Origin of the sequence: Maricaulis sp. (assembly GCF_017643475.1) — a bacterium.
In the GTDB taxonomy this organism is placed as follows: domain Bacteria; phylum Pseudomonadota; class Alphaproteobacteria; order Caulobacterales; family Maricaulaceae; genus Maricaulis.
On the sequence record NZ_JAEPNI010000003.1, the window covers coordinates 57,672 to 414,903 of the forward strand.

At 60.0% G+C, this 357,232-nt stretch carries 352 protein-coding genes, 7 tRNA genes and 3 pseudogenes; 132 read left to right on the plus strand and 230 right to left on the minus strand.

The features are described from left to right. The first annotated feature begins 162 nt into the window (after positions 1-162). The 5 genes from JJ889_RS11720 (at position 163) to JJ889_RS11740 (ending at position 7,824) form a co-directional block, all read left to right on the plus strand. Positions 163-927 carry a hypothetical protein gene (locus tag JJ889_RS11720; RefSeq protein WP_291895315.1) on the plus strand — a complete coding sequence of 255 codons (765 nt, stop codon included), beginning with the start codon at positions 163-165 and terminating at the stop codon, positions 925-927. A 47-nt stretch (positions 928-974) separates the two neighbouring features. Continuing rightward, positions 975-2,318 (plus strand): hypothetical protein, encoded by a 1,344-nt coding sequence (locus JJ889_RS11725; protein WP_291895317.1) that lies wholly within the window; start codon positions 975-977, stop codon positions 2,316-2,318. A 105-nt stretch (positions 2,319-2,423) separates the two neighbouring features. Continuing rightward, a complete protein-coding gene (locus tag JJ889_RS11730; RefSeq protein ID WP_291895320.1) occupies positions 2,424-4,832 on the plus strand; it encodes a M1 family metallopeptidase in 2,409 nt (802 codons plus the stop codon). 49 nt (positions 4,833-4,881) lie between these two features. Further along, positions 4,882-5,343, plus strand: a complete 462-nt coding sequence (locus JJ889_RS11735) for a DUF6702 family protein (protein WP_291895322.1) — start codon at positions 4,882-4,884, stop codon at positions 5,341-5,343. Positions 5,344-5,382: 39 nt separating this feature from the next. Then, positions 5,383-7,824, plus strand: coding sequence for a M1 family metallopeptidase (locus JJ889_RS11740; protein ID WP_291895325.1), 2,442 nt, complete (start codon positions 5,383-5,385; stop codon positions 7,822-7,824). A 54-nt stretch (positions 7,825-7,878) separates the two neighbouring features. On the opposite strand, the gene JJ889_RS11745 is transcribed toward JJ889_RS11740, so the two are convergent. The 3 genes from JJ889_RS11745 to JJ889_RS11755 all read right to left on the minus strand — a co-directional run bounded on the left by JJ889_RS11745 (position 7,879) and on the right by JJ889_RS11755 (position 10,577). Beyond that, a complete protein-coding gene (locus JJ889_RS11745; protein ID WP_291895327.1) occupies positions 7,879-9,606 on the minus strand; it encodes an alpha/beta fold hydrolase in 1,728 nt (575 codons plus the stop codon). Between the two features lie 81 nt (positions 9,607-9,687). Beyond that, positions 9,688-10,281 carry a hypothetical protein gene (locus JJ889_RS11750; protein WP_291895329.1) on the minus strand — a complete coding sequence of 198 codons (594 nt, stop codon included), beginning with the start codon at positions 10,279-10,281 and terminating at the stop codon, positions 9,688-9,690. Continuing rightward, positions 10,278-10,577, minus strand: a complete 300-nt coding sequence (locus tag JJ889_RS11755) for an autorepressor SdpR family transcription factor (RefSeq protein WP_291895965.1) — start codon at positions 10,575-10,577, stop codon at positions 10,278-10,280. Before JJ889_RS11755 ends, JJ889_RS11750 begins: the two co-directional genes overlap by 4 nt. A gap of 136 nt (positions 10,578-10,713) precedes the next feature. On the opposite strand from JJ889_RS11755, the gene lipA reads away from it, so the two are divergent. Together lipA and JJ889_RS11765 are read left to right on the plus strand one after the other, a co-directional pair. Beyond that, positions 10,714-11,688: a lipoyl synthase gene (gene lipA, locus JJ889_RS11760; protein ID WP_366940120.1), complete on the plus strand. Its 975-nt coding sequence runs from the start codon at positions 10,714-10,716 to the stop codon at positions 11,686-11,688. Then, on the plus strand, positions 11,688-12,185 hold the full coding sequence (locus JJ889_RS11765; RefSeq protein ID WP_291895334.1) for a type II toxin-antitoxin system RatA family toxin: 498 nt from the start codon (positions 11,688-11,690) through the stop codon (positions 12,183-12,185). The genes lipA and JJ889_RS11765 overlap by 1 nt, the downstream gene beginning before the upstream one ends. Here JJ889_RS11765 and JJ889_RS11770 read toward each other — a convergent pair. Beyond that, entirely contained in the window at positions 12,147-12,647 is a 501-nt protein-coding gene (locus JJ889_RS11770) for a CinA family protein (RefSeq protein WP_366940101.1), read from the minus strand. The two genes, JJ889_RS11765 and JJ889_RS11770, sit on opposite strands and share 39 nt — an antisense overlap. Beyond that, on the minus strand, positions 12,637-13,785 hold the full coding sequence (locus JJ889_RS11775) for a bifunctional 2-C-methyl-D-erythritol 4-phosphate cytidylyltransferase/2-C-methyl-D-erythritol 2,4-cyclodiphosphate synthase (protein ID WP_291895340.1): 1,149 nt from the start codon (positions 13,783-13,785) through the stop codon (positions 12,637-12,639). The genes JJ889_RS11770 and JJ889_RS11775 overlap by 11 nt, the downstream gene beginning before the upstream one ends. Before the next feature lie 82 nt (positions 13,786-13,867). Between JJ889_RS11775 and dusB the strand changes: the two genes are divergently transcribed. From dusB to hflX, 10 genes are all read left to right on the plus strand, one after another. Then, a complete protein-coding gene (gene dusB / locus JJ889_RS11780) occupies positions 13,868-14,863 on the plus strand; it encodes a tRNA dihydrouridine synthase DusB (protein WP_291895343.1) in 996 nt (331 codons plus the stop codon). Beyond that, on the plus strand, positions 14,860-15,894 hold the full coding sequence (locus JJ889_RS11785) for an ATP-binding protein (RefSeq protein WP_291895347.1): 1,035 nt from the start codon (positions 14,860-14,862) through the stop codon (positions 15,892-15,894). The genes dusB and JJ889_RS11785 overlap by 4 nt, the downstream gene beginning before the upstream one ends. Position 15,895: 1 nt before the next feature. Further along, positions 15,896-17,149 carry a response regulator gene (locus JJ889_RS11790; protein ID WP_291895350.1) on the plus strand — a complete coding sequence of 418 codons (1,254 nt, stop codon included), beginning with the start codon at positions 15,896-15,898 and terminating at the stop codon, positions 17,147-17,149. Positions 17,150-17,253: 104 nt separating this feature from the next. After that, positions 17,254-19,467 (plus strand): ATP-binding protein, encoded by a 2,214-nt coding sequence (locus JJ889_RS11795; RefSeq protein WP_291895352.1) that lies wholly within the window; start codon positions 17,254-17,256, stop codon positions 19,465-19,467. A 3-nt stretch (positions 19,468-19,470) separates the two neighbouring features. Further along, complete coding sequence (locus tag JJ889_RS11800) at positions 19,471-20,865, plus strand: sigma-54 dependent transcriptional regulator (RefSeq protein ID WP_291895355.1); 1,395 nt, start codon at positions 19,471-19,473, stop codon at positions 20,863-20,865. A gap of 10 nt (positions 20,866-20,875) precedes the next feature. Beyond that, complete coding sequence (trkA, locus tag JJ889_RS11805; RefSeq protein WP_291895358.1) at positions 20,876-22,249, plus strand: Trk system potassium transporter TrkA; 1,374 nt, start codon at positions 20,876-20,878, stop codon at positions 22,247-22,249. Between the two features lie 107 nt (positions 22,250-22,356). Next, positions 22,357-23,658 carry a potassium transporter TrkG gene (locus tag JJ889_RS11810; RefSeq protein WP_291895361.1) on the plus strand — a complete coding sequence of 434 codons (1,302 nt, stop codon included), beginning with the start codon at positions 22,357-22,359 and terminating at the stop codon, positions 23,656-23,658. 5 nt (positions 23,659-23,663) lie between these two features. Then, positions 23,664-24,512: a D-amino-acid transaminase gene (locus JJ889_RS11815; protein WP_291895365.1), complete on the plus strand. Its 849-nt coding sequence runs from the start codon at positions 23,664-23,666 to the stop codon at positions 24,510-24,512. A gap of 104 nt (positions 24,513-24,616) precedes the next feature. Further along, positions 24,617-24,904: an RNA chaperone Hfq gene (hfq, locus tag JJ889_RS11820; protein WP_291895368.1), complete on the plus strand. Its 288-nt coding sequence runs from the start codon at positions 24,617-24,619 to the stop codon at positions 24,902-24,904. After that, on the plus strand, positions 24,901-26,235 hold the full coding sequence (gene hflX / locus JJ889_RS11825) for a GTPase HflX (RefSeq protein WP_291895372.1): 1,335 nt from the start codon (positions 24,901-24,903) through the stop codon (positions 26,233-26,235). Before hfq ends, hflX begins: the two co-directional genes overlap by 4 nt. On the opposite strand, the gene mazG is transcribed toward hflX, so the two are convergent. The 7 genes from mazG to JJ889_RS11860 all read right to left on the minus strand — a co-directional run bounded on the left by mazG (position 26,232) and on the right by JJ889_RS11860 (position 32,620). Further along, positions 26,232-27,038, minus strand: coding sequence for a nucleoside triphosphate pyrophosphohydrolase (mazG, locus tag JJ889_RS11830; protein WP_291895376.1), 807 nt, complete (start codon positions 27,036-27,038; stop codon positions 26,232-26,234). The genes hflX and mazG overlap by 4 nt on opposite strands. Before the next feature lie 124 nt (positions 27,039-27,162). Then, a complete protein-coding gene (locus JJ889_RS11835) occupies positions 27,163-28,011 on the minus strand; it encodes an MBL fold metallo-hydrolase (RefSeq protein WP_291895379.1) in 849 nt (282 codons plus the stop codon). Then, the gene (locus tag JJ889_RS11840) at positions 28,008-28,790 is read right to left on the minus strand and encodes a TatD family hydrolase (protein ID WP_291895382.1); all 783 of its coding nucleotides are present in this window, start codon (positions 28,788-28,790) and stop codon (positions 28,008-28,010) included. Before JJ889_RS11840 ends, JJ889_RS11835 begins: the two co-directional genes overlap by 4 nt. A 19-nt stretch (positions 28,791-28,809) precedes the next feature. Further along, positions 28,810-29,850 (minus strand): DNA polymerase III subunit delta', encoded by a 1,041-nt coding sequence (locus tag JJ889_RS11845; RefSeq protein ID WP_291895384.1) that lies wholly within the window; start codon positions 29,848-29,850, stop codon positions 28,810-28,812. Continuing rightward, positions 29,847-30,479, minus strand: coding sequence for a dTMP kinase (gene tmk / locus JJ889_RS11850; protein ID WP_291895385.1), 633 nt, complete (start codon positions 30,477-30,479; stop codon positions 29,847-29,849). The genes JJ889_RS11845 and tmk overlap by 4 nt, the downstream gene beginning before the upstream one ends. Position 30,480: 1 nt before the next feature. Then, the gene (locus JJ889_RS11855; RefSeq protein WP_291895387.1) at positions 30,481-31,626 is read right to left on the minus strand and encodes a D-alanyl-D-alanine carboxypeptidase family protein; all 1,146 of its coding nucleotides are present in this window, start codon (positions 31,624-31,626) and stop codon (positions 30,481-30,483) included. Positions 31,627-31,729: 103 nt separating this feature from the next. After that, positions 31,730-32,620: a septal ring lytic transglycosylase RlpA family protein gene (locus tag JJ889_RS11860; protein WP_291895390.1), complete on the minus strand. Its 891-nt coding sequence runs from the start codon at positions 32,618-32,620 to the stop codon at positions 31,730-31,732. Between the two features lie 125 nt (positions 32,621-32,745). Between JJ889_RS11860 and JJ889_RS11865 the strand changes: the two genes are divergently transcribed. After that, a tRNA-Ser gene (locus tag JJ889_RS11865) sits at positions 32,746-32,833 on the plus strand. On the opposite strand, the gene JJ889_RS11870 is transcribed toward JJ889_RS11865, so the two are convergent. The 3 genes from JJ889_RS11870 to JJ889_RS11880 are packed head-to-tail and all read right to left on the minus strand — an operon-like array spanning position 32,834 to position 34,020. Next, a complete protein-coding gene (locus JJ889_RS11870; RefSeq protein WP_291895393.1) occupies positions 32,834-33,361 on the minus strand; it encodes a hypothetical protein in 528 nt (175 codons plus the stop codon). After that, positions 33,300-33,614 (minus strand): hypothetical protein, encoded by a 315-nt coding sequence (locus JJ889_RS11875; RefSeq protein WP_291895395.1) that lies wholly within the window; start codon positions 33,612-33,614, stop codon positions 33,300-33,302. The genes JJ889_RS11870 and JJ889_RS11875 overlap by 62 nt, the downstream gene beginning before the upstream one ends. Positions 33,615-33,636: 22 nt before the next feature. Continuing rightward, on the minus strand, positions 33,637-34,020 hold the full coding sequence (locus JJ889_RS11880; protein WP_291895397.1) for a hypothetical protein: 384 nt from the start codon (positions 34,018-34,020) through the stop codon (positions 33,637-33,639). A gap of 196 nt (positions 34,021-34,216) precedes the next feature. On the opposite strand from JJ889_RS11880, the gene msrP reads away from it, so the two are divergent. Together msrP and JJ889_RS11890 are read left to right on the plus strand one after the other, a co-directional pair. Then, complete coding sequence (msrP, locus tag JJ889_RS11885) at positions 34,217-35,182, plus strand: protein-methionine-sulfoxide reductase catalytic subunit MsrP (RefSeq protein WP_291895399.1); 966 nt, start codon at positions 34,217-34,219, stop codon at positions 35,180-35,182. Continuing rightward, a complete protein-coding gene (locus tag JJ889_RS11890; protein WP_291895401.1) occupies positions 35,182-35,859 on the plus strand; it encodes a sulfite oxidase heme-binding subunit YedZ in 678 nt (225 codons plus the stop codon). Before msrP ends, JJ889_RS11890 begins: the two co-directional genes overlap by 1 nt. Here the strand turns inward: JJ889_RS11890 and JJ889_RS11895 are convergent. Continuing rightward, complete coding sequence (locus tag JJ889_RS11895; protein WP_291895403.1) at positions 35,832-36,695, minus strand: alpha/beta hydrolase; 864 nt, start codon at positions 36,693-36,695, stop codon at positions 35,832-35,834. The genes JJ889_RS11890 and JJ889_RS11895 overlap by 28 nt on opposite strands. Positions 36,696-36,700: 5 nt before the next feature. Further along, positions 36,701-37,189, minus strand: a complete 489-nt coding sequence (locus JJ889_RS11900; RefSeq protein ID WP_291895405.1) for a hypothetical protein — start codon at positions 37,187-37,189, stop codon at positions 36,701-36,703. Between the two features lie 144 nt (positions 37,190-37,333). Between JJ889_RS11900 and JJ889_RS11905 the strand changes: the two genes are divergently transcribed. From JJ889_RS11905 to JJ889_RS11920, 4 genes are all read left to right on the plus strand, one after another. Further along, entirely contained in the window at positions 37,334-38,455 is a 1,122-nt protein-coding gene (locus tag JJ889_RS11905) for a M14-type cytosolic carboxypeptidase (RefSeq protein WP_291895407.1), read from the plus strand. Positions 38,456-38,529: 74 nt separating this feature from the next. After that, on the plus strand, positions 38,530-38,940 hold the full coding sequence (locus JJ889_RS11910; RefSeq protein WP_291895408.1) for a BLUF domain-containing protein: 411 nt from the start codon (positions 38,530-38,532) through the stop codon (positions 38,938-38,940). 274 nt (positions 38,941-39,214) lie between these two features. After that, positions 39,215-41,080: a M2 family metallopeptidase gene (locus JJ889_RS11915; protein ID WP_291895409.1), complete on the plus strand. Its 1,866-nt coding sequence runs from the start codon at positions 39,215-39,217 to the stop codon at positions 41,078-41,080. Between the two features lie 171 nt (positions 41,081-41,251). Beyond that, positions 41,252-43,426: a M3 family metallopeptidase gene (locus JJ889_RS11920; RefSeq protein ID WP_291895410.1), complete on the plus strand. Its 2,175-nt coding sequence runs from the start codon at positions 41,252-41,254 to the stop codon at positions 43,424-43,426. Between the two features lie 54 nt (positions 43,427-43,480). Here the strand turns inward: JJ889_RS11920 and JJ889_RS11925 are convergent, their stop codons facing one another. Continuing rightward, complete coding sequence (locus JJ889_RS11925; RefSeq protein ID WP_291895411.1) at positions 43,481-44,242, minus strand: HupE/UreJ family protein; 762 nt, start codon at positions 44,240-44,242, stop codon at positions 43,481-43,483. A 290-nt stretch (positions 44,243-44,532) separates the two neighbouring features. On the opposite strand from JJ889_RS11925, the pseudogene JJ889_RS15910 reads away from it, so the two are divergent. The 3 genes and pseudogenes from JJ889_RS15910 to JJ889_RS11935 form a co-directional block, all read left to right on the plus strand. Next, positions 44,533-44,646 (plus strand): annotated as a pseudogene (locus JJ889_RS15910) (TetR family transcriptional regulator); the annotation flags it as partial. A gap of 21 nt (positions 44,647-44,667) precedes the next feature. Further along, entirely contained in the window at positions 44,668-45,051 is a 384-nt protein-coding gene (locus tag JJ889_RS11930; RefSeq protein ID WP_291895412.1) for a hypothetical protein, read from the plus strand. After that, the gene (locus tag JJ889_RS11935) at positions 45,048-45,932 is read left to right on the plus strand and encodes a sterol desaturase family protein (RefSeq protein WP_291895413.1); all 885 of its coding nucleotides are present in this window, start codon (positions 45,048-45,050) and stop codon (positions 45,930-45,932) included. The genes JJ889_RS11930 and JJ889_RS11935 overlap by 4 nt, the downstream gene beginning before the upstream one ends. A gap of 9 nt (positions 45,933-45,941) precedes the next feature. Here JJ889_RS11935 and JJ889_RS11940 read toward each other — a convergent pair whose 3' ends face one another. After that, positions 45,942-46,526, minus strand: a complete 585-nt coding sequence (locus JJ889_RS11940; protein ID WP_291895414.1) for a HupE/UreJ family protein — start codon at positions 46,524-46,526, stop codon at positions 45,942-45,944. Between the two features lie 111 nt (positions 46,527-46,637). Here JJ889_RS11940 and kynA point away from each other — a divergent pair, with 111 nt between their 5' ends. From kynA to JJ889_RS12010, 14 genes are read left to right on the plus strand one after another with little or no spacing between them, the layout of a single operon-like run. After that, entirely contained in the window at positions 46,638-47,486 is an 849-nt protein-coding gene (kynA, locus tag JJ889_RS11945; RefSeq protein ID WP_366940121.1) for a tryptophan 2,3-dioxygenase, read from the plus strand. A gap of 3 nt (positions 47,487-47,489) precedes the next feature. Next, positions 47,490-48,116, plus strand: coding sequence for an arylformamidase (gene kynB / locus JJ889_RS11950; protein WP_291895416.1), 627 nt, complete (start codon positions 47,490-47,492; stop codon positions 48,114-48,116). A 1-nt stretch (position 48,117) separates the two neighbouring features. Then, entirely contained in the window at positions 48,118-49,347 is a 1,230-nt protein-coding gene (gene kynU / locus JJ889_RS11955) for a kynureninase (RefSeq protein ID WP_291895417.1), read from the plus strand. Positions 49,348-49,356: 9 nt separating this feature from the next. Continuing rightward, the gene (locus JJ889_RS11960; protein ID WP_291895418.1) at positions 49,357-51,441 is read left to right on the plus strand and encodes a 3-hydroxyacyl-CoA dehydrogenase NAD-binding domain-containing protein; all 2,085 of its coding nucleotides are present in this window, start codon (positions 49,357-49,359) and stop codon (positions 51,439-51,441) included. Next, entirely contained in the window at positions 51,441-53,735 is a 2,295-nt protein-coding gene (locus JJ889_RS11965) for a bifunctional salicylyl-CoA 5-hydroxylase/oxidoreductase (protein ID WP_291895420.1), read from the plus strand. Before JJ889_RS11960 ends, JJ889_RS11965 begins: the two co-directional genes overlap by 1 nt. Beyond that, on the plus strand, positions 53,732-54,490 hold the full coding sequence (locus JJ889_RS11970; protein WP_291895421.1) for an SDR family oxidoreductase: 759 nt from the start codon (positions 53,732-53,734) through the stop codon (positions 54,488-54,490). Before JJ889_RS11965 ends, JJ889_RS11970 begins: the two co-directional genes overlap by 4 nt. Further along, on the plus strand, positions 54,490-54,975 hold the full coding sequence (locus JJ889_RS11975) for a MarR family transcriptional regulator (RefSeq protein WP_291895422.1): 486 nt from the start codon (positions 54,490-54,492) through the stop codon (positions 54,973-54,975). The genes JJ889_RS11970 and JJ889_RS11975 overlap by 1 nt, the downstream gene beginning before the upstream one ends. After that, a complete protein-coding gene (locus tag JJ889_RS11980) occupies positions 54,965-55,780 on the plus strand; it encodes an enoyl-CoA hydratase family protein (protein ID WP_291895423.1) in 816 nt (271 codons plus the stop codon). Before JJ889_RS11975 ends, JJ889_RS11980 begins: the two co-directional genes overlap by 11 nt. A gap of 1 nt (position 55,781) precedes the next feature. Then, positions 55,782-56,945, plus strand: coding sequence for an acyl-CoA dehydrogenase family protein (locus tag JJ889_RS11985; RefSeq protein ID WP_291895424.1), 1,164 nt, complete (start codon positions 55,782-55,784; stop codon positions 56,943-56,945). Beyond that, positions 56,942-57,352, plus strand: coding sequence for a thioesterase family protein (locus JJ889_RS11990; RefSeq protein WP_291895426.1), 411 nt, complete (start codon positions 56,942-56,944; stop codon positions 57,350-57,352). The genes JJ889_RS11985 and JJ889_RS11990 overlap by 4 nt, the downstream gene beginning before the upstream one ends. After that, complete coding sequence (locus tag JJ889_RS11995) at positions 57,352-57,744, plus strand: RidA family protein (RefSeq protein ID WP_291895428.1); 393 nt, start codon at positions 57,352-57,354, stop codon at positions 57,742-57,744. Before JJ889_RS11990 ends, JJ889_RS11995 begins: the two co-directional genes overlap by 1 nt. 29 nt (positions 57,745-57,773) lie before the next feature. After that, positions 57,774-59,375: an AMP-binding protein gene (locus tag JJ889_RS12000; RefSeq protein WP_291895430.1), complete on the plus strand. Its 1,602-nt coding sequence runs from the start codon at positions 57,774-57,776 to the stop codon at positions 59,373-59,375. A gap of 40 nt (positions 59,376-59,415) precedes the next feature. Further along, a complete protein-coding gene (locus JJ889_RS12005) occupies positions 59,416-59,682 on the plus strand; it encodes an Lrp/AsnC ligand binding domain-containing protein (protein ID WP_291895432.1) in 267 nt (88 codons plus the stop codon). Positions 59,683-59,685: 3 nt separating this feature from the next. After that, a complete protein-coding gene (locus tag JJ889_RS12010; RefSeq protein ID WP_291895434.1) occupies positions 59,686-61,065 on the plus strand; it encodes an L-serine ammonia-lyase in 1,380 nt (459 codons plus the stop codon). Positions 61,066-61,068: 3 nt separating this feature from the next. Here the strand turns inward: JJ889_RS12010 and JJ889_RS12015 are convergent, their stop codons facing one another. The 5 genes from JJ889_RS12015 to JJ889_RS12035 form a co-directional block, all read right to left on the minus strand. Continuing rightward, on the minus strand, positions 61,069-62,139 hold the full coding sequence (locus tag JJ889_RS12015; protein WP_291895436.1) for an efflux RND transporter periplasmic adaptor subunit: 1,071 nt from the start codon (positions 62,137-62,139) through the stop codon (positions 61,069-61,071). A gap of 11 nt (positions 62,140-62,150) precedes the next feature. After that, a complete protein-coding gene (locus tag JJ889_RS12020) occupies positions 62,151-65,240 on the minus strand; it encodes an efflux RND transporter permease subunit (RefSeq protein WP_291895437.1) in 3,090 nt (1,029 codons plus the stop codon). A gap of 109 nt (positions 65,241-65,349) precedes the next feature. Continuing rightward, positions 65,350-66,009: a CoA transferase subunit B gene (locus JJ889_RS12025; RefSeq protein WP_291895438.1), complete on the minus strand. Its 660-nt coding sequence runs from the start codon at positions 66,007-66,009 to the stop codon at positions 65,350-65,352. Beyond that, positions 66,009-66,713 carry a CoA transferase subunit A gene (locus tag JJ889_RS12030; RefSeq protein ID WP_291895439.1) on the minus strand — a complete coding sequence of 235 codons (705 nt, stop codon included), beginning with the start codon at positions 66,711-66,713 and terminating at the stop codon, positions 66,009-66,011. Before JJ889_RS12030 ends, JJ889_RS12025 begins: the two co-directional genes overlap by 1 nt. 81 nt (positions 66,714-66,794) lie before the next feature. After that, positions 66,795-67,670, minus strand: a complete 876-nt coding sequence (locus tag JJ889_RS12035; RefSeq protein WP_291895440.1) for a YihY/virulence factor BrkB family protein — start codon at positions 67,668-67,670, stop codon at positions 66,795-66,797. A gap of 76 nt (positions 67,671-67,746) precedes the next feature. On the opposite strand from JJ889_RS12035, the gene JJ889_RS12040 reads away from it, so the two are divergent. Then, positions 67,747-68,739: a WYL domain-containing protein gene (locus JJ889_RS12040; RefSeq protein WP_291895441.1), complete on the plus strand. Its 993-nt coding sequence runs from the start codon at positions 67,747-67,749 to the stop codon at positions 68,737-68,739. Here JJ889_RS12040 and JJ889_RS12045 read toward each other — a convergent pair. Continuing rightward, positions 68,736-68,987, minus strand: coding sequence for a hypothetical protein (locus JJ889_RS12045; RefSeq protein ID WP_291895442.1), 252 nt, complete (start codon positions 68,985-68,987; stop codon positions 68,736-68,738). The two genes, JJ889_RS12040 and JJ889_RS12045, sit on opposite strands and share 4 nt — an antisense overlap. A gap of 328 nt (positions 68,988-69,315) precedes the next feature. Here JJ889_RS12045 and JJ889_RS12050 point away from each other — a divergent pair, with 328 nt between their 5' ends. Then, positions 69,316-70,539: a pentapeptide repeat-containing protein gene (locus tag JJ889_RS12050; RefSeq protein WP_291895443.1), complete on the plus strand. Its 1,224-nt coding sequence runs from the start codon at positions 69,316-69,318 to the stop codon at positions 70,537-70,539. On the opposite strand, the gene JJ889_RS12055 is transcribed toward JJ889_RS12050, so the two are convergent. After that, positions 70,536-71,630, minus strand: a complete 1,095-nt coding sequence (locus JJ889_RS12055) for a CaiB/BaiF CoA-transferase family protein (protein ID WP_291895444.1) — start codon at positions 71,628-71,630, stop codon at positions 70,536-70,538. The two genes, JJ889_RS12050 and JJ889_RS12055, sit on opposite strands and share 4 nt — an antisense overlap. 95 nt (positions 71,631-71,725) lie before the next feature. On the opposite strand from JJ889_RS12055, the gene JJ889_RS12060 reads away from it, so the two are divergent. After that, positions 71,726-73,042: a response regulator gene (locus tag JJ889_RS12060; protein WP_291895445.1), complete on the plus strand. Its 1,317-nt coding sequence runs from the start codon at positions 71,726-71,728 to the stop codon at positions 73,040-73,042. On the opposite strand, the gene mfd is transcribed toward JJ889_RS12060, so the two are convergent. Beyond that, positions 73,039-76,524 (minus strand): transcription-repair coupling factor, encoded by a 3,486-nt coding sequence (gene mfd / locus JJ889_RS12065; RefSeq protein WP_291895446.1) that lies wholly within the window; start codon positions 76,522-76,524, stop codon positions 73,039-73,041. The two genes, JJ889_RS12060 and mfd, sit on opposite strands and share 4 nt — an antisense overlap. 9 nt (positions 76,525-76,533) lie before the next feature. Continuing rightward, positions 76,534-76,827 (minus strand): succinate dehydrogenase assembly factor 2, encoded by a 294-nt coding sequence (locus JJ889_RS12070; RefSeq protein ID WP_291895447.1) that lies wholly within the window; start codon positions 76,825-76,827, stop codon positions 76,534-76,536. 75 nt (positions 76,828-76,902) lie between these two features. Between JJ889_RS12070 and recG the strand changes: the two genes are divergently transcribed. Beyond that, on the plus strand, positions 76,903-78,987 hold the full coding sequence (gene recG, locus JJ889_RS12075; RefSeq protein WP_291895448.1) for an ATP-dependent DNA helicase RecG: 2,085 nt from the start codon (positions 76,903-76,905) through the stop codon (positions 78,985-78,987). Here recG and JJ889_RS12080 read toward each other — a convergent pair. Further along, complete coding sequence (locus JJ889_RS12080; RefSeq protein WP_291895449.1) at positions 78,974-79,639, minus strand: DUF502 domain-containing protein; 666 nt, start codon at positions 79,637-79,639, stop codon at positions 78,974-78,976. The genes recG and JJ889_RS12080 overlap by 14 nt on opposite strands. Positions 79,640-79,781: 142 nt before the next feature. Here JJ889_RS12080 and JJ889_RS12085 point away from each other — a divergent pair, with 142 nt between their 5' ends. Beyond that, positions 79,782-80,978 carry a DUF3089 domain-containing protein gene (locus JJ889_RS12085; protein ID WP_291895451.1) on the plus strand — a complete coding sequence of 399 codons (1,197 nt, stop codon included), beginning with the start codon at positions 79,782-79,784 and terminating at the stop codon, positions 80,976-80,978. A gap of 7 nt (positions 80,979-80,985) precedes the next feature. Here JJ889_RS12085 and kdsA read toward each other — a convergent pair whose 3' ends face one another. Further along, complete coding sequence (gene kdsA / locus JJ889_RS12090; protein ID WP_291895453.1) at positions 80,986-81,834, minus strand: 3-deoxy-8-phosphooctulonate synthase; 849 nt, start codon at positions 81,832-81,834, stop codon at positions 80,986-80,988. 100 nt (positions 81,835-81,934) lie between these two features. On the opposite strand from kdsA, the gene JJ889_RS12095 reads away from it, so the two are divergent. Further along, the gene (locus tag JJ889_RS12095; RefSeq protein ID WP_291895456.1) at positions 81,935-83,317 is read left to right on the plus strand and encodes a deoxyribodipyrimidine photo-lyase; all 1,383 of its coding nucleotides are present in this window, start codon (positions 81,935-81,937) and stop codon (positions 83,315-83,317) included. Here the strand turns inward: JJ889_RS12095 and JJ889_RS12100 are convergent. After that, entirely contained in the window at positions 83,314-83,922 is a 609-nt protein-coding gene (locus tag JJ889_RS12100) for a DUF6134 family protein (RefSeq protein ID WP_291895458.1), read from the minus strand. The genes JJ889_RS12095 and JJ889_RS12100 overlap by 4 nt on opposite strands. A 77-nt stretch (positions 83,923-83,999) precedes the next feature. Here JJ889_RS12100 and JJ889_RS12105 point away from each other — a divergent pair, with 77 nt between their 5' ends. The 3 genes from JJ889_RS12105 to metC are packed head-to-tail and all read left to right on the plus strand — an operon-like array spanning position 84,000 to position 86,982. Beyond that, on the plus strand, positions 84,000-84,998 hold the full coding sequence (locus JJ889_RS12105) for a cysteine synthase A (protein ID WP_291895460.1): 999 nt from the start codon (positions 84,000-84,002) through the stop codon (positions 84,996-84,998). Continuing rightward, a complete protein-coding gene (locus tag JJ889_RS12110; RefSeq protein WP_291895462.1) occupies positions 84,986-85,822 on the plus strand; it encodes a sulfurtransferase in 837 nt (278 codons plus the stop codon). Before JJ889_RS12105 ends, JJ889_RS12110 begins: the two co-directional genes overlap by 13 nt. A 2-nt stretch (positions 85,823-85,824) precedes the next feature. After that, positions 85,825-86,982, plus strand: a complete 1,158-nt coding sequence (gene metC / locus JJ889_RS12115) for a cystathionine beta-lyase (protein WP_291895464.1) — start codon at positions 85,825-85,827, stop codon at positions 86,980-86,982. A 1-nt stretch (position 86,983) separates the two neighbouring features. Here metC and JJ889_RS12120 read toward each other — a convergent pair. The 10 genes from JJ889_RS12120 to JJ889_RS12165 all read right to left on the minus strand — a co-directional run bounded on the left by JJ889_RS12120 (position 86,984) and on the right by JJ889_RS12165 (position 92,748). After that, positions 86,984-87,060, minus strand: a tRNA-Arg gene (locus tag JJ889_RS12120). A gap of 11 nt (positions 87,061-87,071) precedes the next feature. Next, positions 87,072-87,377 (minus strand): ETC complex I subunit, encoded by a 306-nt coding sequence (locus tag JJ889_RS12125; RefSeq protein ID WP_291895467.1) that lies wholly within the window; start codon positions 87,375-87,377, stop codon positions 87,072-87,074. Positions 87,378-87,407: 30 nt separating this feature from the next. After that, positions 87,408-87,484: transfer RNA gene (locus JJ889_RS12130), tRNA-Pro, on the minus strand. Between the two features lie 39 nt (positions 87,485-87,523). Further along, positions 87,524-88,078, minus strand: coding sequence for a DUF192 domain-containing protein (locus JJ889_RS12135; RefSeq protein WP_291895469.1), 555 nt, complete (start codon positions 88,076-88,078; stop codon positions 87,524-87,526). Between the two features lie 77 nt (positions 88,079-88,155). Then, positions 88,156-88,680, minus strand: a complete 525-nt coding sequence (locus JJ889_RS12140) for a cold-shock protein (protein ID WP_291895471.1) — start codon at positions 88,678-88,680, stop codon at positions 88,156-88,158. Between the two features lie 393 nt (positions 88,681-89,073). Continuing rightward, positions 89,074-89,574, minus strand: a complete 501-nt coding sequence (locus JJ889_RS12145; protein WP_291895472.1) for a 6-carboxytetrahydropterin synthase — start codon at positions 89,572-89,574, stop codon at positions 89,074-89,076. A gap of 91 nt (positions 89,575-89,665) precedes the next feature. Continuing rightward, positions 89,666-89,740 (minus strand) — tRNA-Glu (locus JJ889_RS12150). Positions 89,741-89,808: 68 nt separating this feature from the next. Further along, positions 89,809-91,623 carry a single-stranded-DNA-specific exonuclease RecJ gene (gene recJ / locus JJ889_RS12155; protein WP_291895473.1) on the minus strand — a complete coding sequence of 605 codons (1,815 nt, stop codon included), beginning with the start codon at positions 91,621-91,623 and terminating at the stop codon, positions 89,809-89,811. A gap of 2 nt (positions 91,624-91,625) precedes the next feature. Further along, positions 91,626-92,579, minus strand: a complete 954-nt coding sequence (gene glpX, locus JJ889_RS12160) for a class II fructose-bisphosphatase (RefSeq protein ID WP_291895475.1) — start codon at positions 92,577-92,579, stop codon at positions 91,626-91,628. Positions 92,580-92,622: 43 nt separating this feature from the next. Next, complete coding sequence (locus JJ889_RS12165; protein ID WP_291895477.1) at positions 92,623-92,748, minus strand: hypothetical protein; 126 nt, start codon at positions 92,746-92,748, stop codon at positions 92,623-92,625. Between the two features lie 281 nt (positions 92,749-93,029). Between JJ889_RS12165 and phaC the strand changes: the two genes are divergently transcribed. Continuing rightward, positions 93,030-94,910 carry a class I poly(R)-hydroxyalkanoic acid synthase gene (phaC, locus tag JJ889_RS12170; RefSeq protein ID WP_291895479.1) on the plus strand — a complete coding sequence of 627 codons (1,881 nt, stop codon included), beginning with the start codon at positions 93,030-93,032 and terminating at the stop codon, positions 94,908-94,910. Positions 94,911-94,936: 26 nt separating this feature from the next. Beyond that, positions 94,937-95,821: a glycerophosphodiester phosphodiesterase family protein gene (locus JJ889_RS12175; protein ID WP_291895480.1), complete on the plus strand. Its 885-nt coding sequence runs from the start codon at positions 94,937-94,939 to the stop codon at positions 95,819-95,821. A 7-nt stretch (positions 95,822-95,828) separates the two neighbouring features. On the opposite strand, the gene JJ889_RS12180 is transcribed toward JJ889_RS12175, so the two are convergent. Next, positions 95,829-97,700: an ABC transporter transmembrane domain-containing protein gene (locus tag JJ889_RS12180; protein WP_291895481.1), complete on the minus strand. Its 1,872-nt coding sequence runs from the start codon at positions 97,698-97,700 to the stop codon at positions 95,829-95,831. Between the two features lie 74 nt (positions 97,701-97,774). After that, on the minus strand, positions 97,775-98,473 hold the full coding sequence (locus tag JJ889_RS12185) for a bifunctional 2-polyprenyl-6-hydroxyphenol methylase/3-demethylubiquinol 3-O-methyltransferase UbiG (RefSeq protein ID WP_291895482.1): 699 nt from the start codon (positions 98,471-98,473) through the stop codon (positions 97,775-97,777). A gap of 17 nt (positions 98,474-98,490) precedes the next feature. Between JJ889_RS12185 and JJ889_RS12190 the strand changes: the two genes are divergently transcribed. Then, positions 98,491-99,420, plus strand: a complete 930-nt coding sequence (locus tag JJ889_RS12190; RefSeq protein ID WP_291895484.1) for a LysR family transcriptional regulator — start codon at positions 98,491-98,493, stop codon at positions 99,418-99,420. A 57-nt stretch (positions 99,421-99,477) separates the two neighbouring features. Here JJ889_RS12190 and rpsI read toward each other — a convergent pair whose 3' ends face one another. Further along, positions 99,478-99,930, minus strand: a complete 453-nt coding sequence (gene rpsI / locus JJ889_RS12195) for a 30S ribosomal protein S9 (RefSeq protein WP_366524271.1) — start codon at positions 99,928-99,930, stop codon at positions 99,478-99,480. Between the two features lie 44 nt (positions 99,931-99,974). Next, complete coding sequence (rplM, locus tag JJ889_RS12200; RefSeq protein WP_291895487.1) at positions 99,975-100,439, minus strand: 50S ribosomal protein L13; 465 nt, start codon at positions 100,437-100,439, stop codon at positions 99,975-99,977. Positions 100,440-100,651: 212 nt separating this feature from the next. On the opposite strand from rplM, the gene JJ889_RS12205 reads away from it, so the two are divergent. After that, positions 100,652-102,079 (plus strand): alkaline phosphatase PhoX, encoded by a 1,428-nt coding sequence (locus JJ889_RS12205; protein WP_291895489.1) that lies wholly within the window; start codon positions 100,652-100,654, stop codon positions 102,077-102,079. Positions 102,080-102,150: 71 nt separating this feature from the next. After that, on the plus strand, positions 102,151-103,065 hold the full coding sequence (locus JJ889_RS12210; RefSeq protein ID WP_291895491.1) for a hypothetical protein: 915 nt from the start codon (positions 102,151-102,153) through the stop codon (positions 103,063-103,065). A gap of 10 nt (positions 103,066-103,075) precedes the next feature. Here JJ889_RS12210 and JJ889_RS12215 read toward each other — a convergent pair whose 3' ends face one another. Further along, entirely contained in the window at positions 103,076-104,116 is a 1,041-nt protein-coding gene (locus tag JJ889_RS12215; protein WP_291895492.1) for a COX15/CtaA family protein, read from the minus strand. A 142-nt stretch (positions 104,117-104,258) separates the two neighbouring features. On the opposite strand from JJ889_RS12215, the gene JJ889_RS12220 reads away from it, so the two are divergent. Then, positions 104,259-105,497, plus strand: coding sequence for an FAD-dependent oxidoreductase (locus tag JJ889_RS12220; protein ID WP_291895494.1), 1,239 nt, complete (start codon positions 104,259-104,261; stop codon positions 105,495-105,497). Between the two features lie 12 nt (positions 105,498-105,509). Here JJ889_RS12220 and JJ889_RS12225 read toward each other — a convergent pair. The 6 genes from JJ889_RS12225 to JJ889_RS12250 all read right to left on the minus strand — a co-directional run bounded on the left by JJ889_RS12225 (position 105,510) and on the right by JJ889_RS12250 (position 109,221). After that, positions 105,510-105,587 (minus strand) — tRNA-Pro (locus tag JJ889_RS12225). An 84-nt stretch (positions 105,588-105,671) separates the two neighbouring features. Then, positions 105,672-106,112 (minus strand): MerR family transcriptional regulator, encoded by a 441-nt coding sequence (locus JJ889_RS12230; protein WP_366940104.1) that lies wholly within the window; start codon positions 106,110-106,112, stop codon positions 105,672-105,674. A gap of 47 nt (positions 106,113-106,159) precedes the next feature. Further along, the gene (locus tag JJ889_RS12235; protein ID WP_291895498.1) at positions 106,160-106,465 is read right to left on the minus strand and encodes an integration host factor subunit alpha; all 306 of its coding nucleotides are present in this window, start codon (positions 106,463-106,465) and stop codon (positions 106,160-106,162) included. A gap of 99 nt (positions 106,466-106,564) precedes the next feature. Continuing rightward, on the minus strand, positions 106,565-107,539 hold the full coding sequence (locus tag JJ889_RS12240; protein ID WP_291895500.1) for a beta-ketoacyl-ACP synthase III: 975 nt from the start codon (positions 107,537-107,539) through the stop codon (positions 106,565-106,567). A gap of 3 nt (positions 107,540-107,542) precedes the next feature. Further along, a complete protein-coding gene (gene plsX, locus JJ889_RS12245; protein WP_291895502.1) occupies positions 107,543-108,592 on the minus strand; it encodes a phosphate acyltransferase PlsX in 1,050 nt (349 codons plus the stop codon). Between the two features lie 92 nt (positions 108,593-108,684). Next, positions 108,685-109,221: a ubiquinol-cytochrome C chaperone family protein gene (locus JJ889_RS12250; RefSeq protein ID WP_291895504.1), complete on the minus strand. Its 537-nt coding sequence runs from the start codon at positions 109,219-109,221 to the stop codon at positions 108,685-108,687. 100 nt (positions 109,222-109,321) lie between these two features. On the opposite strand from JJ889_RS12250, the gene bamE reads away from it, so the two are divergent. Further along, positions 109,322-109,816 (plus strand): outer membrane protein assembly factor BamE, encoded by a 495-nt coding sequence (bamE, locus tag JJ889_RS12255; RefSeq protein ID WP_291895505.1) that lies wholly within the window; start codon positions 109,322-109,324, stop codon positions 109,814-109,816. A 2-nt stretch (positions 109,817-109,818) separates the two neighbouring features. On the opposite strand, the gene JJ889_RS12260 is transcribed toward bamE, so the two are convergent. Beyond that, entirely contained in the window at positions 109,819-110,940 is a 1,122-nt protein-coding gene (locus tag JJ889_RS12260) for a serine hydrolase (protein ID WP_291895506.1), read from the minus strand. 102 nt (positions 110,941-111,042) lie between these two features. Between JJ889_RS12260 and JJ889_RS12265 the strand changes: the two genes are divergently transcribed. Continuing rightward, on the plus strand, positions 111,043-111,489 hold the full coding sequence (locus JJ889_RS12265) for a hypothetical protein (protein ID WP_291895507.1): 447 nt from the start codon (positions 111,043-111,045) through the stop codon (positions 111,487-111,489). A 53-nt stretch (positions 111,490-111,542) separates the two neighbouring features. Here the strand turns inward: JJ889_RS12265 and JJ889_RS12270 are convergent, their stop codons facing one another. The 10 genes from JJ889_RS12270 to glyA form a co-directional block, all read right to left on the minus strand. Then, positions 111,543-113,630, minus strand: coding sequence for a sodium-translocating pyrophosphatase (locus JJ889_RS12270; RefSeq protein ID WP_291895509.1), 2,088 nt, complete (start codon positions 113,628-113,630; stop codon positions 111,543-111,545). A 185-nt stretch (positions 113,631-113,815) separates the two neighbouring features. Beyond that, positions 113,816-114,313: a hypothetical protein gene (locus JJ889_RS12275; protein WP_291895511.1), complete on the minus strand. Its 498-nt coding sequence runs from the start codon at positions 114,311-114,313 to the stop codon at positions 113,816-113,818. A 41-nt stretch (positions 114,314-114,354) separates the two neighbouring features. Beyond that, complete coding sequence (thiL, locus tag JJ889_RS12280; RefSeq protein WP_291895512.1) at positions 114,355-115,323, minus strand: thiamine-phosphate kinase; 969 nt, start codon at positions 115,321-115,323, stop codon at positions 114,355-114,357. Positions 115,324-115,326: 3 nt separating this feature from the next. Continuing rightward, on the minus strand, positions 115,327-115,803 hold the full coding sequence (gene nusB / locus JJ889_RS12285; RefSeq protein WP_291895513.1) for a transcription antitermination factor NusB: 477 nt from the start codon (positions 115,801-115,803) through the stop codon (positions 115,327-115,329). A gap of 1 nt (position 115,804) precedes the next feature. Then, positions 115,805-116,242, minus strand: coding sequence for a 6,7-dimethyl-8-ribityllumazine synthase (ribH, locus tag JJ889_RS12290; RefSeq protein ID WP_291895515.1), 438 nt, complete (start codon positions 116,240-116,242; stop codon positions 115,805-115,807). A 1-nt stretch (position 116,243) separates the two neighbouring features. Next, the gene (ribB, locus tag JJ889_RS12295) at positions 116,244-117,359 is read right to left on the minus strand and encodes a 3,4-dihydroxy-2-butanone-4-phosphate synthase (RefSeq protein WP_291895517.1); all 1,116 of its coding nucleotides are present in this window, start codon (positions 117,357-117,359) and stop codon (positions 116,244-116,246) included. Further along, positions 117,356-117,967 (minus strand): riboflavin synthase, encoded by a 612-nt coding sequence (locus JJ889_RS12300; protein WP_291895519.1) that lies wholly within the window; start codon positions 117,965-117,967, stop codon positions 117,356-117,358. The genes ribB and JJ889_RS12300 overlap by 4 nt, the downstream gene beginning before the upstream one ends. Continuing rightward, on the minus strand, positions 117,967-118,659 hold the full coding sequence (locus tag JJ889_RS12305) for a RibD family protein (RefSeq protein WP_291895521.1): 693 nt from the start codon (positions 118,657-118,659) through the stop codon (positions 117,967-117,969). The genes JJ889_RS12300 and JJ889_RS12305 overlap by 1 nt, the downstream gene beginning before the upstream one ends. Beyond that, a complete protein-coding gene (gene nrdR, locus JJ889_RS12310; RefSeq protein WP_291895523.1) occupies positions 118,656-119,141 on the minus strand; it encodes a transcriptional regulator NrdR in 486 nt (161 codons plus the stop codon). The genes JJ889_RS12305 and nrdR overlap by 4 nt, the downstream gene beginning before the upstream one ends. Positions 119,142-119,150: 9 nt before the next feature. Continuing rightward, positions 119,151-120,443, minus strand: a complete 1,293-nt coding sequence (gene glyA, locus JJ889_RS12315) for a serine hydroxymethyltransferase (protein WP_291895968.1) — start codon at positions 120,441-120,443, stop codon at positions 119,151-119,153. Between the two features lie 282 nt (positions 120,444-120,725). Here glyA and JJ889_RS12320 point away from each other — a divergent pair, with 282 nt between their 5' ends. Further along, a complete protein-coding gene (locus tag JJ889_RS12320) occupies positions 120,726-121,145 on the plus strand; it encodes a MucR family transcriptional regulator (protein WP_291895525.1) in 420 nt (139 codons plus the stop codon). A gap of 9 nt (positions 121,146-121,154) precedes the next feature. Here the strand turns inward: JJ889_RS12320 and JJ889_RS12325 are convergent, their stop codons facing one another. From JJ889_RS12325 to JJ889_RS12360, 8 genes are all read right to left on the minus strand, one after another. Beyond that, complete coding sequence (locus tag JJ889_RS12325; RefSeq protein ID WP_291895527.1) at positions 121,155-121,379, minus strand: hypothetical protein; 225 nt, start codon at positions 121,377-121,379, stop codon at positions 121,155-121,157. 12 nt (positions 121,380-121,391) lie between these two features. Beyond that, complete coding sequence (hemA, locus tag JJ889_RS12330; protein WP_291895529.1) at positions 121,392-122,621, minus strand: 5-aminolevulinate synthase; 1,230 nt, start codon at positions 122,619-122,621, stop codon at positions 121,392-121,394. 111 nt (positions 122,622-122,732) lie between these two features. Continuing rightward, a complete protein-coding gene (locus tag JJ889_RS12335; protein ID WP_291895531.1) occupies positions 122,733-123,224 on the minus strand; it encodes a MarR family transcriptional regulator in 492 nt (163 codons plus the stop codon). Positions 123,225-123,291: 67 nt separating this feature from the next. Further along, a complete protein-coding gene (gene mmsB, locus JJ889_RS12340) occupies positions 123,292-124,185 on the minus strand; it encodes a 3-hydroxyisobutyrate dehydrogenase (RefSeq protein WP_291895534.1) in 894 nt (297 codons plus the stop codon). A 24-nt stretch (positions 124,186-124,209) separates the two neighbouring features. Further along, the gene (locus JJ889_RS12345; protein WP_291895535.1) at positions 124,210-125,280 is read right to left on the minus strand and encodes an enoyl-CoA hydratase/isomerase family protein; all 1,071 of its coding nucleotides are present in this window, start codon (positions 125,278-125,280) and stop codon (positions 124,210-124,212) included. Positions 125,281-125,283: 3 nt separating this feature from the next. Continuing rightward, positions 125,284-125,742 carry a hypothetical protein gene (locus tag JJ889_RS12350; RefSeq protein WP_291895536.1) on the minus strand — a complete coding sequence of 153 codons (459 nt, stop codon included), beginning with the start codon at positions 125,740-125,742 and terminating at the stop codon, positions 125,284-125,286. Further along, on the minus strand, positions 125,735-126,160 hold the full coding sequence (locus JJ889_RS12355; RefSeq protein ID WP_291895537.1) for a hypothetical protein: 426 nt from the start codon (positions 126,158-126,160) through the stop codon (positions 125,735-125,737). Before JJ889_RS12355 ends, JJ889_RS12350 begins: the two co-directional genes overlap by 8 nt. Positions 126,161-126,171: 11 nt before the next feature. After that, positions 126,172-127,308 (minus strand): isobutyryl-CoA dehydrogenase, encoded by a 1,137-nt coding sequence (locus JJ889_RS12360; RefSeq protein ID WP_291895538.1) that lies wholly within the window; start codon positions 127,306-127,308, stop codon positions 126,172-126,174. A 264-nt stretch (positions 127,309-127,572) separates the two neighbouring features. On the opposite strand from JJ889_RS12360, the gene hemB reads away from it, so the two are divergent. Next, entirely contained in the window at positions 127,573-128,553 is a 981-nt protein-coding gene (gene hemB / locus JJ889_RS12365; protein WP_291895539.1) for a porphobilinogen synthase, read from the plus strand. 310 nt (positions 128,554-128,863) lie between these two features. Next, the gene (locus JJ889_RS12370; RefSeq protein ID WP_291895541.1) at positions 128,864-129,337 is read left to right on the plus strand and encodes a GNAT family N-acetyltransferase; all 474 of its coding nucleotides are present in this window, start codon (positions 128,864-128,866) and stop codon (positions 129,335-129,337) included. Here JJ889_RS12370 and JJ889_RS12375 read toward each other — a convergent pair. From JJ889_RS12375 to JJ889_RS12385, 3 genes are read right to left on the minus strand one after another with little or no spacing between them, the layout of a single operon-like run. Further along, entirely contained in the window at positions 129,327-129,956 is a 630-nt protein-coding gene (locus JJ889_RS12375) for a trimeric intracellular cation channel family protein (protein WP_291895543.1), read from the minus strand. The two genes, JJ889_RS12370 and JJ889_RS12375, sit on opposite strands and share 11 nt — an antisense overlap. Then, positions 129,956-130,492: a hypothetical protein gene (locus JJ889_RS12380; RefSeq protein WP_291895545.1), complete on the minus strand. Its 537-nt coding sequence runs from the start codon at positions 130,490-130,492 to the stop codon at positions 129,956-129,958. The genes JJ889_RS12375 and JJ889_RS12380 overlap by 1 nt, the downstream gene beginning before the upstream one ends. Next, on the minus strand, positions 130,485-131,351 hold the full coding sequence (locus tag JJ889_RS12385) for an NAD(P)-dependent oxidoreductase (protein ID WP_291895546.1): 867 nt from the start codon (positions 131,349-131,351) through the stop codon (positions 130,485-130,487). The genes JJ889_RS12380 and JJ889_RS12385 overlap by 8 nt, the downstream gene beginning before the upstream one ends. Positions 131,352-131,412: 61 nt before the next feature. Here JJ889_RS12385 and JJ889_RS12390 point away from each other — a divergent pair, with 61 nt between their 5' ends. Next, complete coding sequence (locus JJ889_RS12390) at positions 131,413-133,734, plus strand: penicillin acylase family protein (RefSeq protein WP_291895547.1); 2,322 nt, start codon at positions 131,413-131,415, stop codon at positions 133,732-133,734. On the opposite strand, the gene JJ889_RS12395 is transcribed toward JJ889_RS12390, so the two are convergent. Next, complete coding sequence (locus JJ889_RS12395; protein ID WP_291895549.1) at positions 133,716-134,180, minus strand: flavin reductase family protein; 465 nt, start codon at positions 134,178-134,180, stop codon at positions 133,716-133,718. The two genes, JJ889_RS12390 and JJ889_RS12395, sit on opposite strands and share 19 nt — an antisense overlap. Before the next feature lie 87 nt (positions 134,181-134,267). On the opposite strand from JJ889_RS12395, the gene JJ889_RS12400 reads away from it, so the two are divergent. The 7 genes from JJ889_RS12400 to JJ889_RS12430 all read left to right on the plus strand — a co-directional run bounded on the left by JJ889_RS12400 (position 134,268) and on the right by JJ889_RS12430 (position 142,635). Beyond that, positions 134,268-135,185, plus strand: coding sequence for a flagellar motor protein MotB (locus tag JJ889_RS12400; RefSeq protein ID WP_291895551.1), 918 nt, complete (start codon positions 134,268-134,270; stop codon positions 135,183-135,185). Between the two features lie 103 nt (positions 135,186-135,288). Next, positions 135,289-137,130: an SLC13 family permease gene (locus JJ889_RS12405; protein WP_291895552.1), complete on the plus strand. Its 1,842-nt coding sequence runs from the start codon at positions 135,289-135,291 to the stop codon at positions 137,128-137,130. Between the two features lie 53 nt (positions 137,131-137,183). Continuing rightward, positions 137,184-137,939: an arginyltransferase gene (locus tag JJ889_RS12410; RefSeq protein WP_291895553.1), complete on the plus strand. Its 756-nt coding sequence runs from the start codon at positions 137,184-137,186 to the stop codon at positions 137,937-137,939. A gap of 35 nt (positions 137,940-137,974) precedes the next feature. Further along, positions 137,975-139,093: a TRAP transporter substrate-binding protein gene (locus JJ889_RS12415; RefSeq protein ID WP_291895554.1), complete on the plus strand. Its 1,119-nt coding sequence runs from the start codon at positions 137,975-137,977 to the stop codon at positions 139,091-139,093. A 3-nt stretch (positions 139,094-139,096) separates the two neighbouring features. After that, positions 139,097-139,879 carry a TRAP transporter small permease subunit gene (locus tag JJ889_RS12420; protein ID WP_291895555.1) on the plus strand — a complete coding sequence of 261 codons (783 nt, stop codon included), beginning with the start codon at positions 139,097-139,099 and terminating at the stop codon, positions 139,877-139,879. Continuing rightward, positions 139,879-141,474 (plus strand): TRAP transporter large permease subunit, encoded by a 1,596-nt coding sequence (locus JJ889_RS12425; protein ID WP_291895556.1) that lies wholly within the window; start codon positions 139,879-139,881, stop codon positions 141,472-141,474. Before JJ889_RS12420 ends, JJ889_RS12425 begins: the two co-directional genes overlap by 1 nt. A gap of 12 nt (positions 141,475-141,486) precedes the next feature. Further along, positions 141,487-142,635 (plus strand): AI-2E family transporter, encoded by a 1,149-nt coding sequence (locus JJ889_RS12430; protein WP_291895557.1) that lies wholly within the window; start codon positions 141,487-141,489, stop codon positions 142,633-142,635. Between the two features lie 3 nt (positions 142,636-142,638). Here JJ889_RS12430 and JJ889_RS12435 read toward each other — a convergent pair whose 3' ends face one another. Next, entirely contained in the window at positions 142,639-143,358 is a 720-nt protein-coding gene (locus tag JJ889_RS12435; RefSeq protein ID WP_291895559.1) for a WYL domain-containing protein, read from the minus strand. 99 nt (positions 143,359-143,457) lie between these two features. On the opposite strand from JJ889_RS12435, the gene JJ889_RS12440 reads away from it, so the two are divergent. Continuing rightward, the gene (locus tag JJ889_RS12440) at positions 143,458-143,814 is read left to right on the plus strand and encodes a VOC family protein (RefSeq protein ID WP_291895561.1); all 357 of its coding nucleotides are present in this window, start codon (positions 143,458-143,460) and stop codon (positions 143,812-143,814) included. 228 nt (positions 143,815-144,042) lie between these two features. After that, positions 144,043-144,867: an LOG family protein gene (locus JJ889_RS12445; protein WP_291895562.1), complete on the plus strand. Its 825-nt coding sequence runs from the start codon at positions 144,043-144,045 to the stop codon at positions 144,865-144,867. Here the strand turns inward: JJ889_RS12445 and JJ889_RS12450 are convergent. The 12 genes from JJ889_RS12450 to folK all read right to left on the minus strand — a co-directional run bounded on the left by JJ889_RS12450 (position 144,864) and on the right by folK (position 156,184). Further along, the gene (locus JJ889_RS12450) at positions 144,864-145,856 is read right to left on the minus strand and encodes a M48 family metallopeptidase (RefSeq protein ID WP_291895564.1); all 993 of its coding nucleotides are present in this window, start codon (positions 145,854-145,856) and stop codon (positions 144,864-144,866) included. The genes JJ889_RS12445 and JJ889_RS12450 overlap by 4 nt on opposite strands. Positions 145,857-145,869: 13 nt before the next feature. Then, positions 145,870-146,421, minus strand: coding sequence for a LemA family protein (locus tag JJ889_RS12455; RefSeq protein WP_291895565.1), 552 nt, complete (start codon positions 146,419-146,421; stop codon positions 145,870-145,872). 35 nt (positions 146,422-146,456) lie between these two features. Then, positions 146,457-148,733, minus strand: coding sequence for a DNA topoisomerase IV subunit A (parC, locus tag JJ889_RS12460; protein ID WP_291895567.1), 2,277 nt, complete (start codon positions 148,731-148,733; stop codon positions 146,457-146,459). Positions 148,734-148,824: 91 nt separating this feature from the next. After that, positions 148,825-149,553, minus strand: a complete 729-nt coding sequence (recO, locus tag JJ889_RS12465; RefSeq protein ID WP_291895568.1) for a DNA repair protein RecO — start codon at positions 149,551-149,553, stop codon at positions 148,825-148,827. A gap of 40 nt (positions 149,554-149,593) precedes the next feature. Beyond that, positions 149,594-150,541 carry a GTPase Era gene (gene era / locus JJ889_RS12470; protein WP_291895570.1) on the minus strand — a complete coding sequence of 316 codons (948 nt, stop codon included), beginning with the start codon at positions 150,539-150,541 and terminating at the stop codon, positions 149,594-149,596. Beyond that, positions 150,531-151,220, minus strand: a complete 690-nt coding sequence (gene rnc / locus JJ889_RS12475) for a ribonuclease III (protein ID WP_291895571.1) — start codon at positions 151,218-151,220, stop codon at positions 150,531-150,533. Before rnc ends, era begins: the two co-directional genes overlap by 11 nt. After that, the gene (gene acpS, locus JJ889_RS12480) at positions 151,213-151,626 is read right to left on the minus strand and encodes a holo-ACP synthase (RefSeq protein WP_291895572.1); all 414 of its coding nucleotides are present in this window, start codon (positions 151,624-151,626) and stop codon (positions 151,213-151,215) included. Before acpS ends, rnc begins: the two co-directional genes overlap by 8 nt. After that, on the minus strand, positions 151,623-152,378 hold the full coding sequence (locus tag JJ889_RS12485) for a pyridoxine 5'-phosphate synthase (RefSeq protein ID WP_291895573.1): 756 nt from the start codon (positions 152,376-152,378) through the stop codon (positions 151,623-151,625). The genes acpS and JJ889_RS12485 overlap by 4 nt, the downstream gene beginning before the upstream one ends. Further along, positions 152,375-152,959, minus strand: coding sequence for an orotate phosphoribosyltransferase (gene pyrE / locus JJ889_RS12490; protein WP_291895574.1), 585 nt, complete (start codon positions 152,957-152,959; stop codon positions 152,375-152,377). Before pyrE ends, JJ889_RS12485 begins: the two co-directional genes overlap by 4 nt. Next, positions 152,956-155,073: a bifunctional (p)ppGpp synthetase/guanosine-3',5'-bis(diphosphate) 3'-pyrophosphohydrolase gene (locus tag JJ889_RS12495; protein WP_291895575.1), complete on the minus strand. Its 2,118-nt coding sequence runs from the start codon at positions 155,071-155,073 to the stop codon at positions 152,956-152,958. The genes pyrE and JJ889_RS12495 overlap by 4 nt, the downstream gene beginning before the upstream one ends. Positions 155,074-155,193: 120 nt before the next feature. Continuing rightward, positions 155,194-155,568 (minus strand): DNA-directed RNA polymerase subunit omega, encoded by a 375-nt coding sequence (gene rpoZ / locus JJ889_RS12500; RefSeq protein ID WP_291895577.1) that lies wholly within the window; start codon positions 155,566-155,568, stop codon positions 155,194-155,196. Positions 155,569-155,668: 100 nt separating this feature from the next. After that, complete coding sequence (folK, locus tag JJ889_RS12505; protein WP_291895579.1) at positions 155,669-156,184, minus strand: 2-amino-4-hydroxy-6-hydroxymethyldihydropteridine diphosphokinase; 516 nt, start codon at positions 156,182-156,184, stop codon at positions 155,669-155,671. A 46-nt stretch (positions 156,185-156,230) separates the two neighbouring features. Between folK and JJ889_RS12510 the strand changes: the two genes are divergently transcribed. Both JJ889_RS12510 and JJ889_RS12515 read left to right on the plus strand, forming a co-directional pair. Beyond that, positions 156,231-156,761 (plus strand): NYN domain-containing protein, encoded by a 531-nt coding sequence (locus tag JJ889_RS12510; RefSeq protein WP_291895581.1) that lies wholly within the window; start codon positions 156,231-156,233, stop codon positions 156,759-156,761. A 3-nt stretch (positions 156,762-156,764) separates the two neighbouring features. Continuing rightward, positions 156,765-157,427: a uracil-DNA glycosylase gene (locus JJ889_RS12515; protein WP_291895583.1), complete on the plus strand. Its 663-nt coding sequence runs from the start codon at positions 156,765-156,767 to the stop codon at positions 157,425-157,427. On the opposite strand, the gene JJ889_RS12520 is transcribed toward JJ889_RS12515, so the two are convergent. Further along, positions 157,400-157,600, minus strand: a complete 201-nt coding sequence (locus tag JJ889_RS12520; protein WP_366940109.1) for a glutathione S-transferase — start codon at positions 157,598-157,600, stop codon at positions 157,400-157,402. The genes JJ889_RS12515 and JJ889_RS12520 overlap by 28 nt on opposite strands. A 65-nt stretch (positions 157,601-157,665) precedes the next feature. On the opposite strand from JJ889_RS12520, the gene JJ889_RS12525 reads away from it, so the two are divergent. After that, positions 157,666-158,673 carry a GlxA family transcriptional regulator gene (locus tag JJ889_RS12525; RefSeq protein WP_291895586.1) on the plus strand — a complete coding sequence of 336 codons (1,008 nt, stop codon included), beginning with the start codon at positions 157,666-157,668 and terminating at the stop codon, positions 158,671-158,673. A 6-nt stretch (positions 158,674-158,679) separates the two neighbouring features. On the opposite strand, the gene smpB is transcribed toward JJ889_RS12525, so the two are convergent. Together smpB and dapA are read right to left on the minus strand one after the other, a co-directional pair. Further along, on the minus strand, positions 158,680-159,144 hold the full coding sequence (smpB, locus tag JJ889_RS12530; RefSeq protein WP_291895588.1) for an SsrA-binding protein SmpB: 465 nt from the start codon (positions 159,142-159,144) through the stop codon (positions 158,680-158,682). Further along, positions 159,141-160,022 (minus strand): 4-hydroxy-tetrahydrodipicolinate synthase, encoded by an 882-nt coding sequence (dapA, locus tag JJ889_RS12535; RefSeq protein WP_291895589.1) that lies wholly within the window; start codon positions 160,020-160,022, stop codon positions 159,141-159,143. Before dapA ends, smpB begins: the two co-directional genes overlap by 4 nt. Before the next feature lie 145 nt (positions 160,023-160,167). On the opposite strand from dapA, the gene JJ889_RS12540 reads away from it, so the two are divergent. Beyond that, entirely contained in the window at positions 160,168-162,195 is a 2,028-nt protein-coding gene (locus JJ889_RS12540; protein WP_291895591.1) for a lytic transglycosylase domain-containing protein, read from the plus strand. Positions 162,196-162,237: 42 nt separating this feature from the next. On the opposite strand, the gene JJ889_RS12545 is transcribed toward JJ889_RS12540, so the two are convergent. Beyond that, complete coding sequence (locus JJ889_RS12545) at positions 162,238-163,119, minus strand: hypothetical protein (RefSeq protein WP_291895593.1); 882 nt, start codon at positions 163,117-163,119, stop codon at positions 162,238-162,240. 110 nt (positions 163,120-163,229) lie between these two features. Next, entirely contained in the window at positions 163,230-164,222 is a 993-nt protein-coding gene (locus tag JJ889_RS12550; protein WP_291895595.1) for a threonine/serine dehydratase, read from the minus strand. A gap of 156 nt (positions 164,223-164,378) precedes the next feature. Between JJ889_RS12550 and JJ889_RS12555 the strand changes: the two genes are divergently transcribed. Further along, positions 164,379-166,016, plus strand: a complete 1,638-nt coding sequence (locus tag JJ889_RS12555; protein WP_291895597.1) for a long-chain-fatty-acid--CoA ligase — start codon at positions 164,379-164,381, stop codon at positions 166,014-166,016. Between the two features lie 56 nt (positions 166,017-166,072). On the opposite strand, the gene JJ889_RS12560 is transcribed toward JJ889_RS12555, so the two are convergent. Next, positions 166,073-166,456 carry an STAS/SEC14 domain-containing protein gene (locus tag JJ889_RS12560; protein ID WP_291895599.1) on the minus strand — a complete coding sequence of 128 codons (384 nt, stop codon included), beginning with the start codon at positions 166,454-166,456 and terminating at the stop codon, positions 166,073-166,075. A gap of 196 nt (positions 166,457-166,652) precedes the next feature. On the opposite strand from JJ889_RS12560, the gene JJ889_RS12565 reads away from it, so the two are divergent. After that, complete coding sequence (locus JJ889_RS12565) at positions 166,653-166,856, plus strand: superinfection immunity protein (protein WP_291895601.1); 204 nt, start codon at positions 166,653-166,655, stop codon at positions 166,854-166,856. A gap of 133 nt (positions 166,857-166,989) precedes the next feature. Further along, the gene (locus JJ889_RS12570) at positions 166,990-167,556 is read left to right on the plus strand and encodes a DUF4287 domain-containing protein (protein ID WP_291895603.1); all 567 of its coding nucleotides are present in this window, start codon (positions 166,990-166,992) and stop codon (positions 167,554-167,556) included. 2 nt (positions 167,557-167,558) lie between these two features. Here JJ889_RS12570 and JJ889_RS12575 read toward each other — a convergent pair whose 3' ends face one another. The 10 genes from JJ889_RS12575 to kbl all read right to left on the minus strand — a co-directional run bounded on the left by JJ889_RS12575 (position 167,559) and on the right by kbl (position 178,454). Next, a complete protein-coding gene (locus JJ889_RS12575) occupies positions 167,559-169,025 on the minus strand; it encodes an ATP-binding protein (RefSeq protein WP_291895605.1) in 1,467 nt (488 codons plus the stop codon). 185 nt (positions 169,026-169,210) lie between these two features. Beyond that, a complete protein-coding gene (locus tag JJ889_RS12580; RefSeq protein WP_291895606.1) occupies positions 169,211-169,759 on the minus strand; it encodes a heme NO-binding domain-containing protein in 549 nt (182 codons plus the stop codon). 62 nt (positions 169,760-169,821) lie between these two features. Then, entirely contained in the window at positions 169,822-170,496 is a 675-nt protein-coding gene (locus tag JJ889_RS12585; RefSeq protein ID WP_291895608.1) for a nitroreductase family protein, read from the minus strand. A gap of 1 nt (position 170,497) precedes the next feature. Further along, positions 170,498-171,526: an L-threonine 3-dehydrogenase gene (gene tdh, locus JJ889_RS12590; protein ID WP_291895611.1), complete on the minus strand. Its 1,029-nt coding sequence runs from the start codon at positions 171,524-171,526 to the stop codon at positions 170,498-170,500. Then, positions 171,498-172,214 carry a hypothetical protein gene (locus JJ889_RS12595; RefSeq protein WP_291895613.1) on the minus strand — a complete coding sequence of 239 codons (717 nt, stop codon included), beginning with the start codon at positions 172,212-172,214 and terminating at the stop codon, positions 171,498-171,500. Before JJ889_RS12595 ends, tdh begins: the two co-directional genes overlap by 29 nt. Before the next feature lie 353 nt (positions 172,215-172,567). Beyond that, a complete protein-coding gene (locus JJ889_RS12600; protein WP_291895615.1) occupies positions 172,568-172,954 on the minus strand; it encodes a hypothetical protein in 387 nt (128 codons plus the stop codon). A gap of 143 nt (positions 172,955-173,097) precedes the next feature. After that, positions 173,098-174,264, minus strand: coding sequence for a hypothetical protein (locus JJ889_RS12605; RefSeq protein ID WP_291895617.1), 1,167 nt, complete (start codon positions 174,262-174,264; stop codon positions 173,098-173,100). A gap of 153 nt (positions 174,265-174,417) precedes the next feature. Further along, entirely contained in the window at positions 174,418-175,476 is a 1,059-nt protein-coding gene (locus JJ889_RS12610) for a leucine-rich repeat domain-containing protein (protein ID WP_291895618.1), read from the minus strand. Between the two features lie 71 nt (positions 175,477-175,547). Next, positions 175,548-177,212, minus strand: a complete 1,665-nt coding sequence (locus JJ889_RS12615) for a hypothetical protein (RefSeq protein ID WP_291895634.1) — start codon at positions 177,210-177,212, stop codon at positions 175,548-175,550. A gap of 39 nt (positions 177,213-177,251) precedes the next feature. Next, the gene (kbl, locus tag JJ889_RS12620) at positions 177,252-178,454 is read right to left on the minus strand and encodes a glycine C-acetyltransferase (protein ID WP_291895635.1); all 1,203 of its coding nucleotides are present in this window, start codon (positions 178,452-178,454) and stop codon (positions 177,252-177,254) included. A gap of 123 nt (positions 178,455-178,577) precedes the next feature. Here kbl and JJ889_RS12625 point away from each other — a divergent pair, with 123 nt between their 5' ends. Next, positions 178,578-179,237 (plus strand): HAD family phosphatase, encoded by a 660-nt coding sequence (locus tag JJ889_RS12625; protein ID WP_291895638.1) that lies wholly within the window; start codon positions 178,578-178,580, stop codon positions 179,235-179,237. Positions 179,238-179,598: 361 nt separating this feature from the next. Here JJ889_RS12625 and hutU read toward each other — a convergent pair whose 3' ends face one another. From hutU to hutI, 4 genes are read right to left on the minus strand one after another with little or no spacing between them, the layout of a single operon-like run. Continuing rightward, on the minus strand, positions 179,599-181,266 hold the full coding sequence (hutU, locus tag JJ889_RS12630; protein WP_291895640.1) for a urocanate hydratase: 1,668 nt from the start codon (positions 181,264-181,266) through the stop codon (positions 179,599-179,601). A gap of 2 nt (positions 181,267-181,268) precedes the next feature. Then, a complete protein-coding gene (hutG, locus tag JJ889_RS12635) occupies positions 181,269-182,090 on the minus strand; it encodes an N-formylglutamate deformylase (RefSeq protein ID WP_291895642.1) in 822 nt (273 codons plus the stop codon). Next, positions 182,090-183,607, minus strand: coding sequence for a histidine ammonia-lyase (gene hutH / locus JJ889_RS12640; protein ID WP_291895643.1), 1,518 nt, complete (start codon positions 183,605-183,607; stop codon positions 182,090-182,092). The genes hutG and hutH overlap by 1 nt, the downstream gene beginning before the upstream one ends. Further along, positions 183,607-184,815 (minus strand): imidazolonepropionase, encoded by a 1,209-nt coding sequence (hutI, locus tag JJ889_RS12645; protein ID WP_291895645.1) that lies wholly within the window; start codon positions 184,813-184,815, stop codon positions 183,607-183,609. The genes hutH and hutI overlap by 1 nt, the downstream gene beginning before the upstream one ends. Positions 184,816-184,906: 91 nt before the next feature. Between hutI and JJ889_RS12650 the strand changes: the two genes are divergently transcribed. From JJ889_RS12650 to JJ889_RS12660, 3 genes are all read left to right on the plus strand, one after another. Next, positions 184,907-186,277 (plus strand): formimidoylglutamate deiminase, encoded by a 1,371-nt coding sequence (locus JJ889_RS12650; protein WP_291895647.1) that lies wholly within the window; start codon positions 184,907-184,909, stop codon positions 186,275-186,277. Beyond that, positions 186,274-187,017 (plus strand): histidine utilization repressor, encoded by a 744-nt coding sequence (gene hutC / locus JJ889_RS12655; RefSeq protein WP_291895649.1) that lies wholly within the window; start codon positions 186,274-186,276, stop codon positions 187,015-187,017. The genes JJ889_RS12650 and hutC overlap by 4 nt, the downstream gene beginning before the upstream one ends. 311 nt (positions 187,018-187,328) lie before the next feature. Beyond that, positions 187,329-187,517, plus strand: coding sequence for a hypothetical protein (locus tag JJ889_RS12660; RefSeq protein ID WP_291895650.1), 189 nt, complete (start codon positions 187,329-187,331; stop codon positions 187,515-187,517). 6 nt (positions 187,518-187,523) lie between these two features. On the opposite strand, the gene hisIE is transcribed toward JJ889_RS12660, so the two are convergent. From hisIE to JJ889_RS12695, 7 genes are read right to left on the minus strand one after another with little or no spacing between them, the layout of a single operon-like run. Next, on the minus strand, positions 187,524-188,147 hold the full coding sequence (gene hisIE, locus JJ889_RS12665; RefSeq protein WP_291895653.1) for a bifunctional phosphoribosyl-AMP cyclohydrolase/phosphoribosyl-ATP diphosphatase HisIE: 624 nt from the start codon (positions 188,145-188,147) through the stop codon (positions 187,524-187,526). Next, positions 188,144-188,911: an imidazole glycerol phosphate synthase subunit HisF gene (gene hisF / locus JJ889_RS12670; protein ID WP_291895655.1), complete on the minus strand. Its 768-nt coding sequence runs from the start codon at positions 188,909-188,911 to the stop codon at positions 188,144-188,146. The genes hisIE and hisF overlap by 4 nt, the downstream gene beginning before the upstream one ends. Further along, positions 188,893-189,627 carry a 1-(5-phosphoribosyl)-5-[(5-phosphoribosylamino)methylideneamino] imidazole-4-carboxamide isomerase gene (locus tag JJ889_RS12675; RefSeq protein ID WP_291895658.1) on the minus strand — a complete coding sequence of 245 codons (735 nt, stop codon included), beginning with the start codon at positions 189,625-189,627 and terminating at the stop codon, positions 188,893-188,895. The genes hisF and JJ889_RS12675 overlap by 19 nt, the downstream gene beginning before the upstream one ends. Beyond that, entirely contained in the window at positions 189,624-190,223 is a 600-nt protein-coding gene (gene hisH / locus JJ889_RS12680; protein ID WP_291895661.1) for an imidazole glycerol phosphate synthase subunit HisH, read from the minus strand. The genes JJ889_RS12675 and hisH overlap by 4 nt, the downstream gene beginning before the upstream one ends. After that, positions 190,220-192,112 carry a histidinol dehydrogenase gene (gene hisD, locus JJ889_RS12685; protein ID WP_291895663.1) on the minus strand — a complete coding sequence of 631 codons (1,893 nt, stop codon included), beginning with the start codon at positions 192,110-192,112 and terminating at the stop codon, positions 190,220-190,222. Before hisD ends, hisH begins: the two co-directional genes overlap by 4 nt. A gap of 9 nt (positions 192,113-192,121) precedes the next feature. Then, the gene (gene hisG / locus JJ889_RS12690; RefSeq protein WP_366940123.1) at positions 192,122-193,006 is read right to left on the minus strand and encodes an ATP phosphoribosyltransferase; all 885 of its coding nucleotides are present in this window, start codon (positions 193,004-193,006) and stop codon (positions 192,122-192,124) included. Beyond that, complete coding sequence (locus JJ889_RS12695; protein WP_291895668.1) at positions 193,000-193,284, minus strand: YerC/YecD family TrpR-related protein; 285 nt, start codon at positions 193,282-193,284, stop codon at positions 193,000-193,002. Before JJ889_RS12695 ends, hisG begins: the two co-directional genes overlap by 7 nt. 174 nt (positions 193,285-193,458) lie before the next feature. Here JJ889_RS12695 and JJ889_RS12700 point away from each other — a divergent pair, with 174 nt between their 5' ends. Next, on the plus strand, positions 193,459-193,749 hold the full coding sequence (locus JJ889_RS12700; RefSeq protein ID WP_291895670.1) for a metalloregulator ArsR/SmtB family transcription factor: 291 nt from the start codon (positions 193,459-193,461) through the stop codon (positions 193,747-193,749). Here the strand turns inward: JJ889_RS12700 and JJ889_RS12705 are convergent. Beyond that, positions 193,746-194,273, minus strand: coding sequence for a rhodanese-like domain-containing protein (locus tag JJ889_RS12705; protein ID WP_291895673.1), 528 nt, complete (start codon positions 194,271-194,273; stop codon positions 193,746-193,748). The genes JJ889_RS12700 and JJ889_RS12705 overlap by 4 nt on opposite strands. Positions 194,274-194,408: 135 nt before the next feature. On the opposite strand from JJ889_RS12705, the gene JJ889_RS12710 reads away from it, so the two are divergent. From JJ889_RS12710 to JJ889_RS12730, 5 genes are all read left to right on the plus strand, one after another. Next, positions 194,409-195,278, plus strand: coding sequence for an MBL fold metallo-hydrolase (locus JJ889_RS12710; RefSeq protein ID WP_291895675.1), 870 nt, complete (start codon positions 194,409-194,411; stop codon positions 195,276-195,278). A gap of 3 nt (positions 195,279-195,281) precedes the next feature. After that, complete coding sequence (sulP, locus tag JJ889_RS12715; protein WP_291895677.1) at positions 195,282-197,030, plus strand: SulP family inorganic anion transporter; 1,749 nt, start codon at positions 195,282-195,284, stop codon at positions 197,028-197,030. Positions 197,031-197,159: 129 nt separating this feature from the next. Continuing rightward, complete coding sequence (gene acs, locus JJ889_RS12720) at positions 197,160-199,115, plus strand: acetate--CoA ligase (RefSeq protein ID WP_291895679.1); 1,956 nt, start codon at positions 197,160-197,162, stop codon at positions 199,113-199,115. A 77-nt stretch (positions 199,116-199,192) separates the two neighbouring features. Beyond that, positions 199,193-199,714, plus strand: coding sequence for a hypothetical protein (locus JJ889_RS12725; RefSeq protein ID WP_291895682.1), 522 nt, complete (start codon positions 199,193-199,195; stop codon positions 199,712-199,714). 137 nt (positions 199,715-199,851) lie between these two features. Further along, a complete protein-coding gene (locus JJ889_RS12730; protein ID WP_291895684.1) occupies positions 199,852-200,235 on the plus strand; it encodes a hypothetical protein in 384 nt (127 codons plus the stop codon). Positions 200,236-200,243: 8 nt separating this feature from the next. On the opposite strand, the gene aceB is transcribed toward JJ889_RS12730, so the two are convergent. Together aceB and aceA are read right to left on the minus strand one after the other, a co-directional pair. Further along, complete coding sequence (gene aceB, locus JJ889_RS12735; RefSeq protein ID WP_291895685.1) at positions 200,244-201,884, minus strand: malate synthase A; 1,641 nt, start codon at positions 201,882-201,884, stop codon at positions 200,244-200,246. Between the two features lie 85 nt (positions 201,885-201,969). Beyond that, the gene (gene aceA, locus JJ889_RS12740) at positions 201,970-203,256 is read right to left on the minus strand and encodes an isocitrate lyase (protein ID WP_291895686.1); all 1,287 of its coding nucleotides are present in this window, start codon (positions 203,254-203,256) and stop codon (positions 201,970-201,972) included. A 154-nt stretch (positions 203,257-203,410) separates the two neighbouring features. Here aceA and JJ889_RS12745 point away from each other — a divergent pair, with 154 nt between their 5' ends. Together JJ889_RS12745 and JJ889_RS12750 are read left to right on the plus strand one after the other, a co-directional pair. After that, complete coding sequence (locus JJ889_RS12745) at positions 203,411-204,841, plus strand: short-chain fatty acyl-CoA regulator family protein (protein ID WP_291895687.1); 1,431 nt, start codon at positions 203,411-203,413, stop codon at positions 204,839-204,841. Between the two features lie 75 nt (positions 204,842-204,916). Then, a complete protein-coding gene (locus JJ889_RS12750) occupies positions 204,917-206,707 on the plus strand; it encodes an ATP-binding protein (RefSeq protein ID WP_291895688.1) in 1,791 nt (596 codons plus the stop codon). A 61-nt stretch (positions 206,708-206,768) separates the two neighbouring features. Here the strand turns inward: JJ889_RS12750 and JJ889_RS12755 are convergent, their stop codons facing one another. The 4 genes from JJ889_RS12755 to JJ889_RS12770 all read right to left on the minus strand — a co-directional run bounded on the left by JJ889_RS12755 (position 206,769) and on the right by JJ889_RS12770 (position 212,346). Then, the gene (locus JJ889_RS12755; protein ID WP_291895689.1) at positions 206,769-207,860 is read right to left on the minus strand and encodes a ferritin-like domain-containing protein; all 1,092 of its coding nucleotides are present in this window, start codon (positions 207,858-207,860) and stop codon (positions 206,769-206,771) included. A 263-nt stretch (positions 207,861-208,123) separates the two neighbouring features. Continuing rightward, a complete protein-coding gene (locus JJ889_RS12760) occupies positions 208,124-209,050 on the minus strand; it encodes a sterol desaturase family protein (RefSeq protein WP_291895690.1) in 927 nt (308 codons plus the stop codon). After that, entirely contained in the window at positions 209,051-209,467 is a 417-nt protein-coding gene (locus tag JJ889_RS12765) for a hypothetical protein (RefSeq protein WP_291895691.1), read from the minus strand. It abuts the gene before it with no gap. Between the two features lie 197 nt (positions 209,468-209,664). Beyond that, on the minus strand, positions 209,665-212,346 hold the full coding sequence (locus JJ889_RS12770) for a TonB-dependent receptor (RefSeq protein WP_291895693.1): 2,682 nt from the start codon (positions 212,344-212,346) through the stop codon (positions 209,665-209,667). 250 nt (positions 212,347-212,596) lie between these two features. On the opposite strand from JJ889_RS12770, the gene JJ889_RS12775 reads away from it, so the two are divergent. From JJ889_RS12775 to JJ889_RS12790, 4 genes are all read left to right on the plus strand, one after another. Continuing rightward, positions 212,597-213,847 carry a serine hydrolase gene (locus JJ889_RS12775; protein WP_291895695.1) on the plus strand — a complete coding sequence of 417 codons (1,251 nt, stop codon included), beginning with the start codon at positions 212,597-212,599 and terminating at the stop codon, positions 213,845-213,847. Next, positions 213,840-215,444 carry a choline dehydrogenase gene (locus tag JJ889_RS12780; RefSeq protein WP_291895698.1) on the plus strand — a complete coding sequence of 535 codons (1,605 nt, stop codon included), beginning with the start codon at positions 213,840-213,842 and terminating at the stop codon, positions 215,442-215,444. Before JJ889_RS12775 ends, JJ889_RS12780 begins: the two co-directional genes overlap by 8 nt. 10 nt (positions 215,445-215,454) lie before the next feature. Then, positions 215,455-216,876, plus strand: a complete 1,422-nt coding sequence (locus JJ889_RS12785) for a coniferyl aldehyde dehydrogenase (RefSeq protein ID WP_291895700.1) — start codon at positions 215,455-215,457, stop codon at positions 216,874-216,876. 114 nt (positions 216,877-216,990) lie between these two features. Further along, positions 216,991-217,749 (plus strand): SDR family oxidoreductase, encoded by a 759-nt coding sequence (locus tag JJ889_RS12790; RefSeq protein WP_291895702.1) that lies wholly within the window; start codon positions 216,991-216,993, stop codon positions 217,747-217,749. Here the strand turns inward: JJ889_RS12790 and JJ889_RS12795 are convergent. From JJ889_RS12795 to JJ889_RS12820, 6 genes and pseudogenes are all read right to left on the minus strand, one after another. Further along, positions 217,750-218,619: pseudogene (locus tag JJ889_RS12795) on the minus strand (prolyl oligopeptidase family serine peptidase). A 27-nt stretch (positions 218,620-218,646) separates the two neighbouring features. Then, positions 218,647-219,774: a hypothetical protein gene (locus tag JJ889_RS12800; protein WP_291895704.1), complete on the minus strand. Its 1,128-nt coding sequence runs from the start codon at positions 219,772-219,774 to the stop codon at positions 218,647-218,649. Between the two features lie 9 nt (positions 219,775-219,783). Next, on the minus strand, positions 219,784-220,404 hold the full coding sequence (locus tag JJ889_RS12805; protein WP_291895706.1) for a TetR/AcrR family transcriptional regulator: 621 nt from the start codon (positions 220,402-220,404) through the stop codon (positions 219,784-219,786). 102 nt (positions 220,405-220,506) lie between these two features. Continuing rightward, positions 220,507-220,905, minus strand: coding sequence for a hypothetical protein (locus tag JJ889_RS12810; protein WP_291895709.1), 399 nt, complete (start codon positions 220,903-220,905; stop codon positions 220,507-220,509). A gap of 2 nt (positions 220,906-220,907) precedes the next feature. Then, positions 220,908-222,683: an amidohydrolase family protein gene (locus JJ889_RS12815; protein ID WP_291895711.1), complete on the minus strand. Its 1,776-nt coding sequence runs from the start codon at positions 222,681-222,683 to the stop codon at positions 220,908-220,910. Positions 222,684-222,701: 18 nt separating this feature from the next. Next, complete coding sequence (locus JJ889_RS12820; protein ID WP_291895713.1) at positions 222,702-223,631, minus strand: bile acid:sodium symporter family protein; 930 nt, start codon at positions 223,629-223,631, stop codon at positions 222,702-222,704. A gap of 299 nt (positions 223,632-223,930) precedes the next feature. On the opposite strand from JJ889_RS12820, the gene JJ889_RS12825 reads away from it, so the two are divergent. Together JJ889_RS12825 and JJ889_RS12830 are read left to right on the plus strand one after the other, a co-directional pair. Further along, positions 223,931-224,374: a helix-turn-helix domain-containing protein gene (locus JJ889_RS12825; RefSeq protein WP_291895969.1), complete on the plus strand. Its 444-nt coding sequence runs from the start codon at positions 223,931-223,933 to the stop codon at positions 224,372-224,374. Between the two features lie 217 nt (positions 224,375-224,591). After that, a complete protein-coding gene (locus tag JJ889_RS12830; protein ID WP_291895715.1) occupies positions 224,592-224,909 on the plus strand; it encodes a hypothetical protein in 318 nt (105 codons plus the stop codon). 198 nt (positions 224,910-225,107) lie between these two features. Here JJ889_RS12830 and JJ889_RS12835 read toward each other — a convergent pair whose 3' ends face one another. From JJ889_RS12835 to JJ889_RS12895, 13 genes are all read right to left on the minus strand, one after another. Continuing rightward, positions 225,108-226,478, minus strand: a complete 1,371-nt coding sequence (locus JJ889_RS12835) for a M28 family metallopeptidase (RefSeq protein WP_291895716.1) — start codon at positions 226,476-226,478, stop codon at positions 225,108-225,110. A gap of 133 nt (positions 226,479-226,611) precedes the next feature. Next, positions 226,612-227,586 (minus strand): NADPH:quinone oxidoreductase family protein, encoded by a 975-nt coding sequence (locus JJ889_RS12840; protein WP_291895719.1) that lies wholly within the window; start codon positions 227,584-227,586, stop codon positions 226,612-226,614. 10 nt (positions 227,587-227,596) lie between these two features. Beyond that, positions 227,597-228,799 (minus strand): acetyl-CoA C-acyltransferase, encoded by a 1,203-nt coding sequence (locus JJ889_RS12845; protein WP_291895721.1) that lies wholly within the window; start codon positions 228,797-228,799, stop codon positions 227,597-227,599. Between the two features lie 11 nt (positions 228,800-228,810). Next, entirely contained in the window at positions 228,811-229,617 is an 807-nt protein-coding gene (locus JJ889_RS12850) for a thioesterase family protein (protein ID WP_291895723.1), read from the minus strand. 3 nt (positions 229,618-229,620) lie between these two features. After that, positions 229,621-230,541, minus strand: a complete 921-nt coding sequence (locus JJ889_RS12855) for an SDR family NAD(P)-dependent oxidoreductase (protein WP_291895725.1) — start codon at positions 230,539-230,541, stop codon at positions 229,621-229,623. A 19-nt stretch (positions 230,542-230,560) separates the two neighbouring features. Next, positions 230,561-231,022 carry a MaoC family dehydratase gene (locus tag JJ889_RS12860; protein ID WP_291895727.1) on the minus strand — a complete coding sequence of 154 codons (462 nt, stop codon included), beginning with the start codon at positions 231,020-231,022 and terminating at the stop codon, positions 230,561-230,563. Further along, positions 231,019-232,734, minus strand: a complete 1,716-nt coding sequence (locus tag JJ889_RS12865; protein WP_291895729.1) for a class I adenylate-forming enzyme family protein — start codon at positions 232,732-232,734, stop codon at positions 231,019-231,021. Before JJ889_RS12865 ends, JJ889_RS12860 begins: the two co-directional genes overlap by 4 nt. Continuing rightward, positions 232,735-233,979 carry an acyl-CoA dehydrogenase family protein gene (locus tag JJ889_RS12870; RefSeq protein ID WP_291895731.1) on the minus strand — a complete coding sequence of 415 codons (1,245 nt, stop codon included), beginning with the start codon at positions 233,977-233,979 and terminating at the stop codon, positions 232,735-232,737. A 41-nt stretch (positions 233,980-234,020) separates the two neighbouring features. Then, on the minus strand, positions 234,021-234,812 hold the full coding sequence (locus tag JJ889_RS12875; protein ID WP_291895734.1) for an SDR family NAD(P)-dependent oxidoreductase: 792 nt from the start codon (positions 234,810-234,812) through the stop codon (positions 234,021-234,023). A gap of 24 nt (positions 234,813-234,836) precedes the next feature. Further along, positions 234,837-235,976: an acyl-CoA dehydrogenase family protein gene (locus JJ889_RS12880; RefSeq protein ID WP_291895737.1), complete on the minus strand. Its 1,140-nt coding sequence runs from the start codon at positions 235,974-235,976 to the stop codon at positions 234,837-234,839. 24 nt (positions 235,977-236,000) lie between these two features. After that, a complete protein-coding gene (locus JJ889_RS12885; RefSeq protein WP_291895739.1) occupies positions 236,001-237,176 on the minus strand; it encodes an acyl-CoA dehydrogenase family protein in 1,176 nt (391 codons plus the stop codon). A gap of 103 nt (positions 237,177-237,279) precedes the next feature. After that, positions 237,280-238,188, minus strand: a complete 909-nt coding sequence (locus JJ889_RS12890; RefSeq protein WP_291895740.1) for an acyl-CoA desaturase — start codon at positions 238,186-238,188, stop codon at positions 237,280-237,282. Positions 238,189-238,263: 75 nt separating this feature from the next. Next, a complete protein-coding gene (locus tag JJ889_RS12895) occupies positions 238,264-238,431 on the minus strand; it encodes a hypothetical protein (protein WP_291895741.1) in 168 nt (55 codons plus the stop codon). 53 nt (positions 238,432-238,484) lie between these two features. Here JJ889_RS12895 and JJ889_RS12900 point away from each other — a divergent pair, with 53 nt between their 5' ends. After that, positions 238,485-238,706, plus strand: coding sequence for a hypothetical protein (locus JJ889_RS12900; protein WP_291895742.1), 222 nt, complete (start codon positions 238,485-238,487; stop codon positions 238,704-238,706). Here JJ889_RS12900 and ccmI read toward each other — a convergent pair. Genes ccmI through JJ889_RS12925 form a run of 5 tightly spaced genes read right to left on the minus strand, consistent with a single transcriptional unit; the run spans position 238,703 to position 243,550 of the window. Further along, positions 238,703-239,524 (minus strand): c-type cytochrome biogenesis protein CcmI, encoded by an 822-nt coding sequence (gene ccmI / locus JJ889_RS12905; protein WP_291895745.1) that lies wholly within the window; start codon positions 239,522-239,524, stop codon positions 238,703-238,705. The genes JJ889_RS12900 and ccmI overlap by 4 nt on opposite strands. After that, entirely contained in the window at positions 239,521-239,973 is a 453-nt protein-coding gene (locus tag JJ889_RS12910; RefSeq protein WP_291895747.1) for a cytochrome c-type biogenesis protein, read from the minus strand. The genes ccmI and JJ889_RS12910 overlap by 4 nt, the downstream gene beginning before the upstream one ends. Next, on the minus strand, positions 239,970-240,503 hold the full coding sequence (locus tag JJ889_RS12915) for a DsbE family thiol:disulfide interchange protein (RefSeq protein WP_291895749.1): 534 nt from the start codon (positions 240,501-240,503) through the stop codon (positions 239,970-239,972). Before JJ889_RS12915 ends, JJ889_RS12910 begins: the two co-directional genes overlap by 4 nt. Beyond that, on the minus strand, positions 240,500-242,470 hold the full coding sequence (locus tag JJ889_RS12920; protein ID WP_291895750.1) for a heme lyase CcmF/NrfE family subunit: 1,971 nt from the start codon (positions 242,468-242,470) through the stop codon (positions 240,500-240,502). The genes JJ889_RS12915 and JJ889_RS12920 overlap by 4 nt, the downstream gene beginning before the upstream one ends. A 60-nt stretch (positions 242,471-242,530) precedes the next feature. Then, a complete protein-coding gene (locus JJ889_RS12925; protein ID WP_291895751.1) occupies positions 242,531-243,550 on the minus strand; it encodes a methyl-accepting chemotaxis protein in 1,020 nt (339 codons plus the stop codon). A 269-nt stretch (positions 243,551-243,819) separates the two neighbouring features. On the opposite strand from JJ889_RS12925, the gene JJ889_RS12930 reads away from it, so the two are divergent. The 4 genes from JJ889_RS12930 (at position 243,820) to JJ889_RS12945 (ending at position 247,602) form a co-directional block, all read left to right on the plus strand. Continuing rightward, positions 243,820-245,040 (plus strand): acyl-CoA dehydrogenase, encoded by a 1,221-nt coding sequence (locus tag JJ889_RS12930; RefSeq protein ID WP_291895752.1) that lies wholly within the window; start codon positions 243,820-243,822, stop codon positions 245,038-245,040. Positions 245,041-245,165: 125 nt separating this feature from the next. After that, positions 245,166-245,256, plus strand: a tRNA-Ser gene (locus JJ889_RS12935). A 414-nt stretch (positions 245,257-245,670) separates the two neighbouring features. Continuing rightward, complete coding sequence (locus JJ889_RS12940; protein ID WP_291895753.1) at positions 245,671-246,354, plus strand: bacteriorhodopsin-like; 684 nt, start codon at positions 245,671-245,673, stop codon at positions 246,352-246,354. Positions 246,355-246,645: 291 nt separating this feature from the next. After that, entirely contained in the window at positions 246,646-247,602 is a 957-nt protein-coding gene (locus tag JJ889_RS12945; protein WP_291895754.1) for an alpha/beta hydrolase, read from the plus strand. Between the two features lie 26 nt (positions 247,603-247,628). Here the strand turns inward: JJ889_RS12945 and JJ889_RS12950 are convergent, their stop codons facing one another. Together JJ889_RS12950 and JJ889_RS12955 are read right to left on the minus strand one after the other, a co-directional pair. Further along, the gene (locus tag JJ889_RS12950) at positions 247,629-249,005 is read right to left on the minus strand and encodes a cytochrome P450 (RefSeq protein WP_291895757.1); all 1,377 of its coding nucleotides are present in this window, start codon (positions 249,003-249,005) and stop codon (positions 247,629-247,631) included. Positions 249,006-249,100: 95 nt separating this feature from the next. Next, complete coding sequence (locus JJ889_RS12955; protein WP_291895759.1) at positions 249,101-250,480, minus strand: M24 family metallopeptidase; 1,380 nt, start codon at positions 250,478-250,480, stop codon at positions 249,101-249,103. 163 nt (positions 250,481-250,643) lie between these two features. On the opposite strand from JJ889_RS12955, the gene JJ889_RS12960 reads away from it, so the two are divergent. Next, a complete protein-coding gene (locus tag JJ889_RS12960; RefSeq protein ID WP_291895761.1) occupies positions 250,644-251,522 on the plus strand; it encodes a glycoside hydrolase family 16 protein in 879 nt (292 codons plus the stop codon). 67 nt (positions 251,523-251,589) lie between these two features. Here the strand turns inward: JJ889_RS12960 and JJ889_RS12965 are convergent, their stop codons facing one another. Both JJ889_RS12965 and JJ889_RS12970 read right to left on the minus strand, forming a co-directional pair. Continuing rightward, entirely contained in the window at positions 251,590-252,159 is a 570-nt protein-coding gene (locus JJ889_RS12965; RefSeq protein WP_291895763.1) for a DUF3299 domain-containing protein, read from the minus strand. Positions 252,160-252,185: 26 nt separating this feature from the next. Beyond that, positions 252,186-252,668 (minus strand): DUF2796 domain-containing protein, encoded by a 483-nt coding sequence (locus JJ889_RS12970; protein WP_291895765.1) that lies wholly within the window; start codon positions 252,666-252,668, stop codon positions 252,186-252,188. Positions 252,669-252,773: 105 nt separating this feature from the next. On the opposite strand from JJ889_RS12970, the gene JJ889_RS12975 reads away from it, so the two are divergent. Next, the gene (locus JJ889_RS12975; RefSeq protein WP_291895767.1) at positions 252,774-253,139 is read left to right on the plus strand and encodes a MerC domain-containing protein; all 366 of its coding nucleotides are present in this window, start codon (positions 252,774-252,776) and stop codon (positions 253,137-253,139) included. An 11-nt stretch (positions 253,140-253,150) separates the two neighbouring features. Here JJ889_RS12975 and JJ889_RS12980 read toward each other — a convergent pair whose 3' ends face one another. The 4 genes from JJ889_RS12980 to JJ889_RS12995 are packed head-to-tail and all read right to left on the minus strand — an operon-like array spanning position 253,151 to position 256,198. Continuing rightward, complete coding sequence (locus JJ889_RS12980) at positions 253,151-253,660, minus strand: PadR family transcriptional regulator (protein WP_291895769.1); 510 nt, start codon at positions 253,658-253,660, stop codon at positions 253,151-253,153. After that, the gene (locus tag JJ889_RS12985; protein ID WP_291895771.1) at positions 253,660-254,247 is read right to left on the minus strand and encodes a DUF3299 domain-containing protein; all 588 of its coding nucleotides are present in this window, start codon (positions 254,245-254,247) and stop codon (positions 253,660-253,662) included. The genes JJ889_RS12980 and JJ889_RS12985 overlap by 1 nt, the downstream gene beginning before the upstream one ends. Before the next feature lie 8 nt (positions 254,248-254,255). After that, positions 254,256-255,497, minus strand: a complete 1,242-nt coding sequence (locus tag JJ889_RS12990; protein ID WP_291895774.1) for an ABC transporter permease — start codon at positions 255,495-255,497, stop codon at positions 254,256-254,258. Beyond that, positions 255,494-256,198: an ATP-binding cassette domain-containing protein gene (locus tag JJ889_RS12995; protein ID WP_291895776.1), complete on the minus strand. Its 705-nt coding sequence runs from the start codon at positions 256,196-256,198 to the stop codon at positions 255,494-255,496. The genes JJ889_RS12990 and JJ889_RS12995 overlap by 4 nt, the downstream gene beginning before the upstream one ends. A 166-nt stretch (positions 256,199-256,364) precedes the next feature. Here JJ889_RS12995 and JJ889_RS13000 point away from each other — a divergent pair, with 166 nt between their 5' ends. The 6 genes from JJ889_RS13000 (at position 256,365) to JJ889_RS13025 (ending at position 267,342) form a co-directional block, all read left to right on the plus strand. Next, positions 256,365-257,105: a hypothetical protein gene (locus tag JJ889_RS13000; protein WP_291895779.1), complete on the plus strand. Its 741-nt coding sequence runs from the start codon at positions 256,365-256,367 to the stop codon at positions 257,103-257,105. Continuing rightward, entirely contained in the window at positions 257,105-260,089 is a 2,985-nt protein-coding gene (locus tag JJ889_RS13005; RefSeq protein ID WP_291895781.1) for a hypothetical protein, read from the plus strand. The genes JJ889_RS13000 and JJ889_RS13005 overlap by 1 nt, the downstream gene beginning before the upstream one ends. Before the next feature lie 117 nt (positions 260,090-260,206). Beyond that, the gene (locus tag JJ889_RS13010; protein WP_291895782.1) at positions 260,207-263,137 is read left to right on the plus strand and encodes a pitrilysin family protein; all 2,931 of its coding nucleotides are present in this window, start codon (positions 260,207-260,209) and stop codon (positions 263,135-263,137) included. Between the two features lie 146 nt (positions 263,138-263,283). Beyond that, entirely contained in the window at positions 263,284-264,213 is a 930-nt protein-coding gene (locus JJ889_RS13015) for a rhodanese-related sulfurtransferase (RefSeq protein ID WP_291895784.1), read from the plus strand. A 6-nt stretch (positions 264,214-264,219) separates the two neighbouring features. Further along, positions 264,220-264,834, plus strand: coding sequence for a glutathione S-transferase (locus tag JJ889_RS13020; RefSeq protein WP_291895787.1), 615 nt, complete (start codon positions 264,220-264,222; stop codon positions 264,832-264,834). A gap of 291 nt (positions 264,835-265,125) precedes the next feature. Further along, positions 265,126-267,342 (plus strand): TonB-dependent receptor, encoded by a 2,217-nt coding sequence (locus JJ889_RS13025; protein ID WP_291895789.1) that lies wholly within the window; start codon positions 265,126-265,128, stop codon positions 267,340-267,342. Between the two features lie 60 nt (positions 267,343-267,402). Here the strand turns inward: JJ889_RS13025 and JJ889_RS13030 are convergent, their stop codons facing one another. The 3 genes from JJ889_RS13030 to JJ889_RS13040 form a co-directional block, all read right to left on the minus strand. Further along, positions 267,403-269,544 (minus strand): penicillin acylase family protein, encoded by a 2,142-nt coding sequence (locus tag JJ889_RS13030; protein ID WP_291895792.1) that lies wholly within the window; start codon positions 269,542-269,544, stop codon positions 267,403-267,405. A gap of 104 nt (positions 269,545-269,648) precedes the next feature. Further along, entirely contained in the window at positions 269,649-272,855 is a 3,207-nt protein-coding gene (locus JJ889_RS13035; protein WP_291895794.1) for an amidohydrolase family protein, read from the minus strand. A 92-nt stretch (positions 272,856-272,947) separates the two neighbouring features. Beyond that, on the minus strand, positions 272,948-274,582 hold the full coding sequence (locus JJ889_RS13040; RefSeq protein WP_291895796.1) for a SulP family inorganic anion transporter: 1,635 nt from the start codon (positions 274,580-274,582) through the stop codon (positions 272,948-272,950). Between the two features lie 159 nt (positions 274,583-274,741). On the opposite strand from JJ889_RS13040, the gene JJ889_RS13045 reads away from it, so the two are divergent. Then, positions 274,742-276,304, plus strand: coding sequence for an exopolysaccharide biosynthesis polyprenyl glycosylphosphotransferase (locus JJ889_RS13045; RefSeq protein WP_291895798.1), 1,563 nt, complete (start codon positions 274,742-274,744; stop codon positions 276,302-276,304). Here the strand turns inward: JJ889_RS13045 and JJ889_RS13050 are convergent. Continuing rightward, complete coding sequence (locus JJ889_RS13050) at positions 276,301-277,470, minus strand: cellulase family glycosylhydrolase (protein WP_291895801.1); 1,170 nt, start codon at positions 277,468-277,470, stop codon at positions 276,301-276,303. The genes JJ889_RS13045 and JJ889_RS13050 overlap by 4 nt on opposite strands. A 148-nt stretch (positions 277,471-277,618) precedes the next feature. Between JJ889_RS13050 and JJ889_RS13055 the strand changes: the two genes are divergently transcribed. Genes JJ889_RS13055 through JJ889_RS13070 form a run of 4 tightly spaced genes read left to right on the plus strand, consistent with a single transcriptional unit; the run spans position 277,619 to position 281,683 of the window. Continuing rightward, entirely contained in the window at positions 277,619-279,076 is a 1,458-nt protein-coding gene (locus JJ889_RS13055) for an oligosaccharide flippase family protein (RefSeq protein WP_291895803.1), read from the plus strand. Beyond that, positions 279,073-280,014 (plus strand): glycosyltransferase family A protein, encoded by a 942-nt coding sequence (locus tag JJ889_RS13060; RefSeq protein WP_291895805.1) that lies wholly within the window; start codon positions 279,073-279,075, stop codon positions 280,012-280,014. The genes JJ889_RS13055 and JJ889_RS13060 overlap by 4 nt, the downstream gene beginning before the upstream one ends. Further along, a complete protein-coding gene (locus JJ889_RS13065) occupies positions 280,014-280,781 on the plus strand; it encodes a polysaccharide deacetylase family protein (RefSeq protein ID WP_291895806.1) in 768 nt (255 codons plus the stop codon). The genes JJ889_RS13060 and JJ889_RS13065 overlap by 1 nt, the downstream gene beginning before the upstream one ends. After that, positions 280,778-281,683 carry a glycosyltransferase family 2 protein gene (locus tag JJ889_RS13070; RefSeq protein ID WP_291895807.1) on the plus strand — a complete coding sequence of 302 codons (906 nt, stop codon included), beginning with the start codon at positions 280,778-280,780 and terminating at the stop codon, positions 281,681-281,683. The genes JJ889_RS13065 and JJ889_RS13070 overlap by 4 nt, the downstream gene beginning before the upstream one ends. On the opposite strand, the gene JJ889_RS13075 is transcribed toward JJ889_RS13070, so the two are convergent. The 3 genes from JJ889_RS13075 to JJ889_RS13085 all read right to left on the minus strand — a co-directional run bounded on the left by JJ889_RS13075 (position 281,680) and on the right by JJ889_RS13085 (position 285,142). Then, entirely contained in the window at positions 281,680-282,942 is a 1,263-nt protein-coding gene (locus JJ889_RS13075) for an O-antigen ligase family protein (protein WP_291895808.1), read from the minus strand. The two genes, JJ889_RS13070 and JJ889_RS13075, sit on opposite strands and share 4 nt — an antisense overlap. Further along, a complete protein-coding gene (locus tag JJ889_RS13080; protein WP_291895809.1) occupies positions 282,939-283,559 on the minus strand; it encodes a hypothetical protein in 621 nt (206 codons plus the stop codon). The genes JJ889_RS13075 and JJ889_RS13080 overlap by 4 nt, the downstream gene beginning before the upstream one ends. 65 nt (positions 283,560-283,624) lie before the next feature. Next, positions 283,625-285,142 carry a hypothetical protein gene (locus JJ889_RS13085; protein ID WP_291895810.1) on the minus strand — a complete coding sequence of 506 codons (1,518 nt, stop codon included), beginning with the start codon at positions 285,140-285,142 and terminating at the stop codon, positions 283,625-283,627. A 136-nt stretch (positions 285,143-285,278) separates the two neighbouring features. Between JJ889_RS13085 and JJ889_RS13090 the strand changes: the two genes are divergently transcribed. Continuing rightward, complete coding sequence (locus JJ889_RS13090) at positions 285,279-286,010, plus strand: polysaccharide biosynthesis/export family protein (RefSeq protein ID WP_291895811.1); 732 nt, start codon at positions 285,279-285,281, stop codon at positions 286,008-286,010. A 1,335-nt stretch (positions 286,011-287,345) separates the two neighbouring features. Here JJ889_RS13090 and JJ889_RS13095 read toward each other — a convergent pair. Both JJ889_RS13095 and JJ889_RS13100 read right to left on the minus strand, forming a co-directional pair. Then, positions 287,346-287,618, minus strand: coding sequence for a hypothetical protein (locus tag JJ889_RS13095; protein WP_291895812.1), 273 nt, complete (start codon positions 287,616-287,618; stop codon positions 287,346-287,348). Between the two features lie 163 nt (positions 287,619-287,781). Next, on the minus strand, positions 287,782-289,374 hold the full coding sequence (locus JJ889_RS13100) for a hypothetical protein (RefSeq protein ID WP_291895813.1): 1,593 nt from the start codon (positions 289,372-289,374) through the stop codon (positions 287,782-287,784). A gap of 196 nt (positions 289,375-289,570) precedes the next feature. Here JJ889_RS13100 and JJ889_RS13105 point away from each other — a divergent pair, with 196 nt between their 5' ends. Beyond that, positions 289,571-290,518 (plus strand): 2-oxoglutarate and iron-dependent oxygenase domain-containing protein, encoded by a 948-nt coding sequence (locus JJ889_RS13105; RefSeq protein WP_291895814.1) that lies wholly within the window; start codon positions 289,571-289,573, stop codon positions 290,516-290,518. Positions 290,519-290,570: 52 nt separating this feature from the next. Beyond that, the gene (locus JJ889_RS13110; RefSeq protein WP_291895815.1) at positions 290,571-291,209 is read left to right on the plus strand and encodes a hypothetical protein; all 639 of its coding nucleotides are present in this window, start codon (positions 290,571-290,573) and stop codon (positions 291,207-291,209) included. A gap of 439 nt (positions 291,210-291,648) precedes the next feature. On the opposite strand, the gene JJ889_RS13115 is transcribed toward JJ889_RS13110, so the two are convergent. Genes JJ889_RS13115 through gatC form a run of 7 tightly spaced genes read right to left on the minus strand, consistent with a single transcriptional unit; the run spans position 291,649 to position 297,041 of the window. Next, the gene (locus tag JJ889_RS13115) at positions 291,649-291,954 is read right to left on the minus strand and encodes a biopolymer transporter ExbD (protein ID WP_291895816.1); all 306 of its coding nucleotides are present in this window, start codon (positions 291,952-291,954) and stop codon (positions 291,649-291,651) included. A 57-nt stretch (positions 291,955-292,011) separates the two neighbouring features. Beyond that, the gene (gene gatB, locus JJ889_RS13120; protein ID WP_291895817.1) at positions 292,012-293,502 is read right to left on the minus strand and encodes an Asp-tRNA(Asn)/Glu-tRNA(Gln) amidotransferase subunit GatB; all 1,491 of its coding nucleotides are present in this window, start codon (positions 293,500-293,502) and stop codon (positions 292,012-292,014) included. After that, positions 293,499-293,795 carry a hypothetical protein gene (locus JJ889_RS13125; RefSeq protein WP_291895818.1) on the minus strand — a complete coding sequence of 99 codons (297 nt, stop codon included), beginning with the start codon at positions 293,793-293,795 and terminating at the stop codon, positions 293,499-293,501. Before JJ889_RS13125 ends, gatB begins: the two co-directional genes overlap by 4 nt. Next, a complete protein-coding gene (locus tag JJ889_RS13130) occupies positions 293,795-294,772 on the minus strand; it encodes a DUF2806 domain-containing protein (protein ID WP_291895819.1) in 978 nt (325 codons plus the stop codon). The genes JJ889_RS13125 and JJ889_RS13130 overlap by 1 nt, the downstream gene beginning before the upstream one ends. A gap of 4 nt (positions 294,773-294,776) precedes the next feature. Next, positions 294,777-296,249 carry an Asp-tRNA(Asn)/Glu-tRNA(Gln) amidotransferase subunit GatA gene (gene gatA, locus JJ889_RS13135; protein WP_291895820.1) on the minus strand — a complete coding sequence of 491 codons (1,473 nt, stop codon included), beginning with the start codon at positions 296,247-296,249 and terminating at the stop codon, positions 294,777-294,779. 6 nt (positions 296,250-296,255) lie between these two features. Next, positions 296,256-296,750 carry a GNAT family N-acetyltransferase gene (locus JJ889_RS13140; protein WP_291895821.1) on the minus strand — a complete coding sequence of 165 codons (495 nt, stop codon included), beginning with the start codon at positions 296,748-296,750 and terminating at the stop codon, positions 296,256-296,258. A gap of 3 nt (positions 296,751-296,753) precedes the next feature. After that, the gene (gene gatC, locus JJ889_RS13145; protein ID WP_291895822.1) at positions 296,754-297,041 is read right to left on the minus strand and encodes an Asp-tRNA(Asn)/Glu-tRNA(Gln) amidotransferase subunit GatC; all 288 of its coding nucleotides are present in this window, start codon (positions 297,039-297,041) and stop codon (positions 296,754-296,756) included. Positions 297,042-297,242: 201 nt separating this feature from the next. Between gatC and ruvX the strand changes: the two genes are divergently transcribed. Both ruvX and JJ889_RS13155 read left to right on the plus strand, forming a co-directional pair. Continuing rightward, positions 297,243-297,698: a Holliday junction resolvase RuvX gene (ruvX, locus tag JJ889_RS13150; protein WP_291895824.1), complete on the plus strand. Its 456-nt coding sequence runs from the start codon at positions 297,243-297,245 to the stop codon at positions 297,696-297,698. Continuing rightward, positions 297,695-298,609, plus strand: coding sequence for an AEC family transporter (locus JJ889_RS13155; protein ID WP_291895826.1), 915 nt, complete (start codon positions 297,695-297,697; stop codon positions 298,607-298,609). Before ruvX ends, JJ889_RS13155 begins: the two co-directional genes overlap by 4 nt. Here the strand turns inward: JJ889_RS13155 and JJ889_RS13160 are convergent. Together JJ889_RS13160 and JJ889_RS13165 are read right to left on the minus strand one after the other, a co-directional pair. After that, positions 298,606-299,532: an MBL fold metallo-hydrolase gene (locus tag JJ889_RS13160; RefSeq protein ID WP_291895828.1), complete on the minus strand. Its 927-nt coding sequence runs from the start codon at positions 299,530-299,532 to the stop codon at positions 298,606-298,608. The two genes, JJ889_RS13155 and JJ889_RS13160, sit on opposite strands and share 4 nt — an antisense overlap. Before the next feature lie 60 nt (positions 299,533-299,592). Continuing rightward, positions 299,593-300,105, minus strand: a complete 513-nt coding sequence (locus JJ889_RS13165) for a GNAT family N-acetyltransferase (RefSeq protein ID WP_291895830.1) — start codon at positions 300,103-300,105, stop codon at positions 299,593-299,595. A gap of 113 nt (positions 300,106-300,218) precedes the next feature. On the opposite strand from JJ889_RS13165, the gene JJ889_RS13170 reads away from it, so the two are divergent. From JJ889_RS13170 to dprA, 4 genes are read left to right on the plus strand one after another with little or no spacing between them, the layout of a single operon-like run. Continuing rightward, entirely contained in the window at positions 300,219-301,181 is a 963-nt protein-coding gene (locus JJ889_RS13170) for an aspartate carbamoyltransferase catalytic subunit (RefSeq protein WP_291895833.1), read from the plus strand. Further along, positions 301,178-302,461 (plus strand): dihydroorotase family protein, encoded by a 1,284-nt coding sequence (locus JJ889_RS13175; RefSeq protein WP_291895835.1) that lies wholly within the window; start codon positions 301,178-301,180, stop codon positions 302,459-302,461. The genes JJ889_RS13170 and JJ889_RS13175 overlap by 4 nt, the downstream gene beginning before the upstream one ends. A gap of 4 nt (positions 302,462-302,465) precedes the next feature. Beyond that, a complete protein-coding gene (gene plsY, locus JJ889_RS13180) occupies positions 302,466-303,104 on the plus strand; it encodes a glycerol-3-phosphate 1-O-acyltransferase PlsY (protein WP_291895838.1) in 639 nt (212 codons plus the stop codon). After that, positions 303,101-304,318 (plus strand): DNA-processing protein DprA, encoded by a 1,218-nt coding sequence (dprA, locus tag JJ889_RS13185; protein ID WP_291895840.1) that lies wholly within the window; start codon positions 303,101-303,103, stop codon positions 304,316-304,318. Before plsY ends, dprA begins: the two co-directional genes overlap by 4 nt. Here dprA and JJ889_RS13190 read toward each other — a convergent pair. The 4 genes from JJ889_RS13190 to JJ889_RS13205 form a co-directional block, all read right to left on the minus strand. Continuing rightward, on the minus strand, positions 304,315-304,536 hold the full coding sequence (locus JJ889_RS13190) for a hypothetical protein (RefSeq protein ID WP_291895842.1): 222 nt from the start codon (positions 304,534-304,536) through the stop codon (positions 304,315-304,317). The genes dprA and JJ889_RS13190 overlap by 4 nt on opposite strands. A gap of 69 nt (positions 304,537-304,605) precedes the next feature. Beyond that, a complete protein-coding gene (locus tag JJ889_RS13195) occupies positions 304,606-305,073 on the minus strand; it encodes a J domain-containing protein (RefSeq protein WP_291895844.1) in 468 nt (155 codons plus the stop codon). A gap of 1 nt (position 305,074) precedes the next feature. Beyond that, the gene (locus tag JJ889_RS13200; protein WP_291895846.1) at positions 305,075-305,962 is read right to left on the minus strand and encodes a division plane positioning ATPase MipZ; all 888 of its coding nucleotides are present in this window, start codon (positions 305,960-305,962) and stop codon (positions 305,075-305,077) included. A gap of 81 nt (positions 305,963-306,043) precedes the next feature. Then, on the minus strand, positions 306,044-306,607 hold the full coding sequence (locus JJ889_RS13205; protein ID WP_291895847.1) for an SPOR domain-containing protein: 564 nt from the start codon (positions 306,605-306,607) through the stop codon (positions 306,044-306,046). 84 nt (positions 306,608-306,691) lie between these two features. On the opposite strand from JJ889_RS13205, the gene panC reads away from it, so the two are divergent. Continuing rightward, complete coding sequence (gene panC / locus JJ889_RS13210; RefSeq protein WP_291895848.1) at positions 306,692-307,546, plus strand: pantoate--beta-alanine ligase; 855 nt, start codon at positions 306,692-306,694, stop codon at positions 307,544-307,546. A gap of 60 nt (positions 307,547-307,606) precedes the next feature. After that, positions 307,607-308,374 carry a glutaminyl-peptide cyclotransferase gene (locus tag JJ889_RS13215; RefSeq protein ID WP_291895850.1) on the plus strand — a complete coding sequence of 256 codons (768 nt, stop codon included), beginning with the start codon at positions 307,607-307,609 and terminating at the stop codon, positions 308,372-308,374. Here the strand turns inward: JJ889_RS13215 and JJ889_RS13220 are convergent, their stop codons facing one another. The 3 genes from JJ889_RS13220 to JJ889_RS13230 all read right to left on the minus strand — a co-directional run bounded on the left by JJ889_RS13220 (position 308,375) and on the right by JJ889_RS13230 (position 310,590). Continuing rightward, entirely contained in the window at positions 308,375-308,812 is a 438-nt protein-coding gene (locus JJ889_RS13220) for a DUF1489 domain-containing protein (RefSeq protein WP_291895852.1), read from the minus strand. A 61-nt stretch (positions 308,813-308,873) separates the two neighbouring features. Continuing rightward, positions 308,874-309,569, minus strand: coding sequence for a hypothetical protein (locus JJ889_RS13225; protein ID WP_291895855.1), 696 nt, complete (start codon positions 309,567-309,569; stop codon positions 308,874-308,876). A 67-nt stretch (positions 309,570-309,636) separates the two neighbouring features. Continuing rightward, complete coding sequence (locus JJ889_RS13230) at positions 309,637-310,590, minus strand: hypothetical protein (RefSeq protein ID WP_291895857.1); 954 nt, start codon at positions 310,588-310,590, stop codon at positions 309,637-309,639. Between the two features lie 206 nt (positions 310,591-310,796). Between JJ889_RS13230 and JJ889_RS13235 the strand changes: the two genes are divergently transcribed. Further along, on the plus strand, positions 310,797-311,186 hold the full coding sequence (locus JJ889_RS13235; protein ID WP_291895860.1) for a hypothetical protein: 390 nt from the start codon (positions 310,797-310,799) through the stop codon (positions 311,184-311,186). Here the strand turns inward: JJ889_RS13235 and JJ889_RS13240 are convergent. The 8 genes from JJ889_RS13240 to JJ889_RS13275 all read right to left on the minus strand — a co-directional run bounded on the left by JJ889_RS13240 (position 311,183) and on the right by JJ889_RS13275 (position 318,579). Then, on the minus strand, positions 311,183-313,183 hold the full coding sequence (locus JJ889_RS13240; protein WP_291895861.1) for an acetyl/propionyl/methylcrotonyl-CoA carboxylase subunit alpha: 2,001 nt from the start codon (positions 313,181-313,183) through the stop codon (positions 311,183-311,185). The genes JJ889_RS13235 and JJ889_RS13240 overlap by 4 nt on opposite strands. Further along, the gene (locus tag JJ889_RS13245) at positions 313,180-313,959 is read right to left on the minus strand and encodes a DUF817 domain-containing protein (RefSeq protein ID WP_366940124.1); all 780 of its coding nucleotides are present in this window, start codon (positions 313,957-313,959) and stop codon (positions 313,180-313,182) included. The genes JJ889_RS13240 and JJ889_RS13245 overlap by 4 nt, the downstream gene beginning before the upstream one ends. 94 nt (positions 313,960-314,053) lie before the next feature. Next, a complete protein-coding gene (locus JJ889_RS13250; protein ID WP_291895863.1) occupies positions 314,054-314,848 on the minus strand; it encodes an enoyl-CoA hydratase-related protein in 795 nt (264 codons plus the stop codon). 160 nt (positions 314,849-315,008) lie between these two features. After that, on the minus strand, positions 315,009-315,404 hold the full coding sequence (locus tag JJ889_RS13255) for a hypothetical protein (protein WP_291895865.1): 396 nt from the start codon (positions 315,402-315,404) through the stop codon (positions 315,009-315,011). Between the two features lie 121 nt (positions 315,405-315,525). Beyond that, a complete protein-coding gene (locus tag JJ889_RS13260) occupies positions 315,526-315,846 on the minus strand; it encodes a hypothetical protein (RefSeq protein WP_291895867.1) in 321 nt (106 codons plus the stop codon). Positions 315,847-315,981: 135 nt separating this feature from the next. Continuing rightward, entirely contained in the window at positions 315,982-316,602 is a 621-nt protein-coding gene (locus JJ889_RS13265) for a heme-binding protein (protein WP_291895870.1), read from the minus strand. 57 nt (positions 316,603-316,659) lie between these two features. Beyond that, the gene (locus tag JJ889_RS13270; protein WP_291895872.1) at positions 316,660-316,968 is read right to left on the minus strand and encodes a hypothetical protein; all 309 of its coding nucleotides are present in this window, start codon (positions 316,966-316,968) and stop codon (positions 316,660-316,662) included. Between the two features lie 3 nt (positions 316,969-316,971). Next, the gene (locus JJ889_RS13275; RefSeq protein ID WP_291895874.1) at positions 316,972-318,579 is read right to left on the minus strand and encodes a carboxyl transferase domain-containing protein; all 1,608 of its coding nucleotides are present in this window, start codon (positions 318,577-318,579) and stop codon (positions 316,972-316,974) included. Positions 318,580-318,701: 122 nt separating this feature from the next. Here JJ889_RS13275 and JJ889_RS13280 point away from each other — a divergent pair, with 122 nt between their 5' ends. From JJ889_RS13280 to JJ889_RS13295, 4 genes are all read left to right on the plus strand, one after another. Next, positions 318,702-319,511, plus strand: a complete 810-nt coding sequence (locus JJ889_RS13280; protein WP_291895876.1) for a DUF5694 domain-containing protein — start codon at positions 318,702-318,704, stop codon at positions 319,509-319,511. Between the two features lie 277 nt (positions 319,512-319,788). Beyond that, positions 319,789-320,421 carry a hypothetical protein gene (locus JJ889_RS13285; RefSeq protein WP_291895879.1) on the plus strand — a complete coding sequence of 211 codons (633 nt, stop codon included), beginning with the start codon at positions 319,789-319,791 and terminating at the stop codon, positions 320,419-320,421. Positions 320,422-320,502: 81 nt separating this feature from the next. Continuing rightward, positions 320,503-322,116, plus strand: coding sequence for an SEL1-like repeat protein (locus tag JJ889_RS13290; RefSeq protein WP_291895881.1), 1,614 nt, complete (start codon positions 320,503-320,505; stop codon positions 322,114-322,116). 110 nt (positions 322,117-322,226) lie between these two features. Further along, complete coding sequence (locus tag JJ889_RS13295) at positions 322,227-323,972, plus strand: patatin-like phospholipase family protein (RefSeq protein ID WP_291895883.1); 1,746 nt, start codon at positions 322,227-322,229, stop codon at positions 323,970-323,972. Between the two features lie 3 nt (positions 323,973-323,975). Here the strand turns inward: JJ889_RS13295 and JJ889_RS13300 are convergent, their stop codons facing one another. The 8 genes from JJ889_RS13300 to JJ889_RS13335 all read right to left on the minus strand — a co-directional run bounded on the left by JJ889_RS13300 (position 323,976) and on the right by JJ889_RS13335 (position 332,968). Further along, positions 323,976-324,485 carry a lysozyme inhibitor LprI family protein gene (locus JJ889_RS13300; protein WP_291895886.1) on the minus strand — a complete coding sequence of 170 codons (510 nt, stop codon included), beginning with the start codon at positions 324,483-324,485 and terminating at the stop codon, positions 323,976-323,978. A gap of 144 nt (positions 324,486-324,629) precedes the next feature. Then, positions 324,630-325,802 carry an isovaleryl-CoA dehydrogenase gene (locus JJ889_RS13305; protein WP_366940115.1) on the minus strand — a complete coding sequence of 391 codons (1,173 nt, stop codon included), beginning with the start codon at positions 325,800-325,802 and terminating at the stop codon, positions 324,630-324,632. A 77-nt stretch (positions 325,803-325,879) separates the two neighbouring features. Continuing rightward, positions 325,880-328,402 carry a hypothetical protein gene (locus JJ889_RS13310; protein WP_291895889.1) on the minus strand — a complete coding sequence of 841 codons (2,523 nt, stop codon included), beginning with the start codon at positions 328,400-328,402 and terminating at the stop codon, positions 325,880-325,882. A 68-nt stretch (positions 328,403-328,470) separates the two neighbouring features. Then, positions 328,471-329,379: a kelch repeat-containing protein gene (locus JJ889_RS13315; protein WP_291895973.1), complete on the minus strand. Its 909-nt coding sequence runs from the start codon at positions 329,377-329,379 to the stop codon at positions 328,471-328,473. Between the two features lie 79 nt (positions 329,380-329,458). Beyond that, positions 329,459-330,850, minus strand: a complete 1,392-nt coding sequence (gene mgtE / locus JJ889_RS13320; RefSeq protein WP_291895890.1) for a magnesium transporter — start codon at positions 330,848-330,850, stop codon at positions 329,459-329,461. Between the two features lie 615 nt (positions 330,851-331,465). After that, positions 331,466-331,840 (minus strand): hypothetical protein, encoded by a 375-nt coding sequence (locus tag JJ889_RS13325; protein ID WP_291895893.1) that lies wholly within the window; start codon positions 331,838-331,840, stop codon positions 331,466-331,468. Positions 331,841-332,569: 729 nt separating this feature from the next. Next, a tRNA-Leu gene (locus JJ889_RS13330) sits at positions 332,570-332,656 on the minus strand. A gap of 63 nt (positions 332,657-332,719) precedes the next feature. Beyond that, positions 332,720-332,968, minus strand: coding sequence for a FliM/FliN family flagellar motor switch protein (locus JJ889_RS13335; protein WP_291895895.1), 249 nt, complete (start codon positions 332,966-332,968; stop codon positions 332,720-332,722). Positions 332,969-333,050: 82 nt separating this feature from the next. Between JJ889_RS13335 and lipB the strand changes: the two genes are divergently transcribed. Next, a complete protein-coding gene (gene lipB / locus JJ889_RS13340; RefSeq protein WP_291895897.1) occupies positions 333,051-333,743 on the plus strand; it encodes a lipoyl(octanoyl) transferase LipB in 693 nt (230 codons plus the stop codon). A gap of 9 nt (positions 333,744-333,752) precedes the next feature. On the opposite strand, the gene JJ889_RS13345 is transcribed toward lipB, so the two are convergent. The 4 genes from JJ889_RS13345 to JJ889_RS13360 all read right to left on the minus strand — a co-directional run bounded on the left by JJ889_RS13345 (position 333,753) and on the right by JJ889_RS13360 (position 337,920). After that, entirely contained in the window at positions 333,753-334,538 is a 786-nt protein-coding gene (locus tag JJ889_RS13345) for a hypothetical protein (RefSeq protein WP_291895898.1), read from the minus strand. Positions 334,539-334,851: 313 nt separating this feature from the next. Then, complete coding sequence (locus JJ889_RS13350; RefSeq protein WP_291895899.1) at positions 334,852-335,328, minus strand: DUF805 domain-containing protein; 477 nt, start codon at positions 335,326-335,328, stop codon at positions 334,852-334,854. A gap of 37 nt (positions 335,329-335,365) precedes the next feature. Further along, positions 335,366-337,375 (minus strand): acetyl/propionyl/methylcrotonyl-CoA carboxylase subunit alpha, encoded by a 2,010-nt coding sequence (locus JJ889_RS13355; RefSeq protein ID WP_291895901.1) that lies wholly within the window; start codon positions 337,373-337,375, stop codon positions 335,366-335,368. 92 nt (positions 337,376-337,467) lie between these two features. Then, positions 337,468-337,920: a potassium channel family protein gene (locus JJ889_RS13360; RefSeq protein WP_291895904.1), complete on the minus strand. Its 453-nt coding sequence runs from the start codon at positions 337,918-337,920 to the stop codon at positions 337,468-337,470. A 102-nt stretch (positions 337,921-338,022) separates the two neighbouring features. Between JJ889_RS13360 and JJ889_RS13365 the strand changes: the two genes are divergently transcribed. Further along, on the plus strand, positions 338,023-338,874 hold the full coding sequence (locus JJ889_RS13365; RefSeq protein ID WP_291895906.1) for a hypothetical protein: 852 nt from the start codon (positions 338,023-338,025) through the stop codon (positions 338,872-338,874). Here JJ889_RS13365 and JJ889_RS13370 read toward each other — a convergent pair. The 31 genes and pseudogenes from JJ889_RS13370 to tuf all read right to left on the minus strand — a co-directional run. Further along, complete coding sequence (locus tag JJ889_RS13370) at positions 338,871-339,365, minus strand: hypothetical protein (protein ID WP_291895907.1); 495 nt, start codon at positions 339,363-339,365, stop codon at positions 338,871-338,873. The two genes, JJ889_RS13365 and JJ889_RS13370, sit on opposite strands and share 4 nt — an antisense overlap. A gap of 165 nt (positions 339,366-339,530) precedes the next feature. Continuing rightward, on the minus strand, positions 339,531-340,844 hold the full coding sequence (locus JJ889_RS13375) for a replication-associated recombination protein A (protein WP_291895909.1): 1,314 nt from the start codon (positions 340,842-340,844) through the stop codon (positions 339,531-339,533). Positions 340,845-341,434: 590 nt separating this feature from the next. Beyond that, positions 341,435-342,811: a Do family serine endopeptidase gene (locus JJ889_RS13380; RefSeq protein WP_291895910.1), complete on the minus strand. Its 1,377-nt coding sequence runs from the start codon at positions 342,809-342,811 to the stop codon at positions 341,435-341,437. 88 nt (positions 342,812-342,899) lie between these two features. Beyond that, positions 342,900-343,322, minus strand: a complete 423-nt coding sequence (rplQ, locus tag JJ889_RS13385) for a 50S ribosomal protein L17 (RefSeq protein ID WP_291895912.1) — start codon at positions 343,320-343,322, stop codon at positions 342,900-342,902. Positions 343,323-343,367: 45 nt separating this feature from the next. Then, the gene (locus JJ889_RS13390; protein WP_291895914.1) at positions 343,368-344,387 is read right to left on the minus strand and encodes a DNA-directed RNA polymerase subunit alpha; all 1,020 of its coding nucleotides are present in this window, start codon (positions 344,385-344,387) and stop codon (positions 343,368-343,370) included. A gap of 74 nt (positions 344,388-344,461) precedes the next feature. Next, positions 344,462-344,851, minus strand: coding sequence for a 30S ribosomal protein S11 (gene rpsK / locus JJ889_RS13395; protein WP_291895916.1), 390 nt, complete (start codon positions 344,849-344,851; stop codon positions 344,462-344,464). A gap of 10 nt (positions 344,852-344,861) precedes the next feature. After that, entirely contained in the window at positions 344,862-345,230 is a 369-nt protein-coding gene (gene rpsM, locus JJ889_RS13400; RefSeq protein ID WP_291895918.1) for a 30S ribosomal protein S13, read from the minus strand. A 144-nt stretch (positions 345,231-345,374) separates the two neighbouring features. Next, positions 345,375-345,941: an adenylate kinase gene (locus JJ889_RS13405; protein WP_291895920.1), complete on the minus strand. Its 567-nt coding sequence runs from the start codon at positions 345,939-345,941 to the stop codon at positions 345,375-345,377. Next, positions 345,938-347,275, minus strand: a complete 1,338-nt coding sequence (gene secY / locus JJ889_RS13410; protein ID WP_366940116.1) for a preprotein translocase subunit SecY — start codon at positions 347,273-347,275, stop codon at positions 345,938-345,940. Before secY ends, JJ889_RS13405 begins: the two co-directional genes overlap by 4 nt. 32 nt (positions 347,276-347,307) lie before the next feature. Then, positions 347,308-347,784 carry a 50S ribosomal protein L15 gene (gene rplO / locus JJ889_RS13415; protein ID WP_291895923.1) on the minus strand — a complete coding sequence of 159 codons (477 nt, stop codon included), beginning with the start codon at positions 347,782-347,784 and terminating at the stop codon, positions 347,308-347,310. 40 nt (positions 347,785-347,824) lie between these two features. Further along, on the minus strand, positions 347,825-348,010 hold the full coding sequence (rpmD, locus tag JJ889_RS13420) for a 50S ribosomal protein L30 (protein ID WP_291895925.1): 186 nt from the start codon (positions 348,008-348,010) through the stop codon (positions 347,825-347,827). Positions 348,011-348,021: 11 nt separating this feature from the next. Continuing rightward, complete coding sequence (gene rpsE, locus JJ889_RS13425; protein ID WP_291895927.1) at positions 348,022-348,621, minus strand: 30S ribosomal protein S5; 600 nt, start codon at positions 348,619-348,621, stop codon at positions 348,022-348,024. Between the two features lie 13 nt (positions 348,622-348,634). Next, positions 348,635-348,997: a 50S ribosomal protein L18 gene (gene rplR, locus JJ889_RS13430; protein WP_291895929.1), complete on the minus strand. Its 363-nt coding sequence runs from the start codon at positions 348,995-348,997 to the stop codon at positions 348,635-348,637. Positions 348,998-349,005: 8 nt separating this feature from the next. Beyond that, positions 349,006-349,539: a 50S ribosomal protein L6 gene (gene rplF / locus JJ889_RS13435; RefSeq protein WP_291895931.1), complete on the minus strand. Its 534-nt coding sequence runs from the start codon at positions 349,537-349,539 to the stop codon at positions 349,006-349,008. 12 nt (positions 349,540-349,551) lie between these two features. Next, positions 349,552-349,950 carry a 30S ribosomal protein S8 gene (gene rpsH, locus JJ889_RS13440; RefSeq protein ID WP_291895933.1) on the minus strand — a complete coding sequence of 133 codons (399 nt, stop codon included), beginning with the start codon at positions 349,948-349,950 and terminating at the stop codon, positions 349,552-349,554. Between the two features lie 15 nt (positions 349,951-349,965). Then, on the minus strand, positions 349,966-350,271 hold the full coding sequence (gene rpsN, locus JJ889_RS13445; RefSeq protein ID WP_291895936.1) for a 30S ribosomal protein S14: 306 nt from the start codon (positions 350,269-350,271) through the stop codon (positions 349,966-349,968). Between the two features lie 49 nt (positions 350,272-350,320). Beyond that, on the minus strand, positions 350,321-350,875 hold the full coding sequence (gene rplE / locus JJ889_RS13450) for a 50S ribosomal protein L5 (protein ID WP_291895939.1): 555 nt from the start codon (positions 350,873-350,875) through the stop codon (positions 350,321-350,323). After that, positions 350,868-351,185: a 50S ribosomal protein L24 gene (gene rplX / locus JJ889_RS13455; protein WP_291895941.1), complete on the minus strand. Its 318-nt coding sequence runs from the start codon at positions 351,183-351,185 to the stop codon at positions 350,868-350,870. Before rplX ends, rplE begins: the two co-directional genes overlap by 8 nt. Then, complete coding sequence (rplN, locus tag JJ889_RS13460; RefSeq protein WP_291895944.1) at positions 351,185-351,553, minus strand: 50S ribosomal protein L14; 369 nt, start codon at positions 351,551-351,553, stop codon at positions 351,185-351,187. The genes rplX and rplN overlap by 1 nt, the downstream gene beginning before the upstream one ends. 34 nt (positions 351,554-351,587) lie before the next feature. Then, positions 351,588-351,821, minus strand: coding sequence for a 30S ribosomal protein S17 (gene rpsQ, locus JJ889_RS13465; protein WP_291895947.1), 234 nt, complete (start codon positions 351,819-351,821; stop codon positions 351,588-351,590). A 3-nt stretch (positions 351,822-351,824) separates the two neighbouring features. Then, entirely contained in the window at positions 351,825-352,052 is a 228-nt protein-coding gene (gene rpmC, locus JJ889_RS13470) for a 50S ribosomal protein L29 (protein ID WP_291895949.1), read from the minus strand. Positions 352,053-352,064: 12 nt separating this feature from the next. After that, positions 352,065-352,478 (minus strand): 50S ribosomal protein L16, encoded by a 414-nt coding sequence (rplP, locus tag JJ889_RS13475; RefSeq protein ID WP_291895951.1) that lies wholly within the window; start codon positions 352,476-352,478, stop codon positions 352,065-352,067. 12 nt (positions 352,479-352,490) lie between these two features. After that, on the minus strand, positions 352,491-353,195 hold the full coding sequence (rpsC, locus tag JJ889_RS13480) for a 30S ribosomal protein S3 (protein ID WP_291895953.1): 705 nt from the start codon (positions 353,193-353,195) through the stop codon (positions 352,491-352,493). After that, positions 353,195-353,575, minus strand: coding sequence for a 50S ribosomal protein L22 (rplV, locus tag JJ889_RS13485; protein WP_291895955.1), 381 nt, complete (start codon positions 353,573-353,575; stop codon positions 353,195-353,197). Before rplV ends, rpsC begins: the two co-directional genes overlap by 1 nt. A gap of 3 nt (positions 353,576-353,578) precedes the next feature. After that, positions 353,579-353,857, minus strand: coding sequence for a 30S ribosomal protein S19 (gene rpsS / locus JJ889_RS13490; protein WP_291895958.1), 279 nt, complete (start codon positions 353,855-353,857; stop codon positions 353,579-353,581). A 10-nt stretch (positions 353,858-353,867) separates the two neighbouring features. Then, positions 353,868-354,704, minus strand: a complete 837-nt coding sequence (gene rplB, locus JJ889_RS13495; protein ID WP_291895960.1) for a 50S ribosomal protein L2 — start codon at positions 354,702-354,704, stop codon at positions 353,868-353,870. Between the two features lies 1 nt (position 354,705). Next, positions 354,706-355,008 (minus strand): 50S ribosomal protein L23, encoded by a 303-nt coding sequence (gene rplW / locus JJ889_RS13500; RefSeq protein WP_291895962.1) that lies wholly within the window; start codon positions 355,006-355,008, stop codon positions 354,706-354,708. A 1-nt stretch (position 355,009) separates the two neighbouring features. Beyond that, positions 355,010-355,645 (minus strand): 50S ribosomal protein L4, encoded by a 636-nt coding sequence (gene rplD, locus JJ889_RS13505; protein WP_291895963.1) that lies wholly within the window; start codon positions 355,643-355,645, stop codon positions 355,010-355,012. Then, complete coding sequence (gene rplC / locus JJ889_RS13510; RefSeq protein WP_366940117.1) at positions 355,642-356,427, minus strand: 50S ribosomal protein L3; 786 nt, start codon at positions 356,425-356,427, stop codon at positions 355,642-355,644. The genes rplD and rplC overlap by 4 nt, the downstream gene beginning before the upstream one ends. 3 nt (positions 356,428-356,430) lie before the next feature. Further along, positions 356,431-356,745 (minus strand): 30S ribosomal protein S10, encoded by a 315-nt coding sequence (rpsJ, locus tag JJ889_RS13515; RefSeq protein WP_011643734.1) that lies wholly within the window; start codon positions 356,743-356,745, stop codon positions 356,431-356,433. An 81-nt stretch (positions 356,746-356,826) separates the two neighbouring features. Further along, positions 356,827-357,232: pseudogene (gene tuf, locus JJ889_RS13520) on the minus strand (elongation factor Tu); the annotation flags it as partial.

Sequence of the window (357,232 nt, forward strand, 5' to 3'; positions counted from 1 at the left end):
CATTCCAGTTTGTGGACTAAAGCGCATTATCTCGGAAAACATTAAATATTTATCGTTTATCAAAAAATTTCTTGATATCGTTTTTCGATAATGTAAGTTCCCAATGAATGCTGGGGAGCGTCTAAAACATCGCAGTAGCGACTGCGAACTTAGGAGATTCAAATGCGTAAGGCCCTGATCGCAACCGCGTCAATGCTGGGAGCGACCCTTCTTTCCGGTTGCGTCATCGTTGTTGGCGACGACGATAGCAAAAGCTTCAATCCGGAAGTGCGACGTGATGGATATCTTGTTTTGGACCGCAGCGGCGATTTCAGCCGAATCGGCGGTGATATTGATCTGCGCGGACAGCTCGGCGGCGATCTGAATCTGGTCAGCGGTGATGTCACGGCAGACGACCTGCAGGTCGGCGGCGGCGTGTCCATCGCTGCAGGTGACGTGGATTTCAGCGGCCGCGTGTCGAACGATGTGGCCATCGCCGGTGGCGACGTCAATTTTGACGGCATTGGCGAAGAAGATGTCGAGATCGCTGCGGGTGATCTCTTTGTGGCCGGCCAGGTGGGCCGGGACGGTTCCTTTGCGGCGGGGGACATGCTGATCGAAGCGTCGATCGGGCGTGACCTCAACGCGCATGCGGACCACATGATTATTCGCAGCACCGTCGACGGAGAAGTCGAGCTGGTGGCTGCCAAGGAAATTCGCCGTCGTCGCAGGAACGATCCGGAGCACGGCCTGATCGTTATCTCTGGCGAGTTGCGTGGCGGTGGAGAAGTGTGCGGCATCACGATCGAGTTTGAACGTGGCGCCTCGGTAGGCGAAAGCCTGACGGTCTGGGCTGAAAACGAGCCTGATTCGTCGGATGTTCGGGGACGATCAAACATTTCCTATATTCCGCGTGATGGCGTCGATTGCGACGACCTGATCGACTGAATTCAATTCGAAAACCTGTCTGCCGGGGGGCACAGGGAGCGAGACGCATGAATATTAGACATATACTGACGGCCGGGGGGCTGGCCGTCCTGACGTTGGGATCTTCAGCCGGCGCCCAGGTTATTGGCGGCGACCTGAACATCAATGGCTCCAGCGACGATGTGCACTTCTTCGGCGGTCAGATGCGCATCAATGGAGAGATTGACGGCGATATCTTCGCCATCTCCGGTGATGGCGAGATCGACGCTACGGTGAACGGTAATCTCGAGGTCTTCGGTGGTGATCTGGAGCTTCATGGTCTGGTCATGGGCGATGTGGACCTGGCTGGCGGCGATATCGAAGTCACAGCCGAAATCCGCGAAACGATCAATGTCGGCGGTGGCAGCCTGCAGATCAGCGGCCCGGTGCACGGGGAGCTGAATGCAGCTGGTGGCAGTGTGGAAATAGGATCCACAGTAGGTGATGACGCCCATATTGCTGGCGGTTACATCCGCCTGACGGATGCGAGCTCGATCGCAGGCAAAGCGGAGATAATCGGTGCTGAAGTCCATATGGATGGGCGCTTTGAAGGCCGAATCTCGATCGAAGCCGAGGAAGTTGTGCTCTCGGGCCGTTTCCTCGATGAAGTCGAGATTCTTGCTGAAGACGTACGCGTCGCCGCTGGTGCGGAGTTCTCGGCGCCGTTGCGGGTTCGTGGCCCGTCCGAGCCCGTGATCGAAGCGGGTGCGGTCGTTCCGGATGATTCCTACGAAGAAGAAGGGTTCAATTTTGGAGCCCGTCACTGGAACAAGGTCGATTTCCAAATCGACGGTCCAGTCAGACTAATGGGCTCTCCTGAGAAGTTTTTCGGAGCGACATTCTACGGGCTTTCATTCCTTCTCGGGGTGTTTGCAGTGCTCCTGACCCCACGCGGTGTCGGCAAGATTGCGCGGACCTTCCGGTCTCGTCCGATCGCTTCCATGGTGCTCGGTTTTGTCGCTATTCCGATGTCGATCGTTGCAATGGTGATGTTGACGGTACTTCTGGCGATAACAATTATCGGTATTCCGCTCATACTTTTGGTCTGGCCGCTTTATCCCTGGGTAATGCTGCTTGGTTTTGCATTCGGTGGGATCGTGATTGGAGACCTCATCTTCAATCGCAGCCACGCGGAACGCGGATTGGGTTTGGCGATGCGATCACTGTCCTTGTTGTTGGTACTGGTCGCGCTCTTTGCTCTTTCGCAAGTTGGCGCCATTGGAATCCCGGTCGCGTTCCTGACCTGGGCCGCAGGTCTTGGCGCCTGGATGCTGTCCTTTGGTAACAAGAATCAGGACGAGACATCCCAACGCTCCGAGCCGCCGCGCCGTGACCCGGAACCGGAAATTGAAGCCGAGCCAGACCCGGCATAATTTCAATCATGACATTTCAGTCAGGTGGGCTGGTGCCCGCCTGACTGACCCTATACGCTCCGCCGCCGAGGGAACTAGCCTGCTCTAGAAACGAGGCGAGGGGAAATGCGTACACTTTCACTTATTGCATTGGCTGCATCCGTCGCGAGCTTCAGTCTCGCGGATGCCCAGCCAATCCGACAGACATCCAGCGATTGGCGGGATGCCTTCCGTCAGCTCGAAGACGAGGATTGGCCGTCTCCGAACCGCGAACGCCGTGCCACCGGCGCGCCGGGTCCGGACTACTGGCAGCAGGATGTCGATTACGACATCGATGTTCACCTGAACGAGCGCACGGATGTCCTGACGGCGACCGAGACCGTCACCTATACAAACAATGCTCCGGACACGCTGGACTTCCTCTGGTTCCTGCTGGACCAGAACCGTTTCCGTCCCGACAGCATGGCGAATGTCACGGCCACGGCTGGAAATGGCGCTCCGGATGGTGTTTCCGCGTATTCCATGCGTCGCCGCCAGATGATCGAAGAGAATGGCTACGGTTTCAACGTCACCGCAGTCACGGATGCGAATGGCGAGCCGATGGATTTCACTATCGTCGACACGCTCATGCGTATCGATCTGGATGATGTCCTGGAAACCGGCGACAGCGTCACTTTCACGATCGAGTGGAATTATCGCCTTGTCGAGGCGCTTCGTATTGGCGGACGGGCCGGCAAGGAGTGTTTTGAGGAGACTGAGGATACGGGCGCGGACTGCATTTTCCAGGTTGCTCAGTGGTTTCCGCGTGCTGCTGTCTTTTCCGACTATGAAGGCTGGCACAACAAGGTCTTCCTGGGTGCCGGTGAATTCGGCCTGGAATTTGGCGACTATAATGTCTCCATCACCGTGCCGCAGGACTTCATCGTTGCTGCCACGGGTGAACTGACCAATGGCGAAGAGGTTCTGACCCAGGCGCAGCGTGAGCGTCTCGCCGAGGCCCGCACCGCAGATGAGCCGGTCTTCATCGTGACGCCTGCCGAGGCCCGCGCCAATGAACGCCGTGGTACACGGTCCGAGGCGACTTGGGAGTTTGCCGCGGCCAATGTCCGCGATTTCGCTTTCGCGGCATCCCGCAAGTTTATCTGGGACGCTCAGGGGATCGAGCAGGACGGTGAGGGCGATGCCCCTGATCTCGTTATGGCGATGTCCTTTTATCCGAACGAGAGCGAGCCGCTCTGGTCCACTTTCTCCACACGGGCTGTTGAGCATACGCTGAACGTCTACAACGATTTTGCCTTCCCGTATCCGTACCCGACAGCGCAGTCCGTTGCCGGTCCGGTTGGCGGTATGGAATACCCGATGATCACCTTCAATGGTGGCACCTATGGTCGTCCGACCGTGGATAGTGATGGCAACATGACCTATTCTCGTCGTGCCCGTAACGGCCTGATCGGTGTGATTATCCACGAGATTGGCCACATCTATTTCCCGATGGTCGTCAATTCCGACGAGCGCCAGTGGACCTGGATGGATGAAGGCCTGAACTCCTTCCTCGAATACCAGGCCGAGCGCCAGTGGGAAGAAGACTGGGTGATGCGTCGCGGCGATCCGCACTCCGCAGTGACCTATATGACGTCGTCCAATCAGATGCCGATCATGACGCAGTCTGACTCGATCCGTCAGTTTGGCTGGAATGCCTATGGCAAGCCGACCGTCGCGCTGAACATTCTGCGTGAGACGATCATGGGTCGCGAGCTGTTTGACGAGGCTTTCCGTACCTATTCCCGTCGCTGGCGTTTCAAGCGTCCGACGCCGTATGATTTCTTCCGCACGATGGAAGAGGTTTCCGGTATGGATCTCGACTGGTTCTGGCGTGGCTGGTTCTACTCCACCGACCATGTCGATATCTCCATCGACAACGTCACCGAGGGAATGTTCAACACCGAAAATCCGGAAATCGAGAACGCACTGGATCGTGCTGCCGATGAAGCGCGTGGCGAAAGCCGGACCCAGGCCTACAATATGGCTGAAGGCATTCGCTTCTACGCCGAGGACAATCCGGAAGTCGTCGACTTCTATTCCTCGCGTGATGTTCACACGGTGACCAATCGCGAGCGTGAAGCCTATGAGCGTTTCCGCGACGGTCTGGAAGATTATGAGCGTGACATCCTGGATAGCGGCGATCGTATCTATTACATCGAGCTGTCGAACCAGGGCGGCCTCGTCATGCCGGTCATCCTGGAATTCACCTTTGCAAACGGAAACACCGAGCTCGTTCGCATCCCGGCCGAAGTCTGGCGTTACAACCCGGCGAACATCACCTGGTCCTACATCACCGATCAGGAGGTCGTTTCCGTCGAGCTGGACCCGCTGCACGAGACCGCTGATGCTGATCGTTCGGATAACCATTATCCGCCGCGCATTGAGCCGACCCGTCTGGAGCTTTACCGTTCCGGTCAGGGCTCCCGCTCCAACATGATGAGCGATATGGACCGCCGCGTGAGCCGCGACAGCGTCCGCACGCGTTCGGAGTAAGATGAGCAAGCTTCGACTGATACTCGCAGTAATGGCAGGAGCCGTCCTCGTGACGGCTCCTGTTCAGGCTCACCGCATGAAAGCCGGCGCGACCGAGATCGCGGTCAATGAACGCACCGGCGAAATGGAAATCATCCACCGGGTCTACGCCCACGACCTTCTTGAGGCGCTGGGAAACCTGGAACTGGATGAGACCGAACTCCTCTCCTCACAATCCGGCCTTGCGCAGATCGAGCAACTTGTACGCGCGGAGTTTCGCGTGGCTGAGGGAGACGGCCGGCTGCTTGAGCTGACCTATGTTGGCGCCGAGCTGGACGGCGAGTTCGCCTGGATCTATTTCACCGCTTCGGCGCCAGAAGATACGTCCAGCTTTGTGGTCGATAATGACATTCTCTCGAACGCGTTCGAGGACCAGGTCATGATGACCAATTTCCGTTTCAACTCTGATGTTCGCACCGCGATGCAGGGGCCTGGCCGACGCGATCCGATCCGCGTCCGCTTCACGCAATAACGTCCCGACACCGGGATTGTCTCAAGGGGATTTGGGGAAATGCGCAATCTAGCCATTGCCATGCTTGTCACGAGCGTGGGTTTTGCCGCCGTGGCGGAGGCTCAGCCTATCCGTCAGACGTCCAGCGACTGGCGCGACGCCTTTCGTCAGATGGAAGACGAGGACTGGCCGACACCCAATGATGAACGCCGCGCGACGGGAGCGCCGGGACCGGCCTACTGGCAGCAACAGGTAGACTACGTTATCGAGGCGCGTCTGGACGAGAACTCCCACGTGATCACGGGCGCGGCGACGGTGACCTACACCAATAACGCGCCGGACACGCTGGATTTCCTCTGGTTCCACCTCGACCAGAACCGCTTCCGTCCGGACTCCATCGCGGTAATGACCGAGACGATTGGTGGCGGTGAACGTGCCAGTTCGCGCCTTGGCCGCATCTCGACCGATGGTATCGCCGCGCGGGCTTTCAATCGCCGGCGCCTTGTTCGAGAGAACGGCTATGGCCAGAACATCACGGGTGTGACTGCAGCCGATGGGGAGACATTGGAATTCACCATCGTCGACACGCTGATGCGGGTGGATCTGGAAACGCCACTGGAAACCGGTGACAGCGTCACTTTCACCATCGACTGGAACCATCGTCTGCTGGAAACCCTGTGGGCCGGTGGCCGGGGTGGTGTCGAGTGTTTTGACGATTACGACAATTCAGGTGGCGATTGTATTTTCCAGGTCGCGCAATGGTATCCACGAGCGGCTGCCTTTACAGATTTCGAGGGTTGGCACAACAAACCCTTCCTCTCTCGTGGTGAGTTCACGCTGGAGTTTGGCAATTACGATGTTTCGCTGACGGTTCCGCAGGACTTCATTGTTGCCGCGACAGGCGAGATCCAGAATGCCGACGAGGTTCTGACCGAAGAGCAGAGAACACGCCTGGAACAGGCACGCACGGCAGACGAGCCGATGTTCATTGTGACCCCGGAAGAGGCACAGCAGAACGAACGCCGTGGTACGCGCTCCGAGCGCACCTGGCGTTTTGCCGCCGAGAATGTCCGCGACTTTGCCTGGGCAGGGTCGCGCAAATTCATCTGGGATGCCGTTGGTATCGAGCAGGACGGGCAGGGCGAGGCACCGGACCTGGTCATGGCGATGTCCTTCTATCCGTTTGAAAGCGAGCCGCTCTGGTCGACGTTCTCGACCCGCGCTGTCGAGCATACGATCAATGTCTATAACGAGTTTGCCTTCCCTTACCCGTATCCCACAGCGCAATCGGTAGCGGGACCGCAGGGTGGCATGGAGTATCCGATGATCACCTTCAATGGTGGTACATTTGGACGCCCGACGATCGATGATGATGGCAATATCACCTATTCCCGCGGCGCCCGGAACGGTCTTGTTGGGGTGATCATCCACGAGATTGGTCACATCTATTTCCCGATGATTGTCAATTCCGACGAGCGCCAGTGGACCTGGATGGATGAAGGCCTCAACTCCTTCCTCGAGGACATCGCAAAGCTTCGCTGGGAAGAGGATTTTGTTGGCCGCAAACGCTCCGACGTCCAGTGGATCACGGGTTACATGACCTCGCGCAACCAGCAGCCGATCATGACCCAGTCAGATAGTGTTCGGAGCATCGGCGCGAATGCTTACTCCAAACCGTCGGTCGGCTTGTTCATCCTGCGCGAGACGATTATGGGTCGCGAACTGTTTGACGAGGCTTTCCGGACCTATTCCCGTCGCTGGCGTTTCAAGCGTCCGACGCCGTATGATTTCTTCCGCACCATGGAAGAGGTCTCGGGGATTGATCTCGACTGGTTCTGGCGTGGATGGTTCTACTCCACCGATCATGTCGATATCTCCATCGACAACGTCACCGAGGGTATGTTCAACACCGAAAATCCGGAAATCGAGAACGCGCTGGATCGCGCCTCAGACGAGTCCCGCGGCGAAAGCCGGACCCAGGCCTACAATATGGCTGAGGGCATCCGCTTCTACGCCGATGACAATCCGGAAGTCGTCGACTTCTATTCCTCGCGGGATGTTCACACCGTGACCAATCGCGAGCGTGAAGCCTATGAGCGTTTCCGCGACGGTCTGGAAGACTATGAGCGTGACATCCTCGATAGCGGCGACCGTATCTATTACATCGAGCTGTCCAATCTGGGCGGTGTGGTCATGCCGGTGATCCTGGAATTCACCTTCGCAAACGGAAACACCGAGACAGTACGCATTCCCGCTGAGGTCTGGCGTTATGACCCGGCGAACATCACCTGGTCCTACATCACGGATCAGGAGGTTGTTTCCGTCGAGCTCGATCCGCTGTTTGAAACCGCCGATGCGGATCGGTCCAACAATCACTATCCGCCGCGCATCGAGCCAACGCGTCTGGAGCTCTATCGGTCCGGTCAGGGCTCCCTCTCGAACATGATGAGCGACATGGATCTGCGTGTCTCACGAGACAGCATCGAAACCCGAGAGGAATAGCAAAAAGCCCGGCTCAAGCGAGCCGGGCTTTTCACTTCCGGGGGGAGGTCTGGATCAGTCCACGAAACGCGTCCGGATCCAGTCGGAAATCAGATCGAGCGTTTCTGGGTCAAAAGTCGTTTCGATCTGGGCGTATTCAGCAATCGTGCCGGTCTGTGCGGGCTGGAACATGTGGTTGAGCCCATAAAGTTCCAGGATGGTAGCATCAGGGTTTCCGGCCAGCCCCTCACGCAGACCTGCCAGATTGGATGCGGCAGGGACTTGCAGATCCATGGAACCAACTACTGCCAGTACGGGTTGCTCAACAGCCTGCAGATAGGGCAGCGGGTCGTGATTGAGGAATTGCACATACCAGTCCCGCGTGATCTGGGTCAGGAAGAGCTCCTTCTGGTCGGCCGGAACGCTCAGTGACGTCAAAAATTCCTCGGTCAGGAGCGGTGTGACTCGTGCCCGTACATCGGCGCCGTCATGGGCCTGTTTGGCCTCATCTGTCATCACCTGAAGTGCACTGACCATAGCGGCGACATCCTCATCGGAACCACCGGACGCGCGGGCGATAAGGCCGGCTTGTTCCAGCACGATCTCCTGGCCGGTCGTGCCGGGGCCAGCGAGCAAAACAAGGAAGTCAGGTGCGCCGTCCAGGTTCGCCATCAGCGGCGCGATCAGCCCGCCTTCACTGTGACCGATCACACCAACTTTGGACGTGTCCACACCCGGCTGCGCGCGTAGCCAGCGCAGGACTGCCATGGCGTCGCTGGCAAAGTCATGTGACGTGCCTGTTGCAAAGTCTCCGGTCGATTCTGCAAATCCGCGGTCATCATAACGAAGAACCGCGACCCCCTGGCGGGTAAGATGATCGGCGAGAACGGCGAACGGGCGGTGGTCCCAGATGCTCTCGTCACGGTCCTGGGGGCCAGATCCTGAAACGAGAATGACGGCCGGCACAGGCTGGCTGCCACGCGGCATGGTCAGGGTCCCGGCCAGGCTCACGCCCTCTGCTTCAGGATTATCGATACGCACTTCGGAAATCTCATAGGGAAAAGGCGCTTGCGGTGTTTGCGGGCGTGTTGGAGCAACCACCTGCATGGCTGTGCGGGTGAATTCCAGCGCCACATCCGGAAAGCCCGGGCGGGTCCAGTCGCCACGCAGAACGCCTGCGTCAGCATCGAGCACCGCCGAATAAGTTACATTGGCCATCGGGATGCGCAGGTCAACGCGGTCGCCGTCTCGGCTCAGACCAGTCACCGGAATGTCGTAGACGCCCTGGTCAACACTATCCAGCGTGGCCGAGGTGCCGTGTGCTCCGGTCTCGATATTCAGCACGAGGTTCAAGAGCGTGCCCTCACGATCGAGCAACGCTTCCCAGCGTCCGTCCAGCCCTTCGATGATCAGTGCAACGGGCGCTTCGTCAGCGGCGGAAAAATTGAGCGCCAGCGTCATGCCTTGCTGAAACTCGCCCTCATACAGATTCGTTTCCGCGTTCCAATCGCCGGAGTATTGCGCGCCCATATTGGCGATCGAAAAGCTGAGACTTTCATCGTCCAGTGCGACTGTCGTAACGGGAATATTCTGACCCGGTGCCTGGTCCAGGCTTTCAAGGAATGCGGTCTGGTTACCGTCCTGGTCCTCGCTCACCTTGAGCAGGAGCCGCAGGGAGCCGGCGGGCGTGTCCAGCGTGCCAATCCAGTTGCGAGTGGCCTCCTGGGCGAGGGCAGGCAAGCTGATGAGGGCGGATAGGATCAGGGGCAGTAACACCCTGGTCAGGTGTAAAATGAAGGGCATGGGAATTTCCTTTTGGCATGGCTCCGCCGGTCGTGTGCCCGAAGGCACACGTTATTGAGGCAGAGTGAAAGTTGGGGAGGGTTAGTTTTTGGAGCGGTAGAGGCTTGCGGCTGATGCGACCACGACGATGACGCCGGAGAAGAGCACGGCCATTGCGGCAGGCATGGCCCATTCGATCGGCGCGAAAGCCCAGATCAGTGTGTAGGCCAGAGCCGTCAGAACAAACATGCGTCCTGCAAAGCGTGCCTGCGCCTGGGCACGTTCAGGTGAACAGCCAGCATCCTGCAACGCGATGGGGCGTTTGGGCGCGGCATTTCCGTAGAGCAGAAATATGACACCGAACAGAACACCCAGGATGCGTTGTTCCATCGCATCGCCGAGAGCCTCGGTGATCCCGAAGGAAACCACCAGCGTAAATGCAAGGGGAACAGCCATCAGCAACCCAGCGGCAGAGATGGACCATCGGATCGCGGCTTGGTTCTCATAGAAGCGTTCATCACGCTCTTGATTGCGTTTCTTGATCTCGATCACCGTCCAGGCGACGGGCAGGAACAGCGCGGCAATCATGAAGGCGATCAGACCTTCCGGTTCACGATAAGCGGCGATCGCGCCGAGGCTGAACGTCAGGACCACCATGGCCATGGGGCCGAAAATGGAATTCGAAGTACGGCTCATTGTCCGGTCTCCTCTTTGTCTTTTTCTTCCGTCGGGCTGCCCAGGCCAAAGGCGGCAGCAAAACCGAGAAGGGCGTCTTCGAGCACAGAAAGCTTGATCCGATAGATCACGCTCTTTCCGTCCTTGGTGGCGTCCACAAGGTTGGCGTCCTTGAGGACTGTGAAATGCGCCGACATGGTCGGTTTGGAGACGTCGAACTCAGCGGCCAGTTCACCAGCGGTCATCGGACGCTCCCTGAGGAGTTCCAAGACACGCCGCCTTGTGGGGTCCGAGAGGGCTTTGAATACATTGCTCATGATTAGACGATTAGCTAATCGACGAATTGAAGTCAAGAACAATTCGAAAAATATCTAACTAAGATAATGGCCGGTATTCGGGCAGGGACGGATGACAACGCTTGATGTCCGCCGCTGCTGGGCTTATTTGCGGGGCATGGCCAATCTGATCGATACGTCTTCGCGTGAATCTGCCGCGTCCGCGCGCGCCGCTCGCCACCCTGAAAAACAAAAGCGTCCGGACACCCCGGTGCTGCGCAAGCCGGACTGGATCCGGGTCAAGGCGCCGCTAGGCAAGACGTTCTCTGAGACCCAGAAAATCGTCAAGGATGGCGGTTTGGTCACGGTTTGTGAGGAAGCCGGTTGTCCGAATATCGGTGAATGCTGGGAACAGAAACACGCCACGTTCATGATCCTGGGCGACACCTGCACGCGAGCGTGCTCGTTCTGCAATGTTAAAACGGGTCTGCCAGCCCCTGTCGATCATGATGAGGCGCGCCGTGTCGCCGATGCCGTGGCTGAGATGGGGCTCAACCATGTGGTCATCACGTCAGTGGACCGGGATGACCTGGATGATGGCGGCGGGCAGCATTTTGTCGATGTGATCAATTCCATCCGCGAGGCGGCGCCGCAGACGACGATCGAGATCCTTACACCGGACTTCCTGCGAAAGGATGGCGCCGCGGAAATGGTGATCGACGCCAGACCGGATGTGTTCAACCACAATCTGGAAACGGTCCCGCGCCTCTATCTCTCCATCCGTCCGGGCGCGCGCTATTATCACTCGCTGCGTCTGCTGGAACGTGTAAAGGAACGCGATCCGAACCAGTTCACCAAGTCCGGCATCATGGTCGGTCTGGGTGAGACCAAGGAAGAGGTCATGCAGGTGATGGACGATATGCGTTCAGCCGGCATCGATTTCCTGACGATCGGCCAGTATCTCCAGCCGACCCGCAAACACGCAGCGGTCGAGCGGTTTGTAACGCCGGATGAGTTCAAGGCCTATGAAACCATCGCCCGCGCCAAGGGGTTCCTGATGGTGTCGGCCACGCCGCTGACACGGTCCAGCCATCACGCCGGTGATGATTTCGCCAAGCTGAAAGCCGCGCGCGAACAGGCGGTGAACCGCTAGTGGCGACAGTCGTCCGTGAACACCTGCGGCTCTTTCACACCGCGGACGAGCTCTTCGGGCTGGTGCTGGATGTGCGGTCCTACCCACAGTTTATCAGTCAGATCACGGCCCTTCGTGTCCTTGAAGAGAGCGAAGGTGATCTGACCGCAGAGGCGCGTGTGCGCTATAAATTCGTGGCAGAGAGTTTCACCAGCCGCGTACGCTCCGATGCTGGCGCTCTCAGCATAGATGTAAGTTTCGTTTCCGGACCGTTTCGCACCCTGATCAATAACTGGCGTTTCCATCCGCTCAGCGACGGGTCCTGCCTGGTTGATTTCTACATTGAGGCTGAATTCAAGATTGGCATGTTGCAAATGCTGCTTGAAGCCAACAAGGCCCGGGCCGGGCATGTTCTGATCAAGCGCTTCAGCGATGAAGCGGGCCGTCGCTTCGGGCCGTCGGGCAATCCTGAGCTTGATCTAACCGAAGAAATCGACGCCCTGATCCAGCAGGCCTAGCGCAGTCAGGACGGCGCAGCGGCGGACTTCGCCACGCCCCCGGTCTCCAAAGCGTTCCACCTGTGAAATGACGGTGCGGCCACGAATTGCCAACCCGAAGTGCACTAATCCGGCAGGCTTGTGAGCGGTGCCACCCGGTCCAGCGATACCGGTGATCGAAACCGCAATATCCGCGTTGGATTTCAGAAGGGCGCCTTCTGCCATCCGGCGCGCGACCTCACGCGATACGGCGCCATTGGAGACGATCACTCGGGCCGGAATGCCGAGCATTTCTGTCTTGGCTTCATTGGAATAGGTCACGAATGTACGGTCGACCACATCAGAAGAGCCTTCGACATCGGTCATCAGTGAACTGACCAGCCCGCCGGTACAGCTCTCCGCTGTTGTGATCATGACGCCTGCGGTTCGAGCCCGTGCGAGCAGGGCGTCGGCCCGAGTGATAAGTTCAGTGTCAAACATCATCTGGCATCCGCGCGGTTACGATAGCCTGGGCGGCAACGCCCTCCCGGCGGCCGGTAAAGCCCAGCTTCTCCGTCGTTGTTGCCTTGATATTGACACGACGCACGGCGAGGCCAAGCAATCCTGCCACCCGGGCACGCATCTCCTCACGATAGGGGCCCACCTTGGGGCGCTCGCAGATCAGCGTCACATCAGCGTTCACAAGCTCCCCGCCAGCATTTTTCAACAGCTGGCAGGCATGTTCGAGAAACCGATCGCTCGGCGCACCTTTCCATTGCGGGTCAGTCGGCGGGAAGTGCTGGCCAATATCACCTTCGCCTGCAGCGCCAAGAATGGCGTCGGTCAGAGCATGCAGCCCGACATCAGCATCGGAATGCCCAACCAGGCCGAACTCCTGATCAAGCCGTACACCGCACAGATACATGTGATCGGATGCTTCCAGGCGATGCACATCAAATCCCTGGCCGGTTACATAGGTCATGTCTGGTTTCCCAAGCATCGTCTTGGCGCGTTCGAAATCGGCCGGTGTGGTCAGTTTGAAATTATCCGAGCTGCCGTCAACCAGCGTGACCTTCAATCCCGCGGCGAGCGCGACTGAGGCATCGTCATGCGCCGCGCCATCACCATGTGCCTTGTAGGCGTTCATCAGTGCGCCATAGTGAAAGCCTTGCGGTGTCTGGGCGGCACGCAGTTGATCCCGGTCAACACTGGCCTGCATGACGCCATGTTCATGCGCAAGAATGGCATCGGCCAGGGGCAGAACCGGCAGGGCAGCCGGGGTGTCCTCCAGAGCCGTGATCACGGAGGATATGATTTCGTGGCTGACGAACGGCCGGGCTGCGTCATGGATGAGAATTTTATCGGGCGCCTCTGATTCCAGTGTCGCCAGACCAGCCAGCACCGAGGCTGTGCGTGTTGCACCACCCGGTACATATCGGTGGTCACCCTGGATCGAGGCATAGAAGCCTTGGTCGGCAGGATTGATCACAACGACTATTGGGCCAATGTCCGGGTGCGCAGAAAACACCTCAAGCGTCCGTTCAAGCACGGTTTTTCCTGCCAGTTGCCGATATTGTTTGGGCACACCGCCACCGGCGCGTTCTCCCCGTCCGGCAGCGACCAGAATGGCGGCAGTTTTCATGTGACAGTCCCGTGCATTGCCGCAGTGCAGCAAAATCGTTAGCGTTATCGCGACGCGAGCGCGAAAGAGGCTGTCACCTAACATGAGCTTTTCAGTCGGCAAACATGTGATCGACGTGCCAGCAATCCTGGCTCCGATGTCCGGCGTGACGGATCTGCCTTTCCGTCGTCAGGCCCAGGCTTTTGGTGCAGGAGCCGTCGTGTCTGAAATGGTGGCTAGCGACGCCCTGGCCGCCGGTCGCCGTGACATGGTGCGCAAGGCGGCCAGCGATGCCAGTCTAAATCCACGCATCATCCAGCTTGCAGGTCGAGAAGCCCACTGGATGGCGGAAGGTGCGAAGATCGCTGAAGACGCAGGCGCTGATATCGTTGACATCAACATGGGCTGTCCTGCGCGCCAGGTGACGAAAGGATTGTCTGGCTCGGCCCTGATGCGTGATCTCGATCATGCGATGACCCTCATTGAGGCGACGGTGACGGCCACAACCTTGCCGGTGACATTGAAAATGCGTCTTGGATGGGACCATGCCAGCCTGAATGCAGCCGAGTTGGCCCTGCGCGCGCAAAATGCCGGGATCCAGCTGGTTACGGTGCACGGCCGTACTCGCCAGCAATTCTACAAGGGTGAAGCGGATTGGGCGGCTGTTCGGCCGGTGCGTGACGCGATTGATATTCCGCTGGTCGTCAACGGTGATATCTGTTCACTGCACGACGCTCGTGAAGCTATGAAGCAATCCGGTGCCGACGCTGTGATGATCGGACGGGCGGCCCAGGGTCTGCCTTGGCTGGTTGGGCAGATCGGTGCTGAAATGCTGGGAAGGCCTCTTGCGGTAAGCTGGGACGAGAAATGTTCCGCGCTGAGTGAACAGTTCCGGGAGGCGCTAGATTTCTATGGCGAAGCGCTGGGTATTCGCATGATGCGCAAACATTTCTCTTCCTTTGTTGATGTCGAATATCGTCGCGCTGCCGAAGATTCACGTCGAGCCCTCAAGAACATTCTGTGCCAAAGCTTCGACCCGGCAGAAGTCGAGGCGTGTCTTGCAGGGCTTGAAGAGCCGGAGCAGGCCGTGGCGGCATGACCCAGCACACGCTCGATCATCCTGCCCAGCTAGCCGCCGAGGTCTTGCCCTTTCCGCTGATCGTCTTTGATGATCTCAAGCGCGTGCTCTGGCTGAACACGGCGGGACAGGAATGGTTGGGAGTCTCCTCCAGGAAACTCTCCAAGCGTGGTCTGGACGCAATTCACCCCGCCTACTCACGTATCGCGGACCCTGTTTTCCAGGCTATTGATACCGGGCAGTCGGTGATCCTCCGCGAAGTGGAGATTGCCGGCGCCCAGTATGATCTGAGTGCGAGTTATGATCACGAGGTCGGCGCGACAACTTTATGCGTTCTTCCCGCTCCCGCTCCGCGCCGCCAGGAACACCAGGCCGCACTGGGTTTTGGCAAGATGCTGGCCCATGAGCTTAAAAATCCGCTGGCGAGTATCCGAGGCGCAGCGCAATTGCTTGAACCGAGTGTGTCCGGTGAGGATCGCGATCTTCCCCAGACCATCATCGAGGACGTTGACCGCATCACCAGCCTTGCCAATCGCTGGAGCAGTATCGGGGATGTTGAGCTGCAGGCAGACGAACCGGTCAATCTGAACCGTGTCTGTGTCGAGGCTTTCGAGCGATTGGCGCGTTCCAGCAGTCTGGCTGACGACCTGATCATCGAGCAGTTCGATCCGTCTCTGCCCCAGGGTCGCGGTGATGTTCTCCTGCTGCAGCAGGTCGTTCTCAATCTATTGCAGAATGCACTGGACGCCCTGGAAGACACGGACAGGCCGCGGATACGTGTCGAGACCTACTACGACGCGCTTGACCGAGGCGCGGACGGTTCGAGACCGGCGCCTTTGGTGATCGCCGTACGCGACAACGGGCCGGGCGTGTCCGCGGAACTGCGAGGGTCGCTGTTCACTCCCTTTGTGACGACAAAGCCCGCGGGTGAGGGGCTCGGACTCTCCTTCTGCGCCCGTATTGCCCAATTGCATGGTGGGCGATTGGATTATGAATCAACGCCCAGTGCCACATCCTTCTACCTGAAACTTCCAGCTGATCGCCGAGGATAAGATGCCAGCCAAGATCATCCTGCTCGAAGATGACGAAAGCCTGCGCAAGATCGTGGCGCGCAGCCTGTCCTCCACAGGTCATGAAGTGCGGGCGACCGGTTCGATCGAGACAGCGCGCGGCTGGTTGCAGGATGGCGGTGTCGATCTCTTGCTGACCGATGTGCTGCTGGATGGTGTGAATGTGTTTGAACACCTGCCCATGCTCAAGCGCCTGGCGCCGAGCATGCCCGTTATCGCGATGAGCGCGCAGACCACGGCGAAAACCGCAATCGGTGCTTCCAAGGTGGGGGTGTTTGACTATCTCCCAAAACCTTTCGACCTGGAGGTGTTGCGCGACACGGTGGCCGGTGCGCTAAAGAAGTCGAGCAAGTCACTCCGGCCTCGGGAGCGCCAGACCGAAGCGGGGCTGGCCGGCCGCTCTTCAGAGATGCAGCCGAGCTTCAAGGCCATCGGCATGGCGGCGCGCAGCCGGGCCAATGTTCTCATTTCGGGGGAAGCCGGGACAGGTAAACGCACCGCAGCAGAAACGCTCTTTGATGCGCGCGGGATTGCCCGGGGCGAGGTGCGTGTTCTGACGCCTTCGCATGCTCCGAAGGAGATTTTCGAGGCCTGTCAGACCGTGTCCCACCATCTCTGGCTTCGGCTTGATGAGTGGGATGAACGCCAGCTGGGCGCAGGGCTTGATGGGCTCGATACCGGGCAGGCGCTGGTCGTGGCGACGTATACGCCTGGCCAGGCTGAGCTAAGCGGACGCCTGCAGGCACGTCTCGGCGAAAGCCGTGTGGATCTGCCGCCTTTGAGACAGCGCCGAGACGATATTCCCGCATTGTGCCAGGCTTTTCTGGCTGAATTTGCTCACCGCGACGGGCGCGAGCCCCTGGTCCTGCCAGCCCCCATCATCGAACAACTGCAAGGCCATGACTGGCCGGGCAATTCAGCCCAGTTGCGGGCCGTTCTCTCGCGGCTCTCCGTGGCCTGCCAGTCCGGCAGCCTCTCCGTTGAGAGTGTCACGGAGGAACTCTCCCGCGCAGATCGTGACACGCCATCTCGTGCCGAAGGGGACCCGTTCGCTGCAGTCGCGCGCTTCATGAACACCAATGGCATCAGTCGCCAGGACGGTGTCGACCTGCTCGACAAGGCACTCATCCTGCAGGCACTGGAAGTCGAGAGTGGTAATCAGTCCCGCGCCGCTGCCCGGATAGGCGTCAATCGCAACACACTGGCGCGGCGGATGGCCGAGCTCGGCCTGCGCTAACCATGTGGCAGCACGAACACGAGTGTTGATTTCGAGCAACATCGGCGTAAAGATGCGTGTTTTAAAGCTCAGGGTTGCCCGTGTCAGATTCTGAATCTGTCAATATGATCAAGAATATCTCGCCACGTTCGGCGGCGCTGTTCGGTCTTGGTTTTGTTGTTGCGACAACAGTCCTCGTTGTCGTCGCCGTTGCCATTCTGGGTGATATCTATGCGATTGAGCCGGGCGATCCGCTTGCGCTGGCGATCCTTTCCGCCAATGCAGTCTTGATCCTGGGGCTGGCACTTGTGGTCTTTGTGCGAGTGCGTCGCCGCATGCGAGGCCGTCGTTTCGGCGAGCCCGCACCCCGTCTGCACCTACGTTTTGTCGGTCTGTTTTCAATCGCGGCGGCCGCGCCAGCCATCTTCGCCGCAATCTTTCTGGGCGCGGTCCTGACGCGTGGTGTGGAATACTGGTTTGGAGAGCGGGTAACAGCCTTTGTAAACACAGCGTCCCAGACGGCTGAAGAAGTCTATTACCAGGAAGCGCGCATTACCCAGTCGCGCTTGCAGGCACTGGCGACCGCTGTGGAGAGCGAAAGAGCAGCGCAGCAATTCGTCTCCAGTCGCATCCAGTTCAACACAGTTTTCGCCAACGCCGTTGCACAGTCGCGGCTGGCTGCGGCCTACATCATTGATGAGCGCGGCACGCGTCTGGCTGAAGTGGAGTTCAGGCCGGGCGAGGTTTACGTCCCTCCGACCCAGAATCTCTATGAACTCGCGGATGCGGGCGATTTGGGTGTATCGGGGCCGAATTTTGCAGCGGCGGCCAATCTTCCCAGCAGCGCTGAAGGCATGCGCATGTTGCACAAGTTGGAAGGGTATGAAGGCGCTTATCTTTATGTTGTTCGAGAACTGGACATGTCGCTTTGGCGGGACATTCTCGAAGCCTCGAGTTCCCTGCGCGCCGTGCGCGAGCGCGAAGCGGAATCGCGTGCGGTTTTCTTCATGCTCTACGCTGAAGTTGTGGCGCTGATCATTATCGGCTCGATCTGGCTGGCCTTGTCTGCAGCGACCCGCGTGGTGACGCCGATTTCGCGCCTGGTCTACGCCGCCGAATGTGTCAGGCGAGGCGATCTTGATACCCGGGTCCAGATGGGGCGTGAGGATGATGAAATTGCTGCTCTGGGCCGTGCCTTTAACCGAATGACCCGCCAGTTGCGCAGCCAGCGCCGCGAACTCATAGAATCCCATGCAGAGTCCGAACAGCGCCGCGCCTTTACCGAAGCCGTTCTTGCCGGCGTTAGCGCCGGGGTGATGGGCGTGGACAGCCAGGACCGGATTACCCTGGTCAATCGATCCGCCGTCGGCCTGCTGAGCCCGGGCACGGATGATCTGATCGGGATCAATGTTGAATCAGTATCGCCGGAACTTTTCGAGATCATTCAGGAGGCACGACGTCGCCCCGGCCTGATCGCAGAGGCCCAGATTGATATCGGAGCGGAGGATGACCAGGTGCGCAGCCTGTCCGTCCGGGCGGCGATGGACGAAGAGGCTGGCCTTATCGTCACCTTCGACGATGTGACCCGTCTGGTCGCGGCCCAGCGCAACGCTGCCTGGCGCGACGTCGCACGACGCATTGCACACGAGATCAAGAACCCGCTGACCCCGATCCAGCTGTCTGCGGAACGTATCAAGCGGAAATATCGCAAGGAGATCCAGACGGATGTCGAGATCTTCGACCGGTGTACCGACACGATCGTTCGACAAGTCAGCGATATCGGCCGAATGGTCGACGAATTCTCTTCATTCGCGCGAATGCCACAGCCCAATATCGAGCCTGTGGAGATGCGGGAAATGACGCAAGCCGCTGTGTTCGCTCAACGGGTCGCGTCACCCAATCTGGACGTCGTTTTCGAGGCGTCCGACGACAAGATTCTCGCGCTGTGTGATGCGCGGCTGTCCAGCCAGGCCCTTGCCAATATCCTCAAGAATGCCGCGGAGAGTGTCTCTTCTCGTATGGAGAGTGAACTTGGCGGCGCTAAACCTGGCATCATCAAGGCAGACCTTCGCGCCGAACACGGTTATGCGGTGATCGAAGTGCAAGACAATGGTCTGGGCTGGCCGGTTTCGAACCGGGAACGCCTGACCGAACCCTATATGACAACGCGCGAGAAAGGCACCGGTCTCGGCCTTGCCATCGTCAAGCGTGTCATGGAGGACCACAAGGGACGTCTTGAACTGGACGTGCCTGCGGAAGGTCATGGGGCTGTTGTCAGACTGGTTTTCCCGCTCGCGGGAGAGAGTGAAACCGTGCTTGAAAACGCACAGGAGGCTTGATTCATGGCACGTGACATCCTGATCGTGGATGACGAAGCAGATATCCGCGAACTCATTGGCGGATTGCTTGAAGATGATGGATATGCACCGCGCGAGGCAGCGGATGCCGATGGGGCGCTGGCCGCGATACAGGCCCGCAAGCCTTCGCTCATTATCCTTGATGTCTGGCTTCAGGGCAGCCGTCTGGACGGGCTTGAACTGCTCGAGGAATTCAAGCGGATTGACGAAAACCTGCCGGTGATTGTGATTTCCGGCCATGGCACGATCGAAACCGCCGTCGGCGCGATCCGAAAGGGTGCCTATGACTTCCTGGAGAAGCCTTTCAAGTCGGACAAATTGTTGCTGACGGTGACCCGGGCGCTCGAAAACAGTCGCCTGAGACAGGAAAATGCAGAGCTGAGGGCACGCACCGAAGTTCAGTCGACCCTGATCGGCAACTCGCCGGGTATCATCCAGGTCCGGCAATTGGTCGAACGGGTCAGCCCGACAAATAGTCGCGTAATGATCAAGGGCCCGTCCGGCGCCGGCAAGGAGTTGGTCGCCCGCCAGATCCATGACGGTTCGCCACGTGGCGGCGGCGATTTCATCGCAGTGAGCGCACCGGGTATCGCACCGGAATCCTTCGAGGAAGAACTATTCGGTCGTGAAAATGATGATGGATCGATCAAGCATGTTGGTCTCCTGGAACGGGCCCACGGGGGCACGCTCTATCTCGACGAGATTGGCGACATGCCGCGCGAAACCCAGACCAAGTTGCTGCGGCTGCTGGTAGAACAACGCTTCCGCCGCATCGGCGGCACGGCTGACGTCTCGGTGGATGTACGTGTCATTTCGAGCTCGTCGCGAGATCTTCACGCAAGCATTGATTCCGGTGAGTTCCGTGAAGATCTCTACCACCGCCTGGCTGTCGTCCCGATTGCCGTTCCGGCGCTCGCAGAACGTCGAGCGGACATTCCGTCCCTGGTCGAACATTTCCAGGAGAGCCTGACAGTGAATGCCGGCCTGCCACGTCGCGTTTTCGGTGAGGATGTGATGGCCGCACTGCAGGCACACAGCTGGCCCGGCAATGTTCGTCAGCTGAGGAATAATGTTGAACGGCTTCTGATCCTTGCCACCGGTCCCGTTGATGAGGCCATCACCCTGGCCGCGCTGCCATCCGAGGTCGTTGCGCGCGACACCCAGGAAGGTGGTTTTGATTCCGAGAAGATGATCGCCCTGTCATTGCGTGAAGCACGCGAGAGCTTCGAGCGTGAGTATCTGAAGACGCAGATCGACCGGTTTGGTGGTAATATCTCCAAGACGGCCGCATTTATCGGCATGGAACGTTCCGCGCTGCATCGCAAGCTGAAATCGCTCGGCGTGGGTGGTCCTCAGCGCGACTCGGCAACGACGAGCTAGGAACAGCGTCATGAGAGCCATTGTCTGCGGTGCGGGTCAAGTTGGTTTCGGTATCGCCAGAGCGCTTGCCCAGGAGGGCAATGCGGTCACAGTGGTCGACTGGTCGACCGAACTGATCGACAATATCGTGACGGATCTGGACGTGCGCGGTGTCGTGGGGCATGGCTCCCACCCCGACGTGCTGGAGCGCGCAGGGGCAGGGGAAGCCGACCTGATCGTCGCTGTAACCCACTCCGATGAAACCAACATGATCGCCTGCCAGGTGGCGCATTCGCTGTTCGAAACACCGATGCGTATTGCCCGTATCCGCGCACAGAATTATCTGGAACCAGCCTGGGCAGACCTGTTCACGACCGGCAACCTGCCCATTAACGAGATTATTTCGCCAGAACTGGAAGTCGGGCGCGCGATCCTGCAACGGATGGAAACGCCAGGCGCCTTTAACACCGGTGTCTTTGCTGGCGGTCGGGTGCAACTGCTTGGCTTGCGTCTGGACGAGAACTCACCCGCTGCTGGCTCGTCCACGGAACAGTTGATGGAACTCTTCCCGGACTTGCGGGTCACCGTTGTGGGTGTGCAGCGCGAGCAGACGCTGTTCATACCCAAGGCGTCCGATCCAATCCTGCCCGGCGATGATGTTTATGTTGTCACGGAGAGCGCCCAGGTGCGCCGTGCACTGGATATCTTCGGTCAGGAAACCGGCATCGTCCGCCGTGTCGTCATCATTGGAGCTGGCAATATCGGTCTTTATGTCGCTCGCGCCCTGGAGCGCGCCGGCGGTGTGAAAGTTCGTCTCATCGAGGCCGACAAGCGGCGTGCAGAGCATGCGGCAGAGGTCCTCAAGAAGACCGTCGTCCTGCATGGCGATGGCCTGAGCCCGGCCATGCTGGCCGAGGCGGGTGTCGCCAATTCGGAGCTGGCGGTGTGCGTGACCAATGACGACAAGGTCAACATGCTGGCCGCGGTCATGTCCAAGGGTGAGGGTGCCCAGCGGGCAATCAGCCTGATCAATGAGCGCTCCTTTGAGAGCATGCGCAAACCGTTGGGCATTGATGTTCTTATTGATCCGCGCGCAACAACTGTTTCGACTATTCTCCAGCATATCCGCCGCGGTCGTATTACCGGTCTTCAAACGCTTGGCGGCGGCCAGGCAGAGGCGCTTGAGGGCGTGGCCCTCGCGACCTCGCCACTGATCGGGCGTGAGATTGACGAGCTGGACCTTCCCAATGGCGTGGCGCTGGGCGCTGTTGTTCGGGGGGACAAGGTCATGTTGCCCGGCGATGGTGGACGGATTCGTGAGAATGATCGCGTGCTGCTGTTCTGCAATACGGCGATCATTTCCGAAGTCGAACACCTCTTCCGCGTCAGCCTCGAGTTCTTCTAGGCATGGGGCCGAGCGCTCTCCTCCGTCCGCTCGGTGGATTGTGGTCGCTGCTGGCGATCGTAGCCGTGCTTACCGGTTTGCTGTCCGGAGCGTTGGGGGAATCTCACTTGGCGCCGCTGTTCCTGGCGAGTGCTGCTGTGTGCGGGATACCCGGCCTGCTGATGTTGACGGCAACGCGCGGAATGACGATGACGGCGACGGCCATGGATGCTGTCTTGCTAGCGCTCATCGCCTGGTCAATCACGCCAGCGTTTGCCGCCATCCCGTTGTATTTATCAGGGTATTTCACGTTCCCGGATGCAGTTTTTGAAGCCTATTCAGCGTTGACGACAACCGGAGCCAGGCTCGCGAACGCAGAGGACCTGCCACGGGTTTTTGTCCTTTGGCGAGCACTTCTGGCCTGGACCGGAGGTTACTCAACCCTGGTTCTGGCTGCTGCTGTATTTGCTGCCTTGGACAAGGACTTGCCAGCCATCCGGCGCTCCGCTCTGCTGACCATTCGCCCGGACAATGTGTTTTCCCACCTGGGTGTCGCAGCCCGACGCATCGCCTTGATTTATGCCTTGTTGACCGGGCTGATCATGGTCGGATTGATGTTCGCCGGGAATGATCTTTTCCAAGCTGGCGTTCTGGCCATGGGCGGGATTTCAACGTCCGGCGTAATGCCTGTTCTGGACGGTGACCAGTTTTCAAACTTTTCCCTGACGGGCTTCTGGGTCGTCCTGGCGTGCCTGTTCGGCAGTCTGAACGTGTCACTGTTCTGGGACGCGCTTCGCGACCGCACCAGCTTCCAGGATCCCGATCTTGCCGGCATTCTGGCTCTTGTTGTTGGCACGACTTTGATCTTCTTCGTCGCGACGGGCGAGGGGCTAGTCGAGCATGTCGCCAACGCGGTCTTTCTGGTGTCAACGTCGGGGTATCAAATCGGGGATGATGTGCTTCCAGTCGGGCTGGTCGGTGTGTTCATTGTCCTGATTGGTGGTGCCGCCGCGTCCACGACCGGTGGCGTAAAAGTCACCCGGGTCTTGATGTTGTGGAAGCGTATGGGAGCGGAACTGGCTGTGCTCGCTGATCCATCCAGCGTCATGCCTGTATCCTTCCGGGGGCGGGTAACCAAGGACAGGTCGTTGATCGCAGTCTGGTCCTATGTACTGGCATTTGCTGCCGTACTGGGTACGGGCGCTTTCTTGATTACGCTCTTTGGAAGTAGTTTCGAGGTGAGTTTCATCGCGACCGCCTCAGCTCTTTCCAACGCCGGCCCCTTGCTGGACCAGATCACCGGGGAACCGCTGGCCTGGACCGAGATGAGTGAAAACGCCCGCAGCTTCCTTATTCCAGTCATGATTTTGGGGCGTCTGGAAGTCATCGCCGCCCTGACCGCTGTGTGGGCGGTTTTCATCCGGAGATAAGTCGCATGTCGCGTTATGCCTATGTCAATTCCGCTTTTGTGCCCCATCGCGCAGCCAGCGTGCATATCGAGGATCGCGGCTTCCAGTTCGGCGACGCTGTCTACGAGGTGTGGAGTGTGCGGGACGGGCATTTGCTGGATGAGCAGGGGCATTTCGAGCGGCTCTACCGCTCGCTGGACCAGCTCGACATCCGGTTCGAACGTTCCCAGTCTGCTATGCAGGTCACCATTCACGAGCTCCTGCGTCGAAATCGGATCCGTGAAGGACTGGTCTACCTGCAGATCTCGCGCGGTGTTGCCCCACGCGATCACGCCTTTCCAGCGACCAATACTCCGCCCACTATCGTGCTGACGGCCAAGCGTTTCAGCTTCTCGGCAGCTGGCAGGCGTGCCGAGCAGGGGGTGCGTGTCATTACCCATGAGGATGAACGCTGGGACCGATGTGACATCAAGTCCGTCAACCTGTTGGCCAATGTGCTTGCCAAACAGGCGGCGCGCGAAGAGGGGGCCTACGAGGCTTGGCTTGTGGATAAGGCAGGGCTGGTGACAGAAGGCAGTTCAACGACAGCCTGGATCGTCAATGCAGACGGCGCGCTGGTAACGCGGCCGTTGGATAATCATATTCTGCATGGGATTACCCGCAAAACAGTCGTCGCGGTCGCCAACGCAATGTCTATCCCACTGATAGAACGCGCCTTTACGCCAGCCGAAGCAAAATCTGCGCGCGAGGCCTTCATCACCTCCGCCAGCAGTTTCGTCATGCCGGTGGTTCAGATTGACGACAAGATGATCGGAAATGGCGCCCCGGGATCGCTTTCACTCTCGCTGCGAGATGAGTATTTGAGGGCACAGTAAGCAAAAGACACGTTTCTTTTTAAAATGAGACGGTTGCAGGAAGGGCCCAGCCCTGTATACGGTTAATTACGAATCGCTGGAAAAGCGGCGCACGCGGAGCAAACATGTCTCAAGATAAAAAACAAAACCTGCAGGACGTTTTCCTGAACGCGGTGCGAAAGTCCAAGACACCGCTCACCATTTTCCTGGTAAACGGTGTCAAACTTCAGGGCGTTGTGACCTGGTTTGATAATTTCTGTGTCCTGCTTCGCCGGGACGGGCTCTCGCAACTTGTCTACAAGCACGCGATCTCGACCATCATGCCGGCACAGGCGGTCCAGCTGTTTGATCAGGAGAAGGAAGGCCTTGAGGCCGAACCGACTTCACCTGAGACAGCGGATATCGCGGATTGATTGAACGCGAACAACCGGTAATTCGAGCCACAGTCATCCATCCGTACGAAAGAGATCGTGCCGATCGTGCAGATGCACGCCTGGAGGAAGCCTCCGGCCTGGCCGAAGCCCTGGATATGGAATTGGTGGATGGTTATCTCGTTTCGCTGCGGCGGATCGAGGCGGGCCTGTATTTTGGCAAGGGCAAGGTCGAGGAGATCAGCGACAAGCTGAAAGAGACCGAATCCGACGTCGCCGTTGTTGATGCCGCGCTCTCGCCTCTACAGCAGCGCAATCTCGAAAAGGTCTGGAAGGTCAAGGTAATCGACCGGACCGGTCTTATCCTCGAGATTTTTGCAAAGCGGGCGCGCACCAAGGAGGGCGTGCTTCAGGTCGAACTGGCGCGGCTGGCCTATGAACGATCACGGCTTGTGAGAACCTGGACTCACCTGGAACGCCAGCGTGGTGGTCGGGGCTTCCTGGCCGGTCCCGGTGAAACCCAGATCGAGACTGATCGCCGGCTTCTCGCAGACAAGATGGCCAAGCTTCGACGTCAGCTCGACGAGGTGCGCCGGACGCGTGGCCTTCACCGCAAGACACGCGACGATGTGCCGTTCCCGACCGTCGCGCTGGTCGGATACACAAATGCTGGCAAATCGACGCTGTTCAACCGGCTGACAGGGGCAGGGGTGTTTGCCAAGGACATGCCCTTTGCCACGCTGGATCCGACGGTGCGCAAGGTGAAGCTGCCCGGCGGGCTCGAGATCCTGTTGTCCGACACGGTGGGTTTCATCACCGATCTTCCGACCGAGCTGATCGCGGCTTTTCGAGCGACGCTCGAGGAGGTCAAGGAAGCTGATCTCATTATCCATGTGACCGACGCTTCGGATCCTGACATGCAGGGCCGTGTAGCGGATGTGAACGCGGTTCTCGACCAGATCGAGGCCGGCAAGGCACATGACCAGCTCGAGATCGAAGCCTGGAACAAGATCGACATGCTCGATGAAGAGCCGCTGGAGGATCTGGAGCTCGACTGCCTGCTGTCCAATCGCAAGGCGGAATGCATCGTCAAACTGGCTGTGTCAGCCCACACCGGTGAGCGCATTGATGTCCTGCTCGGTGCAATTGAGAGCACGCTGGCTGAACGCGGTGAGGTGATGGAGCTCGTCCTGCCACCTGTCGAGGGACGTGCGTTGGCCTGGCTTATGGCCAATGCCGATGTGATCAGCCAAGACACCGATATGGAGACCGGTGCAGTGACGGGACGCTACAAGCTCTCCGACGTCAATGCAGGACGCTTCCGCGCACAATATCCGCACTTGGCAGCACCATTGCCGAAAGAGGAATACTAGGCGGAATGTTTTTCAATCCGCTTGGCTTCGTCCCACAAGGCTTCCATCTCTTCCAACGACGCCTCGCTGGTGGTGCGTTTCTGCGCCTCCAGGGTTATTTCGATATGCCTGAATCGGCGTTCGAACTTGGCGTTTGCTGAGCGGGTTGCGGACTCAACATCTACTTTCAGTTTTCGTCCTAAGTTTGTGCAAACAAATATTAAATCGCCCACCTCTTCATCTATCGCCGACTGGTCGTTATGCATCATTGCATCGCTCACTTCGCCGATTTCCTCGTGCACTTTTTCAAGCACACGATCGGCATCCGGCCAGTCAAACCCGACGGTGGCGGCACGTTTCTGGAGCTTCTGTGCGCGCTTCAATGCGGGCAGGGCGACGGGGACATCATCCAGCAGGCTTTCGCCCTTGTCCTTCTGTTTGCGTTCCAGTGCTTTTTGTTCTTCCCAGGCCTGGTTCTGGGCATCCGTATCCCGCTCACTCGCATTGCCAAACACATGTGGATGGCGACGGATCATCTTGTCATTGATCGACCGGCACACATCATCAAAGTCAAACAGGCCAGCCTCCTTGGCCATCTGGGCGTGGAACACGACCTGCAGAAGGAGGTCGCCAAGCTCATCCTGCAGGTCCGGCATGTCCTTCCGCTCGATCGCGTCGGCAACCTCATAGGCTTCCTCGATCGTATAGGGCGCAATCGTGCTGAAATCCTGTTCAACATCCCACGGACATCCGGTGTGAGGATCACGCAGGCGGGCCATAATCGCCAATAGTTCGGACATTGGCTGGAGTGGAGTGTCGGACATGTGTTTGCTCGCTGAAAGGCTGGGCGCCAAGATGAGCAGATTCTGTGTGCGGAGCGATAGCGACACCTATCCCAAGTAAGCGCATAATCAATATTATGAGAAATACGATGTTGATTTGAGCTGGCTATACAACCGCAACCGCATCAGCACACTTCGTGATGCGCAGACCGTCATACGCAACATGAACGCCCTTGGGCAGACGCGATGACAGCGCTTGATAGTCCAGCGTGATGTGAAGGTTTGTCAGAACGGCCTGGACTGCGCCCACCGCTTCAACAGCATTCAGAGCTTCACTTACAGAGAAATGAGTCGGATGCGCTTCCTCACGCAGCGCGTCGACCGCCCAGCAATCCACGTCCTGCAGTAACGCTGCGCTGTTGGCCGGCAATGCATTGATGTCAGCAGAATACGCGAGGCCATCACACAGAAAGCCCAGCGAGTTGATTGGACCGTGTTCCTGGTTAAACGGTGTGATGATCAACTGACCACCTGGTCCGTCGATCGTGATCGCCTCTAGAGGTGTGAGCTCGCTGCGTGCATCCAGGATCGGCGGATAGATGGAGTTCTCGGGCGCCACGAAGGTGTAGCTGAAACGCGACAACATTATTTCCGCCGTACGCGCATCCATCCATACCGGAATGCGTTTGCGCTGCAACAGCGCGAAGGCACGCACATCATCAATGCCGTGCGTTTGGTCTGCGTGTTCATGCGTCAGCAGCACGCCGTCCAGGCGTCTGACACCAGCCGAGATCATCTGTTCGCGAAAATCGGGAGACGTGTCGATCACGATACGCGTGACGTCTTCGCCGGCATCGAGGTCCTCGACACTCTTGGCGCGTTCCAGCAATGCCGAACAACGACGACGTCTGTTGCGTGGATTGGCCGGGTCGCAATCGCCCCAGTCACCATTTGCGCGCGGTACTCCTCCCGAAGAGCCTGTTCCGAGCAATGTCAGGCGCGTGATACCGCTCATGGCCGGCTGACCGTGTCAAACAGTTGGAAAAAGGCGTCGGAGGTCTTCTGCGCGGCTTCGGTTTCGTCCCAGCCCTTGATCTCACCGAGTTTGGCGGCGACGGCAGGAAGAAAGCTCGGCTCACACCGCTTGCCACGATGCGGAACCGGCGCGAGATACGGGCAATCTGTTTCAACAATCACGCGATCATCCGGCACAATGTCCTTGAAAACCGCGCGAACATCATCGGCTTTCTTGAAAGTGATGATGCCGGACGCCGCGAAGTAAGCGCCGAGTTTTGCAGCACGTCTGGCGAGCTCAGGGCCACTGGTATAGCAGTGCATCAGCGGGCGAAACGCCCCCTTCCCCATCTCTTCCTCCAGGATGTCGCCCATCAAATCATCGGCTTCGCGGGTATGGATGATCAGCGGCAAGCCGGTGCGGCGAGCCGCCTCGACATGTGCCCTGAAGCTTTGGACCTGTTGCTCGATCGGACTGTACCCGTAATGCAGATCCAGGCCGGTTTCACCAATACCTGCAACACGAGGGTGCTGAGCGATTTCAACCAGTTCCTCTGCGGTGATGTCTGGTCGGTCCTTGGCATGATGCGGATGCGCTCCGATCGTGCACCAGATGTCATCATGCCTTTCGGCAATCACAGAAACTACTGGAAAGTCAGACAATTGGCAGCAGATCGTGAGCATTCGCTTCACGCCCGCTGCACGGGCGCGAGAGATGACCTCGTCGAGGTCGTCGGCGAATTGCTCACCGTGCAGATTGACGTGACTATCTACCAGCATGTCTTAGCTATCCGGATGATCAGGATGTGGTCGCGGCGGTGCGTGTCAGCGACAGTGCCTGAAGCACCGTCTGTTTCGGGTCGAGATAGAGCGCTTCCGCATCGCGGACAAGCTTGGCGATATCCGCCCAGGCCTTGATCCAGCCCTTGGGGTCCCTGCCATCGGTGGCGCACTGGAGCGCCTGGGCCTGATAGGCCCGGGCCAGCGCTTCATAAAAGACGGCGAGCTGATCTTCGCGGCCCTTGCCGGTGACACGGTCGGCAATACGGCGGGCATCCTGATCGCTCAGGGACTTTCCGCGCTTCACCAGGGCGTCGACGTCCTGGATAAGACTGGCGCCATCGCCGATCGCAAGCGCCAGTGCTCGCCCGGGAGACGCGCCCGCATAATCAACCAACTGATCCAAAGAGGCCTCAGAGGGCACTCCATTACGTTCGCTCAGCCACCGGCAGACGGCTGTGGGCTCAGGAGCGCGCAGCACAAGCTTGCGACAACGCGACCGAATGGTGGCGGGAAGGCGGCCTGGTGAATGTGAGATGAGAATGAGGATGCCGCGCTTGGGTGGCTCTTCAAGTGTCTTCAGCAAGGCATTGGCAGCATTGCGATTCATGTCATCCGCGCTGTCAACGATACACACACGCCAACCGCCCGCGCCAGCGCTTTTCTCGAAAAAGCTCGGAGCCTTGCGTGCCTCATCGACCGTGATCTCTGCACGCCAGCGCTTGCGTTTGTCATCCCAGGGACGACGCAGCATCAACAGGTCCGGATTGGCCCCGGCCTCAAGCAGCTGACTGGCCGGGTCGCGCGGACTGGAACCCAGTATGCCATATTCAGTGTCCGGCGCCGCGCCGAGAACCCTGCGCGCCATGCGCCAGGCAAGGGTGGCCTTGCCGATTCCCTTAGGCCCCGAAATCAGCCAGGCGTGGTGCAGGCGGCCGCTTTCCCAGGCTGTCTGGAATGCCCTTTCGGCGTCCAGATGCCCAAGGAGGTCATAACGTTCGCGAGGCGGCAGGCAGCCGGCTTCTTGATCCGAAGCGATATCCGGATCGGTCAGGCTCACGCGTTTGCACCCAGCTTGTCTGCCATGATCTCGAGAGCAGCCTCATATACTGCGTCGGGCGCCATGGAAGCGTCGATAACAACACAACGATCCGGCTCGTCACTGGCGATGCGCAGAAAGGCGTCACGCAGACGAGTGTGGAAGTCGGTCTCGTGCATTTCGAACCGGGTCGGATCTTCTCCGCGCTCCACCGTACGGCGCAGGCCGACCAGCGGATCCAGGTCGAGAATAAACGTCAGGTCAGGATAGAAATCCTCGAGCGCGACAGTGTGCAACTGGCGAATACGCGCGATATCAACCCCGCCCGCAGCCCCCTGATAGGCCAGAGTACTGTCTGAAAATCGGTCCGAGATTACCCAGGCACCCCGCGCCAGTGCAGGCTGGATCAGGCGCTCGACATGATCGACCCGCGCTGCATACATCAAAAGGGCTTCGGTTACGGGCGACCAGCGATCCGTCTGGCCGGTGAGCAGGATATCACGCAAATCTTCTGCGCCTGGCGTTCCACCGGGCTCACGCGTGATGATCACTTCCAGGCCCTGGTTTTCCAGGTGGGTTTTAAGCTTGCGGATGAGGGTGGTCTTGCCAGCCCCCTCACCGCCCTCAAGCGAGATGAATTTGCCGGCCACGTCAGTTCCCGCGGATCATGTGCGCAATCGCAGCGCCGATACGGCCCATCAGACCTTTCTGGGCAACATCCTCGGACGCGACAACCGGAAACTCCCGATCTTCCTGGCCAGGGACCTCGACGATGACGCGGCCAATTTCGTCGCCTGCGCTGATGGGGGCCGGGATCGGACCATCGAAGGCCACGGAAACAGTCATGTTGCGACGAGCGCGCCGATGCAGCGCGAGCTGAACATCCTCGGCGACTTCCAGACGCACGGTTTCAGCTTCGCCCATGAAGACTTCAGCCTGAGCCTCAAGCGCATCTCCGGCGGCGAACAGGTCATAAAGGGCATAGTCATTGATTGCTGCGCGCATCATGCGTTCGGCTTCATTGGCGCGGTCGGTGTTGGAGCCCATGCCATTGAACACAATGATCCGGCGCACTCCGTCGCGTTCAGCCGTGCCGACAAGGCCGTAGCCGCTTTCCTCGGTGTGTCCGGTTTTCAGGCCATCGGCCCCGGAAAAGACACCCAGAAGCGGATTGCGATTGTACTGACGGATACCGTTGTAGGTGAACTCGCGCTCAGCCCAGAGGGAGTAGAGTTCCGGGTGATCCGCTATGATGATGCGAGCGAGTTCCGCCAGGTCCGCAGCGCTGATGCGGTGGTCGGGATGCGGCCAGCCGGTGGCATTGGCGAAGCTTGCGCTCTCCAGACCCAGTTCGCGTGCCCTGTCCGTCATCATTTCCGCGAACGCCTCTTCGGAACCGCCGAGGGCTTCGGCGATAACGATACAGGCGTCATTGCCGGACTGGATGATGATCCCGCGCAGCAAGTCCTCGACCCGCGCGCGTGAATTCACTTCCAGAAACATCGTGGAACTGCCTGAAGCAGCCCCGCCCCGGCGCCAGGCATTTTCGGAGACCGGGAGTTCGTCATCAAGGCTCAATTGACCATCGCGAATGGCCTCCAGCGTCATCAGGACCGTCATCAGCTTGGACATCGAGGCCGGCGGCATGGCAACATCGCCATTGCGATCAAACAGGATTTCACCCGTATCGAAGTCCATGATCACCGCGTGGGTGGCTTCGGTCTGGTACTGATCCTGGGCAACAACAGCGCTGATCGGTGTGCTCAGGAGAAGCAGGGATGCGAGAGTGGCGCGCAACTTGGACGCTCCTTCGACGATTCGTGGATGACTGACGTGAAGCGCATTCAAGCGTGTGGACCCGGTCAGGTCCAGCGTTCAAACAGGGCATTTTCGTGAATTGTCAGCCGATGGTAACGATGCGGCTGTCGTATATCCCGTAGGAACTGAGCTGACGTGCCGCATCGACGGCGGCCTGTTCACTCGCCCAACGCCCCAGATACACACGATAAAGCGTGCGCCCATTGCCGTGGGTTTCTTCAACCCAGGCATCCCCGAGATCGGCGACACGGGCGCGAAGATTTTCCGCATTCGCCCGCATGCCAAAAGCACCGAGCTGAACGGTGAAACGCCCCTGCCCGGCAATCTGCGACTGTTGAGATGCAGCCGTTGCCGCATGAGCCGGAGCCGGTGTTGGTGCCCGTGTTGGGACAGCCTGCGCCGGCTCACCATTGGAAGAATGCGTACGCGCAGGAGGTTCCGCGCCTGCATGAGCGGGACCAAGATAACGAACACGGACGCGGGCCAGACCACGTGAGCGATAATCCAGTTCTTCCGCGGCAGCGCGTGACAGATCGATTATGCGATCATCAACAAACGGACCCCGGTCATTGATGCGCACGATAACGCTGCGGCCATTTTCAAGATTGGTCACTTCGGCGATCGAGGGGATCGGCAGCGTTGTGTGCGCAGCGGTCATCAGATGCTGGTCAAAAACCTCACCATTGGCGGTCGCTCGGCCGTGGAAGGTTGGGCCATACCAGGAGCCGATGCCAATCTCGTCATAGTCATCATCCCGGCGAGGGACATAGCGCTCACCTGCGACGACATAGGGGTTGCCGACTTTCTGGTGAGCGCTGGAGCGTGCGATCAGGGATCGTGTTTCAGTCCTGGAAAGAGGTCTCGCAAGGCGTTCGCCACTGCTGTCAAAAGACCGCAGATTGCTCGGTGTGGAAGAACAGGCCGCCGCCATAACGGTGCAGGCCAGAACCAGAAAAACTCTCAGCGCACGCAAGACATACCATCCCGTATCTGGAAGACGTCATTCTAACCGGAGAATATCGCCGAAATGGTGAAAGCTCCGTAAGCTGCATCAAGATAGTTGCCATTCGCACCGAAAGCCGGGTAATTGGGGCTATCGGAGGGGTGGCAGAGTGGTCGATTGCGGCGGTCTTGAAAACCGTTGAGCCGAGAGGTTCCGGGGGTTCGAATCCCTCCCCCTCCGCCACTAACCCCAGTCGGGAACCCATTTCAGTTGCAGCTGCACAACGCTTTCGGTCACACCATCCACACCGAACTTGTTGTCCCAGTACTGCCATTCAATTCCGGCCCAGAGATTTCCTGGCTCCCCGCTCAGCGAGCCCAGATTGACCAGCACTCGTGGCACAATCAGCGTATTGGCCACGCCGGTGCTCTCTGCGCCAGCCAGGTCAGAGAAGCCTTCGAACAAGAGGCGTGTATTGCCGATCATCACCGGGCCGTTCCAGGCCAGCGTCAGCTGTTCGGTGCTGCCAGGCCGTGCCGGATCATCCCGGTGCAGGGCCATCACCTTGAAAAAGACGAAACCTGGCAGATCTAGATCCGCTGAAATTCCTCCCAGATAACGCTCCAGCCCCTGCTCCCCGCGTTCGTAATTCAGGGTGAAATAGACGTCACGCACCAGGCCGTCGCCGAAATCGATATCAAACAGATTCTCAAACGAGAAACGCGGCGTGATTTCGCCGTATGCGCCGATGCTGCCATCTTCGTTGAACAAAAAAATCGGTGAACAGGAAGAAATCGCCTCCGGACCAGCGACTGGCGTGTTCAACTGTGAAGATCGTGCGCTCAGTTGATCCAAGCTCGTAGTCTTCACCGCGCAGGATCTGTATGTTTTCGGCGTGCCAGAAATCCTGGCCTTGAGCGGCGCATGACAACGCCGCTGCGGTCATCACGGCCATGCAGAGCTGAGTTCTTGGCCCCATGGAACCCTCCTCGGCGGGCAGCATGAAGACATGATTCCCTGCCAAATTGTTTCTCGAGGAGACTGACCTAGCCTCGACCCAACCAGGCCAGAGCGGCTTTCTCATCATCGTGGAAACCCACTTTGATCTGATGTCGCCAGGCGAGCGTTCCCAGAAGCATTTGTTCGGTATCATGGGATGACACGTCGAGAACGTAGGCGATCCGGCGAACGCTCGGAAATGCGGTCATGAACGCCTCGAACATGGAGATGAACTGGGCCGGTGTGAATTGGGCGTCACTCCGGGAAACGAGCATCAGGATGCGTGTCGAACGGAGCCGTATGCACGCCTCGCCCAGGGCGGCAGCGGCTTCTCCCAACCCCTCAGGCGTCGTCTTGCCCCAAATTTCCTGGATCAGAACACCTGTTGTGCGGTCTTCCCCAAGGCGGTGTCCGAATTCTCCGTCACTCATCCCGAACTTCTTTTCATGGCAACAAGCGCCGGCCAATGACACAGCGAGGCAATACTGAAGAGTTTTAAAAAACAACTGTCGGCGGACGATCACGTCGTCTCACAAAACCGAATTCTCGATCACGAGCGCGTTGGTTGGGGAAGACAAATCAGATTGGCGGGCTATGTCTGAAGGCACGATACAAACCGGAGCCATCATGATCCGTCGCAAGAATGAAATCTGGCAATTGTCCAACGAGCTGGTCACACCAAAACCCGCTTTTCTCAACCGTCGTCAAATCATGAAGGCCGCGGGTGCCCTTGGCGTCACAGCGCTTGCCGGGTGTGGCCAGGGATCGGCCTCGGCCCGCCAGATGCCAACTGAAGGCGCGCTGGCCGCGCGAGAGACCAACTGGCAGGTCAGTGAAGATCTGACCCCGTACGAAGCCGTTACGGGCTACAATAATTTCTATGAGTTCGGCCTCGATAAGGGCGATCCGGCACGTTATGCGTCCGCTATGACAACATCACCCTGGAACATTGAGGTTTCAGGACTGACCGATGAACCCCGCGAATACGCCTTGCAGGATCTTGTTGATTTCGACGCGCTGGAAGAGCGCGTATACCGCCTGCGTTGTGTTGAAGCCTGGTCCATGGTGATCCCGTGGGTCGGTGTTCCGTTGGCATCGATCATAGAGCGATTGCGGCCGAGCAACGACGCGCGATATGTGCAGTTCGAGACCTATCTCAACCGTAACGAGATGCGTGGCACTCGCCTGCGTGTGCTGGACTGGCCCTATGTGGAAGGCTTGCGTCTTGATGAAGCTCGCAACGAACTCGCCTTCCTGGCTGTGGGGCTTTATGGCGAGGTTCTGCCCAAGCAGAACGGGGCACCGATCCGTCTCGTTGTTCCGTGGAAGTATGGCTATAAATCCATAAAATCCATCGCGAAAATCCGATTTACGTCTGAAGAGCCCGCGACTTCCTGGAACCAGTCAGCACCAAATGAGTACGGATTTTATTCCAATGTGAATCCGAACCGCGCCCACCCGCGTTGGAGCCAGTCCAGCGAACGCATTATCGGCGGTGGCCTGCTGGCACGTCGGGAGACGGAGATGTTCAACGGTTATGAGGACCAGGTCGCGTCCATGTATGCTGGAATGGATCTGATCGAGCAGCATTGATGTCAACACGAGCCGACCTCCTCAAACGGTTCGGGCGCGACTGGCTCAAACCGCTGAGTTTCTGGTTGCTTGCCCTGCCTGGTTTATGGCTTGGCTGGCAATGGTGGGCGCTGCTCACAGGCGCAGAGCACGCGCTCGGCTTCAACCCGATCGAGACCACACACCGTTTTCTGGGCGATACCGCCCTGAGAATCCTGATTCTGTCGCTGGCCATCACGCCGTTCCGCGATCTCACGCGGTGGACACCGGTCATGAAAATTCGCCGCCGTGTCGGTCTGGCGGCGTTCTGGTACGCATTATTGCACTTGCTGGCCTACATGGGGCTCGACCTGCTGGTTGCTGCGCAGGGCAACGTGCCCGGCATGTTTGCAGGGCTGTGGAATGATGTGGTTGAGCGGATCTATATCACGCTGGGCATGTTTGCCGTTATCGGTCTGGTTCCGCTCGCGCTGACATCGTTCAACAGCTCGATCCGCGCTTTGGGGGCGCATCTCTGGCAGCGCCTGCACCTCGCCGTTTATCCGATCGCGGTGCTGGCCGTCTTCCACTATGGCTTCATGGTGAAGGGGCATCAGCTGGGGCCATGGGTCCACGGCGGTGTCCTGGGCATCCTTCTGGTGTATCGGATCGTGCATCGGCTTCGAAAGGTTCAAGCCCGTAACAGGTCAGCGGCCTGAGCGCGAACCCAGTCAGCGCATCCGATAGGGTCTTCCATCGGAGCCAAATGGCCTGCCTGGGTCAGATCAGGGTCGAGTCCGTGACGACGCAGGCGCCAGACCGGATAGACTGTCGACCCTCTTCGCACTGATTTCAGAATGGAAACGGGTGCATGGAGTTCGCGCAGCGCGCTCCAAGGGTTATGACCGTGCGACGCGAAAATCGCGGCCTCCCATTCAGGTGCGCAGGCGAGGCTTGCTGATTCCTCGTGCTCGATAATGCCAGTGTCCAGATAATCCTCCAAAACGCCCGGCTGCCACCGCTCGAACAGAGGTTTCTCCTTATAATGGGCAATTGCCTCCGAGCGGCTGCCCCATAGCGAACGCCGCTTCCGAGCTGCCGTGGACATCGGGTTGTAGCGATACGCCCACGCCCCTCCGGGAATGTGAGGAATGGCATAAAACCATGATGGCATGAAAATTGGCTCGATCAGGGCAAATCGATCCACCCGCAAACCGTGCCAGGCCGCCGCCAATAGTCCGCAGACGGACCCCATTGAGTGTCCGACAAACAGTGTGGGTCGCGTAGAGCTGTCGTGGCAGGCAAGTGCCAGATCACGACCAAAAACCTGCCAATCACGCAAGTTTACCGGCTCGACAGGCACTTGCGACAGACCATGCCCCCTCAAGTCCGGGGCAATGATTTCAAATTGATCGGCCAGCTCTGACAGGAACAATCGGTACGTGCCCGCGTTGAAACCATTGGCGTGACCGAAGATCAAGCGGGGTGCAGAGGGCCGACGTGCAATCAAGACGCTCAGATCGCCATCGTCGACCTCGACACGTTTGCGCTCCAAGACCATCAGGAACGATAACGATCATCGCGAACGAGCGCTGCGATGAAATCTCCGAGTAACGCCGCCAATTCACGCCGGTTCCAGACCACCAGGACGAGGCAAGAAAACCAGACGCCGACCGCCGCCATGAACAGGCCACCACCATCATTGTTGGGATCGATACCCAGGGGCGTGAACAGGTGGAAACTGATGGCACCGCTCATGATGGAAATGCCAAGAAGCGCGCCCAGGGCCTGAAAACGACGAAGCCCCGGCAACAGGCCAATCAGCACGCAGGCAGATGCAACAAGCTCCGCCCCTCCGATCATGTACTGGCTGAACAGGCCGCTATGTCCGAACAGCCCGGGCGCGCCGAGCGTGCCGGCCCAGGCATCCAGCCGGCCGAATATTTCCTGCGTCTCCGGCGCGTCTGTGAATTTGAAGCGCAGGGAATCAAGAAAGATGATGGATACGAAAACACTCAGTACCGTGCGGATAATCGTTGTCAGTTTCATGTCAGCCCCTTCCCGTGGCAATCGCCTGTTTCCTATCGCCTCCGCGGGCTCCGGTCTTTTCACATTCCGCGGCGTGGACCGTGATCGAACGGTTGGAAACCGGCCCGAATTGCGCCAGACATCTGCAAGGTTAGGGAGAGCCGCATGACAATCAAGATCAATTCCGCCTTCGACAGTGGCAATATTGATGTCGTTTCCGTTGATCAAGGCGGGGCGATCGAACTTGAGATCTGCAAGGATAACGGCTCCGACTTCTTCCAGTGGTTCCACTACCGGGTGAGCGGCGCCAAGGGCCAGGCGCTTTCAATGGCGATCACCAATGCCGGTGGTGCAGCCTATCTGGACGGCTGGAAAGATTATCAGGCGTGCGCGTCTTATGATCGCGAAACATGGTTCCGCATCGACACCTCTTATGAAAACGGCGTCCTGACTCTAAGCCATGCCCCGGAACTGGACACGGTCTGGTATGCCTATTTTGCCCCCTATTCCATGGAACGCCATCAGGATCTGATAGCCTGGGCCCAAACCTACCCGGGTGTTGATTTAGAAGTACTTGGCGAAACGCTCGACGGCCAGAGCCTGGATTGTCTCAGTGTGGGCAATGGCGAAAAAACGATCTGGATCACGGCCCGACAGCATCCGGGCGAAACCATGGCCGAGTGGTGGATGGAGGGTTTCCTCAATCGTCTTCTTGATCAGGACGACCCGGTCGCACGAAAACTCCTCAGCCTCGCGCGTTTCCACATGGTGCCGAACATGAATCCCGATGGCAGTCGTCGCGGGCACCTGCGCACCAATGCCAAGGGTATCAATCTCAATCGCGAATGGGACAAGGCGTCACCAGAGAACTCTCCAGAGGTCTTTTTCGTCCTCGAACGGATCCGAGCGACGGGAGTTGACCTGCACCTGGATGTGCATGGCGACGAGGGGCTTCCCTACAACTTCATCGCCGGCGGGGAAGGCGCACCAAATTTCACGGCTGACGACCAATACAAGCTGGACGCCTACAAGGTCGCGCTCGAGGCCATTTCCCCGGATTTCCAGACTTTGCACGGCTATGACGTAGATGCGCCGGGAACGGCAGATCTGTCCATCTGTACCAACTATATGGCAAACACGTTCGGCTGCCTCGCGATGACGCTGGAAATGCCGTTCAAGGATAATGCCGATCTGCCAGATGTATTTGCCGGATGGTCACCCGAGCGTTGCCGTAAACTCGGCGCCGCCAACCTTGATGCCATGTTGGCGGTTATTGATGACGTCTGACACGTATTAGGCGAATTTTGCTTGTGAGAATCGCGCGCATCGGGAAGCATGAGGCGACTTGATGGAGCTTTCGCATGTATCTCACTCGCCTGCTTTACTTCTCTCGAGCATCCCAGGGCCTGGGCATGGATCTCGATCAGATCCTGGCCTCGGCCCGCGAACAGAACAGCAAGAATAATATCACCGGTGCACTGTGGTTTGACGGCGATTATTTCGTTCAGGTGCTGGAGGGCGGACGTCATGCGGTCAGCGAAACCTATCACCGTATTGCGGCGGACGAACGTCACACGGACATCGAGCTCGCTTCATGTGAGATGGTCGACAGCCGACTGTTCCACAAATGGCGAATGGCCTATTTCGCTGACACCCAGGAAAATCGGGACCTGATCACGAAATACTCCGGTCATAACCAGCTGATACCGGAAAAAATGAGCGCCCGCTCCCTGCTCCACGTCCTCGCCGAGGGACAGTTGCTCGGGCACTAGGGTCACTCCTGCAGCTCGAAGGTCATTCTGGTGCATCCAGATAGCCTGGACGCGGCCGATACCGTGCGGATCATATTCCTGCATGAAATGTCCGCCCGGCTCGCATCGAGCTTGCAATCTGCACTCTGGAAGCGTCCCTGCGATCTCATCCGGGTCTGGCCTGTCCGCCTAACAGGATCACCTGACACGACGGCTATCACCAGCGATTGACTTGACGCTTACGCAAACTCGGCGAGGATGATCGGCGTATTTTCGGTTTCTGAGGGGAACAATCATGGGCCGTTTGTTGATGGGCGTCGCTTCTGGCGCCCTGCTGATGGGCGCTGGCATCTATTTTTACCAGGGCGCGAATGAGGGTGATGCGGGCACACAGGCTGGCCCATCGACCACAAGCAGCGATGCACCGCTGACCGTTGCGGATGCGGAGGCCTTTGTGGAGGGGGCTGAAGCCGAGTTCCGCGAGTTCGGCGAGTTTGCTGCGCGCACTGCCTGGGTTCAGAACAATTTTATCACTCATGACACCAACTGGTTGCTGCAGCGCATGGGCGCCCAGTCCACCGCGATGTCCGTGCGGTATGCGACCGAAGCCGGTCAATATGCTGATCTGGATCTTCCCGCTTCGCTCGAGCGAAAATTGACAGCGCTTCGGGCCGGCATCACCCTGCCCTCGCCCAATGACCCGGCTGCGGCAGCGCGCATGTCAGAGCTGACCACACGCATGGGCTCGTCCTACTCCTCCGGCCTGATGGAAATCGACGATGAGATGGTCGATCACAACGAGCTTGAAAACATCATGCGGACCAGCCGCGATCCGGAATTCCTGGCCCATGTCTGGAATGGCTGGCGCGAGGCCTATGATCCCGAAGCCATGGCGCAGGACTATTCCGAAATGGTCGAGATCGCCAATCAGGGCGCCCGCGATCTGGGATATGACAATCTCGCACAGATGTGGCTGTCCAATTACGACATGCCGGCTGACGAGATGGAAGCCGAGGTTGAACGCCTCTGGGGCCAGGTCGCGCCGTTCTACGAGGAACTTCACTGTCACGTCCGCTCGAACCTGAACGAGCTTTATGGCGACGAGGTTCAGCCTGCCACCGGTGCGATCCGCGCGGACCTCCTGGGGAATATGTGGGCACAGGGCTGGGGCTCACTCAGCGATGTCGCCGGTGTGGGTTCGGGTGAATCCGCCTACAATCTCAACGACCTTCTGGTCAACAACGGCTACACGGCCCACCAGATGGTTGAAGTGGCCGAGACCTTCTTTACGTCACTGGGCCTGGAGCCGCTTCCGGAAACCTTCTGGGAGCGTTCGCTGATCACCCAGCCCCGGGACCGCCAGGTGGCCTGTCACGCTTCGGCCTGGAACCTCGACAGCGTCGATGATCTGCGTATCAAGATGTGTACGCTCGTCAATGGCACTGATTTCGTGACGGTTCACCACGAGCTCGGCCACAACTTCTACCAGCGCGCCTATAACCACCAGGACCTCCTGTTCCAGACCGGCGCCAATGACGGTTTCCATGAAGCAATCGGCGATTTCATCGCACTTTCCGTGACGCCGGAATATCTGGTCCAGATTGGCCTGCTCAATGAAGCCGACATGCCGGGTGCGGACGCGGATCTGAGCCTGTTGATGGATACGGCGCTCGACAAGATTGCCTTCCTGCCCTTCGCGGTAATGATGGACCAGTGGCGCTGGCGCGTGCTGCGTGGCGAGATTCAGCCGGACGAATATAACTCTGCCTGGTGGGAGCTCAGAAACAGCTATCAGGGCATCACCCCGCCGGTGGAGCGCCCGGCAGACGCGTTCGACCCGGGTTCAAAATACCACATCGCCAACAACGTGCCGTATTTGCGTTATTTCCTTAGCCATATCCTGCAATTCCAGTTCCATCAGGCCGCCTGTGAAATGGCGGGCTGGGAAGGCCCGCTGCACCGGTGTTCGATCTATGGAAACGAGGAAGTCGGTGAACGCTTCAACGCCATGATGGAGCTGGGCGCATCCCAGCCCTGGCCGGATGCGCTGGAAGCCTTTACCGGCACCCGTCAGATGGATGGCTCTGCAATCACGGCCTATTTCCAGCCATTGATGGACCATCTGCGAGAGGAAAACGAAGGTCGTTCCTGCGGCTGGTAATCTCTCCGACGCATTAAGATTGAGTCACAGACGGCTCGACACATTGCGCGCGTTATAGTGTAACGTTAGGTTTGCGATCATTTCTCCGATCGGATTCCGGACCTTGCCAAACGCCGCAATGTGCCGGGCCGTTCGCTTGTCTATTGGGGTGAAACTTTGAAACCAGTATTCATGGCTAGCGTCGCCAGCCTGGCGCTCCTGACCGCTTGCGGCCAGGTCAACACCGGAACCGATGCCGAAACGTCCGCCAATGCGGACGCCAGCAGCGAAGTTGCAGCCGACGTCAATGTCGCCAGCAATCCCTTCCTGGAAGACGGGTGGGATACACCGTTCGGCACGCCGCCTTTTGACCGCATTGAAAACGAGCATTTTGCACCGGCATTCGACGCTGGCATTGCTGAGTCCCGCGCGGAATTCGCTGCCATCGTCGAAAACGCTGACGCTCCGACCTATGAGAACACGATTATCGCCATGGAGCGTCTCGGTTCGTCCCTGTCGCGTGTGCAGTCAGTCTTCTTCGCGCTTGCCAGCGCACACACCAATGAGACCATCCAGACGCTGTCCCGGGAATATTCCTCGCAATTCTCCGCACTGGGCAATGACATCTCCCTGGACGGGCGGCTGTGGGAACGCATTAACACGCTCTACGAGACGCGCGACAGCCTGGGTCTGGATGCAGACCAGATGCGGGTTCTCGAACTCTATCACCGTGACTTTGTCCGCGCCGGCGCCCTGCTGAACGACGCCGCCAAGGAACGCCTGGCCGAGCTGAACACTCAGATTTCCGGACTGACGGTCGCCTATGGCCAGAATCTGCTGGCAGAAAACAATGGCTATGAGCTGGTCATCACCGACGAGGCTGATCTGGCCGGCCTGCCGGATGGGATCCGCGCTGCCGGTGCCCGCGAAGCTGCTCGCCGTGGATATGAGAACTCCTGGGTCTTCACGACCTCCCGCTCCTCCATCACGCCTTTCCTGACCTTCGCGGAAAACCGAGAGCTGCGTGAGGATATCTACAACGGCTATGTCATGCGTGGCTTCGCCGGCGGTGACAGCGACAATCAGGAAGAAGCGATCGAGATCGCTCGCCTGCGTGCTGAACGCGCCGAGTTGCTCGGTTATGCAAATCACGCGTCCTACCAGCTTGAAACACGCATGGCGCAGAACCCGGACAATCTCTCCGATTTCCTCAACCAGATCTGGGAGCCGGCCTTGGCCCGCGCACGCGAAGAGCGTGACGACATGCAGGCCATGATCGATGCGGAAGGCGGCGACTTTCAGCTCGCGGCCTGGGACTGGTGGTATTATTCCGAAAAGGTTCGCCAGGCGCGTTACTCTCTCAATGAGGAAGAGGTTCGCCAGTACTTCGTGCTCGAGAATGTTCGCAATGCTGCGTTCGAAGTTGCCAACCGTCTCTGGGGCCTAACCTTCCATCCGGTCGAGGACGCACAGGTCTTCATCGACGGCGTTGAAGTCTGGGAAGTTCGCGAAGCGGACGGCACCCATGTCGGCGTCTTCTACGGTGACTTCTTCGCCCGCCCGACCAAGCGTGGCGGTGCGTGGATGAACAGCTTCCGCGGGCAGCAGAATATCGATGGTGAAAACCAGCGCCCGGTCGTAGGCAATTACCTCAACCTCTCGCCGCCGGCAGAAGGTGATCCGGCGCTGATGAGTTTCAACGAGGTCTCCACCCTCTTCCACGAATTCGGCCACGCCCTGCACGGCCTTCTGTCCGAGCAACGCTATCCGCGCATTTCCGGTGTCACCGGTCCGCGCGACTACACCGAATTCCCAGCCCAGATCTATGAACACTGGGCGGCCGCTCCGGAAGTCATGCGTGAATTCTTCACCCACGCTGAAACCGGTGAGACCATTCCGGACGAGCTGATGGAACGCCTGCAGGCAGCAGCCACCTTCAACCAGGGTTTCGCAACCACGGAATACATGGCCGCTTCGCTGCTCGATCTCGCCTGGCACTCGTTGAGCCCGGAGGAGATCCCGGAAGACGCGCTGGAGTTCGAGACCCGAGTGCTCGATGATATCGGCATGATGGAAGAGATCGCGCCGCGTTATCGCTCGACGTACTTCTCACACATCTTCGCGGGTGGTTATTCTGCCGGTTATTACGCCTATATCTGGTCAAACCTGCTGGACGCTGACGGATTTATTCCGTTCCGCGAAAACGGTCTGTATGACGAGACCTATGCCCAGCGTCTGCGCGAGAACGTCTATGGCGCCGGCGGCATCCGCCCAGCCCTGGATCTCTACGTCTCTTTCCGCGGTCAGGAACCAACCATCGAGCCGCTGCTCGAAGGTCGTGGCCTGATCGAGAGCGAAAGCGAGTAAGCTGTCACCGCTATCCGAGAAAAGCCCCGGTTCATCGAGCCGGGGTTTTTTTTGTTATCCGCCGAGAAAGACGCGCTCGATGGTCCACCAGATGGCCATCAATGCGATGGCACCGTTGGCGCCGCGAACCAGCGAGCTGCGATACCAGTCCTGTTCGAAAAACCAACGCAGGGCAAAATACATTGCTGCGATGATGGTCAGCTGTCCCAGTTCAACCCCGACGTTGAAACTCACCAGCGCGGGAACCAGCGCACTTCCAGGCAATCCGAGCTCAGATAACACGCCGGCAAAACCCAGCCCGTGAAACAGCCCGAAGCCGAAGACCACCAAGGGGCGCCATTTCTGCATGTCCTTGAAAAGAATGTTCTCGACAGCCACAAAAGCTATCGAAAGCGCGATGATCGGCTCGACGATTTGGCCCGGCACGACAATCAGTCCTGAAATCGCCAACCCCAACGTGATCGTATGCGCGATCGTGAAGCTCGAAACCTGCAGCACCAGCGGTTTCAGACGTGTAGAGGCGAAAAACAGCGCACACACGAACAAGATATGATCCAACCCCTTGGGGAGGATGTGCTCAAACCCCAGCTTCACGTAAAGCGCTATCGTCTCCCACAGGCCGCGTTCCAGCGTGACGTCGAATCCCAGTGCGGCTTCTCCAGAAGGCAACTCGCTGTCCATGCTTTCCAGTGCCGCACAGAGATCCGGGTCCAGCCGACAGATTTCGTCCTCGGGGTGCGCCCAGGCAGTTGCCGCGCCCAGCACCATCAGTCCAAGCATCAGAACGAGGGAGCTGAGCACAAAAATTCTTGGCATTCATGCCTCCGAAGGGTGGTCGCGCGCCGCCGAAGCGCGGTGGAAACTCCGCGTTACCTTATAACGGGAGCACAGTTATTTGGAGTATCCACTACACTTGGGGATGCCGCTGCCGGAACCATTCGAAACCAAAGCAAGCAGCGGAAAATTATACGAAAACCGACCCTGCTGGCTTTCGTTCACTAGAACGCCTCGACGAGTTGCTCAAATTTAATGTGACTCCACAATATCATATGAGACATGATTGTCTCATGAATGATCCAATCAGACCCACCGCCAAAAATGCTATTATGGAAGCCGGTTTCCGACTTTTGTCAGCCGAGCCATCAAGCTCTCTGTCCCGCATCGCTGAACACGCCGGTGTCGGGAGAGCCACATTGCACCGTCACTTTACTTGCAGGGACGAGCTTCTGCGGAAGCTTGCCATGCGCGCTTATGAAGAGATGGACGAGGCTGCGGAAAGCGCGGCAGAACACGCGCCTAGCTATTCTGCCGCTCTCAAGAATATTCTGGACGCCCTCATCCCTCTCGGTGATCGCCACGGCTTTCTCGCACATTTTGGGCTCGAGGATGATGCAGAGCTGAAAAATGAAATTGCGCGCCAGGCTGAGGAAACGCGCGATCTGATCGACGCGGCTCGCGGGGAAGGACTGTTCGACCCTGCCATTCCAACAAGCTGGATCGAGCGCATGTACGACGCCGCGGTCATGGCCGGCTGGGAAAGCATGCGTGCCGAGGAAACAACCCTGAACCAGGCCAGCGAACTCGCCTGGAACAGCCTCATCAAGGGTGTAGGAGCGAAATCATGAACGGTGATGCAATTGAGTATCTGGGCAGCCAAATTGATGATGCTTTCTTCCTTCTCGGCGCAGCCATCCTGCTGATCGAGCTGGTGACCGGTGTCTTCACGAAGAAGATGACCGGCCGGACCCTGCTGGACATGATCGCCAATATCTCGACCCAGATTCCCTATCTGGCCTTCGAAATATTTGTGATGGGATTTGTGTATCTCGGCTTTGTCGCCATCAATGCGAACTTCGTCAGCTGGGATATTCCAGTGACGCTATGGAGCGTGGTTCTCGCGCTCCTGGTCGCCGACTTCACCTATTATTGGGAACACCGAATGGCGCATGAAATCCGTCTGTTGTGGACCCAGCATGCCGTGCATCACTCTTCTCGCTTCATGAACATCAGCGTGGCGATCCGCTTCGGGCCGTTTGAGAGCCTGACATCAGCGATCTTCCATCTGCCCATGCTGTTCATGGGCTTTCATCCAGGCGTCGTCTTCTTCTCGATCGTCGTGGTGCAGGCCTATCAGACCTGGATCCACACCGAATTGGTCGGCAAGCTGGGCGTGCTGGACGGCATCCTGAACACACCCGCCAATCACCGGGTCCACCACGGCTGTGACGACAAGTATATCGACAGGAATTACGGCGGCATCCTGATCATCTGGGACCGCATCTTCGGCACCTATCAGCGCGAAGAGGAAACCCCGCACTACGGCCTGGCGCGCGACTTTAACAGCGTCAATCCGCTGGCCGTCTGGTTCTCGGAACTTCCGGGCCTCTTCAGGGACCTCGGCTCGGCCCGCAATGCCGGAGAATGGTGGGGGTATCTTTCGAAGCGACCCGGATGGGCGCCTGAAAATGGCTCTGCCAAGCGTCAGATGGAAGGGCCGGCTGAATAGCCGGCTCCCCTAGCCTCCCAGAAACACGCGTTCGATCGTCCACCACAGCGCCATCAGCGCGATGAGACCAGTGCCCCCCAGACGGAGATAATTATAGGCAGGCTTCTCGCGCCACCAGAACACGGCGATCCACGCCATGGCCAGGATCGACAATTGCCCCAGCTCAACCCCGACATTGAAGCTGATAAGCGCGGCTGCCAGATCGCCTTCCGGCAAGCCCAGCTCACCCAATACGCCCGCGAACCCCAAGCCGTGAAAGAGCCCGAAGGCGAAAACCAGCGCGGGGCGCCATTTCTGGACATCCTTGAAGACGATGTTCTCGATCGCCACGAAGGCGATGGACAGCGCGATTATCGGCTCGACTATACTGCCCGGCAGGCTGACATGGCCCAACGTGGCCAGGGCCAGCGTGATCGTGTGGGCCAGGGTGAAAGCGGAGACCTGCCAGATCAGGTCCTTCCATTTTGATGATGCGAGAAAGAGAGCCAGGACAAAAAGAATATGGTCCAGGCCCAGCGGCAGGATGTGCTCGTAACCCAGCTTGAGATAAAGCCAAATCACGTCCCAAACCGTCTGTTCCACAGCATCCAGCATAGCACTCACCCTTGATCGCGCTTGACGGATCGATGTCATCACGCGAAATTATTTTAGTTCTAAATTATCTCCGACTCGCAGTCCTGCGATGTCGATTTCACAGGCATGAATATGACCGACACCTTCTCCTCGCAAGTCGATGTCTCTGATGAAGATATTCATTGGGATTTCAAGGACGACATGTCCTACGGCAAGTATCTCCGTCTGGACACCATCCTGTCCCAGCAGGAATTGCTGACCGGCGAGCATGACGAGATGTTGTTCATCGTCATCCACCAGGTCGCCGAATTGTGGATGAAGCTGGTGATCCACGAGATTGAGGCTGCCTCCCGCCGTATTGCGCAGAACGAGGTCGGACCGGCGCTGAAGATGCTGACGCGGGTGTCGCGCACCCAGGAACAACTGATCGAGGCCTGGTCGGTTCTGGCGACCATGACCCCTGCTGATTACCTGGTTTTCCGCGACAAGCTGGGCCACAGCTCGGGTTTCCAGTCCTATCAATATCGCACAATCGAATTCCGCCTGGGCAACAAGAACGCCGCCATGGCGCGCGTGCACAAGGATAATCCGGTTGCCCACGCCATGGTCACCGAAGCACTGACCAAGCCCAGCATCTGGGATGAGACGCTCGCCTTCCTCGCCCGCAAGGGATACGAGGTTCCGAAGGACCGGCTGGAGCGTGACTGGAGCGAAGCCTACGAGGCGAGCGAACAGGTCGAGGCGGTCTGGCGCGAGATCTACGCTAACAGCGAGAAACACTGGGAAGCCTATGAACTCGGCGAGAAACTCGTCGACGTCGAGCACAAGTTCCAGCAATGGCGTTTCAATCACATGAAAACTGTCGAGCGTATCATCGGCTTCCGCAAGGGCACTGGCGGCACAGCCGGTGTGGGCTATCTGGTCAGGGCCCTGGATCTTCGTTTCTTCCCGGAAATCTGGACCGTGCGGACGCTGCTCTGATCCATGAAACATCTCTGGGACATATCACAACCGCTCCGCGCCGAGCTGCCTGTCTGGCCCGGTGACACCGCTTTCCAACGCGAAGACAACTGGGTGATTTCCGACGAGTGCCCCGTCAAGGTCTCCCGCCTGACCCTGTCCACGCACTCCGGTGCCCATGCGGATGCGCCGGAGCATTATGACCGTGATGGCACAGATATCGCCTCGGTTTCGCTGGAGCCCTACCTGGGGGAATGTGTGCTGGTCACCGCGGGCGGTTCCGGTGTCGATGTGACGCCAGACGATGTTGACTGGGACAAGATCGGCGCCCATGCACGGGTTCTGGTGCGAACTTATGAGTATTTCCCGCACGACAGCTGGGACAGTGATTTCCGTGCCATCAATGCGTCAACAGTCGAACGACTGGCTGCTGCCGGCTGCAAGCTGATCGGCACCGACGCTGCCTCGCTTGATCCGGAAACATCCAAGACGCTCGACGCGCATCACGCTGTCAAACGGCATGACATGCGCATTCTGGAAGGCCTCGTCTTCGACGGCGTACCGGACGGACGATACGAGCTGATCGCCCTGCCCCTGCCCATCATCAATGCGGACGCCTCGCCCGTTCGCGCGATTTTGAGAGAACTCTGAGATGACCCTCGACGAGATCAACGCGCTTGATGCCACCGATCCGCTGCGCGAGATGCGCGACCTGTTCACCATTCCTGATGGCGTGATCTATCTGGACGGTAATTCGCTGGGTGTCCTGCCCAAGGCGACGCCTGACGCGATGAGCGACATGATCCACCGCCAGTGGGGCCAGGATCTCATTCGCTCCTGGAACAGCAATGACTGGATCAATGCGCCCCGTCGCCTGGGTGACAAGATCGGAAGCCTGATCGGCGCGGCGCCCGGTCAGGTCGTTGCAGCCGATTCCACATCCGTAAACGTATTCAAGGCACTGTCTGCAGCTTCTCAACTCAACTCTGACAAGTCGGCTTTGCTTTCCGAGACCGGGAATTTTCCGACAGACGCCTACATGATGGAGGGGCTTGCAAGCGCCTCCGGTCGTCAGCTCAGTGCCGAGCTGGTCGAACGTTCGCAAATTCTGGAGCGTCTCACAAAGGGGGATGTTGCCGCCCTGCTCCTCACCCAGACGCATTACAAGACCGGTGCGCTCTGGGACATGGCAGAGGTTACACGCCGCGCCCACGACGTTGGCGCCCTGGTGATCTGGGATCTCAGCCATTCCGCCGGAGCCCTGCCTGTCGAGCTGGATGCCTGCAACGCCGATTTCGCCGTCGGGTGTGGCTATAAATACCTCAATGGCGGCCCTGGTGCGCCCGCCTTCATCTATGTGGCAGAGCGTCATCAGGGCAAGGTCATGCCCGCGCTTTCCGGATGGATGGGCCATGCGGCGCCGTTCGCCTTCGACGACCGCTACGATGCCGGCAAGGGCATTGACCGGTTTCTGTGCGGCACTCCGGGGATTCTCGGCATGTGTGCGCTGGAAGTCGGGCTGGATATCTTCGCGGACGTCGACATGGCCGCCCTGCGCAGGAAATCACAAATGCTGGGCGACCTCTTTATCAAGCTGGTTGAGGAAAACACGTCCGGTTTCGAACTGGCCTCACCGCGTGTCGCTGAACACAGAGGCAGCCAGGTGTCGATCCGTCATCGCGACGGATACGCGATCATGCAGGCGCTGATCGATCGCGGCGTCATTGGTGATTTCCGTGCTCCGGACATCCTGCGGTTCGGCTTCACCCCGCTCTACACCCGCTACAGCGATGTCTGGACGGCGGTTTCCGAGCTCGCCGATGTGATGAACACGAATAGCTGGAAGGACGAGAAATATACCGTCCGCGCCGCCGTGACCTAGGAGACGATGATGAGCCCTGTTTCCACCCGAAAAACCGGTTCTGTCCTGGTCATCACCATCGATCACCCGCCGGTCAACGCACTCTCGCATTCCGTTCGCGAGGGCATAGTAAGCGCACTCAACTCGGCACCGGCGAGTACGAATGCTGCGGTATTGCAATGTGCCGGACGAACCTTCTTTTCAGGCGCAGATATCTCCGAGTTCGGCAAACCGCCCCAGGCGCCCAGCCTCGCTGACGCGATCTCAGCCCTGGAAAACGCGCCCTTCCCGGTCATTGCCGCCATTCACGGACAGGCGCTGGGCGGCGGTCTGGAGATCGCTCTGGGCTGTGATTACCGGGTGATGGATGCGCGTGCAAAAGTCGGGCTTCCCGAGGTCAATCTGGGTCTGATCCCCGGCGCGGGCGGCACGCAACGCCTGCCTCGTATCGCCGGCATGGCGCTTGGCCTGGAAATGGCAAGCCAGGGCAAGCCAATCTCGGCGACCAAGGCTCTTGAAGCCGGGATCGCCGATGCGATCGCGAATGATGACCTTGCTGGCTCAGCGCTGGAGTTTGCGAAAAGCAAGACCCGCAACGACAAACGCTCTACAGGGGCGCTTCCCAATCCCGGGCACGATCAGTCGGCGCTGGACCACTGGAGGGCCCATGCGGACAAACGCCAGCGCGGTCAAAAGGCCCCGCTCGCGGCAATCGATGCCGTCGAAGCCAGTGGCACGCTGGACATCCAGGCCGGCTTGAAAAAGGAGCGCGAACTGTTCGTTGAGCGCATGTCGGACACGCAGTCCGCTGCCATGCGCCATCTCTTCTTCGCCGAGCGTAAATCCGCCAAACTTCCCGGCGTCGCTGCAGAGCCCCGCAAACTCGAACGCGCGGCCGTCATCGGCAGTGGCACAATGGGAGTCGGCATAGCCGCTTCGCTCCTTTCTGTGGGCCTGTCTGTCAAGCTGCTGGACATGTCAGACCAGGCCCTGCAGGCCGGTTACAATCGCATCAAGGGCATTTTCCAGAATGACGTTGCCAAGGGGCGGTTGAGTGAAACTGCCTGCTCGGCAGTTCTGCAGCGTCTGACCGCCACCACGAAGTACGCAGACCTTTCGGACTGTGAAATCGTCATCGAGGCCGTGTTCGAAGATATCGAAATCAAGCACAAGGTCTTCGCCCAGTTGACGGAAGCGGTAAGCGAGAAGGCCATCCTGGCAACCAACACATCCTATCTCGATGTAGACGCGATAGCAGATCGCGTCCCCAATCCAGAACGCGTTCTGGGCCTCCATTTTTTCTCACCCGCGCACATCATGCGGCTTCTCGAGGTTGTGCGTGGCGCGAAGACGGATCCGTCCGTCCTGGCCACTGCCATGTTGCTGGGCAAGCGTATGCGCAAGGTCGCGGCAGTTTCCGGTGTTTGCCATGGCTTCATCGGCAATCGCATGCTGTCCTGCTACGGGCGCGAGGCCGGGTTGATGCTTCTGGAGGGGGCTTCACACCGCCAGATCGACAAGGCCCTCACCGATTTCGGCATGCCGATGGGGCCCTTCACCATGGGTGATATGGCGGGCCTCGATATCGGCTACATGAACCGGCAGAAGCTTGACCCGGAGAGTTTTGAGCAGCGGGCTTTTCTCATCCATGACCGTCTGGTCGAGATGGGGCGCAAGGGCCAGAAAACCGGCGCGGGCTTCTATCGCTATGAAAGGGGCAATCGCGCACCGCTGGATGACGAAGCACTTGACGAAATTCTGGCTACGGCACGCTCGGAACAGGGCGTCACTCTGCGTGAGGTAGATGATGGTGAGATCGTCGATCGCTGCATGCTCGCGCTGATCAACGAAGGAGCGAAAATCCTCGACGAAGGGATCGCGTGGCGTGGCAGTGATGTCGACGTGGTCTACGCCAATGGCTACGGCTTCCCGCGTTATCGCGGTGGTCCGATGTTCCACGCCGACACGATCGGCCTAGACAAGGTACTTGCCGGTATTCGTTCCAATGCCGAACGCTTCGGAGCGCGCTGGTGGACACCTTCGGATCTGCTGGTCCGGCTTGCGGAAACGGGTGGTCGCCTTTCCGCTCATGAAATCAACACAGGAGCCGCGTGATGAAGATTGCTTGCCTGGGCGGTGGTCCCGCCGGCCTCTACTTCGCAATTTCCATGAAGCTGCGCGATCCCGATTGCGAGATCGACGTCTATGAGCGTAACAAGCCAGGGGACACTTTTGGCTGGGGCGTGGTCTTTTCCGATCAGACCATGGAAAACCTGGAAGGCAATGACCCGATCAGCGCAGCATCCATTGGCGACAGTCTTGCCCACTGGGATGATATCGACGTGCATTTCGGTGGCAGTGTCGAGACGTCTACGGGGCACGGGTTCTGCGGCATCGGGCGCAAGCACCTGCTGAACATACTCCAGGACAGGGCTCGTGAGCTGGACATCAATCTGCACTTCGAAGTCGAGATCGAACCGGGTCTGGATCAATTCTCCGACGCCGACATCATCATCGCCTCAGACGGCCTCAACTCGAAGATCCGCAACACCTACGCCGATGTTTTCAAGCCGGATATCGAGGTTCGTCAGAACAAGTTCATCTGGCTTGGCACAAACAAGGTGTTTGAGGCCTTCACCTTCATCTTCACCGAAACCGAACATGGATGGGTCTGGGCGCACGCCTATCGTTTTGACGACGAAACCTCGACCTTCATCGTGGAATGCGAACCGGAGACCTGGGAAAAGCTGGGGTTTGACCAGCTCGACAAAGAGGAGACCTGTCGCAAGTGCGAAGCGCTCTTTGCGGACTGGCTGGACGGTAATGAGCTCATGTCTAATGCCCGCCATCTGCGCGGCTCGGCCTGGCTGAATTTCCCGCGTGTTCTGTGTGAGACCTGGATCCATGACAATGTGATCCTGCTGGGTGACGCAGCTCACACGGCCCACTTCTCGATTGGTTCAGGCACAAAGCTGGCATTCGAGGACGCCATCATGCTGGCGGACGTTCTGACCTCGACCGAGAAACCGCTCGCCGAAGGCCTGCATGACTACCAGGAAGCGCGAAAGGTCGAGGTTCTCAAACTCCAGAGCGCAGCGCGCAATTCCACCGAATGGTTCGAACATCTCGACCGCTATCTCGGTTTCGAACCCAAGCAGTTTGCCTATTCCCTGCTCACCCGCTCCCAGCGCATCAGCCACGAGAACCTTCGCCTGCGTGACGAGAAATGGCTTGGCAGTGTGGAGAGCTGGTTTGCCAAAACGGCCACAAAAAAAGCCGACACACCATCGCGCCCGCCGATGTTTGCGCCATTCGAGCTGCGCGACATGCGGCTGGAAAACCGCGTCGTGGTTTCTCCGATGTGCATGTATTCCGCCAAGGACGGCACACCCAACGCCTTCCACAAGACACACTACGGCGCGCGCTGTATCGGCGGCGCCGGGCTGGTCTATACCGAAATGACGGATGTCAGCGCCGACGCGCGCATCACGCCGGGCTGCGCCGGACTCTACACCGATGAACATGTTGCGGCTTGGCGTGAAATCACCGACTTCGCCCACAGCCGCAGCAGCGCCAAAATGGCTATCCAGCTCAGTCATGCCGGTCGCAAGGGCTCCACCCGTATCGGCTGGGAAGGCTATGACCTGCCGCTCGAAAGCGGAAACTGGGAGATCATCGCCCCCTCTCCGATCGCCTGGTCAGACGGCAACCAGATCCCGCGAGAGATGACCCGTGCCGACATGCATGCCGTCAAGGCGGATTTTGTTGCAGCGACAAGGCGCGCTCTGGAGGCCGGTTTCGATCTGGTCGAGCTTCACTGTGCCCACGGCTATCTGCTCTCCAGCTTCATCACACCAATCTCAAACCAGCGCACCGACGAATACGGCGGATCGCTCGACAATCGAATCAAGTTTCCGCTGGAAGTCTTTGAAGCGATGCGCAATGTCTGGCCATCAGACAAGCCGATGGCGATCCGTCTGTCAGCCACTGACTGGCTCGGTGAAGACGGCATTACCGGCGATGACACGGTGCGTATTTCCCAGGCCTTTATAGAGGCTGGCGCCGATCTGATCGATGTGTCTGCCGGCCAGACCAGCCCGCTCGCACGTCCGGTCTACGGACGCATGTTCCAGACACCGTTCTCTGATCAGATCCGCAACACACTTGGCTGCGCCACCATGGCGGTTGGCAATATCTTTGAACCCGATCACGTCAATTCGATCCTCGCGGCCGGCCGGGCCGACCTGGTCGCCCTCGCCCGCCCGCATCTGGCGGACCCGAACTGGACTCTGCGCGCCGCCGCGGAACTCGGTTATCGCGGCGTTACCGCACCCAACCCCTATGTCGCCGGCTTTGAACAGCTTGGCCGCAATCTCAAAAAAGCCCAGGAAATGGAGCAACGCGCATGAGCACGCTAAACGGACGCACAGCCGTCATCACAGGTGGCGGAACCGGTATCGGTGTCGCCTGTGCCAAGGGTCTCGCTGCCCAGGGCGCCAGGGTCATTCTGATGGCCCGCAATCTGGAACGTCTCGAAGCCGCCGCTGCTGAAATCGATGGCGCAAAGGCGATCAAGGTCGATGTCACCGATGATGCCAGCGTCGCCCAGGCCTTTGGTTCTGCCATGGCAGATGGCCCGGTGGACATCCTCGTCAACAATGCCGGTATCGCTGCAGCATCCGCCTTCCACAAGACCTCGCTGGAAGAGTGGCGGCGCATCCAGGCCGTTAATGTCGAAGGCCTGTTTCGCTGCACCCAGGCTGTTATCGGCGAAATGATGCGTTCCGACTATGCGCGGATCGTCAACATCGCCTCGATCGCAGGTCTGCGTGGTGGCGCCTATATTGGTCCCTATGTCGCCTCAAAACACGCTGTCGTCGGCCTGACCAAGTCCCTGTCGCTGGAATATGCAAAGACCAACATGACCGTGAACGCGGTCTGCCCGGGTTATGTAGACACAGCGATTGTCGACAATTCCGTCGCCAACATCATGGAGAAGACCGGCCGTTCCCGCGACGAGGCCCTGGCCGAACTAACGAAGAACAACCCCCAGGGGCGTCTGATCCGGCCCGAGGAAGTTGCGGAAATGGTCACCTGGCTTTGCTCTCCACTCAGCGCGTCCGTTTCCGGTCAAGCCATCATGATAGCCGGCGGCGCAATCTAGTGTCGCTCGCGGCAACTCATACCCCCGCGGCTCCGCAACAACATCTTCGCCTCTGGCTGCGTCTCTATCGTACTGTCGGCCTGATTGAACGCGAGATCCGCGCTCGCCTGACCCGTGAGTACAACGTCAGCCTGGCCCGGTTTGACCTGATGTCTACCCTGGAACGCGCGGATGGCCCGTTGACCATGGGCCAGCTCTCCGAGCGCCTTTTGGTAAGCAACGGCAATGTCACCGGCCTGATCACGCGTCTGGTCGAGGATGATTGGGTGACCCGCACGCCTCTGCCCAACGATCGCCGCAGCTATCACATCGAAACCACCGAAAAGGGCCGCGAATGTTTTGCCCAAATCGCCACGGCTCATGCCGCCTGGGTTGATGAACTGCTGAACGCCGTACCGGCCGACATTGCCGAGGCACTCAGCGAAAATCTCGACCACATCCTGCATTCACCCCGTTTCAAGTCCGGAGACCACCGTGCGCCTTGATCCAGCAAACTACACACCTGAACACTTCCTCTGGCAGTTCGAGGACGGCATTGGCCGCATCACCCTCAATCGCCCTGAACGCAAGAATCCGCTGACTTTCGAGAGTTATGCCGAGCTGCGCGATTTCCTGCGTGACCTCTGCTATGTGCCGGATGTGAAGGTGCTGGTCTTTTCCGGTGCCGGCGAGAATTTCTGTTCCGGCGGTGATGTGCACGAAATCATCGGACCGCTGGTCCAGATGGATATGCCTGGATTGCTCGATTTCACTCGCATGACCGGCGATCTCGTCAAGGCGATGCGGGACTGCCCGCAACCCATAATCGCCGCCATCGATGGTATCTGTGTTGGGGCAGGTGCGATTATCGCCATGTCCTCTGACCTGCGCATTTCAACACAGCGTTCCAAGACCGCATTCCTGTTCAACCGTGTGGGCCTGGCGGGCTGTGATATGGGCGCCTGCGCGATCCTGCCGCGCATCATCGGCCAGGGCCGCGCGTCCGAACTGCTCTATTTCGGTCGCTCGATGAGCGCGGAAGAAGGCGAACGTTGGGGCTTCTTCAATTCGATCGTCGAACCCGATGCATTGATGGAAAAGGCGCTGGACTGGGCAAAACGCATCCGTACAGGCCCGACCTTTGCCAATGCCATGACCAAGAACCAGCTCAACACAGAGTGGGATATGAGCCTGCACACGGCCATCGAGGCGGAAGCCCAGGCCCAGGCGATCTGCATGAAGACCAAGGACTTCGAACGCGCCTATCGTGCCTTCGTGGCCAAGGAAAAACCGGTTTTCGAGGGCGACTGACATGGCAGATCGTTCCTATCTCGACTGGCCTTTTCTGGACGACAAACACCGCCGGCTTGCGGCGGAGATCGAAACCTGGGCCAACGACCGCTTCGGCGATGACGGGTTTCACGATCATGCCGATGTCGATGCTGACTGCCGAGCTATCCTGAAAGACCTTGCTGCAGCCGGGTGGACCGCTCATTCGGTCCCGGTCAATACGGACCGCCTGGACGTACGCACGCTCTGCCTGATCCGCGAACACCTGGCTTATCGATCAGGCCTCGCGGATTTCGTCTTTGCCATGCAGGGTTTGGGGTCCGGCGCAATCTCGTTGTTCGGGACACCGGAGCAACGCCAGCGCTATCTGCGCAAAGTAGCAGCCGGTGAGTTCTGCGCCGCCTTCGCGCTCACCGAACCGGAAGCAGGATCGGACGTCGCCAACCTCGCGACAACTGCCGAGCTGGTCGATGGAGAATACCGGCTCAATGGCGAAAAGACCTTCATCTCCAATGGCGGAATTGCCGATTTTTACGTCGTGTTCGCCCGGACGGGTGAGGCAGAAGGCGCACGCGGCCTCAGCGCCTTCATTCTCGATGCTGACACGCCGGGGCTGCAGATTGTTGAACGTATCGACACCATCGCCCCGCACCCGCTGGCGCATTTGCGGTTCAATGATTGCCGCCTGCCCCTGGATCGTCTGATCGGCACATCTGGTCAGGGCTTCAAGATTGCCATGGCAACGCTCGACGTCTTTCGCTCCACGGTGGGCGCCGCAGCGCTGGGCTTTGCACGGCGTGCGCTTGATGAGGCCACCAGACGTTCCACGACACGTCAGCTGTTTGGGGCGGCGCTCTCCGACCTTGCCGGTGTGCAGACCCAGCTCGCCGAAATGGCACTGGGTATCGATACCAGCGCCCTGCTCATCTATCGCGGCGGGTGGGCGAAGGATAGCGGCGCAGAGCGCATCACCCGCGAAGCCGCCATGTCAAAGCTGCACGCGACCGAAACCGCCCAACAGGCAATCGACATGGCTGTGCAGATCTTTGGCGGCCTGGGTGTCACCAAGGGGTCGGTTCCCGAAGCCCTCTATCGCGAGATCCGGGCCCTGCGCATCTATGAAGGCGCCTCGGAGGTCCAGAAACTCGTTATTGCCCGCGCACACCTGTCCGGAGCGAAGTCATGACCTTCACACATCGGCACAAGGTCGGCTTTGCCGATGTGGACCCGGCCGGGATCGTCTTCTATCCGCGTTATTTCGAGATGATCAACGCGACCATCGAGGATTGGTTCCGCACCCTGGATTATGGCTTCGACCAGATGATCCTCAGGGATGGATACGGCGTTCCCACCGCCACCATCCAGGTTGATTTCAAGGCCCCAAGCCGACTGGACGACCTGGTCGAGCTGGAACTGAACCTCGTGCGACTGGGGCGCAGCTCCATCGGGCTGGAGATCCGGATCAGTGCTGAGGGCGAGCTCCGCGCACTTGTCCAGCAAACCCTCGTTTTCATTCGCATGGAAGGCAACAAGCCCGTGCGGATCCCGGACCCACTCAGGGCCCGCATCGAACGCAGCATGGAGGCAAGGTGATGGATATCATCAATCCACGCGGATGGCCGCGCCCTCGCGGGTATTCTAACGGTATCAAGTGTGATGGCGAGATGATCTTCATTGCCGGACAGATCGGCTGGGATGAGACTGAAACCATCGTCTCTGATGATTTCGCCGAACAATTCCACCAGGCTCTGCAAAATGTGATCGCTGTTCTCGAGGCCGGTGGCGGCAAGCCGGAGAACATTGTCCGGCTGACAGGTTACGTGACTTCACGTGAAGAATATCTCGCGGCGGGCAAGTTGATCGGAGCGAGTTGGAAGGAGTTGATGGGGCGCAGTTATCCAGTGATGTCCTTTGTTATCGTCGCCGGGCTGATCGAGGAGCGCGCCAAGATCGAACTGGAAGCCACAGCGGTACTGCCGTCATGAGCATTCTGGACAACACGCAGGAGGACAAGATGATCGCCACTGGCCATGCCGATACATTCTGCCGGGATCGCCTCCCGCCCGCTGACCAGCGCCCGGACCTCCTGTTCGGCGGAGAAGCCCCGCAATACGCGGATCGCCTGAACGCCGCAGTCGAGCTGCTCGATGCCAATGTCGACAAGGGGCTGGGTGACAAGACCGCGATCTACTCGGTTGCCGAGACCCTGACTTATCGCCAGCTCATGGAACGCGCCAACCAGCTGGCAAATTATCTCGTCGATGAAATGGGTGTCGTACCAGGAAATCGCGTTTTACTGCACGGCTTCAACGGCATCGCTCTCAGCGTCGCCTGGTATGCGACCATCAAGACCGGTGCTGTCGCGGTTACCACAATGCCGATGCTGCGCGGAGGCGAACTGGCCAAGATTATTGCCAAGGCAGAAGTCAATTTTGCTCTGTGTGACAACAAGCTGCGCCCAGTTGTTGAGGAAGCGCGAGAGATTACTGGCAAGCTCGCCTGGATCGTCGACTGGGCCGGTGATGGCATGCTTGAAGATGATGTCGCCGGGAAACCTGTCACCTTCGACAATGCCGACACCGCACGCGATGATATAGCGCTGCTGGCCTGTACCTCGGGCACGACGGGAGAGCCAAAGGCCTGCGCGCATTATCATTCTTCGGTTCTGGCCATGGCCGATACCTTCGCGCAGCATTGCCTGGAACCGCAGCCGGATGATGTTTACGCGGGCACGCCACCCCTGGCTTTCACATTTGGCCTGGGGGCCTTCCTGGTCTTCCCGGCCCGCGCAGGCCTTGCCGTTGCTTTCCCGGACCGACCAGGATTTGACGCCCTGTGCGAGACCGTCGAACGCTTCAAGGTGACGACGACATTCACCGCTCCCACGGGGTATCGCGCGATGATGGGGCTGTGGGACCAGCATGATCTGTCCAGCCTTCGCAAGGGAATCTCGGCGGGCGAACACCTTCCGGCAGCGACGTCCGATGCCTTCCACACACTAACCGGCATCCGCCTGATTGATGGCATCGGTGCTACCGAGATGATCCACATCTTCATTTCGACCACCGCGACAGATGTTCGTCCCGGTGCGACCGGACGTGTGGTGCGAGGGTATGAAGCGCGCATTGCAGACGAGAACGGCGAAACGCTGCCGGCTGGAGAAACCGGGCGTCTTGCGCTCAAGGGGCCGACCGGGTGTCTCTATCTCGATGATGACCGTCAGTCCCAGTATGTGCGGGATGGCTGGAACTATACCGGCGATCTCTACTCCCGGGATGCCGACGGGTATTTCTGGTACGTCTCACGCGCGGACGACCTGATTGTGTCCAGCGGCTATAATATCGCTGGCCCCGAAGTCGAACAGGCCCTGCGCACGCATGAAGCGGTCGCAGAAGCCGCTGTCGTTGGCCTGCCGGATCCGGAACGTGGGGCCGTTGTCAGCGCCTTTATTGTTCTCGCGGAGGGCGTTTCCGGTGATGAAACACTAATCAAGGCGCTTCAGGATCACGTCAAGACGAGTATCGCGCCGTACAAGTACCCGCGCCGGGTCGAATTCATCGAGACGCTGCCGAAAACACAGACTGGCAAGATTCAGCGTTTCAAACTTCGCGGATGACGTACTAGTTTGGCATGAATCAACCGCCCAGAGGGATGAGATGCGCCAGTTTTATGTCTTCATCAAATGCGAGCTCGGCCGGACCTATGACGTGGCAGCGTCGCTGGTGGACAATCTCGACGAGGCACCGATGGTGCACTCGATCTCGGGTGCGTTCGACCTGCTGGCGCAGTTCACACTGTCCGACGAGACCGATATCGGTCGTTTCGTGAACCAGCAAGTCCAAACAATATCGGGCATCAAGGACACGCAGACCATCATCTGTTTCAACGCATTCACGCGTGACCGCGGTCTCGGCGAAGGCTGATCCATGCATTTTGGCGTTTTCGACCTGTTCAAGATCGGAATAGGTCCGTCCAGCTCCCATACGGTTGGCCCGATGAAGGCCGGCAAGGTTTTTGTCGACCGTGTTCTGGCCGACGGGCTGGACATCAAACGGATTGAGACTGAGCTCTACGGCTCACTCGCCCTGACCGGTCTGGGTCACGGAACAGATACGGCTGTGCTCCTCGGCCTCGAGGGCAATGCCCCCGCGAAGCTGAACCCGGATACGGTCCCACAGCGGCTTGAACGCATTCGCACGGAAGAAACGCTCAAACTGGCCAACGGCACCGAAATCCCCTTCATTGAAAAACGCGATCTGGACTTTCGGGGCGATGTTCGCCTGCCCTTCCACTCCAACGCTCTGAAATTCAAGGTCTATGGCGAGGGCGAGGAAATCCTGCGCGAAGAGATCTGGTATTCGATCGGCGGCGGTTTTGTCATCAATGAACACGAAGCGGGGCGCAATTCAGCGGCGGATGTGAAGGAAGGCGAACCCTACCCGTTCAATTCCGCCCAGGAATTGCTTGAAATCGGCGAACGCACCGGCCTCTCCATCCACCGTATCATGCTTGAGAACGAACGGACCTTCCTGCCCGAAGATACGATCCGGGCCGGCATTGAAGGGCTGTGGCGCACGATGGAAGACTGTATCGATCGCGGCTTGCGCCAGGACGGCATCCTGCCCGGCGGTCTGAACGTCAAACGCCGTGCGCCCAAAATGCATCGCGACCTCAAGGAAGAGGCGAAAAACCCGACAGATGATCCGCTGGCCCCGATGGACTGGATCAATCTCTGGGCCATGGCAGTGAATGAGGAAAACGCTGCCGGCGGACGTGTCGTCACCGCGCCAACCAATGGCGCAGCAGGCATCATCCCGGCCGTGGCGCGCTATTTCGATCGCTATCATCGTGACCCCGACGATGAAGAGGCGCTGCAGCGCTTTTTCCTGACCGCTGCGGCGATTGGCTCGCTCTACAAGAAAAACGCCTCAATCTCGGGCGCTGAAGCCGGCTGCCAGGGTGAAGTGGGCGTAGCCTGCTCGATGGCTGCCGGGGCCCTCGCCGCGGCCATGGGTGCAGACAATCACCAGATCGAGGATGCCGCTGAAATCGGCATGGAGCACAATCTTGGACTGACTTGTGACCCGGTCGGCGGCCTCGTTCAGATACCCTGTATCGAACGCAATGCCATTGGTGCCATCAAGGCGATTGATGCCGCTCGTCTTGCCCTTCGTGCCAATTCCGAAGACATGAAAGTCTCTCTGGACCAGGTCATCGAGACCATGCGCCAGACCGGTATCGACATGATGGAAAAGTACAAGGAAACCAGCCAGGGCGGTCTCGCCGTCAATGTGGTGGAGTGCTAACCCCTAGGCATCATCCTGTTGTTCCTGGACCGCACGTCCCTCGCTGAGCGTTTCAGCACCGGACACCACGACACGCTGACCGCGCGCGATATCACCGTTAATGGCGATAAAACCGCCCGAACGTACACCCGTGGTTACGGCGACCTGGTGAGCGATATCATCCTCGTCGACCGTGAAGACAAACGATCCGTTGGCCCGCAAGATCACTGCGTCATACGGCGCGGCCGTCTGGCTGCGCGGGGTTTCCGCCGGAAAGGCCGCACGTGCTGCGGAACCAACCAGCCAGCCGGTTCCCTCCAGGTCGATACGGACTTCGAAAGTGCGAGAGACCGCGTCACCGACAGGAATAATCGCACGGATCGGCGCTTCGATACTTTCGCCATCGCGAAGGGATACCGTCACTGTCTGGCCAACGCTGAGATAAGGCGCGATCGCAACGGGCGCCATGGCAATGGCCTCGGTATGATCCGTATCTACCAGGCGCGCAATCTCGCGACCTGGCGCTGACAGTTCCCCTGCCTCCATCAGGCGTTCAGCCACGCGACCAGCAAAAGGCGCCAATATCTGCGTGCGCTCCAGCTCGAGCTCGGCGCGTTGCATGGCAGCGCGGGCCTGTCTTTGATCCTGCAGGGCAAGGTCACGGGCCAGCTCGACCTCTCGCAGTCGCGTTGTCGGCACGGTGCCGTTTTGTGCCAGCTGTGCAAAACGTTCCGCTTCTGCCTGCTGATAGTTCGCATTGGCCGTGCTGCGCGCCAGGCTGGCACGTGCTTCATCGAGCTGAATGCGCGCCTGACGGTCGTCAAGCTGGGCGATGATCCCGCCAGCCTCGATGAAATCTCCGGGCTCGGCGATCATGGTGATGCGGCCGGATGCTTCCGCCGCGATACGGGCATCATTGCGGGCGATGACACTGGCCGGGGTAGTGATTGTCCGTGCCATGTCGAGTTCCACGACCTCACCGATACGTACGATGGCGGGCGGCGGGCCGTTTTGGGCCAGGACAGTCGGTGCGACAAGGGCCGTGGCACCAAGAGCCAGGCCTGCGATTACGCCCGAGCGGAGTGAGTTGAACATGGTCTGTCCCTTTATTCGGCCGGCTGCAAAGTCGCAGAGGCGTTAATGGCCTGCTCCTGGCGCCCTTCCCCGAGGCGCAGAAGACAGGGAATGAGAATGAGGGTGAAGATGAGGCTGACCGTCATGCCGCCAACAATGGCCGCCGCCAGCCCGCGATAGATAACACTGCCTGGCCCGGGGTTGAGCAGAAGCGGCAACATGCCCAGAAGACTGGTCATGGTCGACATGAAGATCGGACGCAAACGCATGCGCAGCGCCTGTTCCACCGCCTCGCGGCGTGGCAGGCCGGAGCGTTCTCCCTGGCGCGTCTGGTCAACCAGAAGAATGGCATTGTTAATGACAAGGCCCAGCAGGATCAGGAAACCCATCTGGGTCAAAAGATCGAGCGGCTGTGTCACGAAGACATCCAGAATCGCCAGCAGGATCACACCACCAACTGCGGCCAGCGGGATGGAGACCAGAACCAGCAAGGCATCACGCAGGGAGCGGAAAAGTCCCGCCAGGATCATGAACAAAACCACGAGCGCCATGGCCAGGTTCATCAACATGGTCTCATTGGCGCGCTGCAGGCTGTCAGCGCTGCCACCATAGGTGACCGAACCAGACGTGGACAATTCCTCCATGATCGCGGGCTCTACCTCGTTGCGGATCACGCTGACGATCTCGCCCAGGGTCAAGTCCTCGGGCTGGTTGATATTGATGGTGACCGTACGCCGGCGGTTCAGACGCTGAATACCGCCCACACCGACTTCCTCACGCACGCTTACAAGATCGCCCAGCGGAACAACGGCGCCTGACGGTGTTGCAATTGGCAGGCCTGCCAGCTCGTCCGGCGTCTCCCAGCCCTCCGTCCGCAGGATCATGTTCATGCGACTATTGCCATCGAAATACTCACCAATGAACTGGCCGTCACCGAGCATGGAGATCATCCCGGCCACATTGCGACGAGACCAGCCCGCCTCCTGGATGCGACGGTCATCCGGCACCATGGTCAGACGCGGCTGGGTCGCCTCGGGCGGCGGATTGGCGTTGATGTTCACGCCGGGAAAACGTTCGCGCAACATGCTCAACCCGACATTGACAGCCCTGACACGGGCATCGGGGTCAGCGGACTGGATGTTGACCTGGATCCCCCCGCCCTGCTGGAAACCGCCAAACAGATTGCCTTGCTGGGCAGAGCTGAAAACGACATCGGGAATATCGCCGATGATTTCCCGGCGCACAATCTGCTCCAGTTCGCCCACGCGGGACTGATCAGCCACACGGATGCCGGCTGTGGCGCCTCCGCCCCCCGGGAAAGTCCCGAAATAGTAATTGCGTAGTCGCGGTTCCTGCTCGCCACTCATATACGGCTCTAGCCGCTCAACGACACGAGTGGCCACTTCTTCTTCAACCCAATCGAGATTGGTGCCGGGCGGAAAGATCCAGAACGCATCTACGGCATCCCGTTTGACTTCCGGGAGATAGCCATCCTCCGGCTTGAACTGCCAGGCCAGAAGGCAGGGCAAGATGATGAGGCTTGCGGCCAGCGCGATACGCTGTCGCGGCGTGTTCGAAAGCCAGAGCACCCAGTCAGCGACCCTGTTGAGCAACGGTTGTTCCGTCTGGGTCTTGCGATCCCGAACGAATTGTTTGACGGCAACTGGAAGAATGGTCACAGCAACGATCATGGAAAGTCCAACGCCGACAGCGATCGTCAATGCGAGATCAGCAAACAGCTGCCCTTCCACATCACGCACAAAAATCAGCGGCAGGAAGATGGCGACCGTGGTCACCGTCGACGCCAGCAAAGCTCCCCAGACCTGGGATGCCCCCGCCTCGGACGCGGTGTGGCTGTCTTCTCCCGCTTCTCTGCGGCGGATGATGTTCTCAAGCACGACAATCGCGGCGTCCATGACCATGCCTGTGGCAAACGCCAGTCCCGCGAGCGAGATGATGTTGAGCGTGCGCCCGAAAAGATAGAGCACGATCAGCGTAGACAGCAGACACACCGGAATGGCGGCCGAGATAATGATGGTCGCCCGCATGCGGCGCAGGAACAGCCAGAGGCCGAACACTGCCAGACCCACGCCAAGGAACAGGTTGACGACAACCAGGTCGATCGCGCGATTGATGAAGACAGACGCGTCGAAAGACGGCGCCATGACGAGCTGCCGGTCTGCGAGCAGATCCTCGTTGATGCGGTCCACTTCTGCCTTCACGGCCTCCAATGCCGCCAGGACATTGGCGCCCTGTTGCCGGCGCACCTCGATACCCATGGCCGGATTGCCGTTCTGGTAAGTGAAGTCACGCCGCTCGCCAAAACCAACCTGAACATCCGCGACATCGCTCAGACGCACCGGGCTGCCATTGCGCCAGTCGATGACCAGCTCGCCCATTTCGAGCGGATCGAACTCGCCTTCAAACCGCATCTGATAGGATCGGCGGCCGATCTCGGCATTGCCGCCGGACACATCGGAATTATTGGCAATGGCCGCGCTGATCTGCGGCAACGTCACGCCAAGGGCAGCAGCGCGATAGGGATCGACGGTGATCCGCAATTCTTCCGGACGCAGCCCCCAGCCCACCTGGACGCTGGCCACGCCGGGAATGCCTTCAAGGCGCGGAATGACCGTGTCGCTGACGAAGGCGGAATATTCGTGGACCTCCTGAGGATTGCCAGGCAAGGCCTGCATGAAGAACCAGATCAGGCTCTGCTGCGCATCTCCCCCGAAAGAACCGATATTCGGCCCGATGGCATCACGAGGCAGTGGCGGGACCTGGTTGAGACGGTTCGAAATCTCGATCGCCGTCTGGGTCATGTCGGTGTCGATAGCGAAGGTCAGATTGATGAAGGCGTTACCTTCATTGACAAAAACACGCATCTCCTCGAGCCCGGGAAGGCCCGAAAGCGCCTGTTCTTGCGGCTCGACAATTTCCGATTCCATTTCCAGCGGAGACGCGGAACGCCAGAATGTAGCGATGTTGACCTGTGGCCGCTCGACGTCCGGCATAAGCTGCACCGGCAAGCGGGTGAACGCGACAATGCCTGCCAGCGCGACAAGCGCAAGCATCACAAAAACAGCGGCCGGGTTGTTCAGGGAAAGTCGCGTTAAAGGCATGTCTGGCTCCTCGCATAGCCGACGCACCTGATAACACGTGAAATGTCTAGGGGTATTAAACCTTGCTAAGGCGGCTCACATAGCCGTGAACCGCCTTAGAATTCTTTCATCAAGCGGTCTCGTGAGAGACCAGCCTGTCGGAAACCGTGTACTTGGCTTCCGTCTGTTCCTTTATCAGGTCCAGCGTAGCGCCCGGCGCCAGTTCGATCAGCTCCAAACCGTCATCCTTCACGTCGAACACACCCAGCGTAGTGATGATACGGTGAACGCAATTCTTGCCGGTCAGCGGCAGAGAGCATTCCTTGAGCAGTTTGGGTTCCCCGCGCTTGTTCGCGTGGTCCATGATCACAACGACGCGTTTAACGCCGGCAACCAGGTCCATGGCACCGCCCATACCCTTGACCAGCTTGCCGGGGATCATCCAGTTGGCGATATCGCCCTCTTCCGAGATTTCCATCGCGCCCAGGATGGACAAGTCGATATGCCCTCCCCGTATCATGGCAAAACTGTCTGCGGACGAGAAATAGCTGGTGCGACGCAGCTCGGTTATGGTCTGCTTGCCGGCATTGATCAGGTCGGCATCCACCTCGTCGTCATACGGGAACGGACCCATGCCCAGCATGCCGTTCTCCGACTGCAGCGTGACATCGATGCCGTCGGGAATGTGGTTGGCGACAAGCGTCGGAATACCGATGCCGAGATTGACGTAGAAACCGTCTTCGAGTTCCAGGGCAGCGCGCGCTGCCATTTCGTCACGTGTCCAGGCCATTATGCTTCCTCCCGCTCACGAATGGTGCGCTGTTCGATGCGCTTTTCAAACTCGCCCTTGACGATGCGCTGGACAAAAATGCCCGGCGTGTGGATCTGGTCCGGATCCAGCTCACCCAGACCGACGATTTCCTCGACCTCGGCAATGGTAATCTTGCCGGCCGTTGCCATCATCGGATTGAAGTTGCGCGCGGTCTTGCGGAACATCAGATTGCCCTGCGGGTCCGCTTTCCAGGCCTTCACGATCGCGACGTCCGCGGTCAGGCCGGTTTCCATGATGAAGGTCTCGCCATCGAACTCGCGGTGCTCCTTGCCCTCGGCGATCAGGGTGCCGACACCGGTCTTGGTGAAGAAGCCCGGAATGCCTGCGCCGCCAGCCCGGATACGTTCGGCCAGCGTGCCCTGCGGGTTGAATTCCAGCTCCAGCTCGCCTTCGAGATACTGGCGTTCGAATTCCTTGTTCTCGCCAACATAGGACGAGACCATTTTCTTGATCTGCTTGGCATCCAGCAAGACGCCGAGGCCGAAACCGTCCACGCCGCAATTGTTGGAAATCACCGTCAGGCCCTTCACACCGGTGTCGTGCAGCGCTGCGATGGAGTTTTCTGGGATACCGCAAAGGCCGAAACCACCGGCCATAATCGTCATCCCGTCGAACACCAGACCGTCCAGGGCGGCCTTGGCATCGGGAAATACCTTGTTCATGAGGACCTCAGTTCAAAGTTGATAACTGGTTCATGTTTATACTGCAGGTGCGAAGAACACCAGCGAAAGGCACATGCCGCGTTATCTGTCGAGGTGCCGACCGTCGATTTCGATCGCCAGAGCACCGCCGAAGAAAACAGCATATGCGCTCCAATAAATCCACAAGAGGAAGACGACAAGAGCGCCGAGTGATCCATACACGCTAAAATCGATCACTTCAGTGACATAAGTTGAAAATCCCTTCGACAAACCCAGCCACAAACCAGTCGCCACCAGGGCTGCGCTTGTCGATGCTTTCCAGGTCACAGCCTGTTCCCGCTTGCGCATGGTGAGCCGGTAAAGCATTTCCAGCGCCAGGAACATCGACAGGCCGGCCGCGGTCCATTCATTGATGAACAGGCCCAGATCAGGCTCCGGCATATTGAGAAACTCGAACACCTGGTGAGCCACGACCGGAATGATCAGCACCGCCAGATTGGCGAGGGTCAGAAGCACGCCGCCAATCAACACACCGACCATGGCCAGGATGTTGAAGTGGATGACATTGCGAATATCCTTGTCCTCGGCGAGATGGTTGAGCCCTGCGATCAAAGCCTTCACACCCCGCGACGCGGCAAAGAGCGCGATGGCAAGGGCCACAGCGCCCTGTGCGGACAGAACCGCGATCGGCGCGTCCGCGATACGCGACATTTGACCCAGCACGAAATCCTGTGCACCTGCTGGCATGATTTCGGAAAACCGCGCGAACTGGCTTTCTGCATCGGCGATAGAAAACACCACGCCGTAAACCGACATCGCCAGCGCAATTGCGGGAAACAAGGCCAGCATGCCGAAAAATGACGCTCCACCGGCGAACAACATCACATCCCGCGCCATTGACCGACTGATCGCCGAAAAGACGATCATGACGGCTGCCCGCTTGCGGGTCGGCTTGGAAAGGGTTTCGCTGGCTGACATCCGGCCTGTTAAGCGTGAGTCCGGTTAAAGAATCACCAAGTCTCGATAAGCTGCGAGCGATTAGGGAGTTAGCCATATGTCCTTTGCCAAGGCTGTCGATCTTTTGCAGCTGGCGCGCCTCGCCAATGGTCGCACCGGCGTATCCCTCGCCGAGATCGAGGAAGAGTTCGCCTGTGTCCGTCGCACCGCGCAACGCATGACCCAGGCGCTGGAAACAGTGTTTCCCGATGCCGAGGCCTATGTGGACTATGAGGGTCACAAGCGCTGGCGCATTCCTCACGGCAAGGTCTCGGAGTTTTTTGCACCGACTGCCGATCAGCTCGCCGCGCTGGAGCTGGCCAAGGAAACGTTGACAAATGCGGGCCTGACAAGCGAAGCGAAACAATTGTCCGATCTTGGCGGTGCGGTGAAACTCCTGACGTCAGACCGTCGTCGTGCAGGCATCGAGGCTGATGAGGAAGCCCTGTTGGAGGCAATGGGCCATGCCGCCCGTCCCGGCCCTCGCCCGGCGACCAATTCACAGGTGGATGAAGCCATCGCGGACGCTCTCAAGGGGCCGTTCCGCCTGGTCATCCTCTATCGCGGTCGCAATGACGACACAGCCCGAGAACGGCGTATCGAACCCTATGGTATTCTCCTTGGAACCCGGCGCTATCTCATCGCCAGGGATCCCTCCAGGGATGATAATCGCCTGCGACACTTCCGGATCGAGGATATTGCACGCGCCGTGCTGACTGAGGAGTGGTTTGTACGCGATCCGGACTTCAATCTGGCGGAATATTCGGCGCGAAGTTTCGGCGTTTTCCAGAATGATCGCGAGTTCAAGCCGGTACACTGGCGCTTTACGCCGAAGGCCGCCCCCCATGCCGCGCGATATCGATTTCATCCGGATCAGGAAATCGTTGAAAACCCGGATGGGTCTCTCGATGTCCGTTTTACTGCCAGCGGCCATCTGGAGATGTGCTGGCATCTTTATGCCTGGGGTGACCAGGTCGAGGTTCTGGAGCCGAAGGAACTCGCCGACCTTGTCAATGAACATCGTCGGGAAGATTTCCCGGGGCTGCCTTAGCGAACGGCGATCCTGACCTGTTCAGCCGGCAGCCAGGACGGCATGGAGTGGCCGTCAGCAGCGCTCATGGCCAGCTGATAACCCTTGTGCAGATAACGGCAGACCGAACGCAGATCTTTGACATGGATGCAGCTTATGTCGTCACCTTCACGCTGGACGCGGAAGAAGCCGTCACGAAAGCGATGCGGGACCAGATTGCTCTGGGAACCTGCTGCGCCGGGGATGGATGCCTGAAGTGCGATTGCCATGTCTGAACTCCTTCTTGTCTTCGTGTTGAGAACAAGATGAGCCACCGCCACGACAAAACCTGTCACCCTCATTTCAGGGCAAAAAGAAACGCCGGCCGTTGGGGGCGGCCGACGCTTCGGGGTATCAATTCGATAGCGAGAAGGCGATCCGGCGAGGGACTGAAATGCGGCCGCTCATCTCGAATACAGATATTAGTGATTGCTGCTGAACCCTAGATGAACAAAAATGAACGGGATTTTCTACAACAATTTGAATTAGTTGCGCCTGACCCCTTGTGACTTCCAGAGCAAATCACATAGGCTGCCGCAAAGCCCATAAGGACTGACCTTGCCTGCCACAGCCAACGCCCCCGACCGGCAACAGGAAATCGACCGTATCTGCGATGAACACGCGCGAGCACTCAGCGGCTCGGGCGGTGGTTTTGCGCGTTTTGATGGCGAGGATCTGAGCCGGCTGGTGCTGACCAATCGCGATCTTCAGGATGCGAGTTTCGCGGATTGTGACCTGTCGGGTGCTGACCTGTCCGGCTCGGATCTGCGGGGTGCCAATTTTTCGGGCGCAAAGCTTGTTGGTGCCAGGCTGATCGGCGCCAATCTGGATGATACCGACTTACGTGGCTGTGACATGAGCGAGGCGGACCTGTCTGCATCGCAATGCCAGAATGCCGATTTTCGCGAACTGGCACGCCTGCCCGCTATCGGCAGTGAAGGCACGCCTACAGCTTCGGTCCAGTCAACAAAACTCGGCAATGCCCGGCTTGGCGGAGTGAATTTTTCACATGCGCGGCTGGCAGGCGTGGAAGCCGAGGGCGCCGATTTCTCCGACGCCAATCTCAACAATTCCCGCCTGCTACGCGCGAAGCTGAAAAACGCCGTCATGCAGCGCGCCATCCTGACGGCGACAGACATGTCCGGTGCGGATCTGACCGATGCTGACATGCGCGGTGCACTGGAAAAGGATCTCAAGCTTGCCCAGGCCATAACCTCCGGCATGTTGACAGGAGAACTCGACGAAGAGGCCACAAACGGCTTCGAGCCCGATGATGACCCCCGCCCCCTCACCTCCAAACTGCGCGATCATGAAAAGCTCTGTCGCACCCAGGGCAAAGACGGCGCTCCGGCCAGTTTCAAGGGCATGGACATGCGCGAAGTCGGTGATCTGCGCGAACGAGAGCTGACGGCCATGCAGGCCCATGGGGCCAATTTTTCCGGCATGGACATGCGCGATATCGCCTTGCAGGGCGCCAAACTGGTCCAGGCAGATTTGCGTGGCTGTGACCTGCGTGATGCCGATCTTCGTGGCGCAGACCTGAGTGGCGCCAATCTCTCCCATGCCGATTTGCGTGGCGCGCGTCTGGACAGCCTCACACTTGGCGCTGGACGGTCCCTGCCTTCCAACCTGGCCAATGCGGATTGTCGCTACACACTCTGGGAAGGCGCACAGCTCAATGGCGTTGCAGCCACGGGCGCATGTTTCGCCTATGCCCGCATATCGGACGAACAGGCCACGACGCTCGCCGCCGCAGACCTGGCCGATGTCATTCGCGCCTAGATCTCCACACCCCAGTCCTTGAGAACATCCGCCGTGTCAGCGCCGGGCTGTGACGCGGCACCCTGAATTGCAGACGGTGTGTGCGAAAAGCGCGGCGCCGGCGATGGCTGCATCACGCCTTCCACGCTCTGGAATGTTCCACGCTCAACCATGTGCGGATGTTTGTGCGCTTCCTCATAGGTCAAAACAGGCGCAAAACAGGCATCCGTGCCTTCCAGCAATTCACACCATTCATCGCGAGACCGGGACTTGAACAGCGCTTCGAACACGGATTTGGCCTCTGCCCAGTTCTTTCCGCTCCAGTCTGCCGGAATCGTACCCGCATCAATTCCGGCCTTTTCACAGAAAAGCGCATAGAATTCCGGCTCCAGCGGGCCCAGCGAGATATGCCGACCGTCCGCGCATTCATAGATCGAGTAGAAATGGGCCGCTCCGTCGAGCAGGTTTGCGGCGCGTTCCGTCTTCCATAAACCCAATGCCATCAACTGGTATTGCGAGGCCATAAGTGAGGCAGAACCGTCCACAATCGCAGCATCGACAACCTGCCCCTGACCGTTGGCGCGGGCATGGTGCATTGCAGCCAGCACCCCCATCGCCAGATAGAGCGCGCCTCCGCCAAAATCCCCGACCAGATTGAGCGGAGCGACGGGCGTCTCGGCCGTGCCGATGGCTCCGAGAGCCCCGCTGAGAGAAATATAGTTGATGTCATGCCCGGCCGCGTGAGCCAGTGGGCCGAACTGTCCCCATCCAGTCATTCGACCATAAACAAGAGCGGGATTGAGCTTCAGCATGTCATCGGGACCAAAACCAAGCCGCTCCATAACCCCGGGCCGGTAGCCCTCAAGCAGGATGTCCGCCTGTCCGACGAGTGCGCGGCAACGGGCCTGGTCGGTTTCGTCCTTGAGGTTCAGGGCTACGGAGCGCCTTCCCCGCGCCAGAACATCCGCTGCACCCGTCCCGAACGCGCCGGGACGATCGATACGGATGACGTCCGCTCCCATGTCGGAAAGCAGCATCGCTGCGAATGGTGCCGGGCCCAGACCGACGAATTCGACGATTTTAACGCCTTTTAGAGGACCTTGTGCTTGCATTGAGACCAACCTCACGATTCTTCGTTTTGGGGATCGTGGCATTTGTGAGAAACTCAAGAAACAGGATTGTGTGGATGCGGACGCCAGGGGGACAAATGGGGCGTGAACTCGACGTCCTGCTGATTGGTCCAGCGGATCAAACGGGGGAACTTGCCAACGCGATGGAAAAACTCGCGATGCGCGTACGCATCGTGCGTTCCGACACACCCCAGTCCGCGACCAGCCGTGCCTTTGCGTGCGGCGTGATCTTCGCGGCGGATCCGGAAGAGTTTGATGCCCATCGCAAAGCGCTGGAAAGTTTTGCCCTTGGTGATCGCCCGATCATCGCGATCGGCCCGTCCTCGCTGGCCGAGATTGATGCGGTCGATGCCTGGGTGCCTGAACCGGCGCTACCGGCCCAGGTCGCTGCGCGAGCACGATCCCTCTTCCGCTTGCACTCGATGGAAGCCATTGCCAAGCGCCGCGCCAGTGTCAACGCACTTTATGGCGAAAGGCCCGAACTCGTCGCCCGGCCGGAAGCGCGCAGCTCCGTGCTATATGTCGGGGATGCCTCGCCTCGCTTCATGAGTCTCCAGCACATAATGGAAGCTGACAATGTCGAGGTGGTCGCCGCCTTCTCCTCCTATTCGGCCTTTGACTATCTGCACGAGCGCAGCTTTGACGCCGTGGTTCTCAATGCCAACGACAAGGCGGATGCGGCGTTCACAATCAGCTCGGCCATGCGCCGCAATGCCCGCCTCTATCACACACCGGTTCTCTTGCTGACACGAGACACCAATCACGAAACGGCCGACGAGGCGTTTGCCCGCGGCGTGTCCGATATCATCAGTGCTCAGACATCGGATCAAGAGATGCGCGACCGCATCCTGACGCTGACCGCGGAACGTCGGCGCAGGCGCGACGCCAAGGCGGCACTGGAAGCATGCCGTGAACCGCGCACGCTGGATATCGATACCGGCCTTTTCCACGCCGGTTTTCTGACCTCGCACCTGCAGGACATGATCAATGATCATGATCGCGGTGAAGTCAGTTTCAGCGCCCTGATCCTGAACACAGACCTGCCCGAGGGAATCGAACGCCCGGATGATCTCTCTGCTGAAAAAGCCCGCCGTCAGTTCGCCGCCATGTTGCGCCACCTCCTGCGCAGCGAGGATGCAGCCTGCCGGGTGAATGCCGATACTTTCCTGGCCTTGCTGCCGTTTACCGAAGAAGAAGGTGTCTCCGCTGTCGCGGCTCGGGTCTCTGCCATCGCTGAATGCACGGCATTCGAGAGCGAGGACCCCTTGCACCCCTTCAGGCTGCACGTGCGCTCGGAGTGCATCATGCCTCGCCCGGCCGAGACCGCTGAAGGCATGATCGAACGCGGTATTCGCCAGCTGCAATCCCGTAATGCCTTTGCCGCTCGGGCCTAGCCCGCTTCACGCGCCCGGTCAGCGATCTCAGCCAGAGGCGTCATCGATTTTTCGATCGCCCGCAACCGATCTTCCGGCTCATCCCAGCCTGCGCGCAGCACAAGCTTGTGATCCGGGCGTGCCTTGAACAGCCCCGGATTGGCACTGATGTGGGCGATGAGAGATGGCGGGTCGATGAAACGGTCCTTGCGGAAATGAATGACGGCACCCTTGGGACCGGCATCCACTTTTTCCACGCCTGCGCGCTTGCAGAGCATTTTCACGGCGACCACCCGCATCAATGTTTCGACTTCCTTGGGAAGCGGTCCGAAACGGTCGATCAGCTCCGCGGCGAACCCTTCGCGTGCGGCCTTGTCCTCCAGCGAAGACAGGCGGCGATAGAGCTGCAGGCGCACATCCAGATCCGGGATATAGTCTTCCGGGATAAGCACCGCACCGCCGGCATTGATCTGCGGTGACCATTCACCGTCATCCTCATCCTGTCCCTCACCGCGCAGTGAAGCAACGGCCTCCTCGAGCATGGACTGATAAAGCTCGACGCCCACATCCTTGATATGACCGGACTGTTCCTCGCCCAGAAGATTGCCGCCACCTCGCAAATCGAGATCGTGCGACGCCAGGCTGAATCCGGCACCAAGTGAATCGAGGGATTGCAGGACCTTGAGACGCCGTTCCGCGCCATCGGTCAGCTTGCGATTGGCGGATGTTGTGAAATAGGCGTAGGCACGTGTCTTGGAGCGACCGACCCGGCCCCGCAGCTGGTAGAGCTGGGCCAGGCCAAACCGATCCGCACGGTGAATGACAAGCGTGTTGGCGGTCGGGATATCAATTCCTGATTCAACAATCGTCGTGGAAAGCAGGACGTCATACCGGCCCTCATAAAAGGCCGTCATGATGTCTTCCAGCTGACCGGCGGCCATCTGACCATGCGCAATCACGAAGGACACTTCCGGCACACTCTCGCGCATGAAGCTGGCGATATCATCCAGGTCGGAAATTCGCGGCACAACAAAGAAAGCCTGTCCGCCGCGATACTTCTCCCGTAGCAGGGCCTCGCGCACAGTGACAGAATCGAACGGCGTCACATAGGTGCGCACGGCCAGTCGGTCGACCGGCGGCGTGGCGATGATGGATAGGTCCCGGATCCCGGTCAGGGCCAGCTGCAGCGTTCGCGGGATCGGTGTCGCGGTCAGCGTCATGACATGCACATCTGCTCGCAGTGCCTTGAGCGTTTCCTTGTGCTTGACGCCGAAATTCTGTTCCTCGTCTACCACCAGCAGGCCCAGATCATTGAACTTGACTGTCTTGGCGAGCAGAGCGTGCGTGCCGATGACGATCTCGACCTTGCCGTCGCGCAATTCTTCCCGGGTCGCCTTGGCTTCCTTTGCCCCCACCAGGCGTGACAATTGCCGAACCTTCACCGGCCAGCCACGGAATCGTTCCGAGAACGTCTTGAAATGCTGGCGCGCCAGCAAGGTGGTTGGAGCCACCACAGCAACCTGCTGCCCGCTCATCGCCACCACAAAGGCCGCCCGCAACGCCACTTCGGTCTTGCCGAACCCAACATCACCGCAGATCAGGCGGTCCATCGGGCGCCCCTTGGTCAGGTCGCCCAGCACATCGTCCAGCGCGTTGAGCTGGTCATCTGTCTCCGCGTAGGGAAAGGCCGAGCAGAATTCGTCATACATGCCACCGGAACCGTCAATGACCGTCGCCTTGCGTGACAGCCGCTGGGCAGCGATCTTGATCAGTTCATCCGCCATGTCGCGCAGACGTTTCTTGGCCTTGGCCTTGCGCGCCTGCCAGGCGACGCCACCCAGCTTGTCGAGCTGGGCATTTTCGGCCTCTGCGCCATAACGCGAAAGCAGCTCAATATTCTCGACCGGCAGATAGAGCTTTGATCCGCCGGCATATTCCAACTCTATACAGTCGTGCGGAGCATCCTGGACCGGTAGTGTTTTCAAGCCGATGAAACGCGAAAGGCCGTGATCGGCATGGATCACCAGATCTCCAGGTGCGAGGCTGCCCGCCTCCACGATAACATCAGCGGTTTTCTTGCGTTTGCGCGGACGGGCGAGGCGGTCGCCGAGGATGTCCTGCTCGGAAATGACCACCAGGCTCTCGGTTTCGAACCCTCGTTCAATCGGCAGAACAACCCGACCGATTTTCGGTCCGGACGATGCATCCTGCCAGTTGTCGGACAGCTTGATATTCTTGAGCCCGTGATCACCGAGCACACTGGCCATACGCTCGGACGCACCAAGGCTCCAGGAGGCGAGAAGGACCTGTTTTCCGGTCTTGTTGAGCTCGAGAACATGTTTCGCGGTGGCATCGAACACATTGGTGTTTTCCGCTGCACGCTCCGCAGCGAAAACCCGCCCCTGCTTGCCCCCGGCATCAACCGTATTGGCGCCCGGCTCCACAAAACTGGTGAAGTTGCGCACGGCCCGGTCTGCCAGGGCTGCGTCCCAGTCTGCCCGGGTGAGATAAAGCGCATCGGGTTCCAGCGCGCGATAGGTCGAGGCGGACAGGCTGGAACTGTGGGACGCATCCGCCGCCAGCTGGCGAGCATCGAAATAGTCCTTTACCTGCTCGACACGCTCATCGAAGGCTTCATGCGCCAGCGCATCCACGCCGACGAGTGTGTTCTCAGGCAGATAAGAAAAAGCCGTGACCACTTCGGGATAAAAAAGCGGCAACCAGTGTTCGACACCGGCAGGGCGCGCGCCTTCGCTCACGGCCTGATAAACCGGGTCATCCCGCTGAACTGCACCGAAACTTTTCACGAAACCACCGCGGTAGAGCGAGATGGACGTCTCGTCGATGATGACTTCGCTGACCGGCGTGAACTCGATGGCGTTCAACTGTTTCTGTGAGCGCTGGGTTTCCGGATCAAAGGTGCGGATGCTCTCCAGGCTGTCCCCGAAAAAGTCGAGACGGACCGGCTCCTCACTGTCTGGCGGGAAGACATCGATCACACCACCGCGCACAGCAAAATCACCTGGCTCCATCACCGTGGCGGCTCTTGCGTATCCGTTGGAGGTGAAATGATGCAGAAGCGCGTCATTATCCACGCTCTGACCCGGCTTCAGCTGGATGCGGGACCCGGCCAGCACGGTTTTCGGCGGACACCGCTGGGCCATCGCGTTGATGGTGGTGACGACCAGCAGGCTTTCCTTGCCATCATGATTGGCCAGGCTTGCCAGGGCAGCAGCACGGCGGGCCGCGAGCCGCGGTGACGGCGAGATCCGGTCATAGGGCTGGCAATCCCAGGCTGGCAGGCGCAGCATTTCCAGATCGGGAGCAAAGAACTCAAGCGCCGTCGCAAACGCCGCCGCCCGCGAATCGTCACGGGCAATGAAGACATTCAAACCGCCGCGCAGACGCGCTGCGTCGGCAAAAACCAGCGCATCGAGGCCTTCCGGCGCGCCACAGACACGCGCCGTTCCGCTCGCCCGGGCGATCAGATCAAGATCCGTCATATTCGTCTCTTAGATGCGCGGCCCGTCGCCGTATTGCGCATCATCTTCTACTTTGAAGGCCTGCAGGGCGGTCATGACAGAGTTGCGAAACGCCTCCGGCACCGGTTCACGACCAATGATCCAGCCATAGATGTCCTGATCCTCCTGCTCGAGCAATTGCTCAAACAGGACAACCTCATCATCCCTCATCGTGTCCAGATTGGCGTCAGCGTATCGTCCCAGGATCAAGTCGGCTTCCTTGAAGCCACGTCGCCAGGCGCGGATACGCAGTTTCTTGCGCTTGATGTCAGTGCTTTCGGTCATGGCGTGCATATAGTGCGGCTCGAGCCTCTCGTCGACCACTGGTCTGTGTGAAATCAAGCGCTACACTCGCGATCAATGCGCCCAGAGATTCTCTTTCCGCTCTTCCAGGACCTAACCGCCCTGCCCGGTATCGGCCCGCGGCTGGCGGCACTGCTTGGCAAGGTCTCGGGCCCGCGTGTCAAGGACGTGCTGTTTCTCAAACCATCCAGCTTGATTGACCGACGTTACAAGACCAGCGTTGCAGACGCGCCGGAAGACCAGATCATCACGCTCCAGGCCACCGTCGAAACGCATATTCCCGGGCGTCGCAAGGGCCAGCCCTACAAGGTTCGCATGTACGACCAGACCGGTTTCCTGCACCTGGTCTTCTTCCATGCGCGCGGCGACTACCTCAAGAAACTGCTGCCCGAGGGGGAAACTCGGATCGTATCGGGCAAGATCGAGCGTTTTGGATCAGAGATCCAGATGGTTCACCCCGACCTGGTGATCACAGAGGAAGAGGCGGAAACCACGCCACTACTGGAAACTGTCTATCCACTGACAGCTGGCCTTACGGCCAAAACGGTTCGCAAGGCCGTGGACGGGGCACTGACGCTCCTGCCGGGCTTTCCGGAATGGTGCGATACCGGTCTGAAACAGAAATATAACTGGCCGGACTTCACGGACGCCTTGCGCGGCCTGCATCGGCCGGAAGACGCGGAAGGCCTCTCGCCGGACACGCCGGAGCGCTCACGCCTGGCTTTTGACGAACTCACGGCGCGACAACTGGCCTTGCAGCTGGTCAGGGCCCAGCGCAAACGTGTTGCCGGACGGGAAATGAAGGTGGACGGCCGTTACGTAGCGACCATGCTTGAGCACGCGCCCTTCAAGCCCACCGGGGCCCAGGAACGCGCCCATTGCGATATCCGCGGCGATCTGGAACAGCCCGAGCGCATGACACGCCTACTGCACGGCGATGTTGGAGCGGGCAAGACGTTCGTGGCCGCCATGGCGGCCGCACATGTCGCTGAAGCCGGCGCCCAGTCCGCCATCATGGCACCTACCGAAATTCTCGCGCGCCAGCACCACAAGACCATCGCCGCATTGCTGGAACCGGTCGGCATCGAGGTCATCACCCTGACGGGACGGGACAAGGGCAAGTCTCGAAAGGCCCTGCTGGAGAAGATCGCATCGGGAGACGCCATGGTCGTGTGCGGAACACATGCCCTCTTCCAGGATGATGTCTCGTTCAGCGACCTGGGCCTCGTGGTTATAGACGAGCAGCACAGGTTTGGTGTGTCAGATCGTATGCGCCTGGCGTCCAAGGGATATCGCCCCGAAACGCTGGCCATGACGGCCACCCCCATACCCCGCACGCTGGCCCTGGCGGTCTATGGTGACATGGATGTGTCCAAGCTCGATGAAAAACCCGCCGGCCGGAAACCGCCAACAACCCGCCTAGTATCGATGGACCGTGTTGGCGAGATGGTTGAAGGCGTGCGCCGTGCTGTGGCGAAGGGCGAGCGGGTCTACTGGGTCTGCCCGCTGGTCGAGGAAAGCGAGGTGTCGGAACTATCAGCAGCAGAGGATCGCTGGCGACATCTGCGCGCGGCACTCGGCGATGACCGGATCGGGCTTTTGCACGGGCGTATGAAGGCGGAAGAGAAGGAGCGCATCGCTGCCAGCTTCCGGGCCGGCGAAATCGATATCCTTGTGGCTACAACGGTCATTGAGGTTGGTGTTGATGCACCGGACGCGACCATCATGATCATCGAACATGCCGAACGCTTCGGGCTGGCCCAGTTGCACCAGCTGCGCGGGCGTGTCGGCCGGGGTGACCGGGAATCATCCTGCATGCTGCTCTACAAGGGGCCGCTGGGCGAAACGGCGCGCGCCCGGCTGGAGATGATGCGCGAGACGGATGATGGCTTTGCCATTGCCGAGGAGGACTGGCGCCTTCGTGGTGCCGGCGATCCGCTCGGCCTGCGCCAGAGCGGCCTGCCCGATTATCGCCTGGCCGATATCGAGGCGCATGCGGACCTGATCCCAGTGGCCAATGACTATGCGCGGCTCATCGTGGAGAGCAATCCACAGCTGGAGGGTGAAAAAGGCGAAGCCCTGCGGACGCTGCTCTACCTCTTTGAACAGGATACCGGTATCCGCCTTCTCAAGTCTGGCTAGGCTTGACCTCGTCCGGCAGGCTCTCCTGAACGTCGCTGGGCAATTTGTCCGGCGTGACCATGCCAAAAGAGATTATCAGCTTCGCCGCCTCCTCAACCGACATGTCAACCGGGATGGTGTTGGCCCGTGAGGTGTAGAGCAGAAAACCAGAAGTCGGATTGGGTGTCGTGGGTACAAAGAGGCCGATCACGTCATCGGCGATCTTTTCCTTCAGGGTGGAGTTACCCTCCGCGGAAACAAATGCGACAACATAGAGCCCCTTCATCGGGTATTCGGTCAACACGACTTCCTTGAAGGAATTCTGCTTACCGGAAAACACGGTCTCAACGATCTGTTTCAGAGCACCATAGACATTGCGGACAAGGGGCACGCTTTCAAGCAGGCGTTCGCCGACCTGGATGATGGAACGACCGAAGATATTTGCTGCCAATGCACCCAGTGCTGTCAGCAGGACCACTGCAATAGCAACACCCAGTCCCGGAATGGTAAAATCACCGGGCAGATAGGTTTCCGGATTATAGCGGGCCGGAATCATGGGTTTCACAACCCGATCCACATAACCGACAAAGGAAATGATCAGCAGTGCCGTCACACCCAGCGGCGTGGCGATGACGATTCCCGTCAGAAAGCTGTTGCGTAACCAGCGTAACATTCATTGAAATCCCGAGACACGCGATAACCGGGGGGTATTATCGAACTTTGCGAGCATAGGACATGTCGTCTCGCTCGCCAATCGGTTGCACATGCCGCGCGAGACCGCGATCATGGAGCGACTCGTTTCGGAGTGAGAGGTCGTGAGTTCATTTCGCATCGCCCGCTGGATTGTCGTGACAATCATCACCGCCACCGTACTCCTGACCGGAGCGGCGGCGTGGTTGCTGCGCGAACAAGTCTTCCAGACATTTCAAGACCCGGGTGAACCCTACCAGACCTATACACCTCCGCCAGCGCCGGTGTACGCCAGCGCGGAGGCCTGGTTCATCCGTGGAAGCTTCGAAGACAACTCGACGCCAGCGGTATTCTTCGTCCACCCCACCACTTATTCCGGCGGGGCCGATTGGAATGCCAAGCTGGACAAATATAGTGCCAATGCGGAAGTCGAACATGTCGTCATTCCCAACTATGCGGCTCCATTTGCCGATTCCGGCGAGCTATTTGTTCCGCGCTATCGGCAGGCCTCACTCTACACTTTCATGAACAATCGTGAGGACAGCGTTCTTGCCCGTGAATTTGCCTATCATGATGTTGAAGCCGCGTTCCGGCAATTCTTGCTCGACGTCGGTGAAGAGCGCCCGATCATCATTGCCGGTGTCGGCCAGGGTGGATTACATGCGCTGCGCGTCACGATGGACGTCATCGCTCAGGATGAGGCTCTGACGGCGAGACTTTCCGCGGCCTATGTCCTGGACGCGCCTGTCCCGCTGGATCTGTTCGAGGGCCCGCTTGCAAACATCCCCGCCTGCGATACGCCTGAGGATGTGCGGTGTATCTATTCCTTTTCCTATGCCGAGGAAGACGAGATACGCCGCTTACGTATACTCACTGAACGATCCATGAGCTGGACGCACCGCGGGGAGCTGGATTTCGTCGAGGAACGGCGACTTTTGTGCACGAATCCTCTGCTGGCGGCGCCCTCCAACCAGTATGCGTCGGCACGGATGCATCGCGGCGGTGCTTCGGCGACAGGGTTTTCGGCCGATGCCAATCCTGCGCCGCTACCCATGCAGACCGGAGCGCAATGTGCGGATGGCGTGTTGCTGATCGAACGTCCGGAATCGCGCCTGTTACGCAGACCCTCCCGCATCGCGGAGGATTTCCTCTACGCGCCGTTCAATCTATTCTACGAGGATCTGCGCCTGGATGCGGCGCGTCGCAGCATGATCGTGACAACGATTCTGGAAGAGGAGCGGCGCTGGGCACCGCCCCTTGAAGATCCGGAAGCTGTCGAGGAAGCTCCGGTTATCCCGATCCCCGACCGCCGCCGTTTCTAAGCCCGGCTCAATAGCCCTTGGTCAACTGATCATATTCAAGCAGTCGCGCGACCAGACCTTCAAACTCATTCAGCGGAACCATGTTCGGACCGTCTGACGGCGCATTGTCCGGATCAGGATGGGTTTCCATGAACACGGCGGCAACGCCGATCGAGACTGCGCCTCGCGCCAGATGCGGAACAAACTCGCGCTGGCCGCCAGACGACGTGCCCTGACCTCCCGGCTGCTGTACCGAGTGGGTCGCGTCGAACACGACCGGAGCACCGAACCCGGCCATGATCGGCAGGGACCGCATATCCGTCACCAGCGTATTGTAGCCGAAACTGGCACCACGCTCACAGGACATCACATTTGGATTGCCCGCGCTGGTAACCTTGGCGAGGACGTTTTTCATATCCCAAGGCGCCAGGAACTGGCCCTTCTTGATATTGATCGGCTTGCCCGTCTTGGCTGCTGCAAGCAGCAGATCCGTCTGGCGGCAAAGGAAGGCCGGGATTTGCAATACATCGACCGCCTCGGCGGCAATCTTACACTGCTCGGCGGTGTGAACGTCTGTCAGCACCGGCAAACCGCTTGTCTCGCGAATTTCCTGAAAAATCGGCAGAGCCGCTTCCAGGCCAACACCGCGCTGCGCGGAGGCGCTGGTCCGATTGGCCTTGTCAAAAGAGGTTTTGTAGATGATGCCAACATCCAGACGGTCGGCGATCTCGCGCAGCTGTGCGGACACCTCAAGGCCATGCTCACGGCTTTCCAGCTGGCACGGTCCTGCAATCATGACCAGGCGTTTGTCATTTGCGATCTCGATCGCATCCTGACCCGGACGCGGAACGCGAATCGTGGAATTCTGCTCGCTCATGTTGTTCTCCAGTCAACGTATAACGCCTTTGATACGCTCATGATCCAAGCCGGAAACATGAACGTACAAGCTAGTGTTCTTATCAACATTGGCGACAAACATGGCAACAGCTGAAGCCACACAACCGGCAATCGTCTGGTTCGGACGAGATCTGCGCCTCACCGATCACCCGGCACTGCATGCCGCCGTGCGTTCCGGTCGGCCACTGATCTGCATCTACATCAAGGAAGCCTTTCAGAGCGTAAGCCTGTCGCCCGGGGCAGCCAGCAATTGGTGGCTGCATCACTCACTGAAGGCCCACTCCAGGGAACTCGCCCGGCTCGGCGCGACACTGCACCTGTTGAGCGGCGAAGCCTCTGTCCTGCTCCCTCACCTCGTCCGGAAGTTCAATGTCGCGGAGCTGTTCTGGAACCAGACGGAAATTCCCTGGATTGATGAGCGTGACCGGCACCTGGCCCACCGATTGATCGAAATGGGCTGTCAGCCGAGGGTCTTCCGCTCGACGACACTGACCCAGCTGGACACCATCCGCAACAAGCAAGGAGATCCGTTCAGGGTCTTTTCGGCCTTTTGGCGGGCAGCGCAGCCGACACTCGGCCATGAACGTGCCCTGCCCGCTCCGGAGACATTGCGCGTCCATGACGAACAGCCTGAAGGCGAGGATTTGGACAGCTGGAATCTGTGCCCGGCCGAACCGAACTGGGCGGCCGGGTTCGGCGCTGCCTGGAAGCCCGGTGAGCGAAATGCCCTGGCACGCCTGGCTGAGTTTACGTCCGAGGACCTTGGCAGATATCCCGAAGAGCGCGATCGGCCTGATCTGGATACCACCTCTCGGCTTTCGCCTTGCCTGGCCCATGGCGAACTGTCAGCGCGCACAGTCTGGCAGGCCTGCCTCGAAGCCGAGGTGAATGGCGTATCCGCAAGAGCAATCGAAAAGTTCCAGGCGGAGCTCGGCTGGCGTGACTTCGCCTACTATCTCTTCTGGCATTTTGGGGATCTGCGTAACGAGAACTTCAACGCCAAATTCGACAATTTCCCCTGGCGGGAGGATTCGGCAGCATTCCGGTCCTGGACTCGAGGTGAAACGGGTTTCCCCATTGTCGATGCCGGCATGCGTCAACTCTGGCAAACCGGCTGGATGCATAATCGTGTCCGGATGATCACGGCATCCTTTCTCGTCAAGCACCTGGGCATCCACTGGCAGCAGGGCATGCGCTGGTTTGAGGACACGCTCGTCGATGCGGACACACTGGTGAACGCAGCATCATGGCAATGGGTTGCCGGATCAGGCGCCGATGCAGCTCCCTACTTCCGGATATTCAATCCTCTCGCCCAGGCAGAAAAATTCGACCCCAGGGGGACATATGTCCGACGTTATGTTCCGGAGCACGCGCAAGGCTTTGGTACCTACCCGGATGAGATTATTGATCTGAAGGAACGCCGCAACTGGGCGCTTGAGGCGTTTAAATCACTGCCGTCCTAGCCGACCCGGACATAGCGAATTCGCTGGCCACGAGCCTCAAATTCACATCCCACCCAGTTGCCGTCAGCATCGTACCAGAGATCAACTGTCAGCGTGCCTGTCATGCGAATGCGCTCTGCCTGAACACTTCCGGCTGAAGTGGGAAACGCTTCCAGACCCAGCGACACGATTTCAACCGGCATGGCCTCACCGGTTTCAGTATTCAGGATGGCCACTGTCGCAGGATCATAGCGTGTCCAATGGCTGGACGGCGGCAACTCGGCTAGCGGCACACCATCTGTGTCATTCAGAGCGGCTTGCCAGCGGCTCCATTCTCCATCGCTGAATGTGGCGGCCTGGATGGCGATGAGCTGACCGTCTCGCCAATACTCCGTCGCGTCGTGCTGGTAACGAAACACCGGGATGGGTCCGAGGCGAACCGCCAGATCGATATCAACATCGACTCGCAAATCACCGGCCTCTGTCCTTGAAAACGCAACCGCGTGTTCACCCATGCGTGAATTGTTGCGGTAGACCTCGAAACGAATATCTGCAGGTGTTTCAGCCTCCGCGGACGACAGGCCGACGGCAGCAGCTATGACGGGTATCTGGCTAAGAATGCTCATACCTAGATTACGCAGTTCCTGCCTATTTGGATCACGTTGAAAACACCTATATGCAGACTTCATCCAGGGAGATTTTGATGACCGCGACCTCCGTTATTGACCTGATCGGCAACACGCCGCTTTTGCGCCTGAACAAGGCGTCCGAAGCGACCGGCTGTACCATTCTCGGCAAGGCCGAATTCCTAAATCCGGGCGGTTCGATCAAGGATCGCGCAGCGCTGGGGATTATACGCGCCGCCGAAAAGTCCGGAGCCCTCAAACCCGGCGGGACAATTGTGGAAGGCACCGCCGGTAATACCGGCATCGGCCTTGCCATGGTGGGCGCCGCGCTGGGTTACAGGGTCGTGATCGTCTTCCCGCGCACCCAGTCCAAGGAAAAGAAGGACGCGATCCGCCTGCTCGGGGCCGAGCTGATCGAAGTCGATGCGGTGCCCTATTCCAATCCTGCTCACTATGCGCGTTATTCCGGTCAGCTGGCGCAAGAGCTCAATGAAAGCGAACCCAATGGCGCCATCTGGGCCAATCAGTTCGACAATCAGGCCAATCGTGATTTTCATGCAGAAACGACGGCACAGGAAATCTGGGATCAGACCGACGGCGAGCTGGACGGCTTTATCTGCGCGGTCGGGTCGGGCGGCACGCTGGGCGGTGTTTCGCGCGGACTGAAAGCGCTGAACAAGAACATCCGGATCGGTATCGCTGACCCGGGCGGGGCCGCACTCTACGGCTATTACGCCAACGGCGAACTCGCGGCGGATGGAACTTCGATTACCGAAGGCATCGGCCAGAGCCGCATTACAGCCAATCTGGAAGATGTGGCCGTCGACCATGCCTACCGGATTTCCGACCATGAGGCGCTCCCGATCCTCTTCGATCTGGTTCAGGAAGAAGGTCTGTGCCTTGGAGGTTCTGCTGGCGTAAATATCGCCGGAGCGATGCGACTGGCCCGCGATCTCGGGCCGGGCCATACCATCGTGACCATCTTGTGCGATCATGGATCGCGGTATCAGTCGAAACTCTTCAACCCCGATTTCCTGCGTGAAAAAGAGCTGCCGGTCCCGTCATGGCTGAGCTGACGCTTCCCAACCTCGTCTCCGCTGAGGCCGCGCTCGCTTTTTACGGCGAGGACAACACGCTGTTCCTGGACGCAACCTGGACCTATCCCGGTGGCCCGCAGCCACTTACGGACCAGGTCGTCGAAGGCGCGATCGGCTTCGATATCGACAAGATCGCAGACGCTCATTCCAGCCTCCCTCACACCCTGCCGACAGCCGGAGATTTCGGACATCTGGTTGGCGCCCTTGGAATCTCCACCAACACCCGCCTCGTGGTTTATGACAGGATGGGCGTTTTCACGGCTCCGCGTGTGTGGTGGATGTTCAAGACTATGGGGCACGCGAATATTACAGTCCTCAATGGCGGTATGTCGGCCTGGATGACCGCGGGTGGACCGAGCGCTGACGCGCTGGCACGGCCTGCGGGGCCCGCCAATTACCAGGCGCAGCTGGACGATAGGCGGATCGCTTCCATTAAAGCCATGAAATCGGCCGTCGACGCGCGTGATCACAGAATACTCGATGCCCGCAGCCCGCAACGCTTCTCCGGGTCCGGTGCGGAGCCCCGCCCCGGCATGCGTCCCGGCCATATGCCCGGCGCCACCAACTTTTTTTTCGGCGAACTGATGGATGAAACCGGCGCCCTTGATGTGAACAAGCTCCCGCCCAGTTTCCTTGCCGGCGACAGCAAGCCGGTCATTACCACATGTGGTTCCGGTGTCACGGCGTGTATCCTGACGCTTGCTCTTGAGGAAAAGGGCGTGCATTCACGGGTTTATGACGGGTCGTGGTCGCAATGGGGCAGCCGCGATGACCTTCCTGTCGAAACCGGCACCGGAGCTTGACCATGAAAGACGCCACGCGCCTGACCCGCATCGGTCGGCCTGCCCATGAAACAGGTCTGGTCAATCCGGCCATCGAACGCGGCTCCACCGTTCTTGCGCCAAGCGCTGGCGAACTCTATGACGCCCCGCCCGGACGGCCGCATTATGGCCGGGTCGGTCTGGCCGCGCAGCAGGCTTTGCGTGAAGCGATTCAGGATCTGCAGGGTGGCAGCTTCTGTGCCCTGACCAGCTCAGGCCTCCAGGCCAACATCCTCTCCATCCTGACCGTGGTCGAGGCCGGCGGAACCGTGCTGGCAGCAGACAATATCTACGGCCCCGTGCGCAGCTTCCTTCGGAATATCGCGCCGAGATATGGAATTCAGACCCGCTTCGTAGCACCTGATATCACTGACGAAATAGGCGATCACTTGGATGGTGACGTCCAGGCGATTTTGTTGGAAAGCCCGGGTTCGCTGACCATGGAATTGCAAGACCTGGAAGCGATTGCCCGTATCGCCCAGGACAAGGGCGTCACCACGATCATCGACGACACCTGGAGCGCCGGCCTCACGCTCAAGCCGCTTGAAATCGGTATCGATCTGGCTGCGCAGGCCCTCACAAAATACGTCGCCGGGCATTCCGACGTAATGCTGGGGGCTGTCGTGGCCCGCACCGAGGCAGTTGGCCAACGACTGCAAACCACTGAACGGGGCATGGGTTTTTACGCTGCGCCGGATGACGCCTACCTGGCGGTTCGAGGGCTGCGCACGCTCGAACTTCGGATGCAGCGCAGCGCGACCAGCTCGCTTGACATAGCAGACTGGTTATCCGCGCGCGCCGAAGTCGGTGCCATCCGTCATCCCGCCCGCAGCGATCATCCCCAACACCATCTCTTCAGGCGGGACTTCACCGGAAGCGCTGGGCTGTTTTCTTTCGAGCTTCCAGGCTGGAGCGTGGCTGACAGTGAGATATTCCTCGATGCGATGGAAATTTTCGGGATCGGATATTCCTGGGGCGGTTTTGAGAGTCTCGCCATCCATTGCGATCCGCAGATCCGTCGCTCAGCCACCGAGGCCAGACATGACGGCGCATTGATCCGCCTGGCCATTGGTATGGAGGCCCCGGAGGATCTGATCATGGATCTTGAAAAGGGATTTGCCGCGGTTGCAGCGCACAGCTGAGTGGCGCCCCCGGCAGGACTCGAACCTGCAACCATCCGCTTAGAAGGCGGGCGCTCTATCCGGTTGAGCTACGGAGGCACATTCAGGGACTAGTGAGACCAGGGCTGTTTGCGGTCCGCGGAGAAATTCTCCGCATAGGACTTCACATAGCGCTTGGCCTGCTGTGGCTCGCTGACCTGGAAGGGAATGCCCTGGCGCTTGGCATAGGCAATCGCGTCATCCTTGTTGTCGAACTTGAGACGGACCTGGGTCTTGGTGTCTTTCGTCGAGGTCCACCCCATCAGCGGATCGGGTCTGCGCGCCATGGACGGCGTGAATTCGAGAAGCCATGTATTGAGTTTGCCGCGACCGGATTGCATTGCATTCTTGGTCGGACGGTAGATCTTCGCAAACATTCAGCTCTCCCCTCGGACGGGTTCCGACAATGGTCGGGGCGGCAAGATTCGAACTTGCGACCCCCTGGTCCCAAACCAGGTGCGCTACCAGACTGCGCTACGCCCCGTTATTGCCCTTATGTAAGCGGTCGGCTCTTAAGGCAAGCCTACTGAGTGTCAGAAACCGTTTCCTCTGCAGTCTCGGTTTCGGCAGCCTCGTCAACAGCTTCTTCAGCGATCGTTTCAGTGTTGTCGAAGAAGCGGTGTCGAACGATGTCGCCCGGACGGATTTCCAGATCAACCGTGCGACCGGCTGCCAGTTCGAGCACGCCTGCGACATCCGTGTCAGCACTCAGACTGCGGCGCGATTGCGGCTGGGCATAGGCGATGATCTTCTCGATCACGCCATCTTCGTCAACGTAGACGATATCCAGGGCAATGAGTGTGTTTTCCATCCACATGGACGCCGGACGAACCGGATCATAGCGGAACAGCATGCCTGCGCCCGGATCCAGCGTCTCTCGCCACATCAGGCCACGCTGCATCTGTTCCGGCGTTTCGGCCAGTTCGACCACAAATTCGTGCTCGTTTTCAGCAGTGGCGATGATGACGCTCTCAGGGCCGCCAAATTCTATGACGGTGTCCTGGGCGGACGGATCAACCTGTGCGGCAGCAGCGCCAGCAAAGGCCGAGACAAGAAGGGATGAGATCAGAATGCGCATGGTCGGCACGCTATCCGGGCTTACCGGCCAACGCAATCATTCGATGCGCGCAATTCACCGCGCATTGCAGCAAAAGATCAGGCGTGTGCCACGTTTTTGATTTCCGCCGCCAAAGCGCCCTTCGGCCCTTCTACGCAACGGACCTGCAGACTCTCACCCGGCTGGACCTCGTCTAGACCTGCCCGTCGCAGCGTCGCCGCGTGCAGGAAGACATCCCCCTCAACCTCGTCACAGGTGACGAAGCCATATCCACGCAGCGCATCAAACCATTTGACTACAGCATTGCAGAAAGGAGCTGAGGACGCGGTGCCGGGATGAAAACGTCGTGGACGAACCGGAGCTTCGGCGTCGCCTCCCGTCATTTCGACAATCTCGATCGCCTGGCGCCCTTTGGCACCCTTGACCGCTTTGCAAACAATTGTCGCATTGGGAAGAGCCGGACCTTGTCCGTATCGTCGGAGACAACTCGCATGGAGCAGGATATCGCCCTGCCCGTCTACCGCATCAATGAAACCATAACCGCGCGCCGGATCATACCATTTCACGCGACCCTCGAGACGAAGCACTTCCGCGTCGTCGAAAACTTCATGAGCTAGAACCATAACTTTTTGCTCGCTTAGACAACCCTCGAGCGAATAGTTCTACACAATTTCAAATGTTAAGAGAAGGTGAATCACCCATTCTGTTGCATTTTGCATCCGCTACATATAGAGACTGAGAGCCATTCTCAGCACCATTAACACAATATGTGGTGAGTGAGCACTGTTCACCCCCCTATAAGGTGCGAGTTGCATGAACTTTCGGTCATCTGCTTTTTTCTCCTCTCAGGCGAGTGATTTCTGTGGAAAAGTCACACCGTGGGGAGGCGCGTTCGTTAATTTTCACCTTTTCGGCGAGTGTAGAACGCAAATTTTGCACCTGCGAGGGTATGTAATCCAGGCGATTGTATCGCTAACGCGAATCGAAGCTTGCAGAAGAATCGCTCTCTATTCGCTTCAGAGGTTATTTCTCAGCCTGTCTGCTTCAATCAGTCGAACCTGTGCTTCGGTGGATCGGTAAATTCCACTATTGGAGCCGTGTTCTGAACACTCCACCGACTCAACCCAGCATCGACCTTTGGTCAAGGTCTGCACGATCTCATTGGCCTTGTGGAAGGTCATTTCTGCGACGCGCTCACAACTCGTGCCCTCAACCACCCGAACTCTCGCAATGCCGCGTTCGCCCAGCGCGACCAGCGCTTCGCGTTCCGGATCATCCTTTGCGACCAGAAGCGTGTGATCGAACATTTCATGCAGCCAGTCGCGGATCTGCCCGAAACCACCCTTCCCGAAATCCAGCACCCAGCCCCGCTTGTCCAGCTGCTCTGCAGCGAACACGAAATGGAAGCCGAATGAATAGCCGTGCAGCAAGTGACAATCGCTCTCCGCAGCCCACTGCCGGGACGTGCAGGACAGCCCGCGTTCATTGCCGTAGGTCTTGGTCGAAAGATGCGCCATGGTCGTGATCCGATTGCAAAGCCCTCACCCTGTGGGTTCAACACAGGGGCAGGTCTGAATATCAGGCATGGAGGGGTAAAATCCACATCGTTGGCACTCCCTAGGGGAATCGAACCCCTCTTTCCAGGTTGAAAACCTGGCGTCCTAACCGATAGACGAAGGGAGCGCAGCGATGTGAGAGCGGTCGTATAAAAAAGCTTGGACCGGGTTGCAAGCACCTTCTGCTGAAAAACCTCAGCTTAATGCAGCAGCCATGTCCTCGACCTGCAGCTGGACCGTTTTGCGGCCCTGCCATTCATTTATCTTAACACGGCCCAGCACGTGCCAAAACCCGTCTCCTGCCGCCAGAAGTGTCTCTCCCAGGGGATTGTCTGCGCAACGAAAGCATATGGCCTGCACCTGGGTACCGTCCGCCGCCGTGAAGCTGGCGCGCACATGATCCGTGCCCACACGCTTGGCGAAGGAGACACGCAGCTCCGGAACGACAACCCGCGGCTCCGGATTGCCCTGCCCGAAGGGAGCCAGGCTGGCAATATGTTCGACAAGGTCCAGCGAGACGCCACTGGCAGAGACCAGTGTGTCCACCCTCAGCCTGCGTGCCTCGTGCGCCTGCGCCAGCTCGGGGGCAAGGCGGTCGTCGAGGAAACTCACCAGCGCGTTGATCGCATCAGCTTCCACACTCAAACCACCGGCCATGGCGTGACCACCGCCTGCCAGCAACAGGCCGGCCTCGCGCGCTGCTGCAATGGCACCGCCCAGATTGACCCCCTCTACAGATCGCCCAGACCCCTTGCCAAGGGCTGGCGAGCTGGAGCGATCAATGCCTATAACGATCGCAGGCTTGTCGAAACGCTCCTTGATGCGCCCCGCAACCACCCCAATCACGCCAGGGTGCCAGCCATCCCCGGCCGCAACTAGAATCGAGCGGGCAGCCGCCTGCCCTTGGACCTGGGCCATGGCTTCGTCGAGCACACGCGATTCGATTTCCCTGCGCTCTCGATTGAACCGGTCGAGTTCAGCGGCGATACCGGCGAGGTCATCTTCATCTGTGCCGGAAAGCAGCCGAGTGCCCAGCTGTGACTGTCCGACCCGACCACCGGCATTGATCCGCGGCCCGAGAACAAAACCCGCATGATAGGTACTGGCCTCGCCTTCGACGGAGGCGATATCCGCAAGCGCTTTCAGGCCCGGGCGCTTCCATCCACTCATCACCTTGAGCCCCTGCGCGACCAGGGCACGATTGATGCCATGCAAGGGCACCACATCACATATCGTGCCCAGTGCCGCCAGATCCAGGAAGGAGAGAACATCGGGCTCGTCCCGCCCCTCGAATGCCCCGCGTCGACGTCCCTCGCGGTTCAGGGCGGCGAGCAGGACAAAACACACACCTGCTGCAGCCAGGTGGCCACAGCCAGACGTGTCATCGGGCCGGTTCGGGTTGATGAGTGCATCGGCGGGCGGGAAACGCTCATCCATCAAATGGTGATCCACCACGATCACCGACAGGCCCATGGCGGCAGCCGCTTCGAGCGGCGCATGTGCAGCGGCACCACAGTCGACCGTGATAACAAGCTCTACGCCCTGATCCTGCAAGCGCTGGAAGGCCTCGGTGTTGGGGCCATATCCCTCGTCGACACGGTCTGGAACGTAAAAGCTCCACGCCTGGTCCACGGCGCGAGCCCAGCCAAGTAATTGCGAGGCAGAAGTCGCCCCGTCCACATCATAGTCAGCGAACACCGCAACCCGGGTCCCGCTCTCAATAGCGTCCCAAATCAGCGCCGCGGCCTCATCCATGTCCCTGAAGGAGCTTGGGTCGGGAAAACTGTCTTTCAGTCGGGGATTGAGATAGCCGGCAACATCGCTCGCCTCATGCCCCCTGCCCGCCAGGATGCGCGCCAGCAACTCCGGTAGGCGGTGCTGGCGCACGATCGTGCTGACTGTCTCGTCACTGGCATTGTACCCATACCAAGACTTGCCGAGCACGGACCGCTCGACACCCAGGACGGCACCGCCAGAATGAGAGGTTTCGTCCCGGTGCGTCTTTTCCATGCCTAAAGCGGCAGGTCGGTGCGGATACGGCGGACGGAATGGTCGGCAGAATCAAGGACGAGTGTCTCGGAAGAAACAATACCGCCGGACTTGCTGACACCTTTCACGAGGTCGCCGTCCGTCACACCGGTTGCCACGAACAGGCAATGGCTCGCAGCCAGTTCGGACAGATCGTACTTGCGATCAAAATCGGTGACACCGACACGCTCGGCTCGCGCGCGCTCCTCATCATTGCGGAAGACCAGGCGCGCCTGCATTTGACCGCCGATGGAGCGAAGCGCCGACGCCGCGAGCACCCCTTCAGGAGCGCCGCCCTGGCCGATATACATATCGACATTGGTACCCAGCCCGGCCGCTCCCATGGCGCCGGCGACATCACCATCCGGGATCATGCGAACGCGACCACCGACGGATTTCACACCGTCAACAATATACTGGTGACGCGGACGCTCGAGAATACAGACCGTGATTTCGCTGGGATCAACACCCTTGGCCTTGGCCAGAGCGAGAACATTGTCTTCGGGCTTCGCATCCAGATCGACAACTCCGGCCGGTAGACCCGGACCAACAGCGATCTTGTCCATATAGGTATCCGGCGCATGCAACAGCCCCCCGCGAAGGCTTAGTGACAGCACAGCCAGCGCGTTCGGCATGTTCTTAGCCGTCAGCGAAGTTCCCTCCAACGGGTCGAGCGCGATATCGATCTCCGGGCCTTCACCTGTGCCGACTTCCTCACCGATAAAGAGCATGGGCGCCTCGTCACGCTCGCCCTCGCCGATCACGATGCGGCCTTTCATGGCCATCGCATTAAGACCCGTACGGAGCGCGTCTACGGCAGCCTGATCAGCACTTTCCTTTTCGCCACGACCAATCCAGTCGTACGCGGCCCGGGCTGCGGCTTCTGCGGCCTTGACCGCATCCATTGCAAGATTGCTCAGCGCCTTGGTGTCGCTCATTCTCTAAGTCTCCTGCCCCGGGTCGCGCCGGGATGTCCGAGTGTTATTGCGGCGGAGAGGTCCGTTCCCGGCCCGCCTCGATGAAGTCTTCCGTGCTCAGCCTGTCATCCCCGTCCAGCGCGCGGGCCTGCTCCAGCAGTTCCTCGCGCTTTTCGAGCACTTCATTCATCTGAGCTTCGTTCTCATACCGAATGCTGTTATCAGCTCTTGTTGCGTTAACGCTAACAGGGGTTTCGGAGGATGCAAGGTATTCCGCACGTCTTTCTGTAATCCAGTCAGGCTCCTCCACACGTGCCTGCGGCATTTCAACAGACGCACACGCAGAGCAGGCAAGACAAAAAAACAGGATACCTATTAGGCGGTTCATGATATCTCCTCGCGCAGGACGCGCTTGTGATCTTCTATACCGTCTCTCGCCCATGTTCCAATCCCCGATCTCAAGGATTTCCCATGTCGAGTAAGGACAATCAGGACAACTCAGCTTTTCCCGGCGGCAATTGGACCGAGTGGACCGAGAAAGATCTCGAAACACTTGACCATGTCTCGCGCAATCTGATGCAGGCTTCGTTGAAGTCGCAGAAGCTGATGTCCGAGGTCGTGGCCAAAGCCCTGGAAGGCGATCCGGTCCTGCCACAGGCAGACCCTTTCCATTCCGCGCCTGAATTCGGAGAGGTCTGGAGCCAGATCATTTCCCAACCGGAACTGGTCATGCAGGCCCAAGCCGACCTCATGAAGGGTTATCTGGACCTGTGGACGAATACTACCAAGCGTGTTGTCACCGGAGATGAACAGGCTGCGATCAAGCCGGAGGCCGGTGACAAACGCTGGCGCTCAAAGGACTGGAACGAGAATCCGGTTTTTGACGCGATCAAGCAATCCTATCTGCTCAACCAGCATTTCCTGATGGGCCTTGTGCACGGCGTGGACGGTGTCGACGACAAGACCAAACGCAAGGTCGAGTTCCTGACCAAGCAGATGACAGACGCCCTGGCACCGACGAATTTCGCCCTGACCAATCCGGATGTTATCCGCGAGACCATGCAATCGCGTGGCGAGAATCTCACGCGCGGGCTGAAGAACCTGATGGCGGACCTTGAAAAGGGTCACGGTCGCCTCGCCCTGACGCAGACGGACATGGAGGGTTTCAAGGTTGGACAGGATCTGGCCACCACGCCCGGTGAGGTCGTGTTCGAAAACGACATCATCGAGCTGATCCAGTACGCGCCAACGACCGAGACAGTGAAAAAGCGGCCTCTGCTGATCGCTCCGCCCTGGATCAACAAATTCTACATTCTCGACCTGCGAGAAAAGAATTCCATGATCCGCTGGCTGACCAAGCAAGGCTTCACCGTCTTCCTGATCTCCTGGGTCAACCCGGGCCCCGAACTCAAGGACAAGACCTTCGAGGACTACATGCATCAGGGCCTGCTGGCCGCGATTGATGCCGTGGAGGAAGCCACAGGCGAGACCTCCGTCAACACGGTCGGATATTGCGTCGGCGGAACACTGCTGGCGAGCACGCTGGCTTATCTCCAAGCCACTGACCAGCCGGACCGCATCGCTTCAGCGACTTTCTTTGCTGCACAGACAGATTTCGAACTCGCTGGCGACTTGCTCATCTTCATCGACGAAGAGTGGATGAAGGAGATCGAGCGCCTGATGGATGCCCAGGGCGGTGTGCTGGACGGGCGCACCATGGCGGATACGTTCAACCTGTTGCGCTCGAACGATCTCGTCTGGTCCTTCACCATCAACAATTATCTGCTGGGTCGACAGCCTCAGGCCTTCGATCTCCTGTTCTGGAATGCCGACCAGACCCGCATGCCCAAGGCGCTGCACCTCTGGTATCTCGACAACATGTACCGCAATAACCGTCTTGCGAAGGGCGAGCTGAGTTTTGGGGATGCGCCGCTCGATCTCGGCGCTGTACAGACCCCGATCTACATGCAGGCCTCGCGCGATGATCACATCGCCCCCTACCCGTCCGTCTACAAGGGCGCCAAGCGTTTCGGCGGACCGGTGCGCTACATGATGGCCGGCTCCGGGCATATTGCCGGCGTCATCAATCATCCGGACGCAAACAAGTACCAGCACTGGACCAATGACGAATTGCCGGAAACCGTGGATGACTGGATCGCCGGCGCGGTCGAACATCCGGGCTCCTGGTGGCTGGACTGGCGCGAGTGGCTCTATGAACGCTCCTGCGAAGACGTCCCGGCGCGTACGCCCGGTGACGGCAATCTCGCCGCGATCCGTCCGGCTCCCGGTCGCAATGTGCTTGTTCGCTCCGATGAGGAAAAGGCCAGCCCGAAGCCACAAACTGCCGACTAGTTCCAACCAGATATCGAGTTGTTCCGATGAAAAACCGCCTCTTCACGATCGCGTCCGCGTCCAGCCTGCTGGCTCTTGCTTCTGCCTGCACCCCTGAAGCGCCGACCATGTCCTATCAGGCTCGCGTGCTGGAATGTGTGAGGGAGAACGGTTTCACCATGCTGGCCGCTCACCGGGCCGGTTTTGGTCCGGGTTATGCGGAAAACGCCATCGCCTCCATCCGGCGCAATGCGGAACTGGGCGTTCTATACGCCGAGGTCGATGTTGCCGAGAGCTCGGACGGCCAGCTCTATCTGATGCATGACTGGACGCTGGACCGCACCACGACCGGCACGGGCGAGATCCGCGAAACGGCGTGGAGTTATATCTCCACACTCAACCTGGTGGATCCGGACGGGCAGGTATTGGACGAAACCGTCCCGACTTTCGAGGACACGATCCTCGCTGCCCGTGAAGCGGGGGTATATCTCAATCTCGACCTGAAGAACGTCTCGGAACAGACACTTGTCGAGGCCATTGCGGCCAATAATGCCGAGAATGAAGTGATCGTCATCGCCTACACCGTTGAGGATGCAGCGCTTTTGCATTCGCTCAATCCTGACCTCGTCCTTTCTGCACCGAACCGCCCGCAGGAACTGGCAGACGCCGGTGTCAATCTGGACAATGTCTATCTCTGGCTGGGCGTCGGTGAGCCGGATGCCGATCAGGATGCCGCCCTAGCGACACAGGGTTTGGAAGCGGCCGCCGGTCTCTTCCCGCTCGAAAACGGCGAAACAGCGCTTTACACCAATGCTGCCGCGACCGGCGTGGAAGTCCTCTCGATCGACGATGTGTTGACCGGGTCCCGCGCCCTGGGCGGCCGGGCTGCGCTGGACCCGCAGATCGAAACCTGCCGCACGGCTGCAGGCTAGTGGAGCGTCATTGACGCTCCCCGAACTGCAGCTCGATGTAACGCGCGTACAGACCACCACGTTCCAGCAATTCCGCGTGCGTGCCCTGGTCAACAACACGGCCGTTTTCCATCACGACGATGCGGTCAGCTTCGCGAACCGTAGCCAGGCGGTGGGCGATCACCAGCGTTGTACGGTCACGCGACACGCGTTCAAACGCCTGCTGTATGACCTGTTCGCTTTCACTGTCCAGCGCACTGGTCGCCTCATCGAGCAGAAGCACGGGCGCATCCCGCAGGATGGCGCGCGCAATCGCCAGGCGCTGGCGCTGACCACCCGAAAGCGTGCTGGCATTTTCTCCGAGCTGGGTGTCATAGCCCTTCGGGAGCGCCATGATAAAGTCGTGGGCATTGGCCGCCTTCGCAGCGGCGATCACCTCGCCCCGCGACGCTTCAGGGCGCCCGAAGAGAATGTTGTCCGCCACACTGCCCGAGAAGAGCGGCGCATTTTGTTGAACGATCGCCAGGGCCCCTCGCAGCTCGACCGGGTCGAGATCGCGGATATCCACCCCGTCCAGGCTCACACCGCCGGTGGCCGGATCGTAAAGACGAAGCAGAAGCTGGAAAATTGTACTCTTGCCGGCGCCCGATGGCCCGACCAGGGCTATGGTTTCCCCCGGTGATACGTTCAGTGAAACATCGTGCAGAACGTCATCTTCCGGTCTCGCCGGATAGGCGAAGGTAACGCCATCGAATCTGATCGCGCCGCTCACGTCTTCAGGCAGGGCCTTCGGTTTTTCCGGTGCCTCGATATCGGTGTCGGCGGACAGCAATTCCATCAGCCTTTCAGTGGCGCCTGCGGCTCGCATGACCTCGGCATAGGTCTCCGTCAGCATGCCGACACCCGAAACGGCGACAAAGGCATACATGACAAACTGCGTCATCGCGCCAGGCGTGATAGCGCCCGATTGAACCTGGGTCGCACCGAACCACAACACCGCCATCAATCCCGCCAGAACCACCGAAAAGATAATCGCCGTCATATAGGACCGTGTGCGGATCCGGCGCAGCGAGGCCTGGAAATTGGTTTCCACCGAAGCCCCGAAACGCGCCCGCTCCTGGGATTCACGGGTAAAAGCCTGGACAGTTTCAATGGCCGAAAGGCTTTCGCTGGCTCTCGCAGACGCCTCAGCCAGCGTGTCCTGGCTGTCACGGGAGAAACGTTGCACCCGGCGACCAAACATCATGATCGGGCCCAGTATTACTGGCCCAAGAGCCAGCACCATCAGGGAGAGTTGCCAGTTCACAACCACCATCAAGGCCAGTGCCCCGCCGGTCGTCACCACCGTTCGAATCGCCACGGAAACAGACGAACCGACAACGGTCTGGATCAGCGTGGTGTCCGTCGTCAGACGCGACAGCACTTCACCGGTTCGTGTGCTGACATAGAAACCCGGGCTGAGGCTCAGCAGGTGGTTGAAGACGTTTTTTCGCAAGTCAGCGACGACACGCTCGCCCAGCCGACTGATAAAATAGAAGCGCAGCGCACTGACCATGCCGAGCACCACAGCCAGCCCCATGCCAACCAGGAAGAAGGTCGACAGTTCGGCATTGGGCAGGAGTTCGGTACAAACATCCGACGTCGCCGCACCGCCAAATCCACAATCCACCACCAGGCGGAAAGCACCGGGCAAGGCCAGTGTCAAAGCTGCGGCTAGCCCGAGGAAGATGACAAAGAGCAAAAGCGTCAGTGGATATCGAAGGATATAGGGCATGAGGCGGCTGAGCGGTTTGAGCTCACGACCCTTCTCGCGATTGGCCTGTTCGTTTTCCAGCTGGGTTGCAAAGCTCGATCCGCGATCCTGGTCGACACGGGCACGTTGATTTGGGGTGTCAGTCACTTGGGCCTCAAGACAAAGGGGGCTGCGTCCCTCATATAGGTGGCGCAGCCCCGACCTCCTAGGGGGAAGGATGGTTAGGGTTTGCGCGCGATCACGAAGACAGAATTACCGCTGCCCGGCACCCATTCATGTTCAATCTCAAAACCGCCATCACGCAGGCTGTCGACCAGCTGGCCATAGGTGAAGATGCGCACCAGCGGCAATCTACCAATCAGGCGCCCGCCCCACAGGAGAGGCGCCATGAACCAGAGTTTGTTGCCCAGGCAGGCCGTGCTGGTGATGAAATACCCGCCCGGTTTGAGCATCTCGCGCACTTTGGCAATCGCCGGACGCCGGTCTGACAAAAGGTGTAGGATAGACATCCCCAGCACGACATCAAAACTGACCTGAGGTGCCGTAAGCGTATCGAAATCGGCTTGCTGGAAAGTGACGTTCTCGACGCCGTTTTCCGCCTTCTGCCGATCGGCGATCTCGAGCATGTTTTCGGAAATATCCGTGGCGAGGATATGCTTTACAAATCGTGCGTGTTTCAGCGCCGTACCGCCGGTCCCGCAACCGAATTCCAGCACGTTACTGTCCTTGCTCAGCTTCTCGCGGGTCAGCTCGAGCTTGCGCTCATAGGCTGCCTCATCATTGATGGGCTGCTGAAAATACTTGGTCGCGATGCGATCCCAAAACCGGGCCTTGTTACTCATTATCTCTCTCTGATCGCTTGTGTTGCCCCTCTCAATACATATACAAGTATCGAATATACACCGATCATATTCGGACATCTGATATACATAGAACAATGAACTGGCAGGCTATCTCCTTTGACTGGAACCAGGTTCGGGCTTTTCTGGCCACGGCCGAGGAAGGCTCGTTGTCCGCTGCTGCGCGGGCCTTGGGACAAACCCAACCCACACTCAGCAGGCAAATCACCGCGCTTGAAGAAACCCTGGGAGTGATACTGTTCCAGCGCGGCCATCGCTCGACCGACCTCACCCAGTCCGGCATTGAATTACTGGAACATGTCCGGGCGATGGGAGAAGCCGCCAACCGCATCTCGCTTACCGCATCCGGCCAGGCCTCTACCGTGGACGGCCAGGTCACGATCACCTCGACGGATACGATGGCAGCGGTATTCCTGCCCAAGATCCTGCGCAAGCTGCGTGAGCAGGCTCCCAGAATCTCGATCGAGATCATTGGCGCATCGGAGATCCGGGACCTGCGTAAACGTGAGGCGGACATCGCCATCCGCCATGCTCGTCCAGACCAGTCCGACCTTTATTGCAAGCTCATCGGGGAGACGAAGGGCGCGCTGTATGCAACACGGGATTTTCTCGATGAGTGGGGACGACCGGAAACGCCAGAAGATCTGAAGAATTATCCCTTCATCGGCTTCGACCGGAATGAGGAAGCCCTGCCCTATTTCCGTGAAATGGGATTTGAGATCAGCCTGGACAATTTCCGTATCAGTGCCAATCGTGGCCCGGCCATCATGGCTTATGTGCGCGAAGGCCTTGGCATCACACCACTCACCCATGATTTCGCTGGCCTGTACCCGGAACTGGAAATGGTCCTGCCCGACAAGCTCAAGCAGCTCGATGTCCCGGTTTGGCTGGTCACGCACCAGGAACTCAAGACCAGTCGGCGGATCCGGCTGGTGTTTGACCTGCTGGCAGAGGAGCTGTCAGCAATCCTTCACGCCAGCCCGCCCCCTCAAAATATCAGTCAATAAAAAACGGGCGGCTCCATTTGGAACCGCCCGTCTCGTAACCTGTAAAGGTCGCAGCGATTAACGCTTGGAGAACTGGAAGGAACGACGGGCTTTCGCCTTGCCGTACTTCTTACGTTCAACAACGCGGCTGTCGCGCGTGATAAAGCCGTTGGCTTTCAGCACCGGACGCAGGCCCGGCTCGAAATAGGTCAGCGCCTTGGAGATGCCGTGGCGAACCGCACCGGCCTGGCCAGACAGGCCACCGCCCTTGACGGTTGCGACGATGTCAAACTCGTTGACACGCTCAGCGGTTTCCAGCGGCTGCTGGAGCAGCATGCGCAGTACCGGACGCGCAAAATACTGTTCCTGATCGCGACCATTGATCGTGATCTTGCCATTGCCACGCTTGATCCAAACACGAGCGACGGCGTTCTTACGCTTGCCAGTGGCATAGGCGCGGCCGTGTTCGTCGATCTGCGGCTCGGTCGGCGTTGCGCTGGTTTCGACAGCGTCATTGCCGGCGTCAGTGATGACGTCTTTCAGGTCCTCGAGGGAACGTGCTTCATCAGCCATGATCAGCCTCGTGCGTTCTTGGAGTTCATGGATTTGAAATCGATCACTTCAGGCTGCTGAGCCTCGTGCTTGTGATCGGTACCGGCGTAGACGCGCAGTTTGGAGAACTGCTTGCGAGCCAGCGGGCTTTCTTTCGGCAGCATGCGCTTGACCGCAGCTTCCAGGACGCGTTCCGGGAAACGACCGTCCAGCAGTTTCGCCGGGCTGGTTTCCTTGATGCCGCCCGGGTGGCCGGTGTGACGGTAGTAACGCTTGTCGTCACGCTTGTTGCCGGTGAAGACAACTTTTTCAGCGTTGATGACAACAACGTGGTCGCCAGTGTCGACATGCGGGGTAAAGTCCGGACGGTGCTTGCCGCGAAGACGCATGGCGATGAACGACGCCAGGCGGCCAACAACAGCGCCTTCTGCGTCGATCACAATCCACTTGTTCTCGACTTCCGCCGGTTTTGCGGAGTAAGTTTTCATTTCAATCCTGCCTCAGATTTAGAGCCATGGTGCGAATTCGAGCGCGCGATGTACGTTCGAATGACTCAAGCGTCAAGCACCCATCGCAAAAAGCGTTGTTTTAATTACACCTAGCCATGCGGTTATATAATACCGCAAAACAGAAACCGGTCATACGAGCGTCGCAAACTCATTGTATTCGCTACGTGATTTCAAGCCTTATGGAGAGCGTCATGTCCCTGTCCCGCCGTCACTTTTTGCAGCAAGCTGCAGCAACCTCGATTGCCTTCACCGGACTGTCGGCCTGTCAGACAATGCGTGGCACGGCTCACGCCCCGCTGGACAATCTCGAACAGGCCTACACGAACATGATCAATCCGCATGGGCCTCTACGACGAGACCCAGCCGGATTGTTCGACCTGCCTGACGGTTTTTCCTACCGGGTCCTGTCGACCATGGGTGAAGAAATGTCCGACGGGCTGTTGGCCGCGGGAGATTTTGACGGCATGGGCTGTTTTGCGCGCCCTGACGGCTTGCTCACTCTCGTTCGAAATCACGAGCTTCGACAGGACCAATATACCAAGTCCGCCTTTGCATCGGATGCATCCCGGCTGGATCGTATTGATCGCTCGCGGGTCTGGGACTGGACCGAGGATGGTCGTCCCCACCTAGGTGGCACCACCCATCTGATCGTCAACCCGGACACGCTTCGGGTCGAACGCAGTTTCATGTCGCTGGCAGGAACCAATAACAACTGCGCTGGCGGTGTGACGCCCTGGGGCAGCTGGATCACCTGTGAAGAAACCGAGATGAATGCGGGCCCGGATGCCCGGGTCGAGCATGGTTATAATTTCGAGGTCCCCTCCTCGGCCACAGGCCTCATCCAGCCTGTGCCGCTCAAGGCCATGGGCCGTTTTCGCCATGAAGCAGTGGCGGTTGATCCGGCTAGCGGTGTCGTGTTCCAGACCGAGGACCAGCGCGGCACCTCCCTCTTCTATCGCTTCCTACCCGATGTGCCCGGCGAACTGGCCCGCGGTGGACGTCTGCAGGCACTCGCGGTACGCGGTCAGCCCGGCGCCGACCTCCGCAATTGGGACATGCAGTCACTCGCCCAGGGCGCTTCAGTTCAGGTGTATTGGATCGATCTGGACGATGTCGAGGCGCCGGACGCGGATCTTGCCGAACGTGGCCATGCAGCCGGCGCGGCGCGCTTCACACGCGGCGAAGGGCTCTGGTGGGGCAATGGGGAATGTTATTTCACCTGCACGGATGGCGGTCCGGCACGCATCGGCCAGATCTGGCGATACCGCCCGAGCCGTTTTGAAGGCCGTCCCGGAGAAGCCGGTGAGCCAGGTGAGCTCACGCTTTTCCTCGAGAGCACGGATGATCGCATCATGGAATATTGCGACAATATCTGCGTCGCGCCTTGGGGTGACCTCATTGTCGTGGAAGACGGAGATGCCGATCAATACATCCGCGGCGTGACGCCGTCCGGTGAGGTGTATACGATTGGCAGAAATGCCGATATCGGCCCTGATGGCGAAAAAAGTGAGATTACCGGACCATGTTTCAGTCCCGATGGTTTGACCCTGTTCTTCAACGTTCAACGAAATCCCGGGCGGACCTTCGCCGTCCGCGGTCCCTGGCGCGTGCGAGCCTGATAGGCTGCTCGCTGCTGGCTCTGGCAGCCTGCGGTGAAATCGAGGAACCGGATGCCGCGCCGGATGTCGCCGTGAACTTTGAACGCGAAGTCCTGGTCACGGCTGCCTTCCGCACACGCGACGAAGACGCTGCGGACATCGTATTCCTGCCCAACCTTGAAACCCCATCCCTGGGCGCCATCATCGGAGCACCACGCTCCGGTGGACTCGATGTGTATGACGCCGATGGCGAAGTGCGTGCCGAACATGCCGGCCCCGGCTTGTCCACTCTCGCAGCTGCGCCGGACTTCCAGCTCCGCGGCGAACGTTTGCCACTTGTTTTCGGCGCCGCCAGTGACGCTTCTGCCTTGCACGGTTTTGTCGTGACGCTCGCGGATTTCCGGGTGTTTGAACTCCCTCTGGGCGAATTCACACCCCGCGACGGCGTGGCCGGGCTGTGCATGCTGGAGGAAGGTATTGGCTATATTGACCTGGTCCTGCTCGGCACCGGCGCCACCGCAGAAATCATCCGCATCCAGGACAGCGGCGAAGATCTGCTGAGTGTAACCCAGCGCAGCAGTTTCGAGCTTCAGGCGCCGGCTCGCGAATGCACCACGATCGACAACGCGATCTTTACTTTGAGCCCTGCGGGTGGCGTCACCAGGCTCTCCGCTGACGGTGTTGTCGAAGCTGAATTGCAGATCGCTGCGACCGGCATTGCCTCTGGCGATTTCAACGGATCCAGCCTGATTGTCCTCACGAACGCCGCAAGTCGGGAGCTGCACACTTTCCATGCGGCTGATCTGGAACGCGCTGCCAATGTGACTGTCGTGGACGGATTGAGCACGCCTGGTATCCAGGAACCTGCGGCAATCGACATTACCGCCACCACTTACGGCTATACCGCTTATGGCGACGGCATGCTCGGCGTGTTTGATCGCTCGGACAATCGCGTGAAGGTCATCTCTCGAGAGGCCTTCACCCGGGCCTATTTCACGATCGAATAGACCGGTTGCATCAAATCGATCTGCGGGCGGTCCAGGCGGCCGCCCCGCAGGCGATAAAGAGAATGATGGCACCGCCCTGGTGCAGCAGGCTCAGCGACAGTGGTGCCACCGCCAGCAGCGTCGCGATACCCAGCGCCACCTGGGCCAGGACCAGCGCCGGCAGGATCACCATGAAGGGCTTCAGCGATACGCGCGGCTCACGGAAAATCAGCCAGGTCGTTACGCCCGTCAGGATCACCACAAGATAGGCCAGCCAGCGATGCTGCAGCTGAACGGCTGCCCGACTTTCAAAAATCGCCTGGAAGAAAGGCAGGTTCTGGGCGCTGAAAGCATCCTGCAGATAATCGGAGGGAACCAGTTGCCCGCTCATCAGCGGCCAGGTGTTGTGCACAACGCCGGCATCAATCCCGGCCACGAAAGCACCGGCCATGATCTGAACGAAGACCAGACCCCAGAAAAAGAGGAACCAGCGCGTGTGAGTGCCCGCCCGGACTGGCGGTGCGCCGTATCGCGCTTCCAGGGCGCACCAGACGGTCGCGCCCAGCAGGACAAAGGCCATGCCGAGATGGGTGGCCAGGCGGTACTGGCTGACATCCAGCCGATCAACAAGGCCTGACGCCACCATCCACCAGCCAATGGCGCCCTGCAGACCACCCAGCACGAGCAGTACCAACAGACGCGGCTTGAGGCGCGCTGTCAGATCTCCTCGCAGCCAGAAGACAAGCAGCGGCACCGCGAAAGCCAGGCCAATCAGTCGACCAAGCTGGCGATGCCCCCACTCCCACCAGAAAATGAACTGGAATTCCTCCATGCTCATCCCGCGGTTGACTTCCTGGTATTCGGTGGTTGAGCGATAGAGCTGCAGAGCCTCTTCCCAGTCCGCAGTCGAAAGCGGGGGAATGGCACCGGTGATCGGTTTCCACTCTGTGATCGACAGACCACTATCGGTCAGGCGTGTAGCACCGCCAACAATGATCATCGCGCAGATCATCAGCGCGACAATAAACAACCAAGTCGCGACCATGGGAGGGGTGTGGGAACGATAGCTCATGACAACTCCTGTTGGCACCGTAGCTATCGCATCCGGGCGCGAGCGCAAGCACCCAGGACGGTGAAATCATGTCGCAGGCTGAATTGGGGCTCGCCCTTGATCTTTACTCGCGCCATGATGGCGAAAAGCGACGAGGACGAAAATGAGCTCCACGGATCAGACGGTTGTTATCATCGGCGCCGGCCAGGCGGGTGGTCAGTGCGCCTTGAGTCTGCGCCGCAACGGATTTGACGGCAAAATCCTCATTGTCGGTGAAGAACCACATCCGCCCTACCAACGCCCGCCCCTGTCCAAGGCCTATCTGTCCGGTGAGATCGGTGAAGACCGTCTCTGGGTGCAGACACCGGAAGCCTGGGCCGAACAAAAGGTCGAGATGCGTACCGGCCTGCGCGCCACGGCCGTCAATCGAGAGGAACAGATCGTCGCCTTCGAGGATGGCAGCAGCCATCGCTATGACCACCTCGTCTTCGCGACCGGTTCGCGCGTGCGCGAACTTCCCGTCGCGGGTGCAGAGCTGGAGGGTGTACGCTATCTGCGCAATATAGCCGATGTCGATAAACTCAAGGCCGACGTAGGGCCCGGGCGACGGATCGCCATCATTGGCGGCGGCTATATCGGGTTGGAGGCCGCTTCGGTCGCCAAAAAACTTGGCGCCGAAACCGTCGTGGTGGAGGCCATGCCGCGCCTTCTGGCCCGGGTAGCGCCGGAAGAACTTTCAGCCTTCTATCTAAACGCCCACCAAAGTCGTGGCGTCGATGTCCGCCTAGCCAGCCAGGTCAGCAAGCTGACCGGCGAGAACGGACGAATTACCAGTGTCGAGCTGGCCGACGGCAGCCGTATCGAGTGCGACAGCGCCCTCGTCGGCATCGGCGTTCTGCCCAATATCGAACTGGCCAGTGCCATTGGTGTTGAATGTGACAACGGAATCCTGGTCGATGAAACGTGTCAGAGCTCGGTTCGCGACATTTATGCGATCGGTGATTGCTGCAATCAGCACAACTGGCTTTCCGGGACCCGTATGCGCCTTGAATCCGTGCCCAACGCGCTGGAACAGGGAAAGCTGGTTGCAGCAGCGATCTGTGGAACTCCGCTACCGAAGCGCGAAGTACCCTGGTTCTGGTCCGACCAGTTTGACCTGAAACTGCAGACCGCTGGGCTGCTCCAGGGTGCAGATACACAGATCGTGCGCAAGGGGGCCAATCCCGACCAGATAGCGATCTTCCATTTGCGCGACGGCGTCCTAGTCGCCGCAGACTGCGTCAATGATCCCCAGAGCTTCATGGCGTCCAAAATGATGATCATGAAGAACGCAAGGCCCGATCAGGCAGACCTGGCCAATCCGGAAATCATGATGAAGGACATCATGAAGGCCGCTCAATAGCGATGGGAAAAATGGTCGGAGCGGCGAGATTCGAACTCGCGACCCCTCGCCCCCCAGGCGAGTGCGCTAACCGGGCTGCGCCACGCTCCGACTTGTTTTCATGGCAGGTCGCCACGACGGGGACGCCGTTATAGGCACAGGCCGAAAACGGAGCAACACCCCATTCAGCGAGATTCAGATCTTTGGATTGAGCGCCGACTTCAACTTCGCCCGCGCGCCTTCCAATTCCTGGATCACATCCTTGATCTCACGGTTGGATCGACCACCCGGCGCCGCCTTGCGGACGGGTTCAGGTCTGGCCTCCACATCTGCACTGTCAACTGCCCTGGCGATGTCTCTGTTCGGGTTATTGCCCAGCTCGACGATTGAGGCGACGCCATTGTCCTTGATGAACTTCTTGGCGCCCTTGATGGTAAAGCCTTCTGAATAGAGCAGATGCTTGATTCCGCGCAGCAAAGCGAGGTCTTGCGGTCGGTAGAACCGCCGCCCGCCCGCACGTTTCAGCGGACTGATCTGGGCAAATTTACTCTCCCAGAAGCGTAATACATGAGCCGGAACGTCAAGCTCCTCAGCGGCTTCGCTGATGGTGCGAAAGGCGTCCGGTGATTTTTCCAAGACCGACATGCGTTTATCGCGTCAGCCTTCGACCCCGTTTACAAGGTCTAGTCCTTGGACAGAGCCGAATCGACGCGCTCCTTCAGAACGTGCGATGGTTTGAAAACCAGCACGCGACGAGCTTCAATCGGAACTTCTACCCCTGTCTTGGGATTGCGCCCGACACGACCACGTTTGTCGCGCAGGAGAAAGGATCCGAACGACGACAGTTTAACAGATTCGCCGTTCGCAAGCGTATCGGACACCATACCCAATACAGCCTGAACAAGATCCGCAGATTCCTGGCGGGAAAGACCGACTTCTCGGTATACCGCCTCGGCCAGATCTGCACGCGTAAGAGTTTTATCCGACATAGCAATCCCCAGACAGATGAGTACAGGCTAAGCCCCAAAATGGGGGCGCGTCAACGCTCCGACCAAGAAAAAAGTCAAGAAAATCGGCAATTTCGCGTTTTAGTAACGCGCGAGAGCCGCGCCCCAGGTGAAACCTCCGCCCAGAGCTTCCATCAACAGGAGGTCGCCGCGCTTGATCCTGCCATCCTGAATCGCCCGGTCCAGTGCCAGCGGAACCGATGCCGCAGACGTATTCCCGTGATCGGCGACCGTGGAGATAACCTTCTCGGTCGGAATGGACAGTTTGCGCGCCACCCCTTCCAGGATTCGCTGATTGGCCTGGTGCGGCACGAACCAGTCAACATCCGCAATATCGACCCCCGCTCGCCCGGCAATCGTGGTCATGGATTCGGCGATATTGGTCACGGCATGGCGGAAAACCTGGTTGCCGACCATGCGCAGATGACCGACAGACTGAGTTGCGGACGGACCACCATCCACATGGAGCAGGTCCTTGTAACGCCCGTCCGAGCGCAGATAGCTCGCCATGACACCGGCATCATCCGCACCGGTTTTCTCTTCACCGCTCAACACAACAGCGCCGGCACCATCGCCAAACAGGACGCACGTCGTACGATCGGTCCAGTCCACGATGCGCGACATTGTCTCGGCACCCACTACCAGCGCCTTGTTCGCCTGGCCGCGGGCGATGAAATTATCTGCGATCGACATCGCATAGACGAAGCCGGTACACACCGCCTGGACGTCAAACGCTGCGCCCTGGGTGATGCCCAGTCGCGCCTGTAACACGGTCGCAGTAGAGGGAAAGGTGAAGTCAGGCGTTGTGGTCGCCATCACAATGAGGTCGATGTCAGCGACATCCAGCTCGGCATGTTCCAGCGCCTTGCGTGAAGCCGCCTCAGCCAGGTCAGACGTGGTCTCGCCCTCGCCCGCAATATGCCGCTGTCGAATACCCGTGCGCTCGCGGATCCACTCATCGCTGGTATCAACCATCGAGGACATTTCCGCATTGGTCAGGATGCGTGCGGGCAGATAGGACCCGACGCCGGCAATCCGCGAAATACGCTTAGTCATTACTCAGCCATTTTTTTCCTGCTCGTCGAAGTCCATGAACTTGTCGAGCATGCGCCGTAATTCCGGCATGAAATTACTCTGTGCCATGGCGTAACCCAGGCCGAGCGCGGAAGCGAAACCTTCACCATCAGCACCGCCATGGCTCTTGACCACAATACCCTTGAGGCCAAGCAGGACACCGCCATTGATGTAACGCGGATCCATACGCTGCCGCAGACGGTCAAGCGCGCCCAGAGACAACAGGCCGGCGGCGAGTTTGGCCAGCAGTGAGCTCGTCAGCGCTTCACGCACCCATCCGGCAACCAGTCGCGCCGTACCTTCAGCGGTCTTGAGCGCGATATTGCCGGTGAAACCATCAGTCACGACCACGTCGATATTACCGGCGCTGATATCATTGCCCTCGATGAAGCCCTGGTAGTCGAGGTCCAGTCCGGAATTGCGAATAAGGCCGTCAGCCTCGCGCACGATATCATTACCCTTGAGCTCTTCCTGACCGACATTGAGCAGGCCGACCTTGGGCTTGCTCTCACCAAAAACGGCGCGATGGAACGCTTCGCCCATGATGGCGAACTCGACCAGCTGGGTTGCACCGCACTGAACATTGGCACCGACATCAAGAACGACAGTATGCCCCTTCGGCGTCGGCCAGTTCGCAGAAATCGCCGGACGGTGTACACCCTTTTTCATACGCAGGATGACCTTGGAAATCGCCATCAGCGCACCGGTATTGCCGGAAGACACGATCGCATCCGCCTCACCCGATTTCACGCACTGGATCGCATTCCACATGGAGGAGCCGCGCGCACGACGCACCGCCTCGCTGGGCTTGTCCGTCATCTGGACCTGGCTATCGGAATGGCGTAGCTCGCAGACAGCTGCGACCGCCGGATATTCATCCAGCAGCGGTTGCAGCTCAGCCTGGTCGCCATGAAGGAGATATTTCGTCTGTCGGTCCGGCCAGCGTTTAAGCGCTTGCACGATACCCTCAACGACCGCGCGCGGGCCAAGATCGCCCCCCATCGCGTCTACCGAAATCGTAGGAATGCCAGTCATGCAGGAAGGTCGCGTCCCCTTGCGACGGCTTTAACCGCCAAAACCCAGCGGAACTTATCGGACCTCCGGACAGATGCAAGGCGGGAAAACGGTCAGCCGAGCGTGACGAAATCCGGAGCGGCGCCTTCCGCGAGCGTCAACGCCCCTTGCGCATCAAGCTTTTCCGCACTCGCCCGCACGTAGTCCGAGAGTTTACGCGACGCTGAATTTGTCTCTTCCGACGCAAAAATATTGCGGGCAATCGCGAGCTCCAACACGCCCGGGTCGTCAACTTTCAGCGCCTCGTCATAAACGCTGGCACGTCCATAAAAGCCCTCGGCCATGAAGCGGATTTTCTTGCCCACTCCGGAATCGCCTACCCCCATCTCGCGCATGGCCGCGTCAAAATCATCGAACATGGTGTCAAATAGAACCTGGGAGATATCGCGGTGCGCCTGTTCAGCACTCGCCTGAAACACACGGATCACCAGGGCGGTATGTAACACCACCATCTCGAAGCGACCCTCGAGCGTGTCGGGAACGCAGTCTTCGCCATACAGGGCAGGCTGTCTGGATGCAGCAAGCAGATGCTCGTACAACTCTCTCGCCAGCAGTTTTTCCGGTCGCGGCTTGAACAATCCGAACAACATGTAATCGGCGCTCCTCAATCTTTGCACTTGAGGCTAAGCTCCCGCGAGGGTAGGTCAATACGGCAAGTACAGGCCGGGCCGCCCCCGGAGGAGTGAATTCATGCAACGCAGCGTCCGTATTTCTGCCGTTATTATTGCCTGCACGCTTGGCGTCGCAGCGTGTAATCCCACGCTTCGTTCGCACGGGCATCGCTATGGTATCAACGTGGAACCGGAAGTGACCGTTGCCGAGGACACGCAACAGACTGTGTTGCAGCGCTTCGGAAACCCGTCCACACGCGGCACGTTCGAAACGAACACCTGGTACTACATCTCGGCAACACGTGAGTCGCTGGCCTATCTGCGTCCCTCCACCCGTGACCGTCGCATCATCGCCATCACCTTCGACGACACTGGCGTTGTCTCCGAAGTGAACGAATACGGCCTGGATGATGGTCGCGTCGTGGCCTACTCCTCTACGGAAACGCCGACCCGCGGTCGTGAGCTCTCCATCCTGGAACAGCTGCTGGGTAATGTCGGCACGCTTCCCAACGAGCAGTTTGGTGGCGAGCAGAATCTGCCAGGCGGTGCCGGTGGCCCGCGTCGCGACCAGTAGGTCTACTCCGCGCCCTCTGACAATTCAGGCATGACGACGCTTGCCAGACGCAGCGCCAGACGGCTCTGTGAGAAATAGCGTGTGCCACCATTGTCGAGATAGACCACCGTGACTGAAGTGTCCGGTGCGTCCGCATCGAAATAGTGCCGGAATACGACCCGACCGCCTCCGCCGTGGCCGACGCCGGTAAATTCACCATGCTGCTCAAATTCCCAGCCATGAGAAAAGCGCGACAGGCCACCGTCCGCCAGTGCAAAGCCCTGCCAATGCTCCAGCAGGGTTTCTCGCGGCACGAACCGCCCCCGCACCAGCGCCTGCGCCCATAGCGTAAAGTCGTCGAGGCTCAGATTGAGACCGGTTCCGGAGAAATGATACGGCATCCAGTAGAGCATACCCCTCGAGCCTCCACCTTCTGCCTCCGACTGGTAGCTGGTCACAGCATTATCGATGTGTGCGCCCTCTCGGGAAAACTCCAGATCCGACATGCCGGCAACTGCGGCCTGGCCCTGTGCCAGCAGGGTTTCATAAGGCTGCCCTGACGCGCGCTCGAGGGCCAGGCGCCCAAGGGCGTAGTTGGTCTGCGTATAGCGAGACCCCGTTCCTCGTTCGAATAGAAATGGCTCGTCGAACACCCGTTCCAGCGCAGACCGGGCCGTGGGCTCGAAGGGGCGTGAGAAATACTCCGGGAAGCCCGACGCATGCGAGATCGCAGTTGCCAGCGACACCTGTTTCCAGCTCTCGGGAAGATCAGTCACCAGCGTGCCTAAAGTGGCATCCAGGGCAATTTCCTGGCGCTCGACGGCCTGGAGAAGGGCCACATTGAACAGGAGTTTGGAGGCAGAATAGACCGGATAGACCGAACTTCCATCCGGCGCTGCGCCGCTCACCTGATCAACGACACCACCATGGTTTTCATAAATCACCTCGGCACCGGCCAGCAACACAACCGAATACCCAATCGTCCCGTAAAGCGCCTGACTGTCGATCAGTATGTCATCAAGGCGTGTTCGCTGGTCTGCGGATAGCTCCTGCGAGCCGGGCTGGGCCAAGACCTGACCGCACAGGCTGGCGAACAAACACGCCATCACCACCACCTTGAACCATGAAGTGGCCAGAGTTTTCATTTACCAATCCCCACGCGTAGAATTCACCCAGTTTGGATCAGGAAACGCAAAGATTTGGTTCCCGGACCTGCATCTGGCCAGGGGCTATCAAGGGACATGCTTATGAACTGGGACACGACGGATTATGTGATCGCAACGGCCCTGTTTGCCAGCTGCGCGCTGGTGACCTGGCTGATCACCCGCAATGCACGATCACACTGGCATATCCTGGCCGGCACCCTCGCCGCTCTGGGTGCGCTTGTCCTGGTCTGGATGCAGCTGGCCGTCGGCCTGATCGGTTCCGGCGAGCATCCGATCAATCAGGCCATGACGCTGGTGCTTGCAGCGGGAGCCATCGGATCCGCGCTGTCCCGTTTCCGGGCCAGCGGGATGCGGACGACCATGCTTGCGGTCGCCGGAACACAGATGACGCTCGGCGCGCTGGGCTTCATCCTGGCAACGCCGGACCTGTTCAGCGATGTTTTCCTGGTCACCACCTTCTTTGCGGAGATCTGGACGGGGTCAGCGTTTCTTTTTCACCTGGCCTACCGCAGAGAACAGCGCGCATGAGAAAAGCCCCGGCCAGCTGACCGGGGCTTTCCAGTTCGATCGATCAGGACCGCTTAGCCAGCCAGGAAGGCGAGCAGCAGCAGAGCCACGATATTCGTGATCTTGATCATCGGGTTCACAGCCGGACCGGCCGTGTCCTTGTACGGGTCACCGACGGTGTCACCGGTTACAGAAGCCTTGTGAGCCTCCGAACCCTTGCCACCATGATTGCCGTCCTCGATGTATTTCTTGGCGTTGTCCCACGCACCGCCACCGACAGTCATGGAAACAGCCACGAAGAGACCGTTGACGATCACACCCAAAAGCATCGCACCGACAGCCGTCAGGGCAGCCGCCTGACCGGCAATCGCGTTGATGGCGAAGTAAAGCACGATCGGTGACAGAACCGGCAGAAGCGACGGCACGATCATCTCGCGGATCGCAGCCTTGGTGAGGATGTCCACGGCGCGGCCGTAATCCGGCTTCGCCTTGAACTCCATGATGCCCGGGATCTCCTTGAACTGTCGGCGTACTTCGGCAACGACCGAGGTCGCGGCACGACCGACAGCCATCATCGACATGCCACCGAACAGGTAAGGCAGAAGACCACCAAAGAGCAGGCCGACGATCACGTACGGATCCTTCAGCGAGAATTCCAGCTCCATGTGAAGCAGGTGCTCGATGTCGGTTGTATAAGCCGCGAAAAGGACCAGGGCACCCAGACCGGCGGAGCCGATCGCATAACCCTTGGTGACCGCTTTTGTCGTGTTACCAACAGCGTCCAGCGTATCCGTCGTGTCACGAACGCTTTCATCCAGGCCCGCCATCTCGGCGATACCACCGGCATTGTCGGTGACCGGACCGAAGGCGTCGAGCGCGACGATCAGACCCGCCAGGGCCAGCATGGTGGTCACCGCAATGGCGATACCGAACAGGCCTGCAAGCATGAAGGTCGATAGAATACCGAGAATGATGATGATCGCCGGCAGAGCAGTCGCTTCCAGGGAAACAGCAAGACCCTGGATGACGTTGGTACCATGGCCGGACTCGGAGGCTTCAGCCACCGACTTCACCGGACGGAATTCCGTGCCGGTATAGTATTCCGTGACCCAGATGATCGCCGCCGTAACGACGAGACCGATCAGGCCGCACCAGAACAGGTTCATGCCGGTAATCATGGTGCCGGCAACTTCGCCGATCTCGCCCATGCCATTCGGCAGGGCATAGGTGTTGACCACCCACAGACCACCAATGGACAGCACACCCGCAGCGATGAGGCCCTTGTAGAGCGCGCCCATCACATTGGTACCGCCGCCCAGGCTGACGAAGAAGGTACCGATGATGGAGGTGACGATACACACCGCAGCGATTGCCAGCGGATAGATCATCATCGTTGCGCCGAGACCATCCGCAAAGAAGATCGCCGCGAGAACCATCGTCGCAACAACCGTCACGGCATAGGTCTCGAACAGATCAGCAGCCATGCCGGCACAGTCGCCGACATTATCGCCGACATTGTCAGCGATGGTTGCAGCGTTGCGCGGATCATCCTCCGGGATACCGGCTTCGATCTTGCCGACCATGTCGCCACCCACATCCGCACCTTTGGTGAAGATGCCGCCGCCCAGACGGGCGAAGATGGAGATCAGGGAGGCGCCAAAGCCCAGGGCGACCAGAGCGTCGATGACCGTACGGTCTCCCGCCTCAAAGCCCATCGCGCCGGTCAGCAGCCAGAAATATCCGGCCACACCCAGCAGCGCCAAGCCAGCCACCAGCATGCCGGTGATCGCACCAGAGCGGAAAGCGACAGCCAGGCCTGCAGCCAGGCCGGTGCTAGCGGCTTGGGTCGTGCGCACATTGGCGCGGACCGAAACCAGCATGCCTATGAATCCGGCCGCGCCGGACAGGACTGCACCGATGGCAAAACCGAGTGCGACTTGCCAGCCCAGAGTGACGGCAATCAGGATACAGACGACGACACCGACGATGGCGATGGTGGTGTATTGGCGCTTGAGATAAGCGTTAGCGCCTTCTTGGATGGCCGATGCAATTTCCTGCATCTTCTCCGAGCCTGCACTCGCGCTCATCAGGCGTTGTGTTTGCACAACCCCATAGATGATGGCGAGAACAGCTGCGGCAATGGCCAGCATAAGCATGTTCATGGCGTAGAGCCCCGTTATTTTTCCTCACATCGGCCTTTATTTTCAACGGGGAAGTCAAACGCGGGAATCGCGCCGACCGTAAAAAACTCCCCCTAGACGAATGGACTATGCCCAATGCCCCTAGGGGGTGCAATACGCCGACGCGCTTGACCCGCTAAATATCCAAGAAAAAAGGAAAACAGACGCTATCGGGCGAAAAGACGGACGTCGAAACTCCGAATCTCGAGCGTTTCGATTGCGCCTGCGCCATAATACTCGCCAAGTGCCTGCGACCAGGCGGCCACGGCTGCTTCGCGGTTCAGGGCCTGCCCATCTTCAGTACTCAGATCTTCACGGAACGCGGTTCGTGTCATCAAATCAAGAGCATAATGGGTGTTTTCCTGCATGCGCCAGACGTCATGCCCCTGGGCCACACGCATGCGAACCAGCACATAGGCGAAACCGGTGAGACGGTCATTCTCCGCCAGCGGAGCGACCACGGCCGGCATGGTGAAGGAACGAGGATCATCCTCTTCCTCCACATATTCGTCTTCATCCTCATTGCCGCTGGAAAACAGCATGAGGAAACGATTTCCGGAACCGCCGGAACTGCCCTCGTCATCGCTCGACGGCGGCGCAGAGGCCGCGGCCAGCGCCGTCGAGCTTAGAAGAACCGACATCAGGAGCGAAATCAGAAAACGCATCACACACCTCACCATCCAACCGAAAGCGTAAGTGAGAGGCGTCAAAAATGCGTAAAACCGCCTGCAGCCACATCCAGAGCCACGCCTGCATCATCGAGAAGCTGGCAACCTTCACCCGCAATAACCCGTCCAATCCAGTTCAGAGAAAGCCCGGTTTCCTCCTGCAGCGCCAGGATGTCGCCGGAGCGTGAGGATGGTGCTGTGAACAAGAGCTCGTAGTCATCGCCGGCACTCGCCAGCTTGATGAGACCTGGCTGCCCCTCGTTTTCCAGCCACAACAGTGCGGGATCTGACAGCGGGATCATGGCGCTTTCGATTTCCAGCCCGACACCGGAGGCTTTTGCCAAATGAACCGCGTCGGCAATCAAGCCATCCGAGATGTCGACACAGGCTGACGCCAGCCCCCGCAGCTCCAGGCCAAGTTCCAGACGCGCCTCGGGATGTTCATACCGGGCCAGCAGGTCGGCCTGCTTGTCCAGCGTGTTCAACGCCATTTTGAGGCCGAGCCCGGCATCGCCGATCGTTCCAGACACCCAGACATCATCACCTTCACGCGCGCCAGAGCGCACAAGCCCCTGCCCGCTCGGCACTTCCCCGATCAGCGTCAGGGAGATAACCAGCTGCTCGCCTCCTGATGTGGTGTCTCCACCAATCAACGGAAGTTCCAGCGGCTGTGACAGGGCCGCGAACGCCTTGGCAAGCGCCTCCCGGCGAGAAGCCTCCCAGCTTTCCGGGAAAGCCACAGAACTCATGAAAGCCAGAGGAAAGGCGCCCATGGCGGCAAGATCGGAGAGATTGCTGTGCAGGGCCCGCGCCGCGATAACGTCGGCGCTTGCATCAACCGGAAAATGGCGACCTTCCACCAACATGTCGCTCGCAAGCACGATTTCGTGGCCAGCCTGCGGGGTCAGCAAGGCGGCGTCATCCAGCAGGCCGAGCGCTGCGGGATGACCCAGTGTCATGGGTTTCAGGAAGGTCTCGATAAAGTCGAACTCGTTCGAGCCGCTCATCACCTAGAATTCCGAAGCGCGCGCCTTGCGGCCGCACTTGTCCAGCGCGGCATTGACGAATTTCGGTTCGGAGCCCTCGAAGAACGCGTTGGCGATCTCGACATATTCATCGATCACGACCTTTGCGGGAACATCGTCGCGCTTGAACAGCTCGAAACCGCCGGAGCGCAGAATGGCCCGAACGGTCGCGTCCAGACGCTCCATACGCCAGCCATCGGCCAGGACTTCATCAATCGCCGGGTCAACTGTCGCCTGGTTGCTGACCACGCCGCTGACAAGATCATCGAAGAAATCCTCGTCCGCCTCGACATATTCCGGACCTTCATGCGCCGCACCGAAACGATGATCGCGGAATTCCCGGATCACATCCTTGGCACCACGCGACGCGATTTCCATTTGATAGAGGGCCTGTACAGCGGACAGGCGCGCCATACGGCGCAGACGCGCACGGCGTTCGGACGGGTTTTCTTTTTCTGTCATCTTAATCTTCTGCTTCGCCACGAAAGCGGTCGCGAAGCTGCAGGATGGACAGACAGGCTTCGGCCGCATCAGCGCCCTTGTTTTTCTCGACCGCCCTTACCATGGCCTGCGCCCGGTTTTCCACCGTCAGTATGCCATTGCCGACCGGAACGCCCTCCAGAGACAAGTCCATCAGGCCCCGCGCTGACTCGCCACAGACATAGTCATAATGCGTCGTCTCGCCGCGAATGACACAGCCCAGCGCGATATAGCCGTCATATCCTGCATCGGTCAGCTCGGCCTGGGTGATGGCCCCAGGAATTTCCAGCGCGCCGGGAACCTCGACAACGTCAAACGAGCAGTCGGCCTTGGCCAGCGCTTCGGACGCGCCCTTGATCATCGGGTCAGCGATATCGCGATAAAATGCGCCGGCGATGATGAGAATGCGATATCCGCTCATGTCAGTCTCCAGAAAACAGGCGTTCCTTGCGAACGCTCAGGCCGTAACCTTCCAGACCAACAATGGTCTGCGGCTTGGTGGTCAACAGGTCCATTTCCTGGACACCCAGGTCGAGCAGGATTTGCGCACCGATGCCGTACTCACGCAGGCGACGGGCTTCACGTTCGTCCTGCGGGAGTGCGGGATGGGCACCCAGGCGCTCGACAATCGCCGTGTGGCTGGTCTCGCGGATGAAGACCATCACGCCCGGACCGTCATTTTCCGCCAGCGCCTTGATACCGGCTTCTGCCAGACCTCCGCGACCGCCAGCCTCGCGCAAGACATCGTCCACAAAGGAGACCTTGTGCATGCGGACCAGGGTCGGCTCGTGGGAGGACGGCTTGCCCTTGACCAGCGCGACATGTTCCGCGCCATCAATCGTATTGCGGAATACGACCAGCTTGAACGGCCCGCCCCACTGGCTGGTGAACTCGCTCTCCAGCCGGCGCTCGATGAAACGGTCATTGCGGCGGCGATAGGCGATCAGGTCCTCGATCGTGCCGATTTTCAGCCCGTGCAGCTGAGCAAAGGCGATGAGATCGGGCAGACGCGCCATGGTGCCGTCTTCATTCATGATCTCGCAGATCACGCCAGAGGAACCGGCACCGGCCAGCCGAGCGACATCAACAGACGCCTCGGTATGCCCAGCCCGGATCAGGACACCACCATCGCGGGCGACCAGTGGAAAAACGTGTCCCGGTGTTGCGATGTCATCAGCGCCCTTAGAGGGGTCGGTAGCGACTTCAATCGTCCGCGCGCGATCATGCGCGGAAATTCCGGTCGTGACGCCGTCACGCGCTTCGATGGACACGGTGAAAGCCGTCTGGTGGCGCGAACGGTTCTCCGAGGACATGAGCTTGAGATCGAGTTGCTCGATCCGCTCCTGGCTCATCGCCAGGCAAATCAGGCCGCGACCGTGTTTGGCCATGAAATTGACCGCGTCGGGCGTCGCGAACTTGGCGGGGATGACCAGGTCACCCTCGTTTTCGCGATCCTCGGCATCGACCAGGATAAACATGCGCCCATTGCGGGCGTCCTCGATAATGTCCTCGATCGGGGAGAGAGGGATATCGCTCACGCCTGATCCTCCGAAAATTCGTTCAGGCGCGCGGCGTAGCGCGCCATGAGGTCGACCTCAAGGTTTACGCGCGCGGCTTTTTGCAGTTGGCCCAGCGTCGTCACCTCTGCGGTATGGGGAATAATCATCAGGTCGAAGGTCTCGCGGGTCACGTCATTGACTGTCAGTGACACGCCATCGACCGTCACCGAGCCCTTCTTGGCGATGTACTTGTTGAGCTCCGCCGGTGGCCGGATTGTGAAGACGACCCACTCGCCCTCATCGCGCCGGTCCACGACCTCGCCAACACCATCCACATGGCCGGTGACCAGATGTCCGCCAAGCTCCTCGCCCATGGCAAGGGCGCGTTCCAGATTGACCGCACTGCCCTCGCCCAGATCGCCCAGCGTGGTCAGGCGCAGGGTTTCCGGCGACACCTCGACGGCATACCAGCACCCTTTCGCGGTGTTTTCCTTCTCGACCACGGTCAGACAAGCGCCGGCATGGGCGATGGATGCCCCGATATCGATCGTATTGGCATCGTAAGGCGCCTCGATCTCAAAACGCACAATATCTGTGCCCGTGATCGAGCGCACACGGCCCTTGGCGGTGATAATGCCTGTGAACATCAGCGAATCCGTTCGTAAGTTTCCTGCAGATCATCACCGCGTTCGGTGACAGAGATGCGATGGAAAATGGGGGCAAGATCGAGACTCTCAAGGCCGGGCCAAACATCGAGCGCATCTATCGCCCTTTTCCCAAGGATCTTCGGGGCCCGGAACCATACCAATCGATCTGCCAAATCCCATTCCACAAAACGCCCAGTCACGCCTTGACCGGCCTCCACCATCAGTTGGCCATAGGAATTGGCGAGGTGCTCTAAAACCCATTCCAAATCAGGCCGAGAGTCGTAGAAACCACCGTCGATGACGACTGCCCCGGCGTCTTGCAGACGAGCCTTTCTCTCATAAAAGGCCGGGTCCTTGGATGGCGGCGCAGCCTCACAATGATAGACCCGAACGCTTCGTCCAAATGGCTGCAAAATTCGTGAAGTAACGGGCGTACGTAACTTGCTATCCAGCACGATCAGATCCGGCTGTTTCTCCGGCATGGGATCGGTGCGAGCCGTGAACTCCGGATCATCGGCCAGGATAGTGCCCACACCGGTCAGGATCGCGTCATGAGCCGCGCGCATGCGATGTACCTCGGCACGGCTTTCCGGGCCGGTGATCCATTTGGATTGTCCGTTGGACAGCGCGATCTTGCCATCAAGCGAGGTGGCTAATTTGAGCGTGACCCGCGGCTGGGCGGATGTGCTCATTTTTCCTTGTCGCCTTGCGTATTCTTGCCGCCGCCGAGATGTTCATCCTTGATGAATTCGCGGAAGTCCTCGACGCGATGGAAGTCCTTGTAGACCGAGGCGTAACGCACATAGGCGACGCTATCGACGCTTTTCAGCGCCTCCATCACCAGCTCGCCCACCCGGTCAGAGGTGATGTCGGTCTCGCCGGAGCTCTCCAGCTGCCTGACGATACCGGAGATCATCTGTTCGATGCGGTCGGCCTCGATATTGCGCTTTTGCGCAGCAAGCTGGATGGAACGGCTGAGCTTTTCGCGATCAAACGGAACCCGGCGACCAGACTTTTTCGAGACCGTCAGTTCGCGCAGCTGTACCCGTTCAAACGTGGTGAAACGGGCCGCACAGGACGGGCATTGCCGGCGGCGGCGAATGGCATTGCCATCTTCCGCCGGGCGGGAGTCTTTGACCTGGGTGTCTGGATGACCGCAAAAAGGACAGCGCATTCAGTTACCTTAGGCCAGTTTCGGATAGATTGGGAAGCGTGCTGTCAGCGCCTTCACTTCCTCACGCACTCGGGCCTCGACCTCGGCATTGCCCTCCGGGCTCTCGACCAGCGCGTCGAGAACCTCGACCATGAGCTCGCCAATGCGCTTGAATTCGGCCTCGCCGAAGCCCCGTGTCGTACCGGCCGGAGAGCCGACACGCAGACCGGACGTGACCGTGGGCTTTTCCGGATCAAACGGAACGCCATTCTTGTTACAGGTGATATAGGCCCGCTCGAGTGCTTCCTCTGCGATATTGCCCTTGAGGCCCTTCGGACGCAGGTCAATCAGCGTCAGATGGCTGTCCGTACCACCGGACACGATGGCATAGCCGCCCGCCAGGACGGCATCGGACATAGCCCGGCAATTGGCGACAACCTGTTTCATATACGCCTTGAACTCCGGTTGCAGCGCTTCGCCGAAGGCAACGGCCTTGCCGGCGATGACATGCATCAGCGGGCCACCTTGCAGCCCCGGGAAGATGGCAGAGTTGAATTTCTTGCCGAGATCCAGGTCGTTGGAGATGATCATGCCGCCGCGCGGACCGCGCAAGGTCTTGTGAGTGGTCGTCGTGCAGACGTGCGCGTGCGGCACCGGGCTGGGATAGACCCCGCCGGCGACCAGGCCGGCAACGTGCGCCATGTCGACCAGAAGATAGGCGCCAACCTCGTCAGCAATCTTGCGGAATTCGGCAAAATCGATCTCGCGCGGATAGGCGGAACCACCTGCAACGATCAGGGCCGGCTTGACCTCGTGCGCCTGCTTGCGCAGCGCATCATAGTCGATCAGGGCCGTGTCCTTGTCGACGCCATAGGCATGCGCCTCGAACCATTTGCCCGACATGTTCGGACGCGCGCCGTGTGTCAGGTGACCACCGGCATCCAGCGACATGCCCAGGATTTTGTCACCCGGCTTGAGCAAGGCCAGGAAGACACCCTGATTGGCCTGGCTGCCAGAACTCGGCTGGACATTGGCATAGGCAGCGCCAAACAATTCCTTGGCCCGATCGATGGCCAGTTGTTCAACGACATCAACATGCTCGCACCCGCCATAATAGCGGCGCCCCGGATAACCTTCCGCGTATTTATTCGTCAGCGGAGAGCCCTGCGCCTCAAGCACAGCGCGCGACACGATATTCTCTGAAGCGATCAGCTCGATCTGATTCTGCTGGCGCAGAATCTCGGCGTGAATGGCTCCGGCAACTTCGCGATCGGATTCGACGACCGGCTGGGAGAAAAACGCTTCTGTGGAAGCCGTATCCATCGTGTCAGTGAGAGTGTCAGTCATGGCGGGTCCTTACTCGTTATGCCGCTTTGATAGGATGGTGCTCACGGGCCTTCAAGCTTCCTTTTTGCAAGACCGCATCTCGCCTCGTGAACGCCCTGCAATATTACGGAATATTTATATTACTCACACTGCACGTATACGAATACCGAAATGCACTTCTGAAGACTTGAATTGTGATTCAACTAACCATATCCCTCCAATACGAACAGCGTTCACTTTACGCTGCCCTCATCCAAAAAAAGCAAAAAGGGATCGGATATGACTGACAACGCTCTGCCTGATATCGACAGAGAAGAACTGCTTCGCATGACGACTGAAATCGTCTCGTCATATCTGTCACACAACTCAATGCCGGCCGAAAGTGTGCCAGACCTGATCAAGTCTGTGCACGCCACAATGACGAGTGTTTCCTCGATCGAGGAAAAAATTGAGCAAAAAGTAAAGCCGGCTGTACCAGTTTCCAAATCAATCGCGGACGATCACATCGTTTGTCTTGAAGACGGCAAGAAGCTGAAAATGCTCAAGCGCTATCTTCGCTCCCAATACAACATGTCCCCGGACGAATACCGCCAGAAATGGAATCTGCCCTCGGATTATCCGATGGTCGCGCCCGCCTATTCACGCAAGCGTTCGCAGTTTGCCAAGGATATTGGCCTCGGCCGGGGCGCCAAGGCGTAGGACCCAGCTTCAAGCAGTAATACCGCGGCCGGGCTTCGAACCCGGCCGTTTTTTATTGGCGTCCTTGTCCTGTTTCCATTTCAGCTTGGCGACGGCCAGGCGCTCGATTTCCGCCCGCGAAGTTTTTTCAGGCACCTGAAAGACGACCTCGTCACCGGTCACACCGTCAACCGCAGCGACACGCACTGCGTTCCCGATCCCGACAATTTCAAGATAGATATCGTGGCCGCCCATCCAGCCTCACGATCAGGCGGTGGCGAGGCCGTCCTGGCCTTCCGCAGACGCCTCTTCCCAGACCACGTCGAGCGCCGTGATCAATTGATCAAACATCTCATCCGTATGCAACGGTGTCGGCGTCAGTCGAAGACGCTCGGTGCCCCGCGGAACGGTGGGATAGTTGATCGGCTGCACATAGATGCCGTGATCCGCGAGCAGACGATCGGTGATGCGCTTGCACAGAACCGGATCGCCAACCTTGACCGGGACGATATGGGTCACGGACGGCATCACAGGATAACCGGCGTCGGCCAGGCGCTGTTTCAGCGTCGCCGCGCGTTCCTGGTGTTTCTCGCGCAGATGATTGGATGATTTGAGATATTCGACGCTTGCGCGGGCTCCGGCGGCCAGCGAAGGCGGCAGTGCCGTCGTGAAAATGAAGCCCGGTGCCATGGAACGGATCGCATCGATGATAGCGCCGTCCGCGGCGATATAGCCGCCCATTACGCCAAACGCCTTGCCCAGAGTGCCCTCGATAATGTCGACACGATGCATCAGACCATCCCGCTCGGCGATGCCGGCGCCGCGCAAGCCGTAAAGGCCCACTGCGTGCACTTCGTCGAGATAGGTCAGCGCATTGTATTTTTCAGCCAGGTCACACACGGCCTCGATCGGACCGATGTCACCGTCCATGGAATAGACACTCTCGAAGGCAATCACTTTTGGCGCATCAATCGGAGCGGCCTTGAGCAATTCTTCCAGATGCTCGACATCATTGTGCCGCCAGACATGTTTCTCACAGCGCGCGCCCTTCACACCTTCGATCATCGAGGCGTGGTTCAGCTCGTCGGAGAAGATAATCAGACCCGGCAGGATCTTGCCCAGCGTCGCCAGCGTGGCTTCGTTGGCGATATAGCCGGAGGTGAAGAGAAGTGCGGCATCTTTCTGGTGCAGGTCGGCGAGCGAGTGCTCGAGCTCGACATGATAATGCGTGGTGCCGGAAATATTGCGGGTGCCGCCAGCGCCTGAACCGACTTCGTCGATCGCGGCTTTCATCGATTCCACGACGCAGGGAATCTGCCCCATGCCGAGATAATCATTGGAGCACCAGACCGTCACATCGCGGACATCACCTTCCGGTGTGCGCCAGCGAGCTTTGGGAAAATCACCCTTCTTGCGCATGAGATTGGCAAAGACGCGGTAACGGCCTTCCGCCTTGACGCGACGTACAGCTGATCCAAATGCGGCTTGGTAATCCATGGGGGCCTCGTAACAGTCTGTCCCGCTCAGTGGGAACTGAGTCTCGGTATAAACTGTTAACGGCGCTCCTGCGAATGGACGAAGCGCCGCACCCTGATTTTTTTGCAGTACTTACATCCGGAAGCGGATGTGATCTGACCAGAAACGCTCGATCCGTGTGAGCGCTGTATTGACGGTCGGAAGCGTCTCGCCTTCCACACCACCCACCGGATGCAGGGATCCGGCCTGGCGCGCAAAGAGTTCATTGAGCTGTTCGCGCACCGCATGACCGCTTTCGGTCAGGCTGACACGCACAGACCGACGATCCGTGGAAGAACGCTCGTGGCGGATGTAACCGGCATCCACGAGCTTCTTGAGATTATAGGAGACGTTGGAGCCCAGATAATGGCCACGCGTCCTCAATTCGCCCGCAGTGAGCTCCTGGTCACCGATATTGAACAACAGCAGCGCCTGCACGCTGTTCACATCCTCGAGCCCTTCGCGGTCCAGCTCGTCCTTGACAACATCAAGAAGCTGGCGATGCAAACGCTCCACCAGTTGAAGAAGTTCGAGATATTCTGCCTGCGGTCCTGCCTGCGGCGTTACGCTTTCAGCCAATGCCATGGTCTGTACTCCACCCGATCTTTTTGATCTTTGGATGGGACGCTAAACGCAAAGCTCTAAAAACCGCTTAATTTTTACCCCAACTTCCTATCAATAGCTCGTAAATACCTGAAAAGTCTTTATCACGACCGCCCAGATTGTCGAACATGGCATAGAGCGCCTCGGCCTGGGCACCCAGCGGCGTGGATGCACCGGCGCTTTGGGCCGCATCCTGGGCGAGTTTGAGATCCTTCAGCATCATCGCCGTGGCGAAACCGGGCTGATAGTCGTTATTGGCCGGCGTGGTCTGGACCGGACCCGGCACCGGGCAATAGCTGGTCATGGACCAGGACTGGCCGGAGGCCTTGGACGAGATATCGAAGAATTTCTGCTGGTCGAGACCCAGCTTTTCCGCCAGTGCGAAGGCCTCACACGTGCCGATCATGGTGATGGCCAGCAGCATGTTGTTACAGATCTTGGCGGCCTGGCCTGCACCGGTATCACCGGCATGGATCACGGCCTTGCCCATCGCCTGCAGGAAAGGCTCGGCGGCGGCAAAATCGTCTGCGGAACCACCGACCATGAAGGTCAGCGTGCCGCCCGTGGCCGCTGCGACACCGCCAGAGACCGGCGCATCGACAAACTTGAATCCCTTGTCGACGGCCGCACCACCGACATGGCGCGCACTGTCGACGTCAATCGTGGAGCAATCCAGGAAGAGCGTACCCGGCGCCGCGGCCGGGAAGACCTGGCCTTCATAGACCGCGCGCACATGTTTGCCCGCGGGCAACATCGTGACCACGGCGTCCGCGCCGGCAACGGCGTCCGTTGCGGACCCTGCGGCTGACGCGCCCTGCTCCACCGCCTGAGCCACAGCGGCGTCGGACAGGTCAAACGCCTTCACATCATGGCCGGCCTTGACCAGGTTGGCTGCCATGCCCGAGCCCATATTGCCCAGACCGATAAATGCGATCGTCGCCATCTCGTATTCTCCCCTTGCCTGTCCTTAAGCGTCGTCGCCCAGGAAGGTCATTTCATGGTCTGCGTCGAGGGGTTCAAAAGCCTCGGCGATATCATTGTCATTGACGCTGGCCAGCGTGGACGGATCCCAGACCGGCGCATTGTCCTTGTCGATGATGACGGCGCGCACGCCCTCATAGAAATCCTTGCCCTTCAGGCACCAGCTCGACGCGCGCAGGTCCTGGCGCATGACATCTTCAAAGGACAGGTCCGCGCCCTTTCGCAGCGCCGCCAGCGTGAGCTTCAACGCGGCCGGGGACTTGGACGACAGGATTTTCGCCTGTTTTGTCGACCAGCCATCACCGGCGCCCTCGATGCGCGCAATGATCTCCTCGACCCGATTGCCGGCAAAGGCTGCATCGATCAGGCCGCGCGTATGGGCCAGGTCGCTGTCACCGGGATCTCCGGAAAATTCTTCGAGCAGGACTTCCAGCGCGTCGTCATCGGAAAGATCTGCGCTCTCTAGAGCCGCCACCAGCGCATCATACTGGCTGGACGGGCAGTAATGGGTCGCGAGGCCCGATGCGACCGCGTCAGCAGCCTTGAGGCGAGCGCCCGTCAGCCCCATCCAGGTGCCGATCTCGCCAGCCAGACGCGGCAGAAAATAGGCCCCGCCCACATCCGGATGGAAACCGATACCGGTCTCCGGCATGGCAAACATCGTGCGGTCGCCTGCAACACGGTGCGATCCGTGCACCGATACGCCGACACCGCCGCCCATGGTGATGCCGTCGATCAGCGCCACATAGGGTTTGGGATAATGGAAGATCAGCGTGTTGAGACGATACTCGTCACGCCAGAACAGCCAGGCATCATCATTGCCCGCCTTGCCGCTGTCATGCAGTTTGAGGATATCCCCGCCCGCACAAAACCCTTTCTCGCCAGCGCCATCAACGACGATCGCCTTGACGTCGTCATCATGACGCCAGCTCTCCAGCGCCTCGATCATCATCAGGCACATCGGATGCGTCAGCGCGTTGAGCGCCTTGGGGCGATTGAGCGTGATCCGGCCAATCTGACCGGTCTTGCGGGCGATGATTTCGGGTTCGTCAGTCAAGGTTCAGTCCTCGTCTTCGATGCAGAAGATTCCAATTTTCTTGCCGTCTACTACACCAACGGCGAGGTCGAAAGTGGATTGCGTGAAAGGTTGCCAGCCGCCACTACATCCACCCCCGATGATCTCTCCCCAGTTCGTAAAGGCACGTGCCGCGTCCGAGAAATCAGCAAAAAAGCTGTTCACCCGTGGATGGGACAACAAACGCCTCGGTAGAGCAAACGAGTTATAGGCGATCCCTTTCTTGGCCCGGTCCGCTGCCAGAAGCCTCGCTTCGTCCAGGGGGACCTCTCGCCAATGCGAATGCGTAAACTCATCCGCCAGCGGGGCGACGGCAGGCTGGAATGAATGACGCAAACGGATCAAACGCGCTCGATCAGACCCAGAAGCATAAACCTCTTCAGCGACCAGCCATGACAGCCAGTTGCGGCGACCACTGCTGGTCACCGTCAGCAGATCACTCATAAAACTCCCTCAGCGCCCACTCGTCCTCGACCCAGTCCGGTTCGAGGGTGGCGAAAACCAGGCCGATCCAGCCGAAACGCTCGTCATTGGCTTGTTCGGCCAGGGCCGCTTCGTGTTTGAGCGGGACCCAGCAGACCAGATCACCGACCTTCACCTCCTGCTTGGGCGCATAGGTCGTCTTGGACAGAACGACGAAACCGCCATCCCTTGCCGCGACGCGCAGGGTCAGCCGCAGACAGCCATCGGCTTCAACCGACATCGACTCATCCGCACCGAACTCTTCCTTGGCGTCGAGAACAATGCCGACCATGGGCTGTTCGGCGACGATGCCCTCTTCCGCATCGGCACAGGCCTGGGCAAAGGCTTCCAGGGTGGTCTCAAAGCTCTTCGGCTCGCTGGCCCCGGTCTCTTCGCCCATGGCGCTCTCCTTTATGCCGTCAATTGCTTGGCGATGATCACTCGCATGATTTCGTTTGTGCCTTCAAGGATCTGGTGGACACGCAGATCCCGCACAATGCGCTCGAGCGGGTAGTCTTTCAGATAGCCGTAACCGCCATGCAGCTGCAGGGCCTGGTTGGCAACGTCGAAACAGGTGTCCGTCGCGAAGCGCTTGGCCATGGCACAATACTGCGCCGCCATCGGGTCCTTGGCATCGAGTGCCGCAGCAGCGCGATAGAGCATCAGACGCGAGGCATCGAGCTCGGTCGCCATGTCGGCCAGCTTGAACTGGGTGACCTGGAACTGGGCCAGCTCACGACCGAATTGCTTGCGCGTGTGGACATATTCCTTGGCAGTCTCGAACGCCTCGGTCGCACCACCCAGCGAGCAGGCGCCGATATTGATGCGGCCACCATTGAGGCCATTCATCGCCAGGGTGAAGCCCATGCCCTCATCGGCCAGACGGTTGGCGACCGGAACGCGGCAGTCCTCGAACGTGACGACGCGTGTCGGCTGGGCATTCCAGCCCATTTTCTTCTCATTCGCGCCAAAGCTGAGACCGGGCGTGTCCTTCTCGACCACAACGGTGGAGACCCCCTTGGGACCATCATCACCGGTGCGGCACATCACGACGTAATAATCCGACGTGCCCGCGCCCGAGATAAACGCCTTGGAACCATTGAGCACGTAATGATCGCCATCACGCTTGGCACGGGTGCGCAGGCTCGCCGCGTCGGAACCGGCACCCGGCTCTGTCAGGCAGTAGGACGCGATCTTGTCCATCGTCATCATGCCCGGCAGGAAACGCTGGCGCTGTTCCTCATTGCCCCAGGTGTCGATCATCCAGGCGCACATATTGTGGATAGACAGGAAGGCCGCTGTCGCGACACAGCCGCGCGACAGCTCTTCAAAGATCAGCGCCGCATCCAGGCGGGTCAGGTTGGAACCGCCCACATCCTCGCGCGTGTAAATTCCGGCAAAGCCCAGCTCGGCGGCTTCGCGCATCACATCGACAGGGAAAATCTTCTCTTCATCCCAATGCGCTGCGTTCGGCTTGAGCCGGTCATCAGCAAATTTGCGCGCCATATCGCGGATCAGGGACTGGTCTTCGGTGAGAGAGAAGTGCACGGCGGCGCTCCATGATTTGCTTGCGTTGGGCGGAGAGCTATCGCGGCTTGACCCCCGGGGCAAGTTTCGTTTGTTGCAGGGTGGCAATCCGGCACAAGAACGCCGCCATCAGCCTTTGCGGGAAACAGCAATTCCGCTGCGCTGCACAATGCGCATATTCTGTTCCTGAAATCGCGGTCTCATACTGAGCGGGTTTGCCACACTATCCCCTGATCCCGTATCCAGTTACCAGAACACTGAATCACAACCGCGCCGGACATCGACATGTATCCTTCCACACGACTTCGCCGTACCCGCCAGGCTGACTGGTCCCGACGCCTGGTGCAGGAAAAGACGCTGACGGTGAATGATCTCATCTGGTCGGTGGTCGTCTCCGATACGGCTGATCCGGTCGAGCCCGTGGCCGCCATGCCAGGTGTGGAAAGACTGTCCCTGAAAGCACTGGCAACCGCAGCGAAGGATGCGGAGATGCTCGGCATCCCGGCCATCGCCCTCTTCCCGCATATCGATCCGTCCAAGAAGGATGACGAGGGCAGCGAAGCATTGAACCCGGACGGCCTCATCCCCCAGGCGATCAAGACCATCAAGGATGCCGCGCCCAATATCGGCGTCATCTGTGATGTGGCGCTCGACCCGTTCACCACGCATGGCCATGACGGATTGCTGGACGGGGACTATGTCGCCAATGACGCGACGGTGGAAATGCTCGTCGGTCAGGCGCTGCTGCAGGCTGAAGCCGGCTGTGACGTCGTCGCTCCGTCCGACATGATGGATGGCCGCATCGGCGTCATCCGCGAGGCGCTGGAAAGCCACGGCCATCACAACACGATGATCCTCTCCTATGCGGCCAAATACGCGTCGGGCTTCTACGGCCCCTATCGCGAGGCGATCGGCTCGGCAGCCGCGCTCAAGGGTGACAAGAAAACCTATCAGATGGATCCGGCCAATGCGGCCGAAGCCCTGCGCGAGGTTGAACTCGACATTGACGAGGGTGCCGACATGGTCATGGTCAAACCCGGCCTGCCCTATCTGGACATCGTGCACGCCCTAACCGAAAACTTCGCCGTCCCGGTCTATGCCTTCCAGGTCTCCGGCGAATACGCCATGATCCAGGCCGCCGCCCAGAATGGCTGGATCGACGGTGAACGCGTCATGCTGGAAAGCCTGATGAGCTTCAAACGCGCCGGTGCCAGCGGGATTATCACATATTTTGCGCCAAGAGCGGCGCGGGCGCTGGGGGCTTAAGAGACTTATCCTCCCCACCGGGGAGGTGACGGCGTAGCCGTCGGAGGGGCCGGAGGACGGAGTCCGGAGGACAGCTCGCTGCGCTCGCCCCCTTCGCCTTCACTTCGTTTCGGCACTTCCCCATGGGGGAAGATAGGACCGTCTTGCCCTCGTCCGCCATCCATGCGACATCGGCCCTTCAACGGAGATTTTATGACTCTTGAGTCCTGACGTGCCCGCCGTTCTGGCGGGCTTCACGAGAACTGAATAACGTGCCCGCCTTGTGAGCGCAGTGTTTTCTCATGTCAGGAACAAGACATTGAATACGAATTTGAAATCTGAAATTTCCCTGCGTCCGGCCACTCTCGATGATGTCGATGCGCTGACCGCCCTGTCCTACAAGACCATTCGCCAGAAACACCCCGAAGTGATCGGGTCGGATGCGGTCGAGGACTACATCGCCTCCGGTGCGGTGCCCAAATACTATACCGAGCGCAACGCGTTTCTCTGGGTGGCAGAGCGGGGCGAAGAACCGGTCGGCGCTGTGGCCATCAAGGACAATGAAATCCACCTGATGATGGTCACCGTAGACCATCACCGCAAAGGCATTGGCGAAGCCCTGCTGGAGCATGGCGAGCGTCTGCTCTACGACACGTTCGGGACCATCGAGCTGGAGAGTTTTCGGGATAATGCCCAGGCGGTGAATTTCTACCGCAAACACGGCTGGCAAGCGGTCTCGGAATATCCGATGCCGGAGGTCGGCATTCCCATGGTTCGGATGGGGAAGCAGCGTATCAGTCGCTGATCTTCATCGCAGGCAATGACCATTTGAAAACGATCGCGCAGCCGCGAAGGACGAGTGCCAGAGCGGCTGCGCCCAGCGTCACCCATTCCACCGGCAGGCCCAGCGACAGGCCGGCCACATAGGCACCGGCGCCGGCCAGCGCTGCGAGGGCATAGATGTCCTCTTTCAGCACCAGCGGCACATCATTGACGATGATATCGCGAATAAGTCCGCCAAAGGCCGCGCTCATCACGCCGGTCAGAAGCGCGATTGACCAGTGGGCACCGGCGGCCAGACCAGCCCGGGCACCGATTACGCAAAAGACGGACAGCCCCACCGCATCCGCCCAGTTCAGCACGATCCGCCGCGAGGCCAGGGATTGCGCCCAAGGCGAGGTGAAATAACCCAGCAAGGCGCCCACGAGTGCGACGCCCAGATAGCTTGGTTCGGCAATCCAGTAGACCGGCAGCGAGCCCAGGAGGATGTCGCGCAGCGTGCCTCCACCCATGCCGGTGACCGCGCCGACAATCGCCGCTCCGAACGGGTCCAGGGACTTGCGCGCGGCCAGCATGCCGCCGGAATAGGCAAAAAACCCGATCCCGGCATAGTCCAGGATAGCAAAGAGGAGATCGATGCTCATCATTGAGTGGTCTTGGTGTTCGCCAACTTGCGCCGCGCGACCTCAAACGCCATGAAATCCACCAGGTCGCGTGACCGCCAGGCCACCAGCATGAGATATCCGACCACGACACCCCAACCGGTCATCAGACCTATGAAAAACGGTTCATCTCCGAATCCGAGATCTTCCATGAGCGTTGGGGAAACTTCATTAATGGCAACAATAGCACCGACGGGGATCGTGATCAGCAACAGTGCCGTCGTCCGAAAGACCCGCTCCACTCGCTCTGCGTTCAAACGCGCATACTCCAGCAGGAAGTCGACCTGCCCATCGCTCAGCCCGCCCAACAGGCCGAGCCCGACTTTCCAATGCTTCGATCGCGTCAATATCGTGAGCTGGTCGTTGGAGGCTTGCATCCACGTCCGCTTCCTCGTTCCGGCAAAGAAGATCAGTTTCCAGGTCACGAAAAGCTTCACCAGACGCACCCAAACACCCATCGCAACCTTGTCAGTTTCGATATAGCGACCGTATTCGCCCTTGCCCGCGGGATCACTCACCGGGCTTCTCCAGGCGGGCGATCAGGCTGGACGTATCCCAGCGATTGCCGCCCATCTCCTGAACATCGCCATAGAATTGATCCACCTGCGCGGTGACCGGCAGCCTGGCGCCATTTCGACGAGCTTCTTCAAGTGTGATGCGAAGATCCTTGCGCATCCAGTCAATGGCAAAGCCATAATCGAATTTGCCCGCGACCATCGTCTCCCAGCGATTTTCCATCTGCCAGGACTGGGCCGCGCCCTTGGAGATCGCGCCGATCACCAATTCCGGATCAAGGCCCGCGCGCTTGGCAAAGTGCAGACCTTCCGACAGCCCCTGGACGACACCGGCGATACAGATCTGGTTGACCATCTTGGCCAATTGCCCCGATCCCGCCGGACCGATCAGCGACATCGCCTTGGCGTAGGCATCCATGACCGGTTCGGCGCGGGCGAAGGTATCCGGCTCGCCGCCGCACATGATGGTCAGCTGACCGTTCTCGGCGCCGGCCTGACCACCGGAGACCGGCGCATCGATGAAACCGATTCCGGCATCGCGCGCATCCATGTCCAGTTCGCGGGCAAGTTCTGCGGATGCTGTTGTGTGATCAATCAGGATGGCGCCGGGCTTCATCGCCGGAATGGCCTGCTCGGCAATCGCGAGCACATCGGGATCGTCGCCCAGGCACATCATGACGAGGTCCGCATCCGCAACAGCAGCCTCGACAGTGTCCGCGGCCTGACCGCCATGTTCCTCCGCCCAGGCCAGTGACTTTGCACCCGTGCGGTTCCAAACGGTGACGTCATGTCCTGCTGCCTTGAGGTGGCCGGCCATGGGATACCCCATCACGCCGAGCCCAAGGAAAGTACAGCTTGCCATCTTGCCCTCCCATCGCTTTCACTCACTTGCTAGTGTGTGCCGCAAGGGGGGGCAAGACATCATGACGAATTCGATTGTGCGCTTTGCAGCCTGGGCTGCCGGCATCATCCTAGCACTGCTGGCATTGCTGGCCTTCAGTTTTGTGATTCGTCTGTACGCGTCCCTGCCTCAAACCTCTGGCCGCCTAGAGCTGGCCGGATTGCGCGCCGAGGCCCAGATCGTCCGTGACGAACATGCGGTGCCGCATATCTTCGCGAGCAATTCCCATGATGCGTATTACGCCCTTGGCGTCGCCCACGCGCAGGACCGCCTCTGGCAGATGGAAATCACCCGCCGCGCACTGCGCGGTCGCCTCTCGGAGTTTCTCGGGGAAGCCGGGCTGGAGAGCGATATCTGGTTTCGCACCATGGGGCTGGGCGAAGCCGCGGACACGGCCGTAGCCAATCTTCCGCCGGATGTTCAAGGCGCGCTGCAGGCTTACTCTGATGGCGTCAACGCCGTTATCTCAGCGCCCGGTTTTGTCGCCCCGCCGGAATACCAGATCCTGATGTTCGAGCCGGAAGCCTGGACGCCCGGCGACACGGTGACCGTCTACAAGGCCATCGCGCTGGACCTGTTCGGCAATGCCTTCTCAGAGCCCCGATTGAACGCCTTGATCGAGCAGCTCGGCGAAGAGCAGGCGCGCCAGTTCATGGGCCGCTACCCGGATGAAACCCCGCGCTCCCTGTCCATGGCCGATCTCGGTCTGGAAGATACTCCGGACGCGCAATACGATGAGGCCATCCCCACGCTTGGCCCGAATGAGGAAGCCCGTGACGGCTCCAATAACTGGGTCGTGTCCGGGCGTTTGACCGAAAGCGGCCATCCGATTTTGGCCAATGACCCGCATCTGGGCCTGCGCGCACCGGCGATCTGGTATCTGACCCGGCTGACGACGCCGGAAGGCTCAACGGTCGGGGTCACCCTGCCCGGCACGCCTTTTGTAACGCTGGGCCGCAATGATCACATGGCCTGGGGGTTCACCAATACCGCGCCCGATGTCGGTGACCTGCACGCCGTGACCGAAGACGCCGTGATCGACAGCCGCGAGGAAATCATCCAGGTTCGCTTCAGCGACGCTGTCACCATCACCCGCCGCACCACCGCAACCGGCCCGGTGCTGGATCCGGAACATTTCGATTATCCCGTTCCGGAGGGCGCAGACTTCCTTGCCCTGCAATGGATGCTTGATGAACCCGATGATACGACCGCCGGTGTCGGCATGCGCATTCTCAGCGGCGAAAACTGGGATGATTTTGTCAATGCGCTGCGCGGCTTCATCGCGCCCCAGCAAAGCATGGTTTTTGCGGCGGTGGACGGCGATATCGGCCTTTACGCCCCGGCTCGCATCCCGGTCCGCGACGAGTCCGGCGCCTGGGTCGACATCATCCCGTTCGAGGAACTGCCGCACACGCGCAATCCCGAGCGCGGCTTCATCGCGACGGCCAACAACAAGATCATCCCTGACGGTTATCCGCACTACCTGACCAGCGATTGGTATGGCGTCAGCCGCATCACCCGGATTTACGAGGGGCTGGAAACCAGCGAGCGCCATACCCTCTCGAGCATGGCCGAACTGCAATACGACACAGTCTCGACGGTCGCGCGCAATCTCCTGCCTGTTCTGCTCACCGCGACACCGCAATCACCGGAGGGCCAGCGCGCCATCGCGCTGCTTGCCGAGTGGGATGCGGACATGGCGATCGATATCCCCCAGCCGCTGATCTTCTCGGCCTGGATGCAGCATCTTGGCCCGGCAATCTACAATGATGAGCTGGGCGACCAGGCGGATCGCTGGGTCGGCTACCGGCAGCAATTCATGGAAGATGTACTGCTGGGTGATGCAGCGCACTGGTGTGCAGATGTCGAGACAGGCGAAGGCGCGTGCGATGACCTGCTGGGGCCGACCCTGGATGCGGCCATGGCCGAGCTGGTGCAGGAGATGGGCGGCGATATCGCGGCCTGGCAATGGGGCGATGTGCACTATGCGCGCCATGCCCATGCGCCCTTCTCTGACATCCCGCTGCTGGCCGGTCTCTTCACGATCGAGACCCCTATCCCCGGTGACGGTTCAACGGTGAATGTCGCGCATCACAGCTGGCGGCGCGGCGATTATGCCGTGGTCCATGCAGCATCCTACCGGGCGCTTTATGATCTGGGTGACCTCGACAGCTCGCTCTACATGATCACGACCGGGCAATCAGGGCATTTCCTCTCAGAGCATTATGATGATCTGGCCCCGCAATGGGGACGTGGCGACTACATCCAGATCCGCACCGACTGGACCCCGGCATCCGCGCCGGAGGGCAGCGAAACGCTGAGGCTTTACCCGGCCACGCCGTAATTGCCACGAAAGAATTCCAGGGCCGGAACATCACGCGGGGTTGTCATCTCGATGACCTCGCCCACCAGGATGTCGTGGTCACCGCCCGCATAGACCGCATAGGGTTTGCACAGGAAGGTCGCGACGGCGTCATGGACGAGTGGGGCCTTGTCACCATCCCAACGGATCTCGCAGGCATTGAAGTCTGCATCCTGGGCACAGGAATGGGCCAGGTGGGACTGGTCGTGTGCGAGGATGGAAATGCCGTAATACGGCGCAGCTTCGAAAATCGAGCAGCGTTCGGAGTTCTTTTCGATCGACCAGAGCACCAGCGGCGGATCAAGCGAAACCGAAGCAAAGGAATTGATCGTCATGCCCAGCGCCTCGCCATCCACGAACGCACCGACAATGGCTACGCCCGTTGGATAGCGCCCGAGCGCATTGCGGAAATCCCGGCTGTTAATCACGAATTTGCCCTCAATGCGGGTTCGGAAACCTGACCTTAACTGTGATCCAATATTGAGGAGTCAGAAAAATATACAAGGTGGGTAGTCATGGCGGGCACAGATCAGCCAATTATCATCAAGAAAGTCGTCAAGGGCGGCGGGGGCGGACACCATGGTGGCGCCTGGAAAGTGGCCTATGCCGACTTCGTGACCGCGATGATGGCCTTCTTCCTGCTGATGTGGCTCATCAACACCACCACGCCGGAACAAAAGCGCGGTATCGCTGACTATTTTGCGCCTGCCTCGGTTTCGCCGGCGAACTCCGGTTCCGGTGCTCCGCTTCAAGGTACGTCCCCGGGTGATGATGGCGTACAGGGGTCCGGTGATAGTTCCCAGCGCCAGCGTCTCGCCCCGACCGCCCCGCAGCGCAATGACCGCCGCCAGCAACAAACCCCCGAGGCATCTCCGGCAGAGGACGGCGAACCAGCCGTTGCCATGGATGCTGTGATGGAGGCGCAGGAGCGCCGCGCCGAAGCTCAGCTCTACAGCGCCTCCCAGTCGCTGCGCCAGGCGATGCAGGAAATGCCGGAGCTTGCCGAGCTCTCCAATCACGTTCTCATGGACATCACGCCGGAAGGCCTGCGCATTCAGCTGATCGACCAGGAAGGTCGCCCGATGTTCGATCCGGGGTCTGTCGAGCCGAATGATCGCGCCGTGGCCCTCTTGCGTGCCGTCGCCCGTATCGCAGACCGCCTGCCCAACCGGGTCGCCATCGCCGGCCACACTGACAGCGGACCAACCTCGGCGGTTGGCTATTCCAACTGGGATCTCTCTTCCGACCGCGCCAATGCCGCCCGCGCCGTTCTGCAGAGCGAAGGCATCACGGATGACCGCATCTATGAAGTGCGTGGCAAAGCGGGCTCCGAACCGCTTTATCCGGACGACCCGTTCATGCCGGGCAATCGTCGGATTTCGATTACGCTGCTACGTGAAGCGCCGGTCCTGCCAAACGGACACCGCCTCTAACGCCGCGATAATTCAGCGCAATACGATTTCGGACTTCAATTTGGACAGGCAAGCGTGTTAGCGTTTTGCCTTGTCCAATCTGGAATCGAGCTCTCCTTAATTCATGCAAGAACTGGCGTCTGTAGATTTCTGGCAGATGTGGGTCGTCCTCGCGGGCGTCATCACGGCGGTTGTCTTTTATTGCTGGGACAGGTTTGCCATCGAAGTGGTCTCCGCCTCGATTGTTGTCTCGCTCATGGCGTTTTTCCATTTCTTCCCGCTCGAGACTGGAAACCCGACAGCGACACAACTGCTTGCAGGTTTCGCCAATCCGGCGCTGATCACGATCCTCGCCCTGTTGATTGTCGGCCAGGGCATATTCCAGACCGGCGCCATGGATGGGCCGACGCGCTTCCTTCTCAATTCCTATGAAATCCATCCCAGGTCGACGCTGCTGGCGATGTTCGGCTTCGTCTTTGCGGTCAGCGCCTTCATCAACAACACGCCCGTCGTGGTGATGTTTGTTCCAATCCTGGTCGCCATCGCCAAGCGAATGGAACAAAGCCCGTCCAAGCTGATGATTCCGCTGAGCTATGTGTGCATTCTGGCGGGCATGACGACACTGATCGGTTCCTCGACCAATCTCCTGGTCGCCGACAGCCTGTTCATGACCACCGGCCAGACGCTAGGTTTCTTCGCCCCCTCCGGTATCGGCGCTTTCCTGGCGGCTGTAGGCCTTATCTACATCCTGACCATCCTGCCGCGGCTGCTGCCCGATCGTGCAGGCATGGAGGAAAGCCTGCACGGCGCTGACGGCCGCCAATACATCGCCCAGCTGGAAATCACCCCCGGACACCCGCTCGACGGCAAACAGCCGGTCGCCGGCATGTTCCCGGATCTGCCGGACATGACCGTTCGCATGATCCAGCGCGGCGAACACGCCATCCTGCCCCCCTTCTTCGAGCTTACCTTGAAGCCGGGTGACCTGGTGATCGTCGCCGCGACACGCCAGAAACTTCAGGACCTGCTTTCCAAGAATGCCGACATGGTCAAAGGCCTGATTGAAACCTCTTCGGACGGCGAGGACGACGCTCCGGGTGATCAGCTGGGGCTGACCGAAGCGGTTGTCGCGCCGGGCTCACGCCTGATTGGCCGTACAATCGAACAGATCGGTTTCAGGCATAATACCGGTAGTGTCGTGCTGGGCATTCAACGCCGCAGCCGCATGATCCGTTCGCGCATGGGCGAAATTCGCTTGGAAGCCGGTGACACGCTCTTGCTGTTCGGATCCGGCCGGGCCATGCGCCGCTTGCGGGCCGACCGCGACCTCCTGTTGCTGGAATGGTCAAAATCCTCCATCGCGGATCCACGCAAAACCCTGTCAGCGCGCATCATATTCGGCTCGGTGGTCTTTCTGGCTGCGACTGGCATCGCACCCATTGTATTGGCGAGCTTCCTGGGCGCCGTCGCCATGTTGGCGACAGGCTGTCTCAACACGCGTCAAGCAGCGCGTGCGGTGGACATGCGCATCTATCTTCTCATCGGCTCAGCCTTCGCCTTGGGCAGTGCCCTGCAGGTCACCGGAGGCGCCAATCTTCTGGCGAGCGGCGTTGTCGCGGCGTTTTCACCGTTTGGACCCGTCGTCCTGCTGTCCGCGCTCTTCATTTTCGTTGCCGCGCTGACCAATGTGCTCTCCAACAGTGCCACGGCCATCCTGTTTACGCCGATCGCGGTCGGCGCTGCCGAACAGCTGGGCCAGGACCCAACCCTGTTCGCCCTCACCGTGCTCTTCGCCGCGAACACCTGTTTCGCGACACCAATCGGATACCAGACCAATCTCCTGGTCATGGGGCCTGGTCACTACACATTCGGAGACTACCTCAAGGCAGGCACACCGCTGGTGATTGTCATCTGGCTGGCCTTCACCGGATATCTGGCCCTGCGTTACGCAGCGGGCTGGATGTAAGGATGAGCCTTTGTGTTATAGTGCCCTGACAAGCCAGCAGTAACAGGTTTCCGGTGACCCACCCGTTCGCGACGCGACAAATCCCCTTCTTCCTCACGGCGTCCACGCCCTGCCCCTATCTTCCGGGCAAGATGGAACGGAAGGTGTTTACGCGGATCGAGCCCGGTGAGGGTCCGGCCCTTAATGACAACCTGACCCATGCCGGTTTTCGCCGCAGCCAGTCAGTACTCTACCGACCCGCCTGCGAGGCCTGTGACGCCTGCAAATCCGTTCGCATCGATACCAATACGTTCGAGTGGTCCCGCAAGTGGCGCAAACTGATCAAAAAGAACCGCGACCTCACACTTTGCACCGATAACAATGTCGCCACTGCAGAACAATATGAGCTGATGACCCGCTATCTCGCCTCGCGACACCATGATGGCGACATGGTCGGGATGAGTTTCGGCGAGTTCGTCATGATGATCGAAGAAGGCGCCCAGCGCACGCATGTGGCCGAATATCGTGATCCAGCAGGCCAGCTGATCGCCTGCGCCCTCACGGATGTCCTCAAAGACGGCATCTCGCTGATCTACAGCTTTTTCGATCCGGATCTGGCCCGGCGGAGCCTGGGCAGCTATGTGATCCTGGATGCGATTCGCCAGGCGGCTGCTCTTGGGCTGCCGCATGTGTATCTGGGTTACTGGGTCTCGGGCAGCCGGAAGATGGAATACAAGGCAAAATTCCAACCTCTGCAGGTTTTGACGCCTGCAGGCTGGACGGGCTTCGATACGCTCGATATCGATGAGGACACAGATTTCAACGGGTAACCTGCCCGACCGCCAGTCCTCGGGGGAGAGAGTTCATGGACAGACGTACATTCCTCAGCGGAGCCGCCATTGCCGGCGCCTCCATCGCTTCGGCTTGCGGCGATACCAGCCAGCAGGGTTCTGACGTCGCCTCTCCGGCGATCAATCGCGGCGTGAAACGCCTGCGCATGGTCACGACCTGGCCGGCCAACTTCCCGGGACTGGGCACGGCGGCCAACAATGTCGCGGCCTACGCCAATGCCGCCTCAGGCGGCACGCTGGACATTCGTGTCTACGCGGCAGGCGAGATTGTCAGTGCGTTCGAGGCCTTTGATGCGGTCTCCGAGGGCACGGCAGACATGTATCACGGCGCGGAGTACTACTGGCAGGGTAAGTCGCCGGCCTTCAACTTCTTCACCGCTGTACCGCTGGGCATGACAGCCACCGAGATCATGGGCTGGGTGGAGTTCGGTGGCGGCCAGGCGCTCTGGGACGAGCTGTCCGGCCAGTTCAATATCAAGCCGTTCCAGGCCGGTAATTCCGGCCACCAGATGGGCGGCTGGTTCAAACGCGAGATCAATTCGCTGGAAGACTTCCGCGGCCTGCGCATGCGTATTCCGGGCCTGGGCGGCAATGTCCTGCGCGAACTGGGCGGTGCAGCTGTCACGCTCTCCGGCGGCGAGATCTATCCGGCGCTCCAGTCCGGCGCCATCGACGCGACCGAGTGGGTGGGCCCTTGGAATGACCTGGCCTTCGGCTTCTATCGGGAAGCGCCCTTCTATTATGGCCCGGGTTTCCACGAGCCGGGCTCCTGTCTCGGTGTCGGCATGAATCTGGGTGTCTGGAATGACCTCGACGAGGATCACAAGGCGATCATCCAGGCGGCCTGCCGTGCGGCCAACAATGTCTCGCTGGCCGAGTTCACCTATCAGAATGCCCAGGCGCTCGACGTGCTGCTCAACGAGCATGGTGTCCAGCTGCGCTCCTTCACCGACGAGATGTGGAGCCGGATCGGTGAGATTTCCGAACAGGTCGTCTCCGACACCGGTAATGCCGATGCCATGACGCGCCGCGTCTATGACAGCTATCTCACCGCGCGCAACCAGATGCAGAACTGGGGCCGGATCTCGGAAATGCCGTACATGGCGCATCGCGACCGCATTCTGCGCGGCTAGATCATGCGGCAGGGCGACGGATTTCTTCTCGTTCTGGTCCTGGTCGGGATCGGACTGAGTATTGTGGACGGGATGACCGGTGGCAGTGTTGCCAGCTGGTTCCAGGCCAATCTCCCCAGCATCGCGCAGGCGATGGGCGGATCGCTGGCCCTGGCAGCACGCTATCTCTGGCCCGTCCTCACCATCCCCCTGATCATGGCCGTTCTCGGCCGTTTCATTGCCTTGCCGAGCGCCTGGCACGCCTTCCAGCGCAGCCTCATCGGTTTCATCGAAAACGTCACCGGCGCCTTTGGCGGTGCTGCGCGCTGGTTTGCGCTCGGCCTGGTGGTCGTCACCGCCACGATCGTCATCCAGCGTTACGTCTTCGGCTTTGCCTCCACCAAGCTGCAGGAAAGCGTCATCTACATGCACGCCCTGCTCTTCCTGCTCGCCTCGGCCTCCACCCTGCTCGCGGACGGGCATGTGCGCGTGGACATCTTCTATTCCAAGGCCAGCGAACGCGGCAAAGCCTGGATCGACCTGCTGGGCGTCTATCTCACCCTGATCCCGATGAGCGCGCTCATCCTGTGGGCGTCGACCGGCTATATGAATTCCACCTGGCGTATTCTTGAACGCTCGCGTGAGAGTGACGGTCTGCCCTATGTCTTTCTGCTCAAGACCGCTATCCCGCTGTTTGCCGTTCTGATGATCCTGCAGGGTATCGCCATGGCAGCGCGCTCGGGCCTCAAACTAGCCGGCCAGGAAACGCCACCGCGCCCGAAAAATCTCGGTGAGGGAGAAGTCTGATGTCGACCCTCATTGAAATCCTGCCCTTCCTGATGTTCGCAGCGGCTTTCGCCGCCCTGCTGCGCGGTTATCCGGTCGCCTTCACCCTGGCCGGTGTCGCCCTGCTTTTTGCCCTCATTGGCATGGCGCTGGACGTGTTCGACCCGATCCACTTCCGCGCCTTCCCGCAGCGTATCTACGGCAATCTGATGGAGATGGACCGCCAGATCCTGGTCGCGGTTCCTCTTTTTGTCTTCATGGGGGTGATGCTGGAGAAATCCAAGGTCGCCGAGGAATTGCTCGAGGCCATGGGCGCGCTTTTCGGCACCATGCGCGGCGGGCTGGGCATCTCGGTCGTGGTCGTGGGCGCCCTGCTGGCTGCCTCCACCGGCATTGTTGGTGCAACGGTTGTGACCATGGGCTTGTTGTCCCTGCCGACCATGCTCAAGCGCGGTTATTCACCGGAACTCGCAGCCGGTTCAATCGCCGCTTCCGGCACTCTCGGACAGATCATTCCGCCCTCCATCGTGCTGGTTCTTCTGGGTGACCAGATCTCCAACGCCTACCAGGAAGCCCAGCGCGCCCAGGGCATTTTCTCACCGGATATTGTCTCGGTCGGAGACCTGTTTGCCGGCGCCCTCATCCCGGGCCTGCTGCTGGTGGGCCTCTATATCGGCTATCAGGTCTTTATTGCCATCACGCGACCGAACAGCGCCCCGGCCGCTCCGGCGGCGGAAGGCGGTACGGACTGGGGCAAGATCCTGCACGCGCTGCTGCCACCCCTGGGCCTGATCTTTGCCGTTCTGGGCTCCATTCTCGCCGGTCTGGCAACACCGACCGAAGCCGCCGGGATCGGCGCGGTCGGCGCGACTTTCCTCGCGGGCGCCCGCAATGCCGGCTCTGACAATAATCCGCGCCTGGGACAGCTGGTTTCTTTTGTAGGGTTGGCTGCCCTCGTGGGACTTTTCCTACTCGTGGTCTTCGCCAATCTGGGTCAGGACCGCCGTCTCTTCGTGGCCGATCTCGGGGCCATGGGCAGCCTGTTCGCCTGGGTCCTTGTCGGTCTGACCGTGCTGGGTGCCGCACTCTCGCTCTGGCGTCTGAAAAAGTCCGGCGTGCTCGACGAGGTGATGAGTTCCACCGCAAATATCTCGGCCATGGTCTTTGTCATCCTGATCGGGGCCTCGCTCTTCTCGCTGATCTTCCGCGAGCTGGGCGGCGATGAAGTGGTGCAGCACGCGCTTGAAGCCGTTCCCGGCGGCAAGTGGGGCGCGCTGGCCATCGTCATGCTGGTCATGTTCATCTTGGGCTTCTTCCTCGACTTTATCGAGATCACTTTCGTGGTCGTGCCGATCGTGGCGCCGATCCTGTTGATGATGGGCATTGATCCGGTCTGGCTGGGCGTGCTGATGGCAATGAACCTGCAGACCAGCTTCCTGACGCCGCCCTTCGGGTTTGCGCTTTTCTATCTCAGGGGCGTTGCACCACCGGAAGTCACCACCGCTGCCATCTATCGCGGCGCCATCCCCTTCGTGATCATCCAGCTGATCGGCATCCTCGCCGTCGCCCTGGTCCCGTGGCTGGCGACCGGTCTGCCGGAATGGCTGTATGGCTAGGAGCTTCCGCTGATGACCCCGCAACGCAAACTCGAGCTTGAACGGGGATTTGTAGCCGTGCTCGCCATCGTGATCTCGGCGATCTTCTTCTGGATGATCCGGGATTACCTGGCGGCGCTTTTCCTGGCCGCAGTGCTGACCATCTTCCTGCAGAAACCGCAGGACTGGCTCGCCGACAAGCTGGGCGGGCGCCAGGGCATTTCCGCCGGTCTTCTGGTCACCGGCTCCGTGCTCGCCTTTGTCATCCCGACCGCGATCATCATGGGTGTCGTTGCGGAGCAGGCCATCGAGGTCACCGGCCTCGTTACCCCATGGGTGCAGGAACAAGTGGCTGCGATCCGAGAGGAAGGCCTGGATGGTCTGCCGGAGTGGTTGCCCTTCCGCGAGGAACTGATCCGCTATCAGGCCACCGTGGCTGCCCAGCTGGGCAGCCTGGCGGGAACCGTGGGCAATATCCTCGTCTCCAGCTTGCGCGCCGGCACCGGCGGAGTGCTAATCGCGACGCTGAATTTCTTCATCCTGATCTATGCCCTGTTCTTCTTCCTGCTGACCGGCCGCGAGACCGGGCGCAAGGCCATCACGCTTATCCCGATGACCAAGGCGGATCGCGACCTGCTGGCCGAACGTGCGCTCTCCACCATTCGCGCCACGGTCAAGGGCTCCTTCCTGATTGCGCTGGTCCAGGGCGGCCTGACCGGACTGGGCCTGTTTGTCGCCGGCGTGCCGGGGGCGATTTTCTGGGGGGCCATTGCCGCCCTTCTCTCCATCATCCCGATGGTCGGTCCGCCGCTGATCTGGGTACCCTCGGCGATCTGGCTGTTTGCCACGGGCAATGTTGTGCCGGCGATAGGCCTCTCGATCTGGGGCGGGGTCGTGGTCTCGACTTCCGACAACATCCTGCGCCCCATCCTGGTGGGCAAGGATGCCAAGATGTCGGACCTGATGGTGTTGTTATCCACACTTGGCGGTCTCACCCTTTTCGGCGCTGTGGGGATAATCCTGGGCCCGGTCATCGCCGCCCTCTTCTCCTCCGTCTGGTTCATCTTCCGCGAGGCCTTTGAGGGACTGCTTGAGGAAGAGGAGGGCGAGGAAGATGAGGAGTTCGAAGCGGAACTAGCCGAAGCCTCCGATCCGCCCGACGAGCCCACGCCGGGCCTCTAGGTCTCAGACCAGTAACTCATTTCCGGCCAGCACGCTGTCGAACGCTTCTTTCGGCAACAGGCGAAAACTGGTGTCCGTCATCTCGCTTTCCAGTATCCGGTCACAGCGAAATGTCCGCGGCGCATCACGCAGGCCATCCATCGCGATGACATACCAGACAGGGTATTTGAGCAGCAGGTAATGCGGTTCGATCTCGCGTTTCGAGACAGCCCCGTCCTCACGCCGATAACGGATCGCGAGACGCTGCTGGTCGATAAATCCCTGGTGAACATGCCGCACAACCGTCTCCGGCGGTGAGGAGAAGCCGGACTGCACCTGGGTCGACGCGGTCACACCAATCAGGATGCGCGATTTCAGTCGCTCGATCCGGTGACGCTTCTCCGGCGAAAAGGATGCGATCAGCTGGCGTTTCACCGTGCCGAGATTGGCCAGGAAAAGCGGTGAGTTCATCCTCTCGGCGACCTCGATACTGATCAGCAGGTCCACCGCTTCGTGATAGGCCAGGTTCAGGCGCCCGACTCCCCAGTTCCGATCCAGGCGCACGCCGCCGCCGCGGCCTCTGTCTGCATCGATAGGCAGGCCCTGTTCGCGCATCAAATCCAGGTCACGCGCAATCGTCCGCTCGCTGACACCGTGCTGCGCGGCAAGTTCCTTCACCGTGCACAGGCATTCCTGTTTCAGCTGGGCGGCCAGCAATTCCAGACGGCGCAGTCGCTTGCTCACAGACAGGCTCCAACAAACAAATATGCCATTTTATGTCACATATTAGCCTAGGGCACCAGAAGCGCTCACCGACGCGCTGGAAACGACAGGAAACCTCCCATGGACATGAATTATTTTGTTGTCGGCACCAATGATCTGGACGCGGCAAAAACCTTCTATGACGCGATGTTTGACAGCGGGACGCCGCCGCTGGTTATGACAACCGATCGCATGGTCTACTGGCAGCACAAAAGCTTTGCCTTCGCCATCGCCATTCCCTTCGACAAACAACCGGCCACCAACGGCAATGGCACAATGGTGGGCCTGAAACTGGGTTCTGCGGACGAGGTGCGCCGCCTTCACAAACTGGCCCAGGAACTGGGCGGGCGCTGCGACGGTGAACCCGGACCGCGAGGCCCGTTTTTCTCGGCCTATGTGCGGGATCTGGATAACAACAAGATTTGCCTGTTCGAATAGATCACAGAACCTTTCTTCCCCTTTTCAAGGGGAAGTGGGCCGGTGCGAAACAACGGGTCGAAGGGGTTTTGGGCCGCGAACGGGCAATACCGACCGCGCTCACGCCCCCTCCGACGGATTCGCCGCCACCTCTCCCCAAGCGCGGAGGAAAACCGTTATTTCAACAATAACTTGCACTTATCGATTTACACGCGCACTATGGATCATCCGTTCCGTATTGGAGGATGGATGTCCCAGGAAAAACCGTACAACACCCCGCCTCGCGCCTATCGCGACGAGGTGTTCATCAATTCGCCCGATGCCCGCCCGTTGCGCATCCTGGCGGAGTATCTCGAACCCAAACAGCGTTTCGCCAAACACGATATCCAGGACACGATCCTGTTTTTCGGGTCTGCGCGTTTTGTGGCCGAGGATGAGGCGCAGACTGCCCTCGAGTCGGCGAGACAATCCGGCGAGGGTCTGGAAGACGCCGAACGCAAGCTGCGCCAGTCGAAATACTATGAAGCTACGCGTGAGCTCGCGCACAAGCTGACCAGCTGGTCCAACAGCCTGGAAGACAAGAGCGGACGCCGTTTTGTCGTGTGTACGGGGGCTGGCCCCGGCATCATGGAAGCTGCCAACCGCGGTGCATCCGAGGCCCGTGGCGAGACCATCGGCCTGGGCATCTCCCTGCCCTTCGAGGAAGGCAATAATCCCTGGGTCAGTGCGCAGCTGAACTTCGAATTCCACTATTTCTTCACGCGGAAATTCTGGTTCCTCTATCCGGCCAAGGCGCTGGTATTGATGCCCGGCGGGTTCGGCACGATGGACGAGCTGTTTGAAACGCTCACCCTGTTACAGACCAAGAAAATGAGCAAACGCCTTCCGGTCGTGCTTTTTGGCACAGAATACTGGGACAAGGTGTTCAACCTGGATGCCATGGTCGAGTTCGGCACCATCAATGCCGAGGACAAGGATCTGCTTTATCGTACGGATGATGTCGACGAGGCGTTCAAATACATCACCGAACAACTCACTGAATGGGCTCTGCCACACCCGGGCAGTCAGCTTTAACGCTGTGGCACGCTCGGATGGGATCGCTTACCACCGGCGTGCTCCACCAGCATCTCGATGCGTTTCTCGATCGGTGGGTGCGTGGCAAACACGCCCATGAAACCGGCCTTCGGGTTTTCAATAAAGAGCTCCCTCACCTCGCTTGGCGCTTTTTCGATCTCGGCCTGGCCGGAGATTTTCTGAAGCGCCGAGATCATGGCGTCCGGGTTCTTGGTCAGTGCCACTGCCCCCGCATCCGCCATGTATTCCCGTCTGCGCGAGAGGGAAAAACGGATCAGGATCGCCAGAATCCAGGCCAGGGCGATCATGGCGAAGGCCGCCAGGATCAGCACGCCGCCACCGCGTCGCCCTCCGCGCATGCCACCATGAAGCAATCCGCGAAACGCGATCTCTGCCGCAAAGGAAATGATGCCGACAAAGATGATGGCGATGACCATCATGCGCACATCAGCGTGGCGGATATGGCTGAGTTCATGCGCCAGCACGGCCTCCAGCTCGGCCCGGTCGAGCCGGTTCATCAGGCCGCGGGTTACGGTGACGGTATACTGGTCCTCGCGGATACCGGACGCATAGGCATTCATCGCCTCGGTCTCGATAATGGCCAGGCGTGGCATGATCATGCCGCGTGAAACGCACAGGTTTTCAAGCAGATTGTAGAGTTCTTTCTCGTCCTCGCGCCGGACAGTCCGCGCGCCCGTCGAGGCGTCGATCATACGTTGGTGAAAGAACCAGGCGATGATGAACCAGATACCAGCAATGCCCAGGGAAACAAGCCCGATCACCGGCAACTGCTCAAAGGCACCGGCCATCGCCGCGCCGGTTACATCACCCTTGACCGCATCATAGCCATCACCGGCGATGCCCATCCACACCAGTGTGATGGCAAAGCCGATCAGGACAAGCAGCACCGGGAATCCGGCCAGCAGGATCAACGAGCGCAGGTTATTGTTCCAGATATGTGTGCGAAGTCCGGCTGCCCCGAACACCATCGCACCCCGCCCCCTAGAACTTCACATTCGGGGCGCCGCGCTCGGCTTCGCCCACCTCGAAATAGTCCTTGGCGGAAAACCCGAACATGTTGGCGATCAGCACAGCCGGGAATTGCTCCACGGCGGTATTGAATTCCTGGACCGCATTGTTGAAGAACCGGCGCGCTGCGGCGATCTTGTTTTCAAGGTCCGCCAGCTCGTTTTGCAGCGACAGAAAATTCTCGTTCGCCTTGAGATCCGGATAGCTTTCCGAAAGCGCGAAAAGCTGACGCAATGCACCGGAGAGCAGGTTTTCCGCCTCGGCCAGATCCTTCAGAGAAGAGGCATCGATCGCCGTTTGACGCGCCTTGATGACGCCTTCCAGCGTACCTTTTTCGTGTTCGGCATACCCCTTCACCGTCTCGACGAGATTGGGCACCAGGTCGTGACGCTGTTTCAGCTGGACATCAATATCGCCCCAGGCCTGATTGCAGGTCTGTTTGAGAGCCACCAGCCGGTTGTAGATCATCACCAGGATGAGCGGGATGCCGACAAAGACGACCAGAAGGATGATCCAGGATTCCATTTAAAAACGCTCCAGTTAGGGGGACTTGATCCCTTTTATTCCGATTTCGCCTGCGAGGCGAGGAATTCCGATCCACGCGGGGCAAAACGCAGCGACCGCGGGAAACCGCGCGGTGCCATCTTGCCAGCCTGGGCACGCTTGGCCGTCCACAGCTCCCAGTCATCGAGGTTGAAACGACGCCCGGCGCCATCCAGCCAGCTCAATCCATCCTCGGCATTGAAGATAGTCGCATCTGCCAGTTCCGCGCCCTTGCCACCCAACAGGCGCACACCTTTGCCGCGAGACATCATCGGAATTTCATCGGCCTGGAAGACCAGGAGTTTCTTGTTCTCACCGACCAGGGCGCAGCGATCACCCATTGCCGGAATGCACAGGAGCGCCTCGTCACCATCAACCAGATTGAGGATCTGTTTGCCGCCCTTCTTGGCCGCCATACAGTCCTTTTCGGCGATCCGGAAGCCGGTGCCCGCGCCAGAGGCGACCAGCAGCACCCGTTCCGGATCATATTTGAACAGACCGATCGGCGCGGCGTCCTCGGGCAGGTCGACATGCAGGCGCACCGGCTCGCCATGGCCACGTCCGCCCGGCAATTTGGACGCATCGAGCGTGTAGAACTTACCGTCCGTCGCGAACATCAAAAGCTTGTCGGTCGTCTCGCATTTCACCGCAAAGGCGGATTTGTCGCCTTCCTTGAACTTGAGGCCGGTGACGTCCGAGGAATGCCCCTTCAGCGCCCGCACCCAGCCCTTTTCCGAGAGGACGGCGGTAATCGGTTCGCGCACCACGAAGGCCTCGATGGAGGCGGCATCCGCCACAGCCGGCGCTTCGCCGAAATGCGTACGACGGGCACCCAGCTCGGTCTCCGGCCCGTAATACGCCTCGACCTCGGCAATCTCGCCATCAACCTTTTCCCATTGCAGGGTTTCCGAACCGATCAGGTCCTTCAGGGATTTGCGCTCACCGCGGAGCTTCTTGTCTTCCTCGCGGATTTCCAGCTCTTCCAGCTTGCGCAGGGCCCGCAGGCGCATGTTCAGGATCGCTTCGGTCTGACGCTCGGTCAGCTTGAAGGTCTCCATCAATGTCTCTTTGGGCTTGTCCTCGAAGCGGATGATGCGGATGACCTCATCCAGATCCGCGTAGACAATCAGATAGCCGGCCAGGACTTCCAGGCGGTCTTCCACCTTGGCCAGGCGTGTGCGCGCTCGGCGCACAACGACTTCGCGGCGGTGATTGACCCAGATACGCAGCGTTTCCTTCAGCGGCATGACACGCGGCGTTCCGGTCGGGTCGAGCACATTGAGGTTCAGCGAGATCCGGTTTTCCAGATCCGTCAGCTTGAACAGGCTCTCCATCATCATGTCCGGATCAACCAGCTTGGATTTCGGCTCGATGACAAGGCGAATATCCTCGGTGGACTCGTCAAGAATGTCGTCCACCAGCGGCAGTTTCTTGGCGTCCATGAGCTGCGCGATACGTTCGACCAGCTTGGACTTCTGCACCAGGTACGGGATCTCGGTGACAATCACGCGCCACATGCCGCGACCGAGATCCTCCTTCTCCCACTTGGCCCGTGTGCGGAAACCGCCGCGGCCGGTTTCATAGGCCTCGCGGATGCTCTCCGGGCTTTCGACACAGATACCGCCGGTCGGGAAATCAGGTCCCTTGACGTGAGTCAGCAACGTATCGGTGGTGACCTCCGGATCAGCGATCAAGGCACGGGCCGCCCCACAGATCTCGGCGGCATTGTGCGGAGGGATGGACGTTGCCATGCCCACTGCAATCCCGGTGGACCCATTGGCCAGCAAGTTCGGAAAAGCGCCCGGCAGCACGATCGGCTCGCTCTCGGAACCATCATACGTGTCCTCGAAATCGACCGTGCCGTTCTCGATATCCTGCAGCAGAAGTTCAGCCGCCTTGGTCAGGCGCGCTTCGGTGTAACGCATGGCGGCTGCATTATCGCCGTCGATATTGCCGAAATTGCCCTGCCCCTCGACCAGCGGGTAGCGCGCCGCGAAGTCCTGGCTGAGACGCACCAGTGCGTCATAGACCGACTGATCACCGTGGGGGTGGTATTTACCGATCACGTCACCGACGACACGGGCCGATTTCTTGAAGGCTGCATCCGGGTTCAGCTTGAGCTCGCGCATGGCGTAAAGCAGGCGGCGGTGAACCGGTTTCAGACCATCTCGCGCATCGGGAAGCGCCCGCTGGGTGATCGTCGACAGCGCATAGGCCAGATAGCGTTTCGAGAGCGCTTCATCGAACGCTTCCTCGATAATATGACCACCTTGAGGATCGAAATTCTCGCCCATGACCTGCACCTTTTTGATTCGCACCGGTCAGTATAGGTGATTTGCCTGTCCACACAGGCCTGGAGCGCAGGATTTGCCGGGGAAAACCCGGCTACAACCGCGCCACCCGTTCCAGCTCGTTGACCAAACGCTCGCGGGCATCCGGCAATTGTTTATCGACCGGCCACAGAACACGGCGTTCGAGGAAATAGCCGGTCAGGTCCAGTCCCTTGGCGATATCACCCTCACCGATCTGGCCCGTGCCACGCATAAAGGCCGGGAGCTCCAGCAGTTTGGCGACATAGGGCGCAGCTTCCTCCGCACAGACCGCACGGCCGGTGCGCGGGCTGATATGGGTGAGTTCTTCGGTTTCGCCTGTCACCGCGCATTTTTCCCAGTCCAGGCCATACCCCAGATCGGACAGCAGCCCCGCCTCCCAGCGCACATAGAGCGCCGGCCAGATATCGATATCCTCCAGCGCGGACAGGAAGACGCGGAAACCATGATAAACCGCTTCATGGGTCTCGCGTTCCGGCAGGGCAAGAATGGCCATGGCACAGGCAGAATTGAGCGCCGCCAGCGAGGTCCGGTCATCCATGACGATACCCGCGCCCAGCTCGTCCGGCTCGATCTGGAACTGGCCGAGATGTTCTGCCAGCCGCGCGCGCCAGTGCAGGCGCACCTGATTACCCGGTTGAAGAACCGGCCGCAGTGTGCGCGATCGCGCGCCCTTCACCAGACCGGCATGACGGCCATGCTCCAGCGTCAGCGCCTCGATGATGGCGCTGGTTTCACCATGCGGACGCACGGAGAGAATGATGCCGTTATCGGTCCAATCCATGGCGTTGTTCTAGGTGAGTCTCGTCACCAAGGCGAACGGCCTAGACGTCGAAGTCCAGTCCAACATCAGAATAGTGCCCGCGGCGGTTCATCCATTTCGGATCTACCTTCACATTGAGGAAGAGATGCACCTTGCAGCCCAGTACTTCCTCCAGCTCCTTGCGGGAGGCCTCGCCGATGGTTTTGAGCGCAGATCCGCCCTTGCCGATAACGATCGGCTTCTGGCTGTCGCGCTCGATGATGATGGACTGCTCCACCCGGATCGAGCCATCGCGCAGGCGTTTCCACACTTCAGTGTCGACCATGGAAGCGTAGGGCAATTCCTCGTGCAGGCGCAGATAGACTTTCTCGCGCGTGATCTCCGCCGCCAGGATGCGTGACGGCAAGTCCGCGACCTGATCTTCCGGATAATGCCAGACTCCTTCCGGCATCAGGCCGGACAGATGGGTTTTCAGCGTATCAACGCCATATCCCCGTTTGGCCGAGACCATGAAGACATCACTGTAACAACCTGTCTCGAAAAGGTTTTGCGAGATTGCGAGCAGGCGATCGCGTTCCAACAGGTCGATCTTGTTGAGCGCCAGGATCGCCTTGCCGCCCGTGCGTTTGAGCCCTTCGGTGACGCGCTCATCGTCCTCGATCATCTTGCTGTCACCCGACTTGCTCTCGCCGCGCGCCATGCGGTCGCGCGCGCTGGCATCAACGACGTGGATCACCGCGTCCGCATCGGCAACGCCGGCCCACGCCGCATTGACCATGGCCTTGTCCAGGCGGCGCTTGGGCGCGAACACGCCGGGTGTATCCACCAGCACGATCTGGCTGGGACCATCAATCGCCACACCGCGCACGGCAAAGCGCGTGGTCTGGACCTTGTGCGTCACAATGGTGACCTTCTCACCGACCAGTGCGTTTACCAGCGTCGACTTGCCGGCATTGGGGGAACCGATAACGGCGACAAAACCGCAGCGGAGTGGAGTATCAGCGGACATGCACGCCCTCCCGGGCCAATAGATTGGTTGCGGCTTCACGCTCAGCCGCCTGTTTTGACTTGCCTTCGCCGGTTTCCGGATCAAGCGGCGCGACCATGACCTCAACCGTGAAAATCGGTCGGTGGTCCGGGCCGGAGCGTTCTCTCAGATCATAACGCGGCTGGGTATAACCCTTCTTGGCCGCCCATTCCTGCAGCGCAGACTTGGCGTCCTTGGGCTTGTGTTTGAGATCCTCGATCTTGGATCCCCAGTGCTGGTCGTAAAAGGCCTGTACCGCCGGGCGACCGCCATCGAGATAAATCGCCGCGATCAGCGACTCGCAGGCATCGCCGAGGATCGAGGTCTTGTCGCGCCCCCCGCCCTTTTCTTCCGAGCGACCGATTTTCAGCGCAGATCCGATATCCACCTCACGGGCGACATCGGCGCAGGTTTCCTTGCGCACCAGCGAGTTGAGACGCGGCGCCAGCGCGCCTTCGTCAGCCCCCTCAAAGGCATTGAACAGGGCTTCCGCCGTCATCAGTCCCAGAACACGATCGCCAAGGAATTCCAGGCGTTCGTAATTGCGGTGGGTCTTGCGGCCTTCGCCGAAGCTGGAATGAGTCAGCGCGCGCTCCAGCAACTCCCGGCTCTGGAAGCTGTAGCCAATGCGCTTTTCAAGATCCGCGATCGGGTCAGACATCGGGCGCATTCTCCGGCACGGCTTCCAGCACCACAAAGGCCTGGGCCCAGGGGTGGTCATCCGTGATGGTGATATGGATGCGGTGCTTCATACCTGCTGGCGTCAGCGCTTGAGCTCGTTCCAGCGCCCGCCCCTTCAGCTCCAGTGTCGGCTTGCCCGACGGCAGGTTCACCACACCGATTTCCTTCCAGGACACACCACGCGCAATGCCCGTGCCCAGCGCCTTGGCGCCCGCCTCCTTGGCTGCGAAACGCTTGGCATAACTCTCCGCCCGGCGACGCCGCCGTTCGGACTTGGCCTGTTCAATCTCGGTAAAACAGCGCTGCACAAACCGGTCCCCAAACCGGTCCAGCGATCCCTGTATGCGCTCGATATTGCACAGATCAGAGCCGAGACCGATGATCACGTGTCCACCGCGCTTTCCTTGCGTGCCTCGACCATCAGGCCGCGCATAGTGGTGACCGCTTCGCGCAGGCCGCGGAAGATGGCTTCACCGATCAGGAAGTGACCGATATTGAGCTCGATGATCTCCGGAATAGCCGCGACCGGTTTGACAGTGTCATAGGTCAGACCGTGACCGGCATGGACTTCCAGCCCTCGCTTGTGAGCCTCTACAGCACCGGCCCGGATCAGTTCCAGGTGACGTTTGACCTCGGCCTCATCGCCCGCCAGCGCCGCCTCGCAATAGGCCCCGGTGTGCAGTTCAACAACGGCAGCTCCCATGGCTTCGGCGACGGCAATCTGGACCGGGTCGGGTTCGATGAACAGCGAGACGCGAATACCGGAATCGGCCAGCTGACGCACATAGGGCGCGATGTGATTATGGCCCGCAGCCACATCCAGCCCGCCTTCAGTCGTGCGCTCCTCGCGCTTTTCCGGCACCAGGCAGACCGCGTGCGGCTTGTGCCGCAGGGCGATCTCGAGCATTTCCTCGGTCGTCGCCATTTCAAGGTTCAGCGGCAGCTCGATCTCGGCCATCAGCCGGTCGATATCCCCATCCGTGATGTGACGACGGTCCTCGCGCAGGTGTGCGGTAATGCCGTCGGCACCACTTTCGGCCGCCTGGCGCGCTGCACGAACCGGGTCCGGGTGCGCACCTCCGCGGGCATTGCGGATGGTTGCCACGTGATCGATATTGACGCCCAGGCGTAAGGTCATTTCAGGCCACGGCTCCCGGGTTTGATGGCCGGAATGGCTTCCAGCTCCGGCGGCAGATTGTCCGGCTCGTAAGCGGGTACTTTATACTGGGTCAGTGAAATCAGCGGCACGCCGACATCGGCTTCGCCGGCAGAACGATCAACCAGGCAGCCTTCGGCAATGACCGTGGCGCCCGTGGCGTTGATCGCCTCGATGCATTCGCGGGAACTCAGACCCGTGGAGACGATATCCTCGACCACCAGGACCTTGTCATCACTGGAAAGTTCAAAGCCGCGACGCAGGGTGAACTCGCCGCCCTCGCGCTCCACGTACAGCGCCTTGAGGCCCATATGGCGTGCGGTCTCATACCCTGGGATCAGGCCGCCCACTGCGGGAGAGACGATCACGGTCGGCTGTTCGGTGAGCTCGGCCTTGAGCTTTTCCGCCAGCGCCTTGCACAGACGTTCGGTGCGCTCCGGTTCGGCAAAGACCTTGGCCTTTTGCAGGAAAACCGGGCTGCGCAGGCCCGATGACAGGATGAAATGACCTTCCAGCAGCGCGCCCGCCTCGCGGAACTCGTGCAATACTTCCTCGCGTGTCATTCCTCGTCCCACTCCTCTGTTTCGCCGCGCATGCGTTCAGCCGACACGACAATCTCGTTCATTTTCAGGGCAGCCAGCAGATTGGCCAGGTGCCGGGCGTCATACACCTCGACATCAAACAGCATCTCAAAGAAATCTGGTGCGCGGTGCAGCGTACGCACATTGGCGATATTGCCGCGGTTCTCGCCCACGGTCTGGGCCACCCGCGCCAGCGCGCCCGGCTCATTGTGAAGCACCGCCTGGATACGCGCCATGGAGACGGCGTTTTCTTCCGCCTCCGCGGTCCAGGCCAGGTCCAGCCACTCATCCATCTTGTCTTCGTCGTAACGCGCCAGCGTCTCGCAATCGATGGTGTGGATCTCGACCCCGCGCTCCGGCCTGAGCAGTCCGATGATACGATCTCCCGGCAGCGGCGAGCAGCATTCGCCGAAATGCAGCGTCACGCCCGGTGTCAGGCCCCGCCCGCGCACATAGAGCCGCGCCTTGTCATCATCGATCAGCTCGCGATCGGTGACATCCTCGCGCTCGTCCAGGCGTCCCGGGAAAGCGGCATTGAGCAAGTCCGCCGAGGTAATGCGACCGCGGCCCAGCGTCTCGTAGAGCTCCTCCACATCCTTCAGCTCCAGCCGTGCGATGGCGTCCTGGAGGTCCCGCTCGATCAGCGTACGGCCCTCGCGGCGGAAGGCGTGATCGGCCATGATCCGGCCAATGCGCGAAAACTCGTCGCGCTCGGACTCGCGGATGAGGCGGCGGATGGCGGCGCGCGCCTTACCGGTAATCGCCAGATTTTCCCAGCCGGCCGGGGGCTGACGCACCCCGCCCTTGACGATCGAGACCACGTCCCCATTGCGCAATTGCGTGCGCAGCGGACGTTCCCGGCCATTGATCTTGGCAGCAACGGTCGTGTGTCCCAGCTCGGTGTGGACCGCATAGGCAAAGTCCAGCGGAGTCGCGCCGGTCGGCAGCGAGATGAGATCGCCCTTGGGCGTGAAACAATAGACCTGGTCAGCGAACATCTCGAGCTTGGCATGCTCGAGAAACTCGTCCGGATCGCCACCCTGGTTGAGGATTTCCACGAAGGGGCGCAGGCGTTCCAGAGGGTCGCCACCGGCCGCCTGGGCCGCGTCCGGATCATACTTGTAGGTCTCGTTCTTGTAGCGCCAGTGTGCGGCGACACCGCTCTCGGCCACCGACTCCATTTCCTCGGTGCGGATCTGCAGCTCAATGCGTACGCTGTTCGGACCGATCACCGTGGTGTGCAGGGAGCGATAATTATTCGGCTTGGGCACCGAGATGAAATCGCGGAAGCGTTCCGGCACACAGCGCCAAGTCTGGTGAATCACGCCCATCGCCCGGTAACAGTCATCGGGATGCGGCACGATCAGCCGGAAGGCATAAATGTCGGCGATCTCGTCAAAGGTCAGCCCCTTGCGGTCCAGCTTGCGCCAGATCGAATAGGCCCGTTTCTGACGCCCGAAAATCCGCGCATCAATGCCGTAACTCATTAACAGCTCAGTGATCGCCTGGGAGACCGCAGCCACTTCCTCGGTATGCTGGTCGCGCACCAGTTTGAGACGCCGGGTGATGGATTCATACGCCGCCGGATTGACGTGTTTGAAGGCCAGGTCTTCCAGCTCGACACAGACGCGATTGATACCGATCCGGCGCGCCAGCGGCGCGTAGATTTCCAGCGTCTCCAGCGCGATACGCTCACGCTTTTCCGCCCGCCCGATGGCGTCCAGCGTCTTCATGTTGTGCAGGCGGTCGCACAGCTTGACGATCAGAACGCGCACATCGTCGGAGATCGCGACGACCAGTTTTTGCAGGTTCTCCGCCTGTTTGGTGCGTTTGGAGCGCAGCTCCATCTGGCCCAGCTTGGTAACGCCGGCGACCAGGTTGGCCACTTCCTCGCCGAACAGCTCGATCAGCTGTTCATGTGTGGCTGGCGTATCCTCGACCGTGTCGTGCAGCAGGCCCGTGCACACGGTTGCTACATCCATGCGCAGATCGGCAAGGATCATCGCCACTGCGGCGACATGAGCAAAATAGGGTTCGCCGGACTGGCGTCGCTGTGGCCGGTGCGCCTCTTCCGCAAAGTCATACGCTTTACGCACGTAGTCGCCGTCGACCTGCGGAAAATAGTTCCGGATACGGTCAACCAGCTCGTCCGCGCTGGGAATGGCGGGCGGCGGCGATGCCAGTTCGTTTGACGTCGCGCCCGAACTCAACGGAGCTTAAAGGCGGCCGTCAGGCGCGCCGTCCCGGTCAGCCTGGAGGGCTTTGAGCATTTCCGTCTCGTCCAGCTCGATGGCCGGCGCCGGCAGAGCTTCCATTTCAGCAGCCGGGGTCGGCGCTTCCGTGGTCTCTTCGTCGTCTTCCGACGGCAGGACGCGCTGCAGGCCGGTGACCAGGCTGTCTTTCAGCATGTCCATATCCAGCGTTTCGTCAGCGATTTCACGCAGGGCAACGACAGGGTTCTTGTCATTGTCGCGATCAATCGTCAGGGCGGAACCTGCGGAAATATTGCGAGCGCGATGCGCCGCCATCAGGACCAGACGGAAACGGTTCGGGATTTTTTCGATGCAGTCTTCGACAGTAACGCGAGCCATGCGCGCGATCTCCTTAAGCCAACGCTGAAGCTTGGAACCGCGTTACCTATCCCTGACGGCCTGCAATAGCAAGAGCGTGCGGACACGAATTCATCAGAGATTACAGCGCGACTTCCAGCCTGGATGTCGCAGCTACATCGCCCGCATCAAGTGCAGCAACCAGATCGTTAATATGACGCCCCCTGACGGGATCAATCCAGTCCGGCGCGATTTCAGCCAGTGGCAACAGGACGAAGGCGCGCTCATGCGCTCGCGGGTGCGGCAGGTCCAGTCGTTCATCCGAGCGTTCCAGGCCGCGAAAATCGATGATGTCCAGATCCACCGTACGCGAGGCCCAGCGCTTTTCACGCACGCGCCCGAAGACATTTTCGATGCCTTGCATGATGTTGAGCAGGCGCTCCGGAGACAGGTCCGTATCCAGCTCGATAACGCTGTTGGTATAGGCAGGGTCGATGGGATCCGGCCAGGCGGGGCTCGTCCAGAAAGACGATCGCGCGACAACCGGTCCAGCGAGCTTGTGCAGTTCGTTTGCGGCGGCCTCAAGCGTCTGCGCAGGCGTGGATCCCTCGCGGGCTAGATTGGCGCCCAGCCCGATATATACTCCGTTCGATTTCATATTTCGCTTTTCTATTTCAGCCATTTCCCAACCAGGCATTTTCCAGATGACATTCTACCCCGATGAACGCATCGGCCTTTTCATCGACGGCGCCAATCTGCACTCCACGACACGCGCCCTCAAATTCGATATCGATTTCAGCCGGCTCCGCAGCCATTTCGAGAAACAGGGCCGTCTGATCCGGGCGAATTACTACACCGCCCTCATCGATCAGGATGACTACAACCCTTTGCAGCCCCTCGTCGACTGGCTGGACTATAATGGCTACAGCCTCGTCACCAAGCCGGCCAAGGAATTCACCGACGACCAGGGCCGCAAGCGCATCAAGGGTGACATGGATATCGAGATCGCCATCGACATACTCGAGGCGGCTGACTATCTCGATCACATCATCCTGTTTACCGGCGACGGGGATTTCTGCCGGGCTGTGAAAGCGGCACAGGCACGAGGCGTTCGGGTAACGGTCGTCTCTTCGCTGAAAACCCGTCCGCCCATGATCGCGGACGAATTACGGCGCACCGCTGACACTTTCATCGAATTGCTCGATCTTGATCCCATGATCACCCGGGAGGCCTGAGCCATGACCAAACTCGCCGAAGCTCCGCTCGATTGCGATCTCTGCCCTCGCCTGGTCGAGTTCCGAGAGAAAAACGCCGAACTCTATCCGGACTGGTTCAATGCGCCGGTTCCTTCCTTTGGCGGCGAGGATGCACGTTTTCTCGTGGTTGGCCTGGCGCCAGGTCTGCGCGGCGCCAATCGCACAGGCCGCCCCTTCACCGGAGACTGGGCGGGCGATCTTCTTTACAAGACGGCCGGAAAGTTTGGTTTCACGACCGGAGAATACGCTTCACACGCCGATGACGGCCTGGCGCTGGTCGATGCGATGATCACCAATGCCGTGCGCTGCGTGCCGCCGGAAAACAAGCCGGTCGGCGCGGAAGCCAATGCCTGCCGCCCCTTCCTGACCCAGAGGTTTGCGCAATTACCCAACCTCAAAGCCGTGCTGGTGCTGGGCAAGATCGCCCATGACAACACGCTTCGGGCGCTGGGTCACAAGGTCTCCTCGGTGAAATTCGAACATGCCGGATCCGCCGACATTGCAGGGCCAAACGGAACGCTGCGCCTGTTCTCCAGCTATCACTGTTCGCGATACAATACGAACACAGGTCGGCTGACCGAGGAGATGTTCGACGCGGTTTTCAAACAGGTCCGCGATTATCTCGACGCCCTGCCCGCCGACTGATCGATCAGCGCGTCAAAAACCTTCGCCGCCGCCTCGAACTTGTCGCGACAACCTGGATTGCAAAAACCGACGACCCGGCCGCGATAGCGGGTCGGGCTGTCATCGCTGACCGGTTTGCCCGACCAGGGGCAGGTTGTGTTGATAACCTCCTTGATTTCACTGGCAGACATCATTTTCTCCACACCTTAACCAACAATATCGCTAGATATCGCGGGTTGTTTTTGGCACAAACGCCAACATGCCCACGTTTTCTGCCACACACACCTCTGAGCTCCGCCAGGAGCCTCGTCGCATCGCCTTTATCACCTATGACGGTGTGAAGATGCTCGACATTACGGGGCCCTTGCAGGTGTTTGCAGATGCCAATGAGATCCTGGGTTTTGAAGCCTACACGACGACGCTGGCTTCGCTTTATGGCGGCCCCGTGGAAACCGACACCGGTGTGGCCCTGAATACACGTCGTCTGGCTGGCGTCGGCCTGGACGATGCCGGCACGCTGATCGCCTGCGGCGGCAAGGGCGTGCATGATGCCTGTCGTGACAACCGTCTGGTCGGCGCCATCCGCCTGGCAGCCCAGAAATGCGGACGTGTGGGCGCGACCTGTACCGGCGCTTTCCTGCTGGGCGCATCGGATCTTCTGGATGGTCGCCGCAGCGTCACTCACTGGAAGGATTGTGATCGGCTAGCCGAGGCCTATCCGCAGACCCAGGTCGACCCGGATCCGATTTTCATCGAGGACCGCGGCGTGTGGACTTCGGCCGGCGTCACGGCCGGTATCGATCTGGCCCTGACCATGATCGAGCGGGATCATTCCCGCGACGTCGCCATGGAACTGGCGCGTCATCTGCTGGTCTATGTCAAACGCCCGGGAGGCCAGTCCCAGTTTTCCGAGGCACTGCAGCAACAGACCCGCACAGCCAGCGGCCGTTTCGGCGCCCTGCACCTTTGGATGAAGGATAATCTGGTCGCAGATCTGCGCGTTGAGGAACTGGCCAAGCGTGTCGGCATGAGCCCGCGCAATTTTGCCCGCATCTATGCCGATGACACCGGCCAGACACCGGCCCGCGCCGTGGAAATGATGCGGATCGAAGCGGCCCGCATCGCCCTGGAAGATCCCGAGCTGACGGTGAAACAGGTCTCTGTCCAGTGTGGCTTTGGCAGCGATGAACGCATGCGCCGCAGCTTCATCCGCCAGCTGGGCGTCTCACCACAGGCTTACCGGAACTCGTTTGCACTGAGTCAGTAGGCGCCCCTACCCCAGATTCTTCATCAGGCGGGCTTTCTGCTTGTTCCAGTCGCGATCCTTGATGGTCTGCCGCTTGTCGACGGTTTTCTTGCCGCGGGCGAGGCCGATGAGGATCTTGGCCATGCCGCGAGCATTGAAGAAGAGACGCAACGCGATGATGGTACGGCCTTCCTTGGCCACAGCGCCCTGCAGCTTGGCGATCTCGCGGCGTTTCAGCAGGAGTTTGCGGTGACGCCGCGGATCGTGATTGAACCGGTTGGCCGGGCCATAGGTCGGGATATCGGAATTGATCAGCCAGATCTCGTCATTTTCCGGACTTACATAGCTCTCGGCGATGTTTGCACGACCTTCGCGCAGGGACTTCACTTCCGAGCCTGTCAGAACCAGGCCGGCTTCGAATGTCTCTTCAATCTCGTAGTCGAAATTGGCACGGCGATTGATCGCTACCGCGCCGTCCTGTCGTTTGCTCATGCTTGATCCAGCAAGCCGGCAATCACCAGCGCCTCACGGACGGCGGCGTTGGAGGCTTCATTGGGTTCGGTCAGCGGCAGGCGCAGCTCGGAATTCATCACACCCAGAACGGACATGGCGTATTTTGTCGGGCCCGGGCTGGACGAGGTGAACAGCGCGTAGTGAAGCGGCAAGAGCTTGTCATTGATCTCGCGCGCCGTGTCCCAGTCACCCTTCAGGGTCGCGTCCTGGAACTGCGCGCACAGGGCTGGAGCGACGTTCGAAGTCACAGAAATCGCGCCTACACCGCCCGTGGCATTGAAACCCAGCGCCGTCGGATCATCACCGGAGAGCTGCACAAAATCATGGCCGATCAACCGGCGGTGGGCAGAAACCCGGCCCATATCGCCCGTGGCATCCTTGATACCGACGACATGATCCAGCTCCGCGATGCGCGCGACGGTGTCTGCATCAATGTCGACTACCGTCCTGCCTGGAACATTATAAACAATGATCGGCAGGTCGACGGCGTCATTGATCGCCTTGAAGTGCTGATAGAGCCCCTCGGCATTGGGTTTATTGTAATACGGCGCCACGACCAGCCCTGCATCAGCACCCAACTCCTTGGCGCGCTTTTGATTCTGGATGGCGACGGCAGTCGAGTTGGAACCGGTGCCGGCGATCACGGGAATGTGTCCGCCCGCCGTTTCGATTACAATTTCGACAACCCGCATGTGTTCTTCAAAGGTCAGCGTGGCGGATTCACCGGTGGTTCCGCATGGCACAAGGCCATGCGTTCCGGCTGCAATTTGACGTTCCGTCAACGCAACTACTTGATCTTCATCGACGGCACCGTTCTTGAATGGTGTGACCAGCGCGGTGATGGAGCCCTTGAACATGTCTCAATCTCGACTTCTGTTTGGTAAGCGGCGGACCATATCGACGCTTGAGCACTTGGCCAAGCGTTCTCGAACAGGCTGGACAGTCGGCGCGATTTGCGGTGAAGTTCGTTTACCCCAAAACCCAGGAAGCGTATTGCGAAACATGATCGCTCGTTGTGTACCCGCGCTGCTCGCATTTGCGGTGATCGCGCCCGTAGAGGCCCAGATCCCGACCCCGCGCATGCGACCGGAGCCCGTGAATTTTTCCCAGCATCTTTCAGACGCCGATTTTGGCCTGTTCAGGCAAGGTCTTGATGCCGCCGAAGACGAAGACTGGTCGCTCGTGCGTGATGTGCGCGACCAGCTCACCGATCCGGCCAGCCGTAATATCATGTTGTGGCTGATCGCGCTCAATGATCCACGCGCCACTTTCCTCGAACTGGACCTCGCGCTCGGCGAACTGCAGGACTGGCCACGCGACAGCTTCATCCGCACCGAAGCCGAATCCAAGATTTCAGCTTCAGGCCTGTCTGCGCCCTTCATCGTCAGCTGGTTTGAAGACAATGCCCCGATTTCCGGACGTGGCCGTGTGGCCTTTGCCGAGGCGCTGATCGAAATGGGCCGTGTTGATGAGGGCGAGAGCCTGCTGCGCGAGACCTGGCGCGGTGGTCGCCTGCCGCTGCCGGAACAGCGCCGCGTCTATCAAACGCACCGCGACCGTTTCACCGAGGATGATCATCTCGCCCGTGTCGACTATCTGATCTGGTCGGGTCAGCGTACCGCCGCCCGGCGCGTCGTGCCTCTGCTGCAGGGTGGTGAGCGTAATGTGGCGGAAGCCCGCCTTCGCCTAGCCGGTCGCCAGAGTGGTGTGGACCGGGCCGTACAGCGCGTCCCCACCAGCATGATGAATGATCCAGGCCTGGTCTTTGAACGCGCCCGCTGGCGCCGCCGGTCCGGTCTGCGCGACAGTGTCCTGCCCCTGTTGCTGCAATTGCCGGACGAACACACCGACACCAATGCACTGGACCTGATGTGGACCGAGCGCAAGCTGATGATCCTGACGCTCATCCGCGACGAGGACTATCAGACCGCCTACGAATTGGCCCGTGCCCACGGCATGGAACGCGGTGCCGATTTTGCCGATGCGGAATTCCTCGCGGGCTGGCTGGCCCTGGTGCACCTGGACGACGCACAGGCCGCAATGGCGCACTTCACCACGCTGCGCAACAATGTCTCCACCACCGTGTCGGTCTCCCGCGCCGCCTACTGGATGGCCCGCGCTGCAGACGCACTCGGAGATCCAAACCTCGCGGCCCAGTATTATGCCGAGGCTGGTACACACTCGACCGCCTACTACGGTCAGCTGGCAATCGCCCAGATCTCCGGCGATGAAGCGGTGCTGGCGTTCGAAGCCGATCCGGAACCGTCCGATGAGACACGTGTACGGTTCGAAAATCGCTCCATGATCCAGGCGATGCGTCGCCTTGGCGAACAGGGTGAGGATTATTACTACCGGCTGTTCAGCTATCGCGCTGATGATCTGCTGACCGATCCTGAAGAAGCTGTTTTGTTGGCGGCTTTGGCGAATGAGTATCTTTATGTCCGCCAGTCGGTGCGCGCTGCCAAAGCCGCCCGTCAGCGCGGGATTGTGCTACCGCAGAGCGCCTATCCAACCATTGATCTGCCAAGCGAAACTTCGGGCGACCAGCCCAATCCGGAAGTCGTGCACTCCGTCATCCGCCAGGAAACCGAGTTCTCGCAACACGCTGTCAGTGGCGCCGGTGCCCGCGGCATGATGCAGATGATGCCCGCCACGGCCCGCCAGACTGCCCGCTCAATCGGCGAAGGATATCGCCGCAACTGGCTGACCGATGATCTGGAATACAATCTGACCCTGGGCATGCACCACCTCAACGAGGTACTCGAGGATTATGACGGTTCCTATGTCATGGCCCTCGCCGCCTACAATGCTGGCGGACATCGTGTGCGCCGCTGGGTTGAGGATTATGGCGACCCACGTGATCCCGATGTCGATCCGATCGACTGGGTGGAAAGCATTCCCTTCTCCGAAACCCGCAATTATGTGATGCGCGTGATCGAGAACATGCAGGTCTACCGGACCCGTCTTGCTGATGACACGGCCACGCCGCTGATGATCGAGCACGATCTGAGAGCCGGCACACCTGAGTAACAAGAAAGCCCCCGGACTTCCGGGGGCTTTTTCGTTATGCCATCAATCCGTACCGGTCAGCCGGACTTCTTCCATCGTTTCCATGTCCAGCCGGATAAGGTCATACCCATTACCCTCATTGCGGCCGAACACCATGAAACGTCCGTCCGGCGAAATAGCCGGCGAGCTGTCGATATTCACGCGCACGCCCCGCGAGACCGTTTCGCCTCCGGCCAGGTCGCGCCGGTGCAGGATATAGTTGGGCCCGTCCTGGACACCCCAGTAGAGCTGCTGCCCATCCGGGGAAAGTGTCGCTGAAACATCATCGCCGGCACCATGGGTCAGCCGGTGTACCGATTGCTCGGACACATCATACATCATCACATCGAGACTGCCGCCCTCGCCATTATCGCGGGTGAACAGGAAACGTGTCTCCGACACCCAGCGCGACCACATCCCGCCCTCAATGATCAGGCGCGTTGAACCGCTTGCCGGGTCGTAGGCCAGGATGTCGGACTGGAACTCCTCCTGGTCGCGGTTTTGGGCGTAGACGATTTCACCGCTGTCAGAGATTGCGCCACCCAGATTGAACACGCTGGTATCGCTGAGCAATTCCACATCACCGCCCGTACGGCCGACGTGATAGACCGACCAGCGCCGGTCCCGGGTGGAGATAAAGACGATGTCCTGGCTGCCATGCCCGACACCGGGCCAGCGATCCATGTAACGACTGTCGGTGATCTGCCGCAGGATGTTTCCATCCAGGTCCATTTCATAGATACCGCCACGCTCGCCATCATGACGATGGAACAGCAGCGTGCCTTCCGGCGTGAAAACCGCACCGTTTTCCAGCTCCGCCTGGCTCTCTTGCGTCGTGAACACGAACACTCCGGCAAGTGCAAGCACACCGGCTGCCGCGCCCAGCAATCGGGATTTGAGGGTCATATTTGGTCCTTCTCGTCAAACTCTGCGCGAGAAGTAACCGGGCCGTGGCCCGGCGACACCGGACGCCGGGACGAACAGCCTGTTTTCAAGGATGAGTACGGCTTGAGGCGCTAAACCCGTTCCAGGGCCCGGGCAAACATCGCCGGGTCGACATTCCCACCGGAGAGGACCGCACAGGCTGTGCGCCCCTTTACATCAGCCTTGCCGGAAAGAATCGAGGCGAGTGCCACGGCACCGCCCGGTTCGACCACGACCTTGAGATGACGCCAGGCAAAGGCCATTGCGTCGAGCACTTCTTCATCCGTCACAGCGTAGCCGCCGGACAGCTGTCGCTTGTTCAACGACCACGTCAGCTTGCCATGGGTCGGGGTTATGACTGCGTCGCAGATGGATCCGGTAAGCTTCTTGTTGACGACATGCTCACCCGTCTCGAAAGTCAGCTTCATATCGTCGAAATCAACGGGTTCCGCGGCCCAGACCTCGGTCTCGGAATTCATTGACTTGGCAGCCAGGCCAACACCCGCAATCAAGCCACCGCCTCCGGCACAACACACGATCTTGTCGATCTCCTGACCGAAACCACGCGCCTGGGACATCAATTCACGGCCAAGCGTGCCCTGGCCAGCGATGATGTACTTGTTCTCGAAAGGCGGAACGAGCGTCCGGCCTTCATCATCGGCAATCCGGGCGGCGATCTCCTCCCGGATTTCGGTGGCACGATCGTAAAACACCACGCTGCCACCCCAGAAATGCACACCCTCGACTTTTGCTTTGGGCGCGTCGTTGGGCATGATGATGGTCGCATTGGAGCCCATCAGACGGGCTGCAGCGGAAACCCCCTGGGCATGATTTCCGGAGGAATATGCCACCACGCCCCGCTTGAGTTCCGCCTCACCCAGGCGAGAGATACGGTTATAGGCGCCGCGGAATTTGAAACTTCCGGTGCGCTGGAGGCATTCAGGCTTTACGAAAACCCGACCGCCCACACGTTCATCCAGGACATCGCTGCGCAACAAGGGCGTTTCAACCGCCACGCCTTTTACACGGTCCGCTGCATCCTCGATATCGGCAAACGCGGGAACATCATTCTGATCAAAAGCCATACTGCACTCCACTCGAATCTGCCCCGGCGCACTGGCAGAAATGCTTAAGCAATATATTCTCCTTGCGCAAAGGGATTGCGCCGCGGGCGCGGAAGGCCTTTGATACAGAAAAGAGTAAAACGTCCAACCGGTTGTTCGAAGGGGAGATTGAGAACGATGCGCGCACACATGATGGATTGTCCGCTGATGATTTCGGACATTCTTGTCCACGCCGCCAAATGCCATGGCGATACCGAAATTGTTACGCGTCTGCCGGAAAGCGGCGAAACCCACCGCCAAGGTTATGCTGCCACCCATGAAAGAACCAAACAGCTGGCCAATGCGCTGCTGACTGATCTGGGCATCCAGGACGGTGATGTCGTCTCGACGATCGCCTGGAACTCCCATCGCCATTTCGAGCTCTATTACGCCATCTCCGGCGTCGGCGCCGTAGTGCACACGGTCAATCCGCGCCTCGACCCGAAACAGCTTATCTGGATGCTGGCGCACGCTGAATCCAAGGCCGTCTTCTTCGACATCCAGTTCGCCCCGCTGATCGACGGCATTGCCGCGCATTGCCCGGGCGTGAAGAACTGGATCTTGATGACCGACAGCGCTCACAAGGGTGCGGTCAAGACAGAATGCCTGACCTATGAAGAACTGATCGGCGCCCATTCCAGTGACTACACCTGGCCGGTCTTCGACGAGAACAAGGCCGCTGGCCTGTGTTACACCTCGGGCACGACGGGTGACCCCAAGGGAGCACTCTACTCCCACCGTTCGAACGTCCTCCACGCGCTGACTACCTCGGCGGCAGACGTGATCGGTGTCGGTGCACGTGGCACGCTGTTGCCGGTCGTACCGATGTTCCACGTCAATGCCTGGGGCATTCCCTACGCCGCGCCAATGAACGGTGCCAAGCTGGTTATGCCGGGTCCGCTGCTGGACGGGCCAAACCTGCACAAGATGATCGAGGAAGAAAAAGTCAATTACGTCGCCGGCGTACCCACGGTCTGGCTCGGACTTCTCAACCATCTCGAGCAGAACAATTTGCGTATCGACGGTGTCGAGCGCGTACTCATCGGCGGCTCTGCCCTGCCCGAAGCCCTGCTGCGGGCCTATGAGGACAAGTATGGCGTCACCATGCAGCAAGGCTGGGGCATGACCGAGATGAGCCCGCTGGGAACGGTCAACGCCGCGCTTCCCAAGCATGACGGCCTGAGCCGCGAGGAAGAGATCAAGATCAAGCTGAAACAGGGGCGGCTCGTCTTTGGTGTCGGCATGCGTATTGTTGACGATGAAGGCAAGGAACTGCCTTGGGACGGCCAGTCCTCCGGTCACGTCCAGGTCCGTGGTCCATGGATCGTTTCGTCCTATTTCAAGGGTGCGGGCGCCGAGGCCTTTACCGATGATGGCTGGTTCAAAACCGGTGATGTGGCACATCTCGATGGCGATGGTTTCATGACCATCACCGACCGCTCCAAGGACGTTATCAAGACCGGGGGCGAATGGATCTCCTCCATTGACCTGGAAAACGCCGCCATGGGCCATCCGGACGTGGAGATGGCGGCCGCCGTCGGCATGCCGCACCCTAAATGGCAGGAACGCCCCTTGCTGGTCGTCCAGGCCAAGGAAGGCGCTCCCAGGGACGCGGACAGCATCATCGAGTATCTGCGCGGAGAAGTTCCGAAATGGTGGTTGCCCGATGCGGTCGAGTTTATCGACGCTATGCCGATCGGCGCGACCGGCAAGATGCTCAAGACCAAGCTGCGCGAGATTTACGCGGATTACGACTTTCCGACAGTAGATGCGTAACACGTGCTGATATCAAACGAGAAAGCCCCGGTCGGACCGGGGCTTTTTTGTAGGTGTCAGCTGTCGGTCAACCAGGCCAGGGCGGCCTCTTCACTCGAAAAGGCCCGGATGTCGAACCCCACCGCCTTGAGAACCCGGGTAACTCCCATCCAGGCATCATCGGGCTGATCAACATCGCGCAGCATGGCAATGCGCTCGAGCACGCCAACAACATCCGCGCCAAACTCCGCAAGGTCCACCAATTGGTTCTCTGAGAAAGAACCATTGGCATGACGCGCCTCGACCAGGACACGCAACACCCCGCAAGTTTGCGCAAGATGAGCGACTTCCCTCATCCGGTTCTTAATGTCCTCGATCTCGCTGACATAGGATTCCACGACATGGATATAGTCGCCACGTAAAACCGAGAAGCCTTCTACGCTGACTGAGGGTTCCGACATTCCGGATATCCATTCGAATCTGTTCGTGCAAATTCTAGCAAAATCTCGGTCGAGCACGGAATAATCTGATCCGGCGGAATTTGGGGGGACAAACGCATGCACGTTCCCCTATCCGTCCCCCTTGCGAGCGCCGGGGTCGACTCGTATCTTCATATCGTAATTCGATAAGACCTGAACGGGTCGCTCAGAGGAAGAAATGGAAATCTATTACATGGGAGCTGAAGCTGCGATTGTTGGACTGATCCTCGGATTTTTGCCGACGCTTATCGCCCTGCTGCGCGGACACGACAATACGTTCGCCATCTTCCTGACCAATCTGCTTCTGGGCTGGACCGGCATCGGTTGGATCATTGCCCTGATCTGGTCTTTCACAGCCATCCGCAGACGCGTGCGGACATAGTCGACGATCTTACCCCTCCCCAAGTCGACACATAAAAACAAGAATACGCGTCTCCTTCCCCAAGAGAAACGCCCGGGTATCCTCACACCCGGGCGTTTTGCTGTTATCCTGCCACTTAAGACCGGAGGACAGGATGAGCACCGGCACCAAACCAAGCCCGCTGGACAGCATGATCGCCAACATGCCGGAGAAGACCGGCAAGAGCCTGGAGGAATGGGTCGGGCTGCTTGGGCCTGTCGGGACACGCAAACATGGCGAGTTGATGAAAGTGCTCAAAGGCGATCACGGGCTCAGCCATGGTTATGCCAATCTGGTCGCGCACACGGCCCGTGACAGCATGCCCTCTAACGACAAGCCGGACGATCCGGTCGCAACGCAATATGCCGGCAAGGAAGCACTGAAACCGGTCTACGACGCGCTCATTGCTGCCGTCAGCGCCTTTGGCGGCGATGTCGAGATCGCGCCCAAGAAAGCCTATGTCAGCCTGCGCCGGGCCAAACAGTTCGCCCTGATCCAGCCCACGACCAAGTCCCGCGTGGATGTCGGTATCAAGCTCAAGGATGTCGAGCCTGGCGACCGGCTGGAAGCCTCGGGCAGTTTCAATTCCATGGTTACACATCGCGTTCGCACGGCGAATGTGCATGACATCGACGACGAGCTGAAAGCCTGGCTGAAGACAGCCTATGACTCGGCGGGCTAGCTTTAGGACGCCTTGCGGTTGTGCGTATCCGGCGTGCCCTGAGCATCCGATTTTGCATGAGCGACACCTTCCAGCGTCCCGCGTAATTCCTCGACATTGATCGGCTTTCCAAGCGCGCCATCCATGCCGCACTCCAGGTATTGCGCGACCTGTTCGCGCATCAGATTGGCCGTGAGCGCATGGATCGGAACCGGTTTCGCATCCGAATTGCTTTCCAGTTGCCTGATAGCCCGTGTCGCTTCGAGGCCGCTCATTTCCGGCATCATCACATCCATCAGGATTACATCGAAGGATTCCTCGCGGAACATCTCAACAGCTTCGCGACCATTCTCGGCAAAGGCTGGCTCCACCCCCATGGGTTTGAGCAATGCGCCCAGCACAATGCGGTTGGTCGCATTGTCCTCGGCCGCCAGAACGCGAAGCGAGGCGAGAGAGACCTGCTGCCCACTCTCCGACGTATCATCGCCGGCCAGCGCAGGGGCCTCGGCAGCTTGGAGAGCCAATTCGACCCGGAAAACAGAACCGCGGCCATTCTCGCTTCGAACCGAGATCTCCCCCCCCATTTTCTCGACGAGGTTTTTGCAGATTGCCAATCCCAGCCCGGTACCGCCGAACTTGCGGGCCGTGGTAACCTCGCCCTGCTGAAAAGGTTTGAACAGGCGGGCCTGAACCTCCTCCGACATGCCGATCCCGCTGTCCTCGACCTCGAAAACCAATGGTGTCATGCCATCATCGCGCACTTCACCAAACTCGACTCGTAATTCGACACCGCCGAACTGAGTAAATTTGATCGCGTTGAAAACCAGGTTAGACAGGATTTGGCGCAGGCGAGTTTCGTCACCCATGAACCAGCCCCGGGCCGGAGATGAGACATAGTGGAGGCCTTTTTCAACGGCTTTCACGTGAAAAAGACCGGATGCTCCCTTTATCAGCGCGGCCAGATCAAAGGCGCGATTTTCCAGCTCGAGCTCACCCGCCTCGACCTTGGAGTAGTCGAGAACGTCGTTGAGAATGGTTAGCAAACCTTGTCCACTGTCGATAACGATGCTCAGCGCTTCGCGCTGTTCCGGTGCCAGTTCCGTGCCCGCAAGGAAATCGGCCATGCCCAGCACGCCATTGAGCGGCGTACGGATTTCATGGCTGACAGTGGCCAAAAACTGGGTCTTTGCCTCGTTGGCCGCTTCGGCCTGCCGAGATTTGGCCTTGAGCTCTTTCGAGATGCGCTGGGCATCCTCGAGCAATTGCTGATGTATCACACTGATCAGATGAGTATCCAGGGTGCTGTCTGTCGGTGCAAAGTCACTAAAGACAAGCATCTGTCCGCCGACCTTGCCATCAGCAGTGGGGATATGCCCTACGAGCAGGTGCAGGAGGCCATCCTGGACCTTGACCAGCCCGCGCAGACGTAGATCCGAATTGAAGAGCGATTGCAGTATGATGGACTGCTTGCAGCCAATCAGTTCGGCCACATCGTGTATGCGCGGCCGTTCGAACTTGAAAGCATCCAGAAACTTTCTCCCGACCAAACCCTCTCCGAGATGGCGCACAAGCGACGGCCCCGCAGCCTCGATCAGCCCTTCAGGTGTTACAGCCAAGCGAGCTGGATACAACTCATCTAACAGCTCCTTGTTTAATTCAAGCGCCATGATCCACCTCAGGCTACCTTGGCGGCTCGTCGATCAACTGTGAATGCAACATGATCTTCTCGGACGTCAAAACTGACGTCGCCCTCATCGTCAAAGCGTTCTAGAAGGCCTTCGAGAAGGCCCTTCACGAACATTTCCAGCCCGCTGCGCGAAGAGCGATATTCAACTTCCAGCCGCTGCGCATCGCTATGCACCACGATGAAAGACGGCATGTCCGCGTCCGGCATGGTCGACTTGATACTGGTATGCATGCGATCAAGATTGTTGAGCAGGCTTTCCAAGTCGTTGCCGGCCATCTCCATGACCGATCGGTAACTGGTAGAGGCTGCGAACTCGATCCAGTACCTGCCAAACGCGGTCAGCAGGTCCCCGATCGGCATCCCGGTGACGCCCTGTATGGCACCGATCAGGGCAAAGGTTACATCATCGGTGTAGGTCTGAGCACTGATGAAATGCTCTTCATCCAGACCAGATTTCTCAAGAATTACCGACCATGTCTCTGCATCCGCGACCGTGTGAACCATTTCGCGCGCGGCCTGGTGGATCATCCCATACATCTATACCCCCCTCATTGGATGACAAAAGGTTTCACGAAGATACAAACTAGCTGTTAACGGCGTCAGATCCAGCTTGAGATGTCGTCGAGCGATTTCTTGATCAGGGCGTGCTCTGGCACGGTCGCATCAGCAGTCGGATATCCGGCGACGATCAGCATGTAGGCCTTTTCATCACCGGGACGGTCGCAGACCTCGTTGAGAAAGCGCATCGGATTAGGCGTGTGGGTCAGCGTCACCAGCCCCGCCTGGTGCAGGGCTGCCAGCATGAAGCCGCAGGCGATGCCGACACTTTCGTTGATGTAGTAGTTCTTGCGCTTTTCCTCGACCGTCACACCACCGCGTTTCTGGGCGAAGATGGCGATGATCACGGGCGCATGTTCCAGGAAGGGTTTGTCCGCATCGGTTCCCAGCGGCGAAAGCGCGTCCAGCCATTCATCACCCGCCTTGCCGGCATAAAAGGCCCGCTCCTCCTCCTCGGCGGCTTCGCGCAAAGCCTTGCGCTTGCCAGGATCCTCGATGACGGAGAAATGCCAGGGCTGGTGGTTGGCGCCCGACGGCGCAGACCCCGCCGCCTTGATGGCTTCCTCGACAATACGGCGATCAACCGGCCGCTCGTCAAAATCACGCACCGTGCGGCGACGCTTGAGGTCTTCGGTAAACGTCGTCACCCGGGAGAGCATCTCCTCGGCCGGGTATTCAACATAGTTTTCAAGCGGAACGCGTTTTTCAGAACTCATATCAGCCCCAGTCCAGCACGACCTTACCGGACTTGCCGGAACGCATGGCGTCGAACCCCTTCTGGAACTCGTCGGCGGCATAGTGGTGGGTGATGATGCGGGACACATCCAGACCGCTCTCCAGCATGGCGATCATCTTGTACCAGGTCTCGAACATCTCTCGGCCATAGATGCCTTCAAGACGAATGGCCTTGAGCACCAGCTTGCCGAAATCAACCGGGATCGGCTTGGAGGGCAGGCCGAGCATGGCGATCTTGCCGCCCATGATCATCTTGTCGAGCATGGTGTCGAAAGCCTGTGGCGCGCCGGACATTTCCAGGCCGACATCGAAACCCTCGGTCATTTTCAGCTCGTGCATGACATCGCTAAGATCTTCCTTGGAGACGTCCACGGTGCGGATATTCGGGGCGACCTGGCCAGCCAGGTGCAGGCGATGGGTATTGATGTCTGTCAGCACGACATGACGCGCGCCGACATGGCGTGCAATTGCGGCCGCCATGATACCGATCGGACCGGCACCAGTGATCAGCACATCCTCGCCGATCAGATCAAACTTCAGCGCGGTGTGAACGGCATTGCCCAGCGGATCGAGAATGGACCCAAGCTCGTCCGTTACCGCGTCCGGCAGTGGCACGACATTGAAGGCCGGCAGGCAGAGATATTCAGCAAAAGCGCCCGGCGCGTTGACGCCGATACCTCGGGTTTCCGGGTCCAGATGGAAACGCCCTGCCCGCACGGCACGCGACGCATCGCCCACGACATGCCCTTCGCCAGAGACACGCTGGCCGATTTTGACTCGGGTGACATTGCCGCCGATATCGACGATCTCACCGGCATATTCATGACCGACGACCATGGGAGTGGGAACGTTTTTCGCCGCCCAGTCATCCCAGTTATAGATGTGGATGTCGGTTCCGCAGATCGCCGTCTTGCGGATCTTGATCAGGACATCATCCGGGCCGATCTGCGGCTCGGGAACATCCTCCATCCACATACCTTCTTCAGGCTTCGCCTTCACCAGCGCTTTCATCATCGCCCTCCGCGGATTCGTCTTTGGCGCGAAGATACATCACCGCAGCGACAGGGAAAGTCAGCATGAAGGGCACAAGCAGTTGATTGGCCCAGTTGAACACGGCCGGATCCGCGCCGGAGAAATAGCTCGCGCCCACGCCAAACGCCGCCAGCGCGGGAAAAACAGCCAGAAGCCGCCGCCGCGCCAGTGCCATGATCATCGCGAGTACCGCCGCATATCCCGCGATTGCCCCCCATTTGATCCAGGTATGCCCCCACATCGCATCGAGCCGTTCAGTTGGATCTGCTCCTGCGTCAAGATCGGCAAGAATGCGATTGGCGACCTCGTTCTCCGCCCAGTCCGCGCCGATGGTTGCCGCCGCAAGAGCCAGGCCCAGCCAAGCCAGTTTCACACCGCGCATTCCGAGTGCAAAGAAGAATGCGATTGCCATGCCGCCATAGGCGAGCGGGAACCATCGGTCCAGGGCCTGCAAATGCATCAGATGTTCGCGCAGCGGCGCGTTTTCGCTGCCCGCGATGAAGGCAAGGTCTCCAATTGAAGTTGCGAAATAGAGCGCAAACAGTGGACGCTGGTATCCGTTGAGATCCGCTTCCGCCTGCATGGGGCCTGGCTGCCCTATGAGGCCGGCAAAACCCAGTATCACCACCGTCAGCACGATGGTCAGAAACAACGCGATGCGCACCATGATCTCTCTCCCCTTCAACAGTAAACGAGGCTTTCACACCGCTCAGGCCCTGGCAAGCGCGCCGCGAGGACAGTCGACAACTTATCCCCACCCTGCCCGGCGCGTGCATAATGCGCTGACTGATCCTTGCTCGCGGTGCACAGCGGACGGGTTCAGGGTGGCGCTGACGGGGTAGATCAAACCCGTCTTAATTGGCTTCACCGGGTTGCGTACGGTCCGCCTGGACACCCGCATTTCCCACCAATGCATATCATCACACCGTCCTTGCGGACCGTCGCAGTGCCCACACACCCTGCCTCAACAAAAAGAGCGGCTCCGACTGGAACCGCTCCTACAGGCGTGCGTGGCTGGATCTACTGGGCGACGTGTCGCGTCGCTTCCAGGATCGGCAGGCCCGCCTCGGTCGGGATATAGATCACATCCTGACCATTCTCGCCCAGCGACTGGATCCACAGATAACGCAGATATCCTTCCGGACCGCCAAGCCCCTCGGCCACGATGGCGTTGGCTTCCGCCACACCATGTGCGCGGGCAATCTCGGCCTGGGCATTGAGCTCCTCGGCTTCCAGCCGGGCCTGGGCCTCGAGAACGGCAATACGGCGGTTCTGTTCGGCGCGGACCAGCTCGGCCCGTCCGGCCAGTTCCTGCTGCCAGACGCCGTATTGCGGCAATCCCCACAGCGCACCACCCAGCAAGGCAATGCCCATCACTCCCAAACTCACTATCGAACCGATTTTCATACAGCTCTCCTGTCAACGCGAAGGAGATTACCTTCGCAATGACAACAGCTTAACCTGACATCGAACACGAAAAAGAGGGATTGGATACGCCCCAATCCGGGGTATCCAATCCCTCCGTCACGAGCACCCAGTGGGTTACTGGCCTAGCCCTCGTTGTGGGACACAGGCGGGAAGATGCGGGCGAGCGGGCCTTCGCTCGGGAATGGTGCCAGCAGGATGGACCGGACCGGGTTCCAGGCCGCCCCCAGGACGACGACAATGCCACCCAGGACCAGCATGGTCACGGCGATCGTGGCGCCCTCACCCATTCCGGATTCATTGACGATGACGCTGATCGAGACGCCGGCCGTCAGCAGTCCGGAGACGATCAGGGCACGGCGATTGATCAGCAGCGAGATGATGGCGAAGATACCGATCACCGTCAGCGCCGTCGCAGCGACCGTTGCCGAGGAGACATTGTCCTCGCTCATCGCCGAGAAGATGAAGATCTGCTGGGGGTTCATGACTTCAACCATGTCCAGCGAGAAACCGGCCTGGGTTACGGTGAGAACCGCAAACAGCATGGCCGGAGCCGCAAAGAAGTGCAGCCAGAAGGCGGTACCGGACAGCCGCGTCTGACGCTGCGGATCACGGGCATCAAACAGGATACCAGCCACCAGCAGGGTCGTCGCAGCCAGCAGCAAGAGGCCCGGCAGGTAGAGGATGGCGTAGTACGGGAAGACCGCAACAATCACCATCGCCGCCGTGAAGACCAGACCGGCGCCAACCAGGCCACCGGTAAACGGCAGGCGGAAGGCCAGGTAATAGGCGACCATCGGCAACAGGCCGATCATGGCGTAGACAATCGGGGCGAAACGCACGACCGGGTTGAGATTTTCAATGACGGCACTGACCGCGGCAAAGCTGAACTGATCTCCGCTGATCTGGAACTCCCCGCCTTCCTGCATCAGCTGGGCAATGCCCACGCCATTGATGAGGTAGTCGGTATAGAGCCATCCGAGCACACCACTGGTCGTGATGCCGAATGTCGCGGCCAGGACGATGCCGGGCAGGATGCGGCGCTGACGGCCGACCAGCAGCGCGGACAAGAGCCAGGCGACCAGGGCGACGCCCGCAAACAGGCCAAGGCGCGCATAGACCAGGCTCTGGCCCTCGCCGAAATCATAGGTGTCCAGCACCTGGGCGATGCCCATATTCATGCCGACGAGCAAAATCACGACACCGATGGTCGTGAATATGTCGTGGAAATTATTGAGGAATGGCAGCATTTCGTCCTGTGGACGGGCATTGCTGGTGGTTGTCGTGCTCATTATCGCTTCTCCCCCCTGTTGATCGGGATAACCCTGTGATGCCCCCCGGCACGGATTTGGATGCAAAAACATCCGGCACGCGAGTTTACCGGGCGAAATCTAGCGGGAGTCCAGGGTTTGGGCAGCGGGAACGATAAGGGCAGTGTCCCGCATCTAGTCCGAACGGCTCGGCGGACGCACAAAATAGGTCACAGGACGGACATCCGGTGTTTGCACCACCAGACCGGCCTCGCGGGCCTGGGACACGGCGGTCCGGGAACTCTCACTCAGCGCATACTCGTCGATCGCCAGGTCACCAAGCGCGGGAAAACGCGAAAGATTTCCAGTCTCCTCCAGCGCATTACCATCCAGCATCAGCCATTCCAGAGCCGGAAGCCCCTCCAGGGCCGCAATCGAACAGATCTGGTTGTCGGACAAAAAGAGCACTGAGAGCGTGTCCATGCCCGACAGGCCGGACACATCACGAAGCGCATTGCCGCGCAGATCCAGCCGGATCAGGTTTCCCAGCCCCTCAAGCGGAGCAGTGTCTTCCAGTGCCAATCCCTGGAGCGTCAGGCTTTCCAGCGTATCGAGCTCTGCCAGAGCTGAAAGATCGCGGATCTGCGTGTGATCAATGTTCAGCTGACGAAGACGCAACAGGCCGGCAACCGGTGAGAGATCATCAATGGGATTGTCATGCACAATCAGGTGCACAAGCCCCTCGAGCTCCCTCGCCCATTCAAGCGTCTCGATACCATTCTCGCCGATCCACACCCCCGCCATGGCCGGGATGCTCGCCAGCACGGACCAGTCCGACTGTCCGACATCGCGCGCATTGATCACCCGCAGCGACGGGTGCGCCCGCAAGGGCTCCAGCGAGGCGATCGGATTATAGCCAAAGGTGACCACGACAAGACTGTCCATCCGGGCCAGCGGGCCCAGGTCCGACACGTTATTGCCGAGAAAATTCAGACGCGTCAGCGCGCCAAGACCGGACAGCGGCGCCAGGTCGACAATCTCATTGTTGGAGACATCCAGCTGCTCAAGCCCGGAGAACCGCTCAATCCCGTCAAGACTGCGCAAACCGCTTCCGGCCAGCGACAATTGGGTCAGCTGCGGCCAGTCGGCTTCGGCAAGCTCGGGATGGCGCTCGCGCACCAGATCGGGAAGCGACTGGGCATTTGCGCCGGCAGGAAACAGAGACAGAAAAACAACCAGGATCAGGCGCAACATAACATCACTCCCCAACACGCCCGGCAGAGCTGTTCTAGGCGGATCGAGACACATTGCCCAGCTGAAAGCGATCACATCTCGTTGAGCGTTTCATCAGCACGACAGGCAAGCGCAACGGCTCGCGTTTCGGAAACGTCGATGGACCAGTGTTCGTGTCCAGTATCAGCCCGCCCCTGGACCCGGAACTCAGTGGCGCTCTCGTTGAAGTAAACGTCATTGATTTGCAGCCGAGAGGACAGCTCTGGCCCAATCGGGAGCCCTGTGGAGCTTTCCCGAAACTGCAGAACATCGTGTTGATCCTGCGTGATAAACACTCCCGATACAGGTGTCGACCATGCATTAATAACGGGATCTGTTGCGCCTCCAAGGCGGTAGACGACATCTCCCGTTTCCAGATCCATCACAGTCGCTGCCTCGCCTCCGTGCCTGAAGAGTAGCAATCGGGCATTCAGCATTGGAACCGGATCAAAAAACCTGTGCGACATTGCGACAGGATCACCAAGTGCCGCTCCTGAATTCATATCAAAGACCTGCGCTCGAAAGCGACCTGGTGAATCATCCTGATCGGTCTCGGATTCCATTATCTCCGGGTACTCATGCACCTCCCAGCCAAGCAGAATTCGCTCCCGATTTGGCGAAATGAAGACCTCGAACATCTCGCCCGGGCTCGCGATTTCCACTCCCAACGGAGTTGCTGAAGACAAGCTCCACAAAAGCCAGAAATCCTCCTTGTCCTGTGTGCGGAGCACAAGGAAGAGATCGCCCACTCGACCAACGTTGTCGCGGCCGACGAAGAAGACTGAAAACTTGTCGATCTCGTCTGCAAGCAAAGTTTCAGTGCCTGGCACCAGCTCACCTGATTGGAGGTCCCATATCCGTATAGGTTCGATCGGGCCGTAGTCAGGTTCAGATTCAGTGAGCAAGAAACGGCCGGACGGATCAAAAGTGAAACGGGCAAAACGGTGATACTTGCCAAGTGTGCGGACAAGCTCGCCGGTCTCCGCATTCCAGAGCTGGATGCCGAAGGGGTTGGCCGTTGTGACTAGTCGGGTACCGTCTGGAGAAAAAGCAGCGAACAGGAAGCCTTTCTCAACACCATCTCCAGCGCTTCCCGCTGGAGCGATTTCTGGCTGTACAAAATTCGCGACGATCTCGCCATCGATCAAGCGGCGGATGCGGACCAAATTGCTCGAATTGGGACCAGCGTCGTCCGCTGTCTCGACCAGGGCGAGTAGCCCATCCTGCTCCCAGTCGAGACTGAACTGCCTGGCCCCGGAGACTTGAAAGGCCCGCTCACCTGTCTGCGTATTCCATACGCTGGTGCCGCCTGCCAACCGGTTGCGAGTCTGGGAAATGGCAAACCGTCCGTCATCGGAGACACTCCCCATTTCGATGGCACTAGCTCCCTCAAAGCGGTGCACAACCTCCCCAGTTTCTACATCCCAATACTCCAAGCCTTCGCCGGTGTAGAACAGCGCTAGGCTGCGACTTAGGTAAAGGGGGCGAGCTCTATCAATATCTCGCCACTCCGGGTCGAAAACATCGGGCCAGGTCGAGGGATACCGCACAAGCCGCCGCGTCGCGTCGGTGAGTTGCGCGGCGAGCATGTCGTGAACTTCCGCGCGACAGGCCTTCGGCGTCTCGCGCGGTGCGCGGTTTACGACCCAGGCACCGGAGACGCTCACCGTCACAATCACAAGCGCTCCAGCAGCAAAAATCCAATCGTGTGCTTTCATAACCTGCCCTCGAACGGATTTTCCGCCTGTGTATACAGGCTAGATCACACCCAGTTCCTTGCCCACTTTGGTAAAGGCTGCAACTGCACGGTCGATCATCTCCGGGGTGTGAGCAGCAGACATCTGCGTGCGGATACGCGCCTGGCCCTTGGGCACAACCGGATAGAAGAAGCCGATCACATAGACGCCCTCCTCCATCAGCTTGCTCGCCATCTGCTGGGACAGGGCGGCATCGCCCAGCATCACCGGAATGATCGGGTGTTCGCCCGGCAGCAGGTCAAAACCGGCGGCGCTCATGCCGGCACGGAAACGCTTGGCATTGTCGAACAGGCGAGCACGCAGATCATCACCCTCATTGACCATGTCCAGCGCCTTGAGCGATGCGCCGACAATGGACGGGGCCAGCGAGTTGGAGAAGAGATAAGGCCGTGAACGCTGGCGCAGCATGTCGATGACTTCCTTGCGACCAGCGGTGAAACCGCCCATCGCACCACCCAGCGCCTTGCCCAGCGTCCCGGTGACGATGTCGATCTTGCCAAACACTCCGCAATGTTCCGGCGTGCCGCGGCCTTTCGCGCCCATGAAACCGTGGGCGTGACAATCATCGACCATGGTCAGCGCGTCGTACTTTTCTGCCAGCGCGACGATCTCGGGAAGCTTGGCGATATAGCCATCCATCGAGAACACACCATCGGTGACGATCAGGATGTGACGGCAGCCATCGACACGCGCCTGTTTGAGCTGGTCTTCCAGCGCATTAATGTCGGAATTGGCATAACGATAGCGCTTGGCCTTGCACAGGCGCACACCGTCAATGATGGACGCATGGTTCAGCGCGTCGGAAATGATCGCGTCTTCCGGTCCCAGCAGCGGTTCAAACACGCCGCCATTGGCGTCGAAAGCCGCGGCATAGAGGATCGCATCCTCGCAGCCGGTAAATTCGGCAATCTTGGCCTCGAGCTGTTTGTGAATGTCCTGGGTACCACAGATAAAGCGCACTGATGCCACGCCGAAACCGTGCGTATCCAGCGTTGCCTTGGCTGCGTCGATCAGCTCCGGGCGATTGGCGAGGCCGAGATAGTTGTTGGCGCAGAAATTGATGACATGACTGTCCTCACCATCCTGGTTCACATCAATCTCGGAGAACTGTTCCGAGGTGATGATGCGCTCGCGCTTGTAGAGACCATCGGCCTCGATCTGCTTGAGTTCACCGCTGAGGAAATCATAAAAGCCAGACGACATTGCGCGCTCCAAATCAGATGCTTGCCGCCTATCTAATTCGACGCGCGAGGATTGTCATCCCGCTTGACTTTACCCGGCAGTCAGGCCGCAATCTGCCCTTCTCGCCTCACCTCCGGACCGCCCATGCTCAAACCCTTTCGCGCCGTCGTCTTCGACATGGACGGCACCCTCCTGGACACGGAAAACCTCTACCTTATCGCCATGAAACAGGCGGCAAGCGAATTCGGGCACGTAATGACCGATGCCCTGCACCGCTCCCAGGTCGGTGTGCCCAACGCCCAGTGCCGCGATATCATGCTGGACGCGCTGGGCACGGACTTCCCCTTTGAGGCCTACAACACCCGCATGCACGCCATTCTCGACGTACACATGGCCGATGCTGTGCCGGTTAAACCGGGGGTCTACGAGATGATGGATGCACTGGATGCGCGCGGCATCGCCGCGGCCGTCGCCACCTCGACCAGCCGCCCGGCGGCGCCTGAGCGTCTGGAGCGTGCTGGATTGCTGGACCGACTGCAAACCCTGGTGACCCGCTGTGATGTCAGCGAAGGCAAACCGCATCCTGAACCATTTCTGTTGGCCGCCAGCCAGCTCGGTGTGCATCCGCGCGATTGCCTCGCCCTGGAAGACAGTTTCACCGGCGTCCGCGCCGCCCACGCTGCGGGCATGCAAACCGTAATGATCCCGGACCTGATTGAGCCGGTCGCCGAGATCGAGGCCTTGTGCCAGGCGGTGATGGAGGATTTGCACGCGGTGAGAGAGGCGGCGTTTGGAGCAGGGTGATCCTCCCCACCGGGGAGGTGGCTGCGCCGTAGCCTTGGCGAAGGCGGAGACGGAGGGGCCGGAGGACGAAGTCCGTAGGTCAGCTCGCTATCGCTCGCCCCCTTCGCCTCCACTTTGTTCCGGCACTTCCCCTGAGGGGAAGATAATGGGCCTTGAATGTCCTGCCAGCCAGTCCGCCGTATGGGGTTTAAGGATGGTTGGGGGAGCACCCCGCTTATCCACTCACGTTTTCATCCCGGATACTTTCTTCTTCCCCAATTTCGGGGGAAGTGGCCGCGAAGCGGTCGAAGGGGGTCGTGGCGCTCCCCCCACCGGCCTCGCTACGCTCACCCACCTCCCCCAAGATGGGGTAGGAAAAACGCTAGACGCTCGGCAAATCCAGCCCCTGCTCGCGCGCGCAATCCTTCGCGATCTCGTATCCTGCATCGGCATGGCGCATCACGCCAGTGCCGGGATCGTTCCACAGCACACGGCCAACACGCTCCGCCGCCTCGTCGGTGCCGTCGGCCATGACGACCTGGCCGGAGTGGATGGAATAGCCCATGCCGACGCCGCCGCCATGGTGCAGCGAAACCCAGGTCGCGCCGGAGGCTGTATTGAGCAGGGCGTTGAGCAGAGGCCAGTCGGCGACGGCGTCGGAGCCGTCCATCATGGATTCGGTTTCACGATTGGGACTGGCCACGGAGCCACTGTCCAGGTGATCGCGGCCGATGACGACGGGCGCTGACAGTTCACCGTTCTTGACCATCTCGTTGAAGGCCAGGCCCAGCTTGTGGCGCTCGCCCAGACCAACCCAGCAAATACGCGCCGGCAGGCCCTGGAAATGGATACGCTCCTTGGCCATGTCGAGCCAGCGGTGCAGGTGCGGATTGTCCGGGATCAGCTCCTTCACCTTGGCGTCGGTCTTGTAGATATCCTCCGGGTCACCGGACAGCGCGGCCCAGCGGAAGGGACCAATGCCCCGGCAGAAGAGCGGGCGGATATAGGCGGGTACAAAGCCCGGGAAATCAAACGCGTCCTCGACGCCCTCATCCTGGGCCATCTGGCGGATATTGTTTCCGTAATCGAGCGTCGGGATGCCCTGTTTCCAGAAATCGAGCATGGCACGCACATGGAGCGCCATGGATTTCTTGGCAGCAACCGATACCGCGTCGGGATCACTTTCGCGCTTGGCTTCCCATTCCGCCAGCGTCCAGCCCAGCGGCAGATAGCCATTGACCGGGTCATGGGCCGAGGTCTGGTCGGTGACCATGTCCGGGCGCTCGCCGCGCTTGACCAGTTCCGGGAACACCTCAGCTGCATTGCCCAGCAGACCGACCGAGATCGCCTCACCCTTGGCACAGGCGTCCTTGATCATGGCCAGAGCCTCGTCGAGATCACTGGCCTGCTTGTCCAGATATCCTGTGCGCAGACGCATCTCGATCCGGCTCGGCTGACATTCCACGGCCAGCATGCAGGCACCGGCCATCGTCGCCGCGAGCGGCTGCGCCCCGCCCATGCCGCCCAGTCCACCGGTCAGGATCCACTTGCCGGTCAGATCGCCATTGTAATGCTGACGCCCGGCCTCCACGAAGGTCTCGTAGGTTCCCTGCACAATGCCTTGAGAGCCGATATAGATCCACGATCCCGCCGTCATCTGGCCGTACATCATCAGGCCTTTCTGATCGAGCTCGCGGAAATGCTCCCAGGTCGCCCAGTTCGGCACCAGGTTGGAATTGGCCAGCAGTACGCGCGGCGCATCCTTGTGGGTGCGGAACACGCCGACCGGCTTGCCGGACTGGACCAGCAGGGTCTCGTCTTCCTTGAGGCGCTTCAGCGTGGAGACGATGCGATCGAAACTCTCCCAGTCGCGCGCGGCACGGCCGATACCGCCGTAGACAACCAGCTCTTCCGGCTTTTCCGCGACATCCGGGTCGAGATTGTTCATCAGCATGCGCAGCGGCGCTTCCGCAGCCCAGTTGAGAGCGTCCAGCTCGGGGCCGGTCTTGGCGCGAATGACGCGGGCATTGTCGATACGGGTGTGGCTCATGACTAGTCTCCGGCGTGAAGGCGGGCCGCCGCGTCAAGCGCGGCCTGGATGATGGATTTCAGGACGGGGCGCAGGCGCTCGGCCTTGCCCGCGTCGAATGTGTAGGGCGCGCCCTCGGCCATGTAGGCAATCTGGGCGATCTCCATTTGCAGGGCATGCACATTGTGTTTTGGCTGGCCATAATGGCGGGTGATCCAGCCGCCCTTGAACCGGCCATTGGAAATCGTCTCGTAGTCGCCGGTTGCCGCCATGGCGGCTTCGGCGGCGGCCTGGATCTCCGGCGCGCAGGACTGGCCGCTATTCGTACCCAGATTGAGATCGGGCAAACGCCCCTCGAACAGGCGCGGTACGACGCTGGCAATGGAATGGGCATCCCACAGAACTGCATAACCATGACGGGACCGGGCATCGGCCAGGAGTTCAGCTAACGCATTGTGATAGGGTTCGAAATATTCTTGTCGGCGTGTCTCTATCTCGGGCCCATCGGGCTCCATGCCATCGCAATAGATCGGCGAACCATCAAAGAGTGTCGTCGGCACAAGCCCGGTGGTCGCCTGGCCGGGATAGAGTGACTGGCCCGACGGGTCGCGATTGAGATCAACCACATAACGCGAATAACTTGCGCGGATCACCGACGCCCCCATGGGCTCTATGAAGTCGTAAAGCTGGGGGATATGCCAGTCCGTGTCCGGGATGCCATATGCCTCATCCGTGATAACCTTCTCCCAGTCATCGTGGATCATCTCGTACGCGAGCTCCGTGCCGGAGTGCGGCATGGAAACAACCAGAGGGCTCTCGCCGCGCGTCAGCGAATAGACATCCATTACGCCACGCCCGGCAGATCCAGGTCCGCCACCAGCTCGCCCGAGGCGATCAGCGCCGAGGCTGCATTGATGTCATCAGCGAAATAGCGGTCATCGCTATAGGCAGGCACATCCCGGCGCAGGCGGGATTTGGCGGTCTCCAGCTTGGCCGATGATTTCAGCGGTGCGTGGAAATCCGCGCCCTGCGCGCCGCACAACAGCTCCACCGCCACCACATCACGCAGGTTCTGCGTCATCTGCAGCAGGCGATAGGCACCGTGCGTCGCCATGGAGACATGGTCTTCCTGGTTGGCACTGGTCGGGATCGAGTCGACGGAGGCCGGATAGGCTTTCTGCTTGTTTTCGCTGACCAGGGCTGCCGCCGTGACATGCGCGATCATGAAACCGGAATTGATGCCCGGATTGGGCGTCAGGAAAGCCGGCAGGCCGGAGACCGCCGGGTCTGTCAGCAGCGCCACGCGACGTTCGGAGATAGAGCCGATTTCACACACCGCCATGGCGATCTGGTCGGCGGCGAACGCCACCGGTTCGGCGTGGAAATTGCCGCCGGAAATCGCGTCGCCCTCTTTTGAGAAGACGAGCGGATTGTCCGTGACGGCATTAGCTTCGGTCTGAAGGGTTTCACCGGCCTGGCGAAGAATACCCAGCACCGCCCCCATGACCTGGGGCTGGCAGCGCAGGCAGTACGGATCCTGGATTTTCTCACAGCCGGTATGGCTGTCGAGGATCTGCGACCCCTCGAGCAGGCCGCGCAAGGCCGCAGCCGCATCGATCTGGCCCTGATGACCGCGCAGCGCATGGATACGCTCATCGAACGGTGCGATCGAGCCCTTGGCCGCGTCGACCGAGAGAGCACCGGACAGCAGCGTGTTCCGGTAGGCGTTCTCGGCTTCAAACAGACCTGCCAGCGCCAGTGCCGTTGAACACTGCGTGCCGTTGAGCAAGGCCAGGCCCTCTTTTGGTCCCAGCTGAACCGGTTCGAGACCGGCCTTGGCCAATGCCTCGGCAGCAGGCAATCGTTCGCCCTTGCAGAAAGCCTCACCGGAACCAATCAGCGCGGCGGACATATGGGCCAGCGGCGCAAGGTCGCCGGATGCACCAACCGAACCGCGCGCCGGAACAACCGGCAGGACATCCGCCTTCAGCATGGCTTCCAGCGCCTTGACCGTCGACCAGCGAATGCCCGAAGCACCACGCGACAGGCTGGAAATCTTCAGACTCATCAACAGGCGTGTGACATCGCGGCCCAGCGGTTCGCCTACTCCGGCGGCGTGGGAGAGGACGAGGCGTTCCTGCAGGACGGCCAGCTCATCATCGGCGATACGCGTCTGGGCGAGTTTGCCGAAACCGGTATTGAGACCATAGACCGCGCGACCGGAGGCGATAAGGTCTTCCACCGTCTTCGCCGACGCATCGACACCCTGTTTGGCAAAATCCGACAGCGCGACACCGCCACCGCGATAGATCTCGCGCCAGTCTGCCAGCGCCATCTGGCCCGGTTGGATAAGAACCGCCATTACACCCACTCTCCTTCAAGGATGCGACCATGCAGCGGTCGCCGTCCGATCCATTGTACCAGCTCTGCCGGGCGTTCGATGTCCCATACAGCCAGATCCGCGATCTTGCCGGTTTCAATGGTGCCCAGCTTGTCCTGCAGCCCCAGGGCCCGGGCCGCTTCCCGCGTCATGCCGGCCACAGCCTCCTCGACCGTGAAGCCGAACAGCGTGCAGGCCATGTTGGCCGCCGTCAGCAGCGAGACCATGGGCGAAGAGCCCGGATTGCTGTCGGTGGACACCGCCATGGGAATGCCCAGCTCGCGCATGCGCGCCACCGGCGGTTTCTGTGTCTCACGGATCGAGTAGAAAGCGCCGGGCAGGATAACGGCAACGGTTCCGGCGTTCGCCATCGCCTGCAGCCCCTCCTCGCTCGTGTATTCAACGTGATCAGCCGAGAGGCCGCCGAACTCTGCCACAAGGCGTGCGCCGCCTGTGTCGGACAGCTGGTCCGCATGAAGTTTGACCGGCAGGCCTGCGGCCTTGGCTGCGATGAACAGCCGACGGGTTTCCTCCGGCGAAAAGGCAATGCCCTCGCAATAAGCATCCACCGCATCGGCCAGCCCCTCCTGGGCGGCCTGGCGCACCAGCGGAATACAGACCTCGTCGATATAGGCGCCAGACCGACCCTGGTATTCCCGGGGGATTGAATGCGCGGCCAGAAGCGTCGGCGAAACCCGCATGCCCGAAGCGATCCCCGCCCCACGCGCAGCCTTCAGCATGGTCAGCTCGCTGTCGATGGTCAGGCCATAGCCCGACTTGATCTCGACCGTGCCGACGCCCTCCTCGGCCAGCGCTTCCAGACGGCGCAGGGCCGCGGCAGCGAGCTGGGCGGAATTCGCCTGGCGGGTGGCTTCCACTGTTTTCGCGATGCCGCCTCCGGATTTGGCGATCTCGGCATAACTCTCACCGGCGAGGCGGCGCTCGTATTCATCCGATCGATCACCCGCAAACACCAGGTGGGTGTGGCAATCAATCAGCGCCGGTGTGACCCAGCGCCCTTCCAGCGAGTGTGCGTTTTCAAACGCCGTGGGCGCATCACGTCGCTCGCCCACCCAGGAGATCGTATTGCCGGAGATAGCGATGGCACCGTCCTCGATAACGCCATAGGGCGTATCACCGGGAACCATGCTAGCGATGCGGGCGTCTGTAATGAGTGTATCGATGCGCATACGGTTTCAGCGTGTTGGGGGTTCGCAAATCTTTATTTGTCTATACAATTAATCAAGGCTCGAGATTCTTGTCCAGAGGCAGAACTGAAACATGACCGGATTCTTCTTCAACGAAGCCCTGCTTCCTGGCGGCTGGGCGCGCAATGTGCGTGTGACCATGGACAAAAGCGGCCGTATCGAACGTTGCGAGATCGACACCTCCGCCCACGCAGGCGATATCCGGCACACCAACGCCCTGCCCGGCATGGCCAATCTGCACAGCCATGCCTTCCAGCGCGGCATGGCCGGACTTGCGGAACGGCGCGGCACGTCCGATGACAGTTTCTGGACCTGGCGCGAGGTAATGTACGCCTTTAACGACCACCTCACCCCGGATGATGTGGAGGCGATCGCGGCGCTGGTTTATTGCGAGATGCTGGAGAGCGGCTTCACCAGCGTGGGCGAGTTTCACTATCTGCACCATGACCGCGATGGATCACCCTTCGCCGATCTAGCGGAAATGGCCGGCCGGATCTGTGCGGCGGCCGAAACGACGGGCATCGCGCTGACCCTGTTGCCGGTATTTTATCGCTGGTCCGGGTTTGGCGATCAGCCCGCCCATGAGGGCCAGCGTCGCTTCTTCAATGATCCGGATCGTTACGCCCGTCTGAGCGATGCCAGCCTTGCCCACACCAGCAAGCTTCGCCATGGACGCCTGGGCGTCGCGCCACACAGCCTGCGCGCCGCCAATCTTGAGGATTTGCGCTGGCTGGCGGGCTTGCGTCCGGATGATCCGGTCCACATCCACATTGCCGAACAGCTCAGGGAAGTCGCTGAGTGCGAGGCCGCTCACGGCAAACGTCCTGTCCAGTTGCTGGCCGAGAGCGTGGAACTCGATCCGCGCTGGTGTCTTGTCCACGCCACGCATATCGACGCCGCTGAAACCCGCGACCTTGCCCGCTCCGGCGCGATTGCAGGCCTGTGCCCGCTGACCGAGGCCAATCTGGGCGACGGTGTTTTCCCTGCACCGGATTATCGCGCCCAGGCGGGACAATGGGGCATTGGCTCGGACAGTCATATCCGCATCGATTTGGCGGAAGAGTTGCGCCTTTTGGAATACGGTCAACGCCTGACCTTGCGTCAGCGCAATGTGCTGGCCGAACCGGACCAGCATGTCGGCCGCGCGCTCTACCAGTCCTGCGCCACCGGCGGCGCCCAGGCGCTGGGCCAGCCCACCGGCCGGATCGAAATCGGCGCGCGTGCAGATTTTGTCGTGCTGGACAGCAAGGCACCGGTGCTTGCCGGGCGGTCATCTGACACGCTGCTGGACAGCTGGCTGTTCAGCGGGGATGGACGTCAGGTCGAGACAGTCTATGTCGGTGGGGAGCGTGTTGTTGAAGCCGGGTCTTGCCTGGCTAGGGACATGATTTCCGGGCGTTATTGCGACCGCCTGACCCAGCTGATGCAGAGGATTAATGCGTGAACCGGCAGGACTGGCAGAGTGAAATCGGCCTGGATGGCGCAGGACCGGTCTATGAACAGATCAAGCGTGCGCTGACTGAACGGATCCGCTCTGGCGGCTGGCAGACCGGCGATCGCATTCCCGGCGAGGAAGAGCTTGCCGAACATTTCAATTCCGCCCGCATGACGGTCCACCGCGCCCTGCGGGAATTGACCGATACCGGTCTTCTCATCCGCAAGCGCCGCGCCGGCACTTTCGTGGCACCACCGCCGGCGCCCGCTGCGATGCTGGAAATCGTGGACATGTCCAAACTCATCCCGGCGCGGGGCCAGGACTATGCCTTCGAGATGATCGACAGTGCCGTCGTCGAAGCGAGTGAGGAATTGCGGCAGCGTTTCGATCTGCCTGACGGCGGGATGCTGCGACGGCTGATCTGTCTGCACCGCGCAGACGCTATCCCGCTGGAGCTGGAAGAACGCTGGATCAATCTCGCCGTGCTGCCCGACGCCCGGGACGCAGATTTCAGCCAGACCCCGCCAGGCGCCTGGCTGTTGCAACAAGCCCCGTGGACCCAGGCCGAGCACACTATTTCGGCCCGCAATGCCAGCGCCGCAACCGCCGATCGTCTCGATATCGATGCCGGAGATGCTTGCCTCGTGCTGGAACGCCGCACCTTCCTGGATCAGCAGGTGGTCACCTTCGCCCGCCTGACCCACCCGGGCAGCCGGCACGCCCTGACCGAACGTTTTACACCGGGCTGAGTTTCGCCCGGCCCTTCGGGCCGCACCCTATCCGCCCGCTTCGCGGCCACCTTTCCCATCAAGGGAAAGGAGGATTAGTGCCTACCTTCTCGTCTTCCGTGGGGATGACCGAGCCCGGGACAAGCCGGGTGATGACGATAGAGAAGACCGGGAGGTGAAACGCCCCACCCCGTCAAATTCTCCCGCATGCCTTCAGTCCCTGTTAGGGCAATCTCAAGGCCGCGCTCGCACTTACATTACCGCGAATTAAAGATGAGTCCCGGTTAGCGGCCTCCCCAGCTAACGTCGACTCATCTAGGAGCGCCCCCATTATGCGCACACTGATTATCTATTCCGCCGTTGCAGGCGCTCTGTTTCTGGTTCCGGGCAATCAGGACGGTCATGCACTGACCGCTACCGAGACCCGTACCGACTACCAGGTCGCATGTGTAGACACCTTGCCGGAGCTGGCTGAGACGGCTGCCCCGGAAGGTGAAACCGAGATCCTTTACTGCAGCTAGGCTGGCCTATTTGTTCTGGGCCCGGATGGCGTGGCGCTTGCGCAGCACCGCAACGACATCATCCAGGCTGAGATCACGGGATTCCAGCAGCACCATCAGGTGGAAAATCAGATCCGCCGCCTCTCCTGCCAGTTCCGACTTGCCTTCGGATACGGCAGCCATGGCGACCTCGACGCCTTCCTCACCCACTTTCTGAGCCGGTTTCTTGGGCGCCTTGGCCAGCAAAGCCCCGACATAGCTGTCCTTGGGTTTTTCCTTGCGGCGTTTCTTGATGATCGCACGCAAATGCGCCAGGAAGCCCAGACCCGGTGCCGGGTCATCACCGAAACAGGTCACCGTACCCGTGTGACAAGCCGGTCCCTTGGGTTTGACCTCGACCAGCAGCGCGTCACCATCACAATCCGGGGCCATCTGGACCAGTTTGAACGTGTTTCCGGAGGTCTCGCCCTTTTTCCAGATACGTTGTTTGGTACGGCTGTAAAAATGCACCTTGCTGGTTTCCAGGGTCAGTTCGACCGCCTCTGCGTTCATGTAACCCAGCATGAGAACCTGGCGCGTGGCCACGTCCTGGATGATCGCCGGGATCAGGCCATCGACCTTTTCCCAGTTGAGATTTTCAGCGTTGATCATGGCCGAATGCCCAATCCTTCATCAATCAAATAGGACTTCAGATTTCCTATATTAATCAGCCCCTTGTGAAAGACGCTGGCAGCCAGCGCGCCATCCACATTGGCCTGATTGAATACAGTTTTGAAGTGTTCTTTTCGGCCAGCCCCACCCGATGCAATCAGCGGTGTGGAACACAGCGCCCGCGCCTCGGCCAGCTGGTCGATATCATAACCATCGCGCACACCATCCTGGTCCATGCAGTTGAGCACGATTTCGCCGGCGCCCCGGTCGGCCACTTCGGTGATCCAGTCGAGCGTTTTGCGATTGGCCTCCTGCGTCTTGTCAGGGTCGCCGGTGAACTGATGCACACGCCAGGCGCCGTCAATCTCACGACTGTCGATACCCACCACCACGCATTGCGAGCCGAACTCCGCGGCCAACTTGTCGACCAGGGACGGGTTCTGGAGCGCAGGCGTGTTGATCGAGATCTTGTCCGCGCCTGCAAACAGGCGTGCCCGCGCATCATCGACAGACTTGATACCGCCAGCGACGCAAAACGGAATGTCGATCACACGTGCAACCGCACTGACCCAGGCCGGCTCGACCGTCTCGCCACGCGTCGAAGCCGCAATGTCATAAAAGACCAGCTCGTCGGCCCCCTCTTGCGCATAACGCCGGGCCAGCTCGACGATATCCCCGACGATCTCGTGATTGCGGAATTTCACGCCCTTGACGACCTGGCCGTCCTTGACGTCGAGACAGGGAATTATACGGCGCGCAAGCACGACAGGGCCTCCTCGACGCTGAACCGGCCCTCATAGATCGCCCGGCCGGTAATCGCTCCGGCTGCACCCGCATCCCGCGCCGCTTCCAGATCGGACAGCGAGGACACGCCACCGGAGGCCTGCCAACTCACGTTTGGATATGTGCGCGCGAGGTATTGATAGAGCTCGATATTGGGTCCGGAAAGATCACCATCCCGCCCGATATCGGTCACCAGGGCGTGCTGCAGATCTGCGCCATCATAGGCCTTGATCACATCATCAAGGGTCACGGTGAGGACATCCGTCCAGCCCTTGATGGCCGGGCGATAGGCACCCCCGACATATTGCACGTCAAAGGCCAGCGTCAGGCGGTCCGATCCGAAACGGTCCAGCCAGGGCAAAACCTGTTCCGGCGCCGAAATGGCGAGCGATCCGATCACCACCCGCGAGACGCCCGCTTCAAAAAAGGCCTCGATATCCTCGCTGCCCCGCACCCCGCCACCGGACTGCACCTTGAGGCCGGTCGCCGCGATATCGCGGATCAAAGACGTCTGGCGACGGGCGCCGTCTCGAGCCCCGGCCAGGTCCACGACATGGATCCATTCCGCGCCCTCGGCCTTGAGCTGTTTGGCGACCTCGACAGGATCAGTTGCGTATTCAGTGACCGCGTCGAACTTGCCGTGCATCAGGCGCACCACACGGTCTTCCAGTAGATCAATGGCAGGATAGAGGATCATCGGACCAGCTCCGCAAAATTCGTGAGAATGCGCGCGCCCGCCTCGCCCGACCGTTCCGGGTGAAACTGGCAGCCATAGACATGGCGCGATTTGACGATGGCGGTGATATCCGCGCCATACTCGGCTCGCGCCAGGGTGAAGGTGGAAGTCGGCACATAAAACCCGTGCACAAAATACATGTAGGCGCCATTCTCGACACCTGAGAGCAGGACGTTTTCCGGCTCGACAATGTCCAGCGAATTCCAGCCCATATGCGGCCAGACCAGGCCTTCGCTCGATGGCAGGCGCTCGACATGACCGGGGATAAGCCCCAGACAGGCAACATCGCTCTCGCTGGAGTATTCAAACAATAATTGCATCCCCAGACAGATGCCCAGCAAGGGACGTTCGTCGCGTCGCAAGGCAGCCGCCCAGCCAGAGGCTTCCAGCTGGTTCATCGCAGGCGCTGCGGCGCCTACGCCAGGCAGGATCAAACGACCACAGGCACCGGCCTGTCCCGGCGTCACCGCGACACGATAGTCGATCCCGGCCCGTTCGAGCGCGAACCGCACCGAGGCCAGATTGGCGCAACCGGTATCAATCAGCCCCACCGTCATGCCAGGTGCTCCTTGGTCGAAGGCAGGCGGTCTCCCTCGACACGCACAGCCTGGCGCAAGGCACGACCAAAGGCCTTGAAACAGCCTTCGATCATGTGGTGGGCATTATCGCCCTCGACCTTCACATGCACGGCCGCCTTGAGACTTTCGGCGATGGAGCGAAACGCGTGCGCGGTCATCTCGACCGGGAATTCGCCGACACGATCGCCCAGGATCTCACCCTCGAATTTGGCATAGGGGCGCCCAGAAAGGTCAATCCAGACCCCTGCCCGCGTTTCATCCATCGGCAGCTCAAACCCGAAACGGGCTATGCCGCGCTTGTCGCCCAGGGCTTCCGCCAACGCCTCACCAAAGGTCAGGCAGACATCTTCGATTGTGTGATGCGCGTCGATCTCCAGATCGCCTTCCACATCAATGGACAGCGAAATACCGGCATGACGTGCGATCTGGTCCAGCATGTGATCGAAATAACCGACACCGGTGTCGATGCGATTTGGGCCGTCGCGATCGAGATTGATCGACAGGGCAATATCCGTCTCCGCAGTCTTGCGGCGACGCGCAGCGGCACGCGGCCCCCTCTGCCCGGTCGCGGTCTCTTCCGAGGCCGTTTCGCGGCGCTTGGCCATCGCGATGCGGTGGGCGTCGAGGCCTTCGAGTGCGGCCAGGCGTTCCACGGTCGGTGCCAGATTACGAGCGCCTGCCTTGCTGGCGCGCAGGATCGTCGTGGTCTTCTGGAATGCTTCCACGGTTACGCCGCCATAGGCGCGCGCGGATCCACCGGTTGGCAGTGTGTGGTTGGGGCCCGCAGCATAGTCACCTGCTGCTTCCGGTGCCCAGCGCCCCACAAAGATTGATCCGGCGTGGCGAACCTTGTCGGCCAGTGTCTCAGGATTGGCTGTCTGGATAATCAGGTGTTCGGCCGCATAGAGATTGGCGGCCTCGGCCATATCACCCTCATCGGGGCAGACCAGGCAGAGTGAGTTCTCCAGCGCAGCTCGTGCAATGTCAGCACGGGGCAGTGTGTCGAGTTGTGTTTCCACTTCCGCCATCACGGCCCGGGCCGTCGCCTCGGCATCTGCCAGCAGCACGACCTGGGCATTGGCATCGTGTTCAGCCTGGCTGAGCAGATCACTGGCCACAAAACCTGCATCCGCCGAGGTGTCCGCAGCCACCATCACCTCGCTGGGCCCGGCTGGCAGGTCCACAGCGGGACCGCCGGGCAAAGCAGTGACATAGGCCTTGGCCGCAGCCACATAGGCATTGCCTGGCCCAAAGATCTTGTCCGCCCGCGGGATATCGGCAACGCCGAACGCCAGGGCAGCAATGGCCTGGGCGCCTCCGACGGCATAGACCTCGTCTATGCCGATCAGTTTCGCAGCCGCGAGCAGAGCAGCATTGACGCCGTCACTGCCGTTTGGCGGCGCGACGACGGCGATGCGTGGCACGCCGGCCAGCTGGGCCGGAATGGCGAGCATGATCAGGCTGGACACCAGGGGTGCACTGCCGGCGGGCACATAGAGCGCCGCAACGTCGACCGGCGTCGCGCGACGCGAGGCTTTCACGCCCGACCAGGTCTCGACTTCATAGGCGGAATAGCCCTGTTTCACATGGAAACGACGCACGGCATCAGCGGCTGCCCTGATCGCTTCCTGGTCCGCCGGATCCATGGCCTCCAGCGCTGCGTCAAAAGCCGCCTCAGGCACGCGGAACTGTTCAGGCGCATGCCCGTCCAGTCGCGCTGCATAGGCGCGCAGCGCGGGCTCGCCCTGCGCGCGGATGGCATCAACAATATCGCGCGCGGCTCCGGCTGCCGCACCGGTTTCTTCCGGTCGGGCGAGAGCGGCAACGCGCTGATCCTGATCAAGGTCTGCCCAGTTGAGAGTTTTCATCTCGCGCCCCTAGGCCAGCATTTTTTCGATCGGAAGCACGAGGATGGCGCGCGCGCCTTCCGCTTCCAGGGCTTCAAGCGTCTCCCAGAAAACGCGCTCGCGACAAACCGCGTGCAGTGCGACGACATCGTCCCGGCCTGCGATCTGGGCGACGGTCGGCGCGTCAGACCCCGGCAACAGGGCCTTGATCGCATCGAGACGGTCCGTCGGCGCATTGAGCATGATGTATTTGGTCTGGGCGGAAGCGATCACGCCCTGGGCGCGCCGCATCAGGATGCTGGCAATCCTGTCGGCCTCATCAGACCGGGCTTCCTTGCGGCGCACGAGCACCGCTTCACTGACAAGCACGGTCTCAAAGGCTGCAAGGCCATTGGCTTCCAGGGTCGCACCGGAAGACACGAGGTCACAGATCGCATCAGCGATATTGAGACGCGGCGCGACTTCGACAGAACCGTGCATTTCCACGATCTCCGCCTTCACACCATTGCGCTCGAGATATTCCGCCGTGATCGCCGGATAAGATGTCGCGATCGCCTTGCCATCCAGATCGGCGACTGTGGTAATCCCGCCGTCCTTGGGCGCGGCCAGTTTCAGTGTGCATTTGGAAAAGCCCAGGCGCAGCGCGATCTCAAGCTCCTTGCCGCGACGGCTTCCCAGCTGCTCCTCGCGAAACACGTTCTCGCCGACAATGCCGTAATCACACGCTCCTGATGCCACGAAATTCGGGATGTCATCATCCCGCACGAGCATCAGATCAACCGGCATGTTCTCCGCGCTCTGATGCAACTTGTCGCGACCATAGGCAAAACGAAGCCCGCAATTCTTCAGCAGATCCATTCCACCTTCGGCGAGGCGGCCCTTGGACTGTACGGCAATACGCAAACGGGTCACGATTTCGATCCTTTCAAGCGATCCAGCACAAGCCGGTATCCCTGATGATTTTCCTGGCTCAAAAAGCGCGAAACACGGGTCACTGTTGTTGTGCTCGCACCGGTGATTTCACTGATCTCGCGATAGGAATTCCCGCCCTCATCCAGCAGGCCGGCTACACGCCAGCGCTCGGTAAGGGTTTTCATTTCGCCCGGCGTAAGCAGGTCGGTCAGGAAACGTTCCATCTCCGCTTGCGACTTCACGCTCAACAGCGCCTGGCTAAGAGGTTTGAGATCGGTCATGTCCGCCTCGTCATTGATCAGTGGACGTCGATATAGCGTGTTAGCGCGCTAACACAATAGCGCGTCACAGCTGACTAACACAAGGCCTAACCGACTTCATTTACTCGGGGACATAGATTATATACAGCTTTCTGAAGCTACAGATTTTTGCAGGTTGCTATGGAATATGCCGAGATGAAACCGATCGCCGACGACGTCGCCGATCTGATGAAGACCCTGGCTCACCCGTCCCGCTTGCTGGCGCTGTGCGCGATGATGGAGAAAGAGTGCTCCGTCGGAGAGCTGGCGGACAATCTCGGCATGCGGGCCCAGGCCATGTCGCAGCAGCTCGCAATCCTGAGGAACAAGGGCCTGGTCACAACCCGGCGCGATGGGCAGACGATCTATTATGCACTGGCCAGCGAGGGCATCCGCTCGGTGATGGATGCCCTCTATACCGCCTATTGCGAGCCCGCTAGGAACTAGGCAGGTCGAAATCCCAGCGCCAGGAAAAAACGCGCGGCCGGGCAGAATCCGGTAAAGGCCGCTTGCAACAGCATGAAGCTGACCGCACCGCCGAGCAAAAGCCAGATGGGCCCAAAGGCCAGCGACAGCCCCATTGAAACGAGAACCATCAGCGATCCCAACGCCATCACGGATTGCGGCACGCTCATGCCCTTTTTCTCTTCCAGATCGGACCGGGTTTCCTTGCCTTCCGCAATCCATTTGAGGATCCCGCCCTCAAGATGCCCGGCCACCTCTACGCCCGCCTCCTGGCACATACGCAGGGCCCGGCCGGAACGGCCACCAGACTTGCAATGCAGGACCGTCTTCTTCTTACCCGAATGCGGCAGGGTTCGCGGATTGAAGTCTGACAGCGGGCACAGCATGGCTCCCGGTATCCGTTCTGCGTGAAACTCTTGTGGCTCGCGCACGTCCACGAGAATGATTTCGCCGGCTGCAAGCGCCTTCGCAACCGCTCCTACACTCCAATTCACAGGCTTTTCCATCAGGTCACTCCCTAAATCGCCGATTCTTCGATACCCATTGGGCAAGTTCGTGCAGCAATATGTACGTATTTGCATAATTATGCAAGTGCGATATAGTGCAATCAACGATTCAGAATGCCTGCCAGGAGTTTGGCCATGTCAGCAAAACCGGAAATCAAAGCCTTCTTCGATCCGGACACCTATACGATCAGCTATGTAGTGTGGGATCCGGCGACACAGGCAGCTGCGATCATTGATTCCGTTCTAAATTACGACCCGGCGTCCGGTCGCACCCAGACCCGCTCTGCCGACGAGATCATCCGTTTTGTCGAAGACAATTCCCTGACCGTCGAGTGGATCCTGGAAACTCATGTCCACGCGGATCACCTCTCCGCGGCGCCCTATCTTCACGAGCGTCTGGGCGGAACGATCGGGATTGGCGAACACGTCAAGCATGTCCAGGGCGTTTTCGGCGACCTTTTCAATGCAGAAACCAGCTTCCAGCGCGATGGTTCGCAGTTCGGCAAGCTGTTCACGGATGGCGAGACCTTCAAGATCGGCTCAATCGAGGCCGAGGCCATCTGGACACCGGGTCACACGCCCGCCTGCATGGTTTATCACGTTGGTGATGCCGCGTTTGTTGGCGATACGCTGTTCATGCCCGATTTCGGAACGGCCCGTTGCGACTTCCCAGGCGGCGATGCTCACACGCTGTGGCAGTCGATCCAGAAAATCTTTGCCCTGCCCGACGAGACCCGACTGTTCATGTGCCATGACTACAAGGCGCCTGGCCGCGACTTCTATGCCTGGGAAACCACGGTCGGTGACGAAAAAGCGAAGAACATCCACGTCAAGCAAGGCACGGACGAACAGGCCTTCATCAAAATGCGCACTGAGCGCGATGCCAAACTGTCCATGCCGACGCTGATCCTGCCGTCTGTCCAGGTCAATATGTGCGCCGGCCACCTGCCCGAAGCCGAGGACAACGGCACGCGCTACCTCAAGATTCCCCTGAACGCGGTGTAGCCCATGGGAGCGCTGGAGAGGATTTTCCCGGGCCTTCGCTGGTTCAAGGAGTATGACAGCAAGACCTTTGCCGATGATGCACTCGCCAGTGTCATCACAGCGATCCTGCTGATCCCGCAAAGCCTGGCCTATGCGCTTCTGGCAGGCCTGCCGCCTCAGGCAGGTCTCTATGCGTCGACGACGCCGCTGATCGCCTACGCCATCTTCGGCTCAAGCCGTGTGCTGGCAGTCGGACCGGTCGCCGTAGTGTCACTCATGACCGCCGCTGCTATCGGCAATCTCGGCCTGACCGACCCGGCCGAGCAGATGGCTGCCGCCGGTGCTCTGGCCCTGCTCTCCGCGGCCTTTCTCATTCTTTTTGGCGTCCTCAAGCTGGGCGGAGTTGCGAACTTCCTGTCCAAACCGGTTATCGGCGCCTTCATCACCGCCTCGACCATCCTCATCATCGCCAGCCAGCTGCGCCACATTCTGGGGGTCGATGCCGAGGGCGCAACCCTGCCGGAATTCGCGGTCTCGATGTTTGAAAACGCCTCGACGGTCAACATGGTTGCTGTCGGCATGGGGGTTGGAAGCCTGCTCTTCCTCATTCTCGCACGCACCATGTTCAAACGCATCTTCATGCGCATGGGCCTGGGCGAGACGCTGGCTGATGCAATCATGCGCGCCGCGCCCGCCATCCTGGTGATCGCTTCCACTCTGACCGCTGCGAGCTTTGCGCTTAGCGAACGCACCGGCCTGTCGATCGTCGGGGAATTACCGACCGGAATGCCGCCTTTCGCTCTGCCGCTGGTTGACCTGCAGACCTGGCGCGCACTGATCGGGCCCGCAGCCCTGATATCGCTGATCGGGTTTGTTGAAAGTGTCTCGGTGGGGCAGTCACTAGCTGCGCGGCGCCGCGAGAGCGTCAATCCGGACCGCGAGCTCTTCGGTCTGGGCGCTGCCAATGTCGCGGCCTCCCTGACCGGCGGTTATCCAGTCACCGGCGGGTTTGCACGCTCCGTGGTCAATGAACAGGCCGGCGCCCAAACGCCTCTGGCCGGTGTCATGACGGCCGTCATCATCATGATTGTCGCTGTGTTTTTCACCCCGCTCTTCCACCACCTGCCCAAGGCGACATTGGCGGCGACCATTCTGGTTGCTATCTGGAAACTGGCGGATTTCAAAGGCGCCTGGGAAGCGTGGAAATATTCGCAATCAGACGGGTCGGCTGCCTTTCTGACCCTTTTCGGCGTTCTTTTCCTGGGGGTAGAGATCGGACTGACACTGGGTGTTGTCGTCTCGGTCGGATTTGTCCTGCAGCGAACCATGCGGCCACACTGGACCCGGTTGGGCCAGGTTCCAGGCACGCATCATTTTCGCAATCCGCACCGGCACAATGTAATCATGTCACCGCACGTCTATGCCCTGCGGATCGATAGCGCGCTTTATTTTGCCAATGCCCGTTTTCTGGAGGACCTGGTTGCGGAGGTCACAGTTGACCATCCCGACATCACTGATGTTGTCCTTGTCTTCCCCGCAGTGAACTTCGTTGATGCCAGCGCCCTGGGCAGCCTGCGCACGATCAACGGTCGCCTGGACGATGCCAAGGTCACGCTGCACCTGTCCGAGGTGAAGGGGCCGGTCAGCGATAAGCTCGGTGAAGCGGGCTTCTTCGAGCAGCTGACGGGTGAGGTCTTCCTGTCGCAATACGCGGCCATGCGAACGCTGGACGAAAAGACCACGCTGCGCGCAGAAGGCGTCTCTGGCGAGTGATCACGAATTTTCGGGATTGGTCCCATTTCAGCCAGACCGAATTACGTCTAAGATTCGCGTCTGGGCCGCGCCATTGGAGCGGCCTTGTCTTGCCCTTCCGCGGTACTTTCAGCGAGCACAGCGAATATCATGACGCATCACGATCCGAACGAGATTTTTCCGATTCCTGCCGGTTTCGCCGAACAGGCACATATGAATGCCGAAGACTATGCGAGGGCCTATCGCCGCTCACTTGAAGAGCCGGAAGCCTTCTGGCGGGAAACAGCCAAACGGATCGACTGGATAAAGCCTTTCACCCAGATCGACGATGTGTCCTGGGACAAAGACGACCTGCATATTCGCTGGTTTGCCGATGGCACGCTGAACGCCTCGGCCAATTGCATCGATCGGCACCTCCCCGCGAAGAAGGACGAAACAGCGATCATCTGGGAAGGCGATGATCCCGAGGTTGATTGCACAATTACCTATGGCGAGCTGTATGAGCATGTCTGCCGCTTCGCCAACGGCCTCAAATCCATCGGGGTAAAAAAGGGCGATCGTGTCACGCTCTACATGCCGATGATCCCGGAAGCGGCGTTTGCGATGCTGGCATGCGCGCGCATCGGCGCTGTGCATTCAGTCGTTTTTGGCGGCTTTTCGCCGGACGCGCTGGCCGGCCGCATCACCGATTGCGAAAGCGAGTATGTGATCACGGCGGATGAAGGCATTCGCGGCGCCAAGCCGATCCCGCTGAAAGCCAATGTCGACAAGGCGGTAGAGATCGCCGGCGGCGTTCAGAAGGTTGTCGTCGTCAAGCGCACGGGCGCCGATGTCGGCTGGGTTGAGGGACGTGATGTCGCCTATGAAAGCCTGATCACCGCACAGGCTGCTGACTGTCCTCCGGAAGAGATGAACGCGGAAGATCCGCTCTTCATTCTCTACACCTCAGGCTCTACGGGAAAACCCAAGGGCGTCATGCACACCACAGGCGGTTACATGGTCTGGGCGTCAATGACGCACGAGCTCGTCTTCGACTACAAGCCGGGCGAGGTCTACTGGTGCACCGCTGATGTCGGCTGGGTGACAGGGCACAGCTATATCGTCTACGGCCCCCTGGCCAATGGTGCCATCACACTGATGTTCGAGGGCGTTCCCAATTATCCGGGACCGGACCGTTTCTGGCAGGTCGTCGACAAACACCAGGTCAATATTTTCTACACTGCTCCCACGGCCATCCGCGCTCTGATGCGCGAGGGTGATGAGCCAGTGAAGAAACACTCGCGGGCCTCGTTGCGCCTGCTGGGCTCGGTCGGCGAACCGATAAATCCGGAAGCCTGGACCTGGTATCACCGCGTCGTGGGTGACAGCCGCTGCCCCATCGTCGACACCTGGTGGCAGACAGAGACGGGCGGCGTCATGATTACACCTCTTGCGGGCGCCATGGACCTGAAACCGGGTTCGGCGACCAAGCCTATGCCTGGGGTGACGCCGGCTCTCATGGACGGTGATGGCAAGCTTATCGAGGATGACGGTGCAATCCAGGGCAGCCTGGTCCTCACCCGGTCCTGGCCAGGCCAGATGCGTACTGTCTATGGCGATCACCAGCGTTTCATCGACACCTATTTCTCGACCTATCCTGGCTATTATTTCGCCGGTGATGGTGCCCGGCGCGATGCGGACGGGTACTGGTGGATCACGGGGCGCGTGGATGACGTGCTCAATGTTTCCGGCCATCGCCTGGGCACCGCTGAGATCGAAAGCGCGCTGGTCGCTCATGACGATGTCGCCGAAGCAGCGGTGGTTGGCTATCCGCATGAGATCAAGGGCCAGGGCATTTATTGTTTCGTCACACTCAACCAGGGCCGCGACCCAGCTGATGAAGACGTCGCCGCGCTGAAAAAATGGGTGCGACAGGAGATTGGTCCAGTTGCAACGCCAGACCTGATCCAGTTCGCCCCTGGCCTGCCCAAGACCCGGTCCGGCAAGATCATGCGGCGCATCCTGCGCAAGATTGCAGAGAACGAGTTCTCCAATCTCGGTGACACATCAACGCTGGCGGACCCGGGCGTCGTCGTCGACCTGGTTGAAAACCGCCTCAACCGCTGATCAGGCACAGTTAGCCCTCGAAACGGCGGCGAGAACCGGCTATAGATCTTGCCATCCAGACGGGATGGAGTTGTCTCTTGCGTATTCGTGTTCTTGCCGCCGCTTCCTGTGCCCTTGCCGTGTCTGCCTGTGCGACCACAGCCACTTCTCCGGCTTGCCGCGCTCCGGCGCCGCATGAAATGCAGGCCTTCATGGCCGTCATCAGCCACAATTCCGGTCTCCTGGCCCAGCAATTGGCACCTGGCGCCGTCGCTGACGCATTCGCAGCAAGCGACCCGCAACTCACCAGCCATATCTGGGGGTCCCAGGGCGTGACACGTGGCAGTGTTGTCGGCGTGCTCTCCCGCCCACCCCTGTGTGTGATTGATGACCCTCGCAGCCAGGCCAGCGACGCCGAACGCCAGATCCTGGTCTATCCGCAAAACGAGTACCAAAGCCTGCGTCCGGCCGAAGGTACGCCGCTGGAACTGGCCCCGGCCTTTCCGTACGGCGTTGAACGTGCGGATTATATCAGCTGCCGTTTCAGCCAGACCGCCAGCGGATGGAAACTCGCGGATGCCTGTGGTTTCCGTGGCTACACCCCCGCTGTCACGGGATAAGCTCACACCTCGTCCACCTCAGGGTGCAAGCCTGATCGCTTGCCAACCGGTTTGTGCGATTGCGCTGAATAATCTCATTCGAATCGAATGGGAGTTGCTAAACACTTGCTTGTATTAGTGATTTAGCAGTAGTGCGTATGTCCGATTCATCCGGCTCCCCCCAGCCCAAAAACGTCGTTCGCGAATCCCTGTCCGGTGAACTCAACCGAACGCTTCTGGTCGCGCGTATCGACGCCCTCGTTGACCGTCTGGGTCAAGGCGATTGTTTCCTGATTGACCTGTGTGCGTGTGATTTCGCCCTGTCGCCAGGCGAATTCATGGCCGTCATCGACACCTGGTTTGAACGTCTGGGCACAACCGCCCCGACGGCGCTGGTCTTTCATCCGGAAAACCATCGCGACCAGGCCATGCTGTTCGAGACCAAGGGTTTCCTGCTCGGCTCGCGCCTCAAGACTTTCACACGCGAAAAAGAAGCAGCATCCTGGCTCGCAGAACGCTGCTCCCTCTCCTCCCCGGGATAACTCCGGGTTTAGTCTTCGAACTCGGTCAATTGCATCGGCTTTTTCAGATCCGCAGTCAGCAGGTCATAAGCCGGCAGGGTCAGGAACTCGGCGAAATCCTCGTCCAGAACCAGCGTGCTGAGGATGTCGGCAGCCTGATCGATCCGCGTCAGCAATTCGTCCATGCCGGAGACTTCTGACTTGATGGCCTCCCGAATGCGCAGGATCTCTGCCTCCAACACCCCGGCCGTGATCGTGCGGCCTTGCGCCGTGGTGCAGGCGTATTTGCGCCATTGCCACAGCTGGGCACGGGCGATCTCTGCGGTCGCGGCATCCTCCATGAGATTGCGGATTGGAACTGCACCGCGGCCACCCAGCCAGGCTGCAACATAGCGGATGGCCACGTCGACATTTTCCTCGACCCCGGCGTCGGTGATCTGCCCTTCCGGCGCCTCCAACAGGGCCTTGGTCGTCACCGGCAGCGCAAACTCATCCTCGAAATCGAGCTGGTTGGGACCTTTCATGCGTGCGTCGAAGACTTCCCGGGCGATCGGAACGAGGTCCGGATGCGCCACCCAGGTGCCGTCATGACCATTGCTCACCTCACGCTGCTTGTCCTGGCGAACTTTCTCACGCGCGGCCTCGTTGGCATCCTCGTCATTCTTCACCGGAATGAAGGCCGACATGCCACCCATGGCGTGGGCGCCGCGCCGGTGGCAGACCTCGATCACACGCTTGGAATAGGCTTCCATGAAGGGCACCGACATAGTCACCGCCCCGCGATCCGGCAGAATACATTCCGGGTTGTTACGCAGGCGCTTGATATAGCTGAAAATATAGTCCCAGCGACCGCAATTCAGCCCGACCACATGCTCCTTGAGTTCATAGAGGATCTCGTCCAGCTCGAATGTCGCCGGAATAGTCTCAATCAGGACCGTCGCGCGGATCGTCCCGCGTTCCAGGCCCAGCTCATCCTCGGCGTGCTGGAAGACCAGGCTCCACAGGCGCGCCTCGTAACGGCTCTCCAGCTTGGGCAGGTAGAAATACGGCCCGGTTCCACGTTTCTTGAGGGCTTCATGGTTGTGGAAGAGATAGAGGCCGAAATCGAAGAGAGATCCGGACAGGGCCTGACCATTGACCAGCACATGACGCTCATCGAGGTGCCAACCGCGCGGTCGCACGATCAAGACAGCCGCGTCGTCATTGATGCTGTATTGTTTTCCGGATCTCTCATCCGTGAAATCAATCTCGCGACGGTTCGCATCGCGCAGATTGATTTGTCCCTCAATCAGATTGGTCCACAACGGCGCCGTGGCGTCTTCGAAATCGGCCATGAAGCACTTGGCGCCGGAATTGAGGGCGTTGGCGACCATCTTGCGGTCGACCGGACCGGTGATCTCGACCCGCCGGTCAAGCAGGTCCGCCGGTGCCGGCCGCACCTTCCACTCGCTGGCACGAATATCAGCCGTTTCATGCGGGAAGAGCAGCATGGCGCCCTGGTCCAGTTCAGCCTGGCGTTCCTTGCGATAACGCAGCAGTGACTGGCGACGTTTTTCAAACCGGCGGTGCAGCCCCGCCAGAAAACTCAGTGCCTCATGGGTCAGGATATCTCGATAGCCCGGCTCCAGATGTCCAAGAATTTCCACGCCTGTTGGTGAGATATGGGTCATGTCGAGTTCTCCTGCTGTGGGGCCAGGCGCCGGGGGACAAGGAAGAGCGAGAGCCCCCCGGCCGGACCTGCGGCCCGTGTCCTGGTTATTCTGCTGCGAACTGGGCGGTTTCCGTGGACGCGCTCATCGCGGTCGTCGAGGACTTGCCGCCGGAAATAGCCAGCGAGACCTTGTCGAAATAGCCGGTACCAACTTCGCGCTGGTGGCGCGTCGCGGTGTAGCCATCGACCTCGGAAGCGAACTCGGCCTGTTGCAGTTCCGAATAGGCGCCCATGCCACGGTCCTTGTACCCGCGGGCAAGCTCGAACATACCGTGATTGAGGCTGTGGAAACCCGCCAGGGTCACGAACTGGAATTTGTAGCCCATCGCACCCAGCTCACGCTGGTAGGTTTCGATAGTGGCCTTGTCCAGATTGGCTTCCCAGTTGAAGGACGGCGAGCAATTGTACGCCATCATCTTGCCCGGATATTCCTTCTGGATCGCCTCGGCAAAGCGGCGCGCTTCGTCCAGGTTCGGCTTGGAAGTTTCCCACCACAACAGGTCAGCGACCTTGGCATAGGCCAGTCCGCGCTTGATGCAGTGCTCGACACCCATGCCTTCTTTCAGGCGGAAGAAGCCTTCCGGCGTGCGCCCAGCGTCGAAATCAATGAATTCATGATCACGCTCGTCGATGTCGGAATTGATCAGGGTTGCGCTTTCGGCGTCGGTACGAGCAACCGTAATCGTGGGAACGGCCATCACATCAGCAGCCAGGCGTGCAGCGGCCAGATTGCGCTCGTGCTGGCTGGTCGGGATGAGAACCTTGCCACCCAGATGACCACATTTCTTCTCGGCTGCCACCTGGTCTTCGAAGTGAACGCCTGCAGCGCCCGCCTCGATGAAGGCTTTCATGATCTCGAAACAGTTCAGCTGGCCGCCAAAACCGGCTTCGGCATCGGCAACGATCGGTGCGAACCAGTCCCGAGTGGCCTGGCCGTTCTCCGAGACCTCGATCTGGTCCGCACGCTGGAGTGCACGGTTGATCTTCTTGGCCAGTTCCGGGGCAGAATTCGCCGGGTAGAGCGACTGGTCCGGATACATTGTGCCAGCAGTATTGGCATCAGCCGCAACCTGCCAGCCGGAGAGATAGATGGCTTTCAGCCCGGCGCGAACCTGCTGCATGGCCTGATTGCCGGACAGAGCACCAAGCGCATTGACGAAATCTTCCGTCTTCAGCAATTCCCACAACTTGTTGGCGCCACGTTCGGCGAGGGTCTGCTGGATCACGACGGAGCCGCGCAGCTTGAGAACATCTTCTGGCGTGTAGGGACGCTCGATACCGTCAAAACGGTCATCGGCAGCGTTCGGGACGAGGTCTTTGAAAGTTGTCATTGGTCTTCCCCGTAATTGACAAATATCTTGCCCCCGAAACTGTCAAACAGATTTTACCCTGTCGATATGCCCTTTCTTAGAAAGCGGATACAGTGTAATGTCTTTGACATTGTATATATGTCGTTTTGTAAATTTATTGACAGAGGCCGGTGAGATGGACGAGCAGAAACCGCTGGAAAAACTCTTCGCCGGAGCCCGCCTCAGACGGTTGCGTCGGGAGCGCGGACTGAGCCAGGCCGATGCGGCGCAGGCGCTGGGCGTTTCCGCCAGCTATCTCAACTTGCTTGAACGCAATCAGCGTCCCGTCACGGCGCGCGTCCTTCTGGCTCTTGCTGACAGTTTTGATGTCGATGTTCGCGCCTTTGCCAATGAGGCCGATCATCAGCTGCTCGCAGATCTCAAGGAAGCCGCTTCGGACCCGGTCCTGTCCGGACTGGCGCTGGACCGGATGGAACTCAACGAGCTGGCAGACAGCCACCCCCGCGCAGCCGAGGCGCTGGCCAAGCTCTTCCACGCCTATCGCGAAACAACCGCGGCAACTGAGGACCTCGCCTCGCGCATGTCCGGCCCGGCCGGCAGTGCCGGCGGTCCGGGCGTAGTCCTGGAGGCCGTGCGCGACGCCCTGGATGCGCGCCAGAACCACTTCCCGGAACTGGAGGATGCTGCCGCCCAGGTGATTGAGCGCGCAGGACTGCGCTCACGTGACAAGGCTGCCGACCTTTCCCGCTTCCTGCAGGCACAGCACGGCTTTACCGTCCGCGTTCTGGAAGAGGACATTATGGCGGGCGCGCGCCGCCGCCTCGACTTTCATGGCCGTCGCCTGCTGCTTTCCGAAGCGCTCGATCCGTCTTCGCGGACCTTTCACATCGCTGCGGTCACGGCATCTCTGGAATTCGGCGAGTTATTGGAAAAACTGGCCGAGACAGCGATGGGAGAGAACGCCGAAGCCCGCCGCCTGCTGAGGGTCGGCCTGGGCAATTACCTGGCCGGTGCGATCCTGGCGCCCTATTCCCAATTCCTGAAGCTGGCCGAGGAAAGCCGCTACGACCTGGTGCGCCTGCAACGCCGTTTCGAGCTGAGCTTTGAACAGGTCTGCCATCGCCTGACGACATTGCAACGCAATGGCGAGCGAGGCCTGCCCTTCTTCATGATACGCGTTGACCAGGCCGGTAATGTCTCCAAACGTTTTGGCGGCGGAATCATGCCTTTTGTGCGCTCCGGAGGTGGGTGTCCGAAATGGAATCTCTACGAGGCGCTGCATTCGCCTGGCCAGGTCCTGGCGCAGTCCTTCGAGCTTACGGACGGCCGGCGCCACCTGTCCCTGGCCCGTGGCCAGTTTTCATCCTCGCCACACAGGCAAAGCCCGGTCGTTCACGCCATCGCCCTGGGCTGTGACTGGCAATATGCCGAGAATATTGTGCATGCAGATGCCATTCGCGAACTTGCCCCGGCGCCGATAGGCATCGCTTGCCGTCTGTGTGAGCGCGAGGGCTGCGCACAGCGCGCCTTTCCGCCGCTTAACCGCAAGCTGGAAATGAACCCGCATACGCTTGGCGCCTCGCCCTATGGATTTGGATCGGAGTAAAACCGACTAACGCTTTGGTAAATCGAATACCGTATGGTTGCCATTGAAGACTTATTGTCCGGGGGGGGGGGCACCATGCGGATCGGGCCACGCGCCATAATACCGACAGTGCTAGCTATCGCTGTTTTCTCGACGGTCAGCATCGCCGTGCTGACCGGTCAGGTGACCAATAGCGTTCGCAGCTCGGTCGAGGACAATCTCGCCACACCGATCGAACGCCTGGAATTGCTGTCGCGCATTCGGGACGATCTGGGGTATGGCGGCGCGATCCATGAGTTCAAGAATTTCGTCCTGCGCGGCGATTTCGAACGCCTGCCAATCATCCGTGAAGAATACGCCGACGCCCTTCTGGCGATCGAAGAATTCCGACAGCTGTCTGAAAACGCGACCGAAGATCTTGCGCTCGACAATCTCGCCGCGACCCTTCGCCACTACCAGCGCAATCTCGAGCTCGCTGCGAGCCTGCATCAACAGGGCCTGCTGCCGACCGAGATCGATCGGCGGGTCCGCATCAATGACAGCGCCGCGATCGAAGCGGTGCACCAACTGGAGACCAGCGTCCGAGACAGCATGCTTCGGGCCGATGACCGCACCCAGGCGGCGGTCAATAACCTCTCCCGCGGCGGTTTGATTATCGGGCTCCTGGCGATATTCAATCTCGCGACACTCGCCCTGGTCATCGTCTTGTCCAATCGCCAGGCCAAGGCGCTTGAGCGCGCATCGGAAGCCAAAACACGTTTTCTGGCCAATATGAGCCATGAGCTGCGCACGCCGATGACCGGCGTGATCGGCCTCGTGAACATGCTTCGCAGCACCCGCCTGGACAAGGAACAGAGTAAGCTGGTCGACACGCTGGACTGTTCCGGCTCGTCGATGATCCAGATCATCAATGACATTCTGGACGTCACCAAGATCGAGAGCGGCAAGCTGGAGATTGACCCTGCCCCTACCAGCCTGGCCAAACTCTGCCGCGAAGTCGAGGCGCTCTACAGCTCTGCTGCCCTGGCCAAGGGACTGGAACTGAATGTCGAAATCGATCCGGACCTGACCGGCAATTTCTGGGTCGACGAGATGCGGCTTAACCAGGTCATCGGCAATCTCGTTTCCAACGCTATCAAGTTCACGGCCAGCGGTCATGTCAAACTGGTTGCCAGTCTCGCCAATGATGAACTGCACTTTGCCGTCCAAGATACCGGCATCGGCATCGACGAGGATGCCCAGGCCCGCATTTTCGATCGCTTTTCGCAGGCAGATACGTCAACAACACGCAAATTCGGTGGCACCGGTCTGGGGCTGACGATTTCGCGCGAAATCGCTGAACTGATGCGGGGCCGGCTGACCGTGACGTCCCAGCTGGGAACGGGGACCGAATTCGCCCTTCACATCCCTGCCCGCTCGGCGCCCTCACAGGGCGAAACGAAGGATGAGCCGCAGGAAATCAATATCAGCTCTCGCCTGCGGGTACTGGTCGTTGATGATGTCGCCACAAATCGCTTGGTGCTCGCGAGCATGCTGGCCAAACATGACTGTTCAATCACCGAGCACGATAATGGCGCAAACGCCCTGGACGCCGTACAGACCGAACCCTTCGACCTCGTCCTGTCAGACATACACATGCCGGAACTGGACGGCATCGAACTGGTCGCCGCCATCCGCAGATGGGAAACCAACGAGGGCCGTGCGCGCATGCCGGTCTATGCCATCACTGCCGATGCGTTTCGCGAGCAGCATGATGCCTATCTCGCTGCCGGAATGGATGGCGTGATTTCCAAACCCTTCAAGGCCGAGGAAATCGAAGCCACCCTCGCCCGCGTCAGCGAGCGTCTGGATCAGCCCGCTGCAACCAGGAAAGCCAGCGCGGCATGAACAAAAAGGGCGCCGGTGGGCGCCCTTGAAATCGTTCGAGACTATTCTGTTCTGATTGTTCTTATTCGGCCTGACCGGCGACCGCATGCACATAGGCCATGCGCACATCCTGGTGATTGACCTTGTCCAGGTCCTTGGCGATTTCCTCGTCCTGCTTGGCCAGCAGATCGAGATCCTGGTCGGCATAGTGCATGACGCCCATATCGGTGTACGCTTTCTGGATCTTGTCGCCCCACAGGCCGATATCCTTGACCACCGGAACGATGCGCTGGAACAGGAGCGTGCGGAAGAGCTTGTTCATTTCCGAGTTTTCCGCCCACTCGATACATTCCGCGACAGGCAAGTCGAGGGTCTCGTAGACCTCGCGAGCCTGGAAACGATCGCGCATGTGATAACAGGCCTCAACGAGGAATTCCTCGCGTTCGTCACGCTCTTTCTGGGTCAACTCGGGATAATAATCGCGTAGCGTCAGACGGCCGAAGGCGACGTGTCGCGCCTCGTCTTCCATGACGTAGGCATTGACCATCTTGGCGAGCGGGTTCTGGGCCAGATCCCGGATTGTGCCGAACGCTGCCAGAGCCAGGCCTTCGATGACAACCTGCATGGCCAGATAGGTGAAATCCCAGCGGCTGTCGCGCAGAGCATCATCCACCAGCGAGGCCAGGGGCTGGGTCATCGGGTAGGCCACACCGAACTTTTGCATCAAACCCTTGTAGGCTTCCACGTGACGAGCCTCGTCCATGACTTGGGTCGAGGCATAGAATTTGGCGTCGAGATCCGGAACCTGCTGGACGATTTTCGAGGCGCAGATCAGCGCGGCCTGCTCGCCCTGCATGAATTGTGAGATATTCCACGACTGGGCGTGGCGACGGAATTGAATGCGGTCTTTTTCCGACATCTTTTCCCAGATCGGTGAGCCCTTCAGGGCAATACCTTCATCGGGCAATTGCATCGGGTTTTCTTCATCCAGGTCCAGGCTCCAGTCGATGCGGTTGACCGCATCCCACTGCATGTCCTTGCCCTTCTGGTACAGGTGCATGAGCGTCGTGCGCCCGTCGTCGTATTCGAAGTCGAAAGTTGCGTCGAATTGCTGCGGGACCGACCAATGCTTGTCGATATCCGGCATCGGATAGAGTTCTCTAAGAGAGCCCATGGCACGTTTCCTCCCCAGGAGCGACCAGACCAAGATCATTAGTGAACATTGTTCACAAAGCTAAGGTGTGTCAATTCACCACCAAAAGCAAGGCCCGTTCCTCGATTTTTTGAACGACGTTATCGAGGCGTGAGCCGGGCACCATCAGTCACGGAATCGCTAGCATACAACACCACCGCCTCACCCTGGCTCAAACCGCTCAGTATTTCAGCGTATTGGTCGTTGAGATGACCGAGCTCGACCTGACGCAGGCGCGCACGCCCTTACTCCGCCGGACCGCCCTGGCGACGGCGCGCTTCCCATCGCTCCAGGATTTCCCTGGAGGTCGACCGCGAACCGTCCGGAGACCAGCCCGGAGGCGCTAGAAGGAACATCATCGCATCACGCCAATTGCCTGCCTTGCGCATGTCGTCCGCAATGGCCAGCCATTCATGAAAGGCGATACGCAGCGGGTTGTAGGTGCCCAGATTCTTGACGACACCATAGCGGATATCCTCGTCATCAAGTTCGGGTTGGAAAGTACCGAACATCTTGTCCCAGATGATGAAAATACCCGCATAATTGCGGTCGAGATAACGTGGATTGATGCCGTGGTGAACACGATGGTGGGACGGTGTATTCATCACCGCCTCGAACCAGTCCGGGCATTTCTTGATCGCCTCGGTATGGATCCAGAACTGATAGACCAGATTGATACCGCCCACGATGCCGACCATCACCGGGTGAAAGCCGATGAGCACCGTGACAGATCCGAGCCATAACCATTTCAGCGTGAACAGCCCGGTCCAGGGCTGACGCAGGGCAGTCGTCAGATTGTAGTGCTGCGACGAGTGATGAATCACATGCTCGGCCCAGAACCAGCGCACGGTATGCGCCCAGCGATGGGACCAGTAATAGAAGAAATCATCCAGCACCAGCGCGATCGGCCACACCCACCAGGCAAAGGGAATATCGAGCAGGCGGAAATCATAGACAAAGATCAGCCAGGCTCCGATGAGCCCCCCATAGAGGATGGATGACACTGTGCTGCCCAACCCCATCAACAGGCTGGCGGCGCTGTCCCGGGACTCGAAACGCGCGCCTCCGGTACGCTTGGCAAAGATCATCTCGGCGACGATCAGGAGAACAAAAAAGGGAATGGCCCAGTCGATCGGCTTGAAGCTCGCGGCAAAAGCGGGAACGTCCATCATCTAGCCTTGCATGCTGTTGAGACGGTCCGCCCAGTGGCGTGCCGTCGAGGTGTCGGAAATGGCGAGCTCCACCGGAGCGAAGGTGAAATCATTGAGCTCAAGATGGATGTCGCGGCCCTCGCCCATCTTGGCAGCGCGGACCGATCCCGGATCGAGATAGCGGATGACGACATCACTGCCCGCGGCCACAAGCAGGCCGATACGGCCGGAGCCTTTTTCCTCGACAAGCGCTGTCCTGTTGTCATCCGCGAGAATGCCTGGCCCGGCCACGAACCCGATCTGGTCCGTATCGAGCCGGCGAGTCGCATCGTCCAGGCTGGAAATTGTGGCCGCCTCGAACAGGCCAAGCTGGCGGTTGACCAGGACCATGGCGGCGATACCCAGCAGCGATCCGAGGAAGATGAGTAATTCGAGCATTCCCGTCTCCATAAAGGAATATCGGGTCAAGCTAACCAGCCTGCGCTGCAAAGCAAAGCCCTTATTTGAACACTGTTCACTCTTTCAGGCTTCAAAGTGGCTTGAGACAGCCGATCACCGCAAACAAAAGCGGCGCCGGGTTTCCCCGGCGCCGCCTCAATCCTGTCAACAAGCGTGAGCCTGTTGGTTCGCCTTCCTTAGAAACGCGAACGCAGGGTCAGGCCGTAAGTACGCGGCTGGTTCGGATAAGCCGAGAAGGATCCGGACTGCAGCGTGGTCGGGAAGCCAGACGTGTAATACTCGTCCTCATTGAGGTTACGAGCCCACAGCAGCGCTTCCAGGCCATTGTTGAAGTTCACACCAACAGAAGCATTGATGGTGCTGACCTGACGCGTGATGTTTTCCGGCAGGTTGTCCAGCAGACGAACCTCGGATTCATACTGCCAGTCGGCGCGGAACATCAGCTCACCGAAGGACACGTCACGAGCATACTGGACACCGAAGGAGCCAGCGAACGACGGGATACCAGCGACATCGCTACCGCTGAGATCACCGGTGCCGTCCTGAACGCCATCAGCCAGATCTTCCGGGCTGCCGGAAACAACCGGAGCGCCCTGGAAGTCATCATACTGCGCATCCATCCAGATACCGGACAGGTTGATGGTCAGACCATCAAATGCCGGCGGGTAGAGAACGCTGTCGAATTCCAGACCGGTAGCGGACTGCTCACCGGCGTTGATGACGGCGAAGCCGGCACCCTGGAAGACAGACGACTGGAAGTCAGTGACGGTCTGGTCGAAATAGGCAACGTCAAGAGAACCGAAGTCGAAACGGGTCTTGAAACCAATCTCGAAAGTCTCGGTAACTTCCGGACGGGCGAAACGCTGGTTACCAGCGACGCCGAGCGCTTCAGCCGTGGTGACCACGGTCGGAGCACCAAGAGCGTTGTCGGAAGCCAGTTCACCCGATGCACGCAGAGCAGCAATGTCCGCAGATGCCGGACGGGTATCCGGCGTCAGGTTCCAGGACGAGGCCTTAAAGCCACGAGAGAACGAAGCGTAGACATTGGTGCGGTCGGTCGCATCGAATGCGAGACGAACCGTATACGGCCAATCTGAGTCAGACGTACGTCCGTCCTCGACAGAGTTCGGGAACGGGGTCAGCGCGCCCAGCGGCTGCAGACCGGCCGCGAACAGGCCGAGAAGCGGGTTGGTAATCGGAGCACCGCTGCCTGGGAAGGCCGTGGATGCGCCCGTTGCCAGAGCCTGGAGCTGTGCGAAGACAGCCGGGTTGGCCAGGGCAAATGCACCAATCTGAAGCGGATCGGTCGGGTCCGTGCCTGTGAACAGCGGGTTCGCGCCAATGAGACCAGCCAGGATGAGCGGCTCACCGATAGCGACCAGGTTCAGGTCAGAGAACGGGTTGGTGCGAGTGACGTTGAGGAAGTCAACTTCCTTGTCAGACTGGAAGTAAGCCAGACCACCGGTCAGGACCAAACGGTCGGTGAGGTTGAAATCAACTTGACCAAAAATCTGGAATTGCTCGTCGCTCTGCTCTGCGGTGAAAGCAGTACCGTTACCGGATGCGAAGAATGTTCCCGGCGCGAAGCCCGTAGCGACTTCAATACCGGTGATCGCGCTGGTGGACGGATCCGGTACGAATACACCCGGAGCGACCTGTATAACACCCGACGCGGTCAGGATATCGACGTAGTCGCGGGTATCCGCGCCGTATTGACGGGAGTCTTCAACCGTCATGTCTTCCGTGGAGAAGTAGGCACCCAGCAGGAAGAAGCCACGATCACCCAATTCGCCGGTCAGGCGGAATTCCTGGCTGAACGTATCGACGTCAAGGCCACGAACGTTGGAGCTAAGCAGCTCGAGCGTCGTGAAATCGCCTTCATAGTCGATATAGTCTTCATAACCACGGAACGAGGTAATTGAGCTCAGCGTCATCGTGTCGCCGAAGCTCCAGTCCGCCTGGGCGGAGATACCGGAGTTCTCGATCGTGTTCTGGTTTTCGAAATCCGTCGCGATCTCGTAGGTGAAGCCGGAGCCGGACGTCTGACCGCCCAGAAGATCGCGAATCACACCACCGGCGGCGCCATCAACGACGCGGTCGGTACCACAGCAGTTTTCGTCGATTTCATCGTAATCAGCGATCAGGCGGAGGCTGAACTCATCGTTCGGCACCCACAGCAGCTGGCCACGCAGCGCCCAGCGATCACGGTTGTTGAAATCGCCACCCGTGCCGGTGTTCGTGAAGTAACCGTCACGCTGGTTCATGCTCCCGCTCAAAGAGAACGCAACCGTGTCCGAGATCGGACCCGTAACGGAACCGCGGGTGATGATGGAATTGTAGTTGCCGAGCGTGATTTCGGCCTGACCGCCGAAATCGAACTGCGGCTCTTCGGTGATGATGCTGACAACACCAGCGGTCGCATTCTTGCCGAACAGGGTCGACTGCGGGCCACGCAGGACCTCGACACGCTCGATACCCATGAGGTCAGACAGCGCCGTACCGGCACGACTGCGGAAGACGCCATCGATATAGACAGCAACCGACGGCTCGATACCCGGGTTGTTCGCGCCATTACCCTGGCCACGAATGATGAAAGTCGCGTTGGAGCTGCGCTCGAGCTGACTTACGCGCAGAGACGGAACGACCGATTGCAGGTCGATGGCGTCAACGATTTGCGCATTCTCAAGGGTCTCAGCCTGAACGACGGAAACCGCGATCGGAACCTCTTGCAGAGTCTGCTCACGTTTCTGCGACGTGACTGTAATCGTCTCTACCTGTGCAAGGGCGCCAGTAGTGCCTACAAGGCCACAAAGAATAGCGGTCGTGCCCAAAGCGGCCGCTTTCGAGAACATTTTCATTGGAATTTTCTCCCCTCAGTAACGCGGTTTCTAGCCAACCATTTCCGCGTGAACTATCTGACATATGAACATCATAGGACGACGCTGTCAGCTCGTTTTTGCGCTTGGAGCAAAAAAGATGCCTTGATGATGCACACTTGCCGCACTCCGCCTGGAGAGCGGCAGATTTTGACCCAAGTCTTTTCTCTGCGAAGAACTCTGTTAGGCTGCGTAGTGAACAGCGTTCATTTAGACGCGCCTGGGGAGAAAAATGAAAAATATAATCATTGGCTTAGGAGCCATTGCGGGCATCGCAGCAGTGTCTGCTGGCGGTTGGTATTACAGGCCCTGGTCGGACTATTCTCCGGCGGAAATCCAGGCCGCAACAAGCGTCGACCGACTGGCACACACTTTTCGCAATATGGGCGATATTTTCCCGTACAGGACAATCGAAACGGGAAACAATCCCGTCGAAACGCCCCGAAATGTATCAAATGAGAGCGTTTCATTCCGGTTCAATGGACAGGACAAGCTGATCGATGAGTGGCTGGCCGAATCCGACAGTACCGGCCTGATGGTGCTGCGCGACGGTGTTGTCGTCCATGAACAGTATTTGCTCGGCTCTACAGCCGAGACACACCACACGTCCTGGTCGGTCGGAAAAAGCTATGTCGCGACCCTGATCGCCATGGCGATGCACCAGGGCCTGATCGACAATCTCGACCAGACTGCCGACGAATTCGCCCTGCAATATGCCGGCACTCCGTTTGGCGCGACCTCCCTGCGTCATCTGCTGATGATGTCTGCCGGTGTCGATTTCAACGAGGACTACAACGCGGAAGGCTCCGACATCCGCCGCCTTTTCCTGGGCGCCAATATTTATGGCCAGAACATCGACACGCTGGTCGGCGAAGTTGAGCGCAATCGCGCGCCTGGCGAAGACCTGCACTATGTCAGCGCCAATACCCAGGTGCTCTCGGCTGTCGTTCGCGCGGTTTACGACCAGCCCCTTGCCCAGGCCGTACAGGAACAGATCTGGGGCCCGATCGGCATGACCCGCCCAGCTTACTGGAACCAGAATGTGCCCGGTGATCGCGGCATGGCGATTGGCTATTGCTGCCTCAACTCCTCGCTGGAAGACTATGCCCGCTTCGGCCAGTTCTACCTGCAGGGCGGTAATTGGGAGGGCAACCAGCTAGTGCCGGAAGACTGGGTCGTCAGCGCCACGCGCCCGAATGCGGACTTCCAGGAACCCGGCCCGAACGGTGTCTACGCCCATCGCGGCTACGGCCTGCATTTCTGGGTGCCGGAAGGTTATGACGGCGAATACTTCATGGCGGGTGTCTACGGACAATATGTCTGGGTTGATGAACGCCGCGACATTGTCATCGCCCGCACCGCTGCAGACCCGACCTGGACCTCGCGTACCGAGGAATCCCTGATCGCCATGCGCGCCCTGGCTGCTCATTACGGTGGCCCGGTGGAAACTGGCGTGGAAGCCATGGAGGCCGGAGATGAGTGAGACTGAATACGATTATATCATCTGCGGCGCCGGTTCGGCGGGCTGTACGGTTGCGGAACGCCTTTCGCGCGACCCGGACGTCAGCGTCTGTGTCCTAGAGGCCGGCGGTTCTGACGACAGCCCAATAATCAAGACACCCATGCTGCTCCAGTTTGCGGTCACGGGTGAGGAGTTCAACTGGGGCTACTGGACCGAACCGCAAAAACATCTCTACGACCGCAAGCTTCACTGGCCTCGCGGCAAGACGCTCGGCGGGTCATCCTCGATCAACGCGATGCACTACATGCGTGGTGCGAAAGAGAATTTCGACGAGTGGGAACAGACTTATGGAGCGGAAGGCTGGGGCTGGAACAATGCCCTGCCCGCCTTCAAGGAAGTCCAGGACCAACAGCGCGGCGCCTCTGACCTGCACGGCGCAGGCGGCCCGCTGTCTGTGGAAGACATCACCCCGCTTAACCCGCTGACCGAGGCCTTCTTCAAGGCCGGCGACCAGCTGCAATACAAGCGCAATGGCGATTTCAACGGACCAGACCAGGAAGGTTTCGGCCCCTACCAGGTCACCCAGCGCGACGGCAAACGCTGCAGCGCCGCGGACGCTTTCTTGCGCCCGGCCCTGGATCGCGCCAACTGTTCGGTCTCCATCAAGACCATGGTCCGCCGGATCATCATCGAGAATGGCCGGGCCACCGGTGTCGAGGTCGAGATTGACGGCACTCGAACCGAGCTGAAGGCACGCAAGGAGGTCATCCTGTCCGGTGGTGCCATCAACTCCCCGCAAACGCTCCTGCTGTCTGGCATCGGTCCGGCGGATGAGTTGCGGGAGGCCGGCGTTTCCGTCGAACATGACCTGCCCGGGGTCGGCAAGAACCTGCAGGACCATCTCGATGTCACCGCGCAGATCTGGACAAAGTCGTCGATCTCGATCGGCAATTCCCTTCGCTCCATCCCCCACCATATCTACATGATGGGTCGCATGATGCTGATGGGCGACGGTCCGGCCTATGTGAATCCGGTCCAGGGCGGAGCCTTCATCAAATCGGCCTATGCGGAGGATATTCCGGACCTGCAGCTCGTCTTTATCCCGGCGATTTCCAATCCGCACGGAATCGAGAAGGCCTGGGGCCATGGTGTGACCCTGCACGTCTGCCAGCTCTATCCGCGCAGCCGCGGCGACATTCGGCTGAAATCCACAGATCCTAACGACCACCCGCTCATCCAGCCGAATTATCTGGAAGACGAATTCGATGCCGATGTGCTGACGGATGGTCTCGCCAAGGTTCGGGAAATCCTGCGTGCACCAGCCTTTGATTTCGATCGCAAGGAAGAACGATATCCCGGCGCCGATGTCACGACCCGGGCGGAATTGATGGATGATGTTCGAAAACGTGCCGAGACGCTCTATCATCCTACCTCGACCTGCGCGATGGGCTCGGGCGACCTCTCGGTCGTCGACAGCCGTTGCCGCGTCAAGGGAATTGACGGCCTGCGTGTGATTGATGCCTCGGTCATGCCGCGCCTGGTGGGCGGCAATACCAACGCGCCTACAATCATGATCGCGACCCGTGCTGCGGCAATGATCGCGGAAGACCACGACTGAGGAGACCGCCATGAGTGACGCAGAATCCAAACAGATCGAGCGGATGAAATCCATTCTGGCCGATCAGAAATCGGCTTTCCGGGCGGACCGGCAGCGCTCCCTCGCCGAGCGCAAGGCGGATCTGGCCAAGATCGCCAAACTGTGCCGCGACAACGTCGATGCCATTTGCGAGGCCATCAACAAGGACTTCTCTTGCCGGGCGCGCGAAGAGAGTATTTTCGGCGAGATCGTCTTCGTCATTAATGACGCGGAACACACGGCGAAACACCTGAAAACATGGATGAAACCCAAACGCGTCTCGGTTCCCATGAACCTGATGCCTGGCAAGGCGTATATTCGCCGGGACCCCGTCGGTGTGGCCGGCATTGTCGCGCCGTGGAATTATCCCTTCCAGCTCGCCATGGCGCCGCTCGTTGCGGCGCTCGGTGCGGGCTGTCGGGCGATGATCAAACCGTCCGAATACACGCCGGCAACAGCCGAGCTGATGAAATCTCTCATCGGTCAGTATTTCGACGAGGACCAGGTCGCTGTCATTACCGGCGGTCCTGCGGTGGGCCAGGCCTTCACCCAGCTGAAGTTCGACCATCTTTTCTATACCGGTTCGACTCAGGTCGGACGCCTGGTCGCCAAGGCAGCGGCGGAAAACCTGGTCCCGGTCACGCTGGAGCTGGGCGGCAAGTCCCCGGCGATCGTCACCGCGAATTACCCATTCGAATCTGCAGCAAAATCAATTGGCTGGGGAAAGCTTTTCAACTCCGGTCAGACCTGTGTCGCGCCGGATTACGTGCTCGCCCCCAAGGGGCGCGAGAAAGAGATCGCCAAAGCAATCATCGAGGTTGCCCAGGCCCAGTTCGAGGATGCCGGCAATGACGGTTCCTACTCGGCCATCGTCTCGGACCGGCACTACGCTCGCCTCAACACCATGATCGAGGAAGCCCGGGCCGCGGGCGCCGCTATCCTCCAGCCGGAACACGATGCAGAGGCCGCCAAGGCCGCGCGCAAGATCCCGCCGACGGTTGTGCTCAACCTGCCGGCCGACTCGAAACTGCTCGAGGAAGAGATCTTCGGTCCGATCCTGCCCGTGCTCGGCTATGAGGATCTGGACACAGCCACCGATTACATCAGTGATCGCGACCATCCGCTGGCGCTCTATGTCTACACAACGGACAAGGCCGAGGCTGAGCGCGTGCTTGACCGGACACTGTCCGGCGGTGTCGGCGTGAACATCAACCTGCTGCACCTATCCATCCCGGATCTGCCTTTCGGTGGTATCGGCGCGTCTGGCCAAGGGGCCTATCATGGCGAGACCGGGTTCGAGGTGTTCAGCCACAACCGTTCGGTCTTCCACACCGGCAAGTGGCACCCCTCACGCATGCTCGCCCCGCCCTATGGCAAGCTGATCGAGGGCCTGGCCAAAAAACAGCTGAAATAGGCTCGCCCTCCAGAACAAGTGAAAGCCGCCGGTCCCGTCCGGCGGCTTTTCTTTTGGCTTTTGCGCAAAGCCCGCTAATGCTCGTCCAGAACTTCAAGAGACAAGGACAAGACCATGAGTGGACCCCTTTCCGGCCGACGCGCCCTGATCACCGGATCCAGCCATGGCGTTGGCCGCTCGGCCGCCTTCCTGTTTGCCGAACAGGGCGCCGAGGTCATCCTCCACGGCAATCAGAACATGGCCGACGCCGATGCGGCTGTTCGCGAAATCGGGCCGCGGGCCCTAGGGGCCGTCCAGGCCGACCTGATGATGCCCGGCGCAGGCCGTGACCTCTATGATGCTGCGCTGCACATGGCCGGAGGACGTATCGATATTGTCGTCAACAATGCCGGCATTCACTGGGACACGCCGCTGGACAGTTCCGACGAGACCTGGGAAGCCAACTGGGCCGGCATCCTGCAGGTCAATCTGATGGCCGTCGCCGATATCTGCCGCGCGGCCATTCCGGAGATGAAGGAAAGCCGCGGTGGCGAGATCATCAACATCGCCAGCCGGGCCGGATATCGCGGCGAGGACAAGGACCACATGGCCTATGCCGCCTCCAAGGGCGCGGTCCTGTCGCTGACCAAGACGATTGCACGGCAATGGGGCCAGTTCGGAATTCACGCCTATGCGCTCGCGCCGGGCTGGATCAACACCCGCATGGCACCGCAAAATGCTGCAGGAATTGCTGCAGCAAGTTCGGAAATCCCCATCGGTCGCATGGCCGAGCCGGAGGAAATTGCCGCCATGTGCGCTTTCCTCGGCTCGGGAGCCTGCGCCAGCGCCACAGGCTCCTGCATCGACATCAATGGTGCGAGCTACGTGCGCTGATCACTCTTCCCGGGTCAACAAGGCCTGCGCCAGCCCCGGCACATGCTGCGCGCCCTGCGGGATCGTCAGCGTGCTGCCATCCAGGGCATCGCCAAAGGGCTCGGCCCGGCCGCCGAGACAGGCGGCAAAGAAATTCTCGGTGATCGCCATGGCCGCGCGGTTATTGGCCACGATGCGATTGCCATGCCCCTCGCCCTCAAACAGCAGATAGGTGACCGGCTGGCCATTGCCGACCATGGCCGAGACAATCTGTTCGGACTCGGCCCGCCGCACGCGACTGTCCTCGGCCCCCTGACCGATCAGCAACGGAGCGGATATCCGGTGCGCCTCATAGAGCGGGGAATGGGCCCGGCTGAGGGCCTGCCCCTCTTGCGTCGTCGGATCGGCCACGCGGCAGCGGTACTCCGCCAGGAAGGCTGTCCAGTATTCCGGCAGGGAATCGTAGAGGGTCGTCAGGTCCGTACTCGCGGCCCCCGCCGCCCCGCAAGCGAATTCATCCGGTGTGTTCGACAGTGTTCTAAGGACCATATAACCCCCAAAGGATGCGCCCCAGATACCGATCCGGTCCCGCTCGGCGATGCCAGCCTCGACAGCTCAGCCGGAGGCGTCGATGACGTCGTTCTGGATCACGCCGCCCCATGCCTGATCACCCGCATTGAGCCTGGCCTTGCCGTAACCGGTCGAGCCCCGGAAGTTCGGTGACAGCACCGCATATCCCCGATCGGCCAGCGATCGCTGCCACGGATCGAAGGCCTCATGCGACTGGTCCCAGGGGCCACCATGCGGCATGACGATCATCGGAACCGGCGTGTCAGGCCTGCCATCGCCATCCCTGTCGGAACCATGCGGCAGAGTCAGCCAGGCGATCATTTCCTGTCCGTCCCGGGTGGTGATGCGTTAGGCCTGTTTGGCGGTGAACTCATATCCGGCAAGATCCGGATAGATATCTATCAGATGGCTGATCTCGCCGGGCGCGCGAACCACACGGATATAGGCGGACGGCGCCGAGCCTGTGACGTAGAGTGTGAACGCCTCTCCATCCGCGCTCCAGGCCTCGAAATCAACCCGGCCGTCCAGCTCGCCAAGACGTTCAAACAGCGCCTCGTCAGAGGCCTCGACCGCTTCCCAGACCTTGCCAGCGTAATCATGCGCAAAGGCCAGCGGGTGACCGGTGTGCGGATCGGTGATGACTTCGACGATGTCAGCCCGATCATTACTTGTAAGGGCGCGGCTCGCGCCTGTCTCAAGGTTCATGGCCACCAGCGCGCTGGTATTGCGGCCGGTCGTATCTAGCAGATAGATCTCGTCGGCTTCTGCAGACACGGACAGAAGCTCGAACCCGCGGGTGTCTTCGTAGGCAATCTCGGCCAGCGCGCGCGGTTCGGCCTCCAGCGCATCCAGACGAAAATCCCCGGTGTCGGGATACACGCGAACACCGATGCGCGGCACGAGGTCCGCACCAACCAGGAAGTTCGCATTCCCCGCCTCGTTCAACAGAATACGCGACCGCTCTCCGGTGAGAATATTCACCTTGAAAAGATCCGGGTGCGCTGGGTCGCGCTCGTTGGACGAGATCACGACATGATCGCGATCCTGCACCGACGTCGCCAGAACGCTGGCCCATTCGCCTTCACCCGGCGTCAGATCGACCAGACCTCCGCTGACCACATTAAGCGCGGAAACCCGCCAGCGCTCATCGCCTGAGTTATCACCGATGATCAGGATCACATCGGGATTGGCGCTCCAGATGAATTGCGGAACCGAGGCACCAGCAGGCGTGACCGGGCGAGCGCCCCTGTTACCATCAAGGGAAGCCATCCAGATGGCCGGTACGCCCTGATGTTCAGCCGACCAGGCGTAACGCATTCCATCGGCCGACAACGCCGCATCGTAACGCGTATTGTCCGAAAAGAGCGCCGCCCTCGGGATGAGCTCATCCTGGGCTTGGACATCGGAATCCAGGCCACAAGCCACCAGTCCGGTCGCGAGAAGCACCGGAATAATTCCGCCTCGATTAAGGAGCATTTGTCTCTCCTAGGGATCGCGACCGAAGATCATACGGTTGGCAATCAACCGCAGGTCTGCGCGTAGCTGTTCAAGGTCCAGCGCCGTGCGCTCAGCCGGCTTATCCGGCGCCACAACGATCTGGTCCTTGCTGATTGAAATCACGTATTCCACCGCACGGCGGATCCGACCTGCTCTGGAGCCGCGCTCATCGTCCGGGCAAGCCGCCAGCAGATAGTCGACGACACGCTGTTTGTGATCGCGAACCTCGGCCAGGACCTCGTGGGTCGGAGCTCCACCCGTCAGCCAGTGACGGATAATGAAACTGCGCAAGACACCCGCATTCCGGGAGTGCAAATCGACAAAGGCGTCCACAAACGCGCCGATCCGCTCGGACAGCCCTGTTTCGCCCTGCGCGTCGAGCTTCTCTACCAACATTTTATCCCGCCGCGCCTGGTATCGGGCGTGCACGGCGTCCATCAGCTGTTCGCGATTGGCAAAGCGGCCGTAAAGCCCGCCGACCGACACGCCCGCAGCCTCGGCAATGCCAGGCATGGACAACTCGCCGTACGGGTCAGCGTTCAGCAAACGCTCCAAAGCGTCGAGAATGCTCTCCTGGGTCCGCAGACTGCGCGCCTGCCTCGGTGTCATGATCATATCCATGCCAGCAAAATGCCGAATTCGAATTCGGATTCGAATTAGAAATGCGTCAGATTGCTAGCGGGCTTGAACGAACGTCGCTGATGGGTCGCGTCAGTCTTCGTCGTCAAGCTTGTCCGCTTCACGGTCCATTCGACCGGACTGGAACTCGCCGAACACCACGACCAGGACAAGAACCATGCTGGCAACGGATTTTGCGGTCGTGTCCGTTTCAATGCCAAACACCTCAACCAGGCGAAAGCCGAGGGCCGAGGCCAGGACGGCTCCTGCTCCCACCATGGCTGCCCGGGTCCGGATCAACGACCGCTCGCGCGCCGCAGCAGATTGCGAGTTGCGACGAGCGACCCGGAAGATCACTGCCCCGGCAAGCGGCAGGAAGACCAGCGACAAAACTGCCCTGCTCCAGCTGGCGGGTTCAAGCACCAACAGGGTCACAGACAGCAGCGCGACGCCCAGAGCGACCAGCAGAACGATGGGGGAAAAGAGCCTCATGATTATTCCGCTGCCACAACAGCTGGTTGCCCGGCCCGATAGAGGCGCCCAGGCTTGGCGCCGGTGAGCCGCCCCTCCTCCATGACGACATCACCGGCGACAATCGTCGCCGTGTAACCGCGCGCGCCCTGCAACAGGCGCTGACCACCGGCCGGCAGGTCCTGTTCCATGTGCGGCGGTTCCATCTGCAGGCGGTCAAGGTCGATGATATTGATGTCCGCCTTGAGACCTTCCCGGAGATAGCCACGGTCGGACATGCCCAGGTAATCGGCCTGCGCCCCGGTCAGCATGCGGATCACGGTTGGAAGATCGAGCTTGCGCCCTCGCGAGCGGTCCCGCGTCCAGTGTGTGATCATATAGGTCGGCATGGAAGCATCGCAGACCGTCCCCACATGCGCGCCGCCATCAGACAGGCCGTAGAGCGCCTGCGGGTGCTCCATCATCTTGAGCACATTGTCGTAATTGAGCTCAGTATAGTTATAGAGCGGCAGGTAGATCAGCTCCTTGCCATCCCGTTCCAGCAGGGTGTCGTAGATGATCTCCATCAACGGCTTGCCTTCGGCACGCGCCCGCGCGGCCAACGAGTTCTCCGCTGGCTGCTCGTAATCCGGAGGGTTGCCGATCTGGAAGAACTTCTCGGCCACCATCTCGATATGCTCCATGAGAAGGTCAGCGAGCGGCGGGATGGACGAGCCGGGGCCGGAGAGCTTGTCGGTCTTCTCAGAGAGGACTTTCGCCTTGAACGCCGGGTCTTTCATTTTCGCCACGCGTTCGGCCAGGGGCAAATCCGCAATGCTCTTGTAGGTCGGATAACCCATGAAGGGATGGAAAGTGCAGTTGAAGCCGAGGAAAACGCCGATCGCACGCGGCGCGACCTGCATGCGCGCATCCACACCCTCGTCCTTGAGCTTTTCCGACCGGCTGATCAGTTTGAGCCATTGATCCGGCGCGAAATCACGCTGCATGAGAGAGAAGGAAAACGGTCGCCCGGAAGCCTTGGCGTAATCGGCGACGATGGACCATTCCTCATCAAAATCCGCCTCACCACGTTCGAGATTGAAATCGGAAACCGCCTGTACGACACCAAAATCCAGCCCTTCGAAGGCCCGGGCTATCCCGGTGAGTTCATCACGCGTGGCTTCCGAGGACGGCGTCCAGTCACCATCGGCGGTCTTGTGGACGTCAGAACGGCCCGTAGCAAACCCGATAGCGCCTGCCTGCAGCGCTTCCCGGGTCAAACGGCGCATTTCCTCGATGTCCTCACCCGTCGCATGTTCGGAAAAGACAGCGCGGTCGCCCATCACATAAACCCGCAGCGGGTCGTGCGGCATCATGGCGGCGATATCGATAGTGCGCGGCATCTTGTCGAGCGCATCGAGATAGTCCGGGAAACTCTCCCAATCCCAGGTCAGCCCCTCATGCAGCGCCGTGCCGGGGATGTCCTCGACACCTTCCATCAGCTTGATCAGCTTGTCGTGGTCGGCCTCGCGCACAGGGGCAAATCCAACACCGCAATTGCCCATCACCGCCGTAGTCACACCGTGGTCGATAGAGGGCCGAAGCTCCTCATCCCAGCTCGCCTGACCGTCATAATGCGTGTGGATATCGACAAAGCCCGGTGTGACGATCTTGCCGGCAGCGTCGATCTCCCGCGCGGCTTGGCCACTCACATCACCGATCTGGACAATCCTGCCGTCCTTGATGGCGATGTCAGCTTCACAGGGCTCGGTGCCAGTGCCGTCGAACAGCTTGCCGCCGCGAATAACCAGATCGAACATGAATGCCTCCCGTCAAATTCACGATATCCGCGTGTTCTTGGTCAGCTGGTCGTAACCGCGGAAAAGCCCGACCAGCACAAATCCTGCCGTAATGTGCCACACGCCCCAAAGCGCGGTTACGGCAACGGCACCGCCTACACCACCAAATTGCGACAACAGGAGCAAGAGCCCCAGCCCGGCATTCTGTATCCCAACCTCGAAGGTCAGCGAACGCACCTTGGGCCCCGCCAGCCTCATCGCCACAGCGGCGAGAGCCCCGGCAGCAAAGGCGACTGCATTATGCGTCATGACCAGCGGAATGAGATTGTGGTCCGGTGAAAACAGGACATCGCGATTGGTATAGCCACCGACCAGGATCAGCCCGACCAGGATGGAAAAGGCAACCGGCGTCAGATAGCGCTTCATCACTGCCGCCAAATCCGTTTTCCAGTGCGCCAGCGACATGCCGCACACCAGTGGCAGGGCAAGCAGGCCCGCGGTCTGCACCAGGAAGATCGTCGGGTCGACATCAAGCGTATCGACCAGGGCGGAGGTGGGGCCGTATTGATTCGCCCAGAACAGGATTGAGACCGGGGTAACCAGCGCGGCAGAGACGCTGGAAATGGCGGTCAGGGAGACTGAATAGGCGGTATCACCGCGCGAAAAGAGTGTCAGCGCGTTGGAAACATTTCCGCCCGGACAACTGGCGACGACGATCATGCCGAGCGCGACGCCGGGCGCCGGGTTGAGCATCATGATCAGCCCGAGCGTCAGGAGCGGCAAGCCAAGGACCTGGGCCGCCACGCCGCCGGCAACCGCCCCGGGCTCTTTCTTCAAGTCGATGAAATCCTGAATCTTTAGACCGAGCGCCACGGTGAACATCATCACCATGAGGCTGACGGACATGATCAGCTGGAATGTGGGGCTCAGCTCAACCGTGAGCGTGTCTACCCCTGAGCCATCAAGCAAGTCCTCTCCCCCGGAAACCAACCGTAAACTTTGTCGATATTTTTATCGTTTCTCTCACCGTCACATCTGGTATCGGCATAAGATCATTTTTGGGTCGCATTAATTTCACAACCCTGTATCTTTACTGCACGTGACGGACCAACCTGCAAGCTGTTTGTCACCTCACTTTCGTGCGGGGAAGGGAGTGCTCGGGTAGGCTGCTTTTAGGAGCGGCTTGATTCGAACTTTTTGGAGGAGCGGCGTATCAACGCCTTAGTCTTTGGGGGACTATTGGTATGGGACGGAAACGTTTCGATGAAATGCCTTGCGCTATCGCGCAAACACTCAATCAAGTCGGCGATTGGTGGACACTGTTGATCGTAAGAGACGCTATGAAAGGTGCCCGTCGTTTCAGTGATTTCCACGAAAGTACCGGCATTGCGAAGAACATTCTCACGGACCGGCTCAACAAGCTGGTCGAAAACGGGATCATGACCCGCGAGGAAGTCGGCGTTCGTGGCCAGCGTCAGGAATACGTCCTGACCGACCGTGGTGAAGCGCTGTTCCCGATCCTGATCGCCATGCAGCAGTGGGGCGACCGCTGGATCTACGGAAATGAATCCCTGCCCTGCGTTCTTTATGACAAGCGCAACGGCCAGGAACTTTCCCCGGTCGCAGTTGCCAATGAGAGCGGCGACGAAGTGACCCATCACTTCCTCGGAATGCGCGACTGCGGACAGGATGAGATGCTGGAAACCGGCTAGTCCGGTCTCACATCAACTCCAAACAAGGCCGGGCGAGTTTCGCACCGGCCTTTTCTTTCGCCTGAGAGGCGACACCGGACCCTCCATATATTGTTTCACGCGAGTAAGCCCGCTAACATAAACGCGGCGCACACGCAGCGTGGATGCCTATCCGTTCGGGCTGCGGCAATTTGAAATCCATCTTTCAACTCGCCATGCGACAAAGGGGAGACCACACATGATTTTGACAACACTCGCGATGAGCACAGCCCTGCTGCAGGCAGATGCCAGCGCCCTGCTCGAAAATGCCCTGCAGGTTTCCAGCTCCCAGGGCAGCTATGTCACCTATTTCAACCCGGACGGCACCTATACGACCAATGTCGGCATTTCAGGCACCTGGGAGATCCGGGGCGCTGAAATCTGCGTGGTCCGTTCGACCGGCGAAAGCGGCTGCGCGCCGCTACAGGACGGTGTCAGCCTCGGCGACAGCTGGGAAGGCACCAATGCCGCGACCGGCGAGACCGTGACCTATACGATCGTGGCCCGCGACAGCTAGCCTTCGCGTCAGGAACAAACGAAAGCCACCGGTTTCTGCCGGTGGCTTTTTCTGTGGGCGCAGCTTGCGTTCCAAGGTTGCTTTCCTGAGCCGAGCCGGATCGCGTGCTTCAATGACCGTGGTGCAGCCCCTGATATCTCAAGATAGACCGTCACCACGCCTGGTCGGCGGCGGCTGCGGCCGCCGCCCGATCCCGCATTATTCGCCGAAGGAGCCGGCCGGCCCCGGGAAGACAACGGGCGTTTCCGAACCATCATGCGCCACGGCTGACACACCGAAATAATAGTTGTCGATCACAACATTCTCGAGCGTGAACTCGTCGGTCCGCCCGACAAAACGGCTGTGTGTCCATTGCGGCGCATCTGTCAGACGCCAGTGCACGCGGTAACCTGCGAGGTTCTCGGCGGCGCGGCCGTCTGCCAGGGTCCATCGGATATGGGTGGACGGTTGAACCGCCCCCGCGATCTCGACATTCGCCGGGATGGGCGGGGCGCCCGCAATCTGCGCCATTACAGCGACATTGAGCGAGGTCAGCTTGGCAGCGAAATCGAAATCCACCCCGTCGATCGTATCACCGTAAACGCGACCATCCTCGGTCCGCAAATCCTGGTGCTGGCGATCATAATGCTCATTCGTTTCCATGATACGCACGCCCGGCATGCCCGCCTCGTTGAACGGGCGGTGATGGCCACCGCGGCGGAAACGATCGAGGCGATAGACCATCATCACATCCAGATTGGGAATGTACTGATCCGCTGTCCGGTCAACCATGCGTGCGAGATTGCGCGATGGGCTGTCCACCTCACCGCCGGTGAAGCGGCGCAGACGCGCTTCTTCCGGTGTTTCAGTGGCGCGCGTTCCTTCAGAAAAGACGCGGGCCGTGGTGTTATTGGTGACGCCATTGATACCGGTGATATTGCCGATCATGTCATTGTTCAGCACGGCCTTGATGCGCCAGCCATTATCCAGCGCGTGACTGGCGACAATGCCGCCGCCAAAGAGGCCCTGCTCCTCGCCAGACAGCCCGGCATAGGCGATCGTACCGGCGAACTGGTGCTGTGAAAGTACCCGCGCAGCCTCGATGACGCCGGCCATGCCAGAAGCATTGTCATTGGCGCCCGGACTGTCCGATGTGCCGTCCAGCGGATCGGTGACACGACTGTCGATATCGCCGGACATCACCACCATGCGATCCGGATCCAACGAACCGCGCTGGATGGCGATCACATTGACGATCTCGGTCGGCTCGGGAATACGCGGCTGGCCAAAGGTCGTGCCGGACACATACATGACCTCCAGACACCCGCCACAATCCGCAGAAATCCGCTCGAACTCGTCGAAGATCCAGCGGCGGGCCGCACCGATCCCGCGCGTGTCGCTCTCGGTTTCTGACAGGGTGTGACGCGTGCCAAACTCCGCCAGTGTCCGGATATCGGCTTCAATCCGGTCAGCTGAGACCGCGGCCACATAATCATGCACGGCCAGCACTTCCGATGGCGGTGCGTGCTGCGCTGACACCGGCGATGCCAGCAATGCCAGGCCGGACAATAGACTGATGGACTTGATCATTTCTTGCTCCCCAAACTCTTCCCATCAGGATAGTGCGGCAAGAGCCTGTGGCAACTCACGAAGGCGCAAACAAAAAATCGCCGCCCCTGTCGAGGAGCGGCGATTGAATTCATCATTGAACACTCAGTCCAGCTCAGGGCTTCAGAACGACCTTGCCAATCGCGCGACGCTCGGAAAGCTCGGAAAATGCGGCGAGGAACTCATCGAGGGAATACTGCGCGGCGACATGGGGCTTGATCTGACCCTTTTCAAAGAAATCAAACAGCTCCGACATGTTCTGATAGTGCCCCTTTGGGTCACGCATCGCCCACGCCCCCCAGAAGACACCGACCGCGGACGCGCCCTTGAGGAGCGGCAAATTCAGCGGGAGCTTCGGGATTGGACCCGAGGCAAATCCGATCACCAGATGACGGCCCTCCCAGCCAATCGCGCGGAAGGCCGCTTCGGCCAGCTCTCCGCCGACCGGGTCGTAGATCACGTCCACACCTTGCCCGCCGGTCAGCTCCTTGGCCCGCGCCTTCAGGTCTTCGGTGGTGTAATTGATGCCTTCATCGGCGCCGTGCTCGCGGGCGACAGCCAGCTTCTCGTCGGTCGAAGCCGCCGCGATGACCTTCGCACCCATCGCCTTGGCCAGTTCAACCGTCGCCAGGCCGACACCACCAGCCGCGCCCAGCACAAGCACGGTCTCGCCCGGCTGAAGTTTCGCGCGCTGTTTCAAGGCGTAATAAGACGTCGCGTAAACCACCGTCAGGCCGGCCGCCTCTTCGAACGACATGCTGTCCGGGATTTTGACAAAGGTTCCGGCTGGCGAGGCCACCTTGGACGCAAAGGCGCCGGTCAGGCCGTTGAAACAGACCCGGTCGCCGACGGCAAAACCGTCAAGCCCGTTGCCCAGCTCGGAGATCACGCCCGCGCCCTCACCGCCCGGCACGAAGGGCAGTGGCGGTTTGAACTGGTAATCTCCGCGGACGCACAGCAGGTCGGGAAAGTTCAGACCGGCCGCCTTGACGTCAATCAGGGCGTGGTTTTCCGGTACCGCCGGATCGTCAATCTCTTCAACCTTCAGATTAGATTCCGGTCCGAATTCACGGCAGTAAAGCGCTTTCATGTCCGCCCCCCTATACGACTTCGAACAGGCCGGCAGCACCCATGCCGCCACCGACGCACATGGTCACCACGACGTATTTCACGCCCCGGCGCTTGCCTTCGATCAGCGCGTGGCCGACCAGGCGTGCGCCCGACATGCCATAGGGGTGGCCCACGGAAATCGCGCCGCCGTTTACATTGAGGTTTTCATTGGGAATGCCCAGCGTGTCGCGACAATGCAGAACCTGCACGGCAAACGCCTCATTGAGCTCCCACAGGCCGATATCATCCATCGTCAGGCCATTGGCCTTGAGCAGTTTCGGAACGGCATGAATAGGGCCGATACCCATCTCGTCCGGGTCCAGACCGGCAGCGGCCATGCCGCGATAGATGCCAAGCGGTTCCAGCCCGCGGCGCTCGGCTTCCCGCGCCTCCATCAAGACGGACGCGGATGCGCCGTCTGAAAGCTGGGACGCATTGCCGGCCGTGATGAAACGGCCTTCCTTGATCACCTGGCCATCCTTGAACACCGGGTTGAGACCGGCAAGGTTTTCAGCCGATGTTCCCGGGCGATTGCCTTCATCCTTCTCCAGCGTCACCTCGACATCGGAAACTTCCTTGGTCTCCTTGTTGAAGAATTTCATGACGGACGACAGCGGGACAATCTCGTCGTCGAACTTGCCAGCCTGCTGTGCCGCATGCGTACGATCCTGCGACTGGGCCGCGTATTCGTCCTGCGCCTCGCGGGAAACGCCATAGCGGTCCGCCACGATCTCTGCGGTTTCCAGCATGGACATGTAGAGGGCCGGCTGATGTTCCAGCGTCCACTCGTCCGCGGCGCGGAAATTGTTCATCTTGTCGTTCTGGACCAGGGAGATGCTCTCCAGCCCGCCGCCGACCGTAACGGTCATGCCATCGGAGATGATCTGCTTGGCCGCCGTCGCGATCGCCATCATGCCGGACGCGCATTGCCGATCCATCGACATGCCGGAAACAGAGGTTGGCAGGCCCGCACGGATGGCACAGTTGCGCCCCGGATTGCGGCCGGTCGAGCCCTGCTGCATCGCACAGCCCATAATCACATCATCAATCTCGGCCGGATCCACGCCGGCACGTTCGACCGCATGTTTGATGGCATGTCCGCCCAGGGCCGGACCGGAGGTGTCGTTGAATGCGCCCCGATAGGCCTTGCCGATCGGTGTCCGCGCCGTTGATACAATCACTGCCTCACGCATAGCTCTCTCCTCTAACCCTTGCTTCTGTAATTGACGATTTGCTGTGTGGTCGCCATCAGGCGCCCATCCCGGCTCCACATCCGGGCGTGTTGATCAAAAAATCCGCTGCCGCCGCGTGCACCTGTCGCCTCGACCAACATGTAGTCGGTGCCGACCGCGGCATAATCCTCAGCGGTGGCGTGCAGATAGACCGTCATCGAGACCGTCGCGATCATGTCAGGCTTGTTGGTGATGTAGAACAGGCGCGGCGTCGGCGTATCGGCCAGTGCAACCAGGCTGACGGCATCCAGCGGGCGGTCCGGGTCCAGCCGCACCCAAGCGGTCGAGCGCGTGTCCTTGCTGCCCTGGAATGGCGGATTGCCGGCTCCGCGCATTTCCACCGTCTTGGTCCATTCCATAGGAAGGGGGAAACGGTCACAGTCTTCCGGCGGCGGCGCGTCCGGGCGCTCACCCTCCTGCCAGCTCACGGTTTCACGCGGTTTAGCCAGAATGCCCATCGCCTTGTTGGCGGGTGTCTCGGCCCCATCTGCGGTCAGTGTGGCCGTCCAGAACTGGGTATTGCGCCCGGCCCGATCACATCGGGCGTCCAGTGTTATCGGCCCCTCATTGATACCCAACAGGAAGTCCGTCGTCAGCGAGACGAGTTGCAGGTCCGGCGTCCCCGCCTCGATAATGCTCTTGGCCAAAATCGCCGCAGACCAGCCCCCATAGGGGCCGATCATGTTGCGAAACCCGGGATGCGCCGCGCCAGAGAAGGTGGCTGCCCCCTCTTCTTGCGTGCGCGCCTCTAGCTGGGTGGCCTCGTCAAAGAGATGCATGAGTCAGCCTAGCTTTACGCCCAGCGCCGCCGCAGCCTTGCCCAGGAATTTGATGCCCTGTTCGCCGCCCTGCTGGAATTCCTTCTGGGCGCTGGTATCGAGGATGGCGTCGAAATTTGCCGCAATGTCTTCCGGCGTCTGGCGCTCTGGCGGCAGGTAGATGCCATCGGTCTCGTAAATTTTAGAGGCGGCATATCCACCTGCCCCCGCTGCGAGCACAACCCGGGACGGCGCATCTTCACTCACCAGATAACCAAGCCCGGCCGAAACGGCTTCCGGTGTGAGCATTTCCAGCGCTTGCTGCGGCATCAGGTTTTCTGTCATTCGCGTCGCCGCGACCGGCGCCAGTGCATTGACCCGGATATTGTATTTCGCCCCTTCCAGATGCAGCACGTTCATGAAGCCGACCAACCCCATCTTGGCCGCACCGTAATTGGACTGACCGAAATTGCCGTAAATGCCTGAAGAAGACGATGTCATGGCGATGCGGCCATAACCGGCCTCGCGCATCAGCTCCCAGACCGCCTTGGTGCACACCATCGAGCCCATCAGGTGAACGTCAACGACAGCCTGAAAATCCTCGACGCTCATCTTGGCAAAACTTTTGTCGCGCAGAATGCCGGCATTGTTGACCAGAATGTCGACCTTGCCCCATTCGCGCACCGTCTGCTGGACCATGTCCTCGACTTCATCCGCCCGGGTGACATTGGCGCGGTGGGACAGAGCCTCGCCGCCTGCATCGCGGATTTCCTGGGCGACATCCTCTGCTGCGGAACCGGAACCTGTACCGTCTACGGACCCGCCCAGATCATTGACCATGACCCTGGCACCGCGAGAAGCGAGCAGTTTGGCGTGAGAACGGCCCAGGCCGTGGCCTGCTCCGGTGATGATGGCAACACGGCCATCAAATCGAATATCGTTCATGGGGAGGAACTTTCTGTATTCAGGAGACGATCTGAAGGGTCAGCCACTGGGCGATCAGCGCCGGCTTGTCCTGGCCTTCGATTTCTACGGTAACGCCGTAGGTCAGCATCCACTGGCCCGGCTGCCGCTCAACCGCATTATCCAGAACGAAGCGGCCGCGCACCTTGCTGCCCGAACGGACGGGTTGAAGGAAACGGACTTTCTCGAAGCCGTAATTGATGCCCATGGCGATGCCTTCGAGCGAGAAGCCCAGATCCATGGCCATCGGCGACAAGAGAGACAGCGACAGGAATCCGTGCGCAATGGTGCCACCAAAGGGCGTTTCCGCCTTGGCGCGCTCGGGGTCGATATGGATGAATTGCGGATCTTCAGTGACATTGGCAAACACATCGATGCGCTGTTGGTCAACTTCGATCCAGCGGGAGACGCCAATCTCCTTGCCGATCATGCCTTTGACGTCACTCGGTGAAACCGTGATCATTCTGCTGACACTCCTTCCGGCAACAACATCTTGCGAAGGCCCGGCTTGTCGACCTTGCCAGTACCGCCACGCGGTAGCGGAGCGTCAAGACGCCAGTATTTCTCTGGTCGCTTGAAGGCCGCCAGATGGGGTTCGATAAAGGCCGTGATCTCTTCATCTGAGAGCTCCGCACCCTCACGCAGCAGGATCGCGGCCCCGACGCACTCGCCCAGACGCTCGTCCGGAATTCCGATAACACCGGCCTCGATGATATCCGGATGCGCCACCAGGGCTCCTTCGACCTCCAGGCAGCTGACGTTTTCGCCACCGCGCAGGATCATGTCCTTGATGCGGTCAACGATGAAAAGGAAACCCTCTTCGTCTATCACGCCCACATCGCCGGTCCGGAACCAGCCGTCCTCGGTCAGGACATCCGCCGTCGCTTCAGGCTGGTTAAGGTAGCCGCGGAACAGGATCGGTCCCTTGATCCACACCTCACCGGGCTCATTGGGATCAGCGGTCGAGCCGTCCTCGCGCACGGTCTTGATGTCGATCACCGCAGGAACCGCTCGACCGCAACTGCCGGGACGGCCCTGATAGTCATTGGTGCCGTTATAGGCACCGATCGCATTGGTTTCGGTCAGGCCATAACCCGTCGACGACCAGGCATGCGGGAATTGCTCATTGAGTTTGTCCACATGGGCAGTCGGGCGCTTTGCGCCGCCAACACCCATATCCATGAGGCTTTCCAGCTCGCGGCCCTGGCGCGCGGCCTCCAACGTGATCTCGTGCGACATGGTCGGAACACCGACCACATTAGTGATCTTTTCCTCGTCAATGAGGTCCACGGCATCCTCGGGATCCCATTTGCGCATCAGCACCATTTTGCGGCCGGAGATAAAGGACATCATCATGACGGCATGGGATCCCGTGCAGTGGAAAAACGGCACTGCTACGAGCACCGCCGGGTTGTCGCCGAAGAAATCCTCATCGCCGTTGACGGCCTTCAGCGCCGCACCGATCAGCCCGTAGGACATCAGCGCATTCACCGCACCGCGGTGCGTCAGGACAGCGCCCTTGGGTGATCCGGTCGAGCCGGACGTGTAGAAAATCGCAAAATCACTGTCGGTATCGATCGTCAGTTCCGGCGGCGGCTTGCCCGCACCGTCCTCGATAAGCGCTTCAAGGTGATCCGCGACACCCTCGACCTCGCCGCGCCCGGCGATGATGGTCAGACCCAGTCTGTCCACATGGGGCTGAATGCGCTCGGCCTGGCGGAAACCGGCGATGACCAGCTTGGCGCCTGAGTCCTCAAGTCCAAACCCCATCTCCTCTGACGTCCACCAGCCATTCATCGGCACGACCACACCGCCCGCGGCAAGGATGCCGAAGAAGGCTGCAATCCATTCCGGTGAATTGCGCATCGCCAGGGCCACACGTGTTCCCGGCGTTACCCCGTGACGCGAAATGAGGCCGTTAGCGATGGCGACCGCCTTGCCGATCAGCTCGCCATAGGTCCAGCGCTGGTCCTCGAAGACCACCGCTTCGCGCTCGGCATGTTCCAGGGCAGCAACCAGCAGGAAACGCAGATCAGCCGGGGCATCGACATAGGCGCGCTGCTTGACGCCGCGGATATCGACCTCGCCCAGCTTGAACATCGGCTCGTTCTGCAGAATGTGCATCACGACCGGCTCGAGTTCGGCCCGGGTGGGAGCGGGTTTACGTTCGGCCATCTAGCCCTCCAGAGCCTCGTTGACGTAGCGTTTGAGTTCCTTGCGCCCGATGACCATGCGGTGTACGGCGTCCGGGCCGTCTGCGAAGCGAAGCGTGCGCAGAGCCATCCACATGCCGGCCAGCGGCGTGTCCTGGGACACACCGGTCCCGCCGTGCATCTGCATGGCCTCGTCGACCGTCTCCAGTGCGACACGCGGCGCAATGACCTTGATCTGGGAAATCCATGGTGCAGCGGCGCGCGGATCGCCCTGGTCCATCATCCAGGCGGCCTTCAGGCACAACAGCCGGGCCTGTTCGATCGCCATGCGACGTTCGGCGATGATGTCGACATTCGCGCCGAGTTTCGCCAGTGGCTTGCCGAAGGCCTGCCGGGTGACGGAGCGACGGCACAGCATTTCCAGCGCCCGCTCGGACTGGCCGATGGCGCGCATGCAGTGGTGAATACGACCCGGCCCAAGGCGACCCTGGGAGATCTCGAAACCCTTGCCGCGTCCCAGGATGATGGCATCCTTGGGAATGCGCACATTGGTGAAACGGATATGCATGTGGCCGTGTGGCGCGTCGTCCTGGCCGAAGACCATCATCGGGCGCAGGATCTCGATGCCCGGTGTCGACGCGTCGACAAGGAATTGCGAATGCTGGCCATGACGCCCTGCATCCTCACCCTCGGTTTTCGCCATCAGCACATAGACAGAGCAGCGCGGGTCGCCAGCACCGGACGCCCAGTATTTCTCGCCGTTGAGCACCCATTCATCACCATCGAGCACCGCTGAGAACGAGATATTGGTCGCGTCGGACGAGGCCACGTCGGGTTCGGTCATCAGATAGGCCGAACGGATCTTGCCCTCGAGCAGACCATCCAGCCATTTTGCCTTCTGCTCTGCCGTACAATAGCGCTCGATCACTTCCATATTGCCGGTGTCCGGCGCGGCGCAGTTGAAGATTTCAGGAGCCAGGAAAGACCAGCCCATCTCCTCCGCCAGATAAGCGTATTCAACGGTGGACAGGCCATAACCACGGTCACTGTCGGTCAGCCAGAAATTCCACAGGCCGCGCTCGCGCGCCTTGGCCTTGAGGTTTTCACGGATCTCGTTCTGACGGTCGGTAAACTGGAAGCGGTCACCGCCCGGGGCCTTGCCGACCTCGTGATGGTATTCCTCTTCGAGTGGCATGATTTCGTCGCGCACCATGGCACGGACCTGATCGATCAGCGGTTTGACGCGCTCGGAAACTCCAAGATCCATCTCTCTCCCCTTTGTCTCTCGCTTTTTGTGTTGATTACAGCCTAGACGGGTCTGCCGCGTGAGCCCACCATCATACGGCGAAATTTGCGCATGCCCCCCAGCCAGCGATCGCGCTGGGTCGCTCGCAGGGCTTCATATTCGGCGACCTGCGGGTGCGGCAGGGCCAGGAAGCGCTTATCCTCGATAGCCTTGAGCGTCTCAGCAGCGACATCCTCCGGCTCGACTATGCCGTCGGCGCCGGCAATTCCGCCATCCTCGCTGCCCCCCAGCATGTCCGTGCGGACGGCCTGGGGGCAAACGCAGACGACTTGCAGACCTTCATCGCCATGCGCGATTGACAGGCTCTCTGCAAACGAGACCGCCGCGTGTTTGGTTGCCGTATAGGAGGAGGCACCGATCTGGCCCAGCAGGCCCGCTGCGGAGGCCACGAGGATAAAGACACCCGCGCCCTTCTCCTTCATGCCCGGCCAGACCTGGCGGGCACCGTGAACAGCGCCCATCACATTAACCTCGAAACTGTCGCGCCAAGCCTGGTCAGACGCACCGGCCGCATCCCAACTGGGTTCGTCCGTGCGCAGGATACCCGCATTGGACACGTAGACATCGATGGTGCCGAGCGCGGCTTCAGTCTGTTTGACGAATTCCGCGATCTGCATCTCGTGGGTGACGTCGACGCGCATGCCAAAGCCGTCATAGGCCTTGGCCGCCTCTTCGGCACCCTGGAGATCGGCGATGGCGATTTTTGCTCCCGCTTTGTGGAAGGCATCGGCCATGGCACGACCGATCCCCCTTGCTCCACCTGTGACCGCAACAACCTTGCCGGAATAGTCCATTCGGGCCTCCCTCGCCTGAGCGATCTAGTAGTTCCGCATCCTCGCGAACTTGTCCGTGTGATAATTGGCATCGCCGAACAGGGCTTCTGCCACGCGAACACGCTTGATGAAGAAGCCGATATCGTACTCATCCGTCATGCCGATACCGCCATGCATCTGGATGGATTCCTGGGCGGCGAGCTGGGCAACCTGGCCCATTTTCGACTTGGCTGCAGAGACCATCATCGCTGCGTGATCCGGCGCCATGTCCAGCGTCTGAAGTGTTTTCAGAACGATCGACTTGCCCAGTTCGATTTCCGAATAGAGGTGCGCCGCCCGATGCTGTAGACCTTGATAGGTGCCGATAATCTGGCCGAACTGCTTGCGCTCCTTCAGATATTCCACCGTCTGGTACAGACATTCCTGGGCTGAGCCGGACATCTCCGCGGACAAACCCGCGCGGCCGGCATCGAGAATGCTCTCCAGCGGCTTGTAGCCGCCATCAACTTCGCCCAGCAGCGCGTCAGCATCCAGCTCAACACCATCCATCTCGATACGCGCGGAATTACGACTGTCGACCATGGATGTGCGCTCGATCTTCAGACCGGCCGCGTCCTGCGGCACCAGGAACAGCGACACGCCCTCTTCCTCTGCATCTCCGCCAGCGGTACGCGCAGAGACAATCAGCATGTCCGCGATATGACCTTCCGCCACGAAGCTCTTGGCACCCGTCAGTTTGAAACCATTGCCGGACCGTTCCGCCTTGGTCGTTACATTGACCGGATTGTGTTTGCGGCCCTCGTCAACAGCGACGGCGGTGATGGCCTCTCCCGCAGCGATACGCGGCAACCATTCGCCTTTCTGGGCGTCAGAACCGAAACGAGACAGCGCCGTCGCGCCCATTATAGCCGTCGAGAGATAGGGAGACGCCGTCAGCGTGCGCCCCATTTCCTCTGCGATCACACCGGCAGCGACATGGCCCATGGCAACGCCGCCATGTTCCTCGGGCACCAGCACGCTGGTCCAGCCCATCTCCGCCATCGCCTTCCATGTCGAGCGATCGAAACCGTCTGCACTTTCCTCATCGCGCAACCTGCGCAGCTGGCTCACCGGAGCGCTGTCAGCCAGGAATCCCTTGGCCGCATCTTTCAGCATGCCGGCTTCTTCGCTTAGGACCATTGCCATGATCAAATCCTCCCAGAGCGCGGCTTAAGCCGTCGGCAAGTTCAAGATGCGTTTTGAAATAATGTTGAGCTGGACCTCGGAGGTGCCGCCCTCGATGGAGTTCGCCTTGGTCCTCAGCCAATGGCTCGCCACATCACGCTCGGCGCCCCACGCCAGGCCGTCGCTGCCGGAACTGTCCATCATCAGTTCGAAACGGCGCTTGTTGAGCTCCGTTCCGTAGTATTTGAGCATGGAGGAATTGGCGCCCACGCCCTGGCCGGACTTGGCCTCGTCGGTCACACGTTCCATCGTTGCGAGGAAAGCGAGACCATCGATCTCGGCGCGCGCCACATCGGTACGCAGGATAGGGTCTGCCAGCATGCCGCGATCATCCAGGCCGATCTGCTGTGCTGCGATATCGCCCATCGGACGCATGCCACCGGAGCCCTGCCCCATGCCACCGATCATCTCGCGCTCATGCGTGAGCAGGTATTTGGCAATGGTCCAGCCCTTGTTCTTCTCGCCAACAAGATTGTGTTTCTCGCAGCGCGCATCATCAAAGAAGGTCTCACAGAAAGGCGATTTGCCGGAGATCAGCTTGATCGGCTTGGTGGTCACGCCAGCCTGACTCATATCAATCAGGACGAAGCTGATGCCTTCGTGTTTCTTGGCGTCGAAATCCGTGCGCACCAGCACAAAGATCCAGTCGCTTTCATCCGCATAGGACGTCCAGATCTTCTGGCCATTGACCAGGTAGTGATCGCCCTGGTCCTCGCACTTGGTCATCAGCGAGGCGAGATCGGAACCGGCATTGGGTTCGGAATAGCCCTGGGCCCAGCGGATCTCGCCACGGGCGATCTTGGGCAGATGCTCCAATTTCTGCTCTTCGTTGCCGAATTTGAGCAAGGCCGGCCCAAGCATCCAGATACCGAAAGAGTTGAGCGGTGAGCGCGCCTTTATGGCCTTCATTTCGGCCTTGAGGATCTTCGCCTCTTCCTTTGACAGGCCAGCACCACCGTATTCGACCGGCCATTCGGGCACGGTCCAGCCTTTTTCGGCCATGCGCTGAAGCCAGACCCTCTGGGCTTCGCTCTTGAACTCCCAGCGTTTTCCGCCCCAGCAGATATCGCCTTCCGAGCCTAGCGGCTGGCGCATTTCCTCAGGACAATTGGCTTCCAGCCACGCACGGGTTTCCGCGCGGAAGGTTTCCAGGTCAGACATGTCTCTCCCCTTATCGGCCGTGATCGGCACAGTGACGTTTACGCACACGTCAACTCGTTACGTGGAGCTCTCCCGGCTCCAACTGGCGTCCCGTAAACCGGGATCAGTTGAATTGAGGCGCGATTTCGAGGTTTTTGGCAAGCCCCAGACGTCGAAGAACCAGCAAAAATGTGCCGTTGTAATCTACGACGCGGTTCCAGAAGCCTTTTTTGGGCAGGTGCAGGGCGCTGCGCGGGTGTTCGTGGTGATGGTCATGCAGGGCTTCACCACCGGTCAGCAGTGCTAGCAGATAATCCACCCAGAGCGGCGTCTTGAGGTGGCCATAGACGTTCACTCCCAGCACGGTCGCATGGAACTGGATGGCACGACCAATGATCACACAGGCGTGCAGCAGAGCGGTCAGGATCAGCGAACCTCCGGACAGGGCAACAATGGCGTAGATCACGCCAGGCACCAGGAAATGCATGACCAGCGACAGGGTGATGTGAAAACGGTCACCGAACAGAACGACCTTGTTTTCCTTCAGCCACATCGGCATCGGACGCTCAAGGTCCTTCTCGTCACGGAACAGGATCCAGCCGACCCAGGCCCAGGTCTTGCTCTCGAACGGATTGTGTGGATCGCCCGGCTTGTCGGCAAAACGGTGATGCTGGGAGTGATAATTCACCCAGTCACGCAAGGAACCCTGCATGGCCAGGATGCAGTTGAACATGACAACGACCTGGGCCGGCCATTTGATTTCCCCTGCCCGGTGCTGCCAGATCCGGTGCAGCGGCCCGATCCCCATATTGCACAGGAATATGGTGAAAGCCGTTACACCAATAGCGATAGGCGCATACCACCAGTGCAGGGTCAGCCCCTCGAGAGCAAGGCCCAAAACGACCATGGTGATCAGCAGCGCCAGACCCAGCGCCGGGTAGATAAAGGCCGAGAAAGCGCTCGCCCAGTTAAGCGTCTGCCACGATTTGACGATTGCCTCGGAGCGGGCAACCACGCGAGAGGATGTATTCATTGGACGGAACTTTCTGACTTTAAATCGACCGGTCGTGTTTTCTGACTGGAAGATTTGACCCGCTTTGAGCTCGCGTCAATGAGCATGTTGAGCAGAGCGCATTTTGAAACGGAAAAGCTTACCGCTCTCTGCGGCCTGAGCGCTCTGTCCAAACAAAACTAGCGCCCAAATCTGCGCATCGAGCAATTTTTCAGAGAAAAAATCACGATTTATCGTTTCTCGGGATGGACCATCAAAACGCATTACGGTTTCGTAACCATACACTTTTGATTTGATTCACGGCTGGGGAGGCGTTGATGAGAAGTGGAATGATCGCGTTTGGAGCGATGGTTGTCGCCGTTGGCGGCGTCGCCATGTGTCCGTCCAATGTGCGCGCCGAACTGGCAGAGCGCACAAATGTTCCAGAGCACTACGTGCTCGAGGCCGAGCGCCAGATCGAAGTATTTGTCGCGTGGCTTCGTGCGGATGGCGATAAACCGTCCGATGTCGATGAAATGACCGAACGCGCGCTCGGCTAGTTTTCAGCAGAACCGGGCATCAAGGCATCGAGACGAGTCTGGATCATGGCACGCGCCGGATCATTCTCGTCCATCGATGCGATCAGTTCCCGCCACAAGGTAATTGCCGCATCGCGCTCGCCAGCCTGTAATACAGCCTCGGCAATGAAAAAGCGTGACCGGACATCCGTCGGATCGAGCTCGAGCGCACGCTGGAACGCCTCGCGCGCCGACGGCGTGAAATTACCACCTTCACCGAACAGATAGGCTTCGCCGAGTGAGGCGAACAACGGCGCCGAGTCCGGCACGAGGCTGATCGCGTTATTAAACGCTATTGCCGCCTCGCCATATCGTCCCATCGCCATGTAAGCCTGCCCCAGACCGGCCCAGCCGGCAGGGTTCTCTGGATTTGCGATGAGGTCTGCAGCCAGAGCATCCACTTCATTCAGGAAGGTCTGTTGTTCGGCCGTCAGCTGGGGCTGCGGCGGCACCTCCCGCCCGATCAGTTGTGGGCTGCCGATCGCCATATAGATCCCGACAGCGCCGGCAACGGTCAGCGTACAGAACGCGATGGCCGCCCGGCGCAGCGCGTCGTTCGGGCTCCCCTCTGCCTCGACCTGCTCGCTCGCGCGCAAGAGCCGGCGCTTGATTTCGGTCTCGGCTCGACGCGCTTCTTCTTCAACAATAAGGCCGAGTTCGCGATCACGCTGGAGCTCTGCCAGTTGGCCATTGAAGACGCCCAGGCCATCAGAAAAGCGTACTTCGCGGGTGGTGATAAAGGGCACGACAAGCGCCAGTGCGACACCACTGGCCAAGAGGGCGATGAACAACCAGATCATTCCAACCCCTCCTCTTTCATCAAGGAATCGGCCTTGGCCTGGTCCGTCTTTGAGAGGGTTTCACCAGGCTTGTCCTGAGCGCGTACATAGCGGAAGGCCAGAAGCACGCCACCGATGACAAAGATGAAGGGCATGCCCCACAGCAAAAGCGTGTTGGCCTGAAGCGGCGGACGCATCAGGACATAATCGCCATAACGTTCCTGCATATAACCGAGGACCGCGCGATCATCATCGCCGGCGAGGAGGCGCTCGCGAACAACTAGGCGCATGTCGACGGCCAGAGGCGCATCGGAGGAGCCTATGGACTGGCTTTGACAGACGACGCATCGCAGCTGGTCGTAAAGCGACATGGCGCGTTGTTCGAGTGCAGGGTCATCCATGATCTCGTCTGGCCCCGGCGCCGCAGCGACCAGTAAAAATGATGATATGGCAATCAGAAGCGGTTTCATGAGCGTTTAAGTGCCTCCACCATGGGCAGGAGTGTCTCCTGCCAGACCTCTTCCGTGATCACACCAACATGGCGATAGCGCACACGCCCCTCGCGGTCGATGACAAAGGTCTCCGGTGCGCCGGTCACGCCAAAATCAATAGCCGTGCGTCCGGACTGGTCATCGCCAATGCGCACAAACGGATTGCCGTGACGCTCAAGCCAGGCCGCCCCGGCCCCCGGCTCATCCTTCCAGTCAATTGCGTAGATCGGCACCTCGCCCGACCGCGCGATCTGCATCAGCATCGGATGTTCGATCAGACAAGGGGGACACCAGGATCCGAAAAAGTTGAGCAGCACGACCTCGCCTTCCAGGTCTGCATGGCTCAGCCCCTGGTCGAAGCCCCGGATAGGCTCGAGCTCGAAGACGGGAACGGGTTCATCGATCAGCTGAGACGGGATCGCGCTGGGATCCTGGCGAAGCCCCATCCAGAAATAGACAGCCATGCCCGCAAAGGCGATCAGCGGGATGAAGGCAAAGAAACGGTTCATGTGGCCTGGCCTTTCGATGACTTGCGCGCGGACAGGCTGCGTCGACCGCGGTCGAGAATGGCCAGCAACCCGCCCAGGGACAGGATGACAGAACCGATCCACAACCAGACGGCCAGCGGATAAAGATAGACATGGACCGGCCAGCCACGCCCCTCAACCGGATCACCGATGGTGACATAGACATCGCCGGCAAGGTTGGCGTCGATACCACTCTCGGTCGTATACATGCCTCGCACCGGATAGAAACGCCGCGAAGCGATGATCTCGTGCTCGCTGCCACCGGCGCGCGTCACGTCGAAACGCCCAACGGCAGCATTGAAATTATCCTCGTCCAGGCGGACCACATCCACCAGGGTGATTGTGTGGCCACCCAGGGTGATTGCCTGTCCCGGTTCAAGGAAAGCGCGCGTTTCCTGTTTCCAGACCGAAACACCGGTGATGGCGATAATCAGCACCGCCAGTCCTAGATGCGAGACCAGCATGCCCCAGATGCCCAGCGGCAGACTGGCGGCGCGGCGCATGCTGGCCGCGAAATCCGTCTCGAACAGCTTTGTGCGTGACCGCAGGTCGGACAGCACTCCTGCCCCGACCCAGATACCCAGCCCCACGCCAAGTGCACTTGTCACAGGCTGAGCATTGGCCATCCAGGCCGCGATGAAACCAGCTGTCAGGGCGGCAATGACCGCGGGCGAAAGCGTCTTGAGCAATTGTCCCAGCTTCGCTCGCTTCCACGCCATCAGCCCGCTGATCGGAACCGCCAGGAAGAGCAGCCCCATGAGCGGGTTGAAGGTCGCGTTGTAGAACGGCGCACCAATCGTCAGCGTCTCGTCGCTCACCGTCGTGATGAAGAGCGGATAGAAAGTGCCGTAGAACACCAGGCCGATCGCGGCGGCGAAGAAGATATTGTTGACCAGCAGGCTGCTTTCGCGACTGACCATGGCAAATGTACCGGTCGGGCGGAGTGTATTCGCGCGGAAGCCGAACAGGGTCAGCGCGCCGCCGATCAGGCCGAGCAGGATCGCCAGAATGAAGACGCCGCGCTCCGGATCCACGGCAAAGGCGTGCACCGATGTCAACACACCGGAGCGGACCAGGAAGGTCCCAGCCAGACTCAGCGAGAATGTGAACAGCGCCAGCAATATGGTCCAGGCTTTCAGCGTGTCGCGCTTCTCCATCACCCGCAGGGAGTGGATGAAGGCGGTGCCCGCCAGCCACGGCAGGAGCGAGGCGTTCTCGACCGGGTCCCAGGCCCACCAACCGCCCCAGCCCAGCTCGTAATAGGCCCAGCTCGCGCCCAGCGCGATACCGATGGTGAGGAAGGTCCAGGCCGTCAGCGCCCAGGGCCGCACGATCCGCGCCCAGCGCGCATCCGCGCGCCCCTCAATCAAGGCTGCGACGGCAAAGGCAAAGGTAATCGAGAAGCCGACATAACCCGCGTACAGCATGGGCGGATGGGAGGCGAGCCCGGGGTCCTGGAGCAAGGGGTTCAGATCCCGACCATCAACCGGCGATGGCCAGAGGCGTGCGAACGGGTTTGACGTGAAGAGCAAAAAGGCCGCAAACAGCGCTGTGATCGCGCTTTGTACGGCGAAGGTGAGTGTGATCAGGCGCGGGGCCACAGCCTTGCTGGCCCAGGCCAGGGCCGCAGTGTAACCCGTGAGCATAACCACCCAGAGCAACATCGAGCCCTCGTGATTACCCCAGACGCCGGTGATCTTGTAGATGAACGGCTTGTCCGTGTGCGAATTCTCGGCCACCACCAGCGCGCTGAAGTCCGACACCGCAAACAACCAGGTAAGCGCTGCGAAAGCGCCGAGCGTCAGGACAAACTGCACAATGGCGCCCATGCGAGCGAAACCAAAGACTGCCGGGTCCTTGAAGTACAGGCCCGCAGCGGAGAGTCCCGCCTGAAGTACAGCGACACACAGGACGAGGATAAGGAGGAACTGGCCGAGTTCTGCAATCATGCGCCGGACTTGTTACGATCCGGCGCCAAGGTCAAGCGGTCGGCTTGTCGCACATGCGCGCTAGGCAGCGCTTTGCATCATCGCCTTGAGGAAATCGCGGGCCTGGTCACGCAGGGCATCCGCCTGTTCTGTCAGCTCGCCGGAGACGTTCACAACTTCGCAAGCATGATCCCGCGTCGAGCTGACAGCCTGTAGAACTTCGGCATTGGCACTGGAAACCTGACGCGCATTCTCGGCCGTATGACCGGTGGTACGACTGATTTCCTGCGTCGCAGCCGATTGTTCCTCAACCGCCGCACTAATGGAGATCGAAGCGGCTTCCACAGCGTCGATGGAGGTGGTCACGTTCTGGATGCTGTCGACAGCACTGGCGACCACATCCGGCATGGAATTGATCTGCGCATTGATGTCGGTCGTTGCGCGCGCCGTCTGTTCGGCCAGCTGTTTAACCTCGGTGGCGACAACAGCGAACCCCTTGCCGGCCTCACCGGCCTGTGCCGCCTCGATCGTAGCGTTGAGGGCAAGCAGATTGGTCTGTTCAGCGATGTCATCGATGAGCCGTGTCACTTCACCGATGCGCGAGGCAGTGTCAGAAAGATCCTGGATGGTGGTCGAAGCGACTTTGGCGGCCTCCGCCGCGTCTCCGCCTATCCGGGCGGCTTCAGCAGACTTGTGCGAAATCTCACGAATGGCGGCGGTAAGTTGCTCGGAGGCATCAGCCACATTCTGCGCCGTCGCCGACACCTCCTGCGCGGCGGAAGCCACCAGCGAGGAGCGATCCATTGATTCGGAGGACTGGCTTTCCAACCCGTTGGCGGCTGTTCCCAGCACGCCAGCTGATTGAGACAAAACCGTTGCGATCGAACCGATGGAATTCTCGAACGCATCGGCCTTGGCCTTGTGCTCGCTCTCGCGAACAGCCTTCTCCCGCTCGGCGATGTTGGAGATCACCAGATCGATATCAAGCATGACAACATCGACAGCTTCCTGCTCGCCGACAGCAGGCGTGCAGGCAACAATAATGATGAGAAGTGCCGGGATCAGAAGGCCCTGCATCAATTGCTTCAGCTTTTGTTTCATGGCGTACCCCTCATGCAACCAGCCCTTGGTCGCGTCCACCGGTTCGATTGAGCGAACACCGAACTGACCTGAGGTGCAAACCCGGGGTGAAAAATAGCCATTTGTTGGGGCGTATGACGTGTATAATAGGCTCACACCGTGAAAACTGCGCCCCGCAACATGCGGGTTAGCGCAAACCGCACACAAGACTTGTTTTCGAAACCCAAGACTCCGATACCTGTCGGCAAAATGCGATCGGCCGCATTTGGGAAAAGGACGAAGTAGACGCCATGAACGAGATGAGCCCGCTCAAAGCCAAGGACGCACCGGATCTGTCATCCTTTGACTGGGAAGACCCGTTTTTCCTTGATGATCAGCTGACAGAAGACGAGCGCATGGTCCGTGATGCGGCCCGTGCCTATGCACAGGACAAGCTGAAACCGCGTGTGATCGACGCCTATCGCGACGAGGTAACAGATCCCGCGATTTTCACCGAAATGGGCGAGCTCGGTCTGCTGGGCTGCACTGTACCGGAAGAATATGGCGGTGCCGGGCTGGGTTATGTGGCGTACGGTCTGGTCGCTCGCGAAGTCGAGCGCGTGGACAGTGGCTATCGCTCCATGATGTCCGTGCAGTCCTCCCTGGTCATGTATCCGATCTATGCCTACGGCACCGAGGAACAGCGCAAGAAATACTTGCCGAAACTCGCCAGCGGCGAATGGATCGGCTGTTTCGGCCTGACCGAACCGGATGCCGGCTCCGACCCGGCCGGCATGAAAACACGCGCGGTCAAGACCGAGGGCGGTTATCGCCTGACCGGTTCGAAAATGTGGATCTCCAATTCTCCGATCGCTGACGTCTTTGTCGTCTGGGCCAAGTCCGAGGCGCATGACGGAAAGATCCGCGGCTTTATCCTCGACAAGGGCATGAAAGGCCTGTCCGCACCGAAAATTGGCGGCAAGCTCTCGCTGCGTGCCTCTATCACCGGTGAAATCGTCATGGACAATGTCGAAGTCGGTGAAGACGCGCTGCTGCCGAATGTCTCCGGTCTCAAGGGCCCGTTCGGCTGTCTCAACCGCGCGCGCTACGGCATTTCCTGGGGCGCCATGGGCGCCGCGGAATTCTGCTGGCATGCGGCACGCCAGTACGGCCTGGACCGCCACCAATTCGGCAAGCCGCTGGCACAGACACAATTGTTCCAGAAGAAGCTGGCTGACATGCAAACCGAGATCACGCTGGGCCTGCAAGGCTCGCTGCGCGTGGGTCGCCTGATGGACGAGGCCAAGGCTGCGCCGGAGATGATCTCCATCATGAAGCGCAACAATTGCGGCAAGGCCCTCGACATCGCTCGCATGTCCCGCGACATGCACGGCGGCAACGGCATCTCCGAGGAATTCCAGATCATGCGCCACATGGTCAATCTGGAGACGGTCAATACCTATGAAGGCGCGCATGACGTACACGCCCTGATCCTCGGCCGCGCCCAGACCGGCCTGCAGGCCTTTTTCTAGGGCCCGCAAAATCTTTGAAGAAAGGCGCTCCCCGGGGCGCCTTTTTTGTTGGTTGCTGCAGAAGATGCTGATTAAGCCGCAGCTTGTACTTGAAGCCGCAGGCCGAGCCATTTAAACCCGGAGGTGGACAGGTGGCCGAGTGGCTGAAGGCGCTCCCCTGCTAAGGGAGTAGGCGGTGTCCCCGTCTCGTGGGTTCGAATCCCATCCTGTCCGCCACTTTTTTTCGTGAAATTAGACGTGTTCCTGCCGCGGAAACGCATTGTGACGGCACGATAAGCGGTCAGTTTACCGCATCGCAACATCGTTTTCCGCCCTCCCGTCAGACCTGTCTCAGCTGAGCATTTTCGATTTTGCGGCGCAGCAAAACGAAGTGAACTCTTGACGAAGCACGTAAATATTAAAACTTCCGGAGAGGGTATAGAGCGGACACAAATGTTCACTCAAACACTGTTGGCGTAACAAAATTCGCCTTCGGGTAATGTGTACTCTCGGGTTCTCGGAATTTTTCCGGGACAGGTTTTCGCAACTACGATCTGTACATACCGGGTTTTCGCAACTACGATCTGTACATACCGGGTTTTCGCAACCACGATCTGGACATACCGGGAAAGCAAAAAAGGAGAACAGATCATGCTGGATCCTTCCGATTATGTAGGTGTTTCTTTCTGGATTATTTCAGCGGCAATGTTGGCCGCTACCTATTTCTTCTATGTCGAGCGCGATCGAGCGGTGGGCAAGTGGAAAACTTCGCTCACTGTCGCAGCCATGGTCACGGGCATCGCCGCTTTGCACTACTTCTACATGCGCGGCGTGTGGGCGGAAACAGGCGAGAGCCCGACAGTGTTCCGCTATGTCGATTGGCTCCTCACCGTCCCTCTGCAGATCGTTGAGTTCTATTTGATCCTCGCTGCGATCGCGGTCGTCAGGTCAACCTTGTTCTGGAAACTCTTGGTCGCCTCGGTGGTGATGCTGATTGGTGGCTATCTCGGTGAAACCGGCGCCATGAACGTGTGGGCGGGCTTTATCATCGGCATGCTGGGATGGGTCTACATCATCTATGAAATCTTCGTAGGGGAAGCCAGCCAGATCAATGCATCCAGTGGCACTGCGGCCAGCAAGAAAGCGTTCGGGGCACTGCGTCTGATCGTGACCGTCGGGTGGTCAATCTATCCCATCGGGTTCGTGGTCGGCTATGTTGGCGCAGGTGACGCCGGCACACTCAACCTTGTCTACAACCTCGCCGACTTTGTGAACAAGATAGCCTTTGGTGTCGTCATCTGGGCTGCGGCAACGAGCGACGAACACAAAGCCTGATTGTTGCGCTTTCAAAACCGCCGGGGCCTTCCCCGGCGGTTTTTTCTCTGGACCCAACAACCGTTCAACGATCCAGTCGGATAGCGGCGCGAAGTGGACGAAATTGCGGTCTCCATCCAGAGTGTGCGACGTCCCAATCCGACATCAATACAGCGTCGACTTCATTGTGGTTCGCGACGGATATTGATCCGCCCCTGCAGCCGCACAACTCCGCGCGCAGGCCCGACCCAGGCTGGACGCGCGCATCAATTGCGGTTCAACCTGCACCGAAAACCATTTTGGAAAGTGACAATGCGCCTGAGGATCAACGCCCGCCCCAGCTTTGCCATGCCAGGTCTTGTCACCAGCCTGCTCATCCTCGCCAGTACACTCCTTGACGCTCCCGCGACGGCCAGCATGACCACCATTCAGGAAACGCCGCCGGAGACGTCCGCCATGACCCGCAGAGTGCCCGCCCAGACCGACCTCGAGGCGATCGCCTTGCCTGGCGCCGTGGATATCACACGGTCGACCGAAATATGGTCGGACTTCGGTGAAGAGCGCTGGATTCGAAATGTCAATCGGCCGACACTCCTGCCGATGCGACCCACCCCGGATCTTGACAATGGCATCAGCCTGCTCGTTATACCCGGCGGTGGCTTCCAGTTCGTCTCCATCGACAATGAAGGCTATCGCATTGCGGAAAATCTGGTCGCGCGCGGCTATACGGTTTTCATCCTCAAATACCGCACCATGACGACGCCGGAAGACGAAGCCGCCTTCTCGGACCATATGCGCGCCCTGTTTTCGGGTCAGCTGCCGTTCGAGAGCTTCGATCGAACCTCCGGGGAGACGGTCGCGATATCCGATGCAGTGGCAGCCTGGCAGCTGATGCACGACCACGCGGACGAATGGAGGCTGGATCCTGAACGGACCGGCATCGTTGGCTTCTCGGCAGGCGCCATAACGGCGCTCGGGCTGGCGCGGCAGGCAACAGACCCGGCTCCGGCTTTCCTGGGTTACCTCTACGGGCCGATGACGGACATGGCGCTGCCCGAAACATTACCGCCCCTCTTCAGCGCCTTGGCCGCGGACGACACGCTTTTTGCCGGACAGGGCTTTCAGCTCGTAGAGGACTGGCAGGAACGTGGCGGTGAAGTCGAGTTTCACTATTACGCGGCCGGAGGCCATGGTTTTGGCAGCTATCAGCGCGGCACTCCGGCAGACGGGTGGCTTGACCAGTTTGATAGCTGGCTGCGCACGCGCTGAACGCCAGCGGCTGCGGGGAATCTCGCCTATTCGGCGGCGACAGCCTTGACCGCTACCTGGCTCGGACGCTCTTTGCCCAGCCCGTAGAGCGCCACTTCCAGGCTTGATACGCCATGCACCAGCGTATTGGGCGCGATGCTTTGCTTGCCGGTCCAGGCAATGTCAGGGAAGCGCTCCAGGATTTTCCGGAAAGCGGTCTGCAATTGCATGAGCGCAATCTTCTGGCCGAGGCATTTGTGGGGGCCATGGCCGAAGGCGACATGCCGGTCAAAATTCTCACGGTCGAGGTCGAACATATCCGGATTGGCAAACGTATCCGGATCGCGATTGGCCGCCGGGTACCAGAGGATGACCTTTTCATCCTTGGCGATGCGCTGTCCGTTCAGCTCGGTGTCCTCAAGGGCCGTCCGGCGCATGTGCTGAACCGGCGAGATCATGCGGATCGCCTCGTGGGACATGCGCGGGATAAGATCCGGCTCGGCCAGAACCCGGGCACGTTGTTCCGGGAATTGCGTCAGCAGGCGGATGGTGCCGGAGAGCGAGTTTCGTGTCGTGTCATTGCCAGCAAAGATGATCAGCAACCAGGACCCGTCCAGGTATTCCTGCGGCAAGGGCTTGCCGGCCATGCGGGTATTGGCGATCGCGGTCATCAGGTCCTGGCGCGGGTTTTCCCGGCGGTCGGCCATGACGCGCTCGCCATAGTCAAACATCTGGTTGACATAGTGGAAGAATTTGAGCGGGAACCAGGGGCGGCGCGTCAACAGCGGCCAGGGGCTGACGAAATACTGGTTGGCCAGCTCGAGATAATGCATCCACTTGATGATCTTGGGACGGTCCACCTCGTCCACGCCGAGCATTTCGCACAGAGTGAACAGGGGCAGTTCCTGCGAGAACAGGCTGACAAAGTCGACCACGGGGCCCTGTCGCTCCATGTCATCGAGCAGCTGGTCCACTTTCGCCTCGACCCGCTGGGACAGCTCAGCGACGAAACGGGGAATGAAATAGTCCTTCTGCTGGATCCGCATTTCCATGTGGTGCGGTTGGTCCAGATTGATGATCGAGTTGAAGGCGGCGGGAATGAGTTTTTTCGGCTTCCACTCGCGGCGCGGCATGACAAACATGTTGATGCTGCCGCGCTCGGAGGAGAACACATCAGAGGCCAGCTCCACGGTCTTGATGTCTTCGTAACGGGTTACCGACCAGAAGCCCGCGCGCTTGGCGTCGGCCTTTGACCACATGACCGGCGCGGTCTCGCGCATCTGCCTGAAAAATTCGTGCGGATGTCCGGACGTCCAGGCATTCGGATCCCACAACTCGAATCCGGACAGGCTGGGATAGACCGCTTCATGGATGGGAGCGAGCTGGGCCCGGTCTTCCAGGATGACATCACTGACCAACTGCATGGTCGCCTCCGACAAGTTAATGAACGCCGTTCACTTAACCAAGGTGGAGCCGTTGGCCTGGTCTGACAAGGGCCAATTCGCGCTGGACCGCAAATTTATTGAGCGGGCCCCGCGTCCGAACCAATCAGGATGAGCTCGGTCTGTCGTCCATCGAGAAAACGCACGGACTCGCCATCGAAGAAGGCGTCTTCCTCGGTCCGAAAGTCGACGATCTGGCCGTCCCATTCAGGCACCTCGCCAAATGTCGTCAGCTCGATCGACCAGGCGGTGTCCGTATACAGGGGATATTCGCTGCGCGGATCACCGTTCTGGTTGTCCCAGAACCCAATGGCCGTGCCTGCACCATGGCCATGCAGCCCGATCGGGTGGCTGTAGATCGAAGGATTGATGCCCTCCGCGATGGCCTGGGCACGGGCCCGGGCCAGGATCTCGTTGCCGGTCAGGCCGACCTGCATGTGCTCGCGCAGTATGTCCTGAACGCGATTAGACGCCGCCAGGCCGTCGACCAGCCCCTGGGGTGCGGCTGTCTCCCCCTCCCGAAGCACATAAGCGAGGTGCTGGGTGTCGGTGTTGAGCCGGAGATAGGTAATGCCAAAGTCGGTCCACAGCAGATCGCCTGGCTGTATTACGGTATCGCCATACAGCATGCCGTCCTGACCAGCGCGCTGGATGCCGACCGACGGGTGGAACCAGGGCCGGATTCCCAGGCGTGACAACTCCTCGCGATACCACCAGACCACATCATCGGCGGTGGTCACGCCCGGCTCGATGACCGCCGTGGAAAAGGCCCGCGACATGATCCAGTGCGCGGTGCGGACGATGTCCGGATAAAGCGCCATCTCGCGCGGTGTTCGGGTCTCCAGCCACCGGACGGCCAGGGTTTCACCGGAGGTGATGCGGTCGTGGAAACGCTCCGGCAGGGCGGCCATCATCAGCCGGTACTGGCTCAGCGTCATGCCATCGCCAAAGGCGGACAGGTCAGAGTAATTGATGGCGATACTGGCCGGGTCGCGCGCGGCGATAATATCTGCGACCGCCCGCCATTGATCCGGCTGCTCCGCCGGGTCCCAGGATGGCTCGAACAGGCCCGCCAGCCCATAACGTGACACGGTCAGGCGCTCGATCGGCTGTCCCTCACCCGGATCAAAGAAGATCAGGATTGTGCGCCGGCGCGCGGCCATGCTGCGGGCGTCCAGCATGCTCTCGATGACCGGTTCCTCGAAATACTCCCGCGCCATCAACAACCACATCGAGACATTATTCTCGCGCATGATTTGCGGAATCACCAGATCAAGCCGCTCGGCGATTATCCCGTCAATCAACGGCACCTGTTCGCGCAAGGGCAGGATTTCGGGCGCTTCAGGGAGACCCGACTCAGCCTCCTCGAACTGTGCCACGGACGTTCCCGCCAGAGTTGCAAACAGGGACAAGGCCGTCCCGACAAACACGGCGAGCCAGGCGCCTGAGCGGATCATGAACATGCCATTTGCTTAGCGCAGCTTGCAGACGGAGTCGATGAACCGGGGAAACGTTACCAGCCTGTTTTTTTGGTTCAGCTCCTTGCTCGCCTGCTTCTGGTGGCCATGATAACCGTGCGCTCTGCCCCATCGAGCTTGATACCGGACACGAGGCCCTGCGATGACAAAACCCACTGGAGCGACCGCTTCGCCAGCCATAAACGCGGCCGGCAAGGCGAAGACCTCGAAGAACGCGAAACGGATTGTCGTATTCGCCGATGAATTCAACGCCCCGTCTCTGGACCGTGAAACCTGGAATGTCTGCCGGCCCGACTTCTGGGTGAACGACGAACTGCAAGCCTATATCGACGATCCTGAAACCATCCGGATCCTGCCAGATGGCACAATCGAGGGCGCCACGGGCGGCGTGCTCGAATTGCGCGCCTTGTACCGCCCGGACGGTTTCGTGACCCCCACAGGCCGGACCGCCCATTTCGTCTCCGGTCGGATCAATTCACACGACAAGTTCGAGATCACCCATGGCCGCGTAGAGGCCCGGATGCGACTGCCGGATCTTGAAGGCGTCTGGCCCGCCTTCTGGATGCTCGGCAATGGCGAATGGCCGGAGACCGGCGAGATCGACATCATGGAATATGTGGGAGAGCCGGACTGGGTCGGTGTGGCGCTGCATGGCCCGGGATACTCCGGCGATACCCCGATCGTGAACAAGTATTTTTTCCCAGCCGGTGAAGACGTGACCTCCTGGCATGTCTACGCCGTTGAATGGACAAGCAATTCAGTCGAGTTTCTCGTGGATGACCGCCTTGTCTACCGCGCCACAAGAACGATGGTCGAAGCGTATGGCGAATGGCGGTTCGATACCCCCAAACACCTGATCCTCAACCTCGCGATCGGCGGCGTCTATCCGGCCAAGACAAACGGCATTAAGAGCCCGCTTTACGGTTTGCCGCAATCATCCGCCGATCATATCGCCGAACATGGCACGGCAATACAGATCGACTGGGTACGGGTGACGCAAGCAGATGAGACGGTCAAATAGCCAACTCGCGCCTGTCTGCTCAACAACCATTCAGGGCGAGCGGCATGGATACGCTCCGTTTGCTCCCTCAATACTCGTACGGCTCCGTGCCATCGAGTTCCAGCGTGTAGGCGGTGCTGCCGAGGCTGGAATGGGTCTGGTCTGATGTCAGAAGGCCGGTCACCCAGATGGGTTCCCACAGGCGTTCCATGCGGACCGGGGTGTCGGAGAGCACATAGACGATCTGGTTGGGCGGTGGCGGGGGCATGTGCACGCAGGCGCCAACATAGGGAACCAGCAGGAATTCGGTGATATTGCCAGCGATCTGGGCGTCCAGCGGAAGGATGAAACCGGGCAGACGCACCGTCTCCCCGATCAGCTCCTCGACCACGTTGAACGTGCCGATCTGGGTACTGGGTGCACCGAAATGGTCGACGCTCGTATTGGCCTGGGAGAGCGCATAAAGGCGCGCGATCTCTTCCATCTCGCCTTGCGGAAGCAGGTCGTCCCAGTTGATGATACGCGGTCCACGGACACTGCTCTCCGTGTCCTGGCCTCGTGCGTCCTCGGCCCCTTCGTTCTGAGCCAGGGCCGGAGTGTGGGCAAGCGGTGTCAGCGCAAGTGCGCCAGCAAAAACGACGAGAGGGGACAGGGACATTTCCGGGGCCTTTACTTGCGGTCGGACTAGCGCCCCACACGCACGGAAGGACGCGAGGGACTGAGTTCGAAACCCTGCTGCACGCTCGGCGACAGGACAACCAGCTCAACTTCCTCCAGACCGGCAAAACGGTCAAACAGACCTTGCAGATCCACGCTCATCCGGTCATCACGTTCGCATGAGCCTGTGACAGTGATGTGCAGGCTGCCGTGGCCGTGATCGCTCTCCTGCTCGATCTCAGCGGTTTCAAGCGTGCAATTGGCGCGCCCCAGATCAATCCAGTTCGATGCAGCTGCCAGGGCGGAATTCACCTCGGCGATATGGGCGCGTTCCGCATCATTGCGGGGCTCGCGTTCAAATCCGTAGACATTGTCCATCGGCGTCTCGAACTCGATGAAGAGGCCGCCCTCGCCGTCCAGGGCAAGCGCGAGTTCCGCGTGACCATGCACATGGGCATGCCCCTGCGCGAGAGCGATGAGGCTGGCGGCGCCGACAATAAAACCAATCATTCTGAAATCCTGTTGTTCAAGACCCTTGAAGCACGTCGAAATGTTATCATATAACACCTCCACCACAAGCCTGCGGGCCAGCTATACCTAACTCGGGAGTCCCTCATGCGCTCAAGCGATGCAGCCGGTATCGGCCTTTCTGCCCTCTGCCTCGTTCACTGCCTCGGCCTCCCGGTACTTATCGCTATTAGTCCCGCGCTCGTATGGATGGAAGATGAACGCGTGCACATCCTGCTAGCGATTAGTGCCTTTGCGGCCACCGTCATCGCGGCCAGCGGCTGGCCGGGTGTGACGCGCAAACCGCTGATGTACCTCGCGGCGCTAAGCGGGTTGGCCCTGTTGTTTGCCGGCGCCCTGGTCGAAATGAGCGAAGTGCAGGAGCGTGTCATCACAACGATCGGCGCAGTCTTCCTGGCCTCCGCTCATCTCAATTCCTGGATGCGCACACGTGCGCGCCATGCCGAGCACTAGGGCCTTGCGACCTAGCGTTTGAAAATCTTGCGGAAACTGTTGAACCAGTCGAGCCGGGCCTGAAGCCAGAGCCGGTGCAAGTCACTCGTGCCGACGCCCGGAGCGGGCGGTACCGGTGTGGGAATTCTTTCCGAGATCGAGGCAAAAAGCGTTTCCCGGTCCGCATCCTCCAGCATGCCGACGAACTGCATTCGCGTGCGCAGCGGGTCGTATCCCATATCGATCGCACGATCGACATCCATCAACCAGGACCGCATCAGATCCCGGCCATGATCCGTAAGCGAGAATTCCCGGCGGGGGCGCTTGGTCTCGCTGACATCCTTTGAAGACAGAATGCCCCGGCCTTCCAGGCGTTTGACCAACGGATAAACCGCCCCTGCACTACCCGACCAGAAGGAGGAAGGAGAGCCCCGGAAGACTTCCTTGATCTCGTAGGCGGTCAACGGGCCGTCACGATGAAGCAGCGCCAGCACCATGCCTTCCATTTCGGTCGGCTGGTCGGATGAGCTGGAAGCGGGCATCAGACCTCGTAGGGCTCGTGATTGATGAGCTGGAGTGTATAGGCCGCATTGCCCAGCTCGTTCATGTGACGATCGGCCAACAACACGCCCGTTACCCAGACCGGGTCCCACATGCGCTCGACCACGATTGGCTCGTCCAGGGTGACATAGACAATCTGGTTGGGCGGCGGCGGCGGGGTGTGAACACAGGCGCCAAAATATGGAACCAACAGAAACTCGCTGATCTCGCCACCTTCCTGGAAGTCCAGCGGCAGGATAAAGCCCGGCATGCGGATGGTCTCGCCGATCAGCTCATTCTCGACATTGAACGTGCCGATCTGCGTCATCTGCCCACCGAAATGGTCGATACCGGAATCAAGCCCCGTGCGTTCGAACAATTCCTGGATCCGCTCCATCTCGCCTTCCGGCAGAAGATCGTCCCAGTTGATGGTCAAAACACCTTCGGGCGCGTCAGGCACCGGATAGCGTTCCGTCGTCTGTGCTTCGGCGACAGCGGTCTCGGCGACTTCCGTCTCGGCCGTCTCGGTTTCGCCGCTGCAGGCCGCAAGGCCAATTCCCAGACCGGCAATCAGGATCCAGTTCCGCATTGTCTTCCTCACAACTTCACCGTCAGGCCATCGGCCAGGGCATTCTTCAAGGCACGTCGGGCAGGCAAGATGCCCATCATTGTGCCGGATGTGATGACCACCACACCGGTCAGCATGTCCGTCAGGCTCAGGCCTCCCGAAGCCAAAGTAAGACCGTAACGGGATTGGACCCCCCCTGCTATCAGAACAAACAGGAGATTGATCAGCACGATCCCGGCGATCGCTCCGGCAGCAGCGATTGCTGTTGCCTCGCTGACCAGCAACACAAAGACATGTCCGGGTCGGGCGCCCACAGCGCGCAGGATCGCCATCTCGCGGCGGCGTTCATTCAGGCTGGCAGACAGGCTGGTCGCGATGGAAATCAGGCCAACCAGGATCACGAAGGCCGAGATTGCTCCGAACGCCGCTTCGCCTGCACCGACAACTTCCCACAATTGCATCAGGGCCACTCCGGGAATGATGGCGCTCAGCGCTTCGTCCGGATAGGTATTGACCTGGCGCTGAAGGCGCAGCACCAGCGTGGGCTGTTCCATGCCGATAAAAACCGCGGTGATCTGTTCCGGTTCGTAGGCATGTTCCTCGTCATGCCCGTCTTCCTCGACGACATCATCGTGGATGCGCTCGATAGCTTCGAGGGTGACGTGGACACTGCGGTCCACCGGCGTGCCGGTCGGCCTCAGAATGCCTGTCACAAGCATTGGATGTTCGTCATGGTCGGCAAAACTCACCTCGCCAATACCGTGGGAGAGCGAGATTTCCTTACCAATCTCGTAGCCCAGATCGCTGGCAACCTGGGCACCGATGACGACTCCCTCCTCATTCGCTCCAAAAGCCTCGCCGGCCCGGAATGCCAGCGGCAGGTCGCGGCCATAACGATAGCGCTCGAAATAGTCGTTGTTTGTACCCACGACCCGATAGCCGCGATGACTGTCCCCCAGCGAGATGGGCACCGCCCATTCCACTCCAGGGGCTCCGGCGATACGCTCGTAGCTCTCCCAGCTCATGGCGCCCGTTGGATCACCGATGCGGAAGACGGAGTAGAGCAGAAGATTGATCGAGCCGGAGCGCGCGCCAACGATCAGGTCGGTTCCTGAAATTGTCGTCGAGAAACTGGTGCGCGCGCCCGTTCGGATCTTGTCGACCGCCAGGAAGAGCGTGACGCTCATGGCGATGGCGAGCACAGTCAGGCCGACCGTGAAAAGGCGATTTCCGAGGCTTTTCAGGGCGAGATTGAAAATGGCGCCATTCATGCCGACACCCTCCCGGCCGTATTGATTTCCGACAGGTCGACACGACGGTCGAAGAACGCGCCCAGCGCCTGGTCATGACTGACGAAAAGCAGGGCAGAATTGGCCGCCTCGCACTCCTTCTGGAGCAGCTGGATGAAATTGTCGCGGCTGTCGGCATCCAGCGCCGAGGTTGGTTCGTCCGCGATGATCAGACCCGGCGAGCCGATCAGGGCTCGCGCAGCCGCTACACGTTGTTGCTGTCCAACACTGAGCTCGGTCGACGGGCGCGAGACCACATCCCCGTCCAGCCCCAGCGCCATCAAGAGCCGCCGGCCTTCATCGCCAAGCGAACCATTGGCCATGGCAAGCTTGCGGCGTTGCGGAGAGAAACGACAAGGCAGGAGAACGTTTTCGAGCGGGGTCAGATATGGCACCAGATTGAACAGCTGGAAGATCACACCGAGATTGTCCGCCCGGAAGGCATCGCGGCGCGCCGGGCTGAGGGCGCCCATGTCCTGGTCAAGGATGCAGATATCGCCCGCGCTGGCGGGCGCTATTCCTGCAATCACCGACAGCAGCGAACTCTTGCCGCTGCCGCTCGGCCCGACAAGAAAGAGCCGCTCGCCGGCCGCGAGCTCAAAACGCTCCACGCGCAACAGGGTCTGTCGCGGCTTCCAGCCGAATTCGAGCTGGTCAATCTCGATAGCAAACGCTCTGGTCAAGCAAACCTCCCCAGGATGGTTGTTACACTATAACGACCATCCTCTCCTTCAACTCTCAAAGCTGTAACCTGTGTGTGAGCCGGCTTCAGCTTGCGTTCAGCTCAGGTTTCAATTGATAGGCCTTACGCGCATTGCTAGCGTTCAGCAGATCCAGGGGGGAGCCAGCATGAAGTCTTGCGTGAACCGGTATGGAAGCAGTCTGGCAGCCCTGCTGTTGTTGACACCAGCGCTGTCGGCACAGGACGAGCCCGCCGAGCCCATCGCCACCGCGGACGATCAGCCCGCCGCCGAAGAAGAGCGGGTTCTGGAAAGCCGTGATGATCTTACGCCCCAGGAGTTGGCGATTATCGAGGCCTTCGAAGCGGCGGGCCCACTTGATATGCCCTACCTCCTGCCCTGTAATGGCGGCACACACGGACAGCCGCTAAACGCGATCTTCACACGTGAAGACGAGACTCGGATCGAGATCCTCGACCCTTGCGGCCTCCGCTTCACCGACCTCAGCGGCCTCTGGGACAATTTCGGACGCCAGTCCATCGTTACCCATGACCAGCGCACCGGTGATTTCGCCATCCGCATGATGCACATCACCAATGAGGACGACTGGTACAGCACCTGGGGCTATCAGTTCGGGGATTACCACTACCGCGGCCGTATCGGTCTGGACGCCGACGCCATCGATATCAGTGCCATCAGCCGCTTCCCGGTGAGAACGCGCCAAAACTGTCCCGAACAGTTCGAACGGTCCGTGCCGTCCAACCGGATTTATCTGGGATATTCAATGGATGGCCGTCCGCAGCTGATTTCGATCCGCACCCGTTATTCGCTGGAATCTGATTGTTCGATCACTTTCCTGGAAACCGTCGACGACTACTTCATCAAGCTTGAGTTCGAGGGAGATCGCTGATGTCGGAGATCCTGCAACGTCCCGCGGTTCGTTACGGCCTGATCGGCACCGGTGCGACCCTGGCCCTGATCGTGCTCTTCCTGCTGACGCGTTCTGAACCGGACCAGCGCCCCGACCTGCTGGAACTCGTCCGCGCAGCAGAGGCGGAGTACAGCTATCCCGGGCTTAGTGTCGAAGAGACGGTCGCCACTCTGGGCGACGCGGAAGACCTGATCGCCTTTGTTCGTGCTGACGTCATGCTGGCAGATTATTCCGGACACATGCTGAGCGCAGGTGATGTCCTCATCCAGCGCGGGGCCAACGCGGCCGACAAGGCCGTGCTTCTCTCTGACCTCCTGACCGCTGCCGGCTTCGAGACCCGGCTCAGACGTGCGGACTGGCCTTCAGCCGTTCCGGTTTACGGAACACCCCGTTCCGATCGCCGCGAAAGCCTCAGCGCCATCTATGCCTATCTCGAACTCGACGAGGAAGCGGAACGCGCAATCAATGCACGCGAAGAAGTCGATCGCATGGCAGCAATCCGCGAGGAAGTTGAAGCCGCAACCAGCCTTCTCGCAAACTACTGGTCGGCCGCGAGCACGCCGCCCGACACGCTGAGCTCTCAGGACTGGGTCTGGGTGGAGTATCGCCAGACGGGAGACTGGCAGGTCGCAGACCCTGTCTTTCCGTCCCTGTCTCGCCCCGCTGATGCAGCCGCGTATCAAGCGACAATCCCCGCGCCAATCCGTGTCCGTCTTGATCTGGTCGATACAGGCGGCGCCCGCTCTTCCGTCCTGGATGCCGAGATCGCGTCAGGCCAGGAGGGTGTGCTGCGCTTCGTGCCCAGCAGTGGCCTGTCGCGTTTCCTCGATGCCGCGCCGGGCGAGGTTTCAGCTGATGCCTGGATACCGGTTCTAAGCGCAGGTAGCGAACCTCTGGCCGGCAGTGCCTTCACCACCGACGGTTTTGCCCTGCCCTCGAATGCCGGTGCGGCACTCGAGACGGAAAGCCAGCCCTTCGCGGCTCCGGAGATCAGCTCGGCCGAACTGGTGGATGTCGATGTTTCCCAATACCCCCGCGTGACCGTCTCCGTGCGTACGGATGCCGCGGCGGATGCGCGCTGGCAGGCTGCTCATCTGTCCCTCGGGGTCAACGACGAGGCCATTGCGCCGCAAATCCTCCGCCGACCGACCAGCCTGCGCCCCTTCGCGCTGGTAACCGATGTCTCACCGTCCATGATCGAGGATGGCAATATCTACAAGGCTGGGCTATTGGGCCGGGCGCTGATCGAGCGGATGGGCACGGACCGGAGTTTCTCGGCGACCTCTTTTGCCGGTGATGTCTTCACCCCACGACGCATGACCAATGTGATCCGCATTCCCAACGCCGTGCAGGACTTCAACCAGACCCTGGACATTCGCGGCGGTGGCGGTGCCATGGTCGAAGCCATCTCCAGTGCAGCGGGCACGTTCTGGCAACAGGGCGATATATTTGTGATGACCGATGGGCGTGATGAGAGCCTGGATAGTCGAGAGGCCTTGCTCGCGGCAGTCAATCGTTTCCCGGGTCGCGTCATTGGTATCGTCCCAGCCGACCAGATCCGCGTCTGGCAGGGAATTTTCGACCAGATCATCGAACTGCCGACAGAAGCCAATATCGAGGTGACGGCTGATGCACTCTACCGCATGCTTGGCACACCGCTGGAGGTGAGCTTCATCGCTCCCGCTGCTGAAGCCGGAGAAAACCAGACGCTGGGCCTCGCCTTTCCGGACAGCGAGATCACGCTTGCGGGTGAGTACATCATCCCCGAGAACTTCGATGCGTCATCTGCCCGCCTGGAAATCAGCCTCTTTCGCGACGACGAACAGATCGGGGGTACGCGCCAGCTGCTGCAGCTGGGTCAGGCCCAGACGGGCACCGCGCTTATGGGCGTGCATTCGCTCTGGGTCAGTCCCGGACGCTACGCTCCCGAAGCGCTGCTTAGACGCTATTTCCACGAAACCCGTCTTGACCTGGAGGCTTCACTGGAACCGGGCAACCAGCCCAGCGAACCGATGACAGGGCCGTCGCACATGACCATGTCGACAGCCGCCAGCATCACCGGACGCCTGGACCGCCTGTTCGAACAGCGTGTCGCGCGGGACGAACCGCTGGCAATCCTGCGGGGGTCTACTCCAGAGGTCACTGAGGATGGCAGCGCCTATCTCGTCCTGGGGCTTGATATCATCTCTGACGGCAATGCCCGTTTCGCCGATGGCAGCCTAGACCCACAGCTGGGTCTCGCACTGGCCGCGATTGAAGGCGCAGCACTCGAAGCGTCCAGCGTCAATGTGGCTCTGCTCTCCGAGAGTGATCCGGTCGAAATTACACCGCGCACGCCGATCCCGGAGGACTGGCCTCGCCCTGCCCAGATCGCCGCGGGAGATACAAATGCCCTCTTCCTAGCCAGCGCAGACGGCCAACAAAGCTGGATCATCGACAACAGCGGACATCTCACCGCGCGGATCTTCCCCTCTGGCGCAAAGGGCGCCCGCGCCCGTCGCGCCATCGCAGAGTTCTCCGAACTTCGCTCCAACCTGCAATACATGGCCACAGTGGCCAGCGGCATCGGCTCGCCCTCCGGGGTCAGCGGTGCCCAGCTCGGGGCGATTGCCGGCATTCTGGATATCAATTTGCGCATGTGGTGTTACGCCACAGTGATGCTCGGCTTTATGAATGACGAACTGGCAACCGGAGAGCGCGAATACAACTGGGAACGCCAGGCCAGTGAAGGCTGCGAGATCGACCCCACCAACCTGCAGGGTGAATATATCGGAGCAGCCTTCGCGGGATATGTCACCGGCAGTGCAGGTGATCGCTATACCGACGCTGTCAAAAATGCAGCTGGCGGCAGCCTGCCGTGGATCGTGGAAGCCGGCGTCAATTCAGGCGCTGGCGGCCTGATCAACCTTACGGGTGTTGGCGGTGGCATACATTCCGGGATCCGTGAAATCTATTCGCGCTAGGCTTGCAAGCCGATCTAACGACCCTGTGACCGCGGCCTTGCTAATCTTTCACTTGGCGTGCACCCGCATAAACGCATTATAAGCCCGCTCACTTTTCGTGTTCGGGGATATGTCTACATGAAACACACTACCAGCGTGCGGAACTGGGTCCGCGCAGCGTGCCTGATGCTTCCAATCAGTCTTTGTGCACCGGCCTTTGCTCAGAGCGATGCTGCCGAGGACGCCTATTGGGCGCATGAACGCAGCGATTTGCGCGCCGATGAGAATGTCCGCTTTGGACGCCTTGAAAACGGGATGGGCTTCGCCATCCTGCGCAATGAAACCCCGCCGGGGACAGCCAGCGTGCGGATGGCGATCAATGTCGGCGCCCTGAGCGAAACCGACCCGCAACAGGGCCTGGCGCATTTCATCGAGCACATGGCGTTCAACGGAACCACGAATGTGCCCGAGGGCGAGATGGTACACCTGCTCGAACGCTATGGCCTGGCCTTTGGTGCAGACACCAATGCCAGCACCAGTGAAACGTTCGTCAATTACCGGCTCGACATGCCCAATGTCGACGCCGAGACGCTTGATGCCGTGATGTTCCTGATGCGTGAAACCGCTTCGGAAATCCTCATGCAGACCGGCGCGATTGATCGTGAGCGTGGCGTTATCATGGGCGAGATGCGTTCGCGCGATACGCCGCTGATGCAATTCTGGACTGAACAGGCCCATTTCCACTATCCCGGTTCGGTCATGGCCGAGCGCAATGTGATCGGCACACCGGAAACCATCCAGAACGTGCCGCGTTCGGAATTCGTGGATTATTACACGCGATACTACACGCCGGAACGCGCCATCCTGGTGGTCGTCGGTGACGTTGATCCGGAAGATATCGAAAACCGCATCCGCAACGGTTTCCCGCTGGATATCGATGGCATCGATGTCGACCAGGTTGAGGGTTTTTCCACCTGGGAACGCACCGACATCCCGACACCGCTGCCCAGCTATGACAGCGATCGTGATTATTCGCAGCCGGACTTCGAGTATTTCCACCACCCCGAGGCCCTGACGCTGATCACGGTTGATGCCATCTCCGAACAGGAAGCCGCACCCGACAGCCGCAATGCTCGCATCCAGAGCATGCTGCGAAACCTGGGCAGTTCTATCCTGAGCCGTCGTTTCCAGGTACTGGTCAATTCCGGCAATGCGCCAATTTCCCAGGCCAGTGTCTTCTCCAGCGAGCCCTACGACGCCTATCGCCGCGGTACTGTCTTCGCCGTGGGAACTCCAGCGGGCTGGCGCGATGCCGTCGGCCTTCTGGAAAACGAGATCCGCCGCGCGGTTGAACACGGCTTCACGCAGGCAGAGCTGGACGAGCAGCTTGCCAACATGCGCACGAATATGCGCGAGGCCGCTGAAGAGGCTGGCACTCGGGAGAGCGCCAACCTGTCTGACGGCATCTGGTTCAGCTGGCTCGCCGATAATGTCTTCACCCATCCATCTGACAGCTATGCCCTCTTCCAGATGCTCGAGTCGGCAATCACGGTTGAGGCGGTCGAGGCTGCCTTCCGCGAATACTGGACCAGCGGTGCACCGCTGGTCATGGTCGGCTCGCGAGAGGAAATCGCTGACGGTGAAGACGAGGTCCGTCGCGTCTGGGACGCCGCGTCGCAGATTGCTGTCGAGGCACCTGAAGAGGTGGAAACCGCCGAGTGGGCCTATACCGACTTCGGAACTCCGGGTCGCATCGTCGCCCAATCCCATGATGCCGAGCTGGATGTGCACCAGTACACGTTCGACAATGGAGTCCGTCTGAACGTCAAACAGACCGAATTCGCCGACAATGAAGTGCGGGTTCGTATTGATTTCGGCGCTGGCAATCTTGGTGAACAACCGGCACCGGCCTCGGGCGCCATGGCCTTCTCCGCGTTGAGCGGTGGCGGTCTGGAAGCGCACACGCCGGACGAGATAACGCGTATCTTCGCGGGTCGTTCCGTGTCGCAAGGCGGGTTCACCTCCAACAGTGCATTTGCTTTCAATGGCGCGACCACGCCAACCGATTTCGAAGCGCAGATGGAGCTTTACGCCGCGTATTTCACAGCACCGGGCTGGCGGTCCCAGGGCCTTGACCAGTTCAAGGCGATCTCCGGTGAGATCCGCCGCCTGCAAATGGCCCAGACGTTTGGTGCCTTCAACACGGTGATTTCTCGCATGCTGCGCGATGGCGATCAGCGCTTCGGTTTCCCGACCGAGGAAGAGGTAGAGAATTTCACCGTTGATCACGCGCGTGCCTTCCTGGAACCGGCCCTGCAGGACGGTCCGATGGAAATCACCATCATCGGTGACATCGATCCGGCCGAGGCCGTACGGGTCGCTGCTCGCACGCTGGGTGCCCTGCCGCCCCGGCGTCAAAATGCCCGCATTGTCGAAGGGGCCGATCAGCTGACCTTCCCGGCGCCCACACCGGAAGCTGAAATCATTCGTTTTGCCGGCCAGGAATACCAGGGCATGGCCAATGTCTTCTGGCCGACGGATGATGGTCGCGACACGCACTATCTGCGCACGCTCCACCTTCTGCGTTCTATCCTGCGCCTGCGCGCCACGGACCTCTTCCGTGAACAGGAGGCGGCGACCTATTCCGCTGCCGTGAACCACACCGCCGGAACGACCTACGAGGACTACGGCTATCTCTGGCTTGGCCTTGATGTCACTGCCGACCAGGTCACGCGCATGTTCGCCATCGCTGACCAGCTCGCCGCCGACATGGCGTCCGGCAACATCACCGAGGACGAGCTCCTGCGGGCGCGCACGCCGATCATCGAAGGCCTCGATGAACAGCGTCGGGACAATCAGTACTGGCTTGGCGGACTGGCGCGTAGTCAGCGTGATCCGGAACGCATGGACCGGCTGCGCGATGTGGCCGGCCAGTTCGAGGCCGTCACCCTGGATGAAATCAGGGCGCTGGCCACCGAGGTGTTCGATCCTGACGCAGCTGTACGCTATGCGCTGTACTCGCAGGATGCCGATCTGGACAATCTCCGCTCAGGCCCCGAAGACGAATAATACTCACCTGAGTGACGACTGACCATGACAGGGCCGCAGCACCAGCTGCGGCCCTGATTTGTTTCGACCTGCGGCCATTTGGCCTGCGCCGACGGCTTCAGTCTTGCCCGGCCGGGGTTTATAGGACGGGCGAAAGGTGAACTCCCATGTCCTCATACCTCGTAGCCGCGCTCTACCATTTTGCCCCCCTGGCCGCCGATGCCGACACCCAGTCGAAGATCAAGGCAGTTTGCGAGGAAAACGGGATTTGCGGCACGCTGCTTCTGGCCAGCGAGGGTATCAACGGCACCATCGCCGGAACGCCGGAGGGCATCGCCAATGTGCTTGCCTATCTCCGCGCCATCCCGGGCTTTGCCGCGCTGGAACACAAGGAAAGCCAGGCCAGTGAACAGCCCTTCCTGCGCCTCAAGGTTCGCCTGAAAAAAGAAATAGTGACGATGGGTATTCCGGGCGTTGATCCGAATGCGTTGGTCGGGACCTATGTCGATCCGGAAGACTGGAATGACCTCATCAGCGCGGACGACGTCGTCACAATCGACACCCGTAACGACTATGAAATCCGCATCGGTCAGTTCAAGGGCGCAATCAATCCCGAGACCGTCACATTCCGTGAGTTTCCGGATTGGTTCCGCAAGTTCAAACAGGGCCGACCGAATGCGCGTGTGGCCATGTACTGTACCGGCGGCATTCGCTGCGAGAAATCAACCTCCTTCGTCAAACAGGAAGGCATTGACGAGGTCTATCACCTCAAGGGCGGCATCCTGAAATACCTGGAAGTCGTGCCGGAAAAGGAAAGCCTGTGGGAAGGCGAGTGTTTTGTCTTTGACCGACGTGTCGCCGTCAAACACGGGCTGGAAGAAGGCAGCTATACGCTGTGCCATGCCTGTCGCGAACCTCTGGGCCCGGAAGACCTGAAATCTGAGTATTTCGTCCCGGGCACCTCCTGCCCCTATTGCCATGACAAACGCTCGGCAGCGGACCAGGCACGCTATGCGGAGCGTGAACGCCAGGAGCAGCTCGCCGCCGATCGCGGTGAAACCCATCTTGGCAGCGTCGGTGGCAATGCCCGGGACTGACGTGCGATGACACTGCCCATTCTCTATTCCTTCCGGCGCTGTCCGTATGCCATGCGGGCCCGGCTGGCCCTGGATGTGGCCGGGATCGAGCTGGAACACCGCGAGATCCTGCTCAAGGACAAACCGCCTGAAATGCTGGAGGCATCCCCGAAAGGCACTGTACCTGTCCTTGTCCTTCCGGATGGCCATGTCGTCGATGAAAGCCTGGATGTGATGCTGTGGGCACTGGGTCAAAACGATCCCGAGAACTGGTTAGACGAGCTCGATACGGCACGTCCGCTGATCGAAGCCAATGACGGCCCGTTCAAACACGCGCTGGACCGCTACAAATATCCAAACCGCTACGAGAATGTGGATCCGGCCGAACAGCGCGAGATCGGTGTGAGCATCCTGCTCGAACTGGAGCACCGCCTGGCAAGACAGGAACAGCTTTGCGGAGACATACCGGGCATCGCGGATGCCGCGATCTGTCCCTTTGTGCGCCAGTATGCCCATACAGACCGGGACTGGTTTGCCACCACTCCGCTCCCACATGTGCGCCGGTGGCTCGACGGGCATCTGGAGAGCGAACTTTTCGCCCGCATCATGCGCAAACACGAGGTTTGGCGCGTGTCTTCCTGACGCAGAATTGCATGCCGGGTTTGCATGAATTTTCGAGGACTTTCGAAACAAGTTGAGCGTCGGCCCACCAAGCCATTGATATCGAATAAACAATGCCTAACAACGAACATCGGGTTATGTCATATAACTGATGCAATCATCCCACACTCACACCTTAACTGTGACCGGTATCAAGTATTGCGTTGTCACCGACCTGTAATATCCGTTATCGGAGCGCCGTCGATGACAGGATCCACATCTTGGGGATCGGTTCCTGTCTAACGCTATCGGTTGATCGGGATGACCTTCAAAATGAAAACCACGAAACTCGCGCAGAAATCTCTGCTGTGGGCAGGCGCCAGCGTTGCCGCGCTGACCCTTGCTGCCACGCCGTCCTTCGCCCAGGACAATGGCGCTGCCACGCTGGATGTAATCACCGTAACGACGAACCGTCGCGAAGAGAATATCCAGGACGTTGCAAACTCCGTTACCGCTCAGTCCGGCGAGGATCTGGCCCCTTACACCGAGGGTGGTGCCGACATCTTGACGCTGGCAGCTCGCATTCCGTCTGTATATGCGGAAAGCTCTAACGGCCGTGTCGCTCCGCGCTTCTACATCCGCGGCCTCGGCAATACGGACTTCGACCTGGCAGCTTCGCAGCCGGTTTCCATCATCATGGACGACATCGTCCAGGAAAACGTGATCCTCAAGAGCTTCCCGCTCTTTGACGTCCAGCAGGTTGAAATCGCACGCGGCCCGCAGGGCACGCTGTTCGGTCGCAACACCACGGCGGGTACCATCAAGTTCGACAGTGTTCGTCCGTCCCAGGAAACCGATGGTTTCATGAGCCTCACCCTGGGTTCGCTCGGTACGGTCAATCTGGAAAGCGCCATTGGCGGCGCGCTGATCGAGGACGTGCTGTCTGCACGTATCTCGCTTCTCTCCCAGAACCGTGATGACTGGATCGATAACGCCTTCACCGGTGAGAATGACGCCATGGGCGGCCACAATGAGTGGGCCGGCCGTGCACAGCTTCTCTACACGCCGAATGACAGTTTCGACGCCCTGTTCAACGTTCACGCACGTTCCCTGACGGGTACGGCTGCGATCTTCCGCGCCAATATCCTGACGCCGGGCTCGAACGATCTGAACGCCAATTTTGATCGTGGTGAAGTCTACTACGACAGCACGTTCAACAACCCTCAGAATTATGATTCCTGGGGTACCAGCGCGAACATGAACTTCTACCTCGATGGCGGCATGACCTTCACCTCCATCACCGGCTACGAAAACGCTGAAGGCCGCAGCCTCGGCGATATCGATGGCGGCAACCTGGTCAACGGTCCGGGTTTCATCCCCTTCCCGTCCGAGACGCAGGATGGTCTGGACGATCTGGACCAGTTCACCCAGGAATTCCGCCTGGCGTCTTCTGACGAGCTGGACACGACCTGGCAGATCGGCGCCTATTATTTCGACGGCGCTTTCGACATCACCACGCTCGGCCCGAATGGCGGCTTCCCGCCGCCGACCACCGTACGTCACGAGAACGAGCTGTGGGCTGTCTTCGGCCAGGTCTCTCACCAGGTTAATGAGCGCCTGAACCTGTCCGGTGGCGTTCGCTACACCAGCGACGAGAAGTCCCTGGAAGTCATCCAGGCCGTATGGCCGGCCGGCGGTCCTTACAGCGCCTCTGATGAAGAGGTGAGCTGGGACCTGTCTGCATATTATGACTACAGCGACGAAACGGCCTTCTTTGCCCGTGTGGCTCGCGGCTTCCGCGGCCCGTCAATCCAGGGCCGTGACGTTGCCTTCTTCGGTACGCCGTCGATCGCAGACAGCGAAACGTCCATCTCCTACGAGGCCGGCATCAAGTCCGAGCCGATGGGTGGCCGTGCGCGTATCAATGCGACCGCGTTCTATTACACCGTTTCCGACCTGCAGCTGTCTGCTGTCGGTGGCGGCGGCAACCTCGTCCAGCTGGTCAATGCTGACGAAGGTGTTGGCTATGGATTCGAAGTCGACAGTGAATTCCTGGTCAGCGAAAACCTGCTGATCACGGCCGGCTTCTCATGGAACGAGACCGAGCTGCAGGACGACACCCTGGAAGTTGGCGTCTGTGCCCAGTGTACGGTCACCGACCCGGACGCGGACAATGACGGCTTCGCCGAAGTTGACGGCAACCCGTTCCCGCAGGCTCCGGACTACATCGTCAGCCTGACGGCTCGCTATTCCATCCCGGCTGATAATGGCGGTGAATGGTTCGTCTACACCGACTGGTTCTACCAGGGTCGCACCAACCTCTTCCTCTACGAATCCGAGGAGTTCTACTCCGAGGGCAATTTCGAGGGTGGCCTGCGCGTCGGCTATGCCGGCAGCCTGCCGAATGGTCGTGCGTTTGAAGCTGCTGTCTTCAGCCGCAACATCACCGGCGAGGAAAACCTCGTTGGCGGCATCGACTTCAACAACAACACCGGTTTCGTGAATGAGCCGAGTGTCTGGGGTGTGTCCTTCCGCGCGGACTTCAACTAGTCCACCCGACAGAACTGAAAAAAGAACCCCGGAGCGCTTGCTCCGGGGTTTTTCTTTGACCTACCGGGACAGCGGGGAATACCCCTCGCCCTCCAGCGCCAGATCAAGTGTGCGCCATTCCTCTGCCGCAAACAGGACCGCCTGATCGTCATAATGCGCCGACATGCGGTCCAGCGTAGCAGAGCCGTACTGATGGATGGCCCGCGAACGCAGCTCGCCATCAGGCATCCACTCGATGAAATTGATGTAGGTATCACCCGCGACCGCGCGCAACTGCCCGTTCTCATCAAGATTGGCAGATCCACCGTATATGGCTCGGAGTATGTCCGGGCCGCCGCCCAGGGGCAGATTCACGTCGCCGCGGATCATTCGATTGACTTCACCCCAGCTTGGATCAAGCCGTCCGTAGTGGGACATCAATTCGTCCGCCGCTTCTCGCAGGGCATCCGCCGGGGCCATGTCCCAGGGGTCTTCGTGGTGACGGTTATGAATGGTCCGAACGGCCGTCAGTACACCCAGAGCCGCTGCCCGGCTGTCGATCTCGGTCGACATATCCCAGCTGGCCAACACAGCCTGAGCTGAAAGCAGATCGTCATCGCCGGTGAAATCCATGGCCAGGATCTCGCGCACAAGCCGCCCGACCGCGGAAGTCTCCGAGTAGACCTTGTCGAACTTGATGTCCTCCAGACGCGCCGCTGTCAGTGCGCGCTCATTGCGCATCAGCGTGAGGCCACGATGCGCACGGTTGGTCATGCGCGGCTCGATCCCGAAGGTCGGCGAAAACGCCGCCGCATCCAGATTGTCGTTCACGGCGGTTGCATCAAACGGAGTCTGGTTGGCTGACAACAACCATCCCGAAGCGGGGTTGTGATAGAGCGGCAAGGCCGAGAGCGGGTGATAGTCCTGCCAGATTAATTCCGACCGGTCGCCCGGCAGGTAATCGCGCCAGTTCCAGCCCTCTTCACGCACCGGCATGGCCGCGTTGTAGACATAGGCAATCTCGCCGGTGCGATCAGCATAGACCGTATTGAGCGAGGAGATCGCATTCATCTCCATCGCCTCATACCAGGCGTCCCAGTTCTCGGCCCGGTTCATGCGATACCATTGCTCAACCTGGCGGATCTCATCCATGCCCGAATAGCGGATGGCATAGTCGCCGTGTTCAGTGCGGATGACCGGGCCGTGCTCGGACCACCACATGTCACGCTCAACGGTCCAGCGGATTGAACCCCAGATGCGCACATTGAGGCGCGCCGTGCCATGTTCCAGCTCGCGCCATTCCCCATCCAGCAGGTAACGATCACCCTCGGTTTCGAGCACATAGACATCCGCCAGGTCCGGCAGGTTCACCGTATGCGCCCAGCCCAGATCGGCGCTGTGCCCATGCAGGATCAACGGCGCGCCGGGAAATGTCCCGCCAACCATGTCCCAGCCCTCGCCCGAACGCACGCGCGCCTCATACCAGGCAACCGGCCCCTCGAAAGGCTGGTGGGAATTGATGACCAGGCGTGTTGCACCGTCCGCGGAAAATTCCGGCGCGATGGCAAAGGCGTTGGAACCGAATGGCAATCGCGCCTCGTCCAGCCACTGGAAAGCGCTTTGCGTCGATCGCATGGAAATCGCGCGCTGGCGTTCCTCGGCAAACAGCTCCGTCAGCGTATCATCCAGCCCGTACATGAAGGGCGTGCGCAGGACAAAGCCAGCGACCACGTCTTCCGGTGTAACCGGCAGGACATCATTCCAGACGCGGGTGGGATGCTGCGCAGCATAAAGGTTCAGACCTGCAGCATAACCTTCGAGCAAGGCTTTGACGTTGCTGGAGATATCCTGCTCATAGCGCGCCGCGACGAGCTCACGGATCCGCAGCAATTGAACGACATAATCCGTCGGAGCCGCGTCTGCACCCTGATAACGCGCCAGCTCACCACGTGCAGCAACCAGCGTCGTCTGGATTGTCGCCCAGTCGTCCTCGGCGTGGGCATAAGCGAGGCCAAAGGCTGCGGCCGCATCAGTGTCGCCCGTAATGTGCGGAACTCCATATTCATCACGAAGGACTTCCGCCGAAGCAAAGGGCTCGGCCGCGGCTACGGCTTCCTGCCGCGACATTCCCGGACCGGAGCCCAGGGTGAAGCTGGCCAGCAGCGCGAAAACCGCGATCAGAATGGCAAGTGAAATGAAGACCGACCGATTGATATTGAACACACGTCCCTCCCCGGCATGTGATTGTGCCGCAGAGCATAAGCCGGTCCGCGCCAGAAAAAAGGGGCGCTGAACCAGCGCCCCTCAAATTCCGGATTATCAAACCCCTATTCCCAGTAATAGGCGTCGCGGGCCTCATCGCCGGTGATGACCTCGTTGAGCGTCGTGGCATCATAGAGCCGGCCATTGAGCATCACATAGGCGATGTCGTCAGTGTTGGAGATATCGTCCAGCGGGTTGTAACGCATGATGACGAAATCCGCCAGCTTGCCTTCCTCAACCGTACCGATGTCATCGATAAAGCCGAGATGTACAGCAGGAGCCACGGTCGCCGTGCGCAGCACCTCGACCGGCGTCATGCCACCGCGGGAAAACGACCACATCTCCCAGTGGGCAGCGAGACCCTGCTGCTGGCCGTGGGCACCGATGGAGACCAGAACACCGCGCTGGGCCAGCTCCCGCGAGGTCGCGGCCGCATTGGCGTCAGCGAAGTTATCTTCCGGAGCCGTCGTGCGACGAATGGACCCCGGACGCAGGATATGCGGCGGCACGTGTTCCGACAGGATCGGGTGTTCCCACACATTCATCGCCTGGCGCCAGTACGGGTCACCAGCCAGACCGCCATAGGTCACCGCCAGGGTCGGCGTCAGCGCAACCTGGGTGCCGGCATACATCTCGATGACATCATCATAGATCGCAGAGACCGGCAGGTTGTGCTCGATCGAGGTATTGCCGTCGGCCACCATGGACATGTCCATGTGATAGTTCGAACCACCTTCCGAGACGACGATCATGTCAGCCAGCATGGACGCATAGGTCACCTGCTGACGCTGGTCACGGCGCGGCTGGTTGTAGTTCTTGATGCCGTGGGCACCCTGGGCGTCCAGTCGGAAAACATGCTCCTGGGCGTCTTCACGATCATTGATCTCGGCATGGAAACCCGGAGCCCGGGCGCCATAGACGATCTCGCCGGTCGAATAGGTCCGCGGCTGCAGCTGGATTCCGGCACGCTGATATTCACTTGCCGGGAAAATGGTACTGGCCGAGCTGGACGGATCGAAAATTGTCGTCACACCCAGCGCAAGATGCGCCATGGTCGACCAGTTCTGCTGCGGGATAATGCCGTCAGAAGCCTGCGGGCCATGCGCGTGGGCATCGATGAAGCCCGGCGTGATGGTGTGGCCGGTAACATCAGCCACGGTCGCGCCTGCAGGAACATCGACACTGTCACGCGGACCAACGGCAACGATACGGTTACCGTCGATCAGGATGACACCATCCTCGATCACACCGCCATCATCTTCGGCCATGGTAATGATGCGTGCGCCCACGAGGGCGGTCATGCCTTCCGGAACAGCCGTCTCGACCGTCATGGAAAGCGACACACCCTCACCCGGCTGGCGTACTTCATAGCCCTCGCCATCCTCGGCATTCGGGTTCGGGCGGATCTCGGCGATCGTGGCCGAGAACAGCTCGGCGCCCATCGTCCAGTTGATCTGATTGCCATTATCCGACCAGTTGATATCGGTCGCGCCATTCGAGGACAGTTCGACAACCGGCAGTGAACCGGAGGATTTGGACACCGAGATATTCTGCGGCCCGACCGGCATCGGCATGACAAAGGCGTCGTAGTTTTCGCGGAAGGCCAGGTGACGACCATCCGGAGCGACGTGGAATTCGCCTGTCATCCCGCCATTGGCGTGGACGCGCTCGTCATAGCCATTGAGATCAACGGAGTAGAGCTCCAGCGACGGCGTCCGGCGGGTCATGAAGACCCGGTCATTCGCGGCACCGAAATGGGGGGTGGAACCGCTGTCGGCAATCTCCCGCATGTCGCCACCAGACGCGGAAACCGCGAAAATACCCGTGGTTTCGGACCAGGCGCGCGAGGTCAGGAATCCACCGCCATCCTTTTCAAAGACAACCGTCTCGCCATCTGGCGAGAACCGCGGGCGACGATAGGTGCCCGGCTCATTGGTCAGCGTACGCTCGCTGCGGCCATTGGCGGCCACGGTGCGCACGGCACCCAGGTCCTGGTCATCCCAGGTCACAAATACCAGGCGACGGCCATCACGGCTCCAGGACGGGAACAGCTCACGGCGATCAGACCGGTCACGGGTCAGCCGACGCGGCTCACCGCCATCGGTATCCATGATGTAGAGCTTGCCGAGGCTTTCGAACACGACCTGCTCGCCATTGGGCGAGACGGACGTGAAGCGCGGCATCTGCGTCTGGAAACTCTCGGGAGCCACTTCGACCGACGGGCGCGGCGGATCAATGATCTCGCGCGTGTCATTGATGGCGAACGGGATATTGGTGACCTCACCCGTATTCACGTCCACCCGGTGGATGCCACCGCCAGCCCAGAACACAACCGAGCCGCTGTCCGGCGTCCAGTCCATGTTCGGATACATGCCCATCACGCCCCAGGTCTCCTGGTTGTCGCGATCGAGATTGTCGTGCAGCTGGCGGACCTCGCCGGAGCGAAGATCCTTCATGTAGAGGCCGGTCTGCATGCCGTCACGGCGTACAAAGGCGATATACCGTCCATCCGGGGACGGCGACGGGCGCACGGCACCACCGACACCGTCTACGACCGTATCAACCTCACCGGTCTCCAGGTCGTAACGGCGGATATTGAACAGATCACCGTTGGAATCATCGGCATAGGTGAAGGTACTGCCGGAGCCGACAGCGCGCGTGAAATACACATAACGGCCATCCGGCGAGAATATCGGCTCGCCCTGTTCCTTCTGGAAGGCCTCGCTCGGACGCTCGACAAGCTGGACACCGTTGCCGCCCAGCACATGGTACATCCAGATTTCTCCCGTACCTGCGGAACGCGAGGTCGTGAAGTGTTTGCGGGCGGCAATATACCGGCCGTCGGGCGACCAGGTCGGGTTATTCAGCAGACGAAAACTCTCGCTGGTGATCTGGCGACGATTTTCACCGTCCGCATCCATCACCCAGATATTGTCACCACCACCGGCATCGGAGGTAAAGGCAATCTGCGAACCATCAGGAGAGAAACGCGGCTGGATCTCCCAGGCGAGGCCCGAGGCAATATTGGTTGCCGCACCGCCCGTCATCGGGACCGTGTAAATGTCACCCAAAAGGTCAAACACGATGGTCTGGCCATCCGGAGAGACATCCAGGCTCATCCAGGTGCCTTCAGTGACATTGATCGGGATTTCGCGTGTTTCCATCGGCGGATTGGTGACATCCCAACCCGTTTCTTCCTCGTCCTGGAAAGCGAAAGCAGGCGCACCCGCCAGCATCGTGGTGGCGGTCAGGGCCGCAATAAGGCGTTTCATCTTGTTCCCCTCAACAGATTTGTTGCGCACAAACTAGTGCGCTCTGCGAGGTTCGCAAAACTAACGGATCTGTAAGATTAGTCGCAGTCGCGTCAATGAGCGCCGCCCATACGGCCCAGCTTCACACCATAATCCACTGCCAGCCGGTAATCCGGGTCATCATCACTGTCGACCATGAGCTGGCCGGCCTTGGACAGGAGGCGGTGACAATCGCGGCTGAGATGCCGTAATTCCAGGCGTTTTCCGGCTGCATCATATTTCAGCGCCAGATCCTCGATGGCCTGCAGGGCGGATTGATCGACCACGCGGCTGTCGGCAAAGTCGACGATGATGTGTTCAGGATCGCCCTTGATGTCGAAAATCTCCATGAAAGACGTGGCGGAACCAAAGAAAAGCGGACCGTCGATCTGGTAGATCTTCTCTCCTGTATCGCCTTGCGACTCACGCGCATGGATGTGCGACGCCGCCTTCCAGGCATAAACCAGAGCGGAAACGATCACACCCACGACCACCGCAATCGCCAGGTCGGCATACACAGTCACGCCCGTCACCAGAATGATGACAAAAGCATCGGACCGCGGAATGCGGCGCATGATGCGCAGGCTTTGCCAGGCAAAGGTTCCGATGACGACCATGAACATGACGCCCACCAATGCGGCCAGCGGGATTTGCTCGATCAGCGAGGACGCAAACAGGATGAAGACCAACAGGAAGAGCGCAGCTGCAACTCCCGCGATACGGAGGCGACCACCGGATTTCACATTGATCATTGACTGGCCGATCATCGCGCAACCGCCCATGCCACCAAAGAAACCGGTGATGATGTTGGCAGCGCCCTGAGCCAAACACTCCTGCGACGCACCGCCCTTGCGGCCGGTGATCTCGCCCACGAGGTTCAGGGTCAGCAAGCTCTCGATCAGACCAATCGCCGCCAGGATGACCGCATAGGGGAAGATAATTTCAAGAGTCTCGAAGTTCAGGGGCACGCTCGGAATATGAAAAGCCGGCAGTTCACCCTGGATCGAGGCCAGGTCACCAACCGTGGGAACATTCAGACCAAACGCGATGACGATGCCTGCAGTGACAACAATCCCCATCAGCGGCGCCGGGATCAGCTTGGTGAGTTTTGGTGTACCCCAGATAACCAGCATGGTCAGACCTGTCAGGCCTAGCATCAGCATTAGTTCGGGCATCGGAAGCCACTCGCCACCCAGGGCGCCATGACCACCACCGCCATGATCGGAACCGGGAACCTGGAAAAGCTTGAGCTGGGCCAGGCCAATGACGATCGCCAGCCCGTTCACAAATCCCAGCATGACCGGATGGGGCACCATGCGAATGAACTTGCCCAGCCGGAAAATGCCCGCACCGACCTGCAAAATGCCCATCAGGACCACAGTCGCAAACAGGTATTCAACGCCATGCGTCGCCACCAGGTGGACCATGACGACGGCCAGCGCGCCTGTAGCGCCAGAGATCATGCCTCTGCGACCACCGAACAAAGCTGTGACAAGGCCCACGATGAAGGCTGCATACAGACCAACCAGCGGCTCCACACCGGCTACAAAGGCAAAGGCCACGGCTTCCGGCACCAGGGCCAGGGCAACCGTCAGGCCCGCCAGGACCTCGATGCGCAGCTGACCCACGGTCAGTTCCGGCAGTTCACCGCGATTGCGTACGGATGCGGACAGGCGTTCAGCGAACGCAGCGAGCGTGTTTCGGATCATGGTTTCAGCCGGTTCTTGTCTGGATTGGTCCCGCACCTACGCCTTCACGCCGCTTTAGTCCAGCCATTGTGCAGCGCAGCAGCCATGCAAACACGCCGTCGCGACACGCAAACACAATTTTAACCATGCCTTTCAACGAAATCTTCGGGCTGAGGAGCCATGTTGGCGAAAAATCGCGAGGATTTTGTGGTGGACTACTCAGCGAATTCCAACCGGACGCCCTCGGGCCCGGCCAATGATACCGGTGAAGAAATCGCACGTGCCCAGCACGATGCGGCAAAGATCGCGCGCTCGCAGATCCGTGCGCAGGCGCGCGCTCCGCGGCACCGCGTCAATCGCAAGGCGTTGGGCCGCACCCTGCAATCCATCGACATTTTCGCCGGAGCCCTGCTTGCCGTTGTCGGCGTCATCGCGATCAGTGGCGGCCAGCCCGGTGCGGTTCCTGCCGGCGAACTCTTCCCGATTGTCGGATTCGCCGCCCTCCTGCCGCTGATGTTGTCGACACTGGGCCTTTACCGCATCGAACCGCGCCATGCGATAATCTGGCGTGTCACACGCGCCATAATCGCCACCGCCTCGGTCGGCGCCACCATGCTGATCGCGGGTTTCGGGACGGCGCCTGACAGTATTGGCATTCTCGCGATTTATTGCGTCGTCGCTGTCTCTGCGATGACCCTGCTGCACATGGTCTATGCCGGCTTTATCGGACATTGGGCCAAGGCCGGTCGTCTGGCGCGCAACATCATACTGGTGGGCGCGACGCCGAATGCGCGCAAACTGATCCTGGCCAACCAGGGCTCGGGCACCATCAATGTGGTGGGCTATTTCGATGACCGCAAATCACGTGCGCCGACCCAGCTGGCCGGCACGCCGTATCTGGGCACCACGGACGACCTGTTCAACTGGTCTGTACTTCCAGATGTCGACCGCGTCGTCCTGACTGTCACACCCAAGGCCGAAGAGCGGGTCAAGCACCTGCTGGAGAAGCTGCGCGCGCTGCCCCAGCAAGTCATCCTGCTGCTCGACATCAATGGATTCAATCCGGAGACGACCAGCCTGGACGACATCGTCGGTGTGCACACCGCGCGCATGTCCGGCGAAGAGGAAAATCTCGGCCGGGTTTTCGCCAAGCGAGTGCAGGATATTGTCTTTGCCAGCCTGATGACCGTAGCCGCCCTGCCCGTCATGGCCCTCATTGCTCTGCTGGTGAAACTCGACAGTCGTGGCCCCGCGCTCTTCGTGCAGAAACGCGAAGGGTTCAATGGCCGTCCGATCAATGTCTACAAGTTCCGCACCATGCGCCACGACCCGAATGCACAATCGAAAAAGCTGCGCCAGGTCGAACTGAATGATCCGCGCGTGACCCGCCTGGGCGGTTTCCTGCGCAAGACCAGCCTGGACGAGCTGCCACAACTGTTCAACGTACTGGCAGGCTCCATGTCCCTCGTCGGCCCGCGCCCACACGCCTATGGCATGCGCACGGGTGGTACAGCTACCGCCAACCTGGTCGCCGAGTATGCACACCGCCACCGCGTGAAGCCGGGCATTACCGGCTGGGCGCAGATCAATGGATCCCGTGGACCGCTGCACACGCCGGAAGCCGCACGGGAGCGCATCAAGTGGGACGTCGATTACATCGCGCGGTCCGGTTTCTGGTTCGACCTGTGGATCATGATCAAGACTGTACCGGCCCTTCTCGGCGACAGGATCAATATCCGCTAGCGGCGCAGGCCGGCATCCGGACGCAGACGATTATAGCGCCAGCTCCGGCGAAGGCTTCGGAACAGGGCGTCATCAGCACCGCCGGCCTGGACGGTGAAGCGGTTTTCCCGGCGTTCATAGATTTCCCAGCCGCTGGTCCAGCGAAATACCGCCCAGCCGGCACCTGCCCGCTCCAGGTCACGCACCCGCTCGGTCAGATAGCGGTCGCCGCCCGGTGCCCAGCGATGCAATCCAAACTCTCCCATGCACCAGCGCGGATGGGATGGTGGTTCAAAACGCCCCTCTCCGGGTTCGTAAGGCCGCCCATCTCCCATGGCCTGGTGGGTAAAATCGCGAGGCGCGTAATCGTGCACACACAGGACGGCTGGATCGTCGGCTGACAGGTCCAGATTGGCCTCGAAAGCCGAATTCGCATAACCGTCCGGACTAATCAGGACAGGGGTGTCCGGGTCTGTGTCGCGGACCGCGATGGACAGCCGGCGCGCGAGTTGCGACCAGTCTGCCGGCGTGCGGGCAACCTGTCTTCGCAACTCCGCAGCGTCCCATATCTCCAGATCATGGCCGTTCGGGCCCACAGCGACCTGGTTCGCGTTGGGTTCGACCATCAACAGATAACCGGCCACATTCTCCACATTACGGAAATGGCGCGCAGTCTCCCGCCACATCGCCTCCCAGGCATCATGATAGGCGAAATCGGTCCAGACCCGCTCATTGATCATGTCAGTAGGAAACCAGCTTCCTGCGTCATCCCGGTGGAAGGTAAATGCACTGCGGCCCGGCCCTGTCCTGAAGCCGATAATGACATACAGCCCCCATCGCCTGGCGCGAGTGACAAGGTCATCCAGATTGGCCAGCGCGTCGGGATCGAGTTCGAACGGTTCGTTCTCGGTGAAAATGCCGGGATGGGAGAGCACGAGAAGATTGCCACCCGCCGCGGATAACTGCTGGAGGGCGGCATCGCTGACCGGCGTCCCGAACGGACCCGGACCCAGGAATTCCGGTCCGTCAATCTCCGGATAGACCCGGCGCTGGGTGATCACGGCTCCACGCAGATGCGGTCCGGTGGCGTTGTTCCACAACCCATGTTTGGAAAAAGCCTTCGCCCGGCCCGTTCCGGGGCGCAGGACCGGCAGCAGGCTAGCCGCCAGAACATGTCGTCGATTCAATTCCATAGCGCCTTGAAAACATGATCCGCTTAACAGCAAATGTAGTCGCATTCGCGCCCGGATGAAATTCGTTCCATCCTGACACCCACAATACCTCTCGCGCGGCATTGTTTTTGCAACTTCCCTCCTGAGGCGAGTGGAGCGTGCCATGCTTGGACGACATCTTCTGGGATACATGCCGGTACAGGTAGCCCAGGCCATTGTGGGGTTTGGATCGGTCGCGGTCTTCACCCGACTGATGGATGCCGAGGCCTATGGTGTCTACGCTCTCACACTCGCCACTCTGACACTGACCCATATTGCGACATTTACCTGGCTGGAAGCCGCAGTAGCGCGTTTCCATGCACGCGCGGACGCCCGCAAGCGCCTGCGTGACCACCTGGCAACCGCCTATGGCATCTACATCCTTCTGGCCGTGGGCGGTGGTGCACTGATTTTCGGGGCTATCCATCTTGCACCGCTGGACAATTCGCTGAAGGCCGTCTTCAGCTTCGCCGCCGTCTCGATGATCACGAGAGCCGCTCTGCAAATCGGTCTGGAAACCCATCGGGCGGGCGGCGGTGTCGCGCGATATTCCGCGCTGGAGGCGAGCTATCTGATGCTGGGCTTCATGATCGGTGTCGGACTGCTGGCACTGACGGACCTGGGTCCGGCCAGTATCTTCATCGGCACCGCCGTTGCCGCACTGGTGGCCCTGGTCTTTGACCTGCCGGTCATGTTGCGCCGGGCCCGCGGTGGGCGCGCCCAGCCTGCACGCGCGAAGACCTATGCACGTTATGGCTCTGCCGTCTCGCTCTCGCTCGTGTTCGAGCAATTGCTTTCCGTTGGCGATCGTTTTCTGCTGGCTGCCTTCCTCGGTTCGGGGGCCGTGGGCATGTACGCTGCTGGTTATGGTCTTGCAGACCGCCTGCTCGATATCATCTTCATCTGGTTCGGAGCAGCCGTCTGGCCAATGACGTTGAAGGCCTTTGAGACCCAGGGTGCGGACGTCGCCCGCAAACTCGCCGGTCAGGCCGCCAGCCTGATGGCGCTGATCAGCTTTCCTGCCGCCGCTGGCCTGGCCCTTGTCGCCGAGCCGCTGACAACGCTCATCGTCGGCGAAAGCGTCCGGTCGCAAGCCGCCGTGATCCTGCCGTGGATCGCATTGTCCGGATTGCTCAACGGCATGATGACCTATTATTTCCACGAGGCTTTCACGATCCGCCGTCGCAGCGGCTTCATGGCGGCATTGATGGCCGGTGCAGCCGCGCTGAACCTTGGTCTCAACCTCCTCTTCATCCCGGCCTTCGGCATTGTTGGCGCCGCCTATGCGACCGTTCTCGCCTATCTGATCTCGCTGGTCATCTGCGCCATTGTCGGGCGCAAGCTCTTCCCTCTGCCCCTGCCCTGGGGCGACTGGGTGAAGGCAGCGACGGCGACCATGATCATGGCCTCCGGCGTCTTCATCGTGCCGGATTTTGAGACTGCCTGGATTGCCCTCATCAGCAAGGCCCTGGCCGGGGCCGTCGTCTACGCAGCCGCCGCCTACGCCTTCAACATCGCCGACTGTCGCATCTGGCTGTCTGACATCAACAAACTCAATCTGCGCACCGAGACCCAATCATGAGCAAGACGGTTTCCTATACCGAACTGGCCAACGCCGCTTCCGAACACGACCAGAAGGTCCGGTTGAGCATCGCGATCCCGTTCTACAATGATGATCCGGGTGACCTCGTGCGCGCGCTCAATCCGCTGATCGGTGCGGACAAGTCGATCGAGATCCTGTTGTTTGATGATTGCAGCTCGCAGACCCATCTCAACGCACTGACCGGCCGGACAATCCGTGCCCTCACCGCACCTGCGCGCCTGATCAGTGCGCGGGAAAATGTCGGCCGCGCCCATGGTCGCAATATCCTGGCACGCGAAGCACGGGGCGAGTGGATCCTCTATCTCGATGCCGACATGGCCCCCACCGATGATGCTTTCCTGGCAACCTATCTGGAAGCCATGGAAACAAGCGGGCTGGACGCGATTTTCGGCGGTTACATAACCCGGACCCAGCACGCAGACCAGAACCTCGCCCTACACGCCGCGCTGGCCAGCGCCAGTGATCACTGTGACGCCGCCGCCCGCGAAAAAGTCGGCGCGACCGCCTTCTGCTCGTCCAATCTCCTGGCCCGTCGTGAACTGATGCTGGATGTGCCCTTCGACACCGGATTTGTCGGCTGGGGCTGGGAAGATGTGGACTGGGCTGTCGCCGCCTCCCGCCAGCACAAGCTAGGACATATCGACAATCCTGCGCAGCATGACGGCCTGCAACCGGTCGAGGTCCTGCTCGACAAGTTCCGCGCAGGCGCAACAAACTATGCCCGCATGCTGGAGAAACACCCGGACCTGAGAAACCTGCCGGGAGCCAAGGCCGCGCGGGCGATCCGACGTGTGCCGTTCAGCCGCTCACTGCGTCCGGTCTGGGCCAATCTGGCTCGCAATCACCAAGCGCCCATGCGGCTGCGCACACTCGGTCTTAAACTGTGGCGTGCGAGTTGGACGGCGGAGGTCATCTGATGAACTCACCCTATGTTCCCGGCGGCTGGCAGTCGCGTTTCACGCGACAGATCTCGCGCTTTCTGGCGCGCGATGAAATCGAGCTCGATCTCGATCACGCCATCGTCTCTGTCAGCTTTGATGATTTCCCGAAATCCGCCGTGACGGCGGGCGCTGAGGCGCTGGAAGCTCGCGGCTGGACCGGGACGTATTACGCCTCTGCCGGCTATGTCGGGCAGACAACGCATCACGGCGAGATGTTTGATGCCGACGACCTGCACCGGCTGGAATCCGCCGGGCATGAGATCGCCTGTCACACCTGGGAACATCTGGACTGCGCCAAGTCGAGCCCGGAAGAGGTCATCACCAGCCTCGAGCACAATGAACGCGCCCTGCGCGAACTGGGGCTGAAACAACCGCTGAGCTCCTTTGCCTATCCCTATGGCGAGACTGCACCGGGCATCAAGACGGCACTGGCCTCGCGTTTCCAGACCCTGCGTGGTGTACGCCCGGGTGTCATGCGTGGCCGCGCGGATCGCAATCTTCTTCCCGCTGTCGGCATTGATGGTGGCGAAGCCGGTATCCAGCGTGCGGTGGACGCCGCTGAAGCCCTCGCCCAGCACCCTGGCTGGCTGGTGTTCTACGCCCATGATGTCCAGGCCAATCCGACCGAATGGGGTTGTACGCCGGAGGATTTCGAACGCGTCCTGGACGCGATCGATCGCAGCGGCGCCCAGGTCCTCAACGTTCGGGACGCCTATGCAGCAATCACGAGGAGCGCGGCATGAGCACGGCGATCATTATCCCGACCTTTCGACGCCCGGACGGCTTGATGGCCGCACTGGAAAGCGCTCTCGCCCAGTCACGCCCGGCAGACGAGATCATTGTCGTCGACAACTCGCCGGAAGGCGGAGCCCGCGAGGCTATCGAGGCACTCGGCGCCGCGACTGTCCGTTATGTGCACGAGGCCGAGCCGGGTGTCGCCAATGCCCGCAACACGGCACTGGCGGCTACAGATTGCCGGTACATTGCGTTTCTGGACGATGATGAAATCGCACAGCCCAACTGGCTGGAGGCGCTCAAGGTCACTGCGGAACGACTGGACGCGCAGGTCGTGTTCGGCCCCCTTCAGGCCCAGGCACCCAGAGCCAGCGGCCTTCGCCTGCACCTGCTCAACCGGCTGTACTCCCGCGAAGGCGCTGCGAGCGATGAACTTCTCGGCAAACCCTTTGGCTGCGGCAATTCCCTTGTGGACCGGGCGGCCTTCGACCTTCCCCAGACGCCCTTTCCGCGTCATCTCAACGAGACCGGGGGCGAAGACGACATGTTTTTTGCCATGCTCGAACAACAAGGCGCGCGTTTTGCCTGGTCTGCAGGCGCGGGCGCGATCGAATGCGTGGATCCCTCGCGGGCCAACTGGCGCTACCTGCTTTCGCGCAGCTTTTCATTCGGACAGGGGCCGAGCCAGCATTGTGCGAACAAGGCCCGGCCGGATTGGGCTGGCGTCGCGAAATGGATGCTTGTCGGGCTGGCGCAGTTCGCCATCTTTGCGCCACTCGCCGTAGTGACCAGCCTGTTCAGCCCGCGCCTGTCTGCCGGCTTTATCGACAAGTCCGCCCAGGCCGCGGGCAAAATCTTCTGGCAGGACCGGTTTGCGCCGCGCTTTTACGGCAGCTCCGCCCTTGGCTAGCGGGCCCGCCGGTCTGCCAGCTTGGCGGCCACGAAGACGAACAGCGTCCAGCTCAGCGCGTTCTGCTGCAGGAAATTGCTCTCGGAAATACTCACGAGGCCCAGCATCGCGATCCACGGCAGGGCGAAATAGACTTCCTGCCCGTGAAACAGGCGTGACAGGCCCCGTCCCAGCGCGCGGAAATACACCATCGCCAACAGGACCACGCCTGGCAGACCGATCGCCAGGGCGGTTTCCAGCCAGCCATTATGCGCCGTGGGCACGTCCCAGGCTGTTTCTTGGTGAACCCAGAACACCGGCCCGCTCTCGGCCACCCAGTAGGCGCGATAGCCATACCCCGTCCATGGTGCGGCGCGGATCTGGTCGACCAGCACGACCCAGATATCTGTCCGGCCCGTCAGAGTGGCATCCCGGCCGAGCAGTTCCAGCGCCTCGATCGGTGCGATCAGGAGCGCCATGCCGGCCAGTACCGCACCAGTCAGTGACAAACACAGCGTCATGGCCGCAAATCCGAACCCCTGGCGGCACAGGCCAATACCGGCAATCCCGCCCACGCCCAGTAGCCAGGCCAGCAACGCTGTCTTGGATGTCGAGAGCAGGACGAGCGCCGTGCACAAGACGGCCATGAACCGCCACAACCAGCGACGTTCCGGATTGATCTGGGCAGCGGCAAATCCGCTGACCGAGCCCCAGGCCATCATGGCGCCCAGCGAGTTTTTCTCCCACCAGATACCCTTCCAGGCCCCGACATGCACGGCGTGATCGACGCCGATAGAGGGAACCGCCAGGGCAAATATGACGCTGAGTATCGCCAGGATGAAAAAGCTCGTCGCGATGATCAGAATGGCGTCACGCCAGCTCCAGCGCGCCGCGAACCAGAAGCCGAAGAGGCTGGTCATGATCAGGGCGAAGGAACGCCTGAGCGTCACGTCCGGTGCCAGCGACCAGAGCACAGAGACCATGGTCAGCATGACCAGCCCGACCAGGAGGGGGCTGGATGCGATGACGCGGAAGGTCGCGCCCGGGCGTGCGGCAATCATCACCAGCGTCACGGCATAAAACGGCAGCCACATCAGGCGCAGGAGGGCAGAGCCTTCCGGATCGGCGGAATCGGCAAAAACCGGCCCGATCAACCCCTGAGAGAACATGAAGATGAACAGGATGCACAGACCGGCTTCCGCCGCGCGGGCAAAGCCGATCGCGGGAGCATCAGTGAAACGCTGGAGAAAGGGTGGATGTTGGATAGCAACCCGGCTCATGCCGCGCTCCGATGGGCTCCTGCCCGGTTGACGACGACACCGGCGACAACGCCGCCCGCCGCCTCGATGGCGTCACGGCGGGCGTGCAGGCCATCAAAATTGTCCGCACGCGCATCCACGACAAGGATGACCCCGTCCATGTCTGCGACCAGGTTCATGGGCGCGCGGGACTGGCCCGGTGCGTCGATAACAGCAAGATCGATGGACTGGCGCACAGCGGACCAATAATCCGGCGCTCCCCGCAGGGCCGCCTGCAGTCGGGTCCCGTCACGGCGTTCCACCTTGGACACGACCAGCTTGTCGACCGAGGATGGCCGCCCCACCAGTCGCGCATTGCCATCCAGCACCCAGGGGGTCTCACGGCCCAGCGAAAGGTCGAACACGTCCGCTCTGACCCGGCAGGCTTCGGCTTGCGCATTCGCCTTGAAGTCCAGGTCAAACAGCCAGACGCCGCGCGTGGATCGCACGGCGCTAAGGCGCGAAATTTCCCGGGCCACAGTCGAGGCCCCGGCCCCGCGGCTGGTTCCCATGACCATCAATACACGCCCCAGACCGGAAGGCCGGCTGATGGGCTCAAGCTGATCAATCAGCGCACTCATGTCGGACGACAGGTTCACGACCGCTACTCACCTGGAGAATCGTTTCAGATTCCAATCTGCCTCTGGCGTGGTTAACGCGGCGCTTACGCGGAGCGGTCCGGGATGCGCGCGAGCACCGGCAATCCCACCAGCGCCTCACCGAGCGGGTCCGGGCGTGCTGGGGCCCCGACCGGCTGTACGGGCTGAGGCTCGCGGTAGCGCGGCGCCGCGGCCTGGTTCACCGCCTGCGTCGGCGCGTGTCGCTGGGCGGGACGCCGGGCTGCGATATAGGCCCGCCAATATCCCTTGATCAGGCCGAGGAAGACCGCCACGCCGGCGGCAAAGACAAAGGCGGCCATCAGGGCGAGCTTCTTCATGGACGAGCCACGCAGTGGCGGTGTCGCACGATCAAATACCCGCACCGCATCAGCAGCACCCGGGCCGAGCGAACGGCGAGCGGCGGCAACAGCTTCCTGCGCGGCAAAACCAGCAGCGGTTTCCTCGGCAGCGGTGACGTCCTGGGCAAGGCGTGTGTATTCCGGTTCCAGACCGCGCAGCCGGCTGACATCGCCCTGGGCTTCGCCCAGCTGGCGCTCAAAGACAGCAACCCGATTGGCTTCCTGGTTGGCATTGGCGCGGCGGGTAGCCAGTTCAGTTTCCAGCGCCTGGCGCACCGGGTTCACGCCCGTTCGACGCTGGCCCAGACCTTCCGCACCACCGGCATCCAAAAGACTTTGAATGGCAGAGATCTCGCGTTCAATGGCCACAACCGGCGGCGCGCCGGGCTGGTAACGCGACAGCAATTGCTCGCGCTCGATCCGGCGGTCCAGCAACAGGGTGGACGCGCCGTTTTCAACATAAAGCTCGATATTGGCCGGGATATTGTTGAGGCGGTTTTCCAGTGCCTGCGCCCCTGCCCGCGCCGCATCCCGATCCGCAGACGCCGTGCGCACCCGGTCCTGCAGGGTGGTGACGCTGGTTTCAGCCGCGCTCTTGTCAGAGACAAAATTGGCCAGCGAATGGGTGGACAGGAAAGCGTCGAGCGCGCTCTGCGCCTCGGCCACAGCCTGGTCGGCCTGTTGGCGGCGTTCGGTGACGGTCTCGATACCGGCCTCGACCAGGATTTCCTGGCGGTAGGCCAGATAGGAATCCACGACCGCGTTGAGGATCAGCGCCGCCTGGTCCGCATTGCCGGCCTCGTAACTGGCGACCAGCGCAGAGGAATACGGCTCACGTGAAATCGTCAGGCTGGAACCGAGCGCACGAAGTGCCGCACCATCGGCATTGCCGGAGACCGGTTCGCCCAGAATGGTTTCAGGGCCCAGAGCCGCCAGGGTCTGGCGCCGCACAGCACCGGAACCGAGCAATTCGCTTTCCGACTGCATGATCTGGTCGAGCATGAAAGCTCCGCCCGCACCGGCGGCCGCCGGGGTCGGATCATTTTCCAGCAGGACGAGGAGCCGCGACTGCGCTTCGAAACTCGGCTTGATCAGGGTCAGCGAGGCGGCCACACCAATGGCGAAAAGCACTGCAAAAACAACGACAATGAAGCCACGCTCGGCCCAGGCGAGTGCAATGATATCGAACAGGTCGAGGCCGTCACTGCGGGCACTGCCACGCAATGGCTCATCCCCGCCGCGAGGGGCGTTGGAATAAGGGTCTCGACTCATATGCTTATAAAGCGTCTCAGCCGCTTAATTTTTTCTTATCCAAAACAGGTGGAAATGGACGCAAGTTCAGTGGATCCGAGGATATTCTATGCGTGCCTCTCGTTTCGGCCTCGCAATTGCCGTTTCAATCGGCCTGGCAGCCTGCGCCAGCTCGGGTTCACTCGCCCCCCAAACGGACCCGGCCTGGTCAGGCCGCCAGTTCGCGAGCTGGCAGGAGACCGATCCCGCCTATCGCTTTTTCCCCGGTGACAGCATTGACGTGGTTGTGCATTCCGCCAGCGAGCTAAACCGTACCGTTGCCATCGGGCCGGACGGGCGTGTGCCCCTGCCCCTGATCGGCAATGTCATGGTGGCCAATCGCACCGATTTCGAGATCGCCAATGTGATCGCCGACGCCTATGCGCAAAACGTGCTGGTCAATCCGATCGTGGAAGTGCGCCGCGCCGCCCTGGGCCCGCAAAACATCATTGTTGGCGGAGAGGTCAACACGCCCGGCCTGGTCGAGATGACCGGCCCGGTCGGCGCGCTTGAAGCCGTCATGCGGGCCGGCGGTTTCCGCAACACGGCCGCGCGCGGCGATGTCGTCGTCCTGCGCCGCCAGCCCGGCGGCGCGTTGATGATGCGCACCGTCAATCTCCACGATGCCCTGGACGGCCGCCCGGGCGCTGACCGCGTCCAGCTGCGCCGCCACGACATCATCTTCGTGCCCCGCTCCACCGTGGCGGAAATCAATGTTTTTGTTGAACAATATGTGTCGGGCATCCTGCCGCTCGACCAGGCATTTTCCTACGCGATCGCGGACGCGATTACGAATAATTGATGGCTTCTGCTGGCCCTGACCGACCGACTTTCGCGCCGGCAAAGATTTTTATCTCCGCTTTTATTGCGGGTGCTTACCCGCAAGCCCGATGTCAGCCTGAGAATGCAGGCTTCATACGCACGTCACAGGTTACTCTCGCGTAGAAATCTACGAAGTCACGATCTGCCGGAACGGCGATCAGGCGATGGGAGGCGGGCGAAACAAATTCCCATGTTATTTCCGTTTGTTGGCAATGATCATTCTGGCGCACAACATCGATGCACAGGACGCGAAGACCCAGACTTCCAAGGGACTCGCATACTGATGTATTTCTTGTCCAGTTATTCCCCACGAGGCCGATTACCACCCCACCCGCTGGAAGCGAGCTTCGAAGAGAGTAAATACCATCAGTCATGACATCCCTCTTGTAACTCTGGCTTACACTATCGGCCTCCGTACTGGGGGACACAAAACGCACAGGCACCCAGCGTTGCTCGGAAGAGGCTGCAAGTATTAGATCTAGCCACGCTACAGATTGACGACCGTCGAATGGTGGACTTGTCCAGAATGGTATTTGCGACAGTGCATCGATTATTTCTGGCGGTTCCGTCTGGGCCCTTGCGTTCTCAATTGACGTGTTGTTTGGAAGCTCAAGCGCCAGAGCGGTTGATAGACCACTAGCCAGTGAAGTTCCCAACAGATGCTTTACCAGACAAGGTGCTGCTGCACGGCCGTGGACCTCGCCCACCAGCACAACATCGACCTCCGAGAGGCGAGCGGAGATTGGGTGCAGTTCGGAAATCGTCGGGGTATAGTCTGAACAGATGTCCGCCTCAAAACCTCCAGCTTGAGAGCTCAATGCAGTTTGAAACGATGCTCCTATTGCAAACAAAAATTCTATCATCCGTACAGCGCCTTAAAAACGAACCTGGGATCGCCTCCCGTCAAACAGACACACACCTCCCATGGCCTGGCCACCTCCGACGGCGGAAGGCCTTTAACACAGCCAGAGAACACGGAGGCACATTCGTTAGCTCCTCACCTCTAGCTGTATACCACTTTCCCACATTCCCAGATCCGTCTCTACGCCAACCGGCACATCCGCCGCCACCCTGGGCGCGGAACGGAGACTTTGCGGGCTCTGGTGACCCGTCAGGCAAGGCTGTCTGCATGCGCGGCCAAGAGACAAGAGCCTCCCCGCGGCATGACACCTGATCGCGACTTGAGCTGGTCAGATACAGGCCTTAGAGACCTGCTCACACAGCTATCGCGGCATATTTCTGGTATTTTTGAGTGTCCGGGCCCGGCAGGCCTCCCCGACCTGCCGGATATTCGGACAGAGTGGTGTGATCCGCCCTAGTGGCGGGTCGAGAGCCACTCGCGCGCAGCCTTCTGCGCATTGGCAATGTCGAGATTGGACATCTGGTCGGAAATTTCCTGGCGATAGTATTTCGCCGGCTCGGAACCCATCAGTGCGGCCAGATTGAACCACTTGTGAGCTTCGATGTAATCGATCTCGCCACCTTGTCCCGTGGAATACAGAATTCCCAGCTTGCAGAGATCTTCGCCCGTCGGATCCGTGGAAACGGCTTCGTGGGCCTGTGCGGTTTCAACATCAGTGAACGCCATTGCGTCTTCCCCTGTACTACTCGGCAAACACGGCCCTTTTGGGTCCTCTGTTTGCGCCACCATCCTGTCCGAATGCCCTTCGAACGAGTTGGACTTTGAGCAAAGAGAATTGCATTAAGGTTAAGAGGACAAAGAAATATTCCGCCTTAAACCTTTAAATGCGTTAGCTTTTCTTTCCCAAGAATAAACGACTGAGATAGGCATCCACCAGGCGCACCCGCCCGGCATTGCGCACCAGGGGCTCTGTAGAAAGGCGCACGAGGTTCAGCAGGAGGATGATCAATCCGGCCAGCAGGGACAGGGCCAGACCGCGCAAATCCGCCTGGTCCGCCTCGCCTCTTTCCTCCACCACATCGAGCACGGAATACATCTCCTGGCCGAGGCGCGACTGCATCGCCAGGACCGCCGGTCCGACCGCATCGAGCAGAACCGACAAACGCCCGATATCTTCAATTTGATAGATACCGCTTACCATGCGTGTGGTGACCCGGGCGGTGTGATCGAGCCGGATATCGGCCAGTTCCGCCAGCGCACTGCCCAGAGCAGCCAGATTGGAGCGCTGTCCGGTATGGATGCGATTGATGCGGTCTTCTTCACGGCGCGGCGCGGCAAAGGCCAGGTCCGGCCGGAAGCCAGCATCTCTCAGGCTGGCGACCAGCGCCTCCTGGGGCAGATGGGTTTCGAACAACGCTCGCAATTCCTGCTCAAGGCTGACCGGCAAACGTCCGGCCACATAACCCGCGCGCAGGATGGACGCCCCGGCCCGCGCAGCGCCGGTATCGCGCCCCAGATCCACCATGCCCGCTTCCAGGGCGGAAAGTGACAACAGGAAGGGATCAAACTGGCCACGCGGTATGATGCTGGCCGTACACGGTTCGGCAAAGGCGTCTTGCGCCATGGGCGCCAGACACAGCTGGATCACCAGATGGCGCACACCGGAATAGAGGCGTGTATCGCTGCGATAATGGGTCACCAGTCCGGACAGGGTCGACAGCTCGAGCTGGCCCTGCTGGCTGGCACGGAAAAAATCATCGATCGGCGCGGCCGAGATTTCCCAGACCAGGCGCGAGCGTTCGTATCGGTCCAGGATATTGGCCGGGGCAAAGATGACCGCGGCCGGTTCCAGCCCGCGAATCTCGGCCTGCTGTAATTGTGCGTCGATGACGCCATCGAGGCGGCGCTCGCGCTCCTGCGGCGGCAAGGCACGCAATTCCGCGTCCAGCTCGGCCGGGTCGCGGCCGGCGGCCAGCAGGCGCAGCGCTAGGGCTTCCTCGCCCAGCCAGTACGGCCCCGCCTGGGCCCAGCCGGCAAACCGGTCCAGGTCCGGACGCCGACGGATATCGCCATTGATGGCGTCGGCCAGCTCCTCCACCCAGACGTCATAGGCATCATCACCGGGCGCACGGGAGGCGGCAAAGGCCGTCTCGATTCGTGCTTCAAGATCTGCCGGTGCTGATGCGACCACCCTCAGCCCGCCCATATCGTCCAGAATGCGCGCAGCAAACCAGACTGAGGCCCCGATTGCAGCCAGCAGCAGCGCCGTCTGGAAGCCCTTGAACAGGAGTCTCCAGATCAGCCACATCACCATGCCAAAGGGCGACGCTTCCCAGAAGCGCCCGCGGTCATTGACGTATTCCTCGATACGAGCGAGCCGGCGTGATTCCGCCTCGGTCAGCCCGGCGCGACGGAAGGTCTCCGCGCGGCCGGAGCGATCCTCGCCCCTTGCGCTATTGTCGCTGGTGGCGTCCGACGCCATTCAAAACCCCCATTTCCCCCTGGAGCGGAGATTTGAATACTCGCGCGGACGATGCAAGCGCGTTAGCCCCACAGGCGAAGTTTTATCCCCGGCTGTGACACACACGCCCGCCAACTGTGCCTGCGACGTTACAGCGCTTGGCAGTTCGCCGCGAAAGACCTAAGCAGGGCACACACAAAAAGACGAGACCTGATCCATGACCGCTACCGACAGCCTGAACCGCTTTCCGCCCGTATCCATGTCCCTGCAGAAAACCGATCCGGAAGCCTTCGCGAAGGAGCTGGGCAAGAGTTTTCGGGAATACGGGTTTGCCGCCATTTCGGACCATGGCCTGGACCAGGACCTGATCGATCGCGCCTATGAGGTTGCCGCGAAATTCTTTGCCCTGCCCGAAGAGACCAAGATGAAGTATTTCATCGAGAACGGCGGCGGCGCGCGCGGTTACACGCCCTTTGGCAAGGAAATCGCCAAGGATGCGCAGCATGTCGACCTCAAGGAGTTCTGGCATGTCGGTCGCGACCTGCCCGCCGGTCACCCCTATGAAAAAGACATGGCGCCGAATGTGATGCCCGAAGAGATCGCGGAATGGGAAGAGGTCATCCACAAGCTCTATTCCGCCTTTGACGCGCTGGGCGGTGATGTCCTGCGCGCCATCGCCACAGATCTGGGCCTGGAAGAGGATTTCTTTGCCGACACGGTTCGCGACGGCAATTCGGTCATGCGCCTGCTGCACTACCCGCCGGTCCAGGGCGATACGGGTGGATCCATCCGCGCCGAGGCCCATGGCGATATCAATACCATCACCCTGCTGCTGGGCGCCGACGAGCCGGGCCTGCAGGTGATGACACGCGAAGGCGAGTGGGTCGACATGAACCCGCCGGCCGGCTGTCTGGCCGTAAATATGGGCGACATGCTGTCCCGCTCGACCAATGGCATCCTGCCCTCGACCCAGCACCGCGTGATCAATCCCAAGGGTGCGCGCACCGAGCACTCGCGTTATTCCATGCCCTTCTTCCTGCACTATCGCCCGGACTATCTCATCGAGACCCTGCCCGGCTGCGAGCGCGAAGGCGTTGAACCAGCCGAGCCGATCACGGCGCACGAATTCCTGTTCCAGCGCCTGAAAGAAATCGGTTTGATGTAGGTCGGGGGAGATGACAGTTGCGGATGGCCGCAGTCATTACCACCTGTGAAAGATGTCACACCGACACCGCCTTCCCATTGCGACCGCCGTCGCGCTGATACTTGTCGTATCGATTGTTGGTCTTGTGGGCCGTTCCGCGATCACACCCCGGTCCACCGCGTTGCAATGCCAGATCGCCGGGGCCGTGCTCGAGGATTTGCCTCGCGATCTCAACGATCAGCCACCTGGAGAACCAAGCCAGCTACTCGCCCTCTCCCATGTGCTGAGCGATGTCACCCTGGAGCCGCCCAACTGGTCGGATTGGTCTGAAACGCCCTTTACCACCCACCATGACCGTTCGAATTCACTGATCGAAACGCCGTTCGAGCGCTTGCCCGCCACATCGCTGGCCGGGTGTCGATTTGATCGTTTGCCCGGGTGGGAAGCGATCGACGCCATCGGATGGGTCTTCACCCACAAAAATCGACGTCCGCTCTCACACGAACAATATGTTCTGTTCAAGCCGACCAACATCTACGTGTCCGAGACGCGGGAAATGGCCATCATGGGCCTGGGTTTGGAGGGTGAGAGTTTTCTCGAAGGCGCCAGTTTCTCCTCGACGCCTCTCCCAAGCCAAATCCTGCTGATGCTTGAAAAAGACGAAGCCGGCAAATGGCGTGTCACGGGCCATCACTACGTTCGGAACTGGTGACGATCTGATCTGACAGCAACGCACGTCGAAGCCTGCGACCTGTCGATCAAGTATGAATTCCGATCACTAAGCTTGTCATCCCGAACGGAGAGCCGGGCCTGACCCGGCTGGAGATCCGGGATCCTTGGCGCGGACTGATGGGTCCCGGCTCTACGCCCCGCGTCCGCGGGGCATCCGGCCGGGATGACAAGATGTGTTGTTGCCGAGCAACGCATGATCCAAACGAAAAAAGAGGCACGTGCCCCATGCACGTGCCTCCTTGAGTGGGCATTTCTGAAATACCGGCAGCGGGATTGGTTCACCCCCCCGTCTGCACGCGAAACTATCTCTGGGTTGTATTACTCGTTCGCTAACACGGACGTTACAACACCCTCATGAATAACGATATTCAGGAATGGCGCTCATACGATTTTGACGATCTAGCGGTTGGAGCGCTCAATCATTCACGCGCAAGTGACGCGCGCACAGCACGGACCATCAATTCATCCCAGATCTGAACCACCGCGCCATGCGGAGTTTCATCACGCGCGAGCACGAGAACGCAAACCTCGGGCGTTTGGGAGGCGATTCTCTCCGCCAATGCCGAAGCCTCCGTGAAACTCTCCTCATCGACCAGGAATTCGCCCTGCTCGGTGACACGAAGTTCCAGCAATTCCCCACACTCCGGGGTCACATCCGAAGCTGGTGGCGGGGCCAGACTGACGCCAGCCTCACTATGATACGTCGCCAGAACCACCGTCGCCACCAACACCCCGCTCAGGAGGATGATCCCGGCCGCGAATAAAAGAATTCTGCGAACCACCTAGAGTCCCAGCTTGTCCTTGAGGATCTGGTTCACCGCTTGCGGGTTGGCCTTGCCCTGCATGGCTTTCATCACCTGGCCGACAAACCAGCCCATGGCTTTCGGCTTCTCCTTGACGGAGGCCGCCTGGTCCGGATTGTCCGCGATGAGCTGGTCGATGACGGCTTCGATGGCGCCGGTATCAGTGACCTGTTTCAGGCCGCGATCTTCCACGATCTGCGCCGGGTCACCGCCTTCAGACCACAGGATCTCGAACACGTCCTTGGCGATCTTGCCGGAAATCGTGCCGTCCTTGATCAGGGCCACCAGGCCGCCGAGCTGCTGCGCAGAGACCGGGCTGTCATTGATGCCCATGCCTTCCTTGTTCAGGCGACCGAAAAGCTCGTTATTGACCCAGTTGGACGCCAGTTTCGCATCGCGGCCCTCGGCCACTGTCTCGAAATAATCGGCGCGGTCCTTGTCGGCCGCCAGCACGCTGGCATCATATTCCGACAGGCCCAGCTCGGACTTGAAACGCTCGCGCTTCTGGTCCGGCAATTCCGGCAGGTTCGCGCGGATCTGGTCGACCCAGTCCTGCTGGAGTTCCAGCGGCAGGAGGTCGGGATCCGGGAAATAGCGATAGTCATGCGCTTCTTCCTTGGAACGCATGGACCGCGTCACACCGGTATTGGCGTCGAACAGGCGTGTTTCCTGGTCGATCGTGCCGCCCTCCTCGATGATATCGATCTGGCGCTTGGCCTCGTATTCAATCGCCTGGCGGATAAAGCGCAGGGAGTTGACGTTCTTGATCTCGCAGCGCGTGCCGAGATGAGAGAAATCACCGGTTTCGCGGAATTTCTCGTACTGGCCGGGCTTGCACACCGAGACATTGACGTCGGCGCGCAGCTGGCCCTTCTCCATGTCACCGCCACAGGTGCCGAGATAACGCACGATGGTGCGCATCTTGGAGACATAGGCAGACGCTTCCTCGGGCGAGCGGATATGCGGACGGGAGACGATCTCCATCAACGCCACACCGGACCGGTTGAGATCTACATAGGTGTGGCTCGGGTCCAGGTCGTGGATGGATTTGCCGGCATCCTGCTCCAGGTGCAGACGCTCGATGCCCACCTTGAAGCGCGAGCCGTCATCCCGCTCACACTCGATCTCGCCTTCGCCGACGATCGGGTACTGGAACTGGGAGATCTGGTAGCCCTGCGGCAGGTCCGGATAGAAATAATTCTTGCGGTCAAAACGGGACCAGAGATTGATCTCGGCATTGAGCCCCAGGCCCGTGCGCACAGCCTGTTCAACCACGTGCTGGTTGATCACCGGCAGCATGCCCGGCATGGCCGCATCGACCAGGGAGACCTGGGTATTGGGTGCCGCGCCAAAGGCCGTCGCCGCACCGGAGAAGAGCTTGGCATTGGAGACGACCTGGGCGTGGATCTCCAGCCCCATAACGATCTCCCAGTCACCGGTTGCGCCAGCAATGGTATAGGTATTGCTCATCTCTCGTCTTCCTCGTCGTCATCCCATGTGGGACGTTCATCTTCGGGGACAGCCTGCGCGGCCGTCAGAATTCGTCCGGCTGCCGTTACGGTCAGGCCGAAAAGTACAAAACCGGCACCCGGCACCATCAGCACGATGGTCCAGATCACCTTGGGTTCCAGCACCACGATGTCGCGATAGACCAGCGCCCCGGCGAGCAGCAAGAGTGCCCCGACCAGAAAGCTGGGTCGCGCCAGTTTGAGCGCGCTTGGAGGGTTTGGGGTCGGGTTTTGGGTCGGGTTTTTCTGGTCCATCAGCCCACCTTCTCCACGACGGCGCCCTGCGGCGGTTCCTTGTGATAGATCTCGATGGCCTCGAAGCTCACGCGGTCACCATCGCGGGTCCATTTGGCGCGCATGACTTCCTTCTTCCAGTCGAGCCGGAAGAATTGCCGCGCGATATTGATCAGCGCCTCGCGTTGAGGCTGGATATCGAGCACCTTGGCCAGGGCGAGAAGATTGTCCGAGGCGAACACGCCGCCCAGGCTCCAGTCCTGCCCGGCCTTGCCCTGGACCACCAAGGCTTCGTCACCCACCGGCACCCAGAAGACACCATCCTCGTCCAGCTTGCCCTGGCGGCGGAACGGCGTGCCCGCGCCACTGACAAAACCCAGGGATTGCAGGTGAAACAGGGATTTCAACTGCCCCAGATCGCTTTCATCGACCGGAATGAAATCACTGGAGATGATCAGCGAGGCATACTTGTTGATCAGGCCCAGCTCGCGCTGCCCCAGCTTGGAGAGGGTCGCCAGCAGGCTCGTCGAGATCGCACCCGGATGAAGGATTTCCTGTGCCAGGCAAGCCGCCCAGACACGGCGCATCACCGGATCGACCGTACGTTCGGCCCGCGCGGCAAAGGTCAGCAACCAGCCTTCCTCGACCTGTCCTTCAGAGGCGTCGCGGGCATCCGCGCCGGTCAGCAGCTGGTCAGCGGCCATGGCCGCAATGATCTCGCGATTGGACTGGGTCAGCACCGCTTCAGACAGCATGCGCGACGATGCCCGTCCCAGCACGGCCTGGTCGGCCTCGACGACCTTGAGCACCTCGACACCGAGCTTTTCGTCAACCTTTTCGCCGGAGGCAAACTGCGCGAGGACGACCGCCGTCTCCTCGATCTCGGACGACCACGGCACACCAATGGTCCGGCCAATCGCCTTCGCCGCCCGTTCCTTCACAGGATCGGGCAGGTCCAGCAGGCCTTGCCAGTTTATGGAATGCGCCTGTTCGGCCATCGACCTACCACCACTTCTCCGGTTTGGCGTTGAAGCCGGCCGCATCCTCGATGGCGTGGCCGACCTTGAACATGGTTTCCTCGTCCAGGGCGCGGGTAATGATCTGCAGCCCCAGCGGCAGGCCATCCTTGTCCGTGCCCGCCGGAACCGACATCGCCGGTACACCGGCCAGGTTTGCGGTCACCGTGAAGACGTCATTGAGATACATCGCGATCGGATCATCGGACTTGGAGCCCAGCGCAAAGGCCGCAGACGGTGCCGAGGGCGTCAGGATGGCATCGACGGTCTGGAAGGCCTTGTCAAAATCCTCGAGGATGCGCGTGCGCACTTTCTGGGCGCGCAGGTAATACGCGTCATAATATCCGGCCGACAGCACATAGGTGCCGATCATGATGCGGCGCTGGACCTCGTGACCGAAACCGGCCGCGCGGGTGTTTTCATAGACGGCCGTCAGGTCTTCACCCTCTTCACGCAGGCCGTAACGCATGCCGTCATAACGTGCGAGATTGGACGACGCTTCGGCCGGCGCCACGATGTAATAGGCCGGCAGAGCGTATTTCGTGTGCGGCAGGGTGATGTCGACAATCTCGCAGCCAGCAGCCTTGAGCCACTCGATACCCTGTTGCCAGGCCTTCTCGATCTCTTCCGGCATGCCATCGACGCGATATTCCTTGGGAACACCGATCTTGAGACCCTTCACGGACTGGCCACAGGCCGCAACGAAGTTCGGAACGTCGTTCGGCAGCGAGGTGGAATCCTTGGGATCATGCCCGGACATGGCCTGCAGCATGATCGCGCTGTCCTTGACCGTCTTGGCGAACGGACCCGGGTGATCCAGCGAGGACGCAAAGGCAATCGTGCCCCAGCGCGACGTCCGCCCATAGGTCGCCTTGACGCCAACCGTACCGGTGAAGGCCGCCGGCTGACGGATGGAACCGCCGGTATCCGTGCCGGTGGCGCCGAAACAGAGATCTGCTGCGACAGCGGCCGCAGAACCGCCGGAAGACCCGCCCGGGGTCAGCATCTCACCATTGGCACCCGTCCAGGGATTGTTGACCGGGCCGGTATTGGCCGTCTCGTTGGAGGAGCCCATGGCGAACTCGTCCATAGAGGTCTTGCACAGGAAGACACCGCCATTGCCCCACAGGGTGGATGTCACAGTAGACTCATAGGTCGGCTTGAAATCCTTGAGGATGTTCGAGGAGGCCGTCGTGGAGACGCCTTCAACCGCGAACAGGTCCTTGATGGCGATCGGCGCACCTTCAATCAGACCGCCCTCACCCTTGGCCAGCTTCTCGTCGGACGCCGCCGCCATGGCCAGCGTCTTGTCCTCGTCAAACGCCGTGAAGGCATTCAGCGCCGGTTGTGCGGCCTGTGCGGCTGCCAGGGCGTCTTTGGCCAACTCGGTCGCCGAGACCTCCTTGGCCTTCAGCTTGGTCGTCACCTCATCGAGGGAAAGTTTGAGAAGATCACTCATTTGAGCTTATCCGATCTTGTCTGAGCCAGCGGTCTCGCCGGCAATCGATTTTTCGTAAAACACATTGTCTTCGGTGGCGCGGTACTCACCGAAGGCGTCGCAGGGCGCAAAGCCGTGACTGGTGTAGAGCGCGATCGCTGCGTCGGAGCGCGATCCGGTTTCCAGCACCAGTTTGGAATAGCCCTCGGAACGGGCCCAGTTCTCGACACGGGAAAGGATGGCGCGGCTGGCACCACTGCGCCGTGCGGCGGGACGCGTGAAAAAGCGTTTCAGCTCCACACGATCCTTGTCCAGTGGCACACCGGCCCCACAGCCCAGCACCTTATCGCCCGAACGCGCAATCAGGAAACACGCGCCGTTCGATGCCAGCGTTTCCGCAGGCATGTGATGGCAGTGCTCCGGCGGGTAGATGTCAAGCATCGTCGCATTGAGCTCGTCAATCAGCGCCCTGGCGTCTGGCGAGGTCGGGTCCTCGCGGCATATGTCGATCCGGGCCGTCACGGCCTATTCGACAGATTTCGGCACGACAAAGAAGCCCTCATCGGACTTCGGCGCATTGGCAAGCACACGCTCGCGACAATCACCATCAGTGACGTTATCCACGCGTTGCGGCAGTGGGAATTTGACCGGCGTGGTCATGGCTTCAACGCCCTCCACGTCAACCTCATTGAGTTGCTCGATCCAGTTCAGGATCCCGTTCAGTTCACCCGTCAGGGCATCCAGCCGGTCTTCAGGCTCGGCAATGCGCGCCAGCCGCGCAATGCGGCGTACGTCGTCAGCGGTCACGGACATTGGAAATCACTCCGGATAGTCGAAGCGGAGTGAGTAGCAAGGCGATTTCGCTGGTGCAAGAAAGAGGCGCGGCTCAGCGGGTATTTGCCTGCGAAATGCTGGTCTTTTGTGCATTTTCGCCCGACCGGGCGGCAACCATTCGCAAAGCGGGTTTGCAAGCGCCCGGCTTGCGTGCCCGACAAATCGGCGTAGACAGACGCCATGCCCATTCTCGAACTCGCAGAATTGCCCGAGGGCGCCCTGATCGCCCTGGACCCGGGAACCAAGACAATCGGTGTTGCTGCCTGTGGTGCCTCGCGCGGTATTCCCATGGCGGTGGAAACCATCAAGCGCACCAAGTTTCGCCAGGACGCCGACCGGGTCTTCCAGCTCTATGACGAACGCGAGGCCGAGGCGATTGTTATCGGACTGCCTGTAAACATGGACGGATCGGAAGGCCCGCGCGCCCAGTCCGCCCGCGCCATGGCGCGCAATCTCTGCCAGATCCGCGACGTGCCGGTCGCCTTCCAGGACGAACGCCTCTCAACCTTCGAGGCGCAGGAAAAACTCATCTCCGCCGGCGTCCGCCGCGACAAGCGCAAGGACATCATCGATGCTCACGCGGCGGCGAACATCCTTCAAAGCGCGCTCGACAGACTGGAGATGCTCGGCGAATGAGTTCGATCGCGACTGCCCTGCTGCCCGTATTCGGTGTGATCTTTGTCGGCTGGCTCCTGCGCCGCTCGGGCTTGTTGCCCGACAGCAGCTGGGGGCCGATCTCCCGCCTCGCCTATCTCGGCCTCTCTCCCGCCATCCTGTTCACATCCATCGCCAGAGCCGATCTCAGCTCCATCCAGCTGGGCCCGTTCATGCTGGCAGCCGTGGGGGGCTTTCTGGGCATGGCGGCCATTACACTGGCCATCCGCCCCCTGCTCAATATCCCCGGCCCGACCTATACCAGCCTGTTCCAGGCGACCTGCCGCTGGAACGGCCTTTTGATCCTGGCTATTGCCATCGCGATGTTCGGCACCGAGGGTGAAGTCCTGGTCGCCTTGATCATGGCGGCCTCTATCCCGCTGGTGAACATGGAGTGCGTGGCCGCGTTATCCGTCTGGGGCGATGGCGCCAAGCCGGACTGGCGTTCGGTCATCTATCGCATCCTCACCAACCCGCTGATTCTCGGATCCGGCGCCGGTGGGCTGGTCAATGTGCTCGACATACCAATTCCCGAACCAGCCTGGGACACGATCCACCTGATGGGCCAGGCCGCCCTGCCACTGATCCTGCTGGCCGTCGGGGCCGGGCTCAATTTCACGGCGATGAAAGCGCGTCCGCGCCTGCTCGGCCTGTCGGTTTTCCTGAAACTGATGATCGCGCCGCTCGTCTTCTATGGACTTGGCCTTGCGCTGGGCGTTGAAGGGGTTGCCCTGACCGTGCTCCTGCTGACCGGTGCCTCGCCCGGTGCAGCCTCCGCCTATGTGCTGGCCAAGCAGATGGGCGGCGACGCGCCCTACTCCGCCGGCGACATCACAGCGTCCGCCCTGTTCTGCTTCATCACCATCCCGTTCTGGCTCTGGCTGTTGGGCTAGTCGCCCAGGCAATAGCGCTCGCCTTCATCCGCCAATCCGAAGCCGGCATCCAGCACCTGCTGACGCTCGGGGCTGTCGGGAAAGCGCACCGGATTGGTGTGGTTGAAATGGATGAAGCGCACCTTGGCCTTCTCCGTCGCCGGCAGATCGGCAAACCGCGCCATTGAGTGTGTGATGAACGGATGCGGGAAACCACTCATATCGCGCCCGGGAATTTCCCCATTGGCGAAAAACGTCGCGTCCAGATAGGCCACATCGACCGAGGCGATCATGTCCTCGATGCGTGTGCCCTCTTCATCCCATTCCTCCCAGCTGTCGATATCGGGCAGGAACAGGGCGGAACGATCCGGTCCGTCGATGCTGAACCCGACCACTTCGGTATATTCCTGGCGATGCGGCACTAGGAAGGGGGTCACCGTCAATCCGGCTACGTCAGCGCCCTCACCTTCACGCAGATCCTGCAAGGCGATATTGCCGTACCGAACCAGCTGTTCCCAGGGCCCGCTGGTCGACAGGTATTGCGCCATTTGCGGCATCGCGAAAACGGGAACACCCTGGGCGCCCATGCTCTCGAAACCCAGGAACATCAGGCCCGTGTAATGGCCCATATGGCCATGCGTCAGGAAGATTCCATCCAGACCGGGCCGCGCCTCTGTCATCATCACCTGATCCAGCCGATAAAGCTGTTCCCGCAGGTCGGGCGTGGCTTCGAACAGCAGGCGCTGGCCTGTGTCGTGATTGACCACCCCCAGCGAAGTCGCCAGTCGCCTCAGCTCGGGATTGCTCCAGGCCGGGTCAGCGGAATTGCCAAATTGCGGAGCGCCACCATCCTGGGCGACGCCCAGCACCACGAGTTCAGTCGTGCAGGTTAGCACTGCAGGTTCAGCAGCTATGAGCGCAAGCGATAGTGCGACAGACAACATGCCGGGAAGGTGCGCCGCTCACTGCGAACGGTCAAGCCGAAGCGCGGTGGCGCGAACTGATCAACCCACCCCCACCACCTCACTGCGGCGTTCCATCCAGGCGATATCACGCCATTTTCCCTTCATCGGGCCAAAACCCATTTTGCCGATACGTTTGCGATAGCCCAGCAGTTCGAACCCACAGGCCTCGTGAAGACGGATGGAGGCTTCGTTCTCCCGCATGATACCCGCGACCAGCGTCCACAGCCCTTCCGCTTCCGAAGCCTCGACCAGCGCCATCAGCAAGGCCTTGCCGATCCCCTGACCGCGCGCTGCCGCGGCGATATAAATCGTCAACTCGGCCACACCGCCATAGACACAGCGCGAGGACATCGGGCTGAGGACGGCCCAGCCGAGCACATCCCCGCTGTCGCCCTGCGCAACCAGTCGGGGTCTGGCCAGCTTGCCTGCATCAAACTTCGCCCAGTCGGCGGGATCCCGTTCAAAAGTGGCGTGACCTGTATCAATGCCTTCCTGGTAGATCTGCAGAACGGCGTCCGCGTCAGCGCTCGTCATCGGGCGAATGGTTGGCATGTCTCGACCCCTTTTCAAATCCTCGCCAAAAGATGTGGCCGCTCTTGCCTCCCAGCGCAACGTTCCCTATACCGCCGCAAACATTTTTGGGCCTTTGTGACTTGGGAGGCAGGATGACCCGCGCGGCATTCTCCTATGATTTCCCGCACCGCCACCTGGTTTCGGTGGCTGATCTCAACCCCGTTGATATTTCCCTGATCTTTGAACGTGCCGAACACTGGCGCGCGATCAACAGGACGCCGGACAAGTCTTCCGACGCCCTGAAGGGATTGACGGTGCTGAACCTGTTTTTCGAGGCGTCGACCCGGACCCAGGGCAGTTTCGAGATGGCTGCCAAACGGCTTGGCGCCGATGTGGTCAATTTCGCCATCGCCCACTCCTCTGCCTCCAAGGGCGAGAGCCTCTCTGACACGGCGCGCACACTGGCCGCCATGCAGCCGGACATCATGGTGGTGCGCCACTCCGCGACCGGCGCTCCACGATTCCTGGCCGAGCGCACCGGCCTCTCCGTGATCAATGCCGGTGATGGCATGCACCAGCACCCGACCCAGGGCCTGCTCGACGTCTTCACCATGACCCGTCACTGGGGTTCGGTCGGCGGGCGCCGCATCCTGATCATCGGCGATATCCTGCACAGCCGCGTTGCCCGCTCGAATATCGGTCTCCTGTCAATGCTGGGCGCGGATATCCGCGTCTGTGCCCCGCCCACGCTCTTGCCGACTGATATTGATCAGTGGGGCGTGGATGTCTTCCACGAGCTGGAAGACGCCGTCACCGATTGTGATGCCATCATGGCCCTGCGCCAGCAGAAGGAACGCATGTCCGGCGGCTTCATTCCGTCCGGCCGCGAATTCTTCCACCTCTTCGGCCTCAGCCACGAGACCATCAAAAGCGCCAAGCCCGACGTGCTGATCATGCATCCCGGCCCGATGAACCGCGGGGTCGAGATCCACACCAAGCTCGCCGATGACCCGGACCGTTCGGTGATCATGGAGCAAGTGGAAAACGGTGTCGCCGTCCGCATGGCTGTGCTGGAGTTGATCGGTGCCAATATCCGCAAGGAGGCCGCGGCATGAGTTCAAGTTTCGCGATCACCAATGCGCGTCTGGTCGACCCGGCGAGCGATTATGACGGCCCCGGTGGCGTCCTCGTCGAGAACGGGCTGATCGCCCAGATCGGCGAAGAACTCGATCTGAATTCTGCTGACGACATCGTCGATGCGGGCGGAAAGATCCTGGCGCCAGCGTTGATCGATCTGCGTGCCTCCAAGGAGCCCGCTCTTACCCCGGATGGTGAAAACCAGGCCAGCCTTGCTGCAGGCGCCGCTGCGGGCGGTTTCGGAACCGTGGTTCTGGCCCCCAATGATCACTCGCCGCTGCAGACCGCAGGCGGTTTCGCCGGTATGACCCGCAGCCTCGGCCAGCATGGGATCCGCGTCCTTTCCGCAGCAGCCGCCACCCAGGATCTCGCGGGCGAGAACATGGCCGAGATCGGCCTGATGGCAAAAGCCGGCGCGGCCTATGTCTCCAATGGCGACCACACCATCGCAGACAGTCGTGTCCTGCGCCGGGTGCTGAGTTATTCCAGTCAGTTTGACCTGTGGCTCGCCCTGCGCGCGGCCGAACCGGGCCTCAGCCGTGGTGCCGTCGCGACCGAAAGCGACTGGTCCGCGCGTTTCGGCCTGCCGTCCGAACCGACCATGGCCGAGCGCATCGCCATCGACCGGGCCGCATCGATCGCCGCCCTGTCCGGCGGCAAGCTGATGGTGGACCGCGTCTCCACCGCGGACGGCCTGGCTGCTATCCGTGATGCCCGCAAGCGCGATATCGAGATCGCCGCGACTTGCGCTATCGCGCATCTGACGCTCAACGAGGTAGACGCCGGAGGGCTCGACAGCGCTTTCCGGATCGATCCACCCCTGCGTCTGGAAGATGATCGGCGTGCCCTGGTCGCTGCCATCGCCGATGGCGAGATTGATGCCATCGTCTCCGACCACCGCCCCACCCCGTTCGACGACAAGGGCGAACCCTTCGCGCTTGCCATTCCGGGTACGCTCGCCCTGGAAACGCTGCTGGCCTCGCTGCTGGCCCTCGTTCATGACGAGGAGCTCAGCCTGGTCGAGGCCCTGCGCCCGCTGACCATCGGCCCTGCCGACCTTCTGGGCCTGCCCCAGGGGCGCTTGAGCACCGGTGCTCCGGCGGACCTGGTTCTGATCGATGGCGACAAGCCATGGGTCTGTAATCCCGATGATTTCCAGTCTCCGCGCGGGAATAGCGCCTGGTCCGGACGCCGCTTTATCGGACGCGTGGCACAAACTTTCGTCGACGGACAATCGATTCACAACTATAACGGGTGACGTTATGGACCTGCTTATTCCAGCCATTGCAGCCATTGGCGGCTATCTCCTGGGCTCCATCCCGTTCGGGCTTGTCCTGACCCGGTTGGCCGGCCTCGGCGATATCCGCGAGATCGGTTCCGGCAATATCGGTGCGACCAATGTCCTGCGCACTGGGCGCAAGGATCTCGCCGCCGCGACACTGATACTCGATGCCGGCAAGGCGGGCATTGCCGCCGCGATTTTCGGCTATGTCTTCGACCCGACAGCCGGCCTGATCGCCGGTGGATTTGCCTTTGCAGGTCATTGTTATCCAGTCTGGCTGGGCTTCAAGGGCGGCAAGGGTGTCGCCACCTTTGTCGGTACCATGCTGGTCGTCTACTGGCCGCTTGGCCTGGTGGTGATCGGAACCTGGCTCGCCATGGCGGCCCTGTTCCGGATTTCCTCGCTGTCCGCCCTGATCGCTGCGCTTGCGGCGCCGATTACAGCCTATGCGATCGGACGCTCAGACGTTGCCATAATGGCGGGCCTTCTGACGGTCCTGATCTACTGGCTGCACCGCGCCAATATCGAACGCATCCTCAAGGGCGAGGAACCGCGCATTGGCGACAAGAAAAAATCCGAACAAACAGACAAGGACGGGGCGGAAACGGAGGAAAATTGAGCCAGACCAAGCTCGACCACCATAACCGCCTTGCCGCGCTCCGACTCGCCCGGACGCCGCGCCTGGGACCTGTCACCTATCTCAAACTGCTCAACCGCTACACCAGCCCGAGCGCCGCACTTGAAGCTTTGCCTGAACTTGTGCGCGCCAAGCGGCTCAAGGGCTTTGACATTCCCGGCGAAGGCCAGGCTCTCTCTGAACTGGAATACCTCGCCGAGACCGGTGTCACACTCTTCCTGCTGGGCGATGCCGCCTATCCGCACGCCCTCTCCCTGATCCCCGATCCGCCGATAGCGCTGATCGCGCATGGCCGCACCGAGCTGCTCGCACGCCTGGCCTGCGGCATGGTCGGATCGCGCAATGCCTCAGCTGCCGGCCGCCGCCTCGCCCGGGACCTCGCGCGGGAGCTTAGCGAGAACGATATCTGCGTCATCTCCGGCCTCGCCCGGGGCATAGATGGCGCAGCGCACGAGGGCGCCCTGCCTGCCGGTACAATTGCCGCGGTTGCCGGCGGAGTGGACATCATCTACCCGCCTGAACACCGCAAACTGCACGAGCAGATCGCAGATGAAGGCCTGATCGTCTCGGAAATGCCTATGGGAACTCGTCCGGTCGCCCGCGATTTTCCGCGGCGAAACCGCATCATTTCGGGCTTGTCGCTGGGCACGCTAGTGATAGAAGCCGCGCTGCAATCAGGCTCGCTGATCACAGCACGACTTGCCGGGGAACAGGGGCGCGAGGTCATGGCCCTCCCAGGTTCGCCGCTTGACCCGCGCGCCCGTGGCACCAATCGCCTCTTGCGAGACGGAGCCCATCTCGTCGAAACCGCCGAGGATGTGCTGGCCATCCTGCACGGCTCCAGCCTGCGTCCGAGCTGTGTGCGCGAAGCGGACACCACGGAGCTCTTCCCGCTGGATCAGGATTTTCCGGACGAGAACGCCCGAGGGACTGAGGCCCAGAAAACCGTTTCTGTCGCGGCAGCCTCCAGCCTGGCTACAGCGAGAGATGACCGCTCGATCTCCGATCAGCCGGACTCGGCCGGTCCAGCCGCCCTGGAAGACCTGCTCTCCTTTACCCCGATCTCGATTGATGAACTGGCTCGGCAGTCCGACCAGCCGCTGGGCCGGATACAGGCCGATTTGCTAGAACTGGAACTCGAGGGGCGTGTCGCCATGACGGCCGGCGGGCTGGTGCAGAAGACGGACGCGTCCTAACGCGCGTCTATGCCTTCCATCTCGACCATTTGAGCGGCCACCTCGATGAGACTACAGGATCGGTCCAGCCCCGCGTGATAGGCGCGCTCGCTGATCCGACGCAGATCCTCAGCCAGGTCAATGGTCTCTGCCCGGGCCGTGATGGCCGGCGGAAGCTTCTGCCCGAAGAGATCTGTACCCAGGGCGGCTCTACGCTGAAAGATACGCGAAAGGCTCATATTCCCCTCCACCAATCATTGAGAGGAAATTACTATTTTAACGTGCATTTCGCAAGCTGCACTCGCGCGCTATCGATTGCGCAGGAATTCCATAACGATTTCCTTGGCTTCCTGAACCTGCCTTGCCAACGCGGGCGAGCCTTCGCCCGTATCGGGGTGCAGTTTCTTCATTAGGCGACGATGCGCTGCGACGACATCATCCTCGTTTGCACTGCGGTCCAGTCCGAGAGTTTCAAACGCCTCATCAAGCGACATGCGAACACGACCAGGAGATGAAGTCCTGCGCTGCTCCTGGCCGCCAGCGCCCGGGCGCGAACCGCGCAGAGCCTGCGTCAGAATACCCAATCCCATCAAACCTATCGGCCCGCCAAGAACGGGAGCTCCACGCAGGCTAAGCAATACACCGGCCGTTACGGCCCCACCCGCGAGCAGGTAACGCACCATTTTCGCCGCCTTCTCCGTCTTCATTCGGGAGAACCACCAGGCAGCGCCCAGAAAACCCAGAAAAGCGAGCAGGCCGAGAGATAATGCTGTCATGTCAGAACGGGATGTTTTGCCCTTCCAGGCCGGCGAGTTTGAGCACGATCAGCAGATCCCGCAATTCCTGGCGCGCGGCGACATGGCTCATGGTGAACTGAACCGTTGAACCATTCTCGGTCAGGTCCAGCAGGGTCAGCCCCAACGGAAACAGTTCGCGATAGATCACACGCTCGGCAAAACCGGGCGCCAGGCGGAAGCCGATGCGTTGGGAGAGCATTTTCAGCCCTTCACCGACACGGCGCTTGTTGCGGGCATCCAGCATGGCCATGCGATTGCGCATGACGACCCAGTCGATGGAGGTTTTCTCAAGCGCAGCCTTGCGCTTGCGGCATTCCCAGACCATCTCGCTGTAAACGCTTGGCTTGCCCACCTGGTAGGTGTCCGGATCGATCTCCGCCAACAGGTCGAAATCGACAAAACTGTCATTGACCGGCGTGATGATCGTGTCAGCCGATGAATGGGCCAGACGTGAATAGTGCGTGTCCGCACCCGGCGCATCGATGATAATGAAATCATTGTGCGTCTTGAGATCAGACAGGAGATCGGAGAAACGCTCCAGCTCCTCGGCCTCGGCGATATCGAGATCACGGGCAGAGCTGGGGCTCAACAGGACTTCGGCGGGTTGCGGCAGTTCGACATTGCGACGGCGCGACCACTCACGGCGGTTGGCCAGATAACGTCCGAACGTGCGTTGGCGCAGATCCAGGTCAATTGCGCCGACACTCTTGCCCATGCGCAGAAGCGCGATAGCAAGATGCATGGCCACGGTCGACTTGCCCGCACCGCCCTTCTCGTTTCCGACAACGATCACGTGGGCGGCAGCGACACCGTCACGTACGCGACCAATAGGTCGGGATGGCAATTTGAAATTCGAATGCACCGTCATGTCCGAAACACTACTTCTCCCGGCTCTCGATCAATACCGCGCGATACACATCTGGCTGTGATTTCGGGGTTGCCGGAAAGACTATTCGGCCAGCGTCCGGCCCGAAAAGTCAACGGGCATGCAATAGATGTCATGATCCCGCAAACTCGCGCACAGCGCCGCAGCATCGCGCCGTGTATCAAACGGCCCCGCCTTCAGGCGCAGAAATTCTCCTCGCCCCTCGATATTGCGTCGCTCAAGCCGCGCTTCAAGAGCGGCCAGCTCGGTATGGGCCTCAGCCAGCTCACGCCAGCCCGATATGGCGTTGTCTTCGATCCGGTAGGATGCCAGATGAACGCCGTGACGCAGGCTCGGCGCATTCATGATATCGACCGGTGGTGTCGGCGGCGCGACATCCTCGACTTCCGCCGGAACAGGATCCGGTGGAAACAACACGGCGGCGAGCGCCTGCAGTTCAGCATCAACCCCAGCCAGGCGATCCGGATCAAAACGGGCCAGGTGGGCAAGCTCGACCGAAGTGCGTTCAGCGAGAGCGGCGGACTGTGTCGGCGCGACGGTGGGCTGGAGCGTGATCTGGTTCGCATCCGTCGTCGTCATGCATCCGCCGACGAGGAGCAAACTGGCTGTAACTGCAATTCTTTTCATGTGACGGCTTCTAGACCGAGTCGTTCGGCTTGCCTCCCTCATCGCTTATGAGTAAGCCGTCCCAATCCGTTTTACGAGACCACCATGCTCACCCAGCAAATTCCACACGCCACCACCCTCTCCGCTCTGCGCACCCGTATCAAATCCTGGCGCCAGGACGGACAGACTGTGGGCTTTGTCCCGACCATGGGCGCGCTGCATGACGGTCACCTCTCGCTGGTCCGCCTGGCCAAGGCCCATTGCGACAAGGTCGTTGCCAGCGTCTTCGTCAATCCGGCTCAGTTCGCCGAAGGTGAGGATTTTGACGCCTATCCACGCGCGGTCATCGACGACTCCGCGAAGCTGGCGCTGGAAAAATGCGACCTGGTCTACCTGCCGGAACGCGAGGCGATGTATCCGGACGGCTTTGCCAGCGAGATTATCGTCAAGGGCGCCGCTGAAGGCCTGGAAAGCGACAGCCGCCCCCACTTTTTCAATGGTGTGGCGACCGTGGTATGCAAACTCTTCAACCAGGTCAGGCCCGACGTCGCCGTGTTCGGCGAGAAGGATTATCAACAGCTGCAGGTCATCCGGCAGATGGTGCGCGATCTCGATCTCGGCATCGACATTATTCCCGGCGAGATCGTGCGTGAAAAGGACGGCCTGGCCATGTCCTCGCGCAATGCCTACCTGTCCGAGGAAAACCGCGCCCGTGCAGCAGAGCTGAACAAGATCATCTTTGCCCTCGCAGCGGAACTGCGCCAGGGAGAGCCGCTGAATGCTGCCCTGGAAACAGCACGTGCCAGCGCAGAAAACGCTTTCGACGCAGTTGATTACCTGGATGTCCGAAATGCGAAAACCCTGGCCAGGTTCGATGGCGACACGCTCGACGGACCGGCACGGGTCCTGGCTACGGTGCGCCTGGGCGAAACACGCCTGCTGGACAATTGCGCAGTCTAGCCTTTCTCCTGCCCGAATTGACGCTAATCTGACCTCTGCGACACCATCGGGGACCGAGACATGCTGCGTATTATCCTAGCCGCCTCCCTGCTTGCAGGATTGGGCTCTGCGGCGCCGGCCCAGAACCGTCCGAGCATTTTGCGCCCGGAAGTCGTGGCGCAATACCCGCATGACACCGCTGCCTATACCCAAGGCCTTTTCATCTCCGACAACCAGCTTTTCGAGAGCACCGGCCAGGTTGGCGAATCCAATCTGCGACGTGTGGAGCTGGAGACTGGCGCCGTACTCGACCAGCGCGACCTGCCCGGACGTGTCTTCGGCGAAGGCAGCACACGCATAGGCAATGAGATCTTTGTCCTCACCTGGCGCGCCCAGCAGGGTTTCATCTATGACGCCAATACGCTCGAACAGACCGATCGCTTCACCTATCCCGGGGAAGGCTGGGGACTGACGACGGATGGCCAGCAGCTGATCATGAGCGACGGCACCGCCCAGCTGCGTTTCATGGATCCGCAAACGCTGGAACTCACTCGCGAGCTGGATGTAACACTCAATGGCCGCCCGGTTCGTCGCCTGAACGAGCTGGAATGGGTCGAGGGTGAGATCTGGGCCAATGTCTGGCTGACCAATCACATCGTGCGCATCAACCCGGAGGGTGGCAGCGTTACGGGTATTATCGATGTGCGCGATCTGGTGCCCCAGACCCTGCGCAATGATCGCGACGCCGTGCCCAACGGCATCGCCTACAATCCGGAAACGGGACAGATTTTCCTGACAGGCAAGCTCTGGCCAGTGCTTTACGAAGTCCGCCTGCCCGACGAAAGCTGATTACCAGGCGCCCAGTTCCATCAGCTTGGCACGCAGATCATCCGGCAGGCCTTCACCGCCCTCGCCCGGCCCCGACAGATCGCGCGGCGCGTCTTCCGGCTTGAGATAACGCCAGCCCTGAAACGGTCGCTTCGGAGACGGAGAAGTCCGGATTACCTCGGGATCCATGATGATTGCACAGCGCTTGATGCCGTCCTCACCCTGGACATGTTCCAGCGAGATGATCTCTGACCGGCACTGGATCGAGCCATTGATCACCCAGTAGAGGGACCCACCGCTTTCGATCTCGGGCTTTTTGGTGGGGAACATGCGCGTGACATGCACGATGACTTCCGGCTCGCCGGCTGCGCGACGACGTTCGCATTCCTCATTGCGCCAGCGCTCGAGCTGCTCGATGGAGCTGACCCCGACGCAGAGTTTGACCAGATGCATGACCATGCAATGGATCTAGGACACAACAGGGCCAGCGTCAAAGCCGACCCTGCTGATCAGGCGTGGATTACTGCGCGAGGTACTCGATGTCGGAAAATTCGATCTCGACCGCCTGTTCCATGGTCTGAAAAGCGGCGCTGGCCTCGAATTGCTGGACGGAGCGCGTCATCACCGGGGCCGGCAGGCCATCGATCTGAGTGTAGGTCTGGCGGATCTCGAACGCATTGATGCGAACCGCGAAATTCGGCTTGAAACTGTCTTCCGCAAAGATCCGGACCTCGTGCACGCGGGCCGGGTCATCACTGATCGTCAGCACGCCGGTCAGATGCTCGGAAAAATCCATGTCATTGGCTGCGATGATCGGAGTGAAGGCAAAATGGCTCAATCCGCCAGCGGCCTCGATCAGGCTCATCGTTCCCGGTTCATAGTCGAAATCGGTCGTACTGAAAAACAGGCCGGAACCTTCGTCCTCGTCCTCGCTGGGATCGATGACATCTTCCCAGATCGCGCGAAGATTTTCGTCCAGCGCGTCTTCGGCCGGCGATATCAGCGTCCATTGCTGTCCTTGCGCCTGCGCGCCGTCAAAATCGCCGACAAGCTGTCCCTCGCCCGTCGAGATCGACATGCGGAAACGCCAGTTGTCACGATGCCCGTCATCGACGCTCGCGCTCAGCGCTTCAACGACCGGTGACGGCAGATCGGGATCCTCGAGGGTGGCTGCTGCTCCGAAAACGAGCAGACTCAGGGCTGTGGTCACAAACATACACGCTCTCCATTTCCCCGGCCCGAGGGGTTTATAGACACAAGCAGGACGTGCGTCTTGCGCAAAATCACGCAGCGTCGCGATCAACGAACCCGCTGCGGCTGTCCAGATCAATATCGAATGTGGTTTCACTTTTGGGCATGGGCTTCTTGCCATCGCCGAAGAGCTTCAGCTTCACCTTGTAGGCCAAATTGATCAGTCCCTTGAAGGCGGCTCCCGGTCCCGTCGTGGCCGTCGATGTCGGCGTATAGCCGAACTGTCGGCGCAGGACCCCGTTTGCGAACAGGATGGAATTGAGCTTGCGCGATTGCGGCGTCGAGATCTCGAACGGCACCGAGACATTCAGCCCGCTTTGGTTTTCGATCCGGTGGGGGCCGTGCAGCGGCCAGTTCGCGGCCATACCCGGCTGCAGGTCGATGGTGAACGCATCCGCATCCCAGGCCGGGTCAAAGGGGATATCCTCAGTCTGATCATGATGCAGCACTGCCTCGACATCGTCGCGGTTGAGATAGGGCATTTGCGGCGGATAGGTGCGGAAACGCTTAACACCGCGCATGTGCCACAACATGGTTTCCGAGACATCGGAGTGACAAAAGACCTGCGCCGTGGGCGAGGATATCAGGATACCGGCCTCGGCCGAGAGCGGTTTGAACCCCGGATCGGCCTTGCGCATGTCTTCCAGCATCGCTTCATAGATCGGGCGATACTCCGGGTCACGGTCCATGGCATGGCGCAAATTGATCCACAGCTTGCCATTGCGAACGGCTTCGATCAGCTCTTCGCCGGACAGTTTTCCAGGATCACCGGCGCGCCAGCTGTCCCGATCCGTGGCATCATCGCCCATCGTACAAAAATCGCACAGATCGCGCGGATGGCGATCGATCAGCGCAGCCAGGGCTACATCGGAAAAAGCGTGATGTTCGTGATAGTTATGCTGAACCACGACCGGTGTTTTGCGGAAATCCCGCCTGGCTTCCGGCGACCACTGGCTTGAAAAGCGTAGCATGTGAGTGTCGCGCATTGATCCGCTCCCTGCTTGTTCGCCCTTCAAGCAGCAAGGAGTGTGCCGAATTCAACGCGCGCGGGAATCAGGCTTAACTTTCGTCGAAGCAGGTCGTTGTATTATGCCTAGATTAAGTTGGCTCATCATTGCGAAATTGTCGAACACCGTAATACGAACGGACATTTATCCATCTGACAACGCCCCCCCAGGAAGGCCATAAACTCATGAGACTGTTCGCAACAGTTATAGCCTGCCTCTATCTGCTCTACGGACTGGCCTGGGGAGTATTGGTAACGGGAGCTCTGGCTGGCATGCTCCACACAACGATTTTCGGCATCGATCTGGCCGGCTTTATCCGCAATGTTCCCCTTGTCAGCATTCTTGTCTTTTATCTCACGCTCAGCCTGTTGATCATCGCGGTCGTGCGCATCCTGCAATGGAAACGGGGCATGACCTACCTGTTTGGCCTTGCCCTTGGCTGCCACCTGCTGGTCTGGTTGAGCATATCATCGCAGGCCATTTACTCGGGCCAACTCGGCCCATACGTGTTCGTCGCAGCCTTTTGTGCCTTGTATGCGCTTTGGATTAGCGAGAACAAGATGACATCGCGCTAGGCGTCAGCGGTTTCTTCCTGCATGGCGACCAGAACATCGCCGTCGGCAACCTGATCTCCTGTCGCGACCGCAACTTCACCGATCACACCGTCACGCGGCGCCGGCAGGGAATGCTCCATCTTCATCGCTTCAAGCACCACCAGAGCCTGGCCCTTGGTCACGGCATCTCCGGTTTTGACGTTGAGCGCGAGCACCTTGCCCGGCATCGGCGCCTTGATCACGCCGCCGGCGTCAGCTGCATCTGCGGCCGCTTCGGGGTGCGGGAAGGCGTAGAGTTCGGAGTGGCCGCAGGCCGAAACCAGATAGCCCTGTTCAAGGAAATCCACCTCGGCGCTGACCCATCCGTCATTCACTGTCGCCCGGAAAAGATATCCCTCGTCACCGCCACTACCGTCGAGATCGTGCAGCTCCAGCGTATGGTCTCCCACGGTGACGCTCATATCCTCGTCATCAAGTGAGAGCACGACCGTGATGGCATCATCGCCCACTTCAAACCGATCGCCCAGACGCGGGGTCGCGTTCAAACGCCAGCCATCTGCCACCGCAAACGGATCTGCATAATCACTGCCATCGCCATTTTCGAGCATGGAGGTCAGGGCCGCAAAACCGGCCGCGACCAGATCGACAGCCGGCGGGACCAGATCGGTCTCCCGTTCGCCGATAAAGCCCGTGGTGAGCTTCTCGTCGAGAAAGTCCGGATGCAGCACACAATTGCGCAGGAAACCGCCATTGGTCTTCACCGGCCAGACGGCCAGCTCATCCAGCGCGTCCGCCATCAGATGTGCCGCAGACGTACGATTATGATCATGCACAATGACCTTGGCGATCATCGGGTCGTAGTGAAGCGAGACCTCGCCTCCCTCCTCGACGCCTGTATCGACACGCACACCACCGCCTTCTTCCGGCAGGCGCAGAATGTTCAGCGGGCCAGTGGACGGCAAGAAACCCGACTGAGGGTCCTCGGCGTAAAGCCGCGCTTCCATGGCATGGCCCTGCAGGCTGATCTCGTTCTGCTCGGGCACGCTGCCACCGGCGGCAACATGCAGCTGAAGCTCGACGAGGTCGAGACCGGTGACCTCCTCGGTGACCGGATGCTCCACCTGAAGACGCGTGTTCATCTCCATGAAATAGAAGCCGTCTTCGCGAAGCGGCCCCGAGCCGTCCACGATGAACTCAACCGTGCCCGCACCGACATAGTTCACGGCTTTCGCCGCATTGATGGCTGCGGAACACATGGCCGCGCGAACCGCTGGCGTCATGCCTGGCGCGGGCGCTTCCTCAATCACTTTCTGATGGCGACGCTGCAGGGAGCAGTCGCGCTCATAGAGGTGAATGACCCGGCCGCGGCTGTCGCCGAAGACCTGGACCTCGATATGGCGTGGGTTGGTGATGAATTTCTCGATCAGGACACGGTCGTCACCGAAACTCTTCGAGGCCTCACGCTGGCAGCTTTCCAACGAGGAAAAGAAATCCTCGGCGTCATCGACCTTGCGCATGCCCTTGCCGCCACCGCCGGCTACGGCCTTGATCAGAACCGGATAACCGATCTTGTCAGCAGCCGACCTGAGCACTTCCGGATCCTGGTTTTCTTCGTGATAACCTGGCGTTACCGGAACCATCGCCTTTTCCATCAGAGCTTTCGCCTGATCCTTCAGCCCCATGGCCCGGATAGCCTCAGCAGACGGACCGACAAAGATGATGTCATTGGCCGCACAGGACTCGGCAAACTCGGCATTCTCGGACAGGAAGCCGTAACCCGGGTGGATCGCCTCGGCGCCGGTCTGTTTCGCAACCTCGATAATCTTGTCCGCCAGCAGATAGCTTTCCGATGCCGCGGCGGGTCCAATCAGAACCGCCTCGTCCGCCTCACGCACATGCGGAGCGTCAGCATCGGCCTCGGAATAGACAGCAATACAGCGAATGCCCAAACGCTGGGCGGTTCTCATGACACGGCGGGCGATCTCGCCCCGATTGGCAATAAGCAGCGAATTGATCATGGAGAATCTCGGTCTGAAGACGGGTTTGAGCCGCTGTATTGCACAGCCGCGACGAGGACGAAACTGATGATCATCAGAAGATACCACGAACCAAGCTTGCTCAGGGACACCATTTGCCAGGCATGTTCTTGCCCGGGATAGGACCAGGCGCGGGCAAATGTGCCGATATTCTCGGCAAACCAGATAAACAACGCGACCAGGACAAAGCCGATCACCAATGGCATGGGCCGGTGCGCGGCATCCGGCCTGAACCAGACCACACAGCGCCCGTAGATCAGCATGGTCGCGATGAAAAGCGCCATCCGGATATCAGGCAGATAGTGGTGCGCGAAGAAATTGATATAGACCGCCAGCGCCAGCACGCCCTGTGCCCAGAGTGGCGGGAAACGGTCGAACCGGAACTCGAATATCCGCCACACCCGCGCCAGATAGGAGCCGACGGCGGCGTACATGAAGCCGGAAAAGAGCGGCACGCCGGCAATGCGCAGGAAACTCTCTTCGGGATAGACCCAGCTGCCCGCATAGGTCTTGAAGATCTCCATCGCCGTGCCGACCACGTGAAAGACAGCGATGACCTTCGCCTCTTCCCAGCTCTCCAGCTTGCTGGCGATCAGCCCGATCTGGATCATCAGCGCCGCGAGCGTGAGAAAATCATAACGGGGCAGAGGCGCGTCCTGCGGGTACCAAAGGAAGGTCACCAGCAACAGCGCCAGCATCAATCCGCCAAACAGGCAGGCCCAGGCCTGTTTGATGCCAAATGCGAGAAACTCGAACAGGCCCTGTGTCCAAGGCCCTTTGACAAAGGCCCGCCGAAACGCCTCGCGGCGCTCGTGCAGGATCGCGCGCGGATCGAACCCGGCCAGCAGCGCCCTACTCCGCCCAGCTGGCCTTGCGGCGCTCCAGGAAAGCGGCCAGGCCTTCCTTGCCCTCGTCGGAAGATCGGCGATGCGCGATCGCCTTGGCGGTGTGCATCATCAGGCCGTGGTCGATCTCGCGACCGGCGACATCATCCACCAGTTTTTTCGCATCAGCCACGGCGCCCGGCGCGGCCCCGAAGGCCAGCTTGGCGAGATGTTCCTCCATCTGGCTCATCTCCTCCATGCTCTCGACCGTGTACTGGGCGAGGCCGATCTTCTCGGCAAAGCGGCCGTCAAACCGCTCGCCGGAGGTAAACAAGGCCCGTGCCCATTTCGGACCGATGGCGCGGACGACATAGGGAGAAATCGTGGCGGGTGTCAGACCGAGACGAACCTCGGAAAAGGAGATCTTGGTGTCCTTCATGACCACGCCAACATCACAGGCCGCCAGCAAGCCTGCGCCACCGCCCATGGCCGCGCCCTGCACGAGGGCGATGGTCATCTGCGGCAGGTCATAGAGGCGCTTGAGCATGGTCGCCAGGCCCATCGCATCCTCGATATTGTCGGTTTCGGTGTAATGCGCCGCTGTTTTCATCCAGTCCAGATCAGCGCCGGCGGAGAAACTCGGGCCATTGCCCCGCAGGAAGACCACCCGCGCCTCGTCAGTATTGGCGCGCAGCGTCTCGAAGATATCAGACAGGCGCTCGATCACCTCGGCATTGAAAGCATTGTGCTTGTCCGGCCGGTTGAGCGTGATGACAGCAACACCGGCGGGGGAAACATCGAGCAGAACGGGGGCGTCCGACATGAGCCAATTCCTTCTATGCGCTAGGGAAACTCTCTCCTAGTTAAAGCCGCTCGCGGCGCGCGCCAAGAGTTCGATTGCCGCAGCGGGCAGAAAAAAGGCCGCCGGCAAACGCCAGCGGCCCGAGGTCATCGGTAATTGTGTCAAAGCAAGTGACCGGGACTTAGTCGCCGCGGAAGAAGATGCCTTTGACAATCGACAGCACGATGATGGACAGGAAATAACCTGCCGCCAGCGCGCCGAGATAAAGAAGATAGTCAGTTTGCGTGAACTGAGCGCCGAAAGCGGCAAAATCGAAATCAGCAGCGCTCTCACCGCCACGCACGATCGGCATGACATTGTCCACGATCACGTGGATGATCACACCCACCACCGTAAAGATGAGAATGGCACCGAACTCGCGCATCAAAAGCGCGAGGACGAGCGCGATCACGCCCAGCTGAATACCGAGTGGCATCCAGTTCACGACCGATCCATCACCGGCGTGAGCTACAAGCCCCGGCATGAAGAAGTCTAGTACGGGCTGTAGATAGCCCATGATTTGATCCATAAATTCCATGTCGCGGTCCCCTCCCGCCTGTCGAAGCTGAACGCATCTTACCCCAAGACGCGCTCCTAGAGTTAACGATTGATTGAAAATTCCCTTCAGAAAAGCGAGTTCTCCTCTCAGGGGAATTTTCTCAGCCTTTGATCACAACCCTTTTCACAGCGAAGAGAATTCCCACTGCAATCAGGTATCCTACAAACAACAGTCCCACATACCGCCAGAACCAGAGCTCAAGCACTTCGGGAATACGGAAAGGACCGATCTCCGCGAGTACTGGAACTAGGGCATCCAGCCCGATGTGTGCAAGCACTGCCGTCAACGCGACGACAAAGAGCCGGGACCAGTTCGATAGCGCCAAGGCTGCTATAACGGCGATGACCAGACCCTGAACGGCGTTGACCTCGGCGAAACCTTCCCGCGCAAACGTCAAAACGTCTTGTACAAACTCTGGCATCCACTCCCCCTGAACCCGCCAAACTCGCTGGGCGTCGGGGAAAGTATTAACCAAAGTTAAGACTTTGTCACGCGGCAACAGGGCGAGGATTGGCGCACGCCATCAACGCCGTGAAAAGATTGGGTGGACACGCAACTATTGCGCGATTTCCAGCATGACTTCGTTGCGACGGAAGGGTGTCGGCACCCAGGGGGGATCATAACGTGCATAGACGGCCTCGCCACGCGTCTGATAGCCCTGCTCGGACAGCCAGTTTCGCAGCTCCGCCTCATAGGCCATGAAACGCCCCTCGCGGGCACCACCGTTAAATCGGACGATGGCCATCCTGCGTGCTGGCTGCTCGCGAATCTCCACATTGGGGTTATTCGGACGCGGCAGTGTTTCCATTGAATACTCGGCTGGCATCACAAAACCGACCCGCCAGCTGTCACCCTCACGCCCCTGAACCACGGGCGTGGTCATGGCGATCTCCTCGGAGCGCTGCTGCACCACCGGCGTGGTCATCGCGATCTCACCCGATCCGCCCTGCGGCGCGGTATTATTGCCGAAAATGAAATCCGCCAGAGGCCGGAAACCCGCATTGCCGGCGCGCGACATCTGCGTCGACCCCACTTCAACCTCGGCCATCAGCATGGCGTCATAGTCGCGAATCTCGAACGCTCCGGCGCGCAGAACGACTGTGTGGGCGGGTTCATCCTCCGCCATGGCGGCAGTGGACAGGCTGAAAAAAGCCAGGAATGCGAAAAGACGGGTCATGAAAAGCTCCAGGTTGCATGTCCCGTATACGCTGCGCTGGCCCAGCTGGATTAGAATCTAGTCGTAGGGAGAAACGGGCTGGTCAGACATAACGTGCGGAAAATGCTCAGCGTCCATCTCGTCACTGCGCAACGTAAATGTGACTCGCCGCACTAGCTGGCTGTCCGGCCGATACGCCACCTCGTCCAATTTCGCATCCGGCGAAATGGTAATCGCATCAAAATGCTCATGGTCCCAGCTCTCATCGAGCCTGGACAATTCGCTCAGCAACAAGTCTCGACCAGCCGCATTGAAATGGACGAGCAACTCGTCCACTCCACCGTCTTCGCCCGGCTGGATCTCGATGGTGATGCGCGGCCTGCTCATGCCCTACATCCGGAACACGCCGAACTTGGTCTTCTCGATCGGTGCGTTCAGCGACGCCGACAGGCTGAGCCCCAGCACACGGCGGGTGTCGGCCGGGGCGATGATGCCGTCATCCCACAGGCGGGCCGTGGAATAATAGGGATTGCCCTCGGCTTCATAGGCTTGACGGATCGGCTCCTTGAAGCTCGCCTCTTCCTCGGCGGACCAGTCCTCGCCGCGATGCTCCATGGCGTCACGCTTGACGGTGGCCAGGACAGAGGCTGCCTGCTCGCCGCCCATCACAGAGATCCGGGCATTGGGCCACATGAACAGGAAACGCGGCGAATAGGCCCGGCCACACATGCCGTAATTGCCCGCGCCATAGGAGCCGCCAATAATGACGGTGAATTTCGGTCCGGCATAGGTCGATACCGCCGTCACCAGCTTGGCACCGTCCTTGGCAATACCGCCGGCCTCGTATTTCGAGCCGACCATGAAACCGGTGATATTCTGCAGGAAGACCAGCGGGATACCGCGCTGGGCGCACAACTCGATGAAGTGCGCACCCTTCTGGGCGCTCTCCGAGAAGAGAATGCCGTTATTGGCGATAATGCCGATCGGCATGCCGTAAAGGCGCGCAAAACCGGTGACCAGCGTCTCGCCATAGAGTTTCTTGAACTCGTCGAATTCGGAATTGTCGACGATGCGGGCGATCACTTCGCGCACATCATAGGGCGCGCGGAGATCGGCCGGGATCACCCCGCCCAGCTCGCTCGGATCGTATTTCGGTTCAATGCTGGCCGTGACGTCCAGATCGACGTTTTTCACCGTGTTGAGATTGGCCACGATGCGACGCGCCATGTGCAGGGCGTGCTCGTCATTGGCGGCGTAATGGTCGGCCACGCCGGACGTGCGCGCATGCACGTCGGCACCGCCCAGATCCTCAGCCGAGATGATCTCGCCCGTGGCCGCCTTCACCAGCGGCGGGCCGCCCAGGAAGATGGTGCCCTGCTTGCGCACGATAATGGTCTCGTCGGACATGGCCGGCACATAGGCACCGCCAGCCGTACACGAGCCCATGACCACCGCGATCTGCGGAATACCCTGCGCGGACATGTTGGCCTGATTGTAGAAGATCCGTCCGAAATGCTCGCGGTCCGGGAAGACATCCGCCTGGTGCGGCAGGTTCGCGCCGCCACTATCGACCAGATACACACAGGGCAGACGGTTCTGCATGGCGATTTCCTGCGCCCGCAAATGCTTCTTCACCGTCATCGGGTAATAGGCACCGCCCTTGATGGTCGGGTCATTGCAGACGACCATGACTTCACGGCCGGAGACACGACCGATACCCGCGATCATGCCCGCACCGTGGACATTGCCCTCATACATTCCATTGGCCGCCAGGGCCCCGATCTCCATGAAGGCCGAACCCGGATCAAGCAGGCGCTCGACACGTTCACGCGGCAACAGCTTGCCGCGCGACAGGTGTTTCTCGCGAGAGCGCTCCGATCCGCCCAGGGCGGCCTCGGCCGTCTTGCTCTGGAGTTCGCTCAGAAGCGCATCCATCGCGGCCTGGTTGGCGTTGAAGCTCTCGGAATTCGTATCGATCGCGGAAACAAGCTGGGTCATGGAAAACCTAGAAGTGGCGGGTGGTTGGGGCGCTGCTTAACCCGGCAAGGCGACAAAAAGCAATCTTGGATGCATCCAAATCCAAAGGATCACGCATCACATCGTAAACACGGGAGATAAACATGATCCGACAAACAGCGCTCCTTCTGCTCTACTTTGCCCTTGGTACAGGCGCAGTTTTCGCCGAAGCCACACGGGAAACGCCCGAGGTCATGGTGGTCGGCACGTTCCATTTTACCGGCGGTGGTCATGACATGATCAACCCGCAGGTGGACAACTTCCTGTCGGATCGGCGCCAGGTCGAGATCGCTGATGTCAACGATCGGCTCGCTGTTTTCCGTCCGACCAAAATCCTCGTGGAATGGCCCGCCGATGAGGAAGCCGAGCTGAACTCGATCTATCAGAATTTTCTCGCCGGCGAGCACAGCCTGTCGGTCAATGAGCGCCAGCAGATCGGCATGCGGCTCGCGGCCCGCTTCGGCCACGAACAGCTCTACGCAGTCGATCACAGACGAGGCATGGATTTCAACGCGATGATGGCCGCCGCCCAGGAGGCAGGCCAGCACGAGTTGGTCGAAGAATTCACCGCCTTCACGGATCCGATTTCGGACCGCATGAGCGCGCTCTCGACGCCGGAAAACACGGTTCTCGACCGCATGATCCACAACAACACCCAGGAAATCCGCGACTTTCACCATCTTTATCTCCTGCTGGCCCAGATGGGATCGCTGGAAAATCCGGCCGGTGCCGAGGAAATGTCGGGGTGGTGGGGCCGCAATCTGAAGATCTACGCCAATATCGCCCGCATCGCAGAACCGGGGGACCGCATTATCGTCATCTATGGATCGGGTCACAAATTCCTGCTCGACCAGTTCATAACCGACGCGCCCAACCTCGTCTGGATCGATGCGCTCGACTATCTGACGCAGTGATCCCCAACAGGGTGAATAAAGTATTCCGCGCCTCCCACACCCCAGCCGCGCGCGGAACGGACCGGCGCTTAGTCCTTGCGACACAAGGCGCCGGTCCCCTTCTCCCCAGCTCTGTCGAAACCAGAGCTTTGATTCGATATTCCTCGCGCTAGAATTGAAAAAGCCGCCGAGATGGGAACAATTGCCATTACCGCTTTAACGACTGATTCAGAGCTGACGCTCAGGCTTTTCGCTAGAGGGGAGCGCCCACGGGGACTGGGCCAGTTGGGAGGTGTTTATGCGTAAGAGTATATCTCTGGCCACACTTGCCATTTTGGCATTTTCGGCGTCGCCGGCACTCGCGCAATCAAGCGATTCGCTCGCCTGGCAGACCGGCCTGAGCATCGAGGAAAACGACGAGACTGTCCGCTGGCGTTTCTCCACCGAACAGATCGACCTGTCCGGCACTACGGTTTTTGGTGATTTCAGTGACAGCGCAGAAGTCTCCGCGCTGACCGGCGAAATCGAGATCCACCCGTTTGGCGATGAATTCTATCTCTCTGCTGGCGCCCGGCAGAGTTTCGACACCGATGCGCCGGACTGGGCCATCTCGGAAAGTGACTACCAGTACGACCTGATCCCGCTGGCACAACTCTCGGAAATCGAAGGCTCCAACCGCCTCGCCGAGCTGACTCGCTATTTCGGTGCCGGCGTGACCGTGCGCACCATCAATGCCTGGGACCTGACCCTGGAGGGCGGTGCCTATTTCGGCGACAGCCGTGCCGACCAGATGGAAATCTTTGACCCGGAAACCGGCGAGACCCGCGTGTTGCTGGACGATCTCGACCGCGTTGACCGCGAAGCCGTCGGCGACACCCACGCCCGCTCGGTCCGCCCGGTCGGACATTTCGTGCTGCGGCGACGGTTTTAGGCCAGATCGCCGTCATTCCGAACTTGCTCCAGCGGATGAGCGCCTTACGGTGCTACAAACTCCAGCGAGAGCCCGTCCACCGTGTCCACCCACCTCCATCTTTGTTTCACCCGCGATGATGAAGCGGTGGCAGAAAGGCTGAAAAGTCTTCTGAGCCAAGCCGGCTACCTGGTCAGCGCGCCACAAGACACCGCATCAATCTGTCTTTTCCTGTGGAGTGAGGCAGCTCTTGAAGATCCGGATTTCCAGTTCCAGACTCGCCATCATCCGCTTTATCTCGATCTCGAAGTAGACGCGGTCGGGCACCGGATATCGCAAGCCCGTTCAACGGCCACTCCCCAATCATTGCACTCGCAGACAGGAGTTGGCGCAGGTCCGCTTCACCAATTGCTCTTCGAAGAACGACCGATCGATCTCTCATCACCAGAACTGGTCGATGAACCGGCCCTGATTGGCCATCTGACTGCCAGGTTGAAACTCATCGACAACCTGATCGCCGTCGTCCCCGACTTGCAATCCCGCCTTCGCCAGCGCTCCTGGAGATCGTCACTTGTTGAAGAGGAGAAGGTCCGGGCCGTTGCTGCACAGCAAGCAGGACAAGAGCTCAAAGAGGCGCTGAAGCTGTCACCCTCCGTCGGCAATCTCGCAAGACGAGCCAACGTACTGTTGATACAGACACTTCAATCACCAACCACCAGTCCGACTGGGTTGGTTGACCTCGAGTTGTCGCTTGCCAACTGGACAAAAAACGCCCAGATCTGGCAGCGACTGGGGCAAGAATTCAACACGGCACGCGAACTAGGGCCGGCGGCGCTTTTGAGCCACCTTGAGAGCCTGGCCGACGCCACGTCACCGCCCAAAGACCTGCTCCTGACGCGTCGCCAGTGGAGCGCCCTACGCACCGGGCTGACGAACGGTTTGAAACGTGCTCAGGCACCTGAGAGCTGTCGGCGGCTGCCCGCGCCCGAGTTTTCTCAGGCGACGGCTCTGATATCGGATAATCCTGCAGAGCGCGCGAATGCCGCGATGCGAATGAACATCACACGCGTCGAAGATCATATCCGGCAGAGAGAAATTCTCGAAATCGCGTCCGAGGCGGGTAGCTCCCAGGCAAGCCGGGCCCTGGTCAGGATTTACCGTGGAGAAGAAGCGTCCCTCCGCCCCAGCTCGAGCGGGCAAAACCTGTCCTTCGCGCAGGGCCTCCTCTCCATGTTCGGGCTGTCCAAACGCTTCCATCCCGCCATGGCGGTGAATGCGGAGAAAGCGGATTTTTATCTCGAGCGAGCTCACACACAGGGAGATTATGATGCATCCATCGAGCTCGCCTGGGCCTGCCTGGATGGGCCGGCAGATGGCACAGACGGCCAGCGGGCCGTCACGATCATCACTGACCTCGAAAACAAGAAAGTCAGCCTTGGCATTGATGCTGAGGTGTTTGCCGAAGCCTTCTGGACGGGCGAGTTTGGAGTTGAAGACAAAGCACTGGCCACGGCCATTCGTTTGCGGGCCGTCAGAAGCGGTGAGTTTCATGAGACATCAGCCATCGCCCTAGGCGATTGTTATCGCGACGGCTCGGGCGGGTTGAAGAAAGATAAGAGGAAGGCGGCAAACTTCTACCGGAAAGCGGGCTCGAGCACAGACGATTTCGACATTATCGACCTCTGCCAGAAAAGATTGTCAGAGATCGGCGGGTAGCGCCCCCAACAGTATTTAGAACGAGCGGGCTTGTCTCACTTCCCTTCCCCCTTCTCCCATCTCGCGAACCGGCCTAATGTTGGCGTGCAATCAATTGCTTCGCGGGATTCATGCCTCTGAACCTCTCATTCCTGCCCTTCCTCAATCGTGTCGAGAAGACTGCGCTGGACGCGGTCGAGCACGAGGTTGAATGGTTCTGCCTGCCGGCCGGGCAGATGCTGTTTCGCGAGGGCGATGACGCGGACGCCTTCTATCTGGTGCGTTCGGGCGCTCTGGCGGCCTTCAGAAACGGTGCGTTGGGACGACCGGACCTGATCGGCTATATCCGCGCCGGTGAGCCCGTGGGTGAAATGTCCCTGCTGGACGAGACCCCGCACAGTGCCAGCGTCTACGCCCTGCGCGACAGTGAGCTTGTGCGCCTGCCCAAGGCCAGTTTCGAACGCCTGACCCGCAAACATGCCAGTCTGATGCGCGAGCTTGCCCGCATGATGCTGGCGCGGCTGCGCGGTTCGGACCGCTCGACCGGATCAGAGCCCAAGGTTTTCGCGATGGTTTCGACCTCGCCGACGATTGATCTGGAGTATCGCGCCAATGAATTACGCGACGCGCTGAGACGACTGGGGCTGAGCTGTTTCATCGGTGACGAGGATTGTTCCGACTGGAGCGGTCAAAAGCTCGACGCCATCGAGGCGGAACACGACATCGTGCTTCTGACGGCCAGACTGGCCAACCAGACCTGGGCGCGCCGCGCCATGGGCCGGGCCGACCGGATGTGGGTGTTTGCAAGGGCAGATGCACGGCCTTCGAGCCCGCTCCTGCCCGATGACCCCTCGCCCGCAGCCAAGCTGAAACTGCTCGATGTGGTTCTGCTGCACCTGGGCGGCATCCGACAGGCAGCTCGCCCGCAGGAATGGATCGAGGCCGCCGAGGCAGCGCGCCTCTTCCACTGGCGCCAGGATCACGCCCGCGCTGACGCAGACCGGCTGGCCCGTACGATTGCCGGAAAATCTGTCGGCCTGATCGTGTCCGGCGGCGGCGCCCGTGCCTATGCGCACATCGGTGTCATTCGGGCCCTGCGTGAAGCTGGCATGCCGATCGATTTTGTCGGTGGCGCTTCTATGGGCGCCATAATCGCGGCAGGTGTCGGCCTGGAGTGGAGCGACACCGAGCTGGAAGAACGTGTGCGCGAAGCCTTTGTCGACAGTCACCCGCTCGATGACTGGGCCCTGCCTGTTGTCTCACTGGTCAAGGGTGAAAAGGTCGATGCGCGGCTGAAACATCATTTCGGAGACGTCGAGATCGCCGATCTCAAACGTCCCTTCTTCTGCCTGTCCTCAAACCTGGCCAATGGACGCCCCTATGTGCACCGGGAAGGACGTTTGCGTGACGCGCTGCGCGCCTCCATCGCCATTCCGGGCCTGTTGCCGCCGGTCGTACACAATGGCCAGATCCTGGTGGATGGTGCCGTGTTCACAAATTTCCCCGCCCAGCAGATGCGCGCGTTCCATCGCGGCGCCGTCGTGGGCGCTGATGTCACCCGTGCCCAGGGCCTCAACCCGGCCGATTTCATCGATCCGCCGAGCTTCCTCGGCTGGGTCAAGGATAACGGCCTGAAATCCCCGCCCCCGATCGCCTCATTGCTGATGCGGGCCGCGACTGTGGGCGTTGCCGATCACCGGGATGTCGGGCGCAGCGCCGCGGATCTGCTCATCCTGCCGGAGACCCGTGTGGATATGCGCGACTGGGACCGCTACGAGGAATCCGTGGAGGCCGGTTACGAAGCCGCCCAGGGCATGCTGGCGGGCATCTCCGAGAGCATGCGCCGCAAACTCCACCTGCCGCTTCCGATGATGTAGGCGCTAGTACGCCGGTTCCTGCAGCCGTGCGCGCAGGACAAGTGCCCGCCGGGCCGTATGGTCCATCTGACAACCGGCGTGAATGACCTGGGCGATGGTTCCGCCCTCAAAAACAGCCGCCTCGGCCCGGCAATCTGCATCACGGAATTCGATCCAGGCGCGCTGGGCATCACGCAGGCCTTCGGCCACAGACGTGCCCTCATAACGCTGGCGCAGGCCGATATAGCTGGCATTGAGCACAACATCCCAGGCATCACCTTCCTCGGTTGAACAACGCACCATGCCCAGCGTGGTCTCGCCATCCGGGCGGTGTGTCATGCAGGCCTGGGAGTATTCACCGATACAGGTCTGTTGCTCGGCCATCCCTGCATCCGTGGAGCGGTTGAGGCAGACCTCCAGCGTGTCCTGGGCAGACAAGATATCCATCTGACCTGCTGTCGACGTTTTTTGCGCAGAAGCACAGGCGGCGACAAGCGTCAGGCCGACCACGGCGGTGATGGATTGGCGGAACATGTCATTCTCCCGAACTGGACAAGCGCAAGGATAGCCAAGCCCCGAACGCCCGTCATCAGACGATTGTCGAATGTGAAAGCACCTATCGCAGCAAAAGAAAAGGCCCGGAAAACCGGGCCTTGTCACGTGGAAATATGGTTCCGGTCAGGCGGTTTCGCCAAACAGTTCGCGGCCGATCAGCCAGCGGCGGATTTCCGATGTGCCGGCGCCGATCTCATAAAGTTTGGCGTCACGCAGCAAACGGCCGGTCGGGTATTCATTGATATAGCCATTGCCACCCAGCAGCTGGATCGCGTCCAGCGCCATTTGTGTTGCGTTTTCAGCAGCGTAGAGAATGGCACCTGCAGCGTCCTTGCGGGTGGTCTCGCCGCGGTCACACGCCTGGGCGACAGCATAGACATAGGCGCGCGTGGCATTCATGCGCACATACATGTCAGCGACCTTGCCCTGGACCAGCTGAAACTCGCCAATGGATTTGCCGAATTGCTGACGCTCCCGGATATACGGCATCACAACATCCATGCAGGACTGCATGATACCCACCGGGCCGGACGCCAGGACTGCGCGCTCGTAGTCGAGGCCGGACATCAGGACTTTCACGCCCTCATTGAGCGGGCCCATGATGTTTTCTTCCGGCACTTCGCAATCTTCAAACACCAGCTCACCGGTTTCCGAACCGCGCATGCCCAGCTTGTCGAGTTTCTGGGCGACAGAGAAGCCCTTGAAATCCTTCTCGATCAGGAAGGCCGTGATGCCACGGGAATGGGCGTCCATATCCGTCTTGGCATAAACCACCAGCGTATCCGCAGCCGGCGCGTTGGTGATCCACATTTTCGAGCCGTTGAGCACATAGCGATCGCCGCGCTTTTCCGCCTTCAGACGCATGCCGACAACATCGGAACCGGCGCCCGGCTCGGACATGGCCAGCGCACCGACATGCTCACCGGACATCAGCTTGGGCAGGTATTTCGCCTTTTGCTCGGGTGTCGCCCAGCGACGGATCTGATTCACGCAGAGATTGGAATGCGCACCATAGGACAGACCAACCGAGGCCGAGGCCCGGCTGATTTCTTCCATGGCGATGACATGTTCCAGATATCCAAGGCCCGAGCCGCCGTCTTCTTCCGACACGGTGATGCCCAGAAGGCCGAGCTCACCCATTTTCTGCCAGAGGTCCGGCGGGAAGACATCGCTCTCGTCGATTTCGGCCGCACGCGGCGCGATTTCGTCGGCTGCAAAGGAACGAACGGTGTCGCGGATCATGTCCGCAGTCTCACCGAGGTTGAAGTCGAGGGAGGGATATTGGTTCGGTATCATGCCGCGCGATGTATCACGCGCGCAGCACGGGTCAAGCGACAAGAAAGCTGCTGGAGGAAAGAGTTGCCGCGTTAGCGCTAAATCGGAGCTTTTTCTTTCCGCTTCTCCATCCAGATGGAAAGGAGCTGCCAGAGTGCCATGACAGAAAAGAAGCTACCGGCGATCAGTGCCCATGCGCCCGAGGTCAGCTCCCGCGCGCCCCAGACCCGATCCCATTCCATATAGGTGAAGAGACCGCCGTAAACAGACAGGGCCAGACCCGCCAGCAGAACCAGGATGAACCAGCCCGCACTGCGATCCTTATGCGGCTCGATCGTCCGGGTATCGGTGTAGAGATCATCCTCGCCCGCCAGGTCGGACGGGGAGAAATCATCCTCCAGCGCCTCGATCTCGCCGGTATCAACAAGCTCATCCTCGACGTGCACGGCTTCCCGGGTGAGGCTGGCATCCGCGCCGACCTCGCCCACGGCACCGGAGGCCGTTGCAGCCTCGAAAGCCGGATGTGGCGGCGGTGCGTCCTGGCCAGCGACCGCGATCGCCTGCTCCACGACATCATGCACCTGTGCGACGATTGTGTCCTGCTCGTCCGCAGCATCCTCCACAGAAGCCTCGTCGGCAGCCTGGGCTTCCGTAACCGACGGAGCGTCCTCGACAGCCAGCTCTTCAGAGACGTTTGCCTCTTCCGCGGCAACGTCCTCGACCATCTCCGCCAGAGGCACTTCGGCCTCAGCGGCTTCGCTTTCCTCGGCTTCATCTGCGACCGGGTCGCCCGTTTCGACAACAGCAGCGAGCTCAGCCTCGCCAGTCTCCTCGGCGATGGCTTCAGCAGCGGGTTCTTCAGCCTCAGTCGCGACCGGCGCGGCGTCGTCCTCGCTCATCACCTCGGCGAGGCGGGCAAATTCAGCTTCAACAGCCGGATCTGCGTCTGCGACGTCATCATCGAGTGCAACATCGGCAGCAATAACCTCAGCTTCGGAGACGTCAGCGGCGTCTTCATCGAAATGTGCCGCGAGTTCGCCAGCAATGACAAAGCCCAGCGTCGTGCCTGCCGGCAGGCTTTCATCATACATCTGCACACTGGCTCGACCACGATGTTCCTCGCGGGGTTCGACCTGTGCGGCAGCGATTTCCTGCGACATGCGCGCGATCACCTGGGCCGCCGCCGGGTCAGATGCCGTTCCGCTGTCCGCCCGCTCGGACAGATCAGCCGGCACGTCGTAGGCGTGCACCGCTTCATCAACCGGGTTGGTATCAACCGCGGACTGGACATCGCTCAGCGGGATGCTGGTGTCGGATGATGGTGCGTCAGAAGCCGGTTCCACTTCGGGAGCGTCCTCGACCTGCGCCTGCTGTTCAGTCGTCGCCGGTGAGCGGGTCTCGCTTGGAGGCACGTGACGCACCGGCCCTTCCGGCATCAGCGCCGCGAGCGGCGAGCTGTGATAGCCATCAAAGACAGAGCGCGGCTGGTGACGGGGCGCAGTACGGACAGAAACCTCGTCGGCACGGTTGTAATTTTCCGGCGTCGCAGGCGCTTGCGGTTCAGCCGTATCGACGACTTCATCCTCGTCACTGACCTGTGCAACAGTATCCGGCGTTTCAGCCTGCGCCGTCTCGGCGGCAGCGTCATCCGGTGTGTCCACGGACTGCTCGTCTTGAACAGCGGTATCAGCTTCGGCCACAGCTTCGTCAGCGACCTCAGCGGCATCGACGTCAGCGGCTTCCGCCTCGAGATCATCTGCCGCGCCCGCTGGTGTCGGCTCTGCGCGCTCCTGCAAGAGATCGATGGAAGCGACGATTTCCTCAGCTGGCTCAGCTGTCGCGTCCGGTGTCACTTCCGGCCTTGCCTCCGGCGCAGGCGCCGCCGTCAACTCACGCGCCTCAGGCACCTGGACAGGCGGTGCGGGCGGTGTGTCCTCCACAGGTGCCTGCAAGGCCTCGAGCGGCATTTCACCAACAGCGACCAGAATACGGGAGATCTCGTCCTCGGCAGCGCGGCGTGCAGCCAGGTCACGCGCAGAGGGCGGCGGCGGTGTGTCGGCGGGCGCAGGTGCAGCTGCAGCCTCCGCCAGGGCCGGTTCGACCGGCGTGTCTGCGGCGATGTCCTCGGGATGCTCGACCTTGATGACCAGCTCGACCGTGGACTGTTCGCGTTCCTCGCCGCGCCTGGAAGCAGGCGGCGCAAAGGCCGTCATGAAGAGCGCGTTCTCAGCCTCACGGCGATCGGGGTGATTGTCGCCATAGATCGCCAGCGCCTCGCCGGCCGCCATGGCCCGACCTTCGAACAGATAACGCGCGACGTCAGAGCGTTTGAACGCATCGCCGCCGATATCGTGCACAAATGAGACGAGCGCGTCGCGCTGCGGCATTTTCAGCGGCGTGTTGACCACATCATCAATGGCGGTTTCCGCGTTGAGCACATCATAGATGAGCAGCAGGTCGGCCTCTTCCGGCGTGACTGTCGTGCCAGGCTTGGCGGCCGCCTTGTGACCGTAGCCGACAACCCAGTGACCATCATCACCAATAATCGCGGTTCCGTTGAACGGTTCGAAGCGCTTGATCAGGGCGCGCGCGGCGGCGGAAGATTTCAGTTGCGGTTTCATCTTGTTCAATTCTGACACGGCACACAGGGGTCCTACCCCCTATTGCAAGTCCGAAGCCGCCTTGAGGTTCAGCCTTCGCCCTGCAGGTAAACATCGGTGACATCAAGCGCGGTGAAGGGCGCAAAAAACCCGCCGCCACTGCCGCCACCGACAATATAAATTCCGTCATTCAGGTTTGCTGCGGCCGCATTCGTGCGCGGCGATGGCAGGCCCTCGGCGCTTTCCCAGCCGCTCTCGCCGGGCGTCCAGACCAGGTGTTCGTCCAGCGTGGTATTGCCCTCGCCGCCCTGGCCACCAAAGACATGAACACGCTCGCCATCATAGGCAATCGCGACACCGGAGCGCGGCGCCGGCAAGGCTGGTCCCTCGCGCCACTCACCTGTCGCCGGGTTGAAGAAGTCAGAGCGCGCGGTCGGTGCGCCGGCGTAAAACCCGCCGACAATCAGGATCTCGTCATCAATCGCGACCGCAGCAGCAGCTGCCCGGGTCACGCCCTCGGGCACCTCGCCGTTCTCCCACTCCCGGCTCTCCGGATCGAACACGTAAAACTCGCCATCATCACGGCTGCCGCCGATGGCGTAGAGCAAGCCGCCGACCTCGGTCAGGGTGAAGTCCGCCTTGGCAGCGGGCATGGCCGCCTCGCTCTGCCAGACGGCATGTTCCGGCGACCAGGACCACATCGCAGCGCTGGGTCCGACACCCATTTCGCCCGCGGCATAACCGCCAGCGGCATAGATACGGCCATCCGCGACCGACATGCCGAAACGTTCCAGCCCGCGCGGCAGCGATTGCTCCGGCATCCAGCGGTCGATCTCGGTGTCATAGGATTCAAACTCGGCGCGCGGGTCGGTCAGACCCGCACCGCCAGCGGCATAAAGCCGGCCATCCAGCACGACCACGGACAGGCCCGCCCGGGGCGCATCGAGACGCGCAGCGGCTTGCCATTCCCCGTCAGCATGGGCTGCAGGACCAGTCACCGCCAACAAACACGCAAGCGAAAGCACTCTGTGTCGCACTGTTTTCACCACCCTTAGCTCCCCAGCTGGAGGGATTTCATCACAGAAGCAGGAGGCTCGCCAACCCCAGGAATGCAAGAAATCCCACCACATCGGTCACCGTGGTCACAAATACAGAGGAGGCAACGGCCGGGTCTGCACCGGCGCGCACAAGCCCCAGGGGAATCAGAATGCCGGACAACCCCGCACAGGCGAGATTGAGCACCATGGCCAGCGCGATCACGCCGGCTAGCTGCAAGTCCTGGAACCAGAGCATGGTCACCAAGCCCATCACGACGGCGAAAATAAGACCGTTGAGCGTGCCCGTGGCCAGCTCCCGCCAGATCACCCGCAGCGAGTTGGCCGCCGTCAGATCGCGCTCGGCGATGGCTCGAACGGCGACGGCGAGCGATTGCGTGCCGGCATTGCCGCCCATGGAGGCCACGATCGGCATCAGCACGGCCAGGGCGACATAGGCATCGATGGCGCCCTGGAACATCGCGATCACGCCGGAAGCCAGGATGGCCGTGGCCAGATTGACCAGCAGCCAGGGCGCGCGCGAGCGCACGGACTGGACGACCGTGTCGGACAGGCCCGCATCATTCACACCGGCCAGGGCCAGCATGTCTTCCTTGTTCTCTTCCTGGATGACATCGACGATATCATCCAGCGTCAGCATGCCGGTCAGCCGCCCGGCCCCGTCCACCACCGGCGTCGAGACCAGGTGGTATTTGTGGAAGACATAGGCGACCTCTTCCTGGTCGGTTTCCGGCGCGACGAGAATGCGCGGCTTTTCCATGATCTCGGTGAGTTGAAGGTCACGCGGCGCGCCCAGCAGGCGACAGACCGGGATCTCGCCCACGGGGCGAAAACCGGCATCGACCACAAACAGGTCAAAGAACTTGTCCGGCATCTCGCCGCGACTGTCGCGCATATGGTCCAGCGCATGGCCCACCGTCCAGAAGTCCGGTGCTGCCACAAATTCGCGCTGCATCAGGCGACCGGCCGTCTCCTCGTCAAAGGCCAGGCTCTGTTCGACGGCCTCGCGATCCGCATCGGGAACTTCGGCCAGGACGGCTTCACGCACATCCTCGTCAAGCTCTTCAAGAACCTCGGTGGCGTCATCACTGTCCAGATCGGAGATCGCGGCGGCCAGGTGAGAGGCATCAAGATGCTCCATCACCGCTTCGCGCGTATCCGGCTCCAGCTCGGCCAGCACATCACCGGTAAGGATATCCGGCGTCAGCTCGGCCAGCGCCTCCTGCTTGGACGAGGAGAGCTGTTCAATAACGTCAGCGATATCGGCTTCGTGCAGCGGCGTCAGCAGGCGGCGAACGAGGTCCGCATCGCCATTCAGGATCGCCTCGACCAGTTCCGCGACAAATTCCGGATCGGTGTTCACACGGCCGGACGTGTCGGCAAGGAGTTCGTCTTCAAAAGCGGCATCGCTCATGGGGCTCTCCTTGCGGTCTCGATATGACGGGTTTCAGTGATGTTGCGCGCAGCCTAGGCGGTGGCGCGATTCGTGGCGAGTGGGAGAATGGGGGTGTGCCCCTGTTTTCTGCATTGGGCCCCAACAACCTCGCCGCGCGAGTGTTTCGAGCGCCATCGAGGACAAATTCCTCAGCTATTTGTGACGCCTGCCAGTCGGGACCGCGCGGCGGAAATCATCCTCGATCCGGTATTCAACCCCATGATAATCGCAAGCGTACCATAGAAGGTTCGCCCCCGATCCGACTGAGGAGAAAGACACGATGTAGTTTTCCATATCACTTCGATATGGGAATTCGTACCGGACGAACCCGAGTCGGTCGCCACCCACGGATAAAAGCTCAAGGTTTTGAATATCGCGATTCAGGACCTGCAGCCCCGCCATATCAGGATCGTGCAAGCTTAACATCCACTGCTCATTCACAGTCTGCGAAGCGCCGACACAGTAAACTTTTCGACGGGATTTCATCTGGAAACCAAGCTCCCGTTAGTCATTCTCAGAACCTCGCTCAACCACACAAACAAACCAGCCCCGCCCAGTGCGTCCGCTACGAACACACCGGCATCCGGACCGGAGCTACTCGCAGGTGAAGAAGTAGTGGCGCCCTATGCGTTCGACCCCGGAAATCTTCATCACCAAGCCCTCCAACAATGGCTGACGAATAAGGACTCCCCTACTTTCCAAAAAAAGCTCGAGCCGCCAAAGGTCGAATAGTTCTGGTCGTGCAAACTCGTCGTGAATGTCAACGTCAACGCCGTCTGACAACCGAACAAAGTCTACGCCAAGCCCGTGACGGCGATAGCGCCACCTTTCATTGCCGGCCATGATTTCGCCGGTTCCAGGAGATGCTGTTTCGACCATATCAAGCCCGAAAGTTTCGCTCCAAGTCCTCACCAACGTTAGCTGGAACCCAACGAGTTCTCGACAGCAACTTTCGATATCGACAGCCATTAGAACCTTCGGGGGAAAACGGGGACACGTACCGTTTAATGGCGCGCTACCCCGCAGAACGAGTGAGAAATTAGTACAGAGAAATTAGTACGTGTCCCCGTTTTTGAAGAGTCTGCGAGGTCAGATCGCTGTCGACATCATAGCCGAACTCGACATGGCCGGAATTGCTGGCGCCGATGCCCGCATCGATGCGCGTGACACGGCCCTGATCGTCATAGCTATAAGTGGCCAGATCCGTCGTGCCATTGGCGCTGGAAATGCGTGCCTGTCACCATTTATTCCGGCGGCTAATCCAATGCCCTTAACCGGAAAAGTGCAATATGTGCACTATTCAACAAGATAACAAAAAAGACAGGCACAACCATCACGTAGGAGTATTTAAAGATCCCGAATACAATCGAGACAATGCTACACCAAAACAGAAAGACTACCGGTGGGACAAAAAATATTTGCCACCGCGGCCCTACACCCACACGAACATTTAGATTTAGGCTATCAAACCGCTTCCGCCCCAATACGCTGAACAGAGCAGCGAACCACAATCTATTCGCGATAGTCATTTCTGTTCCTCATGGAAAAAGCAGGCACACATACCCTCTACACCAAGCCTGACGCTACCTACAGCTCCGCCCCCAATCAACAGCGAACCCCAAACACACCAGCCCCGCCCAGTGCGTTCGTATCAAACACACCGGCATCCGGTTTCATCAATTCATTTTCTTGAGAAAATGGTGCGGTCGAGAAGACTCGAACTTCCACGGGTTTTACCCCACAGCGACCTCAACGCTGCGCGTCTACCAATTCCGCCACGACCGCCCGTGTTGGAGGCGCGGGGAATAACAACTACGGCGCGGCTTGTGAAGAGGAAAATGCGGTAGTTTATGCAGCTGCAAAGAATTCGTTGGCATCTGCAGGCCCCGTAATGGACACAGCGATGCGGTCGCCCTGGATCACAACCTCGCCCCGGGCGATGGGATGATTATTGGCCAGGATCCAGACTTCCTCTTCCTCACCTGAGTCGAGGGGGATGACTGCGCCACGGCCCATGCGCAGAAATTGCTGGATCGGCATCTTGGACCGGCCCAACAGGACAGCAATTTCCACTTCCACAGCACTGATCTGACTCACACATCACTCCCGGACTTGCCCTGACGGATAATCATCACGATGTTTGCGCGATACGGTTTCACGAGAGTTAAGACAACGCGATATGACATTACCTGCCGTGAATTGGGCCATTTCCACTGAAAAAGTCCCCTATGAGGCCGCTGTGGCCTTCATGGAGGACACGGCTGCCGCGATCGCGCGTGGCGAGGCGGAGGAGCTTGTCTGGCTCCTGGAACATGACCCGCTCTATACGGCCGGCACCAGTTCCAAGCCGGAAGACCTGCTGACGCCGGACCGATTCCCGGTTTACGAGACCGGTCGCGGGGGTGAATACACCTATCACGGGCCGGGCCAGCGTGTGGCCTATGTGATGCTGGACCTGACGCGCCGCGACAAGGATGTGCGCAAGTTTATCCAGAACCTGGAACACTGGCTGATCGGCACAGCCGCCGCCTTTGGCATCGAGGCTGGTCCGCGTGAGGGCCGGGTCGGGGTCTGGGTCGATCGGGGTCGGGGACGCGAGGACAAGATCGCCGCCATCGGCGTGCGCCTGCGCCGCTGGGTGAGCTTTCACGGCATCGCCTTCAATGTGGCACCCGATCTGACACATTTCGGCGGAATCACGCCCTGCGGCATCTCAAATCCGCTTTACGGCGTCACCAGCCTGGATGATCTGGGCCTGAAAACGACGATGGAGGACTTTGATACAGCCCTCCATCTGAGTTTTGTCGATATTTTCGGAGCGGCCCGCCGGGTCGAAGCCCCCGATCTGAGCCCCTATGAGGACGTTGCCTGATCTCTGGGCCTAGTCCTTGGGCTTTTCGTCGACAATGCTGTCATCGCCAGCACTGTCGTCCGACGGTGTGTCCTCTGTCGCGGCGTCTTCTGCCGGCGCAGCGTCCTCGGAAGGCTCTGCAGGTGCTTCTTCTGCGACCTCGACCGCCTCGGCGTCAACCGGTTCAGCAAGCGGTTCTGGCTCGGACGGCGCAGCCATCGGCTCCGGGTTGAGCATGGAGGGTGTGTCCTCCGAAACAGTCGGCAAGGCGCCACCGAGACGCTTCATCTGGGAGAACCAGATGGCAAACACCGCAAGAACAATCCAGAAACCGAGGAAGGATGACATCTCGCCAACACTCGCAGCCGCAGCCTGCATGGTCGCGTCCTCCTCTGCCCAGGCCGTAAAGCTCTGAACAAATTGCGGGTCTTCCATGGCCTGCACGAAGTCGGGATTGGTCAGGGCATCTTCCAGCGGCCCGTCGGGATCGACATCGACACCGCGCTCGGCAGCGAACACGACCATTCCCTGCATGGCAAAGGTGAAGATGCTGATGATCCAGCCGATGAACTTTGCAACGACCGCCAGGCCGACCGGAAGAAAGGCCATGCCCATTCCGCGCTCGCTGTGGCGCAGCCGGTTGATGTGAAGCGAAAGCACGAAGAACCAGACGGCCACCATTCCAAGTCCATCGGACAGGAACGGCACGCCTGACGACATGCGCGCAAAATCAATGACGGCCAGAACCAGCAAACCCAGAAGGAATGCAGTCGTCGACGCGCGATAGACGGGAAGGAAAAGTACTCCAGGATTCATCGCTCAGCCCCCTTAGCGAACAAAGTTGAGAGCTTTGTCCGCCAAGACCCCGGGCACGTCAACGAAGAAGCTGTGCTTGACGGCAGAATCCCGGTTTCACGCTCACTTAGATGCTGCGGCCGGCGGCAATGAAGAAAAACAGTCCCGGACAAACTCCGCGGCCGAGAGCTAGCCGCCCGCACCGGGCAGGATCCGTGGGGTGTCATTGCGATTGATGATGAGCGCCTTGAAACCCAATGCCTCCTCCATGTTCGCCAACTCTGACCAGACATGGGCGGTTTCAGGCCGCTGGCTAGTTGGCCAATCGCGCCAATCAATCGCCTTGAGCGGTTGCAGACGCCTCGATAACCGGTGCCGGACCGTAGGCGTTCTCGCCGCTGTCACCGGCCGCCAGACCGACCCAGAGCGTGTAGACAAGCCAGATCAGGTTATCCAGCCCGACAATGCCCAGCACACCACCACCGGCGGAGATGACCGCCCAGGGGCTCACATCGCCCTCATTGAGGATGAGGGTCAAGACGGCACCACCAATGATAAGGAAGGCGAAGGCCCACAGGATCATGCTGACGACCCAGGGCAGAAGATGCCAGATCGCGGACCGCCCGGCATCATGCAGGCGCTTGCCGTAAACGGTGATTCCGACCCAGATCATCATCAGCCAGATCAGTCCGCCCAGCAGCGGAATGGCGTGCAGGAGGATGTTGGCGATGACGATGATCGCTACGCCCTTCCAGAAATCGCCCTGGCCGATGCGGCCGTTCGGGTTGAACAGGATATTCTGCCAGTCCATCGCCTCACCCTCCCCCGGTGATATTGATGTGCTCGGTTTATTCGAACTCGATCATCAGCTCGTCGGCCGCGACCGAAGCGCCGGCCTCGACATTGATGGTCTTGATGACACCGTCCTTTTCGGCGCGGATTACATTTTCCATCTTCATAGCCTCGACCACCAGCAGGGCTTCTCCCGCCTTTACTTCCTGGCCCGTCTCCACGTCGACAGAAACAATCAGCCCCGGCATCGGGCTGATGACCAGCTTGGCGGTGTCGGCCTTCTCCTTGACCGGCAAGAGGGCGTGCAGTTCGGCCGCGCGCGGCGTACAGACAACAGCGGTCGCGGCATAACCGCGGTGGCGCAGGGAAAAGCCTTCGGTACGCGTGGATGCCTCCAGCGAGAAATCAGTACCGTCCAGGCTGGCCTGGAACAGGCAGGCGCCGGGCGTCCAGTCCGTTGTCAGCGTCTGGCGCTCCTGGGTCAGGCCCGGAGACCAGATCTGGGCCTCGCCCTCACCTGTCATGGTGATTTCAACCGGCACACGGCGCTCATCCATCAACACGATCCATTCGCGTGTTTCCGGATACTCCGGATCAGCGACACGGCCGGACGTCTGGCCGGCGCGGCGGATCAGCATTTCATGCATATAGGCCGCAGCACTGGCCATGTAGATCAGCTGTTCATCGCGCGGACGGGTGCCGTGGAAACCTTCCGGGAAGTGCTCCGGGATATAGCCGGTGTGAATGCGGCCGGTACGGAAATCCGCCTCGTCCAGCACGGCCGACAGGAAGGGTGCGTTGGACTGCAGGCCTTCCACGTGCAGGCGATCCATGGCCGCTGCCAGCGTATCGATCGCGTCCTCACGGGTTTTTCCATAGCCGATCACCTTGGCGATCATCGGATCATAGAAGAGGGAGATCTCGTCGCCTTCGCGCACACCGCTGTCGATGCGCAGCTCACCCTTGCCCAGCGGGCCTTCGGCCGGCTCGATAAAACGCTTGAGACGACCAATTGACGGCAGGAAGCCGCGATACGGGTCCTCGGCATAAAGACGTGCCTCGACAGCCCAGCCATCAATGCCGACATCACGCTGGGAGATCGAAAGCTTCTCGCCAGCTGCCGACAGGATCATCTGTTCGACCAGGTCGAGCCCACAGATCAGCTCGGTGACCGGATGTTCCACCTGCAGGCGGGTATTCATTTCCAGGAAGTAGAAATTGCGGTTCTTGTCGACGATGAACTCGACCGTACCGGCACTGTCATAGTCCACCGCTTCAGACAGCGAGACCGCCTGCGCGCCCATGGCTTCGCGGGTCTTCTTGTCGAGGAAGGGCGACGGGGCCTCCTCGAGGACTTTCTGGTTGCGGCGCTGCACGGAACATTCGCGCTCGTTGAGATAGACCACATTGCCGTGCTTGTCGCCGAGCACCTGGATCTCGATATGGCGCGGTTCCTCGATGAATTTCTCGATCAGGATGCGGTCATCGCCAAAGGAGGTCTTGGCCTCGTTGCGCGCAGCGGTGAAGCCTTCGCGCGCCTCGGTTTCATTGTGGGCGATGCGCATGCCCTTGCCGCCACCACCGGCGGAGGCTTTCAGCATCACCGGATAGCCAATGGCATTGGCGGCGGCGACAGCCGTCTCGGCATCGCTGATCTCGCCATCCGCGCCGGGGATCGTCGAGACGCCGGCCTTGGCGGCAAGTTGTTTGGAGCGGATCTTGTCACCCATCGCGTCGATGGCGTTCACATTCGGACCGATCCAGGCCACGCCGATCTCTTCCAGCGCCTTGGGGAAGGCCGCATTCTCGGACAGGAAGCCAAATCCTGGATGCACAGCGTCAGCGCCGGTCTGCTTGATGGCATCGAGAATCGCATCCATGCGCAGATAGCTTTCACCGGGAGCCGGAGGCCCGATGAAAACCGCCTCATCCGCCATTTCAACCGCCAGGCTGTCGGCATCCGCCTCGGAGTAGACGGCCACGGTGGCAATGCCCAGCTTGCGGCACGTCTTGATGACACGAACAGCGATCTCGCCGCGATTGGCGATGAGGATTTTCTTGAACATGGAGACCCCAAACTGAAACAGGCGAATGCCCGGGTTCAGACGGGGTTTAGCGTGGCTTGGGCATCAGCATCAAGCGTGGAAATGCGGCAGGCTTAATCATCCTCACCCAGATGGTCGAGCCAGTCGGTTTCCGTCGAGCGCAGGCGGGCGATCACCGACACCAGGAAAGCCGTCGACCAACCGATCAGGAGGAAGCCGTTGAACCCCTCAACCGCGCTCACCAGGCGCCATTGGCTGTCGATGATCACATCGCCATAACCCAGTGTCGTGAAGGTCGAGGTTGAGAAATAGAGCGCTGTCTCGAAATCCTCGAACGCGCCAAGCAACACATAGACACCGGCATAGGCCCAGATCTCCACCGCGTGGATCAGGAAGAGGCCGAGTACGACCAGCAGGATGAAAATCATCTGGCGCAGCGGGCTGGTATGCGGGCGCAGTTTGGGCGAGCGCTTGCGCATGACTTCCGTCAAAAACACCAGGCCGACCATGTGAATGGCGACAGTGGTGACAGCCATAAGACTTGAAACAAACAGCGCTGCGATCATTCTAGGCCCCTGGGGCAAGCTGTGGTCAGATCTGACGGCTGCCGCACTTGCCCCGGCAAAGCAAGCGCCAGCGCGTCGCAGGCCGCACGTTCGGGGAAGATCATGAGCAAACCCATCTACCGCGTTTCATCCATCTCCCGGCCGCTGGACGCGCGCTACGGGTCGAACCGTGCAGTGCTGATGCTGCTCCCGCTGATCCTGATCGCCACAGCCGGCTGGCGCATGTCGACAGGCGAATCGCTCATGGCGGCCGGCTTCACCGGGCTCGGTGCTATGTTCGCCGCCTTCCTGATCTGGGCCCTGGGCCGGGAGCTGGATCCGGACCGCAATCCCGGGGCCTTCATCGCCATGGCAGCGGTCGTCCCGCTGGTCTGGCTGGGCAATGACCTGTCCCTGTGGACGCTGGCCTTCGTGTTGATGGCTGTACGCGTCGTCAATCGCACCGTGGGCAATCCGGTTAAGCTCGGTGACATGGCGGTCGTCCTTATCCTCGCCGGCCTTGCGGTCTTCCGCGACGGATATTCCGAGATGGGCTATGTGGCCGGTCTGGCCCTGGCGCTGGATGCGTTTCTCGATCGCAAGCGTACCCTCAACCTGGTGGGGGCGATGATCGCCGTAGCGTTTTCCATGTGGAACCTGATCGAGCTGGAGGGCGATCTTCGCGCGCTCCTGCTCTCTGCCGTCGAGGGCATGCCGCAAATGATGCTCTATGCTGCGCTGGGAATTCTGGCGCTGGGTGTTGTTCACGCCCTGCTGCTGGGGCGGATCAACAGTGTCGGTGATGCGACCGAAGAACCCCTCTCCGGCCTGCGTGTTCGTGGAGGCATTCTGATCGCGGCCCTGGCTGGACTGGCTGTGCTAACCGAGGGCGAAGCGGGCCTGATGGCCGGCCTCGGTCTCTATGCGGCAATCGCCGGTGTTGTGCTGGGTCGGTTCTGGCCCGGAAAGGCCTAGTCGTCGCTGTCGTCGGCAGAGCCAACCAGGATCACGTCTTCAGACTGGAAGGCCGTGAAACCGGTCGCATTGATCCAGCCATACCGACAGGTACCGGAATAGTTGCGTGCGCGCCCCGGCTGCGGCTCGACACCGCAACTGTCCAGGCTTGGCCCATAAATCACGCCGATCCATTGCGCGGACAAATCATTTGAATAAGCCGTCTGGCAGCCATAAGCGAGCTCACCGGAACGTACCGTGTCGACCGGCGCGTAATCCTCACCCGGACCGCTGAAGACTGGCAGGATTCCAAAACCGCGATCATCACCACGCGAAACGCGCTGTTCGACCCGACCGGTCACACAGGCCTCGCCCGCCTCACCGCCGATACGAACAGGCACATCCTGAGCCGCGAACAGGCCATTGGCCGCCCTGTCCTGCGCAGACGCCATCGGCGCAATTGCCAAGGCAATCGCTGCGGCGCTCAACAATGTACGCGTCGATAACTTCACCGAACCAACCTTTCGTCCCGGAAAGGCCCCTTTATTCTTGTCACGCCCAGATAGTCATTTGGGCGCGTGCCTGCAAGACTGGTACAGCTCTTGCGCCCCGGCTAGCGGGATCAGTGAAGCGTTTATACCGGTTCTGCGTGGCCGAAGTGTGACCACCGTCACGCTTCATTCGGTTTTTCGGCGGGCCTTGCGCACCTGCCGCCAGGCCCGCAAGCGCTCACCGATTGCAGCCTCGCGCCCGCGCTCCAAAGGCTCATAAAAAACAGGACGTTCATCCATCTCATCCGGGAAATAGTCCTGCCCCGAAACACCGCCTTCGGCGTCGTGGTCGTACTCATAACCAGCGCCGTAACCCTGCTCCTTCATCAATTGCGTTGGTGCATTGAGGATATGCGCTGGAGGCATAAGCGAACCGGTCTGTTTCGCGGCCCGACGGGCTCGTTTGTAGGCGACATAGACCGCATTCGACTTGGGCGCCGTGGCCAGGTGCACAACGGCATGCGCCAGCGCCAGCTCGCCCTCAGGCGAACCCAGACGCTCATAGGTGCGCGCAGCCTCATTGGCGATCATCAGCCCAGTCGGGTCAGCCAGGCCGATATCTTCAGACGCCATGCGCACCAGGCGCCGGGCCAGGAACAGCGGGTCCTCCCCGCCTTCCAGCATGCGGGCAAACCAATAGAGCGCCGCATCGGGATCGCTGCCGCGAACCGACTTGTGCAGGGCGGAGATGAGATTGTAGTGCTCGTCACGATCCTTGTCATAGGCAGGCGCGCGCTTGTTGAGATGAACAGCCAGTGCCTGTCCGTCGAGCGGCTCACTGATCTCCAGCGAGATCAGTTCCTCGACAAGATTGAGCAGATAGCGCCCATCCCCGTCCGCCATGCCGCGCAGGGCCGTCCGGGCACCGTCTGTCAGTGGCAAGCTGGAACCGGTCTCTGTCTCGGCCCGCCGGAGCAGGTCTTCCAGCGCGGCATCATCAAGCGCCTTGAGCACAAGAACCTGGCAGCGCGAAAGCAGGGCTGAATTGAGCTCGAAGGACGGGTTTTCCGTCGTTGCCCCGACCAGGGTGACGGTCCCCTCCTCCACCACCGGCAGGAAGCCATCCTGCTGGGCACGGTTGAAACGATGGATCTCGTCCACAAACAAAAGCGTGCCGCGCCCGGACTGGCGCCGCGCCCGGGCCCGTTCAAACACTTTCTTGAGATCGGCAACGCCGGAAAACACCGCCGACAGCGGTTCGAATTCCAGTCCGCTATCCTCGGCCAGCAGCCTGGCGATGGTGGTTTTGCCCACACCGGGCGGTCCCCAAAGGATCAGCGAGGCCAGCCGCCCCTGTCGCCGCATGCGCGCGATCGGACCATCGCCCTGCAACAGGTGATCCTGGCCGATGACCTCGTCAAGATTTGCGGGGCGCAGTCTTTCCGCGAGCGGCTGGGGTGCAGCGGCTTCCAGACCGGCGGCTTCGAACAGATTGGACATGGCAGCCAAGCTAGGCTGATGCGTCGCGCCTGCCTAGCGGGGAGTCATCTTGCCGGAGTACCGAGCGTCATTGGCAACACCCGTGGCGAAATGCTCGCCCGCGGCGCCTGCTTCGTTGCCCGGACGAGCAAAAGCTGGTTTGGGGTGTGAGTAGCTATGAGTTTAGGCGTCCGCGGCACACCTCGCGTGGTGCGTAGTATGTGACCCTAAAGCAATTCTACAGGGAGATTAGAGATTAGGTATTTGATGCCCATACTGAGCCTTTTTTGTCTCATTGTGCTAGTTGCTCAAAAGCTATTATTCGATCTCTATAGCCCGTGGACTGTCGGGATAAGCAGCCTAATTTTCATATTCACGCTGGCATATTCCAGCAAAGCTGATGAAACCGACCGGTAGAATCTCATCGCTGACCAAAAAACTGGGACAGAATTTTTTTCGCGTTCCACTGCTCCCCCAATTTTAGCCGTGCCCTGGGAAAAAAACAGCGTCGCACGATCTGATTGGATTCCAGACCGACGGTTCGCTTGGCGTCCTGTTAGCTGAGATCGCTCGGTCGAGCCGGTTGATATCCGTCGAGATATCGAGCGTCATCAATAAAGCCTGATATCCGCCTCGATGCGCTGGCCGCGGCGCATGACCGCGATCGGCCAGGTCTCCCGGCCGTCCAGGCGGGCCAGCATGTCCTCGAAATCATCAAGCGTGACAATACGCCGGCCATCGATCTCCACCACACGGTCGCCCGGACGGAAGCCGAAATTTGCCGCCAACGAACGCCGTCGGATATTGGACACGATCAGGCCTTCCTCGAAGGAATCAAGGCCGACGCTTTCATTGAAGGCCGGCGATAGCTCAAGAAGCGAGCTGCCGACAAAGGGATTGGCGCCTTCCGGCAGGTAAGGCTGCGGATCGGCAATGCCCGGCGCCGGCAGGACCGGGACATCCAGGGAAATCTCGCGGCCATCGCGCAGGACAGTGAAGCGCGCATCATCACCGGTTGCGTGCGTGGCCAGGCGGAAACGTGTGCCGCTGTCATTATTGACCTCGTGGCCATCCACAGCGAGCACGATATCGCCCTGGCGCAGGCCGGCATCATCCGCTGCTGCATCCGGATAGATCTCATTGATCAGGGCGCCGCGCGGACGGTCAAGGCCAAAGGCCTGGGCCAGGTCGCTGGTCACCGGCTGTAAACGCGCGCCCAGCCAGGGTCGGATCAGCTCGCCTTCGCTCAGCGCCGTATCCACGACACGGCTGACCAGATCGACAGGAATGGCAAAACCGATTCCGTTTGATCCGCCGGAACGGGAGAAGATCATCGTATTCACGCCGATCAGCTCGCCATCCATATTCACCAGTGCACCGCCGGAATTGCCCGGATTGATCGCGGCATCGGTCTGGATGAAGGAAGCGAAATCGCTCTCGCCCACATCGGTGCGGGCAAGCGCCGAGATGATGCCGCTGGTCACCGTCTGGCCGACACCAAACGGGTTGCCAATGGCCAGGACCAGATCGCCCACCTCCCCGTCTCCGCCAGTATCAAACGGCAGGACCGGCAGTGGTTCGTCGGTCTCGACTTTCAGGATCGCCAGATCAGAGGCCTCGTCCGTCAACAGGATTTGTGCTTCGAACTCGCGCCGGTCGGCCAGCACCACACGCAACTCGTCTGCGCCCTGCACGACATGGTTATTCGTGACGATCACACCGGACGCATCGACAATCACGCCGGAGCCGAGGGAGTTCTGCTCTCGCTCGCGTGTGCGACGGGAAAAGAAGGAGACCCGCTGCTGCACTGTGCGGCTGGTATAGACGTTGACCACGGCAGGTGCTGCCTCTCGCACGATAGGCGCAAAGGACAGCTGCATCTGGGCCTGGCTCTCCGGAACGACACGGTCGGCGGCAAAGGGAAGTTCCTGCGCCAGAACGGATCCGGAAACAGCGAGCGATGCGAGAAGAGCGAGAGATTTGATCATGGGGTTCATATAGGCACACTTTCGGACATGAAAAAGGCGGCTCGCAAATGCTAAGCCGCCTTTCCCTGAACCTGTAATGACAAGTGTCTTACTCGTCGTTCATGTCGCCTTCGGCTTCGACGCGAGCGCGGTCAGCAGCGCCCTTGGCTGCCGGATCGCGGTCAACCAGCTCGATGACAGCCATCGGAGCATTGTCACCGTGACGGAAGCCAGCCTTGAGGACGCGGGTGTAACCACCAGCGCGCTCGGTGTAGCGGCCGCCCAGCGTGTCGAACAGCTTCTTGACCTGTTCTTCATTGCGAACCTTGGACATGGCCAGACGACGACCGTGCAGGTCGCCACGCTTGGCCAGCGTGATCAGCTTGTCCATGAACGGTGCCAGCTCCTTGGCTTTCGGGAGCGTGGTTACGATTTGCTCGTGCTCGATCAGCGACGCAGCCATATTGGCCAGCATGGCCTTACGGTGCGAGGTCGTACGGTTGAGCTTGCGGTGTGCGATGCCGTGACGCATGGCTAAATCTCCTCAGGTCCGGTTCAGGCGCCTCTCGGCGGCTGCCTAGACGTGATCCTCAAAACGTTTGGCGAGATCCTCGATGTTCTCCGGCGGCCAGTTCGGCGCTTCCATACCCAGGTGCAGACCCATCTGGGCGAGAACTTCCTTGATCTCATTAAGCGACTTGCGGCCGAAGTTCGGGGTACGGAGCATTTCCGCCTCGGACTTCTGGATCAGGTCGCCGATGTAAACAATATTGTCGTTCTTCAGGCAGTTTGCCGAACGAACAGACAGCTCCAGCTCGTCGACCTTGCGCAGCAGCGCCGGGTTGAAATCGAGCTCCGGCTTGTCGTCTTCCGCCGGGCGGCTTTCGACAGCCTCCTCAAAGTTGATGAAGATCTGGAACTGGTCCTGCAGGATGCGCGCAGCAAAAGCGACAGCGTCTTCCGGCGAGACCGTACCATCCGTCTCAACTTCGAGATTCAGTTTGTCATAGTCCAGAACCTGGCCCTCGCGGGTGTTCTCGACATTGTAGGACACGCGCTTCACCGGGCTGTACAGGCTGTCAACGCCGATCAGGCCGATCGGAGCGTCTTCCGGACGATTGCGGTCTGACGGAACATAGCCCTTGCCGGTGTTGACGGTGAATTCCATGCGGATTTCAGCGCCTTCATCCAGCGTGCAGAGAACGAGGTCCTTGTTGACGATCTCGACGTCAGCCGTTTCCTCGATGTCACCCGCAGTCACGATGCCCGGACCAGTCTTGGTCAGGACAACGCGCTTGGGTCCCTCGCCATGCATGCGCAGGGCAATCTGCTTGATGTTCAGGATGATGTCAGTGACGTCCTCGCGAACACCGTCGATCGAGGAGAACTCGTGCACCACACCATCGATGTGTACATTCGTGACAGCTGCGCCCTGCAGGGAGGACAGCAGCACACGACGCAGAGCATTGCCCAGTGTCATGCCAAAACCACGCTCCAGCGGCTCGGCGACAATCTTGGCCTGACGCTCCGGATCATGACCCGGTTTGATCTCCGGCTTCATCGGACGAATGAGTTCTTGCCAGTTCTTTTCGATCACGTTCTTACTGCCCCTTCATCAGCCGGCGGCGGTGCGCCGGCGCGTACATACAGGCGAAAACCAAATGCGTTGTCTTAAACGCGACGACGCTTCGGCGGACGGCAACCATTGTGCGGAATGGGCGTCACGTCCTGGATGGTGGTGATGGTAAAACCAACAGCTTGCAGAGCGCGCAGCGCCGACTCACGGCCCGAACCCGGACCGGAAACCTTGACTTCCAGCGTCTTCATGCCGTGCTCGAGAGCCTTCTTGCCCGCATCCTCGGCAGCCATCTGCGCAGCATAAGGCGTGGACTTGCGGGAGCCCTTGAAGCCCATGTGACCAGCGGAGGACCAGGAAATTGCATTACCCTGGGCGTCGGTGATGGTCACCATGGTGTTGTTGAAGCTGGAATTCACGTGGGCAACACCCGACGTGATATTCTTGCGCTCGCGGCGTTTAACGCGGCCGGTATCTTTAGCCATGGTTCAGGCCCTATTTCTTCTTGCCGGCAATCGGCTTGGCCGGACCTTTACGGGTGCGCGCATTGGTGTGCGTGCGCTGACCGCGAACCGGCAGGCCACGACGGTGGCGCAGGCCGCGGTAGTTACCGAGGTCCATGAGACGTTTGATGTTCACAGCGACTTCGCGGCGAAGATCACCTTCCACGGTGTGATCGCGGTCGATCACTTCGCGGATCTGCAGGATCTCTGCGTCGGTCAGGTCACTTACACGGCGCTCCGGGGTGATGGACACCTGTTCACAGATGTCCTTCGCCTTGGCCGGGCCAATGCCGTGGATATAGCTAAGCGCGATCATTACACGCTTGTTCGTCGGAATGTTGACGCCGGCAATACGGGCCACGATCCATCTCCTAATTCAGAACACCATTCAGGGACGAAACATTGGGCCACCTCCCGGTTGCCTCAAATGTTCGCCCGCTTTTGCGAAGGGCGCTATCTACAGTCTGTGTTGCGCCCCCGTCAATGGGGTTACAACACGCTTTGTTCACTTCTCGTCCAATGCAGCTGCAATTGATGAAGCTACAGCGTCCATTGACCCCATTCCGTCGACCTCTTTCAGCTTGCCCTGCTTGGCAAAGAAAGGGATCAGCGGTGCGGTCTGGCCGTAATAGACCTTGAGACGGTTGCGGATGACTTCTTCAGTGTCATCCGGACGCCCCTCTTCCTCGGCCCGCTTGACCAGGCGCTGGACGAGCGCTTCGTCAACAACCTTCAGCTCGACAACCGAGTCGACCTGAGTGCCACGATCCGCGAGCAGCTGGTCCAGGGCTTCCGCCTGGGCCACCGTCCGCGGGAAACCATCAAAGATGGCTCCGCCGGCCGCTTCCGCTTCGGGAAGACGTTCGGCAATCAGTTCAATAACAATCTCGTCGGACACCAGCTCGCCGGCGTCGATGATCGCAGCAATACGCTTGCCGAGATCAGAGCCTGCTGCCTTGGCAGCTCGCAGCATGTCACCGGTAGACAACTGCACCCAGCCGCGCTCTGCAACGAGACGCTTGGCCTGGGTACCCTTGCCGCAACCGGGAGGTCCGAAAAGAATGATGTTCATCGCTTGCGCCCCCGCAGCTTCGACTTCTTGATCAGGCCTTCATACTGGTGAGCCAGCAGATGCGACTGAATCTGGGAGATCGTGTCCATGGTCACCGAGACGACAATCAGGATCGACGTACCGCCCAGGGCAGTGTTCGGCGAAATCATCATCGGAACCACACAGATCAGCGTCAGATAGAGCGCGCCAATCAGAGTCAGGCGGGACAGGACATAGTCCAGGTATTCCGCCGTACGCTTGCCCGGACGGATGCCTGGCAGGAAACCACCGTATTTGCGGAGGTTGTCAGCCGTGTCTTCCGGGTTGAACACCACGGAGGTGTAGAAGAAACAGAAAAAGATGATCATTGCCGCATACACAATCAGGAAGGTCGGAGACCCGGCCTGAAGATAGGCAATGATATTGGCCAGTGGGCCACTTGCGGCCTGCGTGTTGAAGCTCGCCATCGTCTGCGGCATGAACAGCAGGGAAGAGGCGAAGATCGGCGGAATAACGCCGGCCGTGTTGAGCTTCAGCGGCAGGAAGGAGCTCTCACCGCCCATCATGCGGTTGCCCTGTTGGCGCTTGGGATACTGGACCAGAAGGCGACGCTGGGAACGCTCGACGAAAACCACCAGGGTCAGGCCAGCGAGAACCAGGGCGACACCGCCGAGGAATACACCACCGGACAGGGTCCCGCTCTCAGCGGCCGCAAAGGCGCCACCGATCAGGCTTGGCACCGCAGCGATAATCCCTGCGAAAATGATCAGCGAAACACCATTGCCGATACCCCGAGCGGTGATCTGTTCACCCAGCCACAGCAGCAGCATCGTACCGCCAACAAGTGTCGTCACCGTGGAGACCAGGAAGAACAGACCCGGATTGACCGCGAGCGCCTGACCCGTGTTCGGATCAATCGAGTTCATTCCCACGGCGATCGCCAGCGCCTGGCCTGTGGCCAGAAGGACAGTCAGATAACGCGTATACTGGTTGATTTGCTTGCGGCCGGCTTCACCGCCCTCCTTCTTGAGCTTTTCAAGGGAAGGAATGGTGGCGGACATCAGCTGCATGATGATCGACGCCGAGATATACGGCATCACGTTCAGGGCAAAGATTGCCATACGCTCGACGGCGCCGCCGCCAAGCATGTTGAACATGGACAGAATTCCCTGGGAATTCTGGTCGAACATTGCCGCGTAACGGGTCGGGTCGATACCCGGAACCGGAACATAGGTCCCCACACGATACAGGATCAGGATCCCGATCGTGAACAGGATACGCTGTTGCAGCTCCTTCGCTTTCGCGAAGGAGCCGAAATTCATGTTCGCAGCAAGCTGTTGTGCAGCTGAAGCCATTTAGTCGTCCTCAAGCGGTCGGCGGATGCCGATTAGGCCTCTGCGTCTTTCGCAGCAGGCAGATTCACTTTGCCGCCTGCTTTCTCGACTGCCTCAACGGCAGGCTTGGAAGCACCGGCTACGGTGATCTCTACTTTGGCCTTCAGCTCGCCTTTCGCAAGGAGGCGGATGCCATCGAGCTCACGACGGACCAGACCGGCCGCGATGAGAGCTTCGGCATCAATTGCCTTCTTGGCGTCGAGCTTGCCTTCGTCGATCGCCTTCTGCAGGCGACCGAGATTGATCTCGGCCCACTGCTTGCGGTTCGGCTTGTTGAAGCCACGCTTGGGAAGACGCATGTGAAGCGGCATCTGGCCGCCCTCGAAGCCCTTGATGGCTACGCCAGAGCGGGATTTCTGACCCTTCACACCACGGCCACCGGTCTTGCCCTTGCCCGAGCCGATACCACGGCCGATACGGGTGCGGAGCTTGGCGGCGCCGTCGTTGTCGCGCAATTCATTGAGACGCATATCGTTCTCCATTCGAACGAGTGGTTTCCCCAACGGGGACCTACTCCTCGATAATTTCCACCATGTGGCTGACTTTGCGGATCATGCCGCGGACAGCCGGGGTGTCTTCCAGTTCACGAACGCGGCCGATCTTGTTGAGACCAAGACCAACCAGCGTAGCGCGCTGATCTTCGGGGCGGCGAATCGGGCTGCCCGTCTGACGGATTTTGATGGTTTTGTTAGCCATGATCGCGGTCCTTACGATTCAATCGCTTCCGGCGAAGACGCACCGTCGCTACGGCGGTTCACCAGATCACCGACCTTCAGGCCACGCTTCGCAGCGACGGAACGCGGCGAATTCTGGCGCTTCAGGGCGTCGAAGGTTGCACGGATCATGTTGTACGGGTTGGACGTGCCCAGGGATTTGGCAACAACGTCGCCAACGCCGAGGGTTTCCAGAACCGCACGCATCGGACCACCGGCGATAACGCCGGTTCCCGGAGGTGCAGCACGCAGTACAACCTTGCCCGCACCGTGACGGCCACGGCCATCATGGTGAAGCGTACGGCCTTCGCGCAGCGGAACACGGATCATGTTCTTCTTAGCTTCGTCCGTCGCCTTGCGGATCGCTTCCGGAACCTCGCGGGCCTTGCCCTGGCCGAAGCCAACGCGGCCCTTCTGGTCACCTACGACAACCAGAGCGGCAAACTGGAAGTTACGACCACCTTTAACGGTCTTCGCAACGCGGTTGATGTGTACGAGCTTGTCGACGAGTTCGTCTTCGCGCTCTTCCTGACGGTCTTTGTTACGACCCCGGCCGCGTCCGCGGCCACGTTCCTGCTCTCTTTGTTGAGCCATGGTGTCCGCTCCCTTAGAAGTCCAGGCCGCCCTCGCGGGCCGCCTCTGCGAGCGCTTTCACACGCCCGTGGTAGATGTAGCCGCCGCGGTCGAAGACGACAGTCTTGACGCCTTCCTTGGCAGCACGCTCTGCGATCAGCTTGCCAACAAATGCAGCAGCCGCAACGTCGCAACCCTTGGAGTGCTCCTTGCGAGCAACTTCTTCCATGGAAGAAGCAGATGCGATCGTCTTGCCAGCGACATCGTCGATGATCTGGACAGAGATGTTCTTCGAAGAACGGAAGACTGAGAGGCGCGGACGGCCATTGGCCAGTTTCCGAAGCCGGATCCGGTTGCGCTGTGCGCGACGGACGGATTTTTCGCGTTGAGTTTTCATCGCTCGCCCTACTTCTTCTTGCCTTCTTTGCGGCGAATGTATTCGCCGACATATTTGATACCTTTGCCCTTGTACGGCTCCGGCGGACGGAAACGACGGATCTCGGCGGCAACCTGACCAACTTTTTGCTTGTCAGCACCTGCAACTTTCACCTCGGTCGGCTTGCCACAGGAAATCGTGACGCCAGCCGGCGGGGTGTAGACAACGTCGTGCGAGAGACCGAGCGACAGCTTCAGGGACGTGCCCTGCATCTGAGCGCGGTAACCAACGCCGACCAGTTCAAGATCTTTTTCGTAACCAGCGGTGACGCCCTGGACGAGGTTCGCGATCAGCGCGCGTTGCATGCCCCACATGGCGCGGGCGCGCTTGCTTTCGTCGCGCGGCTGAACCTGGATACCTTCATCGCCCTGGGAGACGGTGACGTCTTCGACAAAGTCCATGGACAGTTCGCCCTTGGGACCTTTGACCGTCAGGCTCGTCTCGGACAGTGTCGCGGTGACACCAGCCGGAACGGCTACGGGGAGTTTACCAATACGTGACATCGATTGTCTCCCTTAGCTGACGTGGCAAAGGATCTCGCCGCCCACATTGGCCTCGCGAGCATTGGAATCCGACATCACGCCCTTCGGCGTGGAGAGGATGGCAATACCCAGACCATTCTGGACGAGCGGCAGATCCTTGACGCCCGAATAAACACGGCGGCCCGGCTTCGAGATACGCTTGATCTCGGAGATTACGGAATCGCCTTCGAAATACTTGAGCTCGATTTCGAACTCTTTCATGCCGCTGGCATGCTCTACTTCCGCATAGTCACGGATGTAGCCCTCGCTCTTGAGCACGTCGAGGACGCGACGGCGGAGGGCCGATGCCGGCGTGGACACGTTGCGCTTGTTGCGCATCAGTGCATTACGGATGCGGGTCAGCATATCGCCGAGAGGATCATTCACAGACATATCGGATCTCCTCTCTTACCAGCTCGACTTGACCATGCCCGGGACCATGCCCTGGCTAGCCAATTGGCGCAGCGCGATACGCGACATGCGCAGCTTGCGATAGAAACCGCGCGGGCGACCGGTGATTTCACAACGGTTGCGTACACGGGTGACTGCCGAATTACGCGGCAGTGCTGCCAGTTTCAGCTGAGCAGCAAAACGCTCCTCAACCGGCAGTTCCTGGTCACGCGCGATCGCTTTGAGCTGCTCACGCTTGGCAGCATAACGCTGGGCCAGGCGCTCGCGCTTGCGATTGCGTTCAACTGAGGCTTTTTTCGCCATTTAAGTTCTCCTGCGTGCGGAGCCGGTATGGCTCTGCTCTCCTGCTGCGTTAGTTCGAAAACGGGAAATCGAACTCGGCCAGCAGGGCCTTCGCTTCTTCATCATTCGTCGCGGTGGTGCACACCACGATATCCATACCCCGGATCTTCTCGACCTTGTCGTAGTCGATCTCAGGGAAAACGATGTGCTCTTTCAAGCCCATCGCGTAATTTCCGCGGCCGTCGAACGATTTGCCGTTCAAACCACGGAAGTCACGTACGCGCGGTAGCGCGATTGTGATCAGTCGGTCCAGGAATTCATACATACGATCCTGGCGCAGGGTCACCTTGGCACCGATGACCTGCTCCTCGCGGAGCTTGAAACCGGCGATGGATTTCTTGGCAACCGTCTTGACCGGCTTCTGGCCGGCAATTGCCTCGAGATCCTCAAGGGCACCCTTGATTTTCTTGGAGTCCTGAGCGGCTTCGCCGACACCCATGTTGATCACGATCTTTTCGATACGCGGGATCTGCATCGGATTGGCGTAGCTGAACTTGTCCTTCATCGTGTCGCGAATTTCCTCGCGATACTTGGTGCGAAGGCGCGGGGTGTACGTATCAGACATCGATAACCTCGCCCGAAGATTTGGCGAAACGGACTTTCTTGCCGTCGTCATTGGTCTTGAAGCCGACACGGGTCGCTTCGCCGGTTTTCGGATCTGCAATCGCGACGTTGGAAACGTGGATTGCGGCTTCTTTTTCCTTGATGCCACCCGGATCCTGTTGCGTCGGGCGCGTGTGACGCTTGACGACATTGATCCCGGAAATGACGACCTTGTCGTCTTCCGGCAGCACGTTGAGAACCTCACCGGTCTTGCCTTTATCGCGGCCGGCGAGAACGACGACTTTGTCGCCCTTCTTGATCTTGGCAGCCATTACAGCACCTCCGGAGCCAGGGAGACGATCTTCATGTGGTTCTTGCCGCGAAGCTCGCGCGGAACCGGCCCGAAGATACGTGTACCAACTGGTTCATTGTTGTTGTTGATGATAACCGCTGCGTTGGAGTCAAAGCGGATGACGGAACCGTCAGCACGCTTGATGTCCTTGGCCACGCGAACGACAACGGCCTTGCGGACGTCACCCTTCTTCACGCGACCGCGCGGAATGGCTTCCTTGACGGAGACGACAATAATGTCACCCACATGGGCGTAACGACGCTTGGCGCCGCCCAGCACCTTGATGCACTGCACACGGCGGGCGCCGGAATTGTCGGCTACGTCCAGATTGGTTTGCATCTGGATCATGGCTGATCCTCCTTAAGAGCAGATCGGCCCGGGCTTATGCCTGGGACACGATCTCCCACCGCTTGAGTTTCGACTTCGGTGCACATTCCTGGATCTGGACTTTATCGCCCACCTTATGTGCCTGATTTTCATCATGCGCGTGATAGCGCTTGGAGCGACGAACCGTCTTGCGAAGCAGCGGGTGCAGGAACGTACGTTCCACACGAACTACAACGGTTTTGGCGCCTTTATCGCTGACCACAGTGCCTTGCAGAATACGTCTTGGCATCGGTTAGCTTCCTTGCGATTGCTGCGCTTTGCGAGAGACCTGCTCGGTGCGGATACGCGCGATATCGCGGCGGATCTTGCCGAAGCGGGCCGTATCTTCCATCAGGCCACGGGCCTGCTGGAAGCGCAGATTAAACTGTTCTTTCTTGAGCTCGAGGACCTTGTCCTGGAGCTCGTCATCAGAGAGGGCCCGAACGTCGGAACCTTTGAGTTCTTCGGCCTTTTTAGCCATTGTCGACGCTCCTTATTCGCCCAGTCGGGTGACGATCTTGCACTTGATCGGCAGCTTGGCAGCACCGAGGGAGAGCGCTTCACGCGCGACATCCTCAGGCACACCGTCGATCTCGAACATGATCCGGCCCGGCTTGACCTTGCAGGCCCAGTATTCAACTGAACCCTTACCTTTACCCATCCGGACTTCGGTCGGCTTGTTGGTGACCGGCACGTCCGGGAAGATACGGATCCACACACGACCGGCACGTTTCATGTGACGGGTGATCGCACGACGAGTCGCCTCGATCTGGCGTGCGGTTACGCGTTCCGGCTGAAGCGCCTTGAGGCCATAGGAGCCAAAGTTCAGGGAGTAACCACCCTTCGCTGCTCCTTTGATACGGCCCTTGTGCGCCTTACGGAATTTTGTGCGTTTCGGTTGCAGCATTGCTCCAATTCCTTACGCGGCTTGGCGACCCGAACGGGCGCGCTGCTCACCCGACTCCTGGAGACGACGCTCCTGAGCCATTGGGTCATGTTCCATGATCTCGCCTTTGTAGATCCAGACCTTGATACCGATGATACCCATCGCGGTCTTGGCTTCGGCGGTTCCATAATCGATATCCGCGCGCAGCGTGTGCAGCGGCACGGAGCCTTCCTGGTACTGCTCGGAGCGTGCAATCTCTGCGCCACCGAGGCGGCCACCACAGAGGATCTTGCAGCCCTTGGCGCCCATGCGCATGGCAGACTGGAGCGAACGCTTCATCGCACGGCGGAAAGCCACACGGCGTTCCAGCTGCTGAGCGATTGATTCCGCAACCAGATTGGCGTCGACTTCCGGCTTGCGAACCTCAACGAGGTTCAGGAAGACTTCGCCGTCGACCATGCGGGAGAGTTCACGGCGAAGGACTTCGATGTCGGAGCCCTTCTTGCCGATCACGACGCCCGGACGAGCAGTGTGGATCGTAACGCGACACTTCTTGTGCGGACGCTCGATCACGATCTTTGATACGCTGGCGTTCTTGAGACGCTTCTTCAGCATTTCACGAATCTTGAGATCTTCGTGCAGCAGTTTCGCGTACTCACCCGCGCCGGCATACCAGCGGGATTCCCAAGTGCGGTTGACGCCGAGGCGCAGACCGATCGGATTTACCTTCTGTCCCATCAGGCAGCCTCCTCAACTTCACGAACCACAATTGTGAGCTCGGAAAACGGCTTCAGGATTTTCGCTCCACGGCCGCGGGCACGGGCACGGAAACGCTTCATAACCAGGTTTTTGCCGACATAGGCTTCAGCAACGACAAGGCTGTCGATGTCGAGGCCGTGATTATTCTCGGCATTGGCGATAGCGGACTCGAGCACTTTCTTGACGTCCTTGGAGATACGCTTGCGCGAGAATTCCAGGTCGTTGAGCGCCTTCTCGACCTTCTTGCCACGGATCAGGGCGGCAACCAGGTTGAGTTTCTGCGGGCTGATACGGATCATCCGCAGCTTGGCACGTGCTTCATTGTCAGCGACGCGACGAGGGTTAGCAGTCTGTCCCATCGCTTATCTCCGCTTCGCTTTTTTGTCCGCCGCGTGACCGTAATAGGTCCGGGTCGGAGCAAATTCGCCGAGCTTGTGACCGACCATGTCTTCAGTAACCAGAACCGGAACGAACTTGTTCCCGTTGTGGACCTGGAAGGTCAGACCGACAAATTGCGGCAGAATGGTTGAACGGCGCGACCAGGTCTTGATCGCTTGCTTACGTCCGCCTTCGTGCGACTTTTCCGCTTTTTTCAGCAGATAACCGTCGACGAACGGACCTTTCCATACAGAACGAGGCATCGTCGTCTCCTTATCGCTTCTTGCGCTCGTGGCGCGAGCGGATGATGAACTTGTCCGTAGACTTGTTCTTGCGCGTCTTGGCACCCTTGGTCGGCTTGCCCCACGGGGTCACCGGGTGACGACCACCAGAGGTACGGCCTTCACCACCACCATGCGGGTGATCAACCGGGTTCATGACCACACCACGAACAGACGGGCGACGACCGAGGTGACGGTTGCGGCCTGCCTTGCCGAGGTTGACGTTGAGGTGGTCCGGGTTGGACACGGCACCAACGGTCGCCATGCACTTGTCGGACACCATGCGCAGTTCACCAGAAGCGAGACGGATCTGAGCGTAGCCACCATCACGACCGACCAGCTGGACATAGGCACCAGCGGAACGGGCGATCTGACCACCCTTCTCCGGCTTCAGCTCGACATTGTGAATGATCGTGCCGACCGGAATGGCCTTCAGCGGCATGGCGTTGCCCGGCTTCACGTCAGCTTTTGCGGACGCAATGACCGTATCACCTTCAGCCAGGCGCTGCGGCGCCAGGATGTAGGCGAGCTCGCCGTCTTCATACTTGATCAGCGCGATGAATGCGGTCCGGTTCGGATCGTATTCCAGACGCTCGACCGTAGCCGGAACGTCCCACTTGCGACGCTTGAAATCGACCAGGCGGTACAGGTTCTTCGCACCACCACCGCGACGGCGGGAGGTGATACGACCGGTGTTGTTACGACCACCAGACTTGGACTTGCCTTCAACGAGGGTCTTTTCCGGACGACCCTTATGCAGCGCGGAGCGGTCAACAAGGACCAGTGCGCGACGGCCCGGAGACGTCGGTTTGAAAGTCTTCAAAGCCATCTTAGAAGTCTCCCGTCAGATCAAGCGACTTGCCGTCAGCAAAGGTGACGATCGCTTTTTTCTGGTCGTTGCGCTTGCCGAGCATGCCACGGAAACGCTTGACCTTGCCGTGGATCTTGATCGTGTTGACCGCAACAACGGTTTTCTTTTCCTTGGCGTAGATTGCTTCAACAGCTTCCTTGATCTGCGTCTTGGTCGCAGTCACGGGAACGTAGAAAGCGTTCTTGCCCTCTTCCAGCAGCGTGGACTTCTCGGTGAAGACCGGCGCCAGGATTACATCGTAATGACGTGCAGCAACTGACATCTTACGCCTCCTTAGCGCTCAGGCGAGCGTGGATCTTCTCCACGGCAGCCTTGGTCAGCACCAGCGTGTCACGGCGCAGAACGTCATAAACGTTCAGGCCCTGGGCTGGCAGGACGTCGACGCACGGAATATTGCGTGCAGCCAGAGCGAAATTCTCATCCACCGTCTCGCCGGAGATGACCAGAGCGTTCTGGACACCCAGGTTCGCGAAGGAAGAACGCAGGTCCTTCGTCTTCGGAGCCTTCAGCGCGGCGTCATCGATGATGATCAGGTTGGAAGAGCCAGCCTTGGAAGAGAGCGCGTGGCGCAGGGCCAGAGCGCGAACCTTTTTCGGCAGGTCGTGGGCATGGGAGCGAACACGCGGACCGTGAGCGCGACCACCACCGACGAAGATCGGCGCGGAACGAGCGCCGTGACGCGCGCCGCCGCCGCCCTTCTGGCGACCAAACTTCTTCTTCGTCCGAGCAATCTCGGAACGACCCTTGGTTTTGTGCGTGCCCTGCTGGCGAGCAGCAAGCTGCCACTTCACACAGCGCTGGAGCAGGTCTGCGCGGATCTCCTCGATGCCGAAGACAGCATCATCGAGATCGATCGCACCGGCATCCTTGGCCGCGAGGGTTTTTACCTCGAGCTTCATGCTTCAGTTCCTTCTTCGCCGTCAGCCTTGGCTTCAGCAGCCGGAGCTTCCGGAGCTGCATCGGCTTCAGCCGGAGCTTCTTCCTGGACCGGAGCATTGAGCTCGTCGAGCGTACGGAACGCGCCCGGCAGCGGCAGATCGTCTGCTTTCACGCCTTTGACAGCGTCACGCAGCTCAACCCAGCCACCGGCAGAACCCGGTACTGCACCCTTGACCCATACGAGACCGCGATCTGCGTCAACGCGAACAACTTCGATGTTCTGCGTTGTAACGCGCGCGGCACCCATGTGGCCGGCCATTTTCTTGCCTTTGAAGACCTTGCCCGGATCCTGGCACTGACCCGTGGAACCATGCGAACGGTGAGAGATCGACACACCGTGCGAGGCCCGCAGACCGCCAAAATTGTGGCGCTTCATGGCGCCGGCAAAACCTTTACCGATAGAGATGCCAGCGACATCTACTTTCTGGCCGGGAACGAAGTGATCAGCCGTCAGCTCAGCGCCAACCTCGATCATCGCGTCATCATTGACGCGGAATTCCACCAACTTGCGCTTCGGCGCGACATTCGCTTTCGCGAAGTGACCGCGCTGTGCCTTGTTGGTCCGCTTAGCTTTCGCCTCACCAGCACCGAGCTGGAGGGCGGTATAACCGTCGCGATCGGCCGTCTTGTGAGAGACGACTTGGCAGTTGTCCAGATGCAGAACGGTGACCGGTACGTGCGCTCCTTCATCGGAGAACACGCGAGTCATGCCCAGCTTCTTGGCAATTACACCCGTGCGCATGGTTTACGCTCCTAGTTTAATCTCGACGTCGACACCTGCAGACAGGTCGAGCTTCATAAGAGCATCAACCGTTTGCGGGGTCGGGTCGACAATGTCGAGAAGACGCTTGTGAGTCCGGATTTCGAACTGCTCACGCGACTTCTTGTCGATGTGCGGGGACCGCAGCACCGTGAATTTCTCAATACGCGTCGGCAGCGGGATCGGGCCGCGAACATTCGCCCCCGTACGCTTGGCTGTCGAAACGATCTCGCGCGTGGAATTATCCAGCACACGGTGATCAAACGCCTTGAGACGAATTCGGATGTTTTGACGTTCCATCAAACCAATCCCGTTGTCTAAAGTTTCAAAAAGAGCAAGGCCGGAGCTGCCCGAAGGCAACCCCGACCTGGATTACTAAAATTACTCGACGATCTTGGAGACGACGCCGGCGCCGACCGTGCGGCCACCTTCGCGGATTGCGAAGCGCAGGCCCTGGTCCATGGCGATCGGCGTGATCAGCTCGACGTTCATTTCAACGTTGTCGCCCGGCATGACCATCTCGGTGCCAGCGTTCAGCGTTACAACACCCGTCACGTCCGTCGTACGGAAGTAGAACTGCGGACGGTAGTTGGTGAAGAACGGCGTGTGACGGCCACCCTCTTCCTTCGTCAGGATGTAGGCTTCAGCAACGAACTTCGCGTGCGGCGTGATGGAGCCCGGCTTGGCCAGAACCTGGCCACGCTCAACACCGTCACGGTCGATGCCGCGCAGCAGGATACCGACATTGTCGCCTGCTTCACCGCGATCGAGCAGCTTGCGGAACATC

Coding starts and splice junctions, on each gene's coding strand:
- JJ889_RS11750 (WP_291895329.1), bottom strand. CDS start 10,281: ATGAGCCGTACTTCGAATTCCATTTTCGGCCCCATGGCCATGGTGGTC.
- JJ889_RS12595 (WP_291895613.1), bottom strand. CDS start 172,214: ATGGTGCGCATCGCGTTGTTTCTGACCATCGTGCTGACGGTGGTGATA.
- JJ889_RS12955 (WP_291895759.1), bottom strand. CDS start 250,480: ATGATCCGCTCAGGCGCCTGGCTCGCCGTGTTTGTCGGGACGGCCTTG.
- rplM (WP_291895487.1), bottom strand. CDS start 100,439: ATGAAAACTTACTCCGCAAAACCGGCGGAAGTCGAGAACAAGTGGATT.
- JJ889_RS12325 (WP_291895527.1), bottom strand. CDS start 121,379: ATGGGCGGCCACGATATCTATCTTGAAATTGTCGGGATCGGGAACGCA.
- JJ889_RS13405 (WP_291895920.1), bottom strand. CDS start 345,941: ATGAACATCATTCTTTTCGGACCTCCCGGTTGCGGCAAGGGTACCCAG.
- rplR (WP_291895929.1), bottom strand. CDS start 348,997: ATGAAAACTCAACGCGAAAAATCCGTCCGTCGCGCACAGCGCAACCGG.
- JJ889_RS12975 (WP_291895767.1), top strand. CDS start 252,774: ATGCGCTCAAGCGATGCAGCCGGTATCGGCCTTTCTGCCCTCTGCCTC.
- JJ889_RS13170 (WP_291895833.1), top strand. CDS start 300,219: ATGACCCGCGCGGCATTCTCCTATGATTTCCCGCACCGCCACCTGGTT.
- msrP (WP_291895399.1), top strand. CDS start 34,217: ATGATCCGTCGCAAGAATGAAATCTGGCAATTGTCCAACGAGCTGGTC.
- rplP (WP_291895951.1), bottom strand. CDS start 352,478: ATGCTGCAACCGAAACGCACAAAATTCCGTAAGGCGCACAAGGGCCGT.
- JJ889_RS12850 (WP_291895723.1), bottom strand. CDS start 229,617: ATGCATCTCTTTGACGAGGCCACCCAGCTAGAGGCGCGCACGCAAGAA.
- JJ889_RS12870 (WP_291895731.1), bottom strand. CDS start 233,979: ATGGATCTTGGAGTTTCCGAGCGCGTCAAACCGCTGATCGATCAGGTC.
- JJ889_RS12175 (WP_291895480.1), top strand. CDS start 94,937: ATGAAAAACCGCCTCTTCACGATCGCGTCCGCGTCCAGCCTGCTGGCT.
- JJ889_RS12585 (WP_291895608.1), bottom strand. CDS start 170,496: ATGAGTTCTGAAAAACGCGTTCCGCTTGAAAACTATGTTGAATACCCG.
- JJ889_RS12755 (WP_291895689.1), bottom strand. CDS start 207,860: ATGGGCTCTCTTAGAGAACTCTATCCGATGCCGGATATCGACAAGCAT.
- JJ889_RS12865 (WP_291895729.1), bottom strand. CDS start 232,734: ATGGCCGAACGTAAACCCGCTCCCACCCGGGCCGAACTCGAGCCGGTC.
- JJ889_RS13060 (WP_291895805.1), top strand. CDS start 279,073: ATGAGCAAGACGGTTTCCTATACCGAACTGGCCAACGCCGCTTCCGAA.
- JJ889_RS12215 (WP_291895492.1), bottom strand. CDS start 104,116: ATGAGCTATCGTTCCCACACCCCTCCCATGGTCGCGACTTGGTTGTTT.
- JJ889_RS13375 (WP_291895909.1), bottom strand. CDS start 340,844: ATGTCCAATCTGTTCGAAGCCGCCGGTCTGGAAGCCGCTGCACCCCAG.
- JJ889_RS12520 (WP_366940109.1), bottom strand. CDS start 157,600: ATGATGTCTGCCAGTGAAATCAAGGAGGTTATCAACACAACCTGCCCC.
- JJ889_RS13325 (WP_291895893.1), bottom strand. CDS start 331,840: ATGGCTGTCGATATCGAAAGTTGCTGTCGAGAACTCGTTGGGTTCCAG.
- JJ889_RS12840 (WP_291895719.1), bottom strand. CDS start 227,586: ATGAAAGCGCTTTACTGCCGTGAATTCGGACCGGAATCTAATCTGAAG.
- JJ889_RS11730 (WP_291895320.1), top strand. CDS start 2,424: ATGCGTACACTTTCACTTATTGCATTGGCTGCATCCGTCGCGAGCTTC.
- JJ889_RS12405 (WP_291895552.1), top strand. CDS start 135,289: ATGCAAGAACTGGCGTCTGTAGATTTCTGGCAGATGTGGGTCGTCCTC.
- JJ889_RS13090 (WP_291895811.1), top strand. CDS start 285,279: ATGCGTGCCTCTCGTTTCGGCCTCGCAATTGCCGTTTCAATCGGCCTG.
- JJ889_RS12260 (WP_291895506.1), bottom strand. CDS start 110,940: ATGAAAACTCTGGCCACTTCATGGTTCAAGGTGGTGGTGATGGCGTGT.
- JJ889_RS12565 (WP_291895601.1), top strand. CDS start 166,653: ATGGAAATCTATTACATGGGAGCTGAAGCTGCGATTGTTGGACTGATC.
- JJ889_RS12070 (WP_291895447.1), bottom strand. CDS start 76,827: ATGACCGAAAGCACTGACATCAAGCGCAAGAAACTGCGTATCCGCGCC.
- JJ889_RS13215 (WP_291895850.1), top strand. CDS start 307,607: ATGCTGCGTATTATCCTAGCCGCCTCCCTGCTTGCAGGATTGGGCTCT.
- JJ889_RS13005 (WP_291895781.1), top strand. CDS start 257,105: ATGTCGGAGATCCTGCAACGTCCCGCGGTTCGTTACGGCCTGATCGGC.
- gatC (WP_291895822.1), bottom strand. CDS start 297,041: ATGTCCGTGACCGCTGACGACGTACGCCGCATTGCGCGGCTGGCGCGC.
- thiL (WP_291895512.1), bottom strand. CDS start 115,323: ATGAGCGGCTCGAACGAGTTCGACTTTATCGAGACCTTCCTGAAACCC.
- ribH (WP_291895515.1), bottom strand. CDS start 116,242: ATGAGCGGATATCGCATTCTCATCATCGCCGGCGCATTTTATCGCGAT.
- rplC (WP_366940117.1), bottom strand. CDS start 356,427: ATGCGCACGGGTGTAATTGCCAAGAAGCTGGGCATGACTCGCGTGTTC.
- JJ889_RS13035 (WP_291895794.1), bottom strand. CDS start 272,855: ATGAAACGCCTTATTGCGGCCCTGACCGCCACCACGATGCTGGCGGGT.
- JJ889_RS12800 (WP_291895704.1), bottom strand. CDS start 219,774: ATGCTCCTTAATCGAGGCGGAATTATTCCGGTGCTTCTCGCGACCGGA.
- JJ889_RS12825 (WP_291895969.1), top strand. CDS start 223,931: ATGCCTTGCGCTATCGCGCAAACACTCAATCAAGTCGGCGATTGGTGG.
- JJ889_RS11935 (WP_291895413.1), top strand. CDS start 45,048: ATGAACGGTGATGCAATTGAGTATCTGGGCAGCCAAATTGATGATGCT.
- metC (WP_291895464.1), top strand. CDS start 85,825: ATGAAAGACGCCACGCGCCTGACCCGCATCGGTCGGCCTGCCCATGAA.
- hemB (WP_291895539.1), top strand. CDS start 127,573: ATGTATCCTTCCACACGACTTCGCCGTACCCGCCAGGCTGACTGGTCC.
- JJ889_RS12745 (WP_291895687.1), top strand. CDS start 203,411: ATGGACGAGCAGAAACCGCTGGAAAAACTCTTCGCCGGAGCCCGCCTC.
- JJ889_RS12855 (WP_291895725.1), bottom strand. CDS start 230,541: ATGAACGATATTCGATTTGATGGCCGTGTTGCCATCATCACCGGAGCA.
- JJ889_RS12205 (WP_291895489.1), top strand. CDS start 100,652: ATGTCCCTGTCCCGCCGTCACTTTTTGCAGCAAGCTGCAGCAACCTCG.
- lipB (WP_291895897.1), top strand. CDS start 333,051: ATGACATTACCTGCCGTGAATTGGGCCATTTCCACTGAAAAAGTCCCC.
- phaC (WP_291895479.1), top strand. CDS start 93,030: ATGTCGAGTAAGGACAATCAGGACAACTCAGCTTTTCCCGGCGGCAAT.
- recJ (WP_291895473.1), bottom strand. CDS start 91,623: ATGGAAAAGACGCACCGGGACGAAACCTCTCATTCTGGCGGTGCCGTC.
- JJ889_RS12605 (WP_291895617.1), bottom strand. CDS start 174,264: ATGAGCACGACAACCACCAGCAATGCCCGTCCACAGGACGAAATGCTG.
- JJ889_RS13295 (WP_291895883.1), top strand. CDS start 322,227: ATGCCTCTGAACCTCTCATTCCTGCCCTTCCTCAATCGTGTCGAGAAG.
- JJ889_RS12835 (WP_291895716.1), bottom strand. CDS start 226,478: ATGATCAAGTCCATCAGTCTATTGTCCGGCCTGGCATTGCTGGCATCG.
- rpsE (WP_291895927.1), bottom strand. CDS start 348,621: ATGGCTCAACAAAGAGAGCAGGAACGTGGCCGCGGACGCGGCCGGGGT.
- JJ889_RS12510 (WP_291895581.1), top strand. CDS start 156,231: ATGACATTCTACCCCGATGAACGCATCGGCCTTTTCATCGACGGCGCC.
- JJ889_RS11835 (WP_291895379.1), bottom strand. CDS start 28,011: ATGAGCGGTATCACGCGCCTGACATTGCTCGGAACAGGCTCTTCGGGA.
- JJ889_RS13195 (WP_291895844.1), bottom strand. CDS start 305,073: ATGACAGCATTATCTCTCGGCCTGCTCGCTTTTCTGGGTTTTCTGGGC.
- JJ889_RS13190 (WP_291895842.1), bottom strand. CDS start 304,536: ATGAGCCTTTCGCGTATCTTTCAGCGTAGAGCCGCCCTGGGTACAGAT.
- rpmC (WP_291895949.1), bottom strand. CDS start 352,052: ATGGCTAAAAAGGCCGAAGAACTCAAAGGTTCCGACGTTCGGGCCCTC.
- aceA (WP_291895686.1), bottom strand. CDS start 203,256: ATGACAACTTTCAAAGACCTCGTCCCGAACGCTGCCGATGACCGTTTT.
- JJ889_RS12965 (WP_291895763.1), bottom strand. CDS start 252,159: ATGTCCCTGTCCCCTCTCGTCGTTTTTGCTGGCGCACTTGCGCTGACA.
- JJ889_RS12305 (WP_291895521.1), bottom strand. CDS start 118,659: ATGAGCACATCCGCCCAGCCGCGGGTCACGCTCAAATTAGCCACCTCG.
- JJ889_RS11815 (WP_291895365.1), top strand. CDS start 23,664: ATGTCGCGTTATGCCTATGTCAATTCCGCTTTTGTGCCCCATCGCGCA.
- rpsK (WP_291895916.1), bottom strand. CDS start 344,851: ATGGCTAAAGATACCGGCCGCGTTAAACGCCGCGAGCGCAAGAATATC.
- JJ889_RS13130 (WP_291895819.1), bottom strand. CDS start 294,772: ATGGCCGAACAGGCGCATTCCATAAACTGGCAAGGCCTGCTGGACCTG.
- JJ889_RS12780 (WP_291895698.1), top strand. CDS start 213,840: ATGAGTGAGACTGAATACGATTATATCATCTGCGGCGCCGGTTCGGCG.
- JJ889_RS12775 (WP_291895695.1), top strand. CDS start 212,597: ATGAAAAATATAATCATTGGCTTAGGAGCCATTGCGGGCATCGCAGCA.
- JJ889_RS12985 (WP_291895771.1), bottom strand. CDS start 254,247: ATGCGGAACTGGATCCTGATTGCCGGTCTGGGAATTGGCCTTGCGGCC.
- JJ889_RS12110 (WP_291895462.1), top strand. CDS start 84,986: ATGGCTGAGCTGACGCTTCCCAACCTCGTCTCCGCTGAGGCCGCGCTC.
- JJ889_RS12525 (WP_291895586.1), top strand. CDS start 157,666: ATGCCCACGTTTTCTGCCACACACACCTCTGAGCTCCGCCAGGAGCCT.
- JJ889_RS11745 (WP_291895327.1), bottom strand. CDS start 9,606: ATGCCCTTCATTTTACACCTGACCAGGGTGTTACTGCCCCTGATCCTA.
- mgtE (WP_291895890.1), bottom strand. CDS start 330,850: ATGAGCGATGCCGCTTTTGAAGACGAACTCCTTGCCGACACGTCCGGC.
- JJ889_RS12970 (WP_291895765.1), bottom strand. CDS start 252,668: ATGATTGGTTTTATTGTCGGCGCCGCCAGCCTCATCGCTCTCGCGCAG.
- JJ889_RS13175 (WP_291895835.1), top strand. CDS start 301,178: ATGAGTTCAAGTTTCGCGATCACCAATGCGCGTCTGGTCGACCCGGCG.
- JJ889_RS12335 (WP_291895531.1), bottom strand. CDS start 123,224: ATGGCATTGGCTGAAAGCGTAACGCCGCAGGCAGGACCGCAGGCAGAA.
- JJ889_RS11775 (WP_291895340.1), bottom strand. CDS start 13,785: ATGAAAACTGCCGCCATTCTGGTCGCTGCCGGACGGGGAGAACGCGCC.
- JJ889_RS13200 (WP_291895846.1), bottom strand. CDS start 305,962: ATGACGGTGCATTCGAATTTCAAATTGCCATCCCGACCTATTGGTCGC.
- JJ889_RS12240 (WP_291895500.1), bottom strand. CDS start 107,539: ATGACTAAGCGTATTTCGCGGATTGCCGGCGTCGGGTCCTATCTGCCC.
- JJ889_RS12625 (WP_291895638.1), top strand. CDS start 178,578: ATGCTCAAACCCTTTCGCGCCGTCGTCTTCGACATGGACGGCACCCTC.
- JJ889_RS12045 (WP_291895442.1), bottom strand. CDS start 68,987: ATGGCAATCGCACTTCAGGCATCCATCCCCGGCGCAGCAGGTTCCCAG.
- JJ889_RS12610 (WP_291895618.1), bottom strand. CDS start 175,476: ATGTTGCGCCTGATCCTGGTTGTTTTTCTGTCTCTGTTTCCTGCCGGC.
- JJ889_RS11985 (WP_291895424.1), top strand. CDS start 55,782: ATGGCAGATCGTTCCTATCTCGACTGGCCTTTTCTGGACGACAAACAC.
- JJ889_RS13365 (WP_291895906.1), top strand. CDS start 338,023: ATGAGCAAACCCATCTACCGCGTTTCATCCATCTCCCGGCCGCTGGAC.
- JJ889_RS11900 (WP_291895405.1), bottom strand. CDS start 37,189: ATGAAACTGACAACGATTATCCGCACGGTACTGAGTGTTTTCGTATCC.
- JJ889_RS12760 (WP_291895690.1), bottom strand. CDS start 209,050: ATGATGGACGTTCCCGCTTTTGCCGCGAGCTTCAAGCCGATCGACTGG.
- JJ889_RS12140 (WP_291895471.1), bottom strand. CDS start 88,680: ATGGTTCTAGCTCATGAAGTTTTCGACGACGCGGAAGTGCTTCGTCTC.
- JJ889_RS12930 (WP_291895752.1), top strand. CDS start 243,820: ATGAACGAGATGAGCCCGCTCAAAGCCAAGGACGCACCGGATCTGTCA.
- JJ889_RS11740 (WP_291895325.1), top strand. CDS start 5,383: ATGCGCAATCTAGCCATTGCCATGCTTGTCACGAGCGTGGGTTTTGCC.
- JJ889_RS12485 (WP_291895573.1), bottom strand. CDS start 152,378: ATGACCTTACGCCTGGGCGTCAATATCGATCACGTGGCAACCATCCGC.
- kynB (WP_291895416.1), top strand. CDS start 47,490: ATGAAACATCTCTGGGACATATCACAACCGCTCCGCGCCGAGCTGCCT.
- JJ889_RS12040 (WP_291895441.1), top strand. CDS start 67,747: ATGTCCTTTGCCAAGGCTGTCGATCTTTTGCAGCTGGCGCGCCTCGCC.
- sulP (WP_291895677.1), top strand. CDS start 195,282: ATGGGAGCGCTGGAGAGGATTTTCCCGGGCCTTCGCTGGTTCAAGGAG.
- JJ889_RS13015 (WP_291895784.1), top strand. CDS start 263,284: ATGTCCTCATACCTCGTAGCCGCGCTCTACCATTTTGCCCCCCTGGCC.
- JJ889_RS12570 (WP_291895603.1), top strand. CDS start 166,990: ATGAGCACCGGCACCAAACCAAGCCCGCTGGACAGCATGATCGCCAAC.
- JJ889_RS12015 (WP_291895436.1), bottom strand. CDS start 62,139: ATGTTCAACTCACTCCGCTCGGGCGTAATCGCAGGCCTGGCTCTTGGT.
- JJ889_RS11960 (WP_291895418.1), top strand. CDS start 49,357: ATGAGCCCTGTTTCCACCCGAAAAACCGGTTCTGTCCTGGTCATCACC.
- JJ889_RS12875 (WP_291895734.1), bottom strand. CDS start 234,812: ATGGACTATTCCGGCAAGGTTGTTGCGGTCACAGGTGGAGCAAGGGGG.
- era (WP_291895570.1), bottom strand. CDS start 150,541: ATGTCCGCTGATACTCCACTCCGCTGCGGTTTTGTCGCCGTTATCGGT.
- JJ889_RS11755 (WP_291895965.1), bottom strand. CDS start 10,577: ATGAGCAATGTATTCAAAGCCCTCTCGGACCCCACAAGGCGGCGTGTC.
- glyA (WP_291895968.1), bottom strand. CDS start 120,443: ATGGATACGGCTTCCACAGAAGCGTTTTTCTCCCAGCCGGTCGTCGAA.
- aceB (WP_291895685.1), bottom strand. CDS start 201,884: ATGACCCATATCTCACCAACAGGCGTGGAAATTCTTGGACATCTGGAG.
- JJ889_RS13270 (WP_291895872.1), bottom strand. CDS start 316,968: ATGAGCAGGCCGCGCATCACCATCGAGATCCAGCCGGGCGAAGACGGT.
- bamE (WP_291895505.1), top strand. CDS start 109,322: ATGCAACGCAGCGTCCGTATTTCTGCCGTTATTATTGCCTGCACGCTT.
- JJ889_RS12845 (WP_291895721.1), bottom strand. CDS start 228,799: ATGCGTGAGGCAGTGATTGTATCAACGGCGCGGACACCGATCGGCAAG.
- JJ889_RS12445 (WP_291895562.1), top strand. CDS start 144,043: ATGTCCCAGGAAAAACCGTACAACACCCCGCCTCGCGCCTATCGCGAC.
- dapA (WP_291895589.1), bottom strand. CDS start 160,022: ATGTTCAAGGGCTCCATCACCGCGCTGGTCACACCATTCAAGAACGGT.
- hutU (WP_291895640.1), bottom strand. CDS start 181,266: ATGAGCCACACCCGTATCGACAATGCCCGCGTCATTCGCGCCAAGACC.
- JJ889_RS13305 (WP_366940115.1), bottom strand. CDS start 325,802: ATGATACCGAACCAATATCCCTCCCTCGACTTCAACCTCGGTGAGACT.
- rplB (WP_291895960.1), bottom strand. CDS start 354,704: ATGGCTTTGAAGACTTTCAAACCGACGTCTCCGGGCCGTCGCGCACTG.
- tdh (WP_291895611.1), bottom strand. CDS start 171,526: ATGAAAGCGCTGGTGAAGGCGAAGCCTGAAGAAGGTATGTGGATGGAG.
- JJ889_RS12375 (WP_291895543.1), bottom strand. CDS start 129,956: ATGAGCATCGATCTCCTCTTTGCTATCCTGGACTATGCCGGGATCGGG.
- parC (WP_291895567.1), bottom strand. CDS start 148,733: ATGGGCGAGAATTTCGATCCTCAAGGTGGTCATATTATCGAGGAAGCG.
- JJ889_RS12910 (WP_291895747.1), bottom strand. CDS start 239,973: ATGAAACCGCTTCTGATTGCCATATCATCATTTTTACTGGTCGCTGCG.
- nusB (WP_291895513.1), bottom strand. CDS start 115,803: ATGACAGAAAAAGAAAACCCGTCCGAACGCCGTGCGCGTCTGCGCCGT.
- mfd (WP_291895446.1), bottom strand. CDS start 76,524: ATGACGGATCTTGATCTGATCGCCCGGGCGAGCGGAACGGCGCGTGTC.
- JJ889_RS13230 (WP_291895857.1), bottom strand. CDS start 310,590: ATGCGCGACACTCACATGCTACGCTTTTCAAGCCAGTGGTCGCCGGAA.
- JJ889_RS12700 (WP_291895670.1), top strand. CDS start 193,459: ATGAAACCGATCGCCGACGACGTCGCCGATCTGATGAAGACCCTGGCT.
- JJ889_RS12350 (WP_291895536.1), bottom strand. CDS start 125,742: ATGAGTGATCTGCTGACGGTGACCAGCAGTGGTCGCCGCAACTGGCTG.
- JJ889_RS13110 (WP_291895815.1), top strand. CDS start 290,571: ATGTCACACCGACACCGCCTTCCCATTGCGACCGCCGTCGCGCTGATA.
- JJ889_RS12580 (WP_291895606.1), bottom strand. CDS start 169,759: ATGTATGGGATGATCCACCAGGCCGCGCGCGAAATGGTTCACACGGTC.
- JJ889_RS12790 (WP_291895702.1), top strand. CDS start 216,991: ATGAGTGGACCCCTTTCCGGCCGACGCGCCCTGATCACCGGATCCAGC.
- JJ889_RS12515 (WP_291895583.1), top strand. CDS start 156,765: ATGACCAAACTCGCCGAAGCTCCGCTCGATTGCGATCTCTGCCCTCGC.
- JJ889_RS12915 (WP_291895749.1), bottom strand. CDS start 240,503: ATGAACCGTTTCTTTGCCTTCATCCCGCTGATCGCCTTTGCGGGCATG.
- JJ889_RS12000 (WP_291895430.1), top strand. CDS start 57,774: ATGATCGCCACTGGCCATGCCGATACATTCTGCCGGGATCGCCTCCCG.
- JJ889_RS12830 (WP_291895715.1), top strand. CDS start 224,592: ATGATTTTGACAACACTCGCGATGAGCACAGCCCTGCTGCAGGCAGAT.
- acs (WP_291895679.1), top strand. CDS start 197,160: ATGACGCATCACGATCCGAACGAGATTTTTCCGATTCCTGCCGGTTTC.
- JJ889_RS11930 (WP_291895412.1), top strand. CDS start 44,668: ATGCGCGCTTATGAAGAGATGGACGAGGCTGCGGAAAGCGCGGCAGAA.
- hisIE (WP_291895653.1), bottom strand. CDS start 188,147: ATGATCAACGCTGAAAATCTCAACTGGGAAAAGGTCGATGGCCTGATC.
- rplQ (WP_291895912.1), bottom strand. CDS start 343,322: ATGCGTCACGGCATCGCACACCGCAAGCTCAACCGTACGACCTCGCAC.
- JJ889_RS12025 (WP_291895438.1), bottom strand. CDS start 66,009: ATGGCCTGGACACGTGACGAAATGGCAGCGCGCGCTGCCCTGGAACTC.
- JJ889_RS12920 (WP_291895750.1), bottom strand. CDS start 242,470: ATGATTGCAGAACTCGGCCAGTTCCTCCTTATCCTCGTCCTGTGTGTC.
- rplF (WP_291895931.1), bottom strand. CDS start 349,539: ATGTCACGTATTGGTAAACTCCCCGTAGCCGTTCCGGCTGGTGTCACC.
- panC (WP_291895848.1), top strand. CDS start 306,692: ATGCTCACCCAGCAAATTCCACACGCCACCACCCTCTCCGCTCTGCGC.
- JJ889_RS11965 (WP_291895420.1), top strand. CDS start 51,441: ATGAAGATTGCTTGCCTGGGCGGTGGTCCCGCCGGCCTCTACTTCGCA.
- plsX (WP_291895502.1), bottom strand. CDS start 108,592: ATGACTGGCATTCCTACGATTTCGGTAGACGCGATGGGGGGCGATCTT.
- gatA (WP_291895820.1), bottom strand. CDS start 296,249: ATGAGTGATCTTCTCAAACTTTCCCTCGATGAGGTGACGACCAAGCTG.
- JJ889_RS12355 (WP_291895537.1), bottom strand. CDS start 126,160: ATGGGCGAAGAGACCGGGGCCAGCGAGCCGAAGAGCTTTGAGACCACC.
- nrdR (WP_291895523.1), bottom strand. CDS start 119,141: ATGCGCTGTCCTTTTTGCGGTCATCCAGACACCCAGGTCAAAGACTCC.
- JJ889_RS12550 (WP_291895595.1), bottom strand. CDS start 164,222: ATGGCTTTTGATCAGAATGATGTTCCCGCGTTTGCCGATATCGAGGAT.
- JJ889_RS12660 (WP_291895650.1), top strand. CDS start 187,329: ATGCGCACACTGATTATCTATTCCGCCGTTGCAGGCGCTCTGTTTCTG.
- JJ889_RS12270 (WP_291895509.1), bottom strand. CDS start 113,630: ATGAACATGCTTATGCTGGCCATTGCCGCAGCTGTTCTCGCCATCATC.
- JJ889_RS12455 (WP_291895565.1), bottom strand. CDS start 146,421: ATGGAATCCTGGATCATCCTTCTGGTCGTCTTTGTCGGCATCCCGCTC.
- hemA (WP_291895529.1), bottom strand. CDS start 122,621: ATGGATTACCAAGCCGCATTTGGATCAGCTGTACGTCGCGTCAAGGCG.
- JJ889_RS13065 (WP_291895806.1), top strand. CDS start 280,014: ATGAACTCACCCTATGTTCCCGGCGGCTGGCAGTCGCGTTTCACGCGA.
- plsY (WP_291895838.1), top strand. CDS start 302,466: ATGGACCTGCTTATTCCAGCCATTGCAGCCATTGGCGGCTATCTCCTG.
- JJ889_RS13240 (WP_291895861.1), bottom strand. CDS start 313,183: ATGATCAATTCGCTGCTTATTGCCAATCGGGGCGAGATCGCCCGCCGT.
- JJ889_RS12555 (WP_291895597.1), top strand. CDS start 164,379: ATGCGCGCACACATGATGGATTGTCCGCTGATGATTTCGGACATTCTT.
- JJ889_RS12770 (WP_291895693.1), bottom strand. CDS start 212,346: ATGAAAATGTTCTCGAAAGCGGCCGCTTTGGGCACGACCGCTATTCTT.
- rpsN (WP_291895936.1), bottom strand. CDS start 350,271: ATGGCGAAAAAAGCCTCAGTTGAACGCAATCGCAAGCGCGAGCGCCTG.
- JJ889_RS11770 (WP_366940101.1), bottom strand. CDS start 12,647: ATGATGTTTGACACTGAACTTATCACTCGGGCCGACGCCCTGCTCGCA.
- JJ889_RS13055 (WP_291895803.1), top strand. CDS start 277,619: ATGCTTGGACGACATCTTCTGGGATACATGCCGGTACAGGTAGCCCAG.
- JJ889_RS12950 (WP_291895757.1), bottom strand. CDS start 249,005: ATGCAGTTGGTCAGTGATGTCATCCTGGAAGACCGGGCCCAGCTCGCT.
- trkA (WP_291895358.1), top strand. CDS start 20,876: ATGAGAGCCATTGTCTGCGGTGCGGGTCAAGTTGGTTTCGGTATCGCC.
- JJ889_RS11890 (WP_291895401.1), top strand. CDS start 35,182: ATGTCAACACGAGCCGACCTCCTCAAACGGTTCGGGCGCGACTGGCTC.
- JJ889_RS11720 (WP_291895315.1), top strand. CDS start 163: ATGCGTAAGGCCCTGATCGCAACCGCGTCAATGCTGGGAGCGACCCTT.
- secY (WP_366940116.1), bottom strand. CDS start 347,275: ATGGCTTCAGCTGCACAACAGCTTGCTGCGAACATGAATTTCGGCTCC.
- JJ889_RS12440 (WP_291895561.1), top strand. CDS start 143,458: ATGGACATGAATTATTTTGTTGTCGGCACCAATGATCTGGACGCGGCA.
- rplD (WP_291895963.1), bottom strand. CDS start 355,645: ATGAAGCTCGAGGTAAAAACCCTCGCGGCCAAGGATGCCGGTGCGATC.
- JJ889_RS13010 (WP_291895782.1), top strand. CDS start 260,207: ATGAAACACACTACCAGCGTGCGGAACTGGGTCCGCGCAGCGTGCCTG.
- JJ889_RS12895 (WP_291895741.1), bottom strand. CDS start 238,431: ATGCGTTTTGATGGTCCATCCCGAGAAACGATAAATCGTGATTTTTTC.
- pyrE (WP_291895574.1), bottom strand. CDS start 152,959: ATGACACGCGAGGAAGTATTGCACGAGTTCCGCGAGGCGGGCGCGCTG.
- JJ889_RS13075 (WP_291895808.1), bottom strand. CDS start 282,942: ATGAGCCGGGTTGCTATCCAACATCCACCCTTTCTCCAGCGTTTCACT.
- JJ889_RS12100 (WP_291895458.1), bottom strand. CDS start 83,922: ATGAGCATTCTTAGCCAGATACCCGTCATAGCTGCTGCCGTCGGCCTG.
- JJ889_RS12190 (WP_291895484.1), top strand. CDS start 98,491: ATGAACTGGCAGGCTATCTCCTTTGACTGGAACCAGGTTCGGGCTTTT.
- JJ889_RS13025 (WP_291895789.1), top strand. CDS start 265,126: ATGAAAACCACGAAACTCGCGCAGAAATCTCTGCTGTGGGCAGGCGCC.
- JJ889_RS13225 (WP_291895855.1), bottom strand. CDS start 309,569: ATGTTTGTGACCACAGCCCTGAGTCTGCTCGTTTTCGGAGCAGCAGCC.
- JJ889_RS12165 (WP_291895477.1), bottom strand. CDS start 92,748: ATGAATGAAGTGCTCGAAAAGCGCGAGGAACTGCTGGAGCAGGCCCGC.
- hisD (WP_291895663.1), bottom strand. CDS start 192,112: ATGAAAACTCTCAACTGGGCAGACCTTGATCAGGATCAGCGCGTTGCC.
- glpX (WP_291895475.1), bottom strand. CDS start 92,579: ATGAGCGACACCAAGGCGCTGAGCAATCTTGCAATGGATGCGGTCAAG.
- JJ889_RS12185 (WP_291895482.1), bottom strand. CDS start 98,473: ATGTCCGAATATGATCGGTGTATATTCGATACTTGTATATGTATTGAG.
- hutI (WP_291895645.1), bottom strand. CDS start 184,815: ATGCGCATCGATACACTCATTACAGACGCCCGCATCGCTAGCATGGTT.
- JJ889_RS13360 (WP_291895904.1), bottom strand. CDS start 337,920: ATGATCGCAGCGCTGTTTGTTTCAAGTCTTATGGCTGTCACCACTGTC.
- JJ889_RS12815 (WP_291895711.1), bottom strand. CDS start 222,683: ATGTTCGATCTGGTTATTCGCGGCGGCAAGCTGTTCGACGGCACTGGC.
- kdsA (WP_291895453.1), bottom strand. CDS start 81,834: ATGAGCGAGCAGAATTCCACGATTCGCGTTCCGCGTCCGGGTCAGGAT.
- JJ889_RS12650 (WP_291895647.1), top strand. CDS start 184,907: ATGACCGGATTCTTCTTCAACGAAGCCCTGCTTCCTGGCGGCTGGGCG.
- JJ889_RS12600 (WP_291895615.1), bottom strand. CDS start 172,954: ATGAAAATCGGTTCGATAGTGAGTTTGGGAGTGATGGGCATTGCCTTG.
- rplW (WP_291895962.1), bottom strand. CDS start 355,008: ATGTCAGTTGCTGCACGTCATTACGATGTAATCCTGGCGCCGGTCTTC.
- JJ889_RS13355 (WP_291895901.1), bottom strand. CDS start 337,375: ATGTTCAAGAAAATCCTCATCGCCAATCGCGGCGAGATCGCTGTTCGT.
- JJ889_RS13205 (WP_291895847.1), bottom strand. CDS start 306,607: ATGAAAAGAATTGCAGTTACAGCCAGTTTGCTCCTCGTCGGCGGATGC.
- JJ889_RS12545 (WP_291895593.1), bottom strand. CDS start 163,119: ATGACCCTCAAATCCCGATTGCTGGGCGCGGCAGCCGGTGTGCTTGCA.
- rpmD (WP_291895925.1), bottom strand. CDS start 348,010: ATGGCTAACAAAACCATCAAAATCCGTCAGACGGGCAGCCCGATTCGC.
- JJ889_RS13280 (WP_291895876.1), top strand. CDS start 318,702: ATGATCCGACAAACAGCGCTCCTTCTGCTCTACTTTGCCCTTGGTACA.
- JJ889_RS12300 (WP_291895519.1), bottom strand. CDS start 117,967: ATGTTCACAGGCATTATCACCGCCAAGGGCCGTGTGCGCTCGATCACG.
- JJ889_RS12960 (WP_291895761.1), top strand. CDS start 250,644: ATGACAAAACCCACTGGAGCGACCGCTTCGCCAGCCATAAACGCGGCC.
- JJ889_RS13160 (WP_291895828.1), bottom strand. CDS start 299,532: ATGTTGTCTGTCGCACTATCGCTTGCGCTCATAGCTGCTGAACCTGCA.
- JJ889_RS12005 (WP_291895432.1), top strand. CDS start 59,416: ATGCGCCAGTTTTATGTCTTCATCAAATGCGAGCTCGGCCGGACCTAT.
- rpsC (WP_291895953.1), bottom strand. CDS start 353,195: ATGGGACAGAAGGTAAATCCGATCGGTCTGCGCCTCGGCGTCAACCGC.
- JJ889_RS11940 (WP_291895414.1), bottom strand. CDS start 46,526: ATGCTGGATGCTGTGGAACAGACGGTTTGGGACGTGATTTGGCTTTAT.
- JJ889_RS13275 (WP_291895874.1), bottom strand. CDS start 318,579: ATGACCCAGCTTGTTTCCGCGATCGATACGAATTCCGAGAGCTTCAAC.
- rplE (WP_291895939.1), bottom strand. CDS start 350,875: ATGTCTGATACGTACACCCCGCGCCTTCGCACCAAGTATCGCGAGGAA.
- JJ889_RS12320 (WP_291895525.1), top strand. CDS start 120,726: ATGACTGACAACGCTCTGCCTGATATCGACAGAGAAGAACTGCTTCGC.
- JJ889_RS13095 (WP_291895812.1), bottom strand. CDS start 287,618: ATGGCGTTCACTGATGTTGAAACCGCACAGGCCCACGAAGCCGTTTCC.
- rpsJ (WP_011643734.1), bottom strand. CDS start 356,745: ATGGAACGTCAAAACATCCGAATTCGTCTCAAGGCGTTTGATCACCGT.
- JJ889_RS12220 (WP_291895494.1), top strand. CDS start 104,259: ATGAGCTCCACGGATCAGACGGTTGTTATCATCGGCGCCGGCCAGGCG.
- JJ889_RS12810 (WP_291895709.1), bottom strand. CDS start 220,905: ATGAGGCTCTTTTCCCCCATCGTTCTGCTGGTCGCTCTGGGCGTCGCG.
- JJ889_RS12030 (WP_291895439.1), bottom strand. CDS start 66,713: ATGAACAAGGTATTTCCCGATGCCAAGGCCGCCCTGGACGGTCTGGTG.
- lipA (WP_366940120.1), top strand. CDS start 10,714: ATGGCCAATCTGATCGATACGTCTTCGCGTGAATCTGCCGCGTCCGCG.
- JJ889_RS13250 (WP_291895863.1), bottom strand. CDS start 314,848: ATGTCGGACGCCCCCGTTCTGCTCGATGTTTCCCCCGCCGGTGTTGCT.
- rplN (WP_291895944.1), bottom strand. CDS start 351,553: ATGATCCAGATGCAAACCAATCTGGACGTAGCCGACAATTCCGGCGCC.
- JJ889_RS12420 (WP_291895555.1), top strand. CDS start 139,097: ATGCGGCAGGGCGACGGATTTCTTCTCGTTCTGGTCCTGGTCGGGATC.
- JJ889_RS12250 (WP_291895504.1), bottom strand. CDS start 109,221: ATGTTGTTCGGATTGTTCAAGCCGCGACCGGAAAAACTGCTGGCGAGA.
- JJ889_RS12695 (WP_291895668.1), bottom strand. CDS start 193,284: ATGACCGATCTCAAACCTCTTAGCCAGGCGCTGTTGAGCGTGAAGTCG.
- mmsB (WP_291895534.1), bottom strand. CDS start 124,185: ATGGCGACGATCGCATTTATCGGTCTGGGCAATATGGGCTCGGGCATG.
- JJ889_RS12275 (WP_291895511.1), bottom strand. CDS start 114,313: ATGCGTTTTCTGATTTCGCTCCTGATGTCGGTTCTTCTAAGCTCGACG.
- JJ889_RS12710 (WP_291895675.1), top strand. CDS start 194,409: ATGTCAGCAAAACCGGAAATCAAAGCCTTCTTCGATCCGGACACCTAT.
- recO (WP_291895568.1), bottom strand. CDS start 149,553: ATGGATTGGACCGATAACGGCATCATTCTCTCCGTGCGTCCGCATGGT.
- JJ889_RS13255 (WP_291895865.1), bottom strand. CDS start 315,404: ATGGAATTTATGGATCAAATCATGGGCTATCTACAGCCCGTACTAGAC.
- JJ889_RS13345 (WP_291895898.1), bottom strand. CDS start 334,538: ATGAATCCTGGAGTACTTTTCCTTCCCGTCTATCGCGCGTCGACGACT.
- kbl (WP_291895635.1), bottom strand. CDS start 178,454: ATGTCGTCTGGCTTTTATGATTTCCTCAGCGGTGAACTCAAGCAGATC.
- JJ889_RS12235 (WP_291895498.1), bottom strand. CDS start 106,465: ATGTCGGATAAAACTCTTACGCGTGCAGATCTGGCCGAGGCGGTATAC.
- JJ889_RS11910 (WP_291895408.1), top strand. CDS start 38,530: ATGTATCTCACTCGCCTGCTTTACTTCTCTCGAGCATCCCAGGGCCTG.
- JJ889_RS12055 (WP_291895444.1), bottom strand. CDS start 71,630: ATGCAAGCACAAGGTCCTCTAAAAGGCGTTAAAATCGTCGAATTCGTC.
- JJ889_RS12860 (WP_291895727.1), bottom strand. CDS start 231,022: ATGATCACGGTTTCACCGAGTGACGTCAAAGGCATGATCGGCAAGGAG.
- JJ889_RS13105 (WP_291895814.1), top strand. CDS start 289,571: ATGACCGCTACCGACAGCCTGAACCGCTTTCCGCCCGTATCCATGTCC.
- JJ889_RS12080 (WP_291895449.1), bottom strand. CDS start 79,639: ATGTTACGCTGGTTACGCAACAGCTTTCTGACGGGAATCGTCATCGCC.
- JJ889_RS12400 (WP_291895551.1), top strand. CDS start 134,268: ATGGCGGGCACAGATCAGCCAATTATCATCAAGAAAGTCGTCAAGGGC.
- JJ889_RS12765 (WP_291895691.1), bottom strand. CDS start 209,467: ATGCTCGAATTACTCATCTTCCTCGGATCGCTGCTGGGTATCGCCGCC.
- JJ889_RS12980 (WP_291895769.1), bottom strand. CDS start 253,660: ATGCCCGCTTCCAGCTCATCCGACCAGCCGACCGAAATGGAAGGCATG.
- rplX (WP_291895941.1), bottom strand. CDS start 351,185: ATGGCTGCCAAGATCAAGAAGGGCGACAAAGTCGTCGTTCTCGCCGGC.
- folK (WP_291895579.1), bottom strand. CDS start 156,184: ATGAAATCGAACGGAGTATATATCGGGCTGGGCGCCAATCTAGCCCGC.
- JJ889_RS13100 (WP_291895813.1), bottom strand. CDS start 289,374: ATGGCGTCGGACGCCACCAGCGACAATAGCGCAAGGGGCGAGGATCGC.
- JJ889_RS12900 (WP_291895742.1), top strand. CDS start 238,485: ATGAGAAGTGGAATGATCGCGTTTGGAGCGATGGTTGTCGCCGTTGGC.
- JJ889_RS12750 (WP_291895688.1), top strand. CDS start 204,917: ATGCGGATCGGGCCACGCGCCATAATACCGACAGTGCTAGCTATCGCT.
- JJ889_RS12010 (WP_291895434.1), top strand. CDS start 59,686: ATGCATTTTGGCGTTTTCGACCTGTTCAAGATCGGAATAGGTCCGTCC.
- JJ889_RS13300 (WP_291895886.1), bottom strand. CDS start 324,485: ATGTTCCGCCAATCCATCACCGCCGTGGTCGGCCTGACGCTTGTCGCC.
- JJ889_RS12145 (WP_291895472.1), bottom strand. CDS start 89,574: ATGGCGCATCTTTCGACCAAGACCTACGGCAATGAACGCGGGCTGTCC.
- JJ889_RS13040 (WP_291895796.1), bottom strand. CDS start 274,582: ATGATCCGAAACACGCTCGCTGCGTTCGCTGAACGCCTGTCCGCATCC.
- rplV (WP_291895955.1), bottom strand. CDS start 353,575: ATGGGACAGACTGCTAACCCTCGTCGCGTCGCTGACAATGAAGCACGT.
- JJ889_RS13310 (WP_291895889.1), bottom strand. CDS start 328,402: ATGAAACCGCAACTGAAATCTTCCGCCGCCGCGCGCGCCCTGATCAAG.
- JJ889_RS11905 (WP_291895407.1), top strand. CDS start 37,334: ATGACAATCAAGATCAATTCCGCCTTCGACAGTGGCAATATTGATGTC.
- JJ889_RS12675 (WP_291895658.1), bottom strand. CDS start 189,627: ATGATCCTCTATCCTGCCATTGATCTACTGGAAGACCGTGTGGTGCGC.
- JJ889_RS11795 (WP_291895352.1), top strand. CDS start 17,254: ATGATCAAGAATATCTCGCCACGTTCGGCGGCGCTGTTCGGTCTTGGT.
- kynU (WP_291895417.1), top strand. CDS start 48,118: ATGACCCTCGACGAGATCAACGCGCTTGATGCCACCGATCCGCTGCGC.
- kynA (WP_366940121.1), top strand. CDS start 46,638: ATGACCGACACCTTCTCCTCGCAAGTCGATGTCTCTGATGAAGATATT.
- JJ889_RS13380 (WP_291895910.1), bottom strand. CDS start 342,811: ATGATCAAATCTCTCGCTCTTCTCGCATCGCTCGCTGTTTCCGGATCC.
- JJ889_RS12105 (WP_291895460.1), top strand. CDS start 84,000: ATGACCGCGACCTCCGTTATTGACCTGATCGGCAACACGCCGCTTTTG.
- JJ889_RS12035 (WP_291895440.1), bottom strand. CDS start 67,670: ATGTCAGCCAGCGAAACCCTTTCCAAGCCGACCCGCAAGCGGGCAGCC.
- JJ889_RS12705 (WP_291895673.1), bottom strand. CDS start 194,273: ATGGAAAAGCCTGTGAATTGGAGTGTAGGAGCGGTTGCGAAGGCGCTT.
- JJ889_RS12095 (WP_291895456.1), top strand. CDS start 81,935: ATGGCAACAGCTGAAGCCACACAACCGGCAATCGTCTGGTTCGGACGA.
- dusB (WP_291895343.1), top strand. CDS start 13,868: ATGAGCTTTTCAGTCGGCAAACATGTGATCGACGTGCCAGCAATCCTG.
- hutG (WP_291895642.1), bottom strand. CDS start 182,090: ATGGATGTCTATTCGCTGACGCGCGGCGAGAGCCCTCTGGTTGTTTCC.
- JJ889_RS12730 (WP_291895684.1), top strand. CDS start 199,852: ATGTCCGATTCATCCGGCTCCCCCCAGCCCAAAAACGTCGTTCGCGAA.
- JJ889_RS11970 (WP_291895421.1), top strand. CDS start 53,732: ATGAGCACGCTAAACGGACGCACAGCCGTCATCACAGGTGGCGGAACC.
- JJ889_RS12415 (WP_291895554.1), top strand. CDS start 137,975: ATGGACAGACGTACATTCCTCAGCGGAGCCGCCATTGCCGGCGCCTCC.
- JJ889_RS13260 (WP_291895867.1), bottom strand. CDS start 315,846: ATGCCAGAGTTTGTACAAGACGTTTTGACGTTTGCGCGGGAAGGTTTC.
- hutH (WP_291895643.1), bottom strand. CDS start 183,607: ATGGCGGTTCTTATCCAACCGGGCCAGATGGCGCTGGCAGACTGGCGC.
- JJ889_RS13165 (WP_291895830.1), bottom strand. CDS start 300,105: ATGCCAACCATTCGCCCGATGACGAGCGCTGACGCGGACGCCGTTCTG.
- JJ889_RS11995 (WP_291895428.1), top strand. CDS start 57,352: ATGGATATCATCAATCCACGCGGATGGCCGCGCCCTCGCGGGTATTCT.
- rpoZ (WP_291895577.1), bottom strand. CDS start 155,568: ATGGCTCGCGTTACTGTCGAAGACTGCATCGAAAAAATCCCGAACCGT.
- gatB (WP_291895817.1), bottom strand. CDS start 293,502: ATGAGCAATACCTATACCATTGCTGGCGCAACCGGTGACTGGGAGATC.
- JJ889_RS13125 (WP_291895818.1), bottom strand. CDS start 293,795: ATGGACCAGAAAAACCCGACCCAAAACCCGACCCCAAACCCTCCAAGC.
- JJ889_RS13350 (WP_291895899.1), bottom strand. CDS start 335,328: ATGGACTGGCAGAATATCCTGTTCAACCCGAACGGCCGCATCGGCCAG.
- JJ889_RS12990 (WP_291895774.1), bottom strand. CDS start 255,497: ATGAATGGCGCCATTTTCAATCTCGCCCTGAAAAGCCTCGGAAATCGC.
- JJ889_RS13000 (WP_291895779.1), top strand. CDS start 256,365: ATGAAGTCTTGCGTGAACCGGTATGGAAGCAGTCTGGCAGCCCTGCTG.
- JJ889_RS13235 (WP_291895860.1), top strand. CDS start 310,797: ATGAGACTGTTCGCAACAGTTATAGCCTGCCTCTATCTGCTCTACGGA.
- JJ889_RS12540 (WP_291895591.1), top strand. CDS start 160,168: ATGATCGCTCGTTGTGTACCCGCGCTGCTCGCATTTGCGGTGATCGCG.
- JJ889_RS12425 (WP_291895556.1), top strand. CDS start 139,879: ATGTCGACCCTCATTGAAATCCTGCCCTTCCTGATGTTCGCAGCGGCT.
- JJ889_RS13045 (WP_291895798.1), top strand. CDS start 274,742: ATGTTGGCGAAAAATCGCGAGGATTTTGTGGTGGACTACTCAGCGAAT.
- JJ889_RS12020 (WP_291895437.1), bottom strand. CDS start 65,240: ATGCCTTTAACGCGACTTTCCCTGAACAACCCGGCCGCTGTTTTTGTG.
- JJ889_RS11785 (WP_291895347.1), top strand. CDS start 14,860: ATGACCCAGCACACGCTCGATCATCCTGCCCAGCTAGCCGCCGAGGTC.
- JJ889_RS11725 (WP_291895317.1), top strand. CDS start 975: ATGAATATTAGACATATACTGACGGCCGGGGGGCTGGCCGTCCTGACG.
- JJ889_RS12135 (WP_291895469.1), bottom strand. CDS start 88,078: ATGCGCATTCTGATCTCATCCCTTCTTGTCTCGGCCTTTGCTGGCGCT.
- JJ889_RS13220 (WP_291895852.1), bottom strand. CDS start 308,812: ATGGTCATGCATCTGGTCAAACTCTGCGTCGGGGTCAGCTCCATCGAG.
- JJ889_RS13070 (WP_291895807.1), top strand. CDS start 280,778: ATGAGCACGGCGATCATTATCCCGACCTTTCGACGCCCGGACGGCTTG.
- JJ889_RS12385 (WP_291895546.1), bottom strand. CDS start 131,351: ATGGCAAGCTGTACTTTCCTTGGGCTCGGCGTGATGGGGTATCCCATG.
- JJ889_RS12450 (WP_291895564.1), bottom strand. CDS start 145,856: ATGGTGTTCGGGGCAGCCGGACTTCGCACACATATCTGGAACAATAAC.
- JJ889_RS11880 (WP_291895397.1), bottom strand. CDS start 34,020: ATGAGTGACGGAGAATTCGGACACCGCCTTGGGGAAGACCGCACAACA.
- rpsS (WP_291895958.1), bottom strand. CDS start 353,857: ATGCCTCGTTCTGTATGGAAAGGTCCGTTCGTCGACGGTTATCTGCTG.
- JJ889_RS12615 (WP_291895634.1), bottom strand. CDS start 177,212: ATGAAAGCACACGATTGGATTTTTGCTGCTGGAGCGCTTGTGATTGTG.
- JJ889_RS12885 (WP_291895739.1), bottom strand. CDS start 237,176: ATGTCTGACCTGGAAACCTTCCGCGCGGAAACCCGTGCGTGGCTGGAA.
- JJ889_RS12390 (WP_291895547.1), top strand. CDS start 131,413: ATGACGAATTCGATTGTGCGCTTTGCAGCCTGGGCTGCCGGCATCATC.
- rplO (WP_291895923.1), bottom strand. CDS start 347,784: ATGCGTCTCAATGAATTGCGCGACAACGACGGCGCCGCCAAGCTCCGC.
- rpsH (WP_291895933.1), bottom strand. CDS start 349,950: ATGTCTGTGAATGATCCTCTCGGCGATATGCTGACCCGCATCCGTAAT.
- JJ889_RS13020 (WP_291895787.1), top strand. CDS start 264,220: ATGACACTGCCCATTCTCTATTCCTTCCGGCGCTGTCCGTATGCCATG.
- JJ889_RS12805 (WP_291895706.1), bottom strand. CDS start 220,404: ATGACACCGAGGCAGGCGCGCAGTCTGCGGACCCAGGAGAGCATTCTC.
- JJ889_RS13265 (WP_291895870.1), bottom strand. CDS start 316,602: ATGACCCGTCTTTTCGCATTCCTGGCTTTTTTCAGCCTGTCCACTGCC.
- JJ889_RS12785 (WP_291895700.1), top strand. CDS start 215,455: ATGAGTGACGCAGAATCCAAACAGATCGAGCGGATGAAATCCATTCTG.
- JJ889_RS12430 (WP_291895557.1), top strand. CDS start 141,487: ATGACCCCGCAACGCAAACTCGAGCTTGAACGGGGATTTGTAGCCGTG.
- JJ889_RS11920 (WP_291895410.1), top strand. CDS start 41,252: ATGGCTAGCGTCGCCAGCCTGGCGCTCCTGACCGCTTGCGGCCAGGTC.
- JJ889_RS11925 (WP_291895411.1), bottom strand. CDS start 44,242: ATGCCAAGAATTTTTGTGCTCAGCTCCCTCGTTCTGATGCTTGGACTG.
- JJ889_RS13155 (WP_291895826.1), top strand. CDS start 297,695: ATGAGTTCGATCGCGACTGCCCTGCTGCCCGTATTCGGTGTGATCTTT.
- rpsQ (WP_291895947.1), bottom strand. CDS start 351,821: ATGCCAAGACGTATTCTGCAAGGCACTGTGGTCAGCGATAAAGGCGCC.
- JJ889_RS12925 (WP_291895751.1), bottom strand. CDS start 243,550: ATGAAACAAAAGCTGAAGCAATTGATGCAGGGCCTTCTGATCCCGGCA.
- smpB (WP_291895588.1), bottom strand. CDS start 159,144: ATGAGCAAACGACAGGACGGCGCGGTAGCGATCAATCGCCGTGCCAAT.
- JJ889_RS11800 (WP_291895355.1), top strand. CDS start 19,471: ATGGCACGTGACATCCTGATCGTGGATGACGAAGCAGATATCCGCGAA.
- JJ889_RS12940 (WP_291895753.1), top strand. CDS start 245,671: ATGCTGGATCCTTCCGATTATGTAGGTGTTTCTTTCTGGATTATTTCA.
- JJ889_RS12880 (WP_291895737.1), bottom strand. CDS start 235,976: ATGGCAATGGTCCTAAGCGAAGAAGCCGGCATGCTGAAAGATGCGGCC.
- JJ889_RS11790 (WP_291895350.1), top strand. CDS start 15,896: ATGCCAGCCAAGATCATCCTGCTCGAAGATGACGAAAGCCTGCGCAAG.
- JJ889_RS13285 (WP_291895879.1), top strand. CDS start 319,789: ATGCGTAAGAGTATATCTCTGGCCACACTTGCCATTTTGGCATTTTCG.
- JJ889_RS11915 (WP_291895409.1), top strand. CDS start 39,215: ATGGGCCGTTTGTTGATGGGCGTCGCTTCTGGCGCCCTGCTGATGGGC.
- ccmI (WP_291895745.1), bottom strand. CDS start 239,524: ATGATCTGGTTGTTCATCGCCCTCTTGGCCAGTGGTGTCGCACTGGCG.
- JJ889_RS12060 (WP_291895445.1), top strand. CDS start 71,726: ATGGGGCGTGAACTCGACGTCCTGCTGATTGGTCCAGCGGATCAAACG.
- hfq (WP_291895368.1), top strand. CDS start 24,617: ATGTCTCAAGATAAAAAACAAAACCTGCAGGACGTTTTCCTGAACGCG.
- recG (WP_291895448.1), top strand. CDS start 76,903: ATGCGCCCAGAGATTCTCTTTCCGCTCTTCCAGGACCTAACCGCCCTG.
- hisH (WP_291895661.1), bottom strand. CDS start 190,223: ATGACGGTGGGGCTGATTGATACCGGTTGCGCCAATCTGGCCTCGGTG.
- ruvX (WP_291895824.1), top strand. CDS start 297,243: ATGCCCATTCTCGAACTCGCAGAATTGCCCGAGGGCGCCCTGATCGCC.
- mazG (WP_291895376.1), bottom strand. CDS start 27,038: ATGTCCGACACTCCACTCCAGCCAATGTCCGAACTATTGGCGATTATG.
- JJ889_RS11840 (WP_291895382.1), bottom strand. CDS start 28,790: ATGCTGGTAGATAGTCACGTCAATCTGCACGGTGAGCAATTCGCCGAC.
- JJ889_RS12945 (WP_291895754.1), top strand. CDS start 246,646: ATGCGCCTGAGGATCAACGCCCGCCCCAGCTTTGCCATGCCAGGTCTT.
- rnc (WP_291895571.1), bottom strand. CDS start 151,220: ATGTCTGACCCGATCGCGGATCTTGAAAAGCGCATTGGCTACAGCTTC.
- JJ889_RS12890 (WP_291895740.1), bottom strand. CDS start 238,188: ATGAATACATCCTCTCGCGTGGTTGCCCGCTCCGAGGCAATCGTCAAA.
- JJ889_RS12125 (WP_291895467.1), bottom strand. CDS start 87,377: ATGTTTGCGAAGATCTACCGTCCGACCAAGAATGCAATGCAATCCGGT.
- JJ889_RS11990 (WP_291895426.1), top strand. CDS start 56,942: ATGACCTTCACACATCGGCACAAGGTCGGCTTTGCCGATGTGGACCCG.
- JJ889_RS12265 (WP_291895507.1), top strand. CDS start 111,043: ATGAACTGGGACACGACGGATTATGTGATCGCAACGGCCCTGTTTGCC.
- JJ889_RS12560 (WP_291895599.1), bottom strand. CDS start 166,456: ATGTCGGAACCCTCAGTCAGCGTAGAAGGCTTCTCGGTTTTACGTGGC.